415 protein-coding genes, 6 tRNA genes, 12 pseudogenes and 2 riboswitches (2 of these 435 running past the window's edge) are annotated in these 459,003 nt (G+C 72.5%); of the genes and pseudogenes, 255 read left to right on the top strand and 178 right to left on the bottom strand.

Going from position 1 to position 459,003, the window contains the following annotated elements:
• On the bottom strand, positions 1-823 hold the 5' end (the start) of the coding sequence (locus tag GA0074692_RS18020) for a S8 family serine peptidase (protein WP_218106684.1). The gene continues 2,723 nt to the left of window position 1, outside the view; the window shows 823 of its 3,546 coding nt (coding positions 1-823); it begins with the start codon at positions 821-823; its stop codon lies off the left edge, out of view.
• A 356-nt stretch (positions 824-1,179) separates the two neighbouring features.
• On the opposite strand from GA0074692_RS18020, the gene GA0074692_RS18015 reads away from it, so the two are divergent.
• The 13 genes from GA0074692_RS18015 to GA0074692_RS17955 all read left to right on the top strand — a co-directional run bounded on the left by GA0074692_RS18015 (position 1,180) and on the right by GA0074692_RS17955 (position 10,776).
• The gene (locus GA0074692_RS18015; RefSeq protein WP_091646161.1) at positions 1,180-2,256 is read left to right on the top strand and encodes an amidohydrolase family protein; all 1,077 of its coding nucleotides are present in this window, start codon (positions 1,180-1,182) and stop codon (positions 2,254-2,256) included.
• Between the two features lie 159 nt (positions 2,257-2,415).
• Complete coding sequence (proS, locus tag GA0074692_RS18010; protein WP_091646159.1) at positions 2,416-3,822, top strand: proline--tRNA ligase; 1,407 nt, start codon at positions 2,416-2,418, stop codon at positions 3,820-3,822.
• A gap of 108 nt (positions 3,823-3,930) precedes the next feature.
• Entirely contained in the window at positions 3,931-4,581 is a 651-nt protein-coding gene (locus GA0074692_RS18005; RefSeq protein WP_091646157.1) for a ribonuclease FAU-1 family protein, read from the top strand.
• A gap of 290 nt (positions 4,582-4,871) precedes the next feature.
• On the top strand, positions 4,872-5,315 hold the full coding sequence (rpsP, locus tag GA0074692_RS18000; RefSeq protein WP_091646155.1) for a 30S ribosomal protein S16: 444 nt from the start codon (positions 4,872-4,874) through the stop codon (positions 5,313-5,315).
• A gap of 1 nt (position 5,316) precedes the next feature.
• The gene (locus GA0074692_RS17995) at positions 5,317-5,550 is read left to right on the top strand and encodes an RNA-binding protein (protein ID WP_088980193.1); all 234 of its coding nucleotides are present in this window, start codon (positions 5,317-5,319) and stop codon (positions 5,548-5,550) included.
• On the top strand, positions 5,550-6,104 hold the full coding sequence (gene rimM, locus GA0074692_RS17990) for a ribosome maturation factor RimM (RefSeq protein ID WP_091646153.1): 555 nt from the start codon (positions 5,550-5,552) through the stop codon (positions 6,102-6,104). The genes GA0074692_RS17995 and rimM overlap by 1 nt, the downstream gene beginning before the upstream one ends.
• 41 nt (positions 6,105-6,145) lie before the next feature.
• Positions 6,146-6,916: a tRNA (guanosine(37)-N1)-methyltransferase TrmD gene (gene trmD, locus GA0074692_RS17985; RefSeq protein WP_091646151.1), complete on the top strand. Its 771-nt coding sequence runs from the start codon at positions 6,146-6,148 to the stop codon at positions 6,914-6,916.
• Positions 6,917-7,085: 169 nt separating this feature from the next.
• Positions 7,086-7,442: a 50S ribosomal protein L19 gene (rplS, locus tag GA0074692_RS17980; protein ID WP_091646149.1), complete on the top strand. Its 357-nt coding sequence runs from the start codon at positions 7,086-7,088 to the stop codon at positions 7,440-7,442.
• A gap of 155 nt (positions 7,443-7,597) precedes the next feature.
• Positions 7,598-8,470: a signal peptidase I gene (lepB, locus tag GA0074692_RS17975; RefSeq protein ID WP_091653678.1), complete on the top strand. Its 873-nt coding sequence runs from the start codon at positions 7,598-7,600 to the stop codon at positions 8,468-8,470.
• Positions 8,467-9,099 (top strand): signal peptidase I, encoded by a 633-nt coding sequence (gene lepB, locus GA0074692_RS17970; RefSeq protein ID WP_091646147.1) that lies wholly within the window; start codon positions 8,467-8,469, stop codon positions 9,097-9,099. The genes lepB (GA0074692_RS17975) and lepB (GA0074692_RS17970) overlap by 4 nt, the downstream gene beginning before the upstream one ends.
• 83 nt (positions 9,100-9,182) lie before the next feature.
• Complete coding sequence (locus GA0074692_RS17965; RefSeq protein WP_091653676.1) at positions 9,183-9,650, top strand: NUDIX hydrolase; 468 nt, start codon at positions 9,183-9,185, stop codon at positions 9,648-9,650.
• The gene (locus GA0074692_RS17960; RefSeq protein WP_091646145.1) at positions 9,644-10,456 is read left to right on the top strand and encodes a ribonuclease HII; all 813 of its coding nucleotides are present in this window, start codon (positions 9,644-9,646) and stop codon (positions 10,454-10,456) included. The genes GA0074692_RS17965 and GA0074692_RS17960 overlap by 7 nt, the downstream gene beginning before the upstream one ends.
• Positions 10,453-10,776, top strand: a complete 324-nt coding sequence (locus GA0074692_RS17955; RefSeq protein ID WP_011905215.1) for a DUF2469 domain-containing protein — start codon at positions 10,453-10,455, stop codon at positions 10,774-10,776. Before GA0074692_RS17960 ends, GA0074692_RS17955 begins: the two co-directional genes overlap by 4 nt.
• A 174-nt stretch (positions 10,777-10,950) precedes the next feature.
• Here the strand turns inward: GA0074692_RS17955 and GA0074692_RS17950 are convergent, their stop codons facing one another.
• A complete protein-coding gene (locus tag GA0074692_RS17950) occupies positions 10,951-11,619 on the bottom strand; it encodes an SAM-dependent methyltransferase (RefSeq protein WP_091646143.1) in 669 nt (222 codons plus the stop codon).
• Positions 11,620-11,779: 160 nt separating this feature from the next.
• Here GA0074692_RS17950 and GA0074692_RS17945 point away from each other — a divergent pair, with 160 nt between their 5' ends.
• Together GA0074692_RS17945 and GA0074692_RS17940 are read left to right on the top strand one after the other, a co-directional pair.
• A complete protein-coding gene (locus GA0074692_RS17945) occupies positions 11,780-12,379 on the top strand; it encodes a GNAT family N-acetyltransferase (protein ID WP_091653673.1) in 600 nt (199 codons plus the stop codon).
• A 185-nt stretch (positions 12,380-12,564) separates the two neighbouring features.
• Positions 12,565-13,206, top strand: a pseudogene (locus GA0074692_RS17940) (M23 family metallopeptidase); the annotation flags it as partial.
• Positions 13,207-13,252: 46 nt separating this feature from the next.
• Here the strand turns inward: GA0074692_RS17940 and GA0074692_RS17935 are convergent.
• Positions 13,253-14,434, bottom strand: coding sequence for an aminotransferase class V-fold PLP-dependent enzyme (locus tag GA0074692_RS17935; RefSeq protein ID WP_091646140.1), 1,182 nt, complete (start codon positions 14,432-14,434; stop codon positions 13,253-13,255).
• A 124-nt stretch (positions 14,435-14,558) separates the two neighbouring features.
• Between GA0074692_RS17935 and GA0074692_RS17930 the strand changes: the two genes are divergently transcribed.
• Positions 14,559-15,149 carry a GNAT family N-acetyltransferase gene (locus tag GA0074692_RS17930; RefSeq protein WP_091653670.1) on the top strand — a complete coding sequence of 197 codons (591 nt, stop codon included), beginning with the start codon at positions 14,559-14,561 and terminating at the stop codon, positions 15,147-15,149.
• A gap of 23 nt (positions 15,150-15,172) precedes the next feature.
• Here the strand turns inward: GA0074692_RS17930 and GA0074692_RS17925 are convergent, their stop codons facing one another.
• Positions 15,173-16,318 (bottom strand): tyrosine recombinase XerC, encoded by a 1,146-nt coding sequence (locus GA0074692_RS17925; protein ID WP_091646138.1) that lies wholly within the window; start codon positions 16,316-16,318, stop codon positions 15,173-15,175.
• Between the two features lie 282 nt (positions 16,319-16,600).
• On the opposite strand from GA0074692_RS17925, the gene GA0074692_RS17920 reads away from it, so the two are divergent.
• Positions 16,601-16,942 carry a hypothetical protein gene (locus GA0074692_RS17920; protein ID WP_091653667.1) on the top strand — a complete coding sequence of 114 codons (342 nt, stop codon included), beginning with the start codon at positions 16,601-16,603 and terminating at the stop codon, positions 16,940-16,942.
• Between the two features lie 25 nt (positions 16,943-16,967).
• Here the strand turns inward: GA0074692_RS17920 and GA0074692_RS17915 are convergent.
• From GA0074692_RS17915 to GA0074692_RS17905, 3 genes and pseudogenes are all read right to left on the bottom strand, one after another.
• Positions 16,968-18,197 (bottom strand): annotated as a pseudogene (locus GA0074692_RS17915) (DNA-processing protein DprA); the annotation flags it as partial.
• Positions 18,194-19,714: a YifB family Mg chelatase-like AAA ATPase gene (locus GA0074692_RS17910; RefSeq protein ID WP_091646133.1), complete on the bottom strand. Its 1,521-nt coding sequence runs from the start codon at positions 19,712-19,714 to the stop codon at positions 18,194-18,196. The gene GA0074692_RS17910 and the pseudogene GA0074692_RS17915, both read right to left, overlap by 4 nt.
• Before the next feature lie 15 nt (positions 19,715-19,729).
• Positions 19,730-20,089, bottom strand: a complete 360-nt coding sequence (locus GA0074692_RS17905; protein WP_091646131.1) for a YraN family protein — start codon at positions 20,087-20,089, stop codon at positions 19,730-19,732.
• 225 nt (positions 20,090-20,314) lie between these two features.
• Here GA0074692_RS17905 and GA0074692_RS17900 point away from each other — a divergent pair, with 225 nt between their 5' ends.
• The 9 genes and pseudogenes from GA0074692_RS17900 to GA0074692_RS36995 all read left to right on the top strand — a co-directional run bounded on the left by GA0074692_RS17900 (position 20,315) and on the right by GA0074692_RS36995 (position 29,713).
• Entirely contained in the window at positions 20,315-21,562 is a 1,248-nt protein-coding gene (locus GA0074692_RS17900; RefSeq protein WP_425413340.1) for a hypothetical protein, read from the top strand.
• 271 nt (positions 21,563-21,833) lie between these two features.
• A complete protein-coding gene (rpsB, locus tag GA0074692_RS17895) occupies positions 21,834-22,688 on the top strand; it encodes a 30S ribosomal protein S2 (protein ID WP_091646125.1) in 855 nt (284 codons plus the stop codon).
• 149 nt (positions 22,689-22,837) lie between these two features.
• Positions 22,838-23,665, top strand: a complete 828-nt coding sequence (gene tsf / locus GA0074692_RS17890) for a translation elongation factor Ts (RefSeq protein ID WP_091646124.1) — start codon at positions 22,838-22,840, stop codon at positions 23,663-23,665.
• Between the two features lie 158 nt (positions 23,666-23,823).
• Complete coding sequence (pyrH, locus tag GA0074692_RS17885) at positions 23,824-24,591, top strand: UMP kinase (RefSeq protein WP_091646122.1); 768 nt, start codon at positions 23,824-23,826, stop codon at positions 24,589-24,591.
• A gap of 57 nt (positions 24,592-24,648) precedes the next feature.
• Positions 24,649-25,206 (top strand): ribosome recycling factor, encoded by a 558-nt coding sequence (gene frr, locus GA0074692_RS17880; RefSeq protein ID WP_091646120.1) that lies wholly within the window; start codon positions 24,649-24,651, stop codon positions 25,204-25,206.
• 515 nt (positions 25,207-25,721) lie between these two features.
• On the top strand, positions 25,722-27,035 hold the full coding sequence (locus GA0074692_RS17875; protein WP_141725323.1) for a phosphatidate cytidylyltransferase: 1,314 nt from the start codon (positions 25,722-25,724) through the stop codon (positions 27,033-27,035).
• 104 nt (positions 27,036-27,139) lie between these two features.
• Positions 27,140-28,291 carry a dual-specificity RNA methyltransferase RlmN gene (gene rlmN, locus GA0074692_RS17870; RefSeq protein ID WP_091646118.1) on the top strand — a complete coding sequence of 384 codons (1,152 nt, stop codon included), beginning with the start codon at positions 27,140-27,142 and terminating at the stop codon, positions 28,289-28,291.
• 31 nt (positions 28,292-28,322) lie between these two features.
• A pseudogene (locus GA0074692_RS37000) lies at positions 28,323-28,895 on the top strand (DivIVA domain-containing protein); the annotation flags it as partial.
• Between the two features lie 698 nt (positions 28,896-29,593).
• Positions 29,594-29,713 carry a DivIVA domain-containing protein gene (locus tag GA0074692_RS36995; protein WP_425413415.1) on the top strand — a complete coding sequence of 40 codons (120 nt, stop codon included), beginning with the start codon at positions 29,594-29,596 and terminating at the stop codon, positions 29,711-29,713.
• A gap of 118 nt (positions 29,714-29,831) precedes the next feature.
• Here GA0074692_RS36995 and GA0074692_RS17860 read toward each other — a convergent pair whose 3' ends face one another.
• Positions 29,832-30,053, bottom strand: coding sequence for a DUF2631 domain-containing protein (locus GA0074692_RS17860; protein WP_091646115.1), 222 nt, complete (start codon positions 30,051-30,053; stop codon positions 29,832-29,834).
• Positions 30,054-30,323: 270 nt separating this feature from the next.
• Here GA0074692_RS17860 and GA0074692_RS17855 point away from each other — a divergent pair, with 270 nt between their 5' ends.
• Positions 30,324-31,880 carry a Rieske 2Fe-2S domain-containing protein gene (locus GA0074692_RS17855; RefSeq protein ID WP_091646112.1) on the top strand — a complete coding sequence of 519 codons (1,557 nt, stop codon included), beginning with the start codon at positions 30,324-30,326 and terminating at the stop codon, positions 31,878-31,880.
• A gap of 106 nt (positions 31,881-31,986) precedes the next feature.
• On the opposite strand, the gene GA0074692_RS17850 is transcribed toward GA0074692_RS17855, so the two are convergent.
• Together GA0074692_RS17850 and GA0074692_RS17845 are read right to left on the bottom strand one after the other, a co-directional pair.
• Positions 31,987-33,582: a phytoene desaturase family protein gene (locus GA0074692_RS17850; RefSeq protein ID WP_091646109.1), complete on the bottom strand. Its 1,596-nt coding sequence runs from the start codon at positions 33,580-33,582 to the stop codon at positions 31,987-31,989.
• Between the two features lie 11 nt (positions 33,583-33,593).
• Positions 33,594-34,355: a TetR/AcrR family transcriptional regulator gene (locus GA0074692_RS17845; RefSeq protein WP_091646107.1), complete on the bottom strand. Its 762-nt coding sequence runs from the start codon at positions 34,353-34,355 to the stop codon at positions 33,594-33,596.
• A 127-nt stretch (positions 34,356-34,482) separates the two neighbouring features.
• Between GA0074692_RS17845 and GA0074692_RS17840 the strand changes: the two genes are divergently transcribed.
• The 4 genes from GA0074692_RS17840 to GA0074692_RS17825 all read left to right on the top strand — a co-directional run bounded on the left by GA0074692_RS17840 (position 34,483) and on the right by GA0074692_RS17825 (position 39,003).
• Positions 34,483-36,660: an MMPL family transporter gene (locus GA0074692_RS17840; protein WP_091646105.1), complete on the top strand. Its 2,178-nt coding sequence runs from the start codon at positions 34,483-34,485 to the stop codon at positions 36,658-36,660.
• A 68-nt stretch (positions 36,661-36,728) separates the two neighbouring features.
• Positions 36,729-37,895: an alkaline phosphatase PhoX gene (locus tag GA0074692_RS17835; protein WP_091646103.1), complete on the top strand. Its 1,167-nt coding sequence runs from the start codon at positions 36,729-36,731 to the stop codon at positions 37,893-37,895.
• A 134-nt stretch (positions 37,896-38,029) separates the two neighbouring features.
• Complete coding sequence (locus GA0074692_RS17830) at positions 38,030-38,530, top strand: GNAT family N-acetyltransferase (protein WP_245730352.1); 501 nt, start codon at positions 38,030-38,032, stop codon at positions 38,528-38,530.
• Positions 38,527-39,003, top strand: coding sequence for a YcxB family protein (locus GA0074692_RS17825; protein ID WP_091646101.1), 477 nt, complete (start codon positions 38,527-38,529; stop codon positions 39,001-39,003). The genes GA0074692_RS17830 and GA0074692_RS17825 overlap by 4 nt, the downstream gene beginning before the upstream one ends.
• Here GA0074692_RS17825 and GA0074692_RS17820 read toward each other — a convergent pair.
• Positions 38,992-39,273, bottom strand: coding sequence for a hypothetical protein (locus tag GA0074692_RS17820; RefSeq protein WP_091646098.1), 282 nt, complete (start codon positions 39,271-39,273; stop codon positions 38,992-38,994). The two genes, GA0074692_RS17825 and GA0074692_RS17820, sit on opposite strands and share 12 nt — an antisense overlap.
• A 417-nt stretch (positions 39,274-39,690) precedes the next feature.
• Here GA0074692_RS17820 and GA0074692_RS17815 point away from each other — a divergent pair, with 417 nt between their 5' ends.
• The 12 genes from GA0074692_RS17815 to GA0074692_RS17770 all read left to right on the top strand — a co-directional run bounded on the left by GA0074692_RS17815 (position 39,691) and on the right by GA0074692_RS17770 (position 51,697).
• A complete protein-coding gene (locus GA0074692_RS17815) occupies positions 39,691-40,497 on the top strand; it encodes a helix-turn-helix domain-containing protein (RefSeq protein WP_245730351.1) in 807 nt (268 codons plus the stop codon).
• Positions 40,488-40,694: a DUF397 domain-containing protein gene (locus GA0074692_RS17810; protein WP_091646096.1), complete on the top strand. Its 207-nt coding sequence runs from the start codon at positions 40,488-40,490 to the stop codon at positions 40,692-40,694. The genes GA0074692_RS17815 and GA0074692_RS17810 overlap by 10 nt, the downstream gene beginning before the upstream one ends.
• A gap of 248 nt (positions 40,695-40,942) precedes the next feature.
• Positions 40,943-41,161: a DUF397 domain-containing protein gene (locus tag GA0074692_RS17805; RefSeq protein WP_091646089.1), complete on the top strand. Its 219-nt coding sequence runs from the start codon at positions 40,943-40,945 to the stop codon at positions 41,159-41,161.
• Between the two features lie 185 nt (positions 41,162-41,346).
• Positions 41,347-41,625 (top strand): hypothetical protein, encoded by a 279-nt coding sequence (locus tag GA0074692_RS34040; RefSeq protein ID WP_141725322.1) that lies wholly within the window; start codon positions 41,347-41,349, stop codon positions 41,623-41,625.
• 129 nt (positions 41,626-41,754) lie between these two features.
• On the top strand, positions 41,755-42,210 hold the full coding sequence (locus GA0074692_RS17800) for a hypothetical protein (RefSeq protein WP_091646088.1): 456 nt from the start codon (positions 41,755-41,757) through the stop codon (positions 42,208-42,210).
• A 113-nt stretch (positions 42,211-42,323) separates the two neighbouring features.
• Positions 42,324-42,530, top strand: a complete 207-nt coding sequence (locus GA0074692_RS34800; protein ID WP_176738488.1) for a hypothetical protein — start codon at positions 42,324-42,326, stop codon at positions 42,528-42,530.
• Between the two features lie 125 nt (positions 42,531-42,655).
• Entirely contained in the window at positions 42,656-43,306 is a 651-nt protein-coding gene (locus GA0074692_RS17795; RefSeq protein WP_176738487.1) for a Uma2 family endonuclease, read from the top strand.
• A gap of 74 nt (positions 43,307-43,380) precedes the next feature.
• Positions 43,381-44,592: a 1-deoxy-D-xylulose-5-phosphate reductoisomerase gene (dxr, locus tag GA0074692_RS17790; protein WP_091646086.1), complete on the top strand. Its 1,212-nt coding sequence runs from the start codon at positions 43,381-43,383 to the stop codon at positions 44,590-44,592.
• Positions 44,592-45,842, top strand: coding sequence for a M50 family metallopeptidase (locus GA0074692_RS17785; protein WP_091646084.1), 1,251 nt, complete (start codon positions 44,592-44,594; stop codon positions 45,840-45,842). The genes dxr and GA0074692_RS17785 overlap by 1 nt, the downstream gene beginning before the upstream one ends.
• 9 nt (positions 45,843-45,851) lie before the next feature.
• A complete protein-coding gene (gene ispG / locus GA0074692_RS17780; RefSeq protein ID WP_091646082.1) occupies positions 45,852-47,024 on the top strand; it encodes a flavodoxin-dependent (E)-4-hydroxy-3-methylbut-2-enyl-diphosphate synthase in 1,173 nt (390 codons plus the stop codon).
• A 115-nt stretch (positions 47,025-47,139) separates the two neighbouring features.
• Entirely contained in the window at positions 47,140-47,979 is an 840-nt protein-coding gene (locus GA0074692_RS17775) for a GNAT family N-acetyltransferase (protein ID WP_091646080.1), read from the top strand.
• 94 nt (positions 47,980-48,073) lie between these two features.
• A complete protein-coding gene (locus tag GA0074692_RS17770; protein ID WP_091646078.1) occupies positions 48,074-51,697 on the top strand; it encodes an ATP-binding cassette domain-containing protein in 3,624 nt (1,207 codons plus the stop codon).
• Positions 51,698-51,741: 44 nt separating this feature from the next.
• Here the strand turns inward: GA0074692_RS17770 and GA0074692_RS17765 are convergent, their stop codons facing one another.
• Genes GA0074692_RS17765 through GA0074692_RS17755 form a run of 3 tightly spaced genes read right to left on the bottom strand, consistent with a single transcriptional unit; the run spans position 51,742 to position 53,251 of the window.
• On the bottom strand, positions 51,742-52,149 hold the full coding sequence (locus GA0074692_RS17765) for an arsenate reductase ArsC (protein WP_091646076.1): 408 nt from the start codon (positions 52,147-52,149) through the stop codon (positions 51,742-51,744).
• Positions 52,146-52,883 (bottom strand): aquaporin, encoded by a 738-nt coding sequence (locus tag GA0074692_RS17760; protein ID WP_091646075.1) that lies wholly within the window; start codon positions 52,881-52,883, stop codon positions 52,146-52,148. Before GA0074692_RS17760 ends, GA0074692_RS17765 begins: the two co-directional genes overlap by 4 nt.
• The gene (locus GA0074692_RS17755) at positions 52,880-53,251 is read right to left on the bottom strand and encodes an ArsR/SmtB family transcription factor (RefSeq protein ID WP_091646074.1); all 372 of its coding nucleotides are present in this window, start codon (positions 53,249-53,251) and stop codon (positions 52,880-52,882) included. Before GA0074692_RS17755 ends, GA0074692_RS17760 begins: the two co-directional genes overlap by 4 nt.
• A gap of 87 nt (positions 53,252-53,338) precedes the next feature.
• Between GA0074692_RS17755 and GA0074692_RS17750 the strand changes: the two genes are divergently transcribed.
• Positions 53,339-53,779, top strand: coding sequence for an ArsI/CadI family heavy metal resistance metalloenzyme (locus GA0074692_RS17750; RefSeq protein ID WP_091646073.1), 441 nt, complete (start codon positions 53,339-53,341; stop codon positions 53,777-53,779).
• Positions 53,780-53,920: 141 nt separating this feature from the next.
• Here the strand turns inward: GA0074692_RS17750 and GA0074692_RS17745 are convergent, their stop codons facing one another.
• The 4 genes from GA0074692_RS17745 to GA0074692_RS34795 form a co-directional block, all read right to left on the bottom strand.
• On the bottom strand, positions 53,921-54,988 hold the full coding sequence (locus GA0074692_RS17745) for an NADH:flavin oxidoreductase/NADH oxidase (RefSeq protein WP_091646071.1): 1,068 nt from the start codon (positions 54,986-54,988) through the stop codon (positions 53,921-53,923).
• A 101-nt stretch (positions 54,989-55,089) separates the two neighbouring features.
• Positions 55,090-56,409, bottom strand: coding sequence for a dicarboxylate/amino acid:cation symporter (locus tag GA0074692_RS17740; protein WP_176738713.1), 1,320 nt, complete (start codon positions 56,407-56,409; stop codon positions 55,090-55,092).
• Between the two features lie 303 nt (positions 56,410-56,712).
• A complete protein-coding gene (locus tag GA0074692_RS17735) occupies positions 56,713-57,324 on the bottom strand; it encodes a DUF998 domain-containing protein (protein WP_091646066.1) in 612 nt (203 codons plus the stop codon).
• Positions 57,321-57,470 (bottom strand): hypothetical protein, encoded by a 150-nt coding sequence (locus tag GA0074692_RS34795; protein ID WP_176738486.1) that lies wholly within the window; start codon positions 57,468-57,470, stop codon positions 57,321-57,323. The genes GA0074692_RS17735 and GA0074692_RS34795 overlap by 4 nt, the downstream gene beginning before the upstream one ends.
• A 160-nt stretch (positions 57,471-57,630) precedes the next feature.
• Here GA0074692_RS34795 and pcaF point away from each other — a divergent pair, with 160 nt between their 5' ends.
• The 5 genes from pcaF (at position 57,631) to GA0074692_RS17710 (ending at position 66,645) form a co-directional block, all read left to right on the top strand.
• On the top strand, positions 57,631-58,833 hold the full coding sequence (gene pcaF, locus GA0074692_RS17730) for a 3-oxoadipyl-CoA thiolase (protein ID WP_091646064.1): 1,203 nt from the start codon (positions 57,631-57,633) through the stop codon (positions 58,831-58,833).
• A 279-nt stretch (positions 58,834-59,112) separates the two neighbouring features.
• On the top strand, positions 59,113-60,492 hold the full coding sequence (locus GA0074692_RS17725; protein WP_176738485.1) for a glutamine synthetase family protein: 1,380 nt from the start codon (positions 59,113-59,115) through the stop codon (positions 60,490-60,492).
• 152 nt (positions 60,493-60,644) lie between these two features.
• Complete coding sequence (locus tag GA0074692_RS17720; protein WP_091646061.1) at positions 60,645-62,000, top strand: aldehyde dehydrogenase family protein; 1,356 nt, start codon at positions 60,645-60,647, stop codon at positions 61,998-62,000.
• A 4-nt stretch (positions 62,001-62,004) separates the two neighbouring features.
• Positions 62,005-62,772 carry a 3-oxoacyl-ACP reductase gene (locus GA0074692_RS17715; protein ID WP_091646058.1) on the top strand — a complete coding sequence of 256 codons (768 nt, stop codon included), beginning with the start codon at positions 62,005-62,007 and terminating at the stop codon, positions 62,770-62,772.
• Between the two features lie 210 nt (positions 62,773-62,982).
• The gene (locus GA0074692_RS17710) at positions 62,983-66,645 is read left to right on the top strand and encodes a SpoIIE family protein phosphatase (protein ID WP_091646056.1); all 3,663 of its coding nucleotides are present in this window, start codon (positions 62,983-62,985) and stop codon (positions 66,643-66,645) included.
• 6 nt (positions 66,646-66,651) lie between these two features.
• Here the strand turns inward: GA0074692_RS17710 and GA0074692_RS17705 are convergent, their stop codons facing one another.
• Positions 66,652-66,966 carry an STAS domain-containing protein gene (locus GA0074692_RS17705; protein ID WP_091646053.1) on the bottom strand — a complete coding sequence of 105 codons (315 nt, stop codon included), beginning with the start codon at positions 66,964-66,966 and terminating at the stop codon, positions 66,652-66,654.
• Between the two features lie 96 nt (positions 66,967-67,062).
• Here GA0074692_RS17705 and map point away from each other — a divergent pair, with 96 nt between their 5' ends.
• Positions 67,063-67,920 (top strand): type I methionyl aminopeptidase, encoded by an 858-nt coding sequence (gene map / locus GA0074692_RS17700; protein WP_091646050.1) that lies wholly within the window; start codon positions 67,063-67,065, stop codon positions 67,918-67,920.
• Positions 67,917-68,633, top strand: a complete 717-nt coding sequence (locus GA0074692_RS17695) for a VIT1/CCC1 transporter family protein (protein ID WP_091646047.1) — start codon at positions 67,917-67,919, stop codon at positions 68,631-68,633. Before map ends, GA0074692_RS17695 begins: the two co-directional genes overlap by 4 nt.
• Positions 68,634-68,688: 55 nt before the next feature.
• On the opposite strand, the gene GA0074692_RS17690 is transcribed toward GA0074692_RS17695, so the two are convergent.
• The 3 genes from GA0074692_RS17690 to GA0074692_RS17680 form a co-directional block, all read right to left on the bottom strand.
• Positions 68,689-69,189 carry a nitroreductase/quinone reductase family protein gene (locus tag GA0074692_RS17690; protein ID WP_091646045.1) on the bottom strand — a complete coding sequence of 167 codons (501 nt, stop codon included), beginning with the start codon at positions 69,187-69,189 and terminating at the stop codon, positions 68,689-68,691.
• Positions 69,190-69,329: 140 nt separating this feature from the next.
• Entirely contained in the window at positions 69,330-69,758 is a 429-nt protein-coding gene (locus GA0074692_RS17685; RefSeq protein WP_091646044.1) for a ferritin-like domain-containing protein, read from the bottom strand.
• Positions 69,755-70,261 (bottom strand): hypothetical protein, encoded by a 507-nt coding sequence (locus tag GA0074692_RS17680; protein ID WP_425413339.1) that lies wholly within the window; start codon positions 70,259-70,261, stop codon positions 69,755-69,757. Before GA0074692_RS17680 ends, GA0074692_RS17685 begins: the two co-directional genes overlap by 4 nt.
• 175 nt (positions 70,262-70,436) lie before the next feature.
• Here GA0074692_RS17680 and rimP point away from each other — a divergent pair, with 175 nt between their 5' ends.
• From rimP to GA0074692_RS17630, 10 genes and pseudogenes are all read left to right on the top strand, one after another.
• Positions 70,437-71,099: a ribosome maturation factor RimP gene (gene rimP, locus GA0074692_RS17675; protein WP_091646041.1), complete on the top strand. Its 663-nt coding sequence runs from the start codon at positions 70,437-70,439 to the stop codon at positions 71,097-71,099.
• Positions 71,096-72,139, top strand: a complete 1,044-nt coding sequence (gene nusA / locus GA0074692_RS17670; protein ID WP_091646038.1) for a transcription termination factor NusA — start codon at positions 71,096-71,098, stop codon at positions 72,137-72,139. Before rimP ends, nusA begins: the two co-directional genes overlap by 4 nt.
• A 15-nt stretch (positions 72,140-72,154) precedes the next feature.
• Positions 72,155-72,488: pseudogene (locus tag GA0074692_RS17665) on the top strand (YlxR family protein).
• A gap of 93 nt (positions 72,489-72,581) precedes the next feature.
• Positions 72,582-75,584: a translation initiation factor IF-2 gene (infB, locus tag GA0074692_RS17660; RefSeq protein WP_091646032.1), complete on the top strand. Its 3,003-nt coding sequence runs from the start codon at positions 72,582-72,584 to the stop codon at positions 75,582-75,584.
• 89 nt (positions 75,585-75,673) lie between these two features.
• On the top strand, positions 75,674-75,967 hold the full coding sequence (locus tag GA0074692_RS17655; RefSeq protein ID WP_091646030.1) for a DUF503 domain-containing protein: 294 nt from the start codon (positions 75,674-75,676) through the stop codon (positions 75,965-75,967).
• A gap of 147 nt (positions 75,968-76,114) precedes the next feature.
• Positions 76,115-76,594 (top strand): 30S ribosome-binding factor RbfA, encoded by a 480-nt coding sequence (gene rbfA, locus GA0074692_RS17650; protein WP_091653656.1) that lies wholly within the window; start codon positions 76,115-76,117, stop codon positions 76,592-76,594.
• A complete protein-coding gene (locus GA0074692_RS17645; protein WP_245730349.1) occupies positions 76,591-77,673 on the top strand; it encodes a DHH family phosphoesterase in 1,083 nt (360 codons plus the stop codon). The genes rbfA and GA0074692_RS17645 overlap by 4 nt, the downstream gene beginning before the upstream one ends.
• Before the next feature lie 54 nt (positions 77,674-77,727).
• Positions 77,728-78,135: a hypothetical protein gene (locus tag GA0074692_RS17640; RefSeq protein WP_091646028.1), complete on the top strand. Its 408-nt coding sequence runs from the start codon at positions 77,728-77,730 to the stop codon at positions 78,133-78,135.
• Positions 78,135-78,344 (top strand): DUF6186 family protein, encoded by a 210-nt coding sequence (locus GA0074692_RS17635; RefSeq protein ID WP_176738712.1) that lies wholly within the window; start codon positions 78,135-78,137, stop codon positions 78,342-78,344. Before GA0074692_RS17640 ends, GA0074692_RS17635 begins: the two co-directional genes overlap by 1 nt.
• A 516-nt stretch (positions 78,345-78,860) precedes the next feature.
• Complete coding sequence (locus GA0074692_RS17630; RefSeq protein WP_091646024.1) at positions 78,861-80,183, top strand: MATE family efflux transporter; 1,323 nt, start codon at positions 78,861-78,863, stop codon at positions 80,181-80,183.
• Between the two features lie 24 nt (positions 80,184-80,207).
• Here GA0074692_RS17630 and GA0074692_RS17625 read toward each other — a convergent pair whose 3' ends face one another.
• Positions 80,208-80,513, bottom strand: a complete 306-nt coding sequence (locus GA0074692_RS17625; protein WP_091653653.1) for a hypothetical protein — start codon at positions 80,511-80,513, stop codon at positions 80,208-80,210.
• A gap of 200 nt (positions 80,514-80,713) precedes the next feature.
• Between GA0074692_RS17625 and truB the strand changes: the two genes are divergently transcribed.
• The 6 genes and pseudogenes from truB (at position 80,714) to dapB (ending at position 88,143) form a co-directional block, all read left to right on the top strand.
• Complete coding sequence (truB, locus tag GA0074692_RS17620; RefSeq protein ID WP_091653651.1) at positions 80,714-81,598, top strand: tRNA pseudouridine(55) synthase TruB; 885 nt, start codon at positions 80,714-80,716, stop codon at positions 81,596-81,598.
• Positions 81,599-81,727: 129 nt separating this feature from the next.
• Positions 81,728-82,657, top strand: a complete 930-nt coding sequence (locus GA0074692_RS17615) for a bifunctional riboflavin kinase/FAD synthetase (protein ID WP_091646022.1) — start codon at positions 81,728-81,730, stop codon at positions 82,655-82,657.
• A 216-nt stretch (positions 82,658-82,873) separates the two neighbouring features.
• Positions 82,874-83,142, top strand: a pseudogene (gene rpsO / locus GA0074692_RS17610) (30S ribosomal protein S15).
• 225 nt (positions 83,143-83,367) lie between these two features.
• Positions 83,368-85,740, top strand: coding sequence for a polyribonucleotide nucleotidyltransferase (locus tag GA0074692_RS17605; RefSeq protein WP_091646020.1), 2,373 nt, complete (start codon positions 83,368-83,370; stop codon positions 85,738-85,740).
• Between the two features lie 262 nt (positions 85,741-86,002).
• Entirely contained in the window at positions 86,003-87,301 is a 1,299-nt protein-coding gene (locus GA0074692_RS17600) for a M16 family metallopeptidase (protein WP_091653648.1), read from the top strand.
• Between the two features lie 77 nt (positions 87,302-87,378).
• A complete protein-coding gene (dapB, locus tag GA0074692_RS17595) occupies positions 87,379-88,143 on the top strand; it encodes a 4-hydroxy-tetrahydrodipicolinate reductase (protein ID WP_091646017.1) in 765 nt (254 codons plus the stop codon).
• Positions 88,144-88,273: 130 nt separating this feature from the next.
• Here dapB and GA0074692_RS17590 read toward each other — a convergent pair whose 3' ends face one another.
• On the bottom strand, positions 88,274-90,391 hold the full coding sequence (locus tag GA0074692_RS17590; RefSeq protein WP_091646015.1) for an amylo-alpha-1,6-glucosidase: 2,118 nt from the start codon (positions 90,389-90,391) through the stop codon (positions 88,274-88,276).
• A gap of 144 nt (positions 90,392-90,535) precedes the next feature.
• Here GA0074692_RS17590 and GA0074692_RS17585 point away from each other — a divergent pair, with 144 nt between their 5' ends.
• The 4 genes from GA0074692_RS17585 to GA0074692_RS17570 are packed head-to-tail and all read left to right on the top strand — an operon-like array spanning position 90,536 to position 95,004.
• Positions 90,536-91,531 carry a LacI family DNA-binding transcriptional regulator gene (locus GA0074692_RS17585; protein ID WP_091646012.1) on the top strand — a complete coding sequence of 332 codons (996 nt, stop codon included), beginning with the start codon at positions 90,536-90,538 and terminating at the stop codon, positions 91,529-91,531.
• Positions 91,532-91,573: 42 nt separating this feature from the next.
• Positions 91,574-92,824 (top strand): sugar ABC transporter substrate-binding protein, encoded by a 1,251-nt coding sequence (locus tag GA0074692_RS17580; RefSeq protein ID WP_091646010.1) that lies wholly within the window; start codon positions 91,574-91,576, stop codon positions 92,822-92,824.
• Between the two features lie 34 nt (positions 92,825-92,858).
• A complete protein-coding gene (locus tag GA0074692_RS17575) occupies positions 92,859-94,103 on the top strand; it encodes a carbohydrate ABC transporter permease (RefSeq protein ID WP_245730348.1) in 1,245 nt (414 codons plus the stop codon).
• A 1-nt stretch (position 94,104) separates the two neighbouring features.
• Complete coding sequence (locus tag GA0074692_RS17570; RefSeq protein WP_091646004.1) at positions 94,105-95,004, top strand: carbohydrate ABC transporter permease; 900 nt, start codon at positions 94,105-94,107, stop codon at positions 95,002-95,004.
• Between the two features lie 48 nt (positions 95,005-95,052).
• Here GA0074692_RS17570 and GA0074692_RS17565 read toward each other — a convergent pair whose 3' ends face one another.
• Both GA0074692_RS17565 and GA0074692_RS17560 read right to left on the bottom strand, forming a co-directional pair.
• Positions 95,053-95,430 (bottom strand): VOC family protein, encoded by a 378-nt coding sequence (locus GA0074692_RS17565; RefSeq protein ID WP_091646002.1) that lies wholly within the window; start codon positions 95,428-95,430, stop codon positions 95,053-95,055.
• Positions 95,431-95,544: 114 nt separating this feature from the next.
• Positions 95,545-96,123 (bottom strand): GNAT family N-acetyltransferase, encoded by a 579-nt coding sequence (locus GA0074692_RS17560; RefSeq protein ID WP_091646000.1) that lies wholly within the window; start codon positions 96,121-96,123, stop codon positions 95,545-95,547.
• Positions 96,124-96,158: 35 nt separating this feature from the next.
• Here GA0074692_RS17560 and GA0074692_RS17555 point away from each other — a divergent pair, with 35 nt between their 5' ends.
• Positions 96,159-97,469 (top strand): glycosyltransferase family 87 protein, encoded by a 1,311-nt coding sequence (locus GA0074692_RS17555; RefSeq protein WP_091645997.1) that lies wholly within the window; start codon positions 96,159-96,161, stop codon positions 97,467-97,469.
• On the opposite strand, the gene GA0074692_RS17550 is transcribed toward GA0074692_RS17555, so the two are convergent.
• Entirely contained in the window at positions 97,365-97,919 is a 555-nt protein-coding gene (locus GA0074692_RS17550; protein WP_091645995.1) for a GNAT family N-acetyltransferase, read from the bottom strand. The genes GA0074692_RS17555 and GA0074692_RS17550 overlap by 105 nt on opposite strands.
• Before the next feature lie 79 nt (positions 97,920-97,998).
• Between GA0074692_RS17550 and GA0074692_RS17545 the strand changes: the two genes are divergently transcribed.
• From GA0074692_RS17545 to GA0074692_RS17525, 5 genes are all read left to right on the top strand, one after another.
• Positions 97,999-99,228, top strand: a complete 1,230-nt coding sequence (locus GA0074692_RS17545) for a winged helix-turn-helix domain-containing protein (protein ID WP_091645992.1) — start codon at positions 97,999-98,001, stop codon at positions 99,226-99,228.
• Positions 99,218-99,805, top strand: a complete 588-nt coding sequence (locus tag GA0074692_RS17540; RefSeq protein ID WP_091645990.1) for a DUF2752 domain-containing protein — start codon at positions 99,218-99,220, stop codon at positions 99,803-99,805. Before GA0074692_RS17545 ends, GA0074692_RS17540 begins: the two co-directional genes overlap by 11 nt.
• 89 nt (positions 99,806-99,894) lie before the next feature.
• Complete coding sequence (thyX, locus tag GA0074692_RS17535; RefSeq protein WP_091645988.1) at positions 99,895-100,638, top strand: FAD-dependent thymidylate synthase; 744 nt, start codon at positions 99,895-99,897, stop codon at positions 100,636-100,638.
• Between the two features lie 159 nt (positions 100,639-100,797).
• Positions 100,798-101,724 carry a 4-hydroxy-tetrahydrodipicolinate synthase gene (gene dapA, locus GA0074692_RS17530; protein WP_091645986.1) on the top strand — a complete coding sequence of 309 codons (927 nt, stop codon included), beginning with the start codon at positions 100,798-100,800 and terminating at the stop codon, positions 101,722-101,724.
• Positions 101,725-101,776: 52 nt separating this feature from the next.
• Positions 101,777-103,465: a ribonuclease J gene (locus tag GA0074692_RS17525; protein ID WP_091645983.1), complete on the top strand. Its 1,689-nt coding sequence runs from the start codon at positions 101,777-101,779 to the stop codon at positions 103,463-103,465.
• Between the two features lie 78 nt (positions 103,466-103,543).
• Here GA0074692_RS17525 and GA0074692_RS36060 read toward each other — a convergent pair whose 3' ends face one another.
• The gene (locus GA0074692_RS36060) at positions 103,544-105,337 is read right to left on the bottom strand and encodes a type III secretion system chaperone family protein (RefSeq protein ID WP_245730346.1); all 1,794 of its coding nucleotides are present in this window, start codon (positions 105,335-105,337) and stop codon (positions 103,544-103,546) included.
• Positions 105,334-105,804: a type III secretion system chaperone family protein gene (locus GA0074692_RS17515; protein ID WP_091645981.1), complete on the bottom strand. Its 471-nt coding sequence runs from the start codon at positions 105,802-105,804 to the stop codon at positions 105,334-105,336. Before GA0074692_RS17515 ends, GA0074692_RS36060 begins: the two co-directional genes overlap by 4 nt.
• Positions 105,805-105,946: 142 nt before the next feature.
• On the opposite strand from GA0074692_RS17515, the gene GA0074692_RS17510 reads away from it, so the two are divergent.
• Positions 105,947-108,427, top strand: a complete 2,481-nt coding sequence (locus tag GA0074692_RS17510; RefSeq protein ID WP_091645978.1) for a DNA translocase FtsK — start codon at positions 105,947-105,949, stop codon at positions 108,425-108,427.
• A gap of 245 nt (positions 108,428-108,672) precedes the next feature.
• Here GA0074692_RS17510 and GA0074692_RS17505 read toward each other — a convergent pair whose 3' ends face one another.
• The gene (locus GA0074692_RS17505) at positions 108,673-108,915 is read right to left on the bottom strand and encodes a hypothetical protein (RefSeq protein ID WP_091645977.1); all 243 of its coding nucleotides are present in this window, start codon (positions 108,913-108,915) and stop codon (positions 108,673-108,675) included.
• Between the two features lie 114 nt (positions 108,916-109,029).
• Complete coding sequence (locus tag GA0074692_RS17500; RefSeq protein ID WP_091645975.1) at positions 109,030-109,344, bottom strand: DMT family transporter; 315 nt, start codon at positions 109,342-109,344, stop codon at positions 109,030-109,032.
• 61 nt (positions 109,345-109,405) lie between these two features.
• Positions 109,406-109,473, bottom strand: a riboswitch (guanidine-III (ykkC-III) riboswitch).
• A 107-nt stretch (positions 109,474-109,580) separates the two neighbouring features.
• On the opposite strand from GA0074692_RS17500, the gene GA0074692_RS17495 reads away from it, so the two are divergent.
• The 7 genes from GA0074692_RS17495 (at position 109,581) to pspM (ending at position 115,963) form a co-directional block, all read left to right on the top strand.
• Positions 109,581-110,507 (top strand): ornithine cyclodeaminase family protein, encoded by a 927-nt coding sequence (locus GA0074692_RS17495; protein ID WP_091645973.1) that lies wholly within the window; start codon positions 109,581-109,583, stop codon positions 110,505-110,507.
• A gap of 197 nt (positions 110,508-110,704) precedes the next feature.
• Positions 110,705-112,198: a 30S ribosomal protein S12 methylthiotransferase RimO gene (gene rimO, locus GA0074692_RS17490; protein ID WP_091653644.1), complete on the top strand. Its 1,494-nt coding sequence runs from the start codon at positions 110,705-110,707 to the stop codon at positions 112,196-112,198.
• A gap of 68 nt (positions 112,199-112,266) precedes the next feature.
• Complete coding sequence (pgsA, locus tag GA0074692_RS17485) at positions 112,267-112,848, top strand: CDP-diacylglycerol--glycerol-3-phosphate 3-phosphatidyltransferase (protein ID WP_091645971.1); 582 nt, start codon at positions 112,267-112,269, stop codon at positions 112,846-112,848.
• 60 nt (positions 112,849-112,908) lie between these two features.
• Positions 112,909-113,463, top strand: coding sequence for a CinA family protein (locus GA0074692_RS17480; RefSeq protein ID WP_091645969.1), 555 nt, complete (start codon positions 112,909-112,911; stop codon positions 113,461-113,463).
• A gap of 158 nt (positions 113,464-113,621) precedes the next feature.
• Complete coding sequence (locus tag GA0074692_RS17475; protein ID WP_091645967.1) at positions 113,622-114,071, top strand: helix-turn-helix domain-containing protein; 450 nt, start codon at positions 113,622-113,624, stop codon at positions 114,069-114,071.
• Between the two features lie 198 nt (positions 114,072-114,269).
• A complete protein-coding gene (locus GA0074692_RS17470) occupies positions 114,270-115,151 on the top strand; it encodes a PspA/IM30 family protein (protein WP_091645964.1) in 882 nt (293 codons plus the stop codon).
• 23 nt (positions 115,152-115,174) lie between these two features.
• Complete coding sequence (gene pspM, locus GA0074692_RS17465) at positions 115,175-115,963, top strand: phage shock envelope stress response protein PspM (RefSeq protein WP_091645961.1); 789 nt, start codon at positions 115,175-115,177, stop codon at positions 115,961-115,963.
• Positions 115,964-116,096: 133 nt separating this feature from the next.
• Here pspM and GA0074692_RS17460 read toward each other — a convergent pair whose 3' ends face one another.
• From GA0074692_RS17460 to GA0074692_RS17440, 4 genes and pseudogenes are all read right to left on the bottom strand, one after another.
• Positions 116,097-119,906: a multicopper oxidase domain-containing protein gene (locus GA0074692_RS17460; RefSeq protein WP_141725321.1), complete on the bottom strand. Its 3,810-nt coding sequence runs from the start codon at positions 119,904-119,906 to the stop codon at positions 116,097-116,099.
• 477 nt (positions 119,907-120,383) lie between these two features.
• Positions 120,384-121,210, bottom strand: a pseudogene (locus GA0074692_RS17450) (DNA-formamidopyrimidine glycosylase family protein).
• Between the two features lie 240 nt (positions 121,211-121,450).
• Entirely contained in the window at positions 121,451-121,693 is a 243-nt protein-coding gene (locus tag GA0074692_RS17445; RefSeq protein WP_091645955.1) for a CPCC family cysteine-rich protein, read from the bottom strand.
• Between the two features lie 48 nt (positions 121,694-121,741).
• Positions 121,742-122,527: an SAM hydrolase/SAM-dependent halogenase family protein gene (locus GA0074692_RS17440; protein ID WP_091653641.1), complete on the bottom strand. Its 786-nt coding sequence runs from the start codon at positions 122,525-122,527 to the stop codon at positions 121,742-121,744.
• Between the two features lie 172 nt (positions 122,528-122,699).
• Here GA0074692_RS17440 and GA0074692_RS17435 point away from each other — a divergent pair, with 172 nt between their 5' ends.
• Complete coding sequence (locus GA0074692_RS17435; RefSeq protein ID WP_091645953.1) at positions 122,700-123,296, top strand: hypothetical protein; 597 nt, start codon at positions 122,700-122,702, stop codon at positions 123,294-123,296.
• A 119-nt stretch (positions 123,297-123,415) separates the two neighbouring features.
• On the opposite strand, the gene GA0074692_RS17430 is transcribed toward GA0074692_RS17435, so the two are convergent.
• A complete protein-coding gene (locus GA0074692_RS17430) occupies positions 123,416-127,933 on the bottom strand; it encodes an ATP-dependent helicase (protein ID WP_091653639.1) in 4,518 nt (1,505 codons plus the stop codon).
• Positions 127,934-128,132: 199 nt separating this feature from the next.
• On the opposite strand from GA0074692_RS17430, the pseudogene GA0074692_RS17425 reads away from it, so the two are divergent.
• From GA0074692_RS17425 to GA0074692_RS17380, 10 genes and pseudogenes are all read left to right on the top strand, one after another.
• A pseudogene (locus tag GA0074692_RS17425) lies at positions 128,133-128,474 on the top strand (hypothetical protein); the annotation flags it as partial.
• A gap of 319 nt (positions 128,475-128,793) precedes the next feature.
• Positions 128,794-131,628: a Na+/H+ antiporter subunit A gene (locus GA0074692_RS17420; RefSeq protein WP_091645952.1), complete on the top strand. Its 2,835-nt coding sequence runs from the start codon at positions 128,794-128,796 to the stop codon at positions 131,626-131,628.
• Positions 131,625-132,098, top strand: a complete 474-nt coding sequence (locus GA0074692_RS17415; protein WP_091645950.1) for a Na(+)/H(+) antiporter subunit C — start codon at positions 131,625-131,627, stop codon at positions 132,096-132,098. Before GA0074692_RS17420 ends, GA0074692_RS17415 begins: the two co-directional genes overlap by 4 nt.
• Entirely contained in the window at positions 132,095-133,597 is a 1,503-nt protein-coding gene (locus GA0074692_RS17410; protein ID WP_091645947.1) for a Na+/H+ antiporter subunit D, read from the top strand. Before GA0074692_RS17415 ends, GA0074692_RS17410 begins: the two co-directional genes overlap by 4 nt.
• Before the next feature lie 173 nt (positions 133,598-133,770).
• A complete protein-coding gene (locus tag GA0074692_RS17405) occupies positions 133,771-134,355 on the top strand; it encodes a Na+/H+ antiporter subunit E (RefSeq protein WP_245730345.1) in 585 nt (194 codons plus the stop codon).
• On the top strand, positions 134,352-134,615 hold the full coding sequence (locus tag GA0074692_RS17400; RefSeq protein ID WP_091645945.1) for an MrpF/PhaF family protein: 264 nt from the start codon (positions 134,352-134,354) through the stop codon (positions 134,613-134,615). Before GA0074692_RS17405 ends, GA0074692_RS17400 begins: the two co-directional genes overlap by 4 nt.
• A gap of 67 nt (positions 134,616-134,682) precedes the next feature.
• The gene (gene mnhG / locus GA0074692_RS17395; protein WP_091653635.1) at positions 134,683-134,994 is read left to right on the top strand and encodes a monovalent cation/H(+) antiporter subunit G; all 312 of its coding nucleotides are present in this window, start codon (positions 134,683-134,685) and stop codon (positions 134,992-134,994) included.
• A 150-nt stretch (positions 134,995-135,144) separates the two neighbouring features.
• Positions 135,145-136,488 carry a hemolysin family protein gene (locus GA0074692_RS17390; protein WP_091645943.1) on the top strand — a complete coding sequence of 448 codons (1,344 nt, stop codon included), beginning with the start codon at positions 135,145-135,147 and terminating at the stop codon, positions 136,486-136,488.
• A complete protein-coding gene (locus GA0074692_RS17385; protein ID WP_091645941.1) occupies positions 136,485-137,549 on the top strand; it encodes a hemolysin family protein in 1,065 nt (354 codons plus the stop codon). The genes GA0074692_RS17390 and GA0074692_RS17385 overlap by 4 nt, the downstream gene beginning before the upstream one ends.
• An 8-nt stretch (positions 137,550-137,557) precedes the next feature.
• Entirely contained in the window at positions 137,558-138,481 is a 924-nt protein-coding gene (locus GA0074692_RS17380) for a sporulation protein (RefSeq protein ID WP_091645938.1), read from the top strand.
• A 131-nt stretch (positions 138,482-138,612) separates the two neighbouring features.
• On the opposite strand, the gene leuE is transcribed toward GA0074692_RS17380, so the two are convergent.
• Positions 138,613-139,272, bottom strand: a complete 660-nt coding sequence (leuE, locus tag GA0074692_RS17375) for a leucine efflux protein LeuE (RefSeq protein WP_091645935.1) — start codon at positions 139,270-139,272, stop codon at positions 138,613-138,615.
• Positions 139,273-139,282: 10 nt separating this feature from the next.
• Positions 139,283-140,527, bottom strand: a complete 1,245-nt coding sequence (locus GA0074692_RS17370) for a bifunctional pyridoxamine 5'-phosphate oxidase family protein/GNAT family N-acetyltransferase (RefSeq protein ID WP_091645933.1) — start codon at positions 140,525-140,527, stop codon at positions 139,283-139,285.
• A gap of 38 nt (positions 140,528-140,565) precedes the next feature.
• On the opposite strand from GA0074692_RS17370, the gene GA0074692_RS17365 reads away from it, so the two are divergent.
• From GA0074692_RS17365 to rny, 8 genes are all read left to right on the top strand, one after another.
• Entirely contained in the window at positions 140,566-141,906 is a 1,341-nt protein-coding gene (locus tag GA0074692_RS17365) for an aminotransferase class I/II-fold pyridoxal phosphate-dependent enzyme (protein ID WP_091645931.1), read from the top strand.
• 112 nt (positions 141,907-142,018) lie between these two features.
• The gene (locus GA0074692_RS17360) at positions 142,019-142,753 is read left to right on the top strand and encodes a UdgX family uracil-DNA binding protein (RefSeq protein WP_281199123.1); all 735 of its coding nucleotides are present in this window, start codon (positions 142,019-142,021) and stop codon (positions 142,751-142,753) included.
• Between the two features lie 222 nt (positions 142,754-142,975).
• The gene (locus GA0074692_RS17355; protein ID WP_091645926.1) at positions 142,976-144,118 is read left to right on the top strand and encodes an acyl-CoA dehydrogenase family protein; all 1,143 of its coding nucleotides are present in this window, start codon (positions 142,976-142,978) and stop codon (positions 144,116-144,118) included.
• Positions 144,115-145,434, top strand: coding sequence for an MFS transporter (locus GA0074692_RS17350; protein WP_091645924.1), 1,320 nt, complete (start codon positions 144,115-144,117; stop codon positions 145,432-145,434). The genes GA0074692_RS17355 and GA0074692_RS17350 overlap by 4 nt, the downstream gene beginning before the upstream one ends.
• Positions 145,435-145,455: 21 nt before the next feature.
• A complete protein-coding gene (locus tag GA0074692_RS17345; RefSeq protein WP_091645922.1) occupies positions 145,456-145,656 on the top strand; it encodes a DUF3046 domain-containing protein in 201 nt (66 codons plus the stop codon).
• A 180-nt stretch (positions 145,657-145,836) separates the two neighbouring features.
• Positions 145,837-146,883, top strand: a complete 1,047-nt coding sequence (gene recA, locus GA0074692_RS17340; RefSeq protein ID WP_091645920.1) for a recombinase RecA — start codon at positions 145,837-145,839, stop codon at positions 146,881-146,883.
• Between the two features lie 8 nt (positions 146,884-146,891).
• The gene (locus GA0074692_RS17335) at positions 146,892-147,638 is read left to right on the top strand and encodes a regulatory protein RecX (RefSeq protein ID WP_091645917.1); all 747 of its coding nucleotides are present in this window, start codon (positions 146,892-146,894) and stop codon (positions 147,636-147,638) included.
• 666 nt (positions 147,639-148,304) lie between these two features.
• Entirely contained in the window at positions 148,305-150,071 is a 1,767-nt protein-coding gene (rny, locus tag GA0074692_RS17330) for a ribonuclease Y (protein ID WP_091645914.1), read from the top strand.
• A 175-nt stretch (positions 150,072-150,246) separates the two neighbouring features.
• On the opposite strand, the gene GA0074692_RS17325 is transcribed toward rny, so the two are convergent.
• The 4 genes from GA0074692_RS17325 to GA0074692_RS17310 all read right to left on the bottom strand — a co-directional run bounded on the left by GA0074692_RS17325 (position 150,247) and on the right by GA0074692_RS17310 (position 153,554).
• Positions 150,247-151,128, bottom strand: coding sequence for an amino acid ABC transporter permease (locus GA0074692_RS17325; protein WP_091645912.1), 882 nt, complete (start codon positions 151,126-151,128; stop codon positions 150,247-150,249).
• Complete coding sequence (locus GA0074692_RS17320) at positions 151,128-151,802, bottom strand: amino acid ABC transporter permease (RefSeq protein ID WP_091645910.1); 675 nt, start codon at positions 151,800-151,802, stop codon at positions 151,128-151,130. Before GA0074692_RS17320 ends, GA0074692_RS17325 begins: the two co-directional genes overlap by 1 nt.
• A gap of 78 nt (positions 151,803-151,880) precedes the next feature.
• Positions 151,881-152,750, bottom strand: a complete 870-nt coding sequence (locus GA0074692_RS17315; RefSeq protein WP_091645908.1) for a glutamate ABC transporter substrate-binding protein — start codon at positions 152,748-152,750, stop codon at positions 151,881-151,883.
• A 57-nt stretch (positions 152,751-152,807) separates the two neighbouring features.
• Positions 152,808-153,554: an amino acid ABC transporter ATP-binding protein gene (locus tag GA0074692_RS17310; RefSeq protein ID WP_091645906.1), complete on the bottom strand. Its 747-nt coding sequence runs from the start codon at positions 153,552-153,554 to the stop codon at positions 152,808-152,810.
• Between the two features lie 262 nt (positions 153,555-153,816).
• On the opposite strand from GA0074692_RS17310, the gene selD reads away from it, so the two are divergent.
• Both selD and GA0074692_RS17300 read left to right on the top strand, forming a co-directional pair.
• Positions 153,817-154,803: a selenide, water dikinase SelD gene (gene selD, locus GA0074692_RS17305; RefSeq protein WP_176738711.1), complete on the top strand. Its 987-nt coding sequence runs from the start codon at positions 153,817-153,819 to the stop codon at positions 154,801-154,803.
• Positions 154,804-155,028: 225 nt separating this feature from the next.
• Complete coding sequence (locus GA0074692_RS17300; RefSeq protein ID WP_091645902.1) at positions 155,029-155,508, top strand: hypothetical protein; 480 nt, start codon at positions 155,029-155,031, stop codon at positions 155,506-155,508.
• A gap of 135 nt (positions 155,509-155,643) precedes the next feature.
• Here GA0074692_RS17300 and GA0074692_RS17295 read toward each other — a convergent pair whose 3' ends face one another.
• Positions 155,644-155,895, bottom strand: a complete 252-nt coding sequence (locus GA0074692_RS17295) for a DUF2277 family protein (protein ID WP_091645899.1) — start codon at positions 155,893-155,895, stop codon at positions 155,644-155,646.
• 53 nt (positions 155,896-155,948) lie between these two features.
• Between GA0074692_RS17295 and miaB the strand changes: the two genes are divergently transcribed.
• Positions 155,949-157,448 carry a tRNA (N6-isopentenyl adenosine(37)-C2)-methylthiotransferase MiaB gene (gene miaB, locus GA0074692_RS17290; protein ID WP_091645897.1) on the top strand — a complete coding sequence of 500 codons (1,500 nt, stop codon included), beginning with the start codon at positions 155,949-155,951 and terminating at the stop codon, positions 157,446-157,448.
• A 210-nt stretch (positions 157,449-157,658) separates the two neighbouring features.
• On the opposite strand, the gene GA0074692_RS17285 is transcribed toward miaB, so the two are convergent.
• Positions 157,659-158,867 (bottom strand): DUF349 domain-containing protein, encoded by a 1,209-nt coding sequence (locus tag GA0074692_RS17285; protein ID WP_091645895.1) that lies wholly within the window; start codon positions 158,865-158,867, stop codon positions 157,659-157,661.
• Positions 158,868-159,128: 261 nt separating this feature from the next.
• Between GA0074692_RS17285 and GA0074692_RS17280 the strand changes: the two genes are divergently transcribed.
• The 5 genes from GA0074692_RS17280 (at position 159,129) to dapF (ending at position 162,914) form a co-directional block, all read left to right on the top strand.
• Entirely contained in the window at positions 159,129-159,578 is a 450-nt protein-coding gene (locus tag GA0074692_RS17280) for a hypothetical protein (protein WP_091645892.1), read from the top strand.
• Between the two features lie 134 nt (positions 159,579-159,712).
• A complete protein-coding gene (locus tag GA0074692_RS17275; RefSeq protein WP_091645890.1) occupies positions 159,713-160,345 on the top strand; it encodes an HD domain-containing protein in 633 nt (210 codons plus the stop codon).
• 81 nt (positions 160,346-160,426) lie between these two features.
• Complete coding sequence (locus GA0074692_RS17270; protein WP_141725320.1) at positions 160,427-161,143, top strand: class III extradiol dioxygenase subunit B-like domain-containing protein; 717 nt, start codon at positions 160,427-160,429, stop codon at positions 161,141-161,143.
• Positions 161,128-162,045: a tRNA (adenosine(37)-N6)-dimethylallyltransferase MiaA gene (miaA, locus tag GA0074692_RS17265; protein WP_245730691.1), complete on the top strand. Its 918-nt coding sequence runs from the start codon at positions 161,128-161,130 to the stop codon at positions 162,043-162,045. Before GA0074692_RS17270 ends, miaA begins: the two co-directional genes overlap by 16 nt.
• 41 nt (positions 162,046-162,086) lie before the next feature.
• Positions 162,087-162,914, top strand: a complete 828-nt coding sequence (gene dapF, locus GA0074692_RS17260; RefSeq protein WP_091645888.1) for a diaminopimelate epimerase — start codon at positions 162,087-162,089, stop codon at positions 162,912-162,914.
• A gap of 120 nt (positions 162,915-163,034) precedes the next feature.
• Here dapF and GA0074692_RS17255 read toward each other — a convergent pair whose 3' ends face one another.
• Positions 163,035-164,507 carry an NAD-dependent malic enzyme gene (locus GA0074692_RS17255; RefSeq protein WP_091645885.1) on the bottom strand — a complete coding sequence of 491 codons (1,473 nt, stop codon included), beginning with the start codon at positions 164,505-164,507 and terminating at the stop codon, positions 163,035-163,037.
• 206 nt (positions 164,508-164,713) lie between these two features.
• On the opposite strand from GA0074692_RS17255, the gene hflX reads away from it, so the two are divergent.
• Positions 164,714-166,165, top strand: coding sequence for a GTPase HflX (gene hflX, locus GA0074692_RS17250; protein ID WP_091645882.1), 1,452 nt, complete (start codon positions 164,714-164,716; stop codon positions 166,163-166,165).
• A gap of 49 nt (positions 166,166-166,214) precedes the next feature.
• Complete coding sequence (locus GA0074692_RS17245) at positions 166,215-167,927, top strand: hypothetical protein (RefSeq protein WP_091645880.1); 1,713 nt, start codon at positions 166,215-166,217, stop codon at positions 167,925-167,927.
• 63 nt (positions 167,928-167,990) lie between these two features.
• Here GA0074692_RS17245 and lexA read toward each other — a convergent pair whose 3' ends face one another.
• Positions 167,991-168,776 (bottom strand): transcriptional repressor LexA, encoded by a 786-nt coding sequence (lexA, locus tag GA0074692_RS17240; RefSeq protein WP_091645878.1) that lies wholly within the window; start codon positions 168,774-168,776, stop codon positions 167,991-167,993.
• A gap of 517 nt (positions 168,777-169,293) precedes the next feature.
• Between lexA and nrdR the strand changes: the two genes are divergently transcribed.
• A complete protein-coding gene (gene nrdR, locus GA0074692_RS17235; RefSeq protein WP_091645876.1) occupies positions 169,294-169,800 on the top strand; it encodes a transcriptional regulator NrdR in 507 nt (168 codons plus the stop codon).
• Between the two features lie 63 nt (positions 169,801-169,863).
• Complete coding sequence (locus GA0074692_RS17230) at positions 169,864-172,713, top strand: vitamin B12-dependent ribonucleotide reductase (RefSeq protein ID WP_091645873.1); 2,850 nt, start codon at positions 169,864-169,866, stop codon at positions 172,711-172,713.
• 252 nt (positions 172,714-172,965) lie between these two features.
• Here the strand turns inward: GA0074692_RS17230 and GA0074692_RS17225 are convergent, their stop codons facing one another.
• Positions 172,966-173,700, bottom strand: coding sequence for a D-Ala-D-Ala carboxypeptidase family metallohydrolase (locus GA0074692_RS17225; protein ID WP_091645870.1), 735 nt, complete (start codon positions 173,698-173,700; stop codon positions 172,966-172,968).
• 156 nt (positions 173,701-173,856) lie between these two features.
• The gene (locus tag GA0074692_RS36990; protein ID WP_425413338.1) at positions 173,857-173,994 is read right to left on the bottom strand and encodes a carbohydrate-binding protein; all 138 of its coding nucleotides are present in this window, start codon (positions 173,992-173,994) and stop codon (positions 173,857-173,859) included.
• Between the two features lie 287 nt (positions 173,995-174,281).
• Between GA0074692_RS36990 and GA0074692_RS17215 the strand changes: the two genes are divergently transcribed.
• Complete coding sequence (locus GA0074692_RS17215) at positions 174,282-174,524, top strand: DUF5522 domain-containing protein (RefSeq protein WP_091653628.1); 243 nt, start codon at positions 174,282-174,284, stop codon at positions 174,522-174,524.
• A gap of 69 nt (positions 174,525-174,593) precedes the next feature.
• On the opposite strand, the gene GA0074692_RS17210 is transcribed toward GA0074692_RS17215, so the two are convergent.
• Positions 174,594-175,280: an iron-dependent transcriptional repressor DtxR gene (locus tag GA0074692_RS17210; protein ID WP_091645868.1), complete on the bottom strand. Its 687-nt coding sequence runs from the start codon at positions 175,278-175,280 to the stop codon at positions 174,594-174,596.
• A 99-nt stretch (positions 175,281-175,379) separates the two neighbouring features.
• Here GA0074692_RS17210 and GA0074692_RS17205 point away from each other — a divergent pair, with 99 nt between their 5' ends.
• The 3 genes from GA0074692_RS17205 (at position 175,380) to GA0074692_RS17195 (ending at position 180,134) form a co-directional block, all read left to right on the top strand.
• Entirely contained in the window at positions 175,380-176,237 is an 858-nt protein-coding gene (locus GA0074692_RS17205) for a sulfurtransferase (RefSeq protein WP_091645865.1), read from the top strand.
• Between the two features lie 152 nt (positions 176,238-176,389).
• A complete protein-coding gene (locus tag GA0074692_RS17200) occupies positions 176,390-177,571 on the top strand; it encodes an acetoin utilization protein AcuC (RefSeq protein ID WP_091645862.1) in 1,182 nt (393 codons plus the stop codon).
• Between the two features lie 22 nt (positions 177,572-177,593).
• A complete protein-coding gene (locus tag GA0074692_RS17195) occupies positions 177,594-180,134 on the top strand; it encodes a bifunctional acetate--CoA ligase family protein/GNAT family N-acetyltransferase (RefSeq protein ID WP_091645860.1) in 2,541 nt (846 codons plus the stop codon).
• A gap of 132 nt (positions 180,135-180,266) precedes the next feature.
• Here the strand turns inward: GA0074692_RS17195 and GA0074692_RS17190 are convergent, their stop codons facing one another.
• A complete protein-coding gene (locus GA0074692_RS17190; protein ID WP_091645858.1) occupies positions 180,267-180,674 on the bottom strand; it encodes a VOC family protein in 408 nt (135 codons plus the stop codon).
• Between the two features lie 105 nt (positions 180,675-180,779).
• On the bottom strand, positions 180,780-181,787 hold the full coding sequence (gene sigB / locus GA0074692_RS17185) for an RNA polymerase sigma factor SigB (RefSeq protein WP_091653625.1): 1,008 nt from the start codon (positions 181,785-181,787) through the stop codon (positions 180,780-180,782).
• A gap of 221 nt (positions 181,788-182,008) precedes the next feature.
• On the opposite strand from sigB, the gene GA0074692_RS17180 reads away from it, so the two are divergent.
• The gene (locus GA0074692_RS17180) at positions 182,009-182,797 is read left to right on the top strand and encodes a sporulation protein (protein WP_091645855.1); all 789 of its coding nucleotides are present in this window, start codon (positions 182,009-182,011) and stop codon (positions 182,795-182,797) included.
• A gap of 45 nt (positions 182,798-182,842) precedes the next feature.
• Here GA0074692_RS17180 and GA0074692_RS17175 read toward each other — a convergent pair whose 3' ends face one another.
• The 5 genes from GA0074692_RS17175 to GA0074692_RS17160 all read right to left on the bottom strand — a co-directional run bounded on the left by GA0074692_RS17175 (position 182,843) and on the right by GA0074692_RS17160 (position 189,691).
• Positions 182,843-183,706, bottom strand: coding sequence for a winged helix-turn-helix domain-containing protein (locus GA0074692_RS17175; protein WP_245730343.1), 864 nt, complete (start codon positions 183,704-183,706; stop codon positions 182,843-182,845).
• Positions 183,682-183,822: a hypothetical protein gene (locus GA0074692_RS36055; protein ID WP_245730342.1), complete on the bottom strand. Its 141-nt coding sequence runs from the start codon at positions 183,820-183,822 to the stop codon at positions 183,682-183,684. The genes GA0074692_RS17175 and GA0074692_RS36055 overlap by 25 nt, the downstream gene beginning before the upstream one ends.
• 137 nt (positions 183,823-183,959) lie before the next feature.
• The gene (locus GA0074692_RS17170; protein ID WP_091645853.1) at positions 183,960-187,655 is read right to left on the bottom strand and encodes a S8 family serine peptidase; all 3,696 of its coding nucleotides are present in this window, start codon (positions 187,653-187,655) and stop codon (positions 183,960-183,962) included.
• A gap of 132 nt (positions 187,656-187,787) precedes the next feature.
• On the bottom strand, positions 187,788-188,210 hold the full coding sequence (gene dtd / locus GA0074692_RS17165; RefSeq protein ID WP_091645851.1) for a D-aminoacyl-tRNA deacylase: 423 nt from the start codon (positions 188,208-188,210) through the stop codon (positions 187,788-187,790).
• Entirely contained in the window at positions 188,210-189,691 is a 1,482-nt protein-coding gene (locus tag GA0074692_RS17160) for a DUF7782 domain-containing protein (protein WP_176738481.1), read from the bottom strand. The genes dtd and GA0074692_RS17160 overlap by 1 nt, the downstream gene beginning before the upstream one ends.
• Before the next feature lie 152 nt (positions 189,692-189,843).
• Between GA0074692_RS17160 and GA0074692_RS17155 the strand changes: the two genes are divergently transcribed.
• Complete coding sequence (locus tag GA0074692_RS17155; RefSeq protein ID WP_091645849.1) at positions 189,844-190,419, top strand: HhH-GPD-type base excision DNA repair protein; 576 nt, start codon at positions 189,844-189,846, stop codon at positions 190,417-190,419.
• Positions 190,420-190,504: 85 nt separating this feature from the next.
• On the opposite strand, the gene GA0074692_RS17150 is transcribed toward GA0074692_RS17155, so the two are convergent.
• Both GA0074692_RS17150 and GA0074692_RS17145 read right to left on the bottom strand, forming a co-directional pair.
• The gene (locus GA0074692_RS17150; RefSeq protein WP_091645847.1) at positions 190,505-190,816 is read right to left on the bottom strand and encodes a hypothetical protein; all 312 of its coding nucleotides are present in this window, start codon (positions 190,814-190,816) and stop codon (positions 190,505-190,507) included.
• A gap of 13 nt (positions 190,817-190,829) precedes the next feature.
• Entirely contained in the window at positions 190,830-191,117 is a 288-nt protein-coding gene (locus tag GA0074692_RS17145) for a hypothetical protein (protein WP_245730341.1), read from the bottom strand.
• 105 nt (positions 191,118-191,222) lie between these two features.
• Here GA0074692_RS17145 and GA0074692_RS17140 point away from each other — a divergent pair, with 105 nt between their 5' ends.
• Positions 191,223-191,576 carry a DUF3099 domain-containing protein gene (locus GA0074692_RS17140; protein ID WP_091645841.1) on the top strand — a complete coding sequence of 118 codons (354 nt, stop codon included), beginning with the start codon at positions 191,223-191,225 and terminating at the stop codon, positions 191,574-191,576.
• A gap of 95 nt (positions 191,577-191,671) precedes the next feature.
• Here the strand turns inward: GA0074692_RS17140 and GA0074692_RS17135 are convergent, their stop codons facing one another.
• Complete coding sequence (locus GA0074692_RS17135; protein ID WP_091645840.1) at positions 191,672-192,571, bottom strand: carbohydrate kinase family protein; 900 nt, start codon at positions 192,569-192,571, stop codon at positions 191,672-191,674.
• Positions 192,571-193,494 carry a pseudouridine-5'-phosphate glycosidase gene (locus GA0074692_RS17130; RefSeq protein WP_091645838.1) on the bottom strand — a complete coding sequence of 308 codons (924 nt, stop codon included), beginning with the start codon at positions 193,492-193,494 and terminating at the stop codon, positions 192,571-192,573. Before GA0074692_RS17130 ends, GA0074692_RS17135 begins: the two co-directional genes overlap by 1 nt.
• Before the next feature lie 90 nt (positions 193,495-193,584).
• On the opposite strand from GA0074692_RS17130, the gene GA0074692_RS17125 reads away from it, so the two are divergent.
• The 3 genes from GA0074692_RS17125 (at position 193,585) to GA0074692_RS17115 (ending at position 196,416) form a co-directional block, all read left to right on the top strand.
• Complete coding sequence (locus GA0074692_RS17125; protein WP_091645837.1) at positions 193,585-193,803, top strand: DUF3039 domain-containing protein; 219 nt, start codon at positions 193,585-193,587, stop codon at positions 193,801-193,803.
• A 40-nt stretch (positions 193,804-193,843) separates the two neighbouring features.
• Complete coding sequence (locus GA0074692_RS17120; RefSeq protein ID WP_091645835.1) at positions 193,844-194,494, top strand: trimeric intracellular cation channel family protein; 651 nt, start codon at positions 193,844-193,846, stop codon at positions 194,492-194,494.
• A 188-nt stretch (positions 194,495-194,682) separates the two neighbouring features.
• Positions 194,683-196,416, top strand: coding sequence for a DEAD/DEAH box helicase (locus GA0074692_RS17115; RefSeq protein ID WP_091645833.1), 1,734 nt, complete (start codon positions 194,683-194,685; stop codon positions 196,414-196,416).
• Positions 196,417-196,549: 133 nt separating this feature from the next.
• Here GA0074692_RS17115 and GA0074692_RS17110 read toward each other — a convergent pair whose 3' ends face one another.
• A complete protein-coding gene (locus tag GA0074692_RS17110) occupies positions 196,550-196,783 on the bottom strand; it encodes a DUF7455 domain-containing protein (protein WP_091463143.1) in 234 nt (77 codons plus the stop codon).
• Between the two features lie 242 nt (positions 196,784-197,025).
• Positions 197,026-198,630 (bottom strand): RNA polymerase sigma factor, encoded by a 1,605-nt coding sequence (locus GA0074692_RS17105; protein ID WP_091645831.1) that lies wholly within the window; start codon positions 198,628-198,630, stop codon positions 197,026-197,028.
• Positions 198,631-198,919: 289 nt separating this feature from the next.
• On the opposite strand from GA0074692_RS17105, the gene GA0074692_RS17100 reads away from it, so the two are divergent.
• Positions 198,920-199,729, top strand: a complete 810-nt coding sequence (locus GA0074692_RS17100; RefSeq protein ID WP_091645830.1) for an inositol monophosphatase family protein — start codon at positions 198,920-198,922, stop codon at positions 199,727-199,729.
• 114 nt (positions 199,730-199,843) lie between these two features.
• On the opposite strand, the gene GA0074692_RS17095 is transcribed toward GA0074692_RS17100, so the two are convergent.
• Complete coding sequence (locus GA0074692_RS17095) at positions 199,844-200,365, bottom strand: LytR C-terminal domain-containing protein (RefSeq protein ID WP_176738710.1); 522 nt, start codon at positions 200,363-200,365, stop codon at positions 199,844-199,846.
• A gap of 438 nt (positions 200,366-200,803) precedes the next feature.
• Here GA0074692_RS17095 and GA0074692_RS17090 point away from each other — a divergent pair, with 438 nt between their 5' ends.
• Positions 200,804-201,100 (top strand): DUF4193 domain-containing protein, encoded by a 297-nt coding sequence (locus tag GA0074692_RS17090; RefSeq protein WP_088980060.1) that lies wholly within the window; start codon positions 200,804-200,806, stop codon positions 201,098-201,100.
• Positions 201,101-201,226: 126 nt separating this feature from the next.
• Complete coding sequence (locus GA0074692_RS17085) at positions 201,227-202,072, top strand: hypothetical protein (protein WP_245730340.1); 846 nt, start codon at positions 201,227-201,229, stop codon at positions 202,070-202,072.
• A gap of 112 nt (positions 202,073-202,184) precedes the next feature.
• Here GA0074692_RS17085 and GA0074692_RS17080 read toward each other — a convergent pair whose 3' ends face one another.
• Positions 202,185-202,712, bottom strand: coding sequence for a DUF3093 domain-containing protein (locus tag GA0074692_RS17080; protein WP_425413392.1), 528 nt, complete (start codon positions 202,710-202,712; stop codon positions 202,185-202,187).
• A gap of 89 nt (positions 202,713-202,801) precedes the next feature.
• On the opposite strand from GA0074692_RS17080, the gene dut reads away from it, so the two are divergent.
• From dut to GA0074692_RS17060, 4 genes are all read left to right on the top strand, one after another.
• A complete protein-coding gene (dut, locus tag GA0074692_RS17075) occupies positions 202,802-203,314 on the top strand; it encodes a dUTP diphosphatase (protein WP_091645825.1) in 513 nt (170 codons plus the stop codon).
• 25 nt (positions 203,315-203,339) lie between these two features.
• On the top strand, positions 203,340-204,029 hold the full coding sequence (locus GA0074692_RS17070; RefSeq protein WP_091653618.1) for a DUF3710 domain-containing protein: 690 nt from the start codon (positions 203,340-203,342) through the stop codon (positions 204,027-204,029).
• Between the two features lie 127 nt (positions 204,030-204,156).
• Positions 204,157-204,537 (top strand): OB-fold nucleic acid binding domain-containing protein, encoded by a 381-nt coding sequence (locus GA0074692_RS17065; RefSeq protein ID WP_091645823.1) that lies wholly within the window; start codon positions 204,157-204,159, stop codon positions 204,535-204,537.
• A 25-nt stretch (positions 204,538-204,562) separates the two neighbouring features.
• A complete protein-coding gene (locus GA0074692_RS17060) occupies positions 204,563-205,234 on the top strand; it encodes a DUF3159 domain-containing protein (protein WP_091645822.1) in 672 nt (223 codons plus the stop codon).
• 36 nt (positions 205,235-205,270) lie between these two features.
• Here GA0074692_RS17060 and GA0074692_RS17055 read toward each other — a convergent pair whose 3' ends face one another.
• Both GA0074692_RS17055 and GA0074692_RS17050 read right to left on the bottom strand, forming a co-directional pair.
• The gene (locus GA0074692_RS17055; RefSeq protein WP_091645820.1) at positions 205,271-205,960 is read right to left on the bottom strand and encodes a potassium channel family protein; all 690 of its coding nucleotides are present in this window, start codon (positions 205,958-205,960) and stop codon (positions 205,271-205,273) included.
• A gap of 2 nt (positions 205,961-205,962) precedes the next feature.
• A complete protein-coding gene (locus tag GA0074692_RS17050; protein WP_091653616.1) occupies positions 205,963-206,628 on the bottom strand; it encodes a potassium channel family protein in 666 nt (221 codons plus the stop codon).
• A gap of 165 nt (positions 206,629-206,793) precedes the next feature.
• On the opposite strand from GA0074692_RS17050, the gene GA0074692_RS17045 reads away from it, so the two are divergent.
• Both GA0074692_RS17045 and GA0074692_RS17040 read left to right on the top strand, forming a co-directional pair.
• Positions 206,794-208,869, top strand: a complete 2,076-nt coding sequence (locus GA0074692_RS17045; RefSeq protein WP_091645818.1) for an APC family permease — start codon at positions 206,794-206,796, stop codon at positions 208,867-208,869.
• A gap of 28 nt (positions 208,870-208,897) precedes the next feature.
• Positions 208,898-210,118, top strand: coding sequence for a class I SAM-dependent RNA methyltransferase (locus GA0074692_RS17040; protein WP_091653614.1), 1,221 nt, complete (start codon positions 208,898-208,900; stop codon positions 210,116-210,118).
• A gap of 1 nt (position 210,119) precedes the next feature.
• Here GA0074692_RS17040 and GA0074692_RS17035 read toward each other — a convergent pair whose 3' ends face one another.
• Positions 210,120-210,893, bottom strand: a complete 774-nt coding sequence (locus GA0074692_RS17035) for a tRNA(His) guanylyltransferase Thg1 family protein (RefSeq protein ID WP_091645817.1) — start codon at positions 210,891-210,893, stop codon at positions 210,120-210,122.
• 77 nt (positions 210,894-210,970) lie between these two features.
• The gene (locus GA0074692_RS17030) at positions 210,971-211,489 is read right to left on the bottom strand and encodes an HAD domain-containing protein (protein ID WP_091645816.1); all 519 of its coding nucleotides are present in this window, start codon (positions 211,487-211,489) and stop codon (positions 210,971-210,973) included.
• Between the two features lie 98 nt (positions 211,490-211,587).
• Here GA0074692_RS17030 and GA0074692_RS17025 point away from each other — a divergent pair, with 98 nt between their 5' ends.
• On the top strand, positions 211,588-212,775 hold the full coding sequence (locus GA0074692_RS17025) for an anhydro-N-acetylmuramic acid kinase (protein ID WP_091645815.1): 1,188 nt from the start codon (positions 211,588-211,590) through the stop codon (positions 212,773-212,775).
• A 49-nt stretch (positions 212,776-212,824) separates the two neighbouring features.
• Positions 212,825-214,780, top strand: a complete 1,956-nt coding sequence (gene dxs, locus GA0074692_RS17020) for a 1-deoxy-D-xylulose-5-phosphate synthase (protein WP_091645813.1) — start codon at positions 212,825-212,827, stop codon at positions 214,778-214,780.
• 70 nt (positions 214,781-214,850) lie between these two features.
• Here the strand turns inward: dxs and GA0074692_RS17015 are convergent, their stop codons facing one another.
• Together GA0074692_RS17015 and GA0074692_RS17010 are read right to left on the bottom strand one after the other, a co-directional pair.
• Positions 214,851-215,879, bottom strand: a complete 1,029-nt coding sequence (locus GA0074692_RS17015; protein ID WP_141725319.1) for a hypothetical protein — start codon at positions 215,877-215,879, stop codon at positions 214,851-214,853.
• Between the two features lie 50 nt (positions 215,880-215,929).
• Entirely contained in the window at positions 215,930-217,123 is a 1,194-nt protein-coding gene (locus GA0074692_RS17010; RefSeq protein WP_091645811.1) for a hypothetical protein, read from the bottom strand.
• Between the two features lie 341 nt (positions 217,124-217,464).
• Between GA0074692_RS17010 and GA0074692_RS17005 the strand changes: the two genes are divergently transcribed.
• On the top strand, positions 217,465-219,267 hold the full coding sequence (locus tag GA0074692_RS17005; protein ID WP_425413391.1) for a DUF6311 domain-containing protein: 1,803 nt from the start codon (positions 217,465-217,467) through the stop codon (positions 219,265-219,267).
• A gap of 94 nt (positions 219,268-219,361) precedes the next feature.
• On the opposite strand, the gene GA0074692_RS17000 is transcribed toward GA0074692_RS17005, so the two are convergent.
• On the bottom strand, positions 219,362-221,275 hold the full coding sequence (locus GA0074692_RS17000) for a DUF6311 domain-containing protein (protein ID WP_091645809.1): 1,914 nt from the start codon (positions 221,273-221,275) through the stop codon (positions 219,362-219,364).
• Positions 221,276-221,392: 117 nt separating this feature from the next.
• On the opposite strand from GA0074692_RS17000, the gene GA0074692_RS16995 reads away from it, so the two are divergent.
• The gene (locus tag GA0074692_RS16995; RefSeq protein WP_091645807.1) at positions 221,393-222,688 is read left to right on the top strand and encodes an outer membrane protein assembly factor BamB family protein; all 1,296 of its coding nucleotides are present in this window, start codon (positions 221,393-221,395) and stop codon (positions 222,686-222,688) included.
• Between the two features lie 100 nt (positions 222,689-222,788).
• Here GA0074692_RS16995 and GA0074692_RS16990 read toward each other — a convergent pair whose 3' ends face one another.
• A complete protein-coding gene (locus GA0074692_RS16990; RefSeq protein WP_091645806.1) occupies positions 222,789-224,015 on the bottom strand; it encodes a C39 family peptidase in 1,227 nt (408 codons plus the stop codon).
• Positions 224,016-224,168: 153 nt separating this feature from the next.
• On the opposite strand from GA0074692_RS16990, the gene GA0074692_RS16985 reads away from it, so the two are divergent.
• From GA0074692_RS16985 to GA0074692_RS34030, 3 genes are all read left to right on the top strand, one after another.
• Positions 224,169-224,837 (top strand): response regulator transcription factor, encoded by a 669-nt coding sequence (locus GA0074692_RS16985; RefSeq protein WP_091645804.1) that lies wholly within the window; start codon positions 224,169-224,171, stop codon positions 224,835-224,837.
• Positions 224,834-226,069: a sensor histidine kinase gene (locus GA0074692_RS16980; protein WP_091645801.1), complete on the top strand. Its 1,236-nt coding sequence runs from the start codon at positions 224,834-224,836 to the stop codon at positions 226,067-226,069. The genes GA0074692_RS16985 and GA0074692_RS16980 overlap by 4 nt, the downstream gene beginning before the upstream one ends.
• A 176-nt stretch (positions 226,070-226,245) precedes the next feature.
• On the top strand, positions 226,246-226,629 hold the full coding sequence (locus tag GA0074692_RS34030; protein WP_141725318.1) for a VOC family protein: 384 nt from the start codon (positions 226,246-226,248) through the stop codon (positions 226,627-226,629).
• A gap of 58 nt (positions 226,630-226,687) precedes the next feature.
• Here GA0074692_RS34030 and GA0074692_RS16970 read toward each other — a convergent pair whose 3' ends face one another.
• Entirely contained in the window at positions 226,688-227,464 is a 777-nt protein-coding gene (locus GA0074692_RS16970; RefSeq protein ID WP_141725317.1) for a hypothetical protein, read from the bottom strand.
• A 52-nt stretch (positions 227,465-227,516) separates the two neighbouring features.
• Here GA0074692_RS16970 and GA0074692_RS34790 point away from each other — a divergent pair, with 52 nt between their 5' ends.
• On the top strand, positions 227,517-227,690 hold the full coding sequence (locus GA0074692_RS34790; RefSeq protein ID WP_176738480.1) for a hypothetical protein: 174 nt from the start codon (positions 227,517-227,519) through the stop codon (positions 227,688-227,690).
• A gap of 53 nt (positions 227,691-227,743) precedes the next feature.
• On the opposite strand, the gene GA0074692_RS16965 is transcribed toward GA0074692_RS34790, so the two are convergent.
• The 4 genes from GA0074692_RS16965 to GA0074692_RS16950 form a co-directional block, all read right to left on the bottom strand.
• Positions 227,744-228,466 carry a hypothetical protein gene (locus GA0074692_RS16965; protein ID WP_091645796.1) on the bottom strand — a complete coding sequence of 241 codons (723 nt, stop codon included), beginning with the start codon at positions 228,464-228,466 and terminating at the stop codon, positions 227,744-227,746.
• 170 nt (positions 228,467-228,636) lie between these two features.
• Positions 228,637-230,706: a 3-hydroxyacyl-CoA dehydrogenase NAD-binding domain-containing protein gene (locus GA0074692_RS16960; protein ID WP_091645794.1), complete on the bottom strand. Its 2,070-nt coding sequence runs from the start codon at positions 230,704-230,706 to the stop codon at positions 228,637-228,639.
• Positions 230,703-231,926 carry a thiolase family protein gene (locus GA0074692_RS16955; protein ID WP_091645792.1) on the bottom strand — a complete coding sequence of 408 codons (1,224 nt, stop codon included), beginning with the start codon at positions 231,924-231,926 and terminating at the stop codon, positions 230,703-230,705. Before GA0074692_RS16955 ends, GA0074692_RS16960 begins: the two co-directional genes overlap by 4 nt.
• 190 nt (positions 231,927-232,116) lie before the next feature.
• Entirely contained in the window at positions 232,117-233,433 is a 1,317-nt protein-coding gene (locus GA0074692_RS16950; RefSeq protein WP_091645790.1) for a ribonuclease D, read from the bottom strand.
• Between the two features lie 238 nt (positions 233,434-233,671).
• On the opposite strand from GA0074692_RS16950, the gene GA0074692_RS16945 reads away from it, so the two are divergent.
• A complete protein-coding gene (locus GA0074692_RS16945) occupies positions 233,672-234,925 on the top strand; it encodes a S1C family serine protease (RefSeq protein WP_091645788.1) in 1,254 nt (417 codons plus the stop codon).
• 78 nt (positions 234,926-235,003) lie between these two features.
• The gene (locus tag GA0074692_RS16940; protein ID WP_091645785.1) at positions 235,004-235,927 is read left to right on the top strand and encodes a hypothetical protein; all 924 of its coding nucleotides are present in this window, start codon (positions 235,004-235,006) and stop codon (positions 235,925-235,927) included.
• 49 nt (positions 235,928-235,976) lie between these two features.
• Here the strand turns inward: GA0074692_RS16940 and GA0074692_RS16935 are convergent, their stop codons facing one another.
• On the bottom strand, positions 235,977-236,549 hold the full coding sequence (locus tag GA0074692_RS16935; protein ID WP_091645782.1) for a DUF3000 domain-containing protein: 573 nt from the start codon (positions 236,547-236,549) through the stop codon (positions 235,977-235,979).
• 190 nt (positions 236,550-236,739) lie between these two features.
• Here GA0074692_RS16935 and hemE point away from each other — a divergent pair, with 190 nt between their 5' ends.
• From hemE to hemQ, 3 genes are read left to right on the top strand one after another with little or no spacing between them, the layout of a single operon-like run.
• Positions 236,740-237,846 carry a uroporphyrinogen decarboxylase gene (gene hemE, locus GA0074692_RS16930; protein ID WP_091645779.1) on the top strand — a complete coding sequence of 369 codons (1,107 nt, stop codon included), beginning with the start codon at positions 236,740-236,742 and terminating at the stop codon, positions 237,844-237,846.
• Positions 237,847-237,857: 11 nt separating this feature from the next.
• Positions 237,858-239,267 (top strand): protoporphyrinogen oxidase, encoded by a 1,410-nt coding sequence (gene hemG / locus GA0074692_RS16925; RefSeq protein ID WP_091645777.1) that lies wholly within the window; start codon positions 237,858-237,860, stop codon positions 239,265-239,267.
• Complete coding sequence (gene hemQ / locus GA0074692_RS16920; protein ID WP_091645775.1) at positions 239,264-239,965, top strand: hydrogen peroxide-dependent heme synthase; 702 nt, start codon at positions 239,264-239,266, stop codon at positions 239,963-239,965. The genes hemG and hemQ overlap by 4 nt, the downstream gene beginning before the upstream one ends.
• Positions 239,966-240,085: 120 nt before the next feature.
• Here hemQ and GA0074692_RS16915 read toward each other — a convergent pair whose 3' ends face one another.
• Entirely contained in the window at positions 240,086-240,538 is a 453-nt protein-coding gene (locus GA0074692_RS16915; protein WP_091645772.1) for a GNAT family N-acetyltransferase, read from the bottom strand.
• 153 nt (positions 240,539-240,691) lie between these two features.
• On the opposite strand from GA0074692_RS16915, the gene GA0074692_RS16910 reads away from it, so the two are divergent.
• The gene (locus tag GA0074692_RS16910; protein WP_091645769.1) at positions 240,692-241,552 is read left to right on the top strand and encodes a lamin tail domain-containing protein; all 861 of its coding nucleotides are present in this window, start codon (positions 240,692-240,694) and stop codon (positions 241,550-241,552) included.
• A 124-nt stretch (positions 241,553-241,676) separates the two neighbouring features.
• Here GA0074692_RS16910 and GA0074692_RS16905 read toward each other — a convergent pair whose 3' ends face one another.
• Together GA0074692_RS16905 and msrB are read right to left on the bottom strand one after the other, a co-directional pair.
• A complete protein-coding gene (locus tag GA0074692_RS16905) occupies positions 241,677-241,937 on the bottom strand; it encodes a Prokaryotic metallothionein (protein WP_091645766.1) in 261 nt (86 codons plus the stop codon).
• A gap of 141 nt (positions 241,938-242,078) precedes the next feature.
• Positions 242,079-242,489 carry a peptide-methionine (R)-S-oxide reductase MsrB gene (msrB, locus tag GA0074692_RS16900; protein ID WP_091645763.1) on the bottom strand — a complete coding sequence of 137 codons (411 nt, stop codon included), beginning with the start codon at positions 242,487-242,489 and terminating at the stop codon, positions 242,079-242,081.
• Positions 242,490-242,536: 47 nt separating this feature from the next.
• On the opposite strand from msrB, the gene ligD reads away from it, so the two are divergent.
• The 3 genes from ligD to GA0074692_RS16885 all read left to right on the top strand — a co-directional run bounded on the left by ligD (position 242,537) and on the right by GA0074692_RS16885 (position 245,005).
• A complete protein-coding gene (gene ligD / locus GA0074692_RS16895) occupies positions 242,537-243,562 on the top strand; it encodes a non-homologous end-joining DNA ligase (protein WP_091645760.1) in 1,026 nt (341 codons plus the stop codon).
• 140 nt (positions 243,563-243,702) lie between these two features.
• Positions 243,703-244,110 (top strand): hypothetical protein, encoded by a 408-nt coding sequence (locus GA0074692_RS16890; protein WP_141725316.1) that lies wholly within the window; start codon positions 243,703-243,705, stop codon positions 244,108-244,110.
• 91 nt (positions 244,111-244,201) lie between these two features.
• A complete protein-coding gene (locus GA0074692_RS16885) occupies positions 244,202-245,005 on the top strand; it encodes a class I SAM-dependent methyltransferase (RefSeq protein WP_091645756.1) in 804 nt (267 codons plus the stop codon).
• 65 nt (positions 245,006-245,070) lie between these two features.
• Here GA0074692_RS16885 and GA0074692_RS16880 read toward each other — a convergent pair whose 3' ends face one another.
• The 3 genes from GA0074692_RS16880 to GA0074692_RS16870 form a co-directional block, all read right to left on the bottom strand.
• Positions 245,071-245,832 carry a GNAT family N-acetyltransferase gene (locus GA0074692_RS16880; protein ID WP_091645754.1) on the bottom strand — a complete coding sequence of 254 codons (762 nt, stop codon included), beginning with the start codon at positions 245,830-245,832 and terminating at the stop codon, positions 245,071-245,073.
• Positions 245,833-245,943: 111 nt separating this feature from the next.
• The gene (locus tag GA0074692_RS16875) at positions 245,944-246,906 is read right to left on the bottom strand and encodes a hypothetical protein (RefSeq protein WP_091645752.1); all 963 of its coding nucleotides are present in this window, start codon (positions 246,904-246,906) and stop codon (positions 245,944-245,946) included.
• A gap of 114 nt (positions 246,907-247,020) precedes the next feature.
• Positions 247,021-247,473: a GNAT family N-acetyltransferase gene (locus GA0074692_RS16870; protein ID WP_091645750.1), complete on the bottom strand. Its 453-nt coding sequence runs from the start codon at positions 247,471-247,473 to the stop codon at positions 247,021-247,023.
• A 74-nt stretch (positions 247,474-247,547) separates the two neighbouring features.
• On the opposite strand from GA0074692_RS16870, the gene GA0074692_RS16865 reads away from it, so the two are divergent.
• Positions 247,548-248,060 (top strand): potassium channel family protein, encoded by a 513-nt coding sequence (locus tag GA0074692_RS16865; protein ID WP_091645748.1) that lies wholly within the window; start codon positions 247,548-247,550, stop codon positions 248,058-248,060.
• Here the strand turns inward: GA0074692_RS16865 and GA0074692_RS16860 are convergent.
• Positions 247,987-249,585: an alpha/beta hydrolase gene (locus tag GA0074692_RS16860; RefSeq protein WP_091645746.1), complete on the bottom strand. Its 1,599-nt coding sequence runs from the start codon at positions 249,583-249,585 to the stop codon at positions 247,987-247,989. The two genes, GA0074692_RS16865 and GA0074692_RS16860, sit on opposite strands and share 74 nt — an antisense overlap.
• Before the next feature lie 34 nt (positions 249,586-249,619).
• Positions 249,620-250,720 (bottom strand): ATP-dependent DNA ligase, encoded by a 1,101-nt coding sequence (locus GA0074692_RS16855; RefSeq protein WP_091645743.1) that lies wholly within the window; start codon positions 250,718-250,720, stop codon positions 249,620-249,622.
• Positions 250,721-250,856: 136 nt separating this feature from the next.
• Here GA0074692_RS16855 and GA0074692_RS16850 point away from each other — a divergent pair, with 136 nt between their 5' ends.
• Together GA0074692_RS16850 and GA0074692_RS16845 are read left to right on the top strand one after the other, a co-directional pair.
• Entirely contained in the window at positions 250,857-251,069 is a 213-nt protein-coding gene (locus GA0074692_RS16850; protein ID WP_091645741.1) for a hypothetical protein, read from the top strand.
• Between the two features lie 135 nt (positions 251,070-251,204).
• Positions 251,205-251,729 carry a DUF1990 domain-containing protein gene (locus GA0074692_RS16845; protein WP_245730339.1) on the top strand — a complete coding sequence of 175 codons (525 nt, stop codon included), beginning with the start codon at positions 251,205-251,207 and terminating at the stop codon, positions 251,727-251,729.
• 63 nt (positions 251,730-251,792) lie between these two features.
• Here GA0074692_RS16845 and GA0074692_RS16840 read toward each other — a convergent pair whose 3' ends face one another.
• Positions 251,793-252,695, bottom strand: a complete 903-nt coding sequence (locus GA0074692_RS16840; protein WP_425413337.1) for a DNA-3-methyladenine glycosylase family protein — start codon at positions 252,693-252,695, stop codon at positions 251,793-251,795.
• Between the two features lie 345 nt (positions 252,696-253,040).
• Between GA0074692_RS16840 and GA0074692_RS16835 the strand changes: the two genes are divergently transcribed.
• On the top strand, positions 253,041-253,316 hold the full coding sequence (locus tag GA0074692_RS16835) for a hypothetical protein (RefSeq protein WP_141725315.1): 276 nt from the start codon (positions 253,041-253,043) through the stop codon (positions 253,314-253,316).
• 5 nt (positions 253,317-253,321) lie between these two features.
• Here GA0074692_RS16835 and GA0074692_RS16830 read toward each other — a convergent pair whose 3' ends face one another.
• The gene (locus GA0074692_RS16830) at positions 253,322-254,113 is read right to left on the bottom strand and encodes a hypothetical protein (protein ID WP_141725314.1); all 792 of its coding nucleotides are present in this window, start codon (positions 254,111-254,113) and stop codon (positions 253,322-253,324) included.
• A gap of 859 nt (positions 254,114-254,972) precedes the next feature.
• Between GA0074692_RS16830 and GA0074692_RS34025 the strand changes: the two genes are divergently transcribed.
• Complete coding sequence (locus GA0074692_RS34025) at positions 254,973-255,803, top strand: hypothetical protein (protein ID WP_141725313.1); 831 nt, start codon at positions 254,973-254,975, stop codon at positions 255,801-255,803.
• A gap of 264 nt (positions 255,804-256,067) precedes the next feature.
• Here the strand turns inward: GA0074692_RS34025 and GA0074692_RS34020 are convergent, their stop codons facing one another.
• A complete protein-coding gene (locus GA0074692_RS34020) occupies positions 256,068-256,928 on the bottom strand; it encodes an HNH endonuclease (RefSeq protein ID WP_141725312.1) in 861 nt (286 codons plus the stop codon).
• Between the two features lie 422 nt (positions 256,929-257,350).
• Between GA0074692_RS34020 and GA0074692_RS16825 the strand changes: the two genes are divergently transcribed.
• Positions 257,351-258,442 carry an IS630 family transposase gene (locus GA0074692_RS16825; protein ID WP_091645731.1) on the top strand — a complete coding sequence of 364 codons (1,092 nt, stop codon included), beginning with the start codon at positions 257,351-257,353 and terminating at the stop codon, positions 258,440-258,442.
• On the opposite strand, the gene GA0074692_RS16820 is transcribed toward GA0074692_RS16825, so the two are convergent.
• Positions 258,421-258,933 carry a hypothetical protein gene (locus tag GA0074692_RS16820; RefSeq protein WP_141725311.1) on the bottom strand — a complete coding sequence of 171 codons (513 nt, stop codon included), beginning with the start codon at positions 258,931-258,933 and terminating at the stop codon, positions 258,421-258,423. The genes GA0074692_RS16825 and GA0074692_RS16820 overlap by 22 nt on opposite strands.
• A gap of 320 nt (positions 258,934-259,253) precedes the next feature.
• Between GA0074692_RS16820 and GA0074692_RS16815 the strand changes: the two genes are divergently transcribed.
• The 5 genes from GA0074692_RS16815 (at position 259,254) to GA0074692_RS16795 (ending at position 263,459) form a co-directional block, all read left to right on the top strand.
• Positions 259,254-259,745: a winged helix-turn-helix domain-containing protein gene (locus tag GA0074692_RS16815; protein WP_176738479.1), complete on the top strand. Its 492-nt coding sequence runs from the start codon at positions 259,254-259,256 to the stop codon at positions 259,743-259,745.
• Between the two features lie 179 nt (positions 259,746-259,924).
• Entirely contained in the window at positions 259,925-260,329 is a 405-nt protein-coding gene (locus tag GA0074692_RS16810; RefSeq protein WP_245730338.1) for a transposase, read from the top strand.
• A 251-nt stretch (positions 260,330-260,580) separates the two neighbouring features.
• Positions 260,581-261,696, top strand: a complete 1,116-nt coding sequence (locus tag GA0074692_RS16805) for a helix-turn-helix domain-containing protein (RefSeq protein WP_091645723.1) — start codon at positions 260,581-260,583, stop codon at positions 261,694-261,696.
• 318 nt (positions 261,697-262,014) lie between these two features.
• Positions 262,015-263,217, top strand: coding sequence for a helix-turn-helix domain-containing protein (locus tag GA0074692_RS16800; protein ID WP_245730337.1), 1,203 nt, complete (start codon positions 262,015-262,017; stop codon positions 263,215-263,217).
• Between the two features lie 2 nt (positions 263,218-263,219).
• Positions 263,220-263,459, top strand: a complete 240-nt coding sequence (locus tag GA0074692_RS16795) for a hypothetical protein (protein ID WP_091645720.1) — start codon at positions 263,220-263,222, stop codon at positions 263,457-263,459.
• A 60-nt stretch (positions 263,460-263,519) separates the two neighbouring features.
• On the opposite strand, the gene GA0074692_RS16790 is transcribed toward GA0074692_RS16795, so the two are convergent.
• The 7 genes from GA0074692_RS16790 to GA0074692_RS16755 all read right to left on the bottom strand — a co-directional run bounded on the left by GA0074692_RS16790 (position 263,520) and on the right by GA0074692_RS16755 (position 274,027).
• A complete protein-coding gene (locus tag GA0074692_RS16790; protein ID WP_141725310.1) occupies positions 263,520-265,604 on the bottom strand; it encodes an NACHT domain-containing protein in 2,085 nt (694 codons plus the stop codon).
• 185 nt (positions 265,605-265,789) lie between these two features.
• Positions 265,790-266,647 carry a spermidine synthase gene (locus tag GA0074692_RS16785; RefSeq protein ID WP_091645715.1) on the bottom strand — a complete coding sequence of 286 codons (858 nt, stop codon included), beginning with the start codon at positions 266,645-266,647 and terminating at the stop codon, positions 265,790-265,792.
• A 97-nt stretch (positions 266,648-266,744) separates the two neighbouring features.
• Positions 266,745-267,722 (bottom strand): hypothetical protein, encoded by a 978-nt coding sequence (locus tag GA0074692_RS34015; RefSeq protein WP_141725309.1) that lies wholly within the window; start codon positions 267,720-267,722, stop codon positions 266,745-266,747.
• 28 nt (positions 267,723-267,750) lie between these two features.
• The gene (locus GA0074692_RS16770; RefSeq protein ID WP_091645714.1) at positions 267,751-270,225 is read right to left on the bottom strand and encodes an AAA family ATPase; all 2,475 of its coding nucleotides are present in this window, start codon (positions 270,223-270,225) and stop codon (positions 267,751-267,753) included.
• Positions 270,225-271,373, bottom strand: a complete 1,149-nt coding sequence (locus GA0074692_RS16765; RefSeq protein ID WP_091645712.1) for an exonuclease SbcCD subunit D — start codon at positions 271,371-271,373, stop codon at positions 270,225-270,227. The genes GA0074692_RS16770 and GA0074692_RS16765 overlap by 1 nt, the downstream gene beginning before the upstream one ends.
• Before the next feature lie 15 nt (positions 271,374-271,388).
• The gene (locus GA0074692_RS16760; protein ID WP_091645710.1) at positions 271,389-273,158 is read right to left on the bottom strand and encodes an ATP-binding protein; all 1,770 of its coding nucleotides are present in this window, start codon (positions 273,156-273,158) and stop codon (positions 271,389-271,391) included.
• Between the two features lie 122 nt (positions 273,159-273,280).
• The gene (locus GA0074692_RS16755; protein WP_091645708.1) at positions 273,281-274,027 is read right to left on the bottom strand and encodes a pyrimidine reductase family protein; all 747 of its coding nucleotides are present in this window, start codon (positions 274,025-274,027) and stop codon (positions 273,281-273,283) included.
• Between the two features lie 150 nt (positions 274,028-274,177).
• Here GA0074692_RS16755 and GA0074692_RS16750 point away from each other — a divergent pair, with 150 nt between their 5' ends.
• A complete protein-coding gene (locus tag GA0074692_RS16750; RefSeq protein WP_091645705.1) occupies positions 274,178-274,723 on the top strand; it encodes a plasmid pRiA4b ORF-3 family protein in 546 nt (181 codons plus the stop codon).
• Positions 274,724-274,735: 12 nt separating this feature from the next.
• Entirely contained in the window at positions 274,736-275,782 is a 1,047-nt protein-coding gene (locus tag GA0074692_RS16745) for a LacI family DNA-binding transcriptional regulator (protein ID WP_091645703.1), read from the top strand.
• A 38-nt stretch (positions 275,783-275,820) separates the two neighbouring features.
• Here GA0074692_RS16745 and GA0074692_RS16740 read toward each other — a convergent pair whose 3' ends face one another.
• The gene (locus tag GA0074692_RS16740) at positions 275,821-277,035 is read right to left on the bottom strand and encodes an acyl-CoA dehydrogenase family protein (protein WP_091645701.1); all 1,215 of its coding nucleotides are present in this window, start codon (positions 277,033-277,035) and stop codon (positions 275,821-275,823) included.
• Between the two features lie 11 nt (positions 277,036-277,046).
• Positions 277,047-278,144 (bottom strand): phosphotransferase family protein, encoded by a 1,098-nt coding sequence (locus GA0074692_RS16735; protein ID WP_091645698.1) that lies wholly within the window; start codon positions 278,142-278,144, stop codon positions 277,047-277,049.
• Positions 278,145-278,293: 149 nt separating this feature from the next.
• On the opposite strand from GA0074692_RS16735, the gene GA0074692_RS16730 reads away from it, so the two are divergent.
• Positions 278,294-279,001, top strand: a complete 708-nt coding sequence (locus GA0074692_RS16730) for an ACT domain-containing protein (RefSeq protein WP_091653605.1) — start codon at positions 278,294-278,296, stop codon at positions 278,999-279,001.
• Positions 278,998-280,095 carry a GNAT family N-acetyltransferase gene (locus GA0074692_RS16725; RefSeq protein ID WP_091645696.1) on the top strand — a complete coding sequence of 366 codons (1,098 nt, stop codon included), beginning with the start codon at positions 278,998-279,000 and terminating at the stop codon, positions 280,093-280,095. The genes GA0074692_RS16730 and GA0074692_RS16725 overlap by 4 nt, the downstream gene beginning before the upstream one ends.
• A 105-nt stretch (positions 280,096-280,200) precedes the next feature.
• Here GA0074692_RS16725 and GA0074692_RS16720 read toward each other — a convergent pair whose 3' ends face one another.
• The 4 genes from GA0074692_RS16720 to bioB form a co-directional block, all read right to left on the bottom strand.
• Positions 280,201-281,766 (bottom strand): aldehyde dehydrogenase family protein, encoded by a 1,566-nt coding sequence (locus GA0074692_RS16720; RefSeq protein WP_091645694.1) that lies wholly within the window; start codon positions 281,764-281,766, stop codon positions 280,201-280,203.
• Between the two features lie 455 nt (positions 281,767-282,221).
• Positions 282,222-283,181, bottom strand: coding sequence for a PDDEXK family nuclease (locus GA0074692_RS16715; RefSeq protein WP_091645691.1), 960 nt, complete (start codon positions 283,179-283,181; stop codon positions 282,222-282,224).
• Between the two features lie 268 nt (positions 283,182-283,449).
• A complete protein-coding gene (gene bsaP / locus GA0074692_RS16710; protein ID WP_091653603.1) occupies positions 283,450-283,665 on the bottom strand; it encodes a biotin synthase auxiliary protein BsaP in 216 nt (71 codons plus the stop codon).
• Between the two features lie 105 nt (positions 283,666-283,770).
• The gene (gene bioB / locus GA0074692_RS16705) at positions 283,771-284,766 is read right to left on the bottom strand and encodes a biotin synthase BioB (protein WP_091645688.1); all 996 of its coding nucleotides are present in this window, start codon (positions 284,764-284,766) and stop codon (positions 283,771-283,773) included.
• 308 nt (positions 284,767-285,074) lie between these two features.
• Here bioB and GA0074692_RS16700 point away from each other — a divergent pair, with 308 nt between their 5' ends.
• The 4 genes from GA0074692_RS16700 to GA0074692_RS16685 are packed head-to-tail and all read left to right on the top strand — an operon-like array spanning position 285,075 to position 289,270.
• Complete coding sequence (locus tag GA0074692_RS16700; RefSeq protein WP_091653601.1) at positions 285,075-286,250, top strand: 8-amino-7-oxononanoate synthase; 1,176 nt, start codon at positions 285,075-285,077, stop codon at positions 286,248-286,250.
• A 20-nt stretch (positions 286,251-286,270) separates the two neighbouring features.
• Positions 286,271-286,972 (top strand): dethiobiotin synthase, encoded by a 702-nt coding sequence (bioD, locus tag GA0074692_RS16695; protein ID WP_091653598.1) that lies wholly within the window; start codon positions 286,271-286,273, stop codon positions 286,970-286,972.
• A 55-nt stretch (positions 286,973-287,027) separates the two neighbouring features.
• On the top strand, positions 287,028-288,614 hold the full coding sequence (locus tag GA0074692_RS16690) for a sensor histidine kinase (protein WP_091645687.1): 1,587 nt from the start codon (positions 287,028-287,030) through the stop codon (positions 288,612-288,614).
• Positions 288,611-289,270: a response regulator gene (locus GA0074692_RS16685; protein WP_218106683.1), complete on the top strand. Its 660-nt coding sequence runs from the start codon at positions 288,611-288,613 to the stop codon at positions 289,268-289,270. The genes GA0074692_RS16690 and GA0074692_RS16685 overlap by 4 nt, the downstream gene beginning before the upstream one ends.
• A gap of 125 nt (positions 289,271-289,395) precedes the next feature.
• On the opposite strand, the gene GA0074692_RS35390 is transcribed toward GA0074692_RS16685, so the two are convergent.
• The 5 genes from GA0074692_RS35390 to GA0074692_RS16660 all read right to left on the bottom strand — a co-directional run bounded on the left by GA0074692_RS35390 (position 289,396) and on the right by GA0074692_RS16660 (position 293,913).
• Positions 289,396-290,076 carry an alpha/beta hydrolase family protein gene (locus GA0074692_RS35390; RefSeq protein WP_218106682.1) on the bottom strand — a complete coding sequence of 227 codons (681 nt, stop codon included), beginning with the start codon at positions 290,074-290,076 and terminating at the stop codon, positions 289,396-289,398.
• Between the two features lie 614 nt (positions 290,077-290,690).
• A complete protein-coding gene (locus GA0074692_RS16675; RefSeq protein WP_425413336.1) occupies positions 290,691-291,887 on the bottom strand; it encodes a cytochrome P450 in 1,197 nt (398 codons plus the stop codon).
• Entirely contained in the window at positions 291,874-292,545 is a 672-nt protein-coding gene (locus GA0074692_RS16670) for a class I SAM-dependent methyltransferase (protein WP_091653590.1), read from the bottom strand. Before GA0074692_RS16670 ends, GA0074692_RS16675 begins: the two co-directional genes overlap by 14 nt.
• A gap of 123 nt (positions 292,546-292,668) precedes the next feature.
• Positions 292,669-293,250: a TIGR03086 family metal-binding protein gene (locus tag GA0074692_RS16665; RefSeq protein ID WP_091645684.1), complete on the bottom strand. Its 582-nt coding sequence runs from the start codon at positions 293,248-293,250 to the stop codon at positions 292,669-292,671.
• 60 nt (positions 293,251-293,310) lie between these two features.
• The gene (locus GA0074692_RS16660; protein ID WP_091645681.1) at positions 293,311-293,913 is read right to left on the bottom strand and encodes a TetR/AcrR family transcriptional regulator; all 603 of its coding nucleotides are present in this window, start codon (positions 293,911-293,913) and stop codon (positions 293,311-293,313) included.
• Between the two features lie 358 nt (positions 293,914-294,271).
• On the opposite strand from GA0074692_RS16660, the gene GA0074692_RS16655 reads away from it, so the two are divergent.
• The 3 genes from GA0074692_RS16655 to GA0074692_RS16645 all read left to right on the top strand — a co-directional run bounded on the left by GA0074692_RS16655 (position 294,272) and on the right by GA0074692_RS16645 (position 294,538).
• A tRNA-Gly gene (locus tag GA0074692_RS16655) sits at positions 294,272-294,344 on the top strand.
• A gap of 35 nt (positions 294,345-294,379) precedes the next feature.
• Positions 294,380-294,450 (top strand) — tRNA-Cys (locus GA0074692_RS16650).
• A gap of 13 nt (positions 294,451-294,463) precedes the next feature.
• A tRNA-Val gene (locus tag GA0074692_RS16645) sits at positions 294,464-294,538 on the top strand.
• A 64-nt stretch (positions 294,539-294,602) separates the two neighbouring features.
• Here GA0074692_RS16645 and GA0074692_RS16640 read toward each other — a convergent pair.
• On the bottom strand, positions 294,603-294,980 hold the full coding sequence (locus GA0074692_RS16640; RefSeq protein ID WP_141725308.1) for a hypothetical protein: 378 nt from the start codon (positions 294,978-294,980) through the stop codon (positions 294,603-294,605).
• A 151-nt stretch (positions 294,981-295,131) separates the two neighbouring features.
• Here GA0074692_RS16640 and GA0074692_RS16635 point away from each other — a divergent pair, with 151 nt between their 5' ends.
• The 7 genes from GA0074692_RS16635 (at position 295,132) to GA0074692_RS16605 (ending at position 301,911) form a co-directional block, all read left to right on the top strand.
• A complete protein-coding gene (locus GA0074692_RS16635) occupies positions 295,132-297,234 on the top strand; it encodes a hypothetical protein (RefSeq protein ID WP_091645676.1) in 2,103 nt (700 codons plus the stop codon).
• Between the two features lie 93 nt (positions 297,235-297,327).
• Positions 297,328-297,400, top strand: a tRNA-Gly gene (locus tag GA0074692_RS16630).
• Between the two features lie 20 nt (positions 297,401-297,420).
• Positions 297,421-297,492: transfer RNA gene (locus GA0074692_RS16625), tRNA-Val, on the top strand.
• A gap of 328 nt (positions 297,493-297,820) precedes the next feature.
• Positions 297,821-299,305 (top strand): multicopper oxidase family protein, encoded by a 1,485-nt coding sequence (locus tag GA0074692_RS16620; protein WP_245730336.1) that lies wholly within the window; start codon positions 297,821-297,823, stop codon positions 299,303-299,305.
• Positions 299,305-300,666, top strand: a complete 1,362-nt coding sequence (locus tag GA0074692_RS16615) for a pyridoxal phosphate-dependent decarboxylase family protein (protein ID WP_091645670.1) — start codon at positions 299,305-299,307, stop codon at positions 300,664-300,666. Before GA0074692_RS16620 ends, GA0074692_RS16615 begins: the two co-directional genes overlap by 1 nt.
• Positions 300,663-301,286 (top strand): N-acetyltransferase, encoded by a 624-nt coding sequence (locus GA0074692_RS16610; RefSeq protein ID WP_091645668.1) that lies wholly within the window; start codon positions 300,663-300,665, stop codon positions 301,284-301,286. The genes GA0074692_RS16615 and GA0074692_RS16610 overlap by 4 nt, the downstream gene beginning before the upstream one ends.
• Positions 301,273-301,911, top strand: coding sequence for a DUF6875 domain-containing protein (locus tag GA0074692_RS16605; RefSeq protein ID WP_218106681.1), 639 nt, complete (start codon positions 301,273-301,275; stop codon positions 301,909-301,911). Before GA0074692_RS16610 ends, GA0074692_RS16605 begins: the two co-directional genes overlap by 14 nt.
• Before the next feature lie 261 nt (positions 301,912-302,172).
• On the opposite strand, the gene GA0074692_RS16600 is transcribed toward GA0074692_RS16605, so the two are convergent.
• The 3 genes from GA0074692_RS16600 to GA0074692_RS16590 are packed head-to-tail and all read right to left on the bottom strand — an operon-like array spanning position 302,173 to position 306,295.
• Entirely contained in the window at positions 302,173-303,036 is an 864-nt protein-coding gene (locus GA0074692_RS16600) for a universal stress protein (protein WP_091645665.1), read from the bottom strand.
• Positions 303,037-303,077: 41 nt separating this feature from the next.
• Positions 303,078-305,468 carry a phosphoketolase family protein gene (locus tag GA0074692_RS16595; protein ID WP_091645663.1) on the bottom strand — a complete coding sequence of 797 codons (2,391 nt, stop codon included), beginning with the start codon at positions 305,466-305,468 and terminating at the stop codon, positions 303,078-303,080.
• Positions 305,465-306,295, bottom strand: a complete 831-nt coding sequence (locus GA0074692_RS16590; RefSeq protein ID WP_091645661.1) for a universal stress protein — start codon at positions 306,293-306,295, stop codon at positions 305,465-305,467. Before GA0074692_RS16590 ends, GA0074692_RS16595 begins: the two co-directional genes overlap by 4 nt.
• Before the next feature lie 323 nt (positions 306,296-306,618).
• On the opposite strand from GA0074692_RS16590, the gene GA0074692_RS16585 reads away from it, so the two are divergent.
• Positions 306,619-307,113, top strand: coding sequence for a DUF7144 family membrane protein (locus tag GA0074692_RS16585; protein WP_141725307.1), 495 nt, complete (start codon positions 306,619-306,621; stop codon positions 307,111-307,113).
• 24 nt (positions 307,114-307,137) lie between these two features.
• Here the strand turns inward: GA0074692_RS16585 and GA0074692_RS16580 are convergent, their stop codons facing one another.
• Both GA0074692_RS16580 and GA0074692_RS16575 read right to left on the bottom strand, forming a co-directional pair.
• Positions 307,138-308,787, bottom strand: a complete 1,650-nt coding sequence (locus GA0074692_RS16580; RefSeq protein ID WP_091645656.1) for a lipase family protein — start codon at positions 308,785-308,787, stop codon at positions 307,138-307,140.
• A gap of 116 nt (positions 308,788-308,903) precedes the next feature.
• Positions 308,904-309,338, bottom strand: coding sequence for a VOC family protein (locus GA0074692_RS16575; RefSeq protein ID WP_091645655.1), 435 nt, complete (start codon positions 309,336-309,338; stop codon positions 308,904-308,906).
• A gap of 99 nt (positions 309,339-309,437) precedes the next feature.
• On the opposite strand from GA0074692_RS16575, the gene GA0074692_RS16570 reads away from it, so the two are divergent.
• The 7 genes and pseudogenes from GA0074692_RS16570 (at position 309,438) to GA0074692_RS16545 (ending at position 314,846) form a co-directional block, all read left to right on the top strand.
• Complete coding sequence (locus GA0074692_RS16570; RefSeq protein WP_091645653.1) at positions 309,438-309,674, top strand: HTH domain-containing protein; 237 nt, start codon at positions 309,438-309,440, stop codon at positions 309,672-309,674.
• Positions 309,674-309,862 (top strand): annotated as a pseudogene (locus tag GA0074692_RS36985) (Clp protease N-terminal domain-containing protein); the annotation flags it as partial. The gene GA0074692_RS16570 and the pseudogene GA0074692_RS36985, both read left to right, overlap by 1 nt.
• 168 nt (positions 309,863-310,030) lie before the next feature.
• Positions 310,031-310,237 (top strand): annotated as a pseudogene (locus tag GA0074692_RS36980) (Clp protease N-terminal domain-containing protein); the annotation flags it as partial.
• Positions 310,238-310,409: 172 nt separating this feature from the next.
• Positions 310,410-311,456, top strand: a complete 1,047-nt coding sequence (locus GA0074692_RS16560; RefSeq protein ID WP_091645649.1) for a diacylglycerol/lipid kinase family protein — start codon at positions 310,410-310,412, stop codon at positions 311,454-311,456.
• The gene (locus GA0074692_RS16555; protein WP_091645647.1) at positions 311,449-312,450 is read left to right on the top strand and encodes a YihY/virulence factor BrkB family protein; all 1,002 of its coding nucleotides are present in this window, start codon (positions 311,449-311,451) and stop codon (positions 312,448-312,450) included. The genes GA0074692_RS16560 and GA0074692_RS16555 overlap by 8 nt, the downstream gene beginning before the upstream one ends.
• A gap of 80 nt (positions 312,451-312,530) precedes the next feature.
• Positions 312,531-314,021, top strand: a complete 1,491-nt coding sequence (locus GA0074692_RS16550; protein ID WP_091645645.1) for a phosphatase PAP2 family protein — start codon at positions 312,531-312,533, stop codon at positions 314,019-314,021.
• A gap of 9 nt (positions 314,022-314,030) precedes the next feature.
• A complete protein-coding gene (locus GA0074692_RS16545) occupies positions 314,031-314,846 on the top strand; it encodes an endonuclease/exonuclease/phosphatase family protein (RefSeq protein WP_091645643.1) in 816 nt (271 codons plus the stop codon).
• On the opposite strand, the gene GA0074692_RS16540 is transcribed toward GA0074692_RS16545, so the two are convergent.
• The 3 genes from GA0074692_RS16540 to GA0074692_RS16530 all read right to left on the bottom strand — a co-directional run bounded on the left by GA0074692_RS16540 (position 314,840) and on the right by GA0074692_RS16530 (position 316,996).
• Positions 314,840-315,712, bottom strand: coding sequence for a hypothetical protein (locus tag GA0074692_RS16540; RefSeq protein WP_091645641.1), 873 nt, complete (start codon positions 315,710-315,712; stop codon positions 314,840-314,842). The two genes, GA0074692_RS16545 and GA0074692_RS16540, sit on opposite strands and share 7 nt — an antisense overlap.
• Before the next feature lie 94 nt (positions 315,713-315,806).
• Entirely contained in the window at positions 315,807-316,037 is a 231-nt protein-coding gene (locus tag GA0074692_RS16535) for a hypothetical protein (protein ID WP_091645639.1), read from the bottom strand.
• Entirely contained in the window at positions 316,034-316,996 is a 963-nt protein-coding gene (locus GA0074692_RS16530) for a TIGR03557 family F420-dependent LLM class oxidoreductase (protein ID WP_091645637.1), read from the bottom strand. Before GA0074692_RS16530 ends, GA0074692_RS16535 begins: the two co-directional genes overlap by 4 nt.
• 216 nt (positions 316,997-317,212) lie before the next feature.
• On the opposite strand from GA0074692_RS16530, the gene GA0074692_RS16525 reads away from it, so the two are divergent.
• The 4 genes from GA0074692_RS16525 to GA0074692_RS16510 all read left to right on the top strand — a co-directional run bounded on the left by GA0074692_RS16525 (position 317,213) and on the right by GA0074692_RS16510 (position 321,123).
• A complete protein-coding gene (locus GA0074692_RS16525) occupies positions 317,213-317,764 on the top strand; it encodes a GNAT family N-acetyltransferase (protein WP_342672843.1) in 552 nt (183 codons plus the stop codon).
• A 94-nt stretch (positions 317,765-317,858) separates the two neighbouring features.
• On the top strand, positions 317,859-319,361 hold the full coding sequence (locus GA0074692_RS16520) for a hypothetical protein (RefSeq protein WP_091645635.1): 1,503 nt from the start codon (positions 317,859-317,861) through the stop codon (positions 319,359-319,361).
• Positions 319,351-320,052: an NUDIX hydrolase gene (locus GA0074692_RS16515; protein ID WP_091645632.1), complete on the top strand. Its 702-nt coding sequence runs from the start codon at positions 319,351-319,353 to the stop codon at positions 320,050-320,052. The genes GA0074692_RS16520 and GA0074692_RS16515 overlap by 11 nt, the downstream gene beginning before the upstream one ends.
• Before the next feature lie 114 nt (positions 320,053-320,166).
• Positions 320,167-321,123: a sporulation protein gene (locus GA0074692_RS16510; RefSeq protein ID WP_091653584.1), complete on the top strand. Its 957-nt coding sequence runs from the start codon at positions 320,167-320,169 to the stop codon at positions 321,121-321,123.
• 118 nt (positions 321,124-321,241) lie between these two features.
• Here GA0074692_RS16510 and GA0074692_RS16505 read toward each other — a convergent pair whose 3' ends face one another.
• Both GA0074692_RS16505 and GA0074692_RS16500 read right to left on the bottom strand, forming a co-directional pair.
• Positions 321,242-321,640 carry a hypothetical protein gene (locus GA0074692_RS16505; protein ID WP_091645629.1) on the bottom strand — a complete coding sequence of 133 codons (399 nt, stop codon included), beginning with the start codon at positions 321,638-321,640 and terminating at the stop codon, positions 321,242-321,244.
• A 164-nt stretch (positions 321,641-321,804) separates the two neighbouring features.
• Entirely contained in the window at positions 321,805-323,847 is a 2,043-nt protein-coding gene (locus GA0074692_RS16500; protein ID WP_245730335.1) for a glycerophosphodiester phosphodiesterase family protein, read from the bottom strand.
• 239 nt (positions 323,848-324,086) lie between these two features.
• On the opposite strand from GA0074692_RS16500, the gene GA0074692_RS16495 reads away from it, so the two are divergent.
• The gene (locus tag GA0074692_RS16495; protein ID WP_091653582.1) at positions 324,087-324,494 is read left to right on the top strand and encodes a hypothetical protein; all 408 of its coding nucleotides are present in this window, start codon (positions 324,087-324,089) and stop codon (positions 324,492-324,494) included.
• 340 nt (positions 324,495-324,834) lie between these two features.
• Here the strand turns inward: GA0074692_RS16495 and GA0074692_RS36975 are convergent, their stop codons facing one another.
• The 3 genes from GA0074692_RS36975 to GA0074692_RS16480 form a co-directional block, all read right to left on the bottom strand.
• Positions 324,835-325,254, bottom strand: coding sequence for a cold-shock protein (locus GA0074692_RS36975; RefSeq protein ID WP_091645625.1), 420 nt, complete (start codon positions 325,252-325,254; stop codon positions 324,835-324,837).
• Positions 325,255-325,617: 363 nt separating this feature from the next.
• The gene (locus GA0074692_RS16485; RefSeq protein WP_245730687.1) at positions 325,618-327,843 is read right to left on the bottom strand and encodes a HelD family protein; all 2,226 of its coding nucleotides are present in this window, start codon (positions 327,841-327,843) and stop codon (positions 325,618-325,620) included.
• 238 nt (positions 327,844-328,081) lie between these two features.
• Positions 328,082-329,230, bottom strand: a complete 1,149-nt coding sequence (locus GA0074692_RS16480; protein WP_091645621.1) for a LolA family protein — start codon at positions 329,228-329,230, stop codon at positions 328,082-328,084.
• A gap of 95 nt (positions 329,231-329,325) precedes the next feature.
• Here GA0074692_RS16480 and GA0074692_RS16475 point away from each other — a divergent pair, with 95 nt between their 5' ends.
• The gene (locus GA0074692_RS16475) at positions 329,326-329,982 is read left to right on the top strand and encodes a response regulator transcription factor (protein ID WP_091645618.1); all 657 of its coding nucleotides are present in this window, start codon (positions 329,326-329,328) and stop codon (positions 329,980-329,982) included.
• Positions 329,983-330,049: 67 nt separating this feature from the next.
• On the top strand, positions 330,050-331,486 hold the full coding sequence (locus GA0074692_RS16470; protein WP_245730686.1) for a sensor histidine kinase: 1,437 nt from the start codon (positions 330,050-330,052) through the stop codon (positions 331,484-331,486).
• Positions 331,487-332,579: 1,093 nt separating this feature from the next.
• Here GA0074692_RS16470 and GA0074692_RS36970 read toward each other — a convergent pair.
• Positions 332,580-333,497: pseudogene (locus GA0074692_RS36970) on the bottom strand (tetratricopeptide repeat protein); the annotation flags it as partial.
• A 57-nt stretch (positions 333,498-333,554) separates the two neighbouring features.
• On the bottom strand, positions 333,555-334,019 hold the full coding sequence (locus GA0074692_RS16460; RefSeq protein WP_091645613.1) for a MarR family winged helix-turn-helix transcriptional regulator: 465 nt from the start codon (positions 334,017-334,019) through the stop codon (positions 333,555-333,557).
• Positions 334,020-334,077: 58 nt separating this feature from the next.
• Between GA0074692_RS16460 and GA0074692_RS16455 the strand changes: the two genes are divergently transcribed.
• On the top strand, positions 334,078-334,599 hold the full coding sequence (locus tag GA0074692_RS16455) for a VOC family protein (RefSeq protein WP_091653580.1): 522 nt from the start codon (positions 334,078-334,080) through the stop codon (positions 334,597-334,599).
• 140 nt (positions 334,600-334,739) lie between these two features.
• Positions 334,740-335,759, top strand: a complete 1,020-nt coding sequence (locus GA0074692_RS16450; RefSeq protein ID WP_245730334.1) for a hypothetical protein — start codon at positions 334,740-334,742, stop codon at positions 335,757-335,759.
• 46 nt (positions 335,760-335,805) lie between these two features.
• Here GA0074692_RS16450 and GA0074692_RS16445 read toward each other — a convergent pair.
• From GA0074692_RS16445 to GA0074692_RS16430, 4 genes and pseudogenes are all read right to left on the bottom strand, one after another.
• Positions 335,806-336,237 (bottom strand): annotated as a pseudogene (locus GA0074692_RS16445) (ion channel); the annotation flags it as partial.
• Positions 336,238-336,348: 111 nt separating this feature from the next.
• Positions 336,349-336,534 (bottom strand): DUF4236 domain-containing protein, encoded by a 186-nt coding sequence (locus GA0074692_RS16440; RefSeq protein ID WP_091653578.1) that lies wholly within the window; start codon positions 336,532-336,534, stop codon positions 336,349-336,351.
• Between the two features lie 131 nt (positions 336,535-336,665).
• Positions 336,666-337,121: an RrF2 family transcriptional regulator gene (locus GA0074692_RS16435; protein ID WP_091645608.1), complete on the bottom strand. Its 456-nt coding sequence runs from the start codon at positions 337,119-337,121 to the stop codon at positions 336,666-336,668.
• A gap of 7 nt (positions 337,122-337,128) precedes the next feature.
• A complete protein-coding gene (locus GA0074692_RS16430; protein WP_176738478.1) occupies positions 337,129-338,007 on the bottom strand; it encodes a helix-turn-helix domain-containing protein in 879 nt (292 codons plus the stop codon).
• 170 nt (positions 338,008-338,177) lie between these two features.
• On the opposite strand from GA0074692_RS16430, the gene GA0074692_RS16425 reads away from it, so the two are divergent.
• Positions 338,178-338,954: an SDR family oxidoreductase gene (locus GA0074692_RS16425; RefSeq protein WP_091653576.1), complete on the top strand. Its 777-nt coding sequence runs from the start codon at positions 338,178-338,180 to the stop codon at positions 338,952-338,954.
• A 197-nt stretch (positions 338,955-339,151) separates the two neighbouring features.
• Here the strand turns inward: GA0074692_RS16425 and GA0074692_RS16420 are convergent, their stop codons facing one another.
• Complete coding sequence (locus GA0074692_RS16420) at positions 339,152-339,583, bottom strand: SsgA family sporulation/cell division regulator (RefSeq protein WP_007457244.1); 432 nt, start codon at positions 339,581-339,583, stop codon at positions 339,152-339,154.
• 293 nt (positions 339,584-339,876) lie between these two features.
• Here GA0074692_RS16420 and GA0074692_RS16415 point away from each other — a divergent pair, with 293 nt between their 5' ends.
• Entirely contained in the window at positions 339,877-340,422 is a 546-nt protein-coding gene (locus tag GA0074692_RS16415; protein WP_091645603.1) for a TIGR02611 family protein, read from the top strand.
• Between the two features lie 50 nt (positions 340,423-340,472).
• Positions 340,473-340,544 (top strand) — tRNA-Val (locus tag GA0074692_RS16410).
• 720 nt (positions 340,545-341,264) lie between these two features.
• Here GA0074692_RS16410 and GA0074692_RS34785 read toward each other — a convergent pair.
• The 3 genes from GA0074692_RS34785 to GA0074692_RS16395 all read right to left on the bottom strand — a co-directional run bounded on the left by GA0074692_RS34785 (position 341,265) and on the right by GA0074692_RS16395 (position 342,881).
• Complete coding sequence (locus tag GA0074692_RS34785; protein ID WP_176738477.1) at positions 341,265-341,672, bottom strand: hypothetical protein; 408 nt, start codon at positions 341,670-341,672, stop codon at positions 341,265-341,267.
• A 142-nt stretch (positions 341,673-341,814) separates the two neighbouring features.
• Positions 341,815-342,435, bottom strand: a complete 621-nt coding sequence (locus GA0074692_RS16400; RefSeq protein WP_091645600.1) for a dihydrofolate reductase family protein — start codon at positions 342,433-342,435, stop codon at positions 341,815-341,817.
• Positions 342,432-342,881 (bottom strand): hypothetical protein, encoded by a 450-nt coding sequence (locus tag GA0074692_RS16395; protein ID WP_091645597.1) that lies wholly within the window; start codon positions 342,879-342,881, stop codon positions 342,432-342,434. The genes GA0074692_RS16400 and GA0074692_RS16395 overlap by 4 nt, the downstream gene beginning before the upstream one ends.
• A gap of 135 nt (positions 342,882-343,016) precedes the next feature.
• Between GA0074692_RS16395 and GA0074692_RS16390 the strand changes: the two genes are divergently transcribed.
• Positions 343,017-343,499, top strand: coding sequence for a hypothetical protein (locus GA0074692_RS16390; protein ID WP_091645595.1), 483 nt, complete (start codon positions 343,017-343,019; stop codon positions 343,497-343,499).
• A gap of 472 nt (positions 343,500-343,971) precedes the next feature.
• Here the strand turns inward: GA0074692_RS16390 and GA0074692_RS16385 are convergent, their stop codons facing one another.
• The gene (locus GA0074692_RS16385; protein ID WP_091645593.1) at positions 343,972-346,473 is read right to left on the bottom strand and encodes a beta-galactosidase; all 2,502 of its coding nucleotides are present in this window, start codon (positions 346,471-346,473) and stop codon (positions 343,972-343,974) included.
• 120 nt (positions 346,474-346,593) lie between these two features.
• Between GA0074692_RS16385 and GA0074692_RS16380 the strand changes: the two genes are divergently transcribed.
• From GA0074692_RS16380 to GA0074692_RS16360, 5 genes are all read left to right on the top strand, one after another.
• Positions 346,594-347,625, top strand: coding sequence for a LacI family DNA-binding transcriptional regulator (locus tag GA0074692_RS16380; RefSeq protein WP_091645590.1), 1,032 nt, complete (start codon positions 346,594-346,596; stop codon positions 347,623-347,625).
• Positions 347,622-349,289 carry an ABC transporter substrate-binding protein gene (locus GA0074692_RS16375; protein ID WP_091645588.1) on the top strand — a complete coding sequence of 556 codons (1,668 nt, stop codon included), beginning with the start codon at positions 347,622-347,624 and terminating at the stop codon, positions 349,287-349,289. Before GA0074692_RS16380 ends, GA0074692_RS16375 begins: the two co-directional genes overlap by 4 nt.
• A gap of 62 nt (positions 349,290-349,351) precedes the next feature.
• Positions 349,352-350,347: an ABC transporter permease gene (locus GA0074692_RS16370; protein WP_091645586.1), complete on the top strand. Its 996-nt coding sequence runs from the start codon at positions 349,352-349,354 to the stop codon at positions 350,345-350,347.
• 79 nt (positions 350,348-350,426) lie between these two features.
• Positions 350,427-351,356 (top strand): ABC transporter permease, encoded by a 930-nt coding sequence (locus tag GA0074692_RS16365; RefSeq protein ID WP_091645584.1) that lies wholly within the window; start codon positions 350,427-350,429, stop codon positions 351,354-351,356.
• A gap of 2 nt (positions 351,357-351,358) precedes the next feature.
• Positions 351,359-353,317, top strand: coding sequence for an ABC transporter ATP-binding protein (locus tag GA0074692_RS16360; RefSeq protein WP_091645581.1), 1,959 nt, complete (start codon positions 351,359-351,361; stop codon positions 353,315-353,317).
• Positions 353,318-353,428: 111 nt separating this feature from the next.
• Here the strand turns inward: GA0074692_RS16360 and GA0074692_RS16355 are convergent, their stop codons facing one another.
• The 3 genes from GA0074692_RS16355 to GA0074692_RS16345 are packed head-to-tail and all read right to left on the bottom strand — an operon-like array spanning position 353,429 to position 358,637.
• Positions 353,429-354,967: an alpha-amylase family glycosyl hydrolase gene (locus tag GA0074692_RS16355; protein WP_091645579.1), complete on the bottom strand. Its 1,539-nt coding sequence runs from the start codon at positions 354,965-354,967 to the stop codon at positions 353,429-353,431.
• Positions 354,964-356,781: a GH39 family glycosyl hydrolase gene (locus tag GA0074692_RS16350; RefSeq protein WP_091645577.1), complete on the bottom strand. Its 1,818-nt coding sequence runs from the start codon at positions 356,779-356,781 to the stop codon at positions 354,964-354,966. The genes GA0074692_RS16355 and GA0074692_RS16350 overlap by 4 nt, the downstream gene beginning before the upstream one ends.
• Before the next feature lie 2 nt (positions 356,782-356,783).
• Positions 356,784-358,637 (bottom strand): GH39 family glycosyl hydrolase, encoded by a 1,854-nt coding sequence (locus GA0074692_RS16345; protein WP_091645575.1) that lies wholly within the window; start codon positions 358,635-358,637, stop codon positions 356,784-356,786.
• Between the two features lie 281 nt (positions 358,638-358,918).
• On the opposite strand from GA0074692_RS16345, the gene GA0074692_RS16340 reads away from it, so the two are divergent.
• From GA0074692_RS16340 to GA0074692_RS16315, 6 genes are all read left to right on the top strand, one after another.
• The gene (locus GA0074692_RS16340) at positions 358,919-359,896 is read left to right on the top strand and encodes a sugar kinase (RefSeq protein WP_176738476.1); all 978 of its coding nucleotides are present in this window, start codon (positions 358,919-358,921) and stop codon (positions 359,894-359,896) included.
• A gap of 120 nt (positions 359,897-360,016) precedes the next feature.
• The gene (locus tag GA0074692_RS16335) at positions 360,017-361,189 is read left to right on the top strand and encodes a mandelate racemase/muconate lactonizing enzyme family protein (protein WP_091645571.1); all 1,173 of its coding nucleotides are present in this window, start codon (positions 360,017-360,019) and stop codon (positions 361,187-361,189) included.
• Positions 361,186-362,103, top strand: a complete 918-nt coding sequence (locus GA0074692_RS16330) for a dihydrodipicolinate synthase family protein (RefSeq protein WP_091645568.1) — start codon at positions 361,186-361,188, stop codon at positions 362,101-362,103. The genes GA0074692_RS16335 and GA0074692_RS16330 overlap by 4 nt, the downstream gene beginning before the upstream one ends.
• A 13-nt stretch (positions 362,104-362,116) precedes the next feature.
• Positions 362,117-363,256, top strand: coding sequence for a mandelate racemase/muconate lactonizing enzyme family protein (locus tag GA0074692_RS16325; RefSeq protein ID WP_091645565.1), 1,140 nt, complete (start codon positions 362,117-362,119; stop codon positions 363,254-363,256).
• Entirely contained in the window at positions 363,253-363,981 is a 729-nt protein-coding gene (locus GA0074692_RS16320; RefSeq protein WP_245730333.1) for an SDR family oxidoreductase, read from the top strand. The genes GA0074692_RS16325 and GA0074692_RS16320 overlap by 4 nt, the downstream gene beginning before the upstream one ends.
• Positions 363,978-364,616 carry a YesL family protein gene (locus GA0074692_RS16315; RefSeq protein ID WP_091645560.1) on the top strand — a complete coding sequence of 213 codons (639 nt, stop codon included), beginning with the start codon at positions 363,978-363,980 and terminating at the stop codon, positions 364,614-364,616. Before GA0074692_RS16320 ends, GA0074692_RS16315 begins: the two co-directional genes overlap by 4 nt.
• Before the next feature lie 99 nt (positions 364,617-364,715).
• Here the strand turns inward: GA0074692_RS16315 and GA0074692_RS16310 are convergent, their stop codons facing one another.
• Together GA0074692_RS16310 and GA0074692_RS16305 are read right to left on the bottom strand one after the other, a co-directional pair.
• Positions 364,716-365,537, bottom strand: a complete 822-nt coding sequence (locus GA0074692_RS16310; RefSeq protein ID WP_245730332.1) for an IclR family transcriptional regulator — start codon at positions 365,535-365,537, stop codon at positions 364,716-364,718.
• 95 nt (positions 365,538-365,632) lie between these two features.
• Positions 365,633-370,327, bottom strand: coding sequence for a golvesin C-terminal-like domain-containing protein (locus tag GA0074692_RS16305; protein WP_091645556.1), 4,695 nt, complete (start codon positions 370,325-370,327; stop codon positions 365,633-365,635).
• A 60-nt stretch (positions 370,328-370,387) separates the two neighbouring features.
• Between GA0074692_RS16305 and GA0074692_RS16300 the strand changes: the two genes are divergently transcribed.
• The 8 genes from GA0074692_RS16300 to GA0074692_RS16265 all read left to right on the top strand — a co-directional run bounded on the left by GA0074692_RS16300 (position 370,388) and on the right by GA0074692_RS16265 (position 378,481).
• The gene (locus tag GA0074692_RS16300; protein ID WP_091645553.1) at positions 370,388-371,404 is read left to right on the top strand and encodes an acetylxylan esterase; all 1,017 of its coding nucleotides are present in this window, start codon (positions 370,388-370,390) and stop codon (positions 371,402-371,404) included.
• A 147-nt stretch (positions 371,405-371,551) separates the two neighbouring features.
• On the top strand, positions 371,552-373,030 hold the full coding sequence (locus GA0074692_RS16295) for an ABC transporter substrate-binding protein (protein ID WP_091645550.1): 1,479 nt from the start codon (positions 371,552-371,554) through the stop codon (positions 373,028-373,030).
• The gene (locus tag GA0074692_RS16290; protein WP_218106680.1) at positions 373,027-374,016 is read left to right on the top strand and encodes a carbohydrate ABC transporter permease; all 990 of its coding nucleotides are present in this window, start codon (positions 373,027-373,029) and stop codon (positions 374,014-374,016) included. The genes GA0074692_RS16295 and GA0074692_RS16290 overlap by 4 nt, the downstream gene beginning before the upstream one ends.
• Positions 374,016-374,834, top strand: a complete 819-nt coding sequence (locus tag GA0074692_RS16285; RefSeq protein WP_091645548.1) for a carbohydrate ABC transporter permease — start codon at positions 374,016-374,018, stop codon at positions 374,832-374,834. The genes GA0074692_RS16290 and GA0074692_RS16285 overlap by 1 nt, the downstream gene beginning before the upstream one ends.
• The gene (locus GA0074692_RS16280) at positions 374,818-375,717 is read left to right on the top strand and encodes an SMP-30/gluconolactonase/LRE family protein (protein WP_091645546.1); all 900 of its coding nucleotides are present in this window, start codon (positions 374,818-374,820) and stop codon (positions 375,715-375,717) included. The genes GA0074692_RS16285 and GA0074692_RS16280 overlap by 17 nt, the downstream gene beginning before the upstream one ends.
• Positions 375,704-376,840, top strand: a complete 1,137-nt coding sequence (locus GA0074692_RS16275; protein ID WP_091645544.1) for a mandelate racemase/muconate lactonizing enzyme family protein — start codon at positions 375,704-375,706, stop codon at positions 376,838-376,840. Before GA0074692_RS16280 ends, GA0074692_RS16275 begins: the two co-directional genes overlap by 14 nt.
• 5 nt (positions 376,841-376,845) lie before the next feature.
• Positions 376,846-377,670 (top strand): NAD-dependent epimerase/dehydratase family protein, encoded by an 825-nt coding sequence (locus GA0074692_RS16270; protein ID WP_091645541.1) that lies wholly within the window; start codon positions 376,846-376,848, stop codon positions 377,668-377,670.
• 169 nt (positions 377,671-377,839) lie between these two features.
• A complete protein-coding gene (locus GA0074692_RS16265; RefSeq protein ID WP_091653572.1) occupies positions 377,840-378,481 on the top strand; it encodes a M23 family metallopeptidase in 642 nt (213 codons plus the stop codon).
• Positions 378,482-378,575: 94 nt separating this feature from the next.
• Here GA0074692_RS16265 and GA0074692_RS16260 read toward each other — a convergent pair whose 3' ends face one another.
• The 6 genes from GA0074692_RS16260 to GA0074692_RS16235 form a co-directional block, all read right to left on the bottom strand.
• A complete protein-coding gene (locus tag GA0074692_RS16260; protein WP_091645539.1) occupies positions 378,576-379,307 on the bottom strand; it encodes a dienelactone hydrolase family protein in 732 nt (243 codons plus the stop codon).
• Positions 379,308-379,503: 196 nt separating this feature from the next.
• On the bottom strand, positions 379,504-380,715 hold the full coding sequence (locus GA0074692_RS16255) for a PP2C family protein-serine/threonine phosphatase (protein ID WP_091645537.1): 1,212 nt from the start codon (positions 380,713-380,715) through the stop codon (positions 379,504-379,506).
• A gap of 177 nt (positions 380,716-380,892) precedes the next feature.
• A complete protein-coding gene (locus GA0074692_RS16250; protein WP_091645534.1) occupies positions 380,893-381,255 on the bottom strand; it encodes a DUF202 domain-containing protein in 363 nt (120 codons plus the stop codon).
• Positions 381,252-381,647: a YidH family protein gene (locus GA0074692_RS16245; RefSeq protein ID WP_091645532.1), complete on the bottom strand. Its 396-nt coding sequence runs from the start codon at positions 381,645-381,647 to the stop codon at positions 381,252-381,254. The genes GA0074692_RS16250 and GA0074692_RS16245 overlap by 4 nt, the downstream gene beginning before the upstream one ends.
• Positions 381,641-382,369, bottom strand: a complete 729-nt coding sequence (locus GA0074692_RS16240) for a sulfite exporter TauE/SafE family protein (protein ID WP_091645530.1) — start codon at positions 382,367-382,369, stop codon at positions 381,641-381,643. Before GA0074692_RS16240 ends, GA0074692_RS16245 begins: the two co-directional genes overlap by 7 nt.
• A gap of 4 nt (positions 382,370-382,373) precedes the next feature.
• Positions 382,374-383,249: an aldolase gene (locus GA0074692_RS16235; protein ID WP_091645528.1), complete on the bottom strand. Its 876-nt coding sequence runs from the start codon at positions 383,247-383,249 to the stop codon at positions 382,374-382,376.
• A gap of 123 nt (positions 383,250-383,372) precedes the next feature.
• Between GA0074692_RS16235 and GA0074692_RS16230 the strand changes: the two genes are divergently transcribed.
• From GA0074692_RS16230 to GA0074692_RS16180, 11 genes are all read left to right on the top strand, one after another.
• Positions 383,373-384,155, top strand: coding sequence for a DeoR/GlpR family DNA-binding transcription regulator (locus tag GA0074692_RS16230; protein ID WP_091645526.1), 783 nt, complete (start codon positions 383,373-383,375; stop codon positions 384,153-384,155).
• A gap of 336 nt (positions 384,156-384,491) precedes the next feature.
• On the top strand, positions 384,492-385,718 hold the full coding sequence (locus tag GA0074692_RS16225) for a mandelate racemase/muconate lactonizing enzyme family protein (protein WP_091645524.1): 1,227 nt from the start codon (positions 384,492-384,494) through the stop codon (positions 385,716-385,718).
• A complete protein-coding gene (locus GA0074692_RS16220; RefSeq protein ID WP_176738475.1) occupies positions 385,715-387,181 on the top strand; it encodes an aldehyde dehydrogenase family protein in 1,467 nt (488 codons plus the stop codon). Before GA0074692_RS16225 ends, GA0074692_RS16220 begins: the two co-directional genes overlap by 4 nt.
• A gap of 5 nt (positions 387,182-387,186) precedes the next feature.
• Positions 387,187-388,296, top strand: coding sequence for a diphosphate--fructose-6-phosphate 1-phosphotransferase (locus GA0074692_RS16215; RefSeq protein WP_091645520.1), 1,110 nt, complete (start codon positions 387,187-387,189; stop codon positions 388,294-388,296).
• 26 nt (positions 388,297-388,322) lie between these two features.
• Positions 388,323-389,615 (top strand): ABC transporter substrate-binding protein, encoded by a 1,293-nt coding sequence (locus GA0074692_RS16210; protein ID WP_176738474.1) that lies wholly within the window; start codon positions 388,323-388,325, stop codon positions 389,613-389,615.
• A 96-nt stretch (positions 389,616-389,711) separates the two neighbouring features.
• Positions 389,712-390,575 carry a carbohydrate ABC transporter permease gene (locus tag GA0074692_RS16205; RefSeq protein ID WP_091645515.1) on the top strand — a complete coding sequence of 288 codons (864 nt, stop codon included), beginning with the start codon at positions 389,712-389,714 and terminating at the stop codon, positions 390,573-390,575.
• On the top strand, positions 390,572-391,393 hold the full coding sequence (locus GA0074692_RS16200; protein ID WP_091645513.1) for a carbohydrate ABC transporter permease: 822 nt from the start codon (positions 390,572-390,574) through the stop codon (positions 391,391-391,393). Before GA0074692_RS16205 ends, GA0074692_RS16200 begins: the two co-directional genes overlap by 4 nt.
• Positions 391,390-392,394: an alcohol dehydrogenase catalytic domain-containing protein gene (locus GA0074692_RS16195; protein ID WP_176738473.1), complete on the top strand. Its 1,005-nt coding sequence runs from the start codon at positions 391,390-391,392 to the stop codon at positions 392,392-392,394. The genes GA0074692_RS16200 and GA0074692_RS16195 overlap by 4 nt, the downstream gene beginning before the upstream one ends.
• Positions 392,391-393,296 carry a 2-deoxy-5-keto-D-gluconate 6-phosphate aldolase domain-containing protein gene (locus GA0074692_RS16190; RefSeq protein WP_091645509.1) on the top strand — a complete coding sequence of 302 codons (906 nt, stop codon included), beginning with the start codon at positions 392,391-392,393 and terminating at the stop codon, positions 393,294-393,296. Before GA0074692_RS16195 ends, GA0074692_RS16190 begins: the two co-directional genes overlap by 4 nt.
• Before the next feature lie 56 nt (positions 393,297-393,352).
• A complete protein-coding gene (locus GA0074692_RS16185) occupies positions 393,353-394,009 on the top strand; it encodes a GntR family transcriptional regulator (RefSeq protein WP_176738472.1) in 657 nt (218 codons plus the stop codon).
• Positions 393,996-395,075 (top strand): alcohol dehydrogenase catalytic domain-containing protein, encoded by a 1,080-nt coding sequence (locus GA0074692_RS16180; RefSeq protein ID WP_091645504.1) that lies wholly within the window; start codon positions 393,996-393,998, stop codon positions 395,073-395,075. The genes GA0074692_RS16185 and GA0074692_RS16180 overlap by 14 nt, the downstream gene beginning before the upstream one ends.
• An 81-nt stretch (positions 395,076-395,156) precedes the next feature.
• Here GA0074692_RS16180 and GA0074692_RS16175 read toward each other — a convergent pair whose 3' ends face one another.
• Both GA0074692_RS16175 and GA0074692_RS16170 read right to left on the bottom strand, forming a co-directional pair.
• Positions 395,157-396,818, bottom strand: a complete 1,662-nt coding sequence (locus GA0074692_RS16175; protein ID WP_091645502.1) for a class I SAM-dependent methyltransferase — start codon at positions 396,816-396,818, stop codon at positions 395,157-395,159.
• Positions 396,819-396,871: 53 nt separating this feature from the next.
• On the bottom strand, positions 396,872-397,267 hold the full coding sequence (locus tag GA0074692_RS16170; RefSeq protein ID WP_091645500.1) for a hypothetical protein: 396 nt from the start codon (positions 397,265-397,267) through the stop codon (positions 396,872-396,874).
• 95 nt (positions 397,268-397,362) lie between these two features.
• Here GA0074692_RS16170 and GA0074692_RS16165 point away from each other — a divergent pair, with 95 nt between their 5' ends.
• Positions 397,363-397,941, top strand: a complete 579-nt coding sequence (locus tag GA0074692_RS16165; protein ID WP_091645497.1) for a hypothetical protein — start codon at positions 397,363-397,365, stop codon at positions 397,939-397,941.
• A 192-nt stretch (positions 397,942-398,133) separates the two neighbouring features.
• Here the strand turns inward: GA0074692_RS16165 and GA0074692_RS16160 are convergent, their stop codons facing one another.
• Both GA0074692_RS16160 and GA0074692_RS16155 read right to left on the bottom strand, forming a co-directional pair.
• A complete protein-coding gene (locus GA0074692_RS16160) occupies positions 398,134-399,456 on the bottom strand; it encodes a hypothetical protein (RefSeq protein WP_091645495.1) in 1,323 nt (440 codons plus the stop codon).
• A gap of 180 nt (positions 399,457-399,636) precedes the next feature.
• Positions 399,637-400,173 (bottom strand): annotated as a pseudogene (locus GA0074692_RS16155) (GNAT family N-acetyltransferase); the annotation flags it as partial.
• Positions 400,174-400,290: 117 nt separating this feature from the next.
• On the opposite strand from GA0074692_RS16155, the gene GA0074692_RS16150 reads away from it, so the two are divergent.
• Together GA0074692_RS16150 and GA0074692_RS16145 are read left to right on the top strand one after the other, a co-directional pair.
• Positions 400,291-401,004, top strand: coding sequence for a siderophore-interacting protein (locus GA0074692_RS16150; protein ID WP_091645490.1), 714 nt, complete (start codon positions 400,291-400,293; stop codon positions 401,002-401,004).
• Positions 401,001-402,512: an MFS transporter gene (locus GA0074692_RS16145; RefSeq protein WP_176738471.1), complete on the top strand. Its 1,512-nt coding sequence runs from the start codon at positions 401,001-401,003 to the stop codon at positions 402,510-402,512. The genes GA0074692_RS16150 and GA0074692_RS16145 overlap by 4 nt, the downstream gene beginning before the upstream one ends.
• 113 nt (positions 402,513-402,625) lie before the next feature.
• Here the strand turns inward: GA0074692_RS16145 and GA0074692_RS16140 are convergent, their stop codons facing one another.
• Together GA0074692_RS16140 and GA0074692_RS16135 are read right to left on the bottom strand one after the other, a co-directional pair.
• On the bottom strand, positions 402,626-403,108 hold the full coding sequence (locus GA0074692_RS16140; protein WP_091645485.1) for a hypothetical protein: 483 nt from the start codon (positions 403,106-403,108) through the stop codon (positions 402,626-402,628).
• Between the two features lie 82 nt (positions 403,109-403,190).
• On the bottom strand, positions 403,191-403,553 hold the full coding sequence (locus GA0074692_RS16135; RefSeq protein WP_091645483.1) for a DUF952 domain-containing protein: 363 nt from the start codon (positions 403,551-403,553) through the stop codon (positions 403,191-403,193).
• An 81-nt stretch (positions 403,554-403,634) separates the two neighbouring features.
• Here GA0074692_RS16135 and GA0074692_RS16130 point away from each other — a divergent pair, with 81 nt between their 5' ends.
• A complete protein-coding gene (locus GA0074692_RS16130) occupies positions 403,635-404,204 on the top strand; it encodes a DUF2087 domain-containing protein (RefSeq protein ID WP_091645481.1) in 570 nt (189 codons plus the stop codon).
• 133 nt (positions 404,205-404,337) lie between these two features.
• Here the strand turns inward: GA0074692_RS16130 and GA0074692_RS16125 are convergent, their stop codons facing one another.
• Entirely contained in the window at positions 404,338-404,736 is a 399-nt protein-coding gene (locus tag GA0074692_RS16125) for a DoxX family protein (RefSeq protein WP_245730331.1), read from the bottom strand.
• A gap of 187 nt (positions 404,737-404,923) precedes the next feature.
• Here GA0074692_RS16125 and GA0074692_RS16120 point away from each other — a divergent pair, with 187 nt between their 5' ends.
• Complete coding sequence (locus GA0074692_RS16120) at positions 404,924-405,355, top strand: protein-tyrosine phosphatase family protein (protein WP_091653570.1); 432 nt, start codon at positions 404,924-404,926, stop codon at positions 405,353-405,355.
• Here GA0074692_RS16120 and GA0074692_RS16115 read toward each other — a convergent pair.
• Entirely contained in the window at positions 405,243-406,532 is a 1,290-nt protein-coding gene (locus GA0074692_RS16115) for an MFS transporter (RefSeq protein WP_091645476.1), read from the bottom strand. The two genes, GA0074692_RS16120 and GA0074692_RS16115, sit on opposite strands and share 113 nt — an antisense overlap.
• 60 nt (positions 406,533-406,592) lie before the next feature.
• Here GA0074692_RS16115 and GA0074692_RS16110 point away from each other — a divergent pair, with 60 nt between their 5' ends.
• A complete protein-coding gene (locus tag GA0074692_RS16110; protein WP_091645473.1) occupies positions 406,593-407,087 on the top strand; it encodes a type II toxin-antitoxin system PemK/MazF family toxin in 495 nt (164 codons plus the stop codon).
• Between the two features lie 41 nt (positions 407,088-407,128).
• On the opposite strand, the gene GA0074692_RS16105 is transcribed toward GA0074692_RS16110, so the two are convergent.
• Positions 407,129-407,644, bottom strand: a complete 516-nt coding sequence (locus GA0074692_RS16105; RefSeq protein WP_091645471.1) for a 2'-5' RNA ligase family protein — start codon at positions 407,642-407,644, stop codon at positions 407,129-407,131.
• A gap of 23 nt (positions 407,645-407,667) precedes the next feature.
• Complete coding sequence (locus tag GA0074692_RS16100; RefSeq protein WP_091645468.1) at positions 407,668-408,717, bottom strand: NAD(P)-dependent alcohol dehydrogenase; 1,050 nt, start codon at positions 408,715-408,717, stop codon at positions 407,668-407,670.
• Between the two features lie 114 nt (positions 408,718-408,831).
• Between GA0074692_RS16100 and GA0074692_RS16095 the strand changes: the two genes are divergently transcribed.
• Both GA0074692_RS16095 and GA0074692_RS16090 read left to right on the top strand, forming a co-directional pair.
• Positions 408,832-409,263 carry an SCP2 sterol-binding domain-containing protein gene (locus GA0074692_RS16095; RefSeq protein WP_245730330.1) on the top strand — a complete coding sequence of 144 codons (432 nt, stop codon included), beginning with the start codon at positions 408,832-408,834 and terminating at the stop codon, positions 409,261-409,263.
• Positions 409,260-411,317 carry an amylo-alpha-1,6-glucosidase gene (locus GA0074692_RS16090; protein WP_091645464.1) on the top strand — a complete coding sequence of 686 codons (2,058 nt, stop codon included), beginning with the start codon at positions 409,260-409,262 and terminating at the stop codon, positions 411,315-411,317. The genes GA0074692_RS16095 and GA0074692_RS16090 overlap by 4 nt, the downstream gene beginning before the upstream one ends.
• A 4-nt stretch (positions 411,318-411,321) precedes the next feature.
• Here GA0074692_RS16090 and GA0074692_RS16085 read toward each other — a convergent pair whose 3' ends face one another.
• Positions 411,322-412,119, bottom strand: coding sequence for a Pr6Pr family membrane protein (locus GA0074692_RS16085; RefSeq protein WP_176738470.1), 798 nt, complete (start codon positions 412,117-412,119; stop codon positions 411,322-411,324).
• A 31-nt stretch (positions 412,120-412,150) separates the two neighbouring features.
• On the bottom strand, positions 412,151-412,945 hold the full coding sequence (locus tag GA0074692_RS16080) for a hypothetical protein (RefSeq protein WP_141725304.1): 795 nt from the start codon (positions 412,943-412,945) through the stop codon (positions 412,151-412,153).
• A gap of 204 nt (positions 412,946-413,149) precedes the next feature.
• Here GA0074692_RS16080 and GA0074692_RS16075 point away from each other — a divergent pair, with 204 nt between their 5' ends.
• Positions 413,150-413,419, top strand: a complete 270-nt coding sequence (locus GA0074692_RS16075; RefSeq protein ID WP_091645458.1) for a hypothetical protein — start codon at positions 413,150-413,152, stop codon at positions 413,417-413,419.
• Positions 413,420-413,456: 37 nt separating this feature from the next.
• Here the strand turns inward: GA0074692_RS16075 and GA0074692_RS34780 are convergent, their stop codons facing one another.
• From GA0074692_RS34780 to sigJ, 10 genes are all read right to left on the bottom strand, one after another.
• Positions 413,457-416,084 (bottom strand): ATP-binding protein, encoded by a 2,628-nt coding sequence (locus GA0074692_RS34780; RefSeq protein WP_176738469.1) that lies wholly within the window; start codon positions 416,082-416,084, stop codon positions 413,457-413,459.
• Positions 416,085-416,634: 550 nt separating this feature from the next.
• On the bottom strand, positions 416,635-417,555 hold the full coding sequence (locus tag GA0074692_RS16065; RefSeq protein ID WP_091645455.1) for an aromatic prenyltransferase: 921 nt from the start codon (positions 417,553-417,555) through the stop codon (positions 416,635-416,637).
• Positions 417,556-417,593: 38 nt separating this feature from the next.
• Positions 417,594-418,592 (bottom strand): methyltransferase, encoded by a 999-nt coding sequence (locus tag GA0074692_RS16060; protein ID WP_091645453.1) that lies wholly within the window; start codon positions 418,590-418,592, stop codon positions 417,594-417,596.
• Entirely contained in the window at positions 418,589-419,728 is a 1,140-nt protein-coding gene (locus GA0074692_RS16055) for a DegT/DnrJ/EryC1/StrS family aminotransferase (RefSeq protein ID WP_091653567.1), read from the bottom strand. Before GA0074692_RS16055 ends, GA0074692_RS16060 begins: the two co-directional genes overlap by 4 nt.
• A 5-nt stretch (positions 419,729-419,733) precedes the next feature.
• Entirely contained in the window at positions 419,734-420,291 is a 558-nt protein-coding gene (locus GA0074692_RS16050) for a cupin domain-containing protein (RefSeq protein WP_091645451.1), read from the bottom strand.
• Positions 420,292-420,357: 66 nt separating this feature from the next.
• Positions 420,358-421,524, bottom strand: a complete 1,167-nt coding sequence (locus tag GA0074692_RS16045; protein ID WP_281198942.1) for a type III polyketide synthase — start codon at positions 421,522-421,524, stop codon at positions 420,358-420,360.
• Positions 421,521-422,270 carry a DUF3050 domain-containing protein gene (locus tag GA0074692_RS16040; RefSeq protein ID WP_245730682.1) on the bottom strand — a complete coding sequence of 250 codons (750 nt, stop codon included), beginning with the start codon at positions 422,268-422,270 and terminating at the stop codon, positions 421,521-421,523. Before GA0074692_RS16040 ends, GA0074692_RS16045 begins: the two co-directional genes overlap by 4 nt.
• A gap of 48 nt (positions 422,271-422,318) precedes the next feature.
• A complete protein-coding gene (locus GA0074692_RS16035) occupies positions 422,319-423,389 on the bottom strand; it encodes a methyltransferase (protein WP_218106679.1) in 1,071 nt (356 codons plus the stop codon).
• Positions 423,390-423,436: 47 nt separating this feature from the next.
• Positions 423,437-425,008, bottom strand: coding sequence for a class I adenylate-forming enzyme family protein (locus tag GA0074692_RS16030; RefSeq protein WP_091653562.1), 1,572 nt, complete (start codon positions 425,006-425,008; stop codon positions 423,437-423,439).
• A 364-nt stretch (positions 425,009-425,372) separates the two neighbouring features.
• Positions 425,373-426,305, bottom strand: coding sequence for an RNA polymerase sigma factor SigJ (sigJ, locus tag GA0074692_RS16025; protein ID WP_091645445.1), 933 nt, complete (start codon positions 426,303-426,305; stop codon positions 425,373-425,375).
• A gap of 500 nt (positions 426,306-426,805) precedes the next feature.
• Here sigJ and GA0074692_RS16015 point away from each other — a divergent pair, with 500 nt between their 5' ends.
• From GA0074692_RS16015 to GA0074692_RS16005, 3 genes are all read left to right on the top strand, one after another.
• Positions 426,806-427,186, top strand: a complete 381-nt coding sequence (locus GA0074692_RS16015; RefSeq protein WP_091645441.1) for a DoxX family protein — start codon at positions 426,806-426,808, stop codon at positions 427,184-427,186.
• 109 nt (positions 427,187-427,295) lie between these two features.
• Complete coding sequence (gene wrbA / locus GA0074692_RS16010; RefSeq protein ID WP_091645439.1) at positions 427,296-427,907, top strand: NAD(P)H:quinone oxidoreductase; 612 nt, start codon at positions 427,296-427,298, stop codon at positions 427,905-427,907.
• Between the two features lie 150 nt (positions 427,908-428,057).
• Entirely contained in the window at positions 428,058-428,975 is a 918-nt protein-coding gene (locus GA0074692_RS16005; protein ID WP_091645437.1) for a DUF72 domain-containing protein, read from the top strand.
• A gap of 73 nt (positions 428,976-429,048) precedes the next feature.
• On the opposite strand, the gene GA0074692_RS16000 is transcribed toward GA0074692_RS16005, so the two are convergent.
• The 5 genes from GA0074692_RS16000 to GA0074692_RS15980 all read right to left on the bottom strand — a co-directional run bounded on the left by GA0074692_RS16000 (position 429,049) and on the right by GA0074692_RS15980 (position 434,679).
• Positions 429,049-430,290 carry a cytochrome P450 gene (locus tag GA0074692_RS16000; RefSeq protein ID WP_091645435.1) on the bottom strand — a complete coding sequence of 414 codons (1,242 nt, stop codon included), beginning with the start codon at positions 430,288-430,290 and terminating at the stop codon, positions 429,049-429,051.
• A gap of 123 nt (positions 430,291-430,413) precedes the next feature.
• Complete coding sequence (locus GA0074692_RS15995) at positions 430,414-430,815, bottom strand: hypothetical protein (protein ID WP_091653560.1); 402 nt, start codon at positions 430,813-430,815, stop codon at positions 430,414-430,416.
• A gap of 203 nt (positions 430,816-431,018) precedes the next feature.
• Entirely contained in the window at positions 431,019-431,672 is a 654-nt protein-coding gene (locus GA0074692_RS15990; protein WP_091645433.1) for a hypothetical protein, read from the bottom strand.
• Between the two features lie 191 nt (positions 431,673-431,863).
• A complete protein-coding gene (locus GA0074692_RS15985) occupies positions 431,864-433,081 on the bottom strand; it encodes a glycosyltransferase (RefSeq protein ID WP_091645430.1) in 1,218 nt (405 codons plus the stop codon).
• Between the two features lie 341 nt (positions 433,082-433,422).
• A complete protein-coding gene (locus GA0074692_RS15980) occupies positions 433,423-434,679 on the bottom strand; it encodes an SGNH/GDSL hydrolase family protein (RefSeq protein WP_091645428.1) in 1,257 nt (418 codons plus the stop codon).
• A gap of 314 nt (positions 434,680-434,993) precedes the next feature.
• On the opposite strand from GA0074692_RS15980, the gene GA0074692_RS15975 reads away from it, so the two are divergent.
• Entirely contained in the window at positions 434,994-437,051 is a 2,058-nt protein-coding gene (locus GA0074692_RS15975) for a DNA gyrase/topoisomerase IV subunit B (RefSeq protein WP_091645426.1), read from the top strand.
• A gap of 47 nt (positions 437,052-437,098) precedes the next feature.
• Positions 437,099-439,591, top strand: coding sequence for a DNA gyrase/topoisomerase IV subunit A (locus tag GA0074692_RS15970; protein WP_091645423.1), 2,493 nt, complete (start codon positions 437,099-437,101; stop codon positions 439,589-439,591).
• A 90-nt stretch (positions 439,592-439,681) separates the two neighbouring features.
• On the opposite strand, the gene GA0074692_RS15965 is transcribed toward GA0074692_RS15970, so the two are convergent.
• Entirely contained in the window at positions 439,682-441,025 is a 1,344-nt protein-coding gene (locus GA0074692_RS15965; RefSeq protein ID WP_091645421.1) for a uracil-xanthine permease family protein, read from the bottom strand.
• A gap of 190 nt (positions 441,026-441,215) precedes the next feature.
• Entirely contained in the window at positions 441,216-441,824 is a 609-nt protein-coding gene (locus GA0074692_RS15960) for an alpha-ketoglutarate-dependent dioxygenase AlkB (RefSeq protein WP_425413390.1), read from the bottom strand.
• A gap of 202 nt (positions 441,825-442,026) precedes the next feature.
• On the opposite strand from GA0074692_RS15960, the gene GA0074692_RS15955 reads away from it, so the two are divergent.
• From GA0074692_RS15955 to GA0074692_RS15945, 3 genes are all read left to right on the top strand, one after another.
• Positions 442,027-443,367 (top strand): acyltransferase family protein, encoded by a 1,341-nt coding sequence (locus tag GA0074692_RS15955; protein ID WP_245730329.1) that lies wholly within the window; start codon positions 442,027-442,029, stop codon positions 443,365-443,367.
• Positions 443,368-443,482: 115 nt separating this feature from the next.
• A complete protein-coding gene (locus GA0074692_RS15950) occupies positions 443,483-444,310 on the top strand; it encodes a hypothetical protein (protein WP_176738466.1) in 828 nt (275 codons plus the stop codon).
• A 271-nt stretch (positions 444,311-444,581) separates the two neighbouring features.
• Positions 444,582-444,722, top strand: a riboswitch (cyclic di-AMP (ydaO/yuaA leader).
• 244 nt (positions 444,723-444,966) lie between these two features.
• On the top strand, positions 444,967-445,818 hold the full coding sequence (locus tag GA0074692_RS15945) for a C39 family peptidase (RefSeq protein WP_425413335.1): 852 nt from the start codon (positions 444,967-444,969) through the stop codon (positions 445,816-445,818).
• A 78-nt stretch (positions 445,819-445,896) separates the two neighbouring features.
• Here GA0074692_RS15945 and GA0074692_RS15940 read toward each other — a convergent pair whose 3' ends face one another.
• The 4 genes from GA0074692_RS15940 to GA0074692_RS15925 all read right to left on the bottom strand — a co-directional run bounded on the left by GA0074692_RS15940 (position 445,897) and on the right by GA0074692_RS15925 (position 450,983).
• On the bottom strand, positions 445,897-447,618 hold the full coding sequence (locus tag GA0074692_RS15940) for a CDP-glycerol glycerophosphotransferase family protein (protein ID WP_141725303.1): 1,722 nt from the start codon (positions 447,616-447,618) through the stop codon (positions 445,897-445,899).
• 45 nt (positions 447,619-447,663) lie between these two features.
• Entirely contained in the window at positions 447,664-449,145 is a 1,482-nt protein-coding gene (locus tag GA0074692_RS15935; RefSeq protein ID WP_091645413.1) for a bifunctional cytidylyltransferase/SDR family oxidoreductase, read from the bottom strand.
• Between the two features lie 130 nt (positions 449,146-449,275).
• Positions 449,276-450,094 (bottom strand): ABC transporter ATP-binding protein, encoded by an 819-nt coding sequence (locus tag GA0074692_RS15930; RefSeq protein ID WP_425413334.1) that lies wholly within the window; start codon positions 450,092-450,094, stop codon positions 449,276-449,278.
• Positions 450,087-450,983 (bottom strand): ABC transporter permease, encoded by an 897-nt coding sequence (locus GA0074692_RS15925; RefSeq protein WP_091645409.1) that lies wholly within the window; start codon positions 450,981-450,983, stop codon positions 450,087-450,089. Before GA0074692_RS15925 ends, GA0074692_RS15930 begins: the two co-directional genes overlap by 8 nt.
• A gap of 192 nt (positions 450,984-451,175) precedes the next feature.
• On the opposite strand from GA0074692_RS15925, the gene GA0074692_RS15920 reads away from it, so the two are divergent.
• From GA0074692_RS15920 to GA0074692_RS15905, 4 genes are all read left to right on the top strand, one after another.
• Complete coding sequence (locus tag GA0074692_RS15920; RefSeq protein WP_091645406.1) at positions 451,176-451,805, top strand: TetR/AcrR family transcriptional regulator; 630 nt, start codon at positions 451,176-451,178, stop codon at positions 451,803-451,805.
• 82 nt (positions 451,806-451,887) lie between these two features.
• On the top strand, positions 451,888-452,997 hold the full coding sequence (locus GA0074692_RS15915) for a DegT/DnrJ/EryC1/StrS family aminotransferase (protein WP_091645403.1): 1,110 nt from the start codon (positions 451,888-451,890) through the stop codon (positions 452,995-452,997).
• Positions 452,994-454,034, top strand: coding sequence for a Gfo/Idh/MocA family protein (locus GA0074692_RS15910; RefSeq protein WP_091645400.1), 1,041 nt, complete (start codon positions 452,994-452,996; stop codon positions 454,032-454,034). The genes GA0074692_RS15915 and GA0074692_RS15910 overlap by 4 nt, the downstream gene beginning before the upstream one ends.
• A 110-nt stretch (positions 454,035-454,144) precedes the next feature.
• The gene (locus tag GA0074692_RS15905) at positions 454,145-455,242 is read left to right on the top strand and encodes a glycosyltransferase family protein (protein ID WP_091645397.1); all 1,098 of its coding nucleotides are present in this window, start codon (positions 454,145-454,147) and stop codon (positions 455,240-455,242) included.
• Between the two features lie 63 nt (positions 455,243-455,305).
• Here the strand turns inward: GA0074692_RS15905 and wecB are convergent, their stop codons facing one another.
• Positions 455,306-456,409, bottom strand: a complete 1,104-nt coding sequence (gene wecB, locus GA0074692_RS15900; protein ID WP_091645395.1) for a non-hydrolyzing UDP-N-acetylglucosamine 2-epimerase — start codon at positions 456,407-456,409, stop codon at positions 455,306-455,308.
• A 406-nt stretch (positions 456,410-456,815) separates the two neighbouring features.
• Between wecB and GA0074692_RS15895 the strand changes: the two genes are divergently transcribed.
• Positions 456,816-458,468 carry a glycosyltransferase family 4 protein gene (locus GA0074692_RS15895; protein WP_091645392.1) on the top strand — a complete coding sequence of 551 codons (1,653 nt, stop codon included), beginning with the start codon at positions 456,816-456,818 and terminating at the stop codon, positions 458,466-458,468.
• A 62-nt stretch (positions 458,469-458,530) separates the two neighbouring features.
• On the top strand, positions 458,531-459,003 hold the beginning of the coding sequence (locus tag GA0074692_RS15890; protein ID WP_245730328.1) for a glycosyltransferase family 4 protein. Its footprint extends 781 nt past the window's final position; only the first 473 of its 1,254 coding nucleotides appear in the window; its start codon is at positions 458,531-458,533; the stop codon falls past the right edge of the window.

Here is a 459,003-nt window from a genome sequence, read left to right as displayed (position 1 = left end):
AGGCCCGGGAGCAGGAGCTGGACTCGCAGCCCTTGGCGGCGATCCACTTCGCGTTCGGGGCGACGCCGACGATGTTCTCGCCGTCCAGGCCGACCATGCTGCCCATGGTGTGGCTGCCGTGGTCGTTGTTGTCGCAGGGCGCGTCGGTGCTGCACGCGCCGGACGGGTCGAACCAGTTGTAGTTGTGGTCGTAGCTGCCGTCGGCGCTGCGGCCCCGGTAGCTGGCGTTGAGGGCGGGGTGCAGGTAGTTGGCCCCGGTGTCGATGTTGGCGACGACGATGCCCTCGCCCCGGACGCCCATCTCGTTCCAGACCCGGGGGGCGTTGATCCGGTCGATGTTCCACTCGACGCCGTTCACCGTCGCGACGGTCTCACCGGGAAGCGGCTCGGGGATGCTCACCGGGTCGTCGGCGACGATCTCGCGGACCTCGTCGCGCGTGGCCAACTCCTCGAGGAGCTTGGCGTCACCGGTGACCTTGATGGTGTTCACCAGCCAGAAGGGCGTGAACTCGGCCCCCCGCTTGGTGAGCAGGCCACGGAGCCCGGCCTGGCTGCGCTCGGCGTGGGCGGTCTTGGCCCGCAGCACGGCGCCGGCCTTCTCCGTCTTGGTGCGCAGCTTCGCCGTCGTGCTCAGGTCGGCCTGGCTGTCGAGGAAGACCCAGAAGGACGACTTCCCGGTGTCGGCGATCCGCTTGGTGACCTTCTTGTCGACCTTGGCGGCCACCGCCCGCGCGGGGTCGGCCTGGTCCGGCGCGGCCGAGGCGGACTGCCCGACGACGCCGACAGGGATGGTCAGGCCGACCGCGAGGCCGAGCGCTGCCACACGCCATCTTCGTGATGACACGGTTGTGACGCTCCTTCATGAGGCGAACAGGAGAGTCCCGGTGCCCGGGAACCCATCGGTGCATCCTGATCCCGGCGGCACGCGACAGCAAGACAGGCGTATATAAATAAATCTGTCAATCGACCGTTCGTATCACGGTGTGTGCTGACTCAACTACGAACAGCTCTGCCGGTGTTGTGCCCTCTCGACCGACCCATTGCGCCGCTTTTGAAGTTGGTTGGCATTATTTCGTGATGCCGGCCCGGCCGGCGGGTTCCGGCCCGACGGGGAAGCAGGTTCCGGTCCGGCGGGGAAGAATGATCTCCGACCTCGCTACCGGCTGAGACGGAGGACGAATGGCCTGGCACGTACGCGGCGTGCTGCTCCCCGACGACGAGGAGCGCGACCTGTGGCTGGTGGGGGACCGGGTGACCTTCGAGCCGGTCGCCGGCGCGGAGACGATCGCCGACGGCGGGTACGTCCTGCCCGGTCTGGTCGACGCGCACTGCCACATCGGTATCGCCCGGGGCAGCGCGCCGGTCGCGTCGCTGGAGCAGGCCCGACAGTTGGCCATCGTCGACCGGGACGCCGGAGTGCTCGCCATCCGGGACGCCGGCTCGCCGTACCCGTACCCGGAACTCGACGACGACCCCGACGTGCCGCGCCTGGCCCGCGCCGGCCGGCACATCGCCCCGCCCCGGCGCTACCTGCGGGACATCGGCGTGGAGGTGCCCGCGTCGGAGGTCGCCGCGACGGTGGCCGCGCAGGCCAAGGCCGGCAACGGCTGGGTCAAGCTGGTCGGCGACTGGATCGACCGGGGGGTGGGGGACCTCGCCCCGGCCTGGGACGCGGCGACCATGGCCGCGGCGGTCGAGGCCGCCCACGCCGCCGGGGTACGGGCGGCCGTGCACACCTTCTCCGAGGAGGCTGTCGCGATCATGGTGCGGGCCGGGGTCGACTCGGTCGAGCACGGCACCGGCCTCAGCCTCGACCTCATCGACGAGATGGCCCGACGCGGGACCGCGCTGGTCCCCACGATGATCAACATTCAGACCTTCGGCGGGATCGCCGACCAGGCGCGGGAGAAGTTCCCCGGGTACGCCGACCACATGCTCGCCCTGCGGGACAGCTTCCCCACCGTGGTCCGGGCGGCCCACGAGGCCGGTGTGCCGATCTACGTGGGGACCGACGCGGGCGGTGGCATCGACCACGGGCTCGCCGTCGACGAGATGCTGCTGCTGCACGAGCGGGCCGGGATGTCTCCGACGGACGTGCTCGCCGCCGCCTCCTGGGGTGGCCGCGCCTGGCTCGGTTTCGGCGGGCTCACCGAGGGCGGCCCCGCCGACCTGGTCGTCTACCCCGAGGACCCTCGCCGCGACCTGCGTGTACTCCGCGCCCCCACCCGTGTGGTCCTCCGCGGCCACCCCCGCTGACCCCCACCGCTTTTCCCGCGTTGATCAAGAGGTTCGCGTCCGGATCCGACGGCGCCGGTGACGCGAACCTCTTGATCAACCAGGGAGGGTGGACCGGGGATCGGGACGCGTCGTGACCGGTCGCGGCCTCTGTCGACCGGGCGCATAGGATGTCCGGTCATGGCACGCGTGCTCACTCCCCGTGCGGAGGACTTTCCCCGCTGGTACCAGGACCTGATCGCCAAGGCGAAGCTCGCCGACAACGGGCCGGTGCGGGGCACCATGGTCATCCGACCGGCCGGCTACGCCATCTGGGAACGGATGCAGGCCGAGATGGACGCCCGGATCAAGGACGCCGGGGCGGAGAACGCGTACTTCCCGCTCTTCATCCCCGAGAACTACCTCAAGCGGGAGGCCGAGCACGTCGAGGGCTTCTCGCCCGAGCTGGCGGTGGTCACCCACGGTGGCGGCAAGCAGCTCGCCGAGCCGGTGGTGGTCCGGCCGACCAGCGAGACGGTCATCGGCGAGTTCATGGCCAAGTGGGTGGACTCCTACCGCGACCTTCCGCTGCTGCTCAACCAGTGGGCCAACGTGGTCCGCTGGGAACTGCGCCCCCGGATCTTCCTGCGCACCAGCGAGTTCCTCTGGCAGGAGGGGCACACCGCGCACGCCACCCGTGAGGACGCGCGGGCCTACGCCCGGAAGATCCTGCACGAGGCGTACGAGGACCTGATGGTCAACGTGCTGGCGATCCCGGTGCAGGTGGGTCTGAAGACCGCCCGGGAACGGTTCGCCGGGGCGACCGCGACCTACACCCTCGAGGGCATGATGGGCGACGGCAAGGCGCTCCAGCTCGGCACCAGCCACGAACTGGGGCAGAACTTCGCCAAGGCGTTCGACATCACCTACTCCTCCGCCGAGGGCGGCCGGGAGCACGCCTGGACGACCTCCTGGGGCACCTCGACCCGGATGCTCGGCGGCCTGATCATGTGCCACGGCGACGACAACGGCCTGCGGGTGCCGCCGAAGCTGGCGCCGATCCAGGCGTACGTGATGGTGGTCAAGGACGGCGAGGGCGTGGGGGAGGCGGCGCGAAAGCTTTCTGACGCGCTGCGCGACGCCGGGGTCCGGGTCGCGCTCGACGACCGCACCGACACCCCGTTCGGCCGCCGGGCCGTCGACGCCGAGCTGCGCGGCTACCCGGTACGCGTCGAGGTCGGCCCCCGCGACCTGGCCGCCGGCAACGCGGTGCTGGTCCGCCGTACGGACGGCTCGAAGACCCCGGTGCCGGTGGCCGACGTGGTCGGCGCGGTGCACGCGGCGCTGGCCGCCGACCAGCAGGCGCTGTACGACCAGGCGCTGGCCCACCGCGAGTCCCGGACCCGCGAGGTGGCCACCCTGGCCGAGGCGATCGAGGCCGCCGCCACCGGCTGGGCCCGGGTGCCGTGGTCGGCGGTGGGCGTCGCGGGCGAGGCCGAGGCGAACGCCCAGGGCGTGACGGTGCGCTGCCTGCTCCGGGCCGACGGTTCCGTGCCCGACTCGGAGGACGAGTCCGACCTGGTGGCCATCCTCGCCCGGGCGTACTGACGTGTGAGGTGGTAGCAGGGGACCCCTGTTACCGCTTTATGAGTAGCAGGGGTCCCCTGCAGGCAGGCCTGCGGGCGTGCAGGCGGGACGGCGAACGGGGAGGCGCGGGTGCGGTTCGAACCGGGGCGACTGATCGTGCATCGCAACGTGCGGCGGGGCCGGATCGGCTGGGTCCGACCGGCCCGGGTGGTCAGCGACGATGAGCGCGGCCTGCTGGTCTGGGTGGCCCGGGACACCCCGGTGGCCAGCGAGGTCAGCGCCGACGGGCGGGGCATGCGGACCATGCCGTTCACCGAGTGGGCGGCCTCCCCGTCGTACGGGCTGGCGGTCCACCGGTGGAACGGCCCTCCGCTGCTGAAGTTCCTGCCCACCGGAGCCCGCCACTCGGTCTGGTGGTTCCAGGACGAGACGGGACGGTTCGCCAACTGGTACGTCAACCTGGAGGAGCCCGCCGTCCGCTGGGACGACGGTGACCTCGCCGGGGTGGACATGGTCGACCAGGACCTCGACGTGGTGGTGCGACCGGACCTGAGCTGGCAGTGGAAGGACGAGGACGAGTTCGCCGAGCGGCTCGCCCTCCCCGAGCACTACTGGGTGACCGACGAGGCCGCGGTGCGCGCCGAGGGGCGGCGGGTCATCGCGCTCGCCGAGGCGGGGAAGTTCCCCTTCGACGGCACCTGGTGCGAATTCACCCCACCGCCGGAGTGGGCCGCCCCGCCGGCCCTGCCGCCCGGCTGGGACCGCCCACCCGTCCGTTGACGGGCCCCCACCCGTTCGCGGACGGCCCTCACCCGTCTGCTGACGCCGGCCCGCCCCGTTCGTGAGGTGGGTCGGAGCGGACGGCGGGTGTCCGCCGACCCGGTGTGAGGGTTCGGCCGGGAATCTGGCACAATGGCTCGCTGGTATCCGGCGCGTGTTCGGCGCCCTCTAACCCGGGCACCCGCCAGTCCACCGAGCAGTCCCCGGCCCATCCCCACTGTGCCGGTCGGCTCTCACCCGCCGCACCGCCCGTTCGGGCCGGTGAGAATCGCAACAGGAGCGAAAAGACTGTGGCCGTAAAGATCCGGCTCCTGCGGATGGGCAAGATCCGCAACCCGCAGTACCGCATCGTCGTCGCCGACTCGCGCACGAAGCGTGACGGTCGCGCGATCGAGTTCGTCGGGATCTACCAGCCGAAGGAGGACCCTTCGGTCATCGAGGTCAAGTCGGAGCGGGTCCAGTACTGGCTGTCCGTCGGCGCGCAGCCGAGCGAGGCGGTGCAGCGACTGCTGGAGCTGACCGGTGACTGGCAGAAGTTCAAGGGCCTGCCGGCCCCGCCGCCGCTGAAGGTCGCCGCCGAGCGGGTCGACCGCCAGGCGGCGTACGAGGCCGAGGCGAAGGCCGCTGCCGGACTGGCCGACACCCCGGCCAAGCCGGCGAAGAAGGCCGAGAAGGCCGAGGCGCCGAAGGCCGAGGAGCCGGCCGCCGCCGCGGACGCCGGCGAGCAGGCCTGACGTGGCCATCCGTCCGGCCCTGGAGCACCTGGTCAAGGGCATCGTCGACCACCCGGACGACGTGCGCGTCCGGCTGGTGGACTCCCGTCGGGGCAAGCGGCTCGAGGTCCGCGTGCACCCGGAGGACCTCGGCACGGTGATCGGCCGGTCCGGCCGGACCGCCAAGGCGCTGCGCCAGGTGATCGGCTCCATCGGCGGACGCGGGGTACGCGTCGACATCGTCGACTCGTACTGATGCTTCTCGTCGTCGGCAGGATCGGTAAGCCGCACGGTATCCATGGTGAGGTCACCGTGGAGGTGCGGACCGACGAGCCCGAAACGCGGTTCGCCCCCGGCTCGGTGTTGACCACCGAACCGGGGGCGAAGCCCGCGAACCCGGCCCCCGGGCCGGGCGTGCCGTACCAGGTCCCCGCCCAGTTGACCGTCGAGGCCGCCCGCTGGCACCAGGGCCGTCTGCTGGTCGCCTTCGAGGGCGTGCTCGACCGCGACATCGCCGAGGCGCTGCGGAACACGCTGCTCGCCGTGGACAGCGCCGGCCTCGCGCCGCCGGAGGACCCGGAGGAGTTCCACGACCACCAGCTCGTCGGGCTGGCCGTGGTCACCCCGACGGGTGAGCACCTGGGCGAGGTGGCTCGTATCGACCACGCGCCCGCCTCCGACCTGCTGGTGGTGCGTCGCCCCGAGGGGCGTACCGCGTTGATCCCGTTCGTCCGGGCGATCGTGCCGGAGGTCGACCTGGCCGGCGGACGGGTCGTCGTCGACCCGCCGGGCGGGCTGCTCGACCTGTGACACCGGCTGCGCCCGTAACACCCGCAGGAGCGACCCCCGCCATGCGTGTCGACGTCGTGTCGATCTTTCCGGAGTACCTCGCCCCGCTCGACCTGTCGCTGATCGGCCGGGCCCGGGCCCGGGGGGTGCTCCGGCTGGCCGTACACGACCTGCGGACCTGGACCCACGACGTGCATCGCACGGTCGACGACACGCCGTACGGCGGCGGACCGGGCATGGTGATGCGGCCGGAGCCGTGGGGCGAGGCGCTCGACGCGCTGGCCCCGGCGGACGCCGCGCCGCCCCGGCTGCTGGTCCCCTCCCCGGCCGGCGCCCCGTTCAGCCAGGCGATGGCGCACGAGCTGGCCGCCGAGGAACACCTTCTCTTCGCCTGCGGTCGGTACGAGGGCATCGACCAGCGGGTGCTGGAGCACGCCGCCACCCGGATGCCGGTGACCGAGGTCTCCCTCGGCGACTACGTCCTCTTCGGCGGGGAGGTGGCGGTGCTGGTGATTCTGGAGGCGGTCACCCGGTTGCTGCCCGGCGTGCTCGGCAACGCCGGCTCGCTGGACGAGGAGTCGCACGCGCACGGGCTGCTCGAGGCACCCGTCTACACCAAGCCGCCGAGCTGGCGCGGGCACGAGGTGCCGGAGATCCTCCGCTCCGGTGACCACGGCCGGATCGCCCGCTGGCGGCGGGACGAGGCGCTGCGGCGGACCGCGGCACGCCGACCGGACATGCTCGCCGCCCTCGGCGAGGACCTCGACAAGAAGGACCGGGCGGCGCTCGACCGGGCCGGGTTTCGGGCGCCGGAACGGGATATGGCAAAGTAGGGAGGTTGCCGTATCCGCTCGCGCCGCGGGCGGATACGAGGATCCCCGACCGGGGTCGAGATGAGGATCCCCGAACCGGGGTCGCCACCACCGACCACCACCCGAGGATCAGAACCACCCGTTCGCGTGCCGACGACCGGTGCGCCGTGAGCCTTACGAGGTTGCAGCGATGAACATCCTGGACGCCCTTGACGCCCAGTCCAAGCGGACCGACCTCCCCGACTTCCGTGCCGGTGACACCGTCAAGGTGCACGCGCGGGTCGTCGAGGGTAACCGGTCCCGTGTGCAGATCTTCCAGGGCGTGGTCATCCGCCGCCAGGGTGGCGGTCTGCGCGAGACCTTCTCCGTCCGCAAGATCAGCTTCGGCGTCGGCGTCGAGCGGACCTACCCGATCAACAGCCCGGCGATCGACCGCATCGAGATCGTGACCCGTGGTGACGTCCGTCGGGCCAAGCTCTACTACCTGCGTGAGCTGCGGGGCAAGAAGGCCAAGATCAAGGAGAAGCGCGAGAAGCAGCCGAGCTGATCTCGCCGCCACACCGGCCGGCACGGCGGACGCCCCCGACCCGGGCGCACTACTCTGGTCGGGCGGGCGCAGCCGTGGTGACGGACCTCCACCGCCCGTGGAGCCTCGACGAGGCTCGCGGGCGGTAGTCGTTTGCGGGTGACCGGGGAGTGGGCGTGGTGCGGTCGGTGGACGAGGAGAGTGCGGTCGACCCGTGGCGACGCCGGTCCCGGCGTCCCCGCCGGCAGATGCCGCTCTGGCAGGAACTGCCCCTGCTGCTGATCGTCGCGTTCTGTCTGGCCGTGCTGATCCGCACGTTCCTGCTCCAGGCGTTCTTCATCCCGTCCGGGTCGATGGAGGACACCCTGCTGGTCGGGGACCGGGTGCTGGTCAACAAGGTCGTCTACGACGTCCGTGACCCGGCCCGGGGCGAGGTGGTCGTGTTCCGGGGCACCGACCGGTGGGTGCCCCAGGTGGACGGCCTGCCGGAACCGGGCTTCCTGGGCAAGCTCGGCCAGACCCTCGGCGACCTGGTCGGGGTGAGCCGCCCCGGCGAGAAGGACTTCATCAAGCGGGTGATCGGCATTCCCGGGGACCGGGTCGCCTGCTGCGACGAGCAGGGCCGGGTCACCGTGAACGGCGTCGGGCTCGACGAGCCGTACGTCTTGCGCGACTCCCCGCTGGACCTGCCGCCCGACTCCCGCGAGTGCCGGTCGCGCCGGTTCGACGAGGTGGTCGTCCCGGCCGGGCAGATTTTCGTGCTCGGTGACCACCGACTGGTCTCGCAGGACGCCCGCTGCCAGGGGCCGGTGCCGATCGACAACGTGGTGGGCCGGGCCTTCCTGATCGTCTGGCCCTCCTCCCGCTGGGCGTCGCTGCCGGTTCCGGAGACGTTCGCGCAGGTCGACGTGGTGGCCGCCGCACCCGTGCCGGCCACGCCGGAGCCGGTCGGCCAGGTGTTGCCGTTCGCCCCGCTGCTCGCCGTGGGCAGGGTTGTCGCGAGTTCCGGTCGATCGATGCGCGTCGGGCGACGTAGGCTCCACTCGTGATAGACGAGCAGACCGACAAGCCCCGCAGCTCCTTCTGGAAGGAGCTGCCGGTCCTCCTGGGTGTGGCGATCCTGGTAGCGGTGCTGGTTCGCGCCTTCGTGTTGCAGACCTTCTACATCCCCTCGCCGTCGATGGAGAACACTCTCCAGATCAACGACCGGGTGCTGGTCAACAAGCTGGTCTACGACTTCCGCTCCCCGGAACGCGGAGAGGTGATCGTCTTCAAGGCGCCGGTCGAGTGGAGCGGCAACCCGGACGGCGAGGACTACATCAAGCGCGTGATCGGCGTCGGGGGCGACCACGTGGTCTGCTGCGACGAGCAGGACCGGTTGACGATCAACGGCAAGTCGCTCGACGAGCCGTACATCTTCTCCATGAACGGGCAGCGGGACAAGCCCGCTGACCAGGAGTTCGACGTCACCATCCCGAAGGGGCGACTCTGGGTCATGGGTGACCACCGGGCGGCCTCCGGCGACTCGCTGGAGCACTGGGAGCGGCTCCAGGACATCGACCAGGCCACCATCCCGGTGGACGACGTGGTCGGCCGGGCCTTCACCGTCTTCTGGCCGGTGAGCCGGGCCACCTGGCTGTCGGTGCCAAGCGGTTTCAAGGGCATTCCGAACCCCTGACGTACGCCGTGCCGGATCGCGACACCCGGACCGGGCCAAGGGTGGCCGCAGTCGGCCCCTGGCCGGTCTGGCAGGCTGGAGAGGTGACTGCCCACACCCCTCGGCGCGCGGCGCGCGTCCTGCTGGTCGACGCGGCCGGGCGGGTCCTGCTCTTCCAGGGGTTCGACCCGGGCCGCCCCGACTTCGGGTACTGGTTCACCCCGGGCGGCGGGCTGTCCGGCGGTGAGGAACCGGCCGTCGGCGCGGCCCGGGAACTGGCCGAGGAGACCGGGCTCCGACTCGCCCCCGCCGAGCTGGGGCCGCCGGTGTGGCGGGAGACGATCGAGTTCCCGTTCGATGGGGTGTGGTACCGGCAGGAGCAGGACTTCTTCCTGGTCCGGGTGCCCGCCTGGGAGGTGGACACCGCAGGCTTCGACGAGGTCGAGCGGGCCAGCGTCACCGGGCACCGCTGGTGGCCCCGCGACGAGCTGGCGGCCACCACCGAGCGGTACTACCCGGTGGAGCTGCCGGCGCTGCTGACCCGGGTGCTGGGAGGTGGGGCGGGGTGCTGACGCCGCCGCGTACCGTGGTCCGCCGCGACGGCGGCCTCTACGCCCTGGAACGGGCGCTGCAACGCCGGGGCTTCCGGTACGTCGCGGGAGCGGACGAGGCCGGTCGGGGCGCCTGTGCGGGGCCGCTGGTGGCCGCCGCGGCGGTGCTGCCCGAGGGGCGGCGGGGCGAGATCGACGGGCTGGCCGACTCCAAGCTGCTCACCCCAACCAGCCGGGAACGGGTGTACGAGGAAGTGGTCACCCGCGCCCTGGCGTACGCGGTGGTGGTGATCCCGGCCGACGAGGTCGACGCCCGGGGACTGCACGTGTGCAACCTGGCCGCGATGCGCCGGGCGCTCGCCTCACTCGGCACCCGGCCGGAGTACGTGCTGACCGACGGCTTCCCCGTCGACGGCCTGGAGGTGCCGGGGCTGGCGGTCTGGAAGGGCGATCGGGTCGCCGCGTGCGTCGCCGCGGCGAGCGTGCTCGCCAAGGTCACCCGAGACCGGATCATGGTGGACCTGGACACCCGATACCCGGGGTACGGCTTCGCCGAGCACAAGGGGTACATCACCGCCGAGCACACCGCCGCGCTGCGGGCGCATGGGCCGTGCGCGGAGCACCGTTTCTCGTACGTCAACGTGGCGGCGGTGTCGGGCCGGGACGGGCGTCCACCCCGGTCCCGGCGCCCTGCCGTAGCCGACGGCCACCAGCCGGTAGAGCGTTCGGGGCGGTCAGGGGGTACCGTCGGCGTGGCGTTGGGCGAGCAGCCTCGACCGCCGGTACCGGTGGGGGAAGATGTGGTCATGGAGGGCGGAGTGCGATGAGCGCGGAAGATCTCGAGAAGTACGAGACCGAGATGGAGCTTCAGCTCTACCGGGAGTACCGCGACATTGTCCGCCAGTTCTCCTACGTGGTGGAGACCGAGCGCCGGTTCTACCTCGCCAACCAGGTCGACCTGCACGTGCGCAACTCGGACGGCGAGGTCTACTTCGAGGTCGAGATGCACGACGCCTGGGTCTGGGACATGTACCGTCCTGCCCGGTTCGTCAAGAATGTCCGGGTCATGACGTTCAAGGACGTCAACGTCGAGGAACTGGAAAAGCCGGACATCTCCCTGCCCGCTGACTCCGGCTTCGGTAGCTGACCCCACCCGTCCGACCCGCCGGCCGATCCCCGACCCGGCCGGCGGCCGCCCCGACCCCAGCCGGTACCGCCCGAGACGCCACCGCCTACCCGCCGCCCACCCACTGCTCGGTCCGGCCGGGGTGGCCCCTCCACAGTGGCGCGGTCAGTGCTCCCGGCCGACGAAAGTGCGCGGTCAGCGCGACTGGTCGGCGAAAGTGCGCGGTCGGTGTGGCCGGTCGGCGAACTCGAACATGGTGACTCCCGGTGGCAGCGGACGGGGCCGCTCGATGAGACGGTGCGCCCCCACCGCGCTGGGGACGGTCGGCTCGGTGAGGGAGAGCAACTCGAAGCCCTCCTCGACGAACCAGTCGCAGATCGTCGGCACCAGGTCCGGCGCGCCCCGGTGCCGGGTCCAGACGACGGTGCCCCCGGTCGCGCAGAGCTGCCCGCAGTGGCGTACCACCGCTCGGACGCTGGCATTGGTCATGTTCCCGAACAGGCCGCAGACCATGACGATCTCGGCGGGCACGAGGTCGGCCCAGACGTCGGTACGCGCGGCGTCGGCCCGTACCACCTCCACCCGGGTGAGTCCGGCGGCCCGGACGGCCCCGGCGGCCACCTCGGCGTTGCGCGGATCGAGTTCGACCAGCCGGGCCGTGACGTCGACGCCCCGGGGGTGCTCCGCCAGGACGGGGACCAGGTCCCGTCCCTGGCCGGCGCAGAGGCTGACCGCCCGGAGCGGCCCGGCGGGCGCGCGGTCGAGGGCCGCGCCGACCACCCGTCGTACCTCGGCGAGGCGTTGGGACAGCGGGGAGTCCGGGTCGTCGTAGTCGGCGTGCCAGTCGTACCAGTCGAGGGCCATCGCGTCAGCCTAGGGATCGGCTGCCAGCGCTCCCTGCCGGCGACCGGCCCGGCCCGGCCCGGGTCGGGTCGGGTCGGTAAGAAAGAAAGACGGCTTACCGAACGCCCTGCCGAGTCGAAAGCAGATGCTGGACGGGCGGACCGCCGGCAGACTGCGCGACATGGACATTCGCCTTGAACCCTGGTCGGAGTCCGCGCTCAGTCTCCTGCGACGGATCAACACCCCGCACATGCGCCGGCACGTCGGCGGTCCCGAGCCCGAGGACAGGTTGCTCGCCCGCCACCGCCGTTACCTCGCCATGTCGGAAACCGGCCGTGGCTGCATGTTCGCCATCGTGCTGGGTGACGAGATGGTCGGCAGTATCGCCTACCACCAGCGGGCCTGGCACGGTAGGCAGATCTACGAAACCGGCTGGAACGTGCTACCGCCCTTCCAGGGTCGGGGTGTCGCCACCGCAGCCGGCACCGCTCTCATCGCCATCGTGCGCGCAGCCGCCGGCCGGCCCGACAATCCCCGCAGCCTGCACGCGTTCCCCTCGGTCGACAACGCTTCCTCGAACGCCATCTGCAATCGCCTGGGCTTCACTCGTCTCGGGGCCTGCGACTTCGAGTACCCACCGGGCAGCGGCACCCTGATGCGCAGCAACGACTGGTACCTCGATCTCACCGAACCCACCCCGCCGGCCGACTCGTACGCCATGCTCGCCGACGAACCGCCGGCCATCGGCAGCACGGGTGCCCCGCGTACCGGCAGATGCTGACGTCCTGGCTGAGCACCTAGCCACCCGACCGCCGAGCCCGAGCACGCATAGCAGATCATCGGGGGGAACGGGTGCTCGTCCACAGGGCGTCCGGTTGTCCACAGGTGACGGTCTGCCGGTGGCACTGATTCGCCCCACCGGGCACGCTGCGGCCTGTGACAGGCTTGACGCGACGGGGGACGAGGATTCGGGCGGCACTGGCGGCTGCGACGGTGGTGGCGTTGACGGCTGCCCACCCCGTCCCGGTGACGGCCGCGTTGGCGGGGGTTCCGGACGGGTCCGTCCGGGCCTTGGCTTCTGCCGGGCCGAATCGGTTCGCGCGGTCGTTGGCCGCTGTCGGGTCCGCTCCGGTCGTCCGGGCTCCGGTCTCCGTCGAGCCGGTGCCCCCGCCGGTGCCCGACCTGCCGCGAGCGGCGCGGGGGCTGAGCTTCCGATGGCCGCTGGACGGTCCGCCCCGGCCGGTCCGTGACTTCGATCCGCCGCCCCAGCCGTGGCTGGCGGGCCACCGGGGTGTCGACCTGGCCGCCCCGGCGGGCGCCGTGGTCCGGTCGGCGGGTGCCGGAGTGGTGCTCTTCGCGGGCCTGGTCGCCGGTCGGCCGGTGGTCACCGTGGGGCACACCGACGGCCTGCGCACCACCTACGAGCCGGTGCGCCCGTCGGTGCGAGCCGGTACGCGGGTCACGGCCGGCACGCCGTTGGGAGAGCTGTCACCCGGACACACCGGCTGTCCCACCTCGGCCTGCCTGCACTGGGGCCTGCGGCGCGGCGAGGAGTACCTCGACCCGCTCGCCCTGCTCGGGCCGGTCCCGGTACGGCTGCTGCCCCTCGGCGACCCGCCGGTCGCCGGGTGGCCGGAGTGGGAGCCGGGTGGGATCAGCGTTGGGCGAGCAGGGGCGGCAGGCGTACCGCGAGGCGCTCGTACTCCTCGGCGCTGTTGTAGACCTGGCCGCAGAGGCGCAACCAACCCCGGCCGCCCCACGCCATCACCGCGAGTTCGGTGGCGAGCCGGTCGGCGATCCGGTCCCGCAGCGCCTTCGCCGTCTCGACGGTGGTGGCCATTCCTGGCGGCAGCGGGATGAGGCGCATCGCCACCGCCGGGCCGCCGGGGTCCGGCAGGTGGGTCGGCGCGACGCCGAGAGCGTCCCCGACCACCCGCTGGCCGTACGCCGCGAGAGCGGCGTTGTGTTCGCGGACCCGCTCCACGCCGAGGTTGCGCAGCGTGTACACCCCCACCGGTGCGGCGAGCCAGCCGGTGTAGTCCAGGGTGGCCTGCCACTCCACCCGTGCCGGGAAGCCGCTCTCCTGCTCCCAGGAGACCGTCAGGGGTTCGATCCGTTCCCGCCACGGCGGCCGTACCGCCAGCAGGGCCGTGCCGCGCGGGGCGAATCCCCACTTGTGGAGGTTGCCGACCCAGAAGTCCGCGCCGATGCTCTCCACGGTGACCGGCAGCATGCCGGGCACGTGCGCCGCGTCGACCAGCACCGGCACTCCCTGCTCGCGGGCGACGCCGACGATGGCCGCGACCGGGAACAGGCGGGCGGTGGCCGAGGTGAGCTGATCGACCACGAGCAACCGGGTCCGTCCCGGCCGCAGCCCCGCGCGGAAGGACTCGACAATCTCCTCGTCGGTCGCGGAGAGCGGCACCGGAAGGACCCGGGACGAGGCTCCGGTTCGCTGGCACTCCCGGTGCACCGACAGGGCGACCGCTCCGTAACAGTGGTCGGTGATCAGCACCTCGTCGCCCGGCCGCAGGCGGAGCGACTGGAGGACCACGGCGACCCCGGTGGTGGTGTTACCGACCAGGGCGCTGCCCTCCGGGTCGGCACCGAGGAAACCGGCGAGGTGCCGCCGGGCGTGACCGAGCCGCTCGACCAGTCCACGGGAGAAGAAGCGGTGCGGGTTCGCCTCCATCTCGTCCCGCAGCCGTTGCTGGGCCCGCTGAACCGGGAGGGGCACGGTACCGAACGCGCCGTGGTTGAGCTGACTGACCGCCGGGTCGAGAGAGAACAACAGCCGGGCGCCGGGCAGCGGGGCAGGTGGCTGCGGGACGGTCACCCGGTGATCGTAGCCCGCGACGGGCCGGCGATTCAGGGTTCGCGGGTGGGGATGGGGTCGGTCCGTCGGCGACGCGCGGCCGGGCGGTGCGAGCCGGGGCAGCCCGATCCCCGAAAATGTGCAGATGACCTCTCGCGTCGAACTCCGGTGGCCAGCCGATGCCGACCGACGACTTCAGGCCGACGTGCACCGGGTGCTGCACGCGGTGGTCGAACGGGGCGGCGCGATCGGGTACCTCGCCCCGCCCACCCGCGCCGAGACCGACGCCTGGCTGGACGAGATTCTCACCCTCGTCCGGGCGGGGGACGCCAGCCTGGTGCTCGCCGTGGCGGAGGGCAGGGTGGTGGCGACCGGCCTGTGGCGTCGCGGGCCGAAGCCGGTCTTCGGGCACTCCGCGGAGGTGCAGAAGGTGATGGCGCATCCGGCCGCGCGTGGGCTCGGCCTCGGCCGCACGGTCACCGAGGCGCTGGTCGACGACGCGCGCAAGGCCGGCATCGAGACCCTCACCCTCGGCGTGCGGGGCAACAACCACGGCGCGATCGAACTGTACGAGCGGCTGGGCTTCCGCGAGTGGGGACGACTGCCGAACTTCATCGCGGTCGGTGACGAGCGGTACGACGACGTCCGCATGTCCCTCGACCTCGGCCGGGCACCGAACGTGGTGCTGCGGGGCTCGCCCGCCGACGGTCCCGGCTCCTCGCCCCGACGCGGCTGACGTCGGCCAGAGAGGCTTGCCGGTCAGGCGCGGGGGTGGGCCTGCCGGTACGCGGCCCGCAGCCGTTCCACCGAGACGTGCGTGTAGATCTGGGTGCTTGCCAGCGACGAGTGCCCCAGGATCTCCTGCACCGCACGCAGGTCCGCGCCACCCTCCAACAGGTGGGTGGCAGCCGAGTGGCGTAGACCGTGCGGGCTGGTGCGGGGCAGTCCGGCGGCGTCGGCGTACCCGGCGACGATCCGGCGTGCCGTGGTGGGGTGCAGTCGGCCGCCCCGGGCCCCGAGCAGCAGGGCGTCACCGCAGCCGGGTCGGGCCAGGACCGGCCGCCCGTGTCGCAGCCAGTCGTCGACGGCACGTTGGGCCGGGAGCCCGTATGGCACGGACCGTTCCCGGTCGCCCTTGCCGAGGACCCGGATCACCCGGCGACCGTGGTCGATGTCGCCGGTGTCCAGTCCGCACGCCTCGCTGATTCGTACCCCGGTGGCGTAGAGGAGTTCCAGCAGCGCGCGGTCGCGCGACAGCACGGCTTCGTCGTGCCCGTCCGCCCCGGCGGACCGCCCCCCGGCCGCCGTGGCCGGCAACCCGTCAGGTGCCGTACCCGTTACGAGGCCGGTTGCGCCCGCTGGCTGTGCCGTGTGCTCGGGTGTGCCCGCTGGCTGTGGTGCTTGCTCGGCTGTGCCGGGCGGCTGTGGTGCGGGGTGTGCGTGACGGACCGCGTCGAGCAGCGTGGCGGCCTGGTCGACGCGGAGCACGGTGGGTAGTTCCCGCTGTGCCTTTGGGCTGGCCAGAGTGGCCGCCACGTCAGTCGGCAGCAGGCCGCGCCGATGCGCCCAGGCGCTGAACGTCCGCGCCGTCGCCGCGCGGCGGGCCAGCGAACTGCGGGCCGCTCCCATGGTCCGCTGCTTCGCCAGCCAACTACGCAGCACCGTCAGGTCCAGGTCGGCGGGCGCTCGACCACCCATCCGGACGGCGTGGTCGAGCAGCGACACCAGATCGGCGACGTACGCCCGCACCGTGTGCGGCGACTGGTTGCGTACCTGGGCCAGGTGCCGGGCGAACTCGTCCACCGCGTTGCGCAGCGCCGCGGGCAGCGCTTCGTGGCGCGCACGGGTGCTGTCGTCGGCGCGGCTCACCGCCGCCACCACGGGCCACCGGGCCAACAGCGCCATGGGCTGCCGGGACACCCCACCGATCGGTGTCCAGCGGCTACCACAGCGCCCGCCGGGATGTGGTTGTCGCCCTGCACAGGTTCAGCTTACGGTCGGTACAGGCGGGTGGCAGCGCGGCGGACCCGCCGGCCCCGACCGCCCGGATTCACCGACAGTCGTCTCCTGGTCGTGGGGCCGTCCCGGCTCGCCGGTGGCGTGGTCGTCGTGCCCGACGCCCGGTCGTCGTCCAGGTGGACCGGTCCGGCACGGGGCAGGCAGACGTCGACGGACGGAGGCGGCCGGATGGGTTTGGATGTCGTGCTCTACCGGGTGGTCCGGTCCGCTGGTCCGGCCCGCCGTGCCTCCTATGTGCCCGTCGAGGTGGTGGACGACTCCGACGACGTGTTGCTGCGGCTGCTGACCCGGGTACGCGGTGGTGGACGCACTCCGCTGCTGGACCGGTTCGACCCCACCGGTGAACTCGTGGTCAGCGCCGAGCAGGCGCCCCGCCTCCTGGCTGAACTGCGTTGCCTCGCCGAGGTGGCCGCCTCCCCGGCGGAGACGGCCCGGATACGCAACCTGGCGGCGCTCATCCGTCGGTGCATGCGAGGTCATGACGTGGAGATCCGGTTGGAGGGGGACTGACCTCCGGGTCGACACCATCTGCCGTCGCTGTCCCCGGCGCTGGCGGTGGCGGCTGCGCCGCGTGAGTTCCGGGGAGCGGACGCTCCCTCCGGGGCGGGAGGGCGTAACCGCCGTCGTGGCGCACCACCAGGCCCAGTTCCTCCAACAGGGCGAGTTTGCGCAGGGCCGTCCGGATGTCCATGCCGGCCCGGGCGGCGAGCGCGTCCGGGTCCAGCACACCCCGCCGGGGCAACGACTCCCGCAGCAGCGTCGCCTCGTCGTCGAGCGTGTCGGCGGGACGGCTCGGCCCCCGGACCAGGGGAGCGAGGTCGATGCCGATCCGCCCGACCTCCTCGAGCACGTGCGGTACGCCGGTGACCAGTCGGGCCGTCGGATACTCGCGGAGCATCTCGTGCGCCCCGACCGACATGGCCGAGGTGACCGGACCGGGCACCACCATCGCCGGACGGCCGATGCCGAGCGCCCGTCGCATGGTCTGCGTCGCCCCGCTGCGCGCCGACGCCTCCACCAGCACGCTGCCCCGGGTGGCCCCGGCGATGACCCGGTTGCGGACCAGGAACCGGGGACGCAACGGCTCGGCACCCGGCATCCACTCGCTGACCAGCAGACCGGTTTCGGCGATCCGGTCGAAGAGGGCGCTGTTGCCCATCGGGTACGGACGGTCCACCCCGCAGGCGAGTACGGCCACCGTCACGCCGCCGGCGTTCAGCGCTCCCCGGTGCGCGGCGGCGTCGATGCCGAACGCCCCACCGGAGACCACCGTCCACTCCCGCTCGGCGAGCCCGTACCCGAGTTCGGTGGCCACATGGACCCCGTACGACGTGGCTGCCCGTGCCCCGACGACCGCCACCGACCGGTCCAACACCTCGCCGAGCGGCCACCCGCCGCGTACCCAGAGACACAGCGGTGGGGCGGTCTCGGTGTCCACCCGCCGGGTCGTGTCGGACAGAGCCAGCCGGTGCAGGTCGTCGAGCTGGGCCGGCCACTCGGCGTCGGCCGGGGTGACCAGCCGTGCCCCCAACCGCTCGGTACGCGCCAACGCCTCCGCGGCCACCGCCCGGGGATCGGCCGAGCCGGCCCGGGCAGCGACCCTGCGGCGCAACCGGTCCTCCGGTGCGCCCCCGGCGAGCAGCAGGTCGAGCGCGGCGGCCGGACCGATCTCCGCGACCAACCGGTGCACCGTCCAGGTGCCCGGCTCGGCGAGCCAGGTCAGCGCGACCCGCGCCAGCCGGTCCTGGTGGTCGTGCTCGGTCATGCGCCTTCTCCCGTCCGGAGGCCGATCGCCTCCCACACGTCGTCCCGGCTCGGACGCAGTCGGCCGTCCAGGTCGGCGATGCTCCAGGCCAGCCGGATAATCCGGTCGAAGCCCCGCGCGGAGAGCGACCCGTTGTCCAGGCGGCGTCGCAACTCGGCAGTGTCGCCGGCCGGTAGCCGGAACGGCGGGCGGCGTAGCACCGGGCCGGGCAGTTCCGCGTTGAGCCGGTGACCGACGGCCGCCCACCGCTCGGTGGCGGCGGCGCGGGCCGTCGCCACCCGGGCCGCCACCACCGCCGACGGCTCGCTCACCTCGCCCGTCCCCATCAACTGCGCGGCGCGTAGCGGCGGCACCGTCACCTGAACGTCGATCCGGTCCCGCAGTGGCCCGGAGAGACGGCCGAGGTAGCGGCGGCGGGCCAGCGGGCTGCACTCGCAGGCGGTGTCCCCCACCGGCCGGGCACACGGGCAGGGGTTGGCGGCCAACACCAACTGGATCCGTGCCGGATACTCGGCGGAGCCCCGGGCCCGGGCGAGCTGGACCCGTCCGTCCTCCAGGGGCTGCCGCAGCGCGTCGAGCGCACCCCGGCTGAACTCGGGGGCCTCGTCGAGGAAGAGGACCCCACGGTGGGCCAGCGATACCGCCCCCGGCCGGGCCAGCCCCGGGCCGCCGCCGACCAGCGCCGGCACGGTGGCGGTGTGGTGTGGGGCCTGGAAGGGCGGCCGGCGCAGCAGGTGCCCGCCGGGCGGTAGCAGGCCGGCGATCGAGTGCAGCGCGGTGACCTCCAGGGCGGCCTCGTCGTCCAGCGTCGGCAAGATCGACGGGAGTCGCTCGGCGAGCATGGTCTTGCCGGTGCCGGGTGGCCCGAGCAGCGCCAGGTGGTGGCCACCGGCTGCGGTCACCTCCAGTGCCCGGCGCGCGTACGCCTGCCCGGCCACGTCGGCGAGGTCCGGGCCGGGCGCGGCGACGGCCCCCGCCAACGGCGGTGGTTCGTCCAGCGGACTGCCGTCCCGGACGAAGGCGACCAGCCGGTGCAGACTGTCGACAGCGCGGACCCGGACCCCGGGGATCACCGCGGCCTCGGCGGCGTTCTGGGCCGGGACGATCGCCCGGGTCACGCCGGCGCGGGCCGCGGCGGCGACCATCGGCAGCACGCCCCGTACCGGTCGGACCGCGCCGTCGAGCCCCAGCTCGCCGAGGAGCACCACCCCCTCCAACGGCAGCAGTGGCAACTGACCGGCGCTGCCGAGCAGGGCCGCCGCGATGGCGACGTCGAAGGCCGAGCCGTACTTCGGCAGCGTCGCCGGCAGCAGGTTGAGGGTGATTCGGCGGTTGGGCCAGGTCTCGCCGGAGTTGACGATCGCCGCCCGGACCCGGTCCCGGGCCTCGTGCAGGGCGGTGTCGGGCAGGCCGCTGATCGCGACGGCGGGTAGTCCCGACGCCAGGTCGGCCTCCACCTCCACCACGTGTCCGGTCACCCCGACCAGGCCGACGCAGAGCACCCGGGCGTAGCTCATCGGCGCTCACCCATCTCAGAACGCGCCCTTGAGATGCTCGACGCGGGCGGCGCCGGCCTCGGACAGGTGCACCGAGAGCACGTCGAAGCGCAGGTCGTCCGCCCGGGTGCCGGTCTCGGCCAACCAGCGCACGGCGAGCCCGCGCAACCGGCGGGCCTTGGCCGGGACGACGGCCTCGGCGGGGCTGCCGAAGCTGTCGTCCCGGCGGGTCTTCACCTCGCAGAAGGCGAGGACGTCGCCGTCCCAGGCGATGATGTCGATCTCGCCGTCCGGGCAGCGCCAGTTGCGGGCGACCGGACGCAGGCCCGTCCCGATCAGGTGTCGGACGGCGCACCGTTCGCCGTACGCGCCGACCGCCTGGCTTCGTCTCGTCATGCCGGCACGGTGTCGCGGACCGGCCCGTTTCCGCCACCTGGCAGGGGCTGCCTGTGGACGACGGAGCCGGTTGTGGACAACCGGACGATCATGCACCCGGTGTGCTACAGGGCGAGCCGCCGGATCATCGGCGGATTTGTGCGGAGCGTGACGGTCGTAGGTGGCAAAAGTGACCTCGGAGCGGCGAATGGCGCGGCAGGGTAGCTGTCACATACGGTGCCGGTCGTGGACGGACGACGGAGCTTTTCCGAAGATCAGGAGTCGCGTTGGTACTCCGGTGACCGTGGCTACGGCGAGTCCGAGTGGCGCGCCAGTGGCGACGATCATTACCGGGGCGACGACTTCCGGGCGCCTGAGCAGCGCGGTGACACCGGTGAGCGACGGTACGGCGACCTAACCGACCCGCCGGGCGGCCGGTACGCCGACTCCGGCCGGTTTGACGCGGGCGACCCACGGGGGGTCGACCACCCGGACGCGGAGAGTTACCGCCCGCCCCGCTCTCGACGGGCCGAGCCGGCCGACGACGGAGTCACCGGGAGTGACCTGTATGGCGAGCGCCCCTCGCGGCGGTCCCGCGAGGGGCGGCACACGGGGGAGCAACTGGCCTTCCGGGACGACGTCGACTCGTTCCGCGACGGCGTCGAGCCCTCGGAGCGGGGTCGGGTCCCGGACCCCATGCGGCAGTCCCCGCTCGCCGGGTACCCGGTCATCGACCCGTCCCGCACCGGGGAGGTGGCCCGGAGCGCCGAGCCGGGCCGGACCGTCGACGCCGACCGGAGCGCGGACCCGGGGCGGGTTCCGGACCCCGGCCGTGGTGCCGACCTCGACCGGAGCGTCGTCCTCGATCGTGCGGCCGACCTCGACCGGAGGCGCGACCGCGCGGCCGACCTCGACCACGGGGTCGGAGACGGGCGTGGCCCGGACGCCGCTCACGGTGTCGACCGTGAGCGAGCAGTCGATCGTGAGCGGGCAGTCGATCGTGAGCGGGGGGTCGACCGCGACCGGGCGGTCGACGCGGGTCCGATCGGTGAGCTACCGCACCCGCTGGAGATGCCGACCGGGCCGATGCCGCCGGTCGTCCCGCGTCCGGACCTGCCGCCGCCCGGGATGGAGCCGCTGGGCTACCCCGGAGGGGCGGCGCTCGGCCGTCCCGGCCCGGTCGCCGGGGAGGGGGTCTACCGGACTCGCCGTCCGGCGCTGGCGGTCCTCATCGCCCTGCTGGTGCTGGTTTTCGAGGTTCCCGCCCTGCGGGTGCTGTTGCACGGGTTGACCACCAATCCGGCCCCGGTGTCCCACGTCGTCGTCGGGATCTTCCTGGTCGGTGGTTTGCCGATCTTCGGTGCCGGGCTCTACGGGCTGCGTACCGGTGGGCTGGCGCTGGCCGACGGCAGCCGGGGCTGGCTGCGTCCCCCCACCGCGTACCTGACCGTCGGGTTGGTGCTCTTCGTCGCGGCGGCCCTCGCCGTCCGCTGAGCACCTGCCCGCTGGGCACCGCCCCGCTGAGCACCCGCGCGGCACCCTCCTCGTGCACCCCGGGGTCGGGGGACCGGGTAGGGGCGTACACTTGTCGACTGGCGACCGCGTCACGCGGTCGACTTCGCGCGTCCTCTCCATGGTCATCCGTGGGGCGACGGTTCCCTGGTCCCGATGTCGATCGGGCCCACCATGACCGGCGATCAGGCGCCAGGACGCCCGGCCGCCGGCCGGGCGTGACAACCAGGGATCTTCTGAGGAGTACCCCACCATGGCCGTAGTGACCATGCGTCAGCTGCTGGAGAGCGGTGTCCACTTCGGGCACCAGACCCGGCGTTGGAACCCGAAGATGAAGCGCTTCATCATGACGGAGCGCAACGGCATCTACATCATCGACCTGCGCCAGACCCTCGACTACATCGAGAAGGCGTACGACTTCGTGCGCAACACCGTCGCCGAGGGTGGCAGCGTTCTTTTCGTCGGCACCAAGAAGCAGGCCCAGGAGGCCATCGCCGAGCAGGCGACCCGGGTCGGCCAGCCGTACGTCAACCACCGCTGGCTCGGCGGCATGCTGACCAACTTTCAGACGGTGTACAAGCGGCTCCAGCGGATGAAGGAGCTCGAGGCCCTCGGTGACCTGAGCGGCACCGCCGCCGGCTACACCAAGAAGGAGACCCTCCAGCTCTCCCGCGAGAAGATCAAGCTGTCCCGCACCCTCGGTGGTCTGCGGGACATGCAGAAGCTCCCGGCCGCGATCTGGGTGGTCGACACCAAGAAGGAGCACATCGCGGTCGACGAGGCCCGGAAGCTGAACATTCCGGTCATCGCGGTCCTCGACACCAACTGCGACCCGGACGAGGTCGACTTCCCGATCCCGGGCAACGACGACGCGATCCGTTCGGCCGAGCTGCTGACCAAGGTCGTGGCCGCCGCCGTCGCGGACGGCCTGATCGCCCGCTCCGGCCGGCGCCGGGGCGCCGACGAGAAGCCCGAGGCGGGCGCCGTCGGCACCGACGAGCCGCTGCCGGAGTGGGAGCGCGAGCTGCTCGAGGAGCCGAAGAAGGCCGACGAGGAGCAGCCGGCGGCCGCCGCCGCGGAGCAGCCGGCGGCCGCAGCCGCAGAGTGACCTCTCCGCCGCTCCCCGCCCGCCGTGACCGGCTGGCGGGGAGCGGCGGATCCGCAGGTCACGCCCGGTTTCCGAGCCGGATCCGGCCCGGTGCCGGACGACCGGCAACCCAGACCATCCCAGCGAGCCTCAACACCGAAGAGAGAGCCATGTCCAACTTCACCGCCGCGGACGTCAAGAAGCTCCGCGACCTCACCGGCGCCGGCATGATGGACTCCAAGAAGGCGCTGACCGAGGCCGAGGGCGACTTCGACAAGGCCATCGAGATCCTGCGCGTCAAGGGCGCCAAGGACGTCGGCAAGCGGGCCGGTCGGACCGCCGCCAACGGCCTGGTCGCACACTCCGGCAAGGCGCTGCTGGAGCTCAACTGCGAGACCGACTTCGTCGCCAAGAACGACGCCTTCGTCGCGCTGGCCCAGCAGCTCGTCGAGCACGGCGAGCGCAGCGAGGCCACCACCGCCGAGGAGCTGCTGGCGACCACCATCGACGGCAAGAGCGTCGCCGACCTGGTCCAGGAGCAGTCCGCCAAGATCGGCGAGAAGCTGGTGCTGAACCGCTTCGCCAAGCTGGCCGGCACCACCGCCGTCTACCTGCACCGCAAGAGCCAGGACCTGCCGCCCGCCGTCGGTGTGCTGGTGGAGTTCACCGGCAAGAGCGACGAGGCCGGCGACTCGGACGCCCGTGCCGTCGCCATGCAGATCGCCGCGATGCGGCCGAAGTACCTCACCCGGGACGAGGTGCCGGCTGAGGTCGTCGAGTCGGAGCGGCGCATCGCCGAGCAGACCGCCCGCGAGGAGAACAAGCCCGAGGCGGCGCTGCCGAAGATCGTCGAGGGCCGGGTGAACGCCTTCTTCAAGGACTTCGTCCTCGTCGAGCAGGCGTCGGTCGCCGACAACAAGAAGACGGTCAAGCAGGTGCTGGCCGAGGCCGGCATCGAGGTGACCCGCTTCCTGCGGTTCGAGGTCGGCCAGGCCTGAGCCGGTCACCGGGCGCCGCGCGTCCGGTGGGCAGGAACGTCGAGGAGGAGGTCGCAGGTGTACGTCACAGGCACCGCGGCCTCCTCGTCACATAGGGTCAACATCGGGCAGAGCCGCACAACGCGGCGCGCGGGACGTGGCGAGGGAAGGGCGGGCGGATGACACAGGTTGTGAGTGAGCGGAGCCGGGCAGCGGAGGATCCGACGGCACCACCTCCCGGCCGGGCCCGCCGGGTCGTGCTCAAGCTCTCCGGCGAGGTCTTCGGCGGCGGTGCGATCGGTGTCGACCCGGACGTCGTACAGGCCATCGCCCGGCAGATCGCCACCGTGGTCCGGCGCGGCGTGCAGGTCTCCGTGGTGATCGGCGGCGGTAACTTCTTCCGCGGCGCGGAGCTGCAGAAGCGTGGCATGGACCGCGCCCGCGCCGACTACATGGGCATGTTGGGCACCGTGATGAACTGCCTGGCGTTGCAGGACTTCCTGGAGAAGGAGGGCGTCGAGACGCGGGTGCAGAGCGCGATCACGATGGCCCAGGTCGCCGAGCCGTACATCCCGCTGCGCGCGATCCGGCACCTGGAGAAGGGCCGGGTGGTGATCTTCGGCGCGGGTGCGGGCATGCCGTACTTCTCCACCGACACGGTGGCCGCCCAGCGCGCCCTGGAGATCCGCGCCGACGTGGTGCTGATGAGCAAGAACGGCGTGGACGGGGTCTACACCGCCGACCCGAACCTCGACCCCTCCGCCAGCAAGATCGACTCGATCACCTTCTCCGAGGCGCTGCGTCGCAACCTCCGGGTGGCTGACGCCGCCGCGTTCAGTCTCTGCATGGAGAACGGTCTGCCGATGCTGGTTTTCGGCGCCCAGGGTGAGGACACCATCATCCGTGCGGTGGCCGGTGAGCGGATCGGCACGCTGATCACCGTCTGACCGGCCATCCGACACGAGAGCCCCCACAACGAGCAGAAGAAGGAGGCGAGGGGACAGGTGATCGACGACACCCTCCTCGAGGCCGAGGAGAAGATGGAGCGGGCCATCGAGCACGCCAAGGAGGAGTTCGGCGCGATCCGCACCGGGCGGGCCACTCCGAACATGTTCTCCAAGGTCATCATCGACTACTACGGCACCCCCACGCCGCTGACCCAGATGGCCTCGGTCGCGATCCCGGAGCCGCGGATGGCGATCATCAAGCCGTACGACAACTCGCAGCTCAACGCGATGGAGAAGGCGATCCGGGACTCCGACCTGGGCGTCAACCCCAACAACGAGGGCAACCAGCTGCGCATTCTGCTCCCGCAGATGACCGAGGAGCGGCGTCGCGACATGATCAAGGTCGCCCGGCATAAGGGCGAGGAAGCCAAGGTGGCGATCCGCAACGTCCGCCGCCGGGGCAAGGAGGAGCTGGACCGCATCGTCAAGGACGGTGAGGCCGGTGAGGACGACGGCCGCCGCGCCGAGAAGGAGCTCGACGACCTCACCCAGCGGTACGTCGCCAACGTCGACGAGCTGGTCAAGCACAAGGAAGCCGAACTGCTCGAGGTGTGAGTGGCACTGGGGCGGCCGCCGGCTGTCCGCGCTGTCCGGCACCGGTGTGCCGTCCGCCTGTCGGCGGCGGGGCGCCGGTGCCGTCGGCTGTCCGGCGCCGGCCGGCGGTTTGCTCGGGCGGAAGGCCGGCCTCGGCAGGCCGGGCCGGGCGGAGCGCCACCCTTGGCCGGCCTTTTCGTGCGGAGGGCCAGCCTGGACAGGCGCCGTCTGGACGGAGCGCCAGCCTGGCGGGCGTTGTCCGGGCGGAGGGCCGCCGGCTTCGGCAGGCCGCGTCCGGTGCGTCCCGCCGCACTTCCGGTGGGTCGTCGCATCCGGGGAACGGCGGGCCTCGTCTGGCGGACGTGCGTGACTGGCAGGTGCAGTAGGCTCGGCTCGATTCGCCACTACCGGAGCGTGAACAGTGGGAATCTCCCGGCCGTCGGGCGGGAGTACCGGACGGACAACAGTCGCGTGCAGGGGATGATTTTGGTCTTGCGTCTTGTGGTGGAACTCGCGTCGCACCCGATCGGTGCGTGATGTCCCACCTCGACTCCTACGGCAGCGCCGAGCCTCGCGGACGGGAACGCGTGGCCGGTCCCGCACTCCCGTGGCCGGGACACGACCTGGAGCCCGGTAGCCGGGTCCGGCACGCGTACGCCGAGCAGCCCGTCGTGACCTGGACCCCTGAGGAGTACGACGAGGTACGTTCGGACGACCAGCCCACCCTCGTACCCGGTCACCCGGACTTCGAGCGGGCCTGGTCGACCGGTCCGGTGCCCAGCGGCGACCCCGATCCGTACCACCAAGCGGGGGAGCCGGACCCGTACCCGTACCGGCGACCGGAGGACGACCCGTACGTGGCACCGGAGCCGGATCCGACCTTCGAGCCGACGCCTGAGCCGGCGGACCGTGACCCCTACGGCCCGGCCGGAGCGGCCGAACCGGAGCCCGCGCCGCAGCGGCCCCCGGGGCGCTGGCGCGGTCGACGGCGGCCGGTACGCGGCGGCGGCTCCTCCGCCGGACACGGCCGAAGCAGCCGCGCCGGCCGTAACCTGCCCGCCGCCATCGGGGTGGGGCTCGCGCTCGGCGCGCTGATCCTGGTGCCGCTGTTCACGGTCATCGAGGCGTTCCTCGGCGTGCTGGCAGTGGCGGTGGCGGTCGGCATGTGGGAGATGGGCCGGGCGGTACGCCGTGCCGACGCCCGCCCGCCGATGGTCCCGCTGATCGCCGGTGGCGTGCTCACCATCGGCCTGGCCTGGTGGTCCGGCCCGGACGGGTTGCTGCTCGGGCTGCTGGTCACCGTGGCGGCGACGCTGGTGTGGCGGCTCGCCGAGGGCAAGGCCGGACTCGGCCGCGACATGACCGCCGCCACCATGATCGCCGTCTACGTGCCGTTCCTGGCCGGGTTCGCGGCGCTGCTCGCCGCCGTTCCCGATGACGGCAATTTCCGAGTCCTGGTCACCGTGGCCGCGGTGGTCCTCTCCGACACCGGCGGGTACGCCGCTGGCGCAAACTTCGGCAAGCACCGGATGGCCCCGACGATCAGCCCGAGCAAGTCCTGGGAGGGCTTCGCCGGTTCGGTCGGCGCGGCGGCGCTCGGCAGTGCCCTGCTGGTCTGGCTGCTGCTCGACGTGGCGCCCTGGTGGGGGGCCCTGTTCGGGATGGCCGTGTCGGTCGCGGCGGTCCTTGGTGACCTCGCCGAGTCGATGATCAAGCGGGATCTCGGGATCAAGGACATGAGCAACCTGCTCCCCGGCCATGGCGGACTGATGGATCGGCTCGACTCGATCCTCTTCGCGGTGCCGACGGCGTACCTGTTGCTCGCGGTCTTCGCGCCGATGGTGAGCTGAGGCATGGATCACGGCGGCTGGCCGCCCTGTTCAGGGGTTCCGACGGCGACCGGACACCGGTGGACGGGCCGCTGGCGGCGCGGACGTGGGAGACTGGACAGGCCATGACGAGCCTGCCCATGATCCCGATCGACCCGGACGCCGCCGCTGCCCGCCGGGCCTCGCTGCCCCCACGCCACCTCGCCGACCTCGACCTCGCGGGTCGGCAGACCCTTCTCGCCGAGCTGGGGGAGCCGGCGTTCCGGGCGCGGCAGATCTCCACCCACTACTTCGGGCGGCTGGTCCGGGACCCGGCGCGGATGACCGACCTGCCCGCAGCGGCCCGTGAACGGCTGACCGACGCGCTCCTGCCGAGACTGCTCACCCCGGTCCGTGAGCTGGCCTGCGACGACGGGGCCACCCGTAAGGCGCTCTGGCGGTTGCACGACGGCTCCCTCGTGGAGAGCGTCCTGATGGGTTATCAGGACCGCGTCACGGTCTGTATCTCCAGCCAGGCCGGGTGTGGCATGGCCTGCCCGTTCTGCGCCACCGGTCAGGCCGGCCTGACCCGGAACCTCTCCACCGCGGAGATCGTCGACCAGGCCGTCTACCTGGCCGGGGTGGCCGCCTCCGGCGTGGTCTCCGGCTCACCCGCCCGGCTGTCGCACGTGGTGTTCATGGGCATGGGTGAGCCGCTGGCGAACTACTCCCGGGTCGTCGCGGCGATCCGCCGACTGACCGCGCCGGCCCCCGAGGGCCTGGGTCTGTCGCAGCGGCACATCACCGTTTCCACGGTCGGCCTGGTGCCCGCCATCCGCCGTCTGGCCAGCGAAGACCTCTCGGTGACCCTTGCGCTGTCCCTGCACGCCCCCGATGATGAGCTTCGCGACGAACTCGTGCCGGTCAACCAGCGCTGGAAGGTCGCCGAGGTGCTGGACGCCGCGTGGGACTACGCGGCCCGTACGGGGCGTCGGGTGTCGATCGAGTACGCGATGATCAGGGACGTCAACGACCAGCCCTGGCGGGCGGACCTGCTCGGCCGGTTGTTGGCCGGCAGACTGGCGCACGTGAACCTCATCCCGCTCAACCCGACCCCCGGCAGCCGGTGGGACGCCAGTCCCAAACCGGTCGAGCGGGAGTTCGTCCGGAGGCTGCGCGACGCCGGAGTCTCCACCACCGTGCGTGACACGCGTGGGCGGGAGATCGACGGCGCGTGCGGGCAGTTGGCCGCTGCCGAGGGGGAGAGCGCCGACACGTCGGACGGGGCGAACGCGTGACGGGGCGTAGCGAACTGAACCGGGAGACATAGTGGCGAGTCAGGGTCAACGTTTCCGGCGAAAGGCGGTCCGCCGGGGCTACAAGGTCGACGAGGTGGACGCCTTCCTGGACCGGGTCGAGGCGACCCTCGCCGGTGAGCCGGTCGGTGCGCCCGTGGCCTCCCAGGAGGTGCACGACGTCGTCTTCCGGGTCCGTTTCAACGGGTACGACGAGTGGCAGGTCGACCTCCACCTGGACCGGGTCGAGCGGCAGCTCGCCGAGTTGGAGGAGCGCGGCGGCGTCGTATCCCCTCGAGGCGGTGACCCCCGATTCGACGACCGTATGGGCCCCCCAGACCGAATGATTCCCCCTGACCGCATGGGCCCCCATGACCGCATGGGTCCTCCGGATCGGATGGGTCCGCCGGATCGCTTGGGTCCGCCGGATCGGATGGGTCCTCCGGATCGGATGGGTCCGCCGGACCGTATGGGTCCGCCGGATCGGATGGGTCCGCCGGATCGCTTGGGTCCGCCGGATCGCTTGGGTCCTCCGGATCGGATGGGTCCGCCGGACCGTATGGGTCCGCCGGATCGGATGGGTCCGCCGGATCGCTTGGGTCCGCCTGACCGGATGGGTCCGCCGGACCGTATGGGTCCCCCGGATCGGATGGGTCCGCCGGATCGGATGGGCCCCCCGGACCGTATGGGCCCCCCGGACCGTATGGGTCCTCCGGATCGGATGGGTCCGCCGGATCGTATGGGTCCGCCGGGGCGCGACGAGCGGGGCAGGCCCGTCCCGCCGATGCCCCCTCGGCCGATGCCCGCGCAGGCCAACCCGGCCGATCGTTACGGTCGGTACGACGAACCCACCGGCGGCTTCGACGCGCCCGGAGAGGGCTACGACGCGCCTCGCAGCCACGCCGCGCCCCCGCACGGCGGTCCGCCGCCGCGCAACCTTCCCACCGGTCCCGGTGGATTCGACCCGGACGACCGGTTCGACGGATTCGAGGCTGGACGGCGTGGCCGGGCGGACATGACGGCCGAGATCCGTATGCCCGAGCGTGAACTGCGCGGCCGTGGCCCGGCCGGTCCGCCGCCCGGGATGCCCCCGGGACTGCCGCCCCAGCCGACCAGTGGTCCCCCGATGGGCGGCCCGCCGCCGGTCGCTCCGCCGCCGATGGCCGGTCCGCCGGGGAGCGACCTCCACCGCGTGGACCAGATCCGGCGGAGTTTCCAGGTACGCCGGTTCGGCAGCGGGTACGACCCGGAGCAGGTGGACCGCTTCTTCAACAGTCTGCTCGGGGAATGTCGGGGCGGGGCCCCATGCCGGTCAACCCGAATGACCTCGACACGATGCGCTTCCCGCTGGTGCCGGGTGGCTACTTCGAGGCGGAGGTCGACGCGGCCCTGAAGGACGTCCAGGACATCCTGCTCGGCCGCTGACGCGATCCGGTCGCCGGCCCGATCCGGCGACCCTGGTACGACCGAGGGCCCGCCCCCGAATGGGGACGGGCCCTCGCCACGTCGTCCGGACCGGTCGGCGGGTCGCCGTCCGGTCGGGTCAGGACCGCAGGCCGTTGCGGCGCAGCACCACGTCGCCGATGACGATCAGCAGCAGCAGCGCCGCACCGGCGATCAGGAAGATGTCCTCGACCCTGCCCTCGTGGTTGCCACAAAGCATGGTCAGCAGCGCCAACGCGCTGAGGACCGCGCCGATCTGACCGGCCTTGCGGTACCCCGGCTTGTGCTGGTCTGGCGACGTTACCGGCTCGCTTCCTGCCACTGTCGGTCCTTCCCTCGCGATCGGATCTCCGGTTAGTCTGGCACGCCCTGTGCCGAGGCCGGCGCAGGGTCCGGCCGGCGATGGCCCCGTACGCCCCGTCGTGCCCTGACGAGGCGGCCCTGATCCGGGCCTAGGTCCCGCCGGTTGTCCCGCCGGTCGTCCCGCTGACCGGAGCGAAGGGCACTACCGGCGTCGCGGTTCGGCGGCCAGAGTCACTCCGGTAGCGTCATGTCGTACACCTTGGTTGTCGTTTTTGAGGGGGACTGTACGGTGCGAGTGACCGGTACGGGGCACGCCAGCATGCGGATCGACACGGCTGCGGGCAGCATCCTCTGTGACCCCTGGGTCAACCCGGCCTACTTCGCGTCGTGGTTCCCGTTCCCGGACAATTCCCAGCTCGACTGGGAGACCCTCGGCCAGGTCGACTACCTCTACGTCTCACACCTGCACCGGGACCACTTCGACGCGGCGCACCTGAAGCGGTTCGTGTCGAAGAAGGCAACGGTGCTGCTGCCGGCGTTTCCCACCTCCGAGATGGAGGACGAACTCCGCGAGCTGGGCTTCACCAACTTCCTCCGGACGCGCAACGAGGAGGTGCACGAACTCGACGGCGGGCTGAAGATCATGATTCAGTCGCTGACCAGCCCGACCGACGGACCGATCGGTGACTCCGCGCTCTGGGTGGAGTACGACGGCGTACGCCTGCTCAACCAGAACGACGCCCGCCCCACCGACCTGAGCATGTTCGCGGAACTGGGGCACGTGCACGCGCACATGCTCCAGTTCTCCGGCGCGATCTGGTACCCGATGGTCTACGAACTGCCGCAGAGCGCCAAGACCGCCTTCGGCAAGCAGAAGCGGGACCGTCAGTTCGACCGCACCTGGCGCTACATCAACGACCTGAACGCCGACCACGTCTTCCCGATCGCCGGGCCGCCCTGCTTCCTCGACGACGAGCTGTGGCAGTTCAACGACATCCACGGCGACGAGGGGAACATCTTCCCCGACCAGTCGGTCTTCATCTCCGAGTACGCCAAGGTCGGCGGGACCAACGGGGTCGTGCTGCTGCCCGGCAGCGTCGCCGAGGTCACCACGGATTCCTGCGAGACCAGCCACCCGGTGCCGGTCGACGAGTTCTTCGCCAACAAGGTGGCCCACCTGGAGGAGATGCGGGAGCGTAAGCGCCCGGTCATCGAGGCGGAGAAGGCGTCCTGGCGGCACCCGGAGATCGACGTCCTGAAGGAGATGAAGCGGCGCGTCGAGCCGCTGCTGGAGGAGTCGGTCTACCTGGCCAAGGGGGTCGGCGGCCCGGTCCGCTTCGACCTGGTCGGCTACGACGGAGAATCGGTTGAATCGATCGTGGTGGACTTCCCGGGCAAGGAGGTGCGGCCGTACGCGGACGAGAAGGTCCGCTACCGCTTCCGTACCGAGCGGGCACTGGTGGAGCACCTGCTGCACATCGGCGAGGTGGACTGGGTGAACTCGCTCTTCCTCTCCTGCCGCTTCTCCGCCGCCCGGATCGGTCAGTACAACGAGTTCGTCTACTCGTTCTTCAAGTGTCTCTCCCGGGAGCGCCAGCAGTACGCCGAGGGCTGGTACGACGAGCACGAGCGCAGCAGCGACGCCGAGGACATCACCCTGGGCGACTGGGTGGTGCAGCGGCGCTGCCCGCACCTGAAGGCGGACCTGACCCGGTTCGGTGTGATCGAGGGTGACCAGCTCACCTGCCAACTGCACGGCTGGAAGTTCGACCTCTCCAGCGGCCGCTGCCTCACCAGCGTCGGCCACAAGATCCGCGCCCACCGCGCCGACACCACCCCCGCCTGACCTGCCTTTTGCGCGTTGACCAAGGGGTCCGTGCCACCGGATCGCCCGTTCCGTGACGCGAACCCCTTGATCAGCCGTCAGCCGTCAGCCGCAGGCAGGGGCAGGGTCAGGTGGCCAGGTCGGCGAGGATGCGGCGGGCGGCGTTGTGGCCGGCGGCGCCGATCACGCTGCCCGCCGGGTGGCAGCCCGCGCTGCCGGCGTACAGGCCGTCGAGGCCGGTGGCGTACGGCATCCGGTCGGTGAACGAGACCGTGTTGTCGACGTGGTGGATGTGCCCGCCGGTGATGCCGAAGTGCGCCTCGATGCCGGGCGGGGTGAGCGGCACGGCGTCGGCGATCAGGTCGGCGGTGCCCGGGGCGTACCGTTCGCAGATGTCGACCAACCGGGAGACGTAGTCGGGGAGCGCGTCGTCCCAGGTGGTGCCGGCCAACTCGTACGGCACGGACTGCACGAACAGCGCCGACGAGTGGTGCCCGGCGTCGTCCTGCAACGACGGGTCGATTGTGGTGTGCAGGTACCACTCGATGGTCGGCTCGGCGGGCAGCCGCCCGGCCCGTACGTCCGCCCACATCTCCCGGAGCGCGGTCATCGGCGAGGTGGCGTCCCCGCCGACCAGCGACGCCGAGCCGGGGAGCAGGTGGATGGTGGAGCCGAACGGGCTCGGCGCGTCCGCCGGCAGGCAGGAGAAGCGGGGCAGCCCGCGTAGCGCCAGGTTGACCTTCAACGTGCTGCCCGGACGGCGGACCGCCGTCATCCGCTCGGTGAGCGGGGCCGGCAGCGCGCCGTCGGGCACCAGTTCCATCAGCCGGTACGGGTCACAGGCCCCGAGCACCACCCGGGCCCGTACCGTCCGGCCGTCGGTGAGCGCCACCCCGGAGACCGCCCCGTCGTCGACGAGGACGGAGGCGACCGGCGTACCGGGGTGGATGCTGGCCCCGGCAGCGCGGGCGGCCTCGGCGAAGGTCCGGGATACGGTGCCCATCCCGCCCTCGGCGATCATCCAGGTGCCGTCCGCGCCCGGGAGCCGGCACATGTTGTGTGCCAGGAAGTTGTGCCCGGTGCCCGGGTCGTCCGGGCCGGCGTTGAGCCCGGAAAGCCCGTCGGTGACCGCGTACATGCTGACCAGCAGCTCGGAGCGGAAGTCGAACCGGGCCAGGTAGTCGGCGACGGAGCCGCGCACCAGGTCGACGAAGGTCTGGCGCAGGGCCGGGCGGACGTACCGCTCGGCGGTCTCCTCGACCGGCAGCGGCTCGGCCAGCCAGGCCGGGGCGAGATCGTCGCGGAGCGCGCCCAGCTCGGCCTGCATGGCGTCGTCGGCGGCCACGTCGGCGGGGGAGAAGAACTCCGCGAGCTGCGTCCGGGTGGCCGCCCGGTCGCTCCCCATCAGCAGGTACGGCGAGCCGAGCCCACCCGGGGTGGGCAGGAAGTAGTGCGGGTCGCGGCGCAGCACCGGGATGCGGACGTCGAGGGTGGTGAGCAGCTCGGGCGGCATCAGCCCGAGCAGGTAGGAGCCGGTGGAGTGGCGCAGGTCGGGGACCTTCGGGAACGGGTTCTCCGTCCGGGCGGCTCCGCCGATCACGTCGGCGGCTTCCAGCACCACCACCCGCAGACCGGCGCGGGCCAGCAGGACGGCGGAGACCAGACCGTTGTGTCCGGCTCCGACGATCACGACGTCGGCGCGGGACGGCAGCTCGCTTGTCATGCTCGGGCAGCCTACTGCGACCGGGGCCGCTGTGGGGTGATCCGCCCGGTGGCCTCGGCCGCATCGGACCCGTCCGGCACCGGGGTGAGCTGGGCGACGAAGGCGGCCAGTTCGGTCTCGAAGAGGGCCTCCGGTTCGGTGATCGCCCAGCGCAGGTGGTCGAAGACCTCCATGGCGACCAGTCCGTAGATCCGAGTCCAGCCGCTCAGGAAGGCGTACGCGACCTCCAGCGGCAGGTCGCCGTGGCTCTGGCGCAACGGGGCGAGCCGGTCGCCGAGCTGCCGTTCGAGCTGCTCCCGGGGCAGGGTGCGCAGACCGGTGCGCTCGGCGAGGGTGGCCAGCGGTCGGAGGAACACCGTGCCGAGCTGCGCGCCGGGGTGGTCCGCGTCGGCGCAGGCGTCGCTGAACTCCTCCAACCCGGGCACCGGGTTGCCGAAGATCAGGGTGAACTCGGCCCGGTTGCCGACCCCCCAGCGGCGGAACGCCCGGGCCATGGCGAGCAGTTGGTCGATCGGATCGTCCCCGGCAGCGTCCCGGGCCGCCTCGACGGACTGCCGCAGCTCGTCGTAGAAATCCGCGGCCAGTCCGGCGATGAGTGCCTCCAGGCTGGGGAAGTAGCGGTAGATCGCGGGGGCGGTCATGCCCATGTCCCGCGCGATGGCCCGCAGCGAGACGGCGTCGAGTCCACCCGTCACCAACAACCGGCGTGCTCCGTCCTTGATTTCGGAGACGGTTGCGGTACGGAGGCGTTCACGCCGACTCGGTGGGGTCATTCCGGGCAGGCTCCTTGACGTACGGGAACACCGTTGCGTAAGTTAACGCCGTTCACTGGTTAACGGTGTTCACTCCAATAATCGACAGTCACATCGTACGGCCTCGAGGCCGGTTAAGGGGGATGCCATGTTCGCCTGGTGGGGGCGGATGGTGGTGCGGCTGCGCTGGACGGTGCTCGCCGCCGGGTTGGCCCTGGTCGTGATCGGCGCGACCTGGGGCGCGGCGGTCTTCGGCCAGTTGACCGGCGGGGGCTTCGACGACCCGGCCAGCGAGTCGAGCCGGGCCGCCGCCCGGATCACCGAGGAACTGGGGCCGCAGGGCGCCGACGTGATCGTCCTCTTCTCCGACGACACGACCACCGTCGACCAGCCGGCCTTCCGGGATCCGGTCACGGCGACCCTCACCCGGCTGCGCGAGCACCCCGAGGTGCGCCAGGTGACGAGCTGGTACGAAACCCAGGCGCCGACCCTGGTCAGCGACGACCGCCGGGCCACGTACGCCCTGGTGCAGTTGCGCGCCACCGACGAGGACGACAAGACCGCCGCGTACGCCGACCTGGTCCCGGCCTTCGACACCCCCGGGGTACGGACCGAGACCGGCGGCACGGTGCCCTTCCTGCACGTGGCGAACGAGCAGACCACCGAGGACATCACCAAGGCCGAGATCCTCTCCATGCCGGTGCTGCTGGTGCTGCTCATCCTGATCTTCCGGGGCCTGGTCGCCGCCATGACCCCACTGCTCATCGGTGGTCTGGCCATCCTCGGCGCGTTCATCGCGGTCCGAGTGCTGAACATGTTCACCGAGGTGTCGATCTTCGCGATCAACGTGATCACGCTGCTCGGCCTGGGCATGGCGATCGACTACGCGCTCTTCGTCGTCAGTCGGTTCCGCGAGGAACTGGACGCCGGCCGCGACGTGAAGGCGGCCATCGCCCGGACCATGGCCACCGCCGGCCGTACCGTGCTGGTCTCCGGGCTGATCATCGCCCTGGCCATGTCCAGCCTGCTGATCTTCCCGATGGCCTTCCTGCGCTCCATGGCGCTCGGCGGGGTGGCCGCCGTCCTGATCGCCATGATCGCCTCGCTCACCGTGCTGCCGGCCCTGCTGGTGGTGCTCGGCCCGAGGATCAACGCGTTGCGCGTACCGCTGCCGAAGTGGCGGCGGCGCGCGGAGCCGGCGGTGACCGGCGGCGCCTGGGCCCGGATCGCGCGGAGCGTGATGCGCCGCCCGGTGCCCTACCTACTCGGCGTCGTGGCGGTGCTGGTGGTGCTCGCGGTGCCGTCGTTGCGAATGGAGTTCGGTGGTTTCGACGAGCGGGTGCTGCCCATCGGCTCGGAGCCGCGGGTGGTCGCCGACCGGATCAGCGACGACTTCCCGGGCGGAACGGTCGCCCCGATCGACGTACTGGTCTCCGGCGCGCCGGTCGAGCAGGTGCAGCCCTTCGCCGACCGGGTGGCCGGGGTGGACGGCGTGACCGGCGTGACCGTGGCGGCCAACCAGGGCACTTCGACCCTGCTCAGCGTCACCTACACCGGCGAGCCGACCGGCGACGTCGCCCAGGACGCGGTCCGGGCGATCCGGACGCTGCCCGTCCCGGACGGTGCGGAGGTCCTCGTCGGCGGGCGGCCCGCCGCCGACCGCGACCTGCTGGACAGTCTCTCCGCCGGGCTGCCCTGGATGGCGCTGCTGATGGCGGCGGCCACGCTGATCGTGCTCTTCCTCGCCTTCGGCTCGGTGGTGCTGCCGATCAAGGCGGTGCTGATGAACCTGGTCTCGATCGGCGCGTCGTTCGGCGTGGTGGTCTGGATCTTCCAGGACGGGCACTTCGCCGACCTGCTCGGCTTCACCCCGACCGGCTTCGTCGAGCCGAGCAACCCGATCTTCATGCTCGCGGTCCTGTTCGGCCTCGCCACCGACTACGAGGTCTTCCTGCTGTCCCGGGTGCGCGAGGAGTGGGACCGCACAGGTGACAACACCGCCTCGGTCGCGGCCGGTCTCCAGTACACCGGGCGGATCATCACCGCCGCCGCGCTGCTGCTGATCGTCGTGGTGGCCGGCTTCGCCACCGGCGGGATGGCCTACATCAAGCTGATCGGCGTCGGCATGATCGTGGCGATCGTGGTGGACGCGACGCTGGTCCGGGCGCTGCTGGTGCCGGCGAGCATGCGGCTGCTCGGCCGGTGGAACTGGTGGGCCCCCGGCCCGCTCGGGCGGGTCTACCGCCGGTACGGCATCCGCGAGTCGGAGTCCGGGGACGAGGAACCCGCCCCGGCCGACGAGCGTCACGCCGCGTTAACCCGATAGGGGCTGCGATCAATGCCCCGACGGCCGTAGGGTCGTCGGGGCATTGACGTTTATCTCTGGAGGTAACCGTGGAGCGTCGTACCGTCCTACGCGCCGCCGTCCTCGGCGCGGGCACCGCCACCTTCGCCGGAGCCCTCTGGCAGCAGGCCTTCGCCGCCGTCGCCCAGCCCGGCCCCAGCCCGTACGGCAACCTGCTCCCCGTCGACGCCAACGGCGTCGAACTCCCCGCCGGCTTCACCAGCCGGATCATCGCCCGCTCCAGCCGGATCGTGCCCGGCACCGGGCACCTCTGGCACCCCGCCCCGGACGGCGGGGCCTGCTTCCCGACCGCCGACGGCTGGATCTACGTGTCCAACTCGGAGGTCCCGCTGGTCGGCGGGGCGTCTGCGGTGCGCTTCCGGGCCGACGGGTCGATCGCGTCGGCGTACCGGATCCTCTCCAACACCAACCTCAACTGCGCCGGTGGGGCCACCCCGTGGGGCACCTGGCTCTCCTGCGAGGAGACGCCGCTCGGCGTGGTCTACGAGACCTGGCCGGACGGCAGCCGCGAGGCGGAGGAGCGCAGCCGGATGGGCCGCTTCAAGCACGAGGCCGCCGCCTGTGACCCGGACCGGCGGGCGGTTTACCTGACCGAGGACGAGGGGGACGGCTGCTTCTACCGGTTCCTTCCGGACATCTGGGGCGACCTGCGCAACGGCCGGCTCCAGGTGCTCTGCGCCCCGGCCGACCAGGTCGCCGGACCGGTCACCTGGGCCGACATCCCGGACCGGGACGGCATTCCGACCGCCACCCGCAAGCAGGTCGGCGCGGCAAAGCGCTTCGCCGGGGGCGAGGGCTGCTGGTACGACCGGGGCGTCTGCTACTTCACCACCAAGGGCGACGGTCGGGTCTGGGCGTACGATGCGGTCAACCAACGCCTCGACCTGGCGTACGACGACTCGCTGGTGCCGCCCGGCACCGCCACGCTGACCAACGTCGACAACATCACCGGCACCCGGAGCGGTGACCTCTACGTGGCCGAGGACGGCGGCAACATGGAGATCAACATCATCACGCCCAGCGGGGTCGTCGCCCCGTTCCTCCGCCTGCCCGGCCAGTCCGAGTCGGAGATCACCGGCCCCGCCTTCTCCCCGGACGGCCGCCGCCTCTACTTCTCCTCCCAGCGCGGCCCCGGCGGCAACATCGCCGGCTCCGACGGCATCACCTACGAGGTGACCGGCCCCTTCCGCCCCTGACCGTCCCCTGCTTACGGGCGTCGATCAAAAGGTGTTCGCTGTGGGCGGCGGCGCGCATTACGCTCCCGCCCATGGCTGCTGTCGCGGAAACCGAACGTCTGGTGATTCGACCGTGAACGGAGGAACCGGCCGAGTTGGCCCGGGCGTACGACATGTACTCCCGGATGGAGGTGGTCCGCTGGTTCGGGTTCGTGCCCGGGTGGCCGCTGACCGCTCCCGAGCAGGCGGTCGACATGGTCCGCCGGTGGCACGCCCGGACCACCCCGGACGGCCGCTACGGCATCTGGGCGATCGAGCTGCGGGGCAGCGGGCAGGTCGCCGGGACGATCCTGCTCAAGCGGCTCCCCGGGAGGGACGAGGGCGTGCTCACCGACGACATCGAGGTCGGCTGGCACCTGCACCCGGACTGTTGGGGCAACGGGTACGCCACCGAGGCGGCCCGGGCGATGGTCGACCGCGAGTTCGCGGCCGGCACGGAGCAGATCTACGCGGTGGTGGACCCGGGGAACGAGCCGTCGAAGGCGGTGGCCCGGCGGCTCGGCATGACCTACGTGGGGCGGCGCACCGACTGGTACGGCGGCATCGAGACGGACACTTTCGTGCTGCCGGCCGACAAGTATCCTCCCCGTTCGTGATCATCAGCTTCGAGACGCAGCCCGACCGGCAGAGGCTCACTGCGGCCGTACGCCGGGTCTACCGTTGGGCGCTGCTGCCGTACTGGTTCTGTGTCCCCGTGCTGGGGCTGCTCGCCGGATTGTTGCTGTTCACCGGCGGGCGGTGGGCGTGGGCCTGCCTGGCTGGCGCGGTCGTCTGCGCGGTCGTGCCCTGGCTCGTCGTCCGGCTTGGGGTGCGGGCCAGTTGGAAGCTGCACGGCATCCCGATGACCTGGACGTTCAGCGAGGACGGCATCCACAGCGCCAACGCCCTGACTGAGGGGACGATCCGGTGGGAGGCGCTGAAAGACGTCGTGCAGATACCCGACCAGATTCTTCTCCGGATCAACTGGCAGCAGGTGATCCCCGTATCGATCGCGGGGCTGACGGCCACCCAGCGAGACGAACTGTTCGACCTGCTGCGCGGTCGCGGCCTGCTTTCCTCAGCCGACTGAATCCGGTGACCGCCGGCGGGCCCAGCCGACGAAACGGCTGAAGAGGCCGGTCGGGTCGACGTCGCCGGGGCTGGTGCCGAGCCGGTCCTCGATGGCATCGTGCAGCAGCGCGCAGAGATAGAGCATCAGCGCGACGGTGTTGCCGGCGTACTGGATGCGCAGGCCGAGCTTCGCGGGCTGGCACGGCCAGGGTGCGGCACAGACCCGGCACCGCCAGGCCGGGCGGGCGGCGACGTGCCGGCGCAGCTCGGCCAGCGAGACGCCGCTCATCGCCGGGCTGCCCGCGCCCGGTGCGCCTGACCGCGCGTCACCAGCGACGCCGTACCGACCCAGAGCACGAGCGTCGGCCCGGCCCACCGGGGCTCCCGCTGCGTCGGCACGGCACGCGGCCGGGGCGGTGCCGGTTCCTCCACTGGTACGGGCGCCAGCCGGTCCGGGCAGGGCCAGCGCAGGCCACAGCGGCAGTACCGGCCAAGGCGTGACCAGTCACGACAGTGTCGAGGGGCCAGCGGTACGGGCTTGGGGGAGCGGGGCATCGGGTCACCTTTCGTCGCGTCATCTGTTCACAATGTGCGATCAGATGACTACGTTCGGAAGGTGGCGCGGGTTCTCGGTCCGGCTCGTGCCGACCGCATCGGCCCAGGTGGTGGGCGGTGGCGGCGACGGTGGTCGTGTGGTGGAGGTGTGATGGCGAGCGGTCGGGTGACGACGCTGGAGTTCCTGGGCGGAGAGCTACGGCGGGCGCGGAAGGAGTCCGGGCTCAGTCAGGAGGATCTGGCTCAGCGGATCAACTACTCGTCGTCGCTGGTGGGCATGGTGGAGATCGGTCACCGGACGCCGTCGCAGGACTTCATCGCCCGGGTCGACGCGGAGTTGGCGGCCGGTGGCCTCTTCGAGCGGATGCTCAACCTGGTCCGCGCCGACGCCGCCCCACCCTGGTTCCGTGAATGGATCAGCGTCGAGAAGGAAGCCACGCTCATCCGCTGGTTCGAGCCGTGTCTCATCCCTGGGTTGTTCCAAACGGAGGCGTACGCCCGCGCCGTGTTGCGCGGCGGCGGACTCTTGCGGGAGAGCGAAGTCGAGCAACGTGTCGCGGCCAGGATGGAACGTCAGACCATCCTGTCGAAGGAGCGGTCGCCGGAGGTCGTCGTGGTCGTCGACGAAGCCGTACTTCGTCGACGGGTGGGTGAGGCGGCCGTGATGGCCGAGCAGTTCGAGCACCTGCTGCGCGTGATCGAGTTGCCGCATGTCGACCTGCACGTGGTACCGGCCGAGATCGGGATGCATCCCGGCCTGGCCGGGCCGTTCATCCTTGCCAAGATGCCGGACGGCGGCGAGGTGCTGCACCTCGATACGCCTCTCCGGGCGCAGATCACCGACCGCCCTGAGGACGTTGATAGCCTTCAACGTAGATGGGAAAGCTTGCGGGGTGAGGCGTTGCCTCGTCGGGCGTCCCGGGAACTCGTTCAGGAGGTGGCGAAGTCATGGACCTGACCGGAGCTGTCTGGCGGAAGTCAACCCGTAGCGACAACGGTGGTGCCACCTGTGTCGAGGTGGCGACGAACCTGCCGGGCGTGGTCGGCGTACGGGACAGCAAGGACCGGCCGGGACCGGTGCTGACCTTCCCGCCGGCCGCGTGGACGGCGTTTGCCTGTGCCACGGCGAGTGGCACCTTCACCCGCGGCCGCTGAGGGCGTAGAGGCCACGTCTCCGCCGGTACGTGGTGCCGGCGGACGCCGGCATGTACGCCGTCCTGGCTGGCGCTCATCTGAGCCGGGACGCCGGGCGGAGGCGAGATGGCATACCTCGATAATCCGTTGGTGGCGCGTCCCAGACCAATTAGAGGACGTTGATAGCCTTCAACGCATTTGGGAGAACCTATTGGTCAGGCGTTGCCGCGCAGGGCATCCTGGTCTTTCGTTCGGGAGTTGGTGAAGTCATGGACCTGACCGGTGCTATCTGGCGGAAGTCGACCCGTAGCGGCAACGGCGGGTCCACCTGTGTCGAGGTGGCGACGAACCTGCCCGACGTGGTCGGCGTACGGGACAGCAAGGACCGGCAGGGTCCGATGCTGACCTTCCCCCCCCACCCCCCCACCACCGCGTGGGCCGCCTTCGCACACGCCACCGCAACCGGAGCCTTCCTGTCGCGTAGTTGAACCGACGAACCAGGGGCAATCACAACTGGTCGGCAGTCTCCCTGCGGCGCAAGCTGACTCCAAACCGGACCGGTGGCGCGGCGGCTCGTTGGCCGCCGCGCCACCGTTACCAGGCCCAGCGGCCCGGACAGCGCAGGAAGCAAGGTGCAGCGTCAACCGAAGGACGTTGAGGTGGTGTTCTGAAGATGACCGAAGACGATGATGTGGTTGTTGCGCTGCGGAGCCGTGCTGCGGCTGGCGATTCGGCTGTCGATATCGCGTCATGGCTACGTGAGGAACTTGGTTCCGGCGCCACCTTTTTCAAGTTCGCTAGCTGCCTCTTCCTGGCTTTCAAGCTGCCCGTCGGAGCAATTCGGCGCGCGGAGCAGTGGAGCGGTCGGGCGGCAGATGGAAGTATGTCTGATGAAGAGCTGGAACAACTTTTGTCGCCACTTATTCCTAGGAGTGGGCCAATTGGTGAATGACCCGACGTGAGTGGCAGTGGGTCAGTCCGAAAGGGTGAATGGCTAGTGTCGTATCCGGCTCACCGTGCCGACGCGGTCGATAACTTTCTGTCCAGATGTTATATGACTGCGGAATGCGCCCAAGCTGTCGTGGCGGAGTTTCCGGAAACGGTCAGGTCCATATCTGGTTGGATCCGGGACGCTGCGGCGGTACGGGACTGGCGCCGGGTTGAGCGGTTCGCCAACCTGGCTGCTGTGCTCAATGCGCCCGGACTGGGTGAGGTGCTTCAGTTGATACTTGATGCTGACGTTCGTGATGGCCTGAATGAAGAGGACCTGGTTGACATCCTCGGCGAGGTAAGGGCGGTTGCTGCTGCAGGGACAATTTTTCAAGTTGTCAAGCGGTCGCTGGAGTCCGACGCTCCAGCCTATTGGCTGTCTCAGAAGGCTATCGGTGCCCTGGGTGATATCGACACCGAGGAGGCTCGCCGGTATCTCAGGGAGATGACTACCGAATCGTGGCCGAACCCCATTCGGTGGCATGCGGCGGTAGATCTGTGCATCGAGGATGAGTTGGGGTTCGACGAGGATTCGATGCTGGAGTAGCCTTCGCAATTGGATCGCAGGAGCACGTAGGAGCCGGACGCATACCTCGTCGTTCGGCCACGATGCCGCACGGGTTTGTCCACCTGCATCGAATGCGTAAGGGGCTGGCTGCGGTGGCGGCTGAGATCTCAGAAAAGGTCGGCGGTCAGCCGGTTACCGTGTCCGTGCTGAAAATCTCCTATCAGGAATGCGATTTCCAGACGGAAGGTCTCTCGGTCGCGATGTGCCGGTGGGCGGAGGACGAGTTCGGGTTGACTCGGCGAGACATTGGCGAGTCGTACGACCGGAAGGCTGGCCGATACGTATTCGACTGGCGCTGAGCCAACTCGATTCCGCGTCCTTGCTTGGCGTCTCGGGAGGTCGCACACGGTGTCCGACGGGGTGTGTACGGGCTGGCGTGACTGGGCTGGTGGGCAGCAGGATGTCCCGCGAAGGGGGTGGGCCCGTGGCGCAGCCCGCGATGACGCCCGAGCCGGTGTCGCAGCAGGCCGAGCCGTCGTTCGACGCGCTTTGCTGGCACAACGGGCCGTGGACCGCCGCGCTCGCCCTCGAGCTGTTGCCGGAGACCAACGGCCCCAAGGCCGAGGTCCTCAACGGGAACGTGATCGTGACACCACACGCGGGAGTCGACCACCAGTCGGTCGAGCGTGAGCTGCCGTACCTGCTCAAGCAGGCAGCCCGACGGGCCGGACTCTGGGTGTACCACGCAGTGAACATCACCTCCGGAACCGACCTGTTCATTCCCGACTTCGTCGTGCTGACCGTCTCGGGCGGTGGCCGGCGGACGATGCCGATCAGCGACGCCGTCTTGCTCGGGGAGATCGTTTCGCCGGGGAACCGGCGTAAGGACGTGATCGACCGCCCGCGCGAGTACGCCGCCGCCGGGGTGCCCTTCTTCCTCCGGGTCGACCTGCGTAACCGCGTCCCCACGCTGGCGCTGTACGAGCTGGTCGAGGGGGAGTACCGCCCGCTGGCGGCAGCCGCCGCCGGCACCACCTTCCAGATGGTCCGCCCCTTCGAGTTCGCCATCGACCCCGCCACTCTCCTCGACGACGAGTCTCCCGACGCCCCCTCGACACCCCCGCCCGGTAACTAGGAGCACGACCCAGGTGGCGGGGTGCGGGGGTGGGCTGTTCGGGGCCCGATCGGGTGGTGGGGAAGAATGAACGGGTGACTTCGCCCCGAAAGGTCGTCCTGCTCGGTTCCACCGGGTCGATCGGCACCCAGGCCATCGACATCGTGCGGCGTAACCCGGACCGGTTCCGGGTGGTCGCGCTCGGGGCCGGTGGCGGCAACGTCGAGCTGCTCGCCGCCCAGGCCCTCGAACTGGGCGTCGAGGCGGTCGGGGTGGCCAAGGCGTCCGCCGCGCAGGACCTCCAACTCGCGTTCTACACCGAGGCGAGTCGGCGCGGCTGGGCCACCGGCGACTTCCGGTTGCCGAAGATCGTCGCCGGGCCGGACGCGATGACCGAGCTGGCCGAGTGGCCCTGTGACGTCGTACTCAACGGGGTGGTGGGTTCGCTCGGGCTCGCGCCGACCCTGGCCGCGCTGCGCGCCGGGCGTACGCTCGCCCTGGCCAACAAGGAGTCCCTGGTTGCCGGCGGCCCCCTGGTGAAGGCCGCGGTGACGCGGCCGGGGCAGATCGTTCCGGTGGATTCCGAGCACTCGGCGCTGGCCCAGTGCCTGCGGTCCGGGACGCGGGGCGAGGTGCGACGGCTCATCGTCACCGCCAGCGGCGGCCCGTTCCGCGGCCGGCGGCGGGACGAGTTGACGCAGGTCACCCCCGAGCAGGCGCTCGCCCACCCGACCTGGAACATGGGGCCGGTGGTGACGATCAACTCGGCCACCATGGTCAACAAGGCGCTTGAGGTGATCGAGGCGCACGAGTTGTTCGACGTGCCGTACGCCGACATCACCGTGATGGTGCACCCGCAGTCGGTGATCCACTCGATGGTCGAGTTCGTCGACGGCTCGACGATCGCCCAGGCCAGCCCGCCGGACATGCGGCTGCCGATCGCGCTCGGCATCGGCTGGCCGGACCGGGTGCCGGAGGCCGCGTCGGCCGTCGACTGGACGACCGCCCACACCTGGGAGTTCTTCCCGCTCGACGACGACGCCTTCCCGGCGGTCCGGCTGGCCAAGGCGGCCGGCGAGGCGGGCCGGTGCCGGCCGGCCGTCTACAACGCGGCGAACGAGGAGTGCGTGGCCGCCTTCGTCGCCGGTCGACTGCCCTTCCTGGGCATCGTCGACACCCTCGAACGGGTGCTGGAGACCGCTCCCGACTTCGACGAACCAGGTACCGTCGAGGACGTGCTCGCCGCGGAGTCCTGGGCCCGCGCGCACGCGCAGGAGATCATCTCGGCGTCGGTGAAGGGAGCTTGATGGCGAACCTGCTCGGGGTGGTGCTCTTCGCCCTGGTCATCCTCATCTCGGTCAGCCTGCACGAGGCGGGGCACCTGCTCACCGCCAAGGCGTTCGGGATGAAGGTCACCCGTTACTTCGTCGGGTTCGGTCCCACCCTCTGGTCGTTCAAGCGGGGCGAGACCGAGTACGGCATCAAGGGCATCCCGCTCGGCGGCTTCTGCAAGATCGTCGGGATGACCCCGCAGGACGACGACGTCGAGGAGGCCGACCAGCCGCGCGCCATGTGGCGGTACCCGGTCTGGAAGCGGACCATCGTGATGTCCGCCGGCTCGATCACCCACTTCGCGCTCGCCATCATCGGGGTCTGGTTCGCCGCCGTCTCCATGGGCCTGCCCAACCCGGACCTCCCGACCAACGACGAGCAGGTCCGCAAGGAGCCGGCGGTGATCGCGCTCGGCGAGTGTGTGGTGCCGGAGAACGTCGCACGCGAGTGCACCCCCGCCGATCCGGCCAGCCCGGCCGCGCAGGCCCAAATGCGCAGCGGCGACCGGATCACCTCCCTCAACGGCACCTCCATCGGCAACTACGGCGACCTGCTCGTCGCGCTGCGCGCCGCCGCGCCGGGCAGCACCGCCGAGATCGGGTACGTCCGCGACGGTCAGCCGGCCACCACCACCGCCACCCTCGCCACCACCCAGCGGCCCCCGCTGGACGACCCGGACGGCCCGGTCGGGCCGGCCGCCGCGCTCGGCATCGGCCTACGGCTGACCACCCCGCAGATGGTCACCTACAGCCCGGTCGACGCCTTCGGGGCGACCGCCGAGTACACCGGCAACATGGCCGTCGGCACGTACGAGGCGATGAAGCGCATCCCGCAGAAGGTGCCCGCCCTCTGGGACGCGATCACCGGCGGCGAGCGGGACATGGACACCCCGATCAGCGTGGTCGGCGCGAGCCGGCTCGGCGGCGAGGCGCTCGCCAACGACGCCCCGGAGGTTTTCCTCCTGCTCTTCATCTCGCTGAACTTCTTCATCGGCGTGTTCAACCTGTTGCCGCTGCTGCCGCTGGACGGCGGACACATCGCCATCGCCTGGTTCGAACGCGCCCGGTCCTGGCTCTACGCCCGGTTCGGCAAGGCCGACCCCGGCCGCGTCGACTACCTCAAGCTCATGCCGCTCACGTACGCGGTGATCCTGGTCGGCGGCGCGTTCACGCTGCTGACCATCACGGCGGACGTCGTCAACCCGATCACGCTCTTCTCAAGGTGAGTATCTGAAGTGACCGCTGTCAGTCTCGGTATGCCCGCCGTGCCGCCCCCGGCCCTGGCCCCCCGCCGCACCAGCCGGCAGATCATGGTCGGCCCGGTGCCCGTCGGCGGCGGCGCGCCGGTCTCCGTACAGTCGATGACCACCACCCTCACCGCCGACGTCAACGCCACGTTGCAGCAGATCGCCGAGCTGACCGCGTCCGGCTGCCAGATCGTCCGGGTGGCCGTGCCCAGCCAGGACGACGTCGAGGCGCTGCCGGCCATCGCCAAGAAGTCGCAGATCCCGGTGATCGCCGACATCCACTTCCAGCCGAAGTACGTCTTCGCCGCGATCGACGCCGGCTGCGCCGCCGTCCGGGTCAACCCGGGCAACATCCGGCAGTTCGACGACAAGGTCAAGGAGATCGCCGCGGCGGCCTCCGGGGCGGGCGTGCCGATCCGGATCGGCGTGAACGCCGGCTCGCTGGACAAGCGACTCCTCGCCAAGTACGGCAAGGCCACCGCCGAGGCGCTGGTCGAGTCGGCGCTCTGGGAGTGCTCGCTCTTCGAGGAGCACGGCTTCCGGGACATCAAGATCTCGGTGAAGCACAACGACCCGGTGGTGATGATCCGGGCGTACCGGCAGCTCGCCGAGCGCTGCGACTACCCGCTGCACCTGGGCGTCACCGAGGCCGGCCCCGCCTTCCAGGGCACCATCAAGTCGGCCGTGGCGTTCGGCGCGCTGCTCGCCGAGGGCATCGGCGACACCATCCGGGTCTCGCTCTCCGCCCCGCCGGTCGAGGAGATCAAGGTCGGCAACCAGATCCTGGAGTCGCTCGGCCTGCGTGAGCGCGGCCTGGAGATCGTCTCCTGCCCGTCCTGCGGGCGGGCGCAGGTCGACGTCTACAAGCTCGCCGAGGAGGTCACCGCCGGCCTGGAGGGGCTGCCGGTGCCGCTGCGGGTGGCCGTGATGGGCTGCGTCGTCAACGGTCCGGGCGAGGCGCGCGAGGCCGACCTCGGCGTCGCCTCCGGCAACGGCAAGGGCCAGATCTTCGTCAAGGGCAAGGTCGTCAAGACGGTGCCCGAGGCGCAGATCGTGGAGACGCTGATCGAGGAGGCACTGCGGATCGCCGACGAGATGGGCGCGGAACTCCCCGACGACCTGCGCGAACTGGTCGGCGGTGCGACGGTCACCGTCCACTGAACCACGAACGTCTACACACCGACCCGGTGACCATCCGTCGCCGGGTCGGTGGACGTCGCGGCGGGCTCGCCACTCGCCCGGCGCGACGACGGGTGCATCTGGCAGGCTGGTATCCGTGCTGACGGTGCCGGTACGGCAGTTGGGCGAGTCGGAGCGCCGTGCGGTGGAGCGGCTGCTCGACCGCGACCCCTACGCGGGGGCGCAGGTGGCGGAACGGGTCGCCGCGCGCGGACTGGCCTGGTGGCGGGCGGAGGGGCGGGTCCTCGGGTACGGACCGCGCCGCCACGTCGAGTCGATCTGCTGGCTGGGCGGCAACCTCACCCCGGTGCTGGCCGACCAGGAGGCCGTCGCCGCCTTCGCCGACCTGCTCGGCGGCGAGGAACGGATCTGCTCCTCGATCGTCGGGCGCGCGGACGCCGTCCTCGGACTCTGGGAGCGGCTCTCCGTGGCCTGGGGGCCGGCCCGCGACGTCCGCCCGAACCAACCCCTGCTGGCCACGGACGCGCTGCCCGCCGTACCGGTCGATCGGGAGGTGCGGCAGGTCCGCGTCGGTGAGGTCGACACGCTCTTCCCGGCGGCGGTGGCGATGTACACCGAGGAGGTCGGGGTGTCGCCGCTGGTGGACGACGGGGGCCGCAGCTACCGTCGGCGGGTCACCGAACTGGTCCGTGCCGGGCGGGCGTACGCCCGGTTCGTCGACGGCCGGGTGGTGTTCAAGGCCGAACTAGCGGTGGTGACCCGGCGCACCGCCCAGGTCCAGGGAGTCTGGGTCGCCCCGGAGTGGCGGGGACGGGGGATCGCCGTGGCGGCGATGGCGGCCGTGGTGCGGGACGCCCTGCTGCGGGTCGCGCCGACGGTGAGCCTGTACGTCAACGACTTCAACCTGCCCGCCCGCCGCGTGTACCAGCGGTGCGGCTTCCGGCCCGTCGGCACCCTGGCCACCGTGCTGTTCTGAGCCAGCCCGCCGGGGTGGCGTAAATACGTTGAGTCGTGGCGCGTTGCCGGAGAGGCTGGACCTTCCGCCACCCACGACCGGAGGATCTTCTTCCATGCGTCTGCTCCGCGATCTGTGGGTCACCTCGCCACGCCGGGTGACGTTCGTGGCCGTTCTGATTCTGCTCGGCTCCGCCGGTCAGGCCGCCGCCGCGGCCCTGGCCGGACCGGTGCTGCTGCACCGCTCCGGGCTGCTCTTCGTGCTCCTGGCGGTGGCGCTGGTCGCCGCCGTCGTCGCCGACCTTGTGATCAACCTGGTGATGGCGGGGCTGACCGCCGACTGGACGGCCGACGTGCGGCGACGACTGTGCCGGGTCGCCTTCGGCCAGGACCTGCCCACCCTGGAGAACACCCCGGTCGGCGAGCTGCTCGACCGTATCGACAACGACGTCTACCAGGTGGGCGCGGAGGTGCGCCACGTCGGCGTCCGGCTCACCCAGGCGCTGGCCACCGGAGTGATCTCCACCGTGGTCGCCCTGCTGGTCTGGTGGCCGGCCGGGCTCGGCATGCTGCTGCTGTCCGGGCTGCTGCTGCTCCTGCTGGGCGGTCCGACCAGCCGGATCGCCCCGGCCCGGATGGCCGAGGAGGAGGCCTGGTCGGACATGGCCGCGGTGATGGAGGAAGCCATCCACGGCCAGGACGACGTCCGGACCACCCTGGCCCGCCCGTACGTGCTGCGGCTGTTCGCCCAGCGCACGGCCGAGGTGCTGCACCGGGGGAAGCGGGTGTGGAAACTCACCGCCGAGGTCAGCACCGTCGCCACTGTGGTCACCCGGTTCGGTATCGGCGCGGTGGTCCTCGCCGGTGGGTGGGCGCTGGTCACCGGCCGCGTCGACGGCGCCCGGCTGACCGCGATCTGGCTGCTCGTGCTCGCGTTCGGCGGCACCGTCGAGCACCTGACCCGGATGGTCCCGCAACTCCAGGCCGCTCTCGGTGCGTGGGCCCGGGTGCTGCTGCTCGCCGACGCCCGGCAGGAACCGACCGGCGGCCGGTCACCGGTGCCCGGGCGGCTGGAGATCCGGGGGCTGACCTTCCGGTACCCCACCAGCGACAGCGGGCGCGGCCCCGCCCTACGGGACGTGCACCTCACCTTCGCGCCCGGCCGCTCGTACGCGGTGGTCGGGCGGACCGGGTCGGGCAAGTCGACCCTGGCCAAGGTGCTCTCCCGCGCCGTCGAGCTGCCCCCTCGGGCGGTCTTCCTCGCCGGCACGGACCTGCTCGACCTGGACCTCGAGGAGCTGCGCCGGTTCGTCGCCGTGGTGCCCCAGCGCACCGAGATCCTCGCCGGCACCCTCGCCGAGAACGTTGCGCTCTTCGACCCGGAGCTACTCGACGACGCCGCTGATGCCCTGCGCGAGCTGGGGCTGGACGAGTGGGTGGCGGAGCTGCCCGACGGGGTGGACACCCGGTTGGGCGAGGGCGGCTACGTCCTCTCCGCCGGTCAGGAGCAGCTCGTCGCGTTCGCCCGGATCCTGGTCCGCGACCCCCGGGTGGTGATCCTCGACGAGGCGACCGCCCGGTTGGACCCGGTCACCGAGGCGCGGGTGCAGCGGGCCACCGAACGCCTGCTCGCCGACCGGATCGGCATCGTCATCGCGCACCGGCTCTCCTCGGTGCGACGCTGCGACGAGGTGGTGGTGCTGGCCGACGGCACGGTGGTCGAGGCTGGTCCGCTGCGCGAGTCGGAGAACTTCGCCCGGCTGCTGGCGGCCAGCCACACCAGCTCGTACGCCCACTCGTCGGCCGGGACCGGCGACGGCCCGGACGGGCTGATCGACGCCGATCCGGACGGCCGGGTCCTCGTCACCACCGGCGGCGGCCACGACGGCGATGGCCCGGGGACGGGCCGCGAGGGGGGCGCGTCCGGTGGTGGTGTGTCCGGCGGTGGCGCGTCGGGCGGTGGGGCTGGCGTCGCGCCACGGTCGGCGGTGGCCGTGGTGGACCGTCCGGCACCGGCCGAGCCGACCGTGGCGAGGGTCGAGGCGCCGCCCCTGCCGGCGGTCCCGCCGGCCCGGACGGCGCGGGAGATCCTCCGTCTCGTCGTCAACGACTCCCGGTACGGGATGCTCTGCCTGGTGATGTTCACGGTGGTCGCGGTGGTCGGCCTGGACGGCTCGGTGCTGCCCTGGCTCTGGGCCGACCTCGTCGACGGCGTCGGAGGCGTGTGGCTGCCGGCCCTGGGCATCGTCGTCGCGCTCCTGGTCACCCTGCCGGTGGCGTACGTGACCAACCTGTGGTTCCCACAGTGGTGGGTCCGGCAGAGCCTGCGGATCAGCGCCCGGCTGGTGCACGGACAAACCGGGGCACGCCGGGTCAGCAAGCACACCCCGGCCGAGGTGGTGGCCCAGGGCGGGGACACCGAGCGGGTGGTACAGCTCGCCGACAACGTGATGGACAACGCCACCAGCCTGGTGGTCGTGGCCGCGATGACCGTGGTCTCCGGCAGCGTCGTACCGGGACTGTTCTTCCTCGGCACGATGGCGGTCTCGGCGTTCGCCGCGACGCTGTTCGGCCCCCGACTGGAACGCTCCGCCCGGGCCACCGTGGCGGCCCGGGCGGCCTTCGCCACCGCCCTGGTGTCGTCGCTGTCGGCGGCCCGCACGGTGAAGCTCGCCGGGGCGACCGGTCCGGTGCTGGACCACCTGTCCGTCCTGGACACCGTCCGCAGCGACCGGCAGCGCCGGGAGATCTCGGCGCAGGTGTGGTCCCGGTCGACCCCCTCGGTGGTCAGCGGACTGCTGCCGATCGGAGCGTGGGGGCTCTTCCTCACCGGCGGGCTGTCGGCGGGGGCGACCCTGGTCGCGGTCTCCACGCTCGGCGCGGCCCGCTGGTTCGCCTGGACCACCGCGTCGCTGATCGCCCATTTCCCGTCGGCCCGGGTGTGGACGCGTCGGGCGGTGGCGATGACCGGTGTCGCCGCGTACTCGGCGGCGGTGCCCGGAGTCGACCTGGCCGCCGGTACCGCGCCCGCGCCCGAGCCGGCCCTCCGGCGTCCGCTGCGCCGGCTGACGCTGACCGGGTTCTCGGCGGTGCACGAGGACGGCCTGGTCGCCGTCCACGACATCGACCTGCTTGTGGAGCGCGGCCAGCTCGTGCTGGTCGTCGGGCCGGTCGGCGCCGGGAAGTCGTCGCTGCTGCGGGCGCTGGCCGGGATCGTGCACCACACCGGCGACCTGAGCTGGAACGGGGAGCCGGTCACCGAACCGGAGCTGTTCCTCCGCCCCAACCAGGTCGGCTACGTCGGCCAGTTGCCCCGGGTGCTCTCCGGCACCGTGGTCGACAACGTGACGCTCGGGCACGAGGTGGACGCGGCCAGCGCGGTGACCACCGCGCAGCTCGACCACGACCTGGCAGCGGCCGGTGCCGGGCTCGGGCTGTTGATCGGGCACAAGGGCACCCGGCTCTCCGGCGGACAGTTGCAGCGGCTCGCGCTGGCCCGCGCGCTCGCGCCGCAGACCGAACTGCTGATCGCCGACGACATCTCCTCCGCCCTGGACGTCACCACCGAGCTGGCGCTCTGGGCGGCGCTGCGGAAGTCCGGGGTGACGGTGGTCGGGTCGACGTCCAAGCGGGCGGCCCTGCTTCAGGCGGACCACGTGGTGGTGCTGGTCGGCGGACAGGTGGTCGCCCAGGGAGCCTGGAACGACCTGTCGGACCGCTGGTCCCACCTGGCCGGCTGACCCGGTGGCGGTCGCCGTGACACGTGGAGTCGCCGAACTGACGGTCAGCCGTTCCGGTTGATGCTGGTGAGCAGGTCGGTGACCCGGGTCTTGATGTCGTCGCGGACCTGGCGGACGACGTGGAGGGGTTGGCCGGCGGGGTCGGTGAGTGTCCAGTCCTCGTAGCGTTTGCCGGGGAAGACGGGGCAGGCGTCGCCGCAGCCCATGGTGATGATGACGTCGCTGGTTTCGGCGGTGTCCCAGGTGAGTCGGTTCGGGGTCTGGTCGGTGATGTCGATGCCGACCTCCCGCATGGCGTCGACGGCGGCGGGGTTGATCTGGTCGGCGGGCGCGCTGCCGGCGGAGCGGACCTCGATGGTGTCGCCGGCGAGGTGGCGCAGCCAGGCAGCGGCCATCTGGGAGCGGCCGGCGTTGTGGACGCAGACGAACAGGACGCTGGGCTTGGTGGTCATCGGGTTTCGCTCTCTCGGGAGGGGTGGGGTACGACCACGGCGTCGGCGGCGTGCCCGGCGTGGGGGTACCAGGCGGCGAGGCCGGCGACGGCGACCAGGCCGCCGGCGAGCTGGGCGGCGACGAAGCCGGGCAGGCTGGTGGGGGCGATGCCGGCGAAGGTGTCGGTGAACGTACGGCCGATGGTGACGGCGGGGTTGGCGAACGAGGTCGACGAGGTGAACCAGTAGGCCGCGCCGATGTAGGCGCCCACGGCGGCCGGGGCAGCGGTGGTGCGGCCGGTTCGGGCGAGGGCGAAGACCAGCAGGATCAGGCCGGCGGTGGCGACGATCTCGGCCAGCCACAGGTTCCCGCCGGTCCGGTTGGTGCGGGACCAGGTGACGGCCGGTAGTCCGAACATGAGGTCCGCCAGTATCGCTCCGGTGATGGCTCCGGAGATCTGCGCGGGTACGTAGGCGGCGAGGTCCCGGGCGGTGAGGCCGGTGCCGGCGCGGCGGCCGAGCCACCAGTCGACGGCGGAGACGACCGGATTGAAGTGCGCGCCGGACACCGGGCCGAACGTCAGGATCAGCGCGCCCAGGGCGAGGGCGGTGGCGATCGCGTTCTCCAGGAGTTGGAGTCCGGCGTCGGTCGGGGAGAGCCGGGAGGCGGCGATTCCGGAGCCGACGACGGCGGCGACCAGCAGGGCGGTGCCGGTGAACTCCGCGGACGCCCGCCGGGTCAGGGCGAGGTTCACGCGGTGGCCGGTGTGGATGCGGTGGGGATGTCCAGCAGCGCGCCGAGTTGGCGGAAGGCTTCCGGGCGGACCCGGTACCAGACCCAGGTGCCGCGTCGTTCGGAGTCGACCAGGCCCGCGTCGCGCAGCACCTTCAGGTGGTGCGAGATGGTCGGTCCGGACAGGTCGAACGCGGGGGTCAGGTCGCAGACGCAGATCTCCGGCACGGAGGCGATCATCGACATCAGTCGTAGCCGGATCGGGTCGCCCAGGGCTTTGAACATCGGGGCGACCACGGCTGCCTGGTCGGCGTCCATCGGGCGGACCGCGATCGGGGCGCAGCAGGCCACGGTGTACAGGTCGACCACCGGCAGAGCTTGTTTCGACATGTGTCTAGGTTGACAGATCTCGAAACAGGGGGCAACGTGGGTCCTGCTTCGAAAAGCATCTAGGCAAGGACCCTCAGGAGGAGAACCATGTCCCGTGTCCAGCTCGCTCTGCGGGTGTCCGACCTCGAAGGCTCCGTGGCCTTCTACTCCAAGCTGTTCGGCGTCGAACCGGCCAAGCGCCGCCCCGGCTACGCCAACTTCGCCGTCGAGAATCCACCGTTGAAGCTCGTGCTCCTGGAGGGCGAGCCCGACCAGCCGACCGTGCTGGACCACCTGGGCGTTGAGGTGTTCAGCACCGACGAGGTCGACGCCGCCACCCAGCGTCTCACCGAATCCGGCCTGATCACCCTGGAGGAGAACAGCACCGAGTGCTGCTACGCCCTCCAGGACAAGGTCTGGGTACGCGGCCCCGGCAACGAACCCTGGGAGGTCTACACCGTCAAGGCCGACTCCGACCACCTGGAGAAGGCCACCGAGAGCGCCTGCTGCACCCCCGCCACCGTCGGAGCCACCGGCACCTGCTGCTGACCGGCACCGCGTACCGGGTGGTGCCGTACCCGGCCTGCTGGCGGCCTGCCGCCGCCGTCGGCCGGGCACGGCGCCCGGCGAGGCCGCACCGGCGAACCTGAAGAAGGGCGATGCCGGGGCGGCGCGGCTGGGGCCGGGTGGTCAGAAGGCGCGGGCGTACGGGTCGGGCCAGGCGGGGTAGGCCCCGAGCTTCGCCGCCGCCCGGCGCGGCCAGTACGGGTCACGCAGCAGCTCCCGACCGAGCAGCACCAGGTCGGCCTCGCCGGCGGCGACGATCCGCTCCGCCTGCTCCGGTTCGACGATCAGCCCGACCGCACCGGTGGGCACGTTCGCCTCGCGGCGGACCTGGGCGGCCAGCGGCACCTGGTAGCCCGGACCGACCGGAATCCGGGCATCGGACGTGGCCCCACCCGACGAGCAGTCGACCAGGTCCACCCCGGCCGTGGCCAGTTCCCCGGCCAGCGCCACGCTGTCCTCGGCCGTCCAGCCCCCGTCGACCCAGTCGGTGGCGGAAATTCGGGCCAGCACCGGGACGTCGGCGCCGACCGCCGCGCGTACCGCCCGGGCCACCTCGAGGGTGAGCCGCGTCCGGCCGGCCCGGTCGCCGCCGTAGCCGTCGGTGCGGTGGTTGGTCAGCGGGGAGAGGAACTCGTGCAGCAGGTACCCGTGGGCGGCGTGGATCTCCACGGCGGCGAACCCGGCGTCCACCGCCCGCGCCGCCGCCGCGCCGAACGCCTCGACGACCGCCGCGACACCGGCGGTTTCCAGGGCGGTGGGGGTCCGGTACCCGGGCCCGAAGGGCTCCGTGCCGGGGCCGACCGGCGGCCAGCCGCCCTCGTCGTCCGGGACGCCGCCGCGTTGCGCCGCCCAGGGCCGGTACGTGGACGCCTTGAACCCGGCGTGCGCCAACTGGACGGCCGGCACCGAGCCCTGCGCGGTGACGAACGCGGTGATCGGCCGCCACGCGTCGACCTGCGCGCCGGACCAGAGACCGGTGTCCTGCGGGCTGATCCGGCCCTCCGGCACCACGGCGGTGGCCTCGGTCAGCACCAGGCCCGCGCCACCCACGGCACGGGCCCCGAGGTGTACCCGGTGCCAGTCGTCCGGCCGCCCGTCGGCGTCGGCGCGGTACTGGCACATCGGCGCCAGGGCGACCCGGTTGGGCAGGGTCACCCCGCGCAGTGGCAGGGGGGTGAAGAGAACGCTCAACTCGGTTCCTCTCGGGGGATGGGTTGCCCGCCACGGGGTGTGGTGGTTGCAGGGGACCCCTGCTACGCAAAAAGCGGTAGGAAGGGTCCCCTGCAACCAGGTCAGGCCGGGGCGGGAGCGAGGTCGTCGGCAGGGCGGTCGACGGTCGACCGGGTGGGGTGGGCGGGGTCGGTCGGGGCGTCGACGGGCTCCCGCCGGCCGGCGGAGTCGTAGGCGTCCCGGTCCAGGGTGCCCTCCCGGGCGGCGACGAGGGTCGGCACCAGCGCCTGCCCGGCCACGTTGGTCGCGGTCCGGATCATGTCCACGATCGGGTCGATGGCGAGCAGCAGGCCGGCCCCGGCCAGCGGCAGGCCGAGCGTGCCCAGGGTCAGGGTGAGCATCACGATCGCGCCGGTCAGGCCGGCGGTGGCGGCCGAGCCGACCACCGAGACGAAGGCGATCAGCAGATAGTCGGTGACACCGAGGTGGATGCCGAAGACCTGGGCCACGAAGATCGCGGCCAGGGCGGGGTAGACGGCGGCGCAGCCGTCCATCTTGGTGGTCGCGCCGAACGGCACGGCGAAGGAGGCGTACTCGCGGGGCACACCGAGACGCTCGACGGCCCGCTGGGTCACCGGCATCGTCCCGACCGAGGACCGGGAGACGAACGCCAGCTCGATTGCGGGCCAGGCGCCGGCGTAGAAGCGCAGCGGGTTGAGCCGGCCGGCGGCGACCAGCAGCAGCGGGTAGACCACGAGGAGCACGATCGCGCAGCCGACGTAGACGGCGGTGGTGAACGTGGCCAGCGGGGCGAGCAGGTCCCAGCCGTACGAGGCGACCGCGTTGCCGATCAGGCCGAGGGTGCCGATCGGGGCGAGCCGGATCACCCACCAGAGGGCCTTCTGCACGATCTCCAGCAGCGCCTGGTTGAACGCGACGAACGGCTCGGCGGCCGGACCGACCAGCAGCGCCGCCGCCCCGACGGCCAGGGCGAGGAAGACGATCTGGAGGACGTTGCCCTCGACGAACGCGCCGACCGGGTTGGTCGGGACGATGCCAGTGAGGAAGTCGGTCCAGGAACCGGTCCGCTGCGGGGCGGTCGCCCCGGCGGTGTCCAGGTTCACCCCCCGGCCGGGGTTGGTGAGCAGGCCGAGCCCGATGCCGACGCCCACCGCGATCAGGGCGGTGACGCCGAACCAGAGCAGGGTCTTCCACGCCAGCCGGGCGGCGTTGGCGACGCCGCGCAGGCGTACCACGCTGACCACGATGGCGGTGAAGACCAGCGGCGGCACGGCCAGCTTGAGCAGCTGGACGAAGAGACCGCCGACGGTGTGCAGGGTGCTGGTCAGCCAGGCCAGGTCGGCGGTGCGGGCGACGAGGCCGAGCGCCACACCGGCGACGAGACCGAGCAGGATCTGAACGGAGAAAGGGATCTTGCGCAGCACGGAAGGCATGAATTGTCCAAGGGTCTGGGAGCCGAACGGAACGACGTCAGGGGAGCCGTCGCGCCGGACAGACGCCGCTGGCCTGCCGTCGGAGGTCGACGTACAGGCGGGCGGTGAGGTGCCAGACGTTGGTCATCGCCTGGCGACGGTACGCCGGCCACCGCCCGGACCGAAAGGAGTCACCGGCGTGAGGCGCCTTACTCTCGGCGGCGGAGGGCGGGGTGAGGCCGGTCGGCGGGCCAGCCGGTGGCTGTCGGCGGGGCGGGTGCGGACTGTCGGTCGCGGGCTTCGGGGCGCCCGTCAACGGCGGGCACGGGTGAGCAGGAGGGCGGTGAGCAGGCCCCAGGAGATCGTCTCCGCCAGCAGCAGCCGTTCCAGCACGCCGACCACCGCGCCGCGGCCGTCGAGCAGCATCGCCAGGCCCACCGCGGCGGAGAGCGGCAGGGCGGCCAGCGCGCCGACGGCGGCCACCCGACGCGGTGCCGTCCCGGCCGTGGGGGCCAGCACGACCGCGATCATGGCGAACACCACCACGGCCACCGCGAGCACGCTCGCCCCACCGTGCACCAGGTCGGCGGTGGTGGCCCGCTCGAACGGGGGCAACGGACAGCCGTTACTGCACGTCACCGCCCCGGAGAGCAGGGTGCAGAGGCTGCCGGCGACCAGCAGCACGGCCGCCGGACGGCTTGCTGCCGACAGGGCCCCGGCGAGCAGCAGCAGGCCGGCGGCCAGCGCGAACACCCCAGCCCGGTACGTCGGGGCGTACCCGCTGCCGGCGACGCCCGCCTCGCTGACGTACCCGGTCAGACCCGGACCGGGACCGGCGACCACGGCGACGACGACCGCGACCGCCCCGCCGAGCACACAGCCCGCCGCGCCCGCCGCGGCGACCCGGCGCGCGAGACCGGTCACGCCCGGAGGGGCCGCGCGGAGCGGACGGCGGACGGCACTGGCCCGTCCCCGGCGGTCGGCACCGGCCCGTCCCCGGCGGTCGGCATCGACCCGTCCTCGGCAGTCGGCACCGGCCCGTCCCCGGCGGTGGTCTCGGCGCGGCTCATGCCGGCCAATCTAACCCGGCCCGACAGCCGAGCTTCCGCACCGACTCGGGCCGGCGACTGATCTCTCGTACCGGTCCCGGTGGCCGATATCCTGGCCCGGATGCCGCCGCGACCCGTCGGCACCACCCCCGCCCCTTCCCACCCCCGAAGGACAGCAGCGATGAGCGTGGCGTACCTGGTGGCCGGAGTCCGCACCCCGATCGGCCGGTACGCCGGCGCGCTGGCCGGGGTCCGCCCCGACGATCTTGCCGCGCACGTGATCCGGGAGCTGGTCACCCGGCACCCCACGGTGGACTGGGAGCGGGTGGACGACGTCGTGCTCGGCTGCGCCAACCAGGCCGGCGAGGACAACCGCAACGTGGCCCGGATGGCGGCGCTGCTCGGCGGCCTCCCGGAGACCGTCCCCGGCAGCACCGTCAACCGGCTCTGCGGCTCCGGGCTGGACGCGCTCGCCATCGCGGCCCGCGCAGTGGTGGCCGGCGAGGCCGAGCTGGTGGTCGCCGGTGGCGTGGAGAGCATGAGCCGGGCGCCGTTCGTCATGCCGAAGGCGGCCACCCCGTACTCCCGTACCGCCGAGGTGTACGACACCACGATCGGCTGGCGGCTGGTCAACCCGCTGATGAAGCGGGAGTGGGGCATCGACTCGATGCCGGATACGGCGGAGAACGTCGCCGCCGAGTTCGGCGTCGACCGGGCCGAGCAGGACGCCTTCGCCTTCCGTTCCCAGCAGCGTGCCGCCCGCGCCCAGGCCACCGGACGGTTCGCCGAGGAGATCGTGGCGGTCACCGTCCCCGAAGGGCGGCGGGGGACGCGGGTGGTCGACACCGACGAGCATCCCCGGGAGACCTCGCTGGAGAAGTTGGCCGCGCTGCCCACCCCGTTCCGCGCGGGCGGCACGGTGACCGCTGGTAACTCCTCCGGCGTCAACGACGGCGCGGTGGCGCTGCTGGTGGCCGGTGAGGCGGCCGTCGCCCGGTACGGACTGACCCCGCTGGCCCGGATCGGCGGGGCCGCCGCAGCCGGGGTGCCGCCCCGGATCATGGGCATCGGGCCGGTGCCGGCCACCCGTCGGCTGCTCGACCGGCTCGGCCTGAAGCTGACCGACGTGGACGTGGTCGAGCTGAACGAGGCGTTCGCCGCGCAGTCCGTCGCGGTCCTGCGCGAACTGGGCCTGCCCGTCGACGCCGAACACGTCAACCCGAACGGTGGGGCGATCGCGCTCGGCCACCCGCTGGGCGCCAGTGGGGCCCGGCTCGCGCTGACCGCCGCGCTGGAGCTGCGGCACCGGGACGCCCGGCGGGCCCTGGTCACCATGTGCGTCGGAGTCGGCCAGGGGATGTCGCTGGTCCTGGAGTCGGCCTAGGGGTGGGCGCGGCGGCGGGGGCGGTTGTCGGGTACGGCGAATCGCCGTACCGGTGAGAGAGAGGTGACCGACGCCCCGCGCCGCCGCGGGCCGGGCGGTCCGAGCGCCCGGCGGTGGCCCGGTGGATCGGGCCTGGTCACGGGGTCAAGGATGCGCCCGATCGGGTTCCACCGGCAAGGCAATTTAGCGACGCCGGCCGATCCTGGAAACGTCACGGTTTGCCACCCCGACGGCCGGGGGCATTGACGGTGCTCCGGTCCGGCCGGTAGACCCTTGGTGATGGAAGCCACACCCGGCAGGACGGCGCCGCTGGCCCTCGACGAGTTGCGGGCGGCCGTCGCGGCCGGCGAGATCGACACCGTGGTCCTGGCGCTGACCGACATGCAGGGACGGCTCCAGGGCAAGCGGTTCCACGCCCGGTACTTCCTCGACCAGGTGGCCGAGCACGGCAGCGAGGGCTGCGACTACCTGCTCGCCGTGGACGTCGACATGAACACCGTCGACGGGTACGCGATGTCGGGTTGGGCACGCGGCTACGGCGACCTCGCGATGGTGCCCGACCTGGCCACCCTGCGCCGCATCCCCTGGCAGCCGGGGAGCGCGCTGCTCCTGGCCGACCTGGCCTGGCCGGACGGCTCGGGCGAGGTGGCCGCCTCACCCCGGCAGATCCTGCGCCGGCAGCTCGACCGGTTGGCCGCGCACGGGCTGACCGCGTACGCCGGCACCGAGCTGGAGTTCGTCGTCTACCGCGACTCGTACGAGGACGCCTGGCGGCGGGGCTACCGGGATCTCACCCCGGCCAACCAGTACAACGTCGACTACTCGCTGCTCGGCACCGCCCGGGTGGAGCCGCTGCTGCGCCGGATCCGCACCGAGATGGCCGGCGCGGGGCTGGTGCCGGAGAGCGCCAAGGGCGAGTGCAACCTCGGCCAGCACGAGATCGCGTTCCGCTACGCCGACGCGCTGACCTGCGCCGACCATCACGTGATCTACAAGAACGGGGCGAAGGAGATCGCCGCTCAGGAGGGCGTGTCCGTCACCTTCATGGCCAAGCCGAACGCCCGCGAGGGCAACTCCTGCCACATCCACTTCTCGCTGCGCGACGCCGACGGCCGCTCGGCCATGCTGGGCGACGGGCCGGCGCACCTGAGCGAGGTCGGGCAGCGGGTGCTGGCCGGACTGCTCGCCACGATGTGCGAGTTCAGCCTGCTGTTCGCCCCGAACGTCAACTCGTACAAGCGCTACCAGCCGGGCTCGTTCGCCCCGACCGCGCTGCGTTGGGGCACCGACAACCGCACCTGCGCGCTCCGGCTGGCCGGGCACGGCCAGGGCATGCGCGTGGAGAACCGGGTGCCCGGTGGGGACGTCAACCCGTACCTGGCCATCGCCGGGCTGGTGGCCGGGGCGCTGCACGGCCTGGACGGCGGGCTGGAGCTGGGGCCGGAGTGCACCGGCAACGCGTACGACGACCCGGACGCCGAGCGGGTGCCGGCCACCCTGCGTGATGCCCTGGCCCTCTGGGAGTCCTCGACGACGGCCCGGTCGGCGTTCGGCGACGAGGTGGTCGCGCACTACGCCAACCAGGCCCGGGTGGAGCTGGCCGCGTTCGACGCCGCGGTCACCGACTGGGAGCTGTTCCGTGGCTTCGAACGCCTCTAACCCTGCCCCCTCCTCCCTCGCCCCCCTCTCCCCGCGATCATGGACTTGTGGCTCCTCGATTGCCCCGATTCACGGCATTTGCGAGGAGCCACAACTCCAAGATCGCGGAGAAGGGGAGCAAGATCGCGGAGAAGGAGAAGGGGAGTGGGCGCGTGCGTGAGGTCGTGAATCCGGCGACGGGGGTGGTGATCGCCCAGGTCAGGGAGGCGTCGCTGGAGGACGTGGACGCTGCGGTTGGGCGGGCGGTGGCGGCTGGCCGGCGCTGGCGGGCGGTGGCGCCGGGGGACCGGGCCCGGCTGCTGCGCCGGTTCGCCGCCGAGGTGGACGCGCACCGGGAGGAACTGGCCGAGCTGGAGGTCCGCAACGCCGGGCACACCATCGGCAACGCCCGCTGGGAGGCGGGCAACGTCCGGGACGTGCTCGACTACTACGCGGGCGCGCCGGAGCGGCTCACCGGCCGGCAGATCCCGGTGCCCGGCGGGCTGGACGTCACCTTCCACGAGCCGCTGGGTGTGGTCGGGGTGATCGTGCCGTGGAACTTCCCGATGCCGATCGCCGCCTGGGGATTCGCCCCGGCCCTGGCCGCCGGGAACACCGTGCTGGTCAAGCCGGCCGAGCTGACCCCGCTGACCGCGCTGCGCCTGGCCGAGCTGGCCCGGGACGCCGGCATCCCCGAGGACGTGTTCACCGTGCTGCCCGGCGCGGGGCCGGTGGTGGGGGAGCGGTTCGTCACCCATCCGGCGGTGCGGAAGGTCTGCTTCACCGGCTCCACCGAGGTCGGCACCCGGATCATGGCCGGCTGCGCGGAGCAGGTGAAACGGGTCACCCTGGAGTTGGGTGGCAAGAGCGCCAACCTGGTCTTCGCCGACGCCGACCTGGAACGGGCGGCGGCCACCGCGCCGTACGCGGTCTTTGACAACGCCGGCCAGGACTGCTGCGCCCGGTCCCGGATCCTGGTCCAGCGGCCGGTCTACGACCGCTTCCTGGAGCTGCTCGAACCGGCCGTCAAGGCCGTCCGGGTCGAGGACCCGGCCCTGGAGAGCGCCGAGGTGGGCCCGCTGATCTCCGCCGGGCACCGGGCCCGGGTCGCCGGGTACGTCGATGGCGCGCGGGTCGCGTTCACCGGCTCCTGCCCCGAGGGCCCCGGCTTCTGGTACGCCCCGACGGTCCTGCTCGCCGACGCCCCGACCGACCGGCACTGGCGGGCGGAGATTTTCGGGCCGGTGGTCTCGGTGCTCCCGTTCGACGACGAGGCGGACGCGATCCGGCTCGCCAACGACACCGAGTACGGCCTGTCCGGCTCGATCTGGACCCGGGACGTGGGCCGGGCGTTCCGGGTGGCCCGCGCGGTCGAGGCCGGCAACCTCAGCGTCAACTCGCACTCGTCGGTGCGCTACTGGACCCCGTTCGGCGGGATGAAGCGCTCCGGACTGGGCCGGGAACTCGGCCCGGACGCGCTGACCGCCTTCACCGATGTCAAGAACGTCTTCGTCAGCACCGAGGAGTGAACACGTGCAGGGTCGGTTGCGGGATCGGGTCGCGGTGGTGACCGGGGCGGGCAGTGGCATCGGGTTGGCCACCGTACGGCGGTTCGCCGCCGAGGGGGCCCGGGTGGTCTGCGTGGACATCGACGCCGAGGCCGGTGGGCGGGCCGCCGAGGAGGTGGGCGGCGAGTTCGTCGCCGCCGACGTGGCCGACGAGACGGCGGTCCGGGAGCTGTTCGACGGGGTGGCCGAGCGGTACGGCCGGGTCGACGTGGCGTTCAACAACGCCGGCATCTCCCCGCCCGAGGACGACTCGATCCTGACCACGGGGCTGGACGCCTGGGAGCGGGTGCTGCGGGTCAACACGACCAGCGTCTACCTGTGCTGCAAGTACGTGCTGCCGCACATGCGCCGGCAGGGCAAGGGGTCGATCATCAACACCGCGTCGTTCGTGGCGCTGATGGGGGCGGCCACCTCGCAGATCGCGTACACCGCGAGCAAGGGCGGGGTGCTGGCGCTGACCCGGGAGTTGGGTGTGCAGTTCGCCCGGGAGGGCATCCGGGTCAACGCGCTCTGCCCCGGCCCGGTGTCGACCCCGCTGCTGCGGGAACTGTTCGCCGCCGACCCGGAGCGGGCCGCCCGTCGCCTGGTGCACGTCCCGATGGGCCGGTTCGGCGAGCCGGAGGAGATCGCCGCCGCGGTGGCCTTCCTCGCCAGCGACGACGCCTCGTTCATGACCGCCAGCCAGTTCGTGGTGGACGGCGGCATCACCGGCGCGTACGTCACCCCGCTCTGACCGGGCAGCCTCGGCGGGCTCGCGGTGGACCGGGCCGGGCCGCGGTGGGCCGGGCGGTGGGGGCGGACCGGGCCGGGCCCCGGCGGGGCGTGGGTAACCAGCGCCGCATGGATCGCATGCGTTACGTTGCTGTTCCGCCTGGGTACAAGGCGGGGCACGGGCGGGCGGACGATCAGGAGCGCGCCGGACACGGCCGGAGCGGGAGGCAGTATGAGCTCGGCCCAGGGGGGCGTGGACGAGCATGGTCCATTCCGGGGCACCGCCGTGGAGACGGTGCCCCCACCGCTGGCGGCGGCCTTCGCCGCCGGGGGCGAGATGGGCGCCCGGATCCGTGACCTGGACTGGACGGACACGCCACTCGGCCACCCGAAGCAGTGGCCACCGGCGCTGGCCAACGCGATCGCCATGATGCTCACCTCCAAGGCCCAGATCGTCATGTTCTGGGGGGCGGACCACCGGGCCTTCTACAACGACGCCTACCTGCCGACCATCGGCACCAAGCACCCACACGCCCTCGGCCAGCCGGCGCGGGAGTACTGGGTCGAGACCTGGGCCGATCTCGGACCGCTGCTGGAGGGCGTACGCGGCACCGGCGAGCCCTACCGGGCCGAGGACCGGCCCTTCCTGCTGCACCGGCACGGCTTCCTGGAACAGGTCTACTTCGACGTCTCCTACGACCCGCTCCGGGTCGACGACGGCTCGATCAGCGGGGTGTACTGCATCGTCAACGAGACCACCGGCCGGGTGCTCGGTGAGCGTCGCCTGCGGGCCCTGGCCGACCTGGGTGCCCGCCTCGCCGACGTGGGCAGCAGCGCCGAGCTGGGGCGGGCCACCGCCGAGGTGCTGGCCGCGCACCACGTGGACGTGCCCCTCGGCCTGCTCTACCTGACCGATGACACGGGTCGGGTCACCCTTACCGGGTGCAGCGGCGTCGACCCCGAGCGGGTGGTGCCCTCCGACGCGCTGCCGGCAGCGGTCCGCGAGGCGCTCGCCGGCGCGGACGCCCGGCCGGTCGACGTCACCGACGTGGTGGCGACGGCCCCGGCCGGGACCGCCCCACGAGCCCTGGTGTTGCCCGTGCTCGCCACCAACGAGCCCGTCGGGGCCCTCGTCCTCGGTGCCTCCGAGCGGCTTCCGGTCACCACCGAGTACCGCACCTTCCTCGACCTCGTCGCGGCGCAGGTCTCCCGGGCCGTCACCCGGCAGCGGGCGCACGAGCAGGAGCAGGCCCGCGTCGCCGAACTGGCCGCGCTCGACCGGGCGAAGACGAACTTCTTCGCCAACGTCAGCCACGAGTTCCGCACCCCGCTGACCCTGGTGCTCGGGCCGCTGGAGGACCTGCTGGCCGACCCCGACCTGCCGGTCCGCCACACCGAGCGGCTCACGGTGACCCACCGCAACGCGTTGCGCCTGCTCAAGCTGGTCAACACCGTGCTGGACTTCTCCCGGCTGGAGTCCGGCCGGCTCACCGCCGACTACCGTCCCACCGACCTGGCCGACTACACCGCCCGGCTGGCCAGCACGTTCCGTTCTGCCACCGAGCGGGCCGGGCTGCGGTTGACCGTGGACTGCCCGCCGCTGCCCGCGCCGGTCTTCGTCGACCGGGACATGTGGGAGAAGATCGTCCTCAACCTGCTCTCCAACGCGGTGAAGTTCACCTTCGACGGGGAGATCCAGGTCCGACTGCGGGCCGTGGCGGGGGCCGCCCGGCTGGCGGTGACCGACACCGGCGTCGGCATCGCCGACGACGAACTGCCGCACGTCTTCGAGCGGTTCCACCGCGCTGCCGGGGTGCGTTCACGCACCCACGAGGGGACGGGAATCGGCCTGGCCCTGGTCCGTGAGCTGGTGGAGATGCATGGCGGCGCGGTCGACGTGACCAGCCGGGTCGGCGCGGGGAGCACCTTCACCGTCACCGTGCCGTTCGGCTCGGCGCACCTGCCGGCCGACCGGGTCAGCGCCGGCCCCTCCCCGCTGGGCGACTTCCCACAGGCCCTGTCGTACGTCGCCGAGGCCGCGTTCTGGTCCGCGCAACCGCCGGCGGCCGGGACGGCCGGGAGGACCGGGCGGCGGGGCGGCCAGATCCTGGTCGTCGACGACAACGCCGACCTGCGGGAACACGTCACCCGACTGCTGGCCCCCTTCTGGGAGGTGGTCGCCGTCCCGGACGGCGTCGCCGCTCTCGACGTGCTCGAGACCACCTCGTTCGACCTGGTGCTGGCCGACGTGATGATGCCGAGGCTGGACGGGTTCGGACTGGTCACCGCGTTGCGGGCGAACCCGCGCACCCGGTACGTGCCGATCGTGCTGCTCTCCGCCCGGGCCGGTTCGGCCGAGGCGGTCGCCGGGCTCTCCGTCGGCGCCGACGACTACCTCACCAAGCCCTTCTCCGGGCAGGAGTTGATCGCCCGGGTCCGGGCCAACGTCGAGCTGGGACAGCTCCGCGGGCAGATCATTCGGCGGCTGCGCGCCCTGACCGACGCCGCCGTCGCGATCAACACCGCCCGCTCCACCGCCGACGTGGTCGCCGTCGCCGCCCGGCACGCGCTCACCCTGGTCGACGGGGCGCGGGCGGTGGTCACCGCCGCCGGCGCGCGGCACGAGGCGGACGGTGGCGGCGACTCGTCCGGTGACCCGTCCGTCGTGCTGCCGTTGGCCGGCACCACCGGCGAGGCCCTCGGCGAACTGCGGATCTGGCGCCGGACCGGGGCCCGCGACGACGCCGAGGAGGCCGCGCTGACCGAACTGGCCCGCCTGATCGGCGTACGGCTGGAGAACGCCCGGCTCTACGAGGCCGAGCACCGGATCGCCACCACCCTCCAGCACAGCCTGCTGCCCCGCTCCCTGCCGCAGGTGCCCGGCGCGGTGGTGGCCAGCCGGTACCTGCCCGGCAGCGCCGACGTCGAGGTCGGCGGCGACTGGTACGACGTGATCGAGGTCGACGACGAACTGGTGCTGGTCATCGGGGACGTGGTGGGCAAGGGCGTGCACGCCGCCGCCGCGATGGGGCAGCTCCGCAACGGGCTGCGCGCGTACGTGCTGGAGGGCTTCGACCCGGGCGAGTCGCTGACCCGACTCAACCGGTTGGTCGGCTCCGTCGAGCGGCGCTCGTCCGCCACTGTCGTCTGTCTCTGCTTCAATCCCCACACCGGGCGGTTGCGGTACGCCAGCGCCGGGCATCCGCCCCCGCTCCTGATCGGAGGAGGCGACGTGGCATTCCTGCACGACCGCGCCCTGGGGCCGCCGGTCGGCGCCATCCCGGACACGTCGTACGGCACCGAGGTCGCCTCGCTCGACCCGGGCAGCCGGCTGCTGCTCTACACCGACGGCCTGGTCGAGGACCGCCACCTCGGCATCGACGTCGGGCTGGACCAGCTCAGGTCGGACGTGGCGGGCTTCGACGGACACGTCGCCGACCTGGTCGACGCGGTCGTCGAGCGGGTGGTCGAGCGTCCGCGCCGGGACGACGTGGCGGTGCTCGCGCTGGAGGCGACCGAACAGGACCGCTTCATCATGCGGCTGCCCGCCGACCCGACCCGGTTGAGCGTGTTGCGCAAGCGGGTGGAGGACTTCCTCGTCGCCCACGACGTCGGCGAGACGGACCTGTTCGACCTGACCGTGGCGGTCTCCGAGGCGGCGGCGAACGCGATCGAGCACCCGGTGGCACCGGCCGAGCCCGTGATCAGTGTCGAGATGACCATCGAGGACCGGACGGTGGTCGTCACCGTCCGGGACAGCGGCCAGTGGCGGGAGTCCTCCGGCTCCGAGTTCCGAGGTCGTGGGCTCTCCCTGATCCGCGCCCTCGGCGACCTCGCGGTCAGCCGGACCGCGACCGGTACGGAGGTGACCCTGCGCCGGCGGCTGACGGACTGACCGGGATCAACCCCGGTCGAGCCAGTCCTGACCGGCCAGGCCGGCGATCTCGAGCACCCGGCGTACCTGGCGGGACGGCAGGACGGTGAGCGTGCCGGGGAACCGCCGGGCGAGCTGGACCACGGCGTGGATGGCGGCGGAGTCGAAGAACGAGACCGTCCGCAGGTCCAGGGTCAGCCGCTGGGCCGGTTCCCGCAGCGCGGTCTGGAGCATGGTGTCGGCGGTCGCCATGTCGACCTCGCCGTGCACGACGACGTGGAGGTGGTCGCCGTCGAGCTGTGCGCTGGCGGCGAAGACGGGAGCGCTTCCCCCTTGATCCACGGGGACACCTTGGCACAGCGTTCCGGTGGGGGCAACGATCGTCGTCGGGTCCGCCCGCCGCGTGTCCGTCCGCCGGGGCGGCGATAGGCTTGCCGGATGACCGTCCGTGCGCCGTTGACCCCAGGCACGCTCTCTCCGTGGCGACCGGTGCCGTCGCACATCCGTCGCCCCGAGTACGTGGGCAAGAAGGCTCCCCAGGAGTGGCGCGGCTCGCACGTGCAGACCCCGGAGACCGTCGAGCGGATGCGCGTCGCCGGTCGGATCGCCGCCCAGGCGCTGCAACTCGCCGGTGAGCACTGCAAGCCCGGCGTGACCACCGACGAGATCGACCGGGTGGTGCACGAGTTCCTCGTCGACCAGGGCGCCTACCCGTCGACGTTGGGCTACCGGGGCTTCCCCAAGTCCTGCTGCACCAGCCTCAACGAGGTGATCTGCCACGGGATCCCGGACTCCACGGTGCTGCACGACGGGGACATCGTCAACGTCGACGTCACCGCGTACGTCGGCGGGGTGCACGGGGACACCAACGCCACCTTCTCCGTCGGCGAGGTCGGCGAGGAGGTCCGGCTGCTGGTCGAGCGGACCCACGAGGCGATGATGCGCGGCATCCGCGCGGTCGCCCCGGGCCGTCAGATCAACGTGATCGGCCGGGTCATCGAGTCGTACGCCAAGCGCTTCCACTACGGCGTGGTGCGCGACTTCACCGGCCACGGCATCGGCGAGGCCTTCCACAGTGGCCTGTACGTGCCGCACTACGACAGCCCGCGCCCCACCGACGTGATGGAGCCCGGGATGACCTTCACCATCGAGCCGATGATCACCCTCGGCACCTACCAGTACGACATGTGGGACGACGGCTGGACCGTGGTCACCAAGGACCGGAAGTGGACCGCCCAGTTCGAGCACACCGTGGTGGTCACCGAGACCGGCCACGAGATCCTGACCCTGCCGTGACCGACACCCCGGCAGCACTGCGGGAGGCGCACCACGCGGACGTCTCCGGTGGCTGGCTGCGTCCGGCCGTCTTCGGCGCGATGGACGGTCTGGTCACCAACATCGCCCTGATCGCGGGCGTGGGCGGCGGCGGCGTTTCGCCCCGTGCCGTCGTGCTCACCGGCACCGCCGGGCTGGTCGCCGGCGCGATCTCCATGGGCCTCGGCGAGTACACCAGCGTCCGGTCGGCCAACGAGCAGGTCGCCGCCGAGGTCGCCAAGGAACGGCGGGAGTTGCAGCGCCACCCCGACGCGGAGGCCCGGGAACTGGCCGAGGCGTGGGCGGCCCGCGGCCTCCCGTACGACCTGGCCCGGCAGGTGGCCGACGCGCTCCGCCACAACCCGGAGGAGGCGCTGCGGGTGCACGTCCGGGAGGAGTTGGGCGTGGACCCGGACGACCAGCCCAGCCCGTGGACGGCGGCGTTGTCGTCGTTCGTCTTCTTCTCGATCGGCGCGTTGGTCCCGCTCCTGACCTACCTGGTCGGCTTCACCAGCCTGTGGTTGGCCCTCGCGGCGGGCGGTGCCGGCCTCTTCGTCGCCGGGGCGGTCGTCGCCCGCTTCACCAACCGACCCTGGTGGACCAGCGGACTGCGGCAACTCGTCCTTGGCGCGCTGGCGGCCGGCGCGACGTACCTGATCGGGACGCTGATCGGCGTCCAGGGCGGACTCGGCTGACATTCGGCGGCGGGCGTGTCCCACCGGTCGGGCGTGTGCCGTCCAGCCCCGGTGTCTAGGCGGCCGGGGCGGTTCCGCCGGTCGACGGCACACCCGTCGGGACGAGCCGGAAGACCCGGATCTCCCGGTCGCCGGCCCGCCGCGCGTACGTGTGGTAGGCCGGCCACTCGGCCACCAGGAGCCGCCAGAGCCGCTCCCGTTCCGCGCCGGTGGCCAACTCGGCCCGTACCGGTGTCCGGTGTCCGTTGCGGAGCGCCTCGGCGGCCGGCTCGGCGAGCAGGTTCAACACCCAGGAGGGCTGTCGGGGCTGCCCCCAGTTCGACCCGACCACCACGTACGCGTCCCCGTCCGGCACGTACAGCAGGGGGTTGCTGCGCGGCTTGCCGGAGCGGCGGCCGGTGGTGGTGAGCACCAGGGAGGGGATCAGCCCGAGGGCGACCACGCGGCCCCGGGTGAGCCGCCCGACCAGCCGGTCGGCGGGGGCCAGCAGGCGACCAGCAGCGGCGAACCAGCGCTGGTGCCCGAGACGACGGGCGAGGGCTCCCAGTACGGACACGCCTCCCAGTCTGCCGGCCGCCGCCCGCCGTGTCAGCAGGGGCGACCGGGAGAGCCGGGTCGACTGGGCACGGCGGGTCGACTGGGCACGGCGGGTCGACTGGGGCCGTCGGGGGAGGACGAACGGCCGGAAGAGTCGGGTCAGGCGGGACGGCCGGGGAAAGGCACGGTCGACGGGTTCACCCCGGCGGTGCGCCGCCAGCGGGTCGCCCGTAGGGCGCAGTCGGTCAGCGCCGCCAGGGCCTGGGTGCGTTCCGCGCCGGTGGTGGCCGCCAGCGCCGCCCGCCAGTATGCCGCGGTGCGCTCCTCCACCTCCACCGCCAGCCGCAGCGCGCTCTCCCGGTCGGTCACCGGGTACGGCAGGGCGTACCCGGCCCGGTCGGCCGGGACCGTGCCGCTGCCGGTGCTCAGCCGCAACACCAGGTCGTCACGGCGACGCCGGTGCGCGGCCTCGGCCTCCCGGGCGGCCCGACGCGCGGCGTCGGCGAGCTGTACCCCGATCGGCCCGTACGCGAAGATCGCCGCGTACTCGGCGGTCAGCGCCGCGCCGAGCGCCTCCTCGGCGGTCACCGCAGCACCTCCGCGTGCGTGGCGCGGGCCGCAGCGATCGAGCCGACCAGGGCGGCCCGGTCGGCCGGGGCCTGGGCGCAGAACGTCGCCGCCTCCGCGCGGGCGCGCTCCTCGGCCGCGCGCAACTCGGCGACGACGGTGTCGGCGTCCCCGCTGGGAGCGGCGGTCGACGCGGACGGGCTGGGCGAGGGGAGTGCCACCCCGAGTGCCGCGGCCAGCTCGGCGGCGTGCGCCCGGTGGGTATCGGCGATCGGGGTGAGCCGGTCGGCGAGCGTCGGGTCGGCGCCGATCGCGGCCCGGTACCGGGCCTCCAGAGCGAGCGCGCCGTCGACCAGGGGCTGGAGTGGGTCGGGGGGTGGCGGGGAATCCTCCCGGTCGAGGAGTCCGCAGCCGGCCACCGACGCGGTGGCTCCGCCGAGGGCCAGGAGTGCCCCGGTACGCAGTACCTTCCGCCGGGAATGTCCGGCGGCCCCGTTGCGCTGTGTTGCTCTGCCGATCGCCACCGGACAAGTCAACACCATCCGCGACCGTTCGCGGGCAACGACGTCGGTGCGCCGCCCGGCCGGTCTGACCGACGGCGCGTTACGCTCTGCGCAGCCACCGGTGGCGAACAACCCGGTGGCGTGCCGCCGTGGCTGCCCGACGCCGGTGCGGTCGATGCTGAGAGGGGTACGCCAGATGACGCAGCGTGGCCGGGCCACCAGGTCGACGGGGAGACCCCGTCCCACCGGTGCCCCGGGCGGGGATCTCGCCGCCCGCCGGTCCCGGCTGCGGGCCGTGATCGAGCCGGTGGTCGTGGCCGCCGGGTACGACCTGGAGGACCTTTCCGTCTCGCGGGCCGGCCGCCGGCACGTGGTGCGGGTGATCGTCGACGGTGACCAGGGCATCAACCTGGACGCCGTCGCGGACGTCTCCCGGGCGGTCTCGACGGCACTGGACGCTGCCGAGGAATCCGGCGGCGACATCGTCGCCGGGGAGTACCAGCTCGAGGTGAGTTCCCCGGGCGTGGACCGCCCGCTCACCCTGCCCCGGCACTGGCGTCGTAACGTCGGCCGCCTGGTGCGGGTGACGGCCCGGGTCACCGTGCCGGAACAGCGCCCCGGGCAGCCGGGGGACCGCCAGGTCACCGGCCGGGTGGTCGGCGCGGACGACGAGCGGGTGGTGCTCGACGTGGACGGCGAGCAGGCGACATGGACCTACGCCGAACTCGGCCCGGGTCGGGTTCAGGTCGAGTTCAGCCGACTCGACGAGATCGACGAAGCGGACGAGTTCGACGCCACCGACGAGGCCGGCGAAGCCGGCGACGACGACGATGATGATGTGGAGGACGAGGAGAGGTGAACATCGACCTCGCGGCGCTGCGCGCGTTGGAGCGCGAGCGGGAGATCCCGTTCGACACGATCCTCGCGGCGATCGAGACCGCGCTGCTGACCGCGTACCGGCACACCGAGGGTGCCCAGCCGCACGCCCGGGTGGAGATCGACCGCAAGAACGGACAGGCCCTGGTCTACGCCCAGGAGTTGGACCCCGACGGCACCGTGGTCCGGGAGGTCGACGACACCCCGCACGACTTCGGCCGGATCGCCGCGATGACCGCCAAGCAGGTGATCCTCCAGCGACTACGGGAGGCCACCGACGAGGTGCACTTCGGCGAGTACGTCGGGCGCGACGGCGACCTGGTCACCGGCGTGGTGCAGGCGCACGAGGCCCGCGCCGAGAAGGGCATCGTCAGCGTCGACCTGGGCAAGCTGGAGGGCGTGCTGCCCCAGTCCGAGCAGGTACCCGGCGAGCGGTACACGCACGGCGAGCGGATCCGCTGCGTGGTGGTGCACGTGGCCAAGGGCATGCGCGGCCCGCAGATCACTCTCTCCCGGTCCCACCCGGCCCTGGTGAAGAAGCTCTTTGCCCTGGAGGTGCCGGAGATCGCCGACGGCACCGTGGAGATCAGCGCCATCGCACGTGAGGCAGGTCACCGTACGAAGATCGCGGTGCGTTCCACCGTGCCCGGCGTGAACGCCAAGGGCGCCTGCATCGGCCCGATGGGGCAGCGGGTCCGCGCGGTCATGAGCGAACTGCACGGTGAGAAGATCGACATCATCGACTGGTCGGATGACCCGGCGGCCTTTGTCGGTAACGCGCTGTCGCCGGCCAAGGCGCTCCGGGTCGAGGTGGTCGACCTGGCCACCCGGACGGCCCGGGTCACCGTGCCCGACTTCCAGCTTTCGCTGGCGATCGGGCGGGAGGGGCAGAATGCCCGGCTTGCCGCCCGATTGACTGGTTGGCGAATCGACATCCGGTCCGATGCCGAACAATCCGCCCCGGCGGGGCGACGCGGTGCTGATCACGTCCCGGAGCCGGGCGGAGCGATCTCGAGCAGCTAGGGGTAGACTTTCTCAGTGGTACGACGCACGCAGCCGGAGCGCACCTGTGTGGGCTGCCGGAGACGGGCGCCGGCCAGCGAACTCCTGCGGATCGTCGCGATCGGCGACGAGGCTGGACACAGCCTCCGACCCGATCCGTCCCGCAGGCTGCCGGGTCGGGGAGCGAACCTGCACCCGGATCCGGCCTGCTTCGCGCTGGCGGTACGACGCCGCGCCTTCGGGCGAGCGTTGCGTATCACCGGAGTTCCCGATCACGGCGAACTGGCGAAGTATGTCGACGCGCCAAGCTCCACGTCCGGTCACGCCCGACCGGACGAGAGTCGCTAGCAAGGTAGGACGACCGACATGAGCACACGATGAAGTCCCTGAAATGACCAGGCTTCAAGTGCAGGAGTGAGGTCGCTGCGGGTGCTGCCCGCACGACCTCGGAGTGAGGAGTGCAGTGGCAGGTAAGGCCCGCGTACACGAGCTGGCAAAGGAGCTCGGGGTCGAGAGTAAGACAGTTCTCGCCAAATTGAAGGAAATGGGCGAGTTCGTGAAGTCCGCGTCCAGCACCGTCGAGGCGCCCGTCGCCCGGCGACTGCGGGGCGCATTCGTCGCGTCGGCCGAGACCTCGGCGCCGTCCGCTCCGGCGGCGGCCACCCCGAGTCCGGCCCCCCGACCCACCCCGACCCCGCCGCCGGTCCCCGGCGAACCCCGGATCTCGGCCAAGCCGATGCCGCCCCGGCGGCCGGCGGTGCCCGGTCCGAAGCCGAAGGGACCGGTCCCCGGCCCGCCGCCCCCGGCGACCCCGGTCGCCAAGCCGGCGAGCGCCCACGACATCGAGGTGGCCGCCGCCGAGGCGCGCGCCGCCCAGCTGAAGGCTGACCAGGAGGCTGCGGTCAAGGCCGCGCAGGCCGCCCGGCAGCAGCAGCGTGACAACGTCCGTCGGGAGCCCCCGACGGACGGCACCACCCGTCCCGGCCCTCGGCCGGGTCCGGGTGCGATCCCGCCCCGCCCGGGTTCGCCGGCCGCCGGTCGTACCGGCGCCCCGGCCCCGGGTCGTCCCGGCCCCGGCGGTCGTCCGCCGGCCCGTGGCGCGGGCAACAACCCGTTCGGTATTCAGGGCGGCGGCCAGCCGCGTCCGCCGGCGTCCAGCGCCGGTGGGCCCCGGCCCAGCCCGGCCTCGATGCCGCCGCGGCCGAGTCCGGCCTCCATGCCGCCCCGGCCCAGCCCGAACTCCATGCCGAGCCAGCGTCCCGGTCGTCCGGGTGGCCCGGGTGCGGGTCGTCCCGGCGGCGGCGCAGGCCGTCCCGGCGGTGGCGGCGGTGGCGGTGGCTTCCGTGGCGGTCCCGGTGGCGGCGGTGGCGGTGGCTTCCGTGGCGGTCCCGGCGGTGGCGGCGGCGGTGGCGGTGGCTTCCGTGGCGGTCCCGGCGGTGGCGCCGGTGCTGGCGCTGGTGCCGGCGGTGGGTTCCGGCCCGGTGGGCCGGCCGGTGGTGGCGGTCGTCCCGGTGGTGGCGGTCGCGGCCGTGGCGGCGGTGCCGCGGGTGCCTTCGGGCGTCCGGGTGGCCGGCCGACGCGTGGTCGCAAGTCCAAGAAGCAGCGCAGACAGGAGTTCGACAACCTGTCGGCCCCGACCATGAGCTCGGGCGCGCCCCGGGGTCAGGGTCAGGTCGTCCGGCTCTCCCGTGGCGCCTCGCTGTCGGACTTCGCCGACAAGATCAACGCCAACCCGGGTTCGCTGGTCCAGGAGATGTTCAACCTGGGCGAGATGGTCACCGCGACCCAGTCCTGCTCCGACGACACCCTGCTGCTGCTGGGTGAGCACCTGGGCTTCGACGTCCAGATCGTCAGCCCGGAGGACGAGGACCGCGAGCTGCTCGCGCAGTTCAACATCGACCTCGACGCCGAGGTCGCGGAGGACCGCCTGGTCAGCCGTGCGCCGGTGGTGACCGTCATGGGTCACGTCGACCACGGTAAGACCAAGCTGCTCGACGCGATCCGTAAGGCGAACGTCGTGGCCGGCGAGGCGGGTGGCATCACCCAGCACATCGGTGCCTACCAGGTCCACGTCCCGCACGAGGGCGAGGACCGGGCGGTGACCTTCATCGACACCCCGGGTCACGAGGCGTTCACCGCCATGCGTGCCCGTGGTGCCCAGGTCACCGACATCGTGGTGCTGGTGGTCGCGGCCGACGACGGCGTGATGCCGCAGACGATCGAGGCGCTCAACCACGCCAAGGCGGCGGACGTGCCGATCGTGGTCGCGGTCAACAAGGTCGACAAGCCGGAGGCCAACCCGGACAAGGTGCGCCAGCAGCTCACCGAGTACGGCCTGGTCGCCGAGGAGTACGGCGGCGACACGATGTTCGTCAACGTGGCGGCCAAGCCCGGCATCGGCATCGACGACCTGCTCGAAGCCGTCCTGCTGACCGCCGACGCGTCGCTGACGCTGACCGCTCCGATCGACGGGCCGGCGCAGGGTGTGGCGATCGAGGCGCACCTGGACAAGGGCCGTGGTGCGGTAGCGACGGTGCTGGTGCAGAAGGGCACCCTGCGGGCGGGCGACTCGATCGTCGCCGGTGGGGCGCACGGCCGGGTCCGGGCGATGCTCGACGAGAACGGCAACCAGGTCGCCGAGGCCGGTCCGGCCCGTCCGGTCCTGGTGCTCGGTCTGACCGCGGTGCCGGGTGCGGGTGACACCTTCCTGGCCGCCGAGGACGACCGCACCGTTCGGCAGATCGCCGAGCAGCGGCAGGCACGGCGGCGGGCGGCGTCCTTCGCCAACTCCCGTGGCCGGGCCACCCTCGAGACGCTCATGGAGCAGCTCAAGGAGGGCGAGAAGACCTCGCTCAACCTGGTGCTCAAGGGCGACGTCTCCGGTTCCGTGGAGGCCCTCGAGGACGCGCTGTTCAACCTCGACATCCCGGAGGAGGTCCAGCTTCGGATCATCCACCGGGGCGTGGGCGCGATCACCGAGAGCGACGTCATGCTCGCGAGCGCCTCGTCCGAGGCGGTCACGATCATCGGCTTCAACGTGCGGGCCGCCAACAAGGTCCGTGAGATCGCCGACCGCGAGGGCGTGGAGATCCGGTACTACACCGTCATCTACCAGGCCATCGAGGAGATCGAGGCGGCGCTCAAGGGCCTGCTCAAGCCGGAGTACGAGGAGGTCGAGCTGGGCACCGCGGAGATCCGCGACGTGTTCCGTTCGTCCAAGGTCGGCAACATCTCCGGTTGTATCGTCCGGTCCGGCATCATGCGCCGGAACGCCAAGGCGCGGTTGCTGCGCGACGGTGCGGTCGTGGCGGACAACCTCACGATCAGCTCGCTCAAGCGGTTCAAGGACGACGCGACCGAGGTGCGCGAGGGCTTCGAGTGTGGTCTGACCCTGGGTGGTTACAACAACGTCCAGGTCGGCGACGTCATCGAGACCTTCGAGATGCGGGAGAAGGCGCGTAGCTGACGCCCGGTGACACCTGATCAAGGGGTTTACGCCCGAGCGGCGTAAACCCCTTGATCATGGGGGCCGGTGGACCGGTATCGTCCGAGGCGATGTTCACCGGAACCGCAGTCTTCGACCTGCTGCTGCCGGGTGATTCCCGGTCGCTCAAGGGCAAACGATCATACGTACGGCCGATCGTGGCGGCGCTGCGCCGCTTCGAGGTGTCGGCCGCCGAGGTGGGAGCGCTCGACCTGCACGGTCGGGCCGAGATAGCCGTGGCCGTGGTGGCCGCGGAGGCGGAACACGTCCGCGAGGTGCTCGACTCCTGTGAGCGTCTGGTGGCGGGCCGCCCGGAGGTGGAACTGCTGTCGGTCCGTCGACGCCTCTACGGCGCGGACGACTGACGACGGACGCCGGCGGCCGGGCCGCCGGTGCTCCGGCGTGACCCGTAGGGTCGCGCGGGTAGTGTTCGTGTTGTTGGTCGGTCCGGCCCCGGTGGCACCCGTGTCGCCGGTCCGGACCGGGACGACGATGCCGTGGAGGTGGCGGAGATGACGGATTCGGCCAAGGTGCGCCGGCATGCCGAACGGGTGCGTGAACTGGTCGCGTCGGTGGTACGGAGCCAGATCAAGGATCCCCGCCTCGGCATGATCACCATCACCGACGCCCGGATCACCGCCGACCTGCGCGACGCCACGGTCTTCTACACCGTGCTCGGGGACGCCGCCGAGCAGGCCGGCACCGCCGCCGCGCTGGAGAGCGCCAAGGGCATGCTGCGCAGCACCGTCGGCAAGGCGCTCGGGCTGCGGCACTCGCCGACCCTGACCTTCGTCCTGGACAACGTCCAGGACCACGTCAAGCACATCGACGACCTGCTGGCCCAGGCCCGCAGCGCCGACGCCGAGGTGCAGCGGATCGCCGCCAGGGCGGAGTACGCCGGGGAGGCCCAGCCGTACCGGGTCGACGAGGACACCGACGTCGAGGACGAGGAGTCCGACGACGTCCCGTCGGTTGGCGGGGAACGGCGGTGACCGACGACCCGAGCGGGTCGACCGGCGGGTTGCTCGTCGAGGATTCGGCGGTCCGGTCCGGGCCGTCCGAGGCCGACTGGGCCGCCGCCGTGGACGCCCTGCGGCGGCTCGCCCCCGACGCCCGGGTGCTGCTGATCTGCCACATCAATCCGGACGGGGACGCGCTGGGCAGCATGCTCGGCTTCGGGCTGGGGCTGCGCCGCCTCGGGCTGCGCGGGGTGCAGGCGACCTTCCCGGGGCCGCCGGAGGTGCCCGAGCCGTTCCGCGACCTACCCGGTCTCGACCTGCTGGTGCCGGCCGCCGAGGCGTACCCCGACCCGGACCTGGTCCTCTGCTTCGACGCGGCCAGCGAGTCCCGACTGGGTGACCTGGTCGACCGGCTGGCGGTGGCGGCTCCGGCGGTGGTCCTCGACCACCACGCCTCGAACACCGGGTTCGGTGACGTCCACCTGGTCGACCCCGGGGCCGCGGCGACCTCGGTGGTGGCCGACGAACTGCTGTCCCGCCTCGACGTGCCGCTCGACGCGGCGATCGCCGAGTGCCTGTATGTGGCCCTGGCCACCGACACCGGCTCGTTCCGCTTCGACGCCACCACCCCGGAGGTGCACCGGATGGCGGCCCGGCTGCTCGCCACCGGCATCCGGCCGGGGGAGATCTCCCGCCGGATCTTCGACACCCGGCCCTTCGGCGCGGTCCGTCTCTACGGTGACGTGCTCGGCCGGACCCGCCTGGAACCAGCGGCGGCCGGTGGTCACGGCTTCGTCTGGACCTGCGCCACCCTGACCGACCTGGCCCGCCACGACCAGCAGCCGTACGTGCTGGAGCCGTTGATCGACTCGGTGCGGTGCACCGCCGAGGCGGACGTGAGTTGCGTGCTCAAGCAGATCGCCGAGGACGGGTGGGCGGTCTCCCTGCGCAGCAAGGGCGCGGTGGACGTCAGCCGGGTCGCGGTGGCCCTGGGCGGGGGCGGGCACCGCTTCGCGGCCGGGTTCACCGGACGGGGCACGGCGGAGGACGTGGTGGCCCGGATTCGGTCCGAACTGGACCCGGCGGTGCTCCGGGCGGTGGACCGGGGCTGATCGCGGGGAGTGTCGACCTTTCCGCGCTCGGTGACGGAGGGAGACAATCGCGGTATGGAGCAGCCCCACGAGATCGTCGCCGAGGCGCCCCGGGTCTGGGACCGTCCGGCGGTCGTCGTCCCCGTACTGGCCTGCCTGTCCCTGGTCGGCGGCCAGTTGCCCTCCTTCTCGACGTCGGCGAACCTCTACACCATCGGCACCGGCGGGGTGTTGGTCTGGCTCGGGCTGAGCCACCGGGTGCCGCGCCGCCCCGCGCCGGAGCGGCTGCGTCGCGGCGCGCTCTGGTGGGTGCTGCCGGTGGCGCTCTTCGGGGTCTTCGAGGGGGCCACCTTCGTCATGGCGGCCGGCGACGAGTTCCCCACCTTCTCCCGACTGGCCGATCCTCTGCTGGAGGACTCGTTGGTCCGAACGGCCGCCTGGTTCGGCTGGCTGGCGGCGTTCTGGGGGCTGGTGCGGCGATGATGCGGACCCTCGCCATCGGCGGCTTCCTGGTGTCGCTGGTGCTGTTCGCCGTCGTGGAGTGGGCGGCCCGCCGGGAGGGCTCGCGGGTGCCGTCACTCGGGGCCGTCTGCGCGTACGTGATGCAGTACGAGGTCGGCTCGGTGCCGGTGGGGCGGATCGGCCTGGTCGGCTTCTGGTGGTGGCTCGGCTGGCACTTCTTCGCCCGCTGACCCATGTCCACGTGTTGAGAAGCACGGGCAACATGTGGAACTTAACGATAACTTGGGTGACGGGTCGGCGCTGTGCTGCTGGCGTCGCTCACCGTGGCGGAGTCCCACCCGACACCGCCTCCCGCAGGGTCGAACCGACCCGGGTCGACGCTGCCCGGGCCAGCTGAGCCGGTCACCCCCGGACGCTGGCGGGGGCGTGCAGCAGGAACGCCCGAGTGTGCCGCGCCCTGCGCGCGTGCCCCCTGAGAGGGAGTCGCCATGCCGACCAAGCCCCAGCCCGAAACCACCGACGAGGCTCGCGAGCAGGCCCGTCGCGCCCTGCAGACCTCCATGGACACCCGTCAGTGACCCGCTTCCGCCGGCCGTCGCTCACGTGATCGTGGGGTAGGCCGGCGGCGGCGTCCTCCCGGTCGGAAGACCCCTGATCGCGTAGGCGGGCCGGCGGGTTCGGACCGGCGTTTGGTAAGGGGCGGACCCGGGTTGTAAGGGTTACGGCGGACGTGCCAGGATCAGGCTGTGTCTGCCGCCGCCGTTTCCGGTGTGCCGGTGGCGTCGGCGCGGCGGATCGCCGGGCTGGCCCTGCCGGCGCTGGTCGTCCTCGCCGCCGAACCCCTGTACGTCCTCGTCGACACGGCCGTGGTCGGCCACCTCGGCCGGGTGCCACTGGCCGCCGTCGCCGTCGGCGGGACGGTGCTCACCCTGATCGCCTGGCTGGGTGGTGTCCTGGCGTACGGCACCACCGGCCGGTCGGCCCGCCGCTTCGGCGCCGGCGACCGGGCCGCCGCGGTGGCCGAGGGCGTCCAGTCGTCCTGGCTCGCCCTCACCGCCGGGCTGGCCGTCGCACTCGGCATGCAACTCGTCGCCGGCCCGCTGGCCCGTACCCTGGCCGGCTCGTCCGGTGAGGTGGCCGACGCGGCCGCCCAGTGGCTGCGGATCGCGGCCCTCGGCGCGCCCGGGCTGCTGCTGGCCGCGGCGGGCAACGGTTGGCTGCGCGGCATCCAGGACACCCGTCGCCCGCTCTGGTACGTGCTCGGCCCCAACCTGCTCTCCGCAGTGCTCTGCCCGTTGCTGGTCTATCCGGTCGGGATGGGCCTGGTCGGCTCGGCGGTGGCCAACGTGGTCGCGCAGACCCTCTGCGGTGCCCTGTTCGTCGCGGCGCTGGTCGGCGAGCGGGTGTCGCTGCGACCCCGGCCTCAGGTCATCCGCCACCAGTTGGCGGTCAGCCGGGACCTGTTGATCCGGGGCGTCGCCTTCCAGGCCAGCTTCCTCTCCGCGACGGCCGTCGCCGCGCGGTTCGGCGCCGCCGCGGTCGGTGCCCACCAGATCGTCGTACAGCTCTGGTTCTTCACGGTGCTGCTGCTCGACGCCCTCGCCATCGCCGCCCAGGCGCTGGTCGGCGCGGCGCTCGGCGCCGGTGACGACGACGGTGCCCGCGCGCTGGCCCGCCGGATCGGCCTGCTCGGCGGGGCCTGCGGGCTGGCGTTCGCCCTGCTCATCGCCGTCGGCGCCAACCTGGTGCCCACCCTGTTCAGCTCCGATCTCCAAGTACGCGAACAGGCGGCGGCGATCTGGCCGTGGTTCGTGGTGATCCAGCCGCTCGGCGGCGTGGTGTTCGCCCTCGACGGGGTGCTGATCGGCGCCGGCGACGTCCGTTACCTGCGTAACGTCGCGGTAGCCGCCGGCTTCGGCGGGTTCCTCCCGGCGATCTGGCTCACCTACGCCTTCGATCTGGGTCTCGGCGGGATCTGGGCGGGCCTCACCCTCTTCGTGGTGATCCGCCTGGTCGCGCTCTCGCTCCGGCTGCGCTCCGGGCGCTGGGCGGTGACCGGCGTCCACTGAACGCCCGGGGGCGAGGGCCTGGCGTCAGGCCATCGAGAACAGGCCCCACGCGATGAGCACCAGGGCCAGGGCGACCGCCCACGAGGCGAAGAACGCCACGATCTTCACGGCGTTCGGGAAGCGCTGGTACAGCCGCTGCCGCTCCCGCCACGCCCACCAGGCCCGGCGGATCCTGGGCGCCCCTGGGATCCGCAGCAGCCCGCCGGCGACCCGGTCACCGAGGGTGGTCCGCGGTGGTGGCGGATTGCGCATCCAGTCGGGCAGCAGCGACGGCTGGCCGGGCTGTCGCGCCCGAGGCAGGTCGGTGTTCCTATCCTGGGTGGTGGGCATCGGGATCTCCCTCATGAGCGGCCGATCCGCACCCGTCGACGGACCGGGGCCCTGATGATGACACCACCTTTTGTTTCCCGCCGTCCTATTTCCGATTGCTCTGTTGACGCGTACGGGCATTCTTCGGGTGGCCCGGCGACCTTCTCCGACGGGTGGTCCGGCGGGGAGCGGGCCCGGGCGGTCTGGCAGGCTTGGCCGACGTGAACGCAGACGGTCTGATCGTGGTCGACAAACCCGCCGGCATGACGTCGCACGACGTGGTGGCACGGATCCGGCGACTGGCCCGCACCCGTCGGGTGGGGCACGGCGGGACGCTCGACCCGATGGCCACCGGCGTGCTGATCGTCGGGGTCGGTCGGGCCACCCGGCTGCTCACGTACGTGATCGGCGCGGAGAAGAGCTACACCGCCACCATCCGGCTGGGGCAGACCACGGTCACCGACGACGCCGAGGGCGAGGTCACCGCCGCCACCTCCGCGACCGGGGTGACCGACGAGGCGGTCCACGCCGCCCTGGCCGCCCTGACCGGCGAGATCGACCAGGTGCCGAGCGCGGTCAGCGCCATCAAGATCGACGGCCAGCGGGCCTACAAACGGGTCCGGGACGGCGAGACCGTGGCGCTGGCCGCGCGCCGGGTCACCGTCTCCCGGCTGGTCGTCCTCGCCATCCGCCGGGACACGCCGGACCTGGTCGACGTGGACATCGACGTGACCTGTTCCTCCGGTACGTACATCCGGGCCATCGCCCGGGACGCCGGCGGCGCGCTGGGCGTCGGCGGGCATCTCACCGCGCTGCGTCGGACGGCGGTGGGCGGGTTCGCCCTCACCGAGGCAGCCACCCTGCCGGAGCTGGAGGAACGGGCCCCCGGGGTGGTCTCCCTCCCGCTCGCGGCGGCGGCCGAGCGGTTCTTCCCCCGCCGGGACGCCAGCCCCGACGAGACCCGGACGCTCTCCCACGGCGGCCCGCTGGCCCCGGCCGGCATCGCCGGCCCGTACGCGGTCTTCGACCCCGCCGGGGGACTGGTCGCTATCGTCAGCGAGCGGGAGGGCCGGGCCCGCGCGGAGATCGTGCTCGCCCCGGCCTGACAGGGAGAGACCGCGCCGGCAGGACCGATCGGCGGCCAGCCGTACGGGGCCCTACGGCGGACCGTACGGGCAGGATCGTTCGGCGGCCACCGCACCGGTCCGGGCCGGTGCGGCCAGAGGAGGAGAGAGATGCAGCGCTGGCGGGGGTACGAGGCGGTGCCCGGTGGCTGGGGACGGTCGGTGGTGACCATCGGCGTCTTCGACGGGGTGCACCGTGGGCACCAGGCGATCATCGGCCACGCCGTGGCCCGGGCGCGGGAACTGGGCGTCAAGTCGGTGGTGGTGACCTTCGACCCGCACCCGGCGGAGGTGGTCCGCCCGGGTTCGCACCCGGCGGTGCTCACCGAGCCGGCCCGCAAGGCCGAGCTGGTCGAGGCGCTCGGGGCGGACGTGCTCTGCGTGGTGCCCTTCACGCCCGAGTTCTCCCGGCTGCCCGCCGAGGCGTTCGTGCATGACATCCTGGTCGAGAACCTGCACGCCGCGCTGGTGGTGGTCGGCGAGAACTTCCGCTTCGGGCACCGGGCCGCCGGTGACGTGGCGCTGCTGGAACGACTCGGCCGGACCTTCGGCTTCTCCGTCGAGGGTGCCCCCCTGGTCGCCTCGGACGGCACGGTCTTCTCCTCGACGTACATCCGGTCCTGCGTCGACGCCGGGGACGTCACGGCCGCCGCAGCGGCGCTCGGCCGCCCGCACCGGCTCGAGGGGGTGGTGGTCCGGGGCGACCAGCGCGGCCGGGAACTGGGCTTCCCCACCGCCAACCTGCTCTGCCACCGGTACGCGGCGGTGCCCGCCGACGGCATCTACGCCGCCCGGCTGACCTGGCGGGGGCGGCCGGAGCCGCTCGCGGCGGCGGTTTCCATCGGCACCAACCCCACCTTCTCCGGGCGGGAACGCCGGGTCGAGGCGTACGCGCTGGACTTCACCGGGGACCTCTACGGGGAGCGGCTCGCCCTGGACTTCGTGGCGCGCCTGCGCGAACAGCGCCGGTACGACTCGATCGAGCCGCTCCTGGCGCAGATGCGCGAGGACGTCGCCCGGACCCGGACGGCGCTGGGTTGAGCGCCCCGGGCGAGCCCGGGTTTGAGCGCCCCGGGCGCGCCCGGCAGCCCTTCGACGGGCGGGTGTCCGGAATGCTGGTAGTCTGGCGGGGACGTCGTTCAACGACGTGGGGCCTCGCGCGCCTGCTCGACGCCGCGGGTGCGAGGTTCGCCTCCGTTTCCGGTCCCCGACGGGACGGGCGGAGCCTGACGAACAACCCATCGAAACAGGGAGAAAATGGCGCTCGACCAGGAAGCCAAGGCCAAGATCCGCGCGGAGTACGCGACCGCCGAGGGGGACACCGGTTCCCCGAGGTGCAGGTCGCGGTGCTCACCAAGCGGATCGCCGAGCTCACCGAGCACCTGAAGGTGCACAAGCACGACCACCACAGCCGTCGTGGGCTGCTGTTGCTGGTCGGCCGTCGCCGTCGGCTGCTCAACTACGTCCAGAAGAAGGACATCAACCGCTACCGGTCGCTCATCGAGCGGCTCGGCCTGCGCCGGTGACGTGAACGGGGGAGTGGCCCACGGCCGCTCCCCCGATCGGCGTCCCCACACCACAACCCAGGGCCGCGCGACCACCCGAGACGGGAGCCGGTCAGCGTACCGGTCTCCGGTAGTGGCCCCCGGGACCCCCGGCATCCGCCGGCCCCGGGCGCTTCGATCGAAGACCGGCCGTCTGAGCAGCTTCCGCGCGTCGTGGGCCCCCGACGTGAGGAGCAAGACATACCCATGACCGAGAACCGACTCGGCACCGAATCCCGTACCGCCGTGATCGACAACGGGTCCTTCGGCACCCGTGAGATCACCTTCTCCACCGGCCGGCTCGCCCGGCAGGCCGCCGGTTCCGTCATCGCCCAGCTCGGCGAGACGGTCGTCCTCTCCGCCACCACGGCCGGCAAGCAGCCGAAGGAGCAGTTCGACTTCTTCCCGCTGACCGTCGACGTGGAGGAGCGGATGTACGCGGCGGGCCGGATCCCCGGCTCGTTCTTCCGCCGCGAGGGCCGCCCCAGCGAGGACGCGGTCCTCACCTGCCGGCTGATCGACCGGCCGCTGCGCCCGTCGTTCGTCAAGGGCCTGCGCAACGAGGTCCAGGTCGTCGAGACCATCCTCGCGCTCGACCCGCAGCACCCGTACGACGTGGTGGCGATCAACGCCGCCTCGATGTCGACCAAGCTCTCCGGCCTGCCGTTCTCCGGCCCGATCGGGGCGACCCGGATGGCGCACGTCGACGGTCAGTGGATCGCCTTCCCGACCCGCGACGAGCTGGCCCGGGCCACCTTCGACATGGTGGTCGCCGGTCGGGCGCTGGCCGACGGCGACGTGGCGATCATGATGGTCGAGGCCGAGGCGACCGAGCACACCGTGGCGCTGGTCGCGGGCGGTGCGCCCGCCCCGACCGAGGAGGTCGTCGCCAGCGGCCTGGAGGCGTCCAAGCCGGCCATCCGTGAGCTGTGCCGGGCGCAGGGCGAGCTGGCCGAGGTGGCCGCCAAGCCGGTCGCCGAGTTCCCGGTCTTCCTGGACTACCAGGAGGACGTCTTCGGCGCGGTGGCCGACCTGGTCCGCGCCGAGGTCGCCGAGGCCCTCAAGATCGCCGGCAAGGCCGACCGCGAGGAGGCCCTGGACCGGGTCAAGGCCAAGGTCGTCGAGGAGCTCGGCCCGCGCTTCGAGGGCCGGGAGAAGGAGCTCAGCGCCGCGTTCCGGTCGCTGAGCAAGTCCGAGGTGCGCAACCGGGTGCTCCGCGAGCAGGTCCGCATGGACGGCCGGGGCCCGCGCGACATCCGTCCGCTGACCGCCGAGGTCGGGGTGCTGCCCCGGGTGCACGGCTCGGCGCTGTTCGAGCGGGGCGAGACGCAGATCCTCGGCGTCACCACGCTGAACATGCTGCGCATGGAGCAGATGCTGGACACCCTCGCTCCCGAGACCCGCAAGCGCTACATGCACAACTACAACTTCCCGCCGTACTCCACCGGTGAGACCGGTCGGGTCGGCTCGCCGAAGCGTCGGGAGATCGGCCACGGCGCGCTCGCCGAGCGGGCGCTGATCCCGGTGCTGCCGTCGCGCGAGGAGTTCCCGTACGCGATCCGGCAGGTCTCCGAGGCGCTCGGCTCGAACGGCTCGACCTCGATGGGGTCGGTCTGCGCCTCCACCCTGGGCCTGCTCTCGGCTGGTGTGCCGCTGAAGGCCCCGGTCGCCGGCATCGCGATGGGCCTGATCTCCGACGAGGTCGACGGCAAGACCGAGTACGTCACGCTCACCGACATCCTCGGGGCCGAGGACGCCTTCGGTGACATGGACTTCAAGGTCGCCGGCACCCGGGACTTCGTCACCGCCCTGCAGCTCGACACCAAGCTCGACGGCATCCCGTCGGACGTGCTGGCCGCCGCGCTCCAGCAGGCGCACGAGGCCCGGCAGACCATCCTCGACGTGATGCAGGCGGCGATCGAGGCCCCGGCCACGATGTCGGAGTACGCGCCGCGGGTCACCACCGTCAAGATCCCGGTCGACAAGATCGGCATGGTGATCGGCCCGAAGGGCCAGACCATCAACGCCATCCAGGACGAGACCGGCGCCGAGATCTCCATCGAGGACGACGGCACCATCTACGTCGGTGCGACCAACGGCCCGTCGGCCGAGGCCGCGGTGGAGCGGATCAACGCGATCGCCAACCCGACCCTGCCGAAGGCGGGGGAGCGGTTCCTCGGCACAGTGGTCAAGACCGCCGCGTTCGGCGCCTTCATCTCGCTGCTGCCCGGCCGGGACGGCCTGCTGCACATCTCCAAGGTGGGCGACGGCAAGCGGGTCGAGAAGGTCGAGGACTTCCTCAACGTCGGCGACAAGGTCGAGGTGGAGATCGCGGACATCGACGCCCGCGGCAAGATCTACCTGGACAAGGTCCGTCCGGAGGGCGCCGAGGCGCCGGCCGAGGCCGAGGGCGGCGAGCGGCCGGCCGGCGGCCGGGACCGGGGTGACCGGGGTCCGCGCGGCGACCGGGGCGAGCGTCCGAGCCGGGGCGAGGGCGGCGAGGGCGGCGAGCGCCCGCGTCGGAGTGAGGGGGGCGAGGGCGGCGAGTCGCGTCCGCGTCGCCGGACCCGGCACAGCTGACCCGTACCGTCCGACCACGCACGACGGCACGACCGATCCGTCGACCAGCCCGGCTCACCGAGCCGGGCTGGTCCCGTCGGAGTCCCCAGCGGGCACCCGTACCCGGAGCCGGGCGGGTGACCATCCTTTCGTCCACGCTAGGAGTCAGGTACCTGTGAGTCGGGCCGTCCACGCACCGTTCGTCACCGGACCGTGGGGCGCGGGACACCGCGCCCGCGCCGCCGGAGCCGCCCAGCCCGGCCGGTCGACGTCGGCTCGGGCGGTGACCCGGACACTGAGCGACGACCCGCTGGGCGGCACGGTGCGCCGTACCGTGCTCCCCAGCGGGCTGCGGGTGCTCACCGAGGCGATCCCGGCGATGCGCAGCGTCTCGTTCGGCATCTGGGTGGCGGTCGGCTCGCGGGACGAGACCGGCCCACAGTCCGGCGCCGCGCACTTCCTGGAGCACCTGCTCTTCAAGGGCACCCACAAGCGGACCGCACTGGACATCTCCGCCGAGATCGAGGCGGTGGGTGGCGAGACGAACGCCTTCACCACCAAGGAGTACACCTGCTACTACGCCCGGGTGCTCGACCAGGACCTGCCGCTGGCCATCGACGTGATGTGCGACCTGGTCGCCGACTCGGTGCTGGAGCCGGCGGACGTCGAGACCGAGCGCGGCGTGATCCTCGAAGAGATCGCCATGCACGACGACGAGCCTGGCGACGAGGTGCACGACCTCTTCGCCGGGGCGGTCTACGGTGACCACCCGTTGGGCCGGCTGATCTCCGGCACCGAGGAGACGGTCACCCCGATGACCCGCCGGCAGATCCAGGGCTTCTACCGGAAGCGGTACGTCGCCCCGCAGATCGTGATCGCCGCCGCCGGCAACCTCGACCACGCGACCGTGGTGAAACTGGTCCGGCAGGCACTGCGCGACACGCCGCTGGACACCGCACCGGCGTCGCCGGCCCCGTGCCGGTCGAATCGGCCGGCGGTCCGGACGAAGCCGCCCACCACCGTGGTCGAGCCGAAGGAGACCGAACAGGCCCATGTGATCCTGGGCTGCCCCGGCATCGACCGGCTGGACGAGCGCCGCTTCGCGCTGGGCGTGCTCAACAACGTGCTCGGCGGAGGCATGTCCAGCCGGCTGTTCCAGGAGATCCGGGAGCAGCGCGGGCTGGCGTACTCGGTCTACTCCTACGCCAGCCAGTACGCCGACTCCGGGCTGTTCGCCATCTATGCCGGCTGCGCGCCCGGCAAGGTGGACGAGGTGCTGGAGCTGACCCGCGCCGAACTGCGTCGGGTGTCCACGGACGGGCTGACCGAGGCCGAGGTGGCCCGGGGCAAGGGGATGTCCAAGGGCTCGTTCGTGCTCGGCCTGGAGGACACCGGCTCCCGGATGAGCCGGCTGGCCAAGGGTGAGCTGCTCTACGGCGACCTGACACCGGTGGACGAGCTGCTGTCCCGGGTGGACGCGGTGACCGTGGACGACGTCAACTCCCTCGCCGCCGACCTGCTCGCCCGGCCCATGTCCCTGGCCGTGGTGGGCCCGTTCGGGGACCGCGACTTCGCCGGCTGAGCCGAACGTTTCCGCAGGGTGGACGGCTGTCCGTTCCGGCGGATGGGCCATGCCCGGCTTGGGATAGGTTGTGCCCCGTGACTGACGTGCAGGAGAAGCGACGCGACGAGCCGGTCCGGGTCGGCGTACTGGGCGCCCGGGGCCGGATGGGTGCCGAGGTGTGCAAGGCCGTCGCGGCGGCCGGCGACCTCGAACTGGTGGCGACGATCGACCAGGGGGACGGGCTCACCATCGCCTCCGCCGCCGACGTGGTCGTCGACTTCACCACCCCGGACGTGGTGATGGACAACCTGCGCTGGCTGATCGACCAGGGGATCAGCGCGGTGGTGGGCACCACCGGCTTCACCGAGCAGCGGCTGGAGCAGGTGCGCGGCTGGCTGGCCGACCGGCCCGGGGTGGGCGTGCTGATCGCGCCGAACTTCGGCATCGGCGCGGTGCTGATGATGCAGTTCGCCGCCCGGGCCGCCCGGCACTTCGAGTCGGTGGAGATCATCGAACAGCACCACCCGCGCAAGCTGGACGCGCCCAGCGGCACGGCCACGCACACCGCCCGGCTGATCGCGCAGGCCCGCGCCGACGCCGGCCTGGGGCCGTCACCCGATGCCACCGCCAGCGAGGTGCGGGGTGCGCGCGGCGCCGACATCGACGGGGTACGCGTCCACGCGGTCCGGGCCACCGGCCTGGTCGCGCACCAGGAGGTCCTCTTCGGCACCGCCGGGGAGACGCTCACCATCCGGCACGACTCCTACGACCGGGCCTCCTTCATGCCCGGCGTCCTGCTCGCCGTCCGTGAGGTCCGGCACCGGCCCGGCCTCACCATCGGCCTCGACCCGCTCCTCTGAACCCTGGGCGGACTGGCGCCGAGTGGCCCTTCCGGGGTTGGCCGCGAGTGACCCCTCCGGGTTTGGCCTCGAGTGGCCCTTCCGGGGTTGGCGGCGAGCGTGGCGTACACGCTCGCCGCCAACCTCCTGGTCAGCGGAACGGCAGGGCCTCGGTGTCCTTGCGCGGGGCGGGCACGGTGGGCAGGTGCCCCGGGGCCAGGCCGGCGGGGGCGTTGGTCAGGCTGACCTCGCCGTAGCTGGTGACGGCCACGTCGACGGGGGTGCCGGCGATCCGTAGACCGCTCACCGCGACGGCGCCCAGTTCGGGGCCGGCGAGCGGGCGCAGCGCCACCAGCCCGTTGGGAACGTCCGGGTAGAGACCGACCGCGGCCTGGACGAGGAGCACCGCGCTCGCCGCCGACCACGCCTGCGGGCGGCAGGCCGCCGGGTACGGCACCGGCCGGCCCAGCGCGTCCCGGTCGTCGCCGCCGAACAGCTCCGGCAGCCGGTAGTCGAACGCCTCGGCGGTGCGGAGCAGCCCCTCGGCGAGGGTCCGGGCGGCGTCGTGGAACCCGGCCCGGGCCAGCCCGCCGAGCACGATCGCGGTGTCGTGGGTCCAGACCGAGCCGCAGTGGTACGACAACGGACTGAACCCGCCGTCCTCCCGGGACATGGTGCGCAGCCCGAAGCCGCCGCTCATCTCCTCGGTGGCGAGCAGCTTCGCCACCTGGGCGGACTCGGCGTCGTCGAGCAGGCCGGTGCCGAGCAGGTGACCGATGTTGCTGGTCAGCGAGTCGACCGGGCGCTTGTCCCGGTCCAGGGCGAGGGCGGGCTGCGGGCCGTGCCGGCCGTCCACCCAGAAGGTGGCGCGGAACCGCTCGGCGAGCCGGTGCGCGTACTCCCGCCAGGCGTCCCCGCCGGGGCGGTCGAACGCGTCGAGCAGGGCCGCCCCGTTCATCGCCGCCTCGTATGCGTACCCCTGCACCTCGGCCAGCACGATCGGCGCCTGCGCGATCGTGCCGTCGGCGAAGCGCACCGAGTCGCCGGAGTCCTTCCAGCCCTGGTTGGCCAGGCCGTGGCCGGTGGTGTCGACGTACTCGATGAGCCCGTCGCCGTCGGCGTCGGCGTGCTCACCGAGCCAGCCCAGCGCGGCCTCCATGTGCGGCAGCAGCGGCTCGACCTGGTCGGCCGCGAGTCCCCAGCGCCAGGCGTCGTGCAGCAGGTTGACCCAGAGCATGGTGGCGTCGACCGTGCCGTAGTAGACCGGTGGCAGCGGCAGTTCGCCGGAGAGGGCGAAATCGTGCCGGCGCAGCTCGTGCAGGATCTTGCCGGGCGCCTCGCCGGTGGCCGGATCGACCCGGGTGCCCTGCCTGCGGGCGAGCACCCGCAGTGTGCTGGCGGCCAGCCCGGTGCCGAGGGGCAGCATCATCCGGGCCGCCCAGAGGCTGTCCCGGCCGAACAGGGTGAGGTACCAGGGCACGCCCGCGCCGAGGAAGACGTCCTCCGGGTGGGCGGGGTCGGCCAGGCGCAGCGCGCGTAGGTCGGCCAGGGAGCGGTCGAGCAGCCGGGCCAGGCGGCGATCGTCGGCGCGTACCTCGGGTCGACCCCAGTCGGGGCCGTCCGCCGGGGTCACCACGACGGCCCGGGGGTCGGTGACGGTCAGCCGCCAGCGCAGCACGGTGCTGCCGCCACCGGCGGGCAGGTCGACCGGCCAGGCGAGCCGGGGTGCGGTGGCACGCTCGTCGTCGACGTACGCGGTCGCGCCCTCGGCGTGCACCGTGACGGTGACCCCGCCGGCCGTCCAGCCGAATCCGCCGTCCGGTCCGGGGTGGGCCGGCAGGGCGGGCCGTCCGCCGCCGGACTTGACCACCTCGATCGGGGCCAGGTCGCAGCCGAGGTCGATGCTGACCGTGGCCCGGACCGGAACCGAGGCGGTGGAGACCACGTGCAGTTCCTCGGTCAGGCCGTCGGGGGTGACCCGGCGCAGCCGGTCGACGCGGACGGTGGGATCGGGTTGCGGGTCGCCGAGCCAGCGGGCGACGCCGACGAAGCGGGCGCCGTGCGGGCCGTCCGGGCCGGCGGCCAGCCCCTCCGGCTCCCGGTCGTCGACGCGCAGCTCGGCCCGGGAGAGCACCCGGGCGTCGGCGTGGAAGACGCCCTGCACGCCGACCGGTTGGATCTGCCCGGCCGCGTCGCCGAGGGCGCTGGTGGGGGCGAGGACGACGCCGACCAGCTCGTGCAGCAGGGGTTGCAGGTGCCGTTCGGTCACAGTGGAACTCCAGGTCGTCAGGGGGAACGCGGGTCTCTTGACAGATCGTTCCGGGGGGTGCAAGCTGCGAAACATTCTGGAAACTTGAACGATCCAATCCTGCCTTATTTCGATTGGATCGTTCAAGACGGCGAGAGGGATTTCGTGGCACAGAAGGTGACCATCGCGACGGTGGCCCGGCAGGCCGGGGTCAGCCGTCAGACGGTCTCCAACGTGCTCAACTCCCCGCACGTCGTGCGCGAGGAGACCCGCCAGCGGGTGCAGGAGGCGATCGACGCCCTCGGCTACCGGACCAACCAGGCCGCCCGGCAGATGCGGACCGGCCGGTCCCGGCTGATCGCCGTCCGCATCGAACCCACCCGGGACGGCATCAACGGCTCCGTGCTCGACCGCTTCCTGCACGGCCTCTCCGAGACCGCGGGCACCGCCGGCTACCGGGTGATGCTCTACACCGCCGCCGACGACACGCGGGAGATCCGGGAGTACGACGACCTGCTCGGCGCGTACGACCTCGATGCGTTCGTGCTCACCGGCACCAAGCGGGGCGACCCGCGTACCGCCTGGCTCACCGCCCGGGACGTGCCCTTCGTGACCTTCGGCCGCCCCTGGGACGACCCGACCGTCCACCCGTGGGTCGATGTGGACGGTGCCGACGGCACCGCCCAGGCCACCCGGCGGCTGCTCGCCCTCGGCCACCGGCGGATCGGCTTCGTCGGCTGGCCCGTCGGCTCCGGGGTGGGCGACGACCGGCGGCTCGGCTGGGAACACACCCTGCGGGCGGCCGGGGTCGACCCCACCGACCTGGACCGGCAGACCGAGGACGGCATCGGCGAGGGCGAGCGGGTCGCCCGTGACCTGCTCGACGCGCCCCAGCCGCCGACCGCCCTGGTCTGCGCCAGCGACTCGCTGGCCCTCGGTGCCCTCCAGGCCGTCCGCGCCGCCGACCCCGCCGTCCCGGTGATCGGATTCGACGACACCCCGGTGGCCGCTGCGGTCGGGCTGACCAGCGTCTGCCAGCCCCTGCACCAGGCCGCGGTGCGCTGCGTGGAACTGCTGACCGGCCGGCTCGGCGACACGCCCCGACAGACCCATCCCCAGGCGCTGCTGAAGCCCCGGCTGGTGCTCCGGCAGACCGCCTGACCAACCCCTTCCCCCGACCGCACCCCCACCAGGAGAGATGAGATGGCCCCTCGAACGATCCGCCGCGCGGCGGTGGCTGGCCTCGCCGCCGTCGCCCTGTTCGGCTCGGCTGCCTGCGGCAGCGGCTTCGACGACTCCGGCGACGAGGCCACCCAGTCCAGCGGACCGGCGAAGCTGGAGATCCTGATCGGCTCCTCCGGTGAGGCGGAGACCAAGGCGGTGCAGGAGGCCGCGGCGAAGTGGGCCAGCGAGTCCGGCAACACCGCCACGGTTACCCCCGCCCAGGACCTCACCCAGCAGCTCGGGCAGGCGCTCGCCGGCGGCAGTCCGCCGGACGTCTTCTACGTCGACGCCAGCCGCTTCGCCGACTACGCCAGCGTCGGCGCGCTCGAACCGTACGGCGACAAGATCAGCAACTCCGGCGACTTCTACGAGAGCCTGCGGCAGACGTTCACCTACGACGGCAAGTTCTACTGCGCGCCGAAGGACTTCTCCACCCTCGCCCTCCAGATCAACACCGACCTCTGGACGAAGGCCGGCCTCACCGACGCCGACGTCCCGACCACCTGGGACCAGCTCACCGCCACCGCCCGCAAGCTCAAGGCGGCCGGGCAGGTGCCGCTGGCGATCGCCGACACCCGGGACCGGCTCGGTGCCTTCATGGTCCAGGCCGGCGGCTGGCTGACCAGCGAGGACGGCAAGCAGGCCACCGGGGACACCCCGGAGAACGTGCAGGCCCTGACCTACGTCAAGACGCTGCTCGCCGAGGGGCTGGCCCGCTACCCGAAGCAGCTCGACGCCGGCTGGGGTGGCGAGGCGTTCGGCAAGGGCAAGGCAGTGATGACCATCGAGGGCAACTGGATCAAGGGTGCCCTCCAGAACGACTTCCCGAACGTCAAGTACAAGGTCGTCCCGCTGCCGGCCGGGCCGAAGGGGCAGGGCACCCTCTCCTTCACCAACTGCTGGGGCATCGCCGCGAAGAGCGCGCACAAGGAGCAGGCGATCAAGTTCGTCGAGGCGATGACCGCCGGCGAGCAGCAGATGACCTTCGCCAAGGCGTTCGGCGTGATGCCGTCCCGGCAGTCGGTCCGGGACCAGTACACCCAGCAGTTCCCGGCCGACAAGCCGTTCATCGACGGTGCCGAGTACGCCCAGGGGCCGGTGAACGCCCCCAAGATGGACAGCGTCCTGAAGGACCTGGACACCAGCCTGAACACCCTCGCCACGGGTGACCCGAAGGCGATCCTCGCCCGCTTCGACCAGAACGCCAAGGCGGCGCTCGGCGGCAGCTGAGGTGGTAGCAGGGGTCCCCTGTTACCGCATTTTGATGAGCAGGGGACCCCTGCTACCAGCACAACCCCTACCGCCGCACCAGCACAACGCGCACCAGCACAACGCGCACCGCACCGTCGCAACCACCGCCCCGGAGGGAGGAAAGATGGCGATCGACGCGCTGGCCGCGCCGGCCACCCCGTCGGCCACGCCGCCCGGCAGGCGGCGTCGCGGCGGCGTACGCGGCAACGAGAACCTGGCGGGCTGGATCTTCGTGGCCCCCGTCGTGGTGATCCTCGGGCTGTTCATGCTGCTGCCGATCCTGATGGCGTTCTGGGTGAGCCTGACCGGCTGGAACGGCCAGGGCAGCCCGTTCCAGTCCGGGGTGCCCTTCGTGGGCGCCGACAACTACACCCGGCTGTTCACCGAAGAGGGGCTGGCCCGCCGGGACTTCATGACCAGCATCCGGAACAACCTCTACTACGTGGCGATCGTGGTGCCGGCGCAGACCGTACTGGCGCTCGGCCTCGCCCTGATCGTGAACAACCGGATGCTGCGGGGCAGGGCGTTCTTCCGGTCGGCGTTCTACTTCCCCTCGGTCACCAGCTCGGTGGCGATCAGCGTGGTGTTCCTCTTCCTGTTCGCCAACTCGGGCGCCATCAACGCGCTGCTCGGCGCGTTCGGCATCGACGGGCCGCAGTGGTTCGCCGACGCCCGGGGGGTGCTGCACATCCTGCTCGGCACGGTCGGCGTCGACCAGCCACCGGCTGCCCTGACCAGCGGCGGTCCGTTCGGCCTGACCTGGTGGGACTGGCTCGCCGGCCCCAGCGTGGCGATGGTCTCGATCATCACGCTGGTGGTCTGGACCACCTCCGGCACGTTCATGCTGATGTACCTGGCCGCGTTGCAGAACGTGCCGGTGGCCCTGGAGGAGGCGAGCACCCTGGACGGGGCGAGCCGCTGGCAACGGTTCCGGTACGTCACCCTGCCGCTGCTCAGGCCGACCACGTTCCTGGTGGTCACCCTCGGTCTGATCGGCACCTGGCAGGTCTTCGACCAGGTGTACGTGATGAGCCAGGGCGACCCGGCCAAGACCACGCTCACCCCGGCCTACCTGTCGTACCGGACCGCGTTCCGGAACTTCGAGTACGGCTCCGGAGCGGCCATCTCGTTCGTCCTGTTCCTGATCATCATCGTGCTGACCCTCGGTCAGCGTTGGCTGATGCGGGACCGGGACCGGGACCGGGACCGGGCCGGGCGGCGGTCGTGGCGGCGTCGGCGCGTACCGGGAGGATCCTGACATGGCCCTGGTGACCGGACCGGCGGATGCTCCGCCGGCCCCCGCCGGCCCCGGCCGTCGTCCCGACGGCGCGCGCCGCCTGGCGACGACCTTCCTCGGGTACGCCATCCTGGTCTTCTTCGGGCTGGTGTTCCTCTACCCGTTCGTGATCCAGATCGCCAGCTCGTTGAAGACCGAGCCGGACGCGGCGGCGAACCCGCTCTCCCCGGTGCCCGACCCGGTCGACCTGAACGGATTCCAGCGGATCTTCGAGGGGACCGACTTTCCGCTCTGGATGGGCAACTCGGTGCTGGTCACCGTGCTGGTCACCATCGGCCGGGTGTTCTTCGCCTCGCTCGCCGGGTACGCCCTGGCCCGGCTGCGGTTCCGGGGCCGGGCCGGGCTGTTCGCGGCGGTCATCGCGATCATGGCGGTGCCCGGCGTGGTGCTGCTGATCCCGAAGTTCCTGGTGCTCAACCAGCTCGGCATGTACGACAGCTACGCCGCGCTGGTGGTGCCGCTGCTCGTCGACGCGGCCGGGGTCTTCATCATGAAGCAGTTCTTCGAGTCGATCCCGGTCAGCGTGGAGGAGGCGGCTCGCATCGACGGGGCCGGGGCGTTCCGGACCTTCTGGTCCGTGGTGCTGCCGATGGCGAAGCCGGCCCTGATCACGGTGACCATCCTCTCCTTCCAGGGCTCCTGGAACGAGTTTCCGCACAGCCTGGTCGCCGTGCAGGACCCGGCCCTGTTCACCCTGCCCCGGGGGCTGGCCGACCTGGTCAGCGGATCGCTCGGCTCGGGCACCCAGTACCCGCTCAAGCTGGGCGCGGCGCTGCTGGCCACCATCCCGGTGGCGATCATCTTCGTGGTCTTCCAGCGCTACTTCGTCCGGGACGCCAACGACGGCGCGGACAAGGGCTGAGCAGCGGTGGTGGTTCCCGCCCGTGGGTGGGAACCACCACCGGACGGGCTACTGCTCGATGACCGACATGATGTTGCCGGCCGGGTCGGTGAACCAGGCGATCGTGGGCCCGTTGCCGCGCATGACCCCCTTGTCGTCCTGCGGCAGCCCCGGGTAGCGGGCGAGCCGCACCCCCTTCGCGGTCAGCTCGTCGACCGCCCGGTCCACGTCGTCGACCGGGAAGTTGAGCACCGTGAAGGTGGCCGGGACGTGGTCCGGCTTGGGGTAGACCAGGACGTCCCGGTCTCCGGCGAGGTGCAGCGTCAGCAGCCCGCCCGCGCCCCCGGTCTGCGACACCCGCAGGCCGAGGGTGTGCTCGTAGAACTCGCGGGCGCGGTCGGTGTCGTCGACCGAGAACCCACTGAACGCTTTCGTGTCCCTGAACATGTCGTCTCCGTTCCGCCGTGCTCCGCCGTACAGGTGCTTAACGGCGCCGGGAGCGTCCCGACGTCGTACGCGTGACGGGCACGTCCCGGGCGGCGTACCCGGCGCGGTGACCCGTCAACCCTGCGCCGGCTCCGTCGGCACCGCCACGTGCAGGCGGAGCTGGGGGACGAGCATGTCGTCGACGTCCAGCGCCCGTGCCGCCCCGTCCGGCTCCCAGCCGGTGCCGGTGAGGAACTTCCGGGTCGCCGCGTCCCCGTCGAAGGCCCAGGCCACCGCCCGGGTGAAGCCGTCGGTCCGCCAGTGGTCGACCGCTGCCGCGAGCAGCCGGCTACCGTGCCCGCGTCGGCCCCAGCGCGGCTCGACCAGCAGGTCGGTCACGGCCGCGACCTCCGCGCCGAGCGACTCGGCCGGCTCCTCCGGCGCGAGGGCCTCCGCGTCGGCCGGACCGGACGCGGTGAACCCCACCAGATACGATGACTCGGCCTGCTCGACGGCGACCAGCACCCGGTGGGCGGGCGACGGCGGCTCCTGCACCGCCGCGGTCCACTGTCGGGCGAGGTACCCCTCGTCCAGGTTGTCCAGCACGTGCCGTGGCAGGATTCGCCGGTAGGCGACCCGCCAGGTCGCGAGTTGAATGCGTGCGATCTCGCCGGCGTCCTCCGGACGCGCCGGGCGGACGTAGCCCAGAGCCATGGGACGAAAGCCTACGCAGGGCGAGGGAGGCGACGGTGCCCCAGGGGGCCAGACGGACGCTCGGGCAGGTCGGCTTGGTCGTCGTGCTCGCCGCGGTGGTGGCGTGGTTCCTCTCCGTAGCAGCCGAACGGCACGGCTTCTTCGACCTCGAGGTGTACCACGGGGCGCTGACGTACTGGGTGCACGACGGCGGCGAGATCTACGACTACCTCAAGCCCCGCAGCAAGTACGGCTTCACGTACCCGCCGTTCGCTGCCCTGGTCATGCTGCCGATGGCGTACCTGTCCTGGCATGTGGCGATCCTGGTCAGCGTGACGCTGAGCGTGCTCGCCAGCGCCGTGGTGATCTGGTGGCTGCTCGACCCGGTCGCGGTCCGGGCCGGATGGACCCGCTGGTTCACCCTGGCCGTGGCGCTCTGCCTGGCCGCCGCCTTCGAGCCGATGCGGGAGACGGTCAACTTCGGCCAGGTCAACATGCTGCTGCTCTTCCTGGTCGCGGTGGACCTGCTCTGGCTCGCCCCGCGCGGCAGCCGCTGGCTTGGCGTGGGCATCGGCCTGGCCACCGCGATCAAGCTGACCCCCGGCATCTTCCTGGTCTACCTGCTGGTCACCGGGCGCTGGCGGGCGGCGGCCACCGCGACGGCCGTGGCCGGCGGGGCGACCCTGCTGGCCGCCGCGCTCTTCCCGGACGCCTCCCGCGAGTACTGGACCCAGGCGTTCTGGAACACCGACCGGGTCGGCGAGCTGGCGTTCATCTCCAACCAGTCGTTGCAGGGCGTGGTGGCCCGGCTGGACCCGGGGCACCCCAGCACCCTGCTCTGGCTGCTGCTGGTCGCCGGCACCGTGCTGGTCTGGGCCCGCCGGAGCCGGGCGGCGGTGGCTGCCGGCGACGAGCCGACCGGCTTCGCCCTGACCGGCGTGGTGATGTGCCTGGTCAGCCCGGTGACCTGGGTGCACCACCTGGTCTGGCTGATCCCGGCGCTGATCCTGCTGGTCGACAACGCGATGGCCGCGCCGGCCGGCGGTCGTCGCCGCCGTGGCCTGCTCGCCTTCGCCGCCGTCGCCTACCTCGTGCTGATCAGCCGGCTGGTCTGGCACTGGGAGCGCGGCTTCGACGGCGTGGACGGCTTCGTGTTCAGCAACTTCTACGTCTGGATCAGCCTCGCGCTCCTGCTGGCCCTGCCGATCCGCCGGCCCGCACCGACCCCGACGCCCGACTCGACGGCCAGCCCGACGGCCGACTCAGTCGCCGTCGACCCGGCCGACGTACCGCAGCTCGGCAAGGGCGAGCGGGGCGCGTCCACCGGACAGCGGCACCGGATAGGTCGACTCCTCGCCGTCCGGTGACAACCCGGCCCGCGTGTAGAACCGGTGGGCCCGCGCGTTGTCGGCGAGCACCCAGACCCGGTACGTCGTCCACCCCCGGTCGGCCAACCCGGCCCGGGCCGCCGTGAGCAGCGCGCCCGCCGTCCCGTCTCCCCAGCAGGCGGGGTCGACGTACAGCCCGACGACCTCGCCGCGGGTCTCGTCCAGCTCCGCCCGGCTCTGGTTGATCCGGTACGGACCGAAGGTGGCGAATCCGGTCACCCGCCCCTCGGCCTCGGCGACGAGCGTGGTGAACGGGTTCGCCGGGTCGGCGGTGGCCATGTCCCGTCGCCGTTGCGCCCAGGCGACGACGTTGAGCCGGTCCAGCACCTCCGCCGGCATGATCCCGGCGTAGCCGGCCTGCCAACTGCGTACGTGTACGTGGGCGACCGCCTCGGCGTCGCCGGGTTCCTCCCGACGGATGGTGAGCATCTGACAGTTCTATGCCGTGCCGGGTGTCGAGTCGAGGCCTTTCGGTGCGTGTCGTACGGCTCGGTTAGGGTGCCCGGCGATGGTCGCACCGGAATCGCTCTCCCTCGCCCAGGCCCGGCGGGTGGCGCTGGCCGCCCAGGGCTTCGCCGACCCCACGCCCACCGGCGTGCCCACCCGGCGGCACCTGCGTCGGGTGCTCGACCGGGTCGGGCTGATCCAGATGGACTCGGTCAACGTCCTGCAACGGGCGCACTACCTGCCGCTCTACAGCCGGCTCGGGCCGTACCCGACCGAGCTGCTCGACCGGGCCGCCTACCGGGCACCACGGGACCTCGTCGAGTACTGGGGGCACGAGGCGTCCCTGGTGCCGGTGACCCTGCACCCGGTGCTGCGCTGGCGGATGGCCCTGGCCGAGGAGAAGGCCTGGGGCGGCATGCGGCGGATCGTGCGGGAGCAGCCGGAGCTGGTCGCCTGGGTCCGGGACGAGGTCGCCGCCCGGGGGCCGCTCACCGCCGCCGAGATCGAGCACGACGCGCCCCGGGAGACCGGCAACTGGGGGTGGAACTGGTCGGTGGTGAAGCAGGCCCTGGAGTACCTCTTCTGGGCCGGCGAGGTCACCGCTGCCGACCGCACGAACGGTTTCGCCCGCCGGTACGACCTGCCCGAGCGGGTGCTCCCCGCCGAGGTGCTCGCCGCGCCGACCCCCACCGACGCGGAGGCCCACCGCACGCTGGTCGCGGCCGCGGCCCGCTGCCTCGGGGTGGCCGCGGAGCCGGAGCTGCGCGACTACTTCCGGCAGCCGGCGGGCGCCGTCCGGCAGGCGGTGGCCGAGCTGGTCGAGGCGGGGGAGCTGACCCCGGTCGCCGTCCAGGGCTGGCGACAGCCGGCGTACCTGCACGCACAGGCCCGGCTGCCCCGGTGGATCCGGACGAACACCCTGGTCAGCCCCTTCGACCCGGTGGTGTGGGAGCGGGCCCGCGCCGAGCGGCTGTTCGGCTTCACCTACCGCATCGAGATCTACGTGCCCGCGCCGAAGCGGGTGTACGGCTACTACGTGTTGCCCTTCCTCCAGGGGGACCGGTTCACCGCCCGGGTCGACCTGAAGGCCGACCGGAAGGCGAAGGTGCTGCTGGTGCCGGCGGCCTGGGCCGAACCCGGTATCGACGTCGGTGAGACCGCGCTCGCCCTCGCCGCCGAGCTGTACCGGCTGGCCGGCTGGCTCGGGCTCGACGCGGTGGCCCCGCCGGCCGGCGGGGATCTGGCCGGGCCGCTCGCCGCCGCGCTGGCCGGCACCGCCGGTGTACCGTGAGCACGTGACGAGCGTTGACGGACCGGCCGCCCAGCCGGCCCCGCCGAGCCCACCGACCACCCCACCCCCGCCCGGGCCTGACGGGCACCCGTACCCGCACTGGCCGGCGGGTGCGGTCCAGGTCGCCGAGCCGGACCGGTTCACCCGCTTCGTGGTCGGTCTCTACGACCGCGCGCCCCGCTGGGCGGTGCCGCTGGCCGCCCTCGGCTGCGTCGGCGCCGGCGTGGCGTACGCCCTGATCAGCGACCCGACCCGGGCCGCGCCCGACGCCCTGCCCAGCTGTCTGCTGAAGCTCACCACCGGGCTGGACTGTCCGGGCTGCGGCGGCACCCGCGCACTGTGGTACGTGCTCCACGCCGACCTGCCGGCCGCCGCCCGGCACCACTTCCTCTTCGTCTTCGCCGTGCCCTTCCTGGCGTACCTCTTCGTCGCCTGGGGGACGAAGCAGGCGTTCGGCTGGAAGCTGCCGGAGCTGCGGATCAGCCCGAAGATGATCGGTGGTTTCCTGGCCGCCTGGCTGTTCTTCTCGGTGGCCCGGAACCTGCCCTGGGCGCCGTTCACCTCGCTCTACGTCTGACCGCCCGGCGACGAACCCGCAGGTACCGCGCCGGTGGGCCGGGTTCAGCCGGGCCGGCGCGGGCCGCTACAGTCCGAGGAATGCCGGAGATGGTGCAACCCCAGGTCAAGCTCGTCGCGTGGACCAACTTCGAGGCCCCCGACGACGTGCCGTGGTCGACCGACGCCGACGGCGGCCAGGCCCTCGCCGAGTTCGCCGGCCGGGCCTGCTACCAGAGTTGGGGCAAGCCGAACCCGGCCACCGCCACCAACGCCGGCTACCTGGCGCACATCCTCGAGGTCGGCCACCTGTCGGTGCTCGAGCACGGCTCGGTGAGCTTCTACTTCTCCGGGGTCTCCCGGTCCTTCACCCACGAGCTGGTCCGGCACCGCCACTTCTCGTACTCCCAGCTCTCCCAGCGGTACGTGCCGGAGCGGGACGCGGCGATGGTCGCGCCCCGGGCGATCGCCGAGGACCCGGAGCTGCACAAGCGCTTCGTCGAGGCAGCCGAGGCCAGTGTGCGGGCGTACAACGAACTGCTGGCCGGGCTCGAACAGCGCTTCGTCGACGAGCCCAACCCGACGCTGCGCCGCAAGCAGGCCCGGCAGGCGGCCCGGGCGGTGCTGCCGAACGCCACCGAGACCCGCATCGTGGTGACCGGCAACTACCGGGCGTGGCGGCACTTCGTGGCGATGCGCGCCACCGAGCACGCCGACGTGGAGATCCGCGAGCTGGCCGTGGAGTGCCTGCGGCAGCTCCAGCGGGTCGCGCCGAACGTTTTCGGTGACTTCGTCATCTCGGCCCTGCCCGACGGCACCGAGGTAGCCACGAGCCCGTACGCCGAGCGTTCCTGAGCCCGTACGCGCAGCGTTCCTGAGCCCGTACGCCGAGCATCGCGGCCCGGCGTACGGCAGGGCGGCTTCCCCCGGTCGGTCGGCGCCGGTGTCCGTCCACCGGGCGTCGCCGAGCCCTTCCCCGCCGGTGGCGCCCGGGCCGGTTGCTAGGTTGTCAGCATGAACCACGACCACCCTGCGGCCACCGAGCGGACGCGGTCGCGTCCCTTCGGACGGCTGCTCACCGCCATGGTGACGCCGTTCACCTCCGACGGCTCGCTCGACCTCGACGGCGCCGCCCGGCTCGCGAGTCACCTGGTCGACGCCGAGGGCAACGACGCGCTGGTGGTCAACGGCACCACCGGTGAGTCGCCGACCACCACGGACTCGGAGAAGGAGCGCCTGATCCGGGCCGTCGTCGAGGCGGTCGGTGACCGGGCCCAGGTGGTCGCCGGGGTCGGCACCAACGACACCCGGCACACCATCGAACTGGCCGCCGCCGCGGAGAAGGCCGGGGCCAACGGGCTGCTCGTGGTGACGCCGTACTACAACAAGCCGCCGCAGGCCGGGGTGCTGCGCCACTTCACCGCAGTGGCGGACGCCACCGGTCTGCCGGTGATGCTCTACGACATTCCGCACCGGTCCGGGGTGGCCATCGCCACCGACACCCTGGTGCGCCTCGCCGAGCACGGCCGGATCGTGGCGCTCAAGGACGCCAAGGGCGACCTGACCGCCACGAGCTGGGTGACCAGCCGGTGTGACCTGGCGGTCTACAGCGGCGAGGACTCGCTCACCCTGCCGGCCCTGGCCATCGGCGGGGTCGGCGTGGTCGGCACCTCCACCCACTTCACGGGTGCCCTGACCAAGCAGATGATCGAGCGGTACGACGCCGGTGACATCGGCGGCGCCCTCGCGCTGCACCACCGGCTGCTGCCGCTGTTCACCGGGATCTTCCGCACCCAGGGCACGATCCTGGTCAAGGCGGGCCTGGAGGCGTCGGGGTTGCCGGCCGGGCCGGTCCGCCCGCCGCTGGTGGACGCGACCGCCGACGAGATCGCCCAGCTCCGCGCCGACTGCACGGCGGCGGGCCTGGACCTACCCTGTTGACACGACGATACGGCGGGCGCCGCGTGCCGGCCCCGCAGAATGAGGTGGCCGCGTGACCGACGCGCACATCGAGGCGGACCTTCCCCCGCCGCTTCCGGAGGGGGGTCTGCGGATCATCCCGCTCGGCGGGCTCGGCGCCATCGGGCGGAACATGACCGTCTTCGAGTACGACGGCAAGCTGCTCGTCGTCGACTGCGGCGTGCTCTTCCCGGATGTGGAGCAGCCCGGCGTCGACCTGATCCTTCCCGACTTCGCCCCTATCCTGGACCGGCTCGACGACGTCCAGGCGATCGTGCTCACCCACGGGCACGAGGACCACATCGGCGCGGTGCCGTACCTGCTCGCCCACAAGCAGGACATCCCGCTGGTCGGCTCGCAGTTCACCCTCGGCCTGGTCGAGGCGAAGCTCGCCGAGCGGCGGATCGAGCCGTACACGCTGACCGTGCGGGAGGGCGGCCGGGAGCGGCTCGGCCCGTTCGAGTGCGAGTTCTTCGCGGTCAACCACTCCATCCCGGACGCGCTCGCGGTGGCCATCCGCACCCCGGCCGGGCTGGTGCTGCACACCGGTGACTTCAAGATGGACCAGCTCCCGCTGGACGGCCGGATCACCGACCTGGCCGGCTTCGCCCGGCTCGGCGCCGAGGGAGTGGACCTGCTCCTCTCCGACTCCACCAACGCCGAGATCCCCGGTTTCGTCACGCCGGAACGGGAGATCGGCCCGGTCCTCGACTCGATCTTCGCCAAGGCGAAGGGCCGGATCATCGTCGCCTCGTTCGCCTCGCACGTGCACCGGGTTCAGCAGGTGCTCGACTCGGCCGCCGAGCACGACCGCAAGGTCGCCCTGATCGGCCGGTCCATGGTCCGCAACATGGGCATCGCCCGGGATCTCGGCCTGCTCAACATCCCGGCCGGCCTGGTGGTCGGGCTGGACGAGGCGACCGCCCTGCCCCCGGAGCGGATCGTGCTGATGTCCACCGGCTCGCAGGGCGAGCCGATGAGCGCGCTCGGCCGGATGGCCAGTGGCGACCACCGGCACATCACCATCGCCCCCGGGGACACCGTGGTGCTGGCCAGCTCGCTGGTGCCGGGGAACGAGACCTCGGTGTACCGGGTGATCAACCGGCTCGCCCGAGCCGGGGCGACCGTGATCCACAAGGATGTCGCCAAGGTGCACGTCTCCGGCCACGCGCCCGCCGGTGAGCTGCTCTACCTGCTCAACGTGGTCCGCCCCAGCAACCTGATGCCGGTGCACGGCGAGTGGCGGCACCTGCGCGCGCACGCCCGGCTGGGCATCGAGTCCGGCGTCGCCCCCGACCGGGTGGTGCTCTGCGAGGACGGCGACGTGGTCGACCTGGTCGACGGCCGCGCCAGCCTGGTCGGGCACGTCAAGAGCCGGTACGTCTACGTCGACGGGCTCGCCGTCGGGGACGTCGGCGAGTCGCTGCTGACCGAGCGGCGCATCCTCGGCGACGGCGGCTTCATCGCCTGCACGGTGGTGGTCGACTCGGTCACCGGCAAGGTGGTCGGCGGCCCGACCGTCTCGGCCAAGGGCTTCTCCGAGGACCCGGCGGCCTTCAACGCGGTCGTTCCGCTGGTCACCGAGGTGCTCAACCGGGCCGCGACCGACGGGATCACCGACCCGCACCAACTCCAGCAGATCGTCCGACGCACCGTCGGCCGCTGGGTCAACGACGCGTACCGGCGTCGGCCGATGATCGTCCCGACCGTGGTCGAGGTCTGACCGCTCCGCAGTTCTGACCGGATGGTCCGGCGCGCCGCCGGACCATCCGGGGTCACATGCGCCCGGCAGGTGCCCCGCTCAGGGCAGGGCGGCCACCGCGTCGGCGTACGCGGTCCCGGTGCTGACCGCTGCCTCGACCAGCACCTCCACCTGCACCGGCGCGATTCCGTGCGCCAGGTCGGTGGTGACCTCCCCGGCCAGGACCAGCTCACCGCCGGACACCTCGTGCACGTACGCCTTGGGGAGCAGCCGGTCGCGGTTCCAGGTGTTGACGAACTCGTACGCCTCGGCGCGCCGGGCGACCGGCAGCCGGCGGTTCGCGAGCACCCGGGTGTGCAGGATCTCGGCCCGCTGACCGACCCGCTCGAACCGGATCTCCGCCGCACCCCAGCGACCGACCACCCGCCCGGCCGGGTCGACGACGCACCGGTCACCCCGACGGCGCAACGCGGCGACGACCATGTCCACGCTCAACGGGGCCGGCACGTCGGCCGGGCCATCGTCGGCCGGGCCAGCGCCGACCGAGCCCTCGTCGGCCGGGCCAGCGCCGACCGAACCGTCGTCGCTTGGCGGAGAGCCGGCCGGGTTCGCGGTGGCCGGCGGGGAAGCGGACGACCGCGTACCGGCCGGGCCCGCCGCCGGCTTGGTCGCGGCGTCGAGCGGAGCAGCGGGAGCGCCGTCCCCGGCCACCGGCTCGACGGGCAGCGGTGGCGGCGCGGTGGTCAGCGGCCGCTCGGCCAGCCGGGCGGCGACCCGGCCGGACTGGTGTCCGGTGCCGTTGCGGGCGTCGAACCGTCCGGCGAGGTCGGTGGCGGCGGCGAGTAGTTCCGCGCCGAGGGCCGCCAGGCGTGGCCCCTCGCCCGGCGGGGACACCCGGATCAGCCCGAACGCCTCGGCAAGCGGGGTCGCGTGGTCCAGGCCGAGCGTCAACCCCGACCTCCCGACGAACCCGGCGGGGTCGGCCGGCCCGGCCGGATGGCCCAGGCCCGCCTCGGCAGCGATTCGGCAGAGCAGGGCGCCGGCGGCTGCCAACTCCATCGCGTACCGCTCGTCCACCGGCCCGGTCAGTCGGGGCAACTGCTCGACTAGGATCTCCAGCCCGCGTGCCGGGTGTCCGCCGAGCGCGCAGAACAGCAGGTGCGCCGGCAGGTGCCCGAAGGCGCCCCACTCCCGCCGGTGCCGCCGGTAGGCGCGTACGTGCGCCCGGCCCGCGTCGTCGTACCGCCCCAGCCGCAGGTACGGCAGGAGCAGCGCGGCCAGCGCGGCCTCCGGCTGGTCGGTGCAGTCGCCGGGGTCGACGGTCACCGGTTCCAGCAGCCGCACCGCCTCGGTCCACCGGCCCCAGCCGGTGAGCAGCTCGGCCTGGCGGACCGCCACGCAGCCGGCGCAGTCCGGGCCCGGACCGGCGGCCTGCCACCGGGTGAACCACTCTCGGGCGGCCGGCTCGTCCCCCAGGTGGTCGGCGAGCCGGCAGCGCAGCTCGGCGACCGTGCCCGGCGCCGTCCCGGCCAGCCGGTCGGCGAGGTCGTCCAGCAGGGCGCGGGCCTGGTCCAACCCGACCCGGGGGCTGCCGGACACCGCCTCGACGGTGGCCCGCCCGCCCCACAGCAGCGCCGCGGCGTCGTCGGCGTCGAACAGGGCGGGCTGCCGGTCCACGGCGGCGAGACAACGGTGCAGGGGTTCGGCCAGCCGCCACCGTTCGCCCCGGTACTGGTACGTCTCGATCAGCGCGAGCCGGGCGTCCACGCCGAGCCGGACGTCCCCGGCCGCGTCCGCGTGCGCGGCGATCCGTTCCAGCTCGGCCACCTTCGCCTCGTCGTCCGGCAGGTCCCGGGCTGCGGCGAGGGACTCCCGCCCGGCGGCCCCGCTCACGCCCGGGCCCCGTCGGTCAGTTCCGTGACGGCGGCGGCCAGCCGGCAGCCGGCGGTGATCCCCCGGTCGAGGAGCTGGTCGAGCTGGTGCGGGCTGACCCCCCGTTCCAGGTCGGTGATGACCTCGCCGCAGATCCGGGCCCGCCCGTCGTCGTCGACCTCGACAAACGCCTTCGGCCAGTACCGTCCGTGGTTCCAGTCGTTGCAGAAGACCCGCAGTTCCGGCACGTGCTCGATCGGGAACAGCGGCGCGGTGACCGTCCGTACCTGAAGCACCTCGCCGGACCCGCCCAGCCGGCGGAACCAGATCAGGCTCTCTCCCCAGCGGCCGACGAGGTGGCCGGCGGCGTCCGGCCGGCAGGCGTACCCCCGGGTGTTCAGCACCGCCGCGACCAGTTCCCCGGTCAGCGGCCGAAGGGCGTCCGGGTGTCCGCCCAACGGGCCGTCCTCGAACTCCGGCGGCACCATCCCGGCACCCCTTTCTGAGGTTCCTGAGGCGTACTGAGGTTTCTGAGGCAAATATCACGACCGAGTGCCGAAAGCGTGCTACGACGCACGGACACGACGGTAAAAGCGGCGAATCCCCGGGTCGCGCCGTTACCGTGACTCTATGGCGGGCCGTACCTCTCAGGCGAGCCGGCGACGCGGCGCGTCGCCGCGCGGTACCACGAACAGTCGTGCCCGCCAGCCGGCCAAGAAGACCCGTGCGTCCACCCGGAGCCGCCGCCCGGCGGCCCGCCCCGCGCCGGCCGCCTACCTGGGTCGTGCGTTCACCAGCGTCTGGATGGGACTCGCGCACGGTGTCGGGTGGACGGTCCGGGCCGCGGGCCGGCAGGCCGCCACCGCCCGCGAGGTCGGCCCGGAGCACCGGCGCGACGGTGCCGGCCTGCTCCTGTTCGGGCTCGCGATCCTCAGTGCGGTGGCGATCTGGTTCTCCGGGGCGGGGCCGGTCGGGGCCCGGCTGGCGGACACCGTCCGACTCTTCCTCGGCGCGATCTCCATCGTCGTGCCGGTGCTGCTGGGCATCGGCGCGTGGCGGATGATGCGCGAGCCGGCCGACCCGGCGCACCGGGGGCGTGGCCTGGTCGGCTGGGGTTCCATGATCATCGCCTTCGCCGCGGTGCTGCACATCGGACAGAACCCGGTCGACCAGGTCCAGCGCGACTACGCCGGTGGCCTGGTCGGCGCCGGTGTCGGCGGGCTGCTGGAGCGGGCGGTCACCGCCTGGGTGGCCGTACCGCTGCTGCTCCTGCTGCTGGTCTTCGGCCTGCTGGTGGTCACCGCGACTCCGATCAACAAGATCCCCGAGCGGCTCGGCCTGCTCACCGGTGGGGTGCTCGGCGTGCCGCCGGCCCCGGCCGAGGAGGAGGCCGAGGCGGCGGAGGCGGTCGAGAAGCCGGCCCGCCGCCGCCCGGCCCGCAAGGCCGCGCCGCCGCCCGAGCCGCTCGACCCGGTCAGGGAAGACGAGGGGTACGCCGACGACGTCGACCTCCAGGAAACCCTGCTGCTGCCCCGCAAGCCCGCGCCCCGGGTGCCCGCCGCCCGGCGTCGGTCCGAGCCACCGGAGCACTCCACGCCCCCCACCCGGGCCGAGCAGCTCGCGCTCACCGGGCTGGCCGGGGACTACACCCTGCCCCCGGCCAACCTGCTCAGCGCCGGCGCGGCGCCGAAGACCCGGAGCAAGGCCAACGACGAGGTGATCGCCGCGCTGACCGGGGTGTTCGACCAGTTCGGGGTGGACGCCGAGGTCACCGGCTTCACCCGGGGGCCGACGGTCACCCGGTACGAGGTCGAGCTGGGCCCCGGGGTCAAGGTCGAAAGGATCACCCAGCTCTCCCGCAACATCGCGTACGCGGTGAAGTCCCCGGACGTCCGGATCCTCAGCCCGATCCCGGGCAAGAGCGCGGTCGGGGTGGAGATCCCGAACACCGACCCGGAGAACGTGTCCCTCGGTGACGTGCTGCGCTCCCGGGTGGCCACCAGCGACCACCACCCGATGGTGGTCGGCCTCGGCAAGGACATCGAGGGTGGCTACGTGGTGGCCAACCTCGCGAAGATGCCGCACATTCTCGTGGCCGGAGCGACCGGGGCCGGGAAATCGAGCTGCCTCAACACCTTGCTGGTGTCGATCCTGACCCGGGCCACCCCGGACGAGGTGCGGCTGCTGCTGATCGACCCGAAGCGGGTCGAGATGACCAGCTACGAGGGCATCCCGCACCTGGTCACCCCGATCGTGACCAACGCGAAGAAGGCCGCCGACTCGCTGGAGTGGGTGGTCCGCGAGATGGACATGCGCTACGACGACCTCGCCGCCAACGGGGTCCGGCACATCGACGACTTCAACCGCAAGGTGCGCAACGGCGAGATCAAGGCCCCGCCGGGCAGCGAACGGGAGATGAAGCCGTACCCGTACCTGCTGGTGATCGTGGACGAGCTGGCCGACCTGATGATGGTCGCCCCGCGCGACGTGGAGGACTCGGTCGTCCGGATCACCCAGCTCGCCCGGGCCGCCGGTATCCACCTGGTGCTGGCCACCCAGCGCCCGTCGGTCGACGTGGTGACCGGTCTGATCAAGGCAAACGTGCCGTCCCGGCTGGCCTTCGCCACCTCGTCCCTCGCGGACTCGCGGGTCATCCTCGACCAGCCGGGCGCGGAGAAGCTGCTCGGCCGGGGCGACGGGCTCTTCCTGCCGATGGGCGCGTCGAAGCCGGTCCGGATCCAGGGCGCGTGGGTCACCGAACGCGAGATCGCCGACGTGGTCAAGTTCTGCAAGGACCAGCGCGAGCCGGAGTTCCGCCCGGACGTGCTCACCCCGGCGCAGGACAGTAAGAAGAAGATCGACGAGGAGATCGGTGACGACCTCGACCTGCTGGTGCAGGCGATCGAACTGGTGGTGACCTCGCAGTTCGGCTCCACCTCGATGCTCCAACGCAAGCTGCGGGTCGGCTTCGCCAAGGCGGGCCGGCTGATGGACCTGATGGAGACCCGGGGCATCGTCGGGCCGTCCGAGGGCTCCAAGGCCCGCGACGTGCTGGTCAAGCCGGACGAACTGGAGGAGGCCCTGGCCGCCCTGCGGGGCACCGAGGACTGATCCGGAGCCCACCCCGCCCGCCCTACTCGCCCCGCCCTCTCGCCCTCGCCCTCTCGGTACCTCCACGCCTGGGTTGGTTGCAGGGGACCCCTCCTCGGCAAAAAGCGGTAGGAGGGGTCCCCTGCAACCACCCGAACCCCACCCCAGCAGCCGAAGCGGGGGCGGCGAGGGTGTTCGGGTTCGGTACGTGCGAGGGCCCGCCGGAGACCGGCGGGCCGATGGGTACGAACGGGTGCGCGGGAAGCTCAGTTGAGCAGGGCGGCGACGAGCAGCCCGCCGAGGACCGCGCCGACCGCGCTGGCGACGGCCGCGTACCAGCCGAGCGGCTTGTCGCCGAGCACCGCGCCGACGATGCCGAGCACCACGCCGGCCACCCCGAACAGCAGCGGCGAGATGAAGACCGCGAGCACGGCGAAGACGAACGCCAGGATCGTGCAGATCCGGGCGGCGTTGCTGCGCGGGCGGGCGGTGCTGTGCATGTTCGCCATCTCGTCCTCCGGGTACGAAAGTTGTCGTCGACCCGTATCTACCCATTCGACCCGGGCACTACGCGTGCCGGTGACGCGGCACCTACCCACCGTCGCGGTGGGCCGGGACCGGGTTCAGTGGAACACCTTGAGCCCCACCACACCCGCCACCACCAGCAGCAGGGCGGCCAGCCGAGGCAGGCTGGCCGACTCGCCGAGTGCCAGGATGCCGACGGTCGCCGTGCCGACCGCGCCGATGCCCACCCAGACGGCGTAGCCGGTGCCGACCGGGATCTCGCGGAGCGCGTACGCCAGACCGGCCATGCTCAGCACCATCGTCACCGCGAAGACCGCCGTCGGGACGGGTCGGCTGAAACCGGCGCTCCGGTCGAGCGCGACCGCCCACGCCGTCTCCAACAGCCCGGAGACCACCAACACGAGCCAGGCCATGAGTCACCCCTGTACGCAGGCGTCCGGGACCGGCCCGGACGAGTTGAGGACCAACCACTGTCCGGGGGCGTCTTCGCGTGACCGGGTACGCCCACCACTCGTCCGGGACACCCGGCTCGGGGTGCCGGGGCCGACGGTAGCACCGGTGCGGCGGGCGAGGATCGGGGCCGACCGGGCTCGGTGATCGAAACCACGGGGTTGACCTGAAGTTACCTTCATGTTCAAGGATGGGCCGCATGACTCTGCTCTTCACCGACCGGGAGGTGGTCGCCGTCCTCGATGGGCCCGGCACGGTCGACGCCATGCGCGCCGCCCTGCTGGCCGCGTACGAGGGACGGCTGGTCGCCCCGCCCCGGGCGTCCGCCCCGCTGGGTGGGGGCCGGATGGTGCTCACCGCCGGCCACCTCACCGGCGAGTGGTACGGCTTCCGCTCGTACGACACCTTCGGCCACCCGGAGGCGGAGCAGCTCGTCGTCCTGCACGATGGCCGTACCGGCGCGGTCCGGGCGGTGGCCGTGGGCGCGGAACTGGGTTCGCGGCGAACCGGGGGACTGGGCGGAGTGGCGGTGGACGCGCTGGCCCGCCCGGACGCGACGACCCTCGGCGTGGTCGGGGCGGGTGGGCAGGCGTGGACCCAGGTCTGGGCCGCTGCGGCGGTCCGCCGGCTGCGCGAGGTCACCGTGTACTGCCGTACCCCGGCGGGCCGGGAACGGTTCGCCGCGCGGGTCCGGGCCGAGCTGGGCGTGCCGGCCCGCGCCGTGGCCAGCGCCGCCGAGGCGGTACGCGACCGGGACGTCGTGGTGCTCGCCACCACCAGCCCGACCCCGGTGCTCGACGCCCGGGACCTCGCCCCGGGCACCCACGTCAACAGCGTCGGCTTCAAGCAGCACGGACGCGCCGAGTTCGGCACCGACCTGCTCGACGTCGCCGACGTGCTGGTCACCGACTCGCCCGCCCAGGCCGACGCGTACGACCCGCCGATGCTGGCCGCGCTGCCGCCGTACGCCGGGCGGCTGGCCGACCTGGGCGCGGTGCTGTCCGGCGCGGGGGCCGGCCGGACCGGCCGGGACGAGGTCAGCGTCTTCTGTTCGGTCGGCCTGAGCGGCACCGAGGTCTTCCTCCTCGACCGGCTCGTCCAACTCGCCGCCACCGTGGCGGCCTGACCCGACGGCCGTGCGGGCCCCGGCGGGCTGCGCCGGGGTCGGTGGCGGTGACGGGCGTCGGTGGACGGACCCGCCCCGCCCGGTACCCTCGGGTGGTGTCTGCCACCGCCCCTATCGACAACTCCAGCTCGGCGCGTCTGACGCCGCGCCCCGACCTGGAGCAGTCGATCGACAAATCCAGCTCGGCGCGTCCCGACCTGGAGCAGTCGCCCCCCGCTGATGGTCGCCGGGTCGCCCTGCTGACCCTGGGCTGTGCCCGCAACGAGGTCGACTCGGAGGAGTTGGCCGCCCGCCTGCACGCCGACGGCTGGCAGGTGACCACCGACGGCGAGGGCGCCGACGTGGTGGTGGTCAACACCTGCGGCTTCGTGGAGAAGGCCAAGCAGGACTCCATTCAGACCCTGCTGGCCGCCGCCGACACCGGCGCCCGGGTCGTCGCGGCCGGCTGCATGGCCGAGCGGTACGGGCGGGAGCTGGCCGACAGCCTCCCCGAGGCGCAGGCCGTGCTCAGCTTCGACGACTACCCGGACATCTCCGACCGGCTGACCGCCGTGCTCAACGGCGAGTCGGTCGCCGCGCACACCCCGCGTGACCGGCGCGAACTGCTGCCGCTGACCCCGGTGGCCCGGCGGGACAGCGCGGTGTCGCTGCCCGGGCACGCCACCCCGGCCCGCCCGGCAACCCCGGAGGTCGACGCGCACACCCCGGCACACCTGCGCCCGGTGCTGCGCCGCCGGCTCGACACCGGCCCGGTCGCCTCGCTCAAGCTGGCCAGCGGCTGCGACCGGCGCTGCGCGTTCTGCGCGATCCCCGCCTTCCGGGGCGCCTTCGTCTCGCGTACCCCGGACGAACTGCTCGCCGAGGCCGAGTGGCTGGCCAAGACCGGCGTCCGGGAACTGGTGCTGGTCAGCGAGAACTCGACCTCCTACGGCAAGGACCTGGGCGACCCGCGGGCGCTGGAGAAGCTGCTGCCGCAGTTGGCCGCGATCGACGGCATCGTCCGGGTACGGGCCAGCTACCTCCAGCCCGCCGAGACCCGGCCCGGCCTGGTCGAGGCGATCGCCACCACCCCGGGCGTGGCCCCGTACTTCGACCTGTCGTTCCAGCACTCCAGCGAGCCGGTGCTGCGCCGCATGCGGCGCTTCGGCTCCACCGACCGTTTCCTGGAGTTGCTCGCCAGCGCCCGCGCGCTGGCCCCGGAGGCGGGCGCCCGGAGCAACTTCATCGTCGGTTTCCCCGGCGAGACCCGGGCCGACGTCGACGAGCTGGTGCGGTTCCTCACCGCCGCCCGACTCGACGCGATCGGCGTGTTCGACTACAGCGACGAGGACGGCACGGAGGCCGCCGACCTGCCCGGCAAGGTCTCCGCCGCCACGGTCAAGCGCCGGTACGACAAGCTCAGCGCCCTCGCCGACGAACTCTGTTCGCAGCGCGCCGAGGAGCGGCTCGGCTCGACCGTAGAGGTGCTGGTCGACTCGGTCGACGACGGCGTGGTCGAGGGCCGGGCAGCCCACCAGGCCCCCGAGGTGGACGGCTCCACCACGCTGGTCGCCCCGTCCGGTGGCGGGGTCGATCTCACCGCGCTGCGTCCGGGCGATCTGGTCCGGGCGACGGTTACCTCCACCGAAGGGGTAGACCTGATCGCGGTTCCGGATGAGATGATCTCGGCGGCGCCCGGCGCGGCACGGTGACGGCGGGCCCTGACGGAGCGGGGGAGCCAGGTGGTGCGGTACCGCGAACGGCGGATCGGGGTGTCGACATGACCGGGACGGCTGACCCGACGCCGGTGGCCCCGGTGCCGGTGCTCAACGCCGCCAACGCGTTGACCGCGCTGCGGCTGCTGCTGGTGCCGGTCTTCATGGTGCTGGTGGTCGTCTCGGAGATGACGCACGTCGACTGGCGGATAGCGGCCTGCCTGGTCTTCGCCCTCGCCTCGGCGACCGACTTCGTCGACGGCTGGATCGCGCGCCGGTTCGCGCTGGTCACCTCGGTCGGCAAGGTCGCCGACCCGATCGCCGACAAGGCGCTCACCGGAGCCGCGCTGCTGCTGCTCTCCTGGTACGACGTGCTGCCCTGGTGGGTGACCCTGGTGATCCTCACCCGGGAGCTGGGGGTGACCCTGATCCGGTTCTGGGTGATCCGGCACGGGGTGATCGCCGCCAGCCGGGGCGGCAAGGCCAAGACCGCGCTGCAGATCATCGCCATCGTCTGGTACCTCTGGCCGGTGCCGGAAAGCGTGGCCGTCGTCGGCCCGTGGATCATGGCCGCCGCGGTGGCGGTAACGGTGCTCACCGGCTTCGACTATGTCGCCCGCGCGGTGCGGCTGCGTACCGCGCGGTGAATCCTCCCCGGTAGCCCACGGCGCGGTTGACCTGGGCGAACGGTGGGAAGGAGGGCAGGCATGGTGGTTCACGGCGACGAGACGACGAGGCCGGACGACGCGGACGACCGGTCGCCGACCAACCCGGCCGCCGGGGTCGTGCACCGGCTCTCCGAGCGCGGGGAGACGCTCGCCTCGGTGGAGTCGCTGACCGGCGGATCACTGGCCGCCTCGATCGTCGAGATCGCCGGCGTGAGCGGGATATTCCGGGGCGGGCTGGTGGTGTACGCGACGGAGCTGAAGGCACAGCTCGCCGGCGTACCAGTGGGGCTGCTCGCCGAGCGCGGACCGGTCGACCCGGACGTGGCGGTCGCGCTCGCCGAGGGCGGGCGGCGGAGCTGCGCCGCGGACTGGGGGGTGGCGACCACCGGCGTGGCCGGCCCGGAGCCACAGGACGGCAAACCGGTGGGCCTGGTCTTCGTCGCGGTCGCCGGACCGAACGGAACGGCGGTGCGGGAACTCCATCTCGACGGCGGTCGCGACCACATCCGTTCGACCACGGTCGTCGAGGCGTTGTGGCTGCTCACCGAGCGGATCGCCGCCGCCGGGAAAGCCGCCGCGGAGGCCCCCTGCTGACCGCCGCCGGTCCGGAGTGCGGGCGGGGTGGTATGTCGCGGAGGCCCACAGCGGGTACGGTTGCGGGAAGGCTCCGACGGTACGGTTTCGGTGTCGGGACGGCTCACCGCGCCCGGCATGATCCGGTCGCCGGGCAGAGGTCCCGTCAAGGAGGTGCGATGGTCCTGCTACGCCGGGTGATCGGTGACGCACTGCGGGCACGCCGGCAGGGGCAGCACCGCACCCTGCGCGAGGTCTCCTCGGCCGCGAACGTCAGCCTGGGCTACCTCTCCGAGATCGAACGCGGCCAGAAGGAGCCCTCCAGCGAGCTGCTCGCGGCCATCTGCGACGCGCTCGGCGCCCGCCTCTCCGAGGTGCTCCGCGACGTCAGCGACACCGTGGCGCTGGCCGAGCAGATGCCGGGCGTGCTGGTGCCGGTTGCCGACCAGCCGGCCGAGCCGGTGGCCCGACCGGCGGTCCGCAAGGTCGCCCCGCAGGGGGTCCGGCAGGTCACCGCCGACGGTTCGGTCTCGGTGGCCGTCCGGCAGGACTCGCCGCTCAAGGCCACGCTGCGCACTGCCCGGGTCCGCCCGACCGAGCGGGACCGGGACGTGGTCTGCGCCGCCTGACCGCCTCCCGCGCGGCCGGTCGCTCCGTGGTCGACCCTGGCACCGGCCGCGTAGGGTTGATCAGCAGGTGATCCGGTCAGCGCCAGGACCGCACCGGTTGCGACCGGCTGCGACGATGGAAACGCCGCCGGCGTGCCGGGCGGTCCGTCCGGCACAGGTCACCGGGCGCAGCGACGCGACTGAGGGGATACCGCGGAGATGGCGAACTCGTTCGTCAAGGGTTGGAAGTACCTGATGGCGCTCTTCGGTAGCAAGATCGACGAGCATGCCGATCCGAAGGTGCAGATCCAGCAGGCCATTGACGAGGCCCAGCGCCAGCATCAGGCGCTGGTGCAGCAGGCCGCGGCGGTGATCGGCAACCAGCGTCAGCTCGAGATGAAGCTCTCCCGGCAGATGTCCGAGGTCGAGCGTCTCCAGGGGATGGCTCGTCAGGCCCTCGTCCTGGCCGACCAGGCGCGGGCCAAGGGCGACGAGGCGGAGGCGACGCGGTACGAGCAGTCCGCGCAGACTCTCGCCACCCAGCTCGTCTCCGCCGAGCAGGCCGCCGAGGACCTCAAGACCCTGCACGACCAGGCTATCGGCGCGGCGGCCCAGGCCCGGCGCGCGGTGGAGAACAACTCGATGATCCTCCAGCAGAAGCTGGCCGAGCGCACCAAGCTGCTCAGCCAGCTCGAACAGGCCAAGATGCAGGAGAGCGTGGCCCGTTCGCTGGAGTCGATGTCCGCCCTCACCGCACCCGCCAACACGCCCAGCCTGGACGAGGTGCGCGACCGGATCGAGCGGCGGTACGCCAACGCGATGGGCCGCGCCGAGCTGGCCGGCAACTCGGTCGAGGGCCGGATGCTGGAGATCCAGAAGTCCGCCCTCGACTCGGCCGGGTCGTCCCGGCTGGAGCAGATCCGCGCCAGCATGGCCGGCGAGCAGCTCGCCGGCCGGCAGCAGCGGCCCGGCGTCCAGCCGGCCGCACCGGTCGCGTCGCCCACCCCGGCGGCCGACCCGGCCGCCGCCGCCCGGCTCGACGAGCTCCGGGCCAGCATGGGCCGCGACCGGAGCACCGGGGACACCAGCGCCGCCAGCTGAGCGGCCCGGTCGAGGAGGTACGGGTGGCAGCAGACGAGCGAGCGCAGTACTTCCGGCGGCTGCGCCGGTTGCGTCGGTCCGCCCGACGGTGGAGTGTCACGGCCGGTGGGCTCGGTGGCGCGGCAGCGATCCTCACCCCGTACGCGGGGCTCGGTCTGCCCGACGCGGCCTGGGCCGGCGCGGCGGGCAGCGCCCTGGTGCTGGCCGCCTGGCGCTGGGTCGACCTGCGCGCCCACGCGGCGCGACCGGCCCCGCCCCCACTGGACCCGGCCGAGGCCGCCGCCCGCTCCCGGGCCCGGCTGGTCGCCGCCGTGGAACGCCTGCCCGCCGGCCCCGGCGTGCTCGCCGAGGTACGCCGGGCCCGCTCCCGGATGGCGCTGCGCGGCACCGCCGCCGCCGAACCCTGGGCCCGGCTGGACCGGGCCGCGTTGACCCTCGCCGGGATGGCCGGCCGACTAACCGGGCTGGCCGACCCGGCGGTGCTCGAGGCGGCGGCAGCCGACCGTTCCCTGCGTGACCTGGCCGAACGGGTGGCGAGCGTGGAACGGGCGATGCGCCTCGCCCCGTCGCCGGCCCGCGAGTCGCTGGCCGGGACCCACGCGGTTCTGGTCGGGCAGTTGCACGATGGAGTGTCCGCGTACGAGCGGCTGGTCGTCGCGGCGGCCGGCTACGTCGCCGAGGACGCCCGCCCCGGCGCCGGGAACCCGGCCGCGTCCCGGCTGACCGAGGCGACCGACCTGCTGCACGGGGTGGCCTCGGCCCTGGCCGAACTGCGCGCGGTCGGCGACCCGCACCAGGCACCCAGCCACTGATCCCTCCGCCGCGCCCGCCCCCGCCCGGGGTGGCGCTCGTTTTCGCCGATGTCGGGGTGTCGCCCGCCTGGTGACCCCCGATATCGGCGAACTGGAGTCGACCAAGGCGGAGGCGAGCCGAGGGCGGGGCGGTTCAGGTGGGTGTGGTCACCGGCACCGGGGCGGTGAACGCCGAACTGCCCACCACGTTGAACGCGCGGACCCGGTACCAGTAGGTGACCCCACGGCCCAGCCCCGTGTTGGTGAAGCCGCGTCCGGAGACGGTGAAGGCCGTCAGCTCCCGGGCGAAGGCCGAGTCGGCGGCACGTTCGACGACGAATCCACAGCCCGTGCCGGTGGCGGTGCCGGAGGTCCAGCGGAGGACCACCGTGGCGCTCTCCGGGGCCGCCACGCAGGCGGTGGCGATCACCATGGTCGGGGTCCTCGGCATCGGCGGGGTGGTCACCACGCCGACCGTGGACCAGGGCGAGGCGGTGCCGAGGTAGGTGGTGCGGACCCGGTAGTAGTAGGTGGTCTCCGGGGCGACCGTCGGGTCCAGGTGGTGGTCGATGATCCCGACGGCCGTGGTGGCGGGGCCACTGGTGAAGGTCGGATTGGTGGCGCGCTGCACGTCGACGCCGGTGGCGAAGGACCGGTTGGTCCAGCGCAACGCGACCCGTAGCGGCGCGGTCGTCGGCACCACCGCGGTCAGCCCGGTCGGCGCGGCCAGCCGGACCGCTGTCAGCACACTGTTCGACCAGACCGAACAGGCGACCGCGTTCTCCGCACGGATCCGATAGTGGTACGTCACGCCCGGGGTGACCGTGGCGTCGACGTACCGGGTCGCGGTGGCGGCCACGGTGAGCACGGTGACCGGCCCGGCGAAGGTGGCGCTGGTGGCCCGTTCCAGCCGGTGCCGGGTGGCGGGCGGCCGATCGCCGTTGTCGGTCCAGGTCAGCGCGATCGCCGGCAGCGCGATGGCCGAGCCCGGCACCGGGGTCGCGGTCAGGCCGGTGGGCGCCCGGGGCGAGACCCGCACCACCAGCGGACGGCTCATGCCCTGGTCGCGGAGCCCGGCAAGCTGGCTGTGCCACCGGTACTCCCAGCCCAGGCCGACCGGGCGGGCGTCGCCGTCGGTCGGGTCGAGGGGTCGTACGCAGTCGTCGACGGTGAACGGCAGGCCGGGCGGGACGGGACGCACCGCCACCACCACGTCCTCCCCGGGGTCGATCCGGACGGTCTCCTTCCAGCCCCGCTCGTCGGCCGGGGTAGGGCGTACCGTGCCGTCCCGGGCGACCCGGCTGACCAGTTGCACGTCGCCGCCGCCGAAGTGCAGCGGCTGGGTCAGCCGGTCCTCGCCCCGGATCCGCCAGAGCTGGGTGCCGTCGGTGGGCGACCCGACCGGCACCGCCGGATCGGTGGCATACAGGATCTCGGTGGGCGGGTCCGCCGGCTCCCGAGGCACCGGCTCGCCATCGGCCGAGCCGGATCGGGGCAGTCGGTTTCCGTCGCCGCTGCCAGAGCGGGGCAGGGAGCTTCCGTCGCCGCCAGGGCAGGGCAGGGAGCTTCCGTCGCCGTCGTCGCCGGATCGGGCCAGCGGGGCGGCGAGTCGGCCGGCCAGCCGGCCGTGGTCCGGTTCGAAGACCTGCCGGACGGCCCGGTCGACCACCGGCAGGGTGACCGGACCGGTCGCGCCGACCGGGGTGAAGCTGACCGCTGTGGCGTTCGCCGGAACCACGGTCTCCCGCTCGGTCCGGGTGCCGAAGGCCTGGTCGTACGCGGGCTGCGGCACGATCGGCGGCGGCTGGCTGGCGGCGTACGCGGCGGGTAGTTCGTCCCGCAGCCGATCGAGGTCGTACCGGTCGGCCGGGGTGCCGGCCACCCGGAACTGGAGCAGGGTACGGGTGTCCGGGCCGTACCCGGGCACCGCGGCGGGCGATCCGGCGTGGTGGTCGTACCGGGGATCGCCGCCGGGCAGCGGGGCCGGGCAGTCGTTGTACAGGATCAGCGTGCTGCCAGGCGGCACGGTGGCGAAGTCGACGACCACGTCGGCCCGTTCGCCGGGGGCGAGCAGCAGGGTGTGCCCGTCCACGTTGAGCACGCCCGGGTCGAGCCGGTCGTACCGGTAGCCGACCGGGCGGTTGGGCAGCACCACCGGGGCGGGCAGTAGGCCGCACTCGTTGCCGATTCGGATGATCTCCGGGCCGGCGGACCTCGGATCGGGGACACCCCCGTCCCGCCCGTCGGTCGGCCAGTACGTCGGGTGACCGGGCGTGCGGACCGCCTCGACCATGGGCACCTCGCCCGCCCCGGCATCGGCGAGGTTGCCGTCGGCGTGCCACATCGGCCCGTCCGAGCGGGCCCGGTAGAGCTGGAGGTTCAGGCTCCGGTCCGGGCAGGCGTTGAGGATCCGGAACCGGTACGCGCGTGGTTCGACCACCAGGTACGGGTAGGCGGCGCCGTTGACCAGCGGGGTGTCCCCGTACACGTGGGGCACCACCGACGGGTGCGGCACGCCCGGGGCCAGCGGCGGCTGCTCGGGCGCGGCGACCGGGTCGTGGTACGGATTCGACGTCGGACCGTGCGCGGCGGCCTCCGGGTGCCGACACCACGGGCCGTAGTCCCAGCGGCCGATCGGGTTCCGCCCGTCGGGCCGGAACGGGTTCTGCCGGGGCTGGTATACGTGCGGGTACCACAGGCTGCCGCAGGCCCCCCAGCGGTCCCGGTCCCAGGTGGGGTCCTCGGCGGCGAGCTGCGCGTCATCGGGGACGAAGGTCCGGTCGGTGACCATCAACGGAACCTGATCGGCGGGAAGGACACCCTCGTCAACCAGCCGCTCCTCGGCCGGGTCGGTGAGCAGGTACGGGGCGAGCTGGCCGGAGTGGGTGGTGAGCCGGGACAGGCCGAGGGCGTTGTCGTGGAACCACATCAGTCGACCGCTCTGGTCGTTCGGGAAGTACAGCGTGGTGGCGCCCGCGCCGGGTGACGGCATGTCCGGTACGTGGGTCAGCCCCGGCCCGGTCGGGTACGGGGTGATCTCCCCGGCCGGGGTAACCCACTGGGTCGGGTTGCCGGCGCTGATCCAGGCGGTCCGCACGCCCTGGAGGCAGAGCACCGCCCGGTTCTGCGGGTACGGCGCCGGCCCGTCCAACGGTCCGATGCCGGCCCCGGGCAGGGTCGGGTCGACCGGCAGGAACAGGTCACCGGCGCGTCCGGTGGGAAGCTGGTTGATGAACTTGATCCGGACCGGGCGGTCCCGGCGGGCCACGATCATCGGCCCGAGGTGGTACGCCCGCGCGGGCGGCCGGACGGTGTTGTGCCCATGCTGGTCGGTGCCGAGGTTGAGCTGGCGGTATCCGCGCAGGCGGGTGGGCGGCAGGTCCCGGTGCAGGCGTTGGACGTACTCCTGGAGCCCGATCTCGTAGTAGTCGCAGCCCGGGAAACTGATCGTGTCGGGCACCGCCACCGGCAGGTACCCGCCCAGCTCGTTGGCCTGCTCGGGGCCGAGGCCGGGCAGAGCGTCAACGAACTTGCGCAGGCCGGTGCCGGGCACCACCCGGCCGTCGGGGTCGAGCCGGGGGCGGGGGCTGGTGGCGAGGTTCGGCTCTGGGCCGAAGAAGCGCGGCGCGGCGGCCGGGTCCAGCGCGGCGGTGGGTGGCCCCAGCCCGACGCTGGGCGGCACGAGCGCGGCGGCGGCCAGGTCCGTCCCGGTGGCGGCCAGGTCCGTCCTGGTGGTCGGGTCCGCTCCGGTGGCCGGGTCCGTTCCGGTGGTCGGGGCGGGTCCGGTGGTCGGGTCCGTCCCCGGGACCGTGGCCGGTCCGGCGTCGCGCCGGGTGGGGGACCGGGCGGGCGGGGCTTCCCGGCTGGGGACGGTCCGTTGGCGGGCGTCGGGAGCGGCGTTCCGGGCCGCCGGAACCGTCCCCGGCGTGGACCGGGCGGGGCGGAGTCTGCGGAAGAGGGCCATGGCTGTCCCCGGTGACGGGGGTACGACGATCGCCACCCCGGTGTGACCAACGGTCGTACCCGTACCGCCGCGCTGACGATGAGTGAGCGCGTAATCGCAGCATGCGACAGATGGGCCGGGTCGGGGAATTACCCAATCGTGTCAATTTGGCGGGACCGTCCGGGCCCGGTCCCACCGACAGGCGGGGCGCCCGTAGGTCACCCGGTCCCCGCCCCGCCCCGCCCCCACCCCCGCCCCGCCCCCGCTCCCGCCGTGCCCCCACCCCCACCCCCACCCCCGCCCCGCCCCGCCCCCGCCCCGCCCCCCACCCCCGCCGCCCCGTCGATCATGGAGTTGGGGCACCAGTCAAACCTGGCAATCGTCACCAATTAGGCGCCATAACTCCATGATCGACGGGGTGCTGCGGGGGCCGGCGGGGTGCTGCGGGGGCTGGCGGGGTGCTGTGGGGGTCGGCGGGGTGCTGCGTGGTGCGCGTGGTCAGTGGGGTGGTTGGCAGGAGGGGCACCAGTAGGCCAGTCGTGCCATCGGCGCTGAGCCGTGATGGCCCTGAAGGATCGCCGTTCCGCATCGGCGGCACGGCTGTCCCTGCCGTCCGTACGCCCAGAGGTTGTGGCCCCGGCGCGGGTCACCGGTCGTCGCCCGAGCGGATCGGCCCCGGTTGGCCCACAGGAGGCGTCGAGCGAGGCGAACCATCCTGGGCATGTTCTCGACCCGGCCCACGGTGGTCAGCGGGCTGACCCCGGCCAGAAAGAGCACCTCGGCCGTGTAGACGGTGCCCAGGCCGGCCAGGTTACGTTGATCGAGCAGGGCCTCTCCGATCGGCCGGTCGGGCTGGCTCGCGAGTCGCCGGACCGCCTCGGACTCGTCCCAGTCCGGGCCGAGCAGGTCCGGTCCGAGGTGGCCGACGAGTGTGTCCTCCCCGGCGGTGGGCACCAGGGCGACGTCGTGCAGGTGGTAGCCGACGGCGACGGCGTCGGCCGTCCGCAGCACCACCCGGATCAGGTGCGCGGGCCGGCCGGTCCACCGCTCGTCCGGCGCGTACGTCCGCCACGCCCCGTCCATCCGCAGGTGTGAGTGGAGCGTCCAGGCCCCGTCCCGGCCAGCCGCCGCCGACGGCGAGTCGGTGGGGCGGTGAGTCGGAGCAGCAGGTGCTTGCCCCGGCTGACGCAGCCGCGCACCGTCCAGTCGGTGAGGTCGGTGGTGGCGAGCTGCGGTACCCGGAAGTCGGACCCGGTCAGCCGGCCGCCCGCCAGCGCGCGGTCCAGCAGGCGGGCGGTGTTCCAGACGGTGTCACCCTCGGGCACCCGTCCATCCTGCCTCGCGGCACCCGTCCGGGCACGGCGGACGCCAGCGGTGCCCGACCGGACGGGCCGCGGCCAGCGCTGTCCGACAGGAGGGCCGTTGTCAGCGGTGCCCGGGCGGACGGGCCGGGGCCAGCGCGTCCGACCGGGCGGGCCGTTGTCAGCGGTGTCCGATCGGACGGGTCGAGGTCGGCGGTGCCGGACCGGGCCGACCGTCGGTCAGGGGTGCTCGTCCGGCGGGCGTCAGGGATGCTCGTCCGGGTGGGGCGAGCGGACCATCTCCTGGTAGCGGGGGTGGCTCGCGCCGTAGATGGCGAAGTTCAGTCGGGCGTGGGACAGGCTCAGGTCACCGTTGGGGCCGCCCCGAACCAGGTCGGCGTCCGCGTCACCCTGACCGTCGTCTGTCCAGAAGCAGACCGGACAGGTGCCCCCACCCGTCCGGAATCCGCAGCAGGGACAGTTCGTTGGAACCCACTGCTCGCCCACCCGCAAAGCATTCCATAGTGTCCGATGTCCCGGCACCGGGGATCTGGCTCAGTCCGAATGTCGGACCGAAACCCGATCGCCCGCGCGCACCCTCAGACGATCCGCCGCCCGGCCGCCGTTCACCGCCACCGCGACCTGGCCGGCCGAGTCGACGTAGATCACCAGTTGGCCCGGCGGCGCGTCGCCGAAGGTCCGTCCGTGCACCGCCTCGTGCCCGCCCACCCGCAGCGTCGCCGGCCGGCCGACCAGCGCGGACGGGGGCGCGGCGAGCTGCACGTTGCCGAAGTGGTCGACGGTGAGCACCTCGGCGGTGAAGCCCGTCGGGGTCACCTCCAGCACCGGCTCGGGTAGCCGGACCAGGTCGGCCGGTTCGATCGGGGGGCCGGCCTCGGCCAGGGACGCCCCGGTGGCCAGCCGGGCGGCGACCGGGGCGAAGACGTCCCGGCCGTGGAAGGTGCGGGACACCTCTGGGGCCAGCCACTCCGGGTTGGTCAGCTCCACCGCCGCGCGGACCCCGCCGAGCGCCTCGGCGGCCGGCACCAGCAGACCGTTGTCCGGTCCCACCAGCAGGCCACCCGGGGCCTCGAGCGCGATTCCGCGCCGGCTGGTGCCGACCCCCGGGTCGACCACCGCCACGTGTACCCCGGTCGGCAGGTACGGCACGGTCTGCGCGAGCACCGTCGCGCCGTGCCGGACGTCGGTCGGCGGCACCAGGTGGGTCACGTCGATCACCCGTACCTGCGGCGCCAGCCGGGCGATCACCCCGTGGCAGGCCGCGACGAACCCGTCGGAGAGCCCGTAGTCCGTGGTCAACGACACCCAGCCGAACCCCATGGCCTCCACCCTAGATCCTCACCGTGGACCGGGTCCGCCCCCGGCCAACGTGCCCAGGTGAAGCGGTCGAGCCGCCGGGTCGGTCGTACGAAGATCGACCGAGGCCGTTGCGCGCCCGGTGCCGACCGACCGGCCCTCCCGCCACTGGGGACGGTTCGGCAGACTACGAGGGGTGACCTCCGCGCCCCGTACCCTGACCCTCGCCGCCCTTCTCGTGCTCGCCGTCGCCGGCTGCGGTGACGACGCCGACGACCGGCCCGACAGCGCCGCCCCGACGAGCGCACCCCGATGGGCTACCCCGACGGAGGTGCCCTCGCCGGCAGCGGCCCCGTCGGCGACGCCGGACGGCGGCGCGACTCCGAGCGGCCCGCCCCGGGCCGGCCGGATGACCCCGCCGCCAGCGGCCGGACCCACCGAGCGACCCGGATCCAAGCCCCCACCGTTTGTCCTGCCGACCCGCTCGGCCGGCGCGCCGAGTGCCCGGCAGGTGGTGGACGCGTTCCGGGCCGCGAAACTGCCGGTCTCCGGCCTCCGGGACCGCTCGATCGATTGTGGGCCGGACGGCGCGGGGCTGGGCTGCGCCGAACTGCTCGTCACCGACGCCGTCTCGGTGTACGTCTTCCCCGACGAGGCGAACGCGGTGAACCGGGCCGACATGTGGGGTGCCGACGTGTACCGGAAGGGGACCGTGGTGCTCAGCTACCTGGGCACCAAGACCAGCACCGACCAGCGGAAGCGCTACGACGCCGCGCTCGCCGCCCTGCGCTGAGCCGGCGGCGGCCCGGCCGGCAGCCGGGTCGGTCAGCCGGCTGCCGGAGACGGTCGGGCGCGCTGTCGGAGGTGGTCAGCCGCGCAGCCGGGTCGGTCAGCCGTACAGCCGGCGGGGGGTCAGGCGCGTAGGCGGAGGCCGCGTGGGGTGGCCCGGAAGCCGGCGGCGGTGAGCGCGTCGCGCAGCGGTGAGGCGTGCACCGCCCCGCCGTCGGCCCGCTCCACCGAGATCGCGCCGAGCGCGCCGGAGTGCACCGCGTCGGCCAGCGCCTTCGCCGCCCCGGCGAGGACGTCGGCCTCGGCGCTGAACGACAGGACGGTCCGCCCGCCGCGCTCGACGTAGAGCACCAGCTCGCCGTCGACCAGCACGACCAGGGCACCGGCCTTGCGGCCAGCCCGGTGACCGGTGGCCGGGGCGGCGCCGTCACCGGAGTCGACCACCCGTTCCGGCCACGGCAGCGCCGCACCGTACGGGTTGGCCGGGTCGGTCGCCGCCAACACCAGCGGCGCCCCGCCGCGGGCGCGTGCGCCGTCGGCGGTGTCGGCGAGGGCACGCAGCCGGTCCACCGCGCCGGGCACCGCGAACTGCGCCGCCCCCAACCCTTCCACGAAGTACCCGCGCCGGGCCGCCCCGCGTTCCTCCAACGCGGACAGTACGGGGTAGACCGCGGCGAACCCGCCGGTCACCTGCTCGGCGACGACCGCGCCCCGGGTGAGCACACCGTGCCGCTCCAGCAGCAGGTCGGCCAGGGCGGCGGCCCGCCGGGTCGGATCAATGTCCCGGTCCGGCAGTCGGGACCAGCGTCCGGCCACCGTCGGTGGCCCGCCCCGGCTGGGCAGCGCCACCCGGCCGGGGCGGCGGTACCGGGTGCGCGGGGCGGTGGGTCGGGTCCGGTGCGCGCCGCCCCCGCCGAGCAGCGCGCGCAGCGGGGCGAGCGTGTCGTTGGTGAGGTGACCGGCCCAGACCAGGTCCCACAGCACGGCGGTCAGGGCCGCGTCGTCCGTGGCGCCCACCCGGTCGGCGAGCGGCCGGAAGAAGAGCGCCTGCCCGTCGGCCAGCGCGTCCAGCACCGCCGCGTGCGCCGGGGTCAGGGTCAGCGCACCGTCGAGCGGTGGGAGCAGCAGCGGCGCGGTGTCGGCGTACGCCAGGGTGACCCAGCCGTCCCCGCCGGAGATCGCTCCCGAGCCGGCCCAGACCAGCTCGCCGCTGGCGCAGAGTTCGTCGAGGAAGGCGGGCGAGTAGTCGGCCACCCGGGCCGGCAGCACCAGCCGTTCCAGCGCGGACGCGGGCAACGCCACGCCCTGGAGCTGCTCGACGGCGGCGGCGAGCGCCTCCACGCCCCGGGCCGCCGCGCCGACCTGCTGCCAGCGGGGCAGGAAGGTGGCGAGCGTTCGGGGCGGCACCGGCTCGATTTCCCGGCGCAGCGCCGCCAGCGAGCGGCGGCGTAGCAGGCGTAGCACCTCGGCGTCGCACCACTGGGTGCCGGCACTGTCCGGCAGGAACTCCCCGGAGACCACCCTCCCGGTCGCGGCGAGCCGGCGCAGTGCCTGCTCCACCACGGCGACGCCGAGCCCGAAGCGGGCCGCGCAGGTCGCCGCCGGGAACGGGCCGTGCGTACGGGCGTACCGGGCGACCAGGTCGCCGAGCGGGTCGGCGACCGGGGCGAGGTACGCCTCCGGCACCCCGACCGGCAGCGCCACGCCGAGCGCGTCCCGCAGCCGGGCGGCGTCCTCCACGCCGACCCAGCGTTCCTGCCCGGCGACCCGCAGCCGCAGCACCCGGCGGGCGGCGGCCAGCCCGGTCGGCCAGTCCGCCGGTACGCCCCGCTCGGCCAGCTCCGCGTCGGTCAGGTCGCCGAGCACCCGGAGCAGTTCGACCACGTCCTCGGCGTCGCGGGGCCGGCGCTGCTCGGTCAGCCAGCGCAGTTGCCGCTCGGTCTCGGCGAGCACCGTCGGGTCGAGCAGCTCGCGCAGGTCGACCCGGCCGAGCAGCTCACCGAGGAGGCCAGAGTCCAGCGCCAGGGCGGCGGCCCGCCGCTCGGCCAGCGGGGCGTCCCCCTCGTAGAGGAACGCGCCGACGTACCCGAAGAGCAGGGACCGGGCGAACGGCGACGGCTGGGTCGTCTCCACCTCGACCAGGCGGGCCTTCCGGGTGGTCAGCTCCCGCATCAGCGTGGTCAGCGCGGGCAGGTCGAAGACGTCCTGGAGGCACTCCCGGGCGGCCTCCAGGGTGACCGGGAAGTCGGCGTACTCCCGGGCGACGTCGAGTAGTTGCGCGGCGCGCTGCCGCTGCTGCCAGAGCGGCTGGCGGCGGCGCGGATCCCGGCGGGGCAGCAGCAGGGAGCGGGCCGCGCACTCGCGGAACCGGGCGGCGAAGAGCGCGGACGTACCGACCGACTCCTCGACCAACTGGGTGATCTCGTCTGGGTCGAAGGCGACCACGTCAGCGCCGGGCGGGGCGTCGGCGGTGTCCGGCAGGCGCACCACGATGCCATCGTCGGAGGGCATGACCTGGGCGTCCACGCCGTACCGCTCGGCCAGTCGGCGGCCGATCGCCAGCGCCCACGGCCCGTTGACCCGGGCGCCGAGCACGCTGTGCACGGCCAGCCGCCAGTCACCCAGCTCGTCCCGGAAGCGCTCGACCAGCACCGTCCGGTCGTCCGGCAGGGAGCGGGTGGCCGCCTGCTGCTCGCGCAGGTATGCCATGAGGTTGCCGGCGGCCCAGTCGTCCAGCCCGCCGGCGCGCAGCGCCGCGACCGCCGTCTCGTTGTCCTGTCGCAGCAGTGCCCGCACCCGGGCGCCGATCGCCCGGCCCAGCTCGACCGGGCGGCCCGCCTGGTCGCCCTTCCAGAACGGCATCCGGGCGGCCTGCCCGGGGGCGGGGGAGACCAGCACCCGGTCGGGGGTGATGTCCTCGATCCGCCAGGACGACGAGCCGAGCAGGAAGACGTCCCCCACCCGGGACTCGTAGACCATCTCCTCGTCCAGCTCGCCGACCCGGGCGGCGCGTTCCGCCCCGGCGAGGAAGACCCCGAACAGCCCCCGGTCGGGGATGGTGCCGCCGCTGGTTACCGCGAGCCGCTGCGCGCCCGGCCGGCCGGTGAGCACGTCGGTGGCGCGGTCCCAGACCAGGCGGGGGCGCAGCTCGGCGAATGCGGTCGACGGGTACCGCCCGGAGAGCATGTCCAGCACCGCGTGCAGGGCCGAGTCGGGCAGCTCGGCGAAGGGCGCGGCCCGGCGGACCAGGACGGCCAGGTCGCCGACCGGCCACGGCTCCAGGGCGACCATCGCGACGATCTGCTGGGCGAGCACGTCGAGCGGGTTGCGCGGGTGGTGCAGCTCCTCGATCGCCCCGGCGGCCATCCGGTCCGCCACGACCGTGCAGGAGAGCAGGTCGCCACGGTGTTTGGGGAAGACCACGCCCCGGGAGACCGCGCCGACCTGGTGCCCGGCCCGGCCGACGCGTTGCAGGCCCGCCGCGACGCTCGGGGGCGCCTCGACCTGCACGACCAGGTCGACGCTGCCCATGTCGATGCCCAGCTCCAGGCTGGAGGTGGCGACCACGCAGGGCAACTGCCCGGACTTGAGCGCCTCCTCGATGTGCTTGCGTTCCTCCCGGGACACGCTGCCGTGGTGGGCGCGGGCGATCACCGGGGCGGCCCCGCCAGCCGTGCCGGACTGGGCCATGATCTCGGCCGGCGGTCGGGGCGACACCGGTGGCGGGTCGGCGGCCAGCTCGTTGAGGCGGGCGCAGAGCCGTTCGGCGCTGCGCCGCGAGTTGGTGAAAACGATCGTCGAGCGGTGTGCCCGGACCAGGGCGAGGACCCGCTCCTCGACCGCCGGCCAGATCGAGGCCCGTCGGGGGCCGGGACCGCCCAGGTCGTCCTCCGGGGGTTCGACGTCGTCGAGGCGGGTCATGTCCTCCACCGGCACCTGGACGCTGACCTCGATGGTCTTGGCGGCCGGCGGTTGCACCACGTCGACCGGCCGGGAACCGCCCAGGAACCGGGCGCAGGCGTCGATCGGGCGGACCGTGGCGGACAGGCCGATCCGCTGCGCCGGCCGGGGGAGCAGCTCGTCGAGGCGTTCCAGGGAGAGGGCCAGGTGCGCGCCGCGTTTCGTGCCGGCCACCGCGTGCACCTCGTCGACGATCACCGTCTCGACCCCGCGCAGGGAGTCCCGGGCCGCCGAGGTGAGCAGCAGGAACAGCGACTCCGGGGTGGTGATGAGGATGTCCGGCGGGGTGCGCGCGAAGGCCCGGCGCTCGTCGGCCGGGGTGTCGCCGGTACGCATGCCGACGGTGATGTCGTAGGGAGTGACCCCGAGTCGGGTGGCCGCCTGCCGGATGCCGGCCAGCGGGGTGCGCAGGTTCCGCTCGACGTCCACCGCCAGGGCCTTCAGCGGGCTGACGTAGAGCACCCGGCAGCGTCGCCGGGGGTCCTCCGGGACCGGCTCGCGGGCCAGCCGGTCGATGGACCAGAGGAACGCGGCGAGCGTCTTGCCGGAGCCGGTTGGGGCGACGACCAGGGCGTGCCGGCCGGCCGCCACCGACCGCCAGGCGCCGGACTGGGCGGGGGTGGGTGCGGCGAAGGCGGCGGTGAACCACTCCCGGGTCGGCGCGCCGAACCCCGCCAGCATCTCCGTCACGCCTTCCATCCTGCCTCGCCGGTACGACAACGGCGCTGCTCGCGCGGGTCGTCGGGATCGGCTGCGGTCCGGCTGGGCGGCTACCGACCGGGATGGGGCGCTTGCGCGTTAAGTCTTACTTAACTGCTTGCTAGGCTGTGGCAACAGAAGGTAACTTCTCCGGCAACGCCGGTCGGGGGAGGGGAGCCGGATGGCCGTGGAGCGAGGCTTCGAGCCCGGCACCGATGTGCTCATCCGCAAGGTCGACAGCCACCTCGCCGCCGTTCGGGTCGGCCTGGACGGCCCCGAGTTGGAGTTGGCCGAGCGGCTCGCCCGCTGCCTGCGGGAGTTGGTCGCGGAGACCGCCCAGGCCAGCGCCGCCGACCGCGCCCAGGTGCGGGCCGCCGTGCACTACTTCGTCCTACGCCGGGAGAGTCGGGGTCGGTTGCTCTCGGTGCGTTCCCTCGCCGCCGCGCAGCGGCTGGTCAACCGGGTGGCCGTCCAGCTCGGCCGCCCGGACCTGCTGGTGGAGTCCCGCCGCGACGGCGCGCCGCGGGAGCGGGCCGTGCCGGTCGCCAGTCGGTCCGCCCCGATCGCCGGCCGATCCACCGAGCCGGCCGTGCCGGTCCCCGGCCGATCCGCTGACCGATCCGCCCCGCTCGCCGGCCGGTCCGCCGAGTCACCCGTACCGGTCGCTGGTCGGCCTGCCGAGCGGCCCGCCCCGCCGGAGGCGTCCCGGCGGTCGAGCGACGCCGACCGGGTGGTAAACCGGGCAATTTTCGCAAAGCGTCCCATAGGTCCCACTGTCTGACGTGTGATCCCTGGTAGCCGGAGAGCGCCCCGCCGGGCGCTGCCACCTACCGGGAGGACGCGTGTTCGTACTGCTGATCCTCCACCTCGTGGCGGCCCTGCTCGCGCCGTTGCTGGTCCGGTGGTGGGGTCGGCGGGCCTGCTACCCGCTCGCCCTCGCCCCCGCCGCCGCGTTCGGCTGGGCCGTCGCGCGTACCCCGGCGGTCCGCGACGGGGGCGCGCTGGCCGAGACCCATCCCTGGATCCGTCACCTCGAACTCGACCTGGCGCTACGGCTCACCACCCTGTCCTGGTTGATGACCCTGCTGGTCGGCGGGATCGGCGCGTTGGTGCTGGTCTACTGCGCCGGCTACCTCTCCCCGACCGAGCCGGAACTCGGCCGCTTCGTCGGCGTCCTCGTGGCCTTTGCCGGGGCGATGCTCGGTCTGGTCCTCGCCGACAACCTGCTCCTGCTCTACGTGTGCTGGGAACTCACCACGGTCTTCTCGTACCTGCTGATCGGCCACCACCCGGAGCGGCGGGCCAGCCGGTGGGCCGCCGCCCAGGCCCTGACCGTCACCACGCTGGGCGGGCTGGCGATGCTCGTCGGGTTCGTCATGATCGGGCAACGGGCCGGCACGTACCGCTGGTCGGAGATCGTCGCCGCGCCGCCCGGCGGCGGACACCTGACCGTCGCCGTCCTGCTCGTGCTGGTGGGGGCGCTGGCGAAGTCGGCCGTTCTGCCGTTCACCGCGTGGCTGCCGGCGGCGATGGCCGCGCCCACCCCGGTCAGCGCGTACCTGCACGCGGCGGCCATGGTGAAGGCCGGCGTCTACCTGGTCGCCCTGCTGGCCCCGGTGCTGGCGCACACCCCACCCTGGCGGCCGGTCACCGCCGTGGCCGGGCTCGCCACCCTGATCGTCGGTGGTTGGGCGGCGCTGCGCCAGACCGACCTGAAGCTGCTGCTGGCGTACGGGACGCTGAGCCAGCTCGGGCTGCTGGTGGCGGTGACCGGCGTGGGTACCCGGGAGGCGGCGCTCGCCGGGTTGGCGCTGCTGCTGGCGCACGCCCTGTTCAAGGCGACGCTCTTCCTGGTCGTCGGGATCGTCGACCACGTCACCGGCACCCGGGACCTGCGGGAGCTGACCGGACTGTGGCGGCGGCTGCCGCTGCCGGGGACCGTCGCGCTCCTCGCCGCCGCGTCCATGGCCGGGGTGCCGCCGCTGGTCGGGTTCGTGGCCAAGGAAGCCGTCCTGTACGCGTTCCTCGACGACCCGCTCACTCTCGGCGTCGTGCTGGTCGGTTCGGCCCTCACTGTCGCCTACAGCGTCCGCTTCGTCTGGGGCGCCTTCGCCGACAAGCCCGGGGTCGGGCCGGTGACGGTACGCCGGCCGGGACGGGCGCTGCTCGTCCCCCCGGTCCTGCTGGGCCTGGCCAGTCTCCTCCTCGGGCCCCTCGCCGGGCCGGTCGGTGCCCTCCTCACCCCGTACGCCGCCGGGTTCCCCGGCACCGACCACCCGCTGGCGCTCTGGTCCGGGCTCCAGCCCGCGCTGGGGTTGTCCGTGCTGGTCCTCGCGGCGGGTGGACTGCTCTTTTTGGGACGCGGCCGGCTCGCCCCGGCACTGGCCCGGCTGCGCGCTCCGATGTCCGGATCGGAGCTGTACGAGGGCGTCACCCATCTCTTCGACCGCGCCGCGATCGAGCTGACCAGCCGGATCCAGCGTGGCTCGCTGCCGCAGTACCTCGGCACCATCCTCGCCGTCCTGGTGCTGCTCCCGGGCGGGGCGATGCTGCTGGTCCGGCCCTGGCCGGTGCCCACCCGGCTCTGGGACAGCCCGGTCCAGGCCGTGGTCGCGCTGGTCGTCACGGTGGCGGCGGTGCTCGCCGTGGGCGCCCGGACCCGGCTGACCGCGATGCTGCTGGTCGGCGTGACCGGCTACGGCACCGCGATGATCTTCGTGGTGCACGGCGCGCCCGACCTTGCGTTGACCCAGATCCTCGTCGAGACCGCGACGATCACCCTCTTCGTGCTGGCGCTGCGTCGGCTGCCGCCCCGCTTCTCGGTCCGTCCCCTGCGGCGCAGCCGGTGGATCCGCCGGGGGATCGGGGTGACGGTCGGGGCGGTCCTCGCCGGCCTGGCCGTCGCGGCGGCCGGCAGCCGCCGCCTCCCCCCGATCTCGGTGGAGTTCCCCCGGCTCGCGGTCGAGCAGGCGTACGGCCACAACGTGGTCAACGTGATCCTGGTCGACATCCGCGCCTGGGACACCGTCGGCGAGATGTCGGTGCTCGTGGTGGCGGCCACCGGGGTGGCCAGCCTGGTCTTCGAACGCTCCCGCACCGATCCCCGCCCACGGCGCGGCGGCACCTCCGGCGGCCGTCCCCGGCCGGGGCAACGGGTCTGGCTCCGGGGCGGACCCACCCTGCACGAGCGCCGCCGCTCGCTGGTCTTCGAGGTGGTCACCCGGCTGATCTTCCACAGTGTCGTGATCTTCTCCCTCTTCCTGCTCTTCTCCGGGCACAACGCACCCGGTGGCGGCTTCGTCGGCGGGCTGGTGGCGGCGCTGGCGCTGACCCTGCGTTACCTGGCCGGCGGCCGGTACGAACTGGAGGACGCCGCACCGGTGGGGGCCGGCACGGTGCTCGGTGTCGGGCTGGGGACTGCGGTGGGCAGCGGGGTGGTGGCGCTGGTGGCCACGGGGAACATGCTGGACAGCAGCCGGATCGACCTGCGCCTGCCCGGAATCGGTGACTTCTACCTGGTCACCTCCCTGATCTTCGACGTCGGGGTCTACCTCGTCGTCATCGGGCTGGCACTGGACGTCCTACGTGCCCTCGGCGCGGAGGTGGACCGCCAGATCCAGGCCGGCGGCCAGGCGGCCCGGGGCCTGGTGGCCGACCGGCGGGGCGGGCAACGATGACCGCCGGGTCGGGCGACGGCCCCTCGCTGGTGCTGGCACTGATCGTCGGGGTGCTCGTCGCGACCGGGGTCACCCTGCTGCTGGAACGCAACCTCACCCGGGTCCTGCTCGGCGTGATCCTGGTCAGCAACGGGGTCAACGTGCTGATCCTGATCAGCAGCCCGGCCGGGGAGGCCCCGCTGGTCGGCGTCAACCCGGTGAATCGCATGAGCGACCCGCTGCCCCAGGCGATGATCCTCACCGCCATCGTGATCACCCTGGGCCTGGCCGCGTTCCTGCTGGCCGTGGCGTACCGGAGCTGGTTGCTCACCGCCCACGACGAGGTCCGGGACGACCCGGAGGACCGGCAGATCGTGGGGCTCGCCGACCGGGACGCCGTGCCGGCGGCGGACCTGGGTGGGGAGGGACCAGGGGACGACCCCGAGCAGGTCGACCGGTCGCCGAACGCACCCGAGGACGGCGGCCGGTGACCGCGCTGGTGCCGCTGCCCGTGGTGATTCCGCTGCTGGGCGCGGCCCTGACCCTGATCCTGCCGTGGCCGAGGGCGCAGCGCGCGGTCAGCGTGCTCGTGCTCACCGCCACGCTCACCGTCTCGCTGGTGCTGCTCGTCCGGGCCTACACCGAGGGGCCGATGGTGGTCCGGATCGGCGGCTGGCTACCGCCGGTCGGCATCGTGCTGGTCGCCGACCAGCTCGCCGCCCTGCTGTTGACCATCTCGGTCGCCGTGACGCTCTGCGTGCTGCTCTACTCCATCGGGCAGGGGCAGTCCGACCTGGGTGAGGGCACCCCGGTGGCGATCTTCCACCCGACCTACCTGGTGCTGACCGCCGGGGTCACCAACGCCTTCCTCGCCGGCGACCTGTTCAACCTCTTCGTCGGCTTCGAGATCCTGCTGACCGCGAGCTACGTGCTGATCACCCTGGGCGGAACGGACGTCCGGATCCGCACCGGCTCGACGTACGTGGTGGTCAGCATCCTTGCGTCGATGATCTTCCTGAGCGCGGTGGGGCTGGTCTACGCGGCGACCGGCACGCTCAACCTGGCCCAGCTCGCCGGCCGGCTGGACGCCCTGCCGCCGGACCTGCGGCTGGCGCTGCACCTGATGCTGCTGCTCGCCTTCGGCATCAAGGCCGCCGTCGTCCCGCTGTCGGCCTGGCTGCCGGACAGCTACCCGACCGCGCCCGCCCCGGTCACCGCGGTCTTCGCCGGCCTGCTCACCAAGGTCGGCGTGTACGCGGTCATCCGCGCCGAGACGCTGCTCTTCCCCGGCGGGCAGGTCGACGACCTGCTGATGGTGGTGGCGGGGCTGACCATGCTGGTCGGCGTCCTCGGCGCGGTGGCCCAGTCCGACCTGAAGCGGCTGCTCTCCTTCACCCTGGTCAGCCACATCGGCTACATGATCTTCGGGGTCGCGTTGAGCACGGTGGCCGGGCTCACCGGCGCGATCTTCTACGTGGTGCACCACATCACCGTCCAGACCGCGCTCTTCCTCGTCGCCGGACTGGTCGAACAGCGGGCCGGCAGCACCGACCTGCGCCGCCTCGGCGGCCTGGCCCGGGCCGCCCCGGTGATCGCCGTCCTGTTCTTCGTCCCGGCGATGAACCTCGCCGGGATCCCGCCGTTCCCGGGGTTCCTCGGCAAGCTCGGTCTCTTCCAGGCCGGCGCGGCGACGGGCGGCGCGCTGCCCTGGACGCTGGTGGCCGTCGGCGCGGCGACCAGCCTCGGCACCCTCTACGCCGCCTCCCGGGTGTGGAACATCGCCTTCTGGCGGTCGTACCGGACCGCCACCGACGATCCGCCCGCCCCGCTGCCCGCGTTGATGCTCGGGCCGACGGTGGCGCTGGTCGCGCTCGGCGTGACGTACACCCTCGCCGCCGGACCGCTCTTCAACGTCACCGCCGACGCGGCGGACGACCTGCACCGACGCGCCCCGTACGTGCGCGCCGTCTTCCCCGGGGGCACACCGTGAACCCGGACGACCCGGTATCACCCGGTACGCCCGAGCCAGACCCGGCCGCTGCGGGCGGACGTGCGTCCGGACCGGCCTCCGCCGGAAGGCCCGCCTCCGGGCCGGCTTCTGCCGGTACGCCCGAGCCCGGCGCGGCCGCTGCCCGCACGCCCGCGTCCGGTCCGCGCCGGAGGTTGATCCCCGGGACGTCCCCGGGACGTGCCCGGGCGGCCCGTTGGCGGGAACGGGCGATCGCCGCCGGCTGGATGGTGTTCATCTGGAACCTGCTCTGGGGGCGGTTCACCCTCGGCAACCTGATCGGCGGGGTGGCCGTCGCGGCGACGGTGCTGGTGTTCTTCCCGCTGCCACCGGTCACCCTGGAGAGCCGACTGCGCCCCGGCGCGCTGCTGCGCTTCGCGGTGCGGTTCGCCGGCCAACTGGTCGGCGCCAGCATCCACGTCGCCTGGGTGGCCGTCCGACCCGGGTACCGGCCGCGCAGCGCGATCATCGCGGTCCGGCTGCGGGTACGCACCGACCTGAACCTGACCCTCACCGCCGAGGTGCTCACCCTCGTGCCGGGCAGCCTGATCGTCGACGTCGACCGGGGCGCCGGGCTGCTCTACGTCCACGTCCTCGACGTCCGGGGAGCAGCGGACCTGACCCGTACCCGCCAGCGCATCCGGGACGTCGAGCGACGCGTCGTCCGGGCGGTCGGCTCGCCCGCCGAGGTCCGGCTGCTGACGGCCCGTCCCGCCACCGAGGAAGGAACCGCCCCGTGAACCTGGCCGTGACCGTCGGCGTCACCGTCCTGCTTTCCGTCACCGTGCTGCTCGCGCTGGCCCGGATCGTGCGTGGCCCGACCCTGCTCGACCGGCTGGTCGCCACGGAACTGCTGCTGGCCACCATGATCGCCGCGGTGGGCGCCGAGGCGGCGGTGCACCGCCGCACCAGCACCCTGCCGGTGCTGGTGGTGCTGGCGCTGCTCGGCTTCCTCGGCTCGGTGGCCCTGGTCCGGTTCGCCGCCGGGGAGGAGTCGTGACCGCCACCGACCTGGCCGACATGGTTGCCGCCGGGGAGGAGTTGTGACCGTCACCGACCTGGCCGACATGGTTGCCGCCGGCTGCCTGGTGGGCGGGGCGCTGCTCAGCCTGGCCGCCGGGATCGGGGTGCTGCGCCTGCCGAGCACCCTGGACCGGATGCACGCCGTCACCAAACCGCAGGTGCTGGGGGTGCTGCTGATCCTGCTGGGGCTGGCCCTGCGGCTGCGCAGCCGTACCGACCTGGGCATGCTTCTGCTGGTCGGGCTCTTCCAACTCGTCACCGCGCCGGTCACCGCGCAGATGATCGGTCGGGCCGCCTACCGGTCCGACCGCCTCGACCGGGACCTGCTCGACGTCGATGAACTCGCCGAACAGTGAAACCGCTTCCCCCGACATTTAGCCAGCACACAGCCATGGCCGATAAAATGGCCGCATGATCGACTCTTCTGCCCAGGAGGGCAGCAGTAGCCGGCCGGGTACGACCCGGCCTTCCCTAGCCGCCGCGACGTCGGGAGCCCTGAGCCTCCCGTGTTGATCGTCGTCGGACTCGCCCTGATCATCGTTCTTACCGCCGCTACCGGCTACTTCGTGGCCCAGGAGTTCGGCTACGTCGCCGTCGACCGCGGCAAGCTCCGTCAACTGGCCGACGACGGCGACCAGGCCGCCGCCCGCGCCCTACAGGTCACCAGCCGGTTGTCCTTCATGCTCTCCGGCGCGCAGCTCGGCATCACCGTCACCGCCCTGCTCGTCGGGTACGCCGCCGAGCCGTACCTCGGCGCCGGCCTGGCCGAACTGCTCGGCGGCGTCGGGGTCTCCACCGCGGTCAGTCTTCCGCTGTCGGTGGCGCTGGCCCTGATCATCGCGACCGTCGTGCAGATGGTCCTCGGTGAGCTGGCCCCGAAGAACCTCGCCATCGCCCGGCCTGAGCAGCTGGCCCGGGCCCTGAGCCGTTCCACCCTGATCTACCTCGCCGTGGCCGGTCCGTTGATCAAGCTCTTCGACCGGGCCGCGGTACGACTGCTCCGACGGGTCGGCATCGAGCCGATCGAGGAACTGCCCAGCGGGGCCACCCCGGAGGACCTGGAGCAGATCATCGCCGAGTCCCGCGAGGAGGGACACCTCGACGCGGCCATGTCCGACCTGCTCGACCGGGGGCTGGACTTCCGGGAGCTGACCGCCGGGGAGGCCATGGTGCCCCGGGTCGACGTGCACACCGTCCGGGCCGACGAACCGATCAGCCGGGTGGTGGCGCTGCTCGACACCGGCCACTCCCGGTTCCCGGTCCGGGGCGCCGAGGGCGTCGACGACCTGGTCGGCGTGGTCGGGATCGCCGACGTGCTCGGCGTACCCCCGGCCAAGCGCGCCACCACGCCGGTGAGCGCGGTGGCCGTCCCGCCGCTGCTGGTGCCGGAGACGCTGCCGTTGCCGACGGTGCTGGACCGGCTGCGGGTCGGGCACCGGCAGCTCGCCTGCGTGGTCGACGAGTACGGCGGGTTCGCCGGCGTGATCTCGCTGGAGGACATCGCCGAGGAACTGGTCGGCCCGATCCGGGACGAGGACGACCCGCCGGAACGCGCCCCCGCCCGACAGGACGACGGATCCTGGGTGGTCCCGGCCCGCTGGCGGATCGACGAGGTGGCCGACAGCACCGGCATCGCGCTGCCCGAGCGTCCCGAGTACGACACCCTCTCCGGGCTGGTCATGCGGGAACTGGGCCGGGTCCCCGAGGTGGGTGACCTGTTGGAGATCGGCCTGCCCGCCGAGGACGGCGAGGTCGCCCCGCGTGCCCTGGTCGAGGTGCTCGCGGTGGACCGGCACGTCGCCGACTCCGTCCGGCTGCGGGTCACCGGCACCAGCGAGGTGGCCGCATGAGCGCCGGATTCGCACTGATCACCTCGGTCGTGCTGCTCGCCCTGAACGGGTTCTTCGTGGCCGCCGAGTTCGCCCTGGTGGCCAGCAAGCGGTACCGCCTCGAACAGGCGGCGGTGGGCGGTGGCCGGGCGGCCCGGGCGGCGCTGGACGGCGTCCGGGAGCTCTCCCTGATGCTGGCCGGCGCGCAGCTCGGCATCACCCTCTGCACGCTGGGGCTGGGCGCGCTCGCCGAACCGGCGATCGAGCACCTGCTCAGCCCGCTGCTGCACGCGGTCGGCCTGCCGACGACGGCCAGCCATGTGATCGCCCTGGTCTTCGCGCTGTCGCTGGTCACCTTCCTGCACCTGGTGGTCGGCGAGATGGCGCCGAAGTCGTGGGCGATCACCGACGCGGAGCGCTCGGCGCTGCTGCTGGCCCTGCCGTTCCGGGCCTTCGCCCGGGTGGCCCGACCGGTGCTGTCGCTGCTCAACGCGGTGGCCAACGCGATCCTGCGGCTGGTCCGGGTCAACCCGCAGGACCAGCTCGCCCAGGTGCACGGCCCGGAGGAGCTGCGCATGCTGCTGGAGCAGTCCCGTGAGCACGGGCTGCTCGGCGCCGAACAGCACCAGATGCTCACCAGCATGCTGGAGTTGCAGCGCACCAAGGTCTCCGACGTCATGGAACCGTTCGGGCAGATCGTCACGGTACGCCGGGACGACCCCGCCGAGCGGATCGAGGAGGTCTCCCGGGACAGCGGGCGCTCCCGCCTGGCGGTGGTCGACCCGGCCGGCGACGTGGTGGGCCTGGTGCACGTACGGGAGGCGGTCCGGGTCACCACGACCGGCCGGTCGGCGACCGCCGGTGAGCTGATGGCCGACGCCTTCACCCTGCCCGCGACGGCCTCGGTCACCGAGGCGGTGGCCGCGATGCGGGGCGTGCAGGCGCAGCTCGCGCTGGTGCGCAACGGCGGCGGACCGACCCGTCCGATCGGGTTCGTGGCGCTGGAGGACCTTCTCGAGGAGGTCATCGGCGAGTTCGACGACGAGACCGACCCGGTGCCGCGCGGGCGACGGATGCGGTAGGGCGAGGGGTGCGGTTCACGGGGGTGTCACCGGAGTCCGGCGGGACCGGACTGACCGTGCACACCTCCGTGACCAACCCGAGCACCCGCCCCGGCCTACGACTGCCGGGGCGGGTGACGCTCACCGCCGCCTCGACCGACGTGCCGGTGGGGCACATCCGGCTGGGCCTGGTCAGCACGGTCGAACCGGACGACCCCGGCCAGCCCCGCCGCCTGGTGCAGTTCCACCAGGCGGCGGTGGCCGGCGGGTTCGTCCTGCCGGCCGGGCGGCGGCGGTCGGTGGCCTTCGCGCTGCCACTGCCCTGGGAGACGCCGGTCAACATCTTCGGCGGGGTGCCGCTGCTCAGTCTCCGGATGGGGCTGCGCACCGAGGTGGCCCTGGACGGACTGCTCGACCAGGGCGCGATGGTGCCGGTCTTCGTCCACCCGCTCCCGAGCCAGCAGCACGTGCTGGCGGCCCTGGACACCCTCGGCTTCACCCTGCGGCAGGCCGGACTCCAGGCCGGCCGGCTGCCCGGGGTGACCCAGACCCTCCCCTTCCATCAGCGGATCAACTACTGGGTGGCGCCGCTCTACGCCGGTCCGGTCACCGAACTGGAACTGATCTTCGTGGCGGACCGGGCCGCCCTCGAGGTGATCCTCTGGCTGGACCGCCGGCTCTCCCTGGCCGGGGTGACCCACCAGAGCATCAGCCGGTTCAAGGTGTGGCACGTCGACGCCGGCCAGCGGGACTGGGTGAGTCTGGTCGACGGCTGGCTGCGGCAGGCGGTCAACCGGCACGCCGAGGCGGCGGCGCACGCCTACTGGTCGGCCCGGATCACCAGGTCGGCCCACGTCAGCCGCCCGCCCGACCGCCCGGTGGCACCGGGGGAGGGGCTGGGCGGCACCGCCGGTGGCCCCGGCATCGGCGGCGGATCCGGCGACGGCACCTGAGCGCGGCGGGGTGCCCCTGCCCGGCCGTGCGCCGGGTCGGCGGCGTCCGCGCGGCCCCTACTCGGCCGGGGCGGCCTCTGCTCGGCGGCGTCGGCCTTTGCTCGGCCGCGCGGCCGCCGGTGGCCCCGGGCTCAGCCGGCGGTGGCGGTGGCGAGCTTGAAACTGAAGCCCAGGAAGAGCGCCGCGACGCCGGTGGTGGCGGTGACGGCCAGCCGGCGGCGGGCCCGGAACTGGGTGGCCAGGAAGGTGCCGGCGAAGATCAACGCGGTCAGGTACAGCACGCTGGTCACCTGGACGACCAGGCCGAGCGCCAGGAAGGAGAGCGCCGGCCAGGGGTAGGTCGGGTCGACGAACTGGATGAAGAAGGAGACGAAGAAGAGGATCGCCTTCGGGTTGATCAGGCTGACCACCAGGGCCCGCCGGAACGGCGCGCGGATCGCCGCCGGCTCTGGAGCGGCCAACAGGCGCGGCGCGGCCGGGTCGTGGCGGGTACGCCACCGCCGCCAGGCACCGCGCAGCATGGCCAGACCCACATAGCCGAGGTACGCCGCGCCGGCGTACTTGATCACCAGGAAGAGCGGTGGGTACGCGGTGAGCAGCGAGGCCACCCCGGCCGCGGAGAGGACCATGAGCACGGCGTCGCCGACGACCACCCCGGCGGCGGCCCGGTAGCCGGCGCCCACGCCGCGCCGCGCGGCGGCCGAGAGCACGAAGAGCGAGTTGGGTCCGGGCAACAGAATGATCGCCACGGTACCCAGCACAAATGTCCAGAAGTCGGTGATGCCCAGCACGCGGCCATCATCACGCCATCGCGGCCCCCGAACGAAGCCTTTCCCGCAGCTGGCGCTGTGCTTCCGGCCACTCGTCGACGATCATCGAATACTGGACGGTGTCCCGCCAGGAGCCGTCGGGGCGCTGCCGGTGCATTCGGAGCACCCCCTCCCGGGTCGTGCCGAGCCGTTCGATGGCCCGCTGTGAGCGTTCGTTGCGGATGTCGGTGTGCCAGACCACCCGGCGTGCCCCCAACTCCTCGAACGCCCGGGTGAGCAGCAGCAGCTTCGCCTCGGTGTTGACCGCGCTGCGCCACCAGGGGCGACCGAGGAAGGTGTAGCCGATGGCCACCGCCCCACGGTCGGGGTCGACCTCGTAGTAGGACGTGGTGCCGATCACCGCGCCGGTCACCGCGCAGCGCTGCACCCACGGCACCCGCCCGCCCCGGTGGTGGGCCGCGAGCGCCTCCGCGACCAGCTCGCGTACGCCGGTGGCGTCCGCCGGCCGGGGGCTGCCCAGGTGTCGCCAGACCTCCGGGTCGTCGGTGGCGTCGAACAGCTCGTCGGCGTGGGCCAGGTCGAGGGGCTCCAGCAGCACGTGAGCGCCGCGCATCGGTACCGGATCGAGCCACGGCGAGCGGGGTGGGCGCAGGTACGTCGGGACCGACGCGGTGACGCCGGCGTCCGACTCGGGGAGCCCCGGGGCCAGCCGGAGCGGCACCACCCCGGCCCAGTACGGCAGGGCCAGGTCGGCCGGCTCCTCGCTGACCCCGCCGGTGCGGGCGCGGACCGAGACCTCCCGCAGCGGCAACGCCAGCACGGCCGTCTCGGCCAGCTCCTTCCGGCTCGGCGGGCGGCTCTCCGCGCTGCGGCCAGCGCCGACCTTCTCCACCAGCGCGGTCAGCACGGCGGACTTCTCGGCCGCGTCGGTGACCAACCGCGCGACCCCGTGCGCGACCACCGAGCGGTAGTTGGCGCTGTGGTGGAACTGGGAGCGGGCGTAGACCAGCCCGTCGAGCAGGGTGACGCTGACGCAGATCGGCAGTCCGGCCGGCTCCCGGGCGGCCAACAGGGGCCGGCTGCCGGTGGAGCCGTGCAGGTAGAGGGTGTCGCCGACGCGGACGTGGAGGGTGGGGAGCAGGCGCGGTTCGCCGTCGACGGTGAACCCGAGAGTGCAGTGGTACGCCTCGTCCAGCACGGCGTGCGCGGCGGCGCGGTCGTGGCTCGTCCGCTCCCGGAGGCGGGTGGGGGTGGTCCGGGCGGTCGGCGTGTACATGTGACATCCCGCCTTTGTTCTAGTACATTCCTGTGACTGTGGCAGTACGTTATCAGATCACCGGTGGAACGGCGGCTGAGATCTCGGCCAGCGTCGAGTCGGGCATCCGTACCGGGGCGCTCCCGTCCGACACGGCCCTGCCCTCGGTCCGCACCCTGGCCGCCACCCTCGCGGTCAGCCCGGCCACCGTCGCGCGGGCGTACCAGGAACTACGGCAACGCGGACTGGTCGCGACCGCCGGCCGGCACGGCACCCGGGTCCGTCCCCGACCCCCGGTCGCCACCCGCCGTTCCGCCCGGTATCCGGCCCCGGCCCCCGGGGTCCGCGATCTCTCCCGGGGCCAACCCGACCTACGGCTGCTGCCACCACTCGGCCGGCACCTGGCCCGGCTCGCCGACGAGGTCGGCCCACCCACGGGCTACGCGAAGGCCGGCGTCCTGCCCGAGCTGGCCGAGGCCGCGCGGCGTCGACTCACCGCCGACGGGGTCCCGGTCGACGGCCTCACCGTCACCGGCGGGGCCCTCGACGGCATCGAGCGCCTGCTCGCCGCCCACCTACGGCCGGGTGACCCGGTGGCCGTGGAGGACCCGGGCTGGGCCAACCTGCTCGACCTGGTCGCCGCGCTGGGCCTGCGGCCGGTCGCCGTGCCGGTCGACGACGACGGCCCGACCGAGGCCGGAGTCCGGGACGCGCTGGCCCTCGGGGCGCGGGCCCTGATCGTCACCAGCCGGGCGCAGAACCCGACCGGGGCCGCCGTCTCCGCCGACCGGGCCCAGGCGTTGCGCACCCTGCTCGCCGGCCGTTCCGACCTGCTGCTCATCGAGGACGACCACGCCGCCGAGCTGGCCCCCCTGCCGCTGCACCCGCTGGCCGGCGCCACCCCGTCCTGGGGCTTCGTCCGCTCGGTGAGCAAGCCCTACGGCCCGGATCTCCGACTCGCCCTGCTCACCGGGGACGAGACGACCGTCGCCCGGGTCGCCGGCCGGATGAGCGTCGGCCCCGGCTGGGTCTCCACCCTGCTGCAACGCCTGGTGTTGGCCCTCTGGGCCGACCCGTCGACCACCGAGTTGGTCGCCGGGGCGGGGGAGAACTACCAGCGGCGGCGTACCGCCCTGATCGCCGCGCTCGCCGGGCACGACGTCATCGCCCACGGCCGTAGCGGCATCAACGTCTGGCTGCCGGTGCCCGACGAGACCGGCGTGGTCACCGCGCTGCGGGACGCCGGCTGGGCGGTCGCGCCCGGCGCGCTGTTTCGGCTCGGCGCGCCCCCGGGGGTCCGGCTCACCGTCAGCCCGCTCGACGACGCGGAGATCCCCGCGCTGGCCGAGGCGGTCGCCCGCGCGCTCCGGCCCGCCCGTCCAGCCGGGTTCACCGCCTGACCGGTGACCGGGCGCCCCGTCGTCGTCGGCGGGCCACCGGGGCGGCCGGCCCACCGGCCGTCCGCTCGGACGTGCGTCGCGACGCGCCGGGCTGACCAGGGTTCACCGCGTGATCGACGCCCGTACGGGTACAACAGTCGCCATGTCCGACCAGACCGAGACCGCTCCCGGGGCCCAGAAGTTCATCCCGCCCCGAGCCGACACGCTCGACGAGCTACGGGCCGCCGCGGCCGACTGCCGTGGCTGCGAGCTGTACCGGGACGCCTCGCAGACCGTCTTCGGCCGGGGCGGTGAGGACGCCCGCGTGGTCCTCGTCGGGGAGCAGCCCGGCGACCTGGAGGACCAGAAGGGCCTCCCCTTCGTCGGTCCGGCCGGGCGGGTGCTCCGCCGGGCGGTCGACGACGCTGGCCTCGACCCCACCCGGCTCTACCTGACCAACACGGTCAAGCACTTCCGCTTCGAGCTGCGCGGCAAGCGGCGCATCCACCAGACCCCCGACCGGGTGCACATCACCGCGTGCCGTCCCTGGCTGGTCGCCGAGTTCGCCCGGCTCCGCCCGGAGATCGTGGTGGCGCTCGGAGCCACCGCCGCGAAGGCCCTGCTCGGCCCGGCCTTCCGGGTCACCCGCCAGCGCGGTGAGCTGCTGCCCTGGCCCGCGTCCGCGCAACACCCCGAGGACTTCACCCGGGTGCCGGTCGACTCCGCCGGCCGGGTCGCTGACGCGCCGTCGGCCCGCCTCGTCGCCACCATCCACCCCTCCGCGGTGCTGCGGGCCGACAACCAGGAGATCGCCTACCAGGGCCTGGTCGCCGACCTCACCGTCGTCGCCCGCGCCCTGGCCAGGTGAGCCTGACCGTCGCCGGCAGCGTCCACGCCGGCCGTTGGCGGCGACCGGCGTGCTGGCGGCCGGCGGTAGTCCATCCCGGACCGTGCTGGCGGCCGGCGCGGACCGGGGCGGCCGGCAGCGGTCCATGCCGGCCGGTTCCGACGGCCAGCGGCCGTCCATTCCAGACGGTGCCGGCGGGCGCGGCCCTGGGCAGGACGGGCGGCCGGTGCCACACTGGCCGCCATGCAGCAGCATCTCTACGAGCCCGTCCACGAAGAGTTCCGCGACCTCTGCCGGCAGTTCCTCGCCCGGGAGGCGGTGCCGCACCACGAGCGCTGGGAGGCCGAGGGCATCGTCGACCGGGAGGTCTGGCGGAAGGCGGGCGCCGCCGGGCTGCTCGGCACCGACGTCGACCCCGAGTACGGCGGTGGCGGCCAGCGGGACTTCCGCTTCAACGCGGTGCTCGCCGAGGAGGTCGTCGCCGCCGGCTGCTCGGGTCTCGGCTTCGGCCTGCACAACGACGTCGTCGCCCCGTACCTCACCGAGTTGACCACCAAGGAGCAGCGCGGACGCTGGCTGCCCGGATTCTGCTCCGGCGACCTGGTCACCGCGATCGCGATGAGCGAACCCGGTGCCGGCTCCGACCTGGCCGGGACCCGCACCACCGCGGTCCGCGACGGCGACCACTGGGTGCTCGACGGACAGAAGACCTTCATCACCAACGGCGAGCAGGCCGACCTGGTCGTCGTGGTCGCCAAGACCGCCCCTGAGCAGGGCGCGCACGGGGTCAGCCTGATCGCCGTGGAGAGCGGCACCCCCGGCTTCACCCGGGGCCGCCGGCTGGCCAAGGTGGGACTGAAGGCCAACGACACCGCCGAACTCTTCTTCGACGGCTGCCGGGTGCCGGCGGAGAACCTGCTCGGCACCGAGAACCACGGCTTCTACCACCTGATGGCGAACCTGCCCCGGGAGCGACTCGGTATCGCCGTCGCCGCGGTCGCCGCCGCCGAGCGGCTGCTCGCGATCACCCTCGACTACGCCCGTGGCCGGGAGGCGTTCGGCCGGACCATCGGCTCCTTCCAGCACAACCGGTTCCTCCTCGCCGAACTGGACACCGAGGTCACCATCGCCCGGACCTTCGTCAACCACTGCATCGCCGAGTTCAACGCCGGCCGGCTGACCGTGGTCGACGCGGCCAAGGCCAAGTGGTGGACGACCGAGTTGCAGAACCGGGTCGCCGACCGCTGCCTGCAACTGCACGGCGGGTACGGCTACATGCTCGAGTACCCGGTGGCGAAGGCGTGGCTGGACGGCCGGGTACAGACCATCTACGGCGGCACCACGGAGATCATGAAGGAAATCATCGGCCGTAGTCTCGAGCTGTGACCACCGACCTCGCCACCCCGGCCGACGTACGTCCGGCCGTCGCCCCGATCCAGCGCCGTACCCTGCGGCTGCTCTTCGTCACCCAGATCATCGGCGGGATCGGGGTCACCATCGGCATCTCGGTCGGCGCGCTGCTCGCCGAGCGGATCGCCGGCGCCGCCGTGGCCGGCCTGGCCCAGAGCGCCGGGGTGGTCGGTGGCGCGCTGCTCGCCGTCCCGATCACCCGCATCATGACCGGGTACGGCCGCCGCCCCGGCCTGGTCCTGGCGTACCTGGCGGGCGCGCTCGGTGGGCTGCTGGTGGTGACCGCCGCGACCACCCGCTCGGTGCCGCTGCTCTTCCTCGGCATGCTCCTCTTCGGCGGCGGTAGCGCGGCCAACCTCCAGGCCCGCTACACCGCGGTCGACCTCGCCGAACCGGCCCGCCGGGGCCGGCAGCTCTCGCTGATCGTCTGGGCCACCACCATCGGTGCGGTGGCCGCGCCGAACTTCGCCGCCCTCGCCGACGCCACCACCAGCCGTTGGGGCGTGCCCACGCTGGCCGGGCCGTTCGCGTTCAGCGCCGTCGCCTTCGTGGTCGCCGCCGTGGTGATCTTCGCGCTGCTCCGTCCCGACCCGCTGCTCACCGCCCGACGGCTCGCGGCGGCCGAGATCGTGCCGGGCGTCGGCGACGCCGTCGGGCCGCCGGCTTCGGTGGCCCGTCCCCGCGCCGCCGGCATGCGGTCTGCCTGGCAGGTCGTACGGCGACGACCGGCGGCCCGACTGGGCATCGCGGCGGTCGCGATGGGGCACCTGGTCATGGTGGGGGTGATGTCGATGACCCCGGTGCACCTCGGCGAGTCGCACGACGACGCCGACCTGCTCCACGTGGTGGGGGTCGTGCTCAGCCTGCACATCGCCGGCATGTACGCGCTCGCCCCGGTGGTCGGCTGGTTCACCGACCGGGTCGGCCGGCGGCCGGTGATCCTCGCCGGCATCGCCCTGCTGCTGGCCGCCTGCACGGTGGCCGGCACCGCCGGGCACGACACCGTGCTGCTCGCGGTCGGGCTGGTCCTGCTCGGGCTGGGCTGGTCGGCCACCATGGTGGCCGGGTCCACCCTGCTGTCGGAGTCGGTGCCGGTCGCCGAGCGGCCCACCGTCCAGGGCCTGTCCGACCTGACCATGGGCCTGGCCGGCGCGTCTGCCGGCGCGGCCAGCGGGTTTGTCGTGCAGGTCGCCGGCTATCCCGCCCTGAACCTGCTCGCGGCGGTCGCGGTCGTACCGCTGGTGGCGCTAGCGTTGCGCCCGGCGCCGGTACCCGCGCCGGAGGACGACTGACGTGCGGAACGGGGGAACGCGGTGCGGCTGACCGACTTCTGGAGCCGGCTCGAGGAGGCGTTCGGGGCCGGCTACGCGGCCAGCATCGCCCGGGACCAGGTCCTCTCCCAACTCGGCGGGCGGACCATCGAGGAGGCGCTCGCCCGGGGTGAGCAGACCCACGTGGTGTGGCGGGCGGTGTGTGCCGCGTACCCCGACCGGGTGCCCGCCCGACTACGCTGAGCTGCTCTTTCGTCACCTGGGCGTGTCGCCTGTCGACTCGTACACGTGTTCGGCTATTGTCCACAGCGGGGTGCTTGTCCACAGGCCGTGGCCCGTCGGCTGGTTCTTGTCGGACCCAGCGCCTAGCGTGTCCGCGTGACGAGAAGCTCAGGAAAGACGCCGGCGAAGGCAGGGGTAACCATGGCGGCAGCGCCCGACCGGGAGAAGGCACTCGACCTTGCTCTCGCGCAGATCGACAAGCAGTTCGGCAAGGGCTCGGTGATGCGACTGGGGGAGCGGCCGGTCATCCAGACCGCGGTCATCCCCACCGGCTCGATCGCGCTCGACGTGGCGCTCGGCGTGGGCGGTCTGCCCCGGGGCCGGGTCGTCGAGATCTACGGTCCCGAGTCCAGCGGTAAGACCACGGTCGCCCTGCACGCGGTCGCCAACGCCCAGCGGGCCGGTGGCATCGCGGCCTTCATCGACGCCGAGCACGCGCTCGACCCGGAGTACGCGAAGGCCCTCGGCGTCGACACCGACGCCCTGCTGGTCTCCCAGCCCGACACCGGTGAGCAGGCCCTCGAGATCGCCGACATGCTGGTCCGCTCCGGGGCGCTCGACATCCTCGTGATCGACTCGGTCGCCGCCCTGGTGCCGCGCGCCGAGATCGAGGGCGAGATGGGCGACAGCCACGTCGGTCTCCAGGCCCGGCTGATGAGCCAGGCGCTGCGGAAGATCACCGGCGTGCTCAACAACACCGGCACCACGGCGATCTTCATCAACCAGCTCCGCGAGAAGATCGGCGTCATGTTCGGCTCGCCCGAGACCACCACCGGCGGTCGGGCGCTGAAGTTCTACGCGTCGGTCCGGCTGGACGTCCGCCGGATCGAGAGCCTGAAGGACGGCACCGACGTGGTCGGTAACCGCACCCGGGTCAAGGTGGTCAAGAACAAGGTCGCCGCCCCGTTCAAGCAAGCCGAGTTCGACATCATGTACGGCAAGGGCATCTCCCGGGAGGGCTCGCTGATCGACGTCGGCGTCGAGCAGTCGATCATCCGCAAGTCCGGTGCCTGGTACACCTACGACGGCGACCAGCTCGGTCAGGGCAAGGAGAAGGCCCGCGAGTTCCTCCGGGAGAACCCGGACGTGGCCGCCGAGATCGAGAAGAAGATCCTGGAGAAGCTCGGCGTGGGTGTCGGGGCGGGCGACGCGGCCGGTGGCCCTGAGCTGCCGCCGGTCGACTTCTGACCGGCCGCGTGGCAGGACGACGGGCCCGTTCGGGGCGGGGCTGGGACGCCGTTCCACCCCGGACGGGTGACACCCCCGTACGACCCCGGCGGGGCCGCCGGAGCCGTTCCGGGCCGGAATCGGGCGCCGATCCGGTCGACGAGGGCGGCTGGCCGACCGAGCCATCGGACGAGTCGGCCTCTTCGCCCGACGGGTCGTCCCGTGCGCAGCCGCGCGACGAGGCGGAGGCGGCCCGGGAGATCTGCCTCCGACAGCTCGCTGTCCGGCCACGCACCCGGGCGGAGCTTGCCGGGGCCATGGCCCGTCGGGGCATCTCGGCGGAGGTCGTCGACGAGGTACTCGACCGGTACGACGAGGTCGGCATCATCGACGATGCCGCGTTCGCCCGGGCCTGGGTGTCCAGTCGGCACGCCGGACGAGGGCTGGCCCGGCGGGCGCTCGCCAACGAGTTGCGCCAGCGTGGGGTGGACGGTGACGTCGCCAGCGCGGCGCTCGGTGAGCTGGACGAGGCCACCGAGGCGGAGACGGCCCGTGCCCTGGTCGAGCGGAAGTTGCGGTCTGCCCGGGGGGAGCCGGAGGCGGTCTTCCGGCGGATGGTCGGCATGCTCGCCCGCAAGGGCTACCCGCCGGGGTTGGCGATCCGAGCGGTGAAGGAGGCCCTGGCCGCGCAGAGCGCGGAGGCCGCCGAGTTCGCCGACCAGATCGACCCCGACACGCTCGCCACCTCCGACCCCGACTCCGATCTCTCCTCCTGACCTCACCCCGTCCGCGATCATGACCGTACCGATCGGTAACCTCTTTCCCGGCCGGCGTCGCCACGTCCACCAGAGCGGGCGCGGGAGGCGGGCCGAGCGGCACGCGGGGCGGGGCGTGGGGCCGCCGCACTCGAGCACGCCTCGACAGGGTGAGTGGTGTGGTCCGTACCCTGGGTAGTCGACGGGGAAGCGCCAACCAGGGGGGATGTGCTTTTCATCCGTATATGCCCCAGCCGTGCATGAGCACGGCGTGACCGTTCGAGTGCCGTGCGTTTGCCTGTTTTGATCATGAGTCCTTGACCAGAAGGGCTTCCGGCACCTAGCCTCGCCTTACAGGCTCACATTGCCCGACCAGCGCAGGCTAAGCGCACAACATAGATCGTGTAACAGAACGGCATCAGTTCGGCCAGTCCGCCTGGCCATACCGCCAGGGTCGGTCCAGCCGGTCCGACGCCGGCGAGACAACTGCATCCGGCCGTCGGCGATGACCAAGGGGGGTCACCGTCGACGGAGACCTACCCATGGCCAGCCGCTCCGGTCGGGCGTCTAGCAGCCGCAGCGGTGCGTGTGCCCATTGGTACGCCACCACTGCGGCGCCGACGGTGCAGGGGAGGCGGCCATGACAGGGCGGCAGAGGATCAGCGGTGGTCCGCACGGGGTGCCGGCATGAGCGCCCTCGACGTCGTCCTCCTCGGGGCGGTCCTGGTCCTGACCCTGGTGGTGGTCGGCGCAGTGGTCGTCGGTGCCCGGACCCTGCGTCGGCTCGGCTCGGCACCGGCACCGGAGGACCCGGCGTTCGCCGCCGAGAAGGACCGGCAGGAACAGTCGCTGGCGGCGCTGCGCAGTGCCGCCGACGAGGCGCACTCGACCGCCGACGTGGCGAAGTCCGCCGCCGCTGCCGCCCGGGCCGAGGCCGCCGCGGCCAAGGCCGAGGCGAACGCCGCCCGCGCCGAGGCCCGGCGAGTGCTGGAGGCGGCCCGGCTGGAGGCGGACACCGTACTGGAGCGCTCCCACAAGCAGGCCGAGGCGGACGCCGAGCAGCTCCGGAGGGCGGTCCGGCGCAGCGGTGAGCGGGAGGTGGCGGTGCTCGCCTCCACCACCCGGGAGCAGGCCGCCGAGGTGGAGCGGCGGGCCACCCGGATGGACGAGCGGGAGCGGCTGCACACCGAGGAGGTGGAGCGCCTCGCCGAGCGGGAGCGCCAGCTCACCGCCGCCAGCGCGGCCCTCGCCGCCCGGGAGACGGCGCTGGCCGAACGCGAGCAGGCCCTGGTCGAGGCGGAGGAACAGCGGCGTCGGGAACTGGAACGGATCGCCGGGCTCACCGTCGAGGCGGCTCGGACGGAACTGGTCGAGGCGATCGAGACCCAGGCCAAGCGGGAGGCCGCGCTGCTGGTTCGGGACATCGAGTCGGACGCCCGCAACACCGCCGAGCAGCGGGCCCGGCACATCGTGGTGGACGCGATCCAGCGGGTGGCCAGCGAGCAGACCGCGGAGAGCGTGGTCAGCGTCCTGCACCTGCCCGGCGACGAGATGAAGGGGCGGATCATCGGCCGGGAGGGGCGCAACATCCGGGCCTTCGAGTCGGTCACCGGCGTCAACCTGATCATCGATGACACCCCCGAGGCGGTGCTCCTCTCCTGCTTCGACCCGGTCCGTCGGGAGGTGGGCCGGCTCACCCTGGAGAAGTTGATCCTGGACGGGCGGATCCACCCGCACCGGATCGAGGAGGTGCACGACCAGGCCCGGCAGGAGGTGGAGCAGCTCTGTCAGCGGGCTGCCGAGGACGCCCTGGTGGAGGTCGGCATCACCGACATCCACCCGGAGTTGGCCACCCTGCTCGGTCGGCTGCGCTACCGGACGTCGTACGGGCAGAACGTACTCAAGCACCTGGTCGAGACCGCCCACATCGCCGGAATCATGGCCGCCGAGCTGCGGCTCGACGTGCCGACCATCAAGCGGTGCGCGTTCCTGCACGACATCGGCAAGGCGCTCACCCACGAGGTCGAGGGCAGCCACGCGCTGATCGGCGCGGACGTGGCCCGTAAGTACGGGGAGAGCGAGGAAGTCGTCCACGCCATCGAGGCGCACCACAACGAGGTGCCTCCGCAGACCATCGAGGCGGTCCTCACCCAGGCGTCGGATGCCTGCTCGGGCGGGCGGCCGGGGGCCCGGCGGGAGAGCCTGGAGGCGTACGTGAAGCGGCTGGAGCGGATCGAGGAGATCGCGGCCGGCAAGCTCGGCGTGGAGAAGGTCTTTGCGATGCAGGCGGGCCGGGAGATCCGGGTGATGGTCAAGCCGGACGACGTGGACGACATCGGCGCGGCGGTGCTGGCCCGGGACGTGGCCAAGCAGATCGAGGAGGAGCTGACCTACCCGGGGCAGATCCGGGTCACCGTGGTCCGCGAGTCCCGGGTCACCGAGATCGCCCGCTGAGCGGGCCGCACCCTGGTGTCCGATGGGGCACCGAGAGGAAGCTGTCGGACTCAGGAGGGCGCGACGAAGCGATTCTCCGACTGGCTGACGTGTGGCCGGCCCGGTGCGAATCGGCCCTGTCGTCCCGGCTCCGAGAGGGCCAGCACGGCAGGGCCGATCATGCGGTTACGGAGGTTCAGCCCTGGGGTTCCTCGACGTCGATGTGAACGTGTCCATGGGCCGGAACGTTCTGCTTGGGGATGCGGTACGCGCGCCGGCTGCTGCGCCGGTCCAGCCAGCCGGCGAGGGCGGTGAGCAGCGAGTTGATCACGATGTAGATGGCGGCCACCACGATTGCGGCGGCCACGATGTTGCCCTTGTTGGCGGAGAGGTCGTTCACACCGCGCTGGAGCAGTTCGGGGTAGGCCACGATGTAGCCGAGCGCGGTGTCCTTCAGCAGCACCACCAGTTGGCTGACGATGACCGGCAACATGGCCCGGGCCGCCTGCGGGATCAGGATCAGCTGCATGACCTGGCTCTTGCGCATGCCGACCGCGTACGCCGCCTCGGACTGGCCGCCGGGGATCGACCGGATGCCGGCGCGGAACGCCTCGGCGAGCACCGACCCGTTGTAGAGGGTCAGCCCGATCACCACGGCCCAGAACGCCGACACCGGTCCCTGGATGAGGAACGGCACGCCGTAGAAGGTGAAGAAGATCATCAGCAGCAGCGGGACCGCGCGGAAGAACTCCACGATGGCACCGGCCGGGATGCTGACCCAGCGGTGGTCGGAGAGACGACCGACCGCGAAGATGATGCCGAAGGCGAGCGAGAGCGCCATGCCGACGCCGGCCGCCTTGAGCGTGGCCCACAGGCCGGGCAGGATGAACTGGGTCCAGGTCGCTGACTCGGCGAACGGCTCCCAGAGCCGGGGTTCCCACTGGCCGGCCTCGTCGAACTTCGCGTACACCCACCAGAGCAGGCCGACCAGGGCGACGCCGAAGACGACGGTGAGCACCGCGTTCCGGACCCGGGCCTTGGGACCCGGGTGGTCGTAGAGGACGGAGCTGCCGCTCATCAGCGCTTCACCGCCAGTCGGTTGGCCAGCCAGCCGAAGAAGTAGCCGGTGGGGATCAGGATCGCGGCGAACGTGCCGGCAAAGACCAGGAAGATCTCGATGACCGCGTCACCGTTGCTGTTGATCAGGTCCTTCATCACGTTGGAGGACTCCATCAACCCGATGGTGCCGACGATGGTCGCGTTCTTGCAGAGGGCGATGAGGACGCTGCCCAGCGGGGCCACGACGGACCGGGACGCCTGCGGCAGCACGACGATTCGCAGGGTCTGGGCGAAGGTCAGCCCGATCGCCCGCGCCGCCTCGGCCTGACCGGCGGGGACGGTGTTGATGCCGGAGCGGATCGCCTCGCAGACGAAGGCCGCCGTGTAGACCGCGAGGCCGATCACGCCAAGCCAGAAGTTGTTCAGGTCCAGCTCGTCGGAGAGAGTCAGTCCCAAGGTGGAGTAGAGACCGAAGAAGCAGAAGAAGATGACCAGGGTCAGCGGGGTGTTTCGGAAGACGTTGACCCAGCCCGCGCCGAAGCCGCGGAGTACCGGCACGGGGGAGACCCGCATGGCGGCCAGCAGTACGCCGAGTACCAGTGCGAACACCGCTGCCGCGCCGGTCAGCTTGAGGATCCAGAGAAAGCCCGACAGGTAGGCGTCGAAGTTCGTCGGGTCAGCGAATACGTGCATACGTGGGCTCCCAGGGCACGTCGTCGGCGTCGGACGAGCCAGGGCCGACACCCGTCAGGGTGCCGGCCCTGGTAACGGTCAGACGCTGCCGCAGTTGGTCAGCTTCGCGGTGTCCAGCTCGGGCGCGGCCGTGCCGCTCTTGCCGAGGGTGGCGTCCCAGGCGGCCTTGTAGCTACCGTCCGTCGCGGCGGCCTTGAGGATCTCGTTGACCTTCTCGCAGCCGGCCTTGTCCTCCTTCTTCAGCCCGATGCCGTACGGCTCCTCGGAGAAGGGCTTGCCGACCACCTTGAACTTGCCGGCGTACTGGTCCTGGGCGGCGTACCCGGCCAGGATGATGTCGTCGGTGGTGACCGCGTCCACCTGGCCGTTCTCCAGCAGCGGCAGGCACTTCGAGTACGAGTCGAACTGCTGGAGCTTCGCCTTCGGGTAGTCGGTCTGGATCCGCTTGGCCGGGGTGGAGCCGGTCACGGAGCAGACCGTCTTGCCGTCCAGGGCCTCCGGCCCGGTCAGCGTCGAGTCGGTCTTGACCAGCAGGTCCTGACCAGCCATGTAGTACGGCCCGGCGAAGCTGATCTTCTGCTTCCGCTCGTCGTTGATCGTGTAGGTCGCGATCACGAGGTCGACGGTGCCCTGCTGGATGAAGGGCTCACGGTTGGCGGAGACGGTGGTCTTCCACTCGATGTTGTTGGCCTCCACGCCGAGCCCCTTGGCGATGATCTTGGCGATCTCGACGTCGAAGCCCTCGTACTGGCTGCCGGTCTGCAGGCCGAGACCCGGCTGGTCGGCCTTGACGCCGATGACCAGCTTCTTCTGGCTCTCCGCCTTGCCGACGATGCCGCTGGCGCCCGAACCGCCGGTCTCGCTGTCGCTGTCGCCGCCACCGCAGGCGGTCACCGCGAGCGAGAGGGCTGCGACGGCGGCGACCGCCGCCACGCGCTTGATACGCATGTCTTCTCCTTCTTCGACGGAGCCCACCGGCGGGCGGGGCGCTCCAACAACAGATGCCTAGTGAGTGAGGATCTTGGAGAGGAAGTCCCGGGCCCGCTCGCTGCGCGGGTTGGCGAAGAATTCGGCCGGCGGAGCGTCCTCGACCAGCTTGCCGTCGGCCATGAAGATGACCCGGTTGGCCGCGTGCCGGGCGAAGCCCATCTCGTGGGTGACCACGACCATCGTCATGCCGTCGCGGGCCAGCGAGGTCATCACCTCGAGCACCTCGCCGACCATCTCCGGGTCGAGGGCGCTGGTGGGCTCGTCGAAGAGCAGCGCCTTGGGCTGCATGGCCAGGGCGCGGGCGATCGCGACGCGCTGCTGCTGGCCGCCGGAGAGCTGGGCCGGAAACTTGTCGGCCTGGTTGGCGATGCCGACCCGATCGAGCAGCGCCAGCGCCCGCTCCCGGGTGGCGGCCGGCTTCTCCTTGCGGACCTTGATCGGGCCGAGGGTGACGTTCTCCAGGATCGTCTTGTGCGCGAAGAGGTTGAACGACTGGAAGACCATGCCGACCTCGCTGCGCAGTTGCGCCAGCTTCTTGCCCTCGGCGGGCAGTGGGCGCCCGTCGAAGGTGATCGTGCCGGAGTTGATCGGCTCGAGACGGTTGATCGTCCGGCAGAGCGTCGACTTGCCGGAGCCGGACGGGCCGATCACCACGACCACCTCACCCCGGGCGACCGAGAGCGAGACGTCGTCCAGCACGTGCAGCGGACCGAACCACTTGTTGACCGAATCGAGCACGATGAGCGGTTCGCCCGTCGTCACCGTCGTCCACCGTCCCTCGTCGTCCCTGGGCGCGGAGGTCGGGCGACCTCCGGTGGGGCAACTCTAGGCGGGCGGAGATGCCAGAACGCAACTCCGCAGGTCACGGAGCGGTAACACCGGCGACTATCGTCGCCGAGTGTCCGAGATGTGGCACGTTCGTACCGGATCTTGGTGACGTGACTCAGCACACAGCGTCCGACCAGCGTAATCGGCCCGGTCGCCGACCGTACGACCAGGTCGACCAGGTGAAGGAGAGGCAGTGATGGACCCCATCCGGTTGACCCGGTACGCCCGCGGCGGTGGCTGTGCGTGCAAAATCCCGCCCGGTGAGCTGGAGGCAATGGTGGCCGGACTCGGCCCGGCGAGCGGCACCGCCGAACTCCTTGTCGGCCTGGACCACGGCGACGACGCGGCAGTGGTACGCCTCGACGCGCGGACCGGTCTGGTCAGTACCGCCGACTTCTTCACCCCCGTGGTCGACGACCCGTATGACTGGGGCCGGATCGCCGCCACCAACGCCCTCTCCGACGTCTACGCCATGGGCGGCACCCCGCTGCTCGCGCTGAACCTGCTCTGCTGGCCCCGGGACGTACTGCCGCTGGAGTTGGCCCGGGAGGTGCTGCGCGGCGGGCAGGACGTCGCCCGGGCAGCCGACTGCCACCTGGCCGGCGGACACAGCGTCGACGACGACGGCCCGAAGTACGGCCTCGCGGTGACCGGGCTGGTCCGACCCGAGGAGCTGATCACCCTGGACGCCGGGCGGGCCGGGCTGCCGCTGTCGCTGACCAAGCCGCTCGGCGTCGGGGTGCTCAACACCCGGCACAAGGCCACCGGGGAGAGCTTCCCCGAGGCGGTGGCCACGATGACCACCCTGAACCGGGACGCCGCCCGGGCGGCGGTGGCGGCCGGCGTGCGCTGCGGCACCGACGTGACCGGCTTCGGCCTGCTTGGCCACGCCAGCAAGCTCGCCCGGGCCAGCGGCCTGACCGTGGCGCTGGACGCCGCCCGGGTGCCGTATTTGGCCGGAGCGCGGGAGGCGGTGCGGGACGGCTTCGTCAGTGGCGGCAGCCGCCGCAACCTGGAGTGGGTCACCCCGTGGACGGACTTCGGCCCGGTCGGGGAGGACGACCGGCTGCTGCTGGCCGACGCCCAGACCTCCGGCGGTCTGCTGGTCGCCGGCGAACTGCCCGGCGCCCCGATCGTCGGCGAACTCCTCCCCCGGACCGACCACCTCCTACTCCTCCGCTGAGAATCCACCCGGGCCGGGGGCCGGGCGGAGGGGCGGGCGCGGAAGGGGCACCGTACATGACGGGGTGTCGGGTTTTGGTCAGCTTCGGTGGGTGGGCGCGTGGAAATTTTGCCTGGAATGGTCACAGACCGGTAACTTGGCCCCGCCTCGGGCCAAATCACCTCCACCATCGTCAGTAAGGCCCGATCCGGAGGCCCCTGGGGACGAGCACAGCGAGGAGGCGGCATGACCGAGCTGTGGAACTGGAGAATTGACCGGGTACGACCGGTGGAGGTCTACCCGGCGTTGGCGGAGGCGCTCGGTCGGGTGGTGATGCCGCTCGTCGCGGCCGACCCCGGTCAGCTCCCGGTGCACGCCGTGGTCTGCGACGTGTGGCAGGCGCCGGGGGAGTTCGCCACCGTCGTCGACTGCTACGGGGTGCCCGACGGGATCGGCGAGCACACCACCGTGGCAGCGCTCGCCCGGCTGCTGGACCGCCCGTGCGTGCTGCGCGACGACACCCTCGACGCCGGGCGGTACCTGCTGGTCACCCCGGACGGGACGATCCGTCCGGTGCACTTCGAGGTCCGCGAGACCGACGACGGCGAAGAACTCGGCGACCAGCGGCTGTGCACGCTTGCCCATCCCGGCTGCCGGGGCTGGTCCCAGTGTCACCGGTCGCGCTGGGCCCCCGACTCGGTGGTGCCCGCGCTCGCGGCGGCCTGACCGGTGTCCGCGCTCGCGGCGGCCTGACCGACGACCGCCGCGACCCGGTCGGCGCCACCGTCCGGTCCGGAGAGGCCGGCGCCACCGGGCGACCCGGGACGCCGGCTGCCGGTCACGATCCGGGCGGCCGGCTGGTCACGAACCGGGGCGGTCGGTGGCGGGGGACGGTTCGGGACGGCTGCCGCCCCGGACCACGAGCTGGTCGAGCATCGTCTGGGTGGCGGCGGCGACGGCGGTCACCGCCGCCTCGAACGCGGCGGCGTTGTGCGCGGCGGGGGTACGGAATCCGGAGATCTTCCGGACGTACTGCAGGGCGGCGGCGCGCACGTCCTCGTCGGTGACCACCGGGACGTACGGCTCCCGCAGGGTCTTGATGCTCCGGCACATGGTTCCTCCTCGGTTCCGGCCGGTCGACCCGGCCCGGATACGCTGTCACCGTCATGACTACCGCAGCCGCGGGCAGCCCGCGCACCTACCAGGTGCGTACGTACGGCTGCCAGATGAACGTGCACGACTCCGAACGGATCTCCGGTCTGCTGGAGCAGGCGGGCTACGTGCGTGCCCCGGAGGCCGACGACCACCCCGACGTGGTCGTCTTCAACACCTGCGCGGTCCGGGAGAACGCCGACAACCGCCTCTACGGCAACCTCGGCCACCTGCGTCCGGTCAAGGACAAGCACCCGGGGATGCAGATCGCGGTCGGTGGCTGCCTGGCCCAGAAGGACCGCGGCGACATCGTCCGCCGCGCCCCCTGGGTGGACGTGGTCTTCGGTACGCACAACATCGGCTCCCTGCCGGTGCTGCTCGAACGGGCCCGGCACAACACCGCCGCCGAGGTGGAGATCCTCGAGTCGTTGGAGATCTTCCCGTCGACGCTGCCCACCCGGCGCGAGTCGACGTACGCCGGCTGGGTGTCGATCTCGGTCGGCTGCAACAACACCTGCACGTTCTGCATCGTGCCCTCGTTGCGTGGCAAGGAGAAGGACCGCCGCCCCGGCGACGTCCTCGCCGAGGTGCGGGCCCTGGTCGCCGAGGGCGTGCTGGAGGTGACCCTGCTCGGGCAGAACGTCAACTCCTACGGCGTGGAGTTCGGCGACCGGTACGCCTTCGGGAAGCTGTTGCGCGCCTGCGGTGACGTTGAGGGCCTGGAGCGGGTCCGGTTCACCAGTCCGCACCCGAAGGACTTCACCGACGACGTGATCGCCGCGATGGCCGAGACGCCGAACGTCTGCCACTCGCTGCACATGCCGTTGCAGTCGGGCTCGGACGACGTGCTGCGGACGATGCGCCGGTCGTACCGGGCCGACCGCTACCTCGGCATCATCGAGAAGGTCCGCGCGGCGATGCCGGACGCGGCGATCACCACGGACATCATCGTCGGATTCCCCGGCGAGACCGAGGCGGACTTCCAACGCACCCTGGACGTGGTCCGCGAGGCCCGGTTCGCGTCGGCGTTCACCTTCCAGTACTCCAAGCGCCCCGGCACGCCGGCCGCGACCATGGACGACCAGCTCCCCAAGCAGGTCGTCCAGGAGCGGTACGAGCGGCTGATCGCCTGCGTCGAGGAAATCACCTGGGCGGAGAACAAAAAGCTAGTCGGCGAGACCGTCGAGGTGCTGGTCGCGGTCGGCGAGGGCCGCAAGGACGAGCGCACCGGCCGGATGTCCGGCCGGGCCCGCGACGGCCGCCTGGTGCACTTCGACGCGGGCTCGCTCGCCGGCACGATCCGCCCCGGCGACATCGTGCACACCACGGTCACCTACGCCGCCCCGCACCACCTCAACGCCGACGGCGAACCGGTGGCGCACCGGCGTACCCGGGCCGGTGACGCGGCCGAGGCGGGGCGCACGCCGCGTACCCCCGGGGTGTTGCTCGGGCTGCCCACGATCGGCGCGCCGGCCGCGCCCCCCGCGCCGGCCACCGGCTGCGCTGCGCACTGACCCGGTCGCGCCGGCCCCCGGCTGCGCTGCGCCCCCCGGCGCCGGCCACCGGTTGCGCCGCGCACTGACCCGGTCGCGCCGGCCCCGGCTGCGCTGCGCTCCCCGGCGCCGGCTACCGGTTGCGCCGCGCACTGACCCGGTCGGGCCGGCGGACGACGAAGCCCCCTCCCGCACCGAGGCCGGTGGGGGAGGGGGCTGATTCGCTGTCGGTCAGCCGGCCTGTTCGGCGAGCTGGAGGAACTGCCGCTTGGAGGCGAGTGCCTGCTCGGCCTCGCGGACCCGCTTGGCGTCCCCGGCCGCCTGGGCCCGGGCCAGCCGCTCCTCGGCCTCGGCGACCTGCGCGCGCATCTGGGCCAGCAGCGGGTTGTCCTGCGGGGCGGTACGCCGCCACGCGGAGTCCATCGCCTCGCGGACCCGGTCGTCCACCGTCCGCATCCGCCGCTCCAGGCTGCCCGCGGCGTCCCGGGGCACCCGCCCGGCCTCGTGCCACTGCGCCTGGATGTCCCGCAGCTTGGCCTGCGCGCCGCGCGGGTCGCCCTCGATGTCCAGCGCCTCGGCCTCGGCCAGCAGGGCCTGCTTGCGCTCCAGGTTGGCGCGCTGCTCGTTGTCCCGGGCCGAGAAGACCTCGCTGCGCCGGGTGAAGAACTCGTCCTGGGCCGCCCGGAACCGCTCCCAGAGCTTCTGCTCGGCCTCCTTCGAGGCCCGGGGCGCGGCCTTCCACTCGGTCATCAGCTCCTTGAGCCGATTCGCGGTGGCCGCCCACTCGGTCGAGCCCTTGAGGGACTCGGCCTCGGTGACCAGGTCCTCCTTGGCGGTCTGCGCCTGCTTGCGCTGCGCGTCCAGGGAGGCGAAGTGCGCCCCCCGGCGCCGGGTGAAGCCGTCCCGGGCGGTGGCGAACCGCTTCCACAGCTCACCGTCGGTCTTCTTGTCGACCCCGCGGATGGTCTTCCACTCGTCGAGGATCTCCTTGAGGCGGTCGCCCGCGGTCTTCCAGCCGGTGGACTCGGCGGCGAGCTTCTCGGCCTCCTCCACGAGGGCCGTCTTGCGGGCGACGGCCTCGACCCGCGCCGCGTCGCGGGCCGCCCGCGCCTCACCGGCCTTCTCCTCTGCGAGCGCGGCGAGCTTGTCCAGCCGGGCGGCGAGCGCGTCGATGTCCCCGACGACGTGCGCCTCGGCCAGCGAATCCCGGAGCCGGCGGACCGTGGTCAGTGACCCGCTGGCGTCGGCCGCACCCGAGTTGAGTCGGGCCTCGGTCAGGTCGACCTCGGTCACCAGGTCGGCGAAGCGGCGGGCGAAGTGGGCCAGCCCCTCCTCCGGCGCTCCGGCCTGCCACGATCCGACCACCCGCTCGCCTTCGGCGGTCTTGACGTACACGGTGCCGTCCGCGTCCACCCGTCCGAAGGCAGTCCAGTCGCTCATGTACCCATCCTCGTTCTCCCGGCGTCGACGGGAACGGTCCCGTGATCGCCGCCACGGCGCAGCAAAGTTTCTCTCCGGCATTGTCACAGGTCCCACCGGGTCCGCGTCGAGCGCCTATCGCCGACCGTGACCATACGGTGTCCTACCCCGGACCGTCGTCTTGGACGGTCGGCTTGTCGGTTGTTGACGTACGCTGTACGGTACGCCGTACCAAAACGGCTCGGCTGACTCCCTGCCGAGCCCGACCGGAGGAGGAACCGGATGACCCAGGCAAGTTCGCGGATCGTCCCACCGGCTGATCCCGGGTACGCCCCGAGCGCGGAGGACCTCGCCGCCCTGGACGCCTGGTTCCAGCGCTACGACGCGTACGCGGCGGCCGGCGACGTGGAGGGCACGGCGAGCCTGGCCCTGTTCCCGCTGAACACCGTCACCGACAACTCCGCGGGGGAGGGCTCCGCCCAGCAGCTCGGCCGCGAGGAGTACCTGAAAGTGATGGGCGGGGCGCTGGGCGCGCCGGGGGACCTGGAGATGAACTCCACCCGTACGCCGTACCTGCTCACCCCGAGCCTCGCGGTGGTCTTCACCGAGGCGGAGTTCACCATCGACGGGCAGATTCAGCAGGTGCGCTACGCCGACGTGCTGGTCAAGACCGGCGGCGAGTGGCGGTTCCAGACGATGATCCAGGGCGGCTGGGGCGACCAGGCCGGGTAGGTCCCACCCGAGCCAGGGCGCGGCCGACTGTGGCCGTATCCGGCGGGGCGCTGGGCGCGGCAACAGCCGTCCCCGGTGCCCCGCGCCGGTACTGTCCGTCGACGGGTGTCAGGAGAGCGAATGCCATAGGGACCATGAGTTCGGTGCCGGGCGATTCCTCGTACCCGGTGGGGGCGATCCCGACCGACGAGCAGATCCGGGCGCTGCACGAACGGTACGCGCCGACCGAGGAAGCCTTCGACCTCGTCTACACCCACTGCCAGATCGTCTGCGCCGTGGCGGAACAGCTGCTCGACCGGTGCCACCCGGTGGTGGACGTCGCCCTGGTGCGGGCCGGCAGCCTGCTGCACGACATTGGCGTCTACCACCTGTACGACGAGGCAGGGCGACTCGATCACGAGAACTACGTCTGCCACGGGATGCTCGGACACGAACTACTCCGTGATCTCGGCTATCCAGAAGCGATCAGCAGGTTCTGCTCCCATCACACCGGGGTCGGACTCACCCGTGCGGACGTGCAGCGACAGGGTCTACCGCTGCCGCCCGGCGACTACACGGCCGACACCCTGGAAGAGGAACTGGTGATGTACGCGGACAAGTTCCACAGCAAGACCACCCCGCCCACGTTCCTGACCCCGGCGTCCTACGCCGCCAGTGTGCGGCGGTTCGGTGTGGACAAGGTGGCCCGGTTCGCGGCGCTGGTGGAGAAGTTCGGTGAGCCGGACCTGCCGGCACTGTCCCGCCACTACCAACAGCCGCTGAGCTGAGCCGTCCGTCCACGGCTGGGCGGTCGATCCCGGCCTCCACCCGTGGAGCGCCGGCCCGGTGTCGGCCGCTACGGTTGCCTGGTGTCCCTGGTCGCCGCCGCCGTCTGCCCGCACCCGCCGCTGCTCGTGCCCGAGGTCGCCGGGGCGGCCGCCGGTGAGCTCGACGACCTCCGCGCGGCCTGTGACGAAGCGGTCGGCCGGCTGCTCGCGGCCGAACCCGAGCAGATCCTGCTGGTCGGCTCCGGCCCCCGGACAACCCGCTTCCGCCCCGCCGACCACGGCTCGCTGCGCCCGTACGGCCTGGACCGGCAGGTCCGGCTCTGGAAGGTCAACTGTGCCGGTGGCCCGTACCTCCCGCTCAGCCTGACCATCGGGGCGTGGCTGGTCGGACGCTCCGGCACGGACCTGCCCCGGTTCGCCCACTCCGTCGCCGCCGACGCTTCCGGTGCCGAGTGTGCACAGCTCGGGGCGGAACTGGCCGCCGTCGAGGCGCGTACCGCGCTGCTGGTGCTCGGGGACGGGTCAGCCTGCCGGGGACAGAAGGCACCCGGCTACGACGACCCGCGCGCGCAGCCGTACGACGACGCGGTTGCCACGGCCCTGGCCACCGCGGACACCGACGCCCTGCTCGGCCTGGATCCGGTGCTCTCGGCGGAGCTGGGAGCCGCCGGTCGGGCGCCCTGGCAGGTGCTGTCCGGCGCGGTACGCGCCGCCGGCGGCGACTGGCGGGGCGACCTGCTCCACCACACCGCCCCGTACGGCGTGGCGTACCTCGTGGCGGCCTGGGAGCGGGCGTGACCGTCGTCGCGGTGGTCGGGCCGACCGCCGCCGGCAAGTCGGCACTGAGCATCGCCCTCGCGCACGCCCTCGACGGCGAGGTGGTCAACGCCGACTCGATGCAGCTCTACCGGGGCATGGACATCGGCACCGCCAAGCTCACGCCCGTCGAGCGGGAGGGCGTGCCGCACCACCTGCTCGACATCTGGCCGGTCACCGAACCGGCGAGCGTCGCCGAGTACCAGCGATTCGCCCGCGCGGCCGTCGACGACATCCTCGCCCGGGGCCGGGTGCCGTTGCTGGTCGGCGGCTCCGGGCTCTACGTGCGGGCGGTGCTGGAGCAGTTCGAGTTCCCCGGCACCGACCCCGAGCTGCGCGGCCGCCTGGAACGAGAGTTGGCGGCGGTCGGCCCGGCCCCGCTGTACGAGCGGCTGCGCGCGGTCGACCCGGCCGCGGCTGCCGGGATCCTGCCCGGCAACGGCCGGCGCATCGTCCGCGCGCTGGAGGTCGTCGAGCTGACCGGCGCGCCGTTCGCCGCGTCCCTGCCCGAGCCGACCCCGTTCTACCCGTCGGTGCAGCTCGGCGTCGACCTGGACACCGCGCTGCTCGACGAGCGGGTCGCCCGGCGGGTGGACCGGATGTGGGCCGACGGGCTGGTCGCCGAGACCCGCGAGCTGGTCGGCCACGGCCTGCCCGAGGGCCGTACGGCCAGCCGGGCGCTCGGCTACCAGCAGGTGCTGCGGTTCCTGGCCGGCGAGTCGACCGAGGCCGAGGCGCACGACGAGACGATCCGCGCCACCCGCCGATTCGTCCGCCGGCAACGCTCCTGGTTCCGCCGCGATCCCCGGGTGCACTGGCTGGACGGGGCCGCCCCGGACCTGGTCCAGGCCGCCCTGGACGTGGTGCGGGTCGCTCCGGCCTGAGTCCCGCCGGGCGCCACCTGCGGCTGCGGGATGATGAGGGCGTGGAGTTCACCAAGGGCCATGGCACCGGCAACGACTTCGTGATCCTGCCCGACCCGGACGGGCAGCTGGCGCTGACCCCCGAGCGGGTCGCCGCGCTCTGCGACCGGCGGCGCGGTATCGGCGGGGACGGCGTACTGCGGGTGGTCCGGGCCGCGAAGCACCCGGACGGAGCCGGGCAGGCCGGCGAGGCCGAGTGGTTCATGGACTACTGGAACGCCGACGGTTCCTTCGCCGAGATGTGCGGCAACGGCGCTCGGGTGTTCGTCCGCTACCTGCTCGCCACCGGGCTGGCTGCCCCGACCGACGGCCTCCTGTCGGTGGCGACCCGGGCCGGCGTGGTGCGGGCCCGCGCCGACGGGGAGACCATCGCCGTCGAGATGCGCCGCCCGAGGCTGTACGACGCCGGGGCGGCCACCCTGGGCGGGCTGACCCTGCCCGGCACCGCCGTCGACGTCGGCAACCCGCACCTGGTCTGCGCGCTGCCGGTCGGGCTGGACCTGGCGGCGCTCGACCTCACCCGTCCGCCCGGCGTCGATTCGGCGCTCTTCCCGGCCGGGGTGAACGTCGAGTTCACCAGCCCCGGCGAACCGGTGGACGGCACCGACGGGCACGCGCTGATGCGGGTGTACGAGCGCGGCTCGGCCGAGACGCTCTCCTGCGGCACCGGGGCGTGCGCGGTGGCAGCCGTGGCACTCCGGGACGCCGACCGGGACACCGGCGTGGTGGCGGTCGACGTACCGGGCGGTCGCCTGACGGTCACCATCGAGCCGACCTCCTGCTGGCTGGCCGGCCCCGCCCTCCTGGTAGCCACCGGCACGCTCCTCTGATCCGCCGCGCGGACCGCCGGGTCGACCAAGACGTCTGCAGGGGACCCCTGTTACTCGTTTCTGACGAGGAGGGGTCCCCTGCAAACATCTGGAGACCGGGTGGTGGGGGAGCCGGGTGGGTCAGGGGGTGGCGGAGGAGGCGGCGGCGATCTCGGGGAGGTCGGCGGGGCCGGAATCGGCCGCCGGGGGCGGCGTGGCGCCCGGGTTCTGGGCGGCGGCGCGGACGGCGGCGGCCACCGCGGGGGCGACCCGCGAGTCGAAGACGCTCGGGACGATGACCGTCGGGTTGATCTTGTCCTCGCCGACCACGTCCGCGATGGCCCGAGCGGCGGCGATCGCCATCTCCTCGGTGAACTCCTCGGCGTGCGCGTCCAGCATGCCCCGGAACACACCCGGGAAGGCGAGCACGTTGTTGATCTGGTTCGGCTGGTCCGACCGGCCGGTCGCGACCACCGCCGCGTACTTGCGCGCCTCCCGGGGGTCGACCTCCGGGTCCGGGTTGGCCAGCGCGAAGACGATCGCGTCCTCGGCCATGGTGGCGATGTCCTCGCCGGTGAGCAGGTTCGGCGCGCTCACCCCGATGAACACGTCCGCACCGCGCACCGCGCCACGAAGGTCACCGGAGTAGTTCTCCCGGTTGGTGTTCTCGGCCAGCCACTGCCAGGCCGGGTTGAGCCCGGTCAGCCCACGGTGCAGCGCGCCCTGCCGGTCGTACGCGATGATGTCGCCGACGCCCTGGCGCAGCAGCAGCTTCATGATCGCGGTGCCGGCCGCGCCCGCGCCGGAGACCACCACCCGGACCTGCGACATCTTCTTGCCCACCACGCGCAGCGCGTTGGTCAGCGCGGCGAGCACGCAGATCGCCGTGCCGTGCTGGTCGTCGTGGAAGACCGGGATGTCCAGCAGGTCCCGCAGCCGCGACTCGATCTCGAAGCAGCGCGGGGCGGCGATGTCCTCGAGGTTGATCCCGCCGTACGCGGGCGCGATCGCCCGGACGATGTTGACGATCTCGTCGGTGTCCTGGGTGTCCAGCACCACCGGCCAGGCGTCCACCCCGCCGAACCGCTTGAACAGCGCGGCCTTGCCCTCCATCACCGGCAGCGAGGCGGCCGGGCCGAGGTTGCCCAGCCCGAGCACGGCCGAGCCGTCGCTGACCACGGCCACCGTGTTGCGCTTGATGGTCAACCGCCGCGCGTCGGCCGGGTTCTCGGCGATCGCCTGGCAGACCCGGGCGACCCCCGGCGTGTACGCCCGGGACAGCTCGTCCCGGTTACGCAGCGCCACCTTCGGGGTCACCTCGATCTTGCCGCCGAGGTGGAGCAGGAAGGTCCGGTCGGAAACCTTGCGGACGTCCACCCCGTCCAGCTCGGTCAACGCCTGCACCACCTGGTCGGCGTGGCCGGAGTCGGCGGTGTCGCAGGTCAGGTCGACCACCACGTGGGTCGGGTCGGAGTCGACCACGTCCAGCGCGGTGACGATCGCCCCGGCCTCCCCGACACAGGTGGTGAGCCGTCCGATCGACGACGCGTCGGCGGTTACGGCGATCCGGATGGTGATCGAGAATCCGGCGCTCGGCAGGCGGGTGATGGCCACGGGGGTCCCTCCGGTCTGGCTCGACGGCCCCGGTGCCGCCGACCCCGCATTTCTACCCTTTGGCCGGATCGGCCCAGCAAGCGGCCCGGTCCCGGGTGACGCGTACCGCGCCTGATCGGCCCCGGAACGGGCAAATAGTAGGTGCGGTGGGGCTGCGCGCGTGCCACGATTGCTTCGTACTTGTCAAAACGGACAGGAGATACGGTTTGCGAGAGCAGCAGGGCTTCGTCCCGGTCGAGGACGAGGAACTCGACGCCACCACCGGCGAGCTGGAACTGGAGGAACGCCAGGCGCTGCGTCGAGTGCCCGGACTCTCCACCGAACTCAGCGACATCACCGAGGTCGAGTACCGACAGCTACGGCTGGAGCGGGTGGTGCTGGTCGGGGTTTGGACCGAGGGCACGGTGACCGACGCGGAGAACTCCCTCACCGAGCTGGCCGCGCTCGCCGAAACCGCCGGTTCCCAGGTGCTGGAGGGGCTGATCCAGCGGCGCAACCGCCCGGACCCGGCCACCTACGTCGGTCGGGGCAAGGTCGACGACCTGGGCGCCGTGGTTCTCTCCAGCGGCGCCGACACGGTGATCTGCGACGGTGAGCTTTCCCCGTCCCAGCTCCGTAACCTGGAGCAGCGCACCAAGGTCAAGGTGGTCGACCGCACCGCCCTGATCCTCGACATCTTCGCCCAGCACGCCAAGAGCCGGGAGGGCAAGGCGCAGGTCGAGCTGGCCCAGCTGGAATACCTGCTGCCCCGGCTGCGCGGTTGGGGTGAGACCCTCTCCCGGCAGACCGGTGGTAGCGGTCGCGGCGGTGGGGCCGGCGGCGGCGTGGGCCTGCGTGGTCCCGGTGAGACCAAGCTGGAAACCGACCGGCGGCGCATCCGCCACCGGATCTCCCGGCTGCGCCGCGAGATCAAGGCCATGCGGACGGTACGCCAGACCAAGCGCGCCCGCCGCTCCCGCAACGCGGTCCCCGCAGTGGCCATCGCTGGCTACACCAACGCCGGCAAGTCCAGCCTGCTCAACCGGATGACCGGGGCCGGGGTGCTGGTCGAGAACGCGCTCTTCGCCACCCTCGACCCGACCACCCGGCGGGCCACCACCGCCGACGGCCGCCTCTACACCCTCTCCGACACGGTCGGCTTCGTCCGGCACCTGCCGCACCAGATCGTCGAGGCGTTCCGCTCGACGCTCGAGGAGGTCGCCGACGCGGATCTCGTGGTGCACGTGGTCGACGGCACCCACCCCGACCCGGAGGAGCAGGTCCGGGCGGTCCGCGAGGTGCTCGCCGAGGTCGGCGCCGACCGGCTGCCCGAGCTGCTGGCGGTCAACAAGATCGACGCCGCCGACGAGGAGACGCTGCTGCGGCTCAAACGTGCCTGGCCGGACGCGATCTTCGTCTCCGCCCACTCCGGCCGGGGCATCGACGAGTTGCGGGCCAGTATCGAGGCGCGGCTGCCCCGCCCGGCGGTCGAGGTCCGCGTCGTGCTGCCGTACGACCGGGGTGACCTGGTCGCCCGAGTGCACCGGCAGGGCGAGGTGCTCAGCACCGCCCACCTGCCGGAGGGGACGTTGCTGCACGTCCGGGTCGGCGACGCACTCGCCGCCGAACTGGCCCCGTTCGAGACGGACGAGAACGCGGTCGCCGCGCGTCGCCCGTAGGGGTCGCGGGGTCGTCCGAATGGCGACCGGAACATGCGACACTGAGCCCATGCGGCGCGCGGTTTCCTCGATCACGGTTGCCCTCGGCCTGCTCACGGTCACGGTGGGGATCGCCGGGGCGGCGGTTGCCGCTCCGGCCCCCGCCGCCTCGGACGCTGCCCCCACACCCGGCCGGAAGCGTTGCTCGGTCACCGACGAGAAGCTCCGCGAACTCTCCGGGCTGGTCGCGACCAAGAACGGCTACGTCGTGGTCAACGACAGCACCGACATCGACAGCCACAAGCGGGTCTTCTTCCTGAACGCCAAGTGCGGCATCACCAAGGGCGTCCGGTACTCAGGGGGAGGACCGCTGGACCCGGAGGACCTGGCCCTCTCCCCGAACGGCGAGACGCTCTGGATCGCCGACATCGGCGACAACGTCACCAGCGCCAAGCGGCGCGAGCGGGTGGCGCTGTGGACCATGCCGGCCGACGGCTCGGAGGAGCCCGAACTGCACCGGGTCGCCTACCCGGAGCGCGAGCCGCACGACGCCGAGGCGCTGCTGATCGGCGACGACGGCAAGCCGCTGATCATCACCAAGGAGCTCAGCGGCAAATCGGAGATCTTCACCCCGACCGCCGCGCTCAAGACCAACAACACCGAGCCGGTGCCGATGCAGAAGGTCGGCGAGATCACCCTCCCCAAGACCACCACCCCCAACCTGTTCCAGGGGCAAGGCCGGGTGGCGATCACCGGGGCGGCCCGCTCACCCGACGGCGGCCGGGTGGTACTGCGTACCTACGCCGACGCCTTCGAGTACGACGTCACCGGCGGGGACATCGTCGCCGCCCTGACCAAGGGCGAACCCCGGGTCACCCCGTTGACCGACCCGTTCGGCGAGGCGATCTCCTACACCCCCGACGGCAAGCTCTTCGTCACCGTCTCCGACGCCGGGAACCTGGGCGAGGACGCGGCGGTCGACATCCTGGCGTACACGCCGTCGGCCAAGGCCGCCCCGCCGGTGGCCGAGGAGTCGAAGGACAAACAGAAGGCCGCCGGCGGCTCCCTGCTGGACGGGCTGAGCCTCGACGACCTCACGTATCTGATCGCGGCGGTCGGCGTGCTCGGCGCGCTGCTGGTCGGGGCGGGCATCGTCGGCATCGTCCTGGCCCGACGTCGACCCCAGTCGGACACCGAGCGGAGCGGGAAGAAAGACGATCCGTACGTCAGTGGCGAACTGCCCGACCGCGACGGCGGCGACCGCCGTGGCAAGGGTCGCCCCGGCGCCGCGCCGGCCGGACGGGAGCCGCAGCGGGGCGCGGTCTACGGGGGTCAGCAACCCGCCGCTGGCCGTCCGTCCGGTCGGGCGGGCGGGGGGAACGTCTACGGCGGTGCCGCCCCGTCCGGGCCGCCACCCGCAGCACCCGCCGGGGGCGCGGTCTACGGCGGCCGAGGCGGCGCGAACGTGTACGGCGGTCCGCCCGCCAGCTCGGGCCCGCCCCGTGGTGGCGAACGCGGCGGTAGGGAACGCGACGGCAGCGGGCGCGGCGGCTACCGAGGCGAGGGCGACCGGGACGGGTACGGCGGCAGCGGTGGCGGCTACGGCGGCGGTGCCCCCGGCGGCGGGTACGGCGGTGGCCGGGCCGAACCGCCGCGCCGCGGTGGTGCGCCCGGTCGGCGGCGGGACGAACCGGACGGGTACGGCCGTCGGGGCGGACCGGACCGCGAAGGGTACGGACGCGCCAACGGTCCCGGCCACGACCAGCGGGGCACCCGGTACTGACCACAGCCACCAGGGCACCCCCGGTACCGGTAACGCGGAAGGCCGGTGGTGCCGGCCCGGCGGTCAGATGCGGCGGAGCACCGCCACCACGCGGCCCATGATGGTCGCGTCGTCACCGGGGATCGGGTCGAAGGCCGGGTTCTGCGGCATCAGCCAGACGTGCCCGTCGCGGTGGCGGTAGGTCTTGACGGTCGCTTCGCCGTCGAGCATCGCGGCCACGATTTCGCCGCTGTCGGCGGTCGGCTGCTGCCGGACCACGACCCAGTCCCCGTCGCAGATGGCGGCGTCGAGCATCGAGTCGCCCTTGACCTGGAGCATGAAGACCTCGCCCTCGCCCACCAGTTCGCGGGGGAGGGGGAAGATGTCCTCGACGGTCTGCTCGGCGAGGATCGGCCCACCGGCGGCGATCCGACCGAGCATCGGCACGTACGCCGGGGCGGGCCGCTGCGAGCGGGTGGCCTCGTCGTCGATCATGTCGCTGGGCGGACGGACGTCCACCGCGCGGGGGCGGTTCGGGTCGCGCCGCAGGAAGCCCTTCCGTTCCAACTCCTTGAGCTGGTAGGCGACGCTGGACGGGGAGACCAGGCCCACCGCCTCACCGATCTCGCGCACGCTGGGCGGGTACCCGTGCCGGTCGACCCAGTCCCGGATGAAGTCCAGGATCCGGCGCTGCCGGGCGGTCAGGTCGACCGTGGCCGGGTCGGGGAAGGCGCTGACCACCGGGGTGACCGGACGCACGGCGGGCTGGCCCGTCCGGCTGCGCGCGGCCCGACGGCGGGTGGCCGGCGGCCCCGCCTCGGCGATCTGCTGCGGGGGCTTCGGCCGGCTGGCCCGGTCCTCGGTCGACACGTCCGTCCTCCCTGGTCGGCGCTGGTGCCTCGGCGGCTGGTGGTGCCTACGGATGTCGCAGCCGGGCGCCTCGACGGCGCGCCGGTCCGGTTGTTCCCGACCGTATAGGTGGGATGGGTTATTTTCAAACGCCTGTACGACCTGATTCCGGCGTGTCGCGGGGAATACCGTCCTCGCGGTACGCCGGTTTCTGGTAAATGGTACGCGTGCTCGAACTCCTGTTCGATTGTCCGGCTGGTGGAGCGGTAACCGGTGGGCCGGTCCGGGCGTTGGGAGTGGGGGTTCGACATGACGCGCCGGACACGCCGCTCCCAACTTGACCGCCGCCGGTCCGCGGCATACGGTCGACCCCTAGATGTAGTAGTCACATGGGTGTAAGTCGCCTATAGGTTGGGTTCGACTACCGACCGCACTCCCCGTTCGGCGTCTACGGCGGCGGCCATCGACCGATGGTTCCGCCGTGATGACGCGTGTCCGGGGACGGGGCGCGGCCGCGATCGATGAAGGAGGTTCGGCGATGCGGTGCCCGTACTGCCGGCACGCCGACTCCCGGGTGGTCGACTCGCGGGAGGCCGACGACGGCCAGTTGATCCGGCGTCGCCGGGCCTGCCCGGAATGTGGCAAGCGGTTCACCACGGTCGAGGAGGCGGTCCTCGCCGTGGTCAAGCGGAGCGGGGTGACCGAGCCGTTCAGCCGTACGAAGATCATCGGCGGGGTCCGCAAGGCATGCCAGGGCCGGCCGGTCGACGACGACTCGATCGCCCTGTTGGCACAGAAGGTCGAGGAGACCGTGCGGGCCAAGGGCGCGGCGGAGCTCCCGAGCCACGAGGTGGGGCTCGCGATCCTGGGCCCGCTGCGGGACCTGGACGAGGTGGCCTACCTCCGCTTCGCCAGCGTCTACCGGTCCTTCGACTCGCTGGCCGACTTCGAGCGCGAGATCGACACGCTGCGGGCGGCGGCGAGTGTCCGGGCGGGCGTCGAGGGCGACGGGGCCGCCGCCGGGGCGGCAGACCGCACCAACTGAGTTTTTCGAGCGATTAAGTGACGACGCGCGGTTGGTTACCGCGCAGACGAGGGGGCGGATGAGATGGCGGGGGACGGCGTGACAGCCAGTCGTACGCGGACGACGAAGGCCGGCGGGGCCACCACCGGTCTGAAGGTCGAGCGGGTGTGGACCACCGAGGGGGTGCACCCGTACGACGAGGTGACCTGGGAGAGCCGGGACGTCGTGATGACGAACTGGCGGGACGGCTCGATCAACTTCGAGCAGCGCGGGGTCGAGTTCCCGCAGTCCTGGAGCGTCAACGCGGCCAACATCGTGACCACCAAGTACTTCCGGGGCGCGGTGGGCACCCCGGAGCGGGAGCGGTCGCTCAAGCAGCTCATCGACCGGGTGGTCGACACCTACCGGGCCGCCGGTGAGAAGTACGGCTACTTCGCGGGCCCGGCCGACGCCGAGGTCTTCGCCCACGAGCTGACCTGGATGCTGCTGCACCAGGTGTTCAGCTTCAACTCGCCGGTCTGGTTCAACGTCGGCACGCCGTCGCCGCAGCAGGTCAGCGCGTGTTTCATCCTCGCTGTCGACGACTCGATGGACTCGATCCTCGACTGGTACAAGGAGGAGGGGCTGATCTTCAAGGGCGGCTCCGGCTCCGGGGTGAACCTCTCCCGGATCCGCTCCTCCCGGGAGCTGCTCTCCTCCGGTGGCAACGCCTCCGGCCCGGTCAGCTTCATGCGCGGCGCGGACGCCTCGGCCGGCACCATCAAGTCCGGCGGCGCCACCCGGCGCGCGGCGAAGATGGTCATCCTCGACGTGGACCACCCGGACATCCAGGAGTTCGTGGTCACCAAGGCGCGCGAGGAGGACAAGATCCGCGCGCTGCGGGACGCCGGCTTCGACATGGACCTCGGGGGCGCGGACATCGTCAGCGTCCAGTACCAGAACGCCAACAACTCGGTCCGGGTCTCCGACGAGTTCATGACGGCGGTGGAGAACGACGGCGGGTTCGACCTGCGCGGTCGGCTCGACGGGGCGACCATCGAGACGATCGAGGCGAAGAAGCTCTTCCGCACCATCTCCCAGGCCGCCTGGGAGTGCGCCGACCCGGGCCTCCAGTACGACGACACGATCAACGACTGGCACACCTGCCCGGAGACCGGGCGGATCACCGCCTCGAACCCGTGCTCGGAGTACCTGCACCTGGACAACTCCTCCTGCAACCTGGCCTCACTGAACCTGATGAAGTTCCTCCGCGCCGACGGGGGCTTCGAGGTGGAGAAGTTCGTCCGCTCCGTCGAGCTGGTCATCACCGCGATGGACATCTCGATCAGCTTCGCCGACTTCCCGACCGAGAAGATCGGCGAGACCAGCCGCGCCTACCGTCAGCTCGGCATCGGGTACGCCAACCTCGGCGCGCTGCTGATGGCCTCCGGCCTGCCGTACGACTCGGAGCAGGGCCGTTCGGTGGCCGCCGCGATCACCTCGCTGATGACCGGCACGGCGTACCGCCGCTCGGCCGAGCTGGCCGGCATCGTCGGCCCGTACGACGGCTACGCCCGCAACGCCGAGCCGCACAAGCGGGTGATGCGCAAGCACGCCGCCGCCAACGACGAGATCAAGCCGAGCGGCACCGTCGCCACCGCGATCGTCCGCGAGGCGACCCGGCAGTGGACCCAGGGCAACAAGGTCGGTGACAAGTTCGGCTGGCGGAACGCGCAGGCCAGCGTGCTGGCCCCCACCGGCACCATCGGCCTGATGATGGACTGCGACACCACCGGCGTCGAGCCCGACCTAGCCCTGGTCAAGTTCAAGAAGCTGGTCGGCGGCGGCTCGATGCAGATCGTCAACCAGACCGTGCCCCGCGCGCTGCGCAGCCTCGGCTACCCGGAGGAGCAGGTCGAGGCGATCGTCGAGCACATCGCCGACCACGGCCACGTGGTGGACGCCCCCGGCCTCAAGCCGGAGCACTACCCGGTCTTCGACTGCGCGATGGGCGAGCGCTCGATCGCGCCGATGGGGCACGTGCGGATGATGGCGGCGGTCCAGCCGTTCATCTCCGGCGCCATCTCCAAGACGGTCAACATGCCGGAGGCGGCCACCGTCGAGGACGTCGAGAAGATCTACTTCGAGGGCTGGAAGCTCGGCCTGAAGGCGTTGGCGATCTACCGGGACAACTGCAAGGTCGGCCAGCCCCTCTCGGTGGCCAAGCCGAACAAGGGCACCGAGACCGCACCGGCCGGGGTCGAGAAGACCGTGGAGAAAGTCGTCGAGTACCGCCCGGTGCGCAAGCGGCTGCCGAAGAAGCGTCCGTCCCAGACGGTCAGCTTCTCCGTCGGCGGGGCCGAGGGCTACCTCACCGCGTCGTCGTACCCGGACGACGGCCTGGGCGAGGTCTTCCTCAAGATGTCCAAGCAGGGCTCGACGCTGGCCGGCGTGATGGACGCCTTCTCGGTGGCCATCTCCATCGGCCTCCAGTACGGCGTGCCGCTGGAGACGTACGTCAGCAAGTTCACCAACATGCGGTTCGAGCCGGCCGGGATGACCGACGACCCGGACGTGCGGATCGCGGCCTCGGTGATGGACTACATCTTCCGTCGCCTGGCGCTGGACTTCCTGCCCTACGAGACCCGCGCCGAGCTGGGCATCTTCACCGCTGCCGAGCGGACCGCCCAGATGCGTGCCGAGGCCGAGGCCGCCGAGGGCGGCGCGGACCTCGCCGCGATGGCCGCCTCCGCCCCGGTCGAGTCGAAGCCGGAGCCGGTTGCCGAGCCCGCCGCCAAGCCGGCGCCGTCGGTCGGTTCCTCCACGGAGCTGCTGGAGGCGGTGATCGGCAAGGCCGCCGACGCGCCGCTCTGCTTCACCTGCGGTACGAAGATGCGCCCCGCCGGAAGCTGCTACGTCTGCGAGGGCTGCGGCTCCACCAGCGGCTGTAGCTGACGTCGTACGGTGACGACCGCCCGGACCGATCCCGGTCCGGGCGGTCGCGTGCTGCCCTGGCCCGCCCGGACCGGCCCGCCGCCCGGCGCGGCTCAGGTCGCAGTGAACCCGTCCCGCGCGTCACGCCTGCGCCGGGCGAGGCGGCGTCGGTCGGCCGTCGGTGGTTCAGCGGAGGAAGGCGGCGACGGTCGCGGTGAACGTTTCCGGGTCGTCCAGCCACGGGCCCGCTCCCCGTGCGGCGTTCGCTGCGGCTCAGATCCCGCAGGAAGGGGCTTCCCAGTAGAGGTTCGTCTGGGTGGCGACATGGGTGTGGTCGTTGTGGTCGGGGTAACCGGGGCCGAGGATCAGGTTGAACCCGTGGTAACGGGACTGCTTGGCCAGCGTGCAGAGGGACGGGCGTCCGATGAGATCGGCAGCGAGCCCGTAGACGTGCTTGCTCGTCGGCGAGCCGCCGACCGCACTGTTGCAGGCGTAACTGCGGAAGCCGCTGGAGATGTTGATGGAGACGTCGCCGAGTGCGTGCCGCATCGCCTCTAGCTTCCACATCACGACCAACGCGTTGAACTTCGCCGTCGAGGCGGAGACCGCGCCGCCGGACCAGTCCGAGTTGCAGCGGTTCATCTCGCTGTAGGAGAAGTTGGCCGGGGTGCAGTCGCCGTCCTGCAGGTCGTAGATCTTGCCGAGGGTCTGCGGTCCGGCCTTGCCGTCGACGGTGAGCCCCCACGCCTGCTGGAACCGGCGCACCGCCGCTTCGGTCGCCGGGCCGTACGAGCCGTCGAGGGCGAGGACCTGGCCGTAGGCGGGATAACCGGAGATCCGGATCTGCAGCTGCCGCACATCGTCGCCGGTCATGCCGGCGTGCAGGTAGCGGGGCCAGGTGTAACAGGTGTCGGCCTGGGCGGGGGCGGCCGTCGTCGTGGCGACGACCAGGCTCGCGGTCGCGGTGAGCAGCAGCGCAGCGGCGATCCGGAGTGTACGTCGGAACATCGAAGCTCCTAGCGGGACGAAATGATGTTGGACACTCTGGACCGCCTAGCCTCACCTGTCAATATTCACAAACGTCTTTTTGTTGTTCGGGGTCGAGCCTCTCTCGAGAGCCGATCGAACGCTTCCGGCCGCCGCAGGCGGGGTTGGCGACGGCCGTCAGGTGACCTCGACGAAGTCGAGTTCCGCCCAGCGGCTCCGGTGGGTGAGCCGCAGGGTGTTGAAGCCGGCGTTCAGCGTGACGTCGGCCTGTACCTGTCGCCAGGTCTCCCAGCCGGTGTTCGGATAGGTGACCACCTGCGCGCCGCCGTTGACGGTGAGGGTGTGCTGCGCGTCGCCGTAGCCCGCGGCGTACGCGACGTGCGCCGTGTAGTTCCCGGCCCGTGGGGGCGAAGACGGTGACCTCGACCCAGCTGTCGGCGTAGTCCATGTACGCCACGACCTGGCCCTGGGAGGCGGTCGTCGTGCTCCGCACCGCGCAGTGGTTGAGCCGGCCCCGTTCCGCCTCGTCCCGTACCCGGCTGCCCCGGACGACGGGGTACTCTCGTCCGCTTCTCGCCGCCCGCCCCACCTACACTGCACGGGTGGGTGGAGAGCGGCGGCCGCTGGCGGCACGGGCGTTGAGCGAGCCCCACCCGTCCCGCCTGTCGCCCCGGCATCCCGAGCGGGAGCGGATCCTCGCCGCGCACGCCGCCGCCCTGGCCGCCGGCGAAGCCGGCTACCTTGACCCGGGGACCGGTCTGTTCGTCCTCACCGCCGGCTTTCTCGCCCGGCGCGGCACCTGCTGCGGGCGCGGCTGCCGGCACTGCCCGTACGTCACCGACTGAGCCGGACGGGCACCGGCCCGCCCGGCGCACGTCGGAAACCGGGGTGGACGAATCAGCGGGTGTGACGAATCAGTGGGCGGCGACGAACACCCGGGAGGCGACCTCGCGGGGGAGACGGATCTTCTCGCCTGAGCGGTCGATGGTGACCGCGTCCCGTTCCTGGGCGACCGTCACCGTGGCGCCCGGGTCCACCCCGGCGGCGTGCAGCTGGCGCAGCACGTCCGCGTCGGTCTGTACGCTCTCGCAGATCCGCCGTACGATCACCCGCCCGGCGAGGCCGGGGAAGGCCAGGTTCCGTTCGCCGTCGACCGCCTCGGCGCTGGGCTGCTCCGGCGTGCCCAACTCCTCCAGCCCTGGGATGGGGTTGCCGTACGGGGAGCGTGTCGGGCGGTTGAGCAGGTCGTAGACCCGCTTCTCCACCGCGTCGCTCATCACGTGCTCCCACCGGCAGGCCTCCTCGTGGGCCTCCTCGTAGGGCATGCCGATCACGTTGACCAGCAGCAGCTCGGCGAGGCGGTGCTTGCGCATCACCGAGACGGCCGTGCCGCGGCCCAGCGGGGTCAGTGCGAGGTGCCGGTCGCCCTCGACGGTGAGCAGCCCGTCGCGTTCCATCCGGGCGACGGTCTGACTGACGGTCGGACCGCTCTGCCGTAGCCGCTCGGCAATCCGGGCGCGCAGCGGCGGCACCCCCTCCTCCTCGAGTTCGAGGATGGTGCGCAGGTACATCTCGGTCGTGTCGACCAGATCATGTTTCACGTGGCAGGTCCTCCCAAGAATCGATGCTACCCCGGTGACCGGTCGACGGCCGGCGGCGAACCGCCGGTCAGGACGGTGCGATGGGGTTAACTGGACGCCATGTCCGGTACCGACGATCTCCTGGTCGAGGCGGCGGAGTTGGCCGTCGAGATCGGTCACGCCCACCCGCCCATCCTGCTCGACGTCCGTTGGCGGCTCGCCGGCCCGCCCGGCCGGGGCGACTACGCCGCCGGCCACCTGCCCGGTGCGGTCTTCGTCGACCTGGACACCGAGCTGTGCGGTCCGCCCGGCCCCGACGGGCGGCACCCGCTGCCCGACCCGGCCGTGCTCCAGGCGGCGCTGCGCCGCGCGGGCGTCCGGGAGGGGCACCCGGTGGTGGTGTACGACGGCGGTGACGGGATGGCCGCGGCCCGCGCCTGGTGGACGCTGCGCTGGGCTGGACACCGCCCGGTCCGGGTGCTGCACGGGGGCTTTCCGGCCTGGGCGGCCGCCGGCCTGCCGGTCGACACCGACGTGCCGGCTCCTCCGCCCGGCGACGTCACCGTCCGTCCCGGCGGGTTGCCGGTGCTCGACGCCGACGCCGCCGCCCGGCTCGCCGCCGCCGACACGGGGGTGCTGCTCGACGTCCGGGCCGCCCCGCGTTACCGGGGTGAGGCCGAGCCGGTCGACCCGGTCGCCGGACACATCCCCGGTGCGGCGAACCTGCCCGCCCCGGAGTACGTCGCCGAGGGCCGCTTCCCGTCCGTCGCTCTGATGCGGGACCGGTTCGCCGCCGCCGGGGTCACCGCCGATCAGCCGGTCGGGGCGTACTGCGGATCAGGGGTGACCGCCGCGCAGACGGTGCTGGCGCTGCACCTCGCCGGCCGGCCCGACGCGGCCCTGTACGTCGGTTCGTGGAGCGGGTGGCTGGCCGACCCGGACCGGCCGGTGGCCACCGGCCCGGAGCCGGAACGCTGACGTCACGCGCCGGCCGGGACGTCCAGGCCAGGTCGGCCGTGACCCGCGCACCCCGGCCCGGGTGGCCCATCGGCCGGGACCCGCGTGCCGGTCGGCTGGAACGGCACAGCCTGGCTGGCCCGTCTGGTGGGCCCCCGTGCGACGATGACCCCATGTCCGACGACACGGTGGTGGTCTGGGACGCGGCGCTGCTCGACTACGACCTCGGTGACCATCCCCTGGATCCGGTACGGGTGGAGCTGACCGTCGCGCTCGCCCGCGAGTTGGGCGTGCTCGACCGGCCCGGGGTGCGCATGGTGCGACCCGCGCCGGCCGACGAGGCGCTGCTGACCCGGGTGCACCGGGCGGACTACCTGGACGCGGTCCGGGCGGCCCCGCACGACCCGTTCTTCTCCGGGTACGGCCTGGGTACCGTGGACAACCCGATCTTCGAGGGCATGCACGAGTCCAGCGCGCTGGTGGCCGGTGCCACGGTGGCCGCCGCCGAGGCGGTCTGGCGGGGCGAGGCGCGGCGGGCGGTGAGCGTGGCCGGCGGGCTGCACCACGCCATGGCCGGGCGGGCCGCCGGCTTCTGTGTCTACAACGACCCGGCGGTGGCCATCGCCCGCCTGCTCGACCTGGGCGCGGAGCGGGTCGCCTACGTCGACGTGGACGTGCACCACGGCGACGGGGTGCAGCAGATCTTCTGGGACGAGCCCCGGGTGCTGACGGTCAGCCTGCACGAGACGCCGCTCGCGCTCTTCCCCGGCACCGGCTTTCCGGACGAGACGGGTGGCCCGGCGGCACCGGGCAGCGCGGTGAACCTGCCGTTGCCGCCCGGCACCGACGACGCCGGCTGGCAGCGGGCGTTCCACGCGGTGGTGCCGTCGGTGCTCCGCGCGTTCCGGCCGCAGGTGCTGGTCACCCAGTGCGGCGCGGACGGACACCGGCTCGACCCCCTGGCCGACCTGCGGCTCAGCGTCGAGGGGCAACGGGCCACCTACCTCGCCCTGCGGGCACTCGCCGACGAGTTGTGCGAGGGACGCTGGGTGGCCACCGGCGGCGGTGGGTACGCCCTGGTCGAGGTGGTGCCTCGGGCCTGGACCCACCTGCTCGCGGTGGCCACCGGCGAGCCGGTCGACCCGGCCACCCTCACCCCGCCGGCCTGGCGGGCGCTGGCCGCCGCCCGCCGGCCGGGCCGGGTGGTGCCGCTGCGGATGGGCGACGGCGTGGACCCGACGCACGAGCCGTGGCAGCCGAACGGTGAGCCGGACGCGGTGGATCGGGCCATCGCCGCCACCCGCCGGTCGGTCTTCCCGCTGTTCGGGCTCGACCCGCACGACCCGAGAGACTGAACCGGCCGGGGAGGTACCGGACGTGAGCACCGTGGACGTACTGCTCAGCGATGGTACGACCGTCCAGTTGCGACGGATCGACCCGGACGACGCGCCGGCCATCGTGGCGATGCACTCCCGGTTCTCCGAGCGCACCCGCTATCTGCGCTACTTCTCCCCGTACCCGCGCATTCCGGACCGGGACCTGCACCGGTTCGTGTACGTCGACCACCACGACCGGGAGGCGTTCGTGGTGCTGGCCGGCGACCGGATCGTCGCCGTCGGCCGGTACGAGCGGCTCGGCCCGCGCTCGCCGGACGCCGAGGTGGCGTTCGTGGTGGAGGACGCCTACCAGGGGCGGGGGATCGGTTCGGTGCTGCTGGAGCACCTCGCCGACGCGGCCCGGCGGGCTGGCATCACGTCCTTCGTCGCCGAGGTGCTCCCGGCCAACGGGGCGATGCAGCGGGTCTTCGCCGATTTCGGGTACCAGGTCCAGCGGCAGTTCGCCGACGGGGTGGTGCACCTGAGCTTCCCGATCGCCCCGACCGAGCAGACCCTCGAGGTGCAGCGGGGCCGCGAGCAGCGTACCGAGGCCCGGTCGATCGCCCGGCTGCTCGCCCCGCACGGGATCGCCGTGTACGGGGCCAGCGCCACCGGCCAGGGGGTCGGCGCGGCGGTGCTCGGGCATCTGCGCGACTTCGGGTTCGCCGGTGCGGTCGTCCCGGTGCACCCGAGCGCGGCCACGGTCGCCGGGCTGCCCGCGTACCCATCGGCGGCCGACGCCGGTCAGCCGGTGGACCTGGCGGTGGTCGCGGTGACCCCGGACGCGGTGCCGGCGGTGGTGGCCGACGCGGCGGCGGCCGGGGTGCACGGCCTGGTGGTGATCTCCGCCGGGTTCGCCGAGGCGGGCGCGGCGGGGGCGGCGGCCCAGCGCGCCCTGGTCCGGCAGGCACACGCCGCCGGCATGCGCGTGGTCGGCCCGAACTGCCTGGGCATCGCCAACACCGATCCGGCGGTACGCCTCAACGCCACCCTCGCCCCGGTCCTGCCGCCGGCCGGCCGGGTCGGGTTCTTCAGCCAGTCCGGCGCGTTCGGGGTGGCCCTGCTCGCCGAGGCGGACCGGCGTGGTCTGGGCTTGTCCAGCCTGGTCTCGGCCGGCAACCGGGCCGACGTCTCCGGCAACGACCTGCTCCAGTACTGGCAGGACGACCCGGCCACCGACGTGATCATGCTCTACCTGGAGACCTTCGGGAACCCGCGCAAGTTCGCCCGGCTGACCCGGCGGATCGGGCGGGCCAAGCCGGTGGTGGCGCTCGCCTCCCCGGCCCGACCTGCCGCTCTGCCCGGCGGCCCGGACGAGGTCGCGGTCAGCGCGCTCTTCGCCCAGTCCGGGGTGATCCGGGTCGACACCGTGACCGAACTCTTCGACGTCGGGGTGCTGCTGGCCAAGCAGCCGTTGCCGGCGGGCCGGCGGGTCGGTGTCGTCGGCAACTCCTCCGCGTTGACCGGGCTCGCCGCCACGGCCTGCGCGGCGCACGGGCTCGAGGTCGCCGCCGGCTACCCCCGCGACGTCGGCCCCCGGGCGGGGACGAGTGAGTTCGCCCTGGCCCTGACCGCGACCGCCGCCGACGAGCGGGTCGATGCGCTGGTCGCGGTCTTCGCCCCGCCGCTGCCCGGGCAGCTGGTGGACACCGACGCGGACTTCGCCGCCGGGCTGGCCGGCGTGCTCGATACGGGCAAGCCGGTCGTGGCGACCTTCCTGGCCGGCGGACTTCCCGCCGACGTCCCGGCCTACTCCGGCGTGGAGGAGGCGGTCCGGGCGCTGGCCCGGGTGACCACGTACACGGACTGGTTGCGCCGGCCGCCGGGCGCCGTGCCCGAGTTGTCCGATGTCGACGCCGCCGCGGCTGACGCGGCGATCCGGGTCGACGGCCCCGACCAGGCCGGCCGGCTGCTCGGCGCGTACGGCGTCGAGGTGGTCGACTCGGTGCCGGTGCGGTCCGCCGACGAGGCCGCGGAGGTTGCCGGACGGATCGGCTTCCCGGTGGCGCTGAAGGCGGCGGCCGCCGGGCTGCGGCACCGCCTCGACCTCGGCGCGGTCCGCCTCGCCCTGGCCGACCCGGTCGCGGTGCGCCGGGCGTACGACGAGATGGCGGCGCTCTTCGGCGCGGACGTCCTGGTCCAGGCGATGGTCCCGCCCGGGGTGGCCTGCGTGGTGGAGTTGGTGGAGGACCCGACGTTCGGGCCGGTCGTCGGGTTCGGCCTGGGCGGGGTCGCCACCGAACTGCTCGGCGACCGGGCATGGCGGGCGGTGCCGCTGACCGACCGGGACGCCCGCGAGCTGGTCGACGAGCCCCGGGCCGCGCCGCTGCTGCGGGGCTACCGGGGGGCCGAGCCGGTGGACCGGGACGCCCTGGTCGACCTGCTGCTCCGGGTCGGCCGGCTCGCCGACGAACAGCCCCGGGTCCGCGCGCTCACCCTGAACCCGGTGCTGGTCCGGGCCGACGGCATCTCGGTGCTGCACGCCACCGTCCGGATCGGCGCCGCCGCCACCCGCCCGGACACCGGCCCCCGCCGACTCTGAGCGCCGTCCCCACCGGCCGTCAGCCTGCCGCCCGGACGGACGGAGGCGGGGGGCTGAGGTGTTTGCAGGGGACCCCTGCTCGCGTTTTTTGATGAGGAAGGGTCCCCTGCAAACACCTCAGCCCGCGTGAGGTCACCCCCGGCTGGAGATCTGCTGAACCGCCCAGCCGTTGCCGTCCGGGTCCTCGAAGAAGAAGAATCCGACGTTGTCCAGCGGGTCCGGCACCGGCCGGGGGTTCTCGCCGATCACCTGGATGTCGCTGACCGGCACCCCACGGGCGATCAGTTCGGCGTGAGCCCGACGCAGGTCCGGCACGACGAGCTGGAGTCCCTTGAGCGAGCCGGGCGGCATCCGGGGCACGGTGCCGGTGCCGATCACCACGGAACAGCCCGATCCGGGCGGGGTGAGCTGGACGATCCGGGCTTCGTCGCCGATCCGGGTGTCGTGGTCGACGGCGAAGCCGAGCTGCCGGGCGTAGAAGTCCCGGGCCCGGTCGACGTTGGTGACCGGCACCACGACGACCTCCAATGTCCAGTTCACGACGGCCTCCCTCGATCGACTCCGGTTGCGGTGGTCACGATCATTCTCCGCCGGCTGACGGCCGAGGGCCCCGGCGAACCGCCGGGGCCCTCGGGTGGTGCCGGTTCAGCTTGCGTACGCCTCCAGCCGCTGAGCCCGCTCCGGGTCGCGCAGCTTCAGCAGGGTCACCTTCTCGATCTGCCGGATCCGCTCCCGGGAGAGACCGAACTCCCGGCCGACCTCGTCGAGGGTGCGCTGCCGGCCGTCGTCGAGGCCGAACCGGAGCCGGATCACCGCCTCCTCCCGCTGCGACAGGGTGGCCAGCACGATCCGTACCTCCTGGCGGAGCTGGCCGTTGGCGATCTCGTCGCCGGGCTCCTGCCGCGGGTCGACGGCGGCGACGAAGTCACCGAGGGCGCTCTCGCCGTCCTCGCCGACCGCCTGGTCCAGGCTGACCGGCTCCCGGTCGTACGAGATCAGCTCGATGACCTGGAACTCCGGCACACCGAGCGCGACGGCCACCTCGGCGACGGTGGGCTCCCGGCCCAGCGAGACCGCGAGTTCCCGGCGGACCCGGACCATCCGGTTGACCTGCTCGACCATGTGCACCGGGATGCGGATGGTGCGGGCCTGGTCGGCCATGGCGCGGGTGATGGCCTGGCGGATCCACCAGGTGGCGTAGGTGGAGAACTTGTAGCCCTTGGTGTAGTCGAACTTCTCGACGGCGCGGATGAGGCCGAGGTTGCCTTCCTGGATGAGGTCGAGGAAGGCCATGCCGCGTCCGGTGTACCGCTTGGCGATGCTGACCACCAGCCGCAGGTTCGCCTCCAGCAGGTGGTCCTTGGCGGCCCGCCCCTCCGCCGCGACGACCTCCAGGTCCGCCCGGAGCTGGGCGGAGACGGGGGTGCAGGTGGCGAGCTTCTCCTCGGCGAAGAGGCCGGCCTCGATCCGCTTGGAGAGTTCGACCTCCTGGGCGGCGGTGAGCAGCTTGGTACGTCCGATGCCGTTGAGGTACGCCCGCACCAGGTCGGTGGACGTGCCACGCTCGTCGGTGGCGTCCAGGTCCGCCAGGGTCTCCACGGACCCGTGGTCGTCGGTGTCGGTGGTGGCCGGGGTCTTCGGGTGCTCGCTCATCTGCAGAACCATCTCTGTCGCCTCCCCGCGTCAACTTCGCGCGTACCGGGCCAGTGGCGCCGGTGAGACACAGCTTGCCCGGGGGCGCGTAAAACGGGAGTGAGGCGATCGGGGAACCGACAGGAATAGCGAGAGAACGTATGGCGGGGGTTGCGGAGCCCGGTTACGTTGCCACCGGTCGGCCAGCCGGGCCGTCACTCAAGAGGCAATCGGAGGTCGGTGTGGTCTTCAAGAAACTCATGCAGGCGATGGGCGTGGGCGGTCCGTCAGTCGAGACGGTGCTGGCCAACCCGAACTGCCGTCCAGGTGGGCACCTGGAGGGGCGGATCCAGGTGGTCGGCGGGGACCACGCGACGGACATCGAATACCTGGCGCTCGGGCTGATCACCCGGGTCGAGGTGGAGAGCGGCGACAACGAGTACGAGACCAACCAGGAGTTCCACCGCCAGCAGGTCACCGGCGCGTTCCGGCTGGAGGCCGGGCAGCGGCACGACGTGCCGTTCCGGTTCGAGGTGCCGTGGGAGACCCCGCTCACCCAGCTGTACGGGCAGCACCTGCACGGCATGACGATGGGGCTGCGTACCGAGCTGGAGGTGGCCCGGGCGGTCGACAAGGGCGACCTGGACGCGGTGGCGGTGCACCCGCTGCCGGCCCAGGAGCAGATTCTCCAGGCGCTGTTGCGGCTGGGCTTCCGGTTCGCCCGCGCGGACGTGGAGCGGGGCCGGATCTACGGCGTGCAGCAGCACCTGCCGTTCTACCAGGAGATCGAGTTCTACCCCGCGCCGCAGTACGCCAGCGCGATCAACCAGCTCGAACTGACCTTCGTCACGAACCCGCAGCACATCCAGGTCGTCCTGGAGGTCGACAAGCGGGGCGGCCTCTTCACCGAGGGGCGGGACGCGTTCGGCCGGTTCACCGTCGACCACGCCACCGCCCAGCAGACCGACTGGGCTGCCCAGCTCGACGGCTGGCTCCGGCAGTCCCTCCAGCGCCGGGGGCTCTTCTTCTGACGGGTACGCCGGCAGGTCTTCTGGCCTGACCGTCGCCGGGGCGGCTCAGGCCCAGCCGTGGCGCGCGGCGTGCCAGCCGAGCTGCATCCGGGTCTCGACGCCCGCGAGGTCCATCAGGTGCCGCAGCCGCCGTTGCAGGGTCCGCAACGACAGGTCGAGCTGGGCGGCGACGACCTGGTCGGTGAGCCCGGCCAGCAGCAGCGCCAGGATCCTGCGGTCCAGCTCGGTCGGGCTGTCGGGCCCGCCGATGGCGTGGTCGGACGCCTCGCCCGCGGCGGAGACCTCGAGCGGGTGGGCGTGCCGCCACACGATCTCGAACAGCGCGTCCATCGCAGCCAACAGTCCGGTGCGGTGCAGCAGCACCGCACCGGGCTCGCCGCCGGGCGTGGCGGTCAACGGCACCAGGGCCAGTTCCGCGTCGGCCAGGATGAGCTTGATCGGCAACGACTCGACCACCCGTACCTGGACGCCGCTGCGCAGTGATTCGAGGGTCTCGGCGACCACACCGGGTTCGGCGAGCGCCGGGCGGTCCACCACGACCCGGAAGCGGACCCCCTGCCCCACGGCCACCGACTCCACCGCGTTGCTGCCCGGTGGTACGGCGATGAAGGGCAGGGTGACGAAGCTGCGGACCTCCGTACGGGCGGCGTGCTGCACCTGGGCGAACCGGTGGCGGACCGCGTCGACGCCGGTGACCACCTCGATCAGCTCGTCGATGGTGCGTCCGGCGACCGCCCCCCGGTACTCCTCGGCGAGCGTGACGAGTGCCAGTTCGGCGCTGCGCAGGGCGCTGCGCTGCTCGCTGATCAGCGCACCGAGCGCGACCGCGGGCGGCGCCACCGAGAAGGCACCGTCCGGCCCGGACGCCACCAGACCGCAGGCCGTCAGGTGGGACAGGGCCGTCTCCACCGTGGCCGGGGCATCCGCAGGGCGTCGCCGAGTTCGGTGACACCGGCCCGCGCCCGCCGGACCAGCAGCCCGTAGACCGCCTCGGCCTCCGGGCTCAGACCCAACGCGCCCAGCATCGGTGGCCGCCTCCCTCCGCCCGTGACGACACGGGGAGTATGGGCCAGGGTGATGGTTCCCGAACAGCCCCCGACGCCGGTCGGGTGAGCGGGAGGAGCCCCGGGACGCGTTGCGCCCCGGGGCTCTGTGAACCACATCACCGCAGGCCGTAGGCCCGGATGAGTTCCTGCCGGATACCGAAACCGGCGTCGGTGCGGGCGTCGGCCCGGACCGAGACGAAGCCGCCCGGCTGCTTCGGCAGCTTGAGCGAGCCGGTCCACCGGTCGTCGGCGCCCTTACTGAGGGTCACCGGCTGCCAGGTGGCGCCGTCGTCGTAGGAGACCTCCAGTCCGACCGAGGCGACCGTGCCGGTGCCGGTGCCGCCCGGCTGGGGTCCGGCCTTGATGCTGATCTGCTGGTTGGTGCCGGCCTTGACGTCGCCGCGCAGGTCCGTCTCGAGCGCATAGTCGAGCTGGAGCAGCGCGAACGGGACGAAGTTCTCCGCCTGGTTCGAGCTGGAGACGAAGTCCCACTCGGTGTGGGTGCGGGTCGACAGCCGCCACTGCTCGGCCGGCCGCGAGGCGTCCAGCACCAGGCGGTACGGCAGCGTGCCGGCGGGCACCGCCTTCCACTGCAGGTCGGCACCGCGCTTGTTCTCGTGCAACAGGGTGTCGCCCTGGTAGAGCTTGAGGTTGGTCGGCACCGAACCCCACTCCAGGTGGCCGCCGTGCTCCAGGGTGTCGCCGGACGGGCTCCAGGTCTGCACGTTGACCTGCAGGTAGTCCCGGTAGCGGCCGTTCTTCAGGGCGAACGTCCGGCTGAAGGCCGGTCGGACGGCCGGTGCGAACCAGTTCAGTGCGGTGGTCGTGTTCTTGGCGTACGAGTTGTGGTGCGCCGTGTCGGTCCAGGTGTCCTGGATGTGCACCTCGTGCCAGACCACGTCCGGCGTGACCCACTCGGTACGGGTGCCGGGGTGCCACTCCCGCTCGCGGAAACCGAACGAGGGGCTGAAGGTCATGTCGTACCGGTAGCCCTCGCCCTCGCCGTCTCGCACCGCGTGGTACCGGGCGTCGATCCGGGCCAGGTCGTTGCGACCCGGGTGGTAGGTGAGCGGCTGGTCGGGCACCTGTCCGGGGTAGACGCGGGCCAGATCGTAGAGGTAGCTGGCGTACGGCGTCCGGGTGACGGTCAGTTTCGGCGCCCCGGCGCGGGCCGCCTCGACGAGCTTCCGCCCGGCGTCCCGATGCACCGTGGCGACCGGGATCGGGGAGTCGCCGACGTGCTCGTTGAGGACGCCGGGGCCGTCGTTGACGACCAGCAGCAGCTTCGCCCCGGCGGCCGCCGCGGCGGCGGCGCGCTCCGCCGGGCTGACCGCGTCACTGCGGGTCACCACCGCGACCGCGCCCCTGGCGTCGACACCGGCGTACTCGCCGGGGGCGCCGGTGCCCGCGTAGACCGGACGCAGCGTGTCCTTGCCCGCGGTGAGCGTGCTGCCCGGCTGGACAACGGTGTCGATCGGCAGCAGGCCGTTGGCGGTCAGGCTCAGCATCGGTTCGCCCTTGCGCCACCGGGTGGACATCGTGAACGAGCCCTGGGTGACCGGCTCCGTCGGCGACAGGTAGAGGTCGTCGTACCGGACCGGGAGCTGGAACGCCTGCCGGAAGCTGGCGCCGCCGGCGTACTGGACGGTGAAGTCGAGCTTGCGCTGCCGGTCCTCGGTGCGCTCCGGCGTGGCGGTGTCGAGCAGGCGGGCCCGGCTGGCGTCCAGCACCACCTCGGTCGAGCGGTCGAGCACGGTTTCCGGGTCGACCAGCAGGGCGAAGCCGAGGGCGTCGGGGCGCTCGCCCGGGACGTCCAGCACCGTTTCCACCGTGTAGGTGCCCGGCGGCAGCCGCAGCGTCCGCTCGCCGCTGACCGGGTACGAGTCGGCGGATCGCGCGCCGGCCTGGTTCACCACGACGGTCGCGCTGGCCGGCTTGCCGTCCCGGCCGCGCAGCTTGATCGTCAGGTCGTACCGCTCGTCCTCCTTGAACAGCGCGAGCGCGGTCCGGGTGACGGGTGTGCCGGTGGCGGCGTCGGTGCCGACCAGGTACCCGGTGAGCTGGCCCGGGGCCGAGCCGCGCGGGTCACCGGTCACCGGGACGGCCGCGGTGCCGCCCGCCGGCACGGTCACCGAGGAGGCGCCGAGGGTGAACGGGCCGCCGCCGGTGAGGGCCAGGTTCAGGGTCACCGCCGTGGTGCCGGAGTTGGTGACGGTCACCTGCCGGGTCACCGGGGCGTCGCTGGACTCGTGCGGCCAGTCGAAGGCGCCGAAGAACGCCGAGCCGGTGGCCCGTACGGTGTTACGCGTCGCCGCCGCCACGTCCAGCCGGCCGGTGCCGACCTGGTACGGCTGGTACTCGTCGGCCAGGCCCTTGGCGCTGCTGGTCAGCGCCTCCTTGAGCTGCGGACCGGTCCACTCCGGGTGCCGCTGGGCCAGGATCGCCGCGGCTCCCGCCACGTGCGGCGTGGCCATCGAGGTGCCGTCCATGCTCTGGTACATGCCCGTGCCGCTGGTGGTCTGCTGGGAGCGGGCCGCGGTGATGTCGACGCCGGGCGCGGTGACGTCGGGCTTGAGCGCGCCGGTACGCGCCAGCGGGCCGGTGCTGGAGAACCACGCCAACTGGTCCTGCTTGTCGACCGCGCCGACGGTCAACGCGCTGGGGGCGGTGCCGGGCGATCCGATGGTCTGCGGCCCGGAGTTGCCGGCGGCGACGACGAAGAGGGTCCCGTGCCGGGCGGTCAGCGTCTCCACCGCGAGGGCCATCGGGTCGGTGCCGTCGATCAGCGAGCTGTCGCCGAGGCTCATGTTGACCACGTCCGCCCCGGACTCGGCCGCCCACTGCATGCCGGCGATGATCCACGAGTTCAGGCCCTGCCCCGCGTTGTTGAGCACCTTGCCGACGATCAGGTCGGCTCCCGGGGCCACCCCCCGGTACGCGCCGCCGGAGGCCGTGCCGGTGCCCGCGATCGTGGAGGCGACGTGGGTGCCGTGCCCGTGGACGTCGGAGGTGTCCTCGCCCGGCACGAAGCTGGCCTTGTCGTCGATCTGGGCGGCCAGGTCGGGGTGGGCGGCGTCGACCCCGGTGTCCAGCACGGCCACCGTCACCCCGGTGCCGTCGTAGCCGGCGGCCCACGCCTCGGGCGCGCCGACCTGCGGCACGCTCTCCTTCAGGCCGGCGGTGACCCGGCCGTCGAGCCAGAGCTTTCCGACCCCGCCGCCGAGCGTCGCGCCGGACCGCGCGTTCGGTGCCGGGGCGACAGTGGACCAGAAGGCGCGGGCCTGCTTCTTGTCGGCGGCCAGCGCCGCACCCGTGATGCTGGGCAGGTCGCGGACGAGTTTCGTGCCGCGCGGCGTCGCCGGGCGGGTCGCGCGGCCCTTCGTCGGCGAGTAGGTGGCGATCAGGGGCAGGGCGGTGCTCCGGGCGTCGTCGTACCCCATCTCGATGAGGTCGGTGACGTTGAACAGCCGCCGGTCGAGGGTGCCGCTGTCCAGCAGCGGCAGTGCCTCCTCGGGCAGGACGTACAGGTCACCGCCGCTCTCCTGGATGCGGACACCACCGGTGGCGCTGTCGGGCCGGTCCACGTCGGCCGTGGCCCTGCCGTCGGCGAGGCTGGTCACCGTGACCACGTCACCGGTGATCAGAGTGACCGTGTGCGTGTCCCGGGTCGCGGCCGGGGCGACCGGAGCCGGGTCGGCCGCTGTCGCGGACGTCGGGATCGCGGCGGCTCCCGCCGCGATCAGTCCGGCCGCCGCCGCAGCGGCGACCAGCCGCCTCCGACCGGAGGCGAAGGGCTGTGAGGGGGATTGCATGCGACGGTTCTACCGCCGCCGTTCACCCTGGTGAACAGTTGACGGTGGCGGGGTAACGCCACGGCGTGACACCGCCACCGTCGTCGGTCGCCGCAGGCCCGTCGTCGGCGGGCGTCGGCCGGCCGGTGCTGGTCAGAGATCGAGCAGGATCGTGCGGGGGCCGACGTTGACGCTCTCGACCAGCATGTGGGCGCGGAAGCGGCCGGTGGCGACCGTGGCGCCCCGGGACCGCAGCGCCTCGACGACCTCGGTGACCAGAGGCTCGGCCACCTCGGCCGGCGCGGCGGCGGTCCAGCTCGGCCGGCGTCCCTTGCGGGCGTCGCCGTAGAGGGTGAACTGGCTGACCACCAGGACCGGCGCCCCGGTCTCCGCCGCGGACCGCTCGTCGTCGAGGATGCGCAGCTCGTGGACCTTGCGAGCCATCGTCCGGGCGATCTCCGGGGTGTCCGTGTGGGTCACCCCGAGCAGCACCAGCAGGCCGTCGGTGATCGCCCCGACCACCTCACCGTCCACCGTCACGCTGGCCCGGCCGACCGTCTGCACCACCGCCCGCATCAGGCGGTCACCGGCTCGACGAAGCCCCGCTCGACCAGGTGCGCCACGATCGGGCCGGCCGCCTCGGCCAGCTCGTCCGGAGCGACATCGTGCGCGGCGGCCAGCAGGGCGAGCTGGTCGCGCAGCGGCAGCCGTCCGTCCGCCCCGCCGACCAGGGCCAGCACCAACGGGTCGATCTCCTCGCTCCAGCGCAGCCCGTGCGGCGCGGCCAACACCTGCCGGTCCACCGCCCAGCCCTCGTCGCCCATGGTCGCCTCCTGCCGTAGCTGCAACCCCTCGGCGGCCCGGAAGCGGTGCGCCAGCAGCCCCTCGGTGTCGTGGGCGCGCAGCCAGTCCTGCCGGTCGAACCAGCCGGCGACGTGGTCACCCATCGGCGGCTCGACCCGCTGCCGCAGGTCCTCCACCCGGACCACCGGGTCGTCGTGGCCGCTGTTGCGCAGGCTGACGATGCCGAAGCCGACCGCCTCCACCTTGTGCGCGTCGAACCAGTCCAGCCAGGCCGCCATCCGGTGCGGGTCCGGGGTCTCGCCGACGTCGGTCACCCACAGGTTCACGTACGCCATCGGGTCGGCGACCTCGCGCTGGACGACCCAGGCGTCCAGGCCGGTGCCGGCGAACCAGCCGGCCACCCGATCACCCCAGTCCTCGCCGGTGACGTGCACCCAGTTCGCCAGGTACTGCATGGTCCCGCCCTCGGTGAGCAGCCCCGGAGCGGCGGCGGCCAGCTCCGCGCCGACCGCGTCGCCGACCCGGCCGGAGTCCCGGTAGACGTGGGTGGTGGTACCCGGGCCGACCACGAACGGCGGGTTGCTCACCACCAGGTCGAACCGGCGACCGGCGACCGGGGCGACCAGGTCACCCCGGAGCAGTTCCCAGTCCAGCCCGTTGAGCGCGGCGGTGGTGGCCGCGAAGCGCAGCGCCCGCGCCGAGAGGTCGGTGGCGGTGACCCGGCGGGCGTGGGTGGACAGGTGCAGAGCCTGGACGCCGGAACCGGTGCCGAGGTCGAGCGCGGTCTCCACCGGCCGGCGGACCGTCGCGCCGAGCAGGGTCTGCGTCGCCCCGCCGACCCCGAGGACGTGTTCGGCGTGCAGCGGACCGGGTCGGGCGCTGGCCGGCAGGTCGGCGAGTACCCACCAGTCGTCCCCGTACGGCTCCAGGTCGATCCCGGCGCGCAGGCCGTCGCCGTACCGCTCGACGAACCCGGCGTCGAGGGCCTCGGCCACGGTCAGCGGCGCGAGGGCGGCGACGACCGACGCCTCCGGCTCGGTCTGCTCGCAGATGAACAGGCGGATCAGCGTGCCGAGCCGGTCCCGGTCCTCGGTCGCGCGCAGCGCCGCCCGGTAGTCGTTGCGCGTCATCGCGGCGGTGGCCGGCGGCCCGAGCCGGTCGGCGATACCGGTGCCGGTGAAACCGGCGCTGGTCAGCGCGGTGCGCAGCCGGTCGACACCGGCGGGGGAGAGCAGCATGTCGTGTTCGTCCACCTCGCCATCCTGCCTGCCCGCCGGGACGGCGCCGGCACCACCCACGACATCCGTCCGGGAACATGTTGAAGTCGCGTCAGCGGCCGGACGTCCACCGAGCCGTCCGGTACGTCGTGCCGTTCCTGACGGGCTCAGCCGGGCAGGATGGGCGCATGACGCTCTCGTTGCCCATCGACCCCGAGGCCAACCGGCTGCTCAACCATGATCCGTTGGCCCTGCTGCTCGGCATGGTCCTGGACCAACAGATCCCGCTCGAGAAGGCGTTCACCTCGCCGTACGTGCTGGCCGAGCGGCTCGGGCACGCACCGGACGCCCGGGAGTTGGCAGCGTACGACCCGGAGGCCCTGGTCGAGGTCTTCGCCCGGCCGCCGGCCCTGCACCGGTTCCCGAAGGCGATGGCGGGCCGGGTGCAGGAGGTGTGCCGGGTGCTGGTCGAGCGGTACGACGGGAACGCCGCCGGGATCTGGGCCGACGTCACCGACGGCACGCAGCTGCTGCGCCGACTCACCGACCTGCCCGGCTTCGGCCAGCAGAAGGCGCAGATCTTCCTGGCCCTGCTCGGCAAGCGCTTCGACGTCCGCCCGACCGGCTGGCGGGAGGCGGCCGGCGGGTACGGCGACGCGGACGCGTACCGCTCGGTGGCCGACATCACCGACGTGGCGTCGCTGGGCCGGGTGCGTGAGTACAAGCAGCAGCAGAAGGCAGCGGCCAAGGCGACGAAGGGCTGACCGTCGGCGGTACCGGCCGGCGAGCGGCACGGGCCCGGCCGGGTGGTACCGCGTCGCCGCAGCGAAGGGCTGACCGGCGGGTGGCTCAGGCGGCGGTCGGGTGGGCGAGGGCGGCGAGGGCCCGCCGCACGTCGGCCAGGGAGACCGTCGCCGAGTCGTCCAGGTCGGCCAGGCCGGCCTCGATCCACTGCCGCATCAGCGTGGTGACCCCGAGCCCCCGGGCCTCGGCCACGGCCCGGACCCGCTCGTAGGTGTCCAGGGGCAGGCGCACCGACCGGCTGACCATCGGCACGTCGGTGTCCGGCGTCGGCAGCCCGACCGGCTGGCCGTCGTCGACCAGTTCGGCCAGGCGGTCGCCACCCTCGTGGAACTGCCTGGTCGCGTCCTCGCGGTTCATCGTCCCGGCCTCCTCATCGGCGCGATCTCCGCACGGCTTCCTCGTAGCGCTTGGCTTCCACGTCGCTCAGGTCGCGGGCGGAGAGGATGTCCCAGTCGTTGTCGAGCCCGTCGGCCTCGGCGAGCAGCACGGCCAACCCTCGGCCCCGGCGGGCGGCGGCGTAGACGACCATCACGTCGTCGCCCAGGTGCCGGATCACCCGGCGGGAGCTGTGCAGCGCCTCCCAGACCTCGCCCGGGGAGACGCCGTAGACCCGCAGGTTGGCCAGTGCCTCCTCGGTGAAGCTGAACCGGCTACCCACGGGCGGAGCGTACCACGCACGTAACACGGAATCCCGTCGCGTCGACTGTCGCCGTGAGACGGTCTCAGGTGACAGGATGGGTCGAACCCCTCGAGGAGGTCCGTCGTGAAGCGTCAGGCGTACCAGCCGATCCTGATCACCGACGCCCCGCGCAGCCAGGACGACCAGCTCAACAGCCGGCAGCGACGGTACGTCGTGATGATGTCGATCCGGGTGGCCTGCCTGGTCGTGGGCGCTGTCCTGGTCGGGGCGCAGGCCCCGCTGCTCTGGCTCTGGCTGCCGCTCTGCGCGCTCGGCATGGTGCTCATCCCCTGGCTGGCGGTGCTGATCGCCAACGACCGGCCGCCGAAGGACGAGAACCGGATGTTCCACCGCCCGCCGCGCCGGGACGCGCCCCCGCCGCGTAGCCTCGCCGCCACCGAGGAACGCCCCCACCGGGTCATCGACGCCGACCTCTGAAGTCCCGGCCACACCGGGGTGGGCCGTACGGCTCTGGGCTCGGCCTCACCCGGGCCGGCCGTGCGACTGAGGGCTCGGCCTCACCTGGCTCGGCCTCACCCAGGCGGGCGCGCGCCGACTCCGGCCACCGCGCGGGCGCCGAGCCCGCCGGCGCGGGCCAGCGCTGCCGCCGGGGTCGCCCCGGCGAGCCAGCCGGCGATCAGCCCGGCCGCGAAGGCATCTCCGGCCCCGGTGACGTCGACCACCGCCACCCGCTGCGCCGGTGCCGTCGTCACCGTGCCGTCCGGTCCGGCCCAGACCGACCCGGCCGATCCGCACTTGACCACCACGTACCGGGCCGTCGCCGTCAGCGTCCGGGCCCGCTCGGCCGGGTCGGTGCCGCCGGCGAGCACCTCCGCCTCGTCGGCGTTGACCAGGAGCAGGTCGACGCCGCGTACCCAGTCCAGGAACGCCGCCGCGCCGACCTGCCGCAGCGGCGCCGCGGACGCCGCGTCGACGCTGGTGGTGAGCCCACCCTCGCGCGCCGCGGCCAACGCCGCGAGTCCCGCGTCGCGCGACACGGCGTCCAGCAGCGGGTACGCCGACAGATGCAGGTGCCGCGCGTCCGACGCCCCGGCCAGGGCTGAGCGCACCTGCGCGCCGGTCAACCGCTCGTTCGCCCCGCGCTCGGTGAGCATGGTCCGCTCGACGCCGGAGGCGAGCACCACCACGCTGCCGGTCGGCCGGTCGCCGTACGCGACGACCGCGCAGTCGATCCCGGCCCGGGTCAGCTCGGCGACCCGCGCCCGACCCGCCTCGTCGTCCCCGACCGCCCCGACCAGGGTGACCGGTACGCCCAGCTCGGCCAGCCAGGCGGCGGTGTTGGCGGCCTGGCCGCCGCCGGTGACCCGGATCTCGGCCGGGGTGTCCGAACCGATCGCCAGTGGTCCGGCGACCACTGCGACCACGTCGGTCACCACGTCGCCGACCACGACCACCCGGGGCGGGCGGTTCATCAGGCGGCGGAGCGGGCGGCGGCGACCGCGATCCGCGCGGCCAGGTCCGCGTTGCGCAGGACGAGCCGGACGTTCACCGCCAGGCTCGCCCCCTGCGTGGCGGAGTGGAAGTGGGCGAGCAGGTACGGCGTCACCGCCTTGCCGGTCACCCCGGCCCGCTCGAGCCGGGCCAGCCCGTCGGCGAGGGTCCGGTCGTGCAGGTCCCGGTCGAGCTGCTCGTCGACGGGGAGTGGGTTGGCCACCACCAGCCCGCCGGTCTGCACGCCGTGTGCGGCACGGGCGGCCAGCACCGCCGCCACCTGCTCCGGCGAGTCGACCGACCAGTCCAGGTCGAAACCGCCGTCGGTGACGAAGAAACCGGGGAACCGCCGGGTGCGGTAGCCGACCACCCCGACGCCGAGCGTCTCCATCCGCTCCAGGGTCGCCCCGACGTCGAGGATCGACTTGACCCCGGCGCAGACCACCGCGATCGGGGTGCGGGCCAGGGTGGTCAGGTCGGCCGACTCGTCGAAGGTCTGCGCGGCCTCCCGGTGCACCCCGCCGAGCCCGCCGGTGGCGAACACCCTGATCCCCGCCGCGGCGGCCACCGCGCTGGTCGCGGCGACCGTCGTCGCCCCGTCCGCGCCGGTCGCGGCGGCCACCGCGAGATCCCGTACGGAGAGCTTCGCCACGCCGTCGGCGGTGGCCAGCCGGGTCAGCTCCGCGTCGTCGAGTCCCACCACCAGCCGGCCGCCCACCATGCCGATGGTCGCCGGCACCGCGCCCACGTCCCGGACCGCCCGCTCGATCTGCCGGGCGACCCGCAGGTTTTCCGGCCGGGGCAGGCCGTGCGAGACGATGGTGCTCTCCAGGGCGACCACCGGACGCCCGGCGCGCAGCGCCTCGGCGACCTCGTCGCCGGGTCGGATGTGAAAGTCGGTCACGCCGCCACCGTACGGTGCGGTGCGCCTACCGGGACACTCCGGTGGACCATGCGGAAGTGACCTGCCAGACTGGAAAGTTGGAGGTGTGTCATGAGCACAGAGGTTCTCGAGCGTCCCGAAGTGAAGGACGCCGACACCGGGCCGGAAATGTTCCATTACGTCCGTAAAGAGAAGATCGCCGAGAGTGCCGTGATGGGTACGTTCGTGGTCGCGCTCTGCGGGGAGACCTTCCCGGTGACCAAGGCGGCCAAGCCCGGTTCCCCGGTCTGCCCCGCCTGCAAGGAGATCTACGACTCCTGGGCCGACTGACCGTGGGCGGCCCGACCGGCCGCCCACGTAACCTGCGGCGGTGACCACCTCCACCGCCCTGCTCCTGGCCGACCTGGTCGGCGTGGCTGTCTTCGCCGCCTCCGGGGCGTCCGCCGCGGTGGCCAAGCGCCTGGACCTCTTCGGCGTCGTCTTCGTCGGCTTCGTGGCCGCCCTCGGCGGCGGCATCGTCCGGGACCTCGTCGTCGACCAGGCCCCGCCGCTCGCCTTCGCGGACTGGCGGTACGCCGCCACCGCCGTGGTCGCCTCGGCGGTCGTCTTCCGGCTGCACCCCCAGTTCGCCCGACTGCGGACCACCGTCCTGGTGCTGGACGCGGCGGGGCTGGCCCTGTTCACCGTCACCGGCACCCTCCGGGCCCTGGACGCGCAGGTTCCGCCGGTCGGCGCGTGCCTGGTCGGCATGCTCACCGGGATCGGCGGCGGCCTCGGCCGGGACCTGCTCACCGGGGAGATCCCGGTCGTGCTGCGCCGGGAGATCTACGCGGTCGCCGCCCTGATCGGCGCGGCCACGGTGGTGGCGCTGGACGGCCTCGACCGCACCGGCCCCGTCCCGCTGACTGTCGCCGCGGCGCTGGTCTTCGGCCTCCGCCTGGTGGCCCTGCGCCGGCACTGGTCCGCCCCGCTGCCCACGTTCCGGCCACCTCGCCCGAACGGCCACCCACCGCCGTCCTGAACACCCCGTATCGCGACGGTGTGGTCCAGGTGACGGACGGGGCGGTGGTGTCGCCAGGCGTGCTCCGAGCCACCTGGTTATGCTGGTCCGGCCTTCGCGGCGTCCGGGCGCGGAGGCGTTTTCATGGGCGGCGGTACCCGTGGCCCCCGGCCGGGTCCCGCCTACGGCGGTCGGAGAGGAGCGGTTGCGTGGCTGCCCGGTTGCCGGCGATCGAGACGTTTCCGCCACTGCGTGCCTGGCAGCGCAAGGCCCTGGTGGAGTACCTGCGCCGCCGGGATCCCGACTTCACGGCGGTCGCCACCCCCGGCGCGGGAAAGACCACCTTCGCCCTGCGGATCGCCGCCGAACTGCTCGTCGACGGCACCGTCGACGCGGTCACCGTGGTCGCCCCCACCGAGCACCTGAAGACCCAGTGGGCGCAGGCGGCGGCCCGGGTCGGCATCCAGCTCGACGCCGCCTTCCGCAACGCCGACGTGCACTCCTCCGCCGACTTCCACGGTGCGGTGGTCACCTACGCGCAGGTGGGGATGGCCCCCCACGTGCACAAACGGCGCACTCTGACCCGGCGCACCCTGGTCATCCTCGACGAGATCCACCACGCCGGCGACTCCCGTACCTGGGGCGACGGGGTGAAAGCGGCCTTCGAGCCCGCCGTACGCCGGTTGATGCTCACCGGTACGCCGTTCCGCTCCGACGACAACCCCATTCCGTTCGTCACCTACGAACGGGGCGAGGACGGCCTGCAACGCTCCCGGGCCGACTCGGTCTACGGCTACTCCGAGGCGCTGCGCGACAACGTGGTCCGGCCGGTGCTGTTCCTGGCGTACTCGGGGGAGACCCGGTGGCGCACCAACGCGGGGGAGGAGTTGGCCGCCCGGCTGGGCGAGCCGATGACCCAGGACCTGGTCGCGCAGGCCTGGCGGACCGCCCTCGACCCGGCCGGTGACTGGATGCCGCAGGTCCTGCGCGCCGCCGACGCCCGGCTGACCGTGCTGCGCGAAGCGGGGATGAGCGACGCCGGTGGGTTGGTCATCGCCACCGACCAGCAGACCGCCCGCTCGTACGCCAAGCTCATCGAGCAACTGACCGGGGAGAAGGCCGCTGTGGTGCTCTCCGACGACGTCGGCGCCTCGGCCCGGATCGCCACCTTCTCCGCGTCCGACCAGCGCTGGCTGGTGGCGGTGCGGATGGTCTCCGAGGGGGTCGACATCCCCCGGCTGGCGGTCGGGGTCTACGCGACCAGCGCCAGCACGCCACTGTACTTCGCCCAGGCGATCGGTCGGTTCGTCCGGGCCCGTCGCCCCGGGGAGACCGCCTCGGTCTTCCTGCCGAGCGTGCCGCACCTGCTCGGGCTGGCCAGCGAGATGGAGGCCGAACGGGACCACGTGCTCGGCAAGCCCAAGGACCGGGAGGGCTTCGACGACGACCTGCTGGAGCGGGCGCAGCGGGACGACCAGGCCAGTGGCGAGTTGGAGAAGCGTTTCGCGGCGCTCTCCGCCACCGCCGAACTGGATCAGGTGATCTTCGACGGCGCGTCGTTCGGCACCGCCGCCCAGGCGGGCACCCCGGAGGAGGAGGAGTACCTCGGTCTCCCCGGTCTGCTCACCGCCGACCAGGTGGCGGTGCTGCTGAACAAGCGGCAGGCCGAGCAACTCGCCGCCCAGCGCCGGCGGGCAGCCGCGCGGGCCGCCGAACCGGCCGCTGCCGCGCCGTCGCCACCGCCGCCACCGATGAGTGCCGCCCAGCGTCGGGTGGCCCTCAGACGGCAGCTCAACGCCCTGGTGGCCGCCCGGCACCACCGTACCGGCCAGCCGCACGGCAAGATCCACGCTGAGCTGCGTCGGCTCTGCGGTGGCCCACCGAGTGCCCAGGCCACCATCGAGCAACTCGAGGAGCGCATCGCCACCGTGCAGACCCTCTGACAGTGAGGATGCAGGAGCGGATCACCCGGCGGGTCTGACTCGCCCTCTGACGGGGCGGCGCCAGGACCCGGACAAACGAGAGGACCGGGAGCCCTCGGTGGGCTCCCGGTCCTACGGTATGTCGGGTTTGCGGTTAGTTTGCCATCAGATCGGCGCCACGCCAGGTGAACTCCGGGTCCGTCGCGTACCGCACGGTGATCTTCACCAGATCCTCCGCGTACTTGTTCGCGTGGTGCCCACAGAACACCAGCTCGCTCCCACCAGCCAGAGTGATGCGGAGCTTGCCGGCAGCATTGCAGCGGTCGCACCGTTCATCGGCGGCTGGGGGAGCCACCGTCTCGGGCGGCGGCGTGAGGGTCGGGGTCATCGCCTTCCTCCTCTGGTCGTCACCGATGAACACTCTCGTCGGTCATTGCTCACCTATCGTGCAACACCCTTGCCGGGCCCTGCCTTCCCAGTGTGCCCGCGGGGGACCGGGGTCACACATGGGGGACAGTGTGCCGTGCACCAAGGGTGCCACGTCAACGATCACAATCGTGCAACCGCCCGGTCGCCGGGGCGTGTTGTACGTCTGGTGATCAAACCGACACCGTTGGTTGACGGAATTGCTCAGTCCAGGTAGTCACGCAGTACCTGGGACCGGGACGGGTGCCGGAGCTTCGACATGGTCTTGGACTCGATCTGCCGGATGCGCTCCCGGGTCACCCCGTACACCTGGCTGATCTCGTCCAGCGTCCGGGGCTGACCGTCGGTCAAACCGAAGCGCAGCCGCACCACGCCCGCCTCCCGCTCGGAGAGCGTCTGCAGGACCTGCTGGAGCTGGTCCTGGAGCAGCGAGAACGACACCGCGTCGACCGCGACCACGGCCTCCGAGTCCTCGATGAAGTCACCGAGCTGGCTGTCCCCCTCGTCACCGATCGTCTGGTCCAGGGAGATCGGCTCCCGAGCGTACTGCTGGATCTCCAGCACCTTCTCGGGTGTGATGTCCATCTCCTTGGCCAGCTCCTCCGGGGTGGGCTCGCGGCCCAGGTCCTGGAGCAGCTCGCGCTGGATCCGGCCGAGCTTGTTGATCACCTCGACCATGTGCACCGGGATGCGGATGGTGCGGGCCTGGTCGGCCATGGCGCGGGTGATGGCCTGGCGGATCCACCAGGTGGCGTAGGTGGAGAACTTGTAGCCCTTGGTGTAGTCGAACTTCTCGACGGCGCGGATGAGGCCGAGGTTGCCTTCCTGGATGAGGTCGAGGAAGGCCATGCCGCGTCCGGTGTACCGCTTGGCGAGGGAGACCACCAGCCGCAGGTTCGCCTCCAGCAGGTGGTTCTTGGCCCGCTCGCCGTCCCGGGAGATCCAGCCCAGGTCGCGCTGCATCTCGCGAGTGAGCTTCTCCTCGCCCTCCTCGGCGGCGCGCAGCCGCTCCGCGGCGTAGAGCCCCGCCTCGATCCGCTTGGCGAGCTCCACCTCCTGCTCGGCGTTGAGTAGCGGGACCTTGCCGATCTGCTTGAGGTACGCCCGGACCGAGTCGGCGGACGCGGTGAGTTCGGCGTCCCGACGCGCCTGCTTGAGCGCCTCGGACTCCTCGTCGTCCCACTCGAAGTCGTTGTCGCTGGCGGAGCTGGCCGCGTCGGCCGCGGCGGCCTGGGCCAGCTCGGCCGGCTCCTCGACCACCACGTCCTCGATCTCGGCGGCGAGTTCCTCGGGATCGATGTCGCCCTCGGGCCCCTCGCCGCCCTTGGCCTTGGTGGCGGCCTTGGCCGGGGCGCCGGCGGCAGCCGTCGCCTTGGTGGCCCGGGTCGCCTTGGCGGCCTTGGCCGGCGTGGCCTTGGCGGCCCCCTCGGCGGTCGCGCCGGCCGCCTTGCGGGCGGTGGCCTTACGCGGCGCCGGGGTCGCCGCCTCCTCGGCGGCGGGAGCCTGCTTCGGCGCCGGGGCGGTCGTCTTCTTGGTGGTCTTGGCGGTGGTGGCCCGGGACGCCGGTGTGGCCGATCGGGCGGCGGCGACCCGGCGGCGGGTGCTCGCCGAACCGTCGACCACCACGGTCACGCCCGCGTCGGAGAGCGCGCGCAGGATCTTCTTGGCCTGGGCCGGAGTCACCTCAGCGGACTCGACGGTGCGCGCGAGCTGGGCCGACGTCAACTGGCCACCGGCGCTCTGCGCGTGGGCGATCAGCGTGTCGGTGAGCGAGCGTACGTCGGCGCCGGTGTGGCGGGGTTCTGTCACGAATGACCTTCCGGAGGCGATGAGCGAGCACGGCCGGGTTCGTCCGGCGCAGCAGGGGGCACCGCGTCGGGCGATGTGGTTGAGGGACCCCCGTGTCCCGGGCCGGCCGATCGTCTGGCGGTCCGTGGCGCGTGGGCAGGGGTGAATTGTAACGCCGTCTGCGGCGATCATCCTGCGCCGCACGGCGTACCGGCGGTCGACGGCCGCGAAATTGGCGAACTTGTGGACTTTGTAAGGATGATACTCGCGGGCGCCACGGGGACGTCCCGGACGTGCGGAAGGGGACGCCATGGGCTCGGTGACGTCGGAGGAACTGCTCGAGGTCGCCGTCGGGGTCGCCCGGACGGCGGCGGAGACGGCCTACCGGATGTGGGGTGAGGGGGTCGCGGCGGTCGCGACCAAGAGCACCGCCACCGACGTGGTGACCGCTGCCGACCGGGCGGTCGAGCGGCAGGTCACCGAGGAACTGCGCCGGCTGCGTCCGGAGGACGCGGTACTGGGCGAGGAGTACGGCGAGGGCCGGTCGGCCACGGCGGGCGGCGTCCGCTGGATCGTCGACCCGATCGACGGCACGGTCAACTACCTCTACGGCCTGCCGTACCACGCGGTCTCCCTGGCGGCCGAGGTCGACGGTCGGGTGGTCGCCGGCGTGGTCCGCAACATCGCCACCGGCGACGAGTGGACCGCGACCCTGGGGGGTGGCGCGTTCCGGGCTGGGCAGCGACTGCGCTGTTCCACCGAGACCGATCTCGGTCAGGCGCTCGTCGCCACCGGCTTCGGCTACGACCCCGCCCGCCGGACACACCAGGCGCGGGTGGTCGCCGGGCTGATCCCGTACGTGCGGGACATCCGGCGGATGGGGGCCGCCGCGATCGACCTCTGCATGGCCGCCGAGGGACGGATGGACGTGTACTACGAGAAGGGGCTGGCCGCCTGGGACATGGCTGCCGGCGCGTTGGTGGGCACCGAGGCGGGGCTGCGGGTCACCGGGCTGCGGGGGCTTCCCCCGGGGCCGGACATGGTCGTCGCGGCGCCCCCCGCCCTGTACGACGCGCTGCACGACCGGCTCGCCGACCTCGACGCCTCCGGCGGTCCATGACCGCCTCCGGGCGGAGGGCCGGCCGGGGTCAGGCCGTGCTCCGGTTCCGAGCCGGGGCGGCTGCTCGGCCCCGGGCAACGGCGTGGTGGTCGTTGCCCCGGGGAACCGGGCCGGCTACTTGTCGACGGGGGCGGGGCAGCTGTTCTCGGGGGCCTGGGGCGAGCCGAGGTCGCCGAGGGACTGGTTGACCTCGGTGGTGGTGGCGAGCTGCTGGAAGGAGTTTCCGATCACCACGTCCACGATGTCGTCCTCGCGCTTGGCGTCGTACTCGTAGACGGCCTGGTTGAGGAAGTACGCCCGCAGCAGGTGGGCCGAGCCCACCCCCTTCGGTCCGTAACGCAGCACGGCCACCTCGTCGACGGACCGCTTCTGCGGGTCGTTGGCGGCCTTCTTCACCTGGAACTTCCGGTTGCGGAAGTCGTCGGCCACGCTGGCGGCCTGGCCCGCCGTCGCGGTGGCGTTGTAGACGTTGATCTTGACGTCCTTGGACTCGCGCAGGGTGACGTCGGCCAGCGGCCACCCCGCCGGGCAGCCCTTCGCGGCGCCGGCGTCGCTCTGGGTGTCCTTCACCAGCGCCACCACCGCGAACACCAGGGCGAAGATCGCCAGCAGACCGACGACAACGAGTGCTCGCACTCGCGCAAAACTCATCTGGGCGCTCCCCGAGGAGAAGAGGGACGAGGACGGCCCGCGACGGGGCGGCCGTACGGGCGGGCCGTCGGGTACGCCGCTGAGGCTATCGGTTGTCCGGCCGACGCGTGGAAACAGCCGGACATGCCGGCGTGCCGACCGGCGAGCGGGTACTACTACCCCTATCTTCGTGTCGCCTGAATCACATTGGGAACAACTTTGGGGACGAGGGCGTACATCCATGCCACGAGGGCGGTATACATGCCTCGCCCAGAGGGGGGTAAGGTACCGCGCTCGCTGGGGGAAGTTCCTCCGGCAAGTTCCGATCCGACCGACCGTCGGGTCGGATGACCGACACTGTGGTGGCCGGCCAGCGGAACCGGGACAGCGTCGTCCGGCGTGACAACCGGATAGCGACCATATCGAAATGGGAGAGTGAAACCGATGGCCACCGACTACGACGCCCCGCGTCGCGACGAGGTCGACCTCGGCGAGGACAGCCTGGAAGAGCTCAAGGCCCGGCGGGTCGACTCACAGTCGGGCGCCGTGGACGTCGACGAGGCGGAGGTGGCCGAGAGCTTCGAGCTGCCCGGCGCCGACCTGGCCGACGAGGAGCTGACAGTCAAGGTGCTACCGATGCAGCAGGACGAGTTCCGGTGCGCCCGCTGCTTCCTGGTGCACCACCGAAGCCAGCTCGCCACCGAACGCAACGGGGAACTGATCTGTCGCGAGTGCGTCTGATCGGAGCCGGCGACGCCGGCTGAGCGACGCGGGACGCGGTCGTCGTGCGTCGCTGTGCGGGAGCTGCTTCACTCGGTGACGAGACGGGTATCTCCCGGCCGGCGGACGACGCAGGAGGGCGGCGGCATGAGCGGACGCGAAACGGAGCCGGGCCCGACCCCGAAGCCGGCGACCACGGCGGGGTCGGGCCCGTCGCCCGACGGCGGACCGGGGGGCCCGTCGGCCGGCGACGAACTGGGGGCGACCGTCGCGGCGCTGACCGCCGACGACCTGCCACCCAAGCAGCGTCGACAACTGCTGACCCGGCTGGTCTCCCAGGCTCGGGCCCGGGGACTGGCCGACCTGTTCAAGCCCAGGGCCGCGCTGCGCTGGGTCACCGACACGGTCGGCGAGATCGCACCGTACGTGCCGGTGCGGGACCTGGCCACGCTGCGCCGGCACCACGCCGGACTGGACGGCGACGCGCTCGCCGAACGCCTGGTCCGCAACGCGTCCCGGGCGACGGCGGGGGTGGGGGCGGCCGGCGGTGGCGTCGCCGCCGTGGAGTGGGCGGTCACCCCGACCCTGCTCTCCGCGCCGGTCCTGCTGGCCGCGGAGACGGTCGCCGTGGTGGCGATCGAGCTGAAGCTGATCGGCGAACTGCACGAGGTCTACGGCGTCGCGTTGCCCACCGCCGGCACGCAGCGCGCGGTGGCGCTGGTGCAGTCCTGGGCCACCCAACGGGGCATCAACCCGACGGCACCGGGCGTCGGGGTGGCGGCGGTGCTCGGCACGGCCGCCCGCAAGGAACTGCGGGACAGTCTGCTCAGGCGCTTCGGCCGCAACCTGACCACGCTCGCCCCGTTCCTGGCCGGCGCGGCGGTGGCCGGCTACCTCAACCGGCGCGCCACCCGCACGGTGGGCGACCAGATCCGTGCCGACCTGCGCCGACAGCGGAGCGTGCTGCCCGGCCCGCCGCCGGCCGCTCCCTGACCGACGCCGGCGTGGTCGGCCGCCCGGTCGGGCACCCGCTCGTCGACCGTGCCGGTCGGCCGGCCTCACCGGCGGCGACCGCCCTGCCGCCTACCTGGTGACCGTCGACACCTCAGCCGACCGTCGGCTCGGCCTCGGCGGGGACTGTCCCCCGCCGGCCGGTGGCCACGTCCCTGGCCGCCAGCAGCGCTGCCGCGAGTTGTACCGGGTGCCGGGTGCTGACCACCCAGAACGGGGTCGGGTCGGCCGGGTCGTCGAGCAGCACCTGTACCGCCCCGCTGATCCACGGCCGCTGCACCACGAAGGCGAGCGGATCGGCTCCCACGCCGAGCACCTCGCGTCGGCCGTCGGCGTCCAGCGGCACCACGTCGGCGACGAACCGCACCGGCAGCCGGGCGTCGTCCACCCGTAGCTCGCCGTCGGCGACCGCGACGCGGATCCGCCCCAGCCACCACAGCCCGGCGGCGGTGGCCGGCAGGAGCACCGCGAACGGCAGCCAGGCCCGGTGGCCGGACGCGCCCATCCAGATCTCGGCGGCGAGCAGCACGCCGACCGCCAGCCCACCCAGCCAGAGCCACCACGGCAGGGTGAGCCGCTCGGCGTGCGCGCCGGGCTGACGGGGCGGGGAGGAAGGCGACAGGCTCACAGTCCGAGGGTACGGCGCGGCGCGGGCGCCCGAACCGGCAGGATGGCAGGGTCACCGGAGCGAACCGGAGGAAGAGGCGAGACGTGAACGACCCCGTACCCGTACCCGTACGGCAGCTGGACCCGCGGCTGCCACTGCCGGCGTACGCCCATCCCGGCGACGCCGGGGCCGACCTGGTGGCGGCCGTCGACGTCGAACTGGCGCCCGGCGCCCGGGCCCTGGTGCCCACCGGGGTGGCCCTGGCGCTGCCCGCCGGGTACGTCGGCCTGGTGCACCCGCGTTCCGGACTCGCCGCCCGGCTCGGCGTGACGGTGCTGAACGCTCCCGGTACGGTCGACGCCGGTTACCGGGGTGAGATCATGGTCAACCTGATCAACCACGATCAGGTGAGCCCGGCGAGGATCTCCCGTGGCGATCGGATCGCGCAGCTCGTTGTGCAGCGGGTGGAACGGGTCGAGTTCCACCCGGTGACCGAGCTGCCCGACTCCCGTCGCGGGACCGGTGGACACGGGTCGACCGGCGGGCACGCCGGCCTCGTCCCGCCGCCGGCCGACGGTGACCGGGCGGGCGAGCAGACGGAAGAGGTGGCACGGTGATTGTGGACAGCGGAGGGTGGACGCAGTGATCTTCTCCCGAAAGCGGGCCGGTTCCGGGCGCAACGCCCGCGACGAGCGGGCCGCCGAATCCCGGCTCGGGCCGGACACCGAGGAGCCGACCGCGAGCACGCCCGCCCGCGGCCCGTACGACATCTCCGAGATGTCTGACGACGTCCAGCGGCTCGACCTGGGCAGCCTGCACATCCCGGCGGTGGCCGGGGTGGAGGTACGGGTGCAGGCCGACCCGCAGGGCGTGGTCCAGCAGGTCGTCCTGGTGCACGGGGAGAACGCGCTCCAGCTCGGCGTCTTCGCCGCACCGCGCAGCGAGGGCATCTGGGACGAGGTGCGTGAGGAGATCCGGCAGTCGTTGTTCAACGACGGGGCCGCCGCGCAGGAGATGCGGGGGGAGTACGGCACCGAGCTGCGGGCCCGGGTACGCACCCCGGACGGCATCACCGACCTGCGGTTCATCGGTGTGGACGGCCCGCGCTGGATGGTCCGGGGCGTCTTCCAGGGCGCGGCGGCGGTGGACCCGGCGGCGGCCGGCCCGCTCGCCGAGTGCCTCGACGGGCTGGTGGTCGACCGGGGACAGGAGGCGAAGCCGGTCCGCGAGCCGCTGCCGCTGCGACTGCCCCGCGAGGTCGCCGAGCAGCATCAGGCGCAGGCAGCGGCGCAGGCCGCAGGGGCATCGCCGGACGGCTCCGGCGAGGGCTGACCAGCTCCGACCGACCGGCGGCACCAGGCGGCCCGGCCGTCGGCGTACGCTGACGGTACGGGCCCCGCTGTCGGGGTCCGCCCCAGTACCGGACCGCCGGCCGTGTGGAGAGGGTGACGCGGAGGTCATGGTGACCGACGAAGGTCGGGTGTCGCTGCGTCGCCTGCTGCGCCGGCTCACCGCCGACGAGGCCGAGATCGAGGCGCAGGAACTGCGCCGGGAGAGCGCCCAGTGCGGCGGCATCCCCGCGCGGCAGTGCCGGCGCGGGCAGGTCGTGTCGGTGTCCGGCCGATTGCGTACCGTGGTCTACACGCCCCGGACGAACCTGCCGACCCTGGAGGCCGACCTCTACGACGGCAGCGACGTGGTGACCCTGGTCTGGCTCGGCCGCCGGCACATCGTCGGCATCGAGCCCGGCCGGCACCTCACCGCGCGGGGGCGGGTGGCCGTGCGGGACGACCGTAAGGTCATCTACAACCCGTACTACGACCTCGAGCCGCCACGGTGACGGGCGCCGACCGGAGGACCCGCCGATGACCACTGGACAGCAGCCGGCCGCCCCGCCGCAGGACGAGACGCCGGACGAGGAACGCCTGCCGACCATCGCCGAGCAGATGGCCGACCAGCTCGGCGGCTGGCGCGGACTGGTCGAGTCCAGCGTGCCGGTGGTCGTCTTCGTGGTGGCCAACATCGTCACCGACCTGCGGCCGGCGATCATCGCGTCGATCGGGGTGGCGCTGGTGATCGCCACGCTGCGACTGGTCCAGCGTCGACCGATCCGACACGCCGTGAACGGCCTCTTCGGCATCGCGATCGGCGCGGCGGTCGCCTGGCGTACCGGCGACGAGAAGACCTTCTACCTGCCCGGCATTCTCTACGGCATCGGGTACGGGCTGGTGCTGCTCGGCTCGGCCGCCCTCCGGCAACCGCTGGTCGGCTGGATCTGGTCGGTGCTGGCCGCCGGCGGCAAATCCGAGTGGCGGCGGGACCCCCGGCTGGTGCGGACCTTCACCTGGCTGACCGTGCTCTGGGGCGTGGTCTGGCTGGCCAAGGTGGGCGTGCAGGCGGCCCTCTACCTCGCCGACATGGACACCGCCCTGGGCATCGCCCGGCTGGCGCTCGGCTACCCGCCGTACGCGTTGCTCCTGCTGATCACCGTCTGGGTGGTCCGCCGCGTGACCCACCACCCCGCCCCCACCCCCTGACCCCACGCCCCGCCGCGCCAAGGGGGCGGAACGGGGTCAGTGGCCGTTGCGGGTGCGTTCGACGCTGTCCGGGCCGAGGACGACCGCGCGGACCGCGTCCTCGACCTCGGCGGTGCAGACGAAGACCAACTCGTCGCCGGCCTCGATCGGGTCGTCCGGGCTGGGCACCAGCACCCGCCTGCCGCGCACGATGGCCACCAGCGCGCTGTCCCGGGGCAGCGGCACGTCCCGTAGCGGCTGCCCGACGTAGGGAGCGGCCGGGGGCAGGGTGATCTCGACCAGGTTCGCCTCGCCCTGCCGGAAGGTCATCAGCCGGACCAGGTCACCGACGGTGACCGCCTCCTCGACCAGGGCGGCCATCACCCGCGGCTTGCTCACCGAGACGTCGACCCCCCACTGCTCGGTGAAGAGCCACTCGTTCTCCGCGCGGTTGACCCGGGCGACCACCCGGGGCACCGCGAACTCGGTCTTGGCCAGCAGGGAGACCACCAGGTTGACCTTGTCGTCGCCGGTCGCCGCGACCACCACGTCGCAGTCGGCGATCTCGGCCTCCTCGAGGCTGCTCAGCTCGCACGCGTCCGCCAACACCCAGTCGGCGCCCGGCACCCGGTCCGGCCGGAGCATCCGGGGCTGGCGCTCGATGAGCATCACCTGGTGGCCGTTGTCGATCAGCTCCTGGGCGATCGAGCGGCCCACGTTCCCCGCCCCGGCAATGGCGATGCGCATGCTCAGTGCCCTCCTTCCGGCGGGGCCACGGCCACCGCCGTGACCGTCGCCGCGATGTCGTCGGTGACCAGCATGAAAAGTTGGTCGCCCTCCTGCACCACCGTGGAGGCGGTGGGCAGGGTGCCGATGCCGAAGCGGGTCAGGTACGCGGTGCGCGCGCCGGTCGCCCCCTCCAGCGTTCGCAACGGCCGGCCGATCCAGCCCTTGTGGGTCGGCACCTCGATGATCGACACGGTGCTGGTCGGGTCGCGGAAGATCTCCACGTTCCCCTCGGGGACCAGGTGCCGCAGCATCCGGTCCGCGGTCCACCGGACGGTGGCGACGGTGGGGATGCCGAGGCGCTCGTAGACCTGCGCCCGGCGTTGGTCGTAGATCCGGGCGGCCACCCGGGCCACCCCGAACGTCTCCCGGGCCAGCCGGGCGGAGATGATGTTGGAGTTGTCGCCGCTGGAGACCGCCGCGAAGGCGTCCGCCCGTTCGATGCCGGCCTGGCGCAGCACGTCCCCGTCGAACCCGGCGCCGGTCACGGTGGTCCCGGCGAAGTCCGGACTGAGTCGCCGGAAGGCGTCGGCGTCCTGGTCGATGACCGCCACCGAGTGTCCCCGCGACTCCAGGTTCTGGGCGAGGGTCGAGCCGACCCGGCCGCATCCCATGATCACGACATGCACGGCGTCCCTCCCGAAGGTGCGCACCCCGCCCGCCGAAGGGCGCGGTCGTCTGTGAGCCTGCCATGTTCCCCGCCGGGACGCGGAGGAGACGGTACCCGGCCGGGGCGCGGGCGGCGACCAGCCACCCCGGGCCGTCGGCCCGCGTTGGTCGTACGCTTACCGGTTGTGGCCCGTTCCACCTCGCTGCTGAAGCGACTCCTCCTCGGTCGTCCGTTCCGGTCCGACCGGCTCCAGCACACCCTGTTGCCGAAGCGCATCGCCCTGCCGGTCTTCGCCTCCGACGCGCTCTCCAGCGTCGCGTACGCCCCCGACGAGATCCTGCTGACCCTCTCCATCGCGGGCGCGTCGGCGTACCTCTTCTCCCCGTGGATCGCCTTCGCGGTGGTCGTGGTGATGCTCACCGTGGTCGCCAGCTACCGGCAGACGGTGCACGCCTACCCCTCCGGCGGCGGCGACTACGAGGTGGCCACGGTCAACCTCGGCCCCCGGTTCGGCATCGGCGTGGCCAGCGCGCTGCTGGTCGACTACGTGCTGACCGTCGCGGTGTCGGTCTCCTCCGGGGTGGCCAACCTGGGCTCGGTGATCCCGTTCGTCGCCACCCACAAGGTGCTCGTCGCGGTGACCGCGGTGGCGCTGCTCACCGCGATCAACCTGCGCGGCCTGCGCGAGTCGGGCACGGCCTTCGCCATCCCCACCTACGGCTTCATCATCGTCATCGTCGGCATGATCCTCACCGGCCTGGTCCGGGTGTTCGTGCTCGGCCATGACCTCCGCGCGCCGAGCGCCAGCCTGGAGGTCGTCGCCGAGTGGAGCGACACGACCGGGTGGGCCATGGCCTTCCTGCTGCTGCGCAGCTTCTCCTCCGGCTGCGCGGCGCTCACCGGCGTGGAGGCGATCTCCAACGGGGTGCCGGCGTTCAAGCAGCCGAAGAGCCGCAACGCGGCCACCACCCTGCTGCTGCTCGGTACGGTCTCGGTGGCCATGCTGGTCGGCATCGTCTGGCTCGCCCGGTTGACCGGCCTCCAGTTCGTCGAGGACCCGAAGCTGCAGATCGTCTCCGGCCCCGAGGGGTACGTCCAGAAGACGGTGGCCGCCCAGCTCGGCGAGACGATCTTCGGCTCCGGGTCGGTGCTGCTCTTCGTGGTGGTCGGGGCGACCGCCCTGATCCTCTTCCTGGCCGCGAACACCGCCTTCAACGGCTTCCCGGTGCTCGGCTCGATCCTCGCCCAGGACCGGTTCCTTCCCCGGCAGTTGCACACCCGGGGAGACCGGCTGGCCTTCTCCAACGGGATCCTCTTCCTGGCCGTCTTCGCGGTCGTGCTGATCGTCGGCTTCCAGGCCGAGGTGACGAAGCTCATCCAGCTCTACATCGTCGGGGTGTTCGTCTCCTTCACCCTCTCCCAGGCGGGCATGATCCGGCACTGGAACCGGCTGCTGCGTACCGAGCGGGACGCCCAGGCCCGCCGCCGGAAGGTCCGCTCCCGGGCGATCAACGGTTTCGGCATGGCGTTGACCGCGACCGTGCTGGTCATCGTGCTGATCACCAAGTTCCTCCTCGGCGCCTGGATCGCCATTGCCGCGATGGCGGTGATCTACGGACTGATGGTCGCCATCCGGCGGCACTACGACCGGGTCGCCGTGGAGCTGACCCCGGACGAGGGCCGGCCCGTGCTGCCCGCCCGTAACCACGCGGTCGTGCTGGTCAGCAAGCTGCACCAGCCGACCCTGCGGGCGGTGGCGTACGCGCAGGCCACCCGGCCGGACTCGCTGACCGCGGTGACGGTGAACGTGGACGACAAGGACACCCGCGTCCTCCAGGCCGAATGGGAGCGGCGGGCCGTGCCGGTGCCGCTGACCGTGGTCGACTCCCCGTACCGGGAGATCACCCGGCCGATCCTGAACTTCGTCGCCTCCATCCGCCGGGAGTCCCCCCGCGACGTGGTCACCGTCTTCATCCCCGAGTACGTGGTCGGCCGCTGGTGGGAGAACCTGCTGCACAACCAGAGCGCGTTGCGGCTGAAGACCCGGCTGCTCTTCGAGCCGGGGGTGATGGTGACCAGCGTGCCCTGGCAGCTCGCCTCGTCCCGGGGCAAGAACCTGACCCGGTTCGACGAGACGTTGAGCCGGGGGCCGGCCCGGGGCCCCCGGGTGGCCCCGCGCAGCACGTTGCCGCCGACCCTGCCGCCGGCGCCCACGGCGGCTCCCCGCGAGAGACGAGGCCGGGAGGCTGACGGTGAGTGACGTCGACATCGAGCAGGAGGACGTCCGGATGGGGCCTGAGGAGGCCGAGCGGATCGAGTTGACCGTCGGGGCGGTCGCCCCGGGTGGGCACTGCGTGGCGCGGGTCGACGGGCAGGTGGTCTTCGTCCGGCACGCGCTCCCCGGCGAACGGGTGCTCGCCGAGGTCACCGAGGTGCACCGGGGGTTCCTCCGCGCCGACGCGGTGACCGTACTGGAGGCGGCGGCGCAGCGGGTCGAGCCGCCCTGCCCGTACGCGCGGCCGGGGCGCTGCGGTGGCTGCGACCTGCAACACGTCGCGCCCGAGGCGCAGCGGGAATGGAAGGCGTCGGTGGTGCGCGAGCAGCTCACCCGACTCGGCGGCCTGACCGGCGCGGAACTGGACGCCCTCGACGTCCGGGTGGCGGCGCTGCCCGGCGGTCCGCTGGGCTGGCGGTCCCGGGTCCGGTACGCGGTCGACGCGGCCGGTCGGGCCGGCCTGCTCAAGCACCGCTCGCACGAGGTCGTGCCGGTCGACCGCTGCCTGATCGCCCACCCGGCCATCCAGGACCTGCCGCTGCTGGCGGTCAGCGGCACCCGGTGGCCGGAGGCGGAGGCGGTGGAGACGATCGCCAGCACCGGCGGGGACGTCGCCGTCACCGCGTTCGCCGAGGGGGTCCCCACGCCGGTGCGCGGGCCGGGCACGGTCCGCGAGGTGGCCGTCGGCCGGGACTGGACGCTGCCGGCCACCGCCTTCTGGCAGGTCCACCCGGCCGCGGCGGACACCCTGGTCACGGCGGTGCTGGAGCTGCTCGAACCGCGTATCGGGGAGACCGCCTGGGACCTCTACGGCGGGGCCGGCCTCTTCGCCGCCGCGCTCGCCGACCGGGTCGGCCCGACCGGCCGGGTCACCCTGGTCGAGTCGGCCGAGGAAGGCGTCCGGGCGGCTCGGGAGAACCTGGCCGACCTGGACCGGGTGGAGGTCGTGGCGGCCCGGGTGGAGACCGCGCTGGCCCGCCGACGGATCACCGGCCCGGTCGACGTGGTGGTGCTCGACCCGCCGCGCTCCGGCGCGGGCGCGCGGGTGGTCCGCGACCTGGTCGCCGCCGGGCCGCGCGCGGTGGCGTACGTCGCCTGCGACCCGGCCGCCTTCGCCCGGGACGTGCGGACCTTCACCGGGGCCGGCTGGCGGTTGGCCGCCCTGCGCGGCTTCGACCTGTTCCCGATGACCCAGCATGTGGAGCTGGTGGGTCTGCTGGTCCCGGCTCGGTGAGCTACGAAGTGACGACCGGCACCGTCGAGGCGAGAAACCCATCGACCTCCGCGGTGAAGCGCGGCGCGGGCACGACCTCCCACCACGACCGCAGCGCCCGCACCGTTTCCACCTGCTGGGTGCGTTTGTGGGTGAACGTCACCTCCCGCTCCCCGGACACCTTCACCACCACCCGGCCACGCTTGCAACCATCCGGATAGTCGTCCCAGTTGATGCCCTTCTCCGACCACAGCAGCTCCTGCATCTGGCCGGTGGTCACCCCGTGCAGCCGTTTGTGGGAGAACTGCGCCTGGGCGGCCATGGTGATGCTGTTACGGACGCAGTCCCGCTGCCGCCAGACGAAGTAGTTGGCGACCTCGTGCGGGTCGGCGATGGTGAACACCCGCGAGTCGAACAGCGCCAGCGCGGTCTGCTCCGGGCGGCGACGGGTGAGCGCAGCCGAGGCCAGCGCCGCCGACACGGACACCATCTTCGCGGCCACACCACCGAACCACGGCTGCGTTCCGGCCGTGGCGAAGTCGCAGGCAAGCACGCTGATCTCGTCGGACTGGGTGTAGGCGATCACCGCGCCGGCTATCTCCTCGCACAGCAGTGCCGCGACGGCGTCCATGTCTTCCATGAACTGCTGGTCGTAGGGTTTGGCGGCCCCGCGTAGATAGGAGTGGAAGGCCCTCCCATCCACGCGGATGATGGTGTAGGTGCGGCGGGGCAGGACGGTGAGGGTGGCTTGCTCGTAGGACTTCATCCGGTCACCGAGGCCGTCGGTGTTGGTCATGGTTCCGTCCGTTCAGGGATGGGCGGTGAGGGACAGCAGCCGGGGATGCTCGGCAGCGACGGGCCAGCGGCTTCCGGCTAGGCGTCCCCGGTTGACGGGTTTCGGGCGAAGATCTCGATCTCGTTGAGGTGCCTGCGGCGCAGCCCGTGACTGGTCGCCGGGCGGATCAGCAACGCCCGGCCGTGCGCGGTCAGTTCGTCGTACACCGGTCCGCCGGTGGGTACCTCCAGGTCGTCGGTCCAGACCAGCCGCCGTCCGTCGGCGAGCACCTGGCGGGCGGCGGCGAGCTTCGCCGCAGACGCCTCGGCGTCCCGGAACGGTGCGGTGAACGCCCGACGCAGGGCCGGCAGGGCCCAGAGCCGTTCCAGGAGATCCGCCTCGGCGCACCAGGTGGTGCACCAGACCACCTCGACCACGCCGTCCCGGTGCAGGTCGTGGATGCGGTCGATCAGACCGGGCGCCCAGCAGAAGCGGTACGCGTAGCTGTCGGCGGCGGACCAGACCTGGTGCCGGTCCGGCACCCCACCCCAGGCGGGGCTGGTGACGTTGAGGACACCGTCCACGTCGAGGAGCCAGATCGGCGGTAGGGCGGTCACGGTCGATGCTCCCGGGTGTCTGAGGGCGTCCCGCCGGCTGGGGCGGGGTGCGGTCGATCATCGCAGCGTCCGACAACCCAGGGTCTAGGCTGCTCGGCATGCGCGCGCTCACCATCGTGGGACTGATGTCGGGCACCTCGTACGACGGGGTGGACGTGGTTGCCGCCGAGTTCACCCTCGACGGGGAGACGCTGCTGCTGCGCCCCCTCGGACACCGGGGACTCGACTACGACGACGAACTGCGTACCGGGATCGGCTCGCTGCTGCCACCGCAGGCCACCACCATCGAGGCGGTCTGCCGGCTGGACAACCGGCTCGGCGAGGTGTTCGCCGAGGCGGCGGCGGTCGGCGTGGAGCTGGCCGGCGGCCGGGCCGACCTGGTCGTCTCGCCGGGGCAGACGGTCTTCCACTGGGTCGAGGCGGGGCAGGTCCGGGGCACCCTGCAACTCGGCAGCCCGGCGCGGGTGGCCGCCCGGGTGGGCGTACCGGTGCTGAGCGACCTGCGTAGCGCAGACGTCGTCGCCGGCGGGCAGGGCGCGCCCCTGGTGCCGGCCTTCGACGCCCTCCTGCTCGCCGACGCGGCGGCCAGCGGGCCCCGGGCGGCGCTGAACCTCGGCGGCATCGCCAACCTCACCGTGGTCGCGCCGGACGCCCCGCCGCTCGGCTACGACATCGGCCCGGCGAACGCCCTGCTGGACGCGGCGGCCCGTCGCCTGCTCGACGCGCCCTGCGACGTGGACGGGGCGAGGGCGGCGGCCGGGCGGGTGCACCCCGGACTGCTGGACCTGCTGCTGGCCGAGCCCTACTACGCCGCGCCGCCGCCCAAGTCGACCGGGAAGGAACTCTTCCACGCCGACTACCTGGACGACCGGCTCGCCGCGCTGGGCGGGCCGGTGCCGGTCGACGACGTGTTCGCCACGCTGACCGAGCTGACCGCCCGGACCGTGGCCGACGCCTGTGACCGGCACGGCGTGCGCGAGGTCGTCGCCGCCGGGGGCGGGGTGCGCAACCCTACCCTGCTGCGCCGGCTGGCCGCCCTCGGCGACGGGCGGTGGCGGCTGCGCACGACCGACGAGCTGGGGGTGCCGGCGCAGGCCAAGGAGGCGTACGCGTTCGCCCTGCTCGGCTGGCTCTCCTGGCACGGCCTGCCCGGGGCGGTGCCCTCGGTCACCGGGGCGCGGCGGGCCGCGGTGCTCGGCTCGTGGACCCCGTCCGGGCCGGCCCGCGTGGCCGTCGTCACCCCGGCCCCGCGTCGGCTGCGGGTGACCGACGACCGGTTTAGCTGAGTTACGGCCCGGACTGCGTACTGTGTGTCGGCCGATAGACTCATCGGTCATGAGTGTTGAAGAGGACACGGCCAACCACAGCCGGCTACTGGCCACGGTGCACGGTCCGCAGGACGTCAAGCGGATGTCGGCCGAGGAACTCGACATCCTCGCCGCCGAGATCCGGGACTTCCTGATCGCCAAGGTCTCCCGCACGGGCGGGCACATCGGCCCCAACCTCGGCGTGGTGGAGCTGACCATCGCGATGCACCGGGTCTTCGACTCCCCGCGCGACCGGCTCCTGTTCGACACCGGGCACCAGGCGTACGTGCACAAGATCCTCACCGGTCGGCAGGCCGGCTTCGACCGGCTGCGGCAGCGCGGCGGCCTCTCCGGCTACCCGAGCCAGGCCGAGAGCGAGCACGACCTGATCGAGAACTCGCACGCCTCCACCGCCCTCTCCTACGCCGACGGGCTGGCCAAGGCGTACGCGCTGCGGGGCGAGAAGCGGGCCGTGGTGGCCGTGGTCGGCGACGGCGCGCTGACCGGCGGCATGTGCTGGGAGGCGCTGAACAACATCGCCACCGCCGGGAACCCCCTGGTGATCGTGGTCAACGACAACGGCCGGTCCTACTCGCCGACCATCGGCGGGCTCGCCGACCACCTCTCGTCGCTGCGGCTCAACCCCGGCTACGAGAAGATCCTGGACACCGTCAAGGACGCCCTCGGCTCGACCCCGCTGGTCGGCCGGCCGATGTACGAGGTGCTGCACGCGGTCAAGCGCGGCATCAAGGACGCGGTCGCCCCGCAGGCGATGTTCGAGGACCTCGGCATCAAGTACGTCGGCCCGGTCGACGGCCACGACGTCGGCGCGGTCGAGTCGGCGCTGCGGGCGGCGAAGAACTTCGGCGGGCCGGTGATCGTGCACGCGGTCACCCGCAAGGGCTACGGCTACCGCCCCGCCGAGGAGGACGAGGCGGACTGCCTGCACGGCCCCGGTGGCGCGTTCGACGTCGAGACCGGCAAGCTGGTCGCCGCCCCGTCGGTGAAGTGGACCCACGTCTTCGCCGACGAGCTGGTCGCGATCGCCGACGAGCGGCCCGACGTGGTGGGCATCACCGCCGCGATGGCCGAGCCGACCGGCATCGCCAAGCTGGCCCGCAAGTACCCGGAGCGGGTGTACGACGTCGGCATCGCCGAGCAGCATGCGGCCACCTCGGCCGCCGGCCTGGCCCTCGGCGGGCTGCACCCGGTGGTGGCGGTCTACGCCACCTTCCTCAACCGCGCCTTCGACCAGGTCCTGCTGGACGTGGCGATGCACAAGCTCCCGGTCACCTTCGTGCTGGACCGGGCCGGCGTCACCGGCCCGGACGGGCCGAGCCACTACGGCCTGTGGGACATGTCGGTCTTCGGGGTGGTGCCGGGCCTGCGGATCGCCGCGCCCCGGGACGCCGCCACGCTCCGCGAGGAGCTGCGCGAGGCGGTGGCCGTCGACGACGGCCCGACCATCGTCCGCTTCCCGACCGGTGCGGTCGCCGCCGACCTGCCCGCCGTGCGCCGGGTCGGCCCGGTGGACGTGCTGGCCGAGTCGGCGCGGACCGACGTGCTGCTGGTCGCGGTCGGCTCCTTCGGCCAGCTCGGCATGGAGGTCGCCACCCGGGTCGCCGAGCAGGGCTACGGGGTCACCGTGGTCGACCCGCGCTGGGTGCGCCCGGTCCCGGCGGAGCTGGTCGAGCTGGCCGCCGCGCATCGGCTCGTGGTCACCGTCGAGGACGGCGTCCGTACCGGTGGCGTCGGTAACGCGCTGGCCCAGGCGCTGCGCGACGCGGACGTCCGGGTCCCGTTGCGCGACCTCGGCGTACCGGCCGACTGGCATCCGCACGGCACCCGCGCCCAGATCCTCGCCGACCTGGGCCTGACCGCGCAGGACGTGGCCCGCGACGTCACCGGCTGGCTCTCCAACCTGGACGACGCGGCCGGCGAACCGGTGCGGCTGCCTGCGGGCGACCTCCGTTCGCCGAACTGACCGACACCGGCCGGCCCGCGCTCCCGTTCGGGGTGTGGGCCGGCCGGCGTCGTGCTGACCGGGGCGCCGGTCAGCCGCAGGTGCCGCTGACGGTGAACCAGCAGGCGGTGTGCGGCGAGGTCTTGAAGAAGCGGAGTAGCAGGTTGCCCACCTTCTGCCGGCCGCTGGTGGACGGGTGGGTCCCGTCGGTGACGAAGTCCGACCGGGCCCAGGTGAGTCCGTCGGAGCGGGGCTGGAGGCCGTTGGCCCACAGGTACGGCCCCCAGGCCGTCCAGGCCGCGGTGCTGGTGTAGTTCAGGTCACCGGCCCGGGGGTGGATGCCCCCGCCGGCCATCTGGTTGATCTGGGCCTGGATCGTCCACTTGACACCGAAGCCCGTCTCGTAGGCGTACGGTTCGGGGTTCAGGGTGGTGGTGGCGTAGCCGCCGTAGATCCGGCTGGAGAAGAAGACCTGCTGCACGTTGGGGTAGCGCTTCTTCACCGTGCGCAGGATGTCGCCCTGCTGGGTCACGAGTTGGTGGGCGTCGGCGTTCGGGTCGGGCAGGGACACCCTCGGGTTGGCGTTGGCGACCTTCACCCAGACCACCTGGACCTGCCGTTCGGTGAGGCCGAGCGGGGCGAGCCTGGTGTCCCGGACGCGGTCGTAGTTGGGGTCGGTCGGCGCGTCCCAGGTGTCGGCGGTCTGTCCACCCGAGGCCCCGTCGACGATAGCCAGTCGGTCGTGGTCGACCTGCGGGTCGGCGGCGGCCTGACCGATGAAGGAGTACGGCGCGCAGGTCCCGCCGGACGCGCCGCAGAACTCCTGGGTGGTGTTGGACATGCCGATGGAGAGCAGGACGTACTTGCCGGTGGCGCTCGGCTGGCCGGCGGTGTCCAGCGGGCGCACCCGCAGCGCCCGCTCGACCCCGACGTTGTGGTGGGCGGTGGGCATGGTGTTGCGGCCGGTGGGATACAAGCCGCCCTGGAAGCCGAGATAGCTCCCGGTGCCGAGGTCGTTGATGGGCAGGGGGCCGGCGGCGTGGGCGGCGGGCGGACCGGTGACGGCGATCGCGGCGACGGCAACCAGCACCGCGAGCACCCGGCGAGCATGGATAGTCATGCCGCCAAGGTAGGGCTTGTATCGGCCAATATCAATGGATCGGCCTGTCGTCAGCGGCCGCTGACCGACCGGTAGTAGGTGCGGTCGGCGTTGGCCAGGCTGAAGGTCTGGTTGGACTCCGGCTGCGGCACGACCACCAGGCCGGGACGGTCCACCAGTCGCCGGGTACCCGGCGGGGTGGATAGGGAGGTCGTCCGGCTGGCCCGCCAACTCAGCACCACCAGCGGCTGCCCCGGCACCGGCAGCACGTACGTCTGCAGAGTGCTCGTCCGGTCGGCGGGGGAGACCACGGCCGGGCCCCCGTCGGGGGACCGGTGCACCAGAGCCGTCATCGGGCCGGCCTCGCTCTCCCAGGTGAGCTGCTTCAGCTCGGACGACGTGCCGCCGCCGAGGCTGATCTCGCCCAGCACCCGGGCGCTGACCTGCTCCATCGGCCAGGAGCGCGGGACCGACTCCGGGGCGTCCCGGTCCCGCAGTCGTCGGGGCACGCTGACGAACGGGCCGTCCTCCCCGGCGAGCTGACAGGTGTCCAACCCGGCCAGAGCCCGTCGGCCGGTGCCGGAGCCGTCCCGGACCAGCGGATAACGGGGCTGCTCGGTGGCCGTACCCAGGTCGAGCAGGCGGTCCGCGGCCCGGCCGCGCGGCAGGGACTCGGTGGCCCGCAGCGTGGCGGTCACCGGGACGGCCGCGCAGGCCGGGACGGCGACCGGCCCGGTGAGACCGTCGGTGACGGTCAGCGGCTGGCCGTCCGGTCCGAGCAGGCGCTCCACCCGGGCGGAGGTGAGGTAACGGCGTTCGTCGCCGAGCTGCACCGGAAGTACGTCGGCGTAGACCAGGTAGCCCGGGTCGGTGTACTCGACGGCCCGGGTGACCGCGTACCGCGACCCCTCAGCGGTGAGCTGGAGCAGCCAGGAGGCGCTCTCCCCGGGGACATCGGCGGCGACCAGCGCCAGCCGCGTCCCGCCGACCTCGCCGGCCCAGAGGATCCCCGAGGTGGACAGGTGCACCCGGTCGTCGACCGGTGAGCGCCAGTCGCGGACCGCCTCGGTCACGGCAGTCGTCACCGCGGCGTCGGCGACCAGACCGCCACGTGCCGGCCACACCTCCAGCGCACCGTCGAGGGTGTCGTAGCCGACCGGGAGCCGGGCCTGTTGCCGTTGGGCGACCGGCCCGCAGCCGGCCGCCGCCAGGGTCAGGGCCAGCAACGCCGTGACCGTCCTGCCGCGCCAGCGGGCTGAAGCCACGTGTACGCCCCCGATCGTCCTGCCCGGTCCGGAAGCCACATGGTACGAGATGTCCGATGGTCCCGAACCGGCGCCTCGGCCGGCCAGGCGTGGGCCGGCCGCCGGCTGTGTGCCGTCCCTCCCCGCGTCGCCGCCGTTTTCGTGGTATTTCTCAGCTCCGGTAGACTCCGCCGACTGTGACGCCTGCCGTGCCTCGTGGGGTATCCACGCTGGAATCCGCCGCCCCTGGCCCGGAGAGCGCCCCGACGGCGGCGACCGGGCAGGTCACCGCCCGGTCCGTCGTCGAACGGCCGCTCGACGGGGGACCTGCCGACGCAGCCCCGGCCGGGGACGACAGGGCGGTGGGCCGGACGGAAGCCGATGCCGCCCCCGATCCCCTGGCGGAGCCCACCGCCGCCCGGCGGCGACGCTGGCCCACCTGGCGGCGCGACCTCGGCGTCTTCGGCTTCTTCCTGCTCACCGCGCTCTGGGTGACCAGCCAGATCTGGGCGGACCCGGCCGGTCGGGTGGCCTCGCTCTACAGCAGCGACCCGGCCCAGGTGCAGTTCTTCCTCGCTCACTCGGTCCGGGTGGTGCTGCACGGCGAGTTCCCGTTCTACACCGAGCAGCTCAACTACCCCGACGGGGTCAATCTGATGGCCAACACGGCCATCCTGGCGCTCGGCATCCCGATGGTGCCGATCACGCTGCTGTTCGGTCCGGCGGTGACCTTCGTGCTGCTGGTCACCCTCGCCCTGGCCGGCACCGCTTCGACCTGGTACTACGTGCTCTCCCGGCACGTCGTCCGGACCCCGCTGGCCGCGCTGGTGGGCGGCTGGTTCTGTGGCTTCTCCCCGGCGATGCTCTCGCACGCCAACTGGCACCCGAACATCATCTCGCAGTGGCTGCTGCCGTTCATCGTCTGGCGGGTGCTGGTCATCACCCGGTCCCGGCGTCCGGTCCGGGACGGGGCGATCCTGGCGCTGCTGGTCACCTGGCAGGCGTTCATCAACGAGGAGATCCTGCTCTTCACCGCCATGGCCTGCGGCATCTTCCTGATCGCCGTGGTGGTCCAGCGGCGGGACCTCTGGTCGACCGCCTGGCGGCCGATGGCGGTGGCGCTCGGGGTCTGCACCCTGGTCGCCGGGTCGCTGCTGGCGTACCCGCTCTACATCCAGTTCGGCGGCCCGATGGCGTACCACGGGCTCAGCGACGCGGTGCGCGACTACGGCAACGACATCGCCGCCTTCGTCACGCCGGGTTCGCCGACCCTCGGCGGCAACGAGCGGGCCAACGCCAACCTGGCCCCCAACTACTCCGAGGAGAACGCCTTCTTCGGCTGGAGCCTGGCGCTGATCACCGCCGGCATCGTGGTGTGGCTGCGCCGGGAGATGATCGTCCGGGCGCTCGCGGTCACCGGCGTCTTCTATGCCGTGCTCTCGCTCGGGGAGCGGATCTCCTGGTGGGACCGGGACCTCTTCACCGGCCCGTGGGAGTGGCTGGTCCGCCTGCCGCTGCTGGACGCGGTGGTGCCGACCCGGTTCGGGATGATCACGACGGTGGTGATCGGCGTACTGCTCGCCGTCGCCGTCGAGCGGGCCTGGACGACGCAACCGTTGGCCCAGCACACCCGTACCCTGGTCGGCGTCGGTCTGATCATGGCGCTGCTGCCGATCGCCCCGATGCCGCTGAAGGTGACCAGCCGCCCGCCGGTGCCGAACTTCATCACCTCCGACCAGTGGCGACGGTACGTCGCAGCGGACCAGACGCTGGTGCCGGTGCCGATCCCGAGCATGGGCAACACCAACGGCATGCGCTGGGCCGCCTCGACCAATCTGGACTTCAAGATCCCCGGCGGCTACTTCCTCGCGCCGCGCAACGGCAACACCGGCGACCCCGGCCGGTTCGGTGGCCGTCCCAACGGGGTGGGCGAGATCCTCCAGGAGGTGGCGACCACCGGCCGGACGTCGCAGCTGACCGATCAGGAGCGTCGTCGAGCCCTGGACGAGCTGCGCTACTGGCGAGCCGCGATCATGGTGCTGCCGGTGGACCAGAAGAACGTCGAACCGCTGCGGCAGACCGTCGAGCAGATCGTCGGTCCGGCCCGGCGGGAACGGGACGTCTGGCTCTGGGACGTCCGCCCGATCACCACCCGCGCCGACTGACCGACCCGCTTAGGTGGTTGCAGGGGACCCTTCCTACCGCATTTTGCCGAGGAAGGGTCCCCTGCAACCACCCAATTCATGGGCCGAGGACGGGTCAGACCCGGTCGCGGACGTCCCAGAGCCATACATCGTCGACCCGGCGGGGCTCGCCGAGCAGACCGGTCACCAGGTCCCGCAGCGCCGCCTCCCGGGGGTGCGCGCCGAGCACCACCACCGAGGCCCGCCAGTAGCGCAGGTCCTCGACGGCCTGGCGGCGGTTCTCGTCGGTCAGCTCCGGCGCCGCGCCCTTGTCCATCGTGGAGTAGATCAGGGTGCTGGTCGGGCGGTTCGGCGCGCCGAAGATGCCCTCGTCGTTCGGGCCGGGGCCGATGAAGTAACCGCCGGGCACCGGGAACTCGTGCTGGGTCAGCGCGCTCCAGCGCAGGGTGGACAGCCCGTGCACGTTGCTCGGGATCGGCACCGGCACCAGGGTCCGTCCCGCCGGCACGTACGGCCGCCAGGCGCCGGAGGTGATGAAGTCCGGCGGCGGGTCGATCGGCTGGGCCGGCAGCGGTCGGGGGACCAGTGGCAGCACCGCCAGCGCCACGGCGGCGTACCCGAGCGGGCGGATCCAGCGCCGCCGGGACGCGCGTGACCCGGCACCGCTCACCTTGGCATCGGTGTCGCCGGCGGCCGCCGGCTCGGCGCTGCTGCCGTCGGTGGCCCGGGCCGGGTCGGCGGCGGGCATCGGGCGGCCGGCGCGGTCGGCAGCGTCCCAGGCCAGTGCAAGCAGCACCCCGACCGCGCCGGTCACCACCAGCGTGAGCCGGGTGGGCATCATCATCTCGACCAGCGGCAGGTCGTCCGGCACGTAGTGCCAGGGACCGTAGACCTCGGTCTCCACCCCGCCCAGCCGGATCCGGGGCCCGAGCGACGCCACGGTGAAGACCGCCACCAGCACCGCGGCGATCCGGGCGGTGAGGGAACGCCGCCAGAGCAGCACGATCGACGCCAGTGTGACGAGCACCACCGGCCAGCCGAACCAGGTGTTCTGCTCGGTCAGCCCGATGGTCTTCTCCACCGCCGGGTCACCGGCCAGGGTGTCCCGGGCGAACGTGACGAAGGCGGCCAGGTCCTCGCCCCAACTGTGGAAAACGCCACCCTGTAGGCCCCGGTAGGACTGCGGGCCGTTGAACTGGAACCAGATCGGGTACGCCGTCAGTACCAGCGCCAGCCCGCCGCCGAGGCCGAGGGCGGCGAGGAAGGCGCCGGCCTGGGCCCGCGCGGACCGCCAGCGCGCCACCGCGTACCCGACCACGATCACCAGGCAGGCCAGCGCGGTGAGCAGCAGCATCTCCTCGTTGATGAAGATCTGGTACGCCACCAGCAGCCCCAGCGCCACTCCGTTGCGCCGCCACCGGCCCGGCTCGCCGAGGCGGAGCACCCGGGCCACGATCAGCGGCAGCAGGAAGTTCGAGACGAAGTTCGGCTGACCGTTGGCGTGGTGGACGACGCCCGGCGCGAACCCGAGGAACGCGCCGCCCACGAACGCCGCCGCGCGGGACCGGACCAGCCGGCGCGAGAGCACCCAGTACGAGGTGGCCGCCGTGGCGGCCAGCGCCCCGCCCAGGTAGAGGGCGTAGACCACCTGCGGGCCGAGCAGCATGGTCAGCGGCGCCAGCGGCAGCGTCACCCCGAGCAGCGAGGTGTTCGCCATCATGTTCACCCCGTCCGGGGCGTTCTGCCGGGCCGAGAAGAGCGGGTTCTCCAGGTGGCGCACGGAGTACGCGCCATGCGAGAAGAGCCACTCGAACCAACTGTGGTCGGTGGGCAGGTGCGAGGAGACCCGGTTCTCGACGTCGACCCAGTAGTTCAGGCACACGAGGACGCCGAGGAGCACGTACGCCCCGACGGCCAGGACGTCGACACGGACGGACCGACCGGCCGCCGGCCGGGTGCGTTCCGGCAGGTCGGCCGCAGCGGACACGGACGCGGACTTCAACGAGGGGTCTACCACCGGCACAGCCACGACGCGCCATCGTACGCGAGGGCCTTGTCGCATTTGCCGGGCCGGTGCGCGTAACGGGCCCCATCCGTGAAGGTTTACTGCCCCGGTGGCGGCGGGCGCGACGCGGGGAGGGACCGGATGGCGCTGATCGATCTGGGTGAGTTGCGCGACGAGCCCGGACCGGATCTGACCATGCGGCGCCGGCCCGGCACGGGGCGACGATGGCGGGTCGGACTGGTGTTCGTCCTCGTCCTGACCACCCTCGGCCCGGCGGTGCCGGCGCCCCGGCGGGCGTCGACCACGGTGCCCGCCCGGAGCGGTTCCGAGGCGTTCCTCGTCGGTGACCAGTTCCTGGTGGTCGGACCGCCCACCGACGGCGGGCGCGGCGACCGGGACCTGACCGCCTACGACCTGCCCGGCGACGGGCCACCACCGTCGACGCTGCGTCGACGGTGGCGGGTGACAGTGCCGGGCGTCTCGCGTTTCTGGCCCGTGACGGCCGTCGACCGGGTGCTGTTGATCGTCAGCAACCGCGGCGGGCCAGCCGGCCACCTCACTGTGGCCCTGGACACGGCCACCGGGCGGGAACGCTGGCGGCAGGCCGGCTCGCCGATGCTCACCGAGGGCGGCGCGGTGCTGTTGACGGCCCCCGTCGAGGAGGGGGGCCAGGTGGCCCGCGTGGTGGACCCGGCGACCGGGACGGCCCGCTGGTCGGTGCCGACGAAACCGGGCCGGACCGACTTCCGCTTCGCCGACCAGGGCGTCGACCGGGTGGTGCGGACTCTGCCGTCGGGGCGGGTCGAGGTTCGCGACGCCGACTCCGGCCGGGTGCTGGCCGACGAGCAGGTCCGCCCCGGCGGACAGGCCGCCGGGGAACGCGGCCAGGTGGTCGGCGACCTGTTGGTGGTCCTCCGGGACGACCCACCCACGGTGGACGCGTACGGGCTGGACCGGCTGATCCGGCACTGGACGGTCAGCGGACCGGCGGTGTCGTACCTCAGCTCCTGCGGTGTCGCGCTCTGCGTCTGGGAACAGACCGGCGGGTTACGGGTGCTGGACCGGGCGACCGGCCGGACCGCCTGGAGCGATCGCCGGTGGATGGGGGCCTTTCCGGTCGGCGACCGGCTGGTGGCGACCACGTCGGCCGGCCTGACCCGGGAGCAGATCTTTCTGCTGGACCTCGCGACCGGCCGGGTGCTGGCCGATCTGGGCAGTTGGAACGGGGTACAGACGCCGATCGGCGGCAGGCCGCCGGTGGCCTCCCGGCAGATCCGGGACCGGGGACTGCTGGTCGCCGAGTTCGACGTCGAGGCCGGGCGGCCCCGGATCCTGGACGTGCTGCCCGGCGACTACGCCGACTGCCGGTTCCACCCGGACCTGCTGCTCTGCCAGCGGCTCGACGGGTCCTTCCAGCTCTCGTGGCTGTCCGACTGACCCGGCCGTCGGCCGGGGCCCGGCTGCGGAATCCGTACCGGCCGAGCGCGCCGGTCGGGCGTGGCGGGACGGCCACGACGCGGTTGACCGGGCCGGCGGGTCACCAGTTCGGCTGCGCGGGCGGGGGCGGCAGCGGCACCGACGGTGGGTGGATGACGTACACCATCCCGCCGCTGCCCCGTTGCCAGGCTGCCGTGAAGCGGTGGCGGTCGACGGTGCGGCGCACCCCGGCGTCGTCCGAGGCGTACGGGTCGTTGAGGACCGGATCACCGTTGGACGTGAAGCCGACCAGCACGATCAGGTGTCCCTTGGTGTCGTAGTCGAGACCGGGCACGTCACCGTTACGGAACGCGGCGGAGACCACCAGCGGCACCCCGGCGGCGACGAACCGTTCCGCCTCGGCCAGCGACCGCAGCCGGGTGACGAAGGCGTCCATCCCGTACCGGCCGGCGTAGGCGGTGTTGAAGGGCCAGTTCCCCGCGCCCCGGTAGGCGTGGTCGTAGCAGTGCCGGGCAGCGTGGTCGACCTCCGGACGGGGATCGGCCGGGTCCACCCAGGCGTACTCGCCCGGCGTGGGACCGGCACCCCAGTACGCCAGCACCATCGCCGTGCAGGTGGGGCTGCACCAGGAGTCCCCACCGCCACCCCAGTGGGGGTAGTGCCCGGCGTGCAGCCGCTGGGAGAAGGCCGGCACCGCCAGCACCCTGCCCCGCGCCGCCGACTCGTCCGGCTCCGCGTCCGCGCCGATGGCTCCGCCGCCCGTCGGGCGGGGGCCGGAGGCAACCGCGCCGATCGTCCGCAGCGTCGGCCCGAGGGCGGCGCCCACCGGGCGGGCCAGGGTCACCCGGACCTGCCAGCCGGTCGGCTCCGCGCCGGTCACCACCAGGGTGTCGGCGTCCACCTCCGCCTGCCCGTCCCGCTGCCCGGGCACCGAGGTAGGCCGGATCCCCTCGTCGCCGGCAGCCCAGCGGGCCAGGACGTACCAGCCGGTGACCGGCGCGTCGTCGGCCCAGCCGCACACCTCCACCTGGAGCCAGCAGCCGGCCGGGGTGTCGGCGGTCCAGGAGGGGACCACCTGGTGGACGCCGAACCCGACCCGCACCGGTGGCGAGACCCAGCTGCCCACGTCGTACCGGGCGTGGGCGTCGGTGTGCGGGTCGGTGTACTCCAGCCGGGACGGCGAGCCGTCCAGGACGAGCCCGGCGTCGTCGGGCCGTACGCCGAGCGCCGTGCCGTCGTCGAGGTCGGCGGGGAACCGGAAGCCCCGGTAGACGACGTCCCGTCCCTGCCCAGCGTCGGTCATCGCGGTCCCGATCCAGGTAGACATATTTCGTGCAGCATCGCCTACCCGAAGGTTATTTGCAATGACCCGGGACGGCCGCCGAGCAATGGCCCGGGACGGCCGCCGACGGGTGGCCGGCCGGCCCCACGTTTGGCCGCCGCCACTAGGTTGTGGTGGGCAGCAGCGAGGAGGCCGGGGATGCGGGTACTGGTGGTCGAGGACGAGCGCAACCTCGCCGACGCGATCGCGCGGGGGCTACGACGGAAGGGCATGGCGGTCGACGTCGCCTACGACGGTGACAGCGGCCACGAGATGGCCTTCGTCACCCGGTACGACGTGGTCATCCTCGACCGCGACCTGCCCGGCGTGCACGGCGACCAGATCTGCGCCGACCTGGCCGCCTCCGGCACCCTCACCCGGGTGCTCATGCTCACCGCCAGCGGCACCGTGTCGGACCGGGTGGAGGGCCTCCAGCTCGGCGCCGACGACTACCTGCCGAAGCCGTTCGCCTTCGACGAGCTGGTCGCCCGGGTCCAGGCGCTCGGCCGGCGGGCGACCCCGCCCCAGCCGCCGGTGTTGGAACTGGCCGACCTGGTGCTCGACCCGGCCCGGCGGGTGGTCACCCGGGGCGGGTCGCCGGTCGACCTGACCAACAAGGAGTTCGGCGTCCTCTGCGAACTGCTCAAGGCCCGGGGCGCGGTGGTCTCCAGCGAGGAACTGCTGGAACGGGTCTGGGACGCCAACACCGACCCGTTCACCACCATCGTCCGGGTCACCGTGATGACCCTGCGCAAGAAGCTCGGCGACCCGCCGCTGATCGAGACGGTGGTGGGTGCCGGCTACCGGACGCCCGGAGACCTGTCATGACCCTCTACCTCACCCGCCGCCCCCGGCTGCGTCCCACCCTGCGGCTGCGCCTGACCCTGCTCAACGGCATCCTGCTGATCGGCGCGGGGGCGATCCTCGTCCTGCTGGCCTGGCTGCTGGTGCGCGACGCGCTGCGCCCGACCGACGAACTGCTCCCCGGCACGACCGTGCTGCTCGCCGACGGCCGACGGCTGGACGCCGGGCAGTGGCAGCGCCAACTGGTCGACGCCGCGTCCCGGGAACTGCTCGCCAAGGGGCTGGTCGCCCTGCTGGCGATCAGCGTCGTCGGGGTGGCCGGGGCGTACGCCGTCGCGGGGCGGGCGCTGCGCCCGCTGCACCAGGTCACCTCCACCGCCCGTCGCCTCGGCGAGGCCACCCTCGACCAGCGCATCGGCTACTCCGGCGCGGACGACGAGGTGGCCGAGCTGGCGAAGACCTTCGACGCCATGCTGGACCGGATCGCCGGGGCGTTCGAGGCGCAGAAGCGGTTCGTCGCCAACGCCTCGCACGAGCTGCGTACGCCGCTGGCGGTCATGCGTACCGAGATCGACGTGACGCTCACCGACGACGAGGCCGACGTCGCCGAGTTCCGCCGGATGGCCACCGTCGTCCGGGACGCCTCGGAGCGGGCCAACGGCCTGGTCGACGCGCTGCTGGTGCTGGCCCGCAGCGAGGCCCAGGCGGGTCGTCGACTCGGCCGCAAGAGCGAATGCGACCTGGCCGACGGCACCGCCGCCGCGCTCTCGGCGGTCCGCCGGGAGATGGAGCGGATCAAGCTACAGGTGGAGACCGAGTTGGAGCCAGCCCCGGTGGTCGGCGACCCGGGTCTGCTCGGTCGGCTCGCCGGCAACCTGGTCGAGAACGCAGTGCGCTACAACCACCTGCACGGTCGACTCTCGGTGCGGACCGGCTCCGACGGGCGCGAGTCGTGGCTGGTGGTCGGCAACACCGGCTTCGAGGTGGACCAGGCGGACGTGCCGGGTCTGTTCGAGCCGTTCCGCCGTGGCGGGCGCGAACGGACCGGGGCACGCGGCTCCGGGCTCGGGCTCTCCATCGTCCGGGCGGTCTGCGACGCGCACGGCGGCAGTGTCCGGGTTCTCGCCCAGCCGGGCGGCGGCCTGGAGGTCACCGTGACCCTGCCCGCGGCGGACGCCACCCCGGTGGTCACCGCCACCGCCGTGGTCACCACCGCCGCCCTGCCGGGCGCCGGGGCCGCCGCGACGGCCGACTGACGCCAGCGGTAATTCGTTTGCGCCGGTCAGGGCGGGCCTGGCATGATCGTCCGGTCAGCCCGAGCAGGGAAGGGAGGTGCGGTCGATGTCCATCATTTTCGTTCCCGCGCCTCGCCGCCGGCACCGCTGACAGTCCACTCACGCGGGGCGCGTTCCATCCTCGTACGGAGGAAACCGTGAGTTCAGGAATTCGCAGCGTCACCATCGACTGCCACGACACCTACGTCCTCGCCGGGTTCTGGGCCGAGGTCTACGGCTGCTCTCGCCGGCCCGACGACTTGCCCGGGGACCCGGAGGCGATGCTGCTGCCGTCGGGCGGCCCGATGACGCTCTTCGTGCAGGTGCCGGAGGGCAAGACTGTCAAGAACCGGATGCACGTCTGCCTGGAGCCGGCCGACCGGGACCGGGACGCCGAGGTGGAGCGCCTGCTCGCCCTCGGCGCGACCCAGGTCGACGACCAGCGCCGGCCGGACGGCACCGGCTGGGTCGTCCTCGCCGACCCGGAGGGCAACGAGTTCTGCGTAGAGCGCAGCGCCGCCGAGCGGGCCGCGACGGCCTGACCCGGGGACGCGAGGGGGCCCCTCCCGCCCGGGAGGAGCCCCCTCGCGTCGACGCGACTCAGTCGCGCTGCTCGATGGCGGCGCGGATGGCAGCGAACTCCCTCTCGACCTCCTTGCCGGTCTTGGAGAAGCCGATGACCATGCCGAGGCTGCCCCGGTCGGCCCACAGGCAGAAGCCGAGCCCGACATCCTCGGCGGAGCCGTCGCCGCACTTGGCGATGCCGCCCAGCGGGCCCGGCCCTACGGTGACCACGACGCCGGCCTCGAACTCCGCGGAGACGCCCCTGAGCGCGGCGTCCAGCTCCTCCTCCGGTTGGTCGATCAGAGCGGACAGCCCGACAACCAGGACCACGTCGCCCTTCGCCATGTCACCGTAGACGCCGACGACCGTGTTGGTCGCCTGCGGCACGTTCCTGACGATCTCGGCCCTGATCTCCTCCACCATGACCACCGCGTCCGGATCGGTGATCCTGGGCCGGCCGTTGAGCGTCTCCGGGGCGACCACCCGCGTCCCGGTGGCCTCCACGACCTCGCCGACGTCATCCTTGACGGTGGCCCAGACGGCGATGCCGCCGCCGACGCAGAGCACCAGCACCACGGCGAGGACGATCAGCAGGACCCTGCCGACGCCGGACTTCTTCGGCGGCGGCGGGAAACCAGCCGCCGGGTCGGTCCTGTACGGCTGGCCGGGCGCGCCGGACGGGGGACTGGCAGCGCCGGACTCCGGTTGGGGGGTGGCCGCGCCGGACTCCGGCTGGAGGGTGGCAGGGCCGGACCCCGGCTGGGGCATGGCAGAGCCGGACTCCGGCTGCGGGGGGTGGTGCGGCTGGGACATCGATGCTCCAGATCGGAGGAACGGACGCGTGATCCTAACCAGGTGTGCCGGGATGACCGTTATCCAGGCGGGACGCTCCCCGTCGGGCAGCCGGGGTGACGGTGGCGACTCGCGGTGCCGTTCACCCGGGCCGCAGCACGGTCGTCCGACCAGCGGGCAGGGACGTGACCTGGCCGATCCGGAGGGCGACGGGACCAGCGCCGCCGAGCGGGCCGCGACGGCCTGACCCGGAACGCGACGGGGCCCCTCCCGCACGGAAGGGGCCCCTTTGTCGACGACTCAGTCGCGCTGCACGATGGCGCTACGGATGGAGGCGAACTCCGCCTCCGCCTCCTTGCCGCTCTTGAAGTAGAGGATGACCACGCCGAGGCTGCCCCGGTCGGCCCAGAGGCAGATACCGACCTTCTCGCCCTCGGCGTTGCCGTCGCCGCACTTGGCCTCACCGCCGAGCGCCCCCGAGTCCACGGCCGTCATGGTGGTGGCGCCGAACTCCGTGGCGAAGGTGCTGACCATGTCGTCCAGCTCCTGCTTCGGGTCGGCGATCAGGCCGGAGACCCCGACGATCATGGCCAGGTCCTTGGCCGGATCGCCGTAGAACGCGCCGACCGTGCTGGTCGCCTCCGGCACGTCCTTCTTGACCTCGGCGGCCATCGTCTCCGACGCGGTCACCAGCCCCGGGTCGGTGGCCTTGGGCCGGCCGTTGAGCGTCTCCGGGGCGACCACCCGGGTCTTGGTGGCCTCGACGACGTCGCCGACGTCGTCCTTGACCGTGGCCCAGATGGCGATGCCGCCGCCGACGCAGAGCACCAGCACCACGGCGAGGACGATCAGCAGGACCTTGCCGGCACCGGACTTCTTCTTCGGCGCCTCCGGCGGCGGGAACCCGGCGCCCACCGGGGCACCGCCGTACGACTGGCCGGTGCTGTAGTCCGGCTGCGCGCCGGGCGACTGGGGGTGGGCGGAGCCGTACTCCGGCTGCGGGGGGTGGTGCGGCTGGGACATCGATGCTCCAGATCTGAGGATTGGACGCGTGATGGTAACCAGGTGCACCGACATGACCGTTGCCCCGATGGGCCGCTCCACCGTCCGGCGGCCGGGACGTACCTCGCCGAACGAACGGGGGTCGACACGCCGTGACGACGTGTCGACCCCCGGTGGTCGTACTGCGGGAATCAGGCGGGCAGGCTCGCGGCTCCGGGCGGGAGGAACCGCGCCCCGGTGACCCGCTCCGAGGTGCCGGTCCGGTCCAGGTACGGCGTCACACCGCCCAGGTGGAACGGCCAGCCGGCGCCGAGGATCATGCACAGGTCGATGTCCTGCGCCTCGGCGACGACGCCCTCGTCGAGCATCAGCCGGATCTCCTGCGCCAGCGCGTCCAACGCGTTGCGCCGGACCTCCTCGGCGGTCAGCGGCGCGTCCCCGACCACCAGCAGCTTCGCCACCTCGGGATTCACCTCGTCGTCCACCACGACCGGCTGGCCCGACTCGGCGATCCGCTTGAGGTTGTCGCTCACCGCGAACCGCTCCGGGAAGGCCGCGTGCAGGGTGCCGCCCACGTGGTGGGCGACCGCCGGCCCGACGAGTTGGAGCAGGGCCAGCGGACGCATCGGGAGACCCAGCGGGTCCAGCGCGCTGTCCGCCACCTCCAGCGGGGTACCCGCGTCCACGGCCGTGAAGATCTCCCCGAGGAAGCGGGTCAACAGCCGGTTCACCACGAACGCCGGCGCGTCCTTCACCAGCACGCAGGACTTCCGCAGCTGCTTGCCGACGGCGAACGCGGTGGCCAGGCTGGCGTCGTCGGTCCGCTCGCCCCGGACGATCTCCAGCAGCGGCAGCACCGCCACCGGGTTGAAGAAGTGGAAGCCGACCACCCGCTCGGGGTGCTCCAGGTCGGCGGCCATCGCGGTCACCGAGAGCGAGGAGGTGTTGGTGGCGAGCACCGCCTCCGGCGAGACGATCTTCTCCAGCTCGGCCCAGACCTGCTTCTTGACGCCCAGGTCCTCGAAGACCGCCTCGATGACGAAGTCCGCATCGGCGAAGACGCTCTTGTCGACCGAGCCGGAGACCAGGCCGTACAGCTTGGCGGCCGTGCCCTTGTCCATCCGGCCCTTGGTGACCTGCTTCTCGATCTGCGCGTGCACGTAGGCGACGCCCTTGTCCACCCGGGACTGGTCCAGGTCGGTCAGCACCACCGGCACCTGGAGGCGGCGGGCGAACAGCAGCGCGAGCTGGCTGGCCATCAGACCGGCCCCGACGATGCCGACCTTGGTGACCTCGCGGGCCAGGCCCTTGTCCGGCGCGCCGGCCGGGCGCTTGGCCCGCCGCTGCACCAGGTCGAACGCGTACAGGCCGCTGCGCAACTCCTCGGAGAAGACCAGGTCGGCCAGGGCCTCGTCCTCGGCGGTGGTGCCGGCGGCGAAGTCGGTCTCCTTGGCCAGGGCGAGCAGCTCCAGGGCCTTGTTCGTGGCCGGTACCGCGCCGTGCAGCCGCTGGTCGAGGGCCTGCCGGGCGAAGAAGAGCACCCCGTCCCACATCTCCCGGTCGATCTCCGGCCGGGCCACGGTGATCTCGCCGGCCACCACGCGGGCGGCCCATTCCAGGGACCGCTCGAGGAAGTCGGCCGGCTCCAGCAGTACGTCGGCGATGCCCAGCTCGGCGGCCTGCTTCGGCCTGAGCATCTTGTTCTGCATCAACGGGTTCTGGATGATCACCTGAGTGGCGGCCGGGATGCCGATCAGGTTCGGCAGGAGCTGGGTGCCGCCCCAACCGGGGACCAGCCCGAGCGACACCTCGGGCAGCGCCAGGGCCGCCGCGCCGCCGGAGAGCGTCCGGTAGTGACAGTGCAGCGCCAACTCCAGGCCGCCGCCCATCGCCGCGCCGTTGACGAAGGCGAAGGTCGGGACGTCGCTGTCCTTGAGCCGGGCGAAGACCCGGTGGCCGAGCCGGCCGATCTCGAGCGCCTGCTCCCGGTCGGCGATCTGCGGCAGGCTGACCAGGTCCGCGCCCACACAGAAGATGTACGGCTTCCCGGTGACCGCGACGAACGAGGGGTTCGCCGCCAGCGCGGCGGTGATCGCCTCGTCCAGGCTGGTCAGCCCGCCCGGACCGAGGGTGTTCGGCTTGGTGTGGTCGAAGCCGTTGTCGAGGGTGATCAGGGCGGCCGGCCGGTCCAGGCCCGGCACGTTCACCTGGCGCAGCAGCGCCTTCGTGACCACCTCGTTCGCTGCGGCGAGCGTGCTCACTTGTCTCCACCCTCCCGCTGAGCCTGCTGGCTGGACCCCGTCCAGTGTGGGTTCTCCCAGATGACCGTGCCGCCCATGCCGATGCCGATGCACATGGCGGTGAGGCCGTAACGGACCTCGGGGTGCTCGGCGAACTGCCGGGCGAGCTGGGTCATCAGCCGCACACCCGAGGAGGCGAGCGGGTGGCCGATGGCGATCGCGCCGCCCCACGGGTTGACCCGGGGGTCGTCGTCGGCGATGCCGAAGTGGTCGAGGAAGGCGAGCACCTGCACGGCGAACGCCTCGTTCAGCTCGAACAGCCCGATGTCGTCGATGCCCAGGCCGGCGATCCGCAGCGCCTTCTCCGTCGAGGGGATCGGGCCGTACCCCATCACCTCGGGCTCCACGCCGACGAAGCCGTACGACACCAGCCGCATGGCGACCGGCAGTCCCAGTTCACGGGCGGTGGACTCGGCCGCGATCAGGCTGGCGGTGGCACCGTCGTTCAGCCCGGCGGCGTTGCCCGCGGTGACCTTGCCGTGCGGGCGGAACGGGGTCTTCAGGGTGGCGAGCTTCTCCAGGGAGGTGTCCCGGGGCGCCTCGTCCACCGTGGCCAGCCCCCAGCCGCCCTCCTCGTCGCGCACCGCGACGGGAACCAGGTCGGGCTGGAGCTTGCCGTTGGCGTACGCCTTGGCGGTCTTCTGCTGCGAGGCCAGCGCGTACGCGTCGGCGCGCTCCTTGGTGACGTGCGGGACCCGGTCGTGCAGGTTCTCCGCGGTGGCGCCCATCACCAGCGCGGACGGGTCGACCAGCTTCTCGGCGAGGATGCGCGGGTTCGGGTCGACGCCCTCGCCCATCGGGTGCCGCCCCATGTGCTCCACGCCGCCGGCGATGGCGACGTCGTACGCGCCCATGGCGATGCCACCGGCGACGGTGGTCACCGCCGTCATCGCGCCGGCGCACATCCGGTCGATGGCGTAGCCGGGCACGGTCTTCGGCAGGCCGGACAGCAGGGCGGCCGTCCGGCCGATGGTCAGGCCCTGGTCGCCGATCTGGGTGGTGGCGGCGATGGCCACCTCCTCGACCCGCTCCGGCGGCAGTTGCGGGTTACGTCGCAGCAGTTCCCGGACGCAGCGGATGACCAGGTCGTCGGCGCGGGTGTTGGCGTACATGCCACCCGCCTTGCCGAACGGGGTGCGGACGCCGTCGACGAAGACGACATCCCGAACTTCACGGGGCACTTGAGCCTCCTTGCACGGGCGTGGTCCCTCGCATGCTACTCACCAGTAACCATGCGTGCCTGTACCCCCTGTGTGTCCCACACCACACCCACCCCGGGTCCGAGGGTGGGTGTGGTGGCCGCCGGGGCGACCGTGGACCGCTACTACGCGCTGATGGTCGGCGGCTCCGAGGAGCACGCCGGGCCCGCCGTCACGGTGGGGGCAGGACGGTGGCCAGCTCCGACACCAGCAGGCCGAGCTGCCAGGGGCGTGCGCCGTACCCGCGCAGGGTCTCGGCGACGCTCTCCTCGGTGATCTCGTCCGGCGGGGTCCAGGCCAGCCGGCGGATCGAGTCCGGCGCGATCAGGTTCTCGGGCGGCAGACGGTGCGCACCGGCGATGCGGACCACCACCTCCCGGCACCGGGCCAGCCGCGCGGCGGCCACCGGATCCCGTTCCGCCCAGCGGTGCGGTGGGGGCGGACCCTCCACCGCCGGGCTGACCGGGAGCGCGTCCTCGGGCAACTGCCGGGCGTCCTCCAGGGCGGTCAGCCAGGTGCGGGCCAGCCGGCGTACCGACCGGCCGCCGAAGCCGGGCAGGGTGAGCAGCGTCTTCTCGTCCTTTGGGTCCAGCTCGGCGGCGGCGATGATCGCCGAGTCGGGCAGCACCCGCCCGGGGGCGGCGTCCCGGCGGGCGGCGATCTGGTCGCGGGCGTACCACATCGACCGGACCCGCGCCTGGGCCCGCGCCCCGCGCAGCCGGTGGATGCCCGAGGTACGCCGCCACGGCTCGGCCCGCACCCGGGGCGGACGCGCCCCGGCGGCCACCAGTGCGGCGAACTCCTCCGCGGCCCACTCCTGCTTGCCCTGCCGTGCCAGCTCGGCGGCGAGCGCGTCGCGCAGGTCGACCAGGAGTTCGACGTCCAGGGCGGCGTAGGTCAGCCAGGACTCGGGCAGCGGCCGACTCGACCAGTCCGCCGCCGAGTGGTGCTTCTCGAGGGTGTAACCCAGCAGGAGCTCGGTCAGTGCGGCGAGACCCACCCGCTCGAACCCGGCCAGCCGCGCGGCCAGTTCGGTGTCGAACAGCCGGCGTGGGCGCAACCCCAGCTCGGCCAGGCAGGGCAGGTCCTGGCTGGCCGCGTGGAGCACCCACTCGGCCGAACCGATCACCGCGTCGAGGCTGGACAGGTCGGGTAGGGGCAACGGGTCGACCAGGACTGTGCCGGCACCGGTCCGGCGTAGTTGTACGAGGTAGGCGCGCTGGCTGTAGCGGTATCCGGACGCGCGTTCCGCGTCGATGGCCACCGGTCCGGTGCCCGCCGCGAACCGGGCGACCACCTCGGCCAACTCCCGCGATGTGGCCACCGGCGGGGGTGTGCCCTCCCGGGGCGCGGTCAGTGGTACGGGCGTTTCGGTGGCTGCTTCGGTCCCCGCGTCCGCCGGCTCCGGCGCGGCCGACGGCGAGTGCTGCGGCTCGTTTCCCGGTCGGCGTTCGGCGGCCCGACGGCGCAGGGGTGGTTCGTCGGTCACCTGACAACCCTAGTGCGCGCCGCGATCCGGTGCGCGGAGCCTCCTCCGGCGCGTGTCGGTGGCCGCCTCGGTACCGCTGCGCCGAAGCGGCCGGTACCGCTGCGCGGAAGCGCCCTGGTACCGCTGCGCGGAAGCTGGACAACAGGGGAGACAATGTCGTTCGGGGCCGGTACGGTCCATCGAGCCCACCGCCCTCCGGGGCTGCGGGCACGCGCGACGGGGGAGGACGGGGCAAATCATGACGGCGGGGTACGGGTCACAGGACGGTGGACCGGTCGGGCCGGCACCCGGATCCGGTGACCAGGGTGGTCGACCGGGTCCGCTGCCACCACGAATGGAACCGCCCCGGACGGCGGTGGGCGGCTGGCCGGCGCCGCCGGCTCCGGGTGCTCCGGTGCCCCACCAGCCACCTGGGGGCACGATCCACCCGGGTGCCCCGGCGCCCGGGCAGCCGAGCGTCGGCCCCGCCCACCCGGGCGCCCCGGCGGCGCCCGCGCCGGTGGCCGGGTTCGCCGCCGCGCCGGCGCCGCCCGCAGTGCCCGCCCCCCGGAACACCTGGCCCGCAGCCCCCGAGACCGGGCAGCCGACGTCCCAGCCGTACCCGGCGGCCGGCCAGCCGGCCCCGGCGGCCTGGTCGCCCGGCCAGCCGCCGGCGGCCGGCGGCCCGGCCTTCCCGGGCACCACCCCCTACCCCGGTGACGCCACCGGTCGTCCGCGCTCCGGCTGGCTGCCCCGCGCGGCCCTGCTGCTGGCGCTGGTGCTGGTCCTGGTCTCCGGCGTGCAGGCGTACCAGATCCACGTGCTCAACGACCGGCTCGGCGACACCCGCCGCGACCTCGCCAGCACCCAGGACCAGGACGGCGTCCGCCTCGACGGCCTCGAGCAGCGGGCGGAGGAGCTGGAGAAGCAGGCCGGCACGGTGTTCGACCCGGAGTCGATCGCCGCGGCGGTGCTGCCCAGCGTGTTCCGGGTCAAGGCCGGCCCGGCCACCGGCACCGCGTTCGCCGTCGGCAAGCCCAACTCCGAGGGCGGGGCGAACCTCTTCACCAACTACCACGTGGTCGAGTCGGTCTGGGAGAGCGGTGGGCGCGAGGTGTTCCTGGAGCGCACCGACCAGCGTTTCCCGGCCACCATCGTCAAGGTCGACGAGGAGAACGACGTCGCCCACCTGCGGACGGCCGCCAAGTTCACCGGGCTGGTCGCCGCCCCCACGCCGGTCAAGTCCGGGCAGCAGATCGTCGTCGTCGGCGCGCCGCTCGGCCTCACCGACAGCGTCACCACCGGCGTGGTGAGCGCCTTCCGTAAGGCGGAGAACGGCTCGGGCGACATGATCCAGTTCGACGCCCCGATCAACCCCGGCAACTCCGGTGGCCCCGTCATCAACGGCGCCAAGCAGGTGGTCGGCATCGCCACCGCCAAGGCCCGCGACGCCGAGGGCATCGGTCTGGCCGTGCCGATCAAGACCGCGTGCGACGGCTTCGACATCTGCTGACCGGTCCACCACCGCACCTCGTACCCGCCCGGTTCGCCCGTCAGCCCGAGGCGGACCAGCCCTCCCGGAGGAAGTGCCATGACCCAGCCACCCCCCGGCGGTTACCCCCCGCCGGAGTACCCCCCGCAGCCGCCGGCCAGCCCCGGCGGCGGGCTGTACGGTTCCCAGCGCGAACCGCAGGGGCACGAGCCGACCCAGCAGTTCGGGATCGACCCGACCCTCATGGGCCCGCCGCCGGCCAACTACCCGCAGTCCACGCCCCCCACGGCCAGCTACCCGCAGTCCACGCCCCCCGCGACCGGCTATCCGCAGTCCGCGCCGCCGGCGGCTGGTTACCCGCAGTCCGCACCTCCTGCGACTGGCTACCCGCAGTCCGCGCCGCCGGCGGCTGGTTACCCGCAGTCCGGCTACCCCGGCGGTTACCCGCAATCCGCGCCGCAGTCCGCCCCGCCGGCCGAGACGCCGGCACCGGTCGGCTACGGCCCGACCTCCGGTGCGCCGGTGCCGGGTCAGTACAACCCGACCTCCGGGCAGCCCTTCGGCCCGCCGATGTCCGGCCCGCCCGGATACCCGGCGCCGGCCACCTCGGGCGGCGGCGGGGGGCGCGGCCGGGCGGTGCTCGTGTTGGCGATCGTGGCCGGTCTGCTCTTCGTCCTCGGCGGCGTGATGACCGGCCTCTACCTCAACACCAGTGGTGACCTCGAGCGCACCGAGCGGAACCTGGCTGCCCGGACGACCGACCGGGACGACCGGGTCAAGGACATCGAGAAGCTCAAGGTCGAACTCCAGACCGCCAAGGACAAGCTCAGCGACACCCAGCAGGACCTCACCGGCACCAAGAACGACCGCGACGAGCAGGCCCGGCAGAAGAAGGTCATCGCGAACTGCCTGGAGAAGCTCACCACCGCCCTGGGCGCCGCCGCAGCCGGCAACAAGGCCGCCTACGACCAGGCCGTCAAGGGCCTCGACGCGGTCTGCGACGAAGCCGAGAAGTACCTCTGACGTAGAAGTGCCGCCAGCCCCGGCCGTCCGTCGGTCCGGGGCTGGTTCGTCAGCCGGTGGCGGCGGACCGGCGGTCGGGCAGCGCGGTCACCCCCGGCGGGGGCAGGCCGGCGGTGAAGGCGAGCAGCACGCACCAGGCGTGCATGTGCGGGGCCAGGTCGTCGTCGAGCGGACTCCACGAGGCCCTGATCTCGACGTCCCCGGTGACCGGCGGCCCGGCCAGGTCGCCGAAGCGGGTGGACATGGTCTGGGTGACCGTGCCGCCGAGGGCCCGGTAGCCGGCGTGCTGCGCCTCCAGCGCGTCGGTGAGCCAGGTCCAACCCACGCCGGGCAGCAGCGGGTCGGCGGCGAGGTCGGCCTCCAGGTCCGCGGTGACGTAACTGACCAGCCGCAGCGTGCCCTGCCACGCCTCGTGCCCGGCCGGGTCGTACAGCAGGATCAGCCGCCCGGTGGCCACCTCGTCGTCGTCACGCAGCACGGTGGCGGAGAGGGCGAAGGCGTACGGGGCGAGCCGCTTCGGGGCGCCCATCTCCTCCATCACGATCTCGGGCCGGGTCGCCACCGACCGTAGCCCGGCGACCGCGCGGGCGAAGGTCTCCGGAAGCGCGATCGGAGGGGACATGCGGGCAGCCTAAGCCGCCACGACGCCCGGCCGGCGGACGGCACGCCGGCACCCCGCCCGGTCGTCGCCGCCCGAGCCGCCGCCGACGACCAGCCGTGCGCGCACTGTGACGGGCCGGTGACCAGCGGAGCGCGTGTTCTACGCAACCCGGGCAACGGGTGCCAACGGCTGGCGTGGCACGATTGCGGCGATGACCACCACCACCGCGGGCGACGCCGCCCGAGACGGAGAGACCCACCCGGTCCCGGCCGGAGCAGCCCGTACCGCCGACTCGCCCTTCGTCCGGGCCTGTCGCCGTCGGCCGGTCCCGCACACACCGGTCTGGTTCATGCGCCAGGCCGGACGCTCCCTGCCCGAGTACCGCGAGATCCGGGCCAACGTGGCGATGCTGGAGTCCTGCCGCCGCCCCGAGCTGGTCGCCGAGATCACCCTCCAGCCGGTACGCCGGCACAAGGTCGACGCGGCGATCCTGTTCAGCGACATCGTGGTGCCGGTCGCGGCGGCCGGTGTGGATCTGGACATCGTGCCCGGCACCGGCCCGGTGGTCGGCGAACCGGTGCGCACCCGCGCCGATGTCGAGCGGATCCGGCCGATCACCGTCGACGACGTCCGGTACGTCGACGAGGCGGTCCGGCTGCTCGTCGCCGAGCTGGGCGAGACCCCGTTGATCGGGTTCGCCGGCGCGCCGTTCACCCTGGCCAGCTACCTGGTCGAGGGGGGCCCGTCGCGGACGCACGCGAAGACCAAGGCGCTGATGTACGGCGACCCCGAGCTGTGGCACGCGCTCTGCGCCCGGCTCGCCGAGGTGACCCTGGCGTTCCTGCGGGTCCAGGTTGCCGCCGGGGTATCCGCGGTGCAGCTCTTCGACTCCTGGGCCGGCACGCTCTCCGAGGCCGACTACCGCCGCTACGTGCAGCCGCACTCGGCGAAGGTGCTGGCCGGGCTCGCCGACGCCGGGGTGCCCCGGATCCACTTCGGGGTGGGCACCGCCGAACTGCTGCCCGCGATGGGGGAGGCCGGCGCCGACGTGGTCGGCGTGGACTGGCGTACCCCGCTGGACGTCGCCACGAAGCGGATCGGCCCGGACCGGGCGGTCCAGGGCAACCTCGACCCGTGCGTGCTCTTCGCCCCGTGGCCGGTCGTCGAGGCCGAGGTGCGGCGCATCCTCGACGAGGGTCAGGTCGCCCCCGGCCATGTCTTCAACCTCGGCCACGGCGTCCTGCCGGAGACCGACCCCGACGTGCTGACCCGGGTGGTCGCGCTGGTGCACGAGGTGTCCGCGCGGCCTGCCCACTGACGGCGGCGACGATGCGGCGACCGGGGCGGATCGCGGTGGTCGGCGGTGGGATCGCCGGGCTGGCCGCCGCCGTCCGGTTGCGGGACCGCGCCCCTGCCGGCACAGAGGTCACCGTGTACGAGCAGTCCGGCGCGCTCGGCGGCAAGCTGCGCACCGGCAGCCTGGCCGGCTCGACCGTGGAGCTGGGCGCGGAGTCGTTCCTGATGCGTGACCCGGCCGGTGGCGAGTCCGCCGCAGTGGCTCTGCTCCGCCGGCTCGGTCTGGACACCGAACTCGTGCACCCGACCGTCGGGCAGGCCGCGCTCGCCGTCGACGGCGGGCTGCGCCCGATCCCGGGTGGCACGCTGGTGGGCGTACCGGGGGATCTGGAACGGGTGGCGGCGGTGGCCGAGCCCACCGCGGCGGCCGACCTCGACGGCGGGAAACCGCTGCTCGGCCCGGACGAGGACGTGGCGGTCGGCGCGCTGGTCCGGGCCCGCCTCGGCGACCAGGTGGTGGACCGCCTGGTCGACCCGATGCTCGGTGGCGTCTACGCCGGGCGGGCCGACGACCTGTCACTGGTCACCACCATGCCGGCGCTGGCCCGCGCGGCCCGGGTGGCGCACACCCTCACCGGAGCGGTCCGGGCGGCGCAGGCCGCTGCCCCCCGCGCGCCCGGCGCACCGGTCTTCGGCGCGCTGGCCGGCGGGATGAGCCGGCTGGTCGAGGCGGCGGCGACGGCCAGCGGGGCGACCCTGCGCCTCGGCGCGACGGTTCGTGAGCTCACCCCGCTGGGCGGGCGGTGGCGACTCACCGTGGGCCCCACCCGGGACCCGGAGTTCGTCGAGGTCGACGCGGTGGTGCTGGCCGTGCCGGCCCGTCCGGCGGCCCGGCTGCTCACCGCTCCGGCCCCGGACGTGGCCGCCCGGATCGGTGGGCTGGACTACGCCAGCGTCGCCCTGGTCACCCTGGCCCTGCCCGAGCCGGAGCTGCCCGCTCTCTCCGGCTTCCTGGTGCCCGGCACCGAGGGGCTGCTGATCAAGGCGGCCACCTTCTTCACCACCAAGTGGGGGCACCTGCGCCGGCCGGACGGGGTCGCGCTGGTACGCGCCTCGGTCGGCCGGTACGGCGAGGAGCGGCAGTTGCAGCTCTCCGACGACGAGCTGGTCGCCACCGTGCACCGGGAGCTGTCCGGGGTGCTCGGCGTGACGCTGCCGTCGCTGCTGGACAGCCGCGTGCAACGGTGGGGCGGGGCGTTGCCGCAGTACACCCCGGGTCACCTGGACCGGGTGGCGGCGGCCCGGACGGCCCTGCGGGCGGCCCACCCGACGCTGGCCCTGGCCGGGGCCGGGTACGACGGGGTCGGCATCCCGGTCTGCGTGCGGTCCGGCGAGACGGCGGCCGAAGAGATCATCTGTGCACTGGAGGGACCGGCGACATGACCGAGCAGACCAACGCGGCCCGGCTGCGGGAGCTGAACGAGAGCATCCGCTACACGATGTGGTCGGTGTTCCGGGCGGCCAGCCCGCTGCCTGACCTGCGGGACGACGTCGTGGCCGAGGCCGAGGCGCTGGTCGAGGAACTGGCCGGCAAGGACGTCGTCATCCGGGGCACCTACGACGTCTCCGGGCTGCGGGCCGACGCCGACCTGATGATCTGGTGGCACTCCTCCTCCAGCGACGACCTCCAGGACGCGTACGGGCGGTTCCGGCGTACCGCCCTGGGCCGGACGATGGCCCCGGTCTGGTCGCAGATGGCGCTGCACCGACCGGCGGAGTTCAACAAGAGCCACATTCCGGCGTTCCTCGCCGGGGAGGAGGCGCGGGCCTACGTCTGCGTCTACCCGTTCGTCCGCTCCTACGAGTGGTACCTGCTTCCCGACGCCGAGCGGCGGGAGATGCTCGCCGAGCACGGCCGGCAGGCCCGCGGCTACCCCGACGTGCGGGCCAACACGGTCGCCTCGTTCGCCCTCGGCGACTACGAGTGGATGCTCGCCTTCGAGGCCGACGAGCTGCACCGGATCGTGGACCTGATGCGCGACCTGCGTGCTTCCCGGGCCCGCCGGCACGTCCGCGAGGAGGTCCCCTTCTACACCGGCCGCCGCCGTTCCCTCGCCGACATCGTCGCCGCCCTGCCCTGACCTGCTCTGGCCTGGCCTGGCCTGCTCTGACCGCCCTGCCCTGACCTGCCCGCCCCACCGTCGTCGAACCCGGCCGGCCGCGCCGACCCTCGCGGGCCGGCCCGGTCGGCCGCGTGACGCTCAGGGTGTGGGTTCGCGGCGCATCGGGGTGTGCGGGATGCCGTCCTCCACGTACTCCGGGCCGCTGGCGGTGAAGCCGTACCGGGCGTAGAAGTCGACCAGGTGCGACTGCGCCTCCAGGACGCACGGGTGGTGCCCGACCATGGCCAGCGCCTCGGTCATCAGCCGGGCGGCGTGCCCGCCGCCCCGCGCCGTCGGAGCCACCACGACCCGGCCGATCCGCGCCACGTCGCCCGGGTCGGCCAGGATCCGCAGGTACGCCACCGGCGTGTCGCCGTCGGACAGCCAGAGGTGCCGGGTGTCCGGTTCGACGTCCCGCCCGTCGAGTTCCGGGTACGGGCACGCCTGTTCCACCACGAACACCTCGATACGCAGTTTCAGCAGGTCGTGGAAGGTGCGGGTGTCCAGGTCGGCGAAGGAGGCGACCCGGAGGTCGATGGTGCGCGGCAACATTCCGCCAGGCTAGTGCCCGGGTCCTCCGGACGTCGAAGGCGTGGCTCGGCCGCAAGGCATCTGTCGTGAGGTGGACGCCTTCTCCTGCCGTTAACAAATCAAAATCACCATTGTGTGCAGGAAAGCCCCATTTTCTGCGTCGATGGAGGTTGTATGAGCACCGCCCTCACGACCGGCAGTTGGTCGTCCCTGAGCGTGACCCCGCCGAATCTCAACGGACTGGGTTCCGAGCACGTCCGGTGGGGCACCCCGGCCGGCTCCGGCCAGAGCGGATACGTCTTCCGCGGCGGCTCCGTCGAGGTGCAGACCGACGGCACCGAGTTCACCCTCGGCACGTACACGCACGAGAACTTCCCCATCGTGGGCATGCCGGCGCAGCAGTTCGACGTGGACCTCGTCGTGCGGGTGGCCTTCGAGGACGGCACCGAGGCGAACTTCAGCTTCCGCTTCCACCACAACGAGACCCCGAACAACGGTCCGACCCCGGACGACGTGGTCGACCTGCCGACGTTCGTCTCCCCGGAAACCGTGACGATCGACGGGGTCGAGTACGGCGTGGTGATCAGTGGATTCAAGCGGGGCGGCCAGGTCGTACGGACCTTCATCAGCCCGGAGAACGGCGCGAACAGCGCCGACATCGTCGCGATCTTCGCCCGGGCCGGTCGACCGGACGTGGTCATCGCCACCGTGCGCAACCGGGGCGACGTGAAGTACACCCAGGCGGACGAGTACGTCGAGATCGTCAACCGGGGCACCGTGGCCGGGAACATCAGCGGCTGGACGCTCGGCGCCGACGACGCCGGGCAGGACTTCACCTTCCCGCCCGGCACGGTGCTGCAACCGGGACAGCGGATCAGGATCTACACCAACCAGTACCACCCCGAGTGGGGTGGCTTCTCCTACGGCAGTGGTCGCCCGATCTGGAACGACAAGGGGGACCGGGCGGAACTGCGGGGACCCGGCGGCGAGGTGGTCTCCGAGTACGGGTACGGCTCGAAGGCGCCGACCCCGTAGCCCCGATGGTGGCGGCCCAGCCCTGCCGGCCGGCAGGTCAGCCCTGACGGTGGCACGTCGTCCGGGGTGGTGGCGACACCACCCCGGACGCTGGCCCGGCCCGTCCTCGCGTGGCCACTGTCCGTCAGGCCGGGCGGGCACCGACCGCGTCGGCGATCGCGGTGGCCCGCTCGCCCTCGACGGTACGGGCGCAGTGCGCCGAGCAGAAGAACCGCCCGGACACCTCGGTGCCGTGGCCAATGATCTTGACCTGGCAGTGCTCGCAGACCGGCGCCAGCTTGTGCGCCGCACACTCGAACGAGTCGAAGGTGTGCGTGTCACCGCTGACCGTCCGGACCTCGAACGCCATCCAGTAGTCGTTGCCGCAGACCTCACAGCTCGCCATGACGGAACCCCCTATCGGCAGTCATGCCCCGAGGGTGCGACACGGTGGGCCGCTGTGTCGGCGGAATGGCCGAGAAAACGTCCGGTCGGGTGGTGGGTTGCGAGCTGTCGCGTCGCCTGGACCAGCAGTCGTGCGGGCGGCTCAGCCCTGACGCGGCTCCAGCCGGATGGAGACCGAGTTGACGCAGTGCCGGGTGTCCTTCGGGGTGAACCGCTCACCGTGGAAGACGTGCCCCAGGTGGCTGTCGCAGCGCGCGCAGCGGATCTCGACACGCCGCATGCCGAGGCTGTTGTCCTCGATCTCCTTGACCGCGCCGGGCAGCGCGTCGTCGAAGCTCGGCCAGCCGCAGTGCGAGTCGAACTTGGTGTCGCTGGAGAAGAGGTCCGCACCGCAGGCCCGGCAGTGGTAGATGCCCGGGGTCTTGGTGTCGACGTACTCGCCGGTGAAGGGACGCTCGGTGCCGGCCTGACGCAGCACCCGGAACTCTTCCGGGCTGAGCCGGACGCGCCACTCGGCCTCGGTGCGGGGCAGTTCGCTCTCGGAAAGACTCACTCGCCAAGGATAAGTCTCTTGTCACTGGTGTGACATATGGTCGCGGCATGGGTGGCACGAAGGCAGCGGCCGTCGAGATCGAGGTGGCCGGGCACACGGTACGACTGACCAGCCCGGACCGGGTGATCTACCCCGAGCGGGGCTTCACCAAGTCCGACGTCTTCCACTACTACCTCGCCGTGGGCGACGGGATCATGCGGGCGCTGCGGCACCGCCCCACCACGCTGCAACGCTTCCCCGACGGGGTCGAGGGGGAGATGTTCTTCCAGAAGCGGGTACCGGCCCGGGGCGTACCGCCGTGGGTGGAGACAGCGCGGATCGCGTTCCCCAGCGGACGCAGTGCCGACGAGCTCTGCCCGGCGGACCTGGCCCACGTGGCGTGGGCCGCGCAGATGGGCACGATCGTCTTCCACCCCTGGCCGGTACGCTCCGCCGACGTCGACCGGCCCGACGAACTCCGTGTCGACCTGGACCCACAGCCCGGCACCGACTTCGCCGACGCGGTCGAGGCGGCCGGCGAACTGCGCGGCCTGCTCGACGAGTTGGGCGCGACCGGCTGGCCGAAGACCTCCGGCGGTCGGGGCGTGCACGTCTACCTGCGCATCGAGCCGCGCTGGACGTTTACCGAGGTACGCCGGGCCACCATCGCCCTGGCCCGGGAGCTGGAACGCCGACGCCCCGACCTGATCACCACCGCCTGGTGGAAGGAGCAGCGGGGAGAACACGTCTTCGTCGACTACAACCAGATGGCCCGGGACCGGACGATCGCCTGCGCGTACTCGCTGCGGGCCAACGCCCGGGCCACCGTCTCCACCCCGGTCACCTGGGACGAGCTGCCCGCCGTCGAGCCGGACGACTTCCACCTGGGCAGCGTCCCGGCCCGGCTGGCCGAGCGGGGGGACCCGCACGCCGGCATCGACGACGCGCCGTGGGACATCACGCCGCTGCTGGAGTGGGCCGACCGGGACGCCGCCGGCGGCTCGGGCGACCTGCCGTACCCGCCGGACCACCCGAAGATGCCCGGCGAACCCAAGCGGGTGCAACCGTCCCGGGAAAGGGCCACCGACGGTTGACACCGGGTGTGGCGACGGTGCCGGCAGCGGTGGGTCGCACGTGACCGAAGTGTGAACGTCGAGTGTCCGGCCGGATAACGGACCGGTCACTCCACCGCCTCGGCCGTGACGCCCGGATCGCCCACGACGCTCCCCGACTGATGGCACTCGACGCCACCACCGAGGAGAACGCCATGATCCCGGCCTCCGGCCGCTACATCGCCACCTACACCGACACCGACGGTGTCAGCCCTCCCGACCGGCAGGTGGAAGCATTCGACGACGAGGGCCGTGCCCTGGTGCTCGCCGACACCGGTCGCCTCGAACCCGCCGCCAGCCTCCCCGGCTTCGCCGCCATCCACCGCCGGCCCGCCATCGTCGCGGTCCTCCCGCCCGGCGGGTGGACCGTCCAGGACGACGACGACCCGGAAGGCACCCGCCCGATCGCCGGGTGGCTGGTCGACGAGAACGGCGAGACGCTGCCGCTGCTCGTCGACGAGGAGAACGGGTACGCCCACCCACCCGACGGCCCGGTACGGCTGCGCCAGCCCGTCGAGGAGGGCGCCTGAGCGCTCCGGTCGCCCACATACCGGGATAGGTGTCTCGCATGTAGGGATATGGCGGTTAGCTTCGGGAGACCCCGGAACGAGGAGGTCCCCGATGGCCGCCGCCCGCAACACCTACACCCACGGACACCACGAGACCGTACTGCGGTCCCACCGCTGGCGTACCGTGGCGAACTCCGCCGCCTACCTGCTGCCCCACCTCCGGCCCGGTCAGGCCGTGCTCGACGTCGGCTGTGGACCCGGCACCATCACCGTGGACCTGGCCGGGCGGGTGGGCCGGGTGACCGCGCTGGAGGTCACCGAGGAGGCGCTCCAGCTCGCGCGGGCCGAGGCGCGGTCCCGTGGACGGGACAACATCGACTTCGTGGTGGCCGACGTGCACGCGTTGGACCTGCCCGACGCGGCGTACGACGTGGTCCACGCCCACCAGGTGCTCCAGCACGTGGCCGACCCGGTCCAGGCCCTGCGGGAGATGCGCCGGGTCTGCCGGCCCGGCGGAATCGTCGCCGCCCGGGACAGCGACTACGCGGCGTTCACCTGGTTTCCCCGGGTGCCCGAACTGGACGAGTGGCTCGCCCTGTACCAGCGGGCCGCCCGCGCCAACGGCGGCGAGCCCGACGCGGGTCGGCGGCTGCTCTCCTGGGCCCGCGCCGCCGGGTTCACCGACATCACTCCGACGGCCGCCACCTGGTGCTTCGCCACTCCCGAGGACCGACAGTGGTGGGGCGGCATGTGGGCCGAGCGGATCCGGCACTCTGCCCTGGCCGACCAGGTGCTGGCGTCCGGCGTCGCCACCGCCGACGACCTGGCCCGCCTGTCGGCCGGGTGGCGGCAGTGGGCGGACGCCGAGGACGGCTGGTTCGCCGTCCTGCACGGCGAGATCCTCTGCCGCGCCTGACCCGGCCGCTGCGACGAGTCAACCCGCGCCGGCGACCACCCGGTGTCCCCCTCCGAAGTCCCCGGTCACGGTAGCCGTACCGAGATCACCCGGGTGTGCAGCCGGAACCCGGCGGCGTCGTAGAGGCGACGGGCCGGGTTGCCGTCGGTCACCGCGAGGCCGAGCGTCGGCAGCCCGGCCGTGGCGGTGCCGCGCAGCGCGTACCCGAGCAGAGCCCGGCCGAGGCCACGGCCCTGCGCCCGGGGTGCCACCGCGAGGTTGAGCACCCAGCCGCAGCGGTCCGCGGTCCACGGCACCGGTCCCGCGCAGAGGACGTGCCCGGCGCTGCGCCCCGCCGGGTCGACCACCCGTGCGGTCGCGCCGGCCAGCGGCGGCACCGGCTCGCCCCGGTCGACCATCGCCCGGACCTCCGCGGTGGCCGCCGGTGTCCACGCCCCGTCCGGATGGTCGGGCCCGTACGCGGCAGCGAGCCCCTCCGCGAGGTCGTCGTCCCAGCCGGGCGGCGCGAAGGTCCACCCCGGCGGCAGCATGACCTCCTCCGGTACGCCGGTCAGGTCGTGCCGCAGCTCGACGGCGCTGCGCCTGTGGTGCCCGAGCGCGGCCAGCGCCTCGCCCAGCCCGTCGTCGGGGGTGTCCAGTCGCGTCCCGGCAAGGTCACGGGTCGCCTGGGCGGCGACCCGGTCGAGCGGGACCCCGGGCAACGGCCGGAATCCGTCGGCGACGGTCGTTCCCCCGTCGTCGAGGGGCCGGAACCGGGCCAGCGGCGTGCCGTCGTCGGCGTGCAGCAGACAGTGGCCGGGGTCGGTCGGATCGGGGCGAACGGGCATCCGGGCACGGTAGTCCGCGCGGGGTGCCCGCGACCACCGGATTCGCCCGCCCCGGCCACCGGCCACCGGTCGTCAGAGTCACCGGTCGTCAGAGTCACCGGTCGTTCGGGGTCAGCGGTCGTCGGGGAGCGCTCCGGAGATCGCGATCAGCACACAGCCGAGCAGCGCCAGAGCGGTGCCCGCGCCCGGGCGGGCCGCGTACATGCCGGCCGCCTGTCGGTAGGGGTCGTTCGCCACGAAGTACCAGATTGCCCCGATCGAGCTGCCACAGCCGAGCGTGGTGGCGATCGACCAGCCCCGGCTCGCCTCCCGCCACGGCCGGCGGGCCGCGCCAGTCCGCAGCAGCGACGGCACCGCCAGCAGCGCACCGAACAGGGCGAAGGGCAGCGCCACGAAGACCAGGTCCAGGCTGTTGTCCACCTCGACCCGGTCCGGGTACTCCCGAGTCCAGGACGGCAACAGGACCGCGACCGCGACGGTCGCCCAGCCGGCGGCCAGCAGCAACACGCCCACCCGCCGCCAGCGGTACCCGGGCGGTGCGGGAGCGCCCCGGCGGGACCCGGGCAGCGCCGGGCCGGTCCGGTCGGACCCGGGCGGTGCCGGACCGGCCCGGCGTGTGGGCGCCGACCAGATGCCCACCAGGCAGGTCAGCAACGCCCCGGCGGCCGGGAGCAACGCCGGCCCGGGCTGGGTGAACACCGGTGCCCGGTCGGTGTCGATCGGCGGATCGACGGTCCGTACCAGCGCCACCGCGATCACCCCGAGCAGCACCACGAGGACGACTGTCAGGGCGGTGCCGACCAGCCGGAGCAGCCGTTGCGGTCGGCCCGCCGCGACCGCCACCGCCCGGGTCACCACCAACAGCGTGGTCGCGCCGACCAGCCAGGGGCCGGCCAACGAATCGACCGCCGCGATCTTCAGCTCCAGCGTGGCGGCGACGACCGGGTCGCCGGTGACCGTACGCCAGCGGGCGAACGCGGCGGTGACCAGCAGCGCGGCGGCGATTCCCAGCCAGGCCAGTGGGGGCAGCCGCGCCGTCCACGCCGCCGGTGCCAGCCGAGCCCGCCCTGCCATGGCGGTGAATGTAGTGCAGCGTGGCGTGGCCGGCCACGCCACGGCCGACCGGGCTGACCGACCAGGCCGCCTCCGCTGCGAGGTGACGGATCTCCGGGCGGAACCGGGAGTGGGTCAGAGAGCCAGCTTCATGCCTTCGTGGCTGGCGACGAACCCGAGGCCGAGGTAGAACCGGTGGGCGTCCGCCCGCCGCTTGTCCGTGGTGAGCTGCACCAGCGCGCAACCCCGCTGCCGGGCCTGGTCGATCGCCCAGCGCATCAGCGCCCGACCGGTCCCGGCGCCCCGGCGGTCGGCGCGCACCCGGACGGACTCGATGAGGGACCGTTCGGCCCCGTGTCGGCCCAGCCCCGGGATATAGGTGATCTGGAGGCAGCCCACCACCTCGCCGTCCTGCTCGGCGACCACGAGCTGGTTGCGCGGGTCGGCGGTGATGTCCGCGAAGGCCCGCTCGTACGCCTCGTCCACGACCGCCGCCTCCCGCCCTCGGCCGAGGACGTCGTCGGCGAGGAGGGCGACAAGCACGGGCAGATCGGCCCGGACCGCTGTCCGGAACACCAGGTCAGACATGCCGCCGAGGATGGCACAGCCGAATGATCGGTAACTGTGGCGGGGGCGGTCGGGCCGGGGCAGCATGATTCGGCATGGACCTTTTGCTGTGGCCGTTCCGGTGGATCTACCGGGGGTTGGTCTGGTTCGCCAACTCACCCCGCACCCTTATGATCTCGTACCTGTTGATGATCGTCGTGGCCGGAGTGATCTACAGCCAGGTCGAGGACAAGAGCGCCGCCGACTCGGTCTGGTGGGCGGTGGTCACCGCCTCCACCGTCGGTTACGGGGACATCTCCCCGACCACCTGGCAGGGACGTACCCTCGCGGCGCTGCTCATCTCGACCATGGTGCTGCTGGTCATCCCCCTGATCACCGCTCACTTCGCCAGCCAGCTCATCGTGGACGACGACGCCTTCGAGCACGAGGAGCAGGAGGAACTGAAGGCCGACCTGCGTCAGGTGCGGGCACTGCTGGAGGAGATCGCCGCCCGGCAGGGCATCGTCCTGTCGGAACTACCGGAGGTGTCGAACGTCAGCGCGCCGGGCAGCGTAGCCCTTCCCGGGGGACGGTCAGGTCGATCAGGTAGGCGTCGACGGCGTCGGTGACGCAGGTGGTCTGCGGGTAGGCGGTGTGCCCCTCGCCCTCCCAGGTGAGCACCCGTCCCACGCCGAGCATGCCGGCCAGCGCCGGGGTCTGCTCGTACGGGGTGGCCGGGTCACCGGTGGTGCCGACCACCAGGATCGGTGGCGCGCCGTCGGCCTTGCCGGTCGGGTACGGGTCGGGTCGGGCGGGCCAGTGCGTGCAGGTCAGCAGCCCCACCGCCAGTGCCGGCCCGAACAGCGGGTACGCCGTGCGCCACTGCGTCTGGAGCTGGCGGATCCGTTCCCGGGTCGGCCGCTCCTCGTCGTCGGCGCAGTTGACGGTGAGGTTGGCGTCGAACAGGTTGCTGTAGGTGCCGTCCGGGTTCCGGCCGGCGTACGCGTCGGCGAGGCGGAACACACCGGCCGGATCACCGTCGGCCAGTTGGTCGATCGCCCGGGCCAGCTCCTGCCACCCCTGCTCGGTGTAGAGCGACGAGATGATCGCGTAGAAGACCCAGCCGGAGGTGGCCTCCCGGTCGTCCGCTCCCCGGACCGGGGAGACCCGGGCCTTGTCCAGGGCCGAGGTCACCGCCGCCCGGGCGTCCGGGGCGAGCGGACAGCGGTCGGCGTTGCCGGAACACCAGCGGACGAAGTTCCCGAAGGCTCGCTCGAAGCCCTTCGCCTGACTCTCCGACGCCTCCACCGCGTCCTGGCGTGGGTCGATCGCCCCGTCGAGGACCAGCGCCCGGACCCGCTCCGGGAACCGCTGGGCGTACACCGCGCCGAGCAGGGTGCCGTACGAGTAGCCCAGGTAGGTCAGTTTCTCGTCGCCGACGGCGGCGCGCACCAGGTCCATGTCCAGGGCGGCCTGCTCGGTGCCGTACAGCGACAACTGGTCGCCGTACCTCGTCCCGCAGGACCGGCCGATCCGCTGGTTGAGGGCGACCAGCCCGTCGAACGCGGCGGTGGACGCCGGGTCGGGGTCGTAGCCGAAGCTGGCGTCCAGGTCGGTGTCGGAGATGCACTCGACCGGACTGGACCGGGCCACCCCGCGCGGGTCGAAGCCGACGATGTCGAACCGTTCGGTCACCGTCGCCGGCAGGCCGCCGAACTGTTCCCCGAGGGAGAGGTAGACCGCGATGTCGACGCCCGAGCCACCCGGCCCGCCCGGGTTGACCACCAGCGAGCCGATCCGGTCGCGCTGCTTCGTGGAGCGGGCCCGCAGCAGGGCGATCTCGAAGGTCTCGCCACCGCCCGGCGGGACCGTCGCGCGGTCGCCGGTGGTGACCCACCGACGCGGTACGGCGATCCGTGTGCACTCGTACCGCATGTCCCGCGCGGCGCGCCCGGCCACCTGCTCGGCGGTCTCCGGGCAGGACCGCCACCGTGGGGTCGCGCCCAGCGGGGCCACCGGCGTCTCGCCCTCCACCTCGGCCCGGGGGGCGAAGGTCGGCAGGGTGCAGCCGGTGACGACCAGGGCCGCCACGACGAACACGGCCAGCGCGAGCCGAACCCGGCGGGTCGGGGACGGGTCGGGAGTACGGCTCACAGCCTGCCCTCCATGCTCGTGTCGGCCGGCCCGGTCAGGTCGGCTCGGTCGTCGGCACCGGGTCGCCGCGCAGCACCTGGTCGACGTCGAAACGGACCGGGCGCTCCAACTGGTCGTACCCGCATGATCGGGGGTCGCGGTCCGGCCGCCAACGGACGAACTGTGCGGTGTGCCGGAACCGGTCGCCCTCCATCGCGTCGTACCCGACCTCGAGGACCAGCTCCGGGCGCAGCGGCTCCCACTCCAGGTTCTTGCCGCCGGTCCAGCGGCTCACCCCACCCGGGATGCGCTGGCCGCGCTCGTGGTCACCGTGCGCCCACGGGTGCTCGTCGCCGACGTCCCGGTACGGGCCCAGCTCCTCCAGCAGCTCCGCCCGGCGGGCCATGGTGAACGAGGCGCAGACGCCGACGTGGTGCAGCGTGCCCGACTGGTCGTAGAGGCCGAGCAGCAGCGAGCCGACCACCGGGCCGGACTTGTGCCAGCGGAAGCCGGCCACCACCACGTCGGCGGTGCGGGCGTGCTTGACCTTGAACATCAGCCGCTTGCCCGGCTCGTACGGCAGGTCGGCCGGCTTGGCGATCAACCCGTCCAGCCCGGCGCCCTCGAAGATGTCGAACCAGCGACGCGCAGTGTCCACGTCGGTGGTGACCGGGGTGACGTGCACCGGCGGGCGTACCCCGGCCAGCGCGGCCTCCAACCGGGCCCGGCGCTGCGGGTAAGGGCGGTCGAGCAGCACCTCGTCGTCGATGGCCAGCAGGTCGAAGGCGACGAAGTCGGCGGGGGTGCTCTCGGCGAGCAGCCGCACCCGGGAGGCGGCCGGATGGATCCGCTGGGCGAGCAGCTCGAAGTCGAGCCGGGGCTGCCCGTCGGGGCCGTCCCGCCGGATCACGACCAGCTCGCCGTCGACCGCGCAGCGCTCCGGCAACTGCCGGCGGGCCTGCTCGACGACCTCGGGGAAGTACCGGGTCATCATCTTGCCGCCCCGGCTGGCCAGTTCGACCTCGTCGCCGTCCCGGAAGACGATGCACCGGAACCCGTCCCACTTCGGCTCGTACGTCATCTGCTCGCCGGTGGGGATCCGGGCGACGCTCTTGGCCAGCATCGGCTCGACCGGCGGGTTCAGCGGCAGCTCCACGGCGACCAGTCAACCAGACGGGACCGACAGTGGTGAGGCACATCACGGGCGCGTCCGGTGCCGGGTGTCCCGCGTCGGGCCGGTCCGTCACCGGTGGCCGGTCCAGGAAAGCGCAGGCCAGAGCTACCGTCGCCGGGTGCGCGAGTTCGTCTGCGGCTGCTGCGGGCGCTGGCGGGTCAGCGTGGAGCTGATCCGGGGCCGGTACCGGTACCGGCTGGTGCGCCGGTACCGGTCGGAGTTCGGTGGCGGCAAGGACGTCCTCGGCGAGGTCGGTTCGGTGCCCGAGCTGGCCGACCTGCTGGCCCGGCGTACCCCGCTGACCCTGGACGACCTGCGCGAGGCCGCCTGACCCGCCCGGCCCCGCATGAGCCGCCGACCCCGCCGCGCCCGCCTGAGCCTGCCGCGTCCGTCCGGTCCGCCGCGCCCGCCGGGCCGCGCGGATCGGGTCGGGTCGCCCACGGGCGGTCGTACGCTTGCCCGGTCCGTGCCGATCCCGGAGGTGCCCGTGCCGCTGACCTATCCGCACGTCGGAGCCACCCGCACCGGGGACCTGCCGGCGGGCTGGCGGCACGTGCGGCACCGGGTCCGGCTCCCCGACGGATGTTTCGCCCACGCGGGCACGGCCGTGCTCACCTGGCGGCTGCACCGCGCCGCCGGCATCCGGATCACCGCCGACGCGCCCCGGGCCGCGCCGGGCGTCGCCGTCACCTCCGGGCTGGGCATCGGCCCGTTCCGGCTCGACGCCCCGTGCGAGGTGGTCTGGGCCGCCGACGACGACCGGCGGGCCGGCTTCGGGTACGGCACCCTCCCCGGCCACCCGGCGCGCGGCGAGGAGGCGTTCGTGGTAGAACGCGACGACGCCGGCCGGGTCTGGTTCGAGATCCGCGCGTTCAGCCGCCCGGACCGCTGGATCATGCGGGCCGCCGGCCCCGCCGGGCGGGCCTTCCAGCACGGGTACGCCCGCTGGCTGGCGTACACCCTGCGGAGACTCTGCGTCCGGGCCGGCTGACCGGAGCCCGGCGACTGTCGCCGGAGCCGGCCGTGGTCCGGCCGAAATAGCCAGCTGGACGGGTCAGAAGCGGGCGAAGGAACGCAGCGGCATCCGAGGGCCGTACCGGGGTGCGTGCACGCCCCCGGCGGCCAGCAGCAGACAGACCCGTCCCCGGTGCCCCCGGAACGGCTCCAGCAGGGCCAGCATCCGGGCGTCGTCCCCGCGCGCCTCGCCGGCCAGCGCCCAGCTCACCGTGTTCGGGACGTGGTAGTCCCCGACGCTGACCGCGTCCGGGTCGCCGTACGCGATGCGTAGCACCTCGGCGACGCTCCACGGGCCGATGCCGGGGATCGCGGTCAGCCGCCGGGTCGCCTCGGCGGCGTCGGCGCACGCCTCCAGGCGGTCAGCGAGGGCGGCGACCCGGCGCAACGTCTCGGCCCGCCGCTGCTCCACCCCGAACGGGTGGAACACCCAGTACGGCGCGGCGGCCACCGTCGCCGGATCCGGCGGCAGCAGCAGCGCAAACGGCCCCGGCGCGGGCTCGGCGAAGTGTCGGACCATCGCCGCGTAGGCCCGGTACGCCTCCTTGCCGGTGACCTTCTGCTCGAGGACCGTCCGCAGCAACTGCCGGAAGACCTGGCCGGTGGCCGGCATCCGCAGCCCCCGGTGCCCGGCGGCCAGCCGGGACACCACCGGGTGCCGGCCGGCCAGCTCGGCGAAGCCGGTCAGGTCGTCGCGCAGTCCGGCGATCGCGTCGGCACGCTCCAGCACCCAGTCCGCGCCCGGCCCGTACGCCTCGGCGAGCAGGTCGCCGTCGTGCCGGCGCAGGCACAGCGTGGCCGGCCCATCCGGGGTGCGGGTCGCCCACCAGAACGCACCGGCGGCGATCCGGGCGCACGGGTCGTACGGGCTGAAAGTCAGCGCCCGTACCGTCTCGGCGAACCGGTGCTCCGGCGGCGGACGCAGGATCCGGGTGGGGGTCACCGGCACACTCTGCCACGGCCGCCGCCGACCGCCGGTGGCACCGGTCCGCCGCGCCCCCGTTCGCATCGAGGGGGCAGGGGTTCACATCCCCTCAGCTCCACCCAGTTCAAGGCCGTTTCCGCTAGTCGGAGACGGCCTTTTTCGATCTTGTACAGCAGTGAAGTACAGCAGCGGCTCCCTCAGGTGTGCTGGCCGAGGCGCTTGAGGGCGGCTTGGGCGGCCCCTGAGGTGGCCTTGCTGAGCGGGTCTTGAACTCTTGGTGGAGTTCCCCGGCTCGACCGGAGTGCCGAGTCGGGTGGTGAAGACCAGGCCAGTGTCCTGCCAGGCCCGCCCGGCATGCTCCCGGTGCCGCTGCTGATCTTTGCGGTGGGAGCGGAAGGCGGTCGCGCAGATGACCGGCAGGAGCAGGATTGCGTCCGACGACTCGGTTTTCGTCCTCCGGCGCAGGAGCTGCCGGCGGATGCGTTGGAGCTGGTAGGCCACCGCCAGTTCCCCGGCGGCCAGGTCGACGTCCTCGAAGCGCAGGCCCAGCACTTCACCTCGGCGCAGCCCGAGGACCAGGATCAGCATGTATGCGGCGTAGCGCGAGTCACCCTCGCGCGGGCTGACTCCAGGAACTGACTCAGCTACCGCAGACGCGTGGTCAGGTCGAACACCTCGGACAGTTGCTCGCCGGTCAATCGGCGGGCATCCCACGCCAACCGGGCAAGTTCGACGTGGTTGCGGTGTAGACGTGGATTGATGGCCGCACCAACTCCGGCAACGGCGGCCAAGTCGTCGTCGGGAATACCCAGGACGGTGGCGAAGGCGGTCACGTACTGCGGCGTGAGCTTCGTCCGGCCAGGTCCGAGCATCCCCATGGTGGAGTACGACACCATCGGGCCGTCGCCGATGAAGTACAACACCTTCGGGCTGTAGGGCCCGATGTTGCGGTTCCGCAGTAGCCGCAACATCATCTCGCCAGGCCCCAGCGGGTAGCTGTGACGCGGCCGAACAGGCGGCCAAGCTGGTGGATGCTCGGGTAGCGACCGGACGAATTCATGCAGCCGGCGCAGCGACTGAGGGGCCAACCTGGCCGCCTTTTCCAGCGCCGTCCCGACGTGCCAAGGCTTGGTACCGCTGGCAGGCACCAGATCTTGCGGCAGATCGAGCCCGGCTACCACGAACAGATCCGCCGTGTGCATCCCGAGCGTCGGTGCCAGTCGCCGAATCAACGACGGACTGGCGGTGCCGCCGGCCAGCACAGCGTCGAGTTGCGGCCGCAGGGAACCCGCTGTCGCGGCCACCTCCGACCACCGATACGTCAACAACCGCCCCAACGCGGTTCCGCTCCCGGGCCCCACCATCGCGGTCAGCGTAGCCACCATCAGGCACACACAATCCATCGAGGGAGAACCCTGATCCGCCGCGATCAGCACGCTGAGGCTGGCGGACCAGTTGGCGGACGCGTGTCGCACATCAGCCGACGGAGGACAGCCGGGCTGCCAGCCGCTGTGTGAGGACTTTCTGCACAGCTGTCAAGGCGGCCCTGAACGGGCCGCACACGCTGCCCCCAAGCGTGCGCCCGTCGCTCTGCTGGCGCTCCACTCCGGTCACGCAACACGCCCGGCGGCTGGCGCGGAGGGCGGGTAGCCCGGTGGGCCGCCGGATGACGACAGGCCGTTGTCCGGTGGGTGGTGGGCTGGCAGCCGGCCGGGCCGCGGGGCCGGCACCCACGCGGCGTAGGGGAGCGCACGCCGGCCGCCTCGGCGAGCTGGCGGCGATCGCGGGTCGCGGTCACTGCGCCTCCGGCGGGGACGCTCCGGCTCCAGGATGGCCGGGCACCGTCGGCGGCTCGCGGCCCGTGGGCGGTTGCGGTAGCCCATCCCGCCCGCCATCGACCCGGGCAAGCCGAGCAGACCGCCGTCCGACCCGCCAGCGCCCGGTGCGAGCCGTCAAGGTCCGCTTGACGTGGCGGGCCGGGCGGCGGCTCCCCAGGAGGGCGGGTCGATGACAGACGGGATCGCTCTCACCGAGGAGGTGGAAGTACGCTATCGCCGATGCCGCTCCTTAATGGACCGGCCATGTTGTTGGGGTGACTGCTGGCGGTGCAGCCAACCGGCGCTAGTTCGACCCATTTACGCCGCGTTTAGCGCCGAACGGTCTCCGATGAGGTTAGCAGCCACGCAATGAGGGACTTGGGGGATACGATTGAGTCGCAGGGGCACCAGGAATCGCTTTTCTCTTCATCTAATGGAAAGCTCCGGCGACTGCTTCCGCCGAGCTATCCACGCGTACGTGCAGCGGGATTACATTGACTTCTACATGCGCTCGGGTATTGCCCTGGAGCATCTATTGAAGTCTCGCCTTGCCGCCATTTCCCCAACCTTGATCGCTGACCCGAGGAATTTTTCGTCAATGCTCCTTCTCGCGCAACTTTCAGACGATCAACTCCCCGTTCCGATGATTAAGACCATCGGGGTCGTTGACAGTTTGCAGAGATGTCAGTCACTTGTTGCTTCGCTTGGCGCCTTCGCTGACCGCCTGAAGATTCTAATCGGTTATAGGAACGGGGCGGCGCACGCTGCGATCGTCAATGAAGCAGAAGCTTCGAAAGATCTGGCGGCTTTCGTCGGCGCAATAGACCTACTGGTCAGGGATCTGCAGCAACCCCGGGAATCGTTCTATGGTGATTTTATTCAGTTTGTGAATGTTCGGCTCGATCAGTCCCGCGATGAAGCCGAAGTTGAGGCGAAGGCTGCGATAGCTGCTGCGGCGGCTGAGTTCAGGAGGCGCTATCCGGGCACTGCTCCAGGATGGGCCTTGGGGGAGGCGTTGCATGGATGGCAACTCGAACAGAAGTGCGAAATCCAGAGATTTAACTGCCCGGCTTGTCCCTCGGATGCAATGCTTTATGGAGATTCGGATCTTGAATGGGAGGCGGAGACCGACGAAGAAGGTAACGTTTGCGGTGTCTCGCCGATAGTCCACTTCCTTCCGTCGCAACTTGAATGTAGGGCGTGCGGATTGCGGCTCCGAGGGCGGCAACTGCCTGCGATCGGTGTGCCAGATAGCCTCATCTTGAGGGATGTGGATCCAAGCGACTTCGTTGAGCTGGACGACGAGTGAAATCGGAGATGAGGGCTCGTCGTTTGGAGGTTCCGGTAGCTACGACAAAGACGCCTTCAATGCTTGGCGCGACCAATCCATAGGCTGACCGCAGATCAGGCTGCGGCGCGGTCCTAGCGTCGTGGCCGCTACAGCTTCGCTCATCGTCTTGGCGAAGCGTCGATCGGGCGGCGGCCCGCTCCCCAGGAGGGCGGGTCGACGGCGAACGGGATGGCGTGGGCAGGGTAGAGGCTTGCGAATGACGGTCTGCTGAGTCGCTAATGGTTAGTCGCCGACAGAGATTACGGTACCCTGAACCGGCTTTCCGACACGAAGATGCCCCTGGATGGCGTTGGTTCCGGCTGGTTCGCTCTTCAAAGCGTCTCTGAACTCCCAGGCAACGAAGATTCGGCCCACCAATATCACGCCGGAAAGCTCCCGGCCGTTGTCGCTATACACGGCCAGCGCTGCTGGAGCGTCAGTTTGTGGTTGGTTGAACCGGCGAACGAATTGCCCCAGTGCCAGCGCGCTAGTTGGTACCTCTTGTCGGCTTGGGGCGTCGCGTGTGGCAATCAAATCGCGACGCACTTGATCGGAAATTGCGCCTCTTGGGATGCCCTTTAGGGCAATGCACATGCCTAAATATGCTTGTTTGAGCAGTGCGAGTCGATAGCGGTTCCGGTCTGGGAGGAGGCCGTTTAGATCAACCTCGCCACTCCTCAACATTTCTTCGAGGCTGGGATCGGACTTGCCATCGATGAGGAGTATGAAGCGCCCATTGCTTGTTTCTCTGTATGCGATTCTGCCGGACTTTCGTGCTCCAGGTACGTTCTCTGACCGGAACCGCGGAGCTGGGATAATCCAGGTGAACCAGTGAAGCAAGTCGGCCTCGACGTACCCCCCGAATTTGTTGTTGCAGGGGTTGCAGGTGCGGGTCATGACGATGCCGCCAAGGCTTGATGGAGGAAGGTGTTCATCGCTGGTTGCTGGGGCGGCGCAGACTGGGCAATGGTCGAATACGTGTGGATTCAGTGCTTCGACCACGTTGACCTTAGTCGGGTCGCCGTTCCCTGGAGGTGGTAACATCTGAATCATCTCACCGCCCGGAAGTTCTATGGACAGCGACTCTGGTGGCTTGTGTGTCATTGCCTGAACCCTTTTGGTTTATTCATTCTCAGAGCCCTGGTTTGTTGTCACGGTAAACGCATAAGCTGCGCCTATTTTCTCATCGCCTTTTTAGGCTGTAGTAGCCAATTGAAACGCCGAGAGCCTGAACGTGGTGAGCGACTAGCTTCTCGACATCAAATCGAGGATTGTCGGCGGTGGCGAAACTTGAAGCGTGCTGAGCAAATGCGATTATTAGGTGAACGAAGACTGCGGCAAGCCATAGGCGCTGCTCGGGCGTCAATCGGCGTAGCAGCAGGCGTTGCCTTTCCTGTTCCGGGGTCCACAGGGCGGGCTGCGTGTCTAGTGCCTCGTCTTGGAACGTTGATCGTGTAATCCGCTGGTTCTGAGGATCTGTCGGGCAGGCTGTCTCCCAGCGCTTCGACGGTGGGAGGTGGTGGCCGGTGGGTAGACGGCCGGAGGTGTTCGTCCGGCAGGTATCGATGACCGAGGGCCAGCGGTTGCAGCGGATCACCCGGACCGCGAAGGACCCGGTGAAGCTGCGCCGGGCGATCGTGGTGCTGATGTCCGCCCAAGGCCAACCGGCCCCCGACATCGCCCACCTGCTGAAGGTGACCGAGGACTACGTGCGGGACGTGATCCACGCGTTCAACGACAGGGGGTTCGACGCACTCGACCCAAAATGGAGCGGGGGCGCACCGAGACGGATCGATGAGCAGACCCGCGACTGGATCTGCGTCATCGCCCGGTGCGACCCCCGCTTCCTCGGCCGACCGTTCTCCTGCTGGTCACTGGCAAAGCTGCGGGACTACCTGATCGCCGCCGGCTACGTCACGACGGTCAGCGTCGAGACGATCCGCCGTGTCCTGCACGAACGCGGCGTGTCCTGGCAGGTCACCAAGACTTGGAAGGCCAGCACCGACCCCGACTTCACCGCGAAGATGCGCCGCATCCTCGACCTCTACGACCACCCGCCCGCCGACGGCCGGGTCCTGTGCGTGGACGAGTTCGGGCCGCTGAACCTGCAACCCCGACCCGGCCGCGCCTGGCGGCCCCAGGGCCAGCCGGTGCGACTACGGGCCACCTACACCCGTGACCAGGGCGTGCGGCACATGATCGCCGCCCTCGACCTGGCCACCGGCAGGCTGCACTACCGCATCCGTGACCGCAAGCGCTGGCAGGAGTTCCTGGCCTTCCTCAAGACCCTGCGCCGCCGCTGGCCCGACCAGCGCCTCTACCTGATCGTGGACAACTTCTCTCCGCACAAGCACCCCGAGGTCCGTGCCTGGTGCGCCGCCAACCGGGTGGACCTGGTGTTCCTGCCGACGTACGCGTCCTGGCTGAACTGGATCGAGGCCGAGTTCGCCGCCGTCCGCTACTTCGCCCTCAACGGCACCGACCACCGCACCCATGCCGAGCAGGACGCCGCCATCGGCGCCTACATCCGCTGGCGCAACCAACACACCCGACCGAAAACCGGGTTCGCGACCAACTCCAAGATCCGCCATCCGGATTACCCGTTCAAGGCTGCATGACGAGGCACTAGTGATTCCTCAGCTGTAGCCAGTAGTTCGCTCAGGAGGCCGGCCATGGGGTCGAGGGCCAGGAAGTTCTTGGCGATGGTGTCCTGGAGGCCGGCCATGGGGTCGAGGGCCAGGAAGTTCTTGGCGATGGTGTCCTGGAGGCCGGCCATGGGGTCGAGGGCCAGGAAGTTCTTGGCGATGGTGTCCTGGAGGCCGGCCATGGGGTCGAGGGCCAGGAAGTTCTTGGCGATGGTGTCCTGGAGGCCGGCCATGGGGTCGAGGGCCAGGAAGTTCTTGGCGATGGTGTCCTGGAGGCCGGCCATGGGGTCGAGGCCCAGGAAGTTCTTGGCGATGGTGTCGAGATCTTCGCCTGCGGTCCGCTCTACTGCATAACCTCTGGGCTCAGCCTGCGACTGCAGATCAGCCAAGAACCTTCGGGTGAAAATGCGTTGAACCCGCCACTGGCGATGCCGTCTGCGCTTGGGGCGGATGGGCTTTGCCACGCTGCGCACTGTAACCGATAGCTCCGACATCGGGCGGCGGTGCTCGGGGCGGCAGCGGTTGCGGCGGAACCAGCTTAAGGAAGCCCGCTGGACGCAGGGGCCAGAGTGCCGGATCAGCCCTCGGCGTTACGGGCATCCGCGGTCCGTCCCGTCCACACCAGACGCACAGATCCTTGGACGAAAAGGGAGAGGCGGGACGCCTTTGGGGCGGACCGAGTTCAGGCCGTCGCCAGGCCGTGGAACGTCGACTACAGATCTTGAAAGGTCAGCTTGGTCCACTGTGATGCGTGGTCTCGCCGGTCGGGGGTAGATCAAGGGGTATGAGGTATCCCGATGGTGGTGGCCTGTCCGAGCGGGGGCGGGCGAAGCGTGAGGCGGTGCGGCGGCAGGCGGCCGGGTGGTTCGCCGAGGGTGTGTCGGTGCCGGAGATCGCGTCCCGGTTGCGGGTGTCGCAGACCGCCGTGTACGGCTGGCGGCAGCAGTGGCGGGCCGGCGGTGAGGACGCCCTGGCGTCAAAGGGGCCTGGTGGTTCCCGGTGCCGCCTCGACGAACCTCGGCTACGGAGGCTGGCCGAGGCCCTGGACGAGGGGCCGGCCGCGCACGGGTTCGGTGACGATCAGCGGTGGACTCTGGCGCGGGTGTCGGATCTGATCGCGCGACTGTTCCACACCCGGTACACGCTGCGTGGCACCTCCTATCTGCTGCACCGGATCGGCTGGTCGGTGCAGGTCCCGAAGCATCGGCCCGTCGAACGGGACGAGGCCGCGGTCGTAACGTGGCGGCGGGAGGTGTGGCCGGCGGGAAAACGGTAGCGGCGCAGCGCAGGGCGTGGATCTGCTTCGAGGACGAGGCCGGTCAGACGCTGCGCCCACCAAAAGCCCGCACCTGGGGCCGACGCGGCCACACGCCGGTCGTGCCGACCTCCGGCAAGGGCTCCGGCCGGGTCTCGATCGCCGGTCTGACCTGCTAAAAGCCCGGCCGACGTTCCCGGTTGATCTACCGCACCATCACCCACCGCGGCCGCAAGGGTGAACGGCGCAGCTTCGCCGAGACCGACTACATCACCCTGCTCGACGCCGCGCACCAGCAACTCGGCGGCCCGATCGTCCTCGTGTGGGACAACCTGAACACCCACATCAGCGCCGCCATGCGGGGGTTGATCGCCGCCCGGGACTGGCTGACCGTGATCCGGCTACCCGCCTACGCCCCGGACCTCAACCCCACCGAAGGCGTCTGGTCACACCTCAAACGCAGCATCGGCAACCTCGCCGTCACCGGCCTCGACCACCTCCTCGCGATCATCAAGAACCGACTCAAGCGCATCCAGTACCGCCCCGACCTACTCGACGGCTTCCTCGCCCATACCGGCCTGGCACTCGAAACCGGCTCAACCTAGCCATTCAAGATCTGTAACGACGCCCAGCGGTGACAATCGATGCCCACTGCTTGTGCAGTTCAGGCGGCCTGCAAGTGACCTTTGCCCGGTTCGCCTGGCACCCGGTGACAGTTCAACGCCAAGTGATTCCTCGGTGAGGGCGGCGCGCGGCGTTACATAGCGTGTGGCGCGGGTGTACCGTCCGATGTGGCGGCCCGTCGGGGTAGAGGCCGGCGGGACCGCCGCCCCAGCCCTCTACCTGGGAGTACGTCGTGTCGCCCATTGCTGACCCGCGCTTCGGCGCAGAGCTTCGCCGGCTGCGTACCGAGGCCCGGATCTCGCTTCGCGCTCTCGCGCACGTGGTGTACCAGAGCAAGAGCCAGCTTCACGACCTGGAGGCGGGGCGACGGCAGCCGAGCGATGATGTGGCGAGACGGTTGGATGACGCTCTCGGCGCGGGTGGTCGGCTGGTTGTGTTGGCGCGTCCGCCCGAGTTGCCGGGCGACGGTGCCGACCGGATCGCCTTTGCTGCTCGTCATCCGATGCGGACTGATCCGGCTACGGTCGACGCGCTGGCTGATCTCCTGGCGAGTCAACGTCGTCTTGACGATGTTCTTGGTGCTGCCGCTGTCATGCCGGCGGTCCAGGCGAACCTGGATCTCGTCAGCCATCTGGCTCGTGAGGCGCACGACGACCTGCGGGGCCGGTTGATCGATCAGGCTGCGCAGTGGGCGCAGTTCGCCGGTTGGTTGGGTATCGCCGCCGGTGATCACGGCTGGTCGCGGTACTGGCTGAATCAGGCGTTGGAGTGGACCGTCGAGAGCGGGCATGACGCGCTGCTGGGTACGGTGCTGTCCTTCCGCGCCGATCTGGCCGGGCAGACGGGGGACATCGGTGCCCTGCTCGGCGTGACCCGGGCGGCGCTGACCAGGCCGGGTATGTCGCCGGGGCAGCTCGCGTACGACCATTACCAGCTTGCCCGCGCATATGTCCTCGCTGGTGACCGGCAGGCGGCGATCAATACTGCGGTGGCGGCCGCCGAGCGGGCGATAGCCGCGCTGGAGCACAAGGGCGAGATGCCGCCGTGGGACTACTACCGAGACCGGGCGTTCTTCGACCTGGAGGCCGGCACCACCCGGGCCGCGCTCGGACAGAACGAGGAGGCGGTGGAGTTGTTGACCGCCGGCCTCGACGGTCTGGATGCCGACTCGGCTTCGGCCGACTGGACCGGCACCTACGTGTGCCACCTCGCCGGTGCACAGCTAGCCATCGGTGAACGCGACAGCGCAGCCCAGTCGGTGGAGAGAGTCCGATGTATCGCCGCCCGAAACCGGTCCAGCCGCTTGTCCGCCCTTGTCCGCAACCTGTCCGCGTCCATGGACAAGTGACCGGACGCGTGCTACCTGGAACGTGACCGGCTGATCACCCGATGCTGTGACCAGGGCGGGTTCGCCACGGTCATCAGTACCGAGAATGCGTGACCCGCTCGGAGCCGGGTGCGGCGGTGTCGGTCCTTCCAGAGCACGCCGCCGCACCCCTACCAGCGGAGGTAGGGATGAGCGAGAACGCTCCGTCCGAGAGCCGAGGCGAGCAGATCCAGGCAGCAGAACGGGAGGCTGCCCGAGAACGGATTCTCGCGCAGGCTGAGGCGGATCGAATACCGGCTGAGGAGACAACCCGGGCTGTACCGGACCGGCGGTGGCGTCGTGAACAGCGGTGACCTGCTGCCCGTCGGTCGTCGGGTGGCGTACTGGCGTGGGCGGCGAAAGCTCTCTCAGCAGGTGTTCGCCGATCGGTTGGGCAAGTCGAAGAGTTGGGTGGACAAGGTCGAGCGGGGTGTCCGGTCGCTGGACAAGGTGTCGATCCTCCAGGACATCGCCGCCGTCCTGCGGATCGACACGGCGGTCCTCCTCGGCGGGGATGTCCAGCCGGCCGGGGTGACCGAGCATGTCGAGGGTGTGGAGCGGATCCGGGCGGCTCTGTCGACGTACGAGATCGCGTTGGAGCGCCCGGACGCCCGCCGTCCTGTGCTGCCGGCCGACGGGCTGGCACGGGAGGTCGCGCACGTATGGACCACCTTCCAGCACGCTCGCTACATGCAGGTCGTCGACTTGGTGCCGCAGTTGGTGGCCGACGCGCAACGCACGCACGCCCACGATTCCGGGGCGGGTCGGGTGCCGCTGGTGGAGGCGTACCGGGTGACGGCGTCGCTGCTGGTGAAGCTCGGTGCCCCCGACGTGGCGTGGCTGGCGGTCGACCGGGCGATGATCGCCGCTACCGGTGACCGGGTGTTGGTGGCTGCCGCCGCCGTGCAGCTCGGTCAGGTGTTGCGCGCCTCGGGGCAGGCGCGGGTGGCGAAGTCAGTGATGCTGGCCGCCGCGTACCGGATCGCCCCGCCCGTGATCGAGTATGGCACCCCACCCGAGCTGTCCCTCTGCGGAACCCTGCTGGTTCAGGCCGCTCTGGCCGCCGCCGGTGACGGGGACGACCGCGCCGCTGACGAGCTGATCGATGAGGCCGCCGACATGGCCGCTCGGGTCAGGGACGGTCACGACTACCACCGCACCGGGTTCGGACCGACGGCTGTAGAGCTTGCCCGGATCACCGCAGCGGTGGAACGGGGCGACGTGGAAGAGGCCGTGCTCTGGCACGAAAAGGCGATCAAGCGGGACGGGTGGCGGTGGCTTGCCGCCGAACACCGCGCCGCGTACCTGGTCGACGCCGCCCGCGCGTATCTCCAGGCTGACGATCCGATCAGTGCCGGACGGGTCCTGATCGAGGCCGACCGGATCGCACCCGCCGAGATCCGCCACCGACCAGCCGGGCGAGACATCCTCGCCCAAGTCGCCCGCGACCCTGCCGCCCCGGCGACGCTCATCCACCTCGCCGCCACCCTCGGGGTGGGCTGAGGATGACCGCGCCGTTCCTGTCCCTGACCCAGATCCGCAACCGGCTGATCCTCACCGCCCGCTGGATCCTCCGCGACCACCGACCCGGACCCGACGGACTCTGCCCAGTCTGCCGAGTCCCAGGCTGCCCGGTGGCGACCGCCGCCCGGAACGTCCTCCGTACCGCCGAAGAAGTACAGCAGCGGAGTACAGCAACCGAGCGGACCGAACCCGACGAGGAGAACCCCCAGCAGGCCGGATGACCTCGGACGATGCCCGATCCCACCGGCTTGCCACCGGTTCGCATCGAGGGGGCCAGGGGTTCACATTCCCTCAGCTCCACCCAGTTGAAGGGTGTCAGCAGGGCGTTGGCCATCAGTAGCCAGGTAGTCCTGGAGCCGGGCGTGGCGGAACTGGTAGGCCGCACCGACCCGCCGTAGGACCCCACGGTGGTAGGCGTCATGGAGGAACCGCATCAGCCGCCACGGGAGGCGCCCGGTTGCCGCCAGCCAGAAACGCGCCACACAGAACCAAAACCAGGTGCGACCATATCCGACAATTCCAAATAGTCCGAACATGCCCCCTGCGTAAAATCCAGCCGTGATCCCGGCTGAGGGTTCGAAAGCAATCCCGAAGCCAAGCCCGAATACGAGCGTAGGCCCAAGTCCGAGCGCGAGGAACAGTGTCCTGTTGTCTCGAATGGTCAGCCGGATATCGAGAATCTCGCTGCTTTTAGCGCGTTTGTCAAACCCGGTAACGAACCCGAAGATGACTCCGATAATGGTCCCAGCCAAGAGCCATCCTGCGAGTCCGGTCATGAGCTTGAACGCGAGCCCGATAGTGAGCCCGATCGCGAGTCCGGACACGAGCCTGAACAGCAGCCTTTTTGGGTTTATGTATATCCGTCCTGGAGTGGTGTCAATGACGGCTTCATCGGGAGAACCTACCACCAGGACAGCCGGAAATACGGTCATCCAGATTGTGAGGCCGCTTATGAGCGCGACCATCAATCCTCCTGTGCTCGCGCCCCAGAGTCCGCCTGCGATCGCAAGAACAAGGGCAAACACGGCTGCGAACAAGAGTCGGGGTCGGGGGACGGCGGCGAGAAGGTGCCACCAATGCAGGTCGCGGCTGCGTCGCTGTTGTAGATGGCGGGCAAGGAAGGCCAGCCATTGGCGGGCTTGATCCGGAGGATAGTCATGGAGGGATGGTGGGCTGTCGGTGTCGCGGGTGGGGGTGCGGGGGCCGTAGATAGCGGGTAGGTATGCCTGGAGCAGGTGTTCCTCAACCGAAGCCGGATCCGTGAAGGCAGTGAGTGCGGCCGGATCGGTATGTCGCGGGGTGTACGCGGTCCGGGCCAGGTACACCATCAGTGGGGTCGACAGGGTCTGCGCCAGTGCTCCCTGTGGGTGCGCCCGGAGGTGTTCCACGACGGGTGCCCATCGACGTTCGCCGTGGACCTGCCCAGCTCGTACGTACTCGCTGGCTTCCTGCCCGGTTACGGGCTCGATCTCCACCACTGCGGCCCGAGCCAAGGGGATGCCGGTTTCCTCGATGGTGTCCTGATATTCCTGGGACCGACAGGTGAGCACCAGCGGCCGGTCGCGGCTCACCACATCGGTCAACGCCGCCACTGCGGCGCCGCGCAGCCGTGGCGGCATTTCGTCCAAGCCGTCGAGCACCGGGATGATCCGGGACCAGTCAACCAGCCGTACCGCGACATTGGAGCCGAACCGGTCTCGATCGGTCAGTACCGGATACAGCTCCGCCAGTTGGCGGGCCAGCCACGTGTCCACATGCACGCGGTGGGGATCCCACTCCGTGAGGTTCATCAGCACCGGCACCGGCTCGTCGGCATCCCGGTCCTTCAATAGATCGAGGGTCAGTAGCAGCGCCAAGGATGTCTTGCCTGCCCCAGCGGCCCCAATCACCACCAACTGTCGGGCCGGCAGTTGCCGCCACTTGTCGGCGACCTCGGTGACATCGCCGTGCAGCTTCAACCGGATGACCCGGCCCGCTACGGGGCCGAGGACTTCCACTGGCGTGGCCGAGACGGGGCGTCCGGTGGACGACCAGCGCACCCGCAGAGGTTCAGGACGGAGTAGCCCTCGCGCCTTTGCCTCCTGATGCCACTGCTGCTGTACCTGCCTCGCCAGTTCTCCGCAGGCGCGGTCCAGCAGAACGGCTGGGTCAGGTTGCTCGGCGTGTGTCGCAATCCGCAGCGACATGAGACTGACGGCCAGGCTGACCAGGCCGACGAGTCCGCTGGCTACGCTGGCGAGCTGGTCTGCTGCATTGAGCCGGCCAGGGTGCCCCTTCGCCAGTGCGAGTAGCACCGCGACCAGCAGAAGGACGATTCCTGCGCCGACTCCGAGCCAGGCCGCCTTCCGGGCGCGTCCACTATGCACCAGACCAGTGTGGCCTACATCTGCAGGCTGTCACGTTCTCGTGCCTCGCCGTCATCCACCGCCCTGGTGGGCCAGCCCTCGCACCAGCAGATCACCGACCGCACCCGATTGGGACGACCCTCAGCGGGCCGGATGACCTCGGACACCCGATCCGGCCGCCTTGCCGCCAGTTCGCATCGAGGATGTCACCGGCGGACGGAGAAGAGTCCGGGCGGGGGTGGGGTGGAGGCGGTCGCCCCGGCGTCCTGGACCACCGTCGCGCCGCCGACGAACCGGTCCAGCTCCGCCCCGGCGAGCACCCGACCGGGGAACCAGTCCCCGGCGGCCCGCCGGGTGAGCGCCGCGACCGGCGGCTCCTCCCGGCCGGCGACCAGCACCAGGTTGCCGTACCGGCGGCCCCGCAGCACCGCCGCGTCGGCGACCAGGCAGGCCCGGGGCAGCACCGCCCGGACCGTCGCCACCTGGGCGCGGGCGTACCGCAGCGGTGGGCCGTCGGCCAGGTTGGCCAGGTACCAGCCCTCCGGGCGCAGCACCCGGGCCACCTCGGCGGCGTACTCCACCGAGGTCAGGTGGGCCGGGGTGCGGGCCCCGGCGAAGACGTCGGCGACGACCACGTCGTACGCGGCGTCGGGCGTGGTGGCCACGACCTCGCGGGCGTCGGCGACCCGGACCCGGATCCGGGCCTGCGCCGGCCAGGGCAGGGCCCGGCGGACCAGCTCCACCAGTGCCCCGTCCACCTCGACCACCCGGGACGTCGAACCGGGCCGGGTGGCCGCCAGGTAGCGGGGCAGGGTCAGCGCGCCGCCGCCGAGGTGCAGCACCCGCAGCGGTACGCCCTCCGGGGCGACCAGGTCCAGCGCGGCGGCGAGCCGCCGGACGTACTCGAACTCCAGGTGGGTCGGGTCGGTCAGGTCGACGTGCGACTGCGGGGCACCGTCGAGCAGCAGGGTCCACGACCCGGGGCGGTCGGCGTCCGGCAGCAGTTCGGCCTCGCCGGTGTCGACCCGCTCGACCGCCCGTTCCCCGCCCCGCCTGCGCCCCATCCGGCCAGTATCCTCGCCGGTCGCCGGTCGCCGGTCGCCGGTCGCCGGTCGCCGGTCGCCGGTCGCCGGTCGCCGGTCGCCGGTCGCCGGTCGCCGGTCAGCGGCGAGCGCGGCGGGCGGCGGCGGAGAGCGCCCGGTGCAGCAGGCGGGCGTCCCCGAGCAGAGCCCGCAACCGGCGTTCCAGGCCGGCGATCGGGACGAGGTTCTGCGGGGCGCGTGGGTCCTTGTACGGGGTGGAGGCGAACCGGGGGAGGGTGACCAGCGAAAGGTCGGCCAACGCGACCGCCTCGGTCGGCTCCAGGTCGGGCGAGCACTCCACCCGGACGATGCCCGCCCAGGGCGCGCCCCGGGCCACCGGCAGCCGCAGATACCACGACCAGCCGCCCCAACCGGTGCCCACCCGTAACCGGAACACCGGGCAGCGCTGACCCGGCTCCAGCGCGGTCACCACCGCCGTCAGCCGGGCGTCGAGATACTGGCTGTGCTGCGTCTTGACGTACCCGAGGGTGCGCGGCAACTGCCGCCGGGCGCGTAGCGGGCCGTCCACCACCAGCAGGTCACCATCGGTACGGGCGGCGTCGGAGACCTGCACCTCCAGCGCGGTCAACGGGCCCTGCACGGCGGCCGGCAACTTGCTCAGCTCGCCGCTGCCGCCGACCCGGTGCACCGGGTAACGCACCGACCCGGCGACCATCTCCTGCGCCGACGGGCTGGCCGTGAACAGCCCCCGGGCCACCCGGGCGCCGGCCATCTCCGCCGCGCCCCGCCCCAGGTCGCAGCGGACCACCCCGGCCGCGTACGACGCCGCCACCCCCGGGTAGGAGACGCCGTCCGACTCGGCCGTCCAGACGCTGGCGTCGATCCGACGTACCCCGTCGACCAGGAGCACCACCTCGGGTGCGTGCACCCCCGCCCGCGGGCCGACCGCCCGCCAGTCCGCCGTCGGCAGCTCCACGTCCGGGTCGACCTGGGCGCTGCTCGGCGCGGCCGGGCCGCCCGGGGACGCCTCGAACGACGCCCCGTACGCCGGGTCCCACGCGTCCACGAAGAACTGCGGACGACCCGCCCCGCTCACCGGGCTGGCCTCTCGTTCGCGACTGCGCTCACAGGCCACTCCGTTCGACGCGGGCGCTGCGGGCGTCCTTGCGGACCTCGAAGCGGACCGGGATCCGTTCGGCGAGCGCCGGCACGTGGGTGACCACCCCGACCATCCGGTCGCCCCGGGCGGCCAGGCTCTCCAGGGTGGCGGCCACCGTGTCCAGGGTGGCCGCGTCGAGGGTGCCGAACCCCTCGTCCAGGACGATCGACTCCAGGCTCGCCGCCGTGGTGGACATGCCGGCCAACTGCTCGGACAGCGCCAGCGCCAACGCCAGCGACGCCTGGAAGGTCTCCCCGCCGGAGAGGGTCCGCACCCCGCGTCGCAGCCCGGCGTCGTGGTGGTCGACCACGAAGAACTCACCCTTGTCGTGGACCAGGTCGTACTGCCCGCCGGAGAGGTCCCGCAGGATCCGGGAGGCCCCGTCGACCAGCAGGTCGAGCGCCTCCGCCAGCAGCCACCGCTCGAAGTTGTTGGCCCGCAGGTGACCGGCGAGCGCGCGGGCCACCCGCGCCTCCCGTTCGTGTCCGGTCCGCTGTTCGCGCAGCTCGGCGGCCTGCTCCCGGCGTTCCACCAGCCGCCGGTGGGCCGCCTCGGCGCGTTCTACCGCGACGGTGGCCGCGCGGACCGGATCGTCGGCGATGGGCAGCCCGGCGGCGATGAAGACCGCGGTGATCCGCTCCTCCACCGCCCCGACGGCGGCCTCCGCCTCCGTCACAGACGCGGCCCGGCCCACCCGGTCCGCGCGGCGCCGGTCCGCCTCCCCGCCGGCCCAGCCGGCCAGCCCCGCCCAGGCGGCGGCGACGTCGTCCCGGTCGGCGGCCGGCGGACCGAACCGGGCCAGCCCGTCGCGGACCGTGTCGAACTCCCGCCACCCGGCACGTAGCCGCTCCTCGGCCGCCTCGGCCGCCGCCCGGGCCCGTCGGGCGGCGTCCCGGCCCGCGCGGACCATGCCGGCCGCCTCGTCCAGGGCGGCTCGCAACCGGGCGTGTTCGGCCAGCTCGTGCCGGAGCGCGTCGGCGGTGGCGGCCCCGGCGAGCCGCTCGTCCAGCTCGGCCAAACGGCCGCCCAACTGGTCGTGCTGGGCCCGGGCGCGCAGCAGCACCCGCTCCAGGTCCCGGGCAGCGCTGTCGCACTCCTGCACCCGCCGCTTCGCCGCGTCGCTGGCGGTCCGGGCCGCCTTGCCGGCGGCCACCGCCCGTGTCACCGCCGAGCCGGCCGGAACCGCTGGCACCCGGGGCACCACCTGCTCGCACACCGGGCAGCACGCCCCGTCGGTCAGGTGCGCCCGCAGCGCCACCGCCTGATCAGCGGCCTTCGCGTCCTCGTGCGCCCGGAACGCCGCCTCCAACTCGGCCTCCGCCTGTTCGGCTGCCGCCCGGGCCCCGGCCAGCGCGGCCACCGCCGCGTCGTGCTCCGCCTCCGCCCCGGCCACCGCGGCGGCCACCGACGCCACCTCGCCGGTGAGCCGGTCCCGGTCGGCGTGCGCGGTGAGCAGCAGCCGCAGCGCGCTCTCGTCCCCCGCCCCGGCCAGCTCGCCGCGTAGCTTCTCCTCGCGTTCCTCGGCCAGCGCCACCGCCTTCGCCGCCCCGTCGACGTCCGCCCGCGCGGCGGCCACCGACCGGGCAACCTCGGCCACCCCGTCCGGCGCGCGTACCGCGTCGAGCACGGCCAGGTCGGCGTCGAGGGCGGCCAGCGCCGCGTGCGCGTCCCGCGCCGCCGCCCGGGCCCGATCCCGCTCCGGTACGGCGTCAGCGACCGCCTCGGCCAGCTCGTGCGCCCGGGTCACGGCGGACTCCGCCTCGGCCAGCGCCGCGTCGTCGACGTCGGTGAGGCCGCCGAGTGTCCGGTCGACCTGCTCCAGCCTCGCCTCGGCCTTCCCAGCCCGCTCGGTGGCCCGCTTCTGCACCTCCTCGTAGACGCCGAGACCGAGCAGGTTGACCAGGATCTGCTGCCGGGTGGCCGGCTTGGCATGCAGGAAGTCCGCGAACTGCCCCTGCGGCAGCACCACGCAACTGGTGAACTGCTCGTACGGCAGCCCGACCGCCTCCAGGACCGCCTGCTCCATCTCGGCCGGGGTGCCGGCCAGCACCTCGCCGAGGTCCTCCGGGCTGAGTCCGGTGTCCAGCTTGGTGACGTCGAAGCCGGGTGGCATGAGCTGCAACCCGGCGTTGGTGGTCTTGACGGCGCCCCGGCCGTCCCGGCGGACCACCCGGGTGGCCACGAACCGGTCCCCGGCGGACTCGAACACCAGCCGGACCCGGGCCTCGGTGGAGGACGGGGCGAGCGCGTTGGCCAGGCCCCGTGCCCCGCCCCAGCGGGGAACCGTGCCGTAGAGGGCGAAGCAGATCGCGTCCAGCACCGTCGACTTGCCCGATCCGGTCGGCCCGACCAGCGCGAAGAAGTCGGCGTCGGTGAAGTCGACGCTCGTCTCCTCGCGGAAGACGGTGAAGCCCGCCATGTCCAGCCGCATCGGGCGCATCAGCGGTCGACCTCCTCGAACAGCTCGTCGAACAGCTCCCGCACCCCGTCGTCGTCGTGCCCGCGTCCGGATAGGTAGTCGGCGAAGAGCTGCTGCGGGGAACGGCCGGCCCGCTGGGCCGCCCGGGCACTCCCGGGAGCGGGCACCAGCTCCGGGTCGATCCGGATCTCCAGCGCCCGGGGGAGCAGCTCCTGGACCTCCTCGCGCAGCCCGGCGCGGGGCTGCTCCCGGACGAACACCCGCAGCCACCCCTCCGGCGGCTCCACCTCGGCGAGCTCGGCCAGGGTGCCCCGGACGGTGCGCAGCGGCACCGCGGCGGAGACCGGCACCTCGCGGACCTGCGCCGCCGTCCGGGCGGTCACCTCGACCAGCGTCACCGAGCAGACGTTCTCCTGCTCGCCGAAGTCGATCGCGATCGGGCTGCCGCTGTACCGCACCGGGCAGGGGCCGTCGACCCGCTGGGCCCGGTGGAGGTGCCCGAGCGCCACGTAGTGGGCGTTGCCCGGGAAGACGGTGGCGGGGACGGCGTACCCCATGACGGTGTGCGCGTCCCGCTCCCCGCCGCCGGTGCTCGCGCCGACCACGGTCAGGTGCGCGGTGACCAGGTGCACCCGGTCCGGTTCGGCGAACCCCTCGGTGAGCCGGGTGAGCACCCGCCCCAGGTGGTCGGCGTACGTCTGGGTGGCCTCGGCGGCGGTCAGCTCGTACATCTCCACCGCGCGGACGGCGTACCGGTGGGAGAGGAACGGCAGCGCGGCGAGCTGCCAGCGCTCGCCGTCCCGGGTCGTCCCGTCGATCACCAGGTCGGCGGGGTTGGTGTCCCGGACGCTGCCGCGCAGGACGATCCCGGCGGCCTCTGCCCACGGGCGCAGCGCGTCCAGGGCCGGGCCGTTGTCGTGGTTGCCCCCGACGGCGACCACGTCCGCGCCGGTGCGGCGCAGCGCGGTCAGCGCCCGGGTGACCAGCCGGGTGGCCTCCGGGGTGGGGGAGCCGGTGTCGTAGAGGTCACCGGCGACGATCACCAGGTCGGGCCGCTCCTGCCGGGCGATCTCGATGACCTGGGCGAGGACCTGCTTGTGCTCCTCGGCGCGGGACTGGCCCTTGAGGACCTTGCCGACGTGCCAGTCGGAGGTGTGCAGGATCTTCACAGGCTGTTAACCCCTCTAGAACGGGATGTCGTCGTCGGAGCCGCCGGAGCCCACCACGGCGAACGGGTCGGCGGACTGGGTGATCGACCGGAGCGTCTCCGACGGGGCGTGGCCGGCCTCGGAGACCCGGGTGGCCCAGGCCGGGAAGGGGAACTCCAGGCAGAGCGGCACCGGGATGTCCGGTTGGTTGACGAACATCGTGCCCGGTTTGGCCAGCAGCGCCCGCTGCCGCTGGACCGGCGGGAGGAAGCCGTACTCCGGGCGGGACGCCTCGGCCGGGTCGAGCCGGCCGACCACCCGGATCGCCGAGTTGGTGACGATCCGCCGCTCCACCTCGCTCGCCGTCTGCTGGGCCCCGACCAGGATCACCCCGAGCGAGCGGCCCCGCTCGGCGATGTCCAGCAGCACCTCCTTGATCGGCGAGGAGCCCTCCCGGGGGGCGTACTTGTTCAGCTCGTCGAGGACGACGAAGAGCAGCGGCTTGGCGGTGCCGGCCTTCTCCTTGCGTTCGAACTCGCCGCGCAGTGTCACCCCGACGACGAACCGCTGCGCGCGGTCCGGCAGGTTGTGCAGGTCGACCACGGTGACCTGGGCGCTCTCCGCGGTGTTGATCGAGTGCGGGCGGCGGGTGGCGAGGTCACCCCGGATCAGCCGGCCCAGGTCCTTCTTGCTGCCGATCAGCCGTCGGGCGAAGGCGTTGACCGTGCCGATGCCGACCGCGCTGCCGGTCCAGTCGCTGCGGGTCTCGTCGTCGTTGAGCTGCTCGACGATGTGGTCGACCAGGTCGGTGTAGGAGCCCAGCCGGGTGCCGTCGATGCTCACCCCGCCGTCGGCGGGCTGGGCGTACCGGGCCAGGTGGGCGGTGACCGCGTGCACCACCATCGTGTACTGCTGGCGTTCGTCGTCGGCGTCGGCGAAGACGTACGGCAGGAGCCGGTCGGCGCAGAACTCGCTCAGCGTCCAGTAGAAGCTGTCCACGCCGGTGAGCCGGCTGCTGACGTCCGGTGTGCCGGAGGAGTCGCCGACCCGGGGCGGGGCGTGTACCCGCACGTCCGGGAAGGCCCCGGCGGCCAGGCCGAGCTTCGCGTACGCCGCCCGGGTGGCGTCGTCCAGCCGGGTGTTCGGGTGGTCGAGAAAGAGCAGGTCCTCGCCCTTGACGTTGAAGATCAACGCCTTGGCGTTGACCGCGTCGCCGCCGAGCACGCCGGAGCGGAACACCGAGTAGAGCAGGAAGGTGGCGAAGCTGGTCTTGGTGGCCACCCCGGAGATGCCGGAGATGGAGACGTGCGCGCCCCGGCTGCCGTCGAGGAAGTCGGCGTTCAGGTAGACCGGCACCCCGTCCCGGCCCGTACCCATCGGGATGCGCCGTTCCATCCGGTCGAAGTGCAGCGCCCGGGCCCGGGCGTCGCCCTCGGCGCGGCGGACCACCGCCCCGGGAGTGGGTGGGACGTACAGCTCCGGGTCGACCCGGGTGGTGGTGATCTCGGCGGCCTCCTGCACCTGGGCGGGGAGGGTGCCGTCGGCGATGGCGAAGACGTCCGAGTCGAACTGGGCGCCCTCGTGCCGGGCGCGGACCTGGGTGACCACCCCGGCGATCGTCACCGGCTCCCGGTCGGGCAGCTCGCGCCGGGTCACCACCACGTCGTCCAGTTGCAGGTAGCTGCCGTCGGAGACCGCCGTCCAGAACTGGAGCGGGGTGGCGTCGGCGGTGCCGAGCACCCGGCCCACCTCCTCGCCGGAGCCGTCGAAGGCGTCGCCGGCCGGCACCGGGCTGTCGTCGATCATCGCCGGGCTCCGCCGGCCGGGCTGTCGATCATCACCGGGCTCCGCTGGTCAGTCGCACTCGCTCAGGGCACACGTGCTGCATCCTGCCCCAGCCGTACGACAGGTTGCCAGTTTGCGCCCGGTCAGTCCCGGGCGTGGCGCAGCATCAGCACGCCGTCGTCGGTGGCGAGCACGTGCCGCAGCGGCAGGTCACGCGGCAGGCTGGCCGCCCCGGCGGTGATCCGGCCCGACCCGGGGCCGGCGAGCAGCGGCGCGACCGTCAGGCACACCTCGTCGACCAGGTCGGCGGCGGTGAGCGCGCCGAACAGCCGTGGCCCGCCCTCGCAGAGCAGGTGGTCGAGGCCGCGCCGGCGCAGTTCGGCCAGGCCGGCGGCCAGGTCCACCCGGTCGGTCCCGCAGCGGACCAGGTCGGCGACCTCGGTCAGGCCGGCGGGGGCCGGGGCGTCGGCCGTGGTCAGCACCACCGGGCGGACCGGGGCGTCGGCGAAGGCGGCCTGCGCCGGGTCGAGGCGGAGCGAGCCGGAGACCACCACAAGCGTCGGGTACGCGGCCAGTCCGTGCGCCCGCCGCCAGTCCCGCCGGGCCTCGTCGAGGCGTACCGCCCGGTAGCCCTCGTGTCGCAGGGTGCCGGCGGCCACCACGAGCGCGTCGCAGAGCATCCGGAGCAGTCCGAACACCCTTTTGTCCGGCTCCCCGGACAGGCCGGCCGAGTAGCCGTCCAGGGCGACCGCGCCGTCGATGCTGGTCACGAAGTTGACCCGGAGCCGGGGACGGTCGCCGCGATCGTAGAGGGCGGTGAGGGCCGCGTCGTCCAACGGCCCGGTGGCCGGTCCCGGCCAGGCACGGTGGATCGGGATCTGGACGCTCATTCGCTCGCCGGACCGGTGACCGGAGGGGTCGGTCCGGGGGTACGGTGCTGACAGTCGCACCAGTTCCGGCCCGGGCAGTCACCGTGCCGTTTCGCCCGGCACGCTCGGCAGATCATGCTGGCAGCCTATGCCGAGGGAGGATGGGACAGCATGCCCCGTCAGATCTTCCAGTTACGGGTCTCCCTGGCCGGGGTCCGTCCGCCGGTCTGGCGGAGAGTGCTGGTCCCCGGCGGGTACACCCTGGACCGGGTGCACCGCGTGGTGCAGTACGCCATGGGGTGGCAGGACTGCCACCTGCACTGCTTCGAGATCGACGGGACGCAGTACGGCGTACCCGACCCGGACGACGGGCTGCCGTTGCGCGACGAGCTGGACACCCGGCTGGACGTGGTGGTGGGCAAGAGCAGCCGCTTCCGCTACACCTACGACTTCGGTGACTGGTGGGAGCACGACCTGGTGGTCGAGGACGTGCTGACCGCCGACCCGGACGAGCGCTACCCGACCTGCCTGGACGGGGAGGGGGCCTGCCCGCCGGAGGACGTCGGTGGCCCGTCCGGTCACCGGGTCCTGCTCGACGCCCTGGCTGATCCGGCCCATCCCGAGCACGACGCGATGCGCGACTGGCTGGGCCGTCCCTTCGACCCGACGACCTTCGACGCCGGCCGCGCCAGCACCCTGCTGCGCCGACTCTGCTGACCGGAGCCGACGATGACGATCCAGCGCACCCGTTCGCTCGGGCGTCCGACCCTCGACGCGGTGGCGGCCCGCGCCGGTGTCGGGCGTGGCACGGTCTCCCGCGTGGTCAACGGCTCGCCGCAGGTGAGCCCGGAGGCCCGGGCCGCGGTGCAGCAGGCCATCGCCGAGCTGGGGTACGTGCCGAACCGGGCCGCCCGTGCCCTGGTCACCCAGCGGACCGACGCGGTGGCCCTGGTGGTCTCGGAGTCCGGGGAACAGGTCTTCGCCGAGGCCTTCTTCACCGGCATCGTCCGGGGGGTCAGCACTGGGCTGCTGGGGACTCCGATGCAGCTCTGGCTCGCCCTGGCCCGGTCGCCGCTCGAGCGGGAGCGGGTCGAGCACCACCTCACCAGCCAGCACGTCGACGGCGTACTGCTGCTCTCCCGGCACGACGCGGACCCGCTGCCCACCCTGCTGGCCGAGCGCGGCCTGCCGACCGTGCTCGGCGGTCGGCCGGCGCGGATGCCGCGTCCCGGCGCGCAGCCGGCCCACTTCGTGGACGTGGACGACGTCGGCGGTGCCCGGCAGGCGGTGGAGTACCTGGTCGGCAAGGGGCGGCGACGGATCGCCACCATCGCCGGCCCGCAGGACACCGGCGCCGGCCGGGCCCGGTTGACCGGCTACCGGGAGGCCGTCGCGGCCAGCGAGGGCCAGGTCGACCCCGCGATGATCGCGTACGGGGACCTCAGCGAGGCCAGCGGCGCCGCCGGCATGCGCCAACTCCTGGCGTCCCGCCCCGACCTGGACGCCGTCCTCGTGGCCTCCGACCTGATGGCGTGCGGGGCGCTGCGTGCGCTGCGCGAAGCCGGCCGGCGGGTGCCCGAGGACGTGGCGATCATCGGGTACGAGGACTCGCCGATCGCCCGGCAGTCGGATCCACCGCTGACCACGGTCGCCCAGCCGATCGAGGAGATGGGCCGGCAGATGGCCCGGCTGCTGGTCGCCCGAATCCGGGGCGAGGCCCTCCCCGCCCCCCACGTCCTCCTACCTCCCCACCTGATCCCCCGCATCTCCGCCTGACCCGTCCACCCACCCCGCGCCCCGCGTGCCGCGACGGGTCAGGTGGTGTAGGGGCGGAGTTCGCGGCGGGCGAGGGAGGCGCGGTGGACCTCGTCGGGACCGTCGGCGAGGCGGAGGATGCGGGCCTGCGCCCAGAGCGTGGCCAGTGGGGTGTCCTGGCTGACCCCGGCGCCGCCGTGCGCCTGGATGGACTTGTCGATCACCCATTCCGCCATCGCCGGCGCCGCGATCTTGATGGCCTGGATCTCGGTGTGCGCGCCCTTGTTGCCGACGGTGTCCATCAGCCAGGCGGTCTTGAGCACCAGCAGCCGGGCCTGCTCGATCCGCACCCGTGCCTCGGCGATCCACTCCTGGACCACGCCCTGCTCGGCCAGCGGCCGGCCGAACGCCACCCGGTCGACCACCCGCCGGCACATCAGCTCCAGCGCGCGTTCGGCCATCCCGACCAGCCGCATGCAGTGGTGGATACGCCCCGGGCCGAGCCGGGCCTGGGCCATGCCGAAACCGCCCCCCTCCACGCCGACCAGGTTCGCCACCGGCACCCGGACGTCGGTGAAGTCGATCTCGGCGTGCCCGCCGTGCGCGGCGTCGGTGTACCCGAACACGGTCATGCCCCGGCGGACCGTCACACCGGGCGTGTCCCGGGGCACCAGGAGCATGCTCTGCTGCTTGTACCGTTCACCGTCCGGGTTGGTCTTCCCCATCACGATCAGCAGCTCGCAGCGTGGGTCCATCGCCCCGGACGACCACCACTTCCGCCCGTTGACGACGTACTCGTCGCCGTCCCGGACGATCCGGGTGGCGATGTTGGTGGCGTCGGAGGAGGCGACCCCCGGCTCGGTCATGCAGAACGCCGAGCGGATCTCGCCGGCCAGCAGCGGACGCAACCAGCGTTCCTGCTGCTCCTCGGTGCCGAACGCGGCGAGCAACTCCATGTTGCCGGTGTCCGGCGCGGCGCAGTTGAGGGCCTCCGGGGCCAGGTGCGGGCTGCGGCCGGTCAGTTCGGCGAGGGGAGCGTACTGGAGGTTGGTCAGGCCGGCGCCGTGGCGCGGGTCGGGGAGGAAGAGGTTCCACAGGCCCCGGGTCCGGGCCTCGGCCTTCAGTTCGGCCAGCACCGGCGGACGCGTCCACGGGTCACCGGCGGCGGCCACCTGCTCGGCGTGTACCGCCTCGGCCGGATAGACCTGCTCCTCCAGGAACCGCAGCAGCGCCGTACGCAGTTCGGTGGTCCGGGCGTCGAAGTCGAAGTCCATGTGTCCCCTCGTCAGTCGTGGGCGCCGGTGGCGGCCAGGCCGTGTGCGACCAGCGGGGCCACCAGCTCGCCGATCCGGTCGAACCCCTCGCCGAGGGTCTGCCCGAGGGTGTGCCGGAAGTGGATCCCCTCGCAGATCACGGCGAGCTTGAAGCAGCCCAGCGCCAGGTGCCAGTGCAGCGGGCCCACGTCGATGTCGGCGCGGCCGGCGTACCGCTCGATCAGCTCGGTGCCGGTGGGGAAGCCGGCGCGTGGGCCGAGCCCGTCGGCCACCGGGTTGCCGGCGGCGAGGTCCGAGTCGCCCAGCACGTTCCAGTACGTCAGCAGCAGGCCCAGGTCGGCCAGCGGGTCGCCGAGCGTGGCCATCTCCCAGTCGAGCACCGCACGGACGGCGACCGGGTCGACGGTGGCGAGGAGGTTGTCCAGCCGGTAGTCGCCGTGCACGATCCGGCCGGCGTTCGCCCCCTCCGGAACGGTCGCGGCGAGCCGGTCGCGCAGCTCGTCGATGTCCGGCAGCGGCCGGCTGCGGGACTTCTCGAGCTGGCCGGCCCACCGGCGTACCTGACGGGCGAGGTAACCGTCCGGACGACCGAAGTCGGCGAGCCCCACCTCGGCCGGCGGCACCGAGTGCAGCGTGGCGAGGGTGTCCATCATCGCCATGGCCAACTCCCGCCGCTGCCCGACGGTGAGCCGGTCGGTCTGGGTACGGCTGCGGTAGACCACCCCGTCGACCCGCTCCATCAGGTAGAACGGCGCGCCGATCACCGCCGGGTCGGCGCAGAGCAGCAGGGGCGTCGGCACCGGCACCCCGGTCGGGGCGAGCGCACTGATCACCCGGTGCTCACGGGTCATGTCGTGCGCGGTGGCCAGGACGTGACCCAACGGCGGCCGGCGGAGCACCACCTGCCGGTCGCCGACGGTCAGCAGGTAGGTCAGGTTCGACTTGCCGCCGGCGATCAGCCGGGCGTGCAGCGGAGCCCCGGCCAGGTCGGGCCGGTGGGTGGCGAGGTGGAGAGCGAGCCGGTCCAGGTCGAGCCCACCTGGGGGCGTCCCGGCGGGGGACGCCGAGCCGCTCCCCGGCCCGTGCGCATCGACGGCCGGATCGGTCATCGCAATAGTTGATGGCATTCACGATCGTCGTGTCAAGACGTGGTTATCGCCCGGGTTACTGTGCGGCAACAGAGGTGAAACGGCCGTCCGCCACGCTGGGGACCAGCCTGCCGGACGTGTACCGGCCCGCCGAGCGATGGGGGACAGACATGCTGCTGAGAGTTCGGGTGACCCTGCCGGACCGACCCGGCACGCTCGGCCAGGTGGCCCGCACCCTGGGCGTCTCCGGCGCCGACATCGTCCAGGTGGTGGTGCTGGAACGGCTCGGTGGTCGCGCGGTCGACGACTTCACCGTCGTCTGGCCGGGCGCCGGCCGGCTGGACCGGCTGATGGCCGGTCTCACCGCGATCCCCGGTGTCCGGGTGGACGGGGTGTGGCAGGCGATCGGCTCGCCCACCGCCACCGGTCAGGACGCCGAGCTGCTCGCCCAGGTGGCGGCGAACCCGGCCGACGGGCTGGCCACCCTGGTCGACGCGGTGCCCGGTCTGCTGGCGGCGGACTGGGCGGTGGCCGCCGCCGTCCCCACCGACTGGGCCTCCTCCGGCGGTGGCCCGACCACCGTCGGGTACGCGAGCTGGCGTACCCCGGAGCAGCCGACCCTGCCGGAGGTGACCCCGCTGCGGCCCCGCGCGATGACCGCACCCGACGGCGGCCACTACGCGGTCGCGCCGTTCGGCCGGGCCGGGCTGGTGCTGGTGGTGGCCCGGGGCGCGGCGGAGCCGTTCTTCCCGGCCGCGTTCCACCGCACCGAGCTGGACCGGCTGGCCCAGTTGGTACGCGCCAGCGCGGTGATCCTGGGCGACCGGCTCGACCTGGCGGGCGCCCCGGCGACCCCGGCCCCCGGGCGGCGGCCGTGACCCTCTGGCGGATTCGGGCCACGGTGGACGACCGGCCGGGCTACCTGTCGGTGCTCACCGCCAGCCTCGCACTGCGCGGGGTGAACATCCTCGCCGTGCAGGTGCACACCACCGAAGCCGGCGCGGTGGACGACTTCCTGGTCGACGCGCCGGACACCCTCGGCGAGGCCGACCTGCTCGCCGCCGTCGAGAAGGGGCGGGGCCGCAACTGCTGGATCGCCCGCAGCGAGGCGCGTGGCCTGGTCGACCAGCCCACCCGGGTGCTCGGGCTAGCCACCCGGCTGGTGCGCGACCCGGACGGCATCGGTACGGCGCTGCGCGCCCTGCTCGGCGCGGAGACGGTGACCTGGCGTCCGGTGCCCACCGCCAGCGGCGGAGCGAGTGGCGGCGGGGCGACCAGCGGTGGGGCGAGTGGCGGTGGGGTGACCGGTGTCGACGGCACCCGGATGCACCTCGCCGACGGCACCGGCGGCTTCTTCGACCTGTCCCGCGCCGCACCGGACTTCACCCCGGCCGAGTACGCCCGGGCACAGGCGCTGGTCGAACTGGCGACCACCGTCGCGCGCCGGGCCGCCGAACAGGTCACCCTGGTCCTGCCCGACGGCACCGAGCTGGGGGTACGCCCCGCCGGGCCGGAGGACCTCACCGCCGTACTGCGGCTGCACGAACAGTGCTCGGCGCGGAGCCTGCACCGCCGCTACCTGAGCGGGGCGGGGCAGCCGTCACCGGAGCGGCTGCGGCGGCTGCTCGAGCGGGGGACGGCCCTGGTCGCCGTCGAGCCGGACGCCGCCGGTTCGGCGGAGTCGGTGGTCGCGATGGCGAACCTGGTCGGCGAGGGAGACCAGGCTGAGGCGGCGCTGCTGGTCAGGGACGACCGGCAGCGCCGTGGCCTCGGCAGCGCGCTGCTGCGCCGGTTGGTCGTCCACGCCGACCGGGCCGGGTACGCGGCGCTGGAGCTGCATGTCCACACCGGGAACGCCCCGATGCTGCGGACCCTGCACCGGCTCGGCCGCCCGATGAGCCTGGACCGGGACGGCTCGGTGGTCACCGCCACGCTTCCGCTCGCCGCCGGCCATCGTCCGGTCCAGGTGTAGCCGTTTTCGCCGGTCCCACCGCCGGGCCGCGCCGCTGAGCCGCCGGGCCGTGCCGTGGGGCCGCCGCCGTCGTGAGCGACGACTGCGGCGGCCCCACGTCGTGCGTCAGGTCGCCGGGTAGCTGCTGTAGTCGGGGAAGTTGCCGTAGAGGCGCCCCTCGCCGACCGTGACCGCCTGCACCAGCAGGTCACCGCCGACGAACGCGCCCTTCCAGGAGGCGCCCCGACCACCGAACGCCTCGTCCCGGTCGCCCCGGGAGCGCGGCGTGTTGATGCCGACCTTGAACGCCTGGAGGTCCACCGCCAGCTTTCCGGCCAGTTCCTCGTCGTCGCAGGCGAGGCTGGCGACCAGCGCGCCGTTGGAGGCGTTCATCGCGGCGAGCAGCTCGTCGGTGGTGTCCACGACCACGATCGTGTCCACCGGGCCGAACGGCTCGGCGTGCATCAGCCGGGAACGGCCGGGCGGGGCGAGCAGCACCGACGGGGCCACGTACGCCGAGGTGTCCTGGCCGTCCAGGAACGGTGCGCCGTCGAGCTTGCCCCGGTAGATCGGGACCGCCCCGCCGCGTACCGCCTCGTCGACCTTGCGGCGCAGCTCGTCGGCCTTGGCGCCACTGATCAGCGGGCCGAAGTCCAGCTCGGGCAGGGGGTCACCGGCGGACCAGTCGTCGCCGACGGCGAGCGGGTGGCCGAACCTGACCGAGCGGACCACCGGCAGGTACATGTCCAGGAACTCGTCGACCAGGTCGCGCTGCACGACGAAGCGCGGGTACGCGGTGCAGCGCTGCTTGCCGTACTCGAAGCCCTTCTTCAGGTGCTTGGCGAGCATGTCCCACTGGGAGAACTCCCAGATGCCCCAGGCGTTGAGCCCCTCCTGCTCGATGAAGTGGCGCTTGTCCGAGTCGAGCAGCGCGGCGGCGACCTTCCCACCGTTGGAGCGCCCGCCGACGAAAGCCACCGCACCGATCTCCGGAGCCCGGACGAGCACCTCGGACAGTTCCTCCCCGCCGCCGGAGACGAGCGTGGTGGGCAGCCCGGCCCGGCGCATCAGCGCGTGGGCGACGGTCAGGCAGACCGCCCCGCCCTGGGAGGGGGTCTTGGCGATGACCGCGTTGCCGGCGAGGAGTTGGACCAGTTCGGCGTGGACCAGCACGCTCATCGGATAGTTCCAGCTGGCGATGTTGCTGACCGGGCCGGGGAGGGGCTCGCGTCCGTCGGCGAGCATCCGGTCGATCTCGTCGACGTACCAGCGGACGCCGTCCAGGGCCCGGTCCACGTCGGCGCAGGCCAGCCGCCACGGCTTGCCGATCTCCCAGACCAGCAGGAGAGCCAGCAGGTCGCGGTGGGCGCTGAGGGCGTCGAGCGCGTCGGTCACCCGGGCCTTCCGCTCGGCGAGCGGGGTATCGGCCCAGTCGCGGTGTGTGGCAGCGGCGGAGACCACTGCGGCCCGGGCTGTGGCGGCGTCCAGCCGGGGCAGGTTGACCAGGACGGTGTTGTCCACCGGGGTACGGACCGGGCTGGGGGTGCCCACCGAGGCCCAGGCGCCCTCGACGAGGTTGCGCAGGGTGGTGGTGCCGTCGGCGCCGGTGGGGTCGAACGCCTCGGGGGCGGCCTGGACGGCACGGGCCAGGGTGTCTGCCCAGGCGGTGCCGTCGGCGAGTCGTAGAGCCATCGCGATCTCCTCAGGGTCTTCCAGTGGAGCGGCGGCATCGACGGCACCGCTTGGCGGTACTGTCCCGTGTCCCGATCGCCGGCGGCAACAGTACGTTCGTATGCCAGGACGGCCGGTCACGCGCGGGAGCCGAAAGATTCGACCCGGCGGAGCGCGCATCTCCCTGCTGAGCTGCTCTTACGGCCCGAACTCTATCGTAGATTGTCGATGATGTGATCCAGGTCGACGGGTCGGTGGAGGGCTTCCCGGCCGGTTCGGCCAAGGGTTGCCCGGTCACGCCGGGTGGCTGTCGGGCAATAGTGATCAGCGACACTGATCAATTTGTCTGGCCGCTGCGGATGCCAAGCCCGCCGACTACGCCCGCCGCCGCCCGCGTGCACCCACGCCGCCGTCGCGCGCTCACCGCTGAGATCTTGGACAGTTACCGTCATCGCTGGACGGTAACTGTCCAAGATTCACCCTGTCGGGTGCCAACCGGCGGCGGTCAGGGCGCGGTGGAGATCTGCGGCGACCTCCGCCGGGCGGGCACGGACCAGCCAGGCGGGGAAGCGCAGGATCCGGTCACCCGCCGTCCAGACATCGTTCTGCCGCCGCATGTCCGCCGCCCACTGGCGTACGTCCATGTGGTGCGCGCCGTCGATCTCCACATGCAGCCGGTACGCCCGCCAGTGCGCGTCCAGCCACCGGATCCGGCCGGACGCGTCGGCGCGCCGGTGCTGGAGATTCGGTCGGGGCAGCCCGTAGCGCCGACAGAGACGGACGAAGTCGATCTCCGACAGGGCCTGCGCACCGCCGGCGATGTCCTCGACGGTCTGCCGGATGAGCTGCCGACGAGGCGCCCGGGGCAGGGTAGCCAACACCGTGCGCAGTTCCCCGGGCAGCACCCGGCGTTGCTGGCAACCGGCGGCCAGCACCGCCTGGGCCTGCGCCTCGTCGCGCGCCCAGCCGGCCGCGTCCACCAGCGCACGGGCGGTGGTGGTACGGGGCGGCCGGCCGAGCTGGAGATGCTCCGGCGGGAGCACGGAGGCGCGGTGCACGAGTACGGCCGCCATGTCGATCGGCAGCCGGCGAAGTGCCGTCCGAGCGGCGCGTCGTTCGGCCGGGACCAGTACGTGCAGCGGTTCCTGGGGCAGCCCACGGACACCCGCCTCGGTGGCGGCCGTGGTCCCGCCCAGCACGGCACCCGCCCCGGCGACCAGCACCGCCACCCAGAGTTGCTGGTCCCGGGTCAACCGGCCGTTTCCGGTCAGCACGATGCCCCGACAGATCGACCGCCAGCGACCGGTCCGGATTCGGCTGCGGACCAGACCCTCGGTCAGCAGACTGGTCGCCTGCGCGGTGGTGAGGATTCCGGACTGCTCGAACGCCAGCCAGTCCAGCGCCGTGGCGTCGTCGCGGGGAAGATCGGGGAACATCCCGCCGAGTCTGACCCGGCTAGCCGCGCCCCGCCGCCAGATCTTGGACAGTTACCGTCGCGAGTGGACGGCAACTGTCCAAGGTCTCCTCGCAGGGGCGCGCCCGGGCGGGCCGGGAGCGCTCCGACGGGCCAGGCGCGCCGCGCCGCGGTGGGTGACCCTCGGCGGGCCAGGCGACCCGGGCGCGCCGCGGTGGGTGACTCTCGGCGGGGCGGGGCGGGGCGGGGGCGGGTGAGTCTCGGGTGGGCCGTGGTGGGTGGGGAGCGGGTCAGCCCTCGGTCGGGCCGTGTTCGACGCAGGTGGCCCGCCAGCCGGTCGGCAGCACCTGGACCTTCATCCGGCGGCGGCAGTACGCGCAGAACCGGGGCGGCTCGAACGTCCGGGCCGCCCGGCACGCCTCGTGCGTGTCAACCTGTTCCGGCTCACCGCACCGGTCGCACCACTCCGCGACCACGGCCGTGCCGCCCGGTGCCGCGCCATCCACCGCCGCGACGCCCGCCGCCGTGCCCGCCGTCGGGCTGACCGCGACCGGGGTACGGACGACGCCCGCCGCCTCACCCTCGTACATGGTTGGTGCTCCCGTTCACCGTCACAGCGTCGCGGAGAGCGCCTTGACCGGCATCTTCAGGTCGTCGAGGAGCTTGAGGTCGTCGGTCGCCGGTCGACCCAGGGTGGTCAGGTAGTTGCCCACGATCACCGCGTTGATACCGCCGAGCAGGCCCTCCCGGGTGCCCAGGTCACCGAGGGTGATCTCGCGCCCGCCCGCGTACCGGAGAATGGTGCGCGGCATGGCCAGCCGGAACGCGGCGATGGCGCGCAACGCGTCCTTCCCCTCGACCACCGGCCGGTCACCCAGCGGGGTGCCCGGACGCGGGTTGAGGAAGTTCAGCGGGACCTCGTGCGGGTCCAGCTCGGCGAGCTGCGCGGCGAACTCGGCGCGCTGCTCGACCGTCTCGCCGAGGCCGAGGATGCCGCCGCAGCAGACCTCCATGCCGGACTCGCGGACCATCCGCAGCGTCTCCCAGCGCTCCTCCCACGAGTGCGTGGTGACCACGTTCGGGAAGTAGGAGCGGCAGGTCTCCAGGTTGTGGTTGTACCGGTGTACGCCCATGTCGACCAGCTCGTCGACCTGCTCCTGGTTGAGCATGCCCAGCGACGCGGCGACCTGGATGTCCACCGCCGCCCGGATCGCCGCCACGCCCTCGCGCATCTGCTTCATCAGCTTCGCGTCCGGGCCGCGCACGGCGGCCACGATGCAGAACTCGGTCGCCCCGGTGGCGGCGGTCTGCTTCGCCGCCTCGACCAGCGACGGGATGTCCAGCCAGACCGACCGGACCGGGGAGGCGAAGAGACCGGACTGCGAGCAGAAGTGGCAGTCCTCGGGGCACCCGCCGGTCTTCAGCGAGACGATGCCCTCCACCTCGACCTCCGGGCCGCACCAGCGCATCCGTACCTCGTGAGCCAACTGGAGCGCTTCGGTCAGGTGCTCGTCGGGCAGGTTCAGCACAGCGAGGACCCCGGCCTCGTCGAGGCCGACGCCGTTCTCCAGCACCTGGGTTCGGGCCTGGTCGAGGATCTCTGGCATGGCTCGTACCCTACAAGGCTGGCCGGGTGGCACCCATCCCCGCTTTCCCCGCCTCCAGCCGACGCCGAGCCGCGCCCCGGACGGGGAGCCGGGCCCGCCGGGACAGGGCAGAGGTGGGCCGCCCGGGGCCGGGCCGGTGGGCCGCTCGGGATGGGGCAGCCGGGCCGCTCGGGATGGGGCAGGTGGGCTGCCCGGGTGGCGGGGGGCGAGCCGCGCCACGCCGGTACGTCCGGCACGGGTGGTAACTTCCCCCGGCGGAACGGTCGCCGGGCCTGGCGACGAGGTCGGCGCGAGCGGGGGGAGTGACGGTGGCGGACTGGCTGGCGACGCTCGAGCGCCGTGCCGAACTGCGGGCGAAGGCGGGACTGACCCGGCGACTGCGACCTCGGAGCGCGGACGACGCCGTCATCGATTTGGCCGGCAACGACTACCTCGGTCTCGCCACCCACCCCGAGGTCACCGGTGCCGCGACGGCGGCGCTGCGGGCGTACGGGCTGGGTGCGACCGGGTCGCGGCTGGTGCGCGGCTCCACGTACGTGCACCAGGACCTGGAGGACGCCCTCGCCGACTGGCTCGGCACGGAACGCGCCCTGGTCTTCTCCTCCGGCTACCTGGCCAACCTCGGGGCGCTGCGGGCCCTCGTCCAGCCGCGCACCCTGCTCGTCTCGGACGCACACAACCACGCCTCCCTGATCGACGGCTGCCGGATCTCCGGGGCGGAGACCGTGGTCACCCCGCACGCCGACGTGGCCGCCGTACAGGCGGCCCTCGCCGCCGCGCCCGGCCGGCCGGCGGTGGTGGTCACCGAGTCGGTCTTCTCCGTCGACGGGGACCTCGCCCCGCTCGCCCGGCTACACGAGGTGGCCCGCCGCCACGGTGCGCTGCTGCTGGTCGACGACGCGCACGCGCTGGGGGTGACCGGACCGGCCGGGGCCGGCGCGGTGGTCGCCGCCGGACTCGCCGGCGCGCCGGACGTGGTGGTCACCGCGACCCTCTCGAAGTCCCTCGGTGGCGTGGGCGGGGTGGTGGCCGGTCCCGCCCCGTTCGTCCGGCACCTGGTGGAGACCGGCCGGACCTTCATCTTCGACACCGCGCTCCCACCGGCGATGGCCGCCGGGGTGCGGGCCGCCGTCGAACTCGCCCGGACCCGCGACGACCTGCGCGCCGAACTCGTCGACCGGGGGGCCCTGACGGTGCGTCGACTGCGCGCCGCCGGGTTGACCGTCTCCACGCCCGCCGCCGGGGTGGTGTCGGTGACCGCCCCCGGACCGGAGGCCGCCACGACATGGGCCGAGGACTGTGGGGAGCGGGGGGTGGCGGTCGGCTGCTTCCGTCCGCCCTCCACCCCCGATCCGCGGTCCCGGCTGCGACTGACCCTCAACGCCGGGGTACCCCGGTCCGACTTCGAGCAGGCGTTGGACGTCGTCGTGGCGTGCGCGCCGGAGGGGGCGCGGGACGGACAGCGGGTCGGGGTGGACGCGTGACCGCCCCGTGGCAGGGGGCGGTGCTGGTCACCGGCACCGACACCGAGGTCGGCAAGACGGTGGTGACCGCGGCCGTGGCCGCCGCCGCGCAGGCCGCCGGGCTGCGGGTCGCCGTGGTCAAGCCCGGCCAGACCGGTACGGCCACCGGTGAGCCCTCCGACGTCGACAGCGTGACCCGGCTGGCCGCCCCGCTGACCGGCCGTACGTTGGCCAGTTTCCCCGACCCGCTCGCCCCGCTGACCGCCGCCCGGGTGGCGGAGCTGGAGCCGCTGGAGCTGGACCGGGTGATCGACGCGGTCCGCGAGGAGGTGGACAAGCACGACCTGGTGCTCGTCGAGGGGGCCGGCGGGCTGCTCGTACCGATGGGGCTGCGTCCCTCCGGCGAGGCCTGGACGGTGGCCGACCTGGCGGTGGCGCTCGGCGCGCCCGCCGTGGTGGTGGCCCGGGCCGGGCTGGGCACCCTCAACCACACCGCACTGACCCTCGAGGCGCTGGAGCGCCGGGCGGTGCCGGCCGGGGTGGTGATCGGCGCCTGGCCGGTCGAGCCGGAGCTGGTGCACTGGACGAACCTGGGCGAACTGGTGCCGAAGCTGCTCGGCGCGCTGCCCACCGGAGCCGGGGCGATGGACCCGGGGGTGTTCCGCCGGTCCGCCCCGGGCTGGCTCACTCCCGCCCTGCACGGGGTGCTCGACGACTGGCGGGCCTGGGCCGAGGAGATCTGAACCACCCACTTTCGGCAGTGCCGCCCCGCCCCGCCGGTGGGTAGCCTCCGGGAACGTGCGGGCACTCTACGGGCGGATCGACGGTGGCAGGCGGCGGCTGCTGGGGGACGGGCTGCTCGGTGTGCTGCTCGCCGCGCCGATCACGTACCCCCGGCTGACCCCGCCATACTCCTGGTCGACGCTGCTGTTGCTGTTCGGCGCGCTGCTGGTGCTCGGCGCGGCGGTGGCGCTGGCCTGGCGGCGACCCCTGCCGGCGCTGGTGCTGGTGGTGCTCGGTTCGTCCGTCGACGGGAACTTCGTCTTCGCCATCCCGGTGTTCAGCTACCTGGTCGGCCGGCGGGACGCGCGGGCCGCGCCCGCCGCGGTGGTCTTCGCGGTGACCGCGGTCGTCGGTTCGCTGCTCAACCTGGGGCTGTTCGGCGCCCGGCCGCGTACCTGGTTCCTGCTCGCCACCGTGCTCATCTTCGCCGGGGTGTTCCCGTGGCTGGTCGGCCGGTACCTCCGCCAGCAACACGCGCTGCTGGTGGCCGGCTGGGAGTACGCCGAGTCGGTGCGCCGGGAGCAGTGGGGGGCCGCCGAGCGGGTACGGCTGCGGGAACGGGCCCGGATCGCCCGGGACATGCACGACTCACTCGGCCACGGCCTCAGCCTGATCGCGCTCCGGGCCGGCGCGCTGGAACTGGCCCCCGACCTCGACCCCCGGCACCGGGCGGCCGCCGCCGACCTGCGGGCGAGCGTGACCGCCGCGACCGGGCGCCTCGGCGAGATCGTCCGGGTGCTCCGGGCGGACGCCGGACCGGCCGCCCTCGACCCGGCCGACGACGTGGCCGCGCTGGTGGCCGGCGCCCGGGAGGCGGGGATGGCGGTCGAGCTGCGCGGCGACCCGGTCGACGCCGACCTGCCCGAGCTGACCGGCGTGGCCCTGCGCGGGCTGGTCCGGGAGGCGCTCACCAACGCTGCCCGGTACGCGCCCGGCGCCCCGGTCACCGTGACGGTGTGCCGGGCTCCGGAGCGGGTCGAGGTGTCCGTGGTGAACGACCGGCCGCCGGTGCCCCCGCCCCGGTCGGCGTCGACCGGATCGGGGCTGCTGGCGCTCGGCGAGCGGGTCCGGCTCGCCGGCGGCACCCTCGACGCCGGCCCTCGCGACGGCGGGTTCGCCGTGCTGGCCCGCTTTCCCCGTACCCCCACCGGACCCGTCCCCACCGGACCCGTCCCCACCGGACCCGTCCCCACCGGACCTGCCCCTGCCCCGCCGTGGGAAGCGGAAGCCGTGCCGGTGGCGGCCGGGGTCGGCTGGTCCGGGCTGACGCCGTCGGGGCGGTTCGGCGATGCCCGGCGGCGGGTCCGGCGCAGCCTGCTCGTCGCGGTCGGGGCCCCGGTCGCGCTGGCCGGACTGCTGGCGCTGGTCTACCACCCGTTCGTCACCGCCGACGCCGTGCTCGACTCGGCGGCGTACGAGCGGATGCGCCCCGGCCAGGCCCGCGCCGAGCTGGCCGGCCTGCCCCGCCGACAGGTCGAGGCCCCGGTCGACGCGCCCGCCGGGTGCGAGTACTACACCGACGGGAACTTCCCGCTGGCCCAGCCGGCCTACCGGCTCTGCTTCCGGCAGGGTCGGCTGGTCGAGAAGGAACGGATGCCGTGACGATCTCCGTGCTGCTCGCCGACGACGAGGGGATGATCCGGGCCGGGGTGCGGGCCATCCTCGCCACCGACCCGGGCATCGAGGTGGTCGCCGAGGCCGCCGACGGGCGCGCCGCCGTGGACCTCGTCCGGGCCCACCGTCCCCGGGTGGCGCTGCTGGACATCCGGATGCCCCGGCTGGACGGGCTGGCCGCCGCCGCCGAGATCCGCCGGCTGGTGCCCGGTACGGCGGTGGCCATGCTGACCACCTTCGGCGACGACGACCACGTGGTCCGGGCGCTCGGCGACGGGGCCACCGGCTTCCTGCTGAAGGCGGGTGACCCGCGGGAACTGCTGGCCGGGGTCCGGGCGGTGGCCGACGGCGGGGCGTACCTGTCGCCCCCGGTGGCGCGGCGGGTGATCGAGCTGGGCGGGTCGCGGATGGCGCGCGGGCCGGCGGCCCGGGACCGGCTGGCCGGGCTCACCGACCGGGAACGTGACGTGCTCGCCCTGGTGGGGGCGGGCCTGTCCAACGCCGCGATCGCCCGCCGCCTGCACCTGGTCGAGGGAACGGTCAAGGGCTACCTGTCGAGCGTGTTCACCCGGCTCGGCGTGCGCAACCGGGTGCAGGCGGCGATCCTCGCGTACGAGGCGGGCCTGGTCGACGCCGACGACTGAGCCGGCGGCGCGGCCCAACGCGGTCCAACGCGGCAAGCGCACCGCCCCGTAGCACGGTCCAACGCGGCAAGCGCACCACCAGCCGGCGGTACGCCGGGCGGGGTGCCCGCCCGGCGTACTTGGCCTCAGCGGAAGGTCACCTCGGGGTAGTCGGGGTGCGGGCCGTCGAGCAGCGGGGCGGGGCGGTCCCGCAGGTGCCGGTCGACGAAGGCCGCGACGTACTCCCGGGTGAGGAGCAGTTGCCGCTCCGCCGGGATGGCGCCCGGGTCGATGCCGAGCTGCGCGCCGAGGACCGGACGGTCGGTGAAGGACATGTGCCCGCTGCCGTGGACCGTCAGCCAGCGCTTCCAGCCGGTCAGGTCGGGCCAGTCCCGCAGCCAGCTGTGGTCCGCCGGACGTTCCGCGCCGACCAGCATGACCGGCCGCGTGGTCGGGCCGGTCGGGACGAACAGCGTCCCGTCGAGGTCGGCGGCGGCGTCCACCCGGGCGTCGGTGACCAGGGTCCGGACCGCCGACGCGCCGCCGATGGAGTGGCCGGCCATGGCGACCCGTTGCGGGTCGACGAAGCCCCGCCAGACCGGGTGCGCCCCGGTGAGCCGGTCGAGCAGGAACGACACGTCGGCGGTTCGCCCCTGGATCACCTTCTGCGCCGTACCGTCGCCCCACTCGTCGCAGGCGAAGCACTCGGCGACCCGGCCGTCCGGGAACTCCACGCCGCGCGCCTCGTACGGGTGGTCGACGCCGGCGACCACGTAGCCCCGGCTGGCCAGGTCCTCGGCGAGCCCGGTGAGCGACTCCCGGCTCAACGAGAAGCCGGGGAGAGGACCACCAGCGGCCAGCCGTGCCGGTTCGGCCGGACCGGCACGTCCCGCCGGGCGTGCGTACGGACCGTGGTGAGCACGTCCGGGGCAGTGGCAGCCCCTCGGCCGCCACGATCCGGGCGGAGACCTCCGCCGTGGTGTAGGGCGCGGGGGCGCCGACCGTGGCCGCCGCCGGGTACCACATCGACACCATTAGCTCGCGGGGCCGTTCCGGCCGCCACGGGTCGGGCCGGTCGTGGTCGGTCAGGTGCAGCCAGGTGGTGCCGACCGGGAGCGCGCCGGTCGGCGCGGGCAGGCTCAGCGCGGGCAGGTTCAGCGCGGGCGCCGCCGGGGGCGGGGCCGCGACCGCGCCGCCGGGCGCCAGGGCCGCCGTCAGGGCCAGCAGTACGGCGACCACTCGGCCGCCGTCACGTAGGGTCATCATGGTCGGACGCTAACGGCGGCCTACGGTCGGCCGACACCGTCGGGAGCCCGGAGCCGTCCCCCACCTTCGTCAGGGTCGGCGGTGGCCGGTCCGGTAAGGGGCCGACGGCCTGGCGAGGTCCGCACCGGTCGGCGCGGCCCAGATCAGGGGCAGTCCAGGTCAGGGACGGCGCGGGTCACGGTCGGTCGGCGCGGCGGACCAGGAAGGCGTCCGGCATCCGGAAGGTGAGGTTGTCCGGGCACCAGGGCGGCCGGACCACCTCCACCCCGGCCAGCAGTTCCGCCGTGCGGGCCACCACCACGGCCGCCTCCATCCGGGCCAGTTGCGCCCCCACGCAGCGGTGCGCGCCCGCGCCGAACGCCAGGTGGCGGCGGGAGCCGCGCTGGCCGGGACGGAAGTGCGCCGGCTCGGCCACCACGGCCGGGTCCCGCCCGGCCCGGGCCAGCCAGAGTACGACGCTGGTGCCCCGCCGCACCGGAGTCCCGCCCAGCGTGGTGTCCACGGTGGCGACCCGCCGCCAGGTCACGATCGGCGGTTCCAGCCGCAGCCCCTCCTCCACCACGTCGGCCACCGGCGTCGTGCCGGCGCGCAACCCGGCCAGCACGGTCGGTTCGCCGGTCAGCCGGTGCAGCAGCAGGGTGAGGAACTGGGAGGTGGTCTCCTGCCCGGCTACCAGCAGGAAGAACAGCGCGCCGACCACCACGTCCGGCGGATGGCCGGCGGCCCGCAGCCGGGCGGCCAGTCCACCGCCGGTGGCGGCGAACTCCCGTAGTACCCGGTGGAACCGGCCCACCTCGACGGCGAGGGCCTGCTGGCGGTCGGCGTCGAGCGGGGCCCAGAAGAGTTCCAGGGCGGCCCGGGCGAACTCCTTGACCACGTCGACCGGGGCGTCCGGCAGCTCGACCAGCCGGGACAGCACCAGCAACGGCAGGTCGGCGGCGAGCCCGGCGTGCAGGTCCACGGTCGCCCCGGCGGCCAGCCCGGCGGCGAGCCGGCCGACCCGCTCGTCGACCAGCCCGGTCAGCCAGGGCTGCTGGGCGGCGACCCGCTCCGGGTGCAGCGCCTCGGCGACCAGCGACCGGATCTCCGGGTGACTCGGGCCGGCGTTGTTGGCCAGGGTCGGGGGCAGCCGGAACCGGTGCCCGGCGAGGATCCGCAGCGCGGCCACCGGGACCGGGGTGACCGCGTCCAGCGCGTTGTCCGGCCGCCAGGTCACCGGGTCGGCGAGCACCTCCCGGACCAGGGCGTGCCGGGTGACCAGCAGGTGCTCGACCCCGAGGTGGTCGGCGACGGTCACCGTGTCGGGCACGTCGGCGGCCAGCGCCGGACCCCACCCACGGAACAGCCCGTCGGGGAGGTCAACCGTCGGCACGGGGACGGCCCGGCTTCAGTTCCCAGACGGTGGTATGCCGAACCTCGACGCTCTCCAGCGCCGGGGGCACCGGCACGTCGTAGCTGGCCAGTTCGGTGAAGCGGTCCCGGGGGAGGAAGGCCCGCCCCGGGTCGCCGACCAGCACCCGAGCCCCGGCCCGGGTGGCGCGGAGCAGGAAGCGCAGCATCCGGTTGGCCATCGCCTCGCTGTAGAAGACGTCCCCGGCGAGCACCACCTCGGCGGTGCCGGCGTCCGGGGCGTCGAGGACGTCGCCCAGCTCCGCGTCGACGCGTACCTGGTTGGCCTCGGCGTTGAGCGCGACGGCCGCGACCGCCCGCTCGTCGATCTCCACCGCGCGGACGGCGACGGCCCCGGCGCGGGCGGCGGCGACCGCGACCAGACCGGAGCCGGACGCGAGGTCGAGCACCCGGCGGCCGGCGACGGTCTCCGGGTGGTCGAGCACGTACCGGGCGAGCGCCTGACCGCCGGCCCAGGCGAAGGCCCAGAACGGGGGCGGCTGGTCGCTGCGGAACTCGCCCTCGGTCAGTTCCCAGAGCCCGATCGGTTCGTCGGCCTGGTGCAGCCGTACCTCGGGGACGAAGGCCACGGGGGCGAGCCGGGCGTGCAGCCGCACGAAGGCCGTGGAGATCTCGGACACCCGGTGATTCTGCCCCGGCGCCGTCACCGGGGTTATCCGGGTGACCGGTCCATCGACGTCCGGCGAAGCAGTCCGGCGCGACGGTCGTCGCAGGCCGGCTGTCGTTCCTGGCCCGGTGCCGGCTCAGGTGCCCGGTGTCCAGGCCGGGTCACGGCCGAAGAGCGCGAGCAGCCGGTCCTGCTCGTCGGCGTCGGCGGGCACGTCCACCCCGGTACGGACCAGGTTGCCCGCCTGGTAGTCGGTGACCCGGCCGGTGAACCACCGGGCGCACTCGCGCACCGCTTCCGGGTCCATCCGGGGGTCCGTGCCGATCGCCACCGCCAGGTCCCAACCGTGTACGAGGTGCTCCGCGACGAGTTGGTGGAGGTACTCCGGGGCCGGCGTCGGGCCGGCGGAGAGCGCGACGGTGCGCTCCGTCGTCCCCGGTGCGGTGGCGGCCCGCTCGGCCGCCCGGGCCGCGTCCCGGGCCGTCTCGACCGGGTCGGCGCCGAGCTGGTCGCCCGCGAACCGGTCGCCGACCGACTCCACGGTCGCCCCGCCCAGCAGGGGCGCTGCCCACCGGTCCTCGGTCACCACGTGGTTGACCAGGGTGCGGACGTCCCACTCCGGGCAGGGCGTCGGCGCCGACCACTGTCCCGGGCTGACGCGGCCCACCCGGTCGACGAACTCCGCCAGGCTGCGTCGGTACGAATCCAGCAGGTCCATGCCGCGATTGTCCCCGTCCGCCGAGCCGGTGTCGCGGGTTCCGGTGGTGCCGGCCGGGGCTCAGTCGAGCTGGGCCGGGTCCAGGCCCAGTTCCCGGGCGGTGACCAGGCGGATCCAGTCGGCGAACTGGCGGCGGGTGATCACCCGGTGGTGGACCGCGAGCTGCACCGCGAGCCCGTCCATCACGGCGTTGATCCGCCAGGCCGCGCCGGCCGGGTCGGCGCACTCGAAGGTGCCCTCCTCGACACCGGCCGCGATGACCGCGGCGAGGTCCTGCCGCCAGCGCAGGTCCAGGCGGCGGCAGACCTTCTCCAGCTCGGGCGTGCGCAGCGACTCGGACCAGCCGTCGATCCAGAGCGACCAGGAGGTGGAACGCCCGGCCGGTGTGTAGAGCCGCAGGATCTTCTTGAGCTTGGCCAGCGGCGTGGCGGCGGAGCGGACCACCGCGTCCAGGCGGGCCAGGTCCTGTTCGACCGCGTACGCGAACGCCTGCTCGAGCAGGCGATCCTTGGTGGCGAAGTGGTAGAAGACCAGTGCCTGGCTGACACCGGCTGCCTGCGCCACGTCGGCCGTACGGGTGTTGGCCAGGCCACGTTCCACGATCACGTCACACGCCGTGCGCAGCAGGGCATCCAGGCGGATCTCAGCGGCACGTCTCGTCACGCGGCTACCGTAGCCTATCGACGCGCTCACGAGGAGTTACCGCTCCGGCCCGGTGGCGGCGAGCCGTCGAACCGCTGGTGGCGGTCACCGTCGACTTTTTCCGGCCCCGGTCGCTCGGTTCGTCCGGAGCCCGATCGCCGCCGCGCCGGAGGCAACCCTTTCCAGTCTCCTAGGAAGCCTGGCGGTTGGTGGGCCCCGCCCCACCGTGATCCACCGCACCTGTCCGGGCTGTTTCTGCCCGCTGCGACGACGACACCCCGCCGGACCGGGTGAAACGCGCCGGATGTCCCCCCGATTTGGCAAGCGTTCCCGGGCTCGGCTAGAGTTCTCATCCGTCACCGGGAAACACCGGTGGCACGCGGACGTAGCGCAGCTGGTAGCGCATCACCTTGCCAAGGTGAGGGTCGCGGGTTCGAATCCCGTCGTCCGCTCGGAGAGATGCCACCACGCATACGGGGGCAAGCTCGGTGGAGTGGCCGAGAGGCGAGGCAACGGCCTGCAAAGCCGTGTACACGGGTTCAAATCCCGTCTCCACCTCGGCAGTAGACGAGGGCGATTGGCGCAGTGGGAGCGCGCTTCCTTGACACGGAAGAGGTCACTGGTTCAAACCCAGTATCGCCCACCAGGGGAAAGAGCCCGTCACCGGTTACCGGTGACGGGCTCTTTCGCGTACCCGACTGAACTGCCGGTCAGCGTCGGGTGACCCGACCGGAGCCGGCGCAGGTCTCGCACATCGTGGGCGGGTTCTCCACGTCGGCGAAGCCGCTGCCGGTGAAGGTGAGGGTCCGCTCCCGCCGGTCGATCCACCCCCGCCCCTGGCACGCGATGCAGATGAGGCTGACCTCCTCCGGCACCACCGGCCGGCGCGCCTCACCGGGCCGGCGCAGCCAGCGGGCGGACCGGAGCCGCCACCGCTCCGGCAGGGACGGGTTGTCCCGCCCCGGTCGCGGGTCGGCCTTACCGGGCCGGGACGACTCCGAACCGCTCCGCCGACGCCAACGGGAGAAGGCGGTCGCGACCCCGACCGCCACCAGTAGCAGGAGGACGGCCACTACGGCACTACCCATGACGGCTCCTCGCAACCGGTGACGGGGACCGGACAACTCTAGGCCGCGTACCCGGCGGTAGCGGACGGTGGTCTTCTCGATCCGGCAGGTGCCTGGTTAACTGCGAATTCGATGGTGGACCGTGCCACTGTGGAAGGCGGCTCCCTGCTCCATGACCGAGATCGCGCACCGAGACAACCCGTTGCCCCGGCTCGCCGTGCCCGGCGAGCGGTTCGGCTGGATCTACCAGGACCCCAGCCTCTACCGGCGACGGTTCCCGGAGCCACCGCCGGTGCCGGGAGTCGTCCCACCGGAGTTGGTCACCCGGGCCACCACCGCCGGGCAGCGGGCGATGCGCCGGATGGGGGTGGCGCTGGGGGTCGGTCTCGGACTGGCGGTGCTGCTCGGCTGCTGCCAGCGGTTCGGCACCGCGATCGCCGAGCCGGTCGGCGCGTTCGTGATGTTCCTGATGATCCTCTCCGCGTTCGGCGGGATCGGTGGCGCGGTGCTCGTCTGGCTGCTCAAACGCCAGGCGGAGCGGGACCTGGCCACCGCGCAGGGGCAGGTCCGCACGGCGTACGAGCAGGCCCGGGCGGGGTGGGACGCGCGTCGCGCCGGCTTCGAGCACCAGCAGCAGCAGGCGCTGGAGCAGATGTACGAGTGGGGTGCGGCCACCCCGTCGCCGGGTACCCGCCGGATCGACGTTGTCGGCGGCACCAGTTACGGCTGGGAGGCGCTGCTGACCGTCTTCGGCGGCTCGTTGCTGAGCACGCGGGGGCCGATGACCCTGGTGGACTTCACCGGTGAGGCGCTCTGTGGCGAGCTGATGACCCTGGCCGAGCAGACCGGACGGTCGGTGCGGGTCACCGGGTTCCCGTCCGGCCTGCGCGATCTGGACCTGCTCGCCGGCCTCTCCGCCCGGGAACTGGTCGACCTGCTGGTCGAGTCGATGTACGGCGAGGGCACCGGTGGCGACCGCGCGGACCGGCACCGGGACACGATGCTGCTGGGCGAGCTCTGTGAGGTGCTGGGGGAGGACGTGAGCATCGCGCGGCTGGTCGCCGGGCTGCGGGTGCTGACCGACCGGCCGGGTCAGCCGGCCCTCAGCGAGATCGAGTGCGCGCTGGTGGCCGGGCTGATGCCGGAGGAGGCCCGCCGGCAGGCCCACCAGCACGTGCGCCGGTTGGAGAGCTTCCTGCGTCCGCTGACGGCGCTCGGGCAGGCGTCCGGGGGGCCGCCCTCGGCCGAGCTGACCTGCCTGGTCGCTGACCGGGACGGCCGCAGCGCCCAGCACGAGTTGCTGAAGGACCTGCTGGTGCAGTGGTTGATCCGGCGGGTGAGCCGGGAGGCGATCAGCGGCGGGTCGATCGTGCTGGTCGGCGCCGACGATCTGCACCACCGGCAGCTCGAGCGGCTCGGCACGCTCTGCGAGCGGCGCGGGATCCGGCTGGTGCTCTTCTTCGCGCACCTGCGCGAGCAGTCGTTGCACGCGCTCGGTGGCGGCGAGGTGGCGTTCATGCGGTTGGGCAACCACCGGGAGGCGCAGCAGGCGGCGGAGTTCATCGGCCGGCAGCACCGGTTCGTGCTCAGCGGGCTGACCCGGACGTTGGGCGGGGACCAGACCCACACCCTGGCCAACTCCGAGGGTGGCTCGGAGACCGAGGGCGGCAGCGAGGGTTCCCGTGGCGAGGGGAAGTCGCTGATCAAGCAGCGGAGCCGCAACTGGAGCCGGAGCCGCACCTGGAACCAGACGCAGTCGGTGGCCAGCGGGACGAACTGGAGCGACGCCGCCGCCGCGCAGCGGGTGTACGAGTACGCCGTCGAGCCCCGGGTGTTGCAGGACCTGCCGGACTACGCCCTGCTCCTGGTGAAGGGGGAGGGACGTGGCTCGGTGGTGCAGGCGGTGGAGTGCAACCCGGAGATCGTCACGCTGCCCCGGATGACGATGGACCCGTTGCCGGCGTTGCCGCTGCCGCCCGCGGGGGAGGCCGCGCACCCGGTCTCCGGGATACCGGGTCAGGTCACGCTCTCCCAGCCGTCACCGATCATCGCGCAGCCGACCTCGCCGGAGCAGGCCGCCGCCGGCGTCCTGCCGGACTGGGGCGCTGGCAACCCGGCGCCGCACCCCGGCCAGCAGCCGGTGCCGCATCCCGCCCAGCAGCCCGTGCAGCGGCAGCAGCAGCAACAGCAGGCTCCGCCGCAGCCACCCCGCCAGCGGCAGCAGCCGGAACCGCCGCAGGGACCGGGGTGGGGGCAGGGGTGGGGGCAGGGGTGAGCCCAGGTGCCTCCGGGGGCGGGGATACCCGGTGTCGGGCTGATCTTGCGTTCGGGTAGAGTTCATCCCGTCGCCGGGGCACTCCGGGGACATGCGGACGTAGCGCAGCTGGTAGCGCATCACCTTGCCAAGGTGAGGGTCGCGGGTTCGAATCCCGTCGTCCGCTCGCAGCCCGCCTGAGGGCAGGGGCGATTGGCGCAGTGGGAGCGCGCTTCCTTGACACGGAAGAGGTCACTGGTTCAAACCCAGTATCGCCCACCGATAATTCTGCTGAGGCAAATATTGGCCCGTCATCCAATTAGCGATGACGGGCCAAGTTGTTTCCGGAAATTTCCTGCTAGCGACCTGTGTCAATGGCTGACACTATCTTTATCCAGCCATTCTCGAGTTCATTCCGGTTGACTTCCGGGCGGCACCGACGCTGTCGACCGGGGGGCTGTCGTTCCGGCCGGTGCGGTGCGGAAAAACGACCCACGCCGACCCGCGCGAATTCGCCACCGCCCAGCGCCGACGTCTTTTCTGACGTCGTCCAGGGTGGGACGACGCGACGTCATCGGGGTCGACCGCTGGCGAAGGAGAGTGGAGAGTGGACAGACGACGGATGCTCACCCTGGGCGGGCTCGCGGTCGGCGGTGCGGCGGCACTGTCGTCCGCGGTGTCGGTCAGCGCCGCCCTCAGGGGTGACGATCGGGCCGCCGAACACCACGCGCACGGGGACTCGGGCAGCGGCGGCACGGACGCCCAGGCGGTCACCCCCGCCCCGCCGGTCGAGCCGTTCAGCGTCGCCATGCCGGTTCCCCCGGTGCTGCGTCCGACCTACGTGGGCGCCACCTCGGACCTGTACCAGATTCCGGTACGGGCGGCCACCGTCGAGATCCTGCCGGGGCTCGCCACGCCGGTCGTGGGCTACAACGGCCAGTTCGTCGGGCCCACCATCAAGGCCCGAAAGGGCCGCTCGGTGGCACTCCAGGTGACCAACCAGCTCACCAAGCCGACCAACGTGCACCTGCACGGCGGCTTCACCCCGGCCGCCCACGACGGGCACCCGATGGACTCCATCGCGCCGGGCGTCACCCGCACCTACGCGTACCCGAACCTCCAGCACGCCGCCACGCTCTGGTACCACGACCACAGCCACCACGCCGAGGCCGAGCACATCTACCGGGGGCTGCACGGTTTCTACCTCATCGAGGACGACGCGGAGAAGGCGCTGCGGCTGCCGTCGGGCCAGTACGACATCCCGATCCTGCTGCGGGACGCGCTGATCGGCGCGGACGGCTCGCTCGTCTTCGACCCGACCGACGGTGAGAACCGGCCGACCATCCTGGCCAACGGCAAGCCGCAGCCGTACCTGCGGGTGGCCGCCCGGCGATACCGGTTCCGGCTGCTCAACGCCTCGCTGCACCGCATCTTCCGGCTGCGGCTCGACCGGGGCCAGATGATCCAGATCGGTAGCGACGGCGGGCTGCTGCCGGCCCCGGTGCCGGTCTCCGAGGTGAAGCTGACCCCGGGCGAGCGGGTCGAGGTGGTCATCGACTTCGGCACCCAGCCGGTCGGCACCCGGGTGGTGCTGGAGAACACCTCCGGGCCGGTGATCGGCTTCGACGTCACCAGCACGGCGACGGACGACAGCCGGGTCCCGGACCAGCTGATCCCGCTGCCGGCGCTGCCCACCCCGACGGTCACCCGGGACGTCGCGCTCAGCTTCGACCCGAGCAAGCTCGCCTTCACCATCAACGGCAAGACCTACGACGCGACCCGGGTGGACGCCCAGGTGGTCAACGGCACCACGGAGATCTGGCGGGTCACCAACCGGGACACCGCGTTCGGCATCGACCACAACTTCCACCTGCACCTGGTGCAGTTCCGGCTGCTGGACCGGGACGGTGTGCCGCCGACGCCCGGCGAGGCGGGGTGGAAGGACACCGTGCACATCCCACCGGGCTCGACCGTACGGGTGCAGGCCACCTTCGCCGGGTTCACCGGCAAGTACGCGTTCCACTGCCATTTCCCGGAGCATTCGTCGTTCGGGATGATGGCGCAGTTCGAGGTCGTGAACCAAACCAGGTGATGGACCTCAAACACTGGCTCGCCCGCGCGGTCGACGCGGTCGACGGGTGGGCGGCGGAATTCGGTTCCGTCGCCCCACACCCGTCCCAGGTGATCGACGATTCCACGTTCGGGGCGGCCTTCGACGAGTTCACCCGCAGGCTGCGGGACAACTATCCGTTCTTCCACCCCCGGTACGCCGGTCAGATGGTCCGGCCGCCGCATCCTGCCGCGGTGGTCGGCTACCTGGCCGCGATGCTGCTCAACCCGAACAACCACGCCCGGGAGGGCGGGCCGGCCACCACCGACATGGAACGGGAGGTGGTCACCCAGCTCGCCGGGATGTTCGGCCTGCCGGACGCGCTGGGTCACCTCACCACCAGCGGTACCGTGGCCAACCTGGAAGCGCTCTGGGTGGCCCGGCAGGCCCGTCCCGGCCTGGGGATCGCGTTCAGCGTCGACAGCCACTTCACGCATGCCCGGATGTGTCGGCTGCTCGGCGTCGAGGCGTACCCGGTGCGGGTCGACGACCACGGCCGGATCGACCTGGACGCGCTGGAGGAACTGCTGCGTACCGGGCGGGTCGGCACCGTCGTGCTCACCGCCGGGACGACCGGCACCGGCACCGTCGACCCGATCGACGACGTGGTACGCCTCAAGGAACGTCACGACGTCCGGCTGCACGTCGACGCGGCGTACGGGGGGTTCTTCACGCTGCTCGCGGGCAGCGGGGCGGTCCGACCGGAGCCGTGGGCGGCGATCCGGCACTGCGACTCGGTGGTGGTCGACCCACACAAGCACGGCCTGCAGCCGTACGGGTGCGGGGCGGTGCTCTTCGCCGATCCGGCGGTCGCCCGGTACTACCTGCACGACTCCCCGTACACCTACTTCACCCCGAGCGACCTGCACCTGGGGGAGATCAGCCTGGAGTGTTCCCGGGCCGGCGCGGCGGCCGCCGCGCTGTGGCTGACGTTCCGGCTGCTGCCGCCCACCCCGGAGGGGCTCGGTCAGGTCCTGGCGGTGCCCCGGCGGACCGCCCGGCGCTGGGCGCGACTGCTGGCCGACTCGCCGTACCTGGACCTGTACCAGGAGCCCGACCTGGACATCGTCACCTACTACCCACGCCGGCCGACGCTGGCGGAGGTGGACGAGGCCAGCCGGCGGGTGCTGCACGAGGGCATGCACGACCCGGTGGATCCGGTCTACCTGAGCACGCTGCGGGTCGACGCGGAGGCCTTCGGTCGGCGGCACCCGGACCTGGTCCGGGACGCCGGGCACGCCCAGGTGCTACGCAGCGTGGTGATGAAACCGGAGGCGGAGGCCCACGTGGACGCGCTACACAGCCGGATCGAGGAACTCGCCGCGAAGGGAGACCACCGGTGAAACCCGCCGCTCGCGTCGCCGAGCCCACCGGGGCGGACCAGGTCGTCCGGCGGGGCACCGCGGCCGACGCGGAACCGCTGGTGTCGCTGCTCGCCTCGGCGTTCCAGGAGGACCCGGTCGCCGTGTGGATCTTCCCGGACGCGCGGCGCCGGCGGGCCGCGCTGCCCGGCTTCTTCCGGGCCCTCTACGACCTGAGTCTGGGCGGGGACGGGGTCTGGACCACCAACGATCTCGGGGCCGTGCTGCTCACCACCGACTCCGACACCCCGGAGCCGGCCGGGTACGCCGAGCGGCTGGACGCCGTGGCCGGCGAGGACCGCGAGGCCCTGCGCACCGTGCTGGGACTGCTCGACGCGCACCAGCCGGCGGTCCCGCACCACCACGTCGCGTTCGCCGGCGTGGCACCGGACCGGCAGCGGTCCGGGTGGGGTGCATTGCTGCTGGAGGGTTTCCTGCGGCACTGCGACGACCAGGGGCTGCCGGTGTACGCCGAGACCAGCTCCGCGAGTGGGCGGGCGCTGGGCCACCGGTACGGGTTCCACCCCCGTGGCTCGGCGATCCGGCTGCCCGACGGGCCGACCCTGCAACCGATGTGGCGGGTGCCGCATGCCCGGCACTGACCCGAGCCCACCGTTGGCTCTCCGGCCGGCCACCGAGGTGGGGGCCGACCCGGCCGGCGGGACACTGCGCACCGTGCTCGACTGGTGTGTCCGCTATCTTCTCGCGCCCCATCCGGAGTTGGGGCGTACCGGTTCGGTCTGTCCGTACACCGCTCCGTCGCTGCGCCGGGACCTGCTGTACCTGGTGGAGCTGCCCGGGGTGACCGACGTGGCGCGGATCAGCGCGGCGGTCGGCGCGTTACGCGACCAGTACCAACGGACCGTGGCGACGCTGCCGGACGACGAGGCCGAGCTGTTGACCTACCTGCTCGTCCTGCCGGACGTCGACCGGACCGACCCCGGGCCGCTGGACGCCCTCCAGGCCCGGGTGAAGGACGAGTTCGTCACCGAGGGACTGATGGTCGGGCAGTTCCATCCGCACTGCGCCAACCCCGGGCTGTGGAACGAGGACTTCCGGCCCCTGCGGTCGCCGGTGCCGTTGCTGGCCGTACGCCGGATGCTCGTGTTCGACCTGCCCTTCCTGACCGGGTCGGCGCGGCATTTCGACGCCTGGGCGAACCGGTTCGCCGGGCACCTGCCGGCCCGGGTCCGTAGCCTGCTGAGTCACCGGGTGGTGCCCGGCTGACCGCCCCGGGGCCAGGTGCCCGCCGCCGGGAGCACGAGTTCGGGACCTTCGGCCCCGGGGGCGGGTTCCTGCCCGACGGTGGACGCGGTCCGCCGGGTGGCTCTCCGTGATCGTTGGCAGCTCAGCTACCCGACACGCCGAGTCCAGTCCACCGCAACCGCACACGAATCCCGTTCGCCGTTGCGGCCGGCGGACCGGCGTCAGTCGCCCAGCGGGACGCTTCAGCGCACGGCGGTGCCGTGCGGGACGACACCGGGGCGGTCACCGTTCCCGGACCACCGCCACCGGGCAGTGCGCGTGGTGCAGCACCTGCTGGCTGACCGAGCCGAGCAGCGCGCCGCGCAGGCCGCCCCGCCCCCGGGTGCCGACCACCACGAGCTGCGCGTCCCGGCTCGCCTCCACCAGCGCGGAGGCGGCGTTGCCGGGAATCACCTCGGTGGTCACCGGGACGTTCGGGAAGCTTTCCCGCCACTGCCGCAGCGACTCCTCCAGGTTGGTCTGTTCGGCCGCCTGGGCCTCGTTCGGGTCGAAACCCTGGGCCCGCCACTGCGCCGCCGCCCAGGCCCGCACCACGTGCAGCGGTACGGCCCGCTGCTCGGCCCGTTCCACGGCGTACCCGAGCGCGATCAGCGAGCACTCCGAGCCGTCCACCCCGACCACGACCCGTCTTCCGGTGGCGGCCGAGGTGTCCCGGCGGACCACCACGACCGGGCAGTGCGCGTGGGTGCTGACCGACACGGCGGTCGAGCCGGCCAGCAGGCCGGTGAAGCCGCCGTGTCCCCGACTGCCCAGCACCAGCAGGGCCACGTCGGCGGAGTGTTCCTGGAGCACCAGCGCGGGCGGTCCGTCGAGCACCTCGCCGTGCACGGTCAGCGCCGGGTGCGCCGCGGCGGCGTCCGCAGCCGCCCGCCGGACGAGCTGTTCCACCTGCTCCCGGGCGGCCTCGTCGGGCCACGCGCCGGGGGCGATGCCGAGGCCGATCCACCCCCCGACGGTGAGCCACTCGAACACGTACGCCAGCCGCACCGGCTGGCCGGTCCGCCCGGCCTCGTCCAGTGCCCAGGCCAGGGCGGTTGCCGCGTCCGGGGAGCCGTCGTAGCCGACCAGGATCTCGTCGTCGCCCATGCTGTGTTCCTCTCGTTCGCGCGCCCACCGCCGGCGGGCCGCTACCGGTCGGTCGGGTCGGTCTCGCGGACCCAACGCCACTCCGCGACCCGGGGAGCATCCTCGCCGAAGCGCCGGGTGTGGTCGCGGCACTCCTCCCGGGCGTCGACCATCTCCTGGCGGAGGTGCGCGGCGCGGGCGGCCAGCCCCGGCACCCGGTCGATCACGTCGATGACCAGGTGGAAACGGTCCAGGTCGTTGAGCATCACCATGTCGAAGGGCGTGGTGGTGGTGCCCTCCTCCTTGTAACCCCGCACGTGCAGGTTGCCGTGGTTGGTCCGACGGTAGGTGAGCCGGTGGATCAGCCACGGGTAGCCGTGGTAGGCGAAGATGATCGGCCGGTCCCGGGTGAAGATGGTGTCGAACTCGCTGTCCGGCAGTCCGTGCGGGTGCTCCGACGGCGGTTGCAGCCGCATCAGGTCGACCACGTTCACCACCCGGACCTTCAGCTCGGGCAGCCGCTGGTGGAGCAGGTCGGCGGCGGCGAGGGTCTCCAGCGTCGGGACGTCCCCGGCGCAGGTGAGCACCACGTCCGGCTCGCTGCCCTCGTCGGTGCTGGCCCAGGCCCAGATGCCCAGGCCGCGCCGGCAGTGCTGGACGGACTCGGCCATGGTCAGCCAGTTCGGCGCGGGCTGCTTGCCGGCCACCACCACGTTGATGTACTGCCGGCTGCGCAGGCAGTGATCCATGGTGGAGAGCAGGGTGTTCGCGTCCGGCGGGAGGTAGACCCGGACCACCTCGGCCTTCTTGTTGACTACGTGGTCGATGAAGCCCGGGTCCTGGTGGGAGAAGCCGTTGTGGTCCTGCCGCCACACGTGGCTGGAGAGCAGGTAGTTCAGCGAGGCCAGCGGCTGTCGCCAGGGGAGGTCCCGGGTCACCTTCAGCCACTTGGCATGCTGGTTGACCATCGAGTCGACGATGTGGATGAACGCCTCGTAACTGGTGAAGACGCCATGCCGTCCGGTGAGCAGGTAGCCCTCCAGCCAGCCCTGGCACAGGTGCTCGGAGAGCACCTCCATGACCCGCCCGTCAGCGGCCAGGTGGTCGTCGTCGGGGCCGGTGTCGGCCACGAACGTCCGATCGGTGACCTCGAACGCCGCGCCGAGCCGGTTCGAGGCGACCTCGTCCGGGCCGAACAGGCGGAACGTCTGCGGGTTGGCGGTGATGACGTCCCGGAGCCAGGGGCCGAGGACGCCGGTCGCGCCGGTGCCGGGCGCACCCGGCGCGGGCACGTCGACCGCGTACCCGAGGAAGTCCGGCAGGACCAGGTCGCGTAGCACCTGTCCGCCGTTGGTGACCGGGTTGGCGCTCATCCGCCGGTCCCCGGTCGGCGGCAGGGCGGTCAGCTCGGCCACCGGCGCGCCGGTGGCGTCGAAAAGCTCCTCCGGCTGGTACGACCGCAGCCAGCGTTCCAGCTCGGCCAGGTGTTTCGGGTTGTCCCGGACGGCCGACAGCGGCACCTGGTGGGCCCGGTAGGTCCCCTCGACCTGCTTGCCGTCGACCACGTCCGGCCCGGTCCAGCCCTTCGGGGTGTTCAGGATGATCATCGGCCAGCGTGGCCGGGTGACCGCCTCGCCGGACCGGGCCCGGCGCTGGATGGTGGCGATCTCGTCGACCGCGCGGTCCAGGGTGGCGGCGAGGGTCTGGTGTACCCGGACCGGGTCGTCGCCCGCCACGAGGTACGGCTGGTGGCCGAAGCCGCGCATCATGTCGAGCAGGTCGTCGAGGGGGATCCGGGCCAGCACCGCCGGGCTGGCGATCTTGTAGCCGTTGAGGTGCAGGATGGGCAGGACGGCGCCGTCCCGGGCCGGGTTCAGGAACACGTTGGACAGCCAGCTGCCCGCCAGCGGGCCGGTCTCCGCCTCGCCGTCGCCGATCACGCAGGCCACCAGCAGGTCCGGATTGTCGAAGGCGGCGCCGTAGGCGTGGCTGAGGGCGTACCCCAGCTCGCCGCCCTCGTGGATGGAACCCGGCACTTCCGGTGCCACGTGGCTGGGGATGCCGCCGGGGAAGGAGAACTGGCGGAACAGCTTCGCCATGCCGGCCCCGTCCCGCCCGACCGAGTGGTACCGCTCGCTGTAGGTGCCCTCCAACCAGGTGTTCGCCACCATGGCGGGGCCGCCGTGGCCGGGGCCGGTGACGAAGATGGCGTTCAGGTCGCGGTTGACGACGACCCGGTTGAGGTGGGCGTAGAGCAGGTTGAGGCCCGGGCCGGTGCCCCAGTGGCCGAGCAGTCGGGGCTTGACGTGCTCGACGGTGAGCGGCTCCCGTAGCAGCGGATTGTCCAGCAGGTAGATCTGGCCGACGGTGAGGTAGTTGGCCGCCCGCCAGTAGGCGTCCAGCCGCCGCAGCTCGTCGTCGGTCAGTGGGCCGTGCGGCTCGACAGCGGTCACGGCGTGTCCAGCGGGATGTCGGTGACGCCGCGTACGAAGATCACCGGAGCCGGGGCGTGGTACAGCAACGACTGGCTGACCGCGCCGAGCAGGCCCCGCCACGGCTGGTCGCCCCGGGCGCCGACCACCACCAGCCGGGCCGACCGGGACTCGTCGATCAGTACCTGGCCGGGGTCACCACGCAGCACCTCCGGTTCGACGGTGACCGTCGGGTGCCGCTGTCCCCGCTCGGCGAGCAGTTCGGTGACGTCCCGCCGGGGCTGATCGGCGTCGCCGTCGGCCTCGATCACCCGGACCGCCCGGAGCCGGCCGTCGTGCCGGGCGGCGCAGTCGAGGGCGAAGTCCAGCGCGAACCGGGAGGTGGCCGAGCCGTCCAGTCCGACCAGGACAGGTCCGCGCGGTGGCGGGGCGAGCCGGGCCACCAGGACCGGGCAGCCGGCCTGGGCGGCCACCTGCACGGCCGCCGCCTCGGGCGACACACAGTCCCGGGTGGTCATGCCACCGTCGCCGACGACGACCAGGAAGGCCGCTTCGGACTGCCGCAGCAGCGCCGCCACCGCCGCACCCTCCACGACGTGCGTGTCCACCAGCAGGTCGGAGGCCACCGCCCCGGCCGCCTCGACGGCCCGGGTGAGCGCCCGTTCGGCCTCGGCCCGGGCTCCGGCGAGGCTCGGCGCGGCCAGGGCCGCCTCCCAGTTGAAGGCGTGCAGCACCCGGAGCCGCCGGCCGTGCTCGGCCGCCTCCCGGGCGGCCAGCCGCACCACCGGCAGGCTCTCGTCGGAGCCGCTCACCCCCACCAGGACGGGCGCGTCGGCGGCTGCGCTCATCGCGGACCCACCTCCCACCTCGCCGTCCCATCGCCTCCGAGAAGGGCCACAGGGCCACCTGACCAGGACAGTAGTGGCGGTCTCGCGGCCGACGGGGCGAGTCAGCGGAACTGGAACCGGTTGGTCGTGACGGGAAGCCGGATGCTGGCGTCACCCCGCCCTGGCGCGCCAGGACCGGAGACCCGGCTGTCCGGAAGTCGGGGCGCGCCGCCGCCGGGCGGGCGACGATGGAGGAGCGGCGACCTGGACGGGCTGCGCGGAGGCGCTTCGTCATGCTGGCCGCCCCGCACCACCGGGTGTGGGTTCTCGACGGCGGAGGCAGCATGGCGGGAGGCAGGCCAGCTCCGGACGGCATGAGCCCGGACGGCATGAGCCCGGACGGCATGAGCCCGGACGGCATTGGTCCGGACGGTATCGGCCCGGAGGGCGAGCGACGGAGCCGGCGTCACCTGGCCTCGCTGCTGCTGAGCACGGCCGGCGTGATCGAGGGTCTCACCGGAATCGCCAGCATTCCGCTGGAGCCGTACGTCGACATCGCCAGCATGGAGCTGTTCTACCTCGACGTCGGCGGCTGGGGCTGGGTCCAGTTGCTCGTCGGGGTGGCGACCGCGCTGACCGGGCTGGCGGTGCTCCTCGACCGGCGGGCCACCACCGTCGCGGCGATCGTCACCGCGACCGTGAGCGTCGGGCTCGGCATCCTGCTGTTGCCGTACCACCCGCTGGCGACCTGGATGACGGCGATGCTCGCCGCCGTGGCCGTCTGGTTGCTCGCGGGGCAACTCCGCGCGGCGAGCCGCACGTCCGCCTCGCGGGTCTGACCGAACCCGGCCAGCGGCTGCGGGTCAGCCCGGTTGCCGCAACGGACGGCAGTAGTATCCCGTCGAGAAGGCGGGCAGGCCGGGTGGCACGATGGGCTCCCAGACCGGGTTGATGCGTAGCGCCAGGCTGGGCGCGTGCCAGCCCGCACCCAGCCGCTGGAGGAGACCGAACTCCCGACGCCGGACGTTGACCTCCTCACCGGCGAGAAAGTCGATCAACTGGTCCTCGATGACCGGGCGACCGAGGAACCCCCCGTGGAAGGACGGTGTCTCGACGGCCGGGATGCGGATGTACGGGGCCGGTGGCGCCTCGGCCGCGGTGACCGTCGGCAGGAAGGCGATCTCCCGGACCCCCGGAACGGGACACAACATGTGCAGGCGGTAGAAGGGCCCGCCCTCGTCCATCAGTGAGCGGATGAACGGCTCGTCCGGCGTGGTGGCGGCCGTTCGGCCGACCTGGGTGACAGCGAACATCCCCCGCAGCACCCAGCCGGCGGCCAGGCCCCAGCCGGTACTGGCGTCCCGGGGCGGGTAGTACGTGCGCCCGGCGCGGACCAGCGGGCTGAACATCGCCAGGGCCTGCACGCGAGGGTCCGGCCGATCCCCGACGTAGCGCCGGGCCACCATTGCCCCCTCGCTCTCGCCGACCAGGGCGATGGGCCGGCCGGTCCGGCGGTGCACCGCGTCGACCTGCGCGGCGAGCAGTTCCGCGCTGGAGCCCAGCGACCGGTGGGTGTCGAGCCACCGGTACGGCAGCGGCCGGCCACTCGCGTCCAGGCCCGCGTACGAGAACCGTTCGACCGCCGGGTCCCCGGACGGGCGGCCGTCGTACGCGGAGTCGTGCCCGGCCAGCAGGATCACCGCGTAGCGCACCCGCTCGGGCAGCGGCCGGTCGAAGATCGGCGGGGTGAAGGTGTTCGTCTCGTGGCGGGGCGAGGTGATCGTCTGCGCCGCCAGCGGGGTGGCCAGCGCGAGCACCACGACGATCGGCACCGCGGGTACCCGCCGCCACCGTACGTGCCGCTGGAGCACGGCCGCCCGCACCGTCCGGTTCCACAGCAGGCCGTTGACCGCGCCCGCAACCGCGGCGACGAGGGGCGTCACCGGCTCGGGAACCTCCCACACCACCCCACCGGCCACCGAGATCACCACGAAGTCGAGCAGCGACCAGCCGAGCAGTTCGGCCGACGGCAGTCCCCGCCACAGGCCGCGGCCCACGGCCATCCGTTGCAGGAAGGGGGCGAGGAGGAGCATCGGACCCAGCGAGACGAACAGGAACCAGGACAGCGACACCACCGACGCGGCGACGGCGTACGCGGCGAACGGTAGGACGAGGACCGCCGTGACGGCCGCGATCTCGAGGTTGCGCCGTACCAGCGCCGGGAACGCCGGCCGCCGCACGCCTTCCGGCCAGGCCAGGCCGACCAGGGCTGCGGAGTACAGCCCACGCAGCACGATCACGCCCAGCACGAGGAGCCCGAACGTCAACCAGGAGTTGTGGTAGACCAGCACCCAGCGCATGTCGTGGTACAGGTCGTACGGCCAGACCGCGGAGCTCTGGGGGATGAGGCCCTCCGCGCTGCGGAACGGGACCATTACCAGGATGATGGCCTCGACCACGGGAAACACCGCGGCGAGGCCGAGCAGCGCCAGCAGCCGGCGGGGCGGTCGCACGAGTCCTCCTTCGGCACGAGCCTCTGTGCCGACTCTCCCTCGTTCCGCCCGACAACCGGGGCCGTATGCCCGAAATCAAGCGATCCCGCGACCTCGATCCTCAGCGTCGCGGCCACTCAGTCGAGGCAGAACTCGTTGCCCTCGATGTCCCGCATCACGAGGCACGACTCGTTGACGCCGTCGGCAAGCAGTAGTCGCTCGCGTACCGCGCCGAGCGCGACCAGTCGTGCGCATTCGGCCTCGAGCGCGGCCACGCGCTCGTCACCCACGAGCCCGGTGCCGACCCGGACGTCGAGATGCAGCCGGTTCTTGACGACCTTGCCTTCGGGTACGCGCTGAAAGAACAGTCGCGGGCCCACCCCCGAGGGATCGACGCAGGTGAACGCCGAACCCTGGTGCTCGGGCGGCAGCGCGCGATCGAAGTCGCCCCACGTGGCGAACCCCTCCGGTGGCGGCGGTACGACGTACCCCAACGCCTCGCACCAGAAACGAGCGACGCGCTCCGGTTCTGCGCAGTCGAAGGTGACCTGGAAATGCTTGACCGACGCCATCGGCCCACCATAGAGGGGGCCCTTCGTCGTCTCCACGGTCCACCCACCACCATGTCAACCATGGTTGACATGGTGGCTATGTCAACGTAAATTGACAGCATGAGTCAGGCAACGGAACTCGCGGCCGCGGCCGGCAGTGCCGACCCCCGGGTCGGCCTGCGGGCCGTGCTCGCCCTGCGCCGGCTGCTGGAGCGGTTGGAGGTGGTCCAGGTGGACAACGCCCGACAGGCGGGCTGGTCCTGGCAGGAGATCGCCGACGCGCTCGAGGTGAGCCGGCAAGCGGTCCACAAGAAGCACGCCGGGCGACCGGCGGTCGAGCAATCCTGGGAGGCGTGATGTTCGAACGGTTCACCGACCGGTCCCGCGAGGTGGTCCGGCGAGCCCGGGCCGAGGCCGGCCGGGAGGCGGTCGGCACGCAGCACCTGCTCCTGGCCATCCTCGCCGACCCGGACGCCCTGGCCACCCAGGTGCTCGCCGACGCCGGCATCGCCGCCGACGACCTTCGTGCCCGGACAGCCCGGCACGTCGACCGCAGCGCCGTCCTCGGCGAGGCCGACGCCGCCGCGCTGCGCCAGATCGGCATCGACCTGGCCGCCATCGAGGCCCGGCTCGAGGAGTCGTTCGGGCCGGGCGCGCTGCGCCGGCCGGTGCCACCACGCCGTCGGGGCTGGTGGCGGCGGCCCACGGGCGGCCCGTTCACCCCCCGCTCGAAGAAGGTGCTCGAACTGGCCCTGCGGGAGGCGCTGCACCTCAAGCACCGGCACATCGGCACCGAACACATCCTGCTCGGCCTGCTCCGGGAGGGCAGCGGGCTGGCCGCGCAGGTCCTCCGCGAGGCCGGCGTCGAACTGCGCGACCTGCGCCGGCGGGTGGAGGCGGCGGTACGGGCAGTGGCCTGACCCCGGGCGCGACCCCGAGACCGACGACGCCGAGCACGCGGGCCCACCGGTGCCGGGCCCGCCCGGAGTCCACCCGGCCGGTCCGTACCCGGGTCTGAAACCTTTTTGTGGTCTGTCCGACGACGGACCTCGCCGGGTCGCTGCCGACGCCACATTGCTGCACACTTGCGCCGTGGATGCTGGAGAGGGTGGGCGGCGTGGGGCGGAACGGGGCGGCCTGCGCTCCGCCGTCGTGGTCAACCCGGTCAAGGTCGCCGATCTCGACGAGCTGCGCCGCGTCGTCGACGAGACGTTGACCGCCGCGGGCTGGCCCGAACCGCTCTGGTACGAGACCACCGTCGAGGACCCGGGCCGGGGCCAGACCGAGCAGGCCGTCGCGGCCGGCGTCGACGTGGTCTTCGCCTGCGGCGGCGACGGCACCGTGATGTCCTGTGTGAGCGGGCTGGTCGGCACCGAGGTGGCTCTCGCCGTGCTTCCGCAGGGCACCGGCAACCTGCTCGCGGCGAACCTCGGCCTCTCCGGCGACCTCGCCGCCGGGCTGGAGGTCGCCGTCGAGCAGGGCCGCCGCCGCCTCGACGTGGGCGCGGTCGAGGGACACCACTTCGTGGTGATGGCCGGTATGGGCTTCGACGCCCAGATGCTCGCCGACACCTCCGAGTCGACCAAGGCGCGCATCGGTTGGCCCGCGTACGTGATGGGGGCCGCCCGCCACCTGCGGGACCGGCCGATGAAGGTGAGCATCCGCATCGACGACCGGCCCCCGGTGCGGCGTCGCGCCCGGTCGGTGCTGGTCGCCAACGTGGGGCGGCTCCAGGGTGGGGTTACCCTGCTCACCGAGGCCGAGCCGGACGACGGCCACCTCGACGTGGCCGTGCTCACCCCGCGTACGGTGCGGCACTGGCTGCAACTCGGCTGGGCGGTGGTACGCCGGCGCGGCCGGGTGCCCCGGATGGAGGTCTTCCGAGGCCAACGCATCATGATCACCAGCAACCGGGCGCAGCCCCGGGAACTGGACGGCGACCTGATCGACCCCGGCCGGTCGCTCCGGGTGGAGATCCGCCCCGGGGCGCTCTGGCTCTGCGTGCCACGGCCGGCACAGGACCCCGACCTGGCCGAGGACGCCGAGGCGGTCGCAGAGCGGGGTGAACGCCGGGTCGAGGACGCCGAGGCGGTCGCGGAACGGGGTGAACGCCGGGTCGAGGAGGCACACCGTGAGTAGCACCCGGATCGTCCCGGAGACCCGGCTGATGGCCGACGAGGAGCTCTCCGCCGACGACGCCTGGCACACCCTGCGCCGCGAGGGCGGCTGGTGCCTGCTGCGCGACGCCTTCGTCCGGTTCCGCTACGGCGACGGGTTCAGTCACGCCCGGGCCTTCGCCCTGCAACTCTGTCTCGCCGTGGTGCCGTTCATGATCGCGCTCACCGGTCTGATCAGCGAACTCGGCGTGGAGGAGGGCGGCACGGTCGTCGCGGACACCGTGCTCGCGCTCACCCCCGGCGCGAGCGACGACATGGTCAAGGAACTGCTCAGCGACCGGGAACGCACCGAGGATGTCGGCGAGCTGGCGCTGACCCTGGGCCTGCTGACCGGCCTGGCCGCACTGACCTCCACCATGGCCCAGATCGAGCGGGGCGCGAACCGGATCTACGGCGTCGAGCGGGACCGCCCGGCACTGTGGAAGTACCTGCGGGCCGCCGTGCTCGCCGTCACCGCCGGCCTGCCGGCGCTGGTCGGCTTCCTGATCCTCGTCGGCGGCGGCGCGATGGGCGACTCGGTACGCCGGCACTACGCCTGGGGCGACACCGTGTACGGCGTCTGGAGCGTGCTGCGCTGGCCGCTCAGCCTCGTCCTGACCGTCCTCGCCGTCGCCGTGCTGTTCCGGCACGCGCCCCGGCGCAAGCAGCCCGGCCTGTCCTGGCTGTTCTTCGGCGCGGCCATCGCCACCGTGCTGTGGTGGTTGACCAGCCTGCTGCTCGCCGCCTACGTGGCGTTCGGCGACAACTTCGGGCAGACGTACGGGCCACTGACCGGGATGATGGCGCTGCTGCTCTGGGCCAACCTCACCGGGATGGCGCTCTTCGGCGGGCTGGCTTTCGCCGCCCAGCTCGAGGCGGTGCGGATCGGCGTGCAGGAGCCCGCCCAGCCGGACCTCTGGGAGCCGGAGGCCCACCGCGAGCAGGTCCACGACACCGGGGAGATGACCGCGCTCTGACCACCCTCCCCGACGGCCGGGCGGGTGTACCGGACCGGCCGATCGGGTACTGCCGCACGCCAGAGGCGAAGGAGGCTGTCGTGGCTGCGGTCAGAGAGGTTCTACGTCGCCCCCTGGGGCACTTCACCGAACGGAGCCTCGCCGGCCTGGCGCTGGTGCTCGGTGCCGGGGTCGGCTTCGGGGTGCTGCTCGTCCTGGTCCGCAGCCAGTGGGCGCCGCTCTACGACGTCGACCACGGCGTCGCCGCCTGGCTCAACGCGCAGATCTCGCCGCACGGCCCGCTGGTCACCGTGCTGAACGCGATCACCGACCTCGGTGGGCGATCGGTGATCCTCTGGCTGGTGTCGGTGGCGGTGGTCGGCCTGCTGATCCGGCGGCAGGGACGACTCGCGGTCTACCTGCTGGTCACCGGTGCCGGCGCGCTCATCCTCGACCCGACGCTCAAGGCGCTGGTCGACCGGCTGCGTCCCGAGGTCGAGGTACGCATCGGCAGCTACGCCGGGGAGAGCTTCCCCAGCGGGCACGCGCTCGGCGCGATGGTGGCGTACGGGGCGCTGCTGCTGGTCTTCCTGCCGGCCATGTCCCGCCGGTGGCGTAAGCCGGCGATCGTGCTCACCGCCACCGTGGTGGCCCTGATCGGCTTCAGCCGGGTCGCGCTCGGCGTCCACTTCGTCTCCGACGTGCTCGGGGCCTGGCTGCTCGGCGCGGCCTGGCTCGGCGTCACCGCGTACGCCTTCCGACTCTGGCGGCTGGAACGGGGCCGGCCCGCCGTACCGCTGAAGGAGGGCCTGGAACCGGAGGCCGCGCGCGACGTCGCGCCTGCGCCCGACGAGGATCGGCTGCTCCCGCACCCCCGGGCCGGCGTGGCCGAGCTGATCATCGGCTGGGTGCTGGTGCTCGGGGTGCTCTACGGCTTCGGGATGTTCGTCAGCTACCACGCCGACGGCACCTTCTTCGCCACGCTCGACACCGCCGTGCCGAACTGGTTCGACGCGCAACGCACCCCGGCCGGGGACGAGGTCAGCCACTGGTGGAGCAAGGCCGGCGACACCCACGCCATCCTGCTGGTCTCCCTGATCTTCTGCCCGCTGGTGCTGGCGGTCTGGCGACGCTGGCGGCCGGTGCTCTTCGTGGCGCTGACCATGTTCGGCGAGCTGAGCCTCTTCCTGGCCAGCTCCGGCACCGTCGACCGGCCGCGCCCGCCGATCGAGAACCTGGACGGGCCGATGCCCACCTCGTCCTTCCCGTCCGGGCACATCGCCGCGACCCTCTGCCTCTGGCTGGCCATCGCGATCATCGTGTTCCCGCGTACCGACCGCTGGTGGCGCTGGGTGTTCGTCGGGCTCGCCGTGGTCATGCCGGTCGGGGTGGCGATCTCCCGGATGTACCGGGGCATGCACCACCCGACCGACTTCATGGGCGCGATCCTGCTCACCGCATGCTGGGTGGGCCTCCTCTACTGGGTGATCCGCCCCAACGCCGACCTGGCCGAGGGGAACCGACCGACGATCGAGTCGGAGGACGTGCACACCCTCGACGACGAGCTGGTCAAGGCGGGCCGGGCCGACTGAGCCGCGACGATGCTGCGGGTGATGACCTGGAACATCCGGACCGGCGGCCGGGACCGCACCGGCCCGGACCGCCGCGACCGGGTGCTCCGGGTGATCGCCGACCAGCGGCCGGACGTGCTCGCCCTCCAGGAACTACGCGGCTTCGACGCGGCCGACACCATGGACCGGTTCGCCGAGGCGGTCGGGATGCGGGCGTACCTGGCCCGCACCTGGTTCGGCCAGCCGGTCGCGGTGCTGGTCCGCCCGCCCTGGCGGGTGCTCGTCGCCGCGCCGGTGCGCCGGCCGTTCCACCACGCCGCGCAGCGGGTCACCCTGGCCACCGCCGAGGCCGGGCCGCTGACCGTCCTCGGCACCCACCTCGACCCGTACTGCGGGCGGCGACGTTTGCTGGAAGCAGGCTGGCTGGCCGCCGCCGTGCGTCGGGCACCGGGGGAGGCCGTGCTGCTCGCCGGGGACCTGAACACCCTCGACCCGTACGGCGACCACGCCGCCCGGATCGGCCGGCTGCCGGCCGCATACCGGCGGCGACACCTGCGCCGGGACGGCCAGACGGTGGAGACCCGCGCGGTGGCCCGGCTGTACCGGGCCGGACTGGTGGACCTGTTCACCCACGCCGGGACGGGGGAGCCGGAGACCGCCCCGACCACCGAGGGCGGCGGGGCGGAGTTCTCCGGCATGCGCCTGGACTACCTGCTCGGCACGCCCGCGCTCGCCGGCCGGGCGCGGGACTGCCGGGTCGTGCGGGGCGGCGAGCGCGAGTACGCCTCCGACCACTACCCGGTCGTCGTAGACATCGACCTCTCCCCGGCGTCGTCGGGTCAGTAGCCTTCGGCTTCGCTCACGGCGTCCGGGTGGGCGAAGAAGGCGCCGGGATAGCGCGGCGGGTACCGCAGGGCGACGTCGCGGTCATCGGGCGGAAAGGCCCGGTTGATGCCGAGTGCCACCTCGTGGCCGCCGTGGAAGAACAGTTGTTTCGCTCCCGGAATGTACTCGTTCTCGACCTGGTACCGCAGTTCGGTGAACTTGGCCTCCACCGCGTGGCCGAGCGCCACCAGATTCAGGGCCTCCGGACCGCCGTCGACCCCTGCCTGAAGCGCTCTGGTGAGGGTGCTCGTGAAAGGGTCGATCTCGCTCCCGAACAGCATCACCCGGCCAGCGCCCAGCAGCGACAACTGCGCGCCGTGCCGGTGACCGGCCGGTCGGTCCGGCCGGGTGAAGTGCCGCACGGCGACCTGCGCGGAACCGCAGTCCAGCAGGACGACGAGTCGGGTCGCCGCACTGTCCCACATCAGGTCGGCGACCCTCCTGAGCACCGACCGCAGGCTGCCCGGATCCTCGGTCCACTGCTCCGCGCCCTCGGGGGTCTCCCAGTGTTCCGGGCCGGTCGCGGCGTAGGAGAACAGCAACGTGTCCGACGCCGCCGCGGCGGCCCGGCGCACGGCGTCGATCACCGCGTCCGGGGACTCCCCGCGCACGAGCTGTTCGGTGTGCGCTTCGAGGAAGGGCGTACCGATGGTCGGGGAGGTGAGGGTGCGGGCCAACGCCCTGGTCGCCTCCACCGCCGACTCGTAGCCGTGGCCGAAGCCATGGTCGGCGTCGGGGTCGGGGGTGTCCCGGCCGACAAGGACGGCTCGGGAGCCGGCGAGGACGGGCAGGAGCGGATGTCGTCGCGGGGTGGTGTTGGCCGTCATCACTCCATTCTGAACCGAGAGCTCTCCTCCAAACGGCCGACACCCGGCGTGGCACCAGCCCGGTGAACGCTCCAGTCGCGTGGCGGAGGGGCGCTCAGAGCACCGTGTTGACCAGCACGGTCAGCGCGATCGAGGCGAGCACCGAGAAAAGGATCATCAGCAGGCAGCCGAGGCCGCCACCGAGCGGCCGGATCTCCGTGTTACCGATGCGCATGGGCCGGGCGAGGGCCAGCCGCAGCTCCGCCCACCCGAACCGGTCTGGTGCCGGGCCGGTCGTCCGGGACTGTCCGGCGTCCCTTGGCGGCGGAACCGGCGCGGTGCTCACAGTTCGCGCAGCCGGGGCAGCAGCTCCTCGCGCGCCCAGTCCAGGAACATCGGCTGGCTGTCCCCGCCCACCTGGACGACGGCGACGTGGCTGAAGCCGGCGTCGACGAACTTCTTGAACGCCTCGACGTGCCGGTCGACGTCCGGGCCGCAGGAGATGCCCTCGGCGACGTCCTCCTCCCGGACGTACTGGCTGGCCGCCTCGAACGAGTCCGGTCCGGGCAGCTCGGCGTTGACCTTCCAGCCCAGGCCGAACCAGCGGAACTGGTCGTGCACGATCTTGCGGCACTCGGCCTCGTCCGGGCCGTAGCAGATCGCCACCTGACCGTACCGGGGCTGGCCCGCGCCGCCCGCGTCGTCGTACATCTCGATGATGTGCCGGTCGGGCTCGGTGGCGACGATGCCGTTGCCGTACTCGGCGGCCAGGGTGGCCGACTGCCGGCCGGAGGCGGCGATCGCCATCGGGACCGGTCGGTCGGGCCGGTCCCACACGTACGCGTCCGGTACGTCGAAGTGGTTGCCGGAGAAGGTCAACGTCTCCCCGTTCAGCAGCGGCCGGATGATCTGCAACGCCTCCTCGAACATCTCGTGCCGCTGCTGCACGTGCGGCCAGCCGCCGACCACGTGCTCGTTGAGGTTCTCCCCGGCCCCCAGGCCCAGGGTGAACCGGCCGTCGGAGAGAACGCCGACCGTGCTGGCCTTCTGCGCCACCACCGCCGGGTGGTAGCGGCGGATCGGGCAGGTCACGAAGGACATCAGCTCCGCCCGCGAGGTGGCGTGCGCGACCGCGCCGAGCACCGACCAGGCGTACGGCGAGTGCCCCTGCGAGTCCAGCCACGGGTAGTAGTGGTCGGAGATGACGAGCTGGTCGAAGCCGGCCGCCTCCGCCCGTACCGCGTAGTCGACCAGCTGCTTCGGGCCGGCCTGCTCGCACAACAGGGTGTAGCCGACGTTGACCATCGCACGCTCCTCTCGCCGCACCGATCCCCCCGGCTTACCCGCCATCCCGCCACTCAACCAATGCCGGCGTGATCAAGAAGTTCGCGTTACCCGGGAGGCCGGATCCTGACGCGAACTCTCTTGGCCAACCAGCGAGGACGCGGCGAGGCGCGGTGGGGACACGGGGCCGGCGGTGGCGGCGGCGCGGGGGGCGGGGAGGCGGTACGCTCCGGCGGCATGACGGTGGTGGTGGTGGAGACGGAACGCCTGGTGGTACGACCCTGGACGGCCGAGCCGGCCGACCTCGCCCGGCTCTTCGACATGTACTCCCGGACCGAGGTGATGCGGTTCCTGGGGACCAACCCCCAACCACCCACCGAACCCGAGCAGATGCTCGGCATGCTGGAGCGCTGGCAGGCCCGGGGCTCGCGGGACGGCTGGTACGGCATCTGGGCGGCCGAGCTGCGCGCGACCGGGCAGGTGGTGGGGACGACGATGATCAAGCAGCTCCCCGGCCTGGACGACCGGACGCTGACCGACGACATCGAGGTGGGCTGGCACCTGCACCCGGACTCCTGGGGTCACGGGTACGCCACCGAGGCCGCGCGGGCGCTCGTCGAGCGGGAGTGGACACACACGGACACCGAGCTGGTCCACGCGGTGGTGAACCCGGCGAACGAGGCGTCGAAGGCGGTGGCCCGGCGGCTCGGCATGTCCTACGTGGGCCCGCGTACCGACTGGTACGGCGGCGAGCCCGTGGACACCTTCGTGCTGCGCCGCCCGTCCTGACGACCGCACACCCACTTCGGCCGAAGGCCATCGCGTTGTCACCGGTGGGATAGGGATCCATAGTGGAGTCTCCTACTTACCGCGGAGGAGTGGGATGTCGGATCTCTTCAACACCGATGGCCGCCTGGTGCAGATCAAGAATCGGGACCTCGCCCGGGTCGCGGTCGTCGCCCAGTGCCTGGACAACCAGTGGGTCACCGAGGACCTGCTCACCCAGATCATCACCCGGCGGCAGTCGTACCGGGACGTGGAGCGGCAACGCCAGCGCGACGCCCGGGCCGAGTACCTGCGCTCGATCCTCAACGCCGAGCAGGTGGTGATCAACCGGGCGTACTTCTTCAACAACCCCGTCGTCCATCGGGACTTCGTCTCCACCGGCCCGCAGCGCGAGGCGTTCCGGGCCCTGCTGGACGAGGGGGTGATCGTCCCCTTCCTGCTACGGGAGCGCCATCCCGCCGAGGAACCGCAGTTCGGTGTCGACGCGGCCGGCTGGCCGGCGTGGCTGCGGATCCTCGACGAGGTGGACTCCGTCCGCTGCCTCCGCCTGTCCTGGGAGGACGAGGAGAACGAGAGCCTCACCCAACGCTGCATGTACGCCGAGTTCCACCGGTTCCTGCTCACCCTGGTCGCCTTCGACGTGTCCCAGCTCCTGCGTGACCTCGACCTGTCCGACGAGGGGCGACCGGCGCTCAGACGGCGTCTGCTGGAGATCAACCAGTGGGCCGCCGACACCGAACAGGTCACCCGGAACGCCTTCTACCAGCAGTTCCTGGTCGAGCCGGGGACCAACCCGGCGGAGGGGATGTTCCGCTCCGACCCGCTGGTCGCCGAGCTGAAGCAGCTCGTCGACCTGCGCTACAACACGACTCTCCCGGATGCCGTCGACGGGTACGCGTTGACCCCGGCGGACTCGCTACGCCGGACCGCGATGCAGGAGTACCGCCGGCCGCAACCGTCGGAGCGCGGGCTCGACGACCTGCTGGAGCTGGTACGGACGCTCCGGCCGCAGGTCTTCGACCTGGCCCAGGCCCCGCTGCGGCTCGACCTGACCGGCCTGGAACTGCACCACGTACGGCAGGCCCGGCAGACCGACGAGTGGCGCGACTACGTGACCGCCCTGCAAGCGCTGCTCGACGAGCCGCTCGACTTCGTCGACCGCTCCCAACGGCTGTACGACCGGTACGTGGCGCTGGCCCGTCGGCTGGCCGAGATGGTGGGTGAGCGCCGACAGGACCGGATGAGGGTCTGGGATCCGGCGATCCGGGTCACCGTCGAGGTGGCCGGTGCCGTCGTCTCGGTCGTCTTCGACGGTGACCCCAGGCTCGAACTGGCCGGCGAGGTGGCACCCGAGGTGGTCGCGCGGGCAGCGACCGCCGTGCTTCGCTTCGCCGTCGTCGGCCGGGACGAACGGCGCGCCGCACGCGAACTGAGCACGGGCATGGACGTGATGCGGGTGCGTCTGCAACGGGCCGGGGAGGATTGGCGCGAACTCGTGCGCCGGCTCCAGGAGTTGGGCTTCCCCGTCACCGACGAGGACACGGCACGGGACAACGAGCCGAACATCGACCGAGCGCAGGGGGAAGACGGTGACCAGTAGCTGGCAGGAGTACGCGGAGTTGCGCGAGCGCATGCCCGAGCACTTCGTCAATCCACCCGACGCCGCGGTGCACATCCTGCACGACCCGGCGGAGGTGGCGGCGGCCGAGCGGGCCAAGGCCGAGGCGCTCCGGGCACGGGGCCTGCCGACGGAGTGGAGCCGGGTCGGGGTGGCGTACCGGGACGAGTACGTGACCCTGGTCCGGGACCCGGTCCGCTTCTCCGACGGTTCGCTCGGGACGTACATCCGGACGATGCCGGGCACCGATGCGGACGGGGTGGTGCTGCTGCCGGTGCTCGACGGCTCGGTCGTCCTGGTGGAGCACTTCCGGCACGCCGTCCGAAGCTGGCAGCTCGAGGCCCCGCGCGGGTTCGGGGAGGCTGGCGTACCGGCGTTGGAGCAGGCCGCCCGAGAACTGCGGGAGGAACTCGGGGCGGTGCCCACCCGGGTGGTCGACCTCGGGTTGCTGCATCCGGACGCCGGCACCGCCACCGATCAGGTGCACCTCTATCTCGTAGAGATAGCGGAGATCGGCCGGTTGGACGCGGTGGAGGGTATCCGGACCGCCCGCACGTATCCGGCCGAGAAGGTGGGCGAGCTGATCCGGGACGGAGTCGTCACCGACTCGTACACCATCGCGGTCTGGACCCGGGCCTGGCTGCGCGGGCTGCTCGCGACCTGCCCGGCGTGACCGGCGCGCCTGCGGCGTCCTCACAGGCAGTTCCCAGTGGAAGCCGTTAAGGTGCGGAAGGTGACGGCCGGCTCCATCCTGGAGAGCCGGTCCGAGTTCCCGGGAGTTTGCGACATGGTCTTCAAGAAGATGTTGAGCGCGTTCGGGGTCGGCGGGCCGAGCGTGGACACCGTCCTCGCCAACCCGAACACCCGCCCCGGCCTCACCCTCGACGGCCAGGTCAACCTGGTCGGCGGGGACGCGCCGGCGAACGTCGAGCAGATCAGCATCGGGCTGGTCACCCGGGTCGAGGTCGAGACCGGTGACGGCGAGTACGCGGGGATCATGGAGTTCCACCGGATGGGGGTCAGCGGTCCGCTCCAGCTCGCCCCGAAGCAGCAGCTCTCCATTCCGTTCCAGCTTCCGGTGCCGTGGGAGACCCCGATCACCGACGTCTACGGCCAGCGCCTGCACGGCATGACCATGGGCCTGCGCACCGAGCTGGCGATCGCCCGCGCGGTCGACAAGAGCGACCTCGACCAGGTATCGGTCCACCCGCTGCCGGTGCACGAGCGCATCCTCGAGGCGTTCCAGCGCCTCGGGTTCCGCTTCAAGAACGCCGACCTGGAGCGGGGGCACATCTACGGCGTCCAGCAGACGCTCCCCTTCTACCAGGAGATCGAGTACTTCGCCGCGCCGCAGTACGCGCAGACGGTCAAGCAGGTCGAGCTGACCTTCGTGACCAGCCAGCAGGGCGTCGACGTGATCCTGGAGTGCGACAAGCGCGGCGGCTTCCTCACCCCCGGCCAGGACACCTTCGGCCGGTACACGGTCTCCCACGCCGACGCCGACCGGGTCGACTGGACCCAGGTGGTCGACGGGTGGCTCCAGGACACCGTCAACCGCTACGGCAGCATGCGCCCGCACGGCTACGCCCCGCAGGGCTACGGCCACGGGCACGGGCACGGCCGGGGTATGGGCATGGGCGGCGTGGTGGCCGGCGCGGCGCTCGGCGTGGCCGGTGGCATGATCGCCGGCGAGATGATCGAGGAGGCCTTCGAGGGCGACGACGGCGGCGACTTCGAGGAGTGACGATCCGCACCGGGGGCCGACGAGGACGGACCCCGGTCCGAACGACGACGGTGGCCTCCGGGGGAATCCCCCGGAGGCCACCGTCGGTGTGACGCCGGTCGGCGACCGCGCCTACCGGTCAGTGCCGGGCGGTACGCTCCGCGCCGCTACGGAAGGCGCTCCCGGCCTTGGCCAGGCCACGGCTACCCAGGTAACCGATGGTCAGCAGAGTGACCATGAACCAGGCGTTGTTGGCCCGGAAGATGTCCACTCCGGTCGAGTTCTTGCCGACCAGCTGCGAGGCGGCCAGAACGCCGATCACAGCAGCGACGTAGACCCAGAACTCGGTGGTGCGGAAAGCGTTCTTGGTCTCCGTACCGGGTGCCTGCATGGCCTCGCGCCGGCCGTCGTGCATCGCCGGCATCGGACGGGTCGGTGCCTCCGCCATCGCGCGGTTCGGCATGTCCTGTCCGGCCCGGTTCTGCATCTCCTGCGCCGGACGGTTGGCCGGCCTGGTGCTTGCAGCCTGCGTGCTCATCTGGTCCTCCTCAGGATGCGATGAGTCCTGCACCCACGCCCCCGCTCCGCGTTCCGGTCACGGCGCGGTACTCGGCGGGGCACCGCCTGGCTACCCGGTGCCGGTGGGGCAGTAACGCACCCCACCGGCCCGGATGACATCTGCGCCGGAGGCCGCCGGCCGGCTCAGCGCAGGCCGTTGCGGATCGCCACCTCGACCAGCAGTCGCGGGTCGTCGGTGATGACGCCGTCCACGCCGAGGTCGATGACCCGCTGCATCACCGCCGGGTCGTTGACCGTGTACGGGACCACCTTCAGCCCGTACCGCCGCTGGAGGGCCGGCACGTCCGGTCCGTGGTGGTAGGCCGGGTTCTCCCGCAGGTACCAGTCGGCGGACGCCACGGTGCCCTGCGCCGGGTCGTGCACCTGCCAGTTCGCCGACACCGTGGTCGCGCCGGAGGCGCGGACCAGCTTGCCCAGGTCCTGGTACCGCCACCAGTCCAGTCCGGCGGTCCACGGGCTCTGCACCGACGGGTCGTCGTAGACCGCTCGCAGCGAGCACTCGTCGGCGAGGCTGGCGCACTCGGCCGGGCCGTACTGCCAGATCAGGGCAACCGTCTCGATCCGCCGGTTCAGCTCGCGGGCGTGGGTGATGGTCCGCCAGTCGAAGGACTGGATGGTGGTCCGGCCCACCAGCCCGGCCCGCTCGACCGCCCGCACCAGCTTCCGGGTGAACTCCCGGTACCCGGCGGTGTCCGCCACCAGCGGGCTGATCTTCGTCTCGATGTTCAGCCGCACGTCGTCCCGGCCGCTGGTCCGGACCAGGTCGAGCACCTCGTCCAGGGTCGGGATGCGGGCGCCGGGCACGGGCACCTGGTGCGGCGCGTCCGGCGGGGTCAGCGTCCCGCAGTCCACGGTGCTGAGCTGGGCCAGGGTCAGGTCGTGCACCAGCTTCCCGACGTAGGGGAACTCCGGGTCACCCGGGGTGGCCGGGGCGGTGTCCTGGCAGTGGCTACCGTTGACCCGCCGGTCGTGCAGCACCACGAGGTGCCCGTCGGCGGTGACCCCGGTGTCCATCTCCAGGGTGGAGATGGCCGGGTTCTCCAGCGCGTACGCGAACGCGGGCAGGGTGTTCTCCGGCCGGTCCGCCCGGCCACCCCGGTGCGCCTGGATGTCGAACGGGGAGGCGTACCCGCGCGGCAGCTCGTATCCGCGCTCGGCGAGCAGGCCGCGCAACCGGTCCGGGTAGTCGGTGATGATGCCGTCCACGCCGTCGTCGACGAGCTTCGCCATGGTCGGTACGTCGTTCACCGTCCACGGGATCACCTTCAGCCCGTTGCGGTGCGCGTGCGCCACCATCTCCCTGGTCACGTACGGCCGGTAGCCGGGGTCGGTGACCGTGCCGTTCTGCGGGAAACCGTGCACCGGGGAGAACGCGTCCGCGCCGAAGCTGCGTACCGCGCGGACCGGGTCGCCGCCGAAGTCGTCGATGTCGATGCCACCCAGCCAGGGCGACGCGCCGGGCTGGCCGACCTGGAGGAAGTCGTAGTTGGTCAACGCGACCAGCGGCAGCTTCGGGTCGACCTGACGCATCCGCATCAGCGCGCCCCAGTCGAAGCTCTGGACGGTCACCTGGTCGCGCAGCCCGGCGGCGCGGATCTCGGCGGCGGTGACCTGCACGAACTGCTCCCGGGGCGCGGTCTCGTGCGGTGCGCCGGCCTCCACCTTGGTCTCGACGTTGAGCGTCACGTCGTCGGCCCGGTACCGCTTCACCAGGTCGAACACCTCGCGCAGCAACGGCATCCGGGCACCGGGCACGGCGAGCTGGCCCGGCCGGTCGGCCAGGGTCCTCGTGCCGCAGTCCAGGGTGCGCACCTGCGCCAGGTTGAGCGTGTTGACGTACTTCCCGACGTACGGGAACTCCGGGTCACCGGGGACGACCGGCGCGGTGTCCACGCACTTCGTCCCGCTCACCCGGCGGTCGTGGGTGACCACGGCCTGTCCGTCCTCGGTGATCTGGACGTCCAGCTCCAGGGTGGTCACCCCCAGTTGGAGCGCGTTGCCGAACGACGCGAGGCTGCTCTCCACCCGCAGGCCCAGCCCGCCCCGGTGGGCCTGCACGTCGAACGTCCGGTCCGGTCGCGGTCGCGCCTGCGCGGGCACGCTCAGCCCGGTCGTCACGATCGCCACCGCCAGGATCGCGGTGGCGGTACGGCGTACTGTCCGCACGCTTGCTCCCCTCGGGGGCGGGTGCGTCCCGCCAACCCGCCCGACAGCATCGCCGAGCGCGGTCGGCGCGCGGGCGAGCGGCAGACGACGGGCCGGTGAACCGCCGGGTACGAACATCGACGCCGGTGGTGCGGGGCGGACGACCGTGCTGGCCGGCGGGGGCGAACTGGTCGTCGCGGGCGGGGTTTAGCTGGAGCGGGGCCGGGCAGGCAGCGGGTCACCGACATTCCTGCGAGGTGATCCAGGTGTCCGACAGCATGCGCGAGTCCGCCCGGCGGACCGAGGACCGACTGCTCGCCGGGGTCTACGGCGAGGACGCCCTGAACGAGATGAACTCGCCCCCGACCGACGTGCAGCAGCAACTCCAGCGGGAGGACCCGGACGATCCGGCGCACGTGCCGATCGACCCGGAGGTGCTGCGCGACGGCGGCCCGACCCGGGGCCAGGGGGCGGTCACCACCACCGGCGGCACCGCCGGACCGGCGAGCGTACGCCGGTTGGCGCGGCAGCCCGAGCGGCATCCCGGCACGGTCGCGCCGACCACCACCGGGGACGCCACCACCGGTGGCCTGAGTACGCCGGCCGCCGGCTCCACCAGTGACCAGTCGGCCCCGGCCAGCCACACCGGCGGCTTCACCGACGACTGATTCGCATCAGAGGGGGCCAGGGCTTGTCCCCTCGGCTCCACGCAGGCAAAAGGCCGTTTCCGTACGTCGGAGGCGGCCTTTTGCCTGCTGTCGTGTGGCAGCCGCTGTGGGTGCCGTTCATGTGTGGCTAGTGGTTCCTTCGGGACGAAGGTCAGATGCGCCGCAGGCCGAGAGCCCGTGAGGGCCGGTACCAGGGAGTGGGCCGAGCAGACCATCGCCTGACCCACCATCGTCCGTGCAAGCCGTCAGGGCCGTCTTGACGTGCGGATCGGACGGCGGCCCGCTCGCGCGATGGGCGGCTCGATGGCCGGTGGACTGGCGAGTGGGGCCGCTGCGGAACTTACTTGTTGTAGAGCCTCGCGACGAGCAGGCTCGCGCCGAACCCCACCCCGAGGACCGGGGCCCACCATTCAGGAAGCTGCCAGCCCCCGAACATCGCTATGGCGGTGAACACCATCATCCCTGTTGGCACCGCCAACAGCGCCATGACCAGGAGTATGGGCCTCGCTGATGGGGGTGACTGGCCGGACGTGCCTCGCCCTGGCATGCGCCTCCCGAGCGGGGTGACCTCGACTGCGCGCGGAGTCCCGTCGGCCTCGACCTCGACCGCGTACGACACCCGCTCGCCCTCCTCCAAGGTCTTGTAGCCGAGCATCTGGATGTCGAAGAAGCGCACAAGTAGGACAGGGCCGCCGGCGTCGGGCGTGATGAAGCCGTAGCCCTTTTCGCTGTTGAAGTCTCTGACGTAGCCCTCGGCCATCCAGCACCCGCCTCACGATTACTCATCGTCCCGTCGGTTATCTCTAACACCAATGCCGGCGTCGGTGCCGTGGTTCGGAGCCGGGCCGCCATGTTGCGCCTCCGCACCCCCCGCAATCCGCGTATCGACGAAACTAGCTGACAAACATGACCACGAGAAACCGATCGACGGGTACAGACCGGGCAAGATCCGGAACACATACGGAATGATCAGGCGCATCGCCGGGACACCGTCGGGCTCCGGCTCGGCCACTTGCCTTGATCAACTCCATGTCGCCGAAACGGCGGTGTCCGAGGGCGACGGACACCGCCGTTTCGGCGGAACCGAGCGGCCGACCGTGGCCAGCCGGGGGCACCCGGGAGGTCAGGGGGTCAGCGGACGGAGGGTGGTCAGGCGTTGGGTGGCGCGGGTGAGGGCGACGTAGAGGTCGCTGTCGCCACGCGGCGACTCGGCGACGATCGCGTCCGGGTCGACCAGCAGGACGGAGTCGAACTCCAGGCCCTTGGCCTGCGCGACGGTCAGCACCACGAGCTGGCTCTCCAGCTCCGGGTGCTCGCCCACCGCCGCCTCCGGCAGCGCGCCGGTCACCGCCGCGCCCAGCTCGTCGACCCGACCGGCCGGCACGATCACGCCGAGCCGGCCGTCGCCGAGGCCGGTCACCTCCCGGAGCGCCTCGTCGACCAGTTCGGCGGCGAGCCGCTCCGGGGCGACCGTACGATCGACCGGCTCGACGCCGGTGCTGCGTACCGAGCGGGGCGGACGCAACCCGGGGTCGATCCGGGCGAGCACGTCGGCGGCGACCGCCATGATCTCCGCCGGGGTGCGGTAGCTGACGGTCAGCTCCTCCAGCCGCCACCGGTCGGCCACGTACGGCTCCAGCGCCACCCGCCAGGACGCGGTGCCGGCGAGCGCGCCGGTCTGCGCGACATCCCCGACGATGGTCATCGACCGGCTCGGGCAGCGGCGCATCAGCAGCCGCCAGCCCATCGGCGACAGCTCCTGCGCCTCGTCCACGATGACGTGCCCGAACGCCCAGTTCCGGTCGGCGGCGGCCCGCTCGGCGGTGGTCAGGGTGTCCCCGGTCTCCTGCCGTTCCAGCAGCCGGTCGGCGTCGAGCAGGTCGGTGACCCCGAGGATCTCACCGCCGTCCGCCTCGTCCTCCACGTCGATCGAGCGGGAGCCCCGCCAGATCTCCAGCACGCCCTCGGCATACTCGCGGGCCTGCGCGCGGATCCGTTCCCGCCGGGCCGCCGCCGCCCGGTCGTCCTCGCCGAGCAGTTCGGCGGCCTCGTCGAGCAGCGGCGCGTCGGAGGGCGCCCAGCCACCCGGTTCGCGGTGTAGCAGCGCCCGTTCGTCCGCGTCGAGCATGGGCGCGGCGGTGGCGATCCGGTCCGGGTCGGCGAACAGGTCGGCGAGCAGGCGTTGCGGGGTGAGCACCGGCCAGAGCTGGTCGAGCACCGCCCGTACGTCGGGTTCCTCCCGCAGTTCCCGGCGGATCTCGGCGACGTCGGCCTCGTCGAGCAGGTTCTCCCCACCGAGCGGGTCCGCGCCGATCCGCTCGGCCTCCTGGTCGGCGAGGGCGTGGATGATCTCGATGTCGAACAGCGCGCGGGCCAGGTTGTGCGGCCGGCCCGAGCGGCTGGCCCGCTCGCGGGCCGCCCGGCAGGTCTCCGGGGTGAGGGTCAGCCTGTCCCGCTGTTCGAGTTCGATCTGCAACGGCTCGTCCGGCACCCACTGCCGGTCCTGTACTGCGTTGGCAAGAACCTCGGTCATCACCAGCCGGCCCTTGAGCGCTGCGACCTCGGCCGACTCGGCGCGGCGGGCGGTCACGCCGGGGAAGAGGTCCCCCGGGGTACGGAGCAGCACGCCGGTCTCAGCCAGCGTCGGCAGCACCTGGGAGATGTAGCGCAGGAACGTCACGTTCGGCCCGACCAGCAGCACGCCCCGGGTGGACAGCTCCCGGCGGTGGGTGTAGAGCAGGTACGCGGCGCGGTGCAGCGCGACCGCGGTCTTGCCGGTGCCCGGCCCGCCCTGGACGACCAGCACCCCGCCCAGGTCGGCCCGGATCACCCGGTCCTGTTCGGCCTGGATGGTCTCGACGATGTCCCGCATCCGACCGGTCCGGCTGGCGTTCAGCGCCGCCAGAAGGGACGCCTCACCGGTCAGTTCCTCGTGCGCGGTGGGGGAGGCGCTGGCCAGGTCGAGGGTCTCGTCGTGCAGCCCGACCACCTTGCGGTCCCGGGTCCGCAGGTGCCGGCGACGGCGTACGCCCTGGGGGTTGGCCGCCGTGGCGAGGTAGAACGGCCGGGCGGCCGGGGCCCGCCAGTCCATCAGCAGCGGGTCGTAGTCGTCTCCGGTGTCGAAGATGCCGATCCGGCCGATGTACCGGCGGGAGCCGTCGTCGGAGTCCAGCCGGCCGAAGCAGAGGCCCTGCTCCACGGCGGAGAACTGCTCCACCTGCTCGGCGTACATCCGCACGACGGTGTCCCGCTGGGACCGGGCCTGATCGGTACCGCCATCGCTGCGCAGTTCCTCGGCCAGTCGGCGGGCGGCCTGGTCTCGCAGCCCGTCCAGCCGGCGGTAGAGCATCGAGACGTACTCCTGCTCACGGCCGATCTCGTCGGTGTGCTGCTGCTCGTCGGACTGCGTTGACAAGCCCTCTCCCAATTCGCTAGAATAGCGCTGAACGGCCATTTCTAATGGTCGTTCTTTTTGTGTCTGAACTGAGAAAGATAGCCTGCCCCGGCGGTGCCGACCAAGTTCCGGGAAAGAATTCGCGTCACCGGAACGGGTTCCGGTGACGCGAATCATGGGGTGAGCGGACGGGTCAGCCGCGGGCGACCTCGTAGAGCCGCTCCGGAGTGACCAGGCCGGCGATCACCCGGCCGTCGTCGGTGAGCAGCACGCTGAAGACCGTCCCGGAGAAGAGCCGGCCGCTGCCCCAGGCCCCGCTGACCTTCGGCAACTGGTTGAGCAGGTCCAACCCGGCGGCGGCGTCGCGTCCCTCCGGCTGGCTGGCAGGGGCGTCCTGCCCGGTCGGCCGTCCGGCGGGGGCGAGGTTGTCGGTCCGGGCGACCAGCACGGCAGCCCAGCCCTCACCGACCATCTTGACGTCCCGCTCCTGCTTCCCGGCCGGCTTCTGCGGACGCTCGGGCTTCTGGGGACGCTCGGGCCGGGCACCGGTGGACTTCTCCTCGTTCACCTTGACGCCGGGCGGCGGGTTGAAGGTGAACTGGTCGGCGTCCGGGCGGTTGAAGTCGACCTGGGTGAAGGCCACCTCGATCGCCGGGGCGTCCGCCGCGTCGGCGAAGAGCTCGAAGCGCAGCGGCACGTGCTCCTTCGCGTCCAGCGCGATCCGCACCTGGTCGACCAGGGAGGCGGCGTCCCGCGGCTTCAACACCAGCTCGTACGCGTCGCGCCCGGCCACCGTCGCGGACCGGCCGACGCTGACCTCGGTGGTCGGGTCGATCGCGGCCAGCGCCCGGTCGGCGGCCTCGGCCGGGGTGATCGGCAGGTCCGAGGCCTCCTCGGGGCGCTGCGCGGCGTCGGCCGGCAGCGTCCGGTGGTACGCCTCGTTGTTCTTGCTGCTCCAGACCCACAGGTCGGTGCCGTTACGGATGACGTCCCGCTCGCCGAGGGTGTCCTTGAACGCGATCCGCGCCTTGTCCGGCCCGGAGTACCAGACCCGCATGGTGTGCGTGCCGGCGACCAGGGCGGTCAGGTTCTCGCTGCGCTCCGCCATTGTGGCAACCAGCGGCGGCAGGCCGAGGTCGGCGCGCTGCACCACCGTGCCGGAGAGCCCCTCCAACCGGGACGTCTGCAGGTCGACCAGAAGCTGTGCGGCGCTCCTCGGCGGCAGACTCGGCTCGGCCTCGGCGGCGAACTGGCCGAGCGCCGCGCCACCGCCGATCACGACGACCGTCGCGGCCGTCGGCACGATCCAGCGCAGCGCCGGTCGGCTTGTCAGAACAGACATGTGCACCTCCTATGTCGTCATCCTGCCCGACCCATGCTGTGAGGGGGCTGAGGAAGCCGAAACCGCCGGCGGCGCCACGGTGGCACCCTTGACCCGTGCGACTGCTGGTGGTGGAGGACGAGACCCGGTTGGCCGGGACGCTGCAACGGGGACTCCAGGCGGAGGGCTTCGCGGTGGACGTGGCGACCACCGGTCCGGCGGGGCTGGAGGCCGCCCGGCACGGCGGTTACGACGCCATGATCCTCGACGTGATGCTCCCCGGGCTCTCCGGCTACGAGCTGGTGCGCCGGTTGCGCGCGGAGGCGCACTGGCTGCCGGTGCTCATGCTCTCCGCCAAGGACGGCGAGTACGACCAGGCCGACGGACTGGACTGCGGGGCCGACGACTACCTCACCAAACCCTTCTCGTACGTGGTGCTGCTGGCCCGGCTGCGAGCCCTGCTGCGCCGGGGCGCGCCGCAACGCCCCGCCGTGCTGACCGTCGGCGACCTCTGCCTCGACCCGGCCGCCCGGCGGGTGACCCGGGGCGACGCCGAGATCGCCCTGACCGCCCGGGAGTTCGCGCTGCTGGACTACCTGATGCGCCGCCCCGGCGAGGTGGTCAGCAAGACCGAGTTGCTCGACCACGTCTGGGACGCCAGTCTGGAGACCGCGCCGAACGCGGTGGAGGTGTACGTCGGCTACCTCCGCCGCAAGATCGGCCGGCACCACCTGGAGACCGTCCGGGGCGCCGGCTACCGGCTCACGCCGTGACCGGCCGCCGTACGGTCGCACCGCCGGTGGGGACGCCGTGAGCCGCCCGGCCGGCCGGGCGCGCGGGTTGCCCGCCCTCGGGCTGCGCGGCCGGCTGACCCTGGTCAGCGTCCTCGGGCTGGCCGTCGGGCTGGCGGTCGGCGGGCTGGCCCTGCTCGGCGCCCTCGGCCACGTCCTGCAACGCAGCGTGGACGACGAGGCGTTCCGGACCGCCGACGCGGTGGCGCTACTCGCCGCCGAGGACGCCCTGCCCGATCCGCTTCCGGTCGCCGCCGGGCAGGTCCGCGTCCAGGTGGTCGACGCGCGGGGACGGGTCCGCGCCGCCTCGATCGACGCCGACCGCCTGGTGCCGATGCTGCCGGCGGACCGGATCGACCACGACACGCGGCAGCGCACCTTCGTCCGGGGCGAGCGGCTGGGACTCCCCGGCCGGGTGCGGGTGGTCAGCGTGCCGACCGGTACGCCGTCCGAGCCGCTGACCGTCCTGGTCGGCAGGTCCATGACGGACGTGACCCGGAGCGCCCAGGTCGTCCAGCTCGTCCTGCTGGCGGGCATCCCCCTGCTGGTGGTGGTCATCGGTGGGGTGACCTGGCGGGTGGTCGGGGCCACCCTGCGCCCGGTGGAGGCGCTGCGCAGCGGGGCAGAGGAGATCACCGGCCGGGCCGGCGGTGGGCGCCTACCCGTGCCGGCGTCCCACGACGAGATCCACCGGCTGGCGGTCACCCTCAACGACATGCTGGCCCGATTGGAGGCGGCCCGGGCCCGGCAACGGGCGTTCCTCGCCGACGCCGCCCACGAACTGCGTAGCCCGCTGACGAACATGCGCACCGAACTGGAGGTGGCCGGGCGGCTGGGGGAGCGGACCGACTGGCCGGTGGTGGCCGGGGACCTGCTCGCGGACACCGAACGGCTCAGCCGCCTCGTCGACGACCTGTTGCTGCTGGCCCGCCTGGACGAGGCCGGGAACACCGGCGGCACCGGAGCCCCGGGCCGGGTGGCCGGGCGTGGGCGGCGGGCCACCGGGCCGGTCGAGCTGACAGCGCTGACCCGGGCCGTCGCCGCCCGCTTCCCCTCCCCACCGGTACGGGTCGTGCCGGCGTCCGGACCTCGGTGGACGGTCGGCGACCCGGACGAACTGCACCGCGTGCTGACGAACCTCATCGACAACGCGGTCCGCCACTGCCGGAGCACGGTCGTGGTCGAGGTGATCGGCCCCGACCCGGCTCCCGACGTGACTTCCGACCCGGACACCCACCTGGTCACCGTGACCGACGACGGACCGGGCATCCCACCCGCCGACCGGGAACGGGTCTTCGACCGGTTCACCCGGCTGGACGACGCCCGGGACCGGGACGCCGGTGGTGCCGGTCTGGGCCTGGCCATCGTCCGGGAACTCGTCCGGCTGCACCACGGCACGGTGTGGCTGGCCGATGCCGGACCGGGGCTGCGTGTCTCGGTGCGCCTGCCGGCCCTGCCGGACCAGGAAACCGACCCGGAGAGCTGACCGGCCCGGAGAGCTGGCTCAGTTTCGCTTCGTGCGGGCCGGTTCAGTTTCGCTTCGTGCAGGCCGGTTCAGTTTCGCTTCGTGCAGACCGGTTTGGCCCGGCCGACGGTCTCCGTCGAGTGGACGACCGCGACGGTGAAGCAGTAGTCGATGCCCCGGTCGAGTCCGTAGACGATGTAGTTGGTCGCGCCGGGGGCAACTCCTGGTAGGGGTGGGGATCGCGGCCGACCTGGCCGCCGGAGACCACCACCGGCCCGTTCGCCCCGGCCGGGTACGTCCAGCTCAGCGTGACGGTGTCCCGGTTGTCGCGCAGGCTCACCCCGCTGGGCGGGACACCGGGTGCGGCGGATGCCGGTTTTCCGGTGCCGCTGGGCGACGCGCCGGGGGTCGGCGGGGTGCCCGGACCGGGTGGCGGCGACTGCCCGGCCGGATCGTCGACCCGGGCCACCCCGGCGATCACCGCTCCCGTGCCGAGCAGCACCACGACCACCCCGGCGACGATCAACGGCGCGAGCCGCCGGGGCGGGTCGTCCGGCGGGCGGGGGACGTGCACCGGCAGCCGTGAGCCGACCGGCACCGGCAGGTGGGCGACCCGGCGTACGCCCGGGGACTCCTCCGGGTGCCGCCCGCCGGCCTGGCCGTGCCCACCGGTAGGCCCCGTCTGGTCCGCCACGCCGGTGAACCCGACCACTGTGGGCGGCAGCGTGGAAGCGGCCGGGCCACGGTCGCCGGCCGGCTCGTCCGGACGGTCCACCTCTCCCTCGGGCGGCCACCAGTCGTCGGCGTCCGGGTCGTCGTACTGGCCGGCGGACCACCGGTCGGGCGGGTACGAGCTGCCGTCGGACGGGTACCGGTGGTTCACGTTCGGCCGGGTGGCGGCGGTTCCGGTGGTCTCGTCGGCGTACCCCGGGGCGGCTGCGCCGTACCCGGGCTCGTGGGGGTAGCCGGTCCGGTCGGCGTATCCGGCTTCGTCGGTGGACCAGGCTTCGTCGGCGGGCCAGGCTTCGTCGGCGGCGTGCCGGTGCCCGTTGCTGGTCGTGCGCTCGTCCGGGTGGGGAACGGTGGGCGGCTGGTACCGGTCGGCGCCGGCCGGGTACGGATCACCGGGGACACCGGAGTCGCCGGTCTCCTCGGGTGCGCGTGGCCGCGGCACCGCGCCGTGGCCGGCGGCTGTCCCGTACCCCGCTGCCGACCCCGACCGGACGGCGTCAGGGTGGTCGTCCGGCTCGGGCGGCCAGTACCCACCGGCGCCCGCCTCGTCCGCCGTCGGGGTCCGCGCCGCCGGCACCACGGGCGGTTCGGCGTCGTCGACGCGGTCGCAGGCGTGGTCCGGGTTGGCGGCGGCCCGGGCCAGGCCGGCCACCTGGGCGGCGAGCGGGTCGTCCGGGGCGAGGTGCTGCCGGCACAGCTCCCGGGCCAGGGCCAGGTTGTCGTGCGCGTCGGTGAAGTGGCCGCAGTCACGCTGCATCGCGCCGAGCCGGGCGAGCATCTTGATCCCGCTGACGTGCCCGTCGCCGTACACCTCGCGGTGCAGCTCCCAGGCGTCCTGGAGGCGCTCCCGGGCGACCGTGCACTCGCCCCGGGCGTATTCGACGGTGGCCAGGTCGGCGTGGGCGGCGAGCACCCGCAGCGACTCGGGACCGTCGAGCGCGGTCAGCTCGATGATCACTTCCTGGTAGAGCCGGGCGGCGCGGGCGTAGCTGCCGACCCGGTGCAGCACCGCAGCGAGGGTGGCGGCGGCGGCCACGGTCCGCTGGTCGGCCGAGCCGTACAGCCGGGTCGTCGCGGCGTATGCGAACGCCGCCCATCCCCGGGCGGAGTGCGGCTCGCCGAGGGTGACCAGTACCCGGGCCTGGAGGCTGGCGGCCTCGGCCAGCTCGGGTGAGGCGTTCGCCGGACGCGGATCCGCGTCCGCGAGGGCGTCGGCGAGCAGCTCCTGGGCGCCGGACAGGTCGCCGGCGGCCACGAGCTGGTGCGCCTGGTCGGTCAGTTCACCGAAGGGGGAGGCCACGCCTCATCGTGCGCATTCCGCGACGGTATGTACAAGACCCCTCAGGCGGCAGTTTGGTCAGGATAAGGGTCGATCGACACCCAGATGGTCCACGAGGGACTCGCTGAGCCGGCGCAACTGGTCGACCTGCGCCGGGCTGAGCGCGTCGAACAGGTGACGGCGTACCCCCTCGACGTGGCCGGGCGCGGCAGCGGCGAGCGCGGCGAAGCCCTCGTCGGTGAGCACGGCGAACTGCCCCCGGCGGTCGGTCGGACAGTCCCGGCGGCGTACCCAGCCGGCGGCCTCCAGTCGGGCAACCGCGTGCGACAGGCGGCTGCGCGAGGAGCCGGTGGCCAGGGCCAGGTCGGTCATCCGCAGCTCCCGCCCGGGTGCCTCGGAGAGCCGGACCAGGATCTCGTAGTACGCGTGCGGCATGCCGGCGTCGCGTTGCAGCTCACGGTCGAGGGTTTCCATCAGCGCCCGGGAGGCGGCCAGGAAGGCCCGCCAGGTGCGTTGCTCGTCGGGGTCCAACCACCGCGTCATGGGTCCATCATACGGCAACTAGTTGAGCGTTCAACAAAATCGCGCTACCGTGGTCGGCATGGGAATCCACCGCCTCAACCACGCTGTCCTCTTCGTCCGTGAGGTCGAGCGCAGCGTCGCCTTCTACCGCGACGTGCTCGGCTTCCGCCGGGTGCCGATGACCCCGGACGGCTTCACCGGCGCCGCCTTCCTCCAGGCGCCCGGCTCGACCAACGACCACGACCTCGGCCTCTTCGAGATCGGTGCGGCCGCCGGCCCGTCCGAGGCAGGCCGGCGCACCGTCGGGCTCTACCACCTGGCCTGGGAGGTCGACACCCTCGACGAACTGGCCGCCACCGCCGAGCGGCTCGCCGAGGCCGGCGCACTGGTCGGCAGCTCCGACCACGGCACCACCAAGAGCCTCTACGCCCGCGACCCGGACGGGCTGGAGTTCGAGGTGGTCTGGCTGGTCCCCGCCGACCGGCTCGACGACGCGGCCCGTGCCGCGCGCACCCGGATCGGTCGGCTCGACCTGGACCGCGAGCGGCAGCGCTACGGCGGGCAGACCCGGGGCGGGGTCGGCGTCTCCGTCCCGGCCTGATCCGGGGCGGCCCGGCCACCCCTGACCCGGCGCGGCCCGTTCGCCCCCGGCCCGGATCGGGCCCGGCCACCCCGACTCGGAGCGGCCCGTTCGCCCCCCGGCCCGTCGGGTCCACGCCGGCCGCCTGGTAGAACCACAGGATGCCGCGTGACCTGTACGACGCCGTCCTGGGCGGGCTCATCGCCCGCCAGCTCGACACCTGGCTCACCGGGGCGCTGCGCCGCTCGCGGCGGGTCACGCTCGCCCTCGCGTACGCCGGCCCGGCGGGCGGGACCGTCGAGGCCGCCCTGGACGCCCTGACCGACGCCGCCGACCGGATACGCGGCCAGCGCGTCACCGTGGTGCTGCTCGGCGTCGACCCGGACCTGCCGGCCCGGCTCGGGGCGGTGACCTCCCGCCTCCCCGCCGACGTGGCCGTGTACCCCGTACCCGGTGCGCCGGACCGACTGCCGGTGGCGCTGAAAGCCGCCGGCGCGGCCGGCGCACCCACCTTCACCGTCCTCGCCGACCCGGCCGGCGTCGTGCTGGGCGGGCCGGCGGCGACGCCCCTTCTCACCGCTGCCGCAGCCGGCCGTCCGGCCGACCTGCTGCTCGCCGTGCCCGCCGACGCGGACGGCCCGGCCGCACTCCACCGGGCCGGCTTTCCGCTGGTCACCGGGGTCGAGACGGGCCCGACCGACGACGACCCGGCCCGGCTGCTCGCCCTCGGCACCAGCTCGGACCGCAACCTGGAGGCGGTCAAGGAAGCCATCTGGCAGGTCGGTGCGACGGCGGGACTCCGGTACCGGGACATCGACGGGGTGCCGCGCGACCTCACCGCCACCCCGGACGCCGACCGGCTCGGCGCGCTGCTGGTCGCCGAGCTGACCCGCTCCGGCCCCCGTACCGTGACCGAGCTGCGTCGGCACGTGCTGACGACCACCCCGTACCGGGCCGCCGACGCGGTGCGGGCGCTGACCGTGCTGCTGGACGCCGGCACGGCGACCCGGGAACCGGCGGACGGCCGGCTCGGCGGGGACGTGCTCATCCACCCGACGGCGGAGTCCCGGTCGATGGGGGAGTCCCGGGCGATGGGGGAGTCCCGGGCGGCGGCGGAGGCTCGGCCGACGGGGGAGTCTTCTGCGGCGGGGTCGGCGCGGGCCGCTCGGTCAGACGCCTGAACAGGATCGACACCCCGGTGGCGACGACGCCGATGCTGAAGACCATCTGCCCGCCGACCACCGCCCGGGCGACCTGCCCCTGGGCGTGCACGTCGCCGTAGCCGATCGTGGTGAGGGTGGCGAGCGAGAAGTAGAGCGCGTCGATCCGGGTCCGCAGGCTGACGAACTGCGTCGGGTCGCTGATCGCGATGACGTAGTCGGCGAGCGCGAAGGTGAGCACCCCGGCGACCAGCCCCACCGCGAGGTGCCAGAGGGCGGTGGACTGTCCGTCGTCAGCGAATTGCCGGCGCACCTGCCCGGTGACCAGCCGTACGACCACCAGCACCAGCACGACGGTGCCCAGAGTCCGCAGCGCCAGCCGGACACCGTTGGCGCCCGGTTCGACCGGGACGACGAAGTACGCGACCAGGAGCAGCGCCGACGCCCACAGCGCGTGCCGGCGTTCGCGCCGGTAGGGCCGCCGCCGCTTCCGGGTCATGGCGCGATTGTCGACCCTGCGCCGCCGACCACCGGCCGGAACGGGGAACTCCGCACCCGGCATACGTCGAGGGGTGCCGGTAGTCCACCGGCACCCCTCGACGTCAGAGTGCTACGCCCGCGACCGGGACTTGTCCTGCTTCCAGGAGAGCGGGCCGGGCAGGTCGACCCGGTGCGCCCGGGCCCGGGAGTTCCAGGACCAGCGGCCGATCTTCACGCTCCAGGAGGAGAAGCCGTTCTCGGTGAAGTTGAGGATCAGCGGACCGTACTTCTTGCGCTTCCGGAACATCAGGCCCATACCGGGGCCTCCCTTCGTGACCAGCCGTTCGTGTCTGGTGTCGAACATGCCCGGATGGCCGTTTCACGAAACCTGGTTCGGTCCACAGGGGAGCGCTCCCGGCGGTCGCACACCGGTTCACCCGGTGCTGCTCAGCGCGGCTCCCAGGCGCCCGGCCGGGTGGTCAGCCGCCGGACGTGGGCCGGCAGCCGGCCGCTGGACAGGTCGGCCAGGGTCACCTCGTCGACGACCTGCCGGACGGCGGCCCGGACGGCGACCCAGAGGCGGGGCAGGTTCTCCGCCGCGCCCAGGTACTCGGTCTCCTCCGGGCGTACGCCCCGGACACCGGCCAGCGGCCCGTCCACCGCCCGCAGGATCGCCCCGATGGCGATCTCCCGGGGTGGCCGGGCCAGGGTGTACCCGCCCTCGGCCCCCCGCTGGGCCCGGACGATGCCGGCCCGGCGCAGGTCCGCCAGGACGGCTTCGAGGAACTTGCGCGGCATGTCCTGCTCCGCGGCGATGGTCTGAGTGGAGAGCAGCGAAGGGTACGCGGAGGCGAGGCTCAGCGTCGCCCGTACCGCGTAGTCGCCGCGTGCCGAGATTTGCACGGTGTCATCATGCCCGGTCGGTCCAATGCGGCGGCCGAGGGCGGGTGATCCGGGCGGGGGCGGCGACCCGCCCACCGGTCGCCCGGAAGGCACCCGGGCTCAGCCCGACCTCCCGGCTGAAGAACCGGCCGAAGTTGGTCGGCTCCGGGAAACCGAGATACCGGCCGATCCGCGCGATCGGCTCGTCGGTCGCCGCGAGCATCCGGCGTGCCTGCAACGCCACCCGCTCGTCGATGACCTGCTTGGCGCTGCGTCCGGTCACCGCCAGGCAGGCCCGGGTGAGGGTACGCACCGAGCAGCCCAGCCGGTCGGCGTAGTCCTCGACCCGGCGGGTGTACCGGTAGTGGTGCTCGACATCCCGGCAGAGCCGCCGGAACGTACGGGAATCCGTTCCGTTCACCGGGGCGCCGGTCAGTGTCAGGCGCAGCAGCAGGACGGCGAGTTGGAGCCGGAGCAGGCTCTCGCCGGCCGGGCCCCGCTGCCGGCGGCAGTCCACCACGAGCTGGCTGACCTCGTTGATCACCGCTTCCTCGTCCTCGCCGACGAGTTGGGTGTGGGTCGGCACCGTGTCCGGGTCGACGTCCAGCCCGTGCAGGGCGACGGCACCCCAGCGCAGCACCACCGCGTCCAGCGCGTCGGTGCGCCGCACCGCCTGACCGGGTCGGAGCCGCAGCATGGTGCCCGGTCGGCAGGGGAGTGGGCGGAAGTCCACCTCGAGGGTGCCGTGACCGCCGGTGACCAGGATCAGGTGGTCCGCCTCGATCAGCACCGGCCGCCGCCACGCCGGGTCGGGGCCGAGATCACCCAGCGTGAGGGATCGGATCCCGGTGGAGGTCGGCGCGGGACAGGCGTCCGTGGCCGGGGCGAGCTGACCGGAAGAGACCATCACCAACGACGGTAGTCCGCTAGATCGCCAACCGCATGTCGGCGGGTGTGGCGGACAGGATTCGGGGTGCGGCTGCAGCCCCGCCAGCGGGTCCGGACGACTAGGCTACCGGTCGGTAGCGCCCGGTCGGCCGGACGCGGGCGGCCCCGCCGACGCGCGATGGGATGAGCATGACGGATCTGTTCTCGGTCGAAGGCAAGACGGTCCTGGTCACCGGAGGCTCGCGAGGTATCGGGCTGATGATCGCCCGGGGCTTCGTCCAGGCCGGGGCGGAGGTGATCATCTCCTCCCGGAAGGCGGACGTCTGCGAGCACGTCGCCGCCGAACTGTCCGCGTACGGGCGGTGCGTGGCGATCCCCGCCGACCTCGGTGCCGACGGTGGGGCGGAGGCGTTGGCCACCGCTGTCCGGGAACACACCCCTCGGCTCGACGTGCTGGTGAACAACGCCGGGGCCACCTGGGGCGCGCCGCTGGAGGCGTACCCGGACAGCGCCTTCGACAAGCTCTGGGCGGTCAACGTCAAGGCGGTGTTCCGGCTCACCGCCGCACTGCTGCCCGTGCTGCGCGCGGCGGCCAGCGCCGACGACCCGGCCCGCGTGATCAACATCGGTTCGGTGGACGGCATCCGCGTACCGTTCATGGAGGTGTACGCCTACTCGGCCACCAAGGCGGCCGTGCACATGCTCACCCGCAGCCTCGCCCACCAGCTCGCCGCAGAGCACGTGACGGTCAACGCGATCGCGCCCGGCCCGTTCGAGAGCAAGATGATGGCGTTCGCGCTCGATGACCCGGCCACCCGGGCCACCATCGAGCAGCAGGTGCCCCTGGGTCGCATCGGCCGCCCCGAGGACATGGCCGGCACCGCGATCTACCTGGCGTCCCGCGCCGGGGCGTACCTGACCGGCGCGATCATCCCGGTCGACGGCGGAATCACCACGCACGGTTGAGCGCGACCGGCCGCTTCCGGCGGGCGGTGGACCGTACGCCAGTGGGCGACGGCGTGCGGTAACGGGTGGTGGGTCCCGGTCGTGGGCGACGCGTGGTCGTGGCTGGCGTACCCGGTTTGTGGCTGGAGTATCCGGTGGTGGGTGGCCGGGCTCGCGCGGACTCGGCAGATCCGCGCGGCCCCGCCGTGCGTCGTCGGTCAGCGACCGGCCAGCAGCCGGTTCACCGCCGTGTCGACGTCCAGGTGCTCGGCCTCGCGACCGCGCGGGACGACGACGTAGGTGCGGCGCAGGAAGCGCACCAGCACGCTCCGCGGCACCTCGAACAAAGCGTTGCCGTCGGGTGACGACAGCGCCAGCGCGACGAAGTCGCCGCGTGGGGTGGCCCAGGGCCACACTCGGACGTCGCCGATGCCGGCCGGCTCGTCGAGCCCGGTGACCAGCAGTTCGCGGGCGAACGACCAGCTCACCGCCTCGCCGCCGGCGGATTCGGCATGGAACAGGACATGGACCGCATACGGGTCAGCAGGGTCGTAACGCAGACTGGCACGCACCGGCAAGGCGGTGGCGTCAGGTGCGACGAGCCTTAGCGACGTCTCGACCTCTACGGTCGTCGGTCGGATGACACTCATGGACGTTCTCCCCCCGGCACCGCTGCGGAACGCGCGTGTTCCGCTTTTCCATACTCAGGCGCTCCTCATGGCTACGCTCCGCCATACGCTGACTTCACCCAGTGGTGGGAAGGGGTTCGGAAACGCCGCCAGAATGTGAAGATTCTTGTACGATATCCGGTTCTGCCCAGAACTTGATCCCGCCCGGCATCGGGTGGCTCAGTCGTCGACTTACTCCGGTAACGTCCAGTCGTCGGTAGGAGTGACGGGCCGAGACGACACTGGGGGGTGAGATGGTCGCGGAACAATCCTCAATGGAGGCCGCGGTCGGTCGCCGGTCGCCGGGTCCGGTGACCGGAAAGACCGGAAAGCGGGGGTACGGGGTGCCGGAGAAGGGGCGCGGCCATGACCGGCTGCGCGGACACGGTGCCAACGGCACAACAGGCGTGCAGGTCGCCGAACGGCGGGTCCGCTGGCGACGGCTGCGGACGACGCTGGAGCTCGTCCGGGCCAATCCCACCGGCCGGATCGCGCTCAAGGTCTTCGTCGCCGTGGCCGGGGCCCTGGTGGTCGCCATCGGCGCGGTACTCATCCCGCTGCCCGGCCCCGGCTGGCTGTTGGTGATCGCCGGCCTCGGTATCTGGGCGGTCGAGTTCCACTGGGCCAGGCGGCTGCTCAACTTCACCCGCCGGCACGTCCAGGGCTGGACCAGGTGGGTCACCAGCCGCTCGTGGCCGGTGCGGCTGGTGCTCGGCTCGGTCGGTCTCCTCTTCGTCTGCTCGATCGTCTGGCTCTCGCTCAAGGTCGGCCTCGGCATCGACGTCGTCGCCCGGTTGTTGCACTACCTCGCCACGAACTGACCCCGGATTCGCGGAGTCCGGACCCGATCGGGTACAGTCATCCGCGCCAAGGGCGATTAGCTCAGCGGGAGAGCGCTTCGTTCACACCGAAGAGGTCACTGGTTCGATCCCAGTATCGCCCACGCAGGTCAAAGGCCACTTCCCATCGAGGGAGGTGGCCTTTCTGCTGCTCGTACCGCAGTGGAACACGGCAATACGTCAGTGGCCGAGGAAGTTGTGGACAGCCCGAAGCCAGCAGGACGGCGACCTCGGCGGGCGGGTACCAGCCCGGGTGAGGGGTCTCTGCTCATGCGGCGGCCCCGGTCAGCCAGCCACCGTGGGCGAGTTCTTCCCGGCCGATGTGTTGGCGATCCCGATGTTGGGCGGCGGCGGTGCGGGTGGTGTGGCGGCCGAGTCGCCAGCAGGCGTCGGGCATCAGGTCCGCTTGATGTGGCGGGCCGACGGCCCGCTCCCCGGGTGAGCGGGCCGATCGCAGGCGGGACGGCAGGGTCGACCGTGGTTGAGGCTCGACGGCAGCGGACCCAGTATGTCTACGTTGGAGGTTATGAGCGACGGGGGACAGGGCCATGGGGTTTCGGCATGAGCGCTTGGCAGCTCTGACACCGGGATGGCCCACGCCGCCGGGTGGGTGGCCATCGTGGGTCTGGGATGCGCCCTACGACGGTGCCCGTCATCCACAATCCCGCCCGGTTTCCCCGGTGAGTGCGGGTGCGAATTGCCAGCGGTATGCCTACTCGATCCTGGCGTTGTTCGATCTGTGCGTGCCGCCGTTGCGTTCCAGTGAGCTTTGGTCGGCCATCGAACTGGAACCCGTCATCTCGGACTCGATCAGGCCCCTCGACCTAGTCCTTTTCAACTCTACTCAGAACCCGTATGGCGCTCATGTGGGAGTGGCTATGCCCCAGGACGAGATATTGCACCTCTGTAGAGAGGTCGGGCGACCTGCGATCTGGCCCCTGTCCTCGTTCGAGCGTAGGGAGCGCTACAAGATTTTTCTCGGCGGTCGGCGGGCAACCGGTCAGGTCTTCGACGGTGAGGCGTGCCAACCCGTAGCGAGCGACCAGCGCATCGCGGATCTCGTCGGGGGTGTCGTCCCAGCCGCATATCGCAACAGTTGAGCCGCAGTGGGGACAGTGACACTCAGCGGTCCAATGCAACCGATCGTGAACGATGCGCTGCGCCAGCTCGCACACCATCTCGGCTTCGCAGTCGTCACACGCTCGGGCGACGCTCACGCCGTAGGAAATCATCGCCCGCTGCTCCTTGATCGAGAGTGGCCGCTACTCTGCGGCGACCTTGATTTTGTCCGCGTCGCTGAGCTGCGGGTACTCCTCATATCCGCCCGTCCTCGGACAGCGGCGACGGGCGTGAGGTCGAGGCGGCCGACAGCGCTCAGGGCAGTACGCGGTAGGTCACGTGCGTGACCGAGGTCGCGGCTCGCGACTTCACCTGCTCGAGTTTCAGCGGCGGGACGCCCTCGAACAGTCGCGTGCCGGCGCCGAGCGTGAGCGGCACGACGTGCAGCCGCAGCTCGTCGATCAGGCCGGCGGTGAGGTACTGGTTGATGGTGGTCGCGCCGCCCTGGATCGCGACATCGCCGTCGCCGGCCGCCGCGCGTGCCTGTGCCAGTGCCGACTCGATCCCGTCCGTGACGAAGTGGTACGTGGTGCCACCGTCCATCGGTTGCGGGTCGCGCGGGTGGTGGGTGAGCACGAAGACCGGGGCGTGGAACGGCGGATTGTCGCCCCACCAGCCGTTCCACTGCCGATCCCACTCGCCACGCACTGGGCCGAACATGTTGCGGCCCATGACGAATGCTGTGGCGGCAGCCATCTGGTCGATCTCGTCCCGGTTCTCGTCGGGGGTGTCGAACATCCAGGCGTGCAGCTTGTCGCCCGAGCCGTCACCGCCGTCGTCGCCGAACGGGCGTTCCTCGGTCTGGTTGAGCCCGGCGGAGTACCCGTCGGCCGAGATCGTGATGTCGCAGACCACCCTGCCCGTTCGTTTGGTCATTGTTTTCTCCTCCTCGTAGTCACGTGGCTGTTCTGCTGTGGCTGTGCACCCGCAGCTTCGCCGTCAGGCTGAAGGCTGCATCGGGCTGCCACCAGTACTGCGGTTTCGCCGGCGATCGAACTGGTGTCGGCGGTCTGGAACCGCGTCACGAGGTGGGCGTGGAGTGCCGCCAGCGGGTTCGGGGCAGGCTGCCCGAGGATCTGCGGCAGCAGCGGGTCGCCGTCGAGCAGTCGTACGGCCAGCGCTGAACTGTCCGCGCCGGCGTGTCCGTCCGCCACGGCGGCCATCTCCCAGTGCCCGGCAGGAGCGTGCCGCAGGAACGCCGCGTCCTCGTTCTGTCGGGCCCCGGCCACAGTCCGCCCGCCGTAGCGGCCCAGCACCATGTGGCCCGAGGCGACCACGTCCGGCTGGTCGAGATAAGCCCTTTCGCCTCCGGCCCACCGCATGGCGGGAGGATACGTCGCCGGCCGACGTCCGCGACCTCGGCTTTCGCCGACGCCTCGGTGGACGCAGTGGGGTGTATCGCTGGTGCGAGGATCTGCTCCACTTGCCGGACACGGCGGGGTGGAAGGGGTGCGGGAGTGAGGTTCGTCAGCGTGGAGCGGACCAGGGACGGCATGGCGGTGGACGCCGAGGCGTACCTGCGGGAGTTGCCGTCGTTTGTCGACTCGTTGCCCGAGGGGGCGCGTAGGTTCGCCACCGAACCCGGCCACTACGACTTCTTCGGCCAACGATGCGTCAAGGACCTCAAGCCCGAGCGACTGACGTCCGGTGAGACGGGCGGGAGCCGCTGGATCGAACTGTACCTACGGCACAACTGCTGGAAACACGAGGAAGACCTGACGATTCGCTACCACGGCGTGCAGAGCCTGACGATCGAGCCCGCCGGCCAGGGGCTGGACCTGGCACAGCTCCGAGACGTGATGCTGGACGAAGTGCTACCGCACGAGCAAGGGTGCCGACACGAGATCGTATGCCTCTCCGGAGCGTTGGTCGTGACGAGCTCGGACCTGACCGCTACCTGGCGGCACGCCGACTGTCCCGAGCGCGAGCCGAGCCGGTAGGGCTGATGGCGAGGCGAGGGCGCCGGGTGGCGTCGCCGGCGGAGGCGGCGCCACCCGGGCGTACGGCGCTCCTACTGGGCCCAGCCGGAAGTGCCCCGGCGGCTGGCGGGGATGCCGGTACGTGGCTCCTGTGTGTGGTTGCGGTGGGCTGGGCGGCCCTGGCACCCATCCGCACCCTCCCCGTGTGGGCTCGGCGTGTCGTGTAGCTGAGCTGCCAACAACCACCGACAAGCTGAGCGGGTACACCTGAGAGGAACGGCGCATGACCAGCGACGAACGCAGGCAGTGTCCTGAGTGTGGGCACGCGCTGCATGCCCACCCGAGGCCGGGCGGTCGGGACCTTTCCATCTGCGCGGCCTGCATCTACGAGGAGGATGAAGGGCTACGCGGGGTCGAGGCCGTGTGTACGAGGATCTTTCCCGGCGTCGCAGGTGGGTGATTGACCGGATGACCTCGGACGGCGCGGTCCCGGTCAGCGGACGCTGATCCGGACCGGCTCGTCCTCGGGTGGGCCGGGCAGCCGGACGACCACCAGTCCGTCCGTCGTCGTTACGCTGCCCCGGCTCGCGTCGACCGGCCGGTCGGTGGCCAGCACCACCTCGTCGTCGCCCTGCGTCGGGCGCAGCAGCACCTCGTCGCCGTCGTGGGCGACCAGGTCGCAGGTCGTCTCCACCAGCGTCGCGGCGCCGACCCGGATGCCGTACGGCAGGATCATCCCGGTCCGCGCGGGCACCCGCAGCCGTCGGCCGCCCAGCACCGGCTCGCCGTGCCAGGTCAGCCCGACGGTCACCGCCGACGGGGCCACGTTGACCAGGTGCAACAGCCGTTGCCCGGTGCGGTCCACGGTCGAGGTGAGCACCAGACCGGGGCCGTCCGCGTCCGGGGCGAGTCGGGGGCGCACCCCGAGCCGCGCCAGGGTGGCCCGCCAGAAGCCCAGGTCGCAGGGGACGTCGGCGGCGACCACCACGGCCCGGCCGGCGCCGACGGTGACCTCCACGGCGCACGGCGCCCCGGAGCCCACCTCGGTGAGCAGGGGCTCGGCGGTCGGCCCGGCGAGCCGCTGGGCGTAGCCCACGCGGACCTCGACCGCCCCGCCGACACCGACACCCGCACCGAGGCCGGCACCGACACCGAGGCCGGCACCGACGCCGACACCACCGAGGCCGGCACCACCGAGGCCGAGGCCAGCACCGAGGCCCGCGCCGACGACCGACGGGAAGTGGTGCGGGCTGTCGTCGGCCCGTCCGGTGACGGTGAGCCCGAGCGCGTCGGCCAGCAGGGTGCACGGGGTGCCGTCGTGGTCCCGTTCCGGCAGGACCCCGTGCAGCAGCAGCCGGCCGCCCCGGCGCAGGTGCGCGACCAGCCGCTGTTGGACGTCCCGGCCCAGGGTGGTGGCGCTGGCCAGGGCGATCACCGGCGGGGTGGTCGCCGGGTCGGCCGACTGGAGGTCGACGGCGGGGAACGAGAAGCCGGCCAGCAGCAGCGCCCGGGCCAATACGTCGCGTGGGCCCATGCCCCGGAACCGTTCCAGGTCGGCGACCTGTTCGGCGCGGGACGCAGAGGCCGGGTGGTGGTACTCGGTGAGGTAGTGGTCGGGCACGAAGCCGAGCGCCAGTCCGTCGTGCTCCTCGTCGGAGTCGGCCAGCAGGTCGGCGATCCCGCGCATCGCGTGCAGTGCGCGCCGGGCCGCGTGGAAGGTCGGGTTGAGTCGTCCCTCGGGATCGACCGGTGCGGCGAACCCGTGCCGCTCGCCGGTGAACGCGATCCGGTCGTTGCCGTCGCCCACCGGCTCGGCCAGCGGCGGGTTGTAGCCGCCGGCGAAGAGGTAGAGGTTGAGCAGCCGGTTGCCCTGCGCCACGCAGAGCCGGGTCTTCAGCTCGACCGCCTCCGGTGGGTAGAGGGTGGACAGGTCCTGCCCGTAGTCGCCGTTGCCGGCCTCGAACTCGAGCGAGGTCAGCGGCTGGTCGGCGTCGTGCACGGCGGCCAGGAAGGCGTTGCTCACGTACAGGTCGGCGACGTTGGTGACGGTCAGGTCGCCGAGGTAGTAGTCGGAGCCGGAGGTGACCTGCGGCTGGCCCCGGTAGGACTCGAAGAGCTGGCTGATCCCGATCGGGAAGGTGCGTCCGCGTCCGCCGCCGGTGCCGTGCACGTTGATCAGGAAGGGCACGCCGGTCACTCCGTGTCGCTCGGCCGAGGCGCGCAGCGCTGCCACGTAGCGCCGGTAGCGGTCGCGCATGTAGCGGCCCAGCAGGTCGTGCACCGCCAAAGACCGTGGTTCGGCCGGCGTCCGCAGGGCCGCCGACCAGGCAGCCGGGTCGCCCGGGTCGGCGCCGGTCCGGTCGGCGGCGCCGTCCTCGCCGTACCGGTCGACCGCCCACCGGCGCAGGTCCGTGCAGACGCCGTCGGTCAGGTCGGGGGAGTTGGTCACCCAGGAGAGCATGCCGATCTCGTTGTCCAGTTGGATCGCGATCACCGGTCCACCCCGGTCGGCGAGCCGTTCGGCGATCACCGGCAGCACCTCCGCGTACCAGCCGTCGGCGGCGGCCAGGAACTCCGGCGCCAGGTAGTCGACGGTGCGGGTGTGGATGGGCGCGCCGTCCCAGGTGGTCGGCAGCAGGTGCGGGTGCTCGTCGTACACCCGGTAGGGGATGCCCTCGTTCTTGACCTCGGCCATGATGAACGGGCCGGGCCGGACGATCGCCCGCAGGCCCCGCGCGTGGGCCAGGTCCAGGAAGCCGGCGAGGTCGCGCTGCTCGTGCGTACGGCCGGTGAGGTCCACCGTGCGGTCCGGCAGTTCGTGCCAGAGCCACGGCACGTAGGTCGCCACGGTGTCGCCGCCGCACTCGCGGAGCCGGTCGAGGCGGTCTGCCCACTGTGCCCTGGGCAGCCGGAAGTAGTGCACCTCCCCGGCGAGCAGCAGCCGGGGCCGACCGTCGACGACGATCCTGCGGTCGTGGAGAAGGACTCGTGGCATGCGGTTTTGCCTCTTCCTCTCGGGTGGGCTTCCCGGGCGTCCCCTTGTGATCTGGCTCGCACCTGCTTATGGTGCCTGAAACCGGTTTCTGTTAATCGCACGTTACGGATCGAGGGCGTCATGGGCAACAGTCGGGTCACGGTACGGGAGATCGCCCGGCTCGCCGGCGTCTCCGTCGCCACGGTGTCCCGGGTGTCCAACGGCACCGGTCAGGTGTCGGAGGAGATGCGCCGCCGTGTCCTCGATGCCATCGAGGAGTACGGGTACCGCCCGGACCACCTCGGACGGGCCCTTGCCGCCGGCCGACACGGCGCGCTCGGCCTGGTCTTCCCCGGTCTGTCCGGCCCCTACTTCACCGAGCTGATCCAGGGTTTCGAGTCGGCGGCGGTGCCGGCCCGGGCCAGCGTGCACATCCTCTGCACCCACATGCGGGAGGACTCCGACGAGCAGGTGCTGGAGATGGCCCGCCGGGTCGACGGGATCGCGGTCATCGGCGGCACCATCTCCGAACCCGTCCTGCTCCGGCTCGCCGAACTGGTCCAGGTCGTCGTCCTGGCCGGTCAGGGGGCGGGGCCGGTGCCCTCGGTCAGCGTCGACAACACGTCCGCCATGAGCCGGCTGACCCGGCACCTGCTCGTTGACCACGGCCTGCGTGACCTGGCCTTCGTCGGCACCCCGGAGGGGTCGCCCGACGTCAGCGAGCGGTGGGCCGGGTTCCTCGCCGCCCACCGGGAGTTGGCGCTCACCCCGCCCGCCGAGCCGGTCCGGGTCGCCATGCAGCAACCCGACGGCGTCCTCGCCGCCGAGCGACTGCTCCGCGACGGGGCCGGGCCGCAGGCGGTCGTCTGCGCCAACGACGAGATCGCGCTCGGCGTCCTCGTCGGCGCGCTCGGCCGAGGCCTGCGGGTACCCGGGGACCTCGTGATCACCGGGTTCGACGACGCGCCCATGGCCGCGCTCGTCTCGCCCCCGCTCACCACCGTCCGGCAGCCGGTGCGGGACCTCGCCGCGGCGGCCGCCCGACTCATCCTGGACGCCGTCGCGGCCCCCGGCGCGACGGCCCCCGACAGCATCGTCCTCCCCACCGAGCTTGTCGTGCGCCGCAGCTGCGGCTGCCCGACAGGCACCCCCCCTGGAGGTATCGGTCAATGAAGAGATCGAAGCTCGCCCGGATCGCCGCGATCGCGGCCACCGTGGCGCTCGTCGCCAGCGGCTGCACCGGCACCGAACCGGAGTCCGGCCCCGGCACCGACGGCCGGATCGCGTTCCTCGACTACGGTGACTTCGGCGGCGGCAGCAACCCGCAGGCCAACTACAACCCCTACCTGGACGCCAGCCGGCTCGGCGCCACCGAGTACGTCTTCGAGCAACTGATCATGTACGACAACTACGGCTGCGAGCCCAAGCCCTGGCTGGCCACCGAGTGGAACTGGACCGACCCGCGGACGCTCGTCTGGAAGCTGCGCGACGGGGTGAAGTGGAACGACGGCAAACCGTTCTCCGCCGACGACGTCGCCTTCAGCTACAACCTGTTCAAGTCGCACAAGGCGCTGGACGTCAAGGGGGTCTGGCGCTACCTCAGCACGGTCGAGGCGACCGACCCGCGTACCGTCACGATGCGGTTCACCCAGCCCGGCGCGGCGGCGTTCACGCTGTTCAGCGAGATCAAGATCGTGCCGAAGCACGTCTGGTCCACCGTGGCCGACCCGGTGACCTTCACCAACGCGGAGAAGCCGGTCGGCACCGGACCCTTCACCGTCAAGGCGTTCAACCCGCAGCAGTTGACGCTGGCCCGCAACCCCGACTACTGGCAGGCCGACAAGGTCAAGGTCGACGAGCTGCGGTTCCACAAGGCCGACGGCGGCGGGCAGATCGACCAGCTCAAGCTCAGCCGGGGCGAGTACGACCACAACGCCATGTTCGTGCCGGACATCAAGAAGGCGTACGTCGACCGGGACCCGGAGCACAACAAGTACTGGTACCCGTCCGGCGGCTCGATCAGCGTGTACATGAACCTCACCAGGGCGCCGTTCGACGACACCGCCTTCCGTAAGGCCCTGGTGCCGGCCTTCAACCGGCAGGAGATCGCCGACAAGGCGCAGCTCGGCTACGTCAAGCCGGCGAGCCAGACCGGTCTGGTGGTGCCCGGGCAGGCCGACTGGCTGCCCAAGGACCTCCCCAACCAGGGCGTGGTCGGGTACGACGCGGCCAAGGCGGACGCCGACCTGACCGCCGCCGGCTATCCCAAGAACGGCGAGGGCAAGCGGGTCGGCAAGGACGGCAAGCCGATCTCCTTCACCTTCCGGGTGCCCGGCTCCTGGACCGACTGGGTGCAGGCGCAGCGGATCATCGTGGCGAACCTGACCGCGCTCGGCTTCACCGTCCGGGCCGAGACCCCCACCCCCGAGGCGTACGAGAAGGACCGGGCGATCGGCAACTACGACATGGTGCTCGGGGTGCACGGCGGTAGCTGCAACATGTTCCGCAACTTCCAGGAGCCGCTGGCCAGCGACCAGTCCGCGCCGGTGGGCAAGAAGGCGGTCAGCAACTTCGTCCGCTGGAACGACCCCCGCACCGACCAGCTCGTCGACGCCCTGCGCACCGCCACCGACGAGGCAGCCCAGAAGGCGGCCGTCGCCGACCTGACCAGGGTGATGACCGAGCAGGTCCCGATGATCCCGCTCTGGTACGGCGCCAAGTGGTTCCAGTACCGCACCGCCAAGGCGACCGGCTGGCCCAACGAGCAGAACCCGTACGCCGCACCCAGTGACAACCTGTTGATCATCACCAACCTTCAGCCCGCCGGGACCAAGTAGCGGATGGCCGGCCGGCGTCCCCGTACGCCGGCCGGCCAGTCCCGGAAAAGGGAGGGCTCACCGTGGCCTACTTCGCCCGACGCTTCCTGTTCTTCCTCGGCACCCTGTGGGCCGCCGTCACCCTCAACTTCCTCATCCCCCGGCTCCAGCCCGGCGACCCGGCCGAAGCCATCGTGTCCCGGCTGGCCGGGCAGAGCGAGAGCGTCGACCCGGCCCAGGTCCAGGCCATCCGGGTCATGCTGGGCACCCCCGACGGCAACCTCTTCGAGCAGTACGTGCAGTACCTCGGCGCGGTGCTACAGGGCGACTTCGGGGTGTCCTACACCTACTTCCCGTACAGCGTGACCCACATGATCGGGCAGGCGCTGCCGTGGACCGTGATCCTCGTCGGGGTCACCCAGATCATCTCGTTCGTCGTCGGCACGCTGCTGGGCACCTGGGCCGCGTACCGCCGCAACAGCCGCGTCGACTCGGTCATCACCCTGGGCTCGACGTTCCTCGGGACGCTGCCGTTCTTCTGGCTCGCCCTGCTGCTCGTCTACGTCTTCGCCATCACCCTGCGCTGGTTCCCCGAGCGCGGCGGCTACGGCGGGGGCAGCTCACCCGGCTGGAGTTGGATCTTCATCTCCGACGCCTTCCAGCACAGCGTGCTGCCCGCCGTGGCGCTGCTCATCACCGGCCCGATCGGCTGGATCATCGGCATGCGCAACAACATGGTGCAGAGCCTGGGCGAGGACCACACCCGCCTCGCCGTCGCCCGGGGCCTGCCCCGGCGGCGGATCGCCATCACCTACGGCGCGCGGATCGCCGTCCTGCCGAACGTCACCGGCTTCGCCATCGCGCTGGGCAGCATCCTCGGCGGCACGGTGCTGGTCGAGACGGTCTTCAACTATCCCGGCATGGGCCGGCTGCTCCTCGAGTCGGTGTCCAGCCGGGACTACCCGCTGATGCAGGCGATCTTCCTGTTCACCACGATCGGCGTGCTGGTGGCGAACCTGCTGGCCGATCTGCTGTACGGGTTCCTCGACCCACGGGTGCGAAAGGCGGAGTCGGTATGAGAATCAGCCACGACGGGCGCTCGTCGCGACGCCGCGCGCCGGCAACGGGGCGGCCCGCCGGTGAGTGGGGTGAGGACGCGTGAGCACGCCAGCACCGGCGGTACCCGCCCAGGCCGCGGACACCGAGGGCGTCCAGACCGCCGCCACCGAACTCGCCCGCAGCAGCCGGCTGCCCGGCTGGTTCGTCATCCTCTGGCGCAACACCAAGTGCCGGATCGGGCTGCTGATGCTGGTCGCGTTCGTCGCGGTCGCGGTCTTCGCGCCGCTGATCGCCCCGTACGACCCGCGCGACGACGCCTACCCCACCTCACTCGGCCCGACCGGCAGCCACTGGCTCGGCACCACCGCCCAGGGCGAGGACGTCTTCTCCCAACTGGTCGTCGGCGCCCGCACCTCGCTCGTCGTCGGCCTCGCGGCCGGTGTGCTGTCCACCCTGATCGGGCTGGTCATCGGCCTGACCGCAGGCTACCTGCGGGGGTGGGTCGACGAGGTGCTGTCCTTCCTGATCAACCTCGGGCTGGTCGTGCCCGCGCTGCCGCTGATGGTGACACTCGCCGCGTACGCCCCGGTCCGTGGACTGTGGCTGATCATCTTCGTGATCAGCGTGACCGGCTGGGCGTACGGCGCCCGGATCAAGCGGTCCCAGATCATCACGCTGCGCACCCGCGACTACATCACGGCGGCCCGGTTCGCCGGCGACAGCACCGCCCGGATCATCGCCCGGGAGATCGTGCCGAACATGACCTCGTTGATCGTGGTCGGCTTCATGGGCGCGGCGCTCGGCGCGATCGGCGGCGAGGCGGGTCTGGCCTTCCTCGGGCTCGGCGACCCGCAGACGGTGAGCTGGGGCACCATGCTCAACCAGGCCAGCCTCGGCGGCGCCCTGCTCACCGGCCAGTGGGCCTGGCTGGTCGCCCCCGGCCTGGCGCTCTCCCTGCTGATCACCTCCTTCACCCTGATCAACTTCGGCATCGACGCGCTGAGCAACCCCCACCTGCGAGAGGACTGACCATGGCCCTGCTCGAGGTCGACCACCTCACCGTCACGTACACCCCCCGCGACCTGCCCGCCAACCGGGCCGTGCACGACGTCTCGTTCAGCATCGCCGAGGGCGAGTTCGTCGGCCTGCTCGGCGAGTCCGGCTGCGGCAAGTCGACGCTCGGCAACGCGGTGCTGCGGCTGCTCTCCCCGCCGGCCCGGATCACCGGCGGCCGGGTCGTCTTCGACGGCGTCGACCTGGCCGGCGTCGATGAGGAGCAGCTGCGGAAGCTGCGCTGGGCGGACCTGTCGACCGTCTTCCAGAGCAGCATGAACTCGCTCAACCCGGTGATCCGGGTCCAGGCGCAGTTCGCCGACACCTTCGCCGCGCACGACGTGCCGGGCGACGTCACCGAACGGGCCACCGAACTGCTCGAACTGGTGGCCCTGGACCGGCGGGTGCTCCGGGCGTACCCGCACGAGCTCTCCGGCGGCATGAAACAGCGGGTGGCGCTGGCCCTCGCGCTCGCGCTGCGTCCCAAGCTGGTGCTGCTCGACGAGCCCACCACCGGGCTGGACGTGGTGGTGCAGCGCGAGATCCTCACCCGGCTGGCGGAACTGCGCCGTGAGCTGGGCTTCGCGGTGCTGTTCATCAGCCACGACCTGGGCACCGTCCTCGACATGGCCGACCGGGTGATGGTGATGTACGGCGGCGAGATCGTGGAGAACCGGTCGGCCGACGGCATGCTCCGCGACCCCCGGCACCCGTACACGCGCGGGCTGCTCGGCTCGTACGCCGACCCCCGGCTGCCCGACGTGCGGGTCACCTACATCCCTGGCCGGCCGCCGGACCTGTCCCGGCCGCACACCGGTTGCCTCTTCGCCCCGCGCTGCCCACATGCCGAGGACGCCTGCCAGGCCGGGCACCCGCAACTGCTCGCCGACCACGGCGGGCTGGTCCGCTGCCTGGTCGCCCAGGAGGAACGGCTGCCGGCCATGACCCCCGGTGCCGGCACTGCCGGCAGCCTCTTCCCGGCCATCGGCACCCTGACCCGAGCGGCCGAGACGGAGGCCGCCGCGCCCGTGACCAAGTCGGACGTGCCCGTGACCAAGGCCGCCGCGCCCGTGACCAGGTCGGACGCGCCCGTAGCCGAGGAGGACGCGGTGCTGTCCGTGGTGGCGGTGAGTAAGCGCTACACCAGCCGGCGCGGGCTGCGTACCAGCACCGTCGAGGCGGTACGTCAGGTTTCCTTCGATCTGCGGCCCGGCACGGTGACCGCCCTGGTCGGGCAGAGCGGCAGCGGCAAGTCGACGATCGCCCGGATCATCACCGGCGTGGAACGCCCCAGCGCCGGCGAGGTGCGGTTCACCGGCGGCGCCGGCACCTCGCTCCGGGTGGACCGGCTGCGCGGCCGGGCAGTGCGCGACTACCGACGGCACGTGCAGATGGTCTTCCAGGACCCGTTCAGCGCGTTGAACCCGACCCGCACGGTGGCGTACGCCCTGTCCCGGCCGCTGGTCAACTTCGCCGGGCTACGTGGTGACGCCGTCCGGGAGCGCGCGGCCCAGTTGCTGGAGCGGGTGGGGCTCGCCCCGGCCGGGCAGTTCCTCGACAAGCTGCCGCACCAGCTCTCCGGCGGCCAGCGGCAGCGGGTGGTGACCGCGCGGGCGCTCGCGCCCGACCCGCAGGTGCTGATCGCCGACGAGCCGATCTCCATGCTGGACGTGTCGATCCGCGCCGAGATCCTGGAACTGCTCGGCGAACTGGTCCGGGAACGCCGGCTGGCGATGCTCTACATCACCCACGACCTGCTCAGCGCCCGGCTGCTCGCGGACGAGGTGCTGGTGCTGCACCAGGGGAACCTGGTGGAACGCGGCCCGACCCGGGAGGTGATCGGCGCTGCCCGCGACGACTACACCCGGTTGCTGCTCGATTCGATCCCCAACCCGTTCGCGCAGGTCACCGGCCGGGAGAGCGCGCCGTCCGCCTGAGATCGGCCCCCGGGGCCCGGCCGGCCTCCCGGCGGCGGCCCCGGTCAGAGCGGCGGGCCCGGGCCAGGCCGACGGCCGGCGGACGGTCGGCGTAGCGGCTGGGGGAGCCGGTCAGATCAGCCAGGCGGTCGAGCGGGCCGGCAGCCGGCCGGTTTCCGCCGCGCCGCTGGCGAGCAGGACGCGGTCCCCGTAGGGCCGCCAGTCGACCGGCCCGTCGCCGAGGTTCAGCAGGCAGGTCGGCCCGTCGGCGCCGCGTCGGAAGGCGAGACAACCGGCTGGCGCGTCCCGCCAGGACAGCTCCGCCGGTCGGCCCCGCCAGCAGGTACGCCGCAGCGGCAGCGCCGCCCGGACCAGGGCCAGCGTCGAGGTCGGGTCGTCGTGTTGGCGGGCCACCGAACGGGCACCCCAGTCGGCCGGCTGGGGCAGCCACGGCGTGGACCCGTCCGGACCGAAACCGTACGGCGCGGGGCCGGCGGTCCACGGCAGCGGCACCCGGGCGCCGTCGCGTCCCCGGTCCGCGCCGCCGGAGCGGCGGAACACCGGATCGCGGATCGCGTCGTCGGGCAGCGTGACCTCGGGCAGGCCGAGTTCGTCCCCGGCGTACAGGTAGACCGCCCCGGGCAGCGCCAGCATCAGCAGCAGCACCGCCCGGGCCGCCTCCGGGCCCCACCGGTCGACTGCCCGCCGTACGTCGTGACTGCCGTGCACCCACGCGGGCAGCCGCCTGTGTCGGGTGGTGGCGGCCAGCAGCGCCTCGATCCCGTCCCGCCACGGCTGCGGGCGCAACGGCCAGTAGAGCGGGTCCATCGCGAACGCCTGCCCCAACTCGTCGGGGCGCAGGTAGGGCGAGAGCACCTCCGGCCCGCCCCAGGTCTCCGCCACGCCGAGCCGGTCACCCGGGTACGCCGCCAGCTCCCGCGCCCACCGGCGGTAGATCTCGTGTACCTCGTCCCGGTCGCTGTACGGGGCCGGGTCACCGGGCTGCCAGCCGGGCGGCAGCTCCGGGTAGCCGGGGTCCTTCCACAGCGAGCCGGCCGCGTCGAAGCGCACCCCGTCGACCCCACGGTCCAGCCAGAACCGCAGCGTGGTCAACGCGTCGGCGGCCACCTCCGGGTGCTCGTGGCGCAGGTCGGGCTGGTCGGTGTCGAACAGGTGCAGATACCACTCGCCGTCGCCGAACGGCGTCCACGCCGAGCCGCCGAAGATGGATTGCCACCCGTTCGGCGGCTCGGCACCGCCCGGACCACGGCCGGGCCGGACGTGGAACCGGGTCCGCTCCGGCGAGCCGGGGCCGGCGGTCCGGGCGGCGACGAACCACGGATGGGCCGAGGAGACGTGGTTGAGCACCAGGTCCACCAGTACCCGCAGGTCGAGCCGGTGCGCGTCGGCGACGAGCCGGTCCACGTCGGCCAGCGTGCCGAGCCGGGTGTCGACGTCCCGGTGGTCGCTGACGTCGTAGCCGGCGTCCCGGTCCGGGCTGGGATAGAACGGGGTGACCCAGAGCGCGTCCACGCCGAGCGCGGCCAGGTAGGGCAGCCGGGACCGTAGACCGGGCAGATCCCCGAGACCGTCGCCGTCCGCGTCGGCGAAGGACCGCAGGTACACCTCGTAGGTGACGGCCTCCCGCCACCAGGGTCCGGTGTCCGTCATGTCGGGGTCAGCTCCAGCAGGGAGAGGGACGGCATCGGCAGGTCCAGCGGCAGCCACACGCAGCCGTCGTCCGGCGTGACGACGACCGGTGGCTCCGCGTCAGCGAGGGCGTCGGCGGCCCGCAGCCCGGCCCACTGCTCCGCGTCGGGCCAGCCGTCGACGCCGAGCCGACGGGCGGTCGCGGCGAGGTTCGACGTCCGCTCGTCCAGCCGGCGGTGCCGGAGGTCGTACCGGGCGGCAGACAGCCCGTCGATCCGTAGCCGCACCGTCCGGCCAAGCCGGCGGCGCTGGTCGGGGCGGTCCAGCACACCCTGGTCCAGGGTGCCGTTCCAGAGCAGCACGGCGACCCGCCCGCTGTCCGGGTCGACGGACGGCCAGGCCCGCACCAGCGTCCCCGCGCCGTCGCCACCCAGCCGGGCGGTGAGCTGCACCGGCGCGAGCTGTTCGAGCATCCGCAGGGCCCAGAACCGGGGCTTGGCGAGGTTGCCGACCGACAGCAGCCCGAATCCGCCGTGCAGCAGCGCGGGTGGCCGCCCCAGCTCCTCGAAGTGGTCGCTCGCCACCCAGCAGGCCAACGCCGCCACCCGGCCGGCCGCCTCCTGCATGCCGGTGGCCACGAAGGCGGCCGAGAGCACCGAGTCGTTGACCGGCGCGAAGTGGGTGGGGGTGGGGCCCCACTCCGTCCAGAGCAGGGGGGTGTCGGCCCGGCCGTGCCGTTCCAGGATCGGCCGTAGGTCCAGCGGCGGGCTGCCGTAGACGTGGGTGGAGAGGAAGTCCAGCGGCGCGCCCGAGGCGTCGACGTGGTCGAGGAACGGTTCGATCCACTTCGTCGCGGCGGTCGCCGGCCCGCCGACCGGCAGGCCGGGGCAGGCCGCGCGCACCGCGCGGGCGGTCACGTCGTACATCCGCAGGTAGTCCTCGCGGGTGCCGGTCCAAAAACAGGCCAGGTCCGGTTCGTTCCACACCTCGACCGCCCACCGCCGCAGTTCGGCGTCGCCGACCCGGGTCCGCAGGTGCCGGATCAGGTCGCCGACCAGCGCCGCCCACCGGTCCCAGTCGCGGGGCGGGCTGGAGACGCCCGCCGCAGTGATCTCGCGGGACGGGTCGCGGGCCAGCGCACGCGGCACGAATGACAGCTCCAGCACCGGCCGCAGGCCGGTCGGGGCGAGCGCGTCGAGCACCGCATCGATGCCGGTGAAGTCGTGCACCGGCTGGCCGCCGACCTCCCGGTAGACGCCCAGGTCGTCACCGAGGATGCCGTGCGCGCGGACCCGTTCGACGCCCAGCTCGCGGTGCACCCGGCCGAGCGCGGCGGCCAGCCCGGCCCCCATCTCCTCGCCGCCCACCCGGTCGGTGCAGAGCAGCAGGCTCAGGTGCTCGGAGCCGATCATGTCCCGCCACGGCCGGGGCAGCGGCCCGACCGGGCGGGCGACGTCGACGGTCACCTCGACCGCCGCATCCCCGCCGTCGCGGGCCGAGACCGGCGCCGACGCCGGCCCCAGGGGACCGTCGTCGGGCCGGTCGGGGTCGAGTACCGGGCGCACCGCGTACCGCACGGTCCGCCCGGGTTCGACGGTGCTGTCGGCGTACGGCGGGCCGGGCACCGCGAGCAGGTCACCGCCGCGATGGTCGACCACCTGGAACGGGCCGTCGCCGTCGGCCCGGTGCACCAGGTAGCCGGCGGCGTCGGGCACCGGATCCCAGTCGACGTCGACCTGTCCGCGTCCGGCCCGGACCCGGATGCCGTGGCCGCCGCCCGGGGCACCGCCGGCCGCAGCCGTCGTCGCTCCGGGCGGCGGTGGGTCCGTTCGCACGGTCAGCCTCCGGCCACCTCGACGAGCACCGCGCCCGGCTGGGGGAGGTGCAGCTCCACCACCGCCGCCGTGCCCTCGACGGTGGTGGCGACCTTCTCGACCGGGAGCGGGTCGACGGCGCGCAGCGCGTCCCACTGTTCCCCGACCGGCCACTCGGTGATGCCGAGCTGCCCGGCCAGCGTGGTGATGTCGCCGTGTTCGCGGTCGAGTCGGGTGACGGTCACGGTCCGGCCGGCCGCGCCGTCGACGACCAGCCGGATCTGCCGGGCGAGCGCCGGATCACCGTCCCGCTTGGACTGGTCCAGCGTGGACGCCCAGACCAGGATGGCCAGGCTGCCGTCTGCGCGCCGACTGGCCCAGGTCTGTACCAGGCCGTCGGCGCCGTCGCCGTCGGCGCGTACCGGTAGTTCGGTCTCGCCGAGCTGGCTGAGCATGCGCAGCGCGTGGTAGCGGGGCTTGGCGATTCCGCCGACGGTGATCAGGCCGAAGCCGCCGTGCAACAGCCGGGGCGGCCGGCCCAGCTCCTCGAAGTGGTCGCTGGCCACCCAGTAGGACAGGGCGTCCACCCGGCCCGCCGCCGAGCGCATGCCGGTGAGCAGGAACGTCGCCGCGGACGTGCCGTCGTTGACCGGGTGGAAGTGGGTGGGCGTCACGCCCCACTCGGTCCACAGGATGCGGGCCTCCCCGAAGCCCAGCCGCTCCAGGGTGGGGCGCACATCCAGCGGCGGGCTGCCGTAGGTGTGGGTGGAGACGAAGTCGACCGGCGCGCCGGAGCGGCGGGCGTGCTCCAGCAGCGCGTCGACCCAGCCGGCGGCGGCGGACGACGGCCCGCCGACGGGGATCCGTGGGTCGACGTCCTTGACCGCCCGGGCGGTCACGTCGTAGAGCCGCATCCACTCCTCGCGGGTGCCCGACCAGAACACCTCCAGGTTGGCCTCGTTCCACACCTCGAAGTCCCAGCCCAGCACCTCCTCGCCATAGCGGTCGAGTAGGTGCGCGACGAGGGCGCGGACCAGTTCGGCCCATCGGTCCCAGTCCTTCGGCGGGGAGATGATCCCCCGGTACTCGAAGACCGTCCGTTCCGGGTCGCTGGCCAGGTCCCGAGGCATGAAGCCGATCTCGACGACCGGCCGCAGCCCGATGGAGAGCAGCAGGTCGTAGACCCGGTCGACGCAGGTGAAGTCGAGTACGGGTACACCGTCCACCTCCCGGTAGACGCCGAGGTCGTCGTGGAGGATCGAGTGCGCGCGTACCGTCTCGACGCCGATCTCGTCGCGGATGCGGCGCAGCGCGGCGAGCAGTTCGCCGCCGATCTCCCGGCCGCCGGAGGTGTCCGTGCAGAGCAGTTGGGACAGCCGTTCGCTGCCGATCATCGGCTGCCACGGCCGGGGCAGCGCCGGGCCGTCGGCGGTCGCGTCCACCTCGAGGACGACGGTCGGGGCGACGCCGGTGGCGGCCAGCGACGCGCAGGTCACCGGGGCCCCGAGCGGGCCGGTGACGGTGACCTCGGGGACGGCGGCGACGGCGTAGGCGTACGGCTGGCCGGGCTCGCCGGTGGTGTCGACGTACCAGGTGTCCGGGACGGCGAGGACGTCGCCGCCGAGGTGGTCGATCGGGGTCAGCTCGCCGTCGGCGGCGCCGTCCCGGACCGGTGCGCGGTGCACCAGGTAACCCACCGCGCCGGGCACCGGCGACCACGAGAGACGGACGTGGTGGACCCCGGCGACCGCCGTCAGGCCGTCTGGCGGGGCGAGGACGGGCGTGCCGCCGGTCGCGCCCGTCTCGTCGCTGCGTAAAGCGATCCGCGACTCCCAGTCGGATCGGGCGTCTACCGGCTGGTCGTTGGTGCTCGTCACCGGGGCACCTCCTGTGTGATGTGAATCCGGTCCGAGCACTGTAACCGGTTTCTGCGTGCCTCGCGCCCCACCGCCCGATGCATTCACGAAACGATCACGTTCGATCGACTGGGCGCGCCGGCCATCAGACCTGTCCGGTGGCGCATCGGGGCTGGTCAGGGTCCGGCGTGGGCCGGGCCGTCGGTTGGCTCTGGAACCCTGTCCCGGGATGTGGCAACGTATTCCGCATTATGCATACCAACAGTCATGACGCTGGGTCAGCGTGGGGAGACAGCAGTTCGGTGGCCGGGGCGAACCAGCCTTCCGGGCTGGAGATCGTGGGGATCGGCGAGGCGATGGTGCTGTTCCAGCCGCCGCTCGGCCGCCTGCTCGTCGACGCCCCGAGCGTCGAGGTGCACGTCGCGGGCGCCGAACTGAACCTCTGTACGGCCGCCGCGCGACTCGGCGTCCGCGCGGGCTTCTGTAGCCGGGTCGGCGCGGATCCGCTCGGTGCCCGGGTGCTCGCGGTGGCGCGGGCCGCCGGGGTGGACACCTCGCTGGTGACCGTCGACCCGGGACACCCCACCGGACTGTTCCTCAAGGACATCCAGCCGGACGGACAGCGGCGGGTCCACTACTACCGGCGCGGATCGGCCGCCGCGCACCTCGACGCGTCCGACGCGGCGCGGCTGCTCGCCGTACGGCCACGGCTGGTCGCCGTCTCCGGGATCACCCTCGCCCTCGGCGCGGCTCCCCGGGCGGCGGTCGAGGCGGTGCTGCGGGCCGCCCGAGACCAGGGCGTGCGGGTGGCGCTGGACCCCAACCTGCGCCCCGCGCTCGGCGACGTCGACCAGCAGGCCGCGCACCTGCGGCCGCTGCTGCCGTACGTGGACGTGCTGCTGCTCGGCACCGACGAGGCCGGACCCGTCCTGGGGGTGCGGGACCCGGACGACGCGGTGGAGGTCTTCGCCGCCGCGACTGCCGCAGGCGTCGGCGAGACGGTGCTCAAGGCCGGCCCGGACGGCTGCCACCACGCCGGTCCGACCGGGGACCCGGTGCACCTGCCGAGCGCGGCCACCACCGTGGTGGATCCGGTCGGGGCTGGCGACGCCTTCGCCGGCGGCTACCTCGCCGGCCGGCTGCGCGGCGCCTCGCCGGCCGGTGCGGCCACGTTGGGCAGCGCCCTCGCCGCCGGGGTGGTGGCGGCGGCCGGCGACACCGCCGGCCTGCCGGACCGCGCCGCCGCCGCCGAGCTGCTGCGCCAAGCGCTGACCGACTGACGTTCCCGACGGACCGTAACGCCAAAGTTGCGGGCGGATCAAAGGTTTGACGAACTAGCAACCCGTAGTGTGGAATCTACTTCCATAATGTGGCAGTCAAGGTTGAGGAGTGGAGTGGTTATGACTCTCCCCCGGATCGCGGCAGTGGACTGTTTTGTCCTCAAGGTCCCCAATCCCGAGATCTACCTCGGCCTCCCCGACGGTTCCGCCGACCCGCCAACCGGATACGAAGTGCGACCCCCGTGGCGCAGCCTCTACTCGCCCCGCTTCGAGACGCTGCTGGTCCGGCTGACCACCGAGTCGGGCGTCAGCGGCTGGGGCGAGGCGCTCGCCCCGGTCGCCCCGGAGGTCCCCGCCGAGGTGGTGCGCCGGCTCCTGACGCCCACCCTGATCGGGGCCGACCCGCGCCAGGTGCGGATGCTCAGCGCCCGGCTGCGCGATCTGATGCGGGAGCGCGGTCACCTGGGCGGGCACCAGGGCGACGCGCTCGCCGCCGTCGACATCGCGCTCTGGGACCTGGTCGGCCGGCTGGCCGGGCTGCCCGTGTACGAGCTGCTCGGCGGCGCGTACCGCGAGCACGTCCCGACGTACGTCTCCGGACTGCCCAAACGGGACGACCCGGGGCGGGCGGCCCTCGCGGCCGAGTGGGCGGCGAAGGGCGTCGAGCGGATCAAGCTGCACCTCGGCAAGGGGGTGGCGGCGGACCTGGCCAGCGTGGCGGCCGTCCGGGCCGCTGCGCCACAGGTGCGGTTCGCCGTGGACGCGCACTGGACGTACGACCTGGCCGCCGCGACCCGGTTGGCCCGTGGCCTGACCGCCATCGGCGGGGTCGAGTTCCTGGAGGCGCCGCTGGCGCCCGAGGACCTGGCCGGCCACGCCGATCTCGCCCGCCGGACGGACCTGCCGGTCGCCGTCGGCGAGGCGATGCGCCACCGGTACGAGTTCCTGCCCTGGCTGCGGCAGCGGGCCGTCGGCCTGGTGCAGCCGGACGTCGCCCGTACCGGCATCACCGAGGCGATGGGCATCGCCGACCTGGCCGCCGCGCACCACGTACCGGCCGCGCCGCACCACTCGGTGGGGCTCGGTGTCGCCCTCGCCGCAGGTCTCCAGGTCAGCGCCGCCATGGAGAACCTGAGCTGCTTCGAGTACCAACCCACCACGACCGAGGTCGGGCAGCGGATCCTCACCGCGCCGCTGCCGGGCGGGCCGGACGGCTTCCCGGTACCGACCGGACCCGGCCTCGGCGTCGAGGTGGACCTTGCCACTGTCAGTGCCCTCGCGGAGGAAAGTTGAGCACCCTCGAACCCCGGGCCCGCGTACGCGGACTGGTCCCCATCCTCGCCACCCCGTTCGACGACACCGGCGCGCTGGACGTACCCAGCCTGCGCCGGCTGGTGGAGTTCCAGCTCGCCGCCGGGGTGGACGGGCTCGCCGTCTTCGGCATGGCCAGCGAGGGGTTCGCGCTCACCGCTGCCGAGCGGGCCACGATCCTGACCGAGACCCGGGCCGTCGCCGGCCCGGACGTGCCGCTGGTCGCCGGGATCAACGGCACCAGCGCGGCCACCGCCGTGGAACTCGCGCTCGCCGCGCGGGACGGGGGCGCGGACGCCCTGATGGTCCTGCCGCCGTACCTGGCCAAGCCGGCGGGCGGGCAACTCGTCGACTTCTACGCCACCGTCGCCGAGGCGAGCGGACTGCACGTGATGGTGCAGGACGCGCCGGCGGCGACCGGCGTGGCGATGCCCGTCCCGCTGATCGTGGAGCTGAGCAAGCTGCCCGGCGTCGAGTCGGTCAAGGTGGAGACCCAGCCCACCGCGCCCAAGGTGGGGGAGGTGGTGACCGCCATCGACGGCGAGTTCGACGTGCTCGGCGGGCAGAACGCCTTCTTCGTGCTCGAGGAGTACGCCCGGGGCGCCGTCGGCACGATGCCGGCCTGCGAGTTCACCGACCTGCTCGCACCGGTCCTGGCTGACTGGCGGGCCGGCCGGGAGGAGGCGGCCCACGCCGGGTTCAACCGGCTGCTGCCGCTGATCCGGTTCGGCATGCAGGCCCGCCTGGCCTGGGCGGTGCACAAGGAAGTGCTGGTGCGCCGGGGCATCATCGACTCCGCGTTCGTCCGTGATCCCGCCGTACCGCTGGACGCCGGCACCCGCGCCGCGCTCGACGTGATCCTGCGACACGCCCCGCTGCCGACCTGGCGACCGTGAGAGGCTGACCGACATGGCGAAGATCGTTTCGGTGGACGTCTACCCCCTGGCACTGGGCCGTCCCGACGGCGCGCCCCGCGAGTACACGAGGCAACCGCCCTGGCCGAGCGTCTACGGCAACCAGCGGGAGACCCTGGTGGTCCGACTGACCGCGGACGACGGCACGACCGGCTGGGGGGAGGCCCTCGCCCCGGTGGCCCCCGAGGTGCCCGGCGAGATCGTCCGCCGGCTCCTGACCCCGGTGCTGATCGGCGCGGACCCCCGCCGGGTACGTCCACTGCGCCACCAACTCGGCGAGCTGATGCGCGAACGGGGGCACCTCGGCGGCCACCAGGCCGACGCGATCGCCGCCGTGGACATCGCGCTGTGGGACCTCGCCGGCAAGCTCGCCGGTCTTCCGGTCGCCGAACTGCTCGGCGGCGCGTTCCACGACGTGGTCCCGACGTACGTCTCCGGGCTGCCCGGCCGGACCGACGCCGACCGGGTCGCGCAGGCCCGGGACTGGGTCGCGCAGGGGGTCCGGCGGGTCAAGCTGGGTCTCGGGCACGGCGTCGACGCCGACCTGGCGACCGTGACCGCGCTGCGCGAGGTCCACCCCGACCTCCAGGTCGCCGTGGACGTCCACGGTGTCTACGGCCTGGCCGACGCGGTGCGGCTCGGACGGGGCATGGCCGACCGGGACGCCTGGTTCCTGGAGATGCCGCTGGCCTTCGAGGACGTCGCCGGCCACGCCGACCTGGCCGCGCGCATCGACCTGCCGGTGGCGCTGGGGGAGAGCCTGCGGCACCGCTGGGAGTTCCGGCCGTTCGTCGAGGCCCGGGCCGCCGGCCTGCTGCAACCGGACATCGGACGGACCGGCATCACCGAGGGACTGGCCATCGCGCAGTACGCCGAGACCCACCACCTGGGGGTGGCCCCGCACCACTCGGCCGGGCTCGGGCTGGCCCTCGCCGCCGGTCTGCACGTCGCCGCCGCCTGCGCGAACCTGGTCGCCTTCGAGTGGCACCCGACCCTCTTCGACCGGGTCAACGACATCCTCACCGTGCCGATCGAGCCGACGCCGACCGCGATCCCGCTGCCCACCGGCCCCGGGCTGGGGGTCTCGGTGGACGCCGAGGCGGTCGCCCGCTACAGCCAGTGGAGTTCGTCGTGAGGCGGGTGCTGCTGGTCGGCGCGTCCACCCCGATCGGCCGGGCCATCGCGGCCCGCTTCGCCGCCGCCGGTGACCAGGTCGTCGGCTACGGCCTGGAACCGGCGAACGAGCCGAGCCTGGTCGCCGACCTCACCGGCGACTGCGCCACCGGTGACGGGGCCGCCGTCGCCGTCGAGGCGGCGCGGGAGCGGCTGGGTGGGCTGGACGTACTGGTCGCCGCCGCCGGGCGGATGCCGATCGCGCCGGCCCACCGCACCACCGACGAGCAGTGGCACGCCGCCCTGAGCGGCTGCCTGGACACGCTCTTCTTCCCGCTGCGCGCGGCGTTGCCGCTGCTGCCGGCCGGCGGGTCGGTCGTCGCCGTCTCCTCGGTGAACGCGTTCCTGGCCGCCCCCTGGGTGGCCGCCTACGCCGCCGCGAAGGGCGCGGTGGAGGCCCTGGTACGCCAGGTCGCGTTGGACTACGGCGCGCGGGGGATCCGGGTCAACGCGGTGGCGCCGGGCATCGTCGGCGCCGAACAACTGCCCGACGCCGCCGGGGGTTACCCGATCGGGCGGACCCTGCGCCCGGAGGAGGTCGCCGGGGCGGTGCACTTCCTCGCCTCCGACGCCGCCAGCGGCATCACCGGAGTGGTGCTGCCGGTCGACGGCGGGCTGTCGATCGCGTCACCCGCCGCCTTCGTCCGGGCCGACCTGCGGCAGCGGCTGGCAGAGTTGGCTCCGTGATCGATTCGGAGTCGCCGGTCGGCGGCCGGTACGCGCGCCTCTACCGGCTGCTCGACTGGCCGCCGCGGCTGGCCGGCCTGAACCTGTTGTGGCTGGCCGGGGTGCTCGCCGGCGGCGTGGTCGCCGGCCTGTCGCCGGCCACCGTGGCGCTCTTCGCGCTGTTGCGGGACTACCAACGCGGCGGGCACCCCCGAATGTGGCACGACTTCTGGCGGCACTGGCGGGCGGAGTTCGGCCGGTCGCAGCTCAGCCTGGGCCTGCCGCTGCTGACCGTGTGGGTGTTCGCGTTCTACCTGCTCGCCGCGCGGGGCACTCCGCTGGCCGCTGCGGTCGCCGTGCTCGGCCTGGGCTATCTGACGGTCCTGGCGTACCTGCCCCCGGTGCTGGCGCACTTCGACGTGCCGGTCACCACCGCCTGGCGGCTCGCGGCGGTCGCCGCCGCGCGTGCTCCGCTGTGGACGCTCGGCCTCGGCGTGACGGTGCCGCTGCTGGTCCTGGCGATGGTTGCCGCCGTACCGGTCACCATTCCGTTCTTCCTGCCGAGTGCCCCGGCGGCGCTGGTCGCCCTGGTCGCCGCGCGGGGCTTCGCCGCGCTGCCGACGCGTCCGCCAGCCAACCGCGACCGGTCCGGGTGAGACGAGACGCGCACCGAGGTCACCGTCGGCCGCGACCGGTCCGGGTGAGACCGTCCGCCGGCATTCGCCCCCGCGCGACGACCGACGGACGGTCCCGGGTCAGCCCACCGAGCTGAGCGGGGTGGCGCTGGCGTGGTAGCCGAGGCCGGTGGAGATCTGGTCGGCCTGCTCGATGAGCTTCATGGCCAACTCGTCCTGGCGTCGGGGTAGATCCATCGCGGAGAGCGGACCGGAGACCGACAGGGCCGCCACGACCTTGCCCGAGCGGTCCCGCACCGGCGCGGCCAGGCAGGCCCGGCCGAAGGCCAGCTCCTCCAGTTCGGTGGCGTAGCCGCGCTGCCGTCCCTCGGCGATCGCGGCGAGCAGTCCGTCGAGGTCGGCGACGGTCTTCGGGGTGTACGCCGGGTACTGCGTGCCGATCAGCGCCTCGATCTCCTCGGCGGTCAGGTCCGACATGAGCGCCTTGCCGAGGGCGGTGGCGTGCAGCGGACCCCGTCGACCGACCAGGGTGAACGAGCGGGGGGCGAGCCGACCCTCGAAGTTGCAGAGGTAGAACAGCTCGGTGCCGTGGCGTTCGGCGATGTTCGCGCCGAGACCCAGGTCGCAGGCGAGATCCTGGGCGATCTGTCGGGACTGACGGTGCGCCGCCGACTGGTTGAGGGCGATACCCGCCAGCCCCACCACGGTCGGTCCGATCCGGTAGAGCCCGCTGCGCTGGTCGTGGGTGACGAAGCCGAGCGCCTCCAGCGTCCCGACCAGCCGGGAGACCGTCGACTGGCCCAGCCCGGTGAGCTGGACCAGCTCGGAGACGCGTCGCTCGGGGTGCTCCTCGGTGAACGCACACAGCAACGACAGCGCGCGCTCGACGCTCTGCGTGCCGCCGCCGACTTCACGGGTGGTGGAGCGTGGCATTCTGCCCATCCCTCAAAGCGTAGGAGAGTAATCCAGATTACGGATCATACATCGCGTAGTGGTGCGGGTCGCCGGCTGTGCCGACCGGCGACCCGCACCGCTGGTCAGCTGCCCGGTGCGCCGGCCGGGACGACCGGCTCGAACCGGACGGCGTCGGACCGATGGTGGCCGAGTTGCTGCGCCGACAGGCTCACCGCGGCGGTTGCCGGGTCGAGGTGCCAGGTGCCCAGCACCCGCCACTGCCCGGCGTCCCTGGTCTGGTCGACCGTCCGGATGTCGGTGCCGGTGGTGTGCGCCACCCGGTAGGTGGCCGCGGTGGTGGTGGAGTTCGTCGGATACCACACACTCACCTGGTAGGCGCCAGCCGCCGACAGCGTCGGCTGCCAGGTCGCCACCGCACCCGTGACACCACCGGCGACCCGGGTGGTGCTGTCGGCGTACCCCTTGAGCGTGCTGGCGGTCCAGCCACCCGTCTCGGTGTAGCCGTCCTGCCCGTTGTCGACGACGACCGCCGCCGCCGGGTCCGGCGTCCCGACAGGTACCGCCGTCCGCCCGACCGTCCCGACCGCGTGCAGGGCCACCTCGTGCAGCTTGCCGACCGTGGCTCCGGCTGGAGCCGTGATCGTGAAGCTCACCTCCTGGCTGGCGTTCGGGGACAGCGCGACCGGGACGGACGCCGGTGTGCTGGTCCACCCCTCCGGCAGGCCGAGGGCGGCGTTGCCGTTCGCCCCCGCCAGGGCGGTCGCCGTGACGGTCGCCTTCACCGTGCTGCTGCCCCCCGGGGCGGCCACCGGGTCGGCGGTCAGCCCGCTGATCCGGGGCTGCACCGTCGACGGATCCACCGGCCGGAACCGGGCGGCGCTGACCCGGTGGAAGGCCGGGTCGTCGACGTTGATCCGGACGTAGCCGTCCTCACCGGCGGTGAACGGGAAGGTCCCGAGAACCCGCCAGGTGCGTGGGTCCTGCTGCTGGTCGACCTGGATCGAGGTCTCCCCGTCGCGGTGCCGCACCACGTACTCGGCCTCCCGGGTGGTGTCAGCGTTCGACGGGTACCAGACGGCGACCTCGTACCACGTGGCCGCCGGCACGACCGGCCGCCAGGTCGCGGTGCTGCCGAGCTTGCCCTCCGCGCTGTAGCGCGACTGGGTGCCGTTGAATCCGGGGAGGCCGCTGGCGAGCCACTCACCGGTCTCCGTGTACCGGGGCCGGATGTCCTGCGTGGTGATGATGATGTCCTGGCTGGCGATCCGGACCTGCGCCGTGGTCTCGGCGCCACCGTCGAGCGCCGCCGTCACCCGGTACGTCTGGTCGCGTTGGGCGTTGGCCGGCGCGGTGAGGGTGAAGGTGTACGCGCGTTCTCCACGGGCGCCCACCTCGTACTCGGCGCTCGCCGGGCTGATCGTCCACCCGGCGGGCGGCGTCAGGCGGAGAGTGCCCCGGGCGGCGGCCGGGCCGACGTTGAGCACGCTGGCGGTGACCGTGGTCGAGTCACCCGGCTTGGCGAGTTCCGCCGGTGCCGCGACCAGGGAGCTCAGCCGGGTCGGCGGACGGACGATGAGCCGGCCGGCGGTCAGCGCCACCTCGCCACCGGTCCACTTCGCCGTGCCCTTGAGCGCCACCGGGCCGCCGGCGGCGTCGGCCGCGACGGTCACCTTGTACTGCCAGGTGGCCGTGCTCTTGGCCGGCACGGTGGACGGCTGGGTGCCCTCCGGTCGGGCCGTCCAGCCCGCCGGGAGGTCCAGCGCGACCGTCGGGTCGGCGAGGGCAGCAGCACCGTCGTTACGGACGGTCACCGCGAGCCCCACGGTGTCACCGGGCGTGGTGTCCGGCGAGGCGGGGGTGGTCGCACCGCAGACGGTCGTTCCCGCCGGGCAGTGGCCGGTTACCGCTGGCGGCAGGCGCAGGGTCGCGTCGCTGGTCTGCGCCTCCTCGGTGCTGATCCGGTACCGGAACGACGTGCCGAGGTCCTCGACCGGGATCGTCCACTCGTTCGGGTAGATCCGGTCCTCCTGCTTCTTCCAGGTGGCGCCCCCGTCGGTCGACCAGTGCAGCGTCGCCGGCGCCTCGGTGGCCGCCTGGAGGTAGGCGTCGAAGCCGCTGCCGTCCGGCCGGGTCAGCAGCATTCCCCGGGCGGTCCCGATCGGGCTCGCGTCGTCGAAGTGGTAGCTCTCCGACCCGGTGTCGGCCTGCTCGCCGCCGACCTGGTGGCCCACGTTCGGCACCGCCACGTCGCGGACGACCAGCGCGGTGATGCCCCGCTCGGAGACGGTGACCGGCAGGACGCCGCCACGCATCGTGGTGACGGTCCGGGCGCCGTTGTCGCGGATCACCTCGACCTTGTACGCCCGGTTCGGCTGCACCCCGCTGACCTTCGGGTCGAAGCGCACGACGCTGCGCGAGTCCTTCGTCGCCTCGTTGGTCAGGCTGACGTAGAGGCTCTTGTTGCCGTGCCCGGTGACCCAGTTGAGCTGCGGGTCCTCGACGTCGACGATGCCCTTCGGCAGGTACGGCCAGACGCCGTCCTCACCGTAGAACTCGCCGGGCTGGTGCCCGTAGACGTGGTACTTGAAGTAGACGTAGTTGGTCTCGAACACGGACGGGAAGCTGATCCTGCCGTCCGAGCGGAAGGTCTGCTCGGAGATCAGGTAGTCCATGGCCAGGCCGAGCTGCGCCGGGATGTGGTGGTAGTAGATGGAGGTGAGTCCGGCCGGGCCGGTCAGCGGGAAGTCCGGGCGCATCTGGGCCGCGGTGAACTCCCGGTAGTAGTAGCCGGGGTAGTTGGTGAAGCGGCCGACGACGAGGTTGTGCGCCACGTCGGCGAGCATCTTGTCGTCGGTGTGCGCGGAGAGCCGCAGTAGGAACGGCGCCCAGATCGGGTTCATCACCAGACCGCCGCCGGGGTTCTCCCGACCCGCTGCGATCTTGTAGGTGCTGAGCTGCTCGAAGGTCATGCCGTTGGTGGAGACCATCCAGGCCGGGACCTCCTCGGCCGGCACGTCCTTCTTCGGGTAGTCGTAGGTGACCGGCGGGGTCCAGCGGTCCACCTGCGCGTCGATCCAGCCGTCGCCGTTGACGGTGATGTTGCCCTCGGGCACCGGGCGCACCATCGTCTGGGTGACGAACCGCTTCGCCTCGGTGTAGGCGGCGTTCAGGTAACGCTTGTCGCCGGTCTCCTCGTACAGCTCCAGCAGCTCGATCCAGCCCTTGGAGTAGTTGAACTGGAAGCCGTTCTCGGCGATGTTCGTCGTGTACGCCGGGTCGATCTGGGCGGTGATGTAGCGGTCCGCCTCGGCCTTCGCCTCGGCCAGGTACGCCGGGTTACCGGTGAGCCGCCACGCCGCGAGCGGGGTGCTGACCGGCGTCCGGCTGTCCTTGCGGACCCGGTCCTCGATCGACTTCAGGGCCAGCTCGTGCAGGCCGGCCACCTGGCCCCGGGTCTGCTCGTAGAGCGGGACGAGGGTGGAGGCGTCCCCGGAGATGCTGCCCATGCGCCAGGCGTTGGTGTCGCCGTAGACCGGGTTCTCCTTGATCGGGGTCCACCCGATGTTGTTCCGCGACACCTGGTACTCCAGGGACGGCCGGGCCCGCTTGTCGTAGAGGTCCCGGTCCCCGGTGAGGTAGTAGGCGCCGAGCAGGACACCGCTGGTGGCGGTACGCACCGCACGGTCGTTCTCGGTGTCCACGAAGCCCTTCGCCCGGTCCCACCAGCCCGACAGCGAACGCTGGTACGTCTCGCTGTCGTCGGCCTCGGTGTCCTTCATGGTGAGGTCGACCAGGTTGTGCACCGTCTCGGTGAGCGAGGTGTCGTAGATGTTCTGCCGGTACGCGCTGTAGTCGTACTCGTCCCGGCTCAGGTCCGTGTACGCCTGGTACATCTTCGTGGGCTGGGCGTAGACGCCGAACGCGAACTTGTGCTGCTGTCCGGTCTGCAGCGGCGAGAGCCGGCCGACCTGCGGCGCGAAGGCGACCGGCTGGATGCCGCCGTTCTCGTTACGCAGGCTCATTCCGAACGGCTGCCCGTCCGCGCCGGCGTCGCGCTGGTGCTCGAAGGGGATCACCTCGGCGGGCGCGTAGACCCCGCTGGTCACCTGCTGGCCCGCGACGGTGCGTTCCATCAGGCACGCCGGGGTCATCAGCTCCCAGGCGCTGAGCGCCTCGGCGCCGTAGATGACCCGGGCGTGCTGGCGGCTGCCGCAGAGCACCTCGTCGACGTCACCGAAGGAGGTGACGTCGAGCGACTGGTAGCCGACGACGAAGTTGTCAGCGCGGCGGGCGGTCAGCGTCCAGGACGCCTCGGGGTTGTCGCCCGCGACCGACCAGCGGACGGTCATCTCGTACGCCCCGGGCGCCCCGGTGGTCAGCTCGACGGTACGACCGTCGACGGTGCGGAGTCCGGTGAAGCCGACCCAGGCCGGGTTCATCGAGCTGTAGTAGTCGGTCGGCGTGCCGTTCTCGCCGCTGAGCACGAGCCACTGCTCGTCGAAGCGGTGCGTCGTGTCGGTGACGGGGAGCCAGCTGTTGCCGCTGCGGACCCGGATGTCGCGCAGGTAGGTCTGGCCGCCCTGCCAGGTGGCGTGGTGGAAGATCATCTGGTGGTGGTCGCCCTCGATGGTGGCCACCTGCCGAATCCGCAGGTCGGGCTTGTCCGTCTCGCGCAGCGGGGCGGCGAACGGTGCCTGGTCCTGGGTGGCCGGTGCCGCGACGGCCGCCGTCCCGAAGGGCAGCACCATCGCCGCGAGGGCGAGGAAGAGGGTGAGCGGTGAGCGATGTCGCCTCGGTAGGGTGGGCTTCACATCCATGAAATGGATCGTTGATGCAATTGATACCTGTGTCAAGGGTCTCTGTTGGGAGTGGTATGCATGCTTGTTGACTGGCCGCTGGACCGCCTGCGGGAGTACCGACCCGACCGGAACGAGCCGGACGACTTCCGGGCCTACTGGCGGAACACCCTCGACCAGGCCCGATCCCAGGCGTTCCCGGCGCGTTTCCAGCCGTACGACGCGGGTCTGGTCACCGTCGAGTGCTGGGACGTCACCTTCGCCGGATTCGGCGGCCACCCGGTGCGCGGCTGGTTCCTGACCCCGCGCGGCGCCACCGGGCCGCTGCCCTGCGTCGTCGAGTTCATCGGCTACGGCGGCGGCCGCAGCCTCCCGCTGGACTGGCTGCACTGGAGCGCCGCCGGGTACGCCCACCTCGTGATGGACACCCGTGGCCAGGGCTCCAACGGCTCCCTGGCCGGCGACACACCGGACCCGGCGCCGGTCGGCGGGCCGGCCGTCACCGGCTTCCTGACCAGGGGGATCGCCGACCGGGACGGGTACTACTACCGGCGGGTCTTCACCGACGCGGTGCGCGCCGTCGAGACCGTCCGCGAGCACCCACTGGTCGATCCGGACCGGGTGGTGGTGGCCGGCGGCAGCCAGGGTGGCGGGATCGCGCTCGCCGCCGCGGGGCTCGTCGAGGGGCTCGCCGCGGTCGTCGCCAACGTGCCGTTCCTCTGCCACTATCGGCGGGCCACCGAGGCCACCGGCGCCGCGCCCTACTCGGAACTGACCACCTATCTCTCCGTCCACCGGGACGCCGAGGAGCGGGTCTTCCAGACGCTGAGCTACTTCGACGGGGTCAACTTCGCCGCGCACGCCACCGCCCCGGCGCTCTTCTCGGTGGGGCTCCGGGACGCCGTCTGTCCACCCTCGACGGTCTTCGCCGCCTACAACCACTACGCCGGACCCAGGGACATCCGGGTGTGGCCGTACAACGGGCACGAGGGTGGGGCCGTCCGGCAGCGGGTCGAACAGATCCGGTTCGTCGGCGAGGCGCTGGCCGGATCGTCGGCGCCTCGCCACACCGGGCCAATCCATGACAGCTATGCGTAACCAACCCACATGGCGGATGGCTATTGCACAAGGTGGTCGGTGAAGCTACTGTCCTCAACACGCTCTTCACCGCGACGAAACACAGACCGAAGCCACGTCATGGTTGGCCGATCGGCTCCGCCACCGGTGATCGAACAGGAGTAGGACATGAAGCAAGCTGAACTCACCCGCCGGTCCCTGCTGCGGATCCTGGGTGTGGGGGCTGCCGCGACCGCGGCGGGCGGGTTGACCACCGCATGCAACCTGGTCGGCGGTGGCGACGAGTCCAGTGGGGACACCGTGACGATCAAGGTCATGCTGGTTCCCGACCCCACCGGTGCCTCCCAGTTCTACCGCGAACAGTTCGACCTGTTCGAGAAGGAGAACCCCGGCATCAAGGTCCAGGTCATCGAGAACCCGACCGACCAGCAGATCAACGCCATCGAACTCAGCTTCCAGCAGGGCAACGCGCCGGACGTCTTCCGGGCGCAGGACCAGGGCTTCGACCGGATCTTCTCGCGGGGCTGGGTCGCACCCCTGGACCAGTACGTCACCGACGAGTTCAAGGCCCGGTTCCCCGAGGGCACCCTCGACCCGGCCACCTCGGGCCTGCACCGCGACGGCAAGCTCTACTCGCTGCCGCTGGTCTGGGGCAAGTGGTCCGTGGTGCGGTTCCTCCTGATGAACAACACCGCCGCGAAGGTCGGTGGCGTCAGCGCCGTCCCGAAGACCTGGGAGGAAATGGAGCAGGCCGCCGCCGCCATCACCCGGGCCGGCGGGGGCAAGACGTTCGGCTTCGCCGGCCTGTGGAGCAAGAGCAACCTGGCCCGCATGTTCCAGCACACCGCCGGACCGTCCTCGATCGACAACGGCATCGACCTGCGCACCGGCAAGGCGGCGATCACCAACCCGTCGCTCGCCGCGGCGGTCGACCTGCTCCGCCGGATGCACGCGGCGAAGATCATGACCCCGGGCTGGGAGACCTGGACAGACGCGGGCCGGGTGCACACGGCGTTCGCCAAGGGCGAGCTGGCGATGTTCCTCGCCGCTCCGTTCCAGATCAACGAGGTCCGCAAGCTGAACCCGCAGCTCGACATGAGCATCGCGGCCGTGCCCGTGCCGGCGGCCGGGCGCGGCGGCTACTCGGGGCAGACGGCCAGCTTCAGCCCGCTCTGGTCGATGTCGGCGCAGAGCAAGCACCCGGAGCAGGCGTGGAAGGTGATGGACTTCCTCGCCTCGAAGGAGTTCCACCGGGCGTACTACGAGAAGTTCGGCACCCTGACCGCTCTGGAGAGCGCCTGGCAGGACAAGGCTGCGGGCAACCCGGACCAGAAGGCGATCATGGACGTCGCCGCGGAGACCGTCCGGCTCGTTCCCAACCCGACGCTCGCCAGCCCCGGCGGCGCGCAACTCCTGTCGGCCATCCGCGGCAAGCAGGACCTGCAGTGGTCCGAGATCGCCCTGCCGGCCATCCTGCGCAACCAGCCCTTCGCCGGCTCGGCCGTCACGACCCTCAACGGCCAGCTCGAGGCCTTCATCGACGAGCAGGTCAAGGCCCTGTCGGCCAAGGGGGTGCAGGCCTCGCGCGCTGACCTCACCTTCCCCGGTTGGGACCCGCTGCAGCCGTTCAACCCGGGCCAGAAGTGACCAGCGTCCCCACCGTCGTCCCGGGTGGCGCCGCCGACTCGGCGGCGCCACCCCGGCCGGCTCCCACCGCCGCCCGGCGCCGCCGTCCCGGCAAGCTGCGCCAGTACGCCTGGCAGTACGTCTTCCTCGCCCCGATGCTGCTGCTCTTCGTGGCCTTCACGCTCTGGCCGATGGTCGCGAGCTGGTGGTACTCGTTCTTCAACTGGGACGGGGTGGGCCCGGCGACCGAGTTCGTCGGCTTCGCCAACTTCACCGAGGTGCTGGGCAGCGAGAAGTTCTGGCACTCGTTCCGGAACTCCTTCTTCTTCTCCCTGGTCGCGATCTGCGTCGAGATGCCGCTGGCGCTGCTCGTGGCGATCCTGCTCAACAGCCGGAAGCTGCGCGGGCGCAACCTCTACCGGCTCCTGCTCTTCCTGCCGGTCGTGACCACCACCGCGGTGGTCGGCATCGTCATCGCGGTCCTGCTGGACCCGGCCGGCGGGTTCGTCAACGAGCTGATGCGCTCGGTCGGGCTCGTCGACACACCGGTGAGCTTCCTCTCCGAGTCGTACGCCCTGCCGACGGTCATGGCGGTCGACGTCTGGAAGGGCTTCGGCATCACGCTCATCTACTGGCTCGCCGCGCTGCAGACCGTTCCCGAGGACCTGTACGAGGCCGCGAAGATCGACGGGGCGAACGGCCGGCAGACGCTGTGGAACGTCACGCTCCCGGTGATCGCCCCGATCGGCGTGGTGATCCTGCTGCTCACCTTCCAGAAGAGCATGAACCCGTTCGACCTGGTGCAGGCGATGACGCAGGGCGGCCCCAACTACGCCACCGACGTGGTCGCCACCTACATCTACCGGTACGCCTTCAACCCCGAGCTGAACGCGCCCCGCTACGGCTTCGCCTGTGCCGCCGGTGTCGTCTTCGGGTTGATCACGCTGCTGATGACCGCACTGCAGGCACCGCTGCTGCGCCGGCAGTACCTGAAGGGGAGTCACTGATGCGCCGGCTGCACCTCTGGCACCTGCTGCTGATCCCGCTCTGCCTGGTCTGGATCTATCCGTTCGTCTGGATGGTCTCCACGTCCTTCAAGTCGGAGCGGGAGGTCTTCCTCGGCGGGCTCTCGGTGCTGCCCGAGGAGTGGAACCTCGACAACTTCGTCCGGGCCTGGGACACCGCGCACTTCGGCACCTACCTGTCCAACACGGTGGTCTTCTCCGTCACCGTCGTGGCCATCGTCCTGCTGGTCTCCGCCACCTCCGGGTACGCCCTCGGCCGGGGCCGCCTGCCCGGCAAGAAGGTGATCGTCGGACTGCTCGTCGCCACCATGTTCATCCCGCACGGCTACACGATCATCCCGATCTTCAAGCTGGTCGACGGGCTCGGGCTGAGCAACGGTCTGCTCGGCGCGGTGCTGGCCACCGCCGGGCCGGCGCACGTCGTACCCATCCTGCTCTTCATGGGGTACTTCGCCGGCATGCCGCAGGAACTGGAGGACGCGGCCCGGATGGACGGCGCCGGTTACCCGCGCATCTTCTTCCGGATCATGCTGCCGCTGGCCAAGCCGGTGATCGGCACCGTGGCGCTGTTCAACTTCATGGCGGCCTGGAACGCCTTCTTCATCCCGCTGGTGTTCACCCTGGGCCGGCCGGAGCTGCGCACGCTCGGTGTCGGCATGTACAGCTTCTTCGGGCAGGAGGCCACCGACTGGGGCGGCCTGGCCGCCGCGGCGACGATCAGCCTGCTGCCGATCATCGCGATCTTCCTGTTCCTGCAACGGACCTTCGTCGAGGGAATCGCCGGTGCCGTCAAGTCCTGAAACGCTGCTCGCCCGGCCGGTCCTCGCCGAGCACTACGAACTCGGTGAGGGGCCTCGGCTGGACCCGCATACCGGTGAACTGCTCTGGGTCGACATCCGCGTCGGTCGGCTGTGGCGGGGACGGTTCGACGGCGACCGGATCGAGGTGCTCGCCGGGTACGACGTGGGCGCGGCGACCGGGGCGGTGGCACCGCTCGCGGCCCCCGGCGCGGGCTGGGTCGTGGCGGCCGGGCGCGGCTTCCGGCACGTCGCCACCGACGGCACGGTACGCGCGCTCACCGGTGACGTCGCCGCGCCGCAGACCCAAATGAACGACGGGAGCTGTGACCCGTACGGCCGGTTCCTCGCCGGAAGCCAGATCCTCGGCGGCGCGGAACCCTGGTCCGGCGGGCTCTACCGGCTGGAACCGGACGGCTCGGTGGCGACCGTGCTGACGGACATCGGGTGCGCGAACGGGCTCGGGTTCGACCCGTCGGGCGAGACGATGTACCACGTGGACAGCCGGCGTCGGCGGCTGACCGCCTACCGCTACGACCCGGCCAGCGGCGAGGTCGACGACCCGCGCACCCTGGTGGAGTACGACGATGCCACCCCCGACGGGCTCTGCGTCGACGCCGAGGGCTGCCTCTGGGTGGCGATGTGGGACGGCTGGAGCGTCCGCCGTTTCGCCCCGGACGGCACCCTGCTGACGCAGGTACGGGTGCCGGTGCCCCGGCCGACCGCCGTCTGCCTCGTCGCCGGCACCCTCGTGGTGACCTCGGCCTGGATCGGGCTGGACGCGGCGACCCGCCAGGCGGCACCGGACAGCGGCCGGATCTTCGCCGTCGAGGTCGGGGTCGACGCCGGACCCACCTACACCTGGGGGCGCAGTGAAGATCATTGACCTGGAACTGCTGACCGTGCCGCAGGGCAGCAGCGCCATGCTGCTGGTGCTCGTGCACACCGACTCCGGCGAGTACGGCGTGGGCGAGGTCGGCATGCGGTCCCGCTGGCGGGCCGTCCGGGGCGCGGTGGAGGACTTCGCCGAGCAACTGGTGGGGGCCGACCCGGGCCGGATCGAACACCACGGGCAGGTGCTCGCCCGCTCGGGCTTCTTCCCGGCGACCGGCGTGCTCGCCTCCGTGCTCGCCGCGATCGACGTGGCGCTCTGGGACCTGCGCGGCAAGACGCTCGGCGTCCCGCTCTACCAGCTGTTCGGCGGCGCCTCCCGGGACTACGTGGAAAGCTACGTCCACGTCGCCGCCCGGGAACCGGAAGCCATGGTGGCCGAGGCCGAGCGGCTGGTGGCGGCCGGCTGGCGGTTCCTGCGGGTGCCGGCGAACAGCCCGGACCCCGACGGCGAGTACGACCAGCGCCGCGCCCTCCGGAACACCGTCGCCACCATGGAACGGCTCCGCGCTACGTTGGGCGACGACGTCGAACTGCTGCTCGACGTGCACACCCGGCTGGAACCCCCGCAGGCGGTGACGCTCTGCCGGGAGTTGGAGCCGCTGCGGCCGTACTTCGTCGAGGACCCGCTGCGCAGCGAACACCTCGACGGCTATCGGACGCTGCGCCAGCGCACCTCGGTCCCGCTCGCGGCGGGCGAGCAGCTCGGTACGAAGTGGGAGTTCCGGCCACTGATCGAGGGTGAGCTGATCGACCACGCCCGGGTCGACGTGGCCAACACGGGCCTCACCGAAGCTCGCAAGATCGCCGCGCTGGCCGAGACGCACCACATCAATCTGGCCGTGCACAATCCGCTCGGCGCGGTCACCGCCGCCGCCTCGGCACACCTGAACCTGGTCCTGCCGAACGTCTCCGTCCAGGAACAGCCCTGGTCCGAGTTCCCGCCCTCGCCCGTGGTGACCGCCGGACCCGAGCTGGCCCCCGGTCGCGTACGACCGGCGGAGCGCCCCGGCCTCGGCATCGAACTCGACCTCGCCGCCGCTCGCCGGCTCGACCAGCGCGGGCCGGATCCGCTGCCGGTCTACCACCGCCGCGACGGCTCCTTCACGAACTGGTGACCCGAATGCGAGTACTCATCACCGGCGCGGCCGGCGGGGTCGGCACGCTGCTCGTGCCGGAACTCGCCGCAGACCACGAGCTGCGGTTGACCGACCTGCGCGCTCCTGATCCCTTCGGCGCGGCGACTGCGGACGGAGTCGCGGGCGGGCCCGTTCCGGGTGGGGCCGGCGCTCCGCGCGCCAGGCGGGTCGAGGTGGTGTGCGGTGACCTCGCCGACCCGGGGTTCGCCGAGCAGGTCTGCGCCGGGATGGACGCGGTCGTGCACCTGGCCGGGAACCCGCGGCCGGGGAAGGACTGGGACACGCTGCGCGGCCCCAACATCGAGGTGCTGACCGGGGTCCTGGTGGCAGCGGCCAAGGCGGGCGTACGCCGGATGGTGCTCGCCAGCTCCGTCCACGCGCTCGGCGGCTACCTCCCACCGAGCGCCCGACCCGAGCCCGGTCCGATCCGCGACTCGTGGCCGCCCCACCCGTGCTGCGGCTACGGCGCGACCAAGGTCTTCGGCGAGGCCGCCGCCCGGGTGTACGCCGACGACGGCGCGTTCTCAGTGGTCTGCCTGCGCCTCGGCGGGTGCCGTCCGGCGCCGCCGACGCACGGCTGGTTCGACACCTGGCTCGGCCCGGCCGACCTGGGCCAGGCGGTACGCCGCGCGCTGCGGGCGGACGTCCGCTTCGGGGCGTACACGATCACCTCGGCGAACACTGAGGCGCTCTTCGACCTCGACGCTGCCCGCCGCGACCTGGGGTACGCGCCGGTCCTGGACTCGGAGACGTACCGGGACAGCGTCCCCGACGGCCCGTCGACGCTGTGCCACAGCGGACGGAGTTGAGCCTCGTGCCCTGCGTCCCCGACCAGTTCGCCCAGGACGCGAGCCGAATCTTGGACAGTTACCGTCCTCGCTGAACGGTAACTGTCCAAGATCTGGCGCGTGACGATGCCCCGTACCGAATGTCGTGCCGGGGCAGCACGCCTTGGCGGCGTCTGCCATCCTCGGAGCCGTGACGACCGGCCAGCACCCCCGACCGCGTAGCCACCGCGCCCGCCGGGGCCGCGCCCTTCTCGTCCTCCTCGCCCTCGGGGCGGTCGCGCTGATCGTCGCCGTTGCGGTGGTCGTGGTGCCGTTGTTGCTTCCACCGGGGCCGCGACCGCTGTTCCAACTCCCCGTCGCCTGCGGCGAGACGTGGCAGCTCGGCACCTACCCCGGCCACGACGACTACGACGTCGACCTGTTCCCGCTAGAGGGGGAGGCGTGGGGCAGGCCGGTGCTCGCGTCCTACGGTGGCACGGTCACCGTGGCCGGCGTCAACGGGTCGATCGGTGGTCGTACCCCGGAGAACCCGGACGGCCCGCGCGGCCGGGGTGGTGGTTACTGGGTGAAGATCGACCACGGCGGCCGGTGGGAGACGCAGTACCTCCACCTGCTCGAGCCGCCCATGGTCGAGGTCGGTCAGCGGGTCGAGCAGGGCCAGCAGATCGGCAAGCTGGGCAGCACCGGCAACTCCGGTGCCCCGCACCTGCACTACGAGCAGCGCCGAGGCTGGGAGAAGGTCGAGACGTACTTCGACGGTGCCCCGTCGGGCATCACCCACGACGACCGGGAGTACACGGTCAAGCAGACCAGCAACAACTGCTCCGGCTGATGCAACCCGCCCGGATGCCGCAAGCGACGGGTTGACCTGGCCGCGCCGATCGGGAAGCGACCCCGATCGGCGCGGCGGCTGGCTGCCGACAGTGTCAGGTGAGGTGCCGGACGAAGAACCGTAGGCTGCTGTCCAGTTCGAATGCCGGAATCTCTCCGTGTCTGCCGGGGTTGGCGTGCAGCGTCTTCTCGGCTGACGCCAGGGCGTCGAACAGTGCCAGGCCCTGGTCCCGTGGCACCCGCTCGTCGTCCCACTGCAACAGGAACTCCACCGGGACGGTGATCCGCGTGGCGGCATCGGCCGATGCCAGCGCCCCGCCCAGGCCCAGCACTGCCGCGCGGACCCGGGGCTCGGCGGCGACGAACGGCACGCCGAGTCCGCAACCCAACGACACCCCCCAGTAGCCCACCGGGCCGGCGCCGACGTGTTCGAGTTGCTGGACCGCGTCCAGGACGGCCTGCCATTCCGGGACGGTCTGGCGGGCCACGAGCGCCTGGAAGGCCGCGATCAGCGGAGCCAACTCTGCTCCGGCCTCCACACGTGCCTGGTTCTCGGTCGCGATCCGGTGGTACTCCTCGTCCTTCGGCCGGTCGCCATGGCCAGGCACGTCGACCGCCACCACGGCGAAATCGCACTCGGCCACGAAGCGGCGCGCCCGCGCCAGGATGCCGGGGGCCTTCTTGTGCTGGCCGCCGCCGTGTCCCATCAGGATGAGAGGACGAGTACCGGTGGCACCTTGCCGCGTCCACAGCACGCCGGGAATCTCGCCAAGAGTGAAAAGCTGTTCGGAGACGCCGTCGGACGACGTCTCAGAGGTGAAGCGCATGGGTTCATGCCTTTCGGGATGCCTTCTGCGGGCACTCCCTAGACCATGCGGGGGAGGGAGTCCCGACCTGTCACAGCGTTGATCGGTCTCACCTCCTCAGGTTGCAGCAGCGCACGGCGACGCCGAAGGTATCACGGCGGACTTCACCTGCGTCTGGGCAAGGACGTCGCCAGGGTGAACGTCGCCTGACGTGGCCCTAATCGGGCAGCCTGCGGATGGCGAGCAGGGCGATGTCGTCGGCCGGATGCTCGACGTCGAGGGTCGCCATCACGGTCCGGCACACGCTGTCGGCGGACGCTGACGGAATGGCGGCCATCAGCCGGGCAACGCCGACGTCGAACACTTCGTCCCGGCGCTCGACCAGCCCGTCGGTGTAGGAGACCAGGATCGCGCCGGGTGGGAAGTCGATCCGGGTGGCGTGCCGTGGTACGTGTCGGCTGGTGCCGAGCGGAGGGTCGACGTGCGCGGGCAGCAGGGTGTTCGGCTGGCCCGGTATGGCCAGGACCGGGCGGGGGTGGCCGGCCAGGGAGGCGAGCAGCGTCGAACCGTCCGGGGAGATCATCAGGTAGAGCGCGGTGGTCAGGCTGCCGGCCTCGAAGTGGACCACCTTCCGGTTGAGTAGCGTCAGCGCCTCCGCCGGATCGTCGCAGACCAGCGCGTACGCCCGCAGGGCGCTGCGGACCCGTCCCATCACCACTGCGGACTGGAGGCCGTGGCCCGACACGTCGCCCACGACCACGCCCAGCCATCCGGAGGGAAGGGAGAAAACGTCGTACCAGTCGCCGCCGACGCCGGAGGCGTGACCCGGCACGTACCGGCCAGCCAGTTCGAGACCGGGTATCTCGGGCAGTTCGGCGGGGATCAGGCTGCGCTGCAACGCCAGCGCGGCGGCCTGGTCCAGGCTGTTCGCGCGGGCGGGGAGGGCCAGCCGGACCCGGTCGGCGACGAGTTCCAGGAGGCGGACGTCGTCCGGGGTGAACCGGCGTGGCGTGAGGGTGCCGACGTGCAGCACACCGAGGAGTTCGTCGCGTGCGACGATTGGCACGCCCAGCAGGGACCGGACTCCGGTCTGTAGCAGGATCGGGTTGACGACCCGGCCCGGGGTGACCTCCTCGATGACCACCGGGTGCCGGGTGAGGGCGATCCGACCGGCGAAGCCCCGGCCGACCGAGACGCGGAACCCCTGCCGGACCTCCTCCTCCAGCCCCTTGGCCGCGGTGGCCACGAGCTGCTGGGCACGTACGTCGAGCAGGAGGATGGCGGCCGTGTCGACCTGGAGCAGGTCACGGAGCCGGTCGAGCAGTTCGTCGAAGAGGTCGGCGGCGTCGAGCCGGGTCAGGGCGGCGTCGGTGATCGCCTCGATGCGGCGCAACCGCTGCTCGTCCTGCATGTCGTCCTCGCGAACCATTCCCGGATCGTAGTTGCCCTACCGCAACGTCCGCCCGGATCCCCCCGCCGGAGCGACCGGCCCGAACAGCGGAATCCCAGCTCCCGCCGCCTTGACCCGCCACCAAGACCGGCGCGACCAATGTTGATCATGAAGCCGGCGGGACCGCCAATGTCGCGATCACGCGGGGGGCAAGGTTCAGGGGGTGGTCAGGGTGGCGGTGCTGGCGGCCAGGCCGAGCAGGAGGGTGCCGAGGGCGACGGCGGCCAGCCGGCCGGGGCGGGGCCGGACGGCCGTCAGGTCGGTGGTGGCCGGGCGGTGCCGGAGCGGCACCGCGCGTCCGGCCACGCCGACCGCGCACGCGGCCAGCGCCGGGACCATCACGGCGGGATAGGCCCAGCCGCCGAGCAGCGGTACGAGTAGTCGCGCGCTGACGGCGGCGGCCACCAGGAACGCCGCTGTGGTACGTCGCCAGGCGAGCATGGTCCGCTCGAGCTGGAGACCACCGTCACCGGTCGGCGGTGCGGGCCGCCGCTCGGCGTCGTCCGGCGGGCGGGTCACACCAGGAGGCCGATCAGGATCAGCCCGCCCGCCACGACCAGGCCCAGCCCGAGCGGCACCGCCAGCATCGACGGCGGAAGGCTCCGGCCGAGCCGTAGGGCCGCCTCGGTGCGGAGCCAACCGAGGAACGCCTGGACCGGTGCCACCGCGCCGAGCAGGATCAGGACGACGGCTGCCGCCCGGCGTAGTCCGGGGGCGATGGGCAGGGTCAGTGCCTCCAGTGCGACACCGGCGGCGAAGAGGGCCAGCGAGGTGCGGATCCAGGCCAGGAAGGTCCGCTCGTTGGCGAGGCTGAACCGGGGGTCGGGGTCGACGCCCCGGTCGAAGACCCGACCGGGCCAGCGGCGGGGCGGGTCGGCCGACGTGCGGTTGTCGTCGGTGTCGACTACCACAGGGCTGTCACTCCCTTTCCGGCGGCGATGACGCTACCGATCAGTGCCAGGGCGACGACCCACCGGCGGGCCCGGTCCTCGGGCAGCCAACGAACCAGGACCTGGCCGCCGGCGATCCCGACGGCCATCGCCGCGACGCAGGCCAGCAACAGCGGCCAGGACAGCTCCGGCGGGCCCTTGGTGGCCAGCGAGAGCAGGTTGGTGACCAGGCCGACGAGCTGCACGGTCGGGACGAAGCTGCGCTGTTCCCAGTTGGTGCTCTGCGCGTAGACGGCCAGGGGTGGGCCGCCGGTGCCCGCGGTGGTGTTGAAGAAACCGGAGGTGAAGCCGGACAGCAGCGGGCCGCTCCGCCGGCGGAGGAACGGTAGCGGATTGCCGCGGGCGACCCAGGTGACCGAGGCCGCGGTGACCGAGCCGACGCCGACGAGCAGCAGCGGGCCGGGCAGGGCGGTCACCACCCAGGCGCCGAGCGGGACGGCGACCACCACACCGGTGATCATCTCGACCGCCAGCCGTCCGTGCAGGGCACGCAGGGTGGTGCCGAGCACGGCGACGTTGATCACGGCGGAGAGCAGGTTCGCCAGCACGACGCCGGAGAACGGGCCGAGGATGATGACCAGGAAGGGAGCGGCGACCAGCGCGAAGCCGAGCCCGGTGGCGCGCTGCATGGCCGCCCCGAGGGCGACCGCCACCACCGCGAGGACAGCGCCGAGGCCGGTCACCGGGTTAGCGGGACACCGCGTCGTCGACCACGTCGCAGAGGCGGCGCAGCCGGTCCACCGAGACGGTCCGCAGATCGTCGGCCATGGTCGGGCTACCGACGACCGAGGCCCAGATCGCGCGGCCGGCGAGGAAGCCCGAGGCGCCGGCCTGGCAGGCGAGGCGTACCGCGTCGGGGAAGCGCTCGGCGGGTACGCCGGACGACAGCACCACCCAGGGCCCGGTGACGGCCTCGGTCAGCTTGGCGCAGCCGGTGCGGATCTCCTCGTCGGTGCCCTGCCCGGCGGTGGGGACCTCGGCCTTGTAGAGGTCGGCGCCGAGCGTGCCGAGTTCCTCGGCGGCGGCGAAGATGCCGGCGTCGTGATCGAAGGCGCCGCCGTCGCGGGGGCCGCGCGACACCGGCTCGATGATGCTGACCAGTCCGTTGGTACGGCACCGCTGGACGAAGTCGGTCACCAGGGCGATCCGGCCGGCGGGGTCCTCGTCGGGGCGCCAGAGGACGAGCAGCTTGAGGGCCCTGGCACCCTGGGCTCGCACGGTGGCCGGGTCGACGTCGTCGTCGATGGCCACGTCGGCGACGAACTCGGTGGCGCTGCCGGTGAAGTGGTCGGCGGCGGCGATGAGGGCGCACCCGGGGTCGACGGCGTTCGCGGCGATGACGGCGTCCCAGGCGAACTGCTTGTCGACCAGGATCGCCGAGGCGTACGGGCTCAGGGTGCGGGCCGCCGCGACCTTGAAGTCGGTGATCTGCCCGTCGGTCACCGGCTCGCTCTGCTTCGCGGCGAACATCGCCCGCAGGGCTTCCCGCTGGTCGATGGCGAGCATGGCGTAGCCGCCGGAGGGACGCGCCAGCACGGTCGGCGACACGGTGGCGATGGTCATGGTTCCTCCCCAGGATTACCAGAAGATGTTGGGAACCTACCATCACGTGGTAACTAACGAACAGATCCTGTGGTGCTCTAAACTGCCGACGAACCCGTGAGGGCGATCGGCAGGAGGCCCGGCGTGAGCGTGGAGACGGCTCGGTACGAGGGCGCGCCCCGGCGCCGCACCCAGATCATGGCCGCGCTGCGCCGGGCCGGCTTCCTGTCCGTCGCGGAACTCAGCGCCCAGCTCGGCGTCTCGCAGATGACCGTCCGCCGGGACCTGCGCCAACTCGCCGAGGCCAACGAGGTGACCCTCGTCCACGGCGGGGTGAGCCTGCCGCCCGGCGGTGCCGCCGGGCCCGGGTTCGCCTCCCGGGCGCAGACCCACACCCGCGCCAAGCAGGCCATCGGTGCCGCTGCCGCCCGACTGGTGCGCCCCGGCGACACCATCGGCATCGACAGCGGCACCACGGCCGCCGAGGTCGCGCACGCCCTGCCGGCGGAGTTCGACGGGTGCGTGGTCACCCACTCGGTGCCCGTACTGGGGCACATGCTGTCGCGGCCCCGGGCCCGGGTGATCGGGATCGGCGGCGAACTGCTGCACGACAACCAGGCGCTGGTCGGCTTCGCCGCCCGCGACCTGACCCGGCGGCTGCGGATCCGGACGCTCTTCCTCGGCGCCGGCGCGCTCGACGAACGCGGCGTCTACGTGCGTTCCGAGATCGAGCTCAGCGCGAAGCACGCCCTGATGGAGATCGCCGACGAGATCGTCCTGCTGGTGGACGCGAGCAAGCTGACCGCCACCGCGCCGGTGCAGGTCTGTGGGCTCGACCGGATCGACACCCTGGTCGTCGACGCGCCGCTGCCCGAGCCGGTCGCCGCGGCGGTGCGGCGCAACGGCATCCGCGTCGTCCCGGTCTGACCACGCACCGTCCGACCGCTGGCCGGGCCAGCTCACCGTCGTCCTAGCCGGCCTGTCCCGCCGCCGTCGTAGCCGGCCCGTCGCCCGCGCCCGGTCGGGCGGTTTGCCGATGTCGCGGTGTGCGGGCGGCTTGGTCACGCCGGTTTCGCCGACGCGGAGTCGATCAACCAACGCCGGGTGACGCCACCTGGACGTCTGTCCGGTCTGGTGCGCGGTGTCCGACCTCGGCGCCCTCGTTTCCTGATCGTGGCGCCCCGGTTTGTTTCCAGCTCTTGACCGCTCGATGAACGACGGCTAGAACTGCATGCAGTTCTTCACACGTGTGAGAGAGGACTCATGGCTTCCAGCGGAGATCTGCAGCACGTGGCCCGGGCGGCCGCGCGGGAGGGCGCCGAGGCGGCCACCGTCGCCACGCCGACCGGTGCGTCCCCGGTGATCGGGGCACTGCCCGACGCCCCCGTCGCCGACGTGCGCTGCCGGGTGTTCCGCGCCCGCCCCGACGAGCTGATCGCGATGTCCTTCGCCCCGCTGACCCACCGGGTGATGGTGCTGGTCGAGGTGGTTCTCGCCGACGGCTCGGTCGGCGTGGGGGAGAGCTGGGCCAACTACCCGTCCTGGGCCTGGCGGGAGCGGGTCTCCACGATCGACGAGGGGGTCGCGCCGCTGCTGGTCGGCACCCGGCCGGGCAGCCCCGAGGCCGCGCACCGCGTCCTCATGGCGAAGCTCGGCCCGCTGGGCCGCCAGTGGGGCGCTCCCGGCCCGATCCACCAGGCGGTCAGCGCGGTCGACATCGCGCTCTGGGACCTGGCCGCCCGGCACGCCGGGCGGAGCCTGGCGTCGCTGCTCACCGACCACCCCCGCACCGAACTGCCGGTCTACGGCTCCAGCCTCGGCCCCGACGGGGTCGCGGAGACCGCCGAGCAGTGTGCGGCGCTCGGCCTGACCGCGGTGAAGGTCAAGGTCGGCTTCGGTCGCGACCGGGACCTGGCCAACGTGCACGCCGCCCGGCGGATCCTCGGCGACGCCACGCAGATCTTCGCCGACGCCAACCAGGCATGGACGTTGCCGGAGGCGCTGGCCATGGTGCCGGCCCTGGCTGACCTCGGCGTCGCCTGGGTCGAGGAGCCCCTGGCCGGGGACCGTCCGGCGGAACTGGACGAACTCGCCGCCCGCACCGGCATGCCCCTGGCCACCGGGGAGAACCTCTACGGCGCGGCGGCCTTCACCCCGTACGTGTCCGGCGGGGTCGCGATCCTCCAGCCGGACCTGACCAAGGTCGGCGGGATCAGCGAGTACCTGCGGGTGCTGCGGGCCGGCGAGGCGGCGGGCAAGACCGTCAACCCGCACCTCTACAACGGCGCGATCGCCACCGCCGCGACCGTGCAGGTCGCCGCGAGCAGCCCGGCCACGTCCCTGGTCGAGTGGGACGTGCGCTCCAACCCGCTGCGCCGGGCCGCCGACGCCTTCCTGACCGACCACGGCACGGTCGTCGTGCCAACCCGTCCCGGTCTCGGGATCGACCTCGATCCGGACCAGCTCGACCCGTACGAGGAGCAGCTGTGACCGACTTTTCCATCGTCGACGAGGTACTGGCCGCCAAGAGCGCGGTGCGGATCGGCGCCGGCCCGACCGGCGCGTCCGGGCCGGTGCTGCCCGTGGTCGACCCGGCCACCGGGACGGCCTTCACCGAGGTCGTCACCGGCGGCGCCGCCGAGGCCGCCGAGGCGCTCGCCGCCGCCACCGCCGCGCTGCCGACCTGGGCGGCGACCCCGGTGCCGCAGCGGGCCGCCGCGTTGCGGGCGATCGCCGACGACGTCGAGGCCCTGGCGACCCGACCGGACTGGGCGGCCCTGATCACCCGGGAGACCGGCAAGCGGCTGGCCGAGTCCACCGCCGAGCTGGGGCTCACCGTCACCTACTTCCGGGTCATGGCTGACCTGGTCGAGCGGCAGGAGGACCAGCGGCTGACGGTGGTGCCGCAGCACGAGCACCGGGTGGCCACCCGGCCGGTCGGGGTGGCCGCCGTGCTCACCCCGTGGAACTTCCCGGTCTCCATCCCCGCCCGGAAGATCGCCCCGGCGCTCGCCGCCGGCTGCCCGGTGCTGTTCAAGCCCGCCGAGCTGGCCCCGCTCTCCTCGCTGGTGCTCGCCGCCGTGTGCGAGCGGCACCTGCCCGCCGGGGTGCTCGCCACCGTGCTCGGCACCCCCGCCGACGTGGTCGACCCGTGGCTGTCGGACCCGGCCGTGCAGGCGGTCTCGTTCACCGGGTCGACCCGGGTCGGCCGGCTGGTGGCCGCCCAGGCGGCACCCCGCTTCCTGCGCACCGTCCTGGAACTGGGCGGCTGCGCGCCGTTCGTCGTCCTGCCGGACGCCGACCCGCAGGCCGCCGCGCAGACCCTGGTCGTGGCGAAGTACCGCAACAACGGCCAGTCCTGCATCGCCGCGAACCAGATCCTGGTCGCCCGGGAGGTGGCCGCCGAGTTCACCGAGGCGTTCGTCGCGGCCACCCGGGCGCTGGCCGTCGGTGACCCCCGGGATCCCGGCACCGACCTCGGGCCGCTCGCCCCGGCCGGCGACCCGGCGCGGATGGCCGAGCTGGTCGACGAGGCCGTCGCCAAGGGCGCCCGCGCGGTCACCCCGAACGCCCCGACCCCGGCCGCCGGGCACTACGCCACCCCGACCGTCCTGCTCGACGCGCCGATGGACAGTCGCGCGATGACCAGCGAGATCTTCGGGCCGGTCGCCCCGGTGCACGTCTACGACGACCTCGACGCGGCGTTGGCGCTGCACCACGCCACCGGGTACGGGCTCGCCGGCTACGTCTGCGGCACCGACCTGGATGCGGCGCACGCGGTCGCGGCGCGGTTGCGCGCCGGCATCGTCGGCGTCAACACCGGTACCCCGAACACCCCGTGGATCCCGTTCGGCGGACTCGCCGACTCCGGCCTCGGCTACGAGGGCGGCCGGCAGGGGCTGGAGGCGTTCCAGAGCTTCCTCAGCGTGGCGACCCGCCCGGCGGGGGCCTGATCGCCATGCGCCTGCTCATCGGCCAGACCGGGGCCCCGACCAGCGTCGTCAACGCGAGCCTGCGCGGCTTCCTCGCCGGTGCCGAAGGACACGACGTGCTCGCCCTGCGCGGTGGCCCGGACGGACTCGTCGACGGCCGGTTCACTCCGGTCACCCTCGCCGACGTCCCGCCGGAGTGGACCCGCCGGGGCGGCTCCTGGCTCGGCGCCGGCCGCCGGGCGGTCACCGACGACGACCTCGACGCGGCGGTGGCGACGCTCGCCGAGCACCGCGTCGACGGGGTGGCACTGATCGGCGGCAACGGCACTATGGCGCTGCTCGGCGCGCTCACCGACCGCGCCGAGCGGGCCGGGTTGCCGCTGTACACGGTCGGCATCCCGAAGACCGTCGACAACGACCTGGTCGGCGTCGACCACTGCCCGGGGTTCGGCTCCGCCGCGCGGTACCTGACCACGGTCGTACCGGATCTGGCCCGCGACCACGCGGCCATGCGGTCGATCGAACCGGTGCGGATCGTGGAGACCCTGGGCCGGTCGGTGGGCTGGCTGGCACTGGCCGCGACCTGGCACCGAGAAGACCCGGCGCACGCCCCGCACCTGGTCCTCCTCCCTGAGGTGCCGTTCGACCGGGCGGAGTTCCTCCGCCGGATCGCCGACACCCTCGACGCGCACGGCCGGGCGTTCGTGGTGACCAGCGAAGGCGCCGCCCGTGAACTGACCGACGAACCCTTCGACGCGGTCAACCACACCCGCATCCTGATGGGCGGCGTCTCCCGCCGGCTGGCCGCGCTGGTCACCGCCGAACTGGGGGTCGTCGCCCGGGGCGAGGTCCTCGGCATGGTGCAGCGGTCGGCCGGCGCCCTGGCCAGCGAGGTGGACCGCCGGGAGGCGGCGGAGGCCGGCCGGCGCGCGGCGCGGCTGCTCGCCGAGCAGGCCACCGGGCTCATGGTCGGCCTGCACCGCACCGGCACCGACCCGTACGCGGCCGGGTACGACCCGGTGCCGCTGGCCGACGTCGCCGGCCGGACCCGACCTGTACCGCCGGAGTGGTGCACCACCGACCCGGCCGACCTCGACGACTTCCACCGATGGCTCGCCCCCCTCGTCACCGAGTGACATCCCTCGAATCGGAAAGGCATCCCATGCGGCACAGGTACCTGAGCACGGCGCTCGCCCTGGCCCTGATCGGCGGGCTCACCGCCGGCTGCGGTTCGGACTCCGCCGGCTCCGCCAACGAGATCAACCTGATCATGTCCAACCACCCGTGGCAGCGGGCCATCGAACCGTTGATCGACGAGTTCGAGCAGGAGTCCGGCGTCACGGTGAAGGTGCAGACCTTCGCCGAGCAGCAGATGCGGGACAAGGTGCAGCTCAACCTCCAGTCCCGCAGCTCGTCGATGGACGTGTTCATGACGCTGCCCTCCCGGGAGGGCCCGCAGTTCGCCAAGGCCAACTACTACGAGCCGCTCGACGAGCGGGCGAGTGGAGCAGCCGACTACCAGGTCGACGACTTCCCGGAGGCGGTCCGCGCCGGCATGACCGTCGACGACAAGATGATCGCCGCGCCGATCAACGTCGAGGGTGTGGTGCTCTACTACCGCACCGACCTGTTCGAGCAGTACGGCGTCAAGCCCCCGACCAGCCTCGACGAGCTGACCACCGCCGCCGAGCAGATCAAGCAGAAGTCCGGCGGCAAGGTCACCCCGATCGCGCTGCGCGGGCAGTCCGCCGCGCTGCCGTTCACCTTCGGCCCGTTCCTGCACTCCGAGGGCGTGGCCTGGACCAAGCCCGACGGCAAGCCGAACTTCGACGACCCGAAGGCGATCGCCGCGATCGACCGCTACGCCACCCTGGCCCGCGAGTACGGCCCGCCCGGCGTGGTCAACAACACCTTCACCCAGTCCTCGGCTCTCTTCGCCGCCGGCAACGCGGCCATGGAGCTGGAGTCCAGCAACGAGCTGAGCAGCATCGTCGACCCGAAGACCTCCAAGGTCGCCGAGAACATCGGCGTGCTCGACTTCCCCGCCGGCTCCGCCGGTTCGAAGACCACGGTGCTCTCCTGGGGCCTGGCCGTCTCCTCGTTCTCGAAGAACAAGGACGCCGCCTGGAAGTTCGTCCAGTGGGCCACCAGCGCCGAGACCCAGCTGGAGCTGACCAAGTCCGGCATCGCCCCGCCGCGCACCTCGGTCACCGAGGACCCGGCCTACACCGCCACCCTGAACACCGAGACCCTCAAGCAGTGGAACACCGCGCTGACCAAGGCGCAGTCCACCGGCGAGACCGAGGTCGGGCCGGTCGGTGTTGCCGCCGCCGAGATGCGCAAGGTCATCGGCGACGCGGTCGGCAAGGTGATCCTCGGCCGGGCCAGCGCCGAGGACGCGGCCAAGGAGATCCAGGACGGCCTCACCCCGCTGCTGGCGAAGAACACCGAGTAGGTATCCCATGAGCACCGACACCATCACGAAACGTGCGTCCGTCCCCCGTCCCGCTCCGGCCGGACGGGGGCGGGGGCACGCCGCCGACGCGGCACCGTGCACCCGACGGCCCGGGGAATCTGGCCCTTCGTGGTGCCGGCCACGGTGGTCACCGCCCTGCTGGTCCTGCTGCCGATCGGGTACACCGTCTGGCTGTCGGTGACCGACCGGCAGTCCGACGGCACGAACGCGGGCTTCCTCGCCTTCGACAACTACGCCCGGATGTTCGCCGACCCGGCCTTCTACAACTCGCTGAAGGTCACCCTCTTCCTCTTCGTGGTCTGCCTGTTCGTGGAGACCCTGCTGGGGCTCGCGCTCGGCTACGTGATGAGCCTCGACGTGCCGGGCCGGCGGATCTTCCAGGGCATGATGCTCATCCCGGCCATCACCGCGTCGGTGGCGGTCGGCCTGCTCTGGTTGCTGATCATGGACCCGAGCCTGGGCGCGGCGAACGAACTGCTCGCCGTGATCGGGATCGACCCGGTGGTCTGGCTCGGTGACCCGGAGATCGCCCCCTGGTCGATCGCCCTGGTGGACATCTGGCAGTGGACGCCGTTCATGGCGCTGATCATCGCCGCCGGGATCCGGTCGCTGCCCGAGGAGCCGTTCGAGGCGGCCTCCATCGACGGCGCCAGCGGCTGGCGTACCGCGTGGAACATCGGACTGCCCCTGCTGCGGCCGGTGCTGACCGTCGCGATGCTGCTGCGCACCGTGGACCTCGTCCGCTTCTTCGACACCATCTACATCATGACCCAGGGCGGTCCGGTCGACGCCACGAACACCCTCAACGTGTACGGCTACAACGAGGCGTTCGTCGACCAGGAGCCGAGCTACGCCGCCACCCTCCAGATCGCCCTGCTGGTGCTGGTCGTCCTGATCGCCGGTGTCTTCACCCTGGTACGAAGGAGGGCCGCGAAGTGAACACGGGCAAGCGGCTGGTCGGCGTCTACACCGCGTACGCCGTCTTCGCCGTGATCTTCTTCGGTCCGGTGCTGTTCATGCTCTGGTCGTCGCTGCGGCGCAACGTCGACATCACCGGCTCGCTGTTCGACGTGACCTCGCCGCTGACCCTGGAGAACTTCACCAACCTGTTCGAGCGGTTCGAGTTCGGCCGCTACATCGTCAACAGTCTCGTCGTCGCCGGCGGGTCCACGCTGCTCGGCCTGGCGCTGGGCGCCCCCGCCGCGTACGTGGTGGTCCGGCGGCAGCTCACCACGCTGGGCTTCGTCACCCTGCTCGCCCGGATGGCACCGGGTGTGCTCTTCGTCCTGCCGCTGTTCGTGCTCTCCATCCGCATCGACGCGCCGTCGAACACCGGGCTGAACTACGCCCTGCTCATCGTGGCGCACCTGATCATCACGCTGCCGCTCTGCATCTGGCTGCTGATCCCGTTCTTCGAGGACATCCCGATCAGCATCGAGGAGTCCACGCTCATCGACGGGGCCTCCCCGTGGCAGCGGTTCCGTACCGTCGTCCTGCCGCTGGCCCTGCCGGGTCTGTCGGTCGCGCTGACGCTCAGTTTCGTCTTCTCCTGGAACTACTTCCTGTTCGCCCTGGCGCTCGCCAACGACCGGACCCTGCCGCTGACCGTCATCGCGTTCAACTTCATCGGCCAGGGCTCGAACGACTTCGGCGGGCTGATGGCTGCCAGCACGCTCATCTCAGTGCCCGCCCTGCTGTTGACGATCTTCGCGCAGCGGTGGCTGGTGCGTGGAATCACCGGAGGTGCCGTCAAGTGACGACGTCCACCAGCGTCCGTGCCCGGTTCCCGGGCGACGGTCGGATCGACTTCGACACGGTCACCCTCGGCCCGGTCGCCGAGGGCGAGGTACGCCTGCGCGTCGACGTCTGTGCCCTCTGCGGCTCGGACAAGCGGCTGCTGCGCTCGGGCTCGACTGTGGTGCCCGGACACGAGATCGGCGGCACCGTCGTCGAGGTCGGCGCCGGGGTCGACCTGCCCACCGGCACCCGTGCCATCGTCTACATCCCGGTCTTCTGTGGCACCTGCCGGCGCTGTGTGGCCGGGCGTACCAACCAGTGCCTGCGGTTGACCCAGCTCATCGGCTGGCAGCGCGACGGCGGCTTCGCCGAACATGTCGACGTACCCGCCCGCTGTCTGCTCCCGGTCCCCGACGACGTCCCGCTGACCACGGCGGTGCTGGGTCTGGACACCGTCGGCACCGCCGCGCACGCGCTGCGGCTGTGGCAGCGCGCCCAGCCGGACGGGGTGGACCGGGCGCTGGTCGTCGGCGCCGGTCCGCTGGGCCTCGGGGTGATCTCGGTGGCCCGCGCGTTCGGCATCGGTGCCGTTGACGCCGCCGACCCGCACGAGGGCCGACTCGCCACCGCCGTCGCGCTGGGCGCGCGGGCTGCCGAGGACCTGGAAAGCGAGAACCAGTACGACCTGGTCATCGAGGTCAGCGGGGTCACCGCCGCCCGGGAGACCGCGCAGCGGGTGGTGGCCCCCGGCGGGGCGGTGATCGCGCTCGGCGAGTCCGACCAGCCGTACACCATGCCGGCGACGCCGCGCTGGCGGCGTACCGACCTGTTCACCATCCGCTCGTTCTACTTCCCCACCAGCGAGGTCGAGGCGAACTGGGACCTGCTACGGAACTCCGGCGCGGCCCTGCGGGACCGGCTGACCGTGCCGCTCGCCCTCGCCGACCTGCCCGAGGCGTTCGCCCGCTTCGTCGCCGGTGACTACCTCAAGCCCTGCATCGTCTCGGAGGACGCCCGATGAACCAGCGGCACCTGCTCATCCTCGCCGTGGACCAGCGGCCCTGGCTCACCAAGGCGCTCTACGGCCACACCGGCACCGCCACCGCCGAGCAGCGGGCGGCGATCTGCGACGGCAAGCACATGGTGGCCGAGGGACTCCTCGCGGCGCTGGCCGACGAGCCACGTCTCGCCGCGCCCGCCGGCATCCTGGTCGACGACGCCCTCGGCCCGGGCGTCGCCGAACGGGCCCGCGCCCACGGGGTGACGGTGAGCATGCCGGTGGAGCGGGGTGGTTGCGAGATCTACGAGACCGAACCGGCGGACCTGAAGTCCTACCTGGACCACCACCGGCCCGACCTGCCGAAGGTCCTGGTGCGCTACAACGTGGAGGGCGACGCCGAGGGCAACCGGGTGCAGCGCGCCCGGCTCGCCGAGGTCTCCGCCGCCGTCCGCGACACCGGGGGCCGGTTCCTGTTCGAGCTGCTCGTACCGCCCACGTCCGCGCAGCTCGACGCGGTCGGCGGCGACAGCGGACGGTACGAGCGGGAACTGCGCCCGGCCCTGGTGCACCGCGCGATGACCGAACTGCTCGACGAGGTCCCGGTGGACGTCTGGAAGCTGGAGCACCTGGACCAGCCCGAGCACTACCGCACCGCCGCCCGGATCGCCGCCGACGCCGGTGGCGAGTGCATCCTGCTCGGTGCCGGCGCGCCCGTGCGGCAGGTCGAGGGCTGGCTGGCCGACGCGGCCGGCGCTGGATTCACCGGCTTCGCTATCGGGCGTAGCATCTGGTGGGACGCGCTGCGCGGGCTGCTCGCCGGGGAACTGGCCCGCCCCCAGGCGGTGGCGACGGTCGCCGCGAACTACCGCGGCTTCGCCGCCGCGTTCCTCGCCGCGGTGCCGGACGGGCCCGAGCCACACTAGTGAGGACACCAGTGACGCCACATTCCCCGTCGGGGCCGTCGGCCCTGACGATGCCGGTGACCCCGCAGGACGCCGACCTCCAGACCGGCGAGCGAGTGGGCGAGTTGATCTACCGGACCCTGCGGGACCGGATCATCTCCGGGGAACTGCGCCCCGGGGCCCGGCTCAGCGTCCCGGCCCTGGCCGAGGAGTTCCAGGTCAGCCGCAGCCCGGTCCGAGACGCGGTGATCCGCCTGGTCACCGACGACCTGGCCCGGGAGACCATGAACCGGGGCGCGGTGGTGGCCCGGATCGAGGGTGAGGAACTGGTCAGCCTCTACGAGGCCCGCGAGGCCCTGGAGTGGGCGGTGGCCCGGCTGGCCGCCGAGCGGTACACCCCGGCGCTGCGCCGCCGTCTGCTCGCCCTGCTCACCGAGCACCGGCAGGTCGCCGCGGCCGGCGACTTCGCCCGGCACATCGAACTCGACGCGGCGTTCCACCGGGAGATCCGGCTGGCCGCGCAGAGCCCGGTGCTGATGCGGATGCTCGACGGCGTGCAGGGCCGGGTCATGATCGCGATGCGGTCCACCAGCCTCACCGGCGGCATGGCCCAGGCGGTCGCCGACCACCAGGCCATCTTCGAGGCGCTCGGGTCCGGTGACCCGGACGCCGCCGGGGAGGCGGCGCGGGCGCACATCAGACGACTGAAGGAGTTGCTACGTGCCGCCTACTGACACCGTCCTCGCCGTACGGTGCCACGGCCCGGGGGACGTCCGTGCCGAGCGGGTGCCGACCCGTTCGCCCGGTCCGGGCGAGGTGACCATCGCCCCGCTCGCCGTCGGCGTCTGCGGCACCGACAGCCACATCGTCGGCGGGAGCTTCCCGGCGGCGTTCCCGGTGGTGCTCGGGCACGAGGTCTGCGGGCGGGTGGTCGAGGTCGGACCGGAGGTGGACGCGCTCGCTCCCGGCGACCTGGTCACCGTCGAACCGCACGACTACTGCACCGCCTGCGTGTACTGCCGGCTCGGGCAGGAGCACCTCTGCGACCACAAGCGCGGCTACGGGGTACGCCTCGACGGCGGAATGGCCGGGCGGATGGTCCTGCCCGCGCGGATCGCCTACCGGTTGCCGCCGGAGACCCCGCCATGGATCGGGGCGCTCACCGAGCCGCTCGCCTGCTGCGTGCACGGCATGGACCAGCTCGATCCCCGCTCCGGGCTGCCCGTGCTGGTCTACGGGGCCGGCCCGGCCGGGGCGATGATGGTGGCCCTGGCCCGGTCGCGCGGGCTCGCCCCGATCGTGGTGATGGACCCCCGCGCCGACCGGCGGGACCTGGCGTTGCGAATGGGCGCTCACGTGGCCCTCGACCCGGGCGATCCGGGCAGCGCGGACGCGGCCCGCGAGCTCACCGGCGGCCTGGGTTTCCCGTCCGTGGTCGACGCGGTCGGCTCGGCGCGCGTGCTGGAGTCGGCGCTCGGCATGGCCAGCCGGGGCGGACGGATCCTGGTCTTCGGGGTCGCCCGGCCGCAGGACGAGGCGCGGATCCGCCCGAACGAGATCTTCGCCCGGGAACTGACCATCGTCGGCGCGGTGATCAACCCATACACCCACCACCGCGCGGTAGGGCTGTTGCCGACCCTCGGCCTGGACCGGCTGCGGCCGGCGTTCTTCGGCGTCGACGAGGTGACCCGGGCGCTGGACGCGCAGACCGTGGGGGAGGCCGACAAGGTCTTCATCGCCCCGTACGGCGAGGAGGCCGCCCGGGGTGGCGGCTGCCCGGCGCGCGTCGCCGGGTGGTAGCAGGGGTGGGTGCCGCCGGGGTGGTAGCAGGGGACCCCTGCACGAAAGAAAGCGGTAACAGGGGACCCCTGCTACCACCCGTCAGGTGTTGACCGGCCGGCGGGCGACCAGGAAGACGTGGGTGACCGGCCAGTCCAACGGCCGGCCGTCCGGGGCGGAGAGCCCGGCGACCGGGGCGAGACGGTTGGTCACGATCCAGTCGTTGCGGGTCGGGCCGCTCGCCGGGTCGACCTCGAAGCCGACGTCGGCGAGGAGCGCCTTCCAGTCGGCGTACTCCAGGCCGCAGAACTGCTCCTGGGTCTCCGACAGCCAGTTGTCCGTGTAGTCCTTGCGGGTGAGGAAGTCCATCGCGTCGCCGAGCGTCAGCTCGACCACCGTCCCGGCCGAGTCCGTCCCAGCCGGGTCCGCCACGGTCGAGTCCGTTCCAGCCGGGTCCGCGGCGGCCGGGTTCGTCCCAGCCGGGTCCGCGATGGTCGGGTCCGTGACGGGGCGGTACGCGAACGGGAACCGGTAGTCGACGGCGAACTGGTCCAGCCGGGCCCGGGTGGACAGCGTGCCCACGTACGTCGCCACCTCGGTGGGGGAGAGCGAGGTCAGGTCGGTGCGGGGCGTGGGCGGGTTGGCGCCGTCGGTCGTCGACAGGCGTAGCCGTACCGTCCGGTCCTGGCCGTCCGGCCCGCACACGTCGCTGTTGATCCACACCCCGCCGGGTACGGTGTGGTCGTAGATGGCCTGCACGAACCGGCGCAGCGACGCTATCCGGTCGCCGTACGACCAGATCTCGTGGGTCAGCGCGAAGGTCAGCGTGGTGTCCACCGAGCGCGGCGCGAACACCGCCCCGCCGAGCACGTTGCGGCGGTAGAAGAAGACGTTCGGGTTGGTGAAGAAGCCCTGCGCCTTCTTGTGCACACACTCCTCGAACAGGTGCCGGGCCACCTCGACGCCGATCAGGTCGCTCTCCCGCAGCGCCGGCTCCCGGTCGGCCAGCTCCAGCACGGCGCCCGCGCCGCAGCCGACGTCGACGATCCGTCCCGGCCGCACGTGCTCCCGTACCGCCGACCACTTGCGCTGCGCTGCGTCGGCGAACGCCTCCGCGTACGCCCGGTAGTCCCGGGTGGCGGTCAGGCCGCCCTCGTCGCCGACCACCGGGTCGTTGACCACCGCTCGGACCAGGTCGTCCAGCCGGTAGCGGCGGTACACGTCGATGGTCGCGGGATGGGCCAGCTCCCGCCACGACGGGTCGCCGGCAGCCAGCCCGAGCAGCACGTCCCACGGTCGGGCCGGGGCGGGCTCGACGTCGGCCTCCACCCCGGCGATGGCGAAGCCGAGCCGCTCGTACATCGCGGCGACCTCCGGCGTCGAGCAGGCGACCACCGTGTCCGCCGGGGTGAGCTCCAGCCCGGTGACCGCCGCCACGTTCTTCAGGGTCACCTCGGCGAACCGGTCGGTCGCGGCGGTGTCGAACACCGGCACCACCACCGACCGGAGCCCGGCGAGCACGCTGAACCGCTCGATCGCCGCCTCGCGTCGGTGGTAGGGGACCGGGTTGCGTCGGGTGTTCTCGTGGTTGGCCGAGGTGACCGCCCAGACCACGGTGACCCCGTCGTCAGCCGTCTCATCGGCCGCCCCACCACGGCCGTCGGTCGCGGTGTCGTCACTTTCGGTGGCGAGGCGGCGGAGGTAATCCGCCTGGAACCGGGTCAGCAGGTGATGGCGGCCGGGAAAGAGCAGGTAGCGGGGCATGCGACGTTCCTAGTCGACGCCCGTCCGGCCGCTCCTGGCAGGGGTGCACCGGTTCACCAGTCGCGCCACCGGTCGGTCAGTTCGAACCGGTGCAGGCCGTGCCGCGCGGTCAGTTCCCCGACGTCGACGCCAGCGGCGGTCAGGACCGCGTCCACGTATTCGCAGAGTTCTTCCCGCTCCCCGGTCTCGATCGCTCCGTACGGCTCGTCGATGGCGTTCAACGCGGTGACGACGCGCTCGACCGAGGCGAAGACCTGCTCGTCGGTGGGGGACACCAGGGAACGGACCTCCGCCTCGTACGCTGCGAGGGCGGCGTCGACGGCGGCGGTGAACGCCTCCGGCCAGAGGTGCACGGCGTACGCGTCGGCCTCGGCGAGGGTGCCCGCCGCGATCCTGCTCCGCTGGTCCCGGACCTCGTCGTACCACTGCTGGCTCGGTCGCTCGATCATGGGGCGCACCGTAGCGGCGTGGTCCGACAGCGGACGGCGAGCGCCACCGGCTCCAGGTGCGGAAACCCGTCAGAGGGCCCTGGTTGGATACGCGCATGAGCCTCCCCACGCCCCTCTTCGGTGACGACTCGGCGCGCATGTGGGTGACCGCCCTACCGCTGTCCGAGCCGGCCGAGCCGAATATCGTGCTCGCTGTGGACACCCGGGGTGGTGTCGACGAACGGCTGGCGTGCGACCTGTTCAACTACGGCCACGAGGGCGAGGAGGGGGTGTTCTACCTGCTACCCATGGACCTGTGGGCGCGGGTCGAGGTCACCGGCGACCGGCTCGTCGTCCGGCTGGTGACCTCCCGGCAGCGGATCGTGGACTCGGGGGCGCACCGGGACGAGGAGTTCGGCCGGCTCGTCGCGGAATTGCCTCTCGAGGAGATCCCGGACGGCCGAGTCACGGTGCTGCGCCGCGAGATCCGGATCGACCCGGCGGCCCTGGCCGATCAGGCGGGGCTGTTGCCGGGACCCGGTCACCGGGCCGCCCTGAGCCCGGAGGGCGAGCCCTGCGGTGACGATCTGCGTCCGGTCCTGATCCTCGACCACGAGGGACCGGCGACGCTGGAACAGCTCGTCGCGGCCCTCGGTGACGAGGAGGCCAGCGTCATGGTGGTCGGCGCGGACTGACCGGGCGGGTCCGGCAGGCACGGAAACGCCGTGCGACCTCCGGAGTTCGTCCCGACTGCGGGGTCCCGGGCCGTTCACCGACGACCGGCCGGGGCGCGGGCACGGTGGTGAGCGGACGGGGGAGGACGGCCAGCCGTCCTCCCCCGTCATTTCATCCGAGCCCTCAAGGTTGGCCCAGGCTCGCCCGGACTGTCAGGGCTGGCTGGGAGTGACCAGGGTCTGGGCGGGTTGCGCGGTGACCGTGCCGCTGCCGGCGGTGGTCAGGTTCGACACGAGCCACGGGGTGACCAAGGCCGCGCCGCCGACCGTCCAGAGGTCGGGCGTGCCGTTGCCGTCGATGTCGGCCGCGCGCAGGTCGATGTCGGCGTTGGTGTTCCAGTTCGCAGCCAGGTCGTATGCGGTGTAGGTGAGCTGACCGGTGCCCTCGTCGAAGGTCAGGTCCGTCCACAGGTGCAGTGCGCCGGTGCTGCGGTTCCACAGGAACATGGCGGTGCCGCCACTGAGCTGGGTGGTGGCGATGGTCCAGTTGTTCCAGTCGGTGCCGCCGGTCGGCGTCAGCGCGGTGGTCCGGATGACGAGGTAGTAGGCACCGGGCGCGTACCAGTTCGGGTAGTAGGTGAGGTGGTGCCCGTTCGTCGCGTCGCCGCTGATCCCCATCAGGTCAGGGCAGTCGCCGCCGAGCCGGCGGGTGTCTCCGGCGTTGACGAGTTGGCGGGGCGAGTTGCCGTACTCGTCCAGCAACTGGCCCGGGTCGATGGGCTGCTGGTTGCCGCTGAGCTGGGGGTGCAGCGGTGAACCGTCGCCGGTGCCGCGCAGGATGGTCGCACCGCCGGCGTTGTTGCCGGTCGGGTGGTAGACGAGGATGTCCTGGAAGGACTCACCGAAGAACCGTCCGGTGATGATCTGCCTGCCGGTGAAGTCGGCGGGGTCGTTGCTGCCGACGCCGTATCCCCGGATGCCGATGTTGGTGCTGATCGGGTCGACGCCGGCCGTGCCGCCGCCGGTGGCGAGCCAGAGCCCGGCGGGCAGGGTGTGGGTGCCGCCGACCGTGAGCAGGTCGGCGACTCCGTCGCCGGTGAAGTCCGCGTCGGGAGCGATGGGGGCCGGATTGGAGTTGAACGTGATGTTGGCGCTCTCCCCGAAGACGCCACCCGCGAAGAGGCCGTAGACGGTGAGCGTGTTGGTGAACCGGGTCGGCTTGACGGAGATGGTGGCCGTGCCGTTGGCGTTGGCCGGCACCTGCACCGGCGGTCCGGCGTTGAGCTGGTAGCGGTACGCGTACGGGCTGGCGCCGCCCGCCTTGGTGACGCTGAACTCGGCTACTACCCCGATGGTGGTCGGTCCGCTGGGCGGGGTGACGATGGGGGCCGCAGGGGCCGTCTCGGTCGCCTGGACCGGCTTACGTGGGTTGGCGGCGGCGGGTGGGGCGGCCGCCAGGGCGACACCGGCGAGGACGCCTACGAGCGCCCAGGACGCGACGCGCCGTGCGCGCCGGGAGGGGTTCAGGTCGGGCATGGGTCAGGGCTCCCCCGCGGTTCGACTGACGTGGATGGCGCGAGTAGTGAACCAGCCGGCCAGGGGCTTAAGGAAGACCTAAGGTAGCGGAAGGTTGTCGACTTGATACCTGCTGCAACCTTTTGTGTTGATGATCGACGGGTGTGATTCAGCGGACACCAGACCCTGGGCGTCGGTGGGGGACTCGAAGCGGGTGCGGGTCAGGAAGGCCAGTTGGGCGCGCTTGTCGGGTAGGTCGATCTCGTGGTCGAAGGTGAAGCCCTCGCGCTCCAGGCGGCGTAGCGCCAGCTCGTTGCGTACGTCGGGTTCGACCACGATGCGGCGGTGGTCGGGGTTGCGGAACAGGAACCGGGCCAGGGCTGGCCCGATCGCGGTGGTCAGGCCGCGTGCCATGCCTCGCGGCGGGGCCAGCAGCAGGTGCATGCCGATGTCGCCCGGCCGTACCTCGTACCGCTCGCCGACCGGGTCGGCCGCCGGCTCGTACGTCTGGAACAGCCCCACCGGTGTCCCGTCCAGCAGGACCAGGTAGGCGTGGTGGGTGGTGAGCCCGTCGACGAACTCGTAGACCTCGCGGACCTCGTCCACGGTGAAGGAGCCCATGCCCCAGTAGACCGCCCGGGGCTGGGTGACCCAGCCGTGCAGCAGTCCGGCGTGGACCGCCGGGTCCACCGGTGTCAGTGCGAGTGTGCCGAATCCGGGAATCGTCTCCTGGTGCATCACGTGCCTCGTCTCATGGTTGTGCGGGTCGTCCGGTGCGCGGCACGACGCCTCTCCCCAGAACCGATCCTTTAGGTTAGCCTTACCTAACCTGGCAGGACTGTACGGGAGGACCGCGTGAAACGGAACTGGGAAGCCCTGCTGCTCAGGGCCATGGGAGGCAGGGACTTCCGGCTGACCGTGCTCGAGTCCGAGTCGGTGAACGCCCACTACCAGCGTCTACTGGTCGACGGCGGCGGACTGCTGGAAGCCTGCGGCGTGCACCCGACGATGTGGGTCCGCCTGTGGTTCGACCACGACGGCAGGGCCCACCAGCGGGCGTACACCCTGGTCGACCCGGATCCGACGACCGGGCGCTTCCACCTGGAGTTCGCCCTGCACGACGGCTGCGCCGCCCGCTGGGCCACCTCGGCCCGGCCGGGCGACACCATCGACGCCACCGTCCAGGGCACCGGCTTCGCCCTCCCCGACCCCACCCCGCGCCACCTCTACCTGGTCGGTGACGCCGCCTCGCTGCCGGCGGTCAACAGCCTGCTCGACCACGCCGACAGCATTCCCGCCACGGTCTGGCTCGAGTACGCCCACGAGGGCGAGCAGGCATTGACCCCGCGCGCCCGGGGACACCACAAGGTGACCTGGGTACCCCGCGAGGACGGTGGCCGACACCTGGTCGACACCGTCTGCGCGGCGATCCCGCCGGACACCGACGGGGCCTACTACTGGGTCGCCTGCGAGGCGGCCAGCAACCGCGCCATCGTCCGGCATCTCCGGCGGGGGCTGGGCGCCGGTAGACAGCAGGTCTCCGCGCTCGGCTACTGGACCGCCCGGTGACCGCTCCGCCCACCACGGTCGGCACTCCGATCCGCGACGACGCCGTCGCCGGCAGGCTGTCGACCCGCTGGCTCGTCCTCGGGGTGCTCTGCCTGGCCCAACTCGTCGTGGTGCTCGACAACACCGTGCTCACCGTGGCGGTACCGGCGCTCACCCGGGACCTGGCCGCCAGCACCGCCGACATCCAGTGGGTGATCAACGCGTACGCCCTGGTGCAGTCCGGTCTGCTGCTCACCGCCGGCAGCGTGGTCGACCGCTACGGCCGCCGGCGGATGCTGCTGGCCGGGCTCGTCCTGTTCGGACTCGCCTCGCTCGCCGCCGCGGCCGCGCAGTCCAGCGGGCAGCTGATCGCCGCCCGGGCGGCGCTCGGTGTCGGTGGCGCGTTGCTGGTCACCGGCACCCTGGCCGTCGCGATGCAGGTCTTCGACGCCGAGGAGCGACCCCGGGCGATCGGCATCTGGGCGGCGGTGAGCGCCCTCGGCTTCGCCGCCGGGCCGCCGGTGGGCGGGTTCGTCCTCGCGCACTTCGACTGGCCGGCCATCTTCCTGCTGAACGTGCCGGTCGTGCTGCTCTGCCTGCTGGCCGGCGTGCTGCTGGTCCCCGAGTCGCGGGGTGCCACCGACGGACGCCTCGACCTGGTCGGGGCGGTGCTGTCCACCGCCGGCCTGACCGCCGTGGTCTACGCGGTCATCCGGGGCCCCGAGGACGGCTGGGCCTCCGGTCCGGTCCTCGGCGCGGCCCTGGCCGGGGTGGTGCTGGTCGGTCTCTTCGTCGGCTGGGAACGACGCGTCGCGCATCCCATGCTCGACATGCGTCTGTTCCGGGACCGGCGCTTCGTCGGCGCGGTGGCCGGCGTCGTCCTGATCACCTTCGGCAGTGCGGGCGCGCTGTTCCTGCTGGCCCAGCAGTTGCAGTTCGTCCGAGGCCACTCGGCCTGGGAGGCGGGACTGCGCACCGCGCCGTTCGCGCTGACCGTGGTGCTGCTCAACCTGGTCGGCGTCACCGCCCGACTGATCCGTACGCTCGGCACCCCGGCGGCCATCGCCAGCGGCATGGCGGCGCTCGCCGTCGGACTCGTGGTCGCCGCCCACGCGCCGACCGACGGCTACGGCGTGCTGCTGGCGGGTCTGGTGCTGATGGGCGCCGGTTGTGCGGTGGCCAATCCGGCCATCGTGGCGGCGGTGATGAGTGCCATCCCCGCCGACCGGGCCGGCGCGGGAGCCGGCGTGGACGGCACCATGGCGGAGGTCGGCAGCAGCCTGGGCGTCGCCGTGCTCGGCGCGGTGATGAACGCCCGGTTCACGGCGGCGCTGCCGGCGGCCGTGGTGGGTGCCGGCTCGTTCCCGGCTGCCCTGGCCGCCGCCCGCGACGAGGTGGAACGCCAGTCGGTCGCCGAGGCGTTCGGTTCGGCCGTGGTGGTCGGCCAGACGGTGGGCGCGGGCGCGGTCCTGGTCGGTGGCTGCCTGGCCGCGCTGCTCCTGCACCACGCGGCCCGCCGCGCCCGCTGAACCCGAGCCTGGCTCGGCGAGCCTGCCGCATCCGCGCCCGCTGAACCCGGCGCCGGGTTCAGCGAGCCTGCCGCATCCGACTCCGCGGTGTCCGACTCGGCCGTGACCGTCGGTCAGTGTGGCGCGTCCGGGCCGGACGACTCGCGGACGACGCCCCGGACGATCGCCCGGCACGAGGTGGCCAGCAGCAGCCCCAGTCCGGTGGCCAGCACCGGCAGGCCGACCCCGAAGGGCAGTTGCGCCACCGGGTTCAGCGCGGTCTGCTCGCCGACGACGGCGAAGCTGGCCGCCACGACCGCGAGGCTGGTGACCAGGGTGCCCACCGCGGCGACCACCCCGGTCATCGCCGCGGCCACGCTCCGGCGGGCCAGCAGGGCCGCCCCGCCCGCCAGCAGCAGCCACCCGAAGGTGAGCAACGTCCAGCCGCCCCCGTCGCTGAGCGACGCGTACGCCCAGCCGGAGAAGGACCAGGCGTACCCGCTGCCCTTGCGGAACCAGGGCAACAGGTACCCGGCGAGGGTGAGCAGGGTGGCGACGAGCATGCCGCCGTCGACCGCGAACAGCGGCGGTGCGGGCCGTTCCGTGGGCGTGGACATGGGCGTCCTCCTCGTCCGTGCCGGTGCGACCGCCACCCTGCCAGGGCGGGTCAACCCGGTGACCGGACGGTGGCGCGACCGGTCAGGAGGGCGGTTGGTCCGACAGTTCGTCGGGGAGGACGAACGTCCCGTCGACGGCCCGGAGCAGCGGTGTCACGGCGGTGACGGCGTCGAGGTTGAGCGGTCCGTAGATGTGTGGGAACACCACCCCCGGCGCCACCTCGTCGTCGCGGACCGGTGCGGTCAGCCGTGCCGGGTCGATGTGCAGCAGCAGGAGCGGACCGGCGTCGGCGTAGAAGGTCTCGGCGACGCCGAGCACCTGATCCCGGCGCGAGGCGTGGATGAAACCCTCGTCGGCCAGGGTCCGGCCCCGAGTCGACACCCGGTAGTCCCCGGCCGTCCGGGCCTGCTGCCAGTCCGCGACCTCGGCGATGTGGAAGAGCACGGATCGGACGGTACCGGAGTCACCGGCGGAGTGCGGAAAACCGGTTGAGCGACGGGGCCGGGACAGGGGAGAAAGGAAGGCGTGACTCCTGAGACGGTGGTGCGACTGGTGGCGGAGCCGGACCGGCTGCGGGTGCTCGGCGTGGTCGCGCTCGGGGCGCGGACGCCGGACGCGGTGGTGGCGGCGGCCGGCCTCGACCCGAAGGCCGCGCTGGTGGCGTTGCGTCGGCTGCGGGAGCAGGAACTCGTGGTCGCCGAGGGCGATGCCCTCCGGGTGGACTACGACCGGCTGCGCGAGTTGGCCCGCGCCACGCCGTCCGCCGTCGAGCCCGGCGGTGACGCCACCTTCCGACCGTTCCTGCGCGGCGACCGACTGGTCAGCGTCCCCGCGCAGCAGGGCCGGCGTCGTGAGGTGCTGCGTCATGTCGCCGAGCGTTGTTTCACGCCCGGCGTCGACTATGCGGAGGCGGCCGTCAACGACCAGCTCCGCGCCTGGTGCGACGGGGGAGAGGTCGACCACGTGACGATCCGCCGGTACCTGGTGGACCTGCGCATCCTCTCCCGGGCCGGCGGCGTGTACCGGCTCGGCCCGGAACCGGCGGGCGAGCCCGACCGGGCGGAACGGAGCGTCCGGGCGATGGGTCTGAGCTGACCACCGCCGGCACCGCAGCCGTCCCGGCGCGGTCACCGCGTGCCGGACCGCGGTCGTCCCGGCACGACCGCGCCGGTAACGCGACCACGTCGGCCGGGGCCGTACCGGGCGGGCTCAGAAGGCGTGGGCGGGCTCAGAAGGCGTACGGACCGAAACGGCCCCAGACCACGAAGACGAGTAGGGCGACCAGCACCAGGTTCCGCGCGACCGGTCCGACCTCCCGGCGCAGGGCGTGCGTGACGACCGCACCGACCATGATGACGAGCAGCCCGACGGCGGCCAGCGGGACGAGCACCGGGGCGATGTCGAGCAGGCCGGGCAGGATCAGCCCGAACGCGGCCAGCACCTCCGCCACGCCGATGAACTTGATCAGGCCGGCGGGCAACGGCTCCAACGCCTCCATGCCGTTGGCGAGGAGCTGGTCCTTGGGCCGGGCGAGCTTGATGCCGCCGATCACCAGGAAGACGACGGCGAGCAGACCGGCCGTGGCCCACAGGGCGACGTTCATGTGCGAGCCCTCCGAGGAAGCCATCCGAGATCGTAGATCAGCACGCGGAACCGTAGCAGATCTCGGTCGCCGCCGATGCCCGTCCGATCCGGATGGTCCAGCCCGGTCGGACCGGCCGGCGGAGCGGCGGAAAACGCCGTGCCGGCCGATGCTCCCCGGCCACCCGCGCCTGGTGGTGACCGGTACGGCGTCCGTTCCCTACGATCAACCGATGGGTACGTCGTGGGAGGCCAACGCCGTCGGTGTGCTCCGGCTGCCGTCGGGACGGCTGGTACGGGGTCGCGGGCTGCGGGACGGGCTGCCGGCCGGAGCACGGCCGACCTTCGCCGTCTACCTGCTCGGCGCGCCACCGCCCCCGGTGGACTGGGAGAGCCGGTGGTTGCGCTGGCCCGACTTCTGGTTGCCCCGGGACCGGTCCGCCGTCGCACCGCTGTTGCGCGAGGCGTGGGAACGGGCGGCGACCGAGCGGGTCGAGGTGGCCTGTGGCGGCGGTAGGGGCCGGACCGGCACCGCACTGGCCTGCCTCGCGGTCATCGACGGGGTGCCGCCCGCCGAGGCGGTGGCGTTCGTTCGTCAGCACTACCACCGTCGCGCGGTCGAGACGCCGTGGCAGAAGCGATACGTCGCCCGCTTTCCCGGGTGACGCGGCGGGTCAGCAGCGGTTCGGCGAGGACGACCACCAGCGCCACGAACGTGACCAGCGCGCCGATCCCGAACGCGCCCCGGACGCCGAGCGGAGTCAGGAGCAGCCCGCCGACCAGCGCCCCTACCGCGATGCCGACGTTGAACGCCGCCGAGTTGGCGGCGAAGCCGAGTTCGGTCCGTCCGGGCGCGACCACCAGGATCCGGGCCTGGGTGACCATGAAGACCGGTGCCGCCGAGCAGCCCAACAGGGCCAACAGGACCACCACGGCGACCTGCTCGGCGGCGAGGAGGGAGAGCCCGAGCAGCGCGCCCCCCTGGACCGCGATGGTCAGCACGAGCGTGCCGCGCGGAAACCGGTCGAGGAACCGGCCGACGACGGCGACCCCGACCACCCCGGCGAGCCCGAAGACGAACAGCAGGCCGCCCACCGCCGCATCGGCGACGTCGGTGACCTCGGTGAGCAGCCGGGCCACGTAGGTGAAGCCGGCGAACATGCCGGTCACCGAGACGGCGGTGGCCAGCAGCGTGACGACGAACCGTCCGGTGTGCGGCGCGGAGCCGTACGCGCCGTGCCCCTCGGCGGGGCGGCTGGTTGGCAGGAGCGTGGCGACCAGGGCGAGCGCGGCGAGCGAGAGGACGGTCAGCACCAGGAACGGCGCCCGCCAGCCGCCCTGCTGGCCGAGCCAGGTGCCGGCCGGCACGCCGAGGACGGTGGCGAGGGAACCACCGACCGAGAGCACGGCCACCACCCGTCCCCGGACCCGGGCCGGGAACATACCCACCGCCACGGGTGCCATCACCGCCCAGAAGAGAGCTTGGGCGACTGCGGTGGCGACCCGGGCGGTCAGCAGCACCCCGTAGCTGGTGGCGGCGGCGGAGACCAGGGTGGACAGCACGAGCACCGCCAGTACGCCGCTGAGCAGCCAACGGCGGGGCAGGTCCCGGGTCACCTGCGCGACCGGCAGCGAGACGACGGCCACGGTGAGTCCGTAGCCGGTGATCAGATAGCCCACCGACGAGAGCGGGACGGCCAGGTCCCCGGACATCAGCGGGAGCAGGCCGATCGGCAGGTTCTCCGTGGTGTTGAAGGTGAAGGCGGCGAGCGCGAGGGCCAGCAGCACGGTCACGCGTCGCCAGGTGTCGCCGGTACGGTATTGATCACCCACGGTCGTCATCGGTGCCATCCTCGCACGCGTCGATCGCCGGCGGGGGCACCGACGACTAGGCTGCCTGCTGTGGCAGGACTGTTCAGAGACGTGGCAGCGCGGGTCGGTCGGGTCGTCCGGGGCGGTGGCCCGCTGGCGGTCACCCCGGCCCAGATTCCCGCCCAGGTGGCTCGACGGCGTCAGGTGACGGCCCTCCGGCGGCGGCAGCTCGTCTACGCGCCCGAACTGGACGGTCAGGCGGATCCGGGAGAGATCGTCTGGACCTGGGTGGCGTACGAGGACGACCCTCGGCAGGGCAAGGACCGGCCGGTGCTCGTGGTGGGGCGGCAGAGCCGGACCCTGTTCGGTCTCATGCTCTCCAGTCAGAGTGACCGGGACGGCCAGCGGCACTGGTTCCCCCTCGGTCCGGGCGCCTGGGACCGGGACAACCGGCCGAGCTGGGTACGCCTGGACCGGGTGCTCACCATGCGGGAGGACAGCATCCGGCGGGAGGGCGCGGTGCTGGCCCGGGACCGCTTCGACCGGGTCGCCCGGGTCCTGCGGGCCAACTACGACTGGAACTGAGCGGGCCGGGCCCGGCACCGGCGGCGTGACCCGCCGACCGGTCAGGGCAGCGGGTGGGCGATGCCCCGGGCGTGGTCGGTGACCGCCGCGCCGACCACCCGGGCCTCGATCGGCAACACCTCCAGGCAGCGGCGGACCGCGGCGGCCATCAGCGCGTTCGGCACCCGCATGGAGAGCGTGCAGTGCGGCACCCAGCGTCCCGGCTGGTAGTGCTCGGACAGGCCTACCCCGGCCCGGGTGAGCCGCGCGTACACCTCGGCGTGGTGGGCGAGCAGTTCCGGCGTCGGGGTCGGGCCGAGCCAGAGCACCCGTCCGACGAACTGCCCGGCGTGCAGGAACGACAGCCGCAGCGGCGCGGCCACCGTCATCCCGTCGAGCGCCCCGGCGACCTGGTCCGGATCCAGTCGGGGCGCCACCGTCAGCGAGACGTGCGGACGGTGGCGTTGGTCGAGCAGGTACCGCAGGCTCTGCACCCCCTCCGCCTCGAGGGCGTCCCAGAGCACCCGGATCCGTCGGGTGGCGTCGGTGTCGAGATACAGCTCCAGCGCGGCGACCACCGGCCCACCCTAGGGGCCCGGGGTCAGGGCACGATCACCGCCCGTCCCGCCACCTTCCCATCCCGGAGCCGGCGGTAGGCATCGACCGCCTGGTCCAGCCCGAACGTGGTGATCTCCGGCCGGACCAGTCCCCGGGCCCCCAGGTCAAGCACCTCGGTCAGCTCCGGTCGGCTGCCCCAGTAGGTGGTCTGGATGCTCACCTCGTACGGCACGGAGAAGTAGGAGACCGGCAGGGTGCCGCCGCCGATGCCGACGATGGTCAGGTCACCCAGGGTGCGGGCGCTCGCCGCGCCCAGCCGGAGGGTGGCGTCCACCCCGACGAAGTCGAGCACCACGTCGACCCCCCGGCCACCCGGTGTGGCCGCGCGGACCTCGTCCGCCGTTCCCGCGCCCGAGCGCAGGGTCAGGTCCGCCCCGTACTCCCGGGCCAGGGCGAGCGCCTCCTCCCGGGTGTCCACCGCGACCACCCGCGCCGCGGTGGTGGCCTTGAGGATCTGCACGCCCACGTGGCCGAGGCCACCCACCCCGATCACCAGGGCGGTGCTGCCGGGCGGCAGCTTGCCCCAGGAACGGCGGACCGCGTGGTACGGGGTGAGGCCGGCGTCGGTCAGCGGCGCGGCCTGCACCGGGTCGAGCCCGTCGGGCAGCGGGAGGACGTGCCGGGCGGCCGGCACGAGCAGGTACTCGGCCATGCCCCCGTCCAACCCCAGGCCGCCGCCCCCGCCGGGCACCGGGGCGCCGGCCGGGTTCTCGCAGTACGGGTCGACGCCGACCCGGCAGCGCGCGCAGGTGCCGCAGCCCCACGGACCGTAGACGGCGACCGGTTGTCCCACCTCGAGCCCGGTGACGCCGGCGCCGAGGGCGTGCACCCATCCCGCGTTCTCGTGCCCCAGCGTGAACGGCGGGTTCCACGGCACCGTCCCCGGCTCGAACTCGTGCATCAGGTGCAGGTCGGAGTGACACGCCCCGGCCGCCCCGATCCTGACCACCACCTGCCCCGGGCCGGGGGTCGGCTCGTCCACCTCGACGAGTTCCGGCTCGCTCTTCCAGTTCAGCAGTCGTAGCGCACGCATGGTGGTCGCCCTCCGTCGTCATCGTGTCCCGCCGGCCGCGACTACCCGGCTTCGGCGGGATCTCACCCGTCCCGGGTGAGGTGCCGTCACCTGCCCGGATGTCACCGTCCGGGCATGGAGGCGCGATGCGGGCAGTCGGGGACGGCCGGGCGTGGGACGGAAAGCGGCGCGATGGTCGGGCCGGCGACGGAGTTCCTGGCGCACCAGATCGCGGGTCGGTACGCCGAGCTGCCGGAGACGGCGGCCGGCACGTTGCGCCTGGACATCAGCGAGAACGGCTGGACCGATCACTGGTACCTGACCCTTGACCGGCAGAGCGTCCGGGTGACCCGGTCGGCGGACGAGGCGGAACTGGTGGTCCGGGGTGACCAGGAGGTCTTCGACCAGCTCGTCACCGGCCGTACCGCCATCACCAGCGCGCTGATGCGCAACGAGCTGGTGGCCAGCGGACGCCTGCCGTTGCTGCTGATCCTGCGCCGGCTCTTCCCGGGCCCGCCCGGCGCCCGGCACCCCCGGGACATCGCCCGACAGGAGGGCCGACGGTGAGCGGCGAACGCGTCCACGTCCTGGCCGGTAACTCCTTCGCGGTCAGCGACGCCGAGGGCGACATGGAGTGCGACCGACGTACCCCGACGGGGCTCTTCTCCTTCGACACCCGGTTCCTGTCCCGGTGGGTGCTCACCATCGACGGCAAACGGTGCAACACGCTGTCCCGGGAGGACATGACGCACTTCGAGACCCGGTTCCTCCTCGTGCCCGGCGCCGCCAGCCACTACGTCGACGCGGACGTCTCGGTGCTACGGCACCGATCCCTCGACCAGAGCTTCAACGAGCGGATCACCGTGTTGAACCATTCCGCCGAGCCGGCCACCTTCGCCGTCCGGTTGGAGATCGGCTCCGACTTCGCGGACACCGGCGAGATCGCCGCGCCGAAGCGGCGGCGGGTCCAGGTCACCGCCCGGCCGGAGCAACGGGAGCTGCGCCTGCGGTACGCGCGGGAGCGCTTCTCCCGGGAGACCGTGGTGACCAGCACCCGTCCGGTCGAGGTCGACGAGGCCGGGATGACCTTCCGGATCGTGGTCGAGCCGCACGGGTCGTGGGTCACCGACCTGCACGTCCGTATGCTCCTCGGCCCGGGGGTCGGCCAGGACCTGCGTACCGACCTGGAGTCGCACCGCCGGAAGCTCCATGAGGACATGCGGACGGACCTGTGCGAATTCCTGGACCGGGCACCCGAGTTGGTCGCCGAGAGCGGGACGCTGGGTACGGCGTACCGGCGTAGTCTGCTCGACCTGGCCGCGTTGCGGTACAACCCGTTGGCCTACACCGAGCCGCTGCCGGTGGCGGGGATGCCCTGGTCGATGAGCCTGTACGGGCGGGATGCCCTGGTCACCGCGTTCCAGACGCTGCCGTACGTGCCGGGGCTCGCCTCGAGCGTGCTGCGCATGCTGGCGCTCGACCAGGGCAGCCGGCTCGACGACCAGTACGACGAGGAGCCGGGCAAGATCCTCGCCGGGGTACGGTACGGCGAGCGCAGCGCCTTCGGCGAGGACCCGACCACGATCTACTACGGCGCGGCCGACACCACCCCGCTGTTCGTCATCCTCCTCGACGAGTACGAGCGCTGGTACGGCGACGCCGACCTGGTGCGCGAACTTCGCCACCCGGCCCGGATGGCGCTGGACTGGATCGACGAGTACGGCGACTCCCTCGGCGACGGCTACGTCCGCTACCAGCGCCGCAACACCCGGGACGGTCTGGTCAACCAGTGCTGGAAGAACTCCGACGACGCGATCGTCGGCCGGGACGGCCGGGCACCCGGCTTTCCCCGGGCCACCTGCGAGCTGCAGGGCTACGCCTACGACGCGAAACTGCGGGGCGCCCGGCTGGCCCGTGAGTTCTGGAACGACCCGGCCTACGCCGACCGGCTGGAACGGGAGGCGGCGGGGCTGCGGGAGCGGTTCGACCGGGACTTCTGGTTGCCGCACCGGGGGGCGTACGCCCTCGCCCTCGGCCCGGACGGGGAGCCGGTCGACGCGATCGCCTCCAACCAGGGGCACCTGCTCTGGAGCGGCATCGTCGACGCCCGACGGGCCGACGAGGTGGCCGCGCACCTGCTCGGCCCCGAACTCTTCAGCGGTTGGGGCGTCCGCACCCTGGGGTCCGCGCAACACGGCTACAACCCGGTCGGTGCCCACCTCGGCGCGGTGTGGCCGTTCGACACTGTGCTCGCGGCGGCGGGCCTGCGCCGCTACGGCTTCCACCGGGAGGCGGCCCGGATCGCCCAGGGCGTCGTCGACATGGCGGGGCACTTCGCCGGCCGGCTCCCCGAACTGGTCGCCGGATACGACCGGTCGCTGACCCGCTATCCCGTCCCGCTGCCGGCCGGCGGCTCCCCGCAGGCGTGGTCGGCGGGGGCCCTGCTGATGATCCTGAGCACCATCCTCGGGCTCGCCCCGTGCGGCGGCAACCTGCTGGTGAACCCGGAGCTGCCGGAGGGGTTCGGCCGGATCGAGCTGCTGGACATCCCGGGCCGTTGGGGACACGCCGACGCGTACGGCCGGGACCGGGCGGCGGGGCGGAACGGCCGACCCCGCTGAGCGGTCACCCGGGCGGCGTACCCGTCGACGTGGCCGGGATGGTCGGTGCCGCCGGCTTGGCCGGGACGGTGGACGCCGTTGGCCCGGCTGGGACGGTGGACGCCGCCGGCCCCGCCGGGATGGTGGGCGCTGCTGGCGCGGTCGGCTCCGGCGGGGCGGTCGGCGCCGAGGGCCGGACGCGGCGGGTCAGGACCCGGTCGACCCCGACGAAGGCCAGGCCGAGCAGCCAGAACGCCGCAGCGAAGCCGGCGGCGCTCACCGCGACCCCGGCGTAGCCGAGCTGACCGGCGTCCACGAACGGGTACGGGTAGGAGCCCACCAGCAGGCCCCGCACCAGCGCGAACCCCAGGTACGCCAGCGGGAAGGCCAACCACCAGGCCGCGTACCGTGGGCGCAGTCGGCCCCGGTGGTCGAAGAGCGCCCAGTCCGCCACCGCGAGCAGCGGGACCACGGTGTGCAGGAACTGGTTGCCAACCGCGTCGGCGAGAGTGCGGTCCGGCTGCGCCATCGCGAACGGACTGGCCGGGTTGGCCAGGACCAGGTGGTAGACCACCCCGGTGATGGTGATGTAGAGGGTGACCGCGCCCCGGAGCGCCGACGGCGGGTCGGGCCGTCCCCACCAGGCGCGTGCGGCGGCGTACCCGGCGAGCAGCCCGACCGCGAGATTGCTCTGGATGGTGAAGTACGGCAGCATCCCGGTCAGCGTGGCCGGCCCGGCGGCAGTGAGCACGATCCCGGCCACCACGCCCAGGACGACCAGCACCCGGACGGCCACCGCCGCCGGTCGACGCCGCAGACTCATCCGCGCACGCTAACAGTCCTGCCCGGACCCGTCATCCGCCAACGGCGCCCGGATCCGCCCTCGCCTGCTCCAGGGACGGATCGGGGGAGGAAGCTGCGCCGTCGACCTGCGGGAGGACGCTCGCACCGGCCGTCGGGCGGCCGACCGGTAGATCAACCGATGGACCGACCGGGGGAGCGATCTGCCCGGTCAACCCGCCCGGCGGTTGGCTCGGCGGCACGATCGGCACCGTCGGGCGGTCGGTCGGGATTCCGGGGTGGAGGGTCGGCGTCGGGAGTGACCCGCCCGGCCGTCCGGGCGCGGTCCGGGGCATCGGGCGGCCGGGGCCGGTGGTCGATTCCGCGCCGGGCGTGCCGGGTGACGGCTCCGGTCCCGGTGTCCGTCCGGCCGGCGTCGACGGCTCCCCGTCGGGGGACGCGGAGGGCTGCGGCCCGGAGCGTCCCGGTCCGCCGTCGGTGGTCGTGTTCGGCAGCGGGGACGTCGGGCGCAGCGGGTTGGGCAGCGCTCCCTGCACCGCGGCCAGGGCCATTCCGCCGGTGGCCGCGACGGCCAGCGCGGCGACCGCCGTCTTCAGGGGCAGCAGCTGGACCAGGACGCCCCGACGGGCCGGCGGCACCGGCGGTGGGTGGGCCGGGGCCAGCCGCGCGGTGTGGAACGCCCGCACCGCTGCCGGTTCACCCCGCAGCTCGTCGGGCAGCGGCGCGGCGCGGACCGCGTCGAGCAGCCGGACGAGGCCCTCCGGGACGCGTCGACGGTCGACGGCGGTACCGTCGAGCAGACGCTCGACGGTCTCCCGCTCGATCTGGTGCTGGCAATGTCTGGTCATCTCGTCTCGGTGAGCGTCGCCGGTCCGCCCGACGTCACACCGGCCGCAGACGGCCCCGCCGGGACGGTCGACCGAGTGCCTCCGGCCCGGGGCCATCCCCGGGGGGCACCGGCAGGCCGGACGGTTCGGCACCGTAATGTCCAACCAGGACGGTATCCGTCGACGGACCGACGGATGAGGCGGCGCGGTCATCGACAGGAGAACATGAACGACATGAAGGTGCTCTTCCTCGGTGGTCCCTGGCACAACGAACGTCACGAGGTGACGCCGGCCCGGGCGTCCGCCGCCCTGCGGTCGCTCCCGGTCAGCTTCACCGTGCCGCTCCCGTCGGAACGACCCGGGGAGGTGGGGGAGGACAGCCTGTCCGCCCGGTCTCTCGGTCACGTCACCTACACCCGCCGCTACGCCCGCGCGGGTGGCGAGCGCCTGCCCGTCTACGTCGCGCCGAACTACCAGGGCCCGCCCCGCGCCTGATCCCGCACCTGTTCACCTCCTTCGACGCGCCGGGCTCTCAGGCCGCCACCCCGTCGACGACGCTCATGGTCGTCACCCCCGCGGCAGCCCGTAGGTGCAGAATCTGGGCCAGCGCCACGTTGTCGGTCGTCAGTCGGGCGAGGGCCAGTGCCTCGTCCGACAGGGCGGCGCGGCGTACCAGGTCACCGTCGTAGTCGCGGGCGACGGCCAGGCAGGACAGCATCAGCGCGTGCTGTCCGGGGTCGGTCACCTGTGTCAGCGCCCGCTCGAGGACGTCGACGAGCCGGAGGTCGACATCGCCCTGTTCGCCCGGGTACAGGTTGGGTTCGCTGATGGCCGCGACCGCCGCGGTGACCAGTCGGGAGGTGTCCAGGTCACCGCACGCGTCGGGTGCCGCGAGGGTTTCCTCCAGGGCCTGGATGAACACGGGAAGCCCGTCGTGGCGGTTTCCGGCCCGGTAGAGCGAGGTTCCCAGGCCGATCAGCAGCGGATATCGGTCGAGGTCTTCCTTCTCCGCCAGGTCGGCGGCGATCAGGGCCTGCCGCCACAGAGTGGCGGCGTCCCCGAAGGCGAGTCGGGCGTCGGCGAGGCGGGCTGCGGTGGCGGCGTGGGTGGCGGCGTGGACGGCAGCGGTGGGGTCGAGTTCGGCGGCCAGTAGCCAGTGCCGGGCGATCTCGTCGGCCCGCTCGGTGTTCTCCGCCCACGCGCGGGCCGCCGCCGCGCCGATCCGTCGGTGCAGCCGGGCTCGGCGCAGCCGCCCGGTGGTCTCGTACAGTGCCTCGGCGGCCAGGGCATGGGTGAAGTGAAACCAGCCCAGCGGCTGCTGGTCTTCCACCACCAGGCCCGCCGCTACCGCGATGTCGAGGACCTCCAGTGCTGCCTCGATCTCGATGGCGGCGGCCTCGGCGACGACCGTGATGTCGAAGTGCCGGCCAGCGATGGCGGCCACTGCCAGCACCTCGGCCGCGGTCTGAGGCAGCCGGGCGACGTGCCGCAGCACCACCTCGCGTACCGGCACCGGCACCGGTGCCGTGCGGGGCTGGTCCAGGCGCTGTTCACCGGACAACACCTTGATCAGTTCCCGAAGGAAGAACGGGTTGCCCTCGGTGCGCGCCCACAGTCCTTCCGCGGTGCGCTCACTGACCTCCTGGTGGAGGAGTGCGCTCGCCAGCGTCTGGGTGTCCTGGGTGTCGAGGCCCTCCAGGTCTATCCGCGTCACCCCCGAGCGGGCCAACGCGGCCAGCGTCTCGGCCAGGGCTTCCGCCTCGCCCGACCGGTAGGACACCGCCAACAGCAGCCGACTGGCCGGCACCGACTCGGCCAGGTGGGCCAGGAGTCGCAGTGAGCTCGGGTCCGCCCGATGTAGATGGTCGAGCAGCACCACGAGTGGTGCGGTGTGGGACGCGTCAGTCAGGTAGTGGACGATCGCCTCGAATCGTCGCAGGGTGGCACCGGCCACCTCGACGCCGTTCACCAGGTGCTGGGTGTCCCCGCTCAGCAACTCGGCCACCGGTTGGGGTATCGCCTGGTGCGGGAAGCAGGTGCCCATCGTGCGGAGCACCTGTTCCCAGAGCCACAGTGGTGGCGCGGTGACGTGCTCGGGGCAGGTACCCCAGAGCACCGGCACTCCCGCCAGCTTGGCGAACCGCCGCAGCAGGCTCGTCTTTCCGACGCCCGGCTCCCCGGACACCGTCACCACCCGCCCCCGCCCGTCCGCCGCGGCGGTCAACGCCTCGACCAGTTGTCGCAGCGCCACCTCACGACCGACGAAGACCCTGCCCTCCGCTGCGGCCGGCGGCGGTGGCGGAACGGTCGGGCAGACCTGCGGTGGGGTCGTGGGGCGGCCGGGCGCGGGCGACGCCGGGGCGGCCGGGGTCGGGTGCCAGTCCAGGGCCGGAGCCTGGTTCAGGATTTCCCGCTCGAGGTGCTGTAGGGCCGGTCTCGGGTCGATGCCCAGCTCTTCCGCCAGCCGCTTCTGGATGGTCCGCAGCACCCCCAGTGCGTCGGCCTGCCGCCCGGCCCGGTACAACGCCAGGCTCAACAGCTCACAACCGTATTCGCGGAGCGGGTGCGCCTGGATGAAGGCCTCCAGTTCGGCCACGGCCACCTCGTGGGCGCCCACTGCCAACAGCGCCGCGCAGCGCGCCTCGACGACTGATAACTGCAACTCCTCCATCCGTGCCACCTCTGGCACCACACAGGTGGCACTGGCCACCTCGGCGTAGGCCTGCCCCCGCCACAGCGCCAACCCCGCTTCGAACTCACTCAGCGCCTGCTGCGGATCGCCCCGATCCCACGCCCGCCACCCCGACGTGGCGTGCTCGCCGAACCGATGGACGTCGACGTCGGTGACCCGGCTGTCCAGGAGATAGCCGCGGGGACAGGTGCGCAGCACCGTGGCGGGTGTCCGGGGAGCCCGGTCCGGTTCCAACGCCCTCCGCAGATTGGCCACGTACGCCTGGAGCGAGGCCATTGCCGAGGGCGGCGGATGCCCCGCCCACAGCGCGTCGAGCATCACCTCCACCGGCACCGGCTGGCCCACCCGACTGACCAGCAACGCGAGCAACGCACGCTGCTTGGGCGCTCCCAGATCCACCAGCCGACCAGCGACCACGGCCTCTATCGGGCCCAACGCGCGGAACTCCACCAGGGCAGCGCCCGGCACCTCTTCCGTTTGCGGGAAGGGGTCCGACAGCGTACGACGTGCGATCCCGACGACTATTGGGCGAGTCATCCGGTGGCTCTTCCGGTACGGGCAGCAGCAGGGTTTTTCTGGTTCTGTCTGCCCGCGTCGCGGGCACAGACCGCAGGCCGCATGATGGTGTCCCTTCCCCCCACGGATACCAAGGCTGCTGAGGGGGGAACCCGTAGGTGAGTATTCCCCCACTCACCTGCCGTCGGGAAACGATACCCGTTGACCAGAGTCGATGGCAATGCCGTTGACAAACGCCCACACCTCTGGCAATTGACGCATATCGTTTTCATTTCGCATTCTGTCTGGAGCCCCTCACCTCGGCCCACTCTAAGTGGCGTCCATCAATGTGTAGGCCCACGTGCGAGGTGTTCCTGATTACATCCCGGCTGGCCGGAGCCGTCCACTGTGGCGCCGCCCGCCGGGTCGGCGATGCTGAGACCCGCGCGGGCCGGGCTGTCGGTACCGGCGGAGGAAGGGACCGGAGTCGGTCCCTTCCTCCGCCGGCCAACCGGGCGGAACGCTATACGAGATCCTCGACGGATTCGGACAACAGCATGAGGTCCAACATCTGTGGCCGCCACCGATAGTACGACTGGAGTTTGTAGTATTCGCCTGCGGTGGACGACGTGACGGCGTAGACGAACCTGCGGTCGGCGGCGTCGTAATCGTACGGGGCGTTTTTCACGAATCGCTCGATCTCTGGTTCCAGCGCAACGGGAAGTGTCGTCGGATCCGGGGTCATCGTGGCAAAGGTGATGCGCTCGATCTTCGGGGAGTCCCACCTCAGCGTGGCGTAGATCCCGAACGACTCCTGGCCGAGCCGCAGCAGCTGCTCGGTGGGCTCCGGCAGCTCGACCTCGCGGAGCATCGACCGGATGTTCTTCGGTTCGAAGCATTCAGCGGGCGCCTCGCCGAAGTACACGTTCACCGTTCGGTGCGGATAGTCGATCCCGATCAGGCTCGCCTTGTCGTCCAGGTCGTGGCGGGCGAAGAAGCTGACGTTCTCGGCCAGGCTGCGCGGCATGGACGGGATGTCGGCGAGCGTCGACAGGCTCTGTAGGTCGTCCGGAGGGAAGAAGGACCAGGTCTTCTTGAAGCCGTCGACGACCCCGAAGTCGATGCCGTAACAGTCGATGGGGCATCGGTCCGCGAGGTCCGCGAGCAGAACGCCGACGGGATGGTCCGTCCCGGTGGTGAGGCCCGCCGTCAGGGCCAGGGCGTAGGGGTCGACGTTCTTCGGGAGCATCGTGAAGCGGCAGTCGAGCTCTCCCGCGTTGCGCGCGCCGGTCGCCACCCGGAAGGCCACCACGGCCTGCCCGAGTGCGTCACCGTACGTGGTCAGGACCGGCCACACCTTGTCCCGCGAGCACGGTACGTCCAACAACCGCGCTGCTTCTTCGATGGCCGAGTAGATACCCGTCAACTCAGCACTGCCGGACATGCATCCTCCAAGTGTCGTGCGTGGCGCCGGAGAGCCCGCTACCGGGCGAAGACCAACGTGGCGGGCGACGGCGTGGGCTGGAACGAGATGTTCTCGAAGCCGGCCTTGGTGAGCCAGGCATGGTAGTCCGACCGCCGCCAGGTCCCGCCCTGTCTGCTCTTGAGCAGCATCTCCGCGGCGAAGAGCAGCGGGAAGGGCGGGCCGCTCCGGTCGTCGTCGACGAGGTAGTCACAGACCACCAGGGTGCCGCCGGGCTTCAGGGCCGCCCTGATCCTGGCGAAGACCGAAATGTTGTCCTCCGGCCCCTCCTGGTGGGCGATGTGGGAGTACACCACGACGTCGTGCGCGGCGGTGCCGAAGTCGGTGCGGTGGAAGTCACCGTCGACGCAGGTGAACCGGTCAGCCACACCCCGTTCGGCCAGCAACCGGCGGGCGATCGCGTTGACCGGTCCCCAGTCGAGCTGGGTCGATCGGGCGGCGGGGTTGAGCCCGAGCCAGATGGCCGAGTAGATGCCCGAGCCACCGCCCACGTCCAGGATCGAGATCTCTCCGGCGGCGGCCAGTCCCAGCACGTCCGCGGCGATCCGGGCCACCGGAACCGACTGCGCGGCGATGGCCGGGACCACCTCCTGCCAGTGCGGGTTGTCCGCCACCTCCACCGTCGCGTCCGTCACCGGGCCCCCGGCGCGGACCACGTCGGGTAGGGCCACCATGCTGCCCATGTGGGTGAGCTTGAGCCGGGCGAAGCTGCTCAGGCAGGTCTGCTTCCCCTCCACCAGGAACGTGGCCGCTTCGGCGGTATTGCGGTAGGCGTCCTCGTGCAGCTCGACCAGACCCAGGCTGACGAGCCCGTCGAGGAGGGTCTGCGCGCCCCGGACGGAGATTCCGGCCCGGGCGGCCAGTTGGTCGGCGTTCTCCGCGCCACCCTCGAGGTGGGTGAAGAGCGCGTGGCTCGCCGCCGCGCCGAGGATGCCGGTGGCCCAGTAGCCGTTGGCGAGCTGCAGGATTCGCTCGGGTGTCGGCTGGTTGCTGTTCACGCTGTCCTCCTGGAGTGGGCCTGGAGCGCGGTGCGCAGCACCTCGGTGACCCGCTCGAGCTGGTCCGTGCTGAGCTCGGCGTGCATGGGGATGGCGAGGTTGCGCTGGAAGAGGTCCGCCGAGACCGGGCACGACTGCTTCGTCTCGTACACCGGCTGTAGGTGGCATGCCCACGTACCGTGCCCGCAGCCGATGCCCCGGGTGCGCAGGTCGGCCGCGACCGCCGCCCGGTCCACCCTCGGGTCCAACGTCAACAGGTAGCTCTGCCACGCGTGGGTACGGTCCGACGGCACCTGCGGCACCGTGACGAGTTCCTCGTCGGCGAGCAGTTCGGCGTAGCGCGCGGCGACCGCGCGCCGACGGTCGAGCAGCTCGTCGGTCCGGCCGAGCTGCACCCGCAGGATCGCCGCGGCGATGTCGGACAGCTTGTAGTTGTAGCCGATCTCGGTGAACACCGGGATTGGCAGGCCGACGACGCGCGCCTGGTCGAAGATGGGTTCGATGCCGAAGGACGACCGCAGCCGCGCGTCCGCCGCGAGCGCCGGATCGGCGGTGAGCAGCGCCCCGCCCTCACCGCTGGTGGCGCCCTTGCGTCCGTGGAAGGACAGGCAGGCCACCGGGGCCAGCGCACCCGCCGGACGCCCCTGGTACGTCGCGCCCACCGCACACGCGGCGTCCTCGACCAGGAAGAGCCCGTAGCGGTCCGCGATCAGCCTCAGCTCCGCGTAGTCGGCGGGCATTCCCACCGTGTCCACCGCGATCACGCCCACCGTTCGTGGCCCGACCAGGTCCGCCACGGCCTGTGGGTCCACCGTGCCGGTGTCGGCACGCACGTCGGCGAAGACCGGGACCGCGCCGACGTACCGCACCGCATGGGCGGGCGCCGGGAAGGTGTAGTCGGCGACGATGACCTCGTCGCCCGGCTTGACGCCGAGCGCGAGCAGGGCCAGGTGGAGCGCGGCGCCGCAGTTGCTCACCGCGACCGCGCCGGCCACCCCGTAACGGTCGGCCAGCTCGGCTTCCAGGACCTTCCCCTGCGGGCCCTGCCCGGCGGGCCAGCCCGAGGAGAACACCTCCGCGACGGCGGCCAGTTCCTGCTCGCCCAGACTCGCGTGCACCAGCGGGACCATGTCCATCGTGGTCACCCCCTACGCGCCACGCGCTCGGCGGGCGTCCGGGCGACGGGCGGTCCGTAGCGCAGTGGCGTGATCTGCCGGACGTCGTAGCGGTCGCGCAGGTCCTGCACGGCGTCGGGATCCACGGACTGGCCGGCGGAGAAGATCTCGCAGATCTCCTCGAAGTAGCGCTCGTGGTCCGGCGACGGGAAGCTCTGGAAGAGCATGCGCGCCGGCCTGTCGGTGGCGTTCCGGAACGCGTGCGGAGTGTCGGGCGGCACGAACATGCAGCTTCCCGCACCCGCGCGGACGACCCGGTCTCCGTCGGCGGACTCCCAGTCGTGCCAGCCTTCTTCGGTACGCCTGGTCGGCTCGAACGCCAGCAGGTCGAGTTCGCCTTCCAGGACGTAGAAGAACTCCTGCGAGCGGGTGTGGGTGTGCGCCCCGACGTCGAAGCCGGGCGGCACCACCACCTCGAAACAGGACACGGAGGAGCCGTCCGCCCCGGTGACCTTGAAGGTGACTTCCTGCGCCTTCGTCGTCAGCTTTCGACCCTGGCCGGGTGGGACAATGAGGCCGCTCATGCGATTCGCTTCCTTGTCGTTCGTGGGAATGTCACTCGGGACGGGAGCGGATGCGCGCGCCCGGACTCAGTCCGTCCTGCGCGGCGCGCCGACGGTCCAGCTCCCCACGGCCATCTCGGCGGTGATGCCGGGACCGAAACCCGCGACGATGCCGGTGGCGCCGGGCATGGAGGTGTCCTCCTCGAACAGCCGGCGCAGCGCGTCGAGTACGACGGCGCTGGCGATGTTGCCGTACTCGGTCAGCGTCGCCCAGCTGTGGCGGAACATCTTGCGATCGACGTCGAGGAATCTGCTCAGGTCGTCCAGGATGCGTGGACCGCCGGCGTGGATGATGTAGAAGTCGAGGTTGCCGATGTCCCAGCCGTGGGTCGTGACGAGGTTGCGCAGCACCGGCGCGAGCGGTTCCATCGTTCCGGGCACCCGGCGGTCGAGTTGGAAGTGGAATCCGGTGGACCGTACGGCGTAGGAGATCCATTCCTCGGTGTTCGGGATGAGGTACGACGCGTTGCGCTCCAGCGCTATGCCGGTGCCGCCGCTGCCCCGCACCACGGCGGCGGCGACCGCGTCGCCGAACAGCCCGTCGGACAGCAGCGAACCGACTCCGTCGTCGTCGGGTTGGTAACACAGCGAGCACAGTTCGCACGAGACGATCAGGACGTTGCTGCCCGGATGGGCCAGGCAGAAGTCGTGGGCGCGGTTGATGGCCGCGCCGCCCGCCGCGCAGCCCAACTGCGCGATCGGTATCTGCCGGGTGTCCGACCGGAACCCCAGGTTGTTGATCAGCCATGCGGTCAGCGACGGCATCAGGAATCCGGTGCACGACACGTAGACGATGGCGTCGATGTCGTACGGCACGATGTCGGCATTCTTCAGGGCTCGTTCGATGACCTCGGGGCACCGCTTCTTGGATTCGATCTCGTAGCGGCGGTTGCGTTCCTCGAACCCTGGATGGCGAAGCGTCTCCTCGATCGGCTGCACGATGTGCCGCTTTCGTACGCCGGTGTTCTGGATCAGGCGGAGCGCCAGCGGGAGCTGACGCTTCCCGGCGTGTATTCTTTTGGCGAATTCCAGGGTGTCTTCCATTGTGACGACATATTCCGGCACGCTCACCGACGGCTCGCACAACGTTGGCATGTCTGGAGTCAACTTCCTGTGAAGTCTGCCTTCTGCAAGGGAGTCTGCGCTCGTGCTCTTCTCGTCCAATCGCCCGCGCGGGTCGCGGTGCTCGCTCAACGACCGTCGAACTCCGCGAGCACGCCGTCCCACAACCCGATGCGTGCCCGGAGCGCCGCGACGCCGACCGCCTCGGCCTCCGCTTCGCGGACCGGGTCGCCGTCGCACAGTGACGCGAGCAGGCGCAGGGCCAGCGGACCGTGCTCGTCGTGGTCCAGTGCGATGTGGCGCTCCAGGTAGTGCCGGAACACCGGCGCGTTCGCGAGCACGTCGTCCATGTTGGAGCGGACGGCGGAGAACACGTCCGGCAGCAGGTTCTCGCGGCCGTGACAGAACGAGGAAGCCACCGCGTGCGGAGCGCCGTGCAGGGCCACGTCGAGCGTGTGACCGACGAACTCCCGGACACTCGCGGGGATCTTCTCGTCCTTGAGCGCCGCCATCGGGGCGACTCCGCTGTCGAGTGCCGTGAGGAACCCGTCGATCGGGCCCGTGTCGGCACCGATCTCGGTCATCGCCCGCCGGTACAGCTCGAAGTGGCTGACGTAGCCGCCGTCGATGTCCTCGTCGGTCTCCTCGGCCAGCACGATCTCCGTGATGAACCGGCCATGGTCCGCCCGCCCCCGTGGCCGCCAGGGCAGGGTCACCGTGGTCACCTCCGTCTGCAGCCGCTTCAGCAGCGTGAAGAAGTCCCACACGGCGAACACGTGGTGCTTCATGAAGATCCGCAGCCGGTCCTCGGTGGTGATCTGTGCGTAGAGGGGATGGTCGATCAGTTCGGCACGTACCGTGTCGAACTCGGCAAGCACGGACAACGTCTCCTCCTGCGGGTCGTCTCGGAACTCACGTGTGGATCGTCAGGCGGTCTTCGTCGCGCACAGGATGGCCTGCACGGGGATGACGTCCGGTGGTATCTCGGCGGAAGCCTTGGTGATCGTTTTGGTGACCGTGAAACCGCACTCCTCCAGCCAGCGCTGGTACGTCGACAGTTTCTGTGGCCCGCCCTGGCCCATCGTGCAGCCGATGAAGAACGCCGGGAAGAAGTCGACGTTGTAGTTGTCGGTGTCCGCGATGTTCTCCGGGTACACCGGCACCATGATGTGGACCTGCCCGCCGACCTTCAGTGACCGATTGACGCCCTCGAGGATCGCGAACACATCGTCCCGGTCGAACATGTCCAGGAAGTGCTTGATCAGCACCACGTCGAAGCCCTCGGGAATGCCCTCGAAGACGTCACCGCCGATGAACGAGCAGTGCTCCGCCACGCCGTGGTCCCGGAAGTTCCGCAGGCAGTCGTCCTCCTTCTCGGGCAGGTCGAACGTGGTCACCCGAAGTCCGGGCGACGCCTTCGACCGGTAGGCGTGGATCGCCCCGAGACCGGTGTTCCCGGCGAGGTCGAGGACCTGCGCGCCGGACGGGATGTCGATGTTGCCGAAGAACCACGGGTCGATGCGGGCGGTGACGGTGTCCATCAACGTCGCCCAGGCCTCGCGCAGGTCCCGGTGCTCGGCCACGGCGCCGTACAGGGTGCCCTCAGCTCCGTAGAGTTCCCGCAGGCCGACGAGGGTGCCGGTCCGCACGCTGTCGGTGAGGTAGAACAACTGCCGGAGCGCGACGACCTTGATCATGTTCATGTAGGTGAGCGCTCGCTGGAGGTCGGCCTTCGCGACGCCCGCGAGCGCGGCGAGGGAGTAGCCGCCGGAGCCCTCGTCGTACGCGACGAAGCCCTCCTTGACCAGCAGGTGCAGGAGCTGTTCCACCGCATCGGGTTTGGCGCCGACGGCGTCGCCGAGCTTGGCCGCGGTCATGCCGGGGTTCTCCCGGAGCGTGTCGACCAGGCCGAGCTCGAAACAGGACAGCAGGTTCATGAACCGCGAGGGGCCCACCATGTACTCGCGGAGTCGGGCGAGGGTGGCTTCTGGCGTCATTGCACTGGTTCCTTTCGGATCGCTGGCGCCGCTTCGGCTGACCACGTTCACGCCGGCTTTCCCAACTGCTCGTGGAGCCGGCGGGACAGCTCGATCCGCCGTACCTTCAGGGTGGCGGTCCGAGGTAGCTCGGCCTGCGGGATCTGGACCGGGTCGGCCAGCTGGGGAAAGTCGACGACGGCCGTGCGCCAGCGCTCCCGGTCCAGCGGCTGGTCCTCGTTGGTGCAGATCACCGGGACCGGCTCGGAGTTCGGACCCGGCACCACGACAAGCTCGCTCAGCTCACCCAGCCTGCTCAGGACGAGATCCTCGACCTCGAGGATGCTGCGCACGCCGGGGATCATGTCCACCTCACGGTCGAGCATGTGCAGGCAGCCGAGCTTGGTGCGGTAGCCGACGTCCCCGGTCCGCCACCAGCCGTCGTGCATGTTGGCGTCGAACCGCTCCTGCTCGCCGAAGTAGGTCTTCGCCAGGCCCACCCAGCCGACCTCGATGAAGCCGGGATTCTTCGCGGAGGGGCGGCGGCCGTCCCGGCTCACCACGCGGACCCGCGCCGAGCCCGGCATGGGGAAACCGACGCAGCGGCCATTCGACTGGTGGGCCGACCTGCGGAAGTAGGGCCGGCCGACGGCGGGGCCGACCTCGCTCTGCCCGTAGATCTGGAAGAACATCGACGCCCGCCGCTCGGACGAGTGCAGCAGCCGGCTCATCGTCCTGGGGTGCATCGCGTCGAACGTGCTGCTGAAGTACTTCACCGACGCGAACGGCTTCCGCGGATCGTCGGTGAGCCCTTCCCACTCCATCAGCGAGTTGGGAAGTGCCTCGATGAACCCCGGCCGATGCGCGAGGAAGAAGCTCGCCACCTCGTCCGGATCCGACTCCTTCATGAGCAGGACCGGCATGTTCTTGAAGAGCGCCAGGGCCATCGCCGCGAACATCCGCGAGTGCACGAAGGAGATGTGGATCGCGACGGTCTCCCGTTTCCGCATCAGGGACAGCAGCCACCACTGCGGCGTGAGCCGGGCGGCCATGGTGCGCGGCGTGTGTACGACGAGCTTGGGCACCCCGGTGGTGCCGGACGTGTGGGTGATCATCGCGGCCTCGTCCTGCGGCCGGAACACCGGCTGGACGCGCGGGGCCCCGACGAACTCGGTGAGCGACGCCGCACCGGGCCTGCTCCCGGCCACGACGATCACCCGTCTGGTGAGGTCCGCCAGCGGTACGTCGGCCAGGGAGTCGAGCTTGGGCACGTCGGTGAGCAGCTTCGGCTGATCCAGCCGGCTCAGCAGGGTGCCGACGGTCGCGCTGTCCAGGGCGGGCGACAGCAGCACGGGAATCGCCCCGACGCGCGCCGCCGCGGTGGCGAGCACCCAGACGTCGAAGTTCGCGGTCTTGTATATCGCGAGGTGTTCACCGGGTCGGACCCCGGCCGCCCAGAGCCGGCCCGCCAGGTCGTCCACGTGGCCGGCGAGCTGGGCGACCGTCAGGCTCCGGCCCGCTTCCGGAAGGCTGTCCAGGTCGTGGTCGAGAGTGAGCGGCATGGCGCCGTTCCTGGCGGCGGCCGCCTCCGGCACCGTGCCGAGATGAAGGCCGTGCTTCCGTACCGATCTGTGGAGCATGAGGTCCTTCACCCAAACCGCCTCCTTCGCGATGGTCGAGGGACATTCGGGCTGTCGCCGCCTCGATGGGCGCGCGGATCTGCCCAACGAGCGCCGGAGGCGTCAGCCGGTTCGGAGTCGATCAGCTTGCGGATGCTTCGAGGTCGGTCCACGGAGTCGACCGGGCGCCCGGACCGGTCGACTCGTCGACGATCCGGGCAGGGCCGTTCGGCCGAGCATCAACCGTGGTGAGGCCCTTCCCGATCTCCGTGCGCCCAGCATCGACCACCGGACTTGGCTGGGACTGTCCGGCGGGTTGGCGCCGGCTTGGCGGCGGCTTGGTGGAACCCCATGGGGGGCAGGGACCCGGGGTACGGGGACGGCGTCAGCCCTTCCAGGGCCGGAGCTTCTCGGGGTTCCGTACCGCCCAGATGCGCTTGATCCGGTCGCCTGCGACGTCGAACGCCATCACCACCACGGTGACGCCCTCCTGCTGGGCCGCCAGACCGGGCTGACCGTTGACCGTGCGCTCCAGGATCCTCAGGTCAGGTGCCCGGTCAGCGATGTCGACCAGGACGCGGGCGATCTGTTCGTTGCCTTCGATCGGGCGAAGTTCGGCGTTGACGAGGCCGCCACCATCGGCGATCGTCGTGGCGTCGGGGTCGAGCAGGCCGACGAGGGCGTCGATGTCCTTGGCTTCCCACGCCCGCTTGAAGTCCCGGACGACGTCGGCGCGCTGGGGCGTCGGAGTCGCGGGATTCTGCGACGCGCGGATGCGACGGCGGGCCGACGAGGCCAACTGGCGACAGGCCGCCGGCGTACGGCCGACGATCGCGGCCACCTCGGCGAAGGAGTAGCGGAAGACGTCGTGGAGGATGAACGCGACACGCTCGGCCGGGGTCATCGAGTCGAGCACGACGAGGAAGGCCATGTTGATCGACTCGTCGAGGGTGACCCGGTCGGCCGGGTCGGTGTTGACGTCCACCGACCGCCCGCTGATCCACTCCGTACGGTCGGGCAGCGGCTCGGGGATCCATTCGCCCACGTACCTCTCCCGCCTGGCCCGGGCCGAGCCGAGCAGGTCGAGGCAGATGCGGCTGGCGACCCTGGTCAGCCAGGCACCGGGGGACTCGATGGCGTCCTGCTGCTCCGGGGACATGGCGTACCAGCGGGCGTAGGTCTCCTGCACGACATCCTCGGCATCGGCCAGAGAACCGAGCAGTCGGTACGCGAGATTGATCAGCTTGCGCCGTTCGCTCATGATCGCGCTCAGACCCGGATCGGGCTGGTCGTCCGCTGGCTCGGATTGCGTGCTCATGGTGTCGCCGGCTCCCTCGGTCGCAACTGCCCTTCCAGTCCGACGAGACATCGCACCGAACTGTGAGGTCGGGCCGACCTCACATCACGGAGGAGTACGTCGTCTTACTGCTGAGAACGATCACCGTCCAGCGAACACGAAGGCTCCGCGCGACATCATGACCGACTTTCCCGCCTCGCGATCGTGCCCGAACGGCATGCGGCGCGCTGCCCGCTCGGCGAGGCCGGGCGCGACGGCGCCAGCCCGGATCAAGCCGATGCCCGCGCGGTCAGCGACGGGCGTCGCGGAGACCGTATGATCGATCAACGTCGAAGGCGGGCCGCTCCAGAGCCATCCGACCGGACAGCGCCATCGCACCGCCGGGACGCCCTGTGCGTCCCACCGGTCCGGTCCACGGGCTCGGCCTCGCCCTCCGCCCCGGCCATGTCCCACCTGGTAGCCCCGATCGCCATCCGCGACCTCGAGACCGAGGTCGCTGACAACTCTGAAGGAGAAGCATCATGAACCTCGCCCTGTGGATCGTGGCGGGACTGCTGGCCGCGATCTTCCTGGCCAGCGGCGTGATGAAGCTGGTCCAGTCCAAGGAGAAGATGGCCGCCTCCGGCCTGGGCTGGGTCGAGGACTGGAACCTCAGCACCATCAAGGCCATCGGTGCCCTCGAGATCCTGGCCGCAGTGGGCCTGATCCTGCCCGCCGTGCTCGACATCATGCCGATTTTGGTGCCGCTGGCCGCCCTCGGTCTGGCGCTGCTGATGGTCGGCGCGATCATCACGCACCTGCGTCGTGGCGAGACCCAGGCGCTCGTGGTGAACGTGGTCCTGCTCGCTCTGAGCGCCTTCGTGGCATGGGGCCGCTTCGGTCCCGAGTCCTTCACCGGCTGACCGGCAGGTCGTAGCCGGCCGGTGCGCTCCGGCGGCACCCGGCTGTTCGCCGGCGGCGCGGTCGGCGGCCACCGGTGCCACCGGACAGACCCCGCGAGGGAAGGGAACGATCATGGAATCCGTGAACGCCGCGATCGTCTACTACAGCTCCACCGGCACCGTGCACGCCCTGGCGCAGGCCGCCGCCGACGGCGCGGAGAAGGCCGGCGCGGACGTGCGACTGCGCAAGGTCGCCGAACTGGCCCCACCGGAGGCGATCGCCACGAACCCGGCCTGGGGCCAGCACATCCAGGACACCGCCGACGTCGCCGAGGTCAGCCTCGACGACCTGGCCTGGGCGGACGTGGTGTTGTTCGGCACGCCCACCCGCTTCGGCAACGCGGCCAGCCAGTTGAAGGCGTTCATCGACACCACGGGCGGCCTGTGGCGACAGGGCAGACTCGCCGACAAGGTGTACTCGGCGTTCACCTCCAGCGGCACGGCCCACGGTGGACAGGAGTCCACCCTCCTGGCGCTGGCGAACACGTTCTACCACTGGGGTGGCATCATCGTGCCTCCCGGCTACACCGACCCGGTCCAGTTCCAGACGGGGAACCCCTACGGCACCTCCCACGTGGTCTCCTCCGGCCCGCCCGGTGACGTGACCCTGGAAGCAGCCCGCTACCAGGCCCGGCGCGCCGTCACGATCGCGGCGGCGCTCAAGGCCGGACGCGCTGCCTGACCGAGCCACCCGGCAGGACATCCGTCAGCGGCGGCCCCGGCGTGCCCGGGACCGCCGCTGCGGCGCACCTGGCCGCCGTGGTCATCGCCCCTGACCGGCCCGTGGCCGCCACCGGTTGCCGAACCCGGACATCAGGGGTCAACTGGTGTCATGGGTGTGATCAAGGTGGGTACGTCCTCCTGGGCCGACCAGCTGCTGCTGCGCTCCGGCTGGTATCCCCGCTCGGCCCGGACCCCGGCGGCCCGGCTCGGTCACTACGCCGGCCGGTTCGGTCTGGTCGAGGTGGACACCTCCTACTACGCGGTGCCCACGGTGGAGACCGCCGAGGGCTGGGCAGCGGCCACCCCGGCCGGCTTCACCTTCGACGTCAAGGCGTTCAGCCTGTTCACCGGGCATCCGACCCCGGTCTCCGTGCTGCCCCGGGACCTGCGTCCGGCCGGCACCCCTCGACAGGTGCAGCGCCGGGATCTGCCGCGCGAGGCGTACGACGAGCTGTGGGAGCGGTTTCACGCCGTGCTGGACCCGCTCGCCGGGGCCGACCGGCTGGGCGCGGTGCTGTTGCAGTTCCCGCCGTGGTTCGCCCACGGCGAGGCGGCGAAGCGACGGATCGTGGAACTCGCCGGCCGCTGCCGACCACACCGGGTCGCCGTCGAGCTGCGGCACCACTCCTGGTTCGCCGAACCGACCGTGGTGGACACCCTCGGCCTGCTCCGGGAGCACGACCTGACCTTCGTCTGTGTCGACATGCCCCAGGGGTTCGCCTCCTCGGTGCCGCCGATCCTGACCGTCACCGCCGGGCTGGCGATGATCCGGTTCCACGGGCACAGCACCGCCTGGGAGAGCGGCGACAAACAGGAACGGTTCCGCTACGCGTACGGGGAGCGCGAGCTGGCGCACTGGGCGGAGCAACTGACCGAGCTGGCCGGGCAGGCCGACGAACTGCACGTGCTGATGAACAACTGCTGCGGCGACCAGGCCCAGCGGGACGCCGCCCGGCTGGCCGACCTGCTCGGCGTACCGGCGGGTGGGGGCGACTGCAGGGGACCCCTGCTCGGCAGAAAGCGGTAACAGGGGTCCCCTGCTACCACCTCACTCACTTCCTGGGGCACGGCAAAGCGGGGGCACGGCAGGCGGGCACGCGTCAGCCGGGGCGGCGTACCTGGATGAGCACGCCGCTGCGCGGCCGGGTGGGGATGCGGTTCAGCGGGATGGCCAGGTCCTGGTCGGGCAGGGTGTGGTCGAGGCGGGCCAGCCGCACCGCGAACGCCCGCAGCAGGGCCACCGTGATCAGCTCGCCCGGGCAGCGGTGTCCCGCCGCCGGGTCGCCGCCGCCCTGCGGGAGAAGCTCGTACGGGTCGACCTCCCGGTTGAGGAAGCGTTCCGGTGTGAACCGGTACGGATCAGGCCAGAACCGGGCGTCGTGGTGCTGGCCGTAGATGTCGAGCAGCACCATCGCCCCGGCCGGGATGCGTTCCCCGGCCCACTCCAGGTCCCGGACCGCCCGGCCGCCGACGAACGGGGCGAACGGGTAGAACCGCCGTACCTCCTGGGTGAACGCCTCGGCGAAGGCCGGGTCGTCGGCGCGCAGCCGGTCCCGGTGTCCGGGCCACCGGTGCAGCGCGTGCGCGGCGAACGCGACGAACCAGCTCACCGCCACGGTGGGGCGGAGGATGTTGAGCAGTTCCACGGCGGCGGTGTGCCGGTCCAACTCGGCGCCGTCGGCGTCCCGGTGCCGGGCCACCGCGACAACAGCCGAGTCGGCGGACGCGGTGGGGTCGTTGCGGCGTACCCGGTCGACCAGGTCGGCCAGCCATGCCTCCCGCCGGGCCCGGGCCCGACGGGCCCGCCAGTGCCGAGGCCCGGCGGTGCCGAAGCCGTCCACCAGCGCGATCAGGTCCGTGGCGAGCGCGGGCAGATCGTCCGGCGGGACCGGTACCCCGGTCCAGTCACAGACCGCCCGGGTGAGCAGCCGCGCGGTCTCGTCGAAGAGCACGACGGGGGAGCGGTCGGCCCACTCCGGCACCGCCGCGTCCCAGGCCGCCTGGGACCGGACGACCAGGTGGTCGACCCCGCCGCCGGTCAGCAGCGCCAGGAACATCGCCTTGCGGACCCGGTGCGCGCTCCCGTCCAGGGCGTGTACCGCGCCGTGGCCGAAGAGGGTGCTGCGGACCGGCTCGGGAATCGCGCCGTGCCGCCGGACGTGGCGCTCGTCGTAGAAGAACCGGGCGGCCTCCGGCCCGCGCAGCGCCACCGCCGGCCGCCCGAGCAACCGCATCGGTACGGCGTCGGCGCGGGCGCGGCGGTGCCGGTTCGGCAACCAGGCGTACCCCTGCACCGCGAGCGGAATGGTGTTGTCCAGGCGGAGAACGCGGTGCGACGACATGGGCACCTCCTGCCCGGCCCGCCGACCGGCGAAACCGGTCGGCTCCCGTGTCTGTCTGGCTCCCCGCGTCCGGCTACCCCGTCAAGCGAAACCGGTCGTTGACCGTCCGCCGAAACCGCCGCTTCAACTGCCCGGCGACCAGGTCTCCGGATGCATGCCGGTCGCCTCCTCCAGGGCGTTGTCCGGCAGGTCGCCGCCGGCCCGGTCGTCCGGGAAGGTGCGCCGGGACGGTGCCGGATCCGGGGGCGCTCCCGGTCCGGCCTCAAGGTGACGGCTCGGCTCCACCGACCCGAACCCGTGCCGGCCGGTGGCCCCGGGCCGACCGCCGCGCGTCGGTTCGCCGGCCCGCCGCTCGCCGCGCCGGCCCGGTGGTACGGCTGCCGTCTCACTGCCCTCGTCCATCGGCGAGTCCTCGCCGACGCCCCACGGCAACTCGCCCTCGTACTCGCCGGTGGTGCCCCACGCTCCTGCCCGCTCCGGTCCGCGCTGCTCGGCGTGCCGGTCGGGTCGGTCCTGCGCCGTCATGATCACCTCGCTGCTCGGCTGTGTCTGCCAGCGCTGAATCCCCGCCCGTGACGTCCCCATGCCCGTCGGCCGGGTACGCGCGATGCCCGGTCAGCCGGGTACGCGATGCCGTCAGTCGGGTACGCGCGCCAGAGGTCGGCGCCGGCCGGGGCGGCGTACGCGGCGACCCGCGACCGTAGGTGGTCGCGGGTCGCTCAGCACCGTCAACGGTGCGCCATCATCCGGTGCATCCGGCCGTTGCCGTTCGCGCCGAGCATGCCCATACCCATTCCCATCCCCTTGGCCCCGATCTTCGCCCCGCTCATCATGCCGCCGGCCCGGCCGAGCATGCCCCGCAGCACCTGACCGGGTTTCTGCTGCTCACCGGCGTAGCTGGTGACCACGATCAACGCCCCGGTGATGGCCGGGACGGCCCACTGGAGCACCTTCATCTGCCGCTGCGTGGCGGCGACCCCGCGCGGCGTGTCGTGGTGGGGTTCGGTGACCCCGGCCACCGGGGGCTGGCCGCACTTCTCCAACCGCATGCCGAGCATCCGGCTGTAGCCGGTCACGGCCAGGGCGGCGACGGTCAGTACGGTCTTGGCCGCGCTCATCCGGCCGACGCCGGACTGGGCGAGCATTCGAGGGCTCTCCGTCACCAGTTCGCCGACCGCGCCGGCCAGGTGCGCGCCGATCGCCGCCGCGTTGACCGGTGTCCACCGGGCCCAGCCCGCCGAGGCCATCGGTAGCCGTTGGGTTCGGTCGCTGATCTGTGCCGCCGCGCCGTTGACCCCGGTGGCCCCCATCAACGAGCCGCCGAACCAGGCCGCCAGGCCGAGGTCGTGCATCGAGCGCAGTACGGTGTGCCGTTCGGACATCTGATCCCCTTCCGCCGTGTGGGCGGTGCGGCATACCCGCCCCCCGGACGGCTATTCCCGCGACCAAACCCCGGCGGTCAGGCGACGGCGGTCAGCGACGGCGGTAACGCGATGGTGGTCAGGCGACGGCGGCCATACCCCGGCGGCCAGGCGGCCAAACCCCGGCGGCCAGGTCACCGGGGCGACAGCGGTCAGGCGACCGCCGGGGTCGGCTGGCTGACCCCGCCGACCATGGCGTACACCGCGCCGAGCTGCTCGACCGCGCGCTTCCAGGAGTACCGGCTGCGGATCCGGTCCAGCGCCGCCGTGGCGTACGAGAAACGGCGGACGTTGTCCCGCAGCAGTCGGCGGATCGCCGTGCCGAGCGCCCGGGGATCGCGGGGCGGGACGAGGTCCCCGGTGAGTCCGTCGACCACACTGTCGGTGATCCCGCCGACGGTGGTGCCGATCACCGGAACCCCGCAGGCCATGCCCTCGAGCGGGGTGAGGCCGAACGGCTCGTGCCAGCCGGCGGCGACGAGGATGTCGGCGGAGCGGTACCAGCGGCCCAGCTCCGCGCGGGGCACCGCGCCGACGAGGCGTACCCGGTCGGCGACGCCGCAGGCCGTGGCGAGCGCCCGCAGCCGGCGGGCCGTGCCGTCGGTGGGCAGTTGGTCGGCGGGGGGACCGCCGACCAGGACCCACTCCGCCTCCGGTACGGCCGGCATCGCCCGGACCACGTCCGGCAGGCCCTGCGTGGCGACCAGCGGAGCGACGGTGAGGATCCGGGGCCGGTCCGGCTTGCGGGGGGCCACCGGCCCGTCGGGGCGGAACAACTCCTGGTCGACGCCGGTCGGGACGAGGGTCATCCGGGACCGGGGCACCCCCAGCCGGATCAGCTCGGCGACCTCGTCCTGGCTCTGCACGACCACCCGGTCGACGGCCCGGCCGATGGCCCGTTCGTAGCCGATCCGTCCCGGTGGGCTGGTGTCCCGGGGGCCGAGCCGGCGGCGGGCCGCCGTGCCGAGCCCGTGGTACGTCTGCACGACCGGCACCCGGGTCCGGCGTGCCGCGTGCAGGGTGGCCAGGCCGCTCATCCAGAAGTGCGCGTGCGCGACGTCGGGCAGCCAGTCGCCGTCCCGCCACTGTCCGGCGAGCCAGCGTCCGAACTCGCCGAGATACGGCAGCAGTTCGTCTCGGGGCAGCCGCTCGGCCGGTCCGGCGGGCACATGGCAGACCAGGTAGCCGTCGCCGCTGGGGACGGCGTCGGGCATCGCGGTGGAGTCCCGGCGGGTGTAGACCCGCACGTCGTGGCCCGCGTCCACGAGCGCCGTGGCCAGCTCGGCGACGTGCGTGTGCTGGCCGTCGGTGTCCGGCTCGGCCGGTACGGCGAGCGGGCTGGCGTGCTCTGAGATCATCGCGATGCGCATGCTTCCTCCTCCATCAGCCGGTCCCGTCGCCCGGGGAACGGTCGACCGCCGACACGTCTCCGTCCCATGTCCGACGCGGGTCGGCGGAGCGCGCCCCGGCCGGTGGGGGCCGACCGGGGGCGCGTCCGTCACGGTCCGGGTGGCGCGGACGCCCGACCCGCATGGCAGGGTCCGTACCCTGAGCCGCCCGGCCTAACCAATCGATCGGGTCACGGCCGACGTACGCTCCGGCGTCGTCACGGAGCAGGCCCGGGCGGACACCTCGTACACGAGCCGCCCGGCCAGCACGAACGGGACCCCGCTGGAGGTGGCGGGATCCCGGTCGTTCGGTGGAGGTGGGCTCAGGAGACGGTGACGCTGCCGTCCGGTGCCCGTACGCAGGCCACGCTGCGGGCGGCGGTGGTCGCCGCCCCGGCCAGGCACTGGCCGAGCACCTGGTGTCCGGCGGCGTTCGGGTGCCACGACTCCTGGCAGGTCTGGAAGTAGCTGACGCAGGTGTTGGCGATGTCCTGGATATCCAGCTTGTCGTAGCCGGAGAGGCTGGTCACGAAGACCCCGGACGGCCCGTCCATGAGTCGGATCGGGGTGGCCAGCGTGCCGGTGGGGCTGTTCGGCGACTCGCAGAGCCGGGCGCCGTCGAAGGCCCGCTGCACGTTCAGGTAGACCAGGGCCGCGCCGGGGAACTCGGCGGCCAGGGCGTCCCGGGTCGACCGCACCAGGGTGCCCAGGCCGGCGGAGAAGCGGTGCCCCGGAGCCAGACTGCCCCGGTGGATCGGGCAGCCGGCGGCGTACCGCTCGGCGCCGAGGTCCCGGAACTTGTCCCGGTCGTCGGCCCGGCCGTCCTCCTCGTGGAAGGTCGGGTACAGGTCGAACGGCAGCGGGTTGGTGTAGTCCTGGAGGACCACCCGGTGCTGGCCGTCGGCGTCGACCTGGGCGAGCGTGGCGAGGATCTGCCGGACCGCCGAGGTGGTCTCGCCGGTGGCCGCCGCGAACTGCGCCGAGGTGGCCAGGTCGGCATCGGTGCACGGCTCCTGCGGGACCGGGCCGCCGAGGTAGGCCCAGAACTCCCACCAGCCGGTCCAGGCGTCGGCGATGAACCGGTTGGCGCACTTCTCCGCCACCGAGCCGAAGGTGAACGAGCTGTTGTTGGAACCGAGCCCGACCAGGACGACGTCGATGTCGTGGGTCCGGGCGACCGTGCGGAGCTGGTCGAGCTGGGAGGAGACCTGCCGGCCCTTGGCCCGGACCGCCGAGGCGGCCCCGATGTCGTACGGCTGTCCGCCGGAGCAGGCCAGGTTGAACCGGTCCTGGATGCCCGGCAGGTTGGCCCGGTGCAGGGACGCGTTCGCCGAGCGGTGGCAGAAGTACGCGTTGCTGTTCGGCGCGGACCAGCCGGGGAAGCCCTGGGCCACCCCGTTGACGTCGACCACCGGGGCGTACGCGCCGGCGCCCTCGCCGCTGACGAAGCTGTCGCCGAGCGCCACTGCGGCAGTGGGCAGCGCGGCGGTCGCCGGAGCGGAGGGCGCGACCGTGGCGGTGAGTCCGGCCGAGGCCACGACCAGCGCCGCCGCGAGCGCGGTACGACGGATCACGGACATCGGGACCTCCATCCATTGATGGAAATGTGAAAAAGTTTTGGAGGTCGCGATCAGATCACGCGCCACTCGGGGGCGTCAACGGTTCGGCCCTCTTTTTAATCGACAAGTTTCGTTCCCTGTCGGGTTGGTCGGGGGCAGCCGCCGGCCGTACGGCCCGCCCGCGCCCTGCTCACGATCGGTCCGTCCGGACCGCCGTGGCGCGGGGCGGCGGCAGTATGTCGGCGCGCCCGGCTAGGCTCGCTGCGGCGTGCCGTCCACCGGCGATCTCCGTCGGAGGTGGCCCCGCACCGCCGAGACCTGGGAGTACGACCAAGTTGACCGCAGAGCTTGAGCCTCTCTACGGGGCCGACGACCTCACCCACCTGGAGGGGCTGGACGCCGTCCGCAAGCGCCCCGGCATGTACATCGGCTCGACCGACAGCCGTGGCGTGGGTCACCTCGTCAACGAGATCCTCGACAACTCCACCGACGAGGGGGTCGCCGGCCACGCTGCCCGGATCGATGTCGTGCTGCACGCCGACGGCTCGGTGCAGGTCGACGACGACGGCCGGGGCATCCCCACCGACGTGCACGCCAAGTCCGGCATCTCCGGCGTCGAACTGGTGCTGACCCGGCTGCACGCCGGCGGCAAGTTCGGCGGCTCCGGCTACAAGACCTCCGGCGGTCTGCACGGCGTCGGCGCCTCGGCGGTCAACGCGCTCTCCCGCCGGTTCGACGTGACCGTCCGCCGGGGCGGCAAGGTGCACGCCATGTCCTTCCGGCACGGCGTGCCGGGGGTCTTCGACGGCGACGGCCCGGACGCGCCGTTCACCCCCGGCCCCGGACTCCAGGTGGTCGGCGCGATGAAGCGCGGCCAGCGGACCGGCACCTCGATCCGGTATTGGCACGACGCGCGCTACTTCGAGACCGGCGCGCGGCTGGACGCCGACGCGGTCCGCACCAAGCTGCGCAACACCGCCTTCCTGGTGCCGGGCGTCAACTACCTGCTGCGCGACGAGACCGGCGAGGAGCCGACCCGGGAGGAGTTCCACTACCCGAACGGGTTGACCGACATGGTGGAGTTCCTCGCCCCGGCCGGGGAGCGGGCGGTCTCCGGCACCCTGCTGGTCACCGGCGAGGGCACCTACCGGGAGAACGCCGCCGACGCCAACGGCGTCATGCAGTCCAACGTGCAGCGTCGCGCCGAGGTCGAGGTGGCCTTCCGCTGGGGCACCGGCTACGAGCGCACCGTCGAGTGCTTCACCAACACCATCCGCAACGCGCACGGCGGTACGCACCGCAAGGGCTTCGAGCGGGCGCTGACCCGTACCCTCGCCGACGCCGTGCGCGGTACGCGTGGCCTGCTGCGGGCCAAGGAGGACCCGCCCACCCTGGACGACGTCCTGGAGGGGATGACCGCCGTGGTGCACGTGCGCATCCCCGAGCCGCAGTTCACCTCGCAGACCAAGGACGAACTCTCCACCGCCGGCATCACCAAGGTCATCCAGTCCCTGGTGGAGCAGCACCTCAAGGCGTGGCTGGAGGACCGCCGGACGAAGGCCGAGGCGCGCACCGTCCTCCAGAAGATCGTCGACGCGGCCCGGGTACGGCTGACCCAGAAGCAGCAGAAGGACGCCGCCCGGCGTAAGACCGCCCTGGAGGGCGCGGCGATGCCGGCGAAGCTGGTCGACTGCCGCTCCACCGGCGTGGACCGCAGTGAGCTGTTCATCGTGGAGGGCGACAGCGCGCTCGGGTCGAGCAGGCTCGCCCGGGTGGCCGAGTACCAAGCCCTCCTGCCCATCCGCGGCAAGATCCTCAACGTCCAGAAGGCGAACCTCCAGCAGGTGCTGGACAACGCCGAGTGCGCGGCGATCGTGCAGGTGCTCGGGGCCGGCTCGGGGCGTACCTTCGACCTGTCGGGGATGCGGTACGGCCGGGTCCTGATCATGGCGGACGCCGACGTGGACGGCGCGCACATCCGTACCCTGCTGATCACCCTCTTCGCCCGGTACATGCGGCCGCTGATCGAGGCCGGACGGCTCTACGCCGCGATGCCGCCCCTGCACAAGATCACCACTAAGGGGCGGAACCCGCAGACCATCTACACCTACACCCAGGCCGAGATGGAGGCGACGGTCCGCAAGCTGGAGAAGGCCGGCAAGCAGATCGTCACCCCGATCCCCCGGTTCAAGGGACTCGGCGAGATGGACGCCGACGAACTCTGGGAGACCACGATGAACCCGGCCACCCGGGCGGTCCGTCGGATCACCCTCGACGACGTGGACGCCGCCGAGCGGATCCTCGAACTGCTCATGGGGGAGAAGGTCGAACCGCGCCGCAACTGGCTGATCGAGTCCGCCGACCGGGTCGACCGCGAGGCGATCGACGCATGACGACCGCCCGACGCCAGACCGTGGCCCGCCGAGGAGAGAGCTGAACCATGGCACGCCGTAAGAACACCGGCCCCCGGGCGGACCTGGCCGCCTTCGACCAGGCGGGCGCGCGGGTCTTCGACAACCCCCTGGTCACCGAGGTCTCCGACTCCTACCTGGAGTACGCCTTCTCGGTCATCCACTCCCGGGCCCTGCCCGACGCCCGGGACGGTCTCAAGCCGGTGCACCGGCGCATCCTCTACGCGATGCACGAGTCCGGCTTCCGTCCGGACCGGGCGCACGTCAAGTCCGCCCGGGTGGTCGGCGACGTGATGGGCCGCTACCACCCGCACGGCGACACGGCCATCTACGACGCCCTGGTCCGGCTCGCCCAGGACTTCTCGCTCAACGTCCCGCTCATCGACGGCCATGGGAACTTCGGGTCCCCGGACGACGGCCCGGCCGCCGCGCGCTACACCGAGGCCCGGATGTCCCGCGAGGCGATGCTGCTCGTCGGCGAGCTGGGCGAGGAGACCGTCGACGTCGAGCCGAACTACGACGGCTCGCTGACCCAGCCCACCGTGCTGCCGGCCGCCTTCCCCAACCTGCTGGTCAACGGCGCGTCCGGGATCGCCGTCGGGATGGCCACCAACATGATCCCGCACAACCTGGGCGAGATCGTCGCGGCGGCCCGCTGGTTGATCCGGTACCCGGACGCCACCCTCGACAAGCTGATGGAGTTCGTCCCCGGCCCGGACCTGCCCACCGGCGGCTTGCTCCTCGGCCTGGACGAGGTGCGCCGGGCGTACGAGACCGGGCGCGGCGTGGTGCGGATGCGCGGCCGGGTGGAGATCGGCCCCCTGGAGGGCAGCCGGGGTCGGCAGGCGATCACCGTGGTCGAGCTGCCGTACGGCGTCGGCGCGGAGAAGGTCATCGCCGCCATCACCAACGAGGTGACCAAGACCAAGCGGCTGACCGGCATCGCCGACGTCAAGGACCTCACCGACCGGGAGAGCGGCACGCGCCTGGTCATCGAGTGCAAGGTCGGGGTCAACCCGCAGGCGCTCCTGGCCGACCTCTACCGGCTCACCCCGCTGGAGCAGTCGTTCGGCGTCAACAACCTCGTCCTGGTCGACGGGCAGCCACGGACCCTGGGGCTCAAGGCGCTGCTGGAGGTCTTCCTCGCCCACCGGTACGAGGTGGTGACCCGGCGTACCACGTACCGCCGGCGTCGGCGCGAGGAGCGGCTGCACCTGGTGGACGGCCTGCTGATCGCCCTGCTCGACATCGACCGGGTGGTCCGGTTGATCCGGGAGAGCGAGGACGCCCAGGCCGCCAAGGACGGCCTGATGAGCCGGTTCGGTCTCTCCGACATCCAGGCCACCTACATCCTGGACACCCCGCTGCGTCGGTTGACGAAGTACGACCGCCTCGAACTCGAGGCCGAGCAGGAGAAGCTGCGCGGCGAGATCGCCGACCTGTCCCGGATCCTCGACGACGAGAAGGTGCTGCGCAAGCTCGTCTCCGACGAACTGGCCGCGGTGACGAAGCAGTTCGGGACGCCGCGTCGTACCACCCTGGTCGACGGCGACCTGAAGGAGGTCCTGGCGGCGTCCGCGCCGGCCGGGCCGCTGGAGGTCGCCGACGACCCCTGCCAGGTGATCCTCTCCGCCACCGGGCTGATCGCGCGGACCGCGGCCGAGTCGGAGGAAGCCGCCGAGGGGCGCGGCCGGCGCGGCCGGGTCAAGCACGACGCGGTACGCGCGCTCGTGCACTCCACCGCCCGGGGGCGGGTGCTCCTGGTCACCAGCGCCGGCCGGGCGTTCAAGGTCGACGTGCTGCCGCTGCCGGTGCTGCCCCAGCAGCCCGGCACGGTCTCGCTCAGCGGCGGGATGTCCGCCGCCGAGTTGGTGCCGCTGGAGGCGGGGGAGACCGTGGTCGCCCTGGCCCCGCTCGGCCCGACCGCCGGGGGCTCGCCCGGTCTGGCACTGGGCACCCGACAGGGCGTGGTCAAGGTGTGCGCGCCGGAGTGGCCGGTCCGGTCCGACGAGTTCGAGGTGATCTCCCTGCGCGAGGGGGACGAGGTGGTCGGCGGGACCTGGTTGACCGACGGCGAGGAGGCCCTGACCTTCGTCACCTCCGAGGCGTCGCTGCTGCGCTTCCCGGCCACTCTGGTCCGCCCGCAGGGCATCCGGGGCGGCGGTATGGCGGGGGTCAACCTGCCGGCCGGGGCGCGGGTGGTCTTCTTCGGCGCGGTCCGCACCGACGACCCGGAGCACGGGGTGCCGATGGTGGTCACCTCGACCGGGGCCACGGTCAAGGTCACGCCGTTCGCGGCGTACCCGGCCAAGGGGCGGGCGACCGGCGGGGTGCGTGCGCAGCGCTTCCTCAAGGGTGAGACGGACCTGGTGGTGGCCTGGGTGGGCACCCGCCCGGTCGCCTCCACCGCCAACGGCGAGCCGGTCGAACTGCCGGCCGAGGACCCCCGCCGGGACGGCTCCGGCTTCGCCGTCATGCTCGGCCCCACCCTCCTGGGCCACCACCACTCCGCCCAGGCCTGACGCCCTTTGATCACGAGGTTTGCGTCACGGTTTCGCCCGGACGTGACGCAAACCTCCTGATCAACCGCCCGAAGGTCAGACGGCCGAGGGTCAGACGGCCGGGGGACGGGTACGGGGGGTGCGGAGGCGGGTTACCGCGCGCATGCCGTGGTAGGTGAGCAGGGCGGCGGCGGTGCCGAGGGCGATGCCGTTGAAGGAGAGGTCCCCGGCGGTGACGGTGTAGTCGGCGGCGCCGATGATCAGCGCGACCGCGGCGGTGAACAGGTTCACCGGATCGTGGAAGTCGACCCGGTTCTCGATCCAGATCCGCGCGCCGAGGATGGCGATCAGCCCGTAGAGGGCGGTGGTGGCGCCGCCGAGGACCCCCGCCGGCACGGTCAGGATCAACGCCCCGAACTTCGGGCTGAGGCCGAGCAGCACCGCTGTCACCCCGGCCACCCAGTACGCGGCGGTGGAGTAGACCCGCGTCGCCGCCATCACGCCGATGTTCTCCGCGTACGTGGTGGTGCCGGAACCGCCGGCCGAACCGGCGAGCATGGTGGCGACCCCGTCACCGATGAACGCCCGACCCAGGTACCGGTCCAGGTTGCGGTCGGTCATCGCGGCGACCGCCTTCACGTGGCCAGCGTTCTCCGCGATGAGCACGAGAATCACCGGGATCACCAGCACCGCCGCGCGGAGACTGAAACTGGGCGCGTGGAACTCGGGCAGCCCCACCCAGGCGGCCTCGCGCAGCCGGGTCAGCGTGGCCTCGTCCAGCCCGCCGACTCCGGCGGCGAACAGCCAGCCGGCCACGACGCCGAGCAGGATCGACAGGCGGCCCAGGAATCCCCGGAACGCCACCGTGGCGAGCAGGATCGCGACCAGGGTGACCGCCGCGATCAGCGGCTGCGCCTTGACACCGGTGCCGCTGCCGTTGCCGTCCCAGGCCACCGGGGCGAGGTTGAGCCCGATCAGCGCGACGATCGCGCCGGTCACCGCCGGGGGCATCAGCGCGTCGATCCACCGCGTGCCGGCGACCTGGACGACCAGTCCGACCAGCGCCAGCGCCGCGCCCGCGACCACGATGCCGCCGAGCGCCGGGCCGAGGTCACCGCCGGCCTTCGCCGCCAGGACCGGCGCGATGAAGGCGAACGACGAGCCGAGGTACGACGGCAGCCGGTTGCCGGTGAGCACCAGGAACAGCAGGGTGCCCAGCCCGGAGAAGAACAGCGTGGTGGCCGGTGGGAAACCGGTGATCAGCGGCACCGTGAAGGTGGCCCCGAACATCGCCACGACGTGTTGTACGCCGACCCCGACGGTACGGGGCCAGGAAAGGCGCTCGTCCGGGGCGACCACGTCGCCGGGGCGTACCGTCCGCCCGTCGCCGTGCAGTCGCCAGGGCGCCCGGCGATGTCCGGTGGCGGGTGGTGTCCCGGGGGAGGGTGAGGTCATGGCGCACTGCCCTTCACGTCGACTCGAGCTGGTGGGGGCGGCGGTGACCCTGGACGTGTCTAACAGACTGCCGGCGGCGGCTGTTCCACCGGACCGGCCCTGAGCAGCGCGGACGCGAGCCGGGACCGGAGTCGGGCAGCCCGGGAGGCCAGGTCCGCAGGTGGAGCGGGACGTTGGTCGGGGGCGCGGCTCAGGCCACGCCGGCGGGACGGAACTGGACGCTGACCCGGGGCCCGACCGGGCGGCTGGTCTTGGGCACGGCGTGTTCCCAGGTGCGTTGGCAGGAGCCGCCCATGACGACCAGGTCGCCGTGGCCGAGGGTGAAACGCGGGCCGGTCCCGCCGCCCCGTGGGCGCAGCAGCAGCGGCCGGGGCGTGCCGAACGAGACGATCGCCACCATGGTGTCCGCGTGCGCACCCCGACCGATGGTGTCGCCGTGCCAGGCGACGCTGTCCCGGCCCGACCGGTACAGGCACATGCCGGCGGTGACGAATTCCTCGCCCAGCTCGGCGGCGTAGTGCGCGTTGAGCGCGGCCCGGGCCTCGGTGAGCACCGAGTGGGGCAGTGGGCGACCGGCGGCGTACCAGCAGAGCAGCCGGGGCACGTCCACCTCGGTGTCGTACATCCGGCGGCGTTCGGCCCGCCAGGGCACCTCGTGCAGCAGGGCGGCGAGCACCGGGTCGGAACCGCGAACCCAGCCGGGCAGGTGGTCGACCCAGGCGCCCCGGCCCAATTCGTGCCGGCGCACCCGGTCGACCAGCGGCTCCAGGGTCGGGCCGTGCTCGGTGAGGTCCAGCATCGAGGGCTGGTAGGCGAGGTCTGGCACAGGGCGATGCTACCCGGCTCTCGTACACGCGTACGAGAGCTGGTTGCTCGGGGTAGGGTGCCCGGCGGGGTGGAGCCGACCGGTTCCGCCCGGTGTGACCAATCCCGGCGTCCGCCGGCCGACCGACGGGAGACCCCCGCATGCCCATCCGCGAGCCGTACCCGCGGGCGGTGTCGTGACCAGCCTCGCCCCGGTGGCCGGGGTCGACCGGTCCCTGTCCCGACTGCCGTCCCTGACCGGCCTGCGGTGGATCGCGGCGATGCTGGTCTTCGGCTTCCACGTCGGGACGATGCGGATCATCGTCGAGCCGGAGTTCAAGTCCGTGGTGGACTGGTTGTTCACCCTGGGCCTGTCCGGGGTGCAGTTCTTCTTCATCCTCAGCGGGTTCGTGCTGGTCTGGTCGGCCCGCCCGCAGGACACGAAGTGGGCGTTCTGGCGGCGTCGACTCGCCAAGATCTACCCGAACCACGTGCTGACGTGGGCGCTGGTGCTGCTGGTCGGGCTCTGGTTCGCCGACCCGGTCAACCCCTCGGCGACGGTGCAGAACCTCCTCCTCGTCCAGGCCTGGAACCCCACCCCGGGCTACTTCTACAGCGTCAACACGGTGAGCTGGTCGCTCTCCTGCGAGCTGTTCTTCTACTTCTGCCTGCCCTTCGTGCTGCCGGTGCTGCGCCGGACGCCGTCCTGGGCGCTCTGGACCGTCGTCGTCGCGGTGCCGCTGGTGATCCTCGCCCTCTGGCCGGGACAGCTCCTGGTGGTGGAGGAGAACCGCTGGTGGTTCACCCAGATCTTCCCGCTGGTGCGCTCCACCGAGTTCTGGATGGGCGTCGCCGCCGCCGAGCTGATGCGCCGCGGCCACTGGCGTGGGCCGGGACTGCCCCTGGCCAGCCTGATCTTCGTGGTGACCTGGGCGGTGGCCGCCGAGTGGATCCGCGCGGAGCTCTGGGCGGCGCTGCTCTCGGCCGCGTACATCCTGGTCATCACCGCGGCGGCGCGGGCCGACGTGCGGGGCCTGCCCTCGCCGTGGCGCTCCCGACCGCTGGTCTGGCTCGGTGAGGTCTCCTTCGCCTTCTACCTGGTACACGTCTTCGTCATGGTCACCATCCTTCGGCTCACCGGCGATCGCGGCGTGGGCTTCACCGGCTGGACGGGCCCGCTGGTGGTGGTCGGCTTCCTGCTGCTGAATCTGTTGTTGGCCTGGCTGCTGTACCGGTGGGTGGAGACCCCGATGATGCGCCTGCTCGCCCCGTCCCGGAAGCGACGCACCGCACCCGGGCGACCGTCGGGGCCGGAAGGGGGCCCTGCGGTGGCCGGGCCGGGAGAAGCCCCTGCGGTGGCCGGGCCGGAAGGGGGCCTGGCGGCGGCCGGGCCGCCCCGGCAGCGGGCCCGCGACGCCGCCGAGTCCGACCGGCGACACGCCGTCGAGTCGGACCGGCAACACGCCGTCGCGGTCGATGACCAGGCACGGGAATCCGACACCGCCGACATCGACGCGGGTACCCGACGATCCGGGTAATCTGCTCCCCGTGCCTCGCGCCGCGCTCGACTGCCCGCTGTGGTGGTCGGTGCGCTGGGCGTTCCAGGTGTTCACCCCGGCCCCCGCCCACCCCGTGTTCCGTTAGGTGCCGACGATGGACGTCGTTCTCTACGAGTTCCTGGTCGACGTGCCCCGGGCGGCCGCCATCTGGTCCGCCCTGCTCGTGCTCGCGTTGACCGTGCTCACCGTCCTGGTGGCCCGCCCGGAGCGGGAGCCGGCCGCGACGCCGTCCCCGTCCGCCGTCCCGGACGAGGGGGCCGCTGACCCGGACCCGGTGGATCTGCGCCGGTACGCGGAGGAGGTGGCCGTCGCCGCCGCCGGTGCCGCGCACACCGCCCACTGCTGTCGGGCGGACTGGTTGACCGCCCAGGACCGGGTGGACGAGGCCTGGCAGGCGTACGACGAGGCGGAGACCGCCGCCCGTCGGCTCGCCGGGGTCACCGTCCTGCCCGTTCCCCACGTGTCGCGCACCCCCACCGAGTACGCCGCCCGCGAGCGGTACCTGCACCGGGCCGCGATGGCCGCGTACTGGCGGGGTGAGCTGTCGGTGGGGCACCTCGGCGACGTGTTCGCCGGCCGCAAGGGGTGGGATCCGCGCCTGCACCAGGTCGACCAGGAGGCGGTCCTGCACCGGGTGCTGCGTGACCTGCGGCGGGCGGACTACCGGACGGCGGTCGACCGCGAGCGGGCCGCCTGGCAGCGGGCCGAGGTCGCCGCGACGGCGGCGCGGTGCCTGACCGAGGAGGCGTACCTCGCCGCGGAACAGGTGTGGGCGGGCAGCCGGGCGGCCGTCGACGCGGCCCGCCCCGCGTCCGGTACGGTCCGTCCCACCGTCGACGCGCCCCGGCCGGCGTCCGGTGCGGTCCGTCCCACGGTGACGCCGATTCCGTACGCCGTCGCGCGGAGCGTGACCGGATCGTGACGTGACCCCGACCACGGGTTGCGGCCTGGCGTGTTCGAGGCCGGTTGTGCCGGTCTGCGCCGAGTGGGGCGGCCCGATTGTGTCAAGGCGTCCCGTTGTTGCCCACCGGTACCCGGAAAACTGCTCGTCCCATTGAGTGACGTCAGCGCACGAACACGTCGCGCTTCCGGGTGTGGTGAGTCGTTTCCCCTGCCCACGAGGGTTGGCAGCGGATTGCGGTGTCAGTAGTGTCGGCCCGTCTGGTGCGGTCCTAGGTCGCAGAGGGCGACACCGCGCCGGCCCGCCTAATCGTGCTCACGAGCCGGGGACCCAGGTACGTCCGGGGTGAATCCGCAGGGGCGAGTCCCTGCGGTAGGGCGATCTTCCCGCCCGAATCCGTCAGCTAACCCGGTAGGCGGCATCGGAAGGAGTAGTTCGTGCTGCACGCCCCCCTCTCCCGGTTCCTCCACGGTGCCGTGGTGCCGCCGGCCGTCCGTCCGCGCCGCCGGCACTGACTGCGGTCTCTGTTCCCAGACACCGTCCGAGCGGGCACCCGCCGCGACCCGTGACCCTCGGGTCTCGCGCGGCCTGACCAGTGCCGATCGCGCGGCCTGGCCGATGCCGACCACGGCCCGGCCTGTGCCGACCAGGTGCGCCGCTCTCCACCCCTGTCTTCCGTGGAGGAATCCGTGAAGTACCCGGTCAACCGACCGTTCAACCCGTTCCGGGCCCGCCGGTCGTACCAGGTCGCCGCCGCAGCGGCGGTGCTGGTGGCGGCGTCCACTGCCGGCGCCCTGCTCACCAACCCCGACACACCGGTACGCCAGGGCGACACGGTGGCCGCCGCGGCCGAGGCGAACCGGTCGGCCGCCGCCTCCCGTGACCTCGAGCGCACCGCCGCGTCCCCGGCGAGCCCGTCCGCCGTCGCCACCACCGCGCCGGCCACCCCGTCCGCGTCGCCCACCGCCACCGCCACGGCGGACCCGGACGTGACGGCCAAACCCACCCCGCCGAAGCCGCCCGCGTCGAAGGTGCTGGACATCCAGTACCAGGCGCAGACCACCTACTACTACTGCGGCCCGGCGGCCACCCGGATCGCCCTGACCGCCCGGGACATCGTCCGCACCCAGGACGACCTCGCCCAGCGGCTGAACACCACCGAGGCCGGCACCAACTCCGCCGAGGACACCACCCGCGTCCTCAACGCCCTCGTCGGCAAGGACTTCTACCGGACCCGCATGATCTCCGGCGGCTCGGCCACCCCGGCCCAGATGGACCGGCTCCAGGCCGACGTGGTCCGGGCCGTCGGCAGCGGGTACGCCGTCGTGGTCAACATCGCCGGCTCCGCCACCGACGTCGACGGCGGGTGGCACTCGTACCCGGGCGGGCACTACCTGACCGTGGTCGGCTACCGGGACAACGGCCGTACCGTCAAGATCTCCGACCCGGCGAACCCCGCCGCCAGCTCGTACTGGATGACCACCATCGACCTGGCGAACTGGGCCGCCACCCGCGGCTACTCCGCCTGAGCCCACGCGGGGCGTACCCGTCGCTGTGAGGTAGCAGGGGTCCCCTGTTCCGCAAAATGCGGTAACAGGGGACCCCTGCTACCACCCCAACGTCAGCCGGCGACGGGCTCCACGCCGACTGGCCGGTCCGCCTGGCCGGGGCGGGCGGCCGGCCGGCACGGTGGCCGGCTCGAGGTGCGCCCGGGCAGCCGACAGGAACCCCTCGGCGTACGACTCGACCGGGAAGTCACCCAGGTAGTGGGTACGCATCGCCCAGCGGGCCTCGGCCAGCGGGTCGGTGCCGAGCAGCCGCTCCAGCACGGTGTCCACGTCGGCCAGGTCGCGGCGCAGCACGTAGCCGGAGCGGGCCAGCGGAAAGCGCTCGGTGAACGCGTCGCCGTCCGCGCCCATGTCGGTCACCGTGTACGGCTTGCCGGAATAGAGGTAGTCGGAGATCACTCCGGAGACGTCGGAGACCAGCGCGTCCGAGCGGTTGACGCAGTCGACCAGGCTCATCGCCCGGCTGGCGTCGGTGCCCCAGACGTGCGGCCGGCCGGTGCGGGCACGGTCCGCCGCGAGCAGCTCCTCCACCCGGGCGAGCTGCCGCGCCGACTCCGGGTTCTGCGCGGTGTACGGGTGCGCCCGCAGGATCACCGTCGCCCCCCGGGCCAGCAGCCGGCCGACCAGCGCCTCGGCCACCGGCAGCGAGCAGTAGTTGGCGTCGGCGTGGTGCCCGGTCCAGGTGGGGGTGTAGAGCACGGTCGGGTTGGCCGGCAGCGCCACCGGCGGGCGGCGTACCTCGATCGCCTCCACCTGCGGGCGGCCGACGACGACGAACTTCTCCGCCGGGATGTGCACTCCGGCGCGGGCGTACCGGTCGATCGCCGCCTGCCCGGCCACGAAGTTCTTGTCGAAGATCCCCGAGACCGGGTTGGCGCTCGGGGCCTTGTCGCTGTCGCCGTGGTGGATCTGGATGTGGGTGAGCTGGGTGAACCGGATGCAGTGCGCGTTCTTCGCGCCGTGGTTGACGTAGAAGGCCACCCGCAGGCTGGGCACGAGCGCCTCGTCGATGGCCTTCAGCGTCGGGCAGTACACCACCGGCGCGCGGGTGGCCGCCGCGATCGGGGCCAGGAACTCCGGCTCGCGCAGCAGCACCAGGAACGGCCGGCCGATCCGCTCCAGGTACGGCAGCCACATGGTGACCTGGTACTCGGAGCCGGGCGGGGCGGAGAAGTAGAGCAGGAACTCCGGCTGGTGCTGCCGCAGGGCGCGGGCCACCGGGCTGGCCGAGGTCGACGGGCGGAACCGTCGCCGGGCCAGGTTCAGCCCGACCACCCCGGCGAGGCCACCGACGAGCAGGCTGACCAGCAGGGCGTACCAGGTGGGCAGGGCGAGCAGCGCGCCGACCGTGACCGCGCCGAGCAGCACCGGGATCGCGGTGCCGACGTGCGTGGTGGTGAGTCCGTGCCGGACCGGCAGGTTGGCGGTGCGGATCTCCAGCCCGCCCGCCTCGCGCAGCGGGCCGTCCAGCAGCACCAGCGCCAGCAGCACCAGCGCGGTGGCGGCCAGGGCGAGGTCGAAGCCGGCGTCGAGGCGACGGGCGTACCCGACGAGGATGGCGGCGGCGACCAGGACGGACTCGGCCGCCACGTCCGCGCCGGGGCGGACCCGGCGCTCCCACACCCCGGCGGCCAGGGCGGCGACCGCCAGCAGCAGCCCGGGGAGGGTCGCCCCGGTGAGCGCGACCAGGAGGAAGGCCAGGACCGCCAAGCCCACGGTGAGGACCCGGGCGAGCAGTTTCCGGACCAGGGTGCCACGCATGGCTGACTCTCCTGCCTGTTGCGGGTCGGGTGTCTCGGTGCCGGCTCAGTGGGTCGGGAGTGCGGCGGAGGGAGACGGGCCGGCCTGGGTCGGCACCGTCGGCTCGTCGGCCGGGCGGCGGACGTCGATCACCTGGCCGGTGAGGTCGGACAGGAGCACGTCCAGCGAGGACCGGGCCACCGTGGCGGCGGCGAGCAGGGTGTGTTCCGGCTCCGCGCCGAACGCCCGGGTACGCATCGGGGTGGCGGTGCGCTCCGGGTTGACGCAGTTGACCCGGACGCCGAACTCGGCCCACTCGTCGGCGAGGGCCTGGGTGAGGTTGACCAGCGCCGCCTTGGTCGCCGAGTAGAGCGCGTACCGGGCCCGGCCCCGGGTGTACGAGCTGGACGTGTAGAGCAGCAACTGCCCGCGCGTCTGCCGCAGGTACGGCAGCGCGTGCCGGGCGACGGTCACCGGCCCGACGAAGTTGACCTGGAGGAGGCGGTCCATGGTCGCCTCGTCCATCTCGGCCAGCGCGCCCTTCTCCAGGATGCCGGCGGTCACCACCACGTGGTCGATCCGGCCGGTGGCCTCGAACGCGGTGCGCAGGGCGTCCTGTACGTCGGCGTCCCGCTCGACGTGCGTGCCGGTGCTGGAGCGGCTGACCGCGAAGACCTGCGCGCCGTAGCGGCGGGCCAGTTCGGCCAGCTCGTGGCCGATACCGTAGCTGCCGCCGAAGACCACCATCGTCCGGCCGGTCAGTTCCTCGGTGTACCGGTGCTCGTCCACCGGGCCGGGGGCCCGCGCGGCGGCGAGCTGGAAGAGCTTGTCCACCAGGTGCACGTCCACCGGGTGGGTGACCTTGATGTTCTCGTCCGAGCCGTCGATCACCTTGATCGGCACCTCGGGCAGGTAGCGCAGCACCACGCCGCAGTCGTCGGTGGCGGCGAAGTGCGGGTCGTCGGCCGCCCGCCGGTACGCCTCCCGGATGGTGCCGGAGCGGAACGCCTGCGGGGTCTGCCCGCGGCGCAGCCGGGAACGCACCGGGATACCGGTGATGCACTCGTCGTCGCCCACCTCGATGATGGTGTCCGCCGAGGGGATCGCCACGTCCACCGCCGAGTGCGTCCAGAGCGCGTTCACGCACTCCCGGACGATTCGCCCGCTGAGCAGGGGGCGTACCGCGTCGTGGAAGAGGACGTTGCAGTCGTCGGATCCGATCACGTCCAGAGCGAGCCGGGTGGTGTCGCTGCGCGTCTCGCCACCGGCGAGCACCTGGCGGACCTTGCGGAAGCCGGCCGCCTCGACGATCCGCCGGGCGTCGTCGACGTACCCGGGGGCCATCAGGACGACGATGTCGTCGATCTCGGGAGCCGCCTCGAAGACCGCGATGGTGTGTTCGATGATCGGCTTACCGGCGATCTTGACGAGCTGCTTCGGGATACCGAGCCCGACCCGGGAACCGGTCCCGCCGGCCAGCACCACCGCGACTGTCCGGGCGGGCCGCCACGGCGTCGGGTTGTCGGGTGCGGTCGGGTCCTGGGCCATCTGGCGATCCTCACTGATCCACGGCTGGTACTGGATACGGCTGGCTCCGGGGCGTGCGGTGCCGCACACCGGTCAGCGGACGCCCGGCCGACCGCGCGGTGGTCGGCCGGGGCGCCCGCCGGCGGTTTGTTCAGCGGCTGGACATGAAGTCCTCGTAGGCCCGGGTGACCTCGTCGGTGGGGCCGTCCATCCGGATCTCGCCGGACTCCAGCCAGACGGACCGCTCGCAGGTGTCCCGGATCGAACCGATCGAGTGGCTGACCAGGAAGACGGTACCCGCGTTGGCCCGCAACTGCCGGATCCGCCGCTCGCTGCGCCGCCGGAACCGGCTGTCGCCGGTGGCCAGCGCCTCGTCGATCAGCAGCACGTCGTGCTTCTTCGCCGCGGAGATGGAGAACCGCAGCCGGGCCTGCATGCCGGAGGAGTAGGTACGCATCGGCAGCGAGCCGAAGTCGCCCCGTTCGTTGATGCCGGAAAAGGTGAGGATGTCCGGCGTGGCCTTCTTGACCTGCTCCGGCGTCATGCCCATGGCCAGGCAGCCGAGAGCCACGTTCCGCTCGCCGGAGAGGTCGCCGAGCAGGGCGGCGTTCACGCCGAGTAGCGAGGGCTGGCCCTGGGTGTAGATCGCGCCCCGGTTCACCGGCATCAGTCCGGCGATGGCCCGCAACAGGGTCGACTTGCCGGAGCCGTTGCTGCCGATCAGGCCGATCGCCTCGCCCCGGTACGCGACGAAGCTGACGCCCTTGACCGCGTGCACCTCCCGCAGGGTGGGGCGCTGCGGCTGTCGGGTGACGATCCGCTTCAGGGCGGCCACCGCGGAGCCGGCTCCGCCGGCGCTGGCGCCGTACACCCGGTAGATGAGGTGCACGTTGTCCACGATCACGGTGGGGATCCGCTCGCCCACCGTAGTGGTGGTGGCGTTCGCGGGGATGGTGTTGAACTCAGCCACGACCGTACTCCTGTTCGCCGCGCCAGAAGTAGACATATCCAGAGACGCCCACCAGGATCGACCAGGCCGTCGCCAGCAGCCACAACCGGGGCGCGGACGAGGTCAGCGGCGAGCCCTCCAGCAGCGCGTGCCGGACCAGCTCGATGTAGATCAGCAGCGGGTTGAACTCCACCAGCGTGGCCAGCGGGCGGGGGAGGTTCTCCGCGAACGCGTCCACGCTGTAGAGCACGCCGGAGCCGTACATCCAGGTCCGCATCACGAACGGCATGACCTGCTTCAGGTCGGTGACCTTGGCGCCCACCCGGGCCAGCGCCAGCGACAGGCCGACGTTGAAGATCGTCTGGAGCAGCATGGCCGGCAGCACCAGCAGCCACTCCAGGGTGATCGGCTCCCCGGTCACCAGCACGATGGCGACCAGCACCACCATGGCCGAGACCAGGTGCTGGAACTGGGTCAGGGTCACCGCGAAGGGCAGCGAGGCCCGGGGGAAGTGCAGTGCCCGGATCAGGCCCAGGTTGCCGCTGATCGCCTGGGTGCCGCCCATCGCCACGCTCTGGGTGAAGTTGAAGACGAAGAGCCCGACGCAGAGGTACGCGATGAAGTTCGGGATTCCGTCCTTGGTGTCCAGGATCACGCCGAAGATCAGGTAGTACACCGCGGCGTTGGTCAGCGGCGTCAGCACCTGCCAGAGTTGACCCAGCCGGGCTCGACTGAAGGTCGCGACCAGCCTGGCGTTGGCGTAGGCCGAGATGAAGTGTCGGTAGGCCCAGAGTTGCCGGGTGTACGCGGCCAGGGTGGGTCTCGCCCCGGCGACGCTCAGGCCGTACCGGGCGGCGAGCTGCGCCCCGGTCAGTCCTGAGTCGGCGTCGGCCACCGCCGTGTTGGCCATCGTTGGGCGCTCCGATCTGTCAGGCGTTTACGGGACCCGCGACGGCAGAGAGCGTGACCGGGACATGAACCGTCTTCGCTCCGTCGCTGCGTGGACCGTAGTGGAAAACACGTCGGGACGCAACCGTACCGTCCCTGCGGTACATTGTCCCACGTGACGACCGAGAAGAGGCGTGCTCCGGCGGGTGCGGCGGTGCTGCGTGGTGAGATCACCACGGCGATCCGCCGTGCCGTGATGCAGGAACTCGCGGCGGTCGGCTACGGCCGGCTCTCCATCGAGGCGGTGGCCCGGCGGGCCGGAGTCGGTAAGACGGCCATCTATCGGCGGTGGAGTTCCAAGCTGGAGCTCGTGCTGGAGATCGTCTCGGCGGTGGCCGGCAAGAGCCTTCCCCTGCCCGACACCGGCGACCTCCGTGGCGATCTCGAGATGCTTTTCATGATCATGGCCCGTGCGCTGCGGCACCCGCTGGCCGCACAGATCATCCCCGATCTGCTCGCGGAGGCCGCACGCAACCCCCAGATCGCACAGACCCTCCAAGCCGCGCTCCGCGCCAACCAGCGGGACATCGCCGGGCAGGTGCTCGGCCGGGCGATCGACCGGGGGGAACTCAGCCCCGACACCGATCTCGACATCGCGGTCGACCTGATCGTCGGGCCGCTCTACTGGCGGCTGGCGGTCTCCCGTACCCCGTTGTCCCTGGCGGAGCTACCCCGGATGGCGACCGCAGTCGCCGCGGCGCTGCGGGTAGCATGCCAACCGGCCGTCCGGGTCGACGCTGGTTTGTCCCGTGTCGTCCCCAGTGCCGAGTCCGACCGGTCATGACCTGTCCCGTGCCTCTCGTCCCGGTTGCCGCGTGACCCCGTTAGCATCCGACCTGAATCCCCCCGTCGACAGGAGGAAGCCCATGTCTGGGCTGAACGCAGAATTCATCCCACCAGCCCGCCCGGTGATCGGTGAGGCCGAGATCGACGCGGCGGTGCGGGTGCTGCGCAGCGGACGCGTGGTGCAGGGGCCCGAGGTGGCCGCCTTCGAGGAGGAGTTCGCCGAGCTGGTCGCCGGCCGGCACTGCGTCGCGCTGAACTCCGGCACGTCGGCCCTCCAGCTCACCCTGATGGCGCTCGGCTTCGGCCCCGGTGACGAGGTCATCGTCCCCTCCTTTTCCTTCGCTGCCAGCGCGAACAGCATCCGGCTGGTCGGCGCGGAGCCGGTCTTCGTCGACATCGAGCCGGGCAGCTTCTGCGTCGACCCGGAGGCGGTCGCCGCGGCGGTCACCTCGCGCACCGTCGCGATCATGCCCGTGCATCTGTACGGGCACCCCGCCGCGATGGACCGGATCATGCAGATCGCCGAGCGGCACAAGCTGGCCGTGATCGAGGACGCCGCCCAGGCCCACGGCGCGGCGCTGGGCGGCCACCCGGTGGGCGCCTTCGGTACCGCCGGCTGCTTCAGCTTCTACCCGACGAAGAACATGCACTCCCTCGAGGGCGGCATGGTCACCACCGCCGACGCCGAGCTGGCCCGAACCCTGCGCCTGCTGCGCAACCAGGGCATGGAGCAGCGGTACGCCAACGAGATCGTCGGCGCGAACATGCGGATGACCGACGTCGCCGCGGCCATCGGGCGGGTGCAGCTCCGGCAGCTCGCCGACTGGACCGAGCAGCGGCGGGCCAACGCCAAGTTCCTCGACTCCAAGATCACCTCGATGGTGACCCCGCCGGTCGCCGACAACGTGCGGCACGTCTACCACCAGTACACGGTCCGGGTGACCGGTGACCGGGACGCCGCCCAGCAGCGCCTCACCGAGCTGGGCATCGGCAACGCCGTCTACTACCCGACCCCGATCCACCGGCTCAAGCCGTACCTGACCGCCGAGGGTAAGCCGGGCGACTGGCACCTGCCGGAGACCGAGCGGGCCGCCGCCGAGGTCGTCTCGCTGCCGGTACACCCGTCGCTGAGCCAGGCCGACCTGGAGCGGATCGCCGAGGGCGCGAACATCGCCGGGGGTGCGGCATGAGCGAGCGAACCAGCGGCGGACGGAAGCTGCGGGCCGGTCTGATCGGCCTCGGCGCGATGGGCCGCAACCACGGCCGGGTCCTCTCCGGACTGGACGGCGTCGAACTGGTCGGCATCGTCGACCCCGCCGGCGACCCGAACGGCGTGCTCCGCGCCCCGGTCTTCCCGGCGCTGGAGGACCTGCTTGCCCTCGGTCTCGACTACGCCGTGGTCGCCTGCCCGACCGCCCTGCACGAGCAGGTCGGCATGGAGTTGGCCCGCAACGGCGTCTGCGCGCTGATCGAGAAGCCGCTTGCCCAGTCCGTCGAGGCGGCCAGCCGGCTGGTCGAGGCCTTCGAGACGGCCGGGCTGGTGGCCGGCGTCGGGCACATCGAGCGCTACAACCCGGCCCTACAGAACCTCCGGATCCGGTTGGAGGCCGGCGAACTGGGCGAGGTGTTCCAGGTCGTCACCCGACGGCAGGGCCCGTTCCCGCACCGGATCGCCGATGTCGGCGTGGTGATGGACCTGGCCACCCACGACATCGACCTGACCGCCTGGGTGACCGGCCAGGACTACTCCTCGGTCGCGGCCCGGACGGTCTCCCGTAGCGGCCGGCTGCACGAGGACATGGTCGCCGTGGTCGGCCAGCTGGCCGACGGCACGATGGTCAACCACCTGGTCAACTGGCTGAGCCCGCTCAAGGAGCGGTCCACCGTCATCACCGGCGACAAGGGCTGCTTCGTCGCCGACACCCTCACCGCCGACCTCACCTTCTACGCCAACGCCGCGATCGACACCGAGTGGGAGGCGCTGCGCGCCTTCCGTGGGGTGGCCGAGGGCGACATGGTCCGGTACGCGATCCCGAAGCGCGAGCCGCTTCTGGTCGAGCACGAGCGTTTCCGCGACGCGGTCGAGGGCAAGGAAAGCGACATCGTGACGTTGCGCCAGGGCCTCCGGACGGTCCAGGTCGCCGCCGCACTGCTCGAGTCGGCGGCGGGCGGCAGCACCGTCACGGTGCCGGGCCGGAGCACCACGGGGCTGGAAGTCCCCGCCTGACGGAACGCGTACCCGGTCACCGTCGGCGCGTCCGGCGGTGACCGGGTACGCAACGCTCCGAGCACGCGCGGCCCGCCCAACGTCCGTCACCTGGAGGAGGGCAGCCACAGATGGAGACCACGACACCGGCGTCCGGCTGGCGGCCGTTGGGCGAGACCCCGATCCGGCTCGGTCTCGGCCCGGCCAACTACGCCGGGCAGGCCGCGGCCTTCGCCGAGGCGATCTGCCGGCACCGGGCCGATGTCTCCGCCGAGGTGACGACCCGGCGGACGGGCGCCCGCTTCGCCTTCCCGACCGACATCCACATCGAACCGGAGCGGCTCGGTGACCTGGACCTGCAGATCGAGCAGCTCCAGCGGGTGATCGGGCGCTACACCCATCTGGTCGCCGACGCGTTCCTGCCCGTGTTCGGGCTGCTCAACGGCCATCACATCGGGGCGGACCTGCCCGCGCTCCGGCAGGCCGGGGTGAAGGTCGCGCTGCTGGCACACGGCAGCGAGGTGCGCCATCCGGTACGGCACCGGGAGCGCACCGCGCACTCACCCTTCCACACCCTGGCGGACGACGTGCGGGACAAGATGACCGCCCGCGCCGAACGTAACCGCCGGGTGGCCGAGACGAGCGGGTTGCCGGTCTTCGTCACCACCCCGGACCTGCTGCTGGACCTGCCGTCCGCGACGTGGGCACCGGTGGTGGTGAACGTGTCGGCCTGGCACAGCGACGAACCGGTACTGCGTCGGCGCGCCGGACTGCGGCGACGACGACCGGTGGTGCTGCACGCCCCGTCGAAACGCTGGACGAAGGGCACCGAGCAGATCCTGCCGGTACTGACCAGCCTGCACGACGAAGGTGTGATCGACCTGAGGTTGGCCGAGAAGATGCCCTGGACCGAGCTGCGTGATCTGGTCCGGAGCGCCGACGTGGTGCTCGACCAGTTCGCGTTGGGCAGTTACGGCACGTTCGCGGTCGAGGCGATGGCGGCCGGCCGGCCGGTGCTCGCCTACCTGCACGACGAGGTGGTCACGCTCATGGACGAACCGCCGCCGATCGTCAACGCCACCCCGCAGACCCTGCGCGACGAGCTGACGGCGCTCGTCGCCGACCCGAGGCGGGCGGCCCGGATCGGCGCCGAGTCGGTGGAGTACGCCCGGGAGTACCACGACGGACGGCGTACCGCCCGCGTCTTCGAGGAGTTCCTCGACGCCTGAGCGTGCCGGTCGAGCCCGGGTGAGGTGGTGACACGGGCGGCGGCCCGCAACGCCCGCCGGCGGTCATGCCGACGCGGCCGGCCCAGCCCGCTCGGCGAGGAACTCGACCACGCGATCGGCAGCCCGTCCGTCACCGAACGGCTCACCCTGCGGCGCGTCGGGGGACGGCCGGGTGGCGATGCGCACCCACTCGTCCGCGTCGAGCAGCGCGGGATCCGGCACGAGCCGGTTCCAGTCGCCCGCCATGGTCTCCAGCCACTCGGTCTCCGACCGCAGCGTGGTGCACGGACGCGCCAGGAGGTACGCCTCCTTCTGCAACCCGCCGGAGTCGGTCACCACGCCCACCGAGCCGAGGACGGCGGCGATCATCGCGGCGTACCCGACCGGGTCACCCACGTGCAGTGCGCCCTGGGCGAGTTTCAGGCCCTGCTCCTGTGCCTTGGCGACCAGTCGCGGGTGGGCCAGCAGCGCGACCGGGACGGGCAGCCCGGCCAGTGCCTCGACCAGCGCCGCCAGTCGCGCGGGGTCGTCGGTGTTCTCGGCGCGGTGCAGGGTGGCGAGCAGGTAGGGCTCGTTCGGGTCGACCCCGGCGGGCAGCACCGGCTGGGGGTGCTCGCCGGCGAGGACGCTGTCCCGGACCCGCAGACAGACATCGACCATGACATCGCCGCTGAGGACCGACCGCTCGGCCAGACCCTCGTTGGCCAGGTGCCGCAGCGCCTCCTCGGTCGGGGCCAGCAGCAGGTCGGCGGCGTGGTCGGTGAGCACCCGGTTGTGCTCCTCCGGCATCCGGCGGTTGAACGAGCGCAGCCCCGCCTCCAGATGTGCCACCTTGAGGTGCTGCTTCACCGCCGAGACGGCTCCGGCAAGGGTCGAGTTGGTGTCACCGTAGACCAGCACCCAGTCGGGGGACTCCCGAGCCAGTACCGGGTCGATGGCCTCGAGGATCCGCCCGGTCTGCGCGCCGTGGCTGCCGGAGCCGATGCCCAGGTGGACGTCCGGATCGGGGATGCCCAGGCCGGAGAAGAAGACATCGGAGAGGTTGACGTCGTAGTGCTGCCCGGTATGCACGATCACGTGCTGGTGATCGGTACGGGCGAAGGCTGCCGCGATCGGCGCGAGCTTGACCAACTGCGGACGCGCGCCGACGACGCTGACTACCTTCACGGTCTGTCTCCCGGATTGTCGGTGGGTCACGACTGGGATCTCCGCCAGGGGCTCCGCAGATCTCCGCCAGCTTGCAGATCTCCGCCAGCGGGCCCGCGGATCTCCGCCAGGGGGCCTTGCATCGCATGAGATTGACGCCCCAGCCGCCACGCCTGGTGCCCACACCATACGTCATGTGTGTCCGGTTGCGGCCTGTGGGTACGCGGCGGGGCCGGGCCTCGCCGGCGGGCCGACCGCCCCGCACGCCTGCGGGGAATCGTCCCTGGTCGACCCGGGGAGGCGGGACCGGCGAGCCGGCCGGAAGCGGCCGACATACGGGGCGGCATGTTCGGCCGATGTGTTGCCGTACACTCGCCGGGGTTCTCGGCGAGACCGGTGCCGGCGGGGAGAGGTAGAGACAGTAACTATGGATCTCAATGGCGTTGTCGCGGCGCGCCCCACTCGGGGCCGGGTCGTCATGGTGGTCGACAACGGCGTGCACGGTGACTCCCGGGTGCAGAAGTCCGCCCGCTCGGCCGCGGAAGCCGGCTGGGACGTCATCCTGATCGGGATGAAGGGTGACTCGGAGGTCGAGTCGTGGCGGCTCGGCGACGCCGAGGTGCGGCTCGTCCCGGTCGCCAAACAGCTGGCGGAGCCCGCGTTCCGGCGCGGCGGCTCGCTGCGCCGGCCGTTCGCCTACGCCGACGGCCGGCACGTCGGCCGCCGGCAGCAACTCATGAAGGCCTGGCGCGCCGACATCGTGGCCCGGATCGCCCAGCAGCGGGCCGAGCGCGGCAAGGCCGGCGGTCGGGGCCTCCCGCGACTGATCGTCCCCCGGGCCGGGCTCGCGCTGGCCAGCCGCTGGGTGCGTTTCCGGGCCGGGCAGACCCGGAAGCTGCGGGAGGCGCGCGTCCAGCCCGATCAGTGGCTGAACCGCATGACCGTCCGGTACTGGACGGCGACGATGGGCGCGCGTAGCTGGCGCCGGCTGGACCCCTCGCTGTGGGAATGGGAACTCGCCTTCGGCAAGGTCATCGACAACCTGAAGCCCGACATCATCCACGCGCACGACTTCAAGATGGTCGGCGTCGGCGCGCGGGCAGCCGCCCGGGCGCGGGCCCGGGGCCGCGACGTACGGTTCGTCTTCGACGCCCACGAGTACGTGCCCGGCCTGCTGCCCCGGACGCCCGGCTGGCTTGAGGCGCAGGTCGCCTACGAGCGCGAGTACATCCGGCAGGCCGACGCGGTGGTCACCGTCTCCGACGCGCTGGCCGACCTGCTGCGGACCGACCACCGGTTGGCCGAGAAGCCCACCGTCGTGATGAACTCCCCCGTGCTCTCCACGGCCGAGGCTGCCGACGACGACACTCCGGTGCGGGATCTGCGGGCGCTGTGCGGGCTCGGCCCCGACACCCCGCTGCTGGCCTACTCGGGCGGGATCACCGTGGTACGCGGCGTGGACCTCGTCGTCGAGGCCCTTACCCATCTGCCGGACGTGCACCTGGCGATGCTCTCGGTGGCGCCGAGCGGGATCGTCAGCCGGGCCGCCGCAAAGCTCCGGGAGCAGGCGGTCGCCCTCGGCGTGGCCGACCGGGTCCACCTGCTGCCGTACGTGCCGCACTGGCAGGTGTCCCGGGTGCTGGCCAGCGCCGACGCGGCGGTGAGCCCGCTGCACCACCTGCCGAACCACGAGATCGCGTTGAGCAACAAGTTCTTCGAGTACTCGCATGCCCGGTTGCCGCTGATCGTCAGCGACGTGAAGACGATGGCCGACATGGTGCGGTCGACGGGCCAGGGCGAGGTCTTCCGGGCGAAGGACCTGGCCGACTTCCTCCGTGCCGCGAAGTTGGTGCTGGCCGATCCGGACAAGTACCGTGCCGCGTACGACCGGCCGGGCCTGCTCGAGCAGTGGAGCTGGGAGGCGCAGGCGGCGACCCTGGACCAGTTGTATGCCCGGCTGCTGCCCCACGCCCCGGCGGCCCCCGCCCCGCACGACGTCGACCGGGCCGTGGACACCGGTTCCGGGCAGCCCGATCCGGCCGCTGGCCCCGGCATCGTCGTGCCGGTCGCACAGCCCTGATCCGGCAGGGCCAACGACGGTGACCGCCGGCCGGTCTGACGATCCAGAGAAGGAGAGTTCGGGTGGGTGTTCCCGCTGACCGGGACGTGGCCATCGTCACGCCCTGGTACCCGACCAGGCAGGTGCCGTTCGGCGGTGCCTTCGTCCAGGCGATGGTCGAGGCGACCGTGTCGGCCTGGGACCGCGCCACCGTCTACCACGTCGACGGCTGGGGCGCACGGGTTCCCGAGTCGCAGGACCAGGCAATCATGCGGGCCCACCGGAAGCTCCTCACCCGGGCGGTCACCGAGACCAGCACGGTCGCCGGAGCCGGACTGTGGTACGTGCCCGTGCCGATGCGGGTCGGTTTGTCCTTCGCCCAGTTCGCCCGGCGGAACGCCGAGGCGTTGCGGACCGTGCTGCGCGGGAAGCCGATCGCCGCCCCGGTGGTGCATGCCCACGTCGGCCTGCGCGGCGGGTGGACGGCACTCGAGAACGCCCGCCCCGACGCCCGGGTCTACGTGACCGAACACGCGACCTTCCTGCCGACCGTGCT

The organism is Micromonospora pallida, from assembly GCF_900090325.1.
Taxonomy (GTDB): Bacteria; Actinomycetota; Actinomycetes; order Mycobacteriales; family Micromonosporaceae; genus Micromonospora; species Micromonospora pallida.
Note: the sequence above shows the minus strand (reverse complement) of the source record. Positions and strands in the feature narration are given on the sequence as shown.

Coding starts and splice junctions, on each gene's coding strand:
- GA0074692_RS16395 (WP_091645597.1), bottom strand. CDS start 342,881: ATGCGGTGGGCCGGAGGCGAAAGGGCTTATCTCGACCAGCCGGACGTG.
- GA0074692_RS16980 (WP_091645801.1), top strand. CDS start 224,834: ATGACCCTCTACCTCACCCGCCGCCCCCGGCTGCGTCCCACCCTGCGG.
- GA0074692_RS17755 (WP_091646074.1), bottom strand. CDS start 53,251: ATGTCGAAACAAGCTCTGCCGGTGGTCGACCTGTACACCGTGGCCTGC.
- GA0074692_RS16095 (WP_245730330.1), top strand. CDS start 408,832: ATGGAGGCGCGATGCGGGCAGTCGGGGACGGCCGGGCGTGGGACGGAA.
- GA0074692_RS15935 (WP_091645413.1), bottom strand. CDS start 449,145: ATGGCCCAGGACCCGACCGCACCCGACAACCCGACGCCGTGGCGGCCC.
- GA0074692_RS16440 (WP_091653578.1), bottom strand. CDS start 336,534: ATGGGCCTGATGTTCCGGAAGCGCAAGAAGTACGGTCCGCTGATCCTC.
- GA0074692_RS15960 (WP_425413390.1), bottom strand. CDS start 441,824: ATGCTGGACCTCACCGAGCACGGCCCGACCCTGGAGCCGCTGGTCGAC.
- GA0074692_RS17280 (WP_091645892.1), top strand. CDS start 159,129: ATGACCCAGGCAAGTTCGCGGATCGTCCCACCGGCTGATCCCGGGTAC.
- GA0074692_RS16160 (WP_091645495.1), bottom strand. CDS start 399,456: ATGCCCGACCTGAACCCCTCCCGGCGCGCACGGCGCGTCGCGTCCTGG.
- GA0074692_RS16525 (WP_342672843.1), top strand. CDS start 317,213: ATGACGGTGGTGGTGGTGGAGACGGAACGCCTGGTGGTACGACCCTGG.
- GA0074692_RS17845 (WP_091646107.1), bottom strand. CDS start 34,355: ATGACCCCACCGAGTCGGCGTGAACGCCTCCGTACCGCAACCGTCTCC.
- GA0074692_RS16880 (WP_091645754.1), bottom strand. CDS start 245,832: ATGCCCGTTCGCCCCGATCCGACCGACCCCGGCCACTGTCTGCTGCAC.
- GA0074692_RS17460 (WP_141725321.1), bottom strand. CDS start 119,906: ATGGCCCTCTTCCGCAGACTCCGCCCCGCCCGGTCCACGCCGGGGACG.
- GA0074692_RS34020 (WP_141725312.1), bottom strand. CDS start 256,928: ATGACACACAAGCCACCAGAGTCGCTGTCCATAGAACTTCCGGGCGGT.
- GA0074692_RS17565 (WP_091646002.1), bottom strand. CDS start 95,430: ATGTTCAGGGACACGAAAGCGTTCAGTGGGTTCTCGGTCGACGACACC.
- GA0074692_RS17925 (WP_091646138.1), bottom strand. CDS start 16,318: ATGGCGCTGTTGGCCCGGTGGCCCGTGGTGGCGGCGGTGAGCCGCGCC.
- sigB (WP_091653625.1), bottom strand. CDS start 181,787: ATGAGCGAGCACCCGAAGACCCCGGCCACCACCGACACCGACGACCAC.
- GA0074692_RS17430 (WP_091653639.1), bottom strand. CDS start 127,933: ATGCTGGCGGGGTTCGGCGCGCCGACCCGGGAGTGGTTCACCGCCGCC.
- GA0074692_RS16190 (WP_091645509.1), top strand. CDS start 392,391: ATGAACCAGCGGCACCTGCTCATCCTCGCCGTGGACCAGCGGCCCTGG.
- GA0074692_RS17615 (WP_091646022.1), top strand. CDS start 81,728: ATGCAGCGCTGGCGGGGGTACGAGGCGGTGCCCGGTGGCTGGGGACGG.
- GA0074692_RS16510 (WP_091653584.1), top strand. CDS start 320,167: ATGGTCTTCAAGAAGATGTTGAGCGCGTTCGGGGTCGGCGGGCCGAGC.
- GA0074692_RS16575 (WP_091645655.1), bottom strand. CDS start 309,338: ATGGCGTCGGTCAAGCATTTCCAGGTCACCTTCGACTGCGCAGAACCG.
- GA0074692_RS16455 (WP_091653580.1), top strand. CDS start 334,078: ATGGGAATCCACCGCCTCAACCACGCTGTCCTCTTCGTCCGTGAGGTC.
- GA0074692_RS16770 (WP_091645714.1), bottom strand. CDS start 270,225: ATGCGCCCGATGCGGCTGGACATGGCGGGCTTCACCGTCTTCCGCGAG.
- GA0074692_RS16005 (WP_091645437.1), top strand. CDS start 428,058: ATGGGTGTGATCAAGGTGGGTACGTCCTCCTGGGCCGACCAGCTGCTG.
- GA0074692_RS16520 (WP_091645635.1), top strand. CDS start 317,859: ATGTCGGATCTCTTCAACACCGATGGCCGCCTGGTGCAGATCAAGAAT.
- GA0074692_RS16635 (WP_091645676.1), top strand. CDS start 295,132: ATGACCGAGATCGCGCACCGAGACAACCCGTTGCCCCGGCTCGCCGTG.
- GA0074692_RS15905 (WP_091645397.1), top strand. CDS start 454,145: ATGGAGACCACGACACCGGCGTCCGGCTGGCGGCCGTTGGGCGAGACC.
- tsf (WP_091646124.1), top strand. CDS start 22,838: ATGTCCAACTTCACCGCCGCGGACGTCAAGAAGCTCCGCGACCTCACC.
- thyX (WP_091645988.1), top strand. CDS start 99,895: ATGGTGCAACCCCAGGTCAAGCTCGTCGCGTGGACCAACTTCGAGGCC.
- GA0074692_RS17550 (WP_091645995.1), bottom strand. CDS start 97,919: ATGCTCACCATCCGTCGGGAGGAACCCGGCGACGCCGAGGCGGTCGCC.
- GA0074692_RS17170 (WP_091645853.1), bottom strand. CDS start 187,655: ATGCAATCCCCCTCACAGCCCTTCGCCTCCGGTCGGAGGCGGCTGGTC.
- GA0074692_RS16295 (WP_091645550.1), top strand. CDS start 371,552: ATGAAGCAAGCTGAACTCACCCGCCGGTCCCTGCTGCGGATCCTGGGT.
- GA0074692_RS17750 (WP_091646073.1), top strand. CDS start 53,339: ATGTCCCGTGTCCAGCTCGCTCTGCGGGTGTCCGACCTCGAAGGCTCC.
- GA0074692_RS17515 (WP_091645981.1), bottom strand. CDS start 105,804: ATGGTGCCGCCGGAGTTCGAGGACGGCCCGTTGGGCGGACACCCGGAC.
- GA0074692_RS16545 (WP_091645643.1), top strand. CDS start 314,031: ATGCTGCGGGTGATGACCTGGAACATCCGGACCGGCGGCCGGGACCGC.
- rimP (WP_091646041.1), top strand. CDS start 70,437: ATGACGCAGCGTGGCCGGGCCACCAGGTCGACGGGGAGACCCCGTCCC.
- GA0074692_RS17320 (WP_091645910.1), bottom strand. CDS start 151,802: ATGCACGTATTCGCTGACCCGACGAACTTCGACGCCTACCTGTCGGGC.
- mnhG (WP_091653635.1), top strand. CDS start 134,683: ATGGTTGCCGCCGGCTGCCTGGTGGGCGGGGCGCTGCTCAGCCTGGCC.
- GA0074692_RS17840 (WP_091646105.1), top strand. CDS start 34,483: ATGTTCGCCTGGTGGGGGCGGATGGTGGTGCGGCTGCGCTGGACGGTG.
- GA0074692_RS17770 (WP_091646078.1), top strand. CDS start 48,074: ATGCGTCTGCTCCGCGATCTGTGGGTCACCTCGCCACGCCGGGTGACG.
- GA0074692_RS17480 (WP_091645969.1), top strand. CDS start 112,909: ATGGTGGTTCACGGCGACGAGACGACGAGGCCGGACGACGCGGACGAC.
- GA0074692_RS17230 (WP_091645873.1), top strand. CDS start 169,864: ATGGCGGGGGACGGCGTGACAGCCAGTCGTACGCGGACGACGAAGGCC.
- GA0074692_RS16735 (WP_091645698.1), bottom strand. CDS start 278,144: ATGACCGATCCGGCCGTCGATGCGCACGGGCCGGGGAGCGGCTCGGCG.
- GA0074692_RS16050 (WP_091645451.1), bottom strand. CDS start 420,291: ATGAGCGGCCTCATTGTCCCACCCGGCCAGGGTCGAAAGCTGACGACG.
- GA0074692_RS17085 (WP_245730340.1), top strand. CDS start 201,227: ATGAGCGGACGCGAAACGGAGCCGGGCCCGACCCCGAAGCCGGCGACC.
- rny (WP_091645914.1), top strand. CDS start 148,305: ATGAGCGCCCTCGACGTCGTCCTCCTCGGGGCGGTCCTGGTCCTGACC.
- GA0074692_RS17295 (WP_091645899.1), bottom strand. CDS start 155,895: ATGTGCCGGAGCATCAAGACCCTGCGGGAGCCGTACGTCCCGGTGGTC.
- GA0074692_RS16420 (WP_007457244.1), bottom strand. CDS start 339,583: ATGAGTGTCATCCGACCGACGACCGTAGAGGTCGAGACGTCGCTAAGG.
- GA0074692_RS17655 (WP_091646030.1), top strand. CDS start 75,674: ATGTTCACCGGAACCGCAGTCTTCGACCTGCTGCTGCCGGGTGATTCC.
- GA0074692_RS17950 (WP_091646143.1), bottom strand. CDS start 11,619: ATGGCCCTCGACTGGTACGACTGGCACGCCGACTACGACGACCCGGAC.
- GA0074692_RS16225 (WP_091645524.1), top strand. CDS start 384,492: ATGGCTTCCAGCGGAGATCTGCAGCACGTGGCCCGGGCGGCCGCGCGG.
- selD (WP_176738711.1), top strand. CDS start 153,817: ATGGACCCCATCCGGTTGACCCGGTACGCCCGCGGCGGTGGCTGTGCG.
- GA0074692_RS16585 (WP_141725307.1), top strand. CDS start 306,619: ATGGCGGGAGGCAGGCCAGCTCCGGACGGCATGAGCCCGGACGGCATG.
- GA0074692_RS17110 (WP_091463143.1), bottom strand. CDS start 196,783: ATGACCCCGACCCTCACGCCGCCGCCCGAGACGGTGGCTCCCCCAGCC.
- GA0074692_RS16915 (WP_091645772.1), bottom strand. CDS start 240,538: ATGTTGCCGCGCACCATCGACCTCCGGGTCGCCTCCTTCGCCGACCTG.
- GA0074692_RS17275 (WP_091645890.1), top strand. CDS start 159,713: ATGAGTTCGGTGCCGGGCGATTCCTCGTACCCGGTGGGGGCGATCCCG.
- GA0074692_RS16385 (WP_091645593.1), bottom strand. CDS start 346,473: ATGCCACGAGTCCTTCTCCACGACCGCAGGATCGTCGTCGACGGTCGG.
- GA0074692_RS17575 (WP_245730348.1), top strand. CDS start 92,859: ATGAGCAGGGGACCCCTGCTACCAGCACAACCCCTACCGCCGCACCAG.
- dapA (WP_091645986.1), top strand. CDS start 100,798: ATGAACCACGACCACCCTGCGGCCACCGAGCGGACGCGGTCGCGTCCC.
- GA0074692_RS15915 (WP_091645403.1), top strand. CDS start 451,888: ATGTCTGGGCTGAACGCAGAATTCATCCCACCAGCCCGCCCGGTGATC.
- GA0074692_RS17640 (WP_091646028.1), top strand. CDS start 77,728: ATGGAGCAGCCCCACGAGATCGTCGCCGAGGCGCCCCGGGTCTGGGAC.
- pyrH (WP_091646122.1), top strand. CDS start 23,824: ATGACACAGGTTGTGAGTGAGCGGAGCCGGGCAGCGGAGGATCCGACG.
- GA0074692_RS17475 (WP_091645967.1), top strand. CDS start 113,622: ATGGTCCTGCTACGCCGGGTGATCGGTGACGCACTGCGGGCACGCCGG.
- GA0074692_RS17815 (WP_245730351.1), top strand. CDS start 39,691: ATGGCGAGCGGTCGGGTGACGACGCTGGAGTTCCTGGGCGGAGAGCTA.
- GA0074692_RS36055 (WP_245730342.1), bottom strand. CDS start 183,822: ATGCTGGGCGCGTTGGGTCTGAGCCCGGAGGCCGAGGCGGTCTACGGG.
- proS (WP_091646159.1), top strand. CDS start 2,416: ATGGCACGCGTGCTCACTCCCCGTGCGGAGGACTTTCCCCGCTGGTAC.
- GA0074692_RS17820 (WP_091646098.1), bottom strand. CDS start 39,273: ATGAGCGGCGTCTCGCTGGCCGAGCTGCGCCGGCACGTCGCCGCCCGC.
- GA0074692_RS17470 (WP_091645964.1), top strand. CDS start 114,270: ATGGCGAACTCGTTCGTCAAGGGTTGGAAGTACCTGATGGCGCTCTTC.
- GA0074692_RS16890 (WP_141725316.1), top strand. CDS start 243,703: ATGGCACTCGACGCCACCACCGAGGAGAACGCCATGATCCCGGCCTCC.
- miaB (WP_091645897.1), top strand. CDS start 155,949: ATGACTACCGCAGCCGCGGGCAGCCCGCGCACCTACCAGGTGCGTACG.
- GA0074692_RS16750 (WP_091645705.1), top strand. CDS start 274,178: ATGCCCCGTCAGATCTTCCAGTTACGGGTCTCCCTGGCCGGGGTCCGT.
- GA0074692_RS17605 (WP_091646020.1), top strand. CDS start 83,368: ATGACCGAGAACCGACTCGGCACCGAATCCCGTACCGCCGTGATCGAC.
- pgsA (WP_091645971.1), top strand. CDS start 112,267: ATGACCGGGACGGCTGACCCGACGCCGGTGGCCCCGGTGCCGGTGCTC.
- GA0074692_RS17065 (WP_091645823.1), top strand. CDS start 204,157: ATGGTGACCGACGAAGGTCGGGTGTCGCTGCGTCGCCTGCTGCGCCGG.
- GA0074692_RS16505 (WP_091645629.1), bottom strand. CDS start 321,640: ATGAGCACGCAGGCTGCAAGCACCAGGCCGGCCAACCGTCCGGCGCAG.
- GA0074692_RS16115 (WP_091645476.1), bottom strand. CDS start 406,532: ATGACGACCGTGGGTGATCAATACCGTACCGGCGACACCTGGCGACGC.
- GA0074692_RS17635 (WP_176738712.1), top strand. CDS start 78,135: ATGCGGACCCTCGCCATCGGCGGCTTCCTGGTGTCGCTGGTGCTGTTC.
- GA0074692_RS16140 (WP_091645485.1), bottom strand. CDS start 403,108: ATGTCCACGCCCACGGAACGGCCCGCACCGCCGCTGTTCGCGGTCGAC.
- GA0074692_RS17910 (WP_091646133.1), bottom strand. CDS start 19,714: ATGAGCTACGCCCGGGTGCTCTGCGTCGGCCTGGTCGGGGTGACCGGA.
- GA0074692_RS16415 (WP_091645603.1), top strand. CDS start 339,877: ATGGAGGCCGCGGTCGGTCGCCGGTCGCCGGGTCCGGTGACCGGAAAG.
- GA0074692_RS16100 (WP_091645468.1), bottom strand. CDS start 408,717: ATGCGTGCGCTACGACTGCTGAACTGGAAGAGCGAGCCGGAACTCGTC.
- hemQ (WP_091645775.1), top strand. CDS start 239,264: ATGACCGAGCAGACCAACGCGGCCCGGCTGCGGGAGCTGAACGAGAGC.
- GA0074692_RS17355 (WP_091645926.1), top strand. CDS start 142,976: ATGCAGCAGCATCTCTACGAGCCCGTCCACGAAGAGTTCCGCGACCTC.
- GA0074692_RS17625 (WP_091653653.1), bottom strand. CDS start 80,513: ATGCCCACCACCCAGGATAGGAACACCGACCTGCCTCGGGCGCGACAG.
- GA0074692_RS17505 (WP_091645977.1), bottom strand. CDS start 108,915: ATGGCGAACATGCACAGCACCGCCCGCCCGCGCAGCAACGCCGCCCGG.
- GA0074692_RS16815 (WP_176738479.1), top strand. CDS start 259,254: ATGAGGTATCCCGATGGTGGTGGCCTGTCCGAGCGGGGGCGGGCGAAG.
- GA0074692_RS17370 (WP_091645933.1), bottom strand. CDS start 140,527: ATGTACACGCCGACCGCCCGGACCACCCCCACCCGCCTCCGGGAGCGG.
- GA0074692_RS17930 (WP_091653670.1), top strand. CDS start 14,559: ATGACCTCTCGCGTCGAACTCCGGTGGCCAGCCGATGCCGACCGACGA.
- GA0074692_RS17385 (WP_091645941.1), top strand. CDS start 136,485: ATGAGCGCCGGATTCGCACTGATCACCTCGGTCGTGCTGCTCGCCCTG.
- GA0074692_RS17040 (WP_091653614.1), top strand. CDS start 208,898: ATGGGGCCTGAGGAGGCCGAGCGGATCGAGTTGACCGTCGGGGCGGTC.
- GA0074692_RS17545 (WP_091645992.1), top strand. CDS start 97,999: ATGGTCGCACCGGAATCGCTCTCCCTCGCCCAGGCCCGGCGGGTGGCG.
- GA0074692_RS17510 (WP_091645978.1), top strand. CDS start 105,947: ATGGCGGGCCGTACCTCTCAGGCGAGCCGGCGACGCGGCGCGTCGCCG.
- GA0074692_RS16260 (WP_091645539.1), bottom strand. CDS start 379,307: ATGCGCTTCACCTCTGAGACGTCGTCCGACGGCGTCTCCGAACAGCTT.
- GA0074692_RS16480 (WP_091645621.1), bottom strand. CDS start 329,230: ATGTCTGTTCTGACAAGCCGACCGGCGCTGCGCTGGATCGTGCCGACG.
- trmD (WP_091646151.1), top strand. CDS start 6,146: ATGCGTGTCGACGTCGTGTCGATCTTTCCGGAGTACCTCGCCCCGCTC.
- GA0074692_RS17805 (WP_091646089.1), top strand. CDS start 40,943: ATGGACCTGACCGGTGCTATCTGGCGGAAGTCGACCCGTAGCGGCAAC.
- GA0074692_RS17810 (WP_091646096.1), top strand. CDS start 40,488: ATGGACCTGACCGGAGCTGTCTGGCGGAAGTCAACCCGTAGCGACAAC.
- hemE (WP_091645779.1), top strand. CDS start 236,740: ATGACCACCACCACCGCGGGCGACGCCGCCCGAGACGGAGAGACCCAC.
- GA0074692_RS17765 (WP_091646076.1), bottom strand. CDS start 52,149: ATGACCACCAAGCCCAGCGTCCTGTTCGTCTGCGTCCACAACGCCGGC.
- GA0074692_RS17875 (WP_141725323.1), top strand. CDS start 25,722: ATGTCCCACCTCGACTCCTACGGCAGCGCCGAGCCTCGCGGACGGGAA.
- GA0074692_RS16870 (WP_091645750.1), bottom strand. CDS start 247,473: ATGTCTGACCTGGTGTTCCGGACAGCGGTCCGGGCCGATCTGCCCGTG.
- GA0074692_RS16940 (WP_091645785.1), top strand. CDS start 235,004: ATGACCCAGCCACCCCCCGGCGGTTACCCCCCGCCGGAGTACCCCCCG.
- GA0074692_RS16400 (WP_091645600.1), bottom strand. CDS start 342,435: ATGACCAAACGAACGGGCAGGGTGGTCTGCGACATCACGATCTCGGCC.
- ligD (WP_091645760.1), top strand. CDS start 242,537: ATGGGTGGCACGAAGGCAGCGGCCGTCGAGATCGAGGTGGCCGGGCAC.
- GA0074692_RS16310 (WP_245730332.1), bottom strand. CDS start 365,537: ATGGGCAGAATGCCACGCTCCACCACCCGTGAAGTCGGCGGCGGCACG.
- GA0074692_RS15985 (WP_091645430.1), bottom strand. CDS start 433,081: ATGCGCATCGCGATGATCTCAGAGCACGCCAGCCCGCTCGCCGTACCG.
- GA0074692_RS17150 (WP_091645847.1), bottom strand. CDS start 190,816: ATGAACCGCGAGGACGCGACCAGGCAGTTCCACGAGGGTGGCGACCGC.
- GA0074692_RS15980 (WP_091645428.1), bottom strand. CDS start 434,679: ATGTCCGTGATCCGTCGTACCGCGCTCGCGGCGGCGCTGGTCGTGGCC.
- GA0074692_RS17285 (WP_091645895.1), bottom strand. CDS start 158,867: ATGAGCGACTGGACTGCCTTCGGACGGGTGGACGCGGACGGCACCGTG.
- GA0074692_RS16170 (WP_091645500.1), bottom strand. CDS start 397,267: ATGATCGAGCGACCGAGCCAGCAGTGGTACGACGAGGTCCGGGACCAG.
- GA0074692_RS16995 (WP_091645807.1), top strand. CDS start 221,393: ATGGCGCTGATCGATCTGGGTGAGTTGCGCGACGAGCCCGGACCGGAT.
- dxs (WP_091645813.1), top strand. CDS start 212,825: ATGAGTGTTGAAGAGGACACGGCCAACCACAGCCGGCTACTGGCCACG.
- GA0074692_RS17055 (WP_091645820.1), bottom strand. CDS start 205,960: ATGCGCATCGCCATTGCCGGGGCGGGGAACGTGGGCCGCTCGATCGCC.
- GA0074692_RS16740 (WP_091645701.1), bottom strand. CDS start 277,035: ATGGACTTCGACTTCGACGCCCGGACCACCGAACTGCGTACGGCGCTG.
- GA0074692_RS17225 (WP_091645870.1), bottom strand. CDS start 173,700: ATGTTCCGACGTACACTCCGGATCGCCGCTGCGCTGCTGCTCACCGCG.
- GA0074692_RS15940 (WP_141725303.1), bottom strand. CDS start 447,618: ATGCGTGGCACCCTGGTCCGGAAACTGCTCGCCCGGGTCCTCACCGTG.
- GA0074692_RS17015 (WP_141725319.1), bottom strand. CDS start 215,879: ATGACTATCCATGCTCGCCGGGTGCTCGCGGTGCTGGTTGCCGTCGCC.
- GA0074692_RS15995 (WP_091653560.1), bottom strand. CDS start 430,815: ATGACGGCGCAGGACCGACCCGACCGGCACGCCGAGCAGCGCGGACCG.
- GA0074692_RS16600 (WP_091645665.1), bottom strand. CDS start 303,036: ATGGGCGACGACGAGATCCTGGTCGGCTACGACGGCTCCCCGGACGCG.
- GA0074692_RS17245 (WP_091645880.1), top strand. CDS start 166,215: ATGCGGCGCGCGGTTTCCTCGATCACGGTTGCCCTCGGCCTGCTCACG.
- GA0074692_RS16945 (WP_091645788.1), top strand. CDS start 233,672: ATGACGGCGGGGTACGGGTCACAGGACGGTGGACCGGTCGGGCCGGCA.
- GA0074692_RS16720 (WP_091645694.1), bottom strand. CDS start 281,766: ATGGCTCTACGACTCGCCGACGGCACCGCCTGGGCAGACACCCTGGCC.
- GA0074692_RS16015 (WP_091645441.1), top strand. CDS start 426,806: ATGAACCTCGCCCTGTGGATCGTGGCGGGACTGCTGGCCGCGATCTTC.
- GA0074692_RS15950 (WP_176738466.1), top strand. CDS start 443,483: ATGGACGTCGTTCTCTACGAGTTCCTGGTCGACGTGCCCCGGGCGGCC.
- GA0074692_RS16875 (WP_091645752.1), bottom strand. CDS start 246,906: ATGGCAGGGCGGGCTCGGCTGGCACCGGCGGCGTGGACGGCGCGGCTG.
- GA0074692_RS17725 (WP_176738485.1), top strand. CDS start 59,113: ATGGAAGCCACACCCGGCAGGACGGCGCCGCTGGCCCTCGACGAGTTG.
- GA0074692_RS16210 (WP_176738474.1), top strand. CDS start 388,323: ATGCGGCACAGGTACCTGAGCACGGCGCTCGCCCTGGCCCTGATCGGC.
- GA0074692_RS36995 (WP_425413415.1), top strand. CDS start 29,594: ATGCCGGTCAACCCGAATGACCTCGACACGATGCGCTTCCCGCTGGTG.
- rimM (WP_091646153.1), top strand. CDS start 5,550: ATGCTTCTCGTCGTCGGCAGGATCGGTAAGCCGCACGGTATCCATGGT.
- GA0074692_RS16935 (WP_091645782.1), bottom strand. CDS start 236,549: ATGTCCCCTCCGATCGCGCTTCCGGAGACCTTCGCCCGCGCGGTCGCC.
- sigJ (WP_091645445.1), bottom strand. CDS start 426,305: ATGAGCACGCAATCCGAGCCAGCGGACGACCAGCCCGATCCGGGTCTG.
- GA0074692_RS16905 (WP_091645766.1), bottom strand. CDS start 241,937: ATGGCGAGCTGTGAGGTCTGCGGCAACGACTACTGGATGGCGTTCGAG.
- GA0074692_RS17205 (WP_091645865.1), top strand. CDS start 175,380: ATGTCCGGTACCGACGATCTCCTGGTCGAGGCGGCGGAGTTGGCCGTC.
- GA0074692_RS16325 (WP_091645565.1), top strand. CDS start 362,117: ATGGCGAAGATCGTTTCGGTGGACGTCTACCCCCTGGCACTGGGCCGT.
- GA0074692_RS16540 (WP_091645641.1), bottom strand. CDS start 315,712: ATGACGGCCAACACCACCCCGCGACGACATCCGCTCCTGCCCGTCCTC.
- rpsB (WP_091646125.1), top strand. CDS start 21,834: ATGGCCGTAGTGACCATGCGTCAGCTGCTGGAGAGCGGTGTCCACTTC.
- GA0074692_RS16355 (WP_091645579.1), bottom strand. CDS start 354,967: ATGACGGACACCGGACCCTGGTGGCGGGAGGCCGTCACCTACGAGGTG.
- GA0074692_RS15925 (WP_091645409.1), bottom strand. CDS start 450,983: ATGGCCAACACGGCGGTGGCCGACGCCGACTCAGGACTGACCGGGGCG.
- rlmN (WP_091646118.1), top strand. CDS start 27,140: ATGACGAGCCTGCCCATGATCCCGATCGACCCGGACGCCGCCGCTGCC.
- GA0074692_RS17955 (WP_011905215.1), top strand. CDS start 10,453: ATGAGCGCGGAAGATCTCGAGAAGTACGAGACCGAGATGGAGCTTCAG.
- rbfA (WP_091653656.1), top strand. CDS start 76,115: ATGACGGATTCGGCCAAGGTGCGCCGGCATGCCGAACGGGTGCGTGAA.
- GA0074692_RS16615 (WP_091645670.1), top strand. CDS start 299,305: ATGGACCTCAAACACTGGCTCGCCCGCGCGGTCGACGCGGTCGACGGG.
- GA0074692_RS16425 (WP_091653576.1), top strand. CDS start 338,178: ATGACGGATCTGTTCTCGGTCGAAGGCAAGACGGTCCTGGTCACCGGA.
- GA0074692_RS16665 (WP_091645684.1), bottom strand. CDS start 293,250: ATGGACCTGCTGGATTCGTACCGACGCAGCCTGGCGGAGTTCGTCGAC.
- GA0074692_RS17125 (WP_091645837.1), top strand. CDS start 193,585: ATGAGCACAGAGGTTCTCGAGCGTCCCGAAGTGAAGGACGCCGACACC.
- GA0074692_RS17300 (WP_091645902.1), top strand. CDS start 155,029: ATGACCGAGCTGTGGAACTGGAGAATTGACCGGGTACGACCGGTGGAG.
- GA0074692_RS15910 (WP_091645400.1), top strand. CDS start 452,994: ATGAGCGAGCGAACCAGCGGCGGACGGAAGCTGCGGGCCGGTCTGATC.
- GA0074692_RS16055 (WP_091653567.1), bottom strand. CDS start 419,728: ATGGACATGGTCCCGCTGGTGCACGCGAGTCTGGGCGAGCAGGAACTG.
- GA0074692_RS17710 (WP_091646056.1), top strand. CDS start 62,983: ATGAGCTCGGCCCAGGGGGGCGTGGACGAGCATGGTCCATTCCGGGGC.
- GA0074692_RS17090 (WP_088980060.1), top strand. CDS start 200,804: ATGGCCACCGACTACGACGCCCCGCGTCGCGACGAGGTCGACCTCGGC.
- GA0074692_RS17500 (WP_091645975.1), bottom strand. CDS start 109,344: ATGGCCTGGCTCGTGTTGGTGGTCTCCGGGCTGTTGGAGACGGCGTGG.
- GA0074692_RS17580 (WP_091646010.1), top strand. CDS start 91,574: ATGGCCCCTCGAACGATCCGCCGCGCGGCGGTGGCTGGCCTCGCCGCC.
- GA0074692_RS16745 (WP_091645703.1), top strand. CDS start 274,736: ATGACGATCCAGCGCACCCGTTCGCTCGGGCGTCCGACCCTCGACGCG.
- GA0074692_RS16215 (WP_091645520.1), top strand. CDS start 387,187: ATGCGCCTGCTCATCGGCCAGACCGGGGCCCCGACCAGCGTCGTCAAC.
- GA0074692_RS36975 (WP_091645625.1), bottom strand. CDS start 325,254: ATGGCCGAGGGCTACGTCAGAGACTTCAACAGCGAAAAGGGCTACGGC.
- GA0074692_RS16755 (WP_091645708.1), bottom strand. CDS start 274,027: ATGAGCGTCCAGATCCCGATCCACCGTGCCTGGCCGGGACCGGCCACC.
- GA0074692_RS15965 (WP_091645421.1), bottom strand. CDS start 441,025: ATGACCTCACCCTCCCCCGGGACACCACCCGCCACCGGACATCGCCGG.
- GA0074692_RS16300 (WP_091645553.1), top strand. CDS start 370,388: ATGCTTGTTGACTGGCCGCTGGACCGCCTGCGGGAGTACCGACCCGAC.
- GA0074692_RS17945 (WP_091653673.1), top strand. CDS start 11,780: ATGGACATTCGCCTTGAACCCTGGTCGGAGTCCGCGCTCAGTCTCCTG.
- recA (WP_091645920.1), top strand. CDS start 145,837: ATGGCGGCAGCGCCCGACCGGGAGAAGGCACTCGACCTTGCTCTCGCG.
- GA0074692_RS16035 (WP_218106679.1), bottom strand. CDS start 423,389: ATGACGCCAGAAGCCACCCTCGCCCGACTCCGCGAGTACATGGTGGGC.
- GA0074692_RS17570 (WP_091646004.1), top strand. CDS start 94,105: ATGGCCCTGGTGACCGGACCGGCGGATGCTCCGCCGGCCCCCGCCGGC.
- GA0074692_RS16380 (WP_091645590.1), top strand. CDS start 346,594: ATGGGCAACAGTCGGGTCACGGTACGGGAGATCGCCCGGCTCGCCGGC.
- GA0074692_RS16030 (WP_091653562.1), bottom strand. CDS start 425,008: ATGCTCCACAGATCGGTACGGAAGCACGGCCTTCATCTCGGCACGGTG.
- GA0074692_RS16605 (WP_218106681.1), top strand. CDS start 301,273: ATGCCCGGCACTGACCCGAGCCCACCGTTGGCTCTCCGGCCGGCCACC.
- GA0074692_RS34040 (WP_141725322.1), top strand. CDS start 41,347: ATGACCGAAGACGATGATGTGGTTGTTGCGCTGCGGAGCCGTGCTGCG.
- GA0074692_RS16865 (WP_091645748.1), top strand. CDS start 247,548: ATGGACCTTTTGCTGTGGCCGTTCCGGTGGATCTACCGGGGGTTGGTC.
- pcaF (WP_091646064.1), top strand. CDS start 57,631: ATGAGCGTGGCGTACCTGGTGGCCGGAGTCCGCACCCCGATCGGCCGG.
- GA0074692_RS16430 (WP_176738478.1), bottom strand. CDS start 338,007: ATGGTCTCTTCCGGTCAGCTCGCCCCGGCCACGGACGCCTGTCCCGCG.
- GA0074692_RS16795 (WP_091645720.1), top strand. CDS start 263,220: ATGACCGCGCCGTTCCTGTCCCTGACCCAGATCCGCAACCGGCTGATC.
- GA0074692_RS16990 (WP_091645806.1), bottom strand. CDS start 224,015: ATGTCTACCTGGATCGGGACCGCGATGACCGACGCTGGGCAGGGACGG.
- GA0074692_RS16640 (WP_141725308.1), bottom strand. CDS start 294,980: ATGGGTAGTGCCGTAGTGGCCGTCCTCCTGCTACTGGTGGCGGTCGGG.
- rplS (WP_091646149.1), top strand. CDS start 7,086: ATGAACATCCTGGACGCCCTTGACGCCCAGTCCAAGCGGACCGACCTC.
- GA0074692_RS16120 (WP_091653570.1), top strand. CDS start 404,924: ATGGGTACGTCGTGGGAGGCCAACGCCGTCGGTGTGCTCCGGCTGCCG.
- GA0074692_RS17785 (WP_091646084.1), top strand. CDS start 44,592: ATGGCGAACCTGCTCGGGGTGGTGCTCTTCGCCCTGGTCATCCTCATC.
- GA0074692_RS16175 (WP_091645502.1), bottom strand. CDS start 396,818: ATGCCCCGCTACCTGCTCTTTCCCGGCCGCCATCACCTGCTGACCCGG.
- GA0074692_RS17415 (WP_091645950.1), top strand. CDS start 131,625: ATGACCGCCGGGTCGGGCGACGGCCCCTCGCTGGTGCTGGCACTGATC.
- GA0074692_RS16910 (WP_091645769.1), top strand. CDS start 240,692: ATGAGCACCGCCCTCACGACCGGCAGTTGGTCGTCCCTGAGCGTGACC.
- GA0074692_RS16530 (WP_091645637.1), bottom strand. CDS start 316,996: ATGGTCAACGTCGGCTACACCCTGTTGTGCGAGCAGGCCGGCCCGAAG.
- GA0074692_RS16235 (WP_091645528.1), bottom strand. CDS start 383,249: ATGACCATCGCCACCGTGTCGCCGACCGTGCTGGCGCGTCCCTCCGGC.
- GA0074692_RS17495 (WP_091645973.1), top strand. CDS start 109,581: ATGACTCTGCTCTTCACCGACCGGGAGGTGGTCGCCGTCCTCGATGGG.
- GA0074692_RS17315 (WP_091645908.1), bottom strand. CDS start 152,750: ATGCGTATCAAGCGCGTGGCGGCGGTCGCCGCCGTCGCAGCCCTCTCG.
- GA0074692_RS16715 (WP_091645691.1), bottom strand. CDS start 283,181: ATGTTCCCCGATCTTCCCCGCGACGACGCCACGGCGCTGGACTGGCTG.
- GA0074692_RS17920 (WP_091653667.1), top strand. CDS start 16,601: ATGGGTTTGGATGTCGTGCTCTACCGGGTGGTCCGGTCCGCTGGTCCG.
- GA0074692_RS16885 (WP_091645756.1), top strand. CDS start 244,202: ATGGCCGCCGCCCGCAACACCTACACCCACGGACACCACGAGACCGTA.
- GA0074692_RS16255 (WP_091645537.1), bottom strand. CDS start 380,715: ATGGTTCGCGAGGACGACATGCAGGACGAGCAGCGGTTGCGCCGCATC.
- GA0074692_RS16335 (WP_091645571.1), top strand. CDS start 360,017: ATGACTCTCCCCCGGATCGCGGCAGTGGACTGTTTTGTCCTCAAGGTC.
- GA0074692_RS17155 (WP_091645849.1), top strand. CDS start 189,844: ATGACGCTCTCGTTGCCCATCGACCCCGAGGCCAACCGGCTGCTCAAC.
- GA0074692_RS17560 (WP_091646000.1), bottom strand. CDS start 96,123: ATGGCTCTGGGCTACGTCCGCCCGGCGCGTCCGGAGGACGCCGGCGAG.
- GA0074692_RS16450 (WP_245730334.1), top strand. CDS start 334,740: ATGCCGCGTGACCTGTACGACGCCGTCCTGGGCGGGCTCATCGCCCGC.
- GA0074692_RS17850 (WP_091646109.1), bottom strand. CDS start 33,582: ATGACAAGCGAGCTGCCGTCCCGCGCCGACGTCGTGATCGTCGGAGCC.
- GA0074692_RS17100 (WP_091645830.1), top strand. CDS start 198,920: ATGGGCTCGGTGACGTCGGAGGAACTGCTCGAGGTCGCCGTCGGGGTC.
- GA0074692_RS17905 (WP_091646131.1), bottom strand. CDS start 20,089: ATGACGAGACGAAGCCAGGCGGTCGGCGCGTACGGCGAACGGTGCGCC.
- GA0074692_RS16360 (WP_091645581.1), top strand. CDS start 351,359: ATGGCCCTGCTCGAGGTCGACCACCTCACCGTCACGTACACCCCCCGC.
- GA0074692_RS16065 (WP_091645455.1), bottom strand. CDS start 417,555: ATGTCCGGCAGTGCTGAGTTGACGGGTATCTACTCGGCCATCGAAGAA.
- GA0074692_RS16570 (WP_091645653.1), top strand. CDS start 309,438: ATGAGTCAGGCAACGGAACTCGCGGCCGCGGCCGGCAGTGCCGACCCC.
- bioB (WP_091645688.1), bottom strand. CDS start 284,766: ATGCCAGAGATCCTCGACCAGGCCCGAACCCAGGTGCTGGAGAACGGC.
- dtd (WP_091645851.1), bottom strand. CDS start 188,210: ATGCGGGCGGTGGTGCAGACGGTCGGCCGGGCCAGCGTGACGGTGGAC.
- GA0074692_RS16125 (WP_245730331.1), bottom strand. CDS start 404,736: ATGGCTTCCTCGGAGGGCTCGCACATGAACGTCGCCCTGTGGGCCACG.
- GA0074692_RS15895 (WP_091645392.1), top strand. CDS start 456,816: ATGGATCTCAATGGCGTTGTCGCGGCGCGCCCCACTCGGGGCCGGGTC.
- GA0074692_RS17060 (WP_091645822.1), top strand. CDS start 204,563: ATGACCACTGGACAGCAGCCGGCCGCCCCGCCGCAGGACGAGACGCCG.
- GA0074692_RS16165 (WP_091645497.1), top strand. CDS start 397,363: ATGAGCCTCCCCACGCCCCTCTTCGGTGACGACTCGGCGCGCATGTGG.
- GA0074692_RS16000 (WP_091645435.1), bottom strand. CDS start 430,290: ATGTCGTCGCACCGCGTTCTCCGCCTGGACAACACCATTCCGCTCGCG.
- hemG (WP_091645777.1), top strand. CDS start 237,858: ATGCGGCGACCGGGGCGGATCGCGGTGGTCGGCGGTGGGATCGCCGGG.
- GA0074692_RS16760 (WP_091645710.1), bottom strand. CDS start 273,158: ATGATCGACGACAGCCCGGTGCCGGCCGGCGACGCCTTCGACGGCTCC.
- GA0074692_RS15990 (WP_091645433.1), bottom strand. CDS start 431,672: ATGTCCGAACGGCACACCGTACTGCGCTCGATGCACGACCTCGGCCTG.
- GA0074692_RS17035 (WP_091645817.1), bottom strand. CDS start 210,893: ATGACCAACACCGACGGCCTCGGTGACCGGATGAAGTCCTACGAGCAA.
- GA0074692_RS15970 (WP_091645423.1), top strand. CDS start 437,099: ATGGCACGCCGTAAGAACACCGGCCCCCGGGCGGACCTGGCCGCCTTC.
- GA0074692_RS17440 (WP_091653641.1), bottom strand. CDS start 122,527: ATGGGGTTCGGCTGGGTGTCGTTGACCACGGACTACGGGCTCTCCGAC.
- GA0074692_RS16965 (WP_091645796.1), bottom strand. CDS start 228,466: ATGTCCCAGCCGCACCACCCCCCGCAGCCGGAGTACGGCTCCGCCCAC.
- GA0074692_RS17135 (WP_091645840.1), bottom strand. CDS start 192,571: ATGAACCGCCCGCCCCGGGTGGTCGTGGTCGGCGACGTGGTGACCGAC.
- GA0074692_RS16730 (WP_091653605.1), top strand. CDS start 278,294: ATGCTGCTGAGAGTTCGGGTGACCCTGCCGGACCGACCCGGCACGCTC.
- GA0074692_RS16080 (WP_141725304.1), bottom strand. CDS start 412,945: ATGACCAGACATTGCCAGCACCAGATCGAGCGGGAGACCGTCGAGCGT.
- GA0074692_RS17325 (WP_091645912.1), bottom strand. CDS start 151,128: ATGAGCGGCAGCTCCGTCCTCTACGACCACCCGGGTCCCAAGGCCCGG.
- nrdR (WP_091645876.1), top strand. CDS start 169,294: ATGCGGTGCCCGTACTGCCGGCACGCCGACTCCCGGGTGGTCGACTCG.
- GA0074692_RS16590 (WP_091645661.1), bottom strand. CDS start 306,295: ATGAGCGCAGCCGCCGACGCGCCCGTCCTGGTGGGGGTGAGCGGCTCC.
- GA0074692_RS16075 (WP_091645458.1), top strand. CDS start 413,150: ATGAACGACATGAAGGTGCTCTTCCTCGGTGGTCCCTGGCACAACGAA.
- GA0074692_RS18015 (WP_091646161.1), top strand. CDS start 1,180: ATGGCCTGGCACGTACGCGGCGTGCTGCTCCCCGACGACGAGGAGCGC.
- GA0074692_RS16785 (WP_091645715.1), bottom strand. CDS start 266,647: ATGGGGCGCAGGCGGGGCGGGGAACGGGCGGTCGAGCGGGTCGACACC.
- GA0074692_RS16085 (WP_176738470.1), bottom strand. CDS start 412,119: ATGAGTCTGCGGCGTCGACCGGCGGCGGTGGCCGTCCGGGTGCTGGTC.
- GA0074692_RS17025 (WP_091645815.1), top strand. CDS start 211,588: ATGCGCGCGCTCACCATCGTGGGACTGATGTCGGGCACCTCGTACGAC.
- GA0074692_RS16970 (WP_141725317.1), bottom strand. CDS start 227,464: ATGTCCCAGCCGCACCACCCCCCGCAGCCGGAGTCCGGCTCTGCCATG.
- GA0074692_RS17200 (WP_091645862.1), top strand. CDS start 176,390: ATGTCCGACGACACGGTGGTGGTCTGGGACGCGGCGCTGCTCGACTAC.
- GA0074692_RS34785 (WP_176738477.1), bottom strand. CDS start 341,672: ATGATTTCCTACGGCGTGAGCGTCGCCCGAGCGTGTGACGACTGCGAA.
- GA0074692_RS16305 (WP_091645556.1), bottom strand. CDS start 370,327: ATGGATGTGAAGCCCACCCTACCGAGGCGACATCGCTCACCGCTCACC.
- GA0074692_RS34790 (WP_176738480.1), top strand. CDS start 227,517: ATGACCGTTATCCAGGCGGGACGCTCCCCGTCGGGCAGCCGGGGTGAC.
- GA0074692_RS16985 (WP_091645804.1), top strand. CDS start 224,169: ATGCGGGTACTGGTGGTCGAGGACGAGCGCAACCTCGCCGACGCGATC.
- GA0074692_RS34795 (WP_176738486.1), bottom strand. CDS start 57,470: ATGAGCCGCGCCGAGACCACCGCCGGGGACGGGCCGGTGCCGACTGCC.
- GA0074692_RS16485 (WP_245730687.1), bottom strand. CDS start 327,843: ATGCTCTACCGCCGGCTGGACGGGCTGCGAGACCAGGCCGCCCGCCGA.
- map (WP_091646050.1), top strand. CDS start 67,063: ATGACCGTCCGTGCGCCGTTGACCCCAGGCACGCTCTCTCCGTGGCGA.
- GA0074692_RS16270 (WP_091645541.1), top strand. CDS start 376,846: ATGCGAGTACTCATCACCGGCGCGGCCGGCGGGGTCGGCACGCTGCTC.
- GA0074692_RS16285 (WP_091645548.1), top strand. CDS start 374,016: ATGCGCCGGCTGCACCTCTGGCACCTGCTGCTGATCCCGCTCTGCCTG.
- GA0074692_RS16460 (WP_091645613.1), bottom strand. CDS start 334,019: ATGACGCGGTGGTTGGACCCCGACGAGCAACGCACCTGGCGGGCCTTC.
- GA0074692_RS16375 (WP_091645588.1), top strand. CDS start 347,622: ATGAAGAGATCGAAGCTCGCCCGGATCGCCGCGATCGCGGCCACCGTG.